Below are 446,442 nucleotides of genomic sequence, written 5' to 3'. Positions count from 1 at the left end.
GTCCCGGCCGAGGACCCCGAATCCGCCGTGCCGCGGATCGTCGAACTGGTCAAAACGCGGATCCCGGCGCGCTTCGGCCTCGATCCCATCCGCGACATCCAGGTGCTGTGCCCGATGAACCGCGGCGGCGTCGGGGCCCGATCGCTCAACATCGAACTCCAGAAGGCCCTCAACCCCGCCGGCGAGCGTAAGGTCGAGCGCTTCGGCTGGACCTTTGCGCCCGGTGACAAGGTCATGCAGATCGAGAACGACTACGACAAGGAGGTCTATAACGGCGACATCGGCTACGTCGACGATGTCGACCCCGACGCCGGCGAGCTGACTGCCAGCTTCGATGGTCGCGCGGTCACCTATGGATTCGGAGAACTCGATACACTGGTACCAGCCTACGCAGCGACGATTCACAAGAGCCAGGGCTCGGAATACCCTGCGGTGGTGATCCCGGTCCTGACCCAGCATTACGCCATGCTGCAGCGGAACCTGCTCTATACCGGCGTGACCCGCGGCAAGCGGCTGGTCGTTCTCGTGGGACAGAAGAAAGCCGTCGCCATAGCGGTGAAGAACGTTTCCGGGCGCCGGCGCTGGTCGAAGCTGAACGAATGGCTCGCCGCATCCTCTGTCAGCTCTCGTGCCCTGGCGTCATGAGGACGTCACCGTGGTAGCCCCCGGCATGCTGCAGAACCCTTCCGTCAGGAATTGGCTTGGCGGGATAGTGCCGGCCTGGACATTACTGGACCAGCCGAGCTTTGACGCACTCCGCATTCCACTCACGCCACGAGGCGGCGCTATTCGCCTTGCCGTGGATTTGTCTCGCGAGGAAATTGATCAGTCGGCCGTCGCACGGAACGCCCTGGTCCTGTTGAACTCGGCGGCGGCCGGTCGCGGGCTGAAGCTGACCGCCACAGGCAACATGTTGCGCAGTGTCGTGGCCGAGATGCGCGATCTCTTCACCTGGCCCGGGTTCGACAAGACCGAGGCGTTCCAATTCAACAAGGTGATCAACGAACCGGACTTTCTCCCGCTGCACTTCGTTCGTCATGTTGTCGAAACGGCGGGATTGGTGCGCAAACGCAAGGGCTACCTGAAGATTACTTCGAGCGGACGGCAGGTCCTCGAGGATCGCGCTCGGCAAGCCCTGCAACCCCTCTTGTTCCACGTCGCCCTGTGGGGCATCGATCTCGGCTATTTTGGACGCGGCTTGCACGACGACTGGCCGCAGCGCGACATCGGCGTTCTTTTGTGGTCGTTATCGATAGCTGCGAACGACTGGGAGTCGCCCGAGCGCCTGACCCGGTTGTGCACCATCCCGGTCAACGGCGTGCTGGAGGCCCAATGGGACACCGGAACCATGGCGATGGAAGCAAGAATTCTGCGTCCACTATGGTGGTTTGGCCTCCTTGAGTACCGACGAGAAGAGATTCCCGGTCGCCGATTCGCGGCGTTGCATTTCTTTCGCAAGACGCCGCTGTTCGACCGCTTCCTCTCTTTCAACGTCAAGCTTGAACCGACGACGGCCCATCGCCATTGACGCGAAAGTACGCCGAAATTCCTTCTTCACCGCACTGCTTCGCTGGTGAGTGCATTTTTCGGTTTCTGATCAATTCCACAGCGTCATGGTCGCGCCAATTGACCATGAACCCACTACATCCCGATCGACGACGCCCACCGAACGCGTGACCGAACTTGGCCAAATCCTTGCCCACGGCCTCATGCGTCTTCACGCCCGGAAGTCCAGTCGACTATCTGCCGACCGTGGAGACAGTTCCGTCGACTTCCTGCCCGACCAGAGCGGTCATGCCGGCGCCCCGAAACGGAGAACGGCATGAAGCAACAAGACACCGTGTTGGCCCGCGTCGCCGCCCTGAAGGCGACGTCCACACCGAAGCTGAAGGAGCAATGGCAAGCGCTCTTCGACACCCCGCCCCCGCCCTACAACAGGCGCTTCCTCGAGAGCCGGCTGGCGTACCGCATTCAGGAACTGGCCTATGGCGGGTTAAAACCCGAAACGGTCCGCCGGCTCGAGCAGCTCGGCGAGCAACTCGACGGCGGCATTATCGCCGTGAGGAAAGTGCGTGGCAGCGACCAGCCGATCGCCGGCACGCGTCTCCTGCGCGCCTACCAGGGCGTCGAGTACACGGTGACGGTGATGCAGGACGGCTACGAATGGCAAGGTCGGCCGTACAAGTCGCTCTCGGCGATTGCCCGGGCGATCACCGGCACCCGTTGGAACGGGCTGGTCTTCTTCGGCCTGAAGAACCGGCGGAGCGCGGCATGAAGAAGCCGCTCGTCCGGAAGCTTCGCTGCGCCATCTACACGCGCAAGTCGTCCGAAGAAGGGCTCGACATGGAGTTCAACAGCCTCGACGCCCAGCGCGAGGCCTGCAGTGCCTACATCTCCAGCCAGCGGGCCGAGGGTTGGCTCGAACTGGCGGACCAATACGACGACGGCGGCTTCTCTGGCGGCACGCTCGAACGGCCCGCATTAAAGCGTGTCCTCGCCGACATCGAGGCTGGTCGTCTCGATGTAGTGGTCGTCTACAAGATCGACCGGCTGAGCCGTTCGCTGATGGATTTCGCAAGGCTGGTCGAGGTGTTCGATCGGACCGGCGTGACTTTCGTCAGCGTCACCCAATCCTTCAACACCACCACCAGCATGGGGCGGCTGACGCTGAACGTGCTGCTGTCGTTCGCCCAGTTCGAGCGCGAGGTGATCGGTGAGCGCATTCGCGACAAGGTCGCGGCCTCGCGCAGGCGCGGCATGTGGATGGGTGGCTTCGTGCCGATGGGCTACCGGGCCCAGGACCGCAAGCTGGTCATTCATGAACCGGAGGCTGCGGTCATTCGAATGATCTTCGAGCGGTTCCTAAAAGTCGGCTCGGCGACTACGCTTGCTCGACTGCTGAGGGCCGAGGACGTTCGCAGTCACCGGGGCCGCGTCATCGACAAGGAGAGCCTGTACCGAATCCTGCGCAACCAGGTTTATATCGGCCTTGCTGTGCATAAGGGCGTCGCATATGCCGGCGAGCACGCGCCGATCATCAGCCAGTCCCTTTGGGACAAGTCGCAGTCGATCCTGCGCGAGAGCCCGAGGACGCGGGCGTGCCGCTCGAGGGCTTCCACGCCAGCTTTGTTGAAAGGCCTCCTGTTCGGTCCGAGCGGCCGCGCCATGAGCCCGGCCCACACCCGTCGCGGCGGCAAGCTCTACCGCTATTATGTCTGCCAGGCGGCGCTGAAGGGCGAGATCTCCGACGCCGCGATACGGCGCGTGTCGGCGGCCGCCATCGAGGCTGCGGTCATCAATCAGCTGAGAGCGCTGCTCAAGTCGCCGGAGATTGTCATGGCCACGTGGCGCGGGGCGAACGCAGGTGTCGAACTGCCGGAGGCGATGGTAGGCGAAGCGCTGGAACGCCTCGACCCACTGTGGGACGAGCTGTTCCCCGCCGAGCAAGCCCGCATCATACAGCTGTTGGTCCAGAGAGTAGACCTCAAGCCTGATGGGCTGGAGCTGCGTCTCCGAACGCAAGGTCTGGGACATGTAGTGCAAGAGCTCGGCGGCATCGGTGACGGTTTCCGGAGGGCTGCGTGAGGCCCGCCCGCGATTCCGGCGTCGTCACCATCAAGGTGCCGTTCGCCGTCCGCAAGCGCGGCGGCCGAAAGCTGGTCTTGGCCCCTGACGGCGCGCCCGTACCGCCCGCAGCACCGCACATTGACAGCACGCTGGTGAAGGCCATCGCTCGCGCGTTTCGGTGGCAGAAGATGCTCGAGACTGGGCGGTTCGCCACGATCAACGAGATCGCCAGAGCGGAGAAGATCAATTCATCCTATGTCAGCAGGGTGCTTAGGTTGACTCTGCTGGCTCCCGTGACAGTGGAGGCGATCCTGGATGGGCACGCAGATGTTGCCCCGACGCTTGCGGAGGCGATGAAGGTGTTTCCGGTCGAGTGGAGACTTCAGCGAGGCGCGCCTTGATGCGCGATTGCCAGCGTTTGGCCAAGGCGAATTTGAAGTTTCATGGAGGCGACGACTTCGGCCACCGATCACTTAAGTAACAATTCTGTTCATTGGCGAGCGCCGGTGGGACATTGACAACAGATATGGACAAACATCGCCGCGCACTGGGGCAAAGACCGCTTCCCGCCTCCCGCTTGCCTGTGCAGATGCTAACGCTCGGTTCCCCTCAGGGACTGCCGGTGACGGGCGCCAGCGCTCGCTTGGTCAGGACAACGTCATTGCCCGCCGCGTACAGATAGCAGGGGCCGGCCTGAGAGGCTCGGCGCGCCTCCGCATTGCAGGTGTCGAGCACCTGGGTTTCGGCTTCCCGTTGGCTCGCGGCACCGGTCGCCGTGACAAGTCGGCCCGAAGGATGAAGAGCCGCAGCCTTGGCGCCGGACGAGTCCCTGTAGCCAACGATGTCCGCGCGCTTGCGCAATGAATCGTTGACGACGGGTATCCTCTCCGGATCGAAGGGGCCCTGGTGCGAAACCCGGGGCATCGGTCGCGGTGTCGCGGCGTCGGAGTCGCTCACGCTGTCGTTGACAGCGACGATGAGGCACGCAGCGCCGTGGCGCACTTGGCAGCCCTCCAGCGCCCTCTCTTCCGCTGTCGCGGCACTGTCCCAGCCTGCCGTGCGCCAGCTGCGCGACGGCGGCAGCGCCGCCATCGCCTTGTTCCGGGCCGACGATTGATAGCTGGCAACCTGCGATTCGTGTGCAGCCACTTCCTGTCCCGGCAACAACTTTGCCAACCGTTCGAGCAACTTTGCCCGAACCCTTGTCTCGTTAGACTTTTCTGATGAAGCGGCGCCGGCAACGGGCGGGATGGTCGGCGGCGGGGTGATCGGCGTCGTCGACCGAAGCGGGAGCACGATTCGATTCTCGACCGCATAGAGATGGCAAACGTCAGTCGCCTTTAGGCGCGTGACTTCATTCCGGCACGCCAGCAGCGCCTGTTCCTCTGCCTGCCTCTGGGTCGCGGTTCCGCTAGCGACGGTCATGAAGCCCCACACGTTGTAGGCGGCCGCCTTGGGGCTGGGCTCGGTGAAATAATTCGCGATGTCCTTGCGCTCCACCTCCCCGGCACGCAGCCCGGGAATCTGGTCGATCCTGAAGGTGCCCGAATACCGGACGCGCGGCGCGTCCGTCACCGGCCACACACCTCCGGGCCCGGGCGTCACGACGGCGTCGTTGACGGCCAACAGGGCACAGGGCTCGCCAAAACGGTGCTGGCACTTCTCGAGCACTTTCTCTGCGGCCAGCTCGCGGGTGGGCCAGTCGCCGGTGTAGCGGAGCCTTGCGGCCGTGGGAGCAAGGGCCACCGCACGGTTCGGCTTCATGGCGACGAAACCCAGCACGATCTCCTTCCGTGAGTCGGCGGAAATCGCCGGAGCGGTCTTGGCAACAACCGCCTGAAGCTGCTGATCGAACGGGCTTGGCGACATCATCTCGAGGACGGTCGGCCCAAACGCCCAGAGCGCGAACCCGACGGCGGCAAGACCGGCGATGCCCACTCCAACCAGCACGTTGCTCCTGCGCGGACGGGCGGCCGCGGAAACAGCTCTTTGCGTTTCTTCGACCGGCCTCTCCTCAGGCAGCGCCGCGATATCCGACGCCGACAGGCCGAAGACACCGATCGTCCGCGCAATGTTCTTGACCGCATGTTCGCCGAGATCGGCAAACGACAGCGAAAGTTTGTCGCGGACCTGATCATTCGCGGCGCGCGAAATGCAGACCCCTCCGGGCTCGCAAAGCCCTTCCAGGCGCGCCGCAACATTAACGCCGTCGCCAAAGATATCGCCGTCATCGATGATGATGTCGCCGATGTTGATGCCGATGCGGAAGACGATTCGCTTCTCCTCCGCGACATCCTGGTTGCGGGAGAACATGCCTCGCTGGATCGCAACCGCGCACGCGATTGCGTCGACGACGCTGGCGAATTCCAGGAGCAATCCATCTCCGGTCGTTTTGACAAGCCGCCCGTGATGCCTGGCAACAACCGAATCGACTAGCACGGCGCGATGAGCCTTGAGGGCCGACAAAGTTCCTACCTCGTCGATGCCCATCATTCGACTGTAGCCGACGACATCCAGGGCAAGGATCGCCGCAAGGCGGCGTTCGACGGAGGCTGGCGGTGGCATCAAGGCGGCTCCCAAACCCGATCACCTCGCATTCTACCCGACCGTCTGCAACCTGACGACGTGCGAATCACCACTGATCGCGCAAACGAGCCCCAACATCAATGCGGACTTGTTTCGCAGCGAGTTGCTGCCGCGTCAGCGTGCTTGGTGGTGGCCACGTTGCGCACTCGAAGTGCTGCAGCAGGGCTTTCGGGAGGAAACGCGTTCGCGATGCATAAACGTGACGATCGCCCTGCGCGTTCTGACCGTGAGTGAAGAAGCGCTGCGGCATGACGAGTGACAGATTGTCCTTCGCCCGCGTCATGGCGACGTAAAGCAACCGCCGCTCCTCTTCGATATCGGCGGTTGTGCCGGTGCCGAGGTCGGACGGTATGCAACCATCGACCACGTTAAGCACGAAGACCGCCTTCCACTCCTGACCCTTGGCGGAATGGATAGTCGAGAGGCATAGGTAATCCTCGTCGAGAAGCGGGACGCCCGCCTGGTCGCTCGTGGCGTCGGGCGGATCCAAGGTCAGCTCGGTGAGGAAATGCTCGCGCGAGGTATAGCCGGCGGCGATCTGCTCGAGCTGCAGCAGGTCAGCCAGACGCGCAGCGGCGTCTTCGTGAATCCGATCGAGATGTGGTTCGTACCAGCGTCGAGCTTGCTCAATTTCAGCCGGCCAGCCCGCCTTGCTGCCCGTGAGCTGGTGAAGGACTTGGACGAAGCTGGCCCAATCCCCGCCGGTCCGCGGCGGGGCAGCAATGGTAGCCAGGGCAAAGAGTGGATCTGGCCCTTCGGCCATCTGATCGAGAGCGTGCTGAGCAGATAGTGGCCCGACGCCCGGAATGAGGAGCATGAGACGGAAGCCGGCGACCTTGTCCCGCGGGTTCTGCGCGAACCGCAGCAAGGCGAGCAGGTCCTTGACGTGCGCGCTGTCGAGGAACTTGAGACCACCGAACTTGACGAAAGGAACATTGCGGCGCGTCAACTCGACTTCCAGATGGCCGCTATGGCTGGACGTTCGAAACAGAACCGATTGCTCTTTCAAGACGGTGCCGCTCTCGCGGTTTTCCAGCACGCGGTCGACGATATAGCGGGCCTGGTCTCCCTCATCGCGGACACTCACCAACATCGGCCGCTCGGCTGACTGACGTTCGGTCCAGAGATTCTTGGTGAAGCGCTCAGAGGCGAGACCAATGACCCCGTTCGCTGCGGCCAGGATTGGCTGTGTCGAGCGATAATTCCGGTCGAGCGTGACGATATCGGCGGCTGGACTGAAGCTCGCCGGGAAATCGAGGATGTTGCGAACGGTAGCGGCCCGGAAGGAGTAGATGGCCTGAGCATCATCGCCGACAACAGTGAGACCTCTCCCGTCGGGCTTGAGCGCCTGCAAGATCGACGACTGAAGGCGATTGGTGTCCTGATACTCATCGACCATCACATGGTCGAACTTGGCGCCGATGTCGCCGGCCAGGAGGGGGTCAGTCATCGTCTGCGCCCAGAAGAGCAATAGGTCATCGTAGTCTAGGACGTTTTGGGCCTGCTTGGCCTCGACATAAGCCCTGAACAAGGCCCGCAGCTGCTCCTGCCACGCGGCGCACCAGGGAAAGTTACCCCGGAGCACGACATCCAGCGGTTGCTCCGCATTGACGGCGCGCGAGTAGATTTGAAGGCACGTGCTTTTGGTCGGGAACCGGCTCTCCGTCTTGGAGAAGCCAAGTTGATGCCGGACGAGGTTCATGAGGTCAGCGGCATCTTCGCGGTCGTGGATCGTGAAGGCAGGGCTAATCCCAATCTGTTCGGCGTATTCGCGCAGGATCCGTGCCCCGATTCCATGGAACGTGCCGGCCCAGGTGAGCGCATCTCCCATCGCGCCCACATGCGCGCCAGGAACAATCCGGCTGATCCGCTCGATGCGACGCGCCATCTCCGTCGCCGCCCGGCGGGAGAAGGTCATCAACAGGATACGGCGTGGGTCTGCGCCATTGGTGATGAGGTGCGCAACGCGATGGGCCAGCGTGTTGGTCTTGCCCGATCCCGCGCCGGCGATGACAAGAAGCGCGGGAGCTGGAACGCACTCATTGTCTTGAACGCCATGCTCCACAGCTCGCCGCTGTTCGCGATTGAGCTTGTCGAGATACGCTGCGGTCATGGACGGCAACGGGTGCTTAAAGGGCAGCAACGAATAGAAGTATTCGGCGATCTTGTTTCGTGCGAGCGCTCATAGCCGACGGTACGTCGCGCCGAAATGCGCAGCGTGCGCCAATCCGGCGCCGACATTGCGAGAAAGATTGCACATAGTCCCCGTATAGGAACAAAATCAGAACAGGTCGAGTCGCTTTTTCTTGCGCTCGGCGCCGTTAAAGCGGTCGGAAAGCCGATCGAAAAGCGTGACTCGCGTCGCGGCAAATACGACCGCGCAGCATCTACGATCCCCATGAACACGTCGACACGCTCAACGTGAAGGCGCGGGTCAACAAGTTCGACGCTCATTGACTCGGTCGATCGACCGAATTATTCTCGAGATATTCGGTCGATCGACCGACAATGCGCTATAGCCACGGAGGATGACATGGGCGGTATCGCTTCAGTCCTGTACGGCGTCGCGGTTTACGGGCTTTTCCTCGGCACTTTCCTCTACGCCATCGCCTTCGTCGGCAATCTGCCGGCACCCAAGACGATCGATAGCGGGGAAGTTGGACCGCTGACGCTGGCGCTGGCGATCGACACGGTCCTGCTCGGCCTGTTCGCCGTCCAGCACAGCGTCATGGCGCGACCCGGCTTCAAGCGCTGGTGGACCCGCCGGGTGCCCGAGCCTGTGGAACGCACGACCTTCGTGCTGTTCGCGAGCCTCGCCTTGCTGCTGCTCTACTGGCAATGGCGGCCGATGCCCGGGCCGGTGTGGACGGTCACCAACCCGATCGGTGCATTCGCGCTGCAGGCGATCTTCTGGCTCGGCTGGGCGCTGGTACTGCTCAGCACCTTCATGATCAATCACTTCGAGCTGTTCGGCCTGCGCCAGGTCTACTGCCGGCTACGCGGCAACTCGCTGCCGCCGGCTGGGTTCAGGACGCCTTTCCTCTACAAGCGGGTGCGCCATCCGATCTATCTCGGCTTCCTGCTGGCATTCTGGGCGACGCCGGCGATGACGATGGGCCATCTGCTGTTCGCAGTGGCGACCACCGGCTATATCCTGATCGGCATCCAGCTCGAGGAGCGCGACCTGATCGCCGCCTTTGGCGACCGCTACCGCCGCTATCGCGAGCAGGTCTCGATGCTGATCCCGCTGCCGCGGCGACGCGTCCAGCCGGATGAGGGCACGCCGGCCAAGCTCGACCGGCTCTGACACGACAGCGGGGTGTGGTGATGCGTCAGGCGGCGGCGAGGAAGATGGAGACCGGCACGTCGCTGCTCGAGGCGGCCAAGAAGGTGCTGCACCAGAAGGGCTACTCAGGCCTGTCGACGCGCGACGTCGCGGCGGCGGCCGGCGTCCCGCTCAGCCAGATCCATTATCACTTCGGCTCCAAGCAGGGTCTCGTGCTCGCGCTATTCGACTACCTCAACAACGAGCTGCTCGATCGCCAGACCGCGTTGTTCGGCGATCCGGTACTCACGCTCTCGGAGCAATGGGATCGCGCTTGCGGCTATCTCGACGACGACATCGACTCGGGCTACGTGCGCGTCCTGCAGGAGCTGATCGCGGCGAGCTGGGTAGACAAGGCGGTCGCCAAGATCGTGCGCGCCGGCATCATGGGCTGGGTCGAACTGATCGTGGGGCTGGCGCGCAAGGCCGAGAAGGAGCTCGGCGGCCTCGGCCCCTTCACGGCGGAGGAGATCGGCGCACTGGTGGCCAACGCCTTCATTGGCGCGGAGAGCCTCCATCTGCTGGGCTTCGAGAAGCAGGGCTCTCCCGTGCGGCAGGCTCTGCGACGGGTCGGCGACCTGATCCGTGCGCTCGAGGCGCGGCCGCGCGGGAGGTGAGGCGATGCGCGCGAAGCTGCCCGATCAGACCGGCTTCGTTGAGCGCGACCGCGTGCGGCTCCATTATGACGTCTTCGGTTCGGGGCCACAGGCCATGCTGTTCATCCCACCGTGGAGCATCGTTCATTCGAGGGTTTACAAGGCGCAGCTGCCCTACTTCAGCGAGCGCTTCCGCTGCATCGCATACGATGGGCGTGGCAACGGCATGTCTGACCGGCCCGAATGCATCGAGGCCTATTCGCTCGAGAACTCCGTCGCCGACGCACTCGCCGTCATGGACGCAACCGGCACAAGCCAGGCGATCCTGGTTGGCCTGTCCCTTGGAGGCCTGATCGCCTGCGTGCTCGCGGCTCATCACTCCGACCGAGTGAAGGCTGCCATCATCGCGGGTACGGCGGCGCTCATTGGGCCTGCACATTCCTACATGTTGCCGCAGCATTTCCAGGCACGGCAGCAGCAGTTTGAGGGCTGGAACAAGTACAATCGCGCGCACTGGCTGGCAGACTATCCCGACTTTGCCGAGCACTTCGTCCGCAGCATTTTCTCCGAACCGCATTCGACCAAACAGATCGAGGACGGGATTGGCTGGGCCAACGAGACCAACGGTTCTGTGCTGGTGAAGACCGTCGAGGCACGTTCGATCGCACCGTCGTTCGACGTGAGCGAAGCGATGTACCGCAAGATCTCGTGTCCGCTGCTCGCCATCCACGGCGACAACGATCAGATCCAGCCGCATGCGCGTGGCAAGCTGGTGGCCGAGCTGAGCGGCGGCGACCTCGTCACCATCGAAGGCGGCGGCCACAATCCGCTCGGCCGTTACCCGGCCAGGTGCAACGCCCTGATCAACGACTTCCTTGATCGGCGCCTTGCGATCCCCGCGCCAGGCCGGAGGACGAGCCGTGGGCCCGCGCGCAAGAAGGCGCTCTATCTCTCGTCACCCATCGGCCTGGGCCATGGCCGACGCGACATCGCCGTCGCCCGCGAACTGCGCAAGCTTCATCCCGGCCTGCAAGTCGACTGGCTGGCGCAGGACCCGGTGACGCGGCTGCTGGAAACGGCTGGCGAGAGAGTCCATCCACTCAGTGCCCGACTTGCCAGCGAGTCGCGACACATCGAGGAGGAGGCCGGCGAGCACGATCTCCATGCGTTCCAGGCGATCCGGCGCATGGACGAGCTGCTGATCGCCAACTTCATGCACTTTCAGGATGCCGTTGATGCGGCGAACTACGATCTCGTGATCGCCGACGAAGCCTGGGACGTCGATCATTATTGGCACGAGCATCCGGAGCTGAAGAAGGCCCAGCTTGCCTGGTTCACCGACTTCGTCGGCTTCGTGCCGATGCCGTCCGGGGGCGCGGCCGAGGAGTTCCTCGCGACCGACTACAACGCCGAGATGATTGAGCACATCGAGGGTCATCCCGGTGTACGCGACCGCTCGATCTTCGTCGGCGGTCCGCCGGACATACTGCCGCTTTCGTTCGGCAAGGACCTGCCGGCGATGCGCGACTGGATCCCACGTCATTTCGACTTCTCCGGTTACATCATGGGCGAGCATCCCAGCGCCTGGGGCAGCCGCGCCGAGTTGCGCGAGCGGCTGGGCTATCATGCCGACGAGCGCGTCTGCATCGTCACGGTGGGCGGCTCGGCTGTCGGCGCGCCATTGATCCGCCGCATCCTGCAGAGCGTTCCTATCGTCCGTCGCGCATTGCCCGGGCTGCGGATCATTGTCGTCGCGGGGCCGCGCATCGACCCCCAGTCGCTGGTCGTGCCACCCGGCGTCGAACTCAAGGCATTCGTAGCGGATCTCGATCGCCACCTCGCCGCGTGCGACCTCGCGCTAGTGCAAGGCGGCCTCACGACCTGCATGGAGCTGACCGCTGCCGGCACGCCGTTTCTCTATTTCCCGCTCAAGAACCATTTCGAGCAGAATTTCCACGTCGCCCATCGCCTCGCCAACTATGGAGCAGGCCGACGCATGGACTACGACACGGCGACGCCCGACCGCATCGCCGCAGAAATGATTGCGATACTGCATGCACCGGTGATCTTCCAGCCCGTCGAGGCTGATGGCGCCGCGCGCGCGGCTCGCATGATCGCGGAGCTGATCTAACCGCAGCCTTGGGGCGAGTTCTGCGCCTGGATCATCGACTTTCGGATTTCCGCAGGATTGCCCCGTTGTTCGCAATGCAACTGTTCGCTATCGAGTGGGCGTGCCACCCGCGAGGATTACCTTTCCGCTCGGGCGCCGTCGAGAATTGCTCCACGCGTGTCGTAGCTAGCGGCGGCAGCCGAAACCCGGCTGCTAAAAACGCGCCGGCGCTTGCCTGGAGCAGGTGGAGCCTTTGTCCGCGTCGCGGGCCGCGTGCGAGCTACGGTGCCTTCCAGCACTGCAGCTCAAACTCCGTCAGGTCTGAAATCGACCCTTTGCACCAGCAGCTGCCCTATACCACGGCTCGGCGCCGCTTTACGCGCCAAAGAAGGCTTGGGAGCGGACAAGAGCGGATATGGATTGGAGGACCGAACGCCCAACGCCGGAGGCAATGCGTGGCGCCGGAGCGCATTCCATAAGGCATATTCTGCGATCCCGGCGCGGCACAAGCCGCCTAGACATAAGCCGGAAAGGGCCTGACAGTTAATGCACTCAGCGATCGCAGGGTTCGACTCCTTGCCCCCATAGGTGGCGGCCACTACTCCGTCAAAGAGAAGGAGTGCACTTTAGTACATGTGTGAAGAGAAAACCTTGACCGCGCCTGCCGTAGTCTTCTCTCTCCGGTCGCGATCCAAGGGCTGGCTGCTGTTGTGTTCTGTTCGCGCGAGGGATCGATACCCGAAGGCGAAGACGCCCCTCCCTCACCTTCAACCGCCGGGCGGCTTCGTGAGGCCCGCGACCACTTCAAAGGGCCGATGGTCCTCATGGTCGGCTCAGTGCATTCTTGGAATGGAGCGGCGCACTTTCCCTACGCTGACACGGCCGTGGCGAGCTGACGATGAATCCACATCTGCGCACCCAATACATCGAGCGGATCGCCAACGCGCTGCCGGTCCACGGCCGCCAGATCCCGGCAAAGAAGAACGGCAGCTTGTCGGCGCGTTCGAACCATCGCCACTCGACGGCGCCCTTGGGCGTGTTCTTGTCGGGCTCTGAGAAGGCCATCGCCGGCACGATGCAGCGGTGCTCGCGGTCGAGGCCGCCCGACCGGGCGCTGGGGTCATCTAAGAGGGTTTGCCGGCCCTAGTGGTGCCGTCGGGAGCGCTGGCGTCGATTGAAAGCGAGGCGCCACCGACGAAATAGCGGCATCGATAAGAGGGTAGCCACGCAGACGCCAGACGCCGCCGAGGAGATCAGCATTACCCATTCCAAGGTGCTTTCCCACTCGGGATCGAGGAATACGCCAAGCATGGTTGAATGGTAGTCGGTACTGCGCCTTCAGCCCAAATGCGGACTACCCACGCCAGCGATCAACTTCCCGTCATGGCCTGGATACGAGACGCAAAGCGCGCAAACGCCGATGGGCGGGCGCTAACGGCGCCGTGTCTTTGCATCCGAAATGCTTTGCTGCGTCGCGCTCAACGCCTACCGCGCCCCTCAGTTGCAACGAGAATTTCTCGCCACCTTTGCCGAGGCGGACCGTTTGAGTGGCACTCGGATCAACAACAGAGGAGCCAATCATGAATCGCCCATTTGTGATCGCTACCATCGCCGCCGCAGCTGCCACGATCGCAATTTCAACGCTCGGCACGCCGGCGCATGCACAGGTTGATATTTACTTCGGCACGCCCCAGCCGCAGCCCCAGCCGCCGCGCGGTGGCGCATGGGGCGATCGTGACCGTGACGGCGTTCCCAACGCATACGATGCGCGGAACAACAACTACCGGCAACAGGCCTGGGGTGACCGCGACCATGACGGCGTGCCGAACCGCTATGATAGGGACAAGGATGGCGACGGCGTTCCCAACAGGTACGATCGAAAGCCTTCAAACCCTTATCGCTAGGCCTACAGCGTCTCATGACATCCCCGCCCGGCGCGAGCCGCGCGGGGGTGCTTGTGTGGAAAGACCTAGTGAAGCGTCGGCTCCGGGCCCCGGTTAGCTTCAGGCGGATCGCGGTCACTTCGGGCTCGACCCGTCGGCGCTGGGGGGTTCCATTCGCTTTCGGGGGAGCTCAGGGCGTGCGACGCGCCCATTGAAGTGCGAAGGCTCGCGGTCACTCCCAAACCGGAATGCCCTCATGGATATTTTTGGCAGGTACGTCCGGGGCGCCCCCACGTAACCATCGCCGCGCTACATGGAGGCTCATGAAGAGCTTGATCGGACGCTCGCCGCGCGTCACCTCGGCAAACGCCTCAGCAAACCCTCGGCGGCGAGGGTCGACGACGAAGGCCACGGGACCCCGCGTCTTGGCAGTCGGATCTCCGCGCAACATCGTCGCCACCCTTTCCACCTGCTCTGGTGTCAGATCAGAGTGCGAACCCGTCACGTCGATGATCTTGGCGTATGTCGGCACGTTGGCGGCGATCAACTTCCTCGTATTCTCGGCCATCTCCTCGGCAGTGACATGGCCGCGGGCGACGATCACGACCAGGCGCTCAATGGGCAGGATATCCATGTGAATGGGCATCAGCGACCTCTCGGATGGGGGCGTCGCGAGCATCGCCGACGGCGCGACTTTACGTGCGTAGTCCCTGTCGGCTGCTCGTGACAATGCCATTTGATGTCGGGGGTTCCATCGCACTTTGAAACCTCACGAGCGCGTTCCGGCGGTGGTGAGTCAGGGTCGGCGGGAAAATCATCGGGCGGCCCGGCAAATTTGAGGCTGTCGCGAGCCCATGGGGGCGGACGCTGGTGGGATAATCCGCGGCCGGCGCGCAGTACGGCCGTAGCGCACGCGCAAGCATGGAACCGCCCACTACTGCGCGCGTTGCGTCGGAGAGGTCGCTGCGGCCTCGCCGCACAGGAGTGACCTCGATGGAAACCCTGCTGATCGCCTTACTGGTCATCCTCGCCCCGTACCCGCTGGCCGGTCTCGTGTTCGGCGTGCTGCTCGCGATGGGCTTCTACGCGGCGGCCGTCGCGGCGGCGATTACCCGGCTCACCGCCGACCTGCCGAACGGACAAGGCGTAGGCCCACGCCTCGTTCCTACTCGTTCTGCTCGTTAGATATTCCAAGGCTTATCTGGTTCCAGCGCAAGCTCGAGCGCTTGCATCTCCATAGCCCTGAAGTCGACCTGTCCACGATTGTGCAGGAGAATTGATAGCTCGTTCCAAACGCCGCCGGGGATGCGCGATTTCCCGTCCCGCCACTTGCCCAAGGTGTTTTTCTCGGCCTTGAGCTTGAAGGCCAGCGGCGCGACGTATTGGTCGCCGTATAGGGCGACTCCGACACTATGAAAAAAAGCGGCGGGATTAGCAGGCTTGGCCGGCTCATCCTCGATGGTGATACCGAGCGCTCCGAGCGCAGAAGTCAGCGCGGTACAGATGTGAAATCGTTCGGGTTCGCTCAGGGTCTCCCAAGTTTTTCGGGTGACTTTGCCGTTGATGGCCTGCAACTCATTCGGACGGCGGCGACAAAATGCCTTGGCGGCGCGTTCCAAGTCACGGGTGGCAATTGTCTTGCGAAGCATGGTCGTGGGCCTCCTTGCCCTCGGCGGCGGGACTGTTCCCACCACATGTCGGCGATATAAGCTTCAGCCCGCAAGCTGGCAAGGCGTATGCGCGGGCCGTTTCGGCCGGACGCGGCCCAGCGCGGCGAATGTCAGTGCTGACGACAACTACAAATCAATCGCGTCCGGTGAAGATGAAGCGATCGCCGTCATCGTCCCTAATGACCCATGTTCCATTCTCAAGGCCAAAATGAATGCGGTTCTGAGACGAGGGAGCGGCCGCCCACGCTATGCGGCCGTCGCTGATCTGTTGCGATTGTCGTCTTAACTGCACCGTGTAGCTAAAGGCTTTCTCGTCAACCGCCTCAACGAACAGCAGTTGAACGGCTTCCGGCTTGAGAGCTCGATCGACAAACTCGGGCAAGATCACGGCGTTATCGACTTCACCCTTCAACTGCAGGCTGGGGTAGACCGTTCCAGCTGCCGGTTGTTCTAAGGGGGCGCTTAGCAATAGCTCCTGTATGGCGATTGACTGTTTGTAGCGGTACTCGAATCCTTCGGGCACGCTCTCGGTGAAGGCGTGCGATAGCAACCTTCTAATTCGGGCATTCCTTCGACTCTCATTCGGGATAGGGCTGGCCAACAACTGTCGGCTTCCCATGGCCGTCGTGCCGATGCGCTGCAAGGATTCAGTGTGAAAGCCAAGGTTGTGCATCCAAAGGGGCGTCGTGGTCGACCATGCCGACAAGGCTACCAAGTCGCCCGGTCTAGCGCGCATCTCAAAGAGGATCGCAGGCTCACCGGCTGCGCAGTAGAACATGGGCTGCCCAACTTGGTTGGCGCGGCCCAGCTTGACGATGTGCGGTGGAGGATAGCTGATTCGCGACACCTGTTCCGGCGGTTCATCGACTCGGACACCACGCCAAAGCAGCGTTCTTGGCAGCATTGAGGTTGCCGCCACGACATACAGATCGAGATTCGGTCGGAGTAGCCGTTTGAGCGTGGCGACGTCGAGCTTCTTAAGGTAGCTATCCGAAAATATCCTATCGGCGAAAGGCGAGATCTTGAGTGGCGGCGGATCGATCATGCCGCGATCAAACGGCACCCGCCAACCGTGAGCAAGTTTTGCCGGATGGTCAGCAGGCTTGGTGCGGCCTATCCGCTGTAAGGCTGGTTTCATCCCTCCGGCGATCCTGCCGTGGGCGAGCCTACGCCCGGCGGGCTGCCCCGGAAGAGCCATGGCGGCCAGAAAGCGCGGCAGCGAAAAGAGAGCATCGCGCCGTCCGGGGAGACTGAATGCTTCGCAAGTGCGCTGGCATGCTGGCCATGACCTTTCGGCCCGCCTTCTTCGCCTGCGTCGCCGCGCTCGTCCTCCTCTCCTGGCTGCCCGGTGACGAGATGGTCAGGACCGGCGCGAACGGGCGCGCCGAGCATGCCGTGGCGTACTTCGGAACGGTGGTCATGATGGCCCTGGCCTATCGCGAGCGGCCGCGGCTCCTCGTTCAAACCATCCTCCTCGTCGCGCTCGCGGGAATCCTCGAGGCCGGGCAGCTCTATGCCCCCGGACGGACCGCGGCGCTGTTCGATTTCGCATCCAGCAGTGCCGGTGCCGGTCTCGGGGGCCTTCTCATGTGGGCGTTGCGGCCTCGCTTGCTCAACTTCGCGGGGCTCGATCGGCTCACGGTCGGGCGAGGCTGAACCCTGCCGCGGCCGAGGCGCCGTACGGGCAGAAAAACGACCTTGCCGGAGGCCCGGCGATATCCCGGCCTGGGCGAAACGTGTGGCGGCGGGACAAGGCGTCCGCTGCGCCATTCCTTCAGGCTTTCAAGGAGCGAACCATGGACGGCGCGCTTTCTCATTTACGCAGCCTGGACACGCTGGAATGGGTGAACTTTCTGGCCGTCGCAGCGTCCGCGGTTTGTTTGCTTTCGCTTGCAGCGCTCATGATCGTTGGTAACGGGCGGCTGCGCTGGAGGTGGTTCCGACGCTATCGGCTGAAGACGCGCCGGCAAGACCGCCGTGAATGACCGAGTGGACGGCGTCGAGCGGGCACGCGGGACGGCAACCTCTGGCAGATCCGACCATTCACTCTGAATGCCAAGCGATCGGATGACGTCGCTAAAACAGGTCAAGCGGGCCGCTGCCGCCCGCAACCTCGCGCGCATGGCGCGGCGCCTGGCCAATGGTCAGACCGTCGGGTCCCAGCGAGCGGACCTGATGCGCTACGCCGATGTGCTGGATGAGGAAGCTGTGATCCTGGAGCGGCGCGCTCAGGAAGCTGGCACGTCCTGATGGGCGACTCTCTATCCGGACCGTCGCCCTGGCCCTTCCGTGCGCACGGCGTAGCCGCGGGCCTGACGGGCACTCTTGGCCAGTCTGGCCGGGGCGTCTGGCGGGGCAATTTCCGGCCTTGGCGGCGAACCGCTACAGCCAGCGGACAACCATGACCTCGCCGGCCAGCACCATGAGGGCGAGGACGGCGAGTAGGATGAAGCGGTCGCGGGGCCGATCGAGCATCGAGCGATGAACCACAGCCGGACGTGAGGGCGCAATGGGCGTGCCGCGCCCCGCCCGCTGGCCAAGGCGCAAGGCCTCGCCGATTTTGGGCGCCATCTGCGGCCGGGGCGCTGTATAGCGCGAAAACAGCCCTTCTGAAGCCGTTCGTAGACGCCGCGCGCTGCGTGAAACTTGTGACGGGGGAACGACCTCGGGCGTGGAGCCTTTGCTTCCGTTTGAAGGGAGCCGAAGCATGGGCGGCGCAATTCCTCTGCTGCGCGGCCTGAGCGCGCTCGAATGGGTAATCCTGCTAGCGCTCTCGGTGTCCGCGCTCTGCCTGATATCCCTTGCGGCGCTGATGATCGTCCGCGCTGCGCGGTGGCACTGGCGGCGGTTTCAGCGCCATCGGAAGAGGCGGACGCTGCGGACGGAGCGAGAATGATGCCGCCAGCCAGCAGGGCCGACCTGCAGCCCGACGAATTTAGCTGCTGCCAGCATATCGGGGCGGCGAACGGCTGCTCGGGGGGGCCAGCCGCGGCCGGATGCGCTGTTCGGGGCTGAAACGGCCCTATAGCCAGTCTCTGTTTGGCTGGCTCCGATCGGGCACCGCACTTACGGCCGCTTGAGGGTTACCTCATCCGCGATCCACTTCTCCGGCTTTGGCGCAACCCGTTCGCGCCCCAACTCGGTCAGCACGAGTTTTCCATCGATCTCTTGCACGAGTTCTAGCAGCACAAGCCGGCGAATATATTCATCGGCCACGTCATGCGCACCCGCATTGCCCTGGGCGACCCGGAGTAGCGCCGATTCCTCCCGGGGGCTGAGCGGGGCGCGTAGGCCACGCACCATACTGACCTCCCTTGTTGACGGGAAGGAGAGCGCGGCCAGAGCGCCGAATCAAGATACAATCGCGGCGAGATTGTCGTTTGTCGTGTCCATGATGAGGCTGAGGTGGAGCCCTCTCGGAAGCGCCTTGCCGGGCCGACCCGGGCTAGCGCACGCGCGAGCAATTAGACGGGATCTGGACTCGCCCCAGGCGAGCCAACTGGCCCTCCATCTCGTCTGCTTTCGCCTCAAGCTCTGCCGCATATTGTGATAGGCGGGCGGTGTCTGCCGCGTTAGTTTGAGTCTTCGATAGTCGTCTTGCTTGTGAGGCCCGACCTCGGGCGGCGGCGGCCCGGTCGCTCAGCGTTTCGGGCATAGCCTTTCACCATTCGTTAGATCAGTGAACGGCCGCCGGAGAGCTAACGTTGCTCACGCTCCCCGGCGAGGGCTCACCGCGCCTTCCTTCGCCAGCCCCAGCCCCAGCTCGATGAGGCGACGCACAGCCTCGCTGCGCCCAAAGCCCTCTTTGGCTGCCCATGCATTGATTGCTTCGATGAGGTGCGCTGGCGCACGGACAGTGAGAAGCGGATCTTTGCCCTTTGGGGGGCGACCGCGCTTCTTGGGTACAACCGTTATTGACCTGCCCATGCTTGGGTTGTACCTTAAATGCGAGCCAAGGGGAAGGCTGCAACCCGACCCCAAGGCTCTAACCGCAACCCGGAAACCCCGAAAGGACACCGGATCATGGCTACTGAGGACTATACACCACCACCACCATGCCCGCCGCGCGGCGGGTGCATCGGGGACTTCACCTGGATACTCGAGATTGACCACCGCCGGGGCCTGGTCGGCCTCCACATGGCCCACGGCCAGACCCGCGCCGCGCAGCTGCACTCGTCCCTGTGGCTGGCGCCGGACGATGCCGAGCGGGTCGGAAAGGCGCTGCTGGCGGCCGTCACGGCATGGAGGGGCCAATGAGCGCCACCGCACCCCGTCGCCTGACCCATTCAGCGGCGTTCAGGGCCTTCGATGACATCGAATCCGCGCAGATCGACGTTCAGGGCGCGATTGAGTTGTTCACGCTCCTGCTGGACCACGGCGCCTTCGACAAGGTCGACTCGACGCCTCACGCCTTGGAAAGGCTCCTGACAGCCGACTACCGCGCCTTGGAGCAAGCCATCGCGAAGGCGCGCAAGATGATCCTCAATGCCGTGCCTGACGATCACTGGAGCAGCTCCGCTCCGACGACCTTCGTTTTCTCTACGTGCGAGGGACCGTTGTGGCCCATTGCGTGGCGCAGCAGGCAGATCATCCTGAAGTGGACCTCTGGGTGAGGCGGACTGATTAGCTTGGCTGCGATGCGAGAAGCTCGTGGCCGGGCAGCCGGGCCCGGCTGGGCGGGCGGCCGGGGCAGAGTCTTCGCCGTGCCCGACAGCGAGATCAGGCCGCGCAAACGCTAATAGCTGCCGTGTCCGGCTCAGATGGCCCCGATCAGAAGGCTGAACGCTCCAACGAGAACGACGTCCGCCGCGATGACGGCGGCCCACAGCCAACGCGTACGATATTCGCGGTCTGGCATTTCCACCATGGCGACCTCTCCGGGTGGGTGATACGGCCTTTCGGCGGCGAATCCTATGCTGAGAGCACCACAAGCATCGGATGCAACGGGGCCTCGGAAGTCTTGTGCCGTGGACTGCTTCCCACATGCTTCCCCGGCTCCGGTTTCGAGAACGGGGAAGCAGAAAGCGGCCCCAAGGGGCCGCTCTAACCATCTGATTTATTTGGTAGAAATTGGAGCGGGCGCAGGGATTCGAACCCTCGACCCCGACCTTGGCAAAGATCGAATCGGCGTTTGGTGCGGCGGCGCAATTCCAACAGGCGCTCCGCCAATCATTTGAACGCAATCCCAACCTAGCTCAGACTCATCAGTTGGGATGTCTCCCTTCGGCAGACATCGCGGCCACGCGCACATCGACCCGTTTGCCACCCTCTGTATCCGACCGCCCGACAGCTTCGGCAAACTACTTCCACTGGCGACAACCGCGTTGCATCAATGTGTGTGCAGGGGCGTGAGCGACTGGATGCCGGCCGTCGTGGCAGTGATCTACTGAAAGCCAGACCCCGAACGACATATCGTTCATCCTCGGCGTTTCAGAGTACGATGGAAAGGTCGGGTTCACCCTCGGCCGTTGAAGGAGACGGTGATGAGCGAGGCCAAATTTCTAACTCCCGAAGAGGTGGCGGAGCGTTATCGTGGCGGCATATCAGTGGGCACGCTGCGAAACTGGCGAGCAATGCGGATTGGGCCATCGTTCTTGAAGATCGGTAAGGCCATCCTCTACCCGGCCAATGAACTTGATGCCTGGGATGAAAAGAATCGAGTTACGTGCCGAGCTTCAAAGCGCGTCATCGAGCAGCCGGATGATCGAGCATGACGATCACGACGGCGCTCAGCTAACATATCCCAATTGCCGGCACCCAACTCCCAAAGACCAAACATTTTCTTAGTTATTTCAAGGCGTTGGAGTCTCGAAATGCAAGGTGCACAACCACCCCTCCGGCGATCCCAAGCCGTCGCGCGAGGACATCGAAATGACGAAGGAGATCCGCAAGGCCGCCGAAGCGCTGGGAATCGCTATCCACGATCACCTGGTGATCGGCCGCAAGGGCCATGCGAGCTTCCGGAGCTTGGGGTTGTTGTCGTAGCGTCTTGACGCGGATCTCAATGAACGTCGGGTATCTCGAGCGTCGCGAGTAACCCGCATGTGACGCTAGAAGCCGCGGCTCCTGATCCTTGACGACCGGTACGACCGAGTAATGCCCGGAAGGCAGTCAAATCTGGCCACAAGGTTAGGTCCGCGACGGTGAAGTCTTCGATCTCGCTGACTGACGATCAGCATTCCGTCGCCAAGACACTCGTCGCTTCCGGGCGCTTTCCCAGCGTCAGCGCCGTCCTGCAGCAGGGCATCGAGCTTCTTCGAGAAAATGGAGGATGAAGCGCTCCAACGGGCGGCATTGGCTGAGATCCTCGGCGAGCGACGTTCGGGCTCGTTCCTGTCGTATTCTTGCCGCGTTCTTCGGCAGGCAGGATCACGTCAGGAACATGCTGGTGCGCCTGCTGGGCAAGAACGAAGCACGCTGACACTTCCAAATACCGTGACCGGCCGTAAAGAGCATGCGAGCTTCAGCAGCCTGGGGCTACTATGGCCCCATGATCGAAGGAATCAGTGCCATCACCCTCGGCACCCACGACATGGGGCGCGCCGTCCGATTCTACCGCACGTTGGGATTCGACCTGCTGTACGGCGGCGAAGCGGCCTCTTTCACCAGCTTCCGGGCAGGTCCGGGCTATCTCAACCTGACGGCACAGCCCGAGGACAAGCGCTGGTCGTGGTGGGGACGTGTCATCTTCTACGTCGACGACGTGGACGCGCTCCATGCCCGGGCGCTGGCCGCGGGCTACCAGCCCTCGACGCAGCCGCGCGATGCCGAGTGGGGAGAGCGCTACTTTCACCTCAGCGACCCCGACGGCCACGAGCTCAGCTTCGCACGCCCGTTGCGATAGCCCGCCAGGGCCTCAGGCGCCCGGTCGATCGGGGTCGCGCCAGGCCCTTTCGAACGGTAGCCGCCAGGCATGCGGAGCGACCAGCTGGTGGATCGATTTCGGTCCCCACGACCCCGGTGGATAGAGCCGGACCGGCGGCGGCGATTCCAGCAGCGGGACCGACACCTCCCATAGTCGCTCGATGCCTTCGGCCGTCGTGAACAGCGTGTGGTCGCCGCGCATCGCGTCGAGGATCAGGCGTTCATAGGCCTCGAGGACCTCGCCGATCAGGCCGGTGTCGCGCATGGCGAACTGCAAGCTCAACTTGTCCAGCCGCATGCCGGGGCCAGGCCGCTTGCCATAGAAGGACAGCGACATCTTCGAGGCGTCCGCAAGGTCGAAGGTCAGGTGGTCCGGTCCTTGCGAGCCGACGCCCGAGCCGAGCGGGAACATGCTCTTGGGCGGTTCACGGAAGGCGAGGGAGATGATCCTCTGCCCTTCGGCGAGGCGCTTGCCGGTGCGCAGGAAGAATGGGACGCCGGCCCAGCGCCAGTTGTCGATGGCGCACTTCAGCGCGATGAAGGTTTCGGTGTCCGACTCGGGATCTACTCCCTCCTCCGACCGGTAGCCCGTGTATTGTCCCCGAACGACGTTCCGGGGGTCGATGACCGACATGCTGCGGAAGACCTTGTTCTTCTCTTCGCTGATCGGCGCCGGCTCGAGGGAGGTCGGAGGCTCCATCGCCACGAAGGCGAGGATCTGGAACAGGTGGGTCACCACCATGTCGCGAAAAGCGCCGGTCGCCTCGTAGAATCCGGAGCGCTGGCCGAGGCCCAGCGTCTCGGGCACGTCGATCTGCACGTGATCGATGAAGTTGCGATTCCAGATCGGCTCGAACAGGCCGTTGGCGAAGCGGAACGCCAGGATGTTCTGCGCCGCTTCCTTGCCGAGAAAGTGGTCTATCCGGAAGATCTGCTCCTCGGCGAACACTTCATGGAGCCTGGCATTCAGCGAAACCGCACTGGCCAGGTCGGTGCCGAACGGCTTCTCCATGATGATCCGGCTGTCCTCGACGAGACCGGCTTCGGCCAGCAGACGTACTGCAGACAAGGCGGCGCTGGGCGGCACGCTCAAATAGTGCATGCGACGGCTCTCGCCGGGCAATGCACGCTCCGCCGCCTCGACTGCCGCCTTCACCGCACCGGCGCCGGCCGACATCGGCACGTAATCCAGGATCTGGGAGAAAGCGGCCCAGTCGGCTTCAACCAGTGCGCGGCTTGAGAACTGCTCGAGCGCCTTTCTGGCGAGTTCGCGGAATCCATCGGTGCCGAGATCGTCCAGGGAGACGCCGATGATGCGGCAGCCGGGAATGAATCCGGCCCTGCACAGGTGGAACAGTCCCGGCAGCAGCTTCCGTTGCGACAGGTCACCCGTGGCTCCCACCAGGACGACGACTTGAGGATGTCGCGGGCCGACCCTTGACGCATTCTTCACGGACATGGCGCCCCATCGGAGGTTTCGTTCAGACGCGATTTCACAATGTAACCAGCGAGAGAATTTCCCTTCCCGCGAGCGTACAAAGGAACCTCCGCCCCTTCTCACTCGGTCGGACAAGGGCTTAGCCTGCTGCGCGGGAGGGGGTCAACGCGGCGTGTTCGTCTCCGCACTTCGCCGATGTCCCAGACGGACACGAATAGCCGTCTCGTCGAGCCGTCCTTTTGAGGCATTCCGCCATGGTGCGTACACGGAGGCGAACTGTCGGAGCAATTCAGCAGGCTCGCGTCGCGAGGTCATGAAACGTTCACTCGGCAGCGGTACAGGACGCGAACAAACGAATCGGAGAACGACATGCACCGCTCATCTCGCCGCCAAGCGATCAAGCTCCTTGCCGGCGTGCCGATGTTGCCGCTGGCCGGCACGACCGCGGCGTCCCTGCTGACCGCGTTTGCCGGTCCCGCCCGCGCCCAGTCGGCGACGTTCGCCACTGCCACGTTCAGCTCGATGCCAGCGCCCACTCTCGCCGATCCCGCGGCCATGGCGACGACCACGATCGGCTCGACGCTCACCGTCACCATGAGCGACAGCACCACCCACCAGTTCAAGCTCGCCTACCAGCCCTTTTTCATCACCGGCGACATGGTGCCCGACGGCAAGGGCGGCACGATTCTCGCGGGCGGCTATGTCGACATCGACAACAAGCCAATCATCGACAAGTCGGTGGCGAGCAAGGAGCGGCAGATATTCTCCGACGGACCCGACGGCACCTCGCTGCTCGCGCTGCCGGACGCCGCTGTGCCGGGGATCAAGGGCAAGCCGGTGTTCGCCGTCGTGCAGTTCGAGTACACGAGCGGCGACCAGAGCGGCGCCCGCACCTACGGCACCCTGCCCTCGCCGATCGCCGTCCTCACCCTCGACCAGGACCAGAGCACCGGTAAGCTGACCTTGGCGAAGTACCACAATGTGGACACGTCCAAGGCGCACGGCCTGTGGATCACCTGTGGCGCCAGCCTGTCGCCGTGGAACACCCATCTGTCGAGCGAGGAGTACGAGCCCGACGCGGCCTCGATCGCCGGCAACAAGATCTTCAAGCAGTTCAGCCGCAATCTCTACGGCGACGAGACCAAGGCCAATCCCTATCACTACGGACATCTGCCGGAGATCACGGTTCACCCCGATGGCACTGGAACCGTCGTGAAGCACTATTGCCTGGGCCGCATCTCGCACGAGCTGGTGCAGGTCATGCCAGACAGTCGCACCGTTCTGATGGGCGATGACGCGACCAACAGCGGACTCTTCATGTTCATCGCCGACAGGCCCAAGGACCTGTCGGCCGGCACGCTCTACGTCGCCAGGCTCGGCGAGGGTTTCTCGATCGATCCCGCCGCGCCGGGTGCCGCGCTCACGTGGGTCAAGCTCGGCCACGCAACCAGCGCCGAGATCGAGAAGCGCGCGGACACGCTGAAGACACCCGACATCATGGCGGTGTCGATGACCGACCCGAACGATCCGAGCTACACCAAGATCTTCGCCAACGGCGAGGCCAACTGGGTCAAGCTCAACGCCGGCATGGAGAAGGCAGCCGCCTTCCTCGAGACCCATCGCTACGCCTATCTCGCCGGCGGCAGCATGGGCTTCAGCAAGATGGAAGGCACCACGGTCAACGCCAAGGACAAGATCGCCTACTCGGCCCTGCAGAACATGGTCGATTCGATGGTGAAGACCGGCAAGGGCTGGAACGCCGCGAGCGGCGTCGCGCTCGACAAGCCGCTGGTCGCGGGCGGCATCCTCGCCCACAATCTCGCCGGCGGCCAGAAGGACACCAGCGGCGCTGCGATCGACAGCGAGTGGGTGCCGGTCAAAACCAGGATGCTGATGGTCGGCGAGGACATCCCCCCCGACGCGCTGGGCAACATTGCGGCCGTCGACCGCGTGGCCAATCCCGACAACCTCAAATTCTCCGAGAAGATGAGAACCCTCTTCATCGGCGAGGACAGCGGCACGCACGTCAACAATTTTCTGTGGGCCTACAATGTGGACACCAAAGAGCTGTCGCGCGTGATGTCGCTGCCGTCCGGCGCCGAATCGACCGGCCTGCATGCGGTCGACGAGATCAACGGCTGGACTTACATCATGAGCAATTTCCAGCACTCCGGCGACTGGCAGAAAGGCCTGCACGACAAGGTCAAGCTGACGCTCGACCCGCTGGTGCGCGCCAACTACCGCGACCGCTTCGGTGCCGCCGTGGGGTACATCACGGCCGAGCCGACCAGCATCAAGATCTCGCAGAGCTGACGAATAGGCGACGATCGGACGCTTTCACCGAACCGCGTGGCGGTTTCGATGTCGGTCATCGACACCGCCGCGAATCACCGCTGAAGTTCCAGCCCAGGTTGGCGCGCGGTTTCGGGCAAGATCCTCAGCGGATCAAGACGTCCGAGCGAAAGAGCAGCCGGTCCTACGCTGCGCTGCGGTCGACGGCGAGCCGGCCGCACGCGTCCGCCGCGATCTCGAAGGAGCGGAGCCGGGCGGCGTGGTCGAAGATCTGCGCGGTGAGCATCAGCTCGTCCGCCTTGGTCTCGGCGATGAGCGCTTCCAATCGCCCTTGAACGACGTCCGGAGTACCGACCGCGGAACACGACAGCGCCTGCTCCACACCCGCCCGCTCCATGGGCGACCAGTGGCCGTCCATGCTGTCGAGCGGGGGCGGCAGCGGTCCGGGTGCGCCACGCCGCAGGCTGATGAACTGCTGCTGCAGCGACGTGGAGAGACGACGCGCCTCGGCCTCCGTCTCCGCGGCGAACACGTTGACGCCGACCATGGCATAGGGTCGCTCGAGCTGCTCGGACGGCCGGAACTGCGCACGATAGAGGCCCAACGCCGGCATCAGGTCGGCCGGCGCAAAATGCGATGCGAACGCAAACGGCAGGCCGAGCGCTGCGGCGAGTTGCGCGCTGTAGGTGCTCGAACCGAGCAGCCAGAGAGGAATGCGCGATCCGGCCCCGGGCACCGCGCGCACGGCCTGGCCCGGCCGCACCGGCCCCAGCAGGGCCTGCAACTCCAGGACGTCGCGCGGGAAGTTCTCGGCATTGCCCGTGAGGTCGCGGCGCAACGCGCGCGCCGTGCGTTGGTCGGTGCCCGGCGCGCGGCCGAGGCCGAGATCGATGCGGTCTCCGTAAAGCGATTGAAGCGTGCCGAACTGCTCGGCGATCACCAAGGGCGCGTGGTTCGGCAGCATGACGCCGCCCGATCCGACGCGGATGGTCCTGGTGCCGCCGGCAACGTAGCCGATCGCCACGGCGGTCGCGGCGCTGGCGATGCCGGGCATGTTGTGATGCTCGGCGAGCCAGAACCGCTTGTAGCCCCAGCGTTCGGCGTGCTGGGCAAGATCGAGCGTATTGCGGAAGGCCTGGGCGGCATCGCTGCCCTGATTGATCGGCGACAAGTCCAGGATCGAAAAAGGAATCACATGCATCTCCGTGGGCCCACGGATGTAGGAAGCCGCACTGCCTTGTGCCACTTCGGCACGCGCGGAGCGGAACAATCAGCCTTCGAGCAGAGCGTCGTAGCCCCGCGCGTTGAACTGCAGCAGGCACAATCCGTGGCCGAACGGATCGGCAAGCATGGCGATTCTGCCGTAGGGCGTGTTCTTGGCAGGTGCTTCGAGCGTCGCCCCGGCCGCGACCGCCCGCGCGACGGCGGCATCGACGTCGCCGACTACGACGTCGACGTGGAATGGCGTCCAATGCCGCTCGTAGCGCCGCAGATCGCCGCCGGCGCCGACCGTGCCGGCGTTCTTGGCCAGGAGATAGACTGGCGACTCCCAGCCCAGCAGCTCGACAAAGTCCTTGCCGAAGCGCCGACCGATCTGCAGGCCGAAGGCCGCGGTGTAGAAACGCTCGCCGCTCGCGGTGTCGGGCACATCGATGTTGATCAGCAAGCTCATGGCGGGCCTTTCAGTGGATCTGGTGTCGACTATGGAAACACGGGCAAACCGCGCCAGCGGTTTTCGGACCTCATCGTTCCCCGCCGCTGCTATCATCCGCCCGTTATCGGGGAGAAGACGCAAGATGCCATCGCTGTTGGCCAGGAACGCCGACGTTCTCGTCACCATGGATGGAGCGCGCCGGGAGCTGCGCAATGCCGGGCTCTACGCCGAGGACGGCATCATCAAGCAGGTCGGACCGACCGCCGAGCTGCCGGCAACCGCCGATACGGTGATCGACCTCGGCGGCCAGATCGTCCTGCCGGGCTTCGTCAACACGCACCACCATCTCAACCAGACGTTGACGCGCAATTTCCCCGGTGCGCAGAACAACAACCTTTTCCCCTGGCTGAAGGCGCTCTACCGCGCCTGGGCGCGCACCGACGCGGAAGGCTCGCGCGCGAGCACCCTGATCGGGCTGGCTGAGCTCGTCCAGTCGGGCTGCACCACGGTGTTCGACCACACCTACGTCTTCAAGAACGGCAACAATGTCGACTGCCAGATCGAGGCGGCACGTGAGCTGGGCGTGCGCTTCCATGCCAGCCGCGGCTCGATGTCTTTAGGCGAATCGAACGGCGGGCTGCCGCCGGACGATTGCGTCGAGGACGAGGACTTCATCCTCGCGGACAGCCAGCGGGTCATCGAGCGCTATCACGACGCCTCGGTGGGTTCGATGACGCAGGTCGTGCTGGCGCCCTGCTCGCCGTTCTCGGTCACCGCCAACCTGCTGAAGGAGTCGGCGGCCCTCGCCCGCCACTACAAGGTCAAGCTGCACACCCACTTGTGCGAGACGCTGGACGAGGAGCGCTACACGCTCGAGCGTTTCGGGCTTCGCCCGGTCGACTGGATGGAGACGCTGGGTTGGCTGGGCGAAGACGTGTGGTTCGCGCACGCCATCCATGTCGACGACGCCGAGATCGCCAAATTCGCAGCGACGGGCTGCGGCGCGGCACACTGCCCCTGCTCCAACATGCGGCTCGGATCCGGCATCGCGCCGGTCAAGAAATACATGGCGGCCGGCGTGAAGGTCGGATTGGGCGTTGACGGCTCGGCCAGCAACGACTCCTCGAACATCCTCATGGAAGCGCGCCAGGCGATGTTGCTGGCGCGGCTCCGGCTCGGCCTGCTGCCGCCCGAGGGACCACGCAAATACATGTTCCTGTCGCAATCCCATCCAGTACGCGCCGGCGAATGGATGACGGCGCGCGAAGCGCTCGAGCTCGCCACGATCGGCGGCGCGCGGGTGCTGGGACGCAGCGACATCGGCTCGCTCGAACCCGGCAAATGCGCGGACTTCTTCTCGCTCGACCTCGATACCGTGGCCTATGCCGGCGGCCTGCACGACCCGGTCGCGGCCGTGCTGTTCTGCGCGCCGCAGCAGGCGCGGCATACGGTGATCAACGGCAAGCCAGTGGTGCGCGACGGCGAGATCGTCACCATGGACATGAAGCCGGTGATCGCCATGCACAACCGTTGCGCGGCGAATCTGCTCGAGGACTGAGCGGTGACGGTCAGTCGTGCTGCGTCGGGAAATGCCCCTCGACGCGGCGGTGTTTTGCCTTGCGTGGGCTCCATTCCCGCAGGCGCTGGAAGACGACGTAGAGCATCGGGATGAGGAAGATGCCGATTGTGCTGGCGACGATCATGCCGGCGAAGACCGACGTGCCGATATCGCGCCGGCTGATCTGCGCGGCGCCATGCGCCCAGACCAGCGGCACGAGTCCCAGGATGAAGGCGAACGACGTCATCATCACCGAGCGGAACCGCATGCGCGCGCCGAGGACGGCTGCATGGGCGAGCTCCATCCCCTTCTCGCGCTGCTCCTTGGCGAACTCCACGATCAGGATGCCGTTCTTGGCGGCGAGCGCGATCAGCACGACAAGGCCGATCTGGGCGTAGAGATCGAGCGTGAGGCCGGCGATCAGGATACCGCCATAGGCTCCCAGCACACCGACCGACACCGACAGCAGCACGGGAATCGGGATGATCCAGCTCTCGTAGAGCGCCACCAGGAACAGGAAGGCGAAGATCACGGCCAGCGCCAGGATCGGCCCGGTCTGACCCTGCGCCTCGTATTCCTGGAACGCCGTGCCCGTCCATTCGAAGGCGAAGCCCTGCGGCAGCGTCTTGTCCGACACCTCCTTCATGGCGACAAGCGCATCACCCGAGGAGCGGCCGGGAGCCGGCGCGCCGTTGATGGTGATCGATCGGTAGTTGTTGTAACGGGTGATCACCTGCGGGCCGAGGACGAAGCGCAGCTCGGCGATCGAGCGCATCGGCACCATCTCGCCCTGCTTGTTGCGCACCTGTATCTGCCAGATGCTCTCGATGCGGCGCCGGTCCTCCGCCTCGCCCTGGATGTTCACCTGCCAGGTGCGGCCGTAGAGGTTGAAGTTGTTGACGAACAGCCCGCCCAGGGTCGATTGCAGCGCCTGGAAGACGTCGTTCATGCCGAGCCCGAGCGCCTGCGCCTTGTCGCGGTCGATGTCGAGATAGATCGACGGATTGCTGGCGGTGAAGGTCGAGAAGACGCGGCTGAGACGCGGGTCCTGGTTGGCTGCGGCGACCAGTCCCTGCATGACGCTGCCCAGCTGCACCGGGTCCTGCCCCTCCAGCGCCTCGAGCTGGTACTCGAAGCCCCCGCTGGTCGACAGTCCGATGATGGGCGGCAGGTTGAAGGCGACGATGTTGGCGGTGCGCACCTGCCCGCCCTCGGCGAACATGCGGCGGATCAGGGCCTGCGCCGAATCGGCCGCGCCGCGGCGGTCCTCGAACGGCTTGAGCTTGGCCACGGCGAAGGCGGCGTTCGATGTGTTCGCCCCGTCGAGCAGCGAGAAACCGATCACGGCGAACACGTCCTGCACCTGCGGCATCTTCTTCAGGATGGCTTCGACCTGGCGCACCGTCTCGCTGGTACGCGCCACCGAGGCGCCGGGAGGAAGCTGGACGTTGAGGAAGAACGCGCCCTGATCCTCTTCCGGCAGGAAGCTGGTCGGCGTGATGCGCGCCAGACCGAAGATGCCGGCGCCGATCAGCGAGACCAGCGGGATCGAGACCAGCGAGATACGGATCAGCCGCTGCACGATCCTCGCGTATCCGTCGCGCACCAGGTTGATGCCGCGCAGCAGATGATAGATGGGACCACGGGTCGGGATCTCGTGGCGCAGGAAGATCGCGCAGAGCGCGGGCGAGAGGGTCAGCGCATTGATCGCCGAGATCAGCATGGCGATGCTGATGGTGACGGCAAACTGGCGAAAGAGCTGGCCCGAGATGCCGGGAATGAAGGCAACCGGCACGAACACCGAGAGCAGCACCAGGCTGATGGCGATGATCGGTCCGGTGATCTGGCGCATCGCCTCGAGCGTCGCCTCGTGCGGTTCCAGCTCGGGATGCTCCTGCATCACACGCTCGACGTTCTCGACCACGACGATCGCATCGTCGACGACGATGCCGATTGCCAGTACGAGCGCCAGCAGCGACACGGTGTTGGCCGAATAGCCCATCATCTGCAGGAAGGCGAAGGTGCCGATCAGGCTGACCGGCACGGCGATTGCCGGGATGATGGTGGCGCGCAGGCTGCCCAGGAACAGGAAGACGACGATCACGACCAGGATGAAGGCCTCACCCACCGTCCACAGCACCTCGCTGATCGTGTCGGTTACGAACACCGTCGAGTCGTAGACCACGCGCGCCTTGAGATCCTCCGGGAAGCGGGCGCTGAGCTTGGCGATCGTGCGAGCGACGGCGCTGGCGGTTGCCACCGCGTTGGCGTCGGGCGCGAGATAAAGCGCCATGCCGACCGAGGGCAGGCCGTTGATGCGCGTCTCGGTATCCTCGTTCTGCGCCCCCATCTCGACCCGCGCCACGTCGCCGATCCGCAGCACCGAGCCGTCCGGGTTGGCGCGCAGCACGATCTTCTGGAATTGCTCGGGCGTCGTGAGCGTCCCTTGCGTCTGGACGTTGAGCTGGAACTGCTGGTCGCTCGGCACCGGCCGCGAGCCGATGCGGCCGACCGGCGCCTGGATGTTCTGCTGCTGGATCGCCTGCACCACGTCCGACGGCGCGAGGTTGAGGCTGGTGAGGCGCTGGATATCGAACCAGATGCGCATCGAGTAGTTGAGCCGGCCGAACAGCAGAGCCTGCCCGACGCCCGGCACCCTCGCCAGCTCGTCGAGCACGTTGATCGTGGCGTAGCTCGTGATCGCCACCGGCGACATCTTGCCGGTCTCGCTGTAGAGATTCATGAACTGCAGGATCGCGGCCGAGCGCTTGATCACGGTCAGGCCCTGGACCTGCACCGCCTGCGGCAGCTGCGGCAGTGCCGTCTGCACCCTGTTGTTGACGTTGACCGTGGCGGTGTCGGGATTGGTGCCGACCGCGAAGGAGACGGTGAGGCTGTAGCTGCCGTCGTTGCCGCTGGTCGACTTCATGTAGATCATCTTGTCGACGCCGACGATCTGGGCCTCGAGCGGCTGGGCGATCGCCGCCTCGACAACCGCGGCCGACGCACCGGGATAGAACGCCGACACCTGAACGCGCGGCGGCACGATGTCGGGGAACTGGGCCACCGGAATGCGCAGCATCGCCAACCCGCCTGCGAGGGTCATGACAATGGCGATGACCACGGCAAGGCGTGGCCGGCGGATGAACGCAGCGGAGATCACTGCCGTGCGCCGCCCGTCACTGTCCCAGGAGGCGGCTGGACTTGCGCCGCGGGCGGCCCCGGCGACACGGTCTGGCCGGGGCGGACCCGCTGGATGCCGTCGACGATCACGCTCTCGCCATCCTTAAGGCCGCTGATGATCGACGCGAAGGCCGGCGTCGACTGGCCGAGCTTGACGCGGCGCTTCTCGGCCTTGTTGTCCTTGTCGACCACGAAGACGTAGTCGCCCTCCTGGTCGGCCAGCACCGCGGCACGCGGCACCGCGAGGGCGTCGGTCGGCTCGACGTCCTCGAGCACCGCCGTCACGAGCTGGCCGTCGACCAGCATGCGTCCGCCGCCTTGCCGGGGGTTGGGCACGGCGCCGCGCAGGAGCATGGTGTCGGTGTTGCCGGTCACCGAGTTGTCGACGAAGTCGAGCCGTCCGGTCCGGTCGTACAGGCTACCGTCGGGCAGGCGGATGCGGATCACCAGCGCGCTCGACTTCCCGCCGCTGCGCCGCTGAAGTTCCATCACAGTGCGGGTCGGCACCGGGAAGACGACGTACATCGGATCCTGGCTGACGATCGACACGAGGGTCCCCGTGCTGTTGCTGACATAGTTGCCCGCTGTCACCGCGGTACGGCCGATCTTGCCGTCGATCGGCGCCTTGATCTCGGTGTAGTCGAGGTTGATGCGCGACTGCTGGAGCTGCGCCTCGGCGCCCAGGATTTGCGCTTTCAGCGCCTGCTCGGCAGCGGAGGCCGCATCATATGCCGCCTTCTGGCCGGCCGGCGTCTTGAGCAGCTGCTCCGTGCGATCGAGCACCGCCTGCGCATTCTTGAGCTGCGCCTTGAACTGCGCGACCAACGCCTCCTTGGCCTGGACGTCGGCGCGGAACGGGCCCTGCTCCAGCCGATACAGCAGGTCGCCCTTCTTGACCTCCGTGCCCTCGGTGAACAGCACCTCGTCCAGATAGGCGGAGACGCGTGCCACGAGGTTCACGCGGTTGGTCGCCTGGATACGCGCGATGTACTCGGTCGATTGCGTCACCGGCTGGCGCGAGGCGGCGATCACGCCCACGGCCGGCGGCGCCGCGCCCGGCTGCTGGGCCATGGCAGTGCCGCCGACGAACAACGCCAGCGCCAGAATCAGACGAGCCCCGAATCCCACCACCCTGTTACCACCGTTTTCGTCTTGTTGGTTGCAGTATACACATCCTGTTTCGAATGGGAGCGCGGTATGGCGGGCAAGACCTATGTCGGCATCGGCGGATGGACATTCGAGCCGTGGCGCGGCGTGTTCTACCCCGATGATCTCACACAGAAGCGTGAGCTCGAATATGCGAGCCGCAAGCTCACATCGATTGAAATCAATGGGACGTACTATTCGAGCTTCAAGCCGGCGAGCTGGGCCAAGTGGCGCGCCGAGACACCGGACGGCTTCGTCTTCTCCATGAAGGCCTCGCGCTTCTGCACCAACCGGCGCGTTCTCGCCGACGCCGGGGAGTCGATCGGGCGCTACGTGAACCAGGGGCTGGTCGAGCTCGGCGACCGGCTGGGACCGATCAACTGGCAGTTCATGGCGACCAAGAAGTTCGACGCCGAGGACGTCGAGGCGTTCCTCGAGTTGCTGCCGAAGCAGGTCGGCAAGCTGCCGCTGCGCCATGCCCTCGAGGTCCGCAACGACACCTTCAAGGACGAGCGCTTCTACGACCTCTGCCGCAAGCACAATGTCGCGATCGTCTATGCGCACGACAAGGATTTTCCCGAGATCGACGAACCGACCGCCGACTTCACCTACGCCCGCCTGATGGGCGCCGAGGAGAAGGTGAAGACCGGCTACAAGCCGGCCGAGCTCGACAAGTGGGCGAAGAAGGCCAAGACCTGGACGAAGAAGGGCGATGCCTTCATCTACTTCATCTCGGGTGCGAAAGTGCGCAATCCTGCGGCGGCGCAGGCGCTGATCGAGAGGCTCAAGTGATCCATCCCTTTCCTGCGGGCTTCCGCACTCAAGACATCGACGCCGGTGGCGCTACGATCCACACCCGCATCGGCGGAACGGGTGCACCGGTTGTCATGCTGCACGGCTTTGCGGATACCGGCGACATGTGGGGGCAGGCAGCGACCGCGGTCGCGGGCAACCACACCGTCGTCGCGCCCGACCTGCGCGGCATGGGGCTCTCGTCGCAGCCCGGCGGCGGCTACGACAAGAAGACCCAGGCGCTCGATATCGCGGGCGTCCTCGATGTGCTCAAGATCGGCAAGGTCCAGCTGGTCAGCCACGATATCGGCAACATGGTGGCCTATGCCTTCGCCGCCCAGTTCCCCGAGCGGGTGACTCGCTGGGTGGCGATCGATGCGCCGATCCCGGGCATTGGCCCGTGGGAAGAGATCCTGAAGAGCCCGATGCTGTGGCACTTCAATTTCCGCGGCCCTGACATGGAGCGTCTCGTTGCCGGTCGGGAGCGAATCTATCTCGACCGCTTCTACAACGAGCTGTCGGCTGATCCGAAGGCGATCGACGAGGCGACGCGCGATCACTACGCCGCGCTCTATGCACGGCCGGGCAACATGCATTGCGCCTTCGAGCAGTTCGCCGCCTTCGCGCAGGACGCGACCGACAACAAGGCGCTGGCGCTCAAGGGCAAGCTCGCCATGCCAATTCTGGCCGTCGGCGGCGACAAGTCGTTCGGCACGATGCAGGCCGAGGTCATGCGAGTCGTGGCAAGCGATGTGGTGGCACAGGTGCTCGCCAATTCCGGCCACTGGGTGATGGAGGAGCAACCGGCCGCCATGACCGCGATGATCAAGAGCTTCTTGGAGAAGTAGCGGCCGCTTCACCGCGCCGACAACGACGGCTTGACAGGCGCCGTGCCGTACCTAGATACTTAACGTCATGGTTAACTATCAAGCCTCGACCCTCGATCGCACCTTCGCCGCCCTCGCCGATCCGACCCGCCGTGCCCTGCTGGCGCGGCTCGACCAGCAGGACACCGTGTCGGTCAGCGAGCTCGCCCGCCCCTTCCCGGTATCGTTGCCGGCCATCATGAAGCATCTCGACGTGCTGTCGGATGCAGGGCTGATCAGCCGGACCAAGACCGGCCGCACCGTGGCCTGTCAACTCACCCCGGCGCCGATGGAGCAAGCGATGAACTGGCTCGCCCACTATGAGCGCTACTGGACCGAACAGCTCGACCGTCTCGCCGCATTCCTGGAGCAAGATCAATGGCAACCAAGCCCAGCCTCGTCCTCAAGCGCCGCATCAAAGCCGCCCCGGAAAAAGTCTACGAAGCGTGGACCCGGCCGGAGCAAATGACGCGCTGGTGGGGCGTCACCGAGAATCCCAAGCCGCCGGTCGCCGAGACCGACCTGCGCGTCGGCGGCCGCTTCCGCGTGCAGTTCTGGGACCCCGAGAACGAACATCACAGCGTCAGCGGCACCTATCGCGAGGTCGTGCCCAATCGCAAGCTGTCGTTCTCCTGGGCGTGGCAGAGCACGCCCGAGCGCGAGTCGCTGGTCACCATCGACCTCAACCCGGTCAATGACGGCACCATGCTGACGCTGACGCACGAGCAGTTCTTCAGCGAGCAGGCGCGCGACGACCATGGCCGCGGCTGGGGCATGGCGCTCGACCGGCTGGAGGCGCTCTTCCCATGAACCTCGAATTCTATCGCACGCCGATCGCGCTCAGCGATCCGGGGAAGCAAGGCCCGCTGTTCGACGACTTGCCACGCGGTCCTGAGCCGTTGGCGGCAGTCGTACAGGGCCTGCTGATGCACCAGCACGTCGCTTCGACCTATCCGGTGACCTTGAGCACCGCGCAAATCGAGCAGGCGCATGTCCGCTCGGTCGAGGAGATGCTGACCGAAATCGTGGCGCACGATACGCGGCCGTTGCACGCGGCGCGCCCGGCGGACGAGCGCCAGGTCGGAGTCTGCCGCCACTTCACGCTGCTGCATGTCGCCATGCTGCGCCGGAAGGGCGTTCCCGCGCGAGCCCGCTGCGGCTTCGCCGCCTACTTCGTGGCGGGAAAGTACCTCGACCATTGGGTGACCGAATACTGGAACGACAAGCGCGGCACCTGGGTGCTGTTCGACGCGCAGCTCGATGCCCATCAGCGGGCGCTCTTCAAGGTTACATTCGACCCGGCCGACGTGCCGCGCGATCAGTTCCTGGTCGCCGGCGATTGCTGGCAGCTTTGCCGCGCTGGCAAGACCGATCCGATGGATTTCGGCGTCCTCGACCTGTTCGGGTGGTGGATGATCGCCGGCAACGTCGTGCGCGATATCGCGGCGTTGAACAATCTCGAGATGCTGCCATGGGACTGCTGGGGACCGATGCCGCGCCCCGGTGAAAATCCGGACTTCGCGCTGTTCGACCGGCTGGCGGTGCTGTCGCAAGAACCCGACTCGCATTGGGACGAATTGCGCGAGGTTTACGCCACGACCCTGGCGGTGCCGCCGCAGGTCGTGAACGCCGTCCGAAACCGTATCGAAACGACGTGAAAGGAGAAGTCGATGCAAGCCCACAAGACCGTCTCGCGAGAGGAATGGCTCGAGGCCCGGCGCGCCCTGCTCGCCAAGGAAAAGGCCGCCCTGAAGCAGCAGGACGCGCTGGCTGCGGAGCGTCGTGAGATGCCCTGGGTGAAGGTCGAGAAGGATTATGTGTTCGATGGACCCGACGGCAAGGAGACGCTGGCCGACCTGTTCGCCGGCCGCAGCCAGCTGATCGTCAAGCACTTCATGCTGGGGCCCGACTGGGAGCAGGGCTGCCTGGGCTGCTCGTTCGGTGCCGACCAGCTCGACAGCCAGCTCGTCCACCTGATCAACCACGACGTCATGCTGGTCGCTGTCTCTCGCGCGCCGCTGCCCAAGATCCAAGCCTTCCAGAAGCGCATGGGCTGGCACTTCAAGTGGGTATCGTCGTTCGGCTCGGACTTCAATTTCGACTACCACGTCTCCTTCACCGAGGAGGACAAGGCGCGCGGCAAGGTATTCTACAACTTCGAGGCGATGGCCTATGCAGGCGACGAGTTGCCGGGTTTCAGCGTGTTCACCAAGGATGAAGCGGGCCAGCTATTCCACACTTATTCGGTGTTCTCCCGCGGCACCGACCAACTCGGCAGCACCTACTCCTTCCTCGACCTTACGCCGAAGGGCCGCAACGAGCCGCCTGGCGGCAACCTGACCGCCTGGGTCCGGTACCACGACAAATACGAGGAAAAACCCGCCGATTCCTGCTGCCATGGCTAGGCCGGATGGGTGTAAGCTTGGATCGTGCAGAGGAGACACCCATGCCCGCAATTTCACTCGACCACTGGAACATCTACTGCAAGGACCTGAAGGCGACCGTCGACTTCTACGAGAAGTACGTCGGCCTGTACGCCGGTGACCGTCCGCCGTTCAACTTCCCTGGCGCCTGGCTCTATGCCGGCGAGAAGCCGATCCTCCACCTCGTTTCGGAGACCGGCCACAAGGCCCACGGCAGCGGTGCCATCGACCACGTCGCGATCAACTGCTCGGACATCCGCGGCACGATCGACCGGGCGAAGGCGGACAACATCCCCTTCGAGGTCAAGAAGGTGCCGGCGCGGCCGCTGCAGCAGGTCTTCCTGCACGATCCCGATGGCGTGATGATCGAGCTCAACTTCTGGCACGAGGCCGAAGTCCCCGAGATCGACAAGTCGGACAGCCTGCCGGGCGAGAAGACCCGCGCGGCCGTCCCGGCCTGAGCCTTCGCTCTAGTCCAGTGTCGGAGTAGCGCTGAGCCGCTCCCAGTAATTGGCCGGCAGAAGATCCCTGCCGGCCAGAAGATGGCCGAGGTATTCGCGCGTCGGCCTGAGACCGTCGCCAACCTTGAGCGCAACGTAGACGACCGCGTCGACCGAATCGCCCGTGTCGGCGCGCACCACGTGCACGGTGCGGCGTTCGTAGTGGCCGCCCGCCACGCCTTCCCAGATGTCCAGCACCTCGAGGCCGGCTTCCGGCATCTCGTTCAGCGTACCGTGCACGGACTCGCCGGGCGCCGCCACGATGTTGCAGGCGGCAGCGCCCGGGGGCGAACGCGCGATCTTGTTGAAGATCAGTCGCCAGCCGTCGAGCCGCCCGCCGACGCGCGGGCCCATCTGCACTGACCGCTCCTTCAGCCGTTGGTCGCTGAGCCGCGCCGGATTCATGTTCGAGCCGTAGGCAAAGTACCACACCATCACAGCCTCCAGACCCGCACCGGCTCGTCATAGCCGCGGACCGCGAGCAGTCCGAGATCGATCGCGTCGCTCGCCGCCGCGGCAGCCCGCACCGGCTCGGACAGCAGCAGCCGGGCGCCGGTCTCCTTGGTGAGCTGCTCGAGCCGCGCGGCGAGGTTCACCGTGTCGCCTATGGCGGTGTACTCCTTGCGCCGTGGCGAGCCGATCGAGCCGGTGACCGCCTCGCCGATATGGATGCCGATGCCGATCTTGAGCATCCGGCCGGGGTTGGCCTGGTTCCAGCCGTCGACCGCGAGAAGCATGGCCCGCCCCGCATTCAGGGCATTGGCCGCCGCCGCCGGATCGGCCAGTGCCGCGCCGAACAGAGCCAGGAAGCCGTCGCCCAGGAACTTGTTGATGAAGCCGTGGTTGCGGTCGACGATCTCGATCATCTCGGCAAAGAAATCGTTCAGCAGCGTGACCGTCTCGTCAGCCGAACGGTTGCGTGTCATGGCAGTGAATCCGCGGATGTCGAGGAACATCACGCAGACCGTGCGCTTGGCGCTCTGCAGCTCGGCGTCAAGCAGCTGCTCGACCACGACCGGCGACACGTGCTGGCCGAACAGGTTGGTCACCCGGTCGCGCGCCGCGGCCGCGGCGACCGAATTCTCGAACTGCTGGCGCAAGGTACGGGCGACGATCGCGGCCGCCACTCCCGCCAACATGAGCATGACGCTGCGGCCGAAGTGATAGATCAGCGTTTCGTCCGGCCGGCCGCCGGCCGGATCGATCGGCAGCAGGATCACAGCCAGCACGAAGAGCTGGACTGCGGCAACCGCGCCAGTCCACAGCGAGAGCCAGAAATCGAGCCGCAGGGTCGACAGCACGATGAACACGAAATAGAGCATCGGCGGCCAGAAACCGAAGACGAGCTGCGGCTCCATGTGGCGCGCCAGCACATAGATGACCGCGCCGGGCATGCTGGTTTCGACCAGCACATTTGCGAAACGCGCGGGTTGCGGGAAGTCGCGGCCGGTCGCAAGCCGGTATCGGAGCACGGCAAGGGCAACGATCTCGAACAGGATGAACGGCCCGACGCCGGCGAGCGGCACCCACCACTGGATACCGTCCGGGAACAGGCGGTTGCGCAGCTCGGGCAGCAGCAGCAGGCTGGTCGAGCTGACGCACAGGACGAGGATCAGGACCACCGCGACGACGCGCATGCGCTTCTGCTCGCTGCGCAGGATCTCGCGCCGCAGCGCATGGGCATAGGCGCCCGGGGCAGCATCAACCATCGTCCGGCGAGGCTAGCCAGCGGATGCCCGCGCGTCGAGGACATGCTAGGGAGTTGGCGATGGAGCTTAAGGAGTTTGCGCGTCAGCTGCAGGGCAAGGCCGCCAACCTGGCGCTGCGTATGCCCATCTCCTGGGTCAATCTCCTGGCCGGCGCGCCGATCACGGTCGACGGCCGGACGCTCGACACGCGTACCCAATGGTTCCTGCAGTTGCTGGCCCGCTCGGGCCAGAAGCCGATGCACATGCTGGGTGTCGCGCAGGCTCGCGTCGAGTTCGACCTCTTCCAGCCGGTGCTGTCGGGCCGGCCGGCGCCGGTCGGCGAGATCGTCGATCGCACCATCGCCGGGCCGGGCGGACGGCTCCGCGTGCGCCTCTACCGGCCGGCCGGATCGGTCGCGCGCCTGCTACCGACCGTCCTCTACCTGCACGGCGGCGGCTGGGTGATCGGCAGCCTCGAGGCCTACGACCTGCCGTGCCGATTCTTCTGCGCGCGCAGCGGCTGCGCCGTGGTGGCAGTCGACTACCGCCTCGCCCCCGAGCACAAATTCCCGGCCGCCCTCGACGACGCCGTGGCAGCCTTCCGCTGGCTCGCGGCGGAATCGGAAGAGCTCGGCATCGACCCCGACCGTATCGTCGTCGCCGGCGATTCGGCGGGTGGGACGCTCGCAGCCGTGGTGGCGCAGCAGGTGCGCGGCGAGGCGCGCACGCCCTGCCTGCAATGGCTGATCTATCCCGCGACCGACCTCGGTGCCGAGACGCCTTCGCGCGCCTCCTGCGGCGAGGGCTTCCTGCTGACCCGGACCGACATGGAGTGGTTCCGCGGCCTTTATCTCGACGATCCGGCCGAGACTGCCGATCCGCGCGTGTCGCCGTTGCGCGCGCCCGATCTTTCGGGCCTGCCGCCGGCGCTGATCTTCACCGCCGGCCTCGACCCGCTGCGCGACGAAGGCCAGGCCTATGCCGAGCGGCTGGGCACAGCCGGGGTGAAGACCGTGCATCGCGAATTCGATTCGCTGATCCACGGCTTCGTTGGTATGCGCGGTGCATTGCAGGCGGCGGCACGGGCGATGGATGATATGGTGACGGGGCTTCGGCACGAGCTGGCACGGCTGGGCCGATGAGCAGGCAGGATCTTTGGGGATGACCGAGCAGGTGATGACGACGGTGGCGCGGACGACGGGGAGCGAGCGGTCCGGGCGGCGCGAGCAGAACAAGGCGGAGAACCGTGCCGCGTTGCTCAAGGCGGCGCGCTCCGTGTTCGCGGAGATCGGCTATGGCGCGGCCGGCGTGCGCGACATCGTGCGCCGCACCGACCTCGCCTCAGGCACCTTCTACAACTACTTCAAGGACAAGGACGAGATCTTCGAGGCGGTGGTGCGCGAGATGAGCGTCGAGCTGATGCGGCGCCACCGCGGCGGCCGGGCCCGGGCGCGTACTGCCGAGGAATTCTTCCGCAGCCATATCTCGACCTACATCAACTTCGTGGTCGACGATCCGGAGATCCTGGCGTTCGGCCGCAACAACGTCACGCCGATCCGCATGATGTTCGAGAAGCCCGACCTGCAGAGCATGGCGCGGCAGACCTTTGACGACGTCAAGGCTGCCATCGAGCGCGGCGTGTTGCCCGACGTCGATCTGGGCTACCTCGTCCCGGTCCTGTCGGGCGTGGTGTTCGAGATCTCCGTCGCCATGGTGGCACGCGACCCCATCGACACCGAAGGCGCGATCGAATTCGCAACGCGCCTCATGATGGGCGGCATCGGCAACCTGCCGAAGCGGGGCAGCTGACTCACGTCTCCTCCTCCGTCGGACGGGGGAGGAGAAATGATGGGACTTAAGGCCCCTTCGCGATCACGTTGCGCAGCACGCCGATGCCCTCGATCTCGACCTCGCAGACGTCACCCGGCTTCAGCCAGGGCTGCGGGGTGCGCGCCATTGCCACGCCTGACGGCGTACCGGTGATGATGATGTCGCCCGGATCCAGCGTCATGACCTTGCTCAGCTCGTGCACCAGGGTCGGCACGTCGAAGATCAGGTCGTCGGTGCTGCTGTCCTGCATCGTCTCGCCGTTGACGCGGGTCATGATGCGCAGCGGCGCGGCACCCTTGGGCAGCTCCTCGGGCGTCACGATGTCGGGGCCGAAGCCGCCGGTGGCATCGAAGTTCTTGCCGAGGGTGAACTGGCCGCCCGACTTGCGCTGCCAATCGCGGATCGAACCGTCGTTGAAGCAGGCATAGCCGCCGATCACCGATAGCGCCTTTTCCAACGGCACGTTGCGGCACTTCTTGGCGATCACGATGGTGAGCTCGGCCTCCCAATCGTACTGCTCCGAATGCGAGGTCGACAGCATCTTGCCGTTGTGCGGCACCAGCGTGTTGTTGAAGCGGGTGAACACGACTGGATAGTCCGGAATCTTGGCACCGGTCTCCTCCGCGTGCTTGCGGTAGTTCAGGCCGATGCACAGGATCTTGCCGGGCGCCGGGATCGGGCACAGGTACTTGGCCGATTTCTCCGCCACGGTCGCGCCGGCCTTCGGCTTGGCGCAGGCCTTGGCGACCTCGGCCTGGAGCTTCTTGCCGCCGGCCAGGATCTCGACGACCGTCTTCGGGCCGCGCGGCATCTGCTTGCTGAGATCGATCACCTTGCCGTCGCCCAGCTTGACGCCGACGGCCGGTTTTCCGCCGCTATTGATCGTGCAAAGTCGCATTTTGGCTCCCCTTTTGGAATTATTAGAATCTCGCGGCGCGTAAACTCCTCCGTCCCGCGAACGCGGTCAAGCAAAGCCGCCGCTGATAGGGTCTCACCATGCGTTTCCTGCGTTTGCTGCTGTTCCTGACTTTCCTGCCCCTCCCGGCGAACGCTCAGCTGGTCGCCCCCCTCACCCTGCCCGACGGCCGCATCGCCTGCACCCAGGGCCAGACTGGTGTCGGGCGCGTCAGCGCCTGGAAGGCCGTGCCCGATCCGGCCGCGCCGAGCGGCTGGGCGCTCAGCGAGACCGCGGGCGATGCGACCGACCTCCGATTCCCGCTCTGCATCTCCGAGCAGACCGTGGCCCGCGACCTCGATGCCACCCTGCGCTTCAAGGCCGTCGGCGGCAGCCACGCGCGGGCCGCCGGCCTCGTCCTGCGCGCCCAGAGCGCCAACGACTATTACGTCGTCCGCGCCGATGCCCTGGAAGGCTCTGTGCGGCTCTATCGCATGGCGCGCGGCCGGCGCGCCCAGATCGCGGCCAAGGACGTCGAGGTCACGAGCGATCAGTGGCACGCCTTGAGGGTCGTCCTGAAAGGCAACGACTTCGAGGTCTCGTTGGACGACACGCCACTGTTCAAGGCGACCGACGCCAGCCTGCCGCAATCCGGCACCGTCGGCGTCTGGAGTCAGGCCGACAGCATCATCCTGTTCGGCTCGCTCCTGGTGGCGCCGCCACCCTAAGCGAGGCCGAAGCTGAGCTTGATCGCCGTGACCAGGCCGTTGACCGCGATGCTCGCCAGGATCAGGCCGAACACCCGGCTGATGATCTCGATGCCGGCGCGGCCGAGCAGGCGGAAGAGCAATCCCGACATCGCATAGAGGCCGAACAGCGCGACCATGCACAGCACCAGCTCGACCGTCGTGGTCACCTGTTCCCTGAAGGTCCGGACGTTGTTGTCCGTCAACAGCACGACGGTCAGCATGGCGCCCGCGCCGGCGATGCCCGGCATGGCCAAGGGGTAGATCGACCGCTCGAGCAGCGACGATCCCGCCGGAATGGACGCGGCCTCTTCGGTCACCTTGCCGAGCACCATCTTCAGCCCGAACAGCAGCAGCACGATCGAGCCCGCGAGCTGGAAGGACGGCATCGCGATGTGCAGTGCATTGAGAAGGAGCTGGCCGCCGACGATGAAGAACAGCAGCACGCCGAAGGCGATGGAAACGGCATAGGCCGCCACCTGGAGGGATTGCTTGCGGCCGAGGCCGGCGGTCGCGGCGAGGAAGATCGGAACGGTCGCGACCGGATCGAGAATGACGAACAGCGTCACCAGCTCGTAGACGAAAGTGTGCGTGAATGCCGTCCCCAAGCGTCCCTCACGATCTTGCCGCGATCAGCGCTCCCACCAGCTCGACGAAGCCTGCGCCGGAGCGCGCCTGCGTCACCCAGCGCGGAAGGGCTGGCATCGCCCCGGCAAAGTCACGCACGTTCGCAACGCCGACGCCATTGGGAAAAAACCCGAACATCGTTGAATCGTTCGGCGAATCGCCGGAGAAGATATAGTGCTCCGCGTCGTGCGCGAGATCGACGCCGAACAGTTCCGCCATCATCGCCCTGCTGGTGGTGAGCTTGTCGTAGTCGCCGAACCAGCCATTGACGTGGATGGAGCTCACCTTGGCGTGCGCGCCGTGCCGCTCGAAGATGGCGACGATGCGCTCGACGTCGGACATGGGCAGCGGCGGGACGTCCTCGCGGAAATCGATCGCGAGATCGGCGAGGCGATACGGTTGTTCGGAGGCGATGCCGGCCCCCGGCACCTCGCGCAGCACGTCGGCACGGACGGCCTCCAGCCGGCGGCGACCGTCGGTCCGGTCGGCTTCCGACTGGATGAAGCGGATGCGCAGCTTGCCCCGTCTGGCGTCGTGCCACATCCAGAAGGCGCCGTTCTCGCCGACCACCGCGTCGACCGGCCAGAAACGCGCGATCATATCGCACCAGCCGGCTGGTCGGCCGGTGACGGGAATGACCAGAAAGCCCGCCTGCTTCAGCGCCTCGAGGGCGCCATAGGCCTCGGCGGTCAGGCGGCCGTCGGTCGAGACCGTTCCGTCGATGTCCGTCAGAACGCCACGGATGGCGGCCAGCGTCGTCTTGGGGCAGTCAGATAGCGGCTTCACGGGCACTTCTTAGCATGGCGCCAGGCCGGGACAGGGTCTAAAACCCGCGCATGATACCGCGTTATTCCCGACCGCAAATGGCGGCCATCTGGGCCCCCGAGAACCGTTTCCGCATCTGGTTCGAGATCGAGGCGCACGCCTGCGACGCAATGGCGGAAATGGGGGTCATTCCCAAGGACGCGGCCAAGGCGATTTGGGACGGCGGCGCCAAGGCGATGGCGGCCCTCGAGGCCCAGCCCGCCGTCGAAGTCGAGAAGATCGACGCCATCGAGCGGGTCACCAGGCACGACGTCATCGCCTTCCTGACCTGGCTGGGCGAATTCATCGGGCCGCAGTCGCGCTTCGTGCATCAGGGCATGACCTCGTCGGACGTGCTCGACACCAGCTTCGCCGTCCAGCTCACCCAGGCGGCGGACATCCTGCTGGCCGACGTCGACCGGCTGCTGGCGGCGCTGAAGAAGCGCGCGCTGGAGCACAAGGACACGCTGATCATCGGCCGCAGCCACGGCATCCATGCCGAGCCGACGACCTTCGGCGTCAAGCTCGCCGGGCACTACGCCGCCTTCATGCGCAACCGCGCGCGGCTGGTGGCAGCAAGGGCCGAGATCGCGACCTGCGCCATCTCAGGGCCGGTCGGCACCTTCGCCAACGTCGATCCCAGGATCGAGGAGCACGTCGCTGCGAAGCTGGGGCTCGCAATCGAGCCGGTCTCGACGCAGGTCATCCCGCGCGACCGTCACGCCGCATTCTTCGCGGCTCTCGGCGTCGTTGCCTCTTCGCTCGAAAATCTCGCCACCGAGATCCGCCACCTCCAGCGCACCGAAGTGCGCGAGGCGGAGGAGTTCTTCTCGGAAGGCCAGAAGGGCAGCTCCTCGATGCCGCACAAGCGCAACCCGGTGCTGACCGAGAACGTCACTGGCCTGGCCCGCGTGGTCCGCAGCGCGGTGACCCCGGCCCTGGAGAACGTGACCTTGTGGCACGAGCGCGACATCTCGCATTCCTCGACCGAGCGTTACATCGCGCCCGATGCCACCGGCACGCTCGACTTCGCCCTGAACCGCATGGCCGGCGTGGTCGAGCAGCTCGTGGTCTACGCCGACCGCATGAAGGCCAATCTCGACGGTCTGGGCGGGCTGGTCTTCTCGCAGCGCATCCTGCTGGCGCTGACCCAGAAGGGCATGAGCCGCGAAGCCTCCTACGCGGCGGTCCAGCGCAATGCGATGGAGGCCTGGCGCGGCAACGCTTCGCTCCTGGCGCTGTGCCGCTCCGACAAGGAGATCAGGGAGTTCCTGGCCGACGACGAACTGGTCGCCCTGTTCGATATGGGTTACCATACCAAGCATGTCGACACGATCTTCAAGCGCGTGTTCGGCTAGGGCTTCACTTCGGCCATGACCTGCTGCGTCGCCACGACCAGCATGCGCTCGGCCTGCTTGCGAATCGTGTGCTCCTCGGTCGGTTTTCCAGCCGCCGAGAGATCGCGCATGAGCGTATGAACCACGTCGTGTTCGCCGGACTTCTCGAAGTCGGCCATGACGATGTCACGCGCATAGGTTTCGGCGTCGGCGCCGGCCTTGCCCATCAGCCCGGCCGCCCACAGACCCAACATCTTGTTCTTGCGAGCGCGTGCCTTGAACTGCAGCTCCATGTCGTGCGCGAACTTGTGCTCAAAGGCCTTCTCACGCTCGTCGAATGTCGTCATTTCAGCCGCTCCGCATAAGGCTCGTCGCGGCGGTTTATAGCAGCACGGCGCGCCCTTTCCACCCCGTGTCGATGGTGCCAGAATCGGTCCATGGCACCCGAAAATATGCGCGACTGGGTCGGCAAGACCCAAACCGTCGAGGACTTCACCGCCCCCTGGCCCGCCCGGGCGCTGATCGCGACGCTCGACGAGCCCGATCCCGAGCCGCGCATGGGCGATCCGCTACCGCCGCTCTGGCACTGGCTCTATTTCCTCGAGGCCGCGCCGGCATCGAAGATCGGGCCGGACGGCCACGGCGAGCGCGGCGAGTTCCTGCCGCCGATCGCGCTGCCGCGCCGCATGTGGGCGGGCAGCCGCTTCGTCTTCGAGGGCGAGCCGCTGCGCATTGGCGATACCGCCAGGCGCGTCTCGGAGATCAAGTCGATCGAACCCAAGACCGGCTCTACCGGCGCCATGGTGTTCGTCACCGTCAAGCACACGCTGTCCGGCGCCAAGGGGACCGCGCTGATCGAAGAGCACGACATCGTCTATCGCGAAGCCGCCAAGCCCGGCGAAACGGCCCGGGAGCCCAAGCCCGCACCCATCGATCCCACCGTGACGAAGACCGTGATGCCGGATCCTGTGCTGCTGTTCCGGTTCTCGGCTCTCACCTTCAACGGCCATCGCATCCACTACGACCAGCCCTACGTTACCGGGACCGAGGGCTATCCGGGCCTGATCGTGCACGGCCCGTTGCTCGGGCTGCTGCAGATCGAACTGGCGCGTCGCTCCAATCCGGGAAAAGTGCCGGAGAGCTTCGAGTTCCGGGCGCTGTCGCCGCTGTTCGCCGGCGTGCCGTTCACCGTTGCCGCACGCCGCGAGGCCGACGGCGTGTTCACGACCTGGATCGCCAATGCGAACGGCGGCCTCGCCCAGCAGGGAAAGGCGACCTTTCGATGAACCGACGCCGTCCGACGACCTGCGTGACGTGAAAGTGGTGTAAACTGCGGGTCGTGCCTGATGTGTCCCTCTCCCTGCCGGTCAAATCTGCATCGACCCTCGAGCGCCAGCTCGCGGCGCAGCGCATGCGCCGGCCCGCCGATCCGCTGCTCTCGCTGGTCGTGCCGGTGTTCAACGAAGAGGAATCGATCGAGATTTTCCTGACGTCGGTCGAGCCGTTCCTGGAGCGGGCCGGGTTGCGCTTCGAGATCGTGTTCGTCAACGACGGCTCGCGAGACGATACGCTCGCTCGTCTGCTCGACTGCAGCGCGCTCGATCCCCGCATCCGGGTGGTGAACCTGTCGCGCAACTTCGGCAAGGAAGCGGCCCTCACCGCCGGCATCGACCACGCCAAAGGCGACATCCTGATCCCGATCGACATCGACCTGCAGGATCCGCCGGATCTGTTCGGCCCGTTCATCGATCGCTGGCGCGAGGGCTACGATATCGTCTACGGCGTGCGCTCGGCGCGGACCTGGGACACCGCGACCAAACGCGTCTCGGCGGGCTGGTTCTACTGGGCGTTCAATACCATGTCGCCGGTGCGCATCCCTCCCAATGTCGGCGACTTCCGCCTGGTCGACCGGCGCGCGATCGAGGTGTTGCGCCAGCTGCCGGAACGCAATCGCTTCATGAAGGGCCTGTTCGCCTGGGTCGGCTTCAACGCGATCGGGGTGCCCTACGAGCGGCCGCAGCGCGCGGCGGGCGCGAGCAAGTTCAATCTCTGGCGGCTGTGGAACTTCGCGCTCGACGGCGTGGTGAGCTTCTCGACCGTGCCGCTCAGGGCGTCTTTCTACGGTGGGCTGGCGATCGCGGCGGTCGCCGGGCTGTACGCCCTGTTCATCATCGGCCGGGTCCTGATCTTCGGCATCGACACGCCGGGCTATGCCTCGCTGCTGATCGCAGTGCTGTCGCTCGGCGCCATCCAGCTCGTCTCGATCGGCATCATCGGCGAGTATCTCGGTCGGCTGTTCCTCGAGGTCAAAGGCCGACCGATCTACGTCGTCGAGAACGTCTACGAGAATGGCGAGGACGGCGGACCGAAGGCCTGATGGATCTCAAGGAAGAAGACATCCTCGGCGCCGATATCGGCCGGCACTGGTACTACCGCTCCAAGGCCGCCGCGCTTCGCCGCATGGTCGAGCCGCTCGGGCCGCAGCGCGTGCTCGATGTCGGCGCGGGCTCCGGTTTCTTCTCACGCCATCTCCTGGCCGAAGGCGGCGCGAAGTCCGCGCTCTGCGTCGACGTCGGCTACGCACGCAACCGCGACGAGACGCTCGACGGCAAGCCGGTGCTTTATCGACGCGACTGCAGCCCGACCGACTGCGACCTGGTTCTGATGATGGATGTGCTGGAACATGTCGACAATGATGTGGGCCTTGTGCGCCATTATGCGGCCAAAGTGCTGTCCGGCACGCACTTCCTGGTAACGGTGCCGGCCTTCCGCTTCCTGTGGAGCGGCCACGACGTGTTCCTCGATCACAGGCGGCGCTACACCCTGCCCGAGATCGAGACGACCTTGCGCGACGCCGGGCTCACCGTCGTGAGAGGCGCGTATTATTTCGGCCTGATCTTCCCGCTCGCCACCGCCATGCGCCTCGCCGGCCGCGGCGACGCCACGCCACGCAGCAGCCTCAGGAAGCACGGCGCGCTGACCAACGGCCTGCTCGCCGCCGCCTGCGCGGCGGAACTGCCGCTCTTTCCGCTCAATCGACTCGCTGGCCTCTCGGCGTTCGTGCTGGCAAAGAAGCCCTGAGTTCGGCTTTTCAGCCGGACTGCAAGGAGGCTGCATGCAGGTGATCGAGACGATCGAGACGTTCCGCGCGGCGCGCAGCCGCTATCCACGGCTCGGCCTGGTGCCGACCATGGGCTTTCTCCACGAAGGCCATCTCAGCCTGGTCCGCCGCGCCAGGGAGGAATGCGGCGCCGTCGCCGTCAGCATATTCGTCAATCCGACGCAGTTCGCCGCCAACGAGGACTTCAGCACCTATCCGCGCAATATGGAGCGCGACCTGTCGATGCTCCGCGAAATACAGACGGACCTGGTGTTCACGCCGACGCCAGCCATCGTCTATCCGCCGGGCCACGATACCGGCGTCGAAGTCGGCGCCGTCACCGGCGTCCTGGAGGGCGTGGTGCGGCCCGGCCATTTCCGGGGCGTTGCGACCGTCGTCTGCAAGCTCTTCAACATCGTCCAGCCGACCAAAGCCTATTTCGGCCAGAAGGACGCGCAGCAGTGCGTCGTAATCGCCAAGATGGCGCGCGACCTCGACATGCCGCTGGAGGTCGTGGTCTGCCCGACGGTGCGCGAAGCCGACGGCCTCGCGATGAGCAGCCGCAACAGCTACCTCAAGCCCGACGAGCGCCGCGCCGCCACCGTGCTGCGGCGCGCGCTTGCCGCCGCCGAGGCGCGCTTCTCGGCAGGCGAGCGGTCGGCCGAGACGCTGCGCCAGGCCATGCGCGAGACGCTGGCGACGGAGCCGATGGGCTCTGTTGAATATGTCAGCATCGCCGACCGCGGCTCGCTGAAAGAGCTCGGGCAGGTTCCGGCCGACGGTGCGCTCGCCTCGATGGCGGTTCGGTTCGGCAAGACCCGGCTGATCGACAACGTGATCCTGGGCAGCTAGGCGGCAATTAGGCCGCGACGTCCTTCGCGCCGATGCGGCGGCGCCTGGCGTTGATCTCGCGCAGCACCATCAGCATCTCGTCGGCGACGATGTCGCCCGGGATGCCATCGCCCTCGGCCTTGAGCTCGTCCATGTCGACCCACACCGCGTAGAGCGGCGCGGTGCGCGAGGTGATGATGCCGGCATGCAGCAGCGTCTTGATCAGGACGCGGAAGATGTTGGTGCTCTCCTTCAGCGAGGCGCGACGCTCCTCGTCGCCGAACGTCTCGCGCACAGCGTCGCGCACCCACTCCCAGTCGAGGCCGTACTTGGCGTAGATCACCTGCTTCTGCTCGGTGTTGATCAGGTTGAACAGCAGCATCTGGAAGGTCTGCGCCGCCCAGTCCTCGACCTTCTTGTGCTCCTCGTCGCTCAGGTACCGGATGGTCTTCGCCGCCCACAGCCGCCCGAAGCGATGGTGGAACGCCTCGTCGCTCATCACCAGCTGCACCAGCCGGCGCAGAACGGGGTCGTTGGTCTTGGCGTTGAGCGTGGCAAAGGCGCCCATCGCGATGCCCTCGACCAGCATCTGCATGCCGACGATCTTCTTGTAGACCTCGGGCGTGCTCACCAGGTCGGCGAGCACCGTGGCGATGGTCTTGCCGACCGGCAGCGGCGCGCCCCACCGGGCGGCGATGTAGCGCGTGAAGCCGGTCACGTGGCGGGCCTCCTCGCGCGCCTGGTTGGCGGCATATTCCTGCGCCCCGGGATCGAGCAGCACGTGGCACAGGCTGGCCGACAGCGAGAGGGCGCCCTGCTCGCCATGCAGCAGGTTGGAGATCGACCAGTGCGTCACGTCGTTGGAGAGCTGGATTTTCTGGCGGACGTCCAGCCGGCTGGCGACCGCCTCGCAGCGCAGCTCGACGATCGCCTCGTCTGGCATGATCGGCCGGTTGACCAGGTCGAAGGGCAAGTCGAAATCGATGTAATTCTTGTCCAGCGGGTCCCAGAAGTGGTCGTGGGTGGCCGAAATGATGCTGTCGAAGGCGTCGCTCCGGCGGCCATAACGCGGGACTTCCAGCATCGCCGGGAAATCTTCTGGCGCGACAGCATCATAGGCCTTGTCGTAGGTGATTTGCTGCGCCATGTGAGGCCTCCGATCCACGGTGAATATGACGGCCACGTCACCTTTTTCAATGGATTTTTCCCCAGTCCCGGATCATGGGGTTTCCGCCATATTCCGGGGCCAAGGGCGGGCGGTTCCGGCCGCCCGCAAGGAGTGTGAAATGTCCCGCCGACGCCGCATCTACGAGGGCAAGGCCAAGACCTTGTTCGAGGGGCCAGAGCCCGGGACCATCGTCCAGTACTTCAAGGACGACGCCACCGCGTTCAACAACAAGAAGAAGGGCACGATCACCGGCAAGGGGGTGATCAACAACCGCATTTCCGAGTTCCTGATGACCAAGCTCGGGGAGATCGGCGTGCCGACCCACTTCATCCGGCGGCTGAACATGCGCGAGCAGCTCATCCGGCAGGTCGAGATCATCCCGCTCGAGGTCGTGGTCAGGAACGTCGCCGCCGGATCCTTCGCCACGCGCTTCGGTGTCGAGGAAGGCACGCAATTGCCGCGCTCCATCATGGAATTCTTCTACAAGAACGACCAGCTCGCCGATCCGATGGTGACCGAGGAGCACATCACTGCCTTCGGCTGGGCGACACCTCAGGACCTCGATGACATCGTGGCCCTGACGCTCCGGGTCAACGACTTCCTGTTCGGCCTGTTCCTCGGCTGCGGCATCAAGCTGATCGACTTCAAGATCGAGTTCGGCCGCCTCTATGAGGACGACATGGTCCGCATCGTGCTCGCCGATGAGATCAGCCCCGATTCCTGCCGGCTGTGGGACCTGCGGACCAACGAGAAGATGGACAAGGACCGCTTCCGCCGCGACCTCGGCAAGGTCGAGGAGGCCTACCAGGAGGTTGCCCGCCGGCTCGGCATCCTGATCGACCAGGGCCCCGGCGACGTGCGCGGCCCGACAACGCTGCAATAAGGGGCGAGATGAAAGCCAGAGTTCACGTGACCCTCAAGAACGGTGTGCTCGACCCCCAGGGCAAGGCCATCGGACATTCCCTGAACCGCCTCGGTTTCGCCGAGGTGGGCGACGTCCGGCAGGGCAAGTTCATCGAGCTGGAGCTCGCCGAGACCGACATGGCGCGGGCCAAGGCCCGGCTCGAGGACATGTGCAGGAAGCTGCTCGCCAACACGGTGATCGAGAACTATTCGATCGAGCTGGTCGGTTGAGGCGCGCCCGTGGATGGGCGTCAAGCAGCATGGCAATCGGCGCTTCAGCTGGGACGACGACAAGCGACGCAAGGTCAGGAAGGACCATGGCATCGATCTTGCCGATTAGCTCGCTGCATTCGATGGACCGACCTTGGAAATGGAGGCTCAGGAGCACCATATCGATGGCCTGCGCATCAAGATCCTGGCGCTTTCGCGCGGCAATATAGCCGTGATCGTCTACACTGAAATTGACGTTGGCAATGAGGTGCGCTTGATCACCGCCTGGCGCGCCAACAAATTTGAGCAATCGTTGTACTATCAGACGTTCTTCGGCGAGACCTACGGAGAGTGAGCGCAATGGCATCACACAGGACGGCGGAGACCGTGGAGCGGCCGACCACAGCGCGCGACTGGATCGGCGCGAAGGTCAACTTGCCGGGTGAAAAGCATCGCCCAAAACCCAATGGCACGAAGTTCCACATCTATCGTGCGCATGGCATGCGGCTGACGTTCGCGGTCACGGACGGCAAGAAGCCACCTGCACGGGCCGGCCTCGGACGCTCGGTAGACTGGGAGTTCTTGAAGACGGTCGAAGAGTCCGGTGGAAAGCGAGTAGGATTTACGGAGCCCGACGCCAAGAAGGCGATCGCTGAAAAAGGCTATCTCCTGGTCAAGCTCCCGGCAGCGTAGTGCGATCATGAAAGCCGCAATCCTCGTATTTCCCGGGTCCAATCGCGAAGCCGATGTCGCGCAGGCGATCGAGCTGGTCACCGGGCGCAAGCCCCAGATGATCTGGCATGGCGACGGCGACTTCGAGAAGACCGACCTGATCGTCGTGCCGGGCGGCTTCTCCTACGGCGACTACCTGCGCTGCGGCGCCATGGCAGCTCAGTCACCCGTGATGGCCGAGGTGAAGAAGCGCGCGGCGCAGGGCGTGCCGGTGCTGGGTATCTGCAACGGCTTCCAGATCGTCACCGAGGCCGGACTTCTGCCGGGCACGCTGATGCGCAACGAGAAGCTGAAGTTCATCTGCGCCGACGTGCACCTCAAGGTCGAGACCAGCCAGAGCCTGTTCACCAACCGCTACCAGGCCGGCCAGGTGATCAAGGTCCCGGTGGCGCACGCCGAGGGCAACTATTTTGCCGACGAGGACACGCTGAAGAAGCTCGAAGACCGCGGCCAGATCGCCTTCCGCTACTGCAGCGCCGACGGCACGGTGGACGCCGACGGCAATCCCAACGGCTCGATCCGCAACATCGCCGGCGTCTTCAACGAGACCAAGACGGTGATGGGGCTGATGCCGCATCCGGAAAACGCGGTCGAGCCGATGTTCGGCGGCACCGACGGCAAGGCGCTGTTCGAAGGTCTCGTAGAGGCCCTGTCGTGACCATCGCCGCCGAGAAGAATCCGCCCGCCAAGCTGCCCAACGAGCCCGCGATCACGCCGCAGATCGTGGCCGAGCATGGCCTCGCGCCCGACGAATACCAGCGGCTGCTGAAGATCATGGGCCGCGAACCCACCATGGTCGAGCTCGGCATCTTCTCGGCGATGTGGAGCGAGCACTGCTCCTACAAATCCTCGAAGGTCTGGCTGAAGAAGCTGCCGACCAAGGCCCCCTGGGTAATCCAGGGGCCTGGCGAAAATGCCGGCGTGATCGACATCGGGGACGGCCAGGCCGCCATCTTCAAGATGGAGAGCCACAACCACCCCTCCTATATCGAGCCCTACCAGGGTGCGGCCACCGGCGTCGGTGGCATACTGCGCGATGTCTTCACCATGGGCGCGCGGCCGGTGGCCAACCTCAATGCCCTGCGCTTCGGCGATCCGAAGCATCCCAAGACGCGGCATCTCGTGTCGGGCGTGGTCGCCGGCATCGGCGGCTACGGCAACTGCATGGGCATCCCGACCGTCGGCGGCGAGACCAACTTCCATGCCGCCTACAACGGCAACATCCTTGTCAATGCCATGACGGTCGGGATCGCGCCGACGGACAAGATCTTCTACGCCGCCGCCGCTGGCATCGGCAATCCGATGGTCTATGTCGGTTCCAAGACCGGCCGCGACGGCATCCACGGCGCCACCATGTCGTCGACCGAGTTCAACGAGGACAGCGAGAGCAAGCGGCCGACGGTTCAGGTCGGCGACCCGTTCGTCGAGAAGCTGCTGCTCGAGGCCTGCCTCGAGCTGATGGCGACCGACGCGATCATCGCCATCCAGGACATGGGCGCGGCCGGCCTCACCTCCTCGTCGTTCGAGATGGCGGCCAAGGGCAGCCTCGGACTCGAGATGGCGCTCGACAAGGTGCCGATGCGCGAGACCGGCATGAACCCCTATGAGCTCATGCTCTCCGAGAGCCAGGAGCGCATGCTTATCGTGCTCAAGCCCGGCCGCGAGGAGCAGGCACGCAAGATTTTCGAGAAGTGGGAGCTCGACTTCGCGGTGATCGGCCATCTTACCGACACCGAGCGCATGGTGCTGACTTGGCACGGCGATGTGGTCGGCAACATCCCCATTCCTCCGCTGGTCACCGAAGCGCCGATGTACGAGAGGCCGTGGGCCCTGACCGAGCTGCCGGCCGTGCTCGATGCCTCGACGGTGCCGGCGCCGAAGGACTGGAACGCCTCGCTGCTCACCCTGATGAGCTGCCCCGATCTCGCGAGCAAGGCGTGGATCTGGCACCAGTACGACCACCTGATCATGGGCAACACCGCCATCCGGCCGCAGGACGGAGATGCCGCCGTGGTGCGCGTGCCGGGCGGCCACAAGGGCCTCGCCATGACGTCGGACTGCACGCCGCGCTACGTGCAGGCTCACCCCGAAACCGGCGGCATGCAGGCGGTCGCCGAAGCCTGGCGCAACATCACGGCGACCGGCGCCAGGCCGCTCGCCGTCACCGACAACATGAACTTCGGCAATCCGCAAAAGCCCGAGATCATGGGCCAATTCGCCGGCGCCATCATGGGCATGGCCGAGGCCTGCAAGGTGCTCGACTTCCCCGTCGTGTCGGGCAATGTCTCGCTCTACAACGAGACCGAGGGCCGGCCGATCCTGCCGACGCCGACGATCGGCGCGGTGGGCGTGATCGACGACGTCAGCAAGACCGTCGGCTCGCGCCTAACCCAGGGCGGCCTCGCCATCATCCTGGTCGGCGAGACGCAGGGCTGGCTCGGCCAGTCGATCTACCTGCGCGAGCTGCACGGCCGGGAAGAAGGCGCGCCGCCTCCCGTCGATCTCGCGGCCGAGCGCCGCAACGGCGACTTCGTGCGCAGCCAGATCGATGCCCGCAGGGTCGCCGCCTGCCACGACCTGTCCGACGGCGGCCTGCTCGTCGGCTTGGCGGAGATGTGCATCGCCGGCGGTACCGGCGTCACGGTCAAGGTTCCGGCTGGAACGGCCGTTCCCTCGCACGCGTTTTTCTATGGCGAGGATCAGGCCCGCTATCTCATCGCCACCGGCGCGGGGGACGATATGCTCGAGGCCGCCGGGGCGGCCGGCGTGCCGGCGGTGCAGCTCGGCTACTCGGGCGGCGCATCCCTGGTCATCGAGGGACTGGTTTCGCTGACGTTGGCCGAGATCAAGGCAGCACACGAGGACTGGCTGCCGACCTACATGAATGCCGCAGAATAAGGGGTTTTGAAGCCATGCCGATGGCCGCCGAAGACATCATCGCCCTGATCAAGCAGGGTATCCCGGGCGCCGAGGTCGAGATGCAGGACCTTGCCGGAGACGGCGACCATTGGGCCGCCACGGTCGTTTCACCGGCCTTCGCCGGCAAGACGAAGATCCAGCAGCACCAGATGGTCTATGGCGCGCTTGGCGGCCGGATGGGTGGCGTTCTCCACGCCTTGAAGCTGACCACCATGGCGCAGAAGCCCTGACCGTCTTATATTCGGTCCATATCCTTGGGAGTTTCAGACATGAGCGACGTGTTTGACCGCATTCGCGACGAGATCGGCAAGAACGACGTGCTGCTGTTCATGAAGGGCACGCCGGTGTTCCCCCAGTGCGGCTTCTCGGCCGCGGTGGTCGATGTGCTGAGCCAGCTCGGCGTGAAGTTCCACGGCATCAACATCCTGACCGACGGCGAGCTGCGCCAGGGCATCAAGGAGTTCAGCCAGTGGCCGACCATTCCCCAGCTCTACGTGAAGGGTGAGTTCGTCGGCGGCTGCGACATCATCCGCGAGATGTTCGAGACCGGCGAGCTCGAGCAGTTGATGAAGGAAAAGGGCGTGACCTTGGCTCACGCCGCCTGAGGAAGTCTTCGCTGGGAGCGCGGCTCTCCAGAGCCGCTCTTCCCTCGGTTTGCGACAATCCATGAGCGGCTCTGGAGAGCCGCGCTCCCAGCTCACGCAAACACGTAGGACGCCATCGAGAGGTTGCCGGACGTGAAGCTGCGATGGAGCGCCCGGCCGCGCGCACCCTCTCCTGCCGCACCATACGCAACGTGCAGCGGCAGGAAGTGCTCATCGGTGGGATGGGCATCCTTGGCGTACGGCGCCTCGCTGCGATAGTTCGCCAGCGCGGTCTCGTCGCCCGCCTCGATCTTCTCCGCGACCCAGTCGTCGAACGCCTTGGCCCATGGCTCGGGCGGCATGCCATGCTGGCCGCGCATAAGGCGCCGAAGATTGTGGGTAGCGCTGCCGCTGCCCATCACCAGCACGCCCTCCTCCCGCAAGGGCGCGAGCTTGCGGCCGAGCGCGATATGATCGGCCGGCGTCGCATAGGGCTGTACCGAAAGCTGGAAGATCGGAATATCGGCTTTGGGCCAACCGAGCATCGCCGGAACCCAGGCGCCGTGATCGAGGCCATAGGTCGGATCGATCGCCGCGCCGGTCAGCGTGGCAACACGCTCCGCCAGTTCTGGCGCGCCAGGCGCATCGTAGCGCAGCCGGTAGAGCGCATCCGGAAAACCGTAGAAGTCATGAATCGTCTCGGGCCGTGCATTGGTCGAGACGGCCGGCCGTTCGGTGTTCCAGTGCGCCGACACCGCCACGATTGCCTTGGGCCGCGGCAGCACCTCGCCAAGCGTCTCGAGGAAGGCGCGCGCCGGCACATCCTTTTCGAGATAGAGCATGGGCGAGCCATGCGACACGAAGACAGACGGCATCGGCATTGCTTCGATCCTCACACAACATCTGAAATTAGCAAGGCAAGAGACGGTTCATGTTCGTTGCCGCAGGGGCCCACGGTCGCGACGGTGATATGGTGATTGGTGGCGGCGCACGCGATGGCCCATGCGCACGCGATGCTGCGAACGTCAGCCCCCTTTATTCCCCGGCGTTGTCGTGTCAGCTTGTCTGCAACAGTGTCCGTAAAGAGGGTTAGCAATGCGTTATCTGCGACGACTGGCGGCCGTGGCGGCGTGCCTCGGTGTGCTCTCCGCCGTCCCGGCGGCGTCCGAGACCACGCTGCGGCTGGTGGCACATTCCGACCTCAAGGTGCTCGATCCGATCTGGACGACGGCATTCATCACCCGAAACCACGGCTACATGGTCTACGACGTCCTCTTCGCCAAGGATGCGAAAGGCGTGGTCCAACCGCAGATGGTGGACAAGTACGAGGTCTCGCCGGACAAGCTGACCTGGACCTTCACCTTGCGTCCCGGCCTGGAATGGACCGACGGCAAGCCGGTCACGGCAGAAGACTGCGTCGCCTCGATCCGGCGCTGGGCGGCGCGTGACGCGCTCGGCCAGCAGCTCATGGGTGCGACTGGCGAACTCAAGGTGCTCGACGAGAAAAGCTTCCGCCTGACGTTGAAGGAGCCGTTCGGCCTGGTGCTCGACGCGCTCGGCAAGCCTTCGTCCAATGTGCCCTTCATGATGCCCAAGCGTGTCGCCGACACCGATCCCAACAAGCAGATCGACGACTACACCGGCTCCGGCCCGTTCATGTTCAAGCGCGACGAGTGGAAGCCGGGCGAAAAGATCGTCTATCTCAAGAATCCAAAGTACAAGCCGCGCGACGAGCCGCCCTCGATGCTGGCCGGCGGGAAAGTCGTCAAGGTCGACCGCGTCGAATGGCTCGCGATCACCGATCCGGCGACGGCGGCCAACGCGCTCATCGCGGGTGAGATCGACATCATCGAGGTGCCGCCGCCCGACCTCTTCCCGGTGCTCAAGGCGGACAAAAACATCGCGCTGTACGGCTGGAACCAGGCCGGCAGCCAGATCATCATGCGCATGAACCACCTGCATCCGCCATTCGACAACGTGAAGGCCCGGCAGGCCGTGTTGTACTCGATCGCGCAGGAGGATTTCCTGCGAGCGCAGGTCGGCGATCCCGAGATCTACAAGCTGTGCAACGCCCCTCTTGTCTGCGGCTCGAAGTACGAGAAGAGCTATGGCGACCTGCTGATCAAGCCCGACTACGAGAAGTCGAAGGCGCTCCTCAAGGAGGCAGGTTACGACGGCAAGCCGATCGTGATGATGCACCAGACCGACCTGCAGTCGTCGAACCAGCTGCCGGCCGTCGGCAAGCAGCTGCTCGAGAGAGGCGGGTTCAAGGTCGACGTGCAATCGACCGACTGGCAGACAGTCGTGTCGCGGCGCGCGCGCAAGGAAGCGCCCGACAAGGGTGGCTGGAACATCTTCTACACCACCACCACGACGGTCGACGCCGACAACCCGGCCGCCAACTCCTTCTCGAGCGGCGGTTGCGACAAGGCGTGGTTCGGCTGGCCGTGCGATCCCGAGATCGAGAAGCTGCGTGCCTCCTTCGCCCGTGAGACAGACCCCGAGAAACAGAAGGCGATCGCCCTCGCCGTGTCCGACCGCATCATGGAGCAGGCGCAGTACGTCGTCCTCGGCCAGTACAAGGCATTCGGCGCGTACCGCAAGGACCGCATCGACGGCTGGCTGCAAAGCCCGGCCGCCGTGTGGTGGAACATCAGCAAGAAGTGACGACGAATAGATCCCTCGGCTACGCCTCGGGATGACAGTCATGGAGAGGCTCCGCCGCTGCCTTGATTGTCATCCCGGGCGCCGCATCGTCGCCTACGCCGCCTGCGCTACAAGCGCTTTCTCGTGCCAGCGCAGCGCTGCCTCCGCGACCCTCTTGCCGAGCGCCTGGGCGGTGCGGAACTCGCTCGCGCCGATGCCCTCGTTGCCCTGGTCGGCATTGGCCTGCGCCATCACGCCGAGCGAGGCGCCGGTGCGGTTGAGATCGTCGGTAGAGCCCTTGGAATGGTTGTTGCCCGGCGCCAGGCCAAGGCCGACCCACACCATGCCGTGCTGCTGGGCGAGCGTCAGGAGCTGGTAGATGGTGTTCTGCTTGTCGCCGCCCCACGAGGCGGAGACGGTGAATCCAGCAGCCAGCTTGTCCTGCCAGGACCGCGCCATCCATTTCTTCGACGTCCAGTCCTTGAACTTGGCGAAATCGGCGCTCACGCCGCCCATATAGGTCGGGCTGCCGAAGACGATGGCATCAGCCGCATCCAGCTCGGCCTCGCGGGCCTCCGCTTCGGAGGTGGGCACGAGCGTCGTCTTGACGCCCGGGACCTCTTGGGCGCCTGCGGCAACGGCTTGGGCAATGGCCTGGGTGTGGCCGTAGCCGGAATGATAGACGATCGCGACAGTGGTCATTTTGGTCTCCAATCCTGAGCAGATTACTTCAAGTGACTGGACACACTTAAGGGCCGGACTATATATCCGCTAGTAGGTACCGAATCGTAACCTTTGGAATTTTTCCATGACCGATAATCATCCTGTGGAAGGCCACGAAGGCGGCGCCGCCGCCTGCCCCATGGATTACATCCTGCGCATGCTGATGGGTCCGTGGACCACGTACATCGTGTACAATCTCCGCACCTACGGGCCGCAGCGCTTCGGCGAGCTGAAGCGCCGGGTGAGCGGGGTGTCGGCGAAGATGCTGACCGAGCGACTGCGCACTCTGGAAGGCGCCGGGCTGATCAAGCGTGACTATGAGGCCACCATTCCGCCCAAGGTGACCTATTCCCTCACCGCCCGCGGCCATGAGCTCGACGAGGTGCTGGGGGGTCTGGCCAACGTCGCGATCCGCTGGCAAGCGGAAGATGCGGCCGCGAAAGCCAGCCGACACGCGGAGCTGAAGGCGGCGTAATCTTTGCTGGGAGCGCGGGTCTCCAGACCCGCTCAAACTCATGAGCGGGTCTGGAGACCCGCGCTCCCCGCGATGATCAACCCGGCACGTTGAGGTGGCCCTTCACGAAGGTGAGGTCCACGAAGGTCCTGGGGTCGGCATCGCGCGCCACCTGGCCCTGGCCCTTCCAGAGCTCCACCTGCCTGTAGATGTCGCCGACATCGAGACGGCCTTCCGGGTCGATGAAGGGGAGCCCCGCCGAGACCAGCGCCGGCGTCTGCTTCACCGCCGCGGCAAGAATTGCGAGCATCTCGTCATAGCCCGGTCCCGGCACCAGCTTGCCGTTCTCGCGCTTGCCGAACGCCTCGTTGTAGGCCGCGGCGCCGCGCTGGTAGCCGGCGATGAACTTCTCGACCAGCGGCCGGCGCTCGGCGATCGTCTTGGGTGAGGTGAACACGCCGCCCAGCTGCCATGGCGCCTCGTCGCCGACCCAGGCAAGGAGGTGCCCGCCCGCTTCCGCCTCCACCTGCCGCCACGTCGTCACCGGCCAGATCGCGCCGTCGACCGTGCCGCCCTTGAAGGCAGCCGCCATGTTGGGCAGCGAGTTCAGGGGCACCATGGTGATGGTCTTGGTGTCGATGCCGTGCTTGCGCGCCACCACCTCAATCGAATAGTGCATCGAGGAGCCGGCCGTGGTCATCGCGATGCGCTTGCCCGCGAGATCCTTGATCGACCGCACGCCGGACTCCCAGGCGGCGTTGGTCACAGTGATGGCAACGAGCGGATAGCCTGCCTTCTCGGCGCTTTGCGCGGCGATCACCTTCAACCCGCCCTTGGCAGCAAGATTGTAGAAGCCTGCGGTGAAGGCGGTCATGCCGAAATCGGCATCGCCCGATACGACAGCGAGCGGCGGCTGGGTCGCGGCGGTGAAGTCCTTGACCGTCAGATCGAGGCCCGCCTCCTTGAACCAGCCCTTCTCGAGCGCAATGAACACCGGTCCGGACGACGACAGGCGCAGGAGCGCAATCGACGCCTTGGCGAGATCCTGCCCGCGCGCAACGGACGCCAGCGGCACGGCAGCCATCGCGCCCAATGCGGCCCGACGCGTCAAACGATCTTGAACCAACCACTGCCTCCCGATTTTCGTCGGAGTATGGCGGGTTCAATTCAGCCGCGAAAGGCTGCGGCATGTTTCGTATCCCACGCTCCGGCCGAGACGGCGGCGCGTTGCGTGTCACTTCTTGCTGATACCCCAGAATGCGGTGACCGTCGCGGGTACGGGGGGCAGCTCGATGTTGCTCCGCACCGCCCACACTCCGAACCATTCGCCGAGCGGCACGTGCGTGACGATCTGCATGGCGTGGCGTTGCGCCTCGGCCGCGACCGCTTTCTTTTCGGCGTCGCTGGATGCCTGCACGTATTTGTCGCGCAGCTTTTCCATGGTCTCGTCGCACGGCCAGCCGGGACGGGCCTTCTCGCAGGTTGCGGCGAGGTATGGCGTCATCAGCGGGTCGAGAATGTCGATCTGGGACCAGCCGGTGGCGAAGGCGTTCCATCCGCCTTCCGTCAGCGGTCCCTTCTTCGTCGCGATGCGGTTGAGGAAGGTCGTCCAATCCATCGACTGCACCTCCACCTTGAAACCAGCGCGTTCCAGTTGCGCCTTGGCAACGATCGGCAGCTGCTTGACGATACCGAGATCGGAGGCCTGCAACAGGACGATCGGCGAGCCGTCGTAACCTGCCTCTTTCAGGAGAGCGCGCGCCCGCGCGGCATCACCGTTCACGATGTCTTCGGTGCCGGCCGTGGTCTCGAGCGGCGTGCCGCAGGTGAACAAGGCCTTGCAGGTACGGTAGTAGCGCGGGTCGCCAATATTGGCCTGCAGGAAGTCCTCCTGCGAGAGCGCAACCGCGGCTGCGCGGCGGATCCGGACATCGTTGAAAGGCGGGATCATCCAGTTCATGCGGAACACGTACTGGTTGGACGTGCGCGCCTTCATCACCCGCACGCTCTTGTCCTTCTCGAGCAGCGGCAGGGAGTCGTAATTCACGGCCTCCAGCATATCGACCTCGCCCTTCAGCAGGGCGTTGATCTGCGTCTCTGAATCGGGAATCCAGACCCATTCCACCCGGTCGAGCATGACGGCCTTGCCGCCGGCCAACCCGGACATCGGCTCCGAGCGCGGCTTGTACCGCGGATTCTTGACATAGACTGTCTTCTCACCCGGCTTCCATTCGTCCTTCTTCAGGACGAACGGGCCGGAGCCGGTATAGTCGTCGATCTGCTTGGTAGGATCGGTAGCCGCGACACGCTTGGGCATCATGAAGGGCACGAAGATCGACGGCTTGCCGATCGCCTCGATCAGCTGGCCGAACTTCTCCTTGAGCACGATCTGGAACGTCCTGTCGTCGACGACCTTGTATTCGGCAATCGCGAGGGCGAGCTTTTGACCCATCGAATCGCGCGCCGCCCACCGCTTCAGCGAGGCCACGCAGTCCTCTGCCGTGACCGGCTGACCGTCGTGCCATTCCAATCCGTCGCGCAAGGTGAAGCTCCAGGTGAGACCGTCAGCGCTGGTCGACCATTTGTCGACCATTTGGGGCCTGGTCCTGAAGTCCGCATCCATCGCGAACAGCGTGTCGTAGACCATGTAGCCGTGGTTGCGCACGATGTAGCCGCCGGTGAACATCGGATCGAGGATTTTGAGATCCGAATGCATGACGACTTTGAAGGTCGTCTGTGCGGACGCCGAGACCGACGCCAAGGCGGTAGCCACGGCAAGGCACAACGCATGGAACCTGCGACGCATAAGTTCGTCCTCCCCAGTGAAGACGAACTCTAGACTATCGAGCGGTCGTCTGGAATCAGATCACTTCTTTCCGACGCCCCAGAACACCGTGATCGGCGGCGGCACGGCGGCAGTCTCGATGTTGCTGCGCACGGCCCAGACGCCGAACCATTCGCCGAGCGGCACATGGGTGACGATCTGCATGGCGTGCGTCTGCACCGCGTCGGCCGCCGCCTTCTTCGCGGCCGGCGTGTCGGCGGCGATGAAGGCGTCGCGCAGCTTCTCCATATCGGCGTCGCACGGCCAGCCGGCACGCGCCTTCTCGCAGGTGCTGACCAGCCACGGCGTCATCACCGGGTCGAGGATGTCGAGCTGCACCCAGCTGGTGCCGAAGCCGCTCCAGCCGCCCTCCGAGGGCAGGCCCTTGTTGGTGTTCAGGCGCGCCACCATGCTTTGCCAGTCGGAAGGCTGGACCTCGACCTTGAAGCCCGCCTTCTCGAGCTGCGCCTTGGCGACCGGCGCCAGCTGCTTGATGACGCCCAGATCGGTCGGCTGCGGCATCGCGACCACCTCGCCCTTGTAGCCGGCCTCGGCCAGCAATTGCTTGGCCTTGGCCACGTTGCCCTCGATCAGCCCCTCCATGCCGGCAGTCGATGCCAGCGGCGAATCGCAGGTGAACATCGCCTTGCACGGACGGTAGAAGCGCTTGTCGCCGACGCTCGCCTGCAGGAAATCGTCCTGGCTCAGCGCATAGGCCACGGCCTGCCGCACCTTGATGTTATTGAAAGGCGGCTGCAGCCAGTTCATGCGGAAGCCGTACTGATTGGACGTCTTGCTGGCGATCACCTTGACGCCCTTGGCCTTCTCCAGCACCGGCAGGTGGTCGTACGCGACGCTTTCGAGCATATCGATCTCGCCGCTGATCAGCGCGTTGAGCTGCGTCTCGGGGTCGGGGATCCACACCCATTCGACCCGGTCGAGCTTGACCACCTTGCCGCCGGCCAGGCCCGAGGCCGGCTCGGAACGCGGCTTGTATTTGGGGTTCTTGACGTAGACCAGCTTCTCGCCGGGCTTCCATTCATCCTTCTTGAAGATGAACGGACCGGAGCCGATCACGTTATCGCTTTGGGCAAAGGCGTCCTGCGCCTCGGCTGCCTTCTTCGGCCAGATGAACGGCACCACCACCGACGGCTTGCCCAGCGCCTCGATCAGCGGGCCGAACTTCTGCTTCAGCACGATCTGGAAGGTCTTGGCGTCGACGGCCTTGTATTCCTGCAGGGCAAGGGCGAGCTTCTGGCCCATCGAATCGCGCTGCGACCAGCGCTTGAGCGAGGCTATGCAGTCCTCGGACGTCACCGGCGCACCGTCGTGGAACTCCAGGCCCTCACGCAAGGTGAAGGTCCAGGTCAGGCCGTCGGCGCTCTGCTCCCATTTGTCGACCATCTGCGGCTTGACCTGCAGATTTTCGTCCATCGCGAACAGCGTGTCCCAGAGCATGTAGCCGTGGTTGCGCGTGATGTAGGCGCCGCTCCAGATCGGATCGAGCGCCTTGACGTCCGAATGCATCACCACCTTCAGCGTCTGCGCCGACGCAAAAGGCGTCGCCGAGAGCGCCGCCAACGCGGCGACAGATGCAACGAGGAAACGACGCATATAGCCCTCCTTCAGAGCTTGTAGACGCGGCTCGCCGTGCCGGAAAACAAGGCCGTCTTCTCACTCGCCGACGCCTTCGCGGAAATCCGCTTGAAGGCATTCCACAGCACGCCGTAGCCGGACGTGATCTTGTCGACGGGGAAGTTGCTCTCGTACATGCAGCGGTTCACCCCGAACAGCTCTATGCAAGTTTCGACCCAAGGCCTGAAGGCCTCGGCCAGTTCCTGCGAGCCGGGCGGCATCGGGCGCTGGTAGAAGTCGAACCAGCCCATCGCCATGCCGAGGCCGCCGACCTTGACGACGATATTCTGCCGCTTGGCGAGCTCGGTCATCGACCTCTTCCACGTCGCCCGCACCTCGTCGTGCCGGCCGGCATAGCCCGCATAGCCCAGCGGCCCGCCGACATGGTCGAGGATGATCGGCGTGTCGGGGAAGGCGTCGGCGAGATCGGCGATCTCACCGAGCTGCGGATGGTAGAGCCAGGCGTCGAAGGTCAGATTGCGCTTGGCCAGCTCCTTGAAGCCTTCGCGCCAGCCCTTGTCGCGGGTCAGCTCGGGCGTCGGATCGGTGCGCGAGTTGCGGATGCCGGGATCGGCGTCCCACCCGGTCTGGTGGCGGATGCCCTTGAAGCGGCCGTTGCCGGCGGCGATCTGGGCGTCGAACACCGCTCCCGCCTTCGCGCCGAGGCGCAGGTCGACATGGCTGACGATGCCGGCGCAGGCGCGCAGGTTGCCGTAGAGGCCCGACGCGCTCATCGCCGCCACGCCGTTGGCGAACTCGGTCTCGCCGGTGCAGCGCAGCTCGGCCGGGCCTTCCTTGCGGTACATCGAATGACAATCGACGAAGACTGTCGCCACGATGTTGTGGCCGGTCTTGGTGTCAGCCAGCAGGTCGTGAAACATGTAGTCGTTGCCGGCGCGCTGCCAGAGATGGTGGTGCGGATCGACGATCGGCAGCTCGGGCTCGAGCGCCGGCTCGCTCACCTTGGCGACCCATTCGAGGTCCGGCGTCATCACGTTACCAAGGCTTTCGGCTTGTTGGGCCATTGTTTCCTCCGTTGATTACAGGATCGGCGGCTCGGCGATCATCGAGACGTGGGCGTGGATCACCTTCCAGCCGACATCCGGAAAACGAATCCAGGTCTGCGTCTGTCGGCCGGTCATCTCCCGGCCGCGCACCTTGTAGACCAGCGACACCGTGGCGACGTCGCGCCCCACAGTCACGATGTCGAGGCGAAGGCGCTTTTCCTTGGTACCGGGCCCGGGTGGACGCGCCGTGCGAAAGGCGTGGATGCGATCAAAGCCGTAGCCGTGCTCTTGATTGGCGAGTCGGATCGTGTGCGGGCTGTTCCAGAAGGTTGCGTCGAGCACCTCGACGTTCTTGTCGATCAGCGCCTGCTCGTAGCGCTCGAACAGCACGCGCACCTCTTCGACGACCTCCGGAATATTCGCCGTCATATCCATCACGCTCTACGCTCCTTCGCTGGATTGCCAACCACCGTAGCACCGGGCCGCACATCACGCGTGACCACGGCGCCCGCTCCGACAATCGCGTCGTCGCCGATCGTGATGCCCGGCAGGATGATCGCCGCCGCACCGATCCAGACGTTGGCGCCGATGGTCACCGGCCGGCCGAATTCGAGCCCGGCGCGCCGCTGCGCCGCATCGCGCGGATGGTCGGCAGTGAGAATCTGCGTGCCCGGGCCGATCTGCGTGTCGTCGCCGATCGTGACCTTCACGACGTCGAGGATCACGCAGTTGAAATTGAGGAACACGCCCTTGCCCAGGCTGATGTTGTAGCCGTAGTCGCAGTGGAACGGCGGCCGGACATAAGCGCCGTCGCCGACCTCGGCCAACATCTCGCGCAACAGCGTTCGATATTCCTGCTGCGTGCGGGCGATCGAGGCGTTGTAGCGGTCCATCCATTCCGCGACGCGTCTTGCGTCGGCCGCGAGTTCCTCGCCGCTGGCTCGGTAGAGCTCGCCGGCCAGCATCTTCTGCTTCTCGCTCGCCACGTCGCCTCCCCCGGGCCGCGGGCGTTCAGCTTGCCTGGGCCTCCAGCGCGCGAGCGACCGCCACCAGCGTGGCGTCGCTGCCCCGTGGGCCGATGATGGACAGACCGACCGGGAGGCCGTCAACCGTGCTGCCCGGGAGGCTGACCTGCGGATGGCCGGCCAGCCCGCCCTGCGCACAGAGGCAGGTGATCCGGTCGCGCAGCGGATCGAGCACCGACAGCGGCTGGCCGACGTGCGGCGCCGCGAACGGCGTGGTCGGCAGGCAGAGGATGGTGCCCGGCGGCAAAAGATGCGCCATGCGCCCGCGCACTTCCTGGCGCATCAGCGCCGCCCAGCTCTGATCAGCCGCCGGGACCATCGAGCCCAGAACGAGCTGGCGGGCGACCGAGAAGGCGAAGCGCGGATTGCGCTCGTCGAGCCACGGCTTGAAGGTGTTCCAGGCCTCGATCGGCTGCAGGCTGCGCTGGGCACGCGCCCAGACCGAGAGCCCCTGCGGCGCCATGATGTCCTCACGGCTGTGGCCGATCAGGGCGGCGAGCCGTGTCACCATCGGATGCAGAGCCTTGGCAACACCGGCGTCGGCAAAGCCGAACGTGTCGACCGCGATCACCAGGCAGGTCGGCAGGGCGCGCGGAATCTCTTCGCCAAGCATCACCTCTGAGACCTTGGCAAAGGTCGCGGCGTCGCGTGCGAACCAGCCTGTGGTATCGGAGGTCGGCGCCTGCGGCAGCATGCCGGTCGTATCGATCCGGCCGTGCGTCGGGCGAATGCCGTAAAGGCCGCAGAAGCTGGCCGGCACGCGCACCGAGCCGCCCGTGTCGGTGCCGAGCGCCGTGTCGCAGAGGCCCGCGGCCACCGCGGCGGCCGAGCCCGACGACGAGCCACCCGGCACCCTGCCCGGCGCCCTGGTGTTCTTGGGCGTTCCGTCGAAGGCGTTCTCGCCCAGGATGCCGAGCGAGACCTCGTCGGTGATGGTCTTGCCGATCAGCGTTGCGCCGCCGTCGAGCAGAGTCTGAACCGCCCAGGAGTGCTTCGCTGGGATCGGCCGGCCGGTCGGCCAGTCGTGATTTCCGCCGCCGGTCGGCACGCCAGCCACGTCGAACAGGTCCTTGGCGGCAAACGTCAGGCCCGCGAGCGGACCGCCCGCGCGGCCGTCGACGCGCACTCGGGGGCCGGGCACGAAGGCGCCAATGTCGTCGTCAGTCATTCCTCTTACCTACTCTGCGGGCGTCGGGCTGGCACTGCGGCTCCGCCGGCGCCAGCGGGGCGTAAACTGCATGCCGCTCATCTTGTCGAACCAGATATAGACGACCGGGGTGATGAAGAGCGTCAGCAGCTGGGATACCAGCAGGCCTCCGACGACCGTGATGCCGAGCGGCTGACGAAGTTCCGCGCCGGCACCCGCGCCGATGGCGATCGGCAGCGCGCCGAGCAGCGCGCAGACGGTGGTCATCATGATTGGCCGGAAGCGCAGCCGGGCCGCCTCGACGATCGCCGCCTCGGCGGTGGCCCCCCGTAGCCGGCGCTCGATCGCGAAATCGACCATCATGATGGCGTTCTTCTTGACGATGCCGATCAGCATGACCACGCCGATCATGGCAATTACGCTGAGGTCCATATTGAACATCATCAGAACCAGCAGTGCGCCGATGCCGGCCGACGGCAAGCCCGACAGGATCGTCAGCGGGTGGATGAAGCTCTCGTAAAGGATGCCGAGGATGATGTAGATCACCAGAATGGCGGCGAACAGCAGCAGGCCCTGGTTGGCCACCGCCTCCTGGAAGACCTGGGCGCTGCCCTCGAAGCTTGTGGCGATGTTCGCCGGCAGGCCAACCTCGAGAGCCGCGGCCTTGATGTCGTCGACTGCCTGACCGAGGGCGATCCCCGGCGCGAGGTTGAACGAGACGATCACCGAAGGCAGCTGCCAGATATGGTTGACCGTCAGCGAGGTCGGCTTGTCGGTGCGCTTCGCCACCGTGTCGAGCGGCACCATCGATCCTGCCGGCGTGCGGATCATGATCTTGCGCAGCACCTCGTTGAGGTCAACGTACTTCGGATCGGCCTCGAGGATCACCTGGTAAGTGTCGTCGGGAGAGTAGATCGTTGACACCTGACGCGAGCCGAACGCCGAGTAGAGCATCAGCCGGATCTGGTCGACCGACAGGCCAAGCCGCGACGCGGTATCGCGGTCGACGTCGATCACCGTCGAACGCGCGCGCACCTGCAGATCTGAATTGACGTCGAGGATCGACGGAATACGCCGCATACGCTCTTCCATGAGCGGTGCGAACTCTCGCAGCGTGGCGAGGTCGCCCGAGCGCATGCCGAACTGATACTGCGCGCGGGTCTGCGTCGTTCCGAGGTTGATGGACTGCACGGGCTGGAAGAAGATGTTGATGCCCGGCACGGTCGCGGCGGCCCGCCGCAGCCGCGCGATGACTTGCAGCGCGCTGTCCACCCGCTGCGGCTTGTCTCGCAGCATGATGAACATGCGGCCGGAATTGACGGTACTGGCGGCATTGCCGCCGCCCACCGTGGAGATCACCGATGCCACGTCGGGGTCGCGCCGGATGATCTCGGCCAACGCCGACTGACGCGCCACCATGGCGTCGAACGAGGCGTCGTCGGGGCCGACTGTCGAGCCAGTGATCTGGCCAATGTCCTCGGACGGGAAGAAGCCCTTGGGTATCTGCACAAACAGGACGCCGGTGAGCACGAAGGTGCCGAGGGTGAATGCCAGCACGACCCGCGGCATCCTCACTGTCCTGCGCAGCGCCCAGGCATAGCCGTCGCTCAGCTTGTTGAAGCTCCATTCGAAGGAGCGCAACATGACGTTATGCTTCTCGTGATGATCGATCGGCTTGAGCATCCGCGAGCACAGCATCGGCGTCAGCGTCAACGAGACGAAGCCCGAGATCAGGATGGCAAAGCTGATGACCAGGCCGAACTCGTTGAACATCCGGCCAACGACGCCGCCCATGAACAGCACCGGGATGAACACTGCAACGAGGGACAGCGTCATCGAGATGATCGTGAAGCCAACCTCCTTGGACCCTTTGAAGGCGGCTTCCATCGGCGTGTCGCCCGCCTCGATGTGACGGACGATGTTCTCCAACATAACGATCGCGTCGTCGACCACGAAGCCCACCGCCAGCGTCAGCGCGAGCAACGAGATGTTGTCGATCGAATGACCGCACAGATACATCAGCGCGAAGGTACCGATTATCGAGATCGGCAGCGCAATCGCCGGGATGAAGGTCGCGCGGGCGCTGCGCAGGAAGAAGTAGATCGCGAGAATGACGAGGATGCCGGCGAGGATCAGCGTGAACTCGACGTCCTCGATAGCGTGCCGGATCGGGATCGAACGGTCGGCCAGCAGGCTGATGTTGACCCCGCTCTGCAGCTCCTGCTCGATCGCCGGCAGCATCGCCTTGACGCGGTCGACGACGTCTACGGTGTTGGCATCCGGCTGCTTGTAGACGCCCAGCACGATGGCGCGAGTGCCGTTGAGCCAGCTCGCCACCTTGTCGTTCTCGACGCTGTCGATCGACGTGGCGACGTCGGAAATGCGGACCGGCGCGCCGTTCTGCCAGCTGACGATCACCGGCATGTAGTCGGCAGCCGTCTGGATCGGCCCGGTCGCGTCGAGGATCGAGTTCTGGCGGCGGTCCGCGACGGAACCGACCGGCTTGCTCGAATTGGCGCTGACGATGGCGTTCTGCAGCTCTTGCAGGGTGAGGCCGCGCACGGCGAGCTGGTCGAGGTTGGCGCGCACCCGCACCGCATACTTCTGAGACCCGAAGATCAGCACCTGGGCAACGCCGGGCAGGGTCGAGAGGCGCGGCAGGATCGAGCGGTTCGCAAAGGCATCGACGTCGGACAAGCGCGCCTGGGAGGACCACAATGCAAGGAACATGACTGCGAAGTCGGCAGGGTTGATCTTGCGGAAGCTGGGCGGCGCCGGCAGCTCCGGCGGCAAACGCCGCAGCGCCGATGAGATCGCCGACTGGACGTCGAGCGCCGCGCCGTCGATGCTCCGGTTGAGGTCGAACTGCAGCGTGATCGCGGTGTTGCCGAGCGAGGACGTAGAGGTCATCGCGGTAACGCCGGCGATGGTCGCGAACTGTCGCTCGAGGATCGAGGCGACCGACGCCGCCATCGTCTCCGGGCTGGCACCCGGCAGAGTCGCCGTCACCTGGATCGTGGGGAAGTCGACGCGCGGGATGGCCGCGACCGGGAGTTGCTTGTAACCGAAAATGCCGGCGAGGACGAGCGATGCCATCACCAGGATGGTCATCACCGGGCGGCGGATGCAGATCGCGGACATGGTTGCCTCCTCAGCCGCGAGGATTGCTGGGCGCGGGAGCCTCGTTCTGCGCCGCCTTGATCGTGACCGCAGCGCCGTTGACCAGACGAAGCTGGCCGTCGGTCACCACTTGCTCGCCGACCTTGAGGCCGCTTCCGATCACCGACTCCCCGCCTTGCGTGCGTCTGATGGTGATGGGCCGAACCTCGGCCACGCGCCCGTCCTTGACGACAAAGATGTACGGCCCTTGCGGTCCGAGCTGCACCGCCGGCGCGGGAATCGAAATAGCCTGGGGTTCGACGCCCAGCACCAATTCGGCCTTGACGAACTGGCCAGGCCACAGGCCCTCGTTGGCGTTGGGGATCTTGGCCTTTACCATCACCGTGCCCGTCATCGGATCGACGGTGTTCTCGATGAACGCAACCGAACCCGTTTGTTTGCGCTTGTCGTCGACGAGGGCGTTGACCGTTACGTTGCCCTCAGCCATCGCCGCCCTCAGCTCCGGAAGGTAGACCTGAGGGATCGCGAACTGCAGATAGATCGGATCGACCTGGTTGATCGTCGCCAGCACCGAGGCCGCCGTGTTGTCGGCAACGCGGACAACTGTTCCCGCCTTGTTCGGGATCGAGCCAATGCGGCCCGACACCGGCGCCTTTATCTCCGTGAAGCTGAGTTGTGTCAGAATGGTCGTCCGCAGCGCCTCGTTGGACTCGAGCTGGGCCTCGGCAGCCTTTTGGGCCGTCAAGTTGGTGTCGCGAGCGACCACCGTCCCCGCACCTTTGCCGAGCAGACCCTCGGAGCGCGCGGAGTCGCGCTTGGCTTGCGCCACCTGCGCCTCGTCCTTGCGGATCTGGGCCTCGATCTGGGCAAGCTGCGCCTTGAGGCTGCGCTGGTCGAGCTCGAACAGAAGATCGCCTTCCTTGACCAGCGCGCCCTCCTCGACGAGGACCTTCATGATCTGGCTGTCGAGGCGCGGCTTGATCTGGATCGAGGCGATGGCCTGTACCGTGCCCACCGCTTCGATCAGTATCGGCATCGGCTTGGCGACGGCGGTTGCGACGACAACCGGAATCGCGCCGCCCGGATTGGCGCGGCCCCGCCGACCTTGAGGCTGCGCCGATGCGGCCGGACTGGAGCCGCTCTGTTCGCTCGCATTGGCCAGCGCGCCCAAGCCCAGCTTCTGGGCGAGCTCGTTGCGATGCGTATAGGCCGCGCCGCAACCCACGACCACAACTGAAGCGAGGACCGCCCAACGGACCAACCGCATCTCGAACTCCCGAAAGCCCCAGCCCCCGCGCGATTATACGGACGTATAGCCGTCCCGCACAGCAACAACCGGCCAATCCTCCCCTCTTTGCGTGCAAAAAACCCGCCACAAGGGCGGGTTTCAAGCCAAATCCGAAGATTGGTCCGGTTAGCGGCTGTAGTACTCCACGACCAGCGACGGCTCCATCTGGACCGGATACGGCACGTCGGCCAGCTTCGGACCGCGTACGAAGGTGCCCTTCATCTCCTTGTGGTCGGCCGTGACGTATTCCGGCACGTCGCGCTCGGCACTCTGGGTCGCCTCGAGGACCCGCTCCATCTCCTTGGCCTTGGACGTCAGCTCGATGACGTCGTTGTCCTTGACCAGGTAGGAGGCGATATTGACCCGCCTGCCGTTCACCTTGACGTGGCCGTGGCTGACCAGCTGACGGCTGGCGAACGGGGTGATGGCGAATTTCATGCGGTAGATGACGGCATCGAGCCGGCGCTCGAGCAGCTCGACCAGGTTCTCGCCGGTGTCACCGCGGCGCCGCACGGCCTCGATATAGTAGCGGCGGAGCTGGCGCTCCGAGACCGAACCGTAGTAGCCCTTGAGGCGCTGCTTCGCCATCAGCTGAAGGCGATAGTCGGTCGGCTTCTGGCGGCCCTGGCCGTGCTGGCCGGGACCGTATTCACGCTTGTTGATCGGGCTCTTGGGACGGCCCCACAGGTTGACCCTGAGGCGGCGGTCGATCTTGTACTTCGAATTTGCGCGTTTGCTCACGCGGCACTCCTCTATGGTGTCCGGATAGGCCTTGATCCAGCGTCAGCTGGGGCGGGATGAGGGCCTCAATGGGCCCCAAACCACGTTCTCCGGAAGAAGCGCGGAACATACTGGCGATCGCCCGTCAGTCAAGCGTAGCCCGCGGAAAATCACGGAGAGGTCAACTCCCTGCAAATATTCACGAATTAGGCATTTCGCCGATTTCCGGCCGCACTCCCGCGGCAATGTCGAACCCCGGCACGGGTTGATGGAGCCTGCGATATCCGATCCTTGGCGATCTACAGGCTCTTCGGCTCACCTCTCACCTCGAGCCTGAAGTCGATCAGTCGATAGCCGAGGCGTTCGGCCGCCCGCTCGATGACAGTGGCGAAGTCGCGGTCGTCGATTTCGACAATCTGGCCACTGCGCACGTCGACGAGGTGCTGGTGCGGCCGCCCCGCCATCTCGTACCGCATCTTGCCGCCAAAGCTGTGCCTGGTCAGCACGCCTGCCTCGGCCAGCCGGTTCAATATCCGATAGACCGTGCCCAGCGAGATGCGCCGCCGGAAAGCTGCGCGCTGGTGGATCTCGCTGGCGCAAGGATGATCGTTCGCGTCCCCCAGGACATCCAGCACCAACCGCCGCGGTCGCGTCAGCTTCAGGCCATGCCGCTGGCAGAGTGCCTCGAGACGGCCCATCCGCTCCTCCTCAGCGCTTCAGGTAGAACTGGATCGGGACGACCAGCTCCATCGATTCGCCCGGCTGGTCGGGCGGGAACGGCGGCAGCGGCTGGGCGCGCTGCAGCAGGTCGAGCCCTTCCTGGTCCAGGCTCGCTACGCCGGCAGCCCGTTCGAGCCGCAATGCCAGAACTCTGCCATCGCGGCTCAAGGTGAAGCGTACATAGACGACACCTTCCTGCCGCTGACGCTGGGCATCGGCAGGATAGCGCTTGTGCCGCTCGAGGTGGCGCAACAGGAGACCTTTCCAGGTTGGCAGCGCTGACGAAGGCGGATAGGGCGTCGCCCCTTGTACCGGCGCCGCGGCCCGGGGCGCCTGATCCGGAGTCGCCTGAGGTGCGGCCGCCGGAGCCGGCGGTCGTTTCTCGACGGGCTTCGGCTTCTTGACTGGCTGCGGTTTCGGCGGCGGCGGTTTGAGATCGACGGGCGGCGGTGGCTCGGGGTCAGGCAGCACGATCGCCACCTTGTCCGGCGGCAGAATCTCGACCGGTGGCGGCGGCTCGGCCTCTGCCAGCTCGATTTTCATCGGCTTGAGGTCTACCGGCGGCGGCTCCTGCGGCTCAGGCACCATCTCGCTCAGGTCGGGCGCCGGCGGCGCGTCGTTCGGCGTCGTCTCGGGTGCCGCCGGCAGCGGCGCCATCTCGAGCATCACCGCCGCCGGCGGCGGGCTATAGGGCGCCTCCTCCGCACGCCAGCCGAGCGCGGCTCCCACGGCCGCCGCATGCGCCGCCAGAACCAGCACGAAGCTACCGATCCAGCGCGCGGTGTCCCTCATTGTTCCAGCCCGACCAGCGCGACCTTGAGGTAGCCTGCGGTGCGCAGCAGGTTCATCGCCTGCATGAGCTCGCCATAGGGCACTGTTTTGTCGGCGCGCAGAAAGATGCGCTCGTCCTTCTTGCCCCCCGTTGCGGTGTCGAGCGCCTTGCCGAGATCCGGCCTGGTCACCGGCGCATCCTTCAGCACGAACGACAGATCCGCCTTCACCGTCAGGTAGAGCGGCGTGTCGGGCTTGGATTGCCGCTCGGCTGTCGAAACCGGCAGATCGACCGGCACATCGACCGTCGCCAGCGGCGCCGCCACCATGAAAATGATCAGCAGCACCAGCATCACGTCGATGAAGGGCGTAACGTTGATCTCGTGGTTCTCCGCCAGCTCGTCGCTGCCGTGGTCGAGCTTGACCGACATCAACGCCTCCCGAGATCGCGTGACACCAGGCGCAGCACTGCGGCCGAGGTGTCCGCCACCAGCGCGCGATGGGCAGCGATGCGGCGCGAGAAGTGGTTATAGATGACGACCGCCGGAATCGCGGCGGCAAGGCCGAGCGCCGTCGCCAGCAGTGCCTCGGCAATACCGGGCGCGACTACGGCGAGGTTGGTGGTCTGCGCTCGCGAGATGCCAATGAAGCTGTTCATGATGCCCCACACCGTGCCGAAAAGACCGACGAACGGCGCGGTCGCGCCGATCGTCGCCAGCACCCCCGTGCCCTTCAGCATGCGGCGGCCGGCTGCCGCCTCGAGACGCTCCAGCCGCGAGGCAACGCGCTCCTTGACGCCGTCGCGATCGCCTTCCGCCGACATGGCCAGCTCGACCTGGGCTGCCTTCACCAGATTGTCGGCGGGCGCCTCGGCCAGGGACGGCGCACGATCGATCGCCGCCAGCGACGCACGCTGCCGCCGTGCCACAGCGGCGATCTCGACAGTCTTGGCCAAGAACACCGTCCACGTCAGGACCGAAGCGAAAGCCAGCCCGACCATTACCCCCTGCACCAGCCAGTCGGCCTGCATGAACATGCCCCAGACCGACAGATCGCGCGGCAGCACCGAGTTTGCCACCGCGCCTGCGGGATCGGCGGGGGAAGCGGTGCCAGGATCGGCGGCAGGAACCGCGGGCGCCGCAGCCGGGCCGGTGACCGAGGGCGCCGGGGCGGAGGTCGTGGGCGCCGCAGCCGGGCCGGTGACCGAGGGCGCCGGGGCGGAGGTCGTGGGCGCCGCAGCCGGGCCGGTGACCGAGGGCGCCGGGGCGGAGGTCGTGGGCGCCGCGGCCTGCCCGGCTGCCGTTCCGACGGACTGCGCCCAAGCGAGCGTCGGAAGCAGCACGAAGAGAATAGACAACCAACGCAACAACATTACGCAATACCTTGCAGGAAGGGACGGTTCGCAGGGGCCGTAAGGAGGCCCGCAATCATGGAACAGCGCCCGCCCCTGGCTTCGACCTGGCGAACGGTAACGACACATTGTTTCATGGCTTCGACGCAGTCCGCCCCTTTTTGGGCGGCCGGATGCCGTCCCTCGTCCATATGACGAACGAGGCGGGCAAAATTACACGTTCACAGCCCCTCGATAGGGGGTTTTTTTGCGAGCGGTCGACGCCGGATGTTGCCTAAATCTCGACCAGAACCACTTCGTGGGTCACAGTCGCCGACTTTTTGAACATGGCCGTGGCCGAGCAATACTTCTCGTCCGACAGCGAAACCGCTCGCTCGATCAGCGCGCGATTCAGCTTCCGGCCCCGCACCGTGTAGACCAGCTTCACCCTGGTGAAGACCTTGGGATGATCGCCGGCCCGCTCGGCGACCAGTGCGACCTCGACCCCCTCGATGTCCTGGCGCTGCTTCTTCAGCATCGAGACGACGTCGATCGCGGTGCAGCCGCCCAGGCCCATCAGCATCACCTCCATCGGCCGCGAGGCGAGGTTGCGGCCGCCGATGTCGGGCGCGCCGTCCATGGTCAGCGTATGGCCGCTGCCGCCCTCGGCAACGAACAGGGCGCCGTCGACCCAGGAGATCCTCGCGGTGGTGGACATGGTCTCTCCCCTCTCCTTACTCGTCGTGCTTGTGCTTGCTGAGGAACTTGATCACGCCGTGAAAGGTCCGCACTTCCTGCTCGGTCATGGCGGCCCGCTGCAGGAGGGCACGCAGGTTGTTGACCATCGCCGGCCGCATGGCCTGGTGCCGCAGGAAGCCCGATTGGTCGAGCGCGCGCTCGAGATGGGCGAAGAGATTCTGCAGCTCGTCCTTGTCGGCCGGCCGCGTGGCGTGCTCGGACATGCGCTCGACCGGTGTCTCGTCGGCCGAGGCGATCCATTCGTAGGCAACCAGCAGCACCGCCTGCGCAACGTTGAGCGACGAGAATTGCGGGTTGAGGGGAATCGACAGCGCCGTGTCGGCATGAACGATATCGTCGTTCTCCAGGCCGGTGCGCTCGGGCCCGAACAGTATGCCGACGCGCTCGCCCGTCGCGATCCAGCCACGGATCTCCGACGCTGCGTGGCGTGCCGTCACGATGCGCTGCACCAGCTCGCGGGTGCGCGCCGTGGTCGCCACCACATGCTGCAGGTCGGCCACGGCGTCGGCCACGCTGTCGAAGACCTGGGCCTCGTCGAGCACGACGTCTGCCCCCGACGCGGCGCGCTGGGCGCGCTCGTTGGGCCAGCCGTCGCGCGGCGCGACCAGGCGCAACTCCGACAGGCCGCAATTCAGCATGGCGCGCGCCGCCATGCCGATATTCTCGCCGAGCTGCGGCCGCACCAGGATGATCGCTGGTGCCGCACCCTCGGTAGCCTGCCCTTTCGAAGCCCGTCCCATGCCGCCCTATAGCGCGACAGACGGCGAAATTCGACCTATCCTGTCGCCATGAAAACAGTCCCGATGCCCCCTTGGATCGGGCTCGTCGCCCTCGCCCTGACCTTGGGCAGCTGCGCGCCCGCCAGCCTTGTGCCTTACGACCGGAACACGAAGTACCAGGTCGACACCGCTTCCTCCGGGTTCACACTGACCGTGGATTATTCGCGCAGTCATTTCATTCCCGAGCCCGATGCCGTCGAGGAAGCCTGCAAGAACGCGTTCGTGACGGTGGCCCAGGACGTGGCCGCCAAGCGCGGCCGCCGCGTGCAGCAGATCGACGAACAGCAGATCGCCACCAAGCTCGGGAGCAACGAGCACAACAATCTATTGTACTGCACCGCGACGGGCCTGGTGGCATGGCAGTAGTGGCCAAGGCCGTGCCCCCGGGCAGAGAAGCCTTGGCTACCGCCGCGACGGCCGCGCCAGCATTGCCTGGCGGCGCATGAAGAGCAGTGCCGGAATGAAGATGACGGCCGATATCGCCAGCACGCGGAAGTCGTTGAGATAGGCGATCGACGCAGCCTGGCGATTGAGCTCCTCGCTCCACACGGCGATCAGCCGCGACGGATCGTCGATCGGCACGGAACCGAACGGCCAGCCGCCGCCGAACGGCATCAGGTGCGAGACGATGCGCGCGCGATCGACCGGAATGCCGTTCTCGATCGGTGTGGTGGCGAGCCGCCACAGCGGGTTGAACACCGTCAGATGCTCGGCCATCACCGAGCGGTTGATCTGCACGTTGCGGCCGAGCAAGGCGACCAGCGCGGCGACGCCGACCGATGCGCCGAGGTTCCGCATCAAGGCATTCAACGCTGCGCCCTCGGTGCGGATGCGCACGGGCACGGTGGCGAAGGCGAGCGTGGTGAGCGGCGGAAACACCAGCCCGAGCCCGCATCCCTGCAGGAAACCGTTCCAGATGATCCGCGCCTCGCTGACATCGAGCGTGAATAGCGTCATGTCGTAGAGCGAGATCGCGCACAGGCCGAGCCCGAGCGCGATGAGCCAGCGCGCGTCGACCTTGCCGATCAGGCGCGACACCACGAACATCGAGAGCATCGTGCCGATCCCGCGCGGCGCCATCACGATACCGGTGGTGAAGACGGGGTAGCCCTTGAGCTGCTGCAGGAAGGGCGGCAGCAGGGTCGCGGTCACGATCATCAGCAGGCCGGTGACGGCGGTGAAGGTGAGCCCGATCATCAGGTTGCGATCGCGGAACAGGTCGCGCGGCAGGAACGGATGGTCGCTCGACAGCATATGGAGCACGAACATCGCGGCAGCAACGGCGGCCACGACGGCTTCGACGATGATCTCCGCGGAGCTGAACCAGTCGATCTGCTCGCCGCGGTCGAGCATCAGCTGGAACGAGCCGATGGCGAGCGCCAGCAACGAGAAGCCGAGCAGGTCGAACGGCCGTGGCGTGTCGCTCGCCTTGTTCTTGACCAGGATCATGAGGCCGACCGCGCACAGGATGCCGACCGGCAGGTTGATGTAGAATACCCAGCGCCACGAATATTCGTCGGTCAGCCAGCCGCCGAGCGTCGGGCCGCTGATCGGCCCGAGCATGGTGCCGACACCCCACATCGCCATCGCCTTGCCCTGCTCCTCGCGGCTGTAGGCGTCCATCATCAGCGCCTGGCTGAGCGGCACCAGAGAGGCGCCGAAGACACCCTGCATGATGCGGAACAGCACGAGCTGCGGCAGCGTCTGGGCGGCGCCGCACATCATCGAGGCGATCGTGAATCCGATCACCGACGAGACCAGGATGCGTCGTACGCCGAAGCGCACCGCCAGGAAGCCGGCGAGCGGCGTCGCGATCGCCGCCGACACGATGAAGGAGGTGATGACCCACGCCACCTGCTCCTGGGTGGCCGACAGCGACCCCTGCATGTTGGGCAGCGCCACGTTGGCAATGGTGCCGTCGAGCGCCTGCATGATCGTGGCCATCATCACCACGACGGTAAGCCAGCGGCGGCGGCGGAGCTGCTCGGGAGTCATGGTCAGGCTTTTCCGGACCGCGAGCGTCTCGCTCGCTCGAGCTCATGAGCGAGCGAGACGCTCGCGGTCCGGGAGACCATGATCAGAGCCCGATGCTCTTGAGAATGTCGCCGAATGTGCGCTTGTGGCCGGTGTCGATGTCGATCGTCGCACTCATGCCGACGCGCAGCGGCGGATCACCCTCCCGGCATTGGACCGAGCTGCGCAAGGGGATACGCTGCACCACCTTGACCCAGTTGCCGGTGGCGTTCTGCGGCGGCAGCACGGAGAACTCCGCACCGGTCGACTGGGCCAGCGACGTGACCTTGCCGGTGCACTTCATGTCGGGATAGGTGTCGATGGTTATGCTGACCGGTTGGCCGACCCTCACGCGGGTGAGCTCGGTCTCCTTGAAGTTGGCCTCGATCCAGAGGTCGGTGTCGGCGACCACCGCGACCGACGGCACACCCATCACCGCATAGCTGCCCGGCACCAGCACCTTGGAGACGATGCCGTCCAGCGGCGCCTCGATCGTGGTGCGTCGGAGATTGAGCAATGCTTCGTCGCGTGCGGCCAGCATCTGCTTGACCCTGGGATGGTCGTCGACCTTGATCTTCGGATCACCGGCGAGCTGTGCCTCGATGCGCTGCAGCTCCTCCTCGGCGGAGGCGATGCGCTGGCGCGCGACCTCCGCCGACATGCGCGATTCCTCGAGCTTGGCGGCTGGAGCGAACTTGCGCTCGGCGAGGTCCTTCTGACGCTCGTAGTCGGCCTGAGCATAGACCTGCTGGCTGAGAGCCGCCTTGATGTCCTCGCGCTTGGTTCGCCACTGCGCCCGCAGGCCGCGAATCTCGGCGCGCTGGATCTCGATGTCCGATTCGATCTTGGCAAGCGCCAGCCGGTAGGGCGTGTCGTCGAGCCGGTAGAGGAGCTGGCCGCGCGAGACACGCTGGTTCTCGCGGACCGCCACCTCGACGATCGGGCCGCTCAACTCGGTGGCGACATAGACCCGGTCGCCCTTGACGTAGGCGTTGTCCGTCTCGACGTAGCGCCCGGCGCCCAACCAGAAGAACAGCGCCGCCGCAGCAGCGAGGAACGGCAGCGACCACATGAGCAGGCGCACGAAGAAGCGGCCGCCGACGCGCGGGCGGCGCGCCACAGCTACCGCGATCGGCGGTGCCAGCGTCTGGGGTTGCTCTCCATCCATTGCTACATATGGTCTGCCGCCGGGTCGCGACCGTCAACCAACGGCCGGGCATGGCTGATTATTCGGGCGCAGCGGTACTCCCGACCGTACTGGAGGTCCCTACCCAGTGGTTGCCGCCGCCGGTCGTGCCCCGTCGCGGAACAGCTTGTAGGTAATGGCGTCGTACAGCGCATTATAGGAGGCGTCGACGATGTTGGGCGAGACGCCGATGGTCGACCAGCGAGCCCCTTTGGCGTCGGCGCTCTCGATCATCACGCGCGTGGTCGCGGCCGTGCCGCCGGCAGAATCAAGGATACGCACCTTGAAGTCGACCAACCGCATGTCGGCCAGCTCGGGATAGACCGGGATCAGCGCCTTCCGCAGCGCAGAGTCGAGGGCGTTCACCGGGCCGTTGCCCTCGCCCACCTCCATTGCGCGCCGGCCGGCGACGTCGAGCTTCACGGTCGCCTCGGACAGGGCGATCAGCTGGCCGCGGGCGTTGACCCGCCGCTCGGCCAGCACGCGGAAGCTCTGCAGCGCGAAGTAATCGGGCACGGTGTGAAGCTCATGCCTTGCCAGCAGCTCGAACGAGGCGTCGGCGCCGTCGTAGGCATAGCCCTCGGCCTCTCGCTCCTTGACGATCTCGAGCAGCCGCGCGACTCCCGGGTTCTTCGGATCGACCTCGAGGCCGATCTGGCGGAAGCGGGCCATGATGTTGGAGCGGCCGGCCTGGTCGCTGACCACGATGATCCGCTGGTTGCCGACGACCTCCGGATCGACATGCTCGTAGGTCTTGGGGTCCTTCTCCACCGCCGAGACATGCAGTCCGCCTTTATGGGCGAAGGCACGCGTGCCGACATAGGCGGCGCTGCGATTGACACCGACATTGAGGCGATCGTCCAGCAGACGCGAGAGATGGGTCAGCCGCTGCATCGCGCCTGCCTTAAGGCCCGTCTCGAAGCCCATCTTCAGAACCAGATTGGGGATCAAAGAGATCATGTTGGCGTTGCCGCAGCGCTCGCCCAGCCCGTTGATCGTGCCCTGGATCTGGCGCACGCCTGCGCGCACCGCGGCCAGAGTGTTGGCGACTGCATTCTCGGTGTCGTTGTGAGTATGGATGCCCAGACGATCGCCCGGGATCTTCTTCACGACCTCCGAAACGATCCGTTCGATCTCGTGCGGCAGGGTCCCGCCGTTGGTGTCGCACAGCACCAGCCAGCGCGCGCCGTTCCTCTCGGCGGCGGCAAGGCAGGATAGCGCATAGTCGGGATTGGCCTTGTAGCCGTCGAAGAAATGCTCGGCGTCGAACATCACCTCGTCCATGCGGGTCTTCGCATGGGCAATCGAGTCACCGATCATCTCGACATATTCGGCGCGGTCGAGCTCGAGCGCGACGTCGACATGGAAATCCCAGGTCTTGCCGACCATGCACACGGTGCGGGCCCTGGTCGACAGGATGGCACTGAGGCCGGGATCGTTGCCGGCGCTGCGGCCGGCCCGCCGTGTCATGCCGAACGCCACGAACTTCGCGTTCTGGAACGACGGCGGATCGGCGAAGAAGCGGTCGTCGGTCGGGTTGGCGCCGGGCCAGCCCCCTTCGATGTAGTCAATCCCCAGCAAATCGAGCTCGCGCGCAATCGCCGCCTTGTCCGCGACGGTGAAGTCGACGCCCTGGGTCTGGGCGCCATCGCGAAGGGTGGTGTCGAACAGGTAGAGGCGGTCGGAGGAGCTCATGGCGGCGGTATAATGGTCTCAGCGCCGGAAAGCACGGGCCGATCGCGGCCGGATTGCCCCCGAGGCCCCTGCCCCGTAAGACGGGGCACCTGCCCCGAATGCGGGGAGGAAGGGAGGGACAATGACCACGGCGACCACCATCACCGAGCTGCGCACCACGCTCCTGGAGGTGCCGTGGCACGGCAAGCCGCCCGAGACCGGCCTGAAGCTCGAGACCAAGCGCGACATCTACGTGCTCGAGATCGAGACCCAGGGCGGCATCACCGGCATGAGCTACCTGATGCCGTTGCGCGGTGGGCTGCACTCGATCGATGCGGCGATGAAGGAGCTGATCGCGCCGCACGTGATCGGCCGCGATGCGACGGAGATCGAGGCGATCTGGACGCAGCTCTACAAGAGCAACTTCTGGCTCGGCCGCATGGGCGTCACCCTGTTCGCGCAGAGCGCGGTCGACATGGCGCTGTGGGATATCGTCGGCAAACGCGCCGGACTGCCACTGTTCAGGCTGTGGGGCGCCTCGCGCACCGAGATCCCGGCCTACGGCTCGGGCTGCTTCCGCGGCCTCGGCCGCGACGGCATGATCGGCCGCGCGAAGGAATTCACGGCGATGGGGCTGAAGGCGATCAAGATGCAGGTCGCCCATATCCGACCCTGGCGCGAGGACGTGCTCAACGTCAAGGCGATGCGCGAGGCGATGGGCGGCACGGTCGAGATCATGATCGACGTCAACATGGGCTGGGACGCCGACACCGCCATCCAGGCCGGCCACCGCATCGACGAGTTCGATCCCTACTGGCTGGAAGAGCCGGTGATCGCCGAGGACTTCACCGGCTACCGCCGCATCGCCGCGGCGCTCAAGACCCGCATCGTCGGCGGCGAGAGCCACTTCACGCGCCAGGACCTGCGGCCGTTCTTCGAGGCGCCGCACCCGGTGCCGATCCTGCAGCCCGACCCGATGCGCGGCGGCTTCACCGAGCTGCGCAAGATCGCGGCCGCCGCCGAGCCGTGGGGCATCAAGCTGGCGCCACACCTGTTCCACGAGACGATGGTGCACTTGCTCGCCTCCATCCCCAACGCGAGCTGGCTCGAATACATGACCTGGAACGACGACCTCTGGATCGAGCCGGTCCTGCCGTCGAAGACCGGCACCATGACGCCGCCGGAACGGCCAGGCCACGGCCTCGCCTTCCGCCCGGAGATCCTGAAGGATCACCGCATCGGCGGGCAGCGCATCAGGGGCTGACGATCATCACCGGGAGCGCGCCACTCCCGTGATGCCTCTTTTCATGCTCTTCCGGACCGCGAGCCTCTGGCTCGCTCATGAGATTGAGCGAGCCAGAGGCTCGCGGTCCGGAAGAGCGTGAGCGCCACGGAATGGCGGTCGCGGCCCGTGGCGACGGTGGCGAGTTCGAGGCGCGTAGCGATGCGACCAACCGGCGCGACGGGCTGCTGTTGCCCGACGCCACGCTGGCCGATCTCGCCAGGGCCGGCCGCAAGATGGGTGTCACCGCAAGTTGGAGCTGAATGATCGGCGCGCCTTGCCTTAAGATGAAGCCATGATCGTCCTGCGCGCCTCGTTCTCGCTTTTCCTTGCCGTCGTCCTCGCCGGCGCAGCGCAGTCGCAGACACTGAAGATCGCCGACCGGCAGGCCTCGAAGACCGTCACCGCCCAGCAACTTCTGGCGGATCCGGCGACGCGTACGGTCACGATCCCAAACGATCCGGTCTATGGCCGGTCGATGACCTACCGGGCGCTTCCGGCGGTTGAGCTGCTGAAAGGCCTGGCGATCGGGCGCGAGGACTATGTCGAATTTGCCGCCACCGACAAGTTCTCGGTCGGCGTGCCGGCCCGGCTGTTGCTTGATTCCCCCGGCACGCGGCCGCGTGCCTTTCTGGCCATCGAAGCAGGGACGGAGCCCTGGCCGGCGATCCCCGATCGCGGCAAGGAGACGGCCGGCCCGTTCTTCCTGGTCTGGCAGGACGCCAAGCGCGGCGAGATCAGTTCCGAATATTGGGTCTACAAGCTCGCCTCGCTGGAGGTGACCGACAGCCCGTACAAGCGCTGGCCCGCGCTCAATGTCCCCGACAACCTGCCGTCAACCCACCCCGCCCGGCGGGGACTGGACCGCTACGTCACGCTCTGCATCTCCTGCCACCGCTTCAACGGCGCGGGCGAAGGCGAGATGGGGCCCGACCTCGCCAAGCCGATGAACCCGGTGGACTATTTCCAGCCTGAGGCTTTCCGCAAGTTCCTGCGCAGCTCCAAAAGCGTGCGCGACTGGCCCGAGCGCAAGATGCCGAGCTTCGTCGAGGACATGCTGAGCGAGGAGGACATGGAAGCGCTCATCGCCTGGCTGACCTACAAGGCCCGCCACCCTTAGGCATCGATCATGGCACAGCGACCGAGGTCGCATCCGGTTGCGGACTTAGAGCCGATTTGTTGGCGGCAGTGGCGCGGAGGGCTTCATCCCGGGCCGATTGGGTGCCGGAGTTCGCTCCTTTGGTCCGCAGACCGATTGCAGCGCCGCCCACTGCGCGTCGCTGAAAGCGGGTGTCCCGGTCGCCGGTCGCCGGGTCGCGGCGATGCGTTCGGCGGTCGGCGGATGGCTCGACCAGATGCCGATCGCGGACGCCATGTCGACGGGCTGCTTCTCGAGCATCCGTTCGAAGAACCTGGAGACGCCGTCGGCGCGCAGGCCGAGCTTTTCGAGCAGCTCCACGGCAGTGGCATCGGCGTCGCGTTCGAAGCTCCGCCCGTTGCGCAACGCCAGCAGCAGGCTGCCGCCGGCGCCGACGGTGCCGAGATCGGAGAAGCCGCCGGTCATCGACCTCAGCAGCTGCTCGACGCCGAACTGCCGCGCCAGGCCCTTGATCGCGTGATAATGCGTGACGTGCCCCATCTCGTGCGCCAGCACGCCGGCCAGCTCGTCGCCGTCGCGCGTGAGGTCGATCAGGTCGGAATAGAACACCAGGATGCCGCCCGGCAGGGTGTAGGCGTTCACCGGTCCGCCCTTGACGATCCGCACGCTGACCGGATGCGGATAGCCAGCCGCCTTGGCCAGCCGCGTGGCAAGGCCGTTGATCGCCGCCAGCCCGGCCCGGCCCTGGCAGAGCGGCTGCTCGCCGGTCAGGTCCTCGGCGACGCTCTCGCCCAGGCGGCGCTGCAGGTCGTAGGGCACGTACGGCGCGACAGTGCCGCTGCCGACATCGATGGCGATCCAGAACAGGCCGATCGCGGCGGCCAACGTGGCCCCGAACAAGGCGATGCGCGGCAGCGCCGCCGGCCGCGACCGGCCGAGGGCGGCGAGCGGCGGCATGGTCTGGGCGAGCTGCCGACGCAGCTCGGGATCCTCGATCACCAGGCGGCCCTCCTCGCCGCGGCGCGCGACCGGCGGCGCCTTCTCGTGCTCGGTGTCGCCCAGCACGACCAGCTCGCTGGACGGCCAGCGTGCGACCACCTGCGAGTCGACGGCGTCGATGATCAGCAGCTCGTGGCTTGCGGGGCGCACCGTGACCTCGCGGGCCAGCGCTACCTTGCCGTCGTAGTAGCGCGCGCGAGCGGCCACGATCAGAAACCGGTGACGTCGAACATGTCGAGCAACCCCTCGCCGAAGCGCGGACCGCGCTGCGCCGGCTGGCCGATCGTCGCCCCTTGCGGCGCGCCGTAGATCCACAGCTCGCCCGCGATCAGCCGCAGGGTGCGATGCATCACCCACGGCCAGCCCAGCCCGAGGGTCAGCACGACAATCAGGTAGTTCAGCACCATGAAGCCCCACATCTGCCGCGTCGAGATCGCGGAAGCGAACAGAACGTTGCCGGCTCGCGTGCGTGCCACGAGATAGCGCAGCAGGTAGGCCTGCCACCAGCAGCGCAGCGGCAGGATCATCAGGCCGAACACGATGTAAAGGACGACGCCGGCGGCGATCAGCAGCAGCACGGAGCGCAGGCTGGGCGCCGTGACGAGCTTCTCCACCTCCTCGGCCGTGAAACCGAGCTGCATGCCGCCGGCAATCACTGCTGCGACGACCAGACCAATCGCCAGTATCCAGACGAAGATGTTCAGGAAATAATAACCGATGTAGCGGCCGTAGATGTCGCCGGCACTGCCAGCGAAATCGAAGCGCTGTGTGCCGAAGAAGGCGTGGGAAATGCGCGGCCGCGCGAGATTGACGGAAACGAGCGGCGTCAGGAGCTGCCCCGTGATGGCATTGGCCATGTTGAGCAGCGTCGCCAGGCCGCCGTACGCCCAGGCCGATCCAACCATACCGCAGCGGATGCCGCGCCAGCGCGTACGCGAAAGCCTGTAGCGCAGCCCCGCATACTGGCCGACGAAGGCGAGCGGGATGCCGATGAAGACGATAGACAGGTAGAACAGGTTCATGAAGCCCAACCCCGGGACCGCATGCGCCTCGAAGCCGAACTCCCAGACCAGCCACATCAGCCCGGCCCAGATGCCGAGCACCGCCAGCACCAGCACGAAGCCGATCATCAGCTCGATGCCGCGGCCGCGATATTCGAACCGGTCGCCGAGGATCGAGAGGTGGTTCCAGAGGTAGCGCCGCAGCCGCGTGCGGCCCCAGAAGCGCGACCAGCCCAAGGTCAGCACCATCAGCGTGAGATGACGGAGATAGATGCCGTACAGCTCGCCGAGCTTGCCGTCGTAGACTGGCCGGCTCGGCGTCAGATCGAGCGGAATCGGCACGGGCTGCGCGGCCGAACCCTTCTGGCCCCAAGGGGAAATGTCGCTCAAATCGGGTCTTTATCCCTTGGCTGCAGCGCGAAAAATCGTATGCTGCAACGCAGCATGATCAGGTGCCCGGAGTCTACACCATGACCACCCCAGCCGGCGACAAGCCCCTCAAGGAAAGGCCTCTCAAGGATCGCCCTTGGCTGATCCGCACCTACGCCGGCCATTCGACCGCGGCCAAGTCGAACGAGCTCTACCGCACCAACCTGGCGCGCGGTCAGACCGGCCTGTCCGTCGCCTTCGATCTGCCGACCCAGACGGGCTACGATTCCGATCATCCGCTGGCCAGGGGCGAGGTCGGCAAGGTCGGCGTGCCGATCAGCCATCTCGGCGACATGCGCACCCTGTTCGACGGCATCCCGCTCGACCGCATGAACACGTCGATGACGATCAACGCGCCGGCGGCATGGCTGCTCGCGCTTTACATCGCGACGGGCGAGAGCCAGGGCGTCGATCGCGCCAAGCTGCAGGGCACGACGCAGAACGATATCATCAAGGAATATCTCAGCCGCGGGACCTACATCTTCCCGCCCGAGTCCTCGCTGCGCCTGACCGCCGACACGATCGGATTCACCTATCGCGAGGTTCCCAAGTGGAACCCGATGAACGTCTGCAGCTATCATCTGCAGGAAGCCGGCGCGACGCCGATGCAGGAGCTGGCCTTCGCGCTGGCCAACGCGATCGCCGTGCTCGACGCGGTGCGCGCGCGGGGCCAGGTGCCCGAAGCCGACTTCCCGCAGGTCGTGGGGCGCATCTCGTTCTTCGTGAACGCAGGCATCCGCTTCATCACCGAGATCTGCAAGATGCGGGCGTTCGCCGAGCTGTGGGACGACATCACCCTGAACCGCTACGGCGTGACCGACGCCAAGCAGCGGCTGTTCCGCTACGGCGTGCAGGTGAACTCGCTCGGCCTCACCGAGCAGCAGCCCGAGAACAACGTCTATCGCATCCTGCTCGAGATGCTCGCCGTGGTCATGAGCAAGAACGCGCGCGCCCGTTCGGTCCAGCTGCCGGCGTGGAACGAGGCGCTCGGCCTGCCGCGCCCGTGGGACCAGCAATGGTCGCTGCGCCTGCAGCAGATCGTGGCCTTCGAGACCGACCTCCTGGAATACGGCGACATCTTCGACGGCAGCGCGGAGATCGCACGCAAGGTCGAGTCGTTGAAGGCCGAGGCGCTGGCCGAAATGCAGCGCATTGCCGACATGGGAGGCGCGGTGGCCGCGATCGACTCGGCCTACATGAAGCAGCGACTGGTCGAATCGAACCTCAAGCGCCTCGCTGCCATCGAGTCGGGCGAGCAGACCGTGGTCGGCGTCAACGCCTTCACCGAGGGCGCGCCCTCGCCGCTATCTGGCAGCGACGGCTCGATCCTGACCGTCGATGCCGACGTCGAGAGCGGACAGATCGAGCGCCTCAATGCCTGGCGCGCGGGGCGCGACAGCGACGCCGTCAAGAAGGCGCTGGCCGACCTCGCCTCGGCCGCGAAAGAGGACCGCAACGTCATGCCGGCCTCGATCGCCTGCGCGACGGCGGGCGTCACGACCGGCGAATGGACCGAGACCCTGCGCGCCGTGTTCGGTGAATACCGCGCGCCGACCGGCGTCGCGCGCGCCGCGGGCGTGACCGACGGCCGGCTCGAGGCCGCGCGCCGCGAGGTCGAGACGGTGTCGCGCCGGCTGGGGCGCCGCATCAAGATCCTGGTCGGCAAGCCCGGCCTCGACGGTCATTCCAATGGCGCCGAGCAGATCGCCGTGCGCGCCCGCGACTGCGGCATGGAGGTGGTCTACGAAGGCATCCGCCTCACGCCCGAACGCATCGTCAACGCCGCGCTCGAGGAGAGCGTGCATGTCGTCGGCCTGTCGATCCTGTCCGGTGGCCATGTCTCGCTGGTGCGCGACGTGATGGAGGGCCTGCGCGAGGCCGGCATCGGCGATGTTCCCGTCGTGGTCGGCGGCATCATCCCGCCGGCCGATGCCGAGTTGCTGATCAAGGCCGGCGTCTCGCGCGTCTACACGCCCAAGGACTTCGACCTGACCCAGATCATGCGCGACATCGTCGGCGTCGTCGACAGCGCCTGGAAAGAGGCGGCCTGACCGTTACGTTCAGCCGCGCACGGCAAGGCTGGCCGTCGCATGCAGCATCGCCTCGACGACGGCATGGCTGAACAGCCAGGTCTCGGTATGGACGACATCGCCGTCGCGCCGGATGACCCGCGACAGGGCGATGATGTCGGTCGGTTGGGCCTCGCGAAGGCGCGTCACGCCGAGATGGGTGATCGACGCCTCGACGCCCGCTGCCGCACGCAACGAGGTGTCCACCACCGTCAGCAACGCCGCCGTCGACCAGCCCACGCCCGAGGGCGGCGAGAACCGCACCCGCACGTCCTGATCCTGGCTCTCCTCGACGAACAGTTCGTAGCGGTCGCGCTCGGGCGTGGTCTTCTCGAGCTGGGCCTGAAGTTCCTCTTCGATCATGATGCACCCTCGCAAAGGAGCGCACTCCTGTCATCCTGGAGCGGGGTGACAGCCTTCACGCCGCCCGCTATGAGCGGCCATGTCCTTCCTCGACCACATCGCGCGCTGCAACAACGCCGACCTGAGCCAGTTCGAACCCTGGTACGTCGGCGACATGCGCGCCGGATTCCTGCATCGCGACTTCCTGCCGACCATCGCGGTGCGGCCCGACCTGTTCAGCCATCGCGATGGCGCCTGGTATCTCGATGCCGCGCTCGACAGCCCCGCCAAGCGCACGGCGGCGATCCGCGCCTTCCTGCTGGGCTTACGCGAGCGCGGCCTGTTCGGCCGGCTGTGGCGCGAGGAGCCCTACAAGGTCAGCACGCACTTCAATGCTCCCCTCCTGCTCGAGATGGAGCGCGCGGCAGTGCCGTGGTTCGGCGTGCGCGCCTACGGACCGCACATGACAGGCTATGTGAAAAAGCGCGACGGACTGCACATCTGGGTGCCGCGCCGCTCGTACGACAAGCCGACCTTTCCCGGCGAGCTCGACAATACCGTCGCGGGCGGCCAGCCGGCGAACATCGGCATCTTCGAGAACCTGATAAAGGAATGCGCCGAGGAGGCTGCAGTTCCGCGCGCCCTGGCCGAACAGGCCAAGGCCGTCTCATTCATCGCCTACTGGAATCAATCCGGCCGGCAGCTCAAGCCCGATGTGATGACCTGCTTCGACCTCGAATTGCCGGAGAATTTCACACCGATTGCACATGATGGCGAAGTGCACTCGTTCGAGCTGTGGCCGCTTGAGCGGGTCTACGAGACGGTGCGCGATACCACCGAGTTCAAATATAACTGCAATCTCGTGTTGATTGATTTCTTCGTGCGTCACGGCTTGATGCACGCGGACGACCCGGATTTCTTCGCTATCGTAGAAGGTTTGCACCGATTGCAACCGACCTTCCGATAAGTTGGCGGAGACGTTCCACAACAGCTCGATGTAATCTTACGGCAACGGCTTCAGTCGGGCGCAATGGCGCGTCGTTCCGAATACGTGACCGGCCTGACTGGTTTTGCGCAAGGCAGCCCTCATGCCCTTTCGCACTTGCTATGTCGTTTCGACCGTCTCTGCTCTCTTTATCGCAGCATCCTCCGCCGCACAGGACGGCAGGCATGGCCAAGGTCATGCCGAGAACCACGACTGGTACCAGGAGTTGAAGCAGCCCGGTACGGGCTACTCCTGCTGCAACGGCACCATGAACGGCATCGAAGGCGATTGCCGCCCGACACGTGCCTATCTCACCGAAGACGGCCAGTGGCGTGCGCTGATCGACGGCCAGTGGGTGTTGATCCCGCCGCGCGCCGTGCTGAAACAGCTTGCCCCCGACGGCCGCTCCCACATCTGCGCCAGCCGCAGCGGCATGATCTACTGCTTCCTCGGCGGGAGCCCGAAGAGCTGAGTCAGCGGCGAAAAGGATTGAGGATCGTCAGCACTTTGTCGATCACGCGGCCATGCTGCATGTCTTCTGTGAAGAGCGTATCGCACTCGGCGATGCGAGCGCTCGCGACAATGAGCGCATCATAGAAGGAGAAGTCATGATCGCGCGCCAACTCGACCGCAGCTTCGTGAACCGCCAGCGTAAGCGGCTCGACTCGACAAGCGGCCCGAATGGTCTTTAGCGTGTCCTCGATCTCCGGCCACGGCATACGATATTTGCGCGACGCCACCCTGACGAATTCGTTGAGCACCTGTACGCTGACCACACCACCTTCTGCCAGCAAATCCTCCGCACGGCTCGCCTTGGCCTCATCCTCGGTACCCAGGTAAAGGATGATGTTGGTGTCGAGGAACACCAGCGCCATCAGCTGCGCTCGTTTGCCTCCAGGCGGTCGAACTTGAAATCGGCGGGAATGCGACCGCGATATTTGCGCAGCCGAATCAGCATTGCTCTGACATCTTCTTTCCGGTGGACATCGAGCCGTCGCTTGCCCGCGACGTCGACCTCGATATCGTCACCTTCCTTGATGTTGAGCGCCTCTACCAAGCCGGCAGGCAGACGAATCGCAAGGCTATTACCCCATTTTGCGACCTTCATGGCGAACCTCCAATACTGGATATACGTCTCCGCCAATGTATATCAAGGACGACAGGCTATCAATTCGGTGCCGGGATATTCGAATCCTTGATGACCTGACGCCACTTGGCGACCTCGGTGGCGACGACCTCGGCGTAGGCCTCGGGCTTGCCGCCGACGGGGAGGAAGCCGAGATCGACGAGCTTCGCGCGCACCGTCGGGTCGGCGAGCGATTCGTTGAACGCCGCGTTGAGCCGATTCACCACCTCACGTGGCGTGCCAGCAGGAACGGAGACGCCGAACGGAATCGTGCATTCGGTGCCGGGCAGGCCCGCCTCGCCGACCGTCGGCACGTCGGGCAGCAGCGACACGCGCTCACTGGTCGCCACCGCGAGCCCGCGCACCTTGCCGGCGCGGATCGAGGTCGCGGTCGGTACCAGCACGTCGGAGAACAGCGGCACGTGACCGGCCATCACGTCCTTCAGCGCCTCGGAGCTTCCCTTGTAGCCGACATGCTCCAGCGGCAGCTTCAACTTCGCCTTCACATACTCGCCCCAGAGATGCGTGAGGCTGCCGACGCCGGCCGACGCGTAGGGAATCGTGCGGCCGGGATCGGCCTTCGCATAGGCCAGCAGCTCGGCGACCGACTTGAACGGCGCGTCGTTCGCCGAAGCAAGCAGCACCGCAAGATCGACGAAGCCCACGACCGGCACGAGATCCTTGTCGATGTCGTAGGGCACCTTCACGCCGAAAGCGGCGTTGGCGATCAGTGCCGCTGGGGTCAACAGCATCGTGTAGCCGTCGGGCTTGGAGCGCGCGACGAACTCCGTCCCGATGATCGTGCCGCCGCCCGCCTTGTTCTCGACCACGACCGGCTGGCCGAGCAGTGCCGCCAGCTTCTCCGCCACGATACGCGAGGACGTGTCGGTCGAGCCGCCCGGCGCATAGGGCACGATGAAGCGGACCGGCTTGTCCGGCCACGCCTGCGCGCGGCCGAGCCGCGGAACGAACGCAAGGGCCGATGCGGCCAACGATGTTGCCAGCAATAAACGGCGTTCCATTGGTTTTTCCTCCCGGTGCTTTGCGCAACCGTGCCATGGCGTGCGAAGGTCGGCCAAGAGAAACGAGGGCCATTGGATTGCGGGACGGGCAAGGGCTGGAAGTCGCGAACGCCGATGCGAACGCCATCGCGGCGCTCGATTTCCTGTGCGAGGAATGGCTGGTCTTCGGCAAGCGCTTCGACCGCTTCATGGCGGCCGTAGACACGGAAGAGACGTGCGCCCTGCTGCCGGTAATGGCGGCCAATCTCGTTTTGTCGATGAATTCGCAGGAAGGCCGCGCGCTCGGCGCCAGGTACATGGTGCGGGCCAAGGCGATGCCCGGCGCCGGCGCGCGCGAGAAGGCCTGGATCGAGGCGACGGACGCCTGGCTGGCCGGCGACGGCGCCAGGAGCCTCGCAATTCACGAGAAGCTCGTCGCCGAATGGCCGCGCGATCTGCTCGCCGGCAAGCTCGGCCAGCTCCACGCTTTCAACCAGGGCGATGCCGAGGCGCTGCTGCGGATCGGCGAGCTTCTGCTTGCCGCGAACGAGGACAATCACTACGTCCGGGGCATGTATGCCTTCGGGCTCGAGGAGTGCAACCGCATCGACGAGGCCGAGGCGCACGCCCGCAAGGCAATCGAGATGCAGCGCAAGGATCCGTGGGCGCACCATGCTCTGGCGCATTGCCTCGAGGCGCGCGGGCGTCTGGTCGAGGGCGTGGCGTTCCTCGAGTCGGTCGGCGACACGTGGGAGGACTGCAACTCCTTCATGTACACCCACAATTGGTGGCATCTCGCCCTGTTCCTGATCGACCTCGACCGCCTCGACGAGGCGCTGGCACTGTTCGACAAGCGCGTCTGGGGCGTGTGGAAGGAATTCTCCGAGGACCAGATCAACGCCATCTCGCTGCTCGCCCGACTCGAGTTGCGCGGCGTCGATGTCGGTGAACGCTGGGCCGATGTCGCATCCTATCTCGGGCAGCGGCTGCACGATCATTTCGTGCCCTTCCTCGACCTGCAGTACCTCTACGCGCTCGCCCGCGCCGGCAGGCAGAGCGCCCTCACCGAGATGCTGGCGAGCCTCGAGGACCGCGCCGAGAGCGCAAAACCGTTCGAGCGCGAAGCCTGGGCCGACTGCGCCGTGCCTGCCGCGCACGGCCTCGCCGCCCACGCGCGCGGCGATCACGCCGAGGCTGCACGACTGCTCGGCCAGGCGATGCCGCACCTCCAGCCGATCGGCGGCAGCATCGCGCAGCGCGCGCTGTTCGGAGCGATCCGTCTCGACTCGCTGATCAAGTCGGGCTGGAACGATGCCGCCGTGAAGATCCTGCAGGCCGACGAGCGCGAACGGCCCTCCGTGCCCTCGACCAAGCGTGCGCTGGCCGACCTCTACCGCAAGCTCGGCCGCGCGGAGCAGGCGATGACCGCCGACTACCAGGCCGAGCAGCTCGCCCGGAAATACCTAGCCGTTCGCGGGGTCGCGGCGTGATGCACCATCTCCTTTGCCCTCCCCCTCCGTCAGCGTCAGACGCTGACACCTCCCCCGCAAGCGGAGGAGGGAAAGGAAGGCTCGGCCGATACTCTTCTGCCTCCCCCGCTTGCGGGGGAGGTGGCGCGGTAATCCGCGACGGAGGGGGCGTGACGCACCATCGCCGTTCCGGGGAAACTGCATGACCCACGACCTCACGCAGATGACCGCCACGCATCTCGGCAAGCTGTACGCCAGGGGCAAGGCCTCGCCGGTCGAGACGATGAAAGCCGTGCTGGCGCGCACCGAGGCGGTGAACCCGGTCCTCAACGCCTTCTGCAAGGTCGACACCGAGGAAGCGCTCCGTGCCGCGCGCGCGTCGGAGCGGCGCTGGACGAAGGGCCAGGCGCTGTCCCCGATCGACGGCGTGCCCGTCTCGATCAAGGAACTCGTGCGCGTGAAGGGTTGGCCGGCCTCGATGGGCAGCAAGCTCACCGACAAGACTGCCTCCGATGCCGATGCGCCGGCCGCCGCGAGGCTGCGCGAGGCGGGCGCGATCGTGTTCGCTCAGAGCACCAGCTCGGAGTTCGGCCACAAGGGCGTGACCGATACACCGCTGAACGGTGTGACGCGCAATCCGTGGAACACCGACGTGACGCCGGGCGGCTCGTCGGGCGGCGCGGGCGCGGCCGTCGCAGCTGGGCTCGGCCCGCTCGCCATCGGCACCGACGGCGGCGGCTCGGTTCGCATCCCGTCGAGCTTCAACGGCCTCGTCGGCCTCAAGGCGACCTACGGCCGCGTGCCGAACTGGCCGCCGACACTGAATGGCGATTTCTCAAACACCGGCCCGATGTGCCGCACCGCACTCGACTGTGCGCTGATGATGAACGTCATCGCCCGTCCCGACCCGCGCGATCCCACGCAATTGCCGTCCGACGATACGGACTACGTGAAGGCGCTGAAGCACAAGCTCAAGAAGCCTCGCATCGCCTTCCTGCTGCGCATGAGCGAGCATCCCCTCGACATCGAGGTCGCCGCGATGGTGACCAAGGCGGCAAAGCAGGTCGAGAAGCTCGGCTGCAAAGTCGAGGAGATCGACGCTCCGCCCTTCCCGCATGCCGATGCCGGCAAGAGCTTCGTTACGCACTGGCTCACCAACAGCGCGCGGCTCCTCGACATCTATCCCGAGGCGCGCTGGGGCGAGTTCGATCCCAACCTGCTGGCGGGGGCAAAGGCCGCGCGCGAACGCTACAGCGTGAAGGACGTGGTCGAGGCGCAAGCGGTTCGCCGTGAGGTCGCCGTCGCCTGGAACCTGTTCTTCGAGACGTACGACTTCCTGCTGACGCCGACGGTCGGCGTGCAGCCCTTCCCCGTTCTCAAGAACGCGCCGGACGGGCTCGACGGCAAGCCGAACTTTGCCTGGTCCCCGTATACTGCGACCTTCAACCTGACGCGCCATCCTGCCGCCTCGGTGCCGTGCGGCCTCAGCAGCGCCGGCCTGCCGGTCGGGCTGCAGATCGTCGCCGGTCATTTCAAGGACGCCGCGGTGCTCGCGCTCGCCCACGCCTACGCCGAAGCTCATCCACTCAAGTTCCCTGTGCTGCCGGAGACCAAGCAATGACTGCCGATCTCGCGATGATGCCCGCGCATCAGCTCGTGAAACTGTTCAAGGCGCGCAAGGCCTCGCCGGTCGAGGCGGTGAAATCCGCCCTCGCCCGCGTCGAGGCCTTCAACCCACAACTCAACGCCTTCCAGCATCTCGACCCCGACGGCGCCCTCAAGGCTGCGCGGGCCTCGGAGAAGCGCTGGAAGAAAGGCGGCGAGCGGCTCAGCGACATCGACGGCGTGCCGATCACCATCAAGGACATGGTCCTGACCAAGGGCCTGCCGACGCGCATGGGCAGCCTCGCGACCGACGAGAACGGGCCGTGGACCGTCGATGCACCGGTATCGCAGCGGCTGCGCGAGGCGGGCACCGTGCTGCTCGGCAAGACGACCTCGCCTGAGTATGGCTGGAAGGGCGTCACCGACTCGCGCCTGTTCGGCGCGACACACAATCCGTGGAAAATCGGCCGCACCTCGGGCGGCTCCTCGGGCGGCGGCGTCGCCGCCGAGGCGGTCGGCATGGGTAATCTCGCGATCGGCACGGACGGCGCGGGCTCCGTGCGCATCCCCTGCTCCTTCACCGGGCTCTTCGGGCTGAAGCCGACGCAGGGCCGCGTGCCGCTCTATCCTCCGTCGGCGCAGGGCACGCTCTCGCATATCGGACCGATGACGCGCACCGTGCTCGACGCGGCGATGATGATGAACGTCATCGCCCGACCGGACCCGCGCGACCTCTATGGCCGGCCCGACGATGCCGAGGATTATCTCAAGGGCTTCGACAAGGGCGTGAAGGGCCTGCGCATCGCCTACTCGCCCAACCTGGGCTTCGTCGAAAAAGAGAAGATCGACCGCGATGTCGCCGTCGCCGTCGAGGCCGCCGCGCGCGTCTTCAAGACGCTCGGTGCCAAGGTGGTCGAGGACTCGCCCGACTTCATGGGCATGGACCCGCGCCGGATTCTTAACGCGCACTGGCAGTCGAACGTCGCCGTGCTGTTCAAGGGCTTCAGCGCGGAAAAGCAGGCGTTGATGGACCCGGGCCTCGTGAAGGCGGCCGAGATCGGCGCCAATCTCGGCCAGGAGGCGGTCGTCACGGCGATCCACCAGCGCCAGCAGGTCGGCGTGATCATGAACGCGTTCCTCGCAAAGTACGACTTGCTGATCACCCCCACCATGCCGATGACCGCCTTCGCGGTGAACGAGAACGCGGCATGGGGCGGCGACGGCGTCGATATCGGCTGGACGCCGTTCACGCTGACCTTCAACCTGACACGCCAACCGGCCGCGACGATCCCCTGCGGGCTCGACCGCGAAGGGCTGCCGATCGGCCTGCAGATCGTCGGCGGGCACGCGCGCGACGCTTTGGTGCTGCGCGCCGCCGCCGCCTACGAGCGCGTGCGCCCGATCCCGGCGCCGCCGCTCGCCCACCAGATCTGAGCGAGGGACGTTCGCGCGGGCGCCCCCTGCATTCCGGGCTCACGAAAGAGTAAGCTCCGGCGCATGCCGTCTCTTGCCATCATGTACGGCCTCGACCTGGTGATCCTGCTGCTTGCGATCGCCAGCGCGCTTGCTGCCGGTCGCGAGCGGGGGCAGCGGCGGGTGCGGCGCTGGCACCTGCTGATCCCCGGCCTTGCCAGCACGGTCGGCGCGCTGATCCTGCTGTCCTATCCCGACATCCGCGACCTCGCCGATCCGCAGATGTGGACGGTCGGCCTCGCCGGATTGGGAGTCGGCGCCCTGCGCGGCTGGGCGATGCGCCTGGATTCCGACCACGCCTTCGCCCAGGTCCGGCTGAGCAGCGGCGGTGACGCGGCCTGGGTTGCCTGGGCCCTGGTGCTGCTCGCGGCGCTGCAGGGCGCGATCGAGACCGGCCTGCACGCCGAGAACCCGTATGAGGCGACCGCCGAGCTGCTGGTGCTGATCACCAGCGGCTACCTGCTCGGCCGCTCGATGGTCGCCTGGCTGCGCGCCCGCTCCAACTCGCATGTCGACCTACAGGAGGAATGAGGCCCGGCCGGAACGGGCGGCGAGGACTTACAGTAATGGACCAAGGGCGAGCAAAGGAGGCCGCCGAAGGACCGCGCCGCCTGGTGCGCGTTCCTACTGGCGCTGCTCCGCTACCGGCCGCGGGATGCCATCGTTGAGCGTATTGTTCACCCACATGATCCCGAGAACAATCGCGGCGGCAGAAAGAGCGACGGCAACCATGACGATCAGGGGCCTGACATTCTGCGGCTCGATGGCTTGTGGGTCGGCTGCGGTCTTCTCCCGCTCGGCCTCGCGGTTCAGGCGATCCAGTCGATTTCGGTCGTACGGGTCCATGCGCAGCAGCTTCTCTTCAATGCCGATGGCTGGCCTCGCGGAAGGTTGCAGTCCTATGATGAGGCCGTACCCGGGAGAAAGCGCATGAAGCGGCACGTATGGTTGTCGACCGGAGGCGACCCGCCGGAAGCTTCCAACATGAAGCTGCTGGGTTTGGAGCGACCCGGAGGCGCGCAGCGCCTGCCAGCCGACCGTCCATAGGCGGGGCGAGGCGGGAGTCAGATAGACATGCTCAGCCGGCGGACCATCCTCCAGACCTCTCTGGCCGGCAGCATGGTGGCCGGCCTCGCAGGCCTGGCGGCGTTCGCCAACTTCTATCCCAAGCCCGACCGCGACGAGGAAATCACCGGCTGGCGCCGCATTCCCTGGCCTTTCCCGCGTGATGCCTTCCCAGCCGGCCGCGCCTGGAAGCGCGACGACACCGAGGTCTATATACGGCCCAAGCTCGGCTTGTGCGGCAACTGCGATGCCGGTGTGGTCGAAGACTCAGAGGTCGACCGGGTGAGCGACATCGACCTGCTCGACGAGCAATTCGTGCCCCTGCGCGAGGGCAAGCGCATCCAGCTCACCGATCTGACGGGCCGCGCGCGGCTCTATCGCATCAGGAAGGGCGGGCGCGAGCGCGTCGCCGAGGGAATTGCGGTTTCCTACAAATGCGACCTCGTAGTCGCCATCGTCGTCGGCCCTGTTGCCGACGACGCGATCCTGAAGAACGCCCACCGGTTCCTCGAGACGAACACGGTGCAGGTTTGGATCAACGCCCTTCTGGAAGGGCGCTGACGGCTCACCAGTAGGTCGGCGCGCCGTAGTACTTGTCGACCCTGCGGCCGTAGTCCGGAGTCCATTCGAAGTCGTCGTCCGGATCCATCGTCGGGGCGTCCTCGAGCTGGCGCTTGTCGAGGTTCACGACATAACCGCCCTTGGTTTCGTCATAGGTCAGCGCCGACCAGGGCAGCGGATGCTGCTTCTCGCCAATGCCAAGGAAGCCGCCGAACGACATTACGGCGTAGATCGCCTTGCCGCTGACCTTGTCGATCATGATGTCGTCGACGCTGCCCAGATGCTCGCCGTTCATGTTGTAGACATCGGTGCCGTTGACCTTCTCGGCCGCGATCAGCGAGCCGCTGGTGATCTTGGTGACGTCAGCCATCGTTATTCCTCCTGCGATATCAGATTGCGGTGGCTGGATAACGCCATGGCTGGAAGCCAAGTTGCGGCACGGGGCAACGAATTGCGGTGCGATTTCGTTGAATGTCCACATCTTCATCTGAGGTTTCCCATGCGCTTGCCCGTTGTCGCCGCCTTGACCATCTCGCTTTTGTCGTTTGCAGCAACCCTGCCCGCGCAGGCGCAGGGCACGCAGCAGACGGTTCAGCTCGCCAAAATCGACGTGGTGAAGGCCTCGACGGGCTATCGCGCCAGCAAGGTGATCGGCGCGTCGATCATCAACGACGCCAACGAGACGGTCGGCAAGGTCGACGACGTGATCCTGGGCGACGATCGGACGTCCTATGCGGTCCTGTCGGTCGGTGGCTTCCTGGGCGTCGGGAACAAGCTGGTTGCCCTGCCCTACGAGGCGATCCGCAAGACCGACGAGAAACTGATCATACCGGGAGCGACCAAGGATGCCCTTAAGGCATTGCCGGAGTTCAAGTACGCCTCGAAGTGACGGAACGTCTCGATCGCGAGGGCATCGATACCGCCGTTGCGATAAGCCGGGCGGGGCGCGAAACTACCGCGATGACCCCCCTTCATATCGGCATCGCCGCCTGCTCGGCCGAGGGCGCTGCCCTCTGCTACCGCACGATCTGCACCGAAGCGCCGGCCCTGCTCGGCGCGCATGGCCATCCCGAAGTGACGATGCATACGCCGTCGTTCGGCGAATACATGGAGCACATCTACCGCGGCGATTGGCAGTCTGTCGGCACCATGATGCTGGCGTCGGCCGAGAAGCTCGCGCGCATCGGCGCCGACTTCGTGATCTGCCCGGACAACACCATCCACCAGGCTTTGCCATTCATCGAATCGCGCTCGCCGGTGCCGTGGCTGCATATCGCCGCCGGCGTGGCCGACGAGGCCAAGGCGCGCGGGTTTCAGCGCGTTGCCATAACCGGCACCAAGTGGTTGACCGAAAGCGAGGTCTATCCGCAGAAGCTCGCCGACCGGTCGCTGGGCTACATGCGCCCGGAACCCGCCGAGCGCGAGGAGATCAACCGAATCATCATGGACGAGCTGGTTCGTGGGATATTCAAGCCTGAGGGCGTGGCCTACTTTCAGAAGGTGATCGGCCGGCTGAAGACCGAGGGATGCGACGCCGTCGTGCTTGGCTGCACCGAGATCCCGCTGATCGTGAACGACGCCAACTCGCCGCTGCCGACACTCGATTCAACCCGCCTGCTGGCCCGCGCCGCGCTCAAGCGCGCGATCCCGGGGCGTGCACAGGCAGCATAGCTGGAGACGCTAGCCCCACACTTCTTTCGCCACCTCGACGCAGCGCGCGAGCTTGGCCCATTGCTCGTCCTCGGCCAGGAGATTGCCCTCCTCGGTCGAGGCGAAGCCGCATTGCGGCGAGAGGCATAGCTGGTCGAGAGGCGCGAACTTCGCCGCCTCCTCGATGCGGCGCTCGAGCTGGTCCTTGCTCTCCAGCGCGCCGGTCTTGGAGGTCATCACGCCGAGCACGACGTGCTTGTCCCTGGGCAGAAAACGCAGCGGCTCGAAGCCGCCGGCGCGCTCGGAGTCGTACTCCATGAAGTAGGCGTCGACGTCCATCCCGTTGAACAGGATGTCGGCAACCCGCTCGTAGCCGCCCTGCGCCATCCAGGTCGAACGGAAGTTGCCGCGGCAGAGATGCATCGAGATGGTCATGCCGGGCGTGCGGCCGGCGCAGGCGGCGTTCACCAGATCGGCATAGACGTGCAGCAGCTTGTCCGGATCCTCACCGCGGTCGCGCAGCATCTGGCGTTGCGCGTCGTCGCAGAGATAGGCAACGAACACCTCGTCAAGCTGCAGGTAGGTGCAGCCCACTTCACCGAATGCCTTCACCGCCTTGCCATACGCCTTTCCGAGATCGGCAAAGAACGGCTCCATCTCGGGATAGACCGACTTCTCGATCGCCTGCCGCCCGCCGCGGAAGTGCAGAGCCGTCGGCGAGGGAATGGTCATCTTCGGAACCGCCTTCGCCACCGACTTCAGGAAGCGGAAGTGCTCGATCATCGGATGATCGGCCGGGAAGTCGATCTTGCCGTGGACGTGCAGACCCTCGGCCTTGGTCTGCGTGCCCTTGAACTGCAGGCCCTGCGCCACGCTCACCAGCTCGACCCCGTCGAGCGCGGCCAGGAAATCGTAGTGCCACCACGAGCGGCGGAACTCGCCGTCGGTCACCGCCTGCAGGCCGATCGATTCCTGCTTCGCGACGAGCTTCGCGATCTCGGCGTCTTCGACCGCTCTAAATTGTGCCGGCGTGATCTCGCCGGCGAGACGCCTCGTCCGCGCCTCCTTGACCGGCGCACTGCGCAGCAGGCTGCCGACCTGGTCGGCGCGGAACGGCGGCTTGCTGCGCTGGCTCACGCGGAGACCCCGAGGGCATTGCGGATCGAGCGGTGGAAATGGACCAGCGACGGCTCGTTGCGGCCGTAGATCACCTCTTCGGTCGCTCCCGATTCGAAGCCGATCTGCATGCGCTCGCCGAGCGGGAAGTCCTCCTCCATCACCGTGCGGATGGCGATGTCGCGGTTCTTCTCCCAGTAGGACTCCGGCCGCGTCGTCCCGGCCGGCTTGTAGATCGTCATCTCGACCTCGCAGCGGCTCGGATCGTCGCGCCCCGGGAAGGCGCGCCAAATCTCGACATGATCGAGCTGCCAGATCAGCAACGCGTTGGGGAAGAGCTGGTAGATCGCCACCACGTGCCTGAGATAGTCGCGCTCGCCCTCGGGCAGTTCGCGCAGCTTGTCGATCGAGGTCTTAGCCACGCACATGCGGCCGTTCAGCCCGGCTTCGTCGAACAGCCCGGTGTTGCCGATGAAGTACGGCCCGATGGTTTTCCGGTGCAGGTGCGGGATGTGATAGCCCTCGAGGAAAGTGTCGATCGCGAACTTCCAGTTGATGCGCGGGTTCACCCGATCGGTCGAGAACAGGGGGTAGGTGTCGAGCTGGAGCGCCGCGAGGTCTGCGGCCATCGGCCCAAGCGCCGCATCGATATCGAGCGTCGCACTCTCGTCCGGCCCCACCGCACGGGCCCGTATATAGAGCATGCCGTATTTCTCGGCGCAGGGCAGCGGTACCAGCCCGTGTGCCGCGAGGTCGAGGCCCGCGAAGCCCACCTTGTCGGTGGTGCCGAGCAGCTTGCCGGCGGAGTCGTAGGTCCAGCCGTGATAGGGGCAGACGAAGGCCCGAGCGTTGCCGCAGCCCGACGCGACCGGCGCGCCGCGATGGCGGCAGATGTTGGCGAAGGCCCGGACCTGCCCGTCGGCGCCGCGCGTCATCAGCACGGGCATGCCGGCCACGTCCTCGGCGAGGTAGTCGCCGGGCTTGGGCAGTCGTGTCGACAGCCCCATGAACATCGGCAGCTCACGGAACAGCCTCTCGCGCTCCAGCGCCGCCCGCTCGCGGCAGGAATAGTTGACGGTCCGGTTGCGGAACAGGTCGTCCGCAAGATCGGTGGTACGGGCATCGATGTGCCCGATCAGCCGCCTCCCGACGGCCAGCTCTTCTTGTCTGTTCATGGCGGAAGGGTAGGACGACTTTCTGCTTGCCGCTAGCCCTTCCTCCCCCGTCTTCGGGGGAGGTGGCGGCGTCTTACGCCGTCGGAGGGGGCGTGGCGCACCATCTCGCGTCACGCCCCCTCCGTCGCGGATTACCCCGCCACCTCCCCCGAAGACGGGGGAGGAAGTCGATCAATCAACTCGAAAATCTCTTCCGGCGTCTTGCCGCTTTCGCGGAGAGATCGCAGCGTGAGTGACCTGTCGCGCTTGGCGAAGCGGCGGCCGGTGGGGTCGGTCAGCAGCCTGTGGTGGGCGTAAGCCGGCGTCTCGTAGCCGAGCAAGCGCTGCAGGAGGACGTGCACGTGCGTCGAGGGCAGGAGGTCCTCGCCGCGCGTCACCAGGGTCACGCCCTGCAGGTGATCGTCGACGGTGACGGAGAGGTGATAGCTGGTCGGGGTGTCCTTGCGGGCCAGCACGACGTCGCCGAACAGCAGCGGCTCGCCCTCGATCCGGCCATGTGTCTCGTCGGTGAAGGCGTAGGGTCCGGCCTCGACGGCGGCGCGGGCGGCGTCGAGGCGCAGGCAGTGCTCCTCGCCGGCTGCCAGGCGGGCGCGGCGTTCGTCGCGCGGCAGATGCCGGCAGGTGCCGGGGTAGAGCGGGCCGTCGGGGCCGTGCGGCGCATCGGTCGCCGCGGCGATGTCGGCGCGGGTGCAGAAGCAGGGATAGATCAGGTCGCGCGCATCGAGCCTGTCGAGCGCCCGGCCGTAGTCGGCAAAATGCTCGGATTGGCGGCGCACGTCGCCGTCCCAGTCGAGGCCGAGCCAGCGCAGGTCGTCGAGGATCGCGGTCTCGAACTCGCGCCGGCTGCGGCGGATGTCGATGTCCTCGATGCGCAGCAGGAACCGGCCGCCTGCCTCGCGCGCCCGCTGCCAGGCGTTACGCGCCGAATAGGCGTGACCGAGATGCAGCTCGCCCGTCGGGCTAGGCGCAAATCGCGTTACGACGGTCACGGCCGCAGACATGAGAGCATGGACGGAACTTACAGCGCTGTTGCGCGGCGTGCTATGCGAAGCCCATGGCCCAGCCCGTCCTCGACGCCACGAACCTCAAGAAGGCGATGCGTCATCTCGCCAAGGTCGATCCCGATTTCGCACGCGCGATCGAGGAAGTCGGTCATCCCGAGTTGCGCGAGGTGCCGCGCGGGTTCGGCGGGCTGATGCGCTCGATCGTCGGCCAGCAGGTCTCCGTGCATGCCGCGCGCTCGATCTGGCTCAGGCTCGAGGCGGCAGTGCCGTCGATGGAGCCGGCCGAGTTCCTGGCGATGACCGACGAGCAGCTGCGCGCCGTCGGCCTGTCCGGCGCCAAGATCAAGTACGGCCGCTCGCTCGCCTCCGACATCGTCGAGGGCAAGATCGACTTCGAGGCGCTGCACGAGCTTGATGATGTCGCCGCGATCGCCATGCTGACGCAGGCGAAGGGCATCGGCCCGTGGACCGCGGAGATCTACCTGATGTTCGCCCATGGCCGGCCGGACATCATGCCGGGGCTCGATCTCGGCCTCGTCATCGCCGCACAGCATCTCAAGAAGCTGCGCAAGCGGCCCGACGCAAAGCGGCTTCTCAAAATCGCCGAAGCATGGCGGCCCTGGCGCAGTGCGGCGGCGCTGCTGCTCTGGCACTATCGCCGCAACATGCCCGACTGGAGCGCAAAAGAACCGAAGGCGGAGAGGAAATGACCAGGATCGACGGACCGAGCCACGGCCCGCTGGCGGGCGGCAAGCCCGGCCATCTCGTGGTGCTGCTGCACGGCTACGGCGCCGACGGCAACGATTTGATCGGGCTTGCGCCGGTGCTGGCGCCGCTGATGCCCGACGTGGTGTTCCACGCGCCCAACGCGCCCTACCCGTGCGAGGGCAATCCGATGGGTTATCAATGGTTCGGCATCTCGCGCCTCGATCCGGCCGTTGCGGCGGCGGGCGTGCGCTCGGCCGCGCCGTTCGTCGACACCTTCCTCGACGAGACGATGGCCAGATATGGGCTCGACGAGAGCAAGACGGTGCTCGTCGGTTTCTCGCAGGGCACCATGATGGCGCTGCACGTCGGCCTGCGCCGCACCACGCCGCTCGCGGGCATCATCGGCTTCTCCGGCATGCTGGCCGCGCCCGATGCGCTCGGCACGGAAATCAGGTCGCGCCCTCCCGTGCTGCTGCTGCACGGCGACAGGGACGAGATGCTGCCGCATCAGCTCACCGAACGCGCCACCGAAGTGCTGCTCCAGCACGGCGTGAAGACCGCCATGCACATTGCGCAAGGGCTCGGCCACGGCATCGACGAGACCGGCCTCGGTCACGCCGCGCGCTTCCTGCTCGAAGCCTTCAAGCTGCCAATGCCCCAGGGCAACGCTGGACCATGAAGATCGACGGCACCTGTAAACGCGGCTTCGAGCGCATTGCTGAAGCCTTCGAGCGCAACTTCGGGGAGCGCGGCGAGGTCGGCGCCTCGGTTTCAGTGACCGTCGGCGGCGAGACTGTCGTGGACCTGTGGGGCGGCAAGGCCAACCAGGAGACCAACGCACCGTGGACGAAGGATACGGTCGGCATCGTGTTCTCCTGCACCAAGGGCGCGACCTCCCTCTGCGCCCACGTGCTGGCGAGCCGCGGCAAGCTCGACCTCGACGCACCGGTCACGGAGCTGTGGCCCGAGTTCGGCCAGCACGGCAAGGAACGCGTCACCACGCGCATGATGCTCGACCATTCGGCCGGCGTGCCGGCGCTGCGCGAAAAGGTGAAGGACTCCGGCCCTTACGAATGGGATTACATGACGGAGCGGCTGGCGGCCGAGGAGCCGTTCTGGGTGCCCGGCACGCGCAACGGCTATCACGGCTTCACCTTCGGCTGGACGGTCGGCGAGATGGTGCGGCGCGCGTCGGGCAAGTCGCTCGGCACGTTCTTCCAGGACGAGATCGCCAAACCGCTCGGGCTCGACTTCTGGATCGGCCTGCCCGAGGCGATCGAGCCCCGGGTCGCGCCGATGATCCCGTACATCTACAAGCCGGCGCAGACCAGGACGCCGTTCATGACCGACCTTTCGAAGGTCCCGACGTCGCCCGCCTCGCTGTTCTTCTTCAATGTCGGTGCCTGGCGCACCGGCGGCGCCAACACGCGTGCCGGCCATGCGGCGGAGATCGGCGCGGCCAACGGCATCACCAATGCGCGCGGGCTGGCCGGCATGTACGCGCCGCTGGCCGACGGTGGAAAAATGAGGGGCGGCGGCAAGCTGGTCGATGGCAAGACCCTTACCTGCATGGGCGAAGTCTCAATGGCGACGCACGACGATGCCACCCTGCGCATCCCGACGCGCTTTGCGCTCGGCTTCATGAAGTCGATGGATAACCGCAAGCGCAGCGAAGGGGCGAAAATATTCGGCCCGGACATCGACAGCGTGATCATGGGCAGCGCTGCCTTCGGCCACGTCGGCGCCGGCGGGTCGCTGGGTTTCGCCGATCCTGCGGCCGGGATGTCGTTCGGCTACACCATGAACCGCATGGGCCCCGGCCTGCTGCTCAACGACCGCGGCCAGGCGCTGGTCGACGCGACCTATCTCTCGCTCGGCTACAGCAACAAGGACGGCGGGGTTTGGGTGAGGTGAGGCTCAGTCGCAGGCGACGCTCTTGCCACGAACGACTTTGTCATCCCGAGCGTAGCGAGGGATCTTTCCTGTCGCCGGAAGGATCCCTCGCTACGCTCGGGATGACAATCTTGCTCGGGTCGACAGTCGCACGCGCGCTCCCCTGATGCTCCCCGTCTTCCGCCCTCTGCAGGATCGCGCCGTCCTCACCGTATGGTCCGGCCTTTGCACCTCGACGATCGGCGAGGACCTGTTCCGGGTGGCCAGCGTCTGGCTCGCGGTCGAGGTCGCCGGCAACATGGTGGGCCTCGTCACCGGCGTGCAGTACGTCGCCATGCTGGTGGCCGGGCTGTTCGGCGGCGTGCTGTTCGACCGTTGGCGGCCGGTGCAGGCCATGCTGGTGTCGCGGTGGTGGAGTGCCGCCTTCTGCCTGCTGCCGGTGATCGGCTACTACGTCTCCGGCCTCTCGATCACCCTGCTCATCATCTCCTCGGTCGGCCTCGCCTCGCTGCGCATGGTGTTCTCGCCGGCACTGCAATCCACCATCCCGACCCTGGTGCCCGACCGCAACAGCCAGCAGGCGATCAACGGGCTGTTCGACGCGACCTATCGCATCGCCCGCCTCGTCGGGCCGATGGTGGCGGCGCTGCTGCATCTCTTCATGCCGGTCATCCATTTCCTGACCGCGACGGCCATCGGCTTCCTGGTGTCGGGCGCCGCGATCCGCGCCGCGCGCGAGCGGCTGGAGGGCGGCCTCGGCGACCCGGTGCGCATGCAGCCCGGCCTCCGGGGCGCGTGGGAGGCGGTGACGGCCGGCTTCCGCCTGATGCTGTCGGAACCGGTCACCGGCGCGCTGCTGCTGACGAACGCGCTGATGAACGGCCCGTGGATGGTGGCGCTGAGCCTTGCGATCGCGCTGATCGTCACCGAGTACCGGCCGACCTTCCTGGGCTTCGGCGACCTGGCGGCCTACGCCCTGGTGATGGGCGCGTACGGTGTCGGTGACTTCACCGGCAGCATCATCGCCGGCAGCGTGCGCTTCCGAAATCCGCTGTCGACCATGTTCCTGGGCTACATCGTGATGGGTATCGGCTTCGCCTGGCTTGCCGTGGCGGTCTGGCTGCTGCCCGCCAGCGTGCTGCTGCCCGCGATGATGATCGGCGGCCTGCTGGGCGGCCTCGGCGGCCCGTTCTACTTCGTGCCGATGATCACGCGCATGCAGACCGTGTTCCATGGCCACGACATCGCCCGCGTGTTCCGCTTCAGGCTGGTCGTGATGGCTGCGGGCATGCTGCTCTGCAGCGTCATCGCGACCTGGTGCTTCGAGCTGATGGGCGCCGTCGCCACGCAGCTTGCCTGCGGGATCCTGATCCTCGCCGTCGGTATCGCCGGCCACATCCTCTGCCGCCGCCACGAACGCCGCGAACGTCGCGGCACCGCCGATCCCGTCCCGACACCGGGCAAATAAATCGTCCAAAATCCTCTTGCGGGAAACACCGTGTATTGATAGCGTTCTCATAGATACACGGCGTTTCCCTAACGGAGGCTGACATGGCGAAGGCATTCCCGACCGACAATCCTTTCCTGCAGGGCTATTACGGCCCGGTGAATACCGAGGCGGATGCCGCCCATCTGCACATCACCGGCGAGATGCCGAAGAACCTGCTGGGCACGCTGTACCGCAACGGCCCGAACCCGCAGTTCGCGCCGCGCGGCCCGTACCACTGGTTCGGCGGCGACGGCATGATCCACGCGTTCCACATCGAGAACGGCAACGTCTCGTACAAGAACCGCTGGGTGCGCACGCCCAAGTGGGAGATCGAGAACAAGGAGGGCGAGGGCCTGTCCGGCACCTTCGGCAATCCGCGCTACACCGACCCGCGGGTGATGGCGCTGAACTCGACGATCGCCAACACCAACATCGTGTGGCACGGCGGCAAGCTGCTCGCGCTCGAGGAGGCGCACGCGCCCTTCTCGCTCGATCCCGCGACCCTGATGCCGGTCGGGCCGGACGGCGGCTACGAGACCTGGGGCAACAAGCTGGTCGGGCCGTTCACCGCCCATCCCAAGCTCGACCCGGTGACCGGTGAGATGGTGTTCTTCGGCTACTCGGCCAAGGGCCGCTTCAGCAAGGAGGTCAGCCTCCAGACCGTCACCGCCGATGGCCGCATCACGCGGTCGGAGATCCTCGACGGGCCGTTCCCGTCGATGATCCACGACTTCGCGGTGACGAAAAACTGGATCGTGCTGCCGATCTTCCCGCTCACCTCGTCGATGGAGCGCGCGATGAGCGGCAAGCCGCCCTTCGCCTGGGAACCGGACAAGGGCACACACATCGCCTTCATCCCGCGCAACGGCACTATCGCCGACGTGAAGTGGGTGAGCGCGCCGCCGTGCTACGTCTTCCATCCGATGAACCACTACGAGACGGACGACGGCAAGATCGTCGTCGACGTCATGAAGTTCGATGTAGCGCCGCTGTTTCCGTTGCCTGACGGGTCGCCCTCGACGAAGGAGCTGCCGTTCGCCAAGCTGACGCGCTGGACGTTCGACCTCGACGGTCACGGCAACACCTTCCGCGAGCAGCAGCTCGACGACCGCTCGGGCGAGTTCCCGCGCTTCGACGAGCGCTTCTGCATGAGCGACTACCGCCATGGCTGGATCGTCGCCGGCGACGTCACCGATCCGAAAACGGGCGAGCCCCGCCAGGACGGCCTGATCCATTACGACCTCAAGACCGGCAAGAGCACAGGCTGGAGCGCCGGCAAGGACGACCGCTTCGGCGAGCCGATTTTCGTGCCGCGGTCCGAGAATGCCGCCGAGGGCGACGGCTGGCTCCTGAGCGTGCTCTATCGCGGCGAGGAAAAGCGCTCGGATCTCGCGGTGTTCGAGGCGACCGACCTCGGCAAGGGCCCGATCGCCCTGGCGCATCTGTCGAGCCGCGTGCCGGCAGGCTTCCACGGCAACTGGCGGCCGGGTACGGTGTGAGCAATGCTTCCTCCCCATTCTCATGGGGAGGTGGCGCCGTAATACGGCGACGGAGGGGTCATGGGCGACAGTCGTGCTGTCGTTCATGACCCCTCCGCCCCGATTACGGGGCACCTCCCCAGAAGACTGGGGAGGAGACAGAAAGAAGCGCCGAGAGATGATCACCGTCCACCACCTCAACAACTCCCGCTCGCAGCGCATCCTGTGGATGCTGGAGGAGCTCGGGCTCGACTACGAGGTAAAGCGCTACGAGCGCGAGCCGTCGATGCAGGCGCCGGCGTCGCTGAAGGCGGTGCATCCGCTCGGCAAGTCGCCGGTGATCACCGACGGCGACAAGACGCTGGCCGAGTCGGGCGCGATCCTCGAATATCTGGTCGAGACCTACGGCAACGGCCGGTTCATCCCGGCTGCCGGCACGGCGGAGCGCATCCATTACCGGTACTTCCTGCACTATGCCGAAGGCTCGCTGATGCCGCTGCTGCTGATGAAGCTGATCTTCGGCCGCATCCCCGACCGCCTGCCCTTCCTCTTCAAGCCGGTCGGCCACGCGATCGTGAAGGGCGCCAACGCGACCCTGCTCGACCCGCAGATCGGCAACCACTTCATGTTCCTCGAGAGCGAGCTCGCCCGGCGCGACTGGTTCGCCGGGCCGGAGTTCACCGCCGCCGACATCCAGATGAGCTTCCCGCTCGAAGCCGCCTCGGCCCGCGCGCCGATCGTGCGCCGGATGCCGAAGCTCGCCGCCTTCCTCGACCGCATCCACGCGCGGCCGGCCTACGAACGCGCCCTCGCCAAGGGCGGTCCCTACGAACTGATGAAATAGGAACAGGACATCACATGGCACTTCCGGCTTTGCTGCGCGACAACCTTTCGATTCCCGTGGTCGGCGCGCCGCTCTTCATCGTCTCCAATCCCGACCTGGTGATCGAGCAGTGCAAGGCCGGCGTCGTCGGCTCCTTCCCCGCGCTGAACGCGCGTCCGAAGGAGATGCTCGAGGAGTGGCTGAAGCGCATCACCGGCGAGCTCGCCGAGTACAAGGCCAGGCATCCCGAAAAGAAGGTGGCGCCCTTCGCGGTCAACCAGATCGTGCACAGCTCGAACGACCGGCTGCAGCACGATGTCGAGCTCTGCGAGAAGTACAAGGTGCCGATCCAGATCACCTCGCTGCGCGCGCCCGACGACGTCGTCGTCTCGGCCAAGCGCTATGGCTGCCTGGTGTTCCATGACGTGACCAACATCGTGCATGCCAAGCGCGCGCTGCAGGCCGGCGTCGACGGCCTCATCCTGGTCTGCGCAGGTGCGGGCGGTCATGCAGGCCGGCTCTCGCCCTTCGCCCTGGTGCCGGAAGTGCGCCAGTTCTACGACGGCTGCATCCTGCTCTCGGGGTCCATAGCCAACGGTGCGAGCGTCCTGGCCGCGCAGGCGCTGGGCGCCGATCTCGCCTATCTCGGCACGCGCTTCATCGCCGCCAAGGAGGCAAATGCGACCGAAGCCAACAAGCAGTGCATCGTCGAGTCGACCGGCGAGGAGATCGTCTACACCAACCTCTTCACCGGCGTGCACGGCAACTATCTGAAGAAGAGCATCGCCGCCGCAGGCCTCGATCCCGAGGACCTGCCGACCGCCGACAAGAGCAAGATGAACTTCAACTCCGGCGGCAACCAGAAGGCCAAGGCGTGGCGCGACATCTGGGGCGCAGGCCAGGGCGTCGGCCAGATCTTCGACGCCCCGCCGGCGGCCGAGATCGTGGCGCGGCTCAAGGCGGAGTACGATGCGGCCCGCGCCGCGCTGTTCGCCGGCGAGACGGTGCCGACGCAGCTCAAGGCCGCGGCGGAGTAATGTCGCTCTACGAAGCGCTGGCGGTCGTCGCGCTCCTTGGCGCTGGCGGCTTCGCCTACTACCTCTACCGCTCGGACACCCGCCCCAGGTCCGACGCTCCGCAAGGCCAGTCAGCCGTGCGCGAGGGCGGCGAGTCGATGTTCGCGCGAAACCCCGCGGACAAGGACAAGAGCGTTTAGCCTGCAGTTTTTTTTATAGATCCCCTCCCCCGTCTTCGGGGGAGGTGGCGCCGTCTTACGGCGTCGGAGGGGGTGTGACGCACCATCTCGCGTCACACCCCCTCCGTCGCGGATTACCGCGCCACCTCCCCCGCAAGCGGGGGAGGCAAGGTTTTTTGGTCGAGCCCCCCCGGTCCTATTGCGCGACCGTGAGGAGCCAGCGGGCCAGAGTGCCGCCGCGCGCGGTCGGCAGGATGCTGGGTGCGCCGTACAATTTGACCGTCGCGGCGCATCCGTCGCCCGTCGACAGCTTCTCGAACGTGCTGAGCTGCTCGAGATCCTTGTCGGTATAGCCCGCCTCGCCGAGCACGCGCCCGATCTCCTCTGTCTTCAGCACCGCCTTGGGTGTCCCGCCCTTGCCATTGCGATACGCCTGCTCCTGCAAGGCGAGCGCCTGCTTGAGCAGGATCTTTCCGTCGGCGTCGAGCTTGTTGGCATTCTGGAGGCCGGCCAGGCCGAGCTCGCGGCAGAGCACCGGATCCTTCGTCTGCAGATACTTCGCCAGGACCTCCATCCCGCCGGTCGCCTTCAGGGCACTGTCGTCGTCTGCCGCGAGAAGCGTCGGGATGATGTATCGCTGCCTGACCTCGACTCCGAACCGTGCGCCCGGAGACGGCATCTGTCCGGGATTCTTCAGTTCGTCGGCGATGGCTGCGCGAAGCTTCTGCTCGAGAGCAGGATTTTCGGCGATCACCAGGCCGACGAGAGGCATGTCCTTTGCCGCCTCCACGCCGCGCTCGACGTCGGCCGAGGACGGCCCGCGCAGGTACTGAGCGCCGAAACCGATAACGGCCGCGACGACGGCTGCGGCGAGGACAATCAGGATCGTTTGGGAGATTTTGCGAGAGCGAATGATGGGCTGATTCCTGTTACGCGGGTGGTCTTCCAGCTCGGCGACACTTTGCCAAAGCCCGGAAGCACCTGCTAGTGATCGCCCTAAATGCGCAGACTTTATGACTGGGTGATCCGGCTCGCCGGGCACCCCCGGGCAATTCCCGCCATGGGCGTGGTGTCTTTCGCCGAAAGCTCGTTCTTCCCGATCCCGCCCGACGTCATGCTGGTGCCGATGATCCTGGCCAATCGGCAGAAGGCGTTCACGATCGCACTGGTCTGCACGGTCTGCTCGGTGCTCGGCGGGCTCTTGGGCTATGCGATCGGCTTCTATTTTTTCGAGACGATCGGCGCCTGGGTGGTGAAGACCTACGGGCTTCAGGCCGGCATGGAGAGGTTCCGCGACGAATTCGCCCGCTACGGCACCTGGGTAATCCTCATCAAGGGCCTGACGCCGATCCCCTACAAGCTGGTGACGATCGCTTCAGGCGCCGCGCATTTTGATCTCTTCACGTTCGTGTGGGCGTCGATCGTGACGCGTGGCGCCCGCTTCTTCCTCGTGGCAGCTTTGCTGTGGAAGTTCGGCGAACCGATCCGCGCCTTCATCGAGAAGCGGCTGACGCTGGTCATGTGGCTGTTCCTGATCGCGCTGGTCGGCGGCTTCGTCGCGGTGAAGTTCCTGTTCAACTAGAGGCCATGTCGCTCCCCTACCCTACCCGAATCGGCCTGATCGCAGCGCTCGGCAGCATCGCCTTGCTGGGCGGCGCCTATTGGTTCCAGTACGTCGTCGGCCTCGCGCCGTGCGACATGTGCCTGTGGCAGCGCTATCCGCACATGCTGGCGATCCTGTTCGGGCTGCTCACCCTGCCGCTGATGACGGCGCCGCGGGTCGCTCTGGTCTTCACGCTGCTGGCGATCCTGGCACTGTTCGCGACATCGGCCATCGGCGCCTTTCACGCCGGCGTCGAGTATCATCTTTGGGAAGGTCCGCAGGCCTGCTCGGGCCGCATTCCCACCGGCCTGTCGGCCGAGGAGCTGAAGAAGATCCTGCTCGGCGCCCGCATGGTCCGTTGCGACGAGGCGGCATGGAAGATGTGGGGCATCTCGATGGCCGGCTGGAACGCGATCCTGTCGGGCGGGCTGGCGATCCTGCTGTCGGGCCACCTCATTCGCCACGCGAGGACGACGCCATGAAAACCGGCGAGCAACGCAATCCCGGCGATCTCGAGCCACGCGCGCTGGTCGAGCGGGTGATCCGCGTCGACCAGGCCGGCGAGTTCGGCGCCGTGCGCATCTATGAAGGCCAGCTCGCGGCGCTGCGCTGGACCGGCCGCGCGAATGGCGACGCGGGCCGCAAGATCGCCGCGATGGCGCGCGGCGAGCGCGAGCATCGCGCGACCTTCGACAGGATGCTGGCGCAACGCCACGTCCGGCCGACCGCGCTGTCGCCGCTCTGGAGCCTGGCGGGATTCGGGCTCGGCGTGGCGACCGCGCTGATGGGCGAAAAGGCTGCGATGGCCTGCACTGTCGCCGTCGAGGAGACGATCGAGGAGCACTATGCCGGCCAAGCCGCCCAGCTCGGCGACGACGAGGCGGAGCTGCGCACCACCATCGAGAAGTTCCGTGCCGACGAGATCGGCCACAAGGACGAGGCGCTTGCCTCCGGCGCCGAGCAGACGCCCGGCTACGAGGCGCTGACCTCGGTCATCAAGGCCGGCTCCAAGCTCGCCATCTGGCTGTCGATGAGGATTTAGCCGGAAGCGGGCTCCGTCAAAGGCTCAGTGCCTTCATTGAGAATATCTAGGTATGCCTTGTATGAAAAAACACGGCCACGAAGTCTACCGGTCACTTCCTCTACAACTCCAAGTCGCGAAAGGTCGACCAACGCGGAATTGATGGTTGGCGCACTCAAGCCTGTCCTCACGACGAGAAGAGCAGAGGTAACGTAAGGAGTCTGCTGAAGCAGGTCGTGGACCCGAAGAGCCGAACTCACCCGATCGCTCTCCGACCCGATCCGCTCCCTATCACGCTTGAACAAATCTACAATGCGCGTTGCGGCGTCGAATGCCTGATTTGCGGTTTCTGCGACGCCGTCCAGAAAGAACTCGAGCCAAGCCTCCCAAGCGCCGTGCTCACGTACCTCCTGAAGCAACCGATAGTAGTCGGCACGATGTGCTTTCAAGAAGAGGCTGAGATAGAGAAGAGGCTTATGCAGTACTCCGTTCACGCAAAGATACAGCGTGACGAGGAGCCGGCCGATGCGACCGTTGCCATCCAGGAAGGGATGGATCGTCTCGAACTGAACGTGCAGCAAGCCTGCTTTGATGATCGCGGGCAGCCGCGACTCTCGCTCGTGGATGAAGCTTTCGAGCGCATCGAGGCAATTCATGAGTTCCGTGGTAGGCGGCGGAACGAACAGGGCGTTGCCGGGGCGTGTGCCACCGATCCAGTTCTGCGTTCGTCGAAACTCGCCAGGGCTCTTTGCATTGCCTCTGCCACTTTGAAGAAGCCGCAGATGCATTTCACGAATGAGCCTGAGCGAAAGCGGCAGCTGCTCGACCCGCTCCAGGCCGTACATCAAGGCGTCGACGTAGTTCGAGACTTCCTGAACATCGTCGATGGGTTGCCCGGCCTGAGCGTCAGTCTCGAAACGAAGAAGATCCGTCAGCGTCGACTGCGTACCCTCGATCTGGGAGGAAAGGACGGCCTCCTTCCTCACATACATGTAGAGAAACAGCTCCTGGCGCGGCAGGAGCGTCGCGATGCCATCCAAGCGTCCCAAGGCTCGTTCCGCTTTACTCAGGCGCTCGAGAAGCGGCAGTAGCTCAATGGGTGGCGTCGGTGGAAGCGGCGGCGGAACGAAGGCGCGTACGACTTCTCCAGCAACGGGCGTTTCGACATAGCGGCCGAGCCGGCTGTCGTCCAAGGGATTGGTCACCGCAGCTATATGCGGACGATCGCCTATTTAAACAAGAGGCCATCCTCTTAAATAAGCACCCAGCTTAGATAAGCCGGCTTTATTAAGTCGGCTCAACCTTGATCTAGCTCGCTGTCCCAGTACAGGAAGTCGCGCCAGCTCTCGTGCAGGTAGCCGGGAGGAAAGGAGCGGCCGTTCTCCTGCAACTCTGTGGTCGTCGGCTCGGCCGGATAGCGGTGCAGGGTGAGCCCGCTCTCGCGCAGCAGGCGGTTACCCTTGAGCAGGTTGCAGGGGCTGCAGGCGGTAACGACGTTGGTCCAGGCGGTGCGCCCGCCGCGCGACTTCGGCACGACGTGATCGAAGGTCAGCTCGTTGGTCGCAAAGTCGCCCTTGCAGTACTGGCAGGTGAAGTGGTCGCGCAGGAAGACATTGAATCGCGTGAAGGCCGGCCGCCGCGCCGCCGGGACGTATTCCTTGAGCGCGATCACGCTCGGCAGGCGCATCTCGAAGGACGGGCTGTGGATCATGCGGTCGTATTCGGAGATCACGCTGACCCGGTCGAGGAAGACCGCCTTGACCGCATCCTGCCAAGACCAGATCGACAGCGGAAAATAAGAGAGCGGCCGAAAATCGGCATTGAGGACCAGCGCATGGCAGGACTCAAGGCCGGGCGTCACGGCTAGCTCCGCCGCCGTTGACAGGGACTACTGGGAAAGTCGATGCGGTCGACCATTGCATGCTCATTGTGCCAAGGAATTCTGGAAACACAACATGTCGATATCGAGGTCATCGACGTGTCTCACAAAGATAATATGATTGTCGCCGGAGGACACACCATGGACACAGCAATTCGCCCGGCGACGAGCTTCCCCCTGCCGCAGGCCGACCTCGACTCGCTCGGCTTCCGCAAAGGCCAGATCGACCGGTTGGTCGACCTCATCGAGCGGCACATCGCGGCTGGCCGCTATCCCGGCTGCCAGATCGCGCTCGCCCGCCACGGCAAGCTCGCGCTGTTCAGGAGCTTCGGCGATGCCGTTACCGAGCCCGCCAAGCGGCCGGCGACCGACGATTCACTCTGGCTGCTCTATTCCAACACCAAGGTCGTGACCGCCGTCGCGCTGTGGGTTCTGGCCGAACGCGGCCTGTTCGGCTTCTCGGACAAGATCGCCGACCACGTGCCGGAGTTCGCCAGGTTCGCCAAGGGCAACATCACGGTGCTGCAGACCATCACCCATCAGGCGGGCTTCCCCAACGCGGTGGTCGGCAAGGATGCCTGGGCCGACCACAAGCGGCTGCGCGAGGTGGTGTCGAACTTCCCGCTCGAATTCACGCCCGGCTCGAAGGTGCATTATCACGGCCTCACCGCCCACTGGACGCTCGGCGTGCTGATCGAGGCGGTGACCGGCAAGGACTTCCGCGACGTCATCCGCGAGACGGTGACCGAGCCCCTCGGCCTCGCGAACGAACTCTATGTCGGCCTGCCCGAGAGCGAGTTCGGCCGGGCCGCCGACATGCATGAACCCAAGCCGAAAGGCGACGGCTTCCAGCCGAGCGCCGACGCCAATGCCGCCGACTGGCGCAAGGGCGGTGCACCCGGCGGCGCGGGCTACGGGACCGCGCGCGCGATGGCCGCGCTTTACCAGATGATGCTGAACGGCGGCGAGCTCAACGGCACGCGGCTGGTCTCGCCGCGCATGCTGCAATACGCGATCCGCAACCACACCGGCGACCGGATCGACGAGTTCATGGGCATGCCGATGCATCGCGGACTGGGGCCCCACCTGCGCGGCACGACCGAGAACGTGCGCGGCCTCGGCGGCTTCGCCAGCCCGCGCGCCTTCGGCCACGGCGGCGTCGGCACGTCCTACTGCTGGGGCGATCCCGACTCGGGCGTGTCCTTCGCCTATATCACCAACAATCGCCTCCCCGACCCGTGGCACTCCAAGCGCCTCGACATGGTCGCGAACTTCGTCCACTCGGCGATCCTCTAGCAGGGGATGCCCCCACGGCATCTTTCCCTTTGGAAGCAGGCGTTGGGCGTAGTGCCCGACGCCGTGTGGGACGGGACGGACCTGGAGACGCTCGTCCTCGCCGACAACGACCTGACCGAAATTTCCGAGCGTGTCGGGGACCTGCGCCGTCTGCGCATGCTCGATCTGGGCCACAACAAGTTGCGCCATATCCCGTCGAGCCTGGGCCAGCTCGAGCAGCTGACCGATTTCCTCTACCTGCATGACAATCAGCTCTCGGCGCTGCCGCCGTCGCTCGGCCGCCTGAGCCGCCTGCGCTACCTGAACATCAGCGAGAATGCCTTCGACGTCCTGCCCGAGGCGGTGACCGGGATGTCGGGGTTGCTCGAGTTGCGGGCCACCGACAATCGCCTCGCCGAGCTTCCCGCATCGATCTCGCGGCTCGTGCGACTGCGCGAGCTGCACCTGCGGAACAATCGGCTCACGGCCCTGCCCGACATCATCGGCTCGCTGGTCGAGCTTCGCCAGATCGATCTCCGCGGCAATCCGATCACCGCATTGCCCGAGGGCCTGCTGAATCTGCCGCGCCTGGAGAAGCTCGATCTCCGCTGGGTGACGACACTCGATCCACCGCCGTGGTTCGCCGAGCTCGAACGCCGGGACTGCGCTGTCTACCTCTGACCAGCGTCCGCAAAGCTGAAGCCCATGGTGCGGCCGTAGTAGTAGAGGCCGCCGTCCTGCACGATCAGCGCCAGCGCGATGTCGTCGTCGGTGACGGCGCTGCCCTCGGTGACCGGCGCATTGCGGTGGTCATGCGCGGCGCCGGCCGGGGTCAGCAAGGTCACATGCTCAGTCCATCGATAGGTCGCGCCGCCGATCGTCGAGGCGCAGCGCGCCTCACGGAGCGCGAGGACGAGGGCTGCCGCGTTGTGGCGATGCGGACGCTGCGCCTCGCCGGGACGCACGGCGTTCAGGGTCAAGGTCATCGCCGGCAGGCAAGTGCAGAGCCGCTCGGTGCGCTCGCTCGCCATGAAGAGCGCGCGGCCCGGCGTGTCCGGCGCCATCGGCCGGTCGTAGAGGACCCGCAGCTCGCGGGCGATATCCTCGGCGCGATAGTGCGTCGCCTGCACCGGCGCACGCTCGGCGGCTTCGGGACGGACGCCCTGGAACGCCAGCGCCGGCTCGTCGGTGACGAGCCAAAGGACCGCGTCCTCATCGGCCTGCCAGGTCGAGGCGATGCCGCCGGGCAGCGCGAGCATGTCGCCCGCGCGCCAGCGCAGCGTCTCGCCGTCGCGCGCCAGCGTTCCCGTGCCGCGCAGCACCGCCCAGATCTCGCCGCTCGCCGCCAGGGCGCAGGCGAGGCGTTCGCCGGTCCTGACTCGTGCGTAACGCGCCAGCATGAACGGCGTGGTCGCGGCATAGACGGTGCCCAGGATAAGCGACAGGTCGAGCGCGACGAAGCCGGTCGGCGTCTCGTCGGCGAAGGTGCGGCGCATCTCGGCGACAAAGGCCTGCGGCGCGAGCACCGGCCGCTCGATGTTGAAGCCCTGCTCGACCGGGATATAGCGGGCACGTTCGGCGTGGATCGACATCGTCATAGCGCCATGAACCCTCCGTCGGTGCACAGTACGTGCCCGACAACGAATGAAGCCGCACCGGAGGCCAGCCAGACAACAGCCTCCGCCACCTCCTCGGGCTGGCCCATGCGCCGCACCGGCAGGCCCGCCGCGACCGCGCGCATGTCCATGATCTTGGAGGCCAGCATCATGTCGGTCACCACCCGGCCGGGCGCCACGGCATTGATCCGCACGCCCTTCTCCGCGGCCTCCATCGCGGCGGAGCGCGTGAGCGAGATCACCGCCGCCTTCGACGCCGAATAGAGCGCGAGGCCGGGATTGGGATTGCGCAGGCCGCTCACCGAGGCATTGACCACGATCGCGCCGCCGCCCTGCTGCGTCATGATACGGATCTGGTGCTGCAGGCAGAGATAGACCGAGCGCACGTTGGTATCGAACACACGGTCGTACAGAACTGGATCCTGTTCGGCGACCGGCGCGCGCGGCTCCTGGTAGCCGGCATTGTCGAAGGCGACGTCGAGCCGGCCGTGATCGGCGACAATGGTGCGATGCAGGGCTTCTATCGCCGCCGGATCTGTGACATCGGTCGCAATGAAGCGACCGCTGGAGCCGACTTCGGCCAAGGCAGAAACCGCTTTTTCGCCTTCTTCGCGGCGCCGTCCGGCAATCACGACCGCGGCGCCCCGGCGGCCGAAGGCGAGGGCGGCCGCGCGCCCGATCCCGGTCGCGCCGCCCGTGACCAGCACCACCTTGCCCTCGAAGTCACGCATCGGCAGCCATCCGGGCGCGCTCGACGATGCCCTGCTGGTCGAGGCCCGCGGGCAGATTGCCGTAGGTCGCGCCGCCGTCGCCATCGAGGCGGGTGGCCAGGAACGCTTCAGCCACCGACTGCGGCGAATGGCGGACGAGCAGGCTCGCCTGCAGGGCGATCGCCATCTTCTCGACGATGCGGCGCGCCCGCCCCTCGCGCTCGTCGCGCGCAAGCAGCTCCGTCTCGAGCCGGTCAACCATCCGGTCGAGGCGTCGGTCCGCCCCTTTGGCGCGGCGCACCTCGTCGAGGAAGGCCGGCACGCTCTGCGGCGAGCGCGCGGCGGCGCGCAGCACGTCGAGCGCGATGATGTTGCCGCTGCCCTCCCAGATGCCGTTGAGCGGCGCCTCGCGATAGAGTCGCGCCATCGGCCCTTCCTCGATGAAGCCGTTGCCGCCGTGGCATTCCAGCGCCTCGTGGACGACACCGACCGCGCGCTTGCAGTTCCAATACTTGCCGACCGGTGTGCCGATCCGAACCAGCAGTCCGGCCGCTTCGTCACCGGCCTGCTCGTCATCGACGGCGCGCGCCAGCCGGAACGCCAGCAAGGTCGCCGCCTCGACCTCAAGCGCGAGATCTGCCAGCACGTTCTGCATCAGCGGCTGGTCGGCCAGCCGCCGCTGGAAGGCACGTCGCGCGGTGGTGTGATGGATCGCCTCGGACAGCGCCCGGCGCATCAGGCCGGCCGAGCCGATCGCGAAATCGAGCCGCGTCAGGTGCGTCATGGCGAGCGCCGCCTTGATGCCCTGCCCCTCCTCGCCGACCAGCCAGCCGAGTGCGCCGCGATACTCGATCTCGCTCGAGGCATTCGACTTGTTGCCGCACTTGTCCTTGAGCCGCTGGATCAGCAGGCGGTTGCGCGAGCCGTCGGGCAGCCAGCCCGGCAGCAGGAAGCAGGACAGGCCGCGATCGGTCTGGGCCAGGGTGACGAACACGTCGCTGTGCGGCACCGAGAAGAACCATTTATGGCCCTCGATCGCATAGGCCTCGCCCGGTCCCCGCCGCGCGCCGGCCGGACGGGCGGTGGTCTGGGTGGCACGCAAGTCCGAGCCGGCCTGCTTCTCGGTCAACGTCATGCCGACGGTGCCGCCTGTCTTGGCGCTCATCGGCGCAGGCCTCGCGTCGTAACGGCTGGAGAGGATGAACGGCTCCCAGACGGCCGCCAGGTCGGGCTGCAGGCGCAGCGCGGGCACCGCCGAATAGGTCATGCCGAGCGGGCAGCAAATGCCGTTCTCGCCCTGGTTCCACAGGTAGGAGAGCATGCCGCGCGCCACGTGCGCGCCCGGCTCCGGCGAGGTCCACGACAGGGCGTGCGTGCCGTGGCCGATCGCCAGCGACATCAGCTCGTGCCAGGCGGGATGGAACTCGATCTCGTCGACGCGATGGCCGAACCGGTCGTGGCTGCGCAGCACCGGCAGGTTGCGGTTGGCGTCGTGCGCCAGCCGGGCGACCCGCGCGCTCGCGACCGTCGCACCGGCGTCGCTCAGCAGGGCCTGCGCCCAGCCCACCTTCTCGCGGCCCGCGATCTCGACCAGCAGGCGGTCGCCGGTGAAGGCGTTGTGGCCCACCAGCGGCTTCGCCTGGTTCATCACTTCATGCGTCGCATAACCGTCCGGCGGCAGCGACGGCAGGCGGGCGAACAGGTCGGCGGCGCTCATGTCCTGGCCTCACCGGCGCCGATGCTGGCGCGCAAGCAGAAATGCGTGATCTGGTCGACCAGCGCGCGATCGGCGCGCGGCCCGGTGCCCTTGGTCGGAGCGAGCGGGCCAACCAGCGCTTCCATGAAGGCGCCGACGATACAGGCCGCCGCCACGGCAGGATCGAGCGGCGGGAAGGCGCCGCGCATGATGCCCTCGCGCAGCACGCGCTCGAAGCAGCGCGCGAGCTGCGCCCGGTACTCGAGGCGCACCGTCTCGACCTCGGGATCGACCGGCTCGGCGATCAGGGCATAGGCCAGCCGGCGTCCACGGAGCGCGCGGTTGGCAAAGGTGCGGATCGCCGCTTCCAGCTTCTCGGCGGGCATGCCGTCCGCATCGGCGACCGCCGCCACGATGCCGACCTCGCGGGCCGAGACGGTGGCGACGATCTCGGCGCACAGCTCCGCCTTCGAGGACCAATGGCGATAGACCGTGCCAGTCGCGACGCTCGCCTTGAGGGCAACGGTGTCGACCTGCGCGGCGGTCCATCCTCCGTCCGCCACGAGTTCGCGCGCCGCGGCCAGGATGCGCGCCCGCTTGTCGGCCAGCCGCTGTGTTGCCTGTTCAGTTTGACGGTAAACCATGTCCAAGAACTGAACCCAAGTTCAGTCCTTGAGTCAAGCTTCATGCCCCGCTCCGGTGGGTGACGACACGTGAGGCGCCGGGCGGTCGCGCAAGATTCTCCGGATGGCCGAACCGAAAGCGTTGGTTCGATGGTTGTGCCGAAGGTCTTGAGCTTCGGCGGCTCGAACCGGCAGACGCCGGCTGGACAGGCTCGCCACCAGTTCCTCAGCCATCGCCGGCCGATTCGCCAGCAAGGGAGCGATCTCTTGCTGGCCGATTTCATAGACCGTCACACGGGTCAGCGCCTGCAGCGTACAGGCCTCGCCCAACCCGGCGAACAGCCCCATCTCGCCGCAGAAGTCGCCAGGTGCGAGCCGGCCGGCTTCCTCACCGTCGCGCTTCATGACGACGACGCCGGCCCTGATCGTCAAAAGGGCGGACAGCAAGTCTCCCTGCCGGACGATCACCTCGCCCTTGCCGAACTCGCGCACGGAGGTCGCTTCAGCGAGCGCCAGCTTCTCCTCGCGCGTCAAGGTCGCAAAGATCGGTATGGCTTCGATGAGATCGATCGGCTCCACGCGCGGCGGCCGGGCGGTTTCCTCGGTGGGCAGATCGGTCATGGCCACAACGGATTCCGGGGGCACCGCCAGAAGCAGGCCAGCCGACTTGCAGTGGCGATAGAAGAGGTCGAGCACCTCGTTCCGCGCTCTTGACCGATCGGCGGGGCTTGCGACCCGGAATTGGAGTTCGACCGTCAAAGCCACCGCATCAAGGCCCTTGAGCGCGACGGCCGGTGACGGCTCCGCCATGATGGAGCTGCAGCTCAGCAGGACGGATCTCATGACCTCGACCACGACGGAAGGCGTGCGTGTGGGGGCAACGCGGACCGTGAGCGTCAGCAGATGCGTCTCGTCGGGACGGCTGATGTTGGTCACGCCAAGCCGGGCAAGAACGCTGTTCGGCAGCACGACCACGTTGTTGGAGCCGGTCAGGATATGGGTCGAGCGCCAGGTGCTCTCGACGACCCGACCCTCGGTTCCATCGCTGAGAACGATCCAGTCGCCAAGAACATAGGGGCGGCCAAGCGTCAAAGCGACGCCGGAGAAGACATCGCCCAGCGTGCTTTGCAGCGCCAGGCCGAGAATGATGGCAACCACGCCGGACGTCGCCACGAGCGTCCCGATGGGGACGCCGAATACAAAGGTCAGAATGGACAGACCCACGCCGAGATAAACCACGCCGACAACGATATCCTGCAGCAGGCGGGCCTCGCGGGGGTACCGCTCGAGCACGAGGTAGATGCGCACCAGGCCAATGCTCGCCCATGCCAGATGGATCCACCACAGCAGCCTGGCCGAGACGACGAGCAGCGTGGTGCGGTCCACGGCTTCCGACTGGAACGTCATCAGGTCGTCGCCCACGAGAATGGCAGTCATGGCGGCAAAGAAAGCGATCTGGACCACGAGGCGCGTGTTCGAGCGCCTGCTCGGGATCAGGTGCCAGACAATTATGCCGGAGAGACCCACCAGGGCGAGTTGCCCCGCCGGCGACACAGCCAGCGCTTCGAGGAACGTCAGGTTCGACATGCTGAATGCCCCGATCCGATCGCGCGCAGCGATCATGTGACTCCCAGGCCACCGTCGACACCGATTACCTGTCCCGTCACCCATTCGGAGGCCGGATCGGCGAGCTGGACGATCCACCGCGCCACCTCGTCCGGATTGCCACGCCGCTTGAGCGGTATCTGCTCCCGCTCCTGCTCCTTGAGTGCCGCTGCTTGCTGAAGCGAAAGGCCCATCATTCCTGTCAATGCGCCCGTTTCGGTTGGGCCGGCCGCAACGGAATTGACGCGGATTCCATGGAGTGCAAGTTCAAGCGCCCAACAACGTGTGAGGTGTTCCAACGCGGCCTTGCTCGCGGCGTAGTGCGAGAGCAAGGCCGCCGGCTTGTGGCCGAACGTGCTCGATACGTTGACGATCGCTCCCTTGGCCGCCGAAAGAAACGGAAGCGCTGCCGAGGCAAGCAGGCTTGGTCCAACGACATTCACCGCAAGAATCTTCATGATCCGTTCGGCCGTCGCATCGGCAAGCGCCAGGATGGCACCCGCACCGGCATTGTTCACGAGCACATCGAGTCGACCCCATGTGTCGATGGCGCGCGCAACTGTACGCGCTGCATCTCCGGGCTCAGCCGCATCCGCAACCACGCCGACGACATTCGCATGCATGCTCGCCGCCTCTTCGAGCGACGCAGCGTGTCGACCGGTGATGATGACCTTTGCGCCTTGCTCGGCAAAGATCAGCGCCGCAGCCCGGCCGATGCCGGAGCTTCCGCCGGTGATGATGACAACCCTATCGTCATTGGTAGACATATTCGTCCTCGTTGATTTGCGGCCCTGCACCGGCCGGTTGGGTACCTCTTGGACGGTCCGCGCGCCGTCGATCGCGACCGCCATGCCGGCAATCGGGGTCATCGGCGACAAAGGAATGCGACCGCGCCTCCCGGTTGCCCTGTCATGTAAGCTCGCGACGGCGGGTCGACGGCGAGTGGGCTGCGCCTCCGCGTGAAGCGCAACCCTCGCCAGGTGAAGCGTCTACAGGTCGGTAACGCGTTCCGGGTCTGCCGACGCCAGAGCAGCGACACGCTCGGCGCGGGGCGGATAGATCCACACGGTGTTGATGTCGTGCTTGGTCTTCTTTGCTGTCGCGCCGGTCGTCTCGACCTTGCGCTCCCAGCCTCGCGTGAAGATCGCGCCGGCCGCACCGAGGTCGAGACAGGTGACATATGCCTCCTGGTGATACGGTTTGCCCGGCGCCCCCAGCAGTTCGGCGGCGGCATTATGGCCTGCAAAGGCGCCCATCCGCGTGGCGTGCTGGCACGACATGAGCGCATAGTTGCCGAGATCGTCGCATGCTGCCTTGGCAGCGTCGCCGGTGGCGAAAACGCCGGGCACGGAGGGCACGCGCAACTGGCGGTCGACAATGAGCCGGCCGAAATTGTCGCGTTCGCCCGGGATCTGCGCAGTCAATGGCGCGGCTCGCATGCCTGCGGCCCAGATCACGGTCGCGCTTTCGATGTGCGTGCCGTCGGTCAGTGTTACGCCGGATTCGTCCAGCGCAGCGACGCCAGCGCCAAGTCGAACCTCCACACCAAGCTCGCGAAGGGCATCCTCGATGAGCGGCCGGGGCCCTGCGCCCATGTCAGGAGCGATCGCGCCGCCGCGTTCGACGATGACGACGCGCGGCTCGGCATCCTTGCCAAGTATCGCCCGCAAGCGCGCGGGCATCTCCGTCGCCGCCTCGATGCCGGTGAAACCACCGCCAGCGACGACCACCGTATCCCGCGCGCGCGATACCGGCCGATCTGCCAAGCCGTGCAGGTGCCGGTCGAGGGCGATCGCGTCGTCGAGCTGGTCGACGCTGAACGCGTGCGCGGCAAGGCCGGGAATGTCCGGGCGGAACAGCCGGCTGCCGGTGGCCAGGACCAGCCGGTCGTACTGGAGCGATTCTCGCGAACCACTGCCGGTAACGACTTCAACCGCGCGGGATTGGGTGTCGATCGTCTCGGCGCGGCCTTGCACATAGACGACATCGATGGCTGCGAGGACATCCTGGAGAGGTGCCGTCACGGTCTCCGGCTTCGGCTCATAGAGCCGCGGGCGAACCACCAGGGTCGGCTCCGGGGCGACCAGAGCGATCTCGAGGTCCGTGGACGAGACACCCCCGAGGTCGCGAAGGCGAGCAGAGGAAAGGGCGGCATACATGCCGGCGAAGCCGGCGCCGATGATGACGATTCTCATAGCGGTTCACTCCGGTTTTCAGGCAACGATGAACGAAAGCAGGTCGGCATTGACGAGATCGGCGTGCGTCGTGCACATGCCGTGCGGCAGGCTCTCGTGGATCTTGAGCGTGCAGTTCTTCAGCAGCCTGGCCGAGAGGGGCGCAGAGTCGGCAACCGGCACGATCTGGTCGTCATCGCCGTGAAGGACGAGCGTTGGCACGACGATGCTCTTCAGGTCCTCGCTGAAGTTCGTCTCCGAGAACGCCTTGATGCCGTCGTAGTGTGCTCTGGCGCCGCCCATCATGCCCTGGCGCCACCAGTTCAGGATGATTCCCTGCGATGGCTTGGCTCCCGGACGGTTGTAGCCGTAGAAGGGACCGCTCGCGAAATCGAGGTAGAACTGCGCTCTGTTGGCCGCGAGCTCCCGACGCAGGCCATCGAATACCTCGATGGGCAAGCCGCCGGGATTTGCCGCCGTTTTCAGCATCAGCGGCGGTACGGCGCCGATCAGCACCAGCTTGGCGGCGCGTCCGTTGCCATGACGCGCGACATAGCGCGCGGCCTCGCCTCCCCCGGTGGAGTGACCGATGTGAATGGTGTTGCGGAGGTCGAGGTGCTCGACGACCGCGGCGACATCGGCGGCGTAGTGGTCCATGTCATGGCCGTCGCTGGCCTGGCTCGACCGGCCATGCCCGCGACGGTCGTGGGCTACGACACGATGGCCCTGGCCGACGAAGTAGAGCATCTGGGTGTCCCAGTCGTCGGAGCTCAACGGCCAGCCGTGATGGAAGAAGATCGGCTGGCCGGCCTTCGGCCCCCAGTCCTTGTAGAAGATCTGAAGACCATCTCTGGTCGTGACGCTATTCATGGGATTGGTCCTTTGAGCCAAGGGTGATGAATGTTTCTGTTCCTGCGCGGTACGGAGGCCGTCGGCGCGAGACCACAATCGCGCGGCGTGGCGTCCCGTCGGTATCGTGCGGGAGGGTGAGTGAGGCTCGCGGATCGGTCGGTTGACCTGCACCTTGGTCCAGGCCAGGCAAGCGGATTGCGTGGATTGCCACCCATGCCGATCGCGACGATGACGTTCGCCGGCACGGAAATGGCGCGCACCCGCTTGCGCCGTCACCTCACTGCAGAGGGCGAGCGTCCACGTTGCGGGCCCGGCGTTGGGAGGTCGGTTTCAGCCGTCAGAGGCGATGGAGGCGAGCCCGTCGGTTCCCAGCATCCAGCGATCCCAGTCAGGATCTGGGGTGGCGCCCAGCCCACGATAAAATGCCTGCGCCGGGCTGTTGTCCTTGAGGACAAACCAGCAGAATTTCTTGTGTCCGGTGTCCATCGCATGGCGGGCCATGCGCTGCATGAGACGTCGGCCAACCCCCTGGCCACGCACGTCGGCGTCCACGAACAGCCACTTCATCATGAGCAGCGGCTCCAGCGTGTGCATGAAGGGAATCTCGTAATGCACCGCCATGCCGCAGAGCTGGCCGTCACCCCGGTCGGCGACGAACGCGCCGAATTCCGCGCGGTCGCCGAAGCCCCGCCGCGTCAGCTCGGCCTCGGTCAGCCGGAATTCGGTGCCGCCTTCGTAGGCAACGATGCCCTCCATCAGGCGCAACAACTCACGCACGTCTGCTCGAACCATCGGCCTGATCTGCACGCCATCCCTGACCATTCGCGCCTCCTGGGCCGATTTCTCCCATAATGCACCCCACCGGCATTGCTAGAGATTGCTAAGATTTGCTAACGGACATGCTTCATGGAGGCATCTCCGAGCTTCGCCTTCGGGCCGTTCGTGTTCCACACCCTCAGCCGCCGGCTCGACAGGCAGGGCGAGCTCGTGCTGCTGAACTCTCGCGCGACTGAACTCCTGCTGGTGCTGTTGCGGCGAGCGGGCGAGCTCGTGACCAAGGACGATCTGTTGCATGCGGCCTGGGGCAGCCGGATCGTCGCGGAGAACAATCTGACCGTGCACATGGCCACGTTGCGTCGCGTTCTTCGCCGTGGCGGGGAAGCCGACAACTACATCCGGACGGAGCACGGTCGAGGCTATCGCTTCATCGCGCCCGTCGAAGTTGCCCCGACGGACGGTTACAGCGTGCCTGGCGCATTGACGGCCCATCCCCGTCATAGCAACGGGGGACAGATCCGTGGCGGGACGGACTGGCGAGGCATTTCCATCCTCGTCCCACCCGTCCAAAGCCTGCTGAACTCCGAGGCATCGCGATCGCTTGCGGTCGAGATCACGCGGGATCTGATGGTGCAGCTCGCCCGCGTACCCAGTGTGCTGGTGATCGGTTCGGGTGAGTCCCGCTACGCTCTGCGCATTTCCGTTCGGCCGGGAAAGGGCACGGCCCAGATCGTCGCCATGGTGGACGACGCCATCGGGGCGACTGTCTGGGCCGATCGCTTCGAGCACCGGCATGTCGGTTCGGGTCCGATGGAAAGCGAAATCTCGAGCCGTCTCACGAACGCGGTAATCACGGAACTCCTGGATCGAGAGGCGTCGCTTGCTCTTCCCCAGGAGGCGCCGCCTGGCGCCGATGCGCAGCATTGCGCTGTGCGCGGGTGGAGCGCCCTCAATAGAGAGCTGTCGGTGCCCCAGGATATCGCCGAAGCCCGACTATGGTTCGATCGCGCCCTGCTCGACGATCCGACAAATGCCTCGGCCCTTGCTGGATCGGCGTACGCCATCGTCGCCGACAATATCCGGATGACCACACAACACCGCGATGCTCTCGCCAGCGCGGCGATGCGCGCGGAACTACGGCATGCCGACGAACTCGCGACGCGAGCTGTCGCCCGGGCGCCGGACTGGCCGCGCGCCTGGTTCTGCCGCGGCTATGTGAGGCAATGGCAGCAGCGCTTCGATGCGGCGCTGACCGCCTATGAGCGGGCCTTGTCGCTCAATCCGTGCGATGCCGAATCGCTCGCCTACGCCGGCCATATCCATTTTTTGTCGGGCCGCATCGAGGAGATGAGAGCGCCGCTCCAACGTGCGCTCGCCCTCGGCCCGCGCGACCGCGGCGTCGGGCTCTGGCATCATTTTCTGGGTCAGTACGATTTCACACAGGGACGCGACGAGCTTGCGATTCCGTACTTCGTGCGGGGCGCCGATCTTTGCCCCAGCCTCGTCTACCCAGTAGCATTTCTCGCGAGCGCGCTCGCGCATGGCGGCCGAATCGAAGAGGGACGAAGAACGCTCGATGCCTGGTGCGAAGCGATGGGCGGCTTCCGGGTCACGATCGATCAGCTGCGCGCGCGGGTCTTTTCGGACAATGCGATTTATCTGGGCTGCCATGAGCGCTTGTACCGAGGGCTGCGCCTGATCGGCATACCTGAGCGCTGAAGCGGCCGGTCCTGAGACCGCCGTTAGCAAGATTTAGCAACCCGCCGGACGACTTTGCCGGACCTCTCCCTGTAGGGTCGCACCCATCCAGTGCAGGGGATCGACCGATGCAGATTCTGACGAATGCTTCAGCAGCAAAGAGCCAGCCCCGGACAATCCTGGCAAAAACATCACCTGAGGTACATCGCCCTCTGGTCCTGGTCGTCGATGACGACGAGGAGATCCGCCTCGCGCTGCGGGAGCTTTTCGAATCCGTGGGGCTCGACGCGCTCTGCTTCGGCTCGCCGCGGGAATTGCTCGAGGCCAACCTGCCGAAGCGGCCGGGCTGCCTCGTCCTCGACATTCGCATGCCGGGATCGAGCGGCCTCGATCTCCATCAGCAGCTCGCGACGCGCGGTGACCTCCGCCCGGTTGTCTTCCTGAGCGGGCACGGCGACATCCCGATGACGGTTCGGGCGATGAAGGCCGGCGCCGTCGATTTCCTGACCAAGCCGGTGGGCGACCAGGCCTTGCTCGACGCAGTGACCATCGCCATCGAACGGGACATCGCCCTGCAGGCTCGGGCCCGTCTGGTAGGTCTCCAGGTCGAGCTGTTTGCCGCGCTTACGCCGCGCGAGCGCCAGGTCATGCGGGAAGTGGCCCACGGCCGCCTCAACAAGCAGATCGCCTTCGACCTCGGTATCAGCGTCGTCACCGTCAAGCTTCACCGCCGCAACGCAATGATGAAGATGCAGGCCATGTCCGTTGGCGACCTGGTCCGGGCGTGGGAAGCGCTGCCCCCTGAGATCAGGCAAGAGACCCGACCTGAACCCAAGCACAGTATCCGACACGCGGGGATTGGAGGAGATGTCGGGCGTGGCCGCCCCGGTCCTATCAGAGAGGGTCATTCGCTTGTCCAAGGCGCCAATGGTGGCGATTGCCGATGACGACGCCGACGTGCGCGAGGCGCTTGCGGACCTGCTTGGGGTCGTAGGCCTGGAAACGCGCGCGTTCGACCGGGCGGAAGCTCTTCTCGAGGTGATCGGATCGGGCGCGTTCGACTGCATCGTCACCGATGTGAGGATGCCGGGAATGAACGGCCTTCAACTGCTGCGGCGTCTGGGCGACCTCGGCGCGTCGGTTCCGGTGATCGTCATCACGTCCGATTCCGATTCTACGATTCGTTCTCGGGCGCTGGCAGGCGGTGCGCATGCTCATATGGTGAAGCCGATCGAGGACCGCGTGCTTCTTCTTCATCTCGCATCCGCTCTGGCGGGAAAATGGAAGGGGACCCCCAATGGCTAACGCTGCCAGTCAGCGAGTTCCCGCTGCCGAACAGGACGTGGGTGCGAATGCCGATCGGGTTTCCTGGGACTTCGGAACAAGTGCGGAAGAGTACCGCAAGCTCATCCATTATCTGCCGGTTGCCCTCTGGCAGGTCGATACGCGAGGTGCCAGTGCGGCGTTCGATCGATTGAAGGCAGAAGGAATCGTCGACATTGCCGCCTATCTCGACGCCCATCCGGAGCTGGTCGAGCATGCCCAGGATGTGGTTCGTGTGACGGCGGTGAACCGCGAGGCGGTATCGCTGCTTCGCGGGAGCAGCGCCTCGGAACTCGTCGGGCCGGTTCGTTATGTCTTCTCGGCCTCGCCGGAGCTGGCAAAGCGCGTGATGGTCGCTCACTTCGAGGGGCGGCGGAACTATTTTGAGGCGACCAGAATAACCGCTTTCGATGGCACGCGGATCGACGTGCTCTTCTCCACGACCTATGCCACGCCGTCACAAGGGCTCGACACCTCCCTCCTGATGATGATCGACATCGGGGAGCGACTGAAAGTGGAAGCGCAGCTGCGACAGCTTCAGGCGGATTTCACGCACGCCGCCCGAATATCGATGCTCGGCGAAATGGCTACATCGATCGCCCACGAGGTCAAGCAACCCCTCACGGCGATCGTCACAAATGCGGAGACGAGCCTGAGATGGCTGGCGCGGAAAGACGTCAACATACAGAAGCTGAAGCAGCTCACCACACGCATCGTATCGAGCGCGCGACGCGCAAGTGACATCGTCCAGCGCGTCCGCGGAATGGCCACGAAGCACGAACCCGGTCGCGCCGCTCTCGACCTGAACGAGATTGTCGACGAGGCGCTGCTATTCGTCCGCCACGATATCGAGGCGTGGTCGATAGATCTTTCTGTGCGGTACGTCGCGCATCCGACCAGGGTGATCGGCGACCGCATTCAATTGCAGCAGGTGGTCGTCAATCTGTTGGTCAACAGCATCCAGGCCATTGCGCAGAGCGGCGGAGCGACGCGCCGGATCGAGCTTGCCACGAGTGCCGGCGCGGACGGCTCTGCGGACTTCTGCATCCGGGATTCAGGGCCGGGCATTGCTGACGAGAATCGCGAGCGGATATTCGACAGCTTCTTCACGACCAAGGACACGGGCATGGGGATCGGGCTCGCGATCTGCCAATCCATCATCGTCTCCCATGGCGGCGCAATCACGGCCTCCAACCATCCGCAGGGAGGGGCGCAGTTCCGGTTTTCGTTGCCGCCCGGCGTCGCCGACTAGAACCGCGATCTTGCCGACCGGCAGCCGTTCAACGCCCTGCAACCTCGAGGGCCGGACCTATGCCGTGGTATCGCTTGCCCTCTCCTTCGAGCCAATGCACCGGAGACACGCCTCAACGTAACGTCGTCTGTGCCGCAACAAGGCGGCAATCAACAGGAGACGAACATGAGCCTAGACATCACCTCCCACCGCGGCACACCCGTGCCCAACGAGCTGGTCCCCTCGCGCTACGCGCTGCGGGTCGGCGAGATCGACGTGCTGGTCGTCAGCGACGGGGTGTTACTGCTGCCCACCGCGACTCTGGCGACAAATGTCGACCCGTCCGTCCGCGCAGCTTGGCTGGAGGATATGTTCCTGCCGCCGGACAGGTTCGACTGGCCGCTGAACGTGCTCGTGGTACGCAGCGGCAGTCAGACCATCCTTGTCGATTCCGGGCTGGGGGATGAATACCCTGGCTTCCCGCGGGCCGGCCAGCTGGCCCTGCGACTGGCGGCCGCCGGCATCGAGCTCGCCTCCGTGACCGACGTGGTGCTTACCCACATGCATATGGACCATGTCGGCGGGCTGCTCGTCGACGGGGTGAAGAACCGGCTGCGTCCGGATGTGCGGGTCCACGTGTCGGCCACCGAGGTCGCGTTCTGGGCCTCGCCCGACTTCTCCCACACCTCCATGCCGTCGCCGGTGCCAAAAGTGCTTCGGTCAGCGGCCAAGCGGTTCTTGAACGAGTACGGCAGCCAGCTGCGGACTTTCGACGAGGAGCATGAGGTGGCTCCGGGAGTGGTCGTCCGTCGCACCGGTGGCCATACCCCCGGGCACAGCGTGGTCCACGTGGCGTCCGGCGACGATCGGCTGACATTCGCTGGGGACGCTATATTCCCGGTCGGTTTCGACCACCCCGACTGGCACAATGGCTTCGAGCACGACCCCGAGGAGGCCGCCCGCGTTCGGATCATGCTCTTGCGCGAGCTGGCGGCGACGGGCGCGACGCTCGTAGCCACTCACCTGCCGTTCCCATCCGTCGGCCGGGTAGCGGTCGCCGGCGACGCCTTCCGCTGGGTCCCGGCCGTCTGGGACTTCTGATCGATTGCTCAGTTAGGATCGAACTAGGGCGTGGATCGATATCGTCATCGAGTTCACGCCCTAGATTGCCTGTCCGATCGGCCGCTTTCCGTGCCGAGCTCGCTCGTTGGCGAGGAGATCCAACAGCAACGGAATGTCACAGATCAGCGGCTGAGCCTCTCCCGCGCGCCGGCCTCGCTGCCGAGCGAGGCAGCGGCCAGAGCGAGCGCGCAGACGGAGAAGACCATCACTGCGGCATAGCCGCCGGTGAGGTCGTGCAGCAGCCCGCCGACCCAGGCGCCGAAGAAGCCGCCCAGCCCCATGCCGATGCCGATCAGGCCGTAGATGCGGCCGAAATGGGCGCCGCGATAGCGCAAGGTCGCGAGGGTCGAGATCATCGGACCGCGCGAGCCCTGGCTGCCGCCGAACAGCAGCACGTAGGCCCAAAGCCAGAAGACATCGCCCGGTCCCTGCACCAGGGCGAGAGCGCCGACGCCCAGGATGGAACAGCCATAGGCCAGGAGTGCCGCGATCTTGCGGCCGCCGCGGTCGGCCAGCCACGAGAAGCCGACCATGCCGAGCGGCGTCAGCACGCCCGAGACGGCGAGCGCGCGCGCGGCGTAGCCGCCCTCGAGGCCGCGCTCGAGCAGGTAGCTCATGGCCTGCGGCACGATCGAGAAGATGCCGACCGAGGTGAAGCCAAAGGAGAAGGTGAGCGCCCAGAACGGCCAGTCGCGCACGGCCTCGCCGACGGTCGGGCCGGCGCCCGCCTCGGCGTGCTGGCGCACCAGGCCCGGCGCGCCCGACGCGATGCGGCGCCATGGCAGCACGAGGAGCAGCGGAATGAAGACGGCGCTCACGACGGCGAAGACGAGATAGGCGTGGCGCCAGCCCTCGGTGGCGATCATGTACTGGGCGAGCGGGATCATCAGCATGGTGCCGACACCCGACGCCGACCAGGCAACGGCGAGCGCCACACCGAGCCGCCGCGTCGGGAACCAGCGGCCGAGTAGCGAGGCGCTGAGCACACCCGAGACGGCCGCACCGCCGAAACCCAGCATCACACCCAGCGTGACATAGAGATGCCACAGCGCCGTCGCGTAGGAGGCCGCCAGAAGACCCAGCGCCACCAGCAGCATGCCCGTCACGGTGAGCACCCGCAGCCCGAACCTGTCGAGGATCCAGCCGTTGACCGGGCCCGAGATGCCGCCGACCAGCAGCGCGAAGCTGTAGATGACCGTCACCGGACTGCGACTCGCATTGAAGCCGTGCTCGAGCGCCGGCACGAATACCGGGAAAGCGTCGCCGATCGAGCGGCTGGCCACGCCCAGAACGAAGCACAGCGCCACCAGCAGCCAAGGCACGAAGCGGCTCATCATCGAATTCCTTCGCATGCCGCAAGACTTGCGTCAGCCGCGAGCCTCCTGCAGGTTTCGCGCCGCGGAGGGGGTAGCGTGAATACAGTCATCATCGCGCCGGGCTTCAACGGCCCGCGCCTGTCGGGCAACGGCGGTTATGTCGGCGGCGTGCTGGCGGAGCGATACACCCAGACCTTCGGCGGCGACGGCACGGTGGAAATCACCCTGCGTGCGCCCATACCGATCGCCCGGGAACTGCAGGTCGTGCGCGAGGGCGAGGCGCTGATGCTGCGCGATGGCGAAACCCTGATCTGCGAAGCACGCGCGGGCTCGGTCGCCCACCTCGAACCGCCACCGCCGCCGACAGACTGGAGCGACGTGATGCGCCGCGGCGAGGAAGGCGGCAGCCCGCCGGACACCGATTTCCACTGGTGCCTCGTCTGCGGCCGAGGTCGCGCGGTCGGCGACGGCCTGCGCGTGCTTGGCACGGCGGGGCCACAGCCGGGCACGTCGCTCTCCTGTTACGTGCCGCACCCCAACCATGCCGATGCCGAGGGCCGCATCAGGCCCGAGTTCGTGTGGGGCACGCTCGATTGCCCCGGCGCCTTCGCCGCCCAAGACCCCAACGACATGCGCCCGGCCCTCACCGGCCGAATGACGGCCAAGGTGATCGAGCCGCCCAAGGTCGGCGAGCGCTGCGCTGTAGTCGGTTGGCGGATCGGCGTCGACGGCCGCAAGCTCTATTCCGGTACGGCGCTCTATACCGAGTCCGGGCGGCTGTGCGCGCTTGGGACCTGCACCTGGATCGTGCTGAAGAGCACAGCGTGATCGCAGCCCGCCGGGGTCGTTGCCAACCAAGCCTGGATTTGCCAAAGTTGCACTGATCGGGCGGTGATCAAGACCTCGGGCTGCATCGGGCAGAAGGGGAAACCCCGCCAGAAACCAAACCCATGCCTCCCTCTTATACGGTGCTGCTGATCGGCGGCGTCCTGCCTGCCTGTCTGTGGGCGGTCACCGCAGTCCTGCAGAAGCTGAGTGCGCAACACGGGCTGGGTCCGGGGCCCTTTCTCGCCGCCTTCGGGGCGATGGTCCTGGCTGCGGGACTCGTCCTGTCCACGCTGCTGCGCGGAACCGCCGAAGTGTCGTGGCCCGGCCTGCGCTACGCGCTCGCCGCGGGCCTGACCTACGGCATTGCCACTGGATTGATCAGCTACGCGCTGCTGCGCTTTGGCGTGCCGATCTCGAAGCTCGCGCCGATCCTCGGGTGCAACGTCCTGGTCACTGCCCTGATCGGCGTTTTCCTGCTGGGCGAAGGGGCCGACCTGGATGTCTGGAAGGCCGTTGGCGGCACCGTGATAGTCCTGGTCGGGCTCGCCTTGGTGACCGCCGCCTAGGGCGGTCGCTAACGCTCGCGCACGAAGATGACGGCCTTTTCGTCGGCGTAGGCCCGGCGCCAGCCCGGCAGGCGGGCGAGCAGATTGTTGGCCGGCTCGCCCTTGAGCAGCAGGGTCCAGCTTACGTTCCAGCGTTCGAGCGTGTGCTCGAGCAGGTTCGGCTCGGCGCCCGTGAGGTGGATGGCCTGGACGTACTTCCTGATGAACTCGCCGCCGAAGAGCTCGCCGCGGCCATCGATGAAGGTCGGGATCCCGGCGTTGATCAGATAGCCGCCATAGCCGTAGTGGTTCAGTACGTGGCCCATGGTGAGGCCAGCCTCGCGGGCGAACTCGAGCGCAGCCGTCGGGGCGGTATCCTCGGGGGGCCGGATATCGGCGAAGCGCACCAATGCCGTAATATAGACAATGCCTAGAAACAATCCGAGCGCCAGCATGTTGCAGCCGGCCGGTCCGGCGAGGGCGCCGAAGAGACCTCTGCCCTCAGGATCGCGCCGCATCGCCGGCCAGTCCCGTGCCAGCACCGGGGCGATCACGAGCGGCGCCAGGGTCGCCAGCAGCTCGGCGTTACGCACATGGCGCAGGAACATGTGCGTCAACCCGATCACGATCACGACCCGCATCAGCGGCAGCTTCACGCCGCGCGCCAGCACGAGGTAGAGCGCGATCAGCAGGATTGCTTCCATCAGCGGCTGGGTCTGGAAGTCGGGCGACTTCCATTCCGTAATCAGGGCCAGCGCGTCGCCCATCCCCAGGATCTGCAAGGTCGCCAGCATCGACCCCGCGCCGTAGGGCGTGGCGCACGACACGAGCAGCGCGGCGACGCTGAATTTCAGCCAGCCGCGCAAGATAATCTTGCGCTCGACAGGATCGCGGCCGCCCAGCAGCGCCTCCAGCGCGAAGGCACCGGTCAGCATGAGGCCGAGGGTGAAGCCGCCATGCAGATTGGCCCAGAGCAGCATCGCCAGCAGCAGCAACGGCTCCGGCGCGCGGCGCTCCTCGACGGAGCGGATCAGGCCGGCGACCCACAGCAGCATGAAGGGGAACGCGAGCGCGAACGGCCGCGCCAGGAAATGGGGGGCCATCATGGTGACGGCCGCCGCCGTGAACAGCAGCGCCGGCAGCGGCCGGATGTCCCGGAGCAGGAAGCGCAGCAGCACCGCCGAGGTGACGCCAAAGGCCGCCGCGCACAGCGCGACCACCCCGCCCCAGCCGCCGGCATTGTAGGCCAGCGCCATCAGTACCTGCGAGCCCCACTCCTTGGCGATCCAGGGCTGGCCCGTGAAGGTGTAGGAGTAGCTGTCGACGGTCGGCACCGCGCCGTGTTGCAGGATCCAGCTGCCGACCGTGATGTGCCAATGGCTGTCCGGATCGGCCAGCAACGGCAGGCCGTTCGTGTTGGCGAGAGCGGCGAAAACGATGAAGCCGGTCAGCAGCGGGAGCGACAGGGCCCATGGCGAAACGGCGGCGAAACGGCCAGAAGAAAGCTTAAGGCCGGACGCGACCGCCACGGGAGAACCTCCAGTTTAACTATAAAAACGTGAAGTAATATGTTGATATTATTCAATTTATGAACTTTAATCAATGCGGCGAGAAAGTGTCCGAGACCCTGAAACGACTTTTGCGTTACAGAGCGGTCCGGCTGGCCTCGGGAGATATCGATGGCAAGGAGCAAGAAGACTCTGGTTGACGCGGTCGCCGGCTCGGTGACTGACGCAGTGGCGAGCGCGATTGATGCGCTGGCGCATCCGATGCAGACGGTTGGCCTTGCCAAACGCAAGGCCGTAACCAGGACCAAGGTGGCCAAGAAGGCCGTGAAGAAGACGGCGAAGAAGGTCGCCCAGAAAGCGCCCACGAAGAAGGTGGTGAAGAAGGCCGTCAAGAAAGCGGTCAAGAAGGTCGCGAAGAAGGCGCCCAAGCGTCGCCGCTAGCCCGCATTGGGCCTCACTTTGCAGCGGTAAGGCCCGCACGATTCCCCGAAAGTGCGCTAGATTGCCTCCCCGGAGGAAGCATGGCGCACGCAAAAGCACGCATCGGAACCGTCGACTACGCGACGGCGATCGCAACCGGTCATCACCGGCTGACGGCCGATGAAGGTCCCGAGCTGGGCGGCAGGGATGCTGGCCCCGCGCCCTACGACCTGCTGATCTCGGCACTCGGCGCCTGCACGGTGATCACCTTGCGCATGTATGCCGAGCGCAAGCAGTGGCCGGTCACGGCGGTCCACGCCGACATCCATTTCAAGCGTGGCGACGACAAGGTCGAGAGCATCGATCGCGTGCTACATGTCGAGGGCTCGATCGACGCCGAGCAGAAGAAGCGCATGGCCGAGATCGCCGAGCGCACGCCGGTGACCCTGACCCTCAAGCGCAGCCTCGAGATCCGCACCACGCTCGGAACCTGACGGAGAACCATCATGAAAATCGGCTTCAACGCCCCCACCGCGGGGCCCCTGTCCGCGCTCGATCCACTGACCAAGCTCTGCACCGGCGCGGAGGAACTGGGCTTCGACTACGCCACGTTCAGCGACCATGTCGTCATCCCGACCGACATCTCCTCGCCCTACCCCTACAGCGCGACCGGCGAATTCAGCAATCAGGGCAACGGCGAGCGCAACGAGCAGCTGATCGAGCTCGCCTTCGTCGCCGCCCGCACCGGCAAGCTCCGCCTGGTCACCTCCGTCATGGTCATCCCGCACCGGCCGGCCGTGCTGGCGGCCAAGCAACTCGCGACGATCGACGTGCTGTCGGGCGGCCGCGTGACGCTCGGCATCGGCGCCGGCTGGATGAAGGAGGAGTTCGAGGCGATCGGCGCCCCGCCCTTCGCCGAGCGCGGCAAGGTGACGGACGAGTATATCGCCGCCTTCAAGGAGCTGTGGACCAGCGACAAGCCCAGCTTCGCCGGCGACTACGTGAAATTCGACAAGATCGTGTTCGCGCCCAAGCCGACGCAGAAGGCCGGCATCCCGATCTGGGTCGGCGGCGAATCCGGCCCGGCGCTGCGCCGCACGGCCAAGATCGGCGACGCCTGGTATCCGATCCCGACCAACCCCGCCTTTCCGCTCGACAGCCTGAAGCGCTTTGCCGCCGGCGCGGAGAAGCTCGCCAGGATGACCAAGGAGGCCGGCCGCGACCCCAAGGCCGTCGGCATCACCATGCGCCTTCAGCGCTTCGGCGACACGCTGCCGGACAAGGCAGGCGATGGCGAGCGCCGGCTGTTCTCCGGCACGCCGGCCGACCTCGCCGCCGACATCAAGGCGCTCGCCGCGCACGGCGTCGGCGCCATCGACATGAACTTCGCCGGCTCGACCGTCCCCGAGATCCTGGCCGAGATGAAGCGCTTCAAGACCGAGGTGATGGCGCGGCTCTAACCGCGGTCATCATCCTCTCCCGGACCGCGAGCGTCTCGCTCGCTCATGAGCTTGAGCGAGCGGGACGCTCGCGGTCCGGGAGACATGAGGTTACTTCACGTTCGCCTTCTTCCACGCCTCGTAGTCGGCCTTGGCCTGGTCGCCGGCGACCGGGAACAGGCCTTTGAGCGAGCGGCCCTTGGCGACCTCGAGCTCGGCCCAGCTCTCGTACTCGTAGTTCTTCAGCGCCTCCTCGGCGACCGCCTCGACGATCTCGGGCGGGATCACCAGCACCGCGTCGCGGTCTCCGACGACGACGTCGCCGGGATAGACCGCCACGCCGCCGCAAGCGATCGGCAACTGCAGGTCCATTGGTCGGTGCACGATCGGGCTGGGCGGCGAGGACGGCCGGCGGTGGTAGGCCGGCAGGCCGGTCTTGAAAACGCCGTTGGTGTCGCGAAAGCCGCCGTCGGTGACGACGCCCGCCGCGCCGCGTGCCTTGAGCCGGCCGATATACAGATCGCCGGCCGACGCCGCGCGCGAGTCGCCGCGACTGTCGATCATCAGCACATGGCCCGGCGGGCATTCTTCCATCGCCTGAGGCTGGACCATCGAGCGATTGGTCGAGGTCGGTCCGTCCTTGTCCTCGCGTGACGGGATGAATCGCATGGTGAAGGCGATGCCGACCATCGCCGGCTGTTCGGGCCGCATCGGCCAGACGTCGAACAAGGTCATGCTTTTCAGCCCGCGCCGGTTCAGCACGCCGGTGAGCGTCGAGGTGCCGACCCTGGCGAGCACGTCGCGCAGATCGCTGGATAGTTCCTTCATGCGTTTCCCCCTGTCGGTCGGCCGACCCTAACGGCTTCCGCCATCGCTGCGCAAATCGCGGTTTCGCACCGTTGCGGATTGCTTTTCCAGACAGGAATTCGAATTTACCATCCCCGGCATGTCAATCACCGCCCGACAGTGGCTGATCCTGCTGGCGGTGCAATTCACGACCATTCTGTTCGGCCTGACGGCGACCAGCGTCACCGTCATCCTGCCGCAGCTCAAGGGCGCGCTCTCGGCGACGCAGGAGCAGATCTCCTGGGTCCTCACCTTCAACCTCGTGGCGACGGCGATCGCCACGCCGCTCACCGGCTGGCTGGCGGCGAAGCTCGGCTGGCGGACGCTGATGGTCGTCTCGGTCGCGGGCTTCACCGCCGCCTCGATGCTGTGCGGCCTGGTCGACACCCTCGAAGCACTGCTGGCGCTGCGCATCCTGCAGGGCGCGTTCGGCGCGCCAATCTTCCCGATGGGCCAGACCATCGTGCTGACCTCGTTCCACCGCAGCCAGCATCCCTTCATCATGATGATGTGGGGCGTCGGCGGAGTCATGGGCCCGATTCTCGGGCCGACCTTCGGCGGGCTGGTGTCCGACCTGCTGAGCTGGCGCTGGACGTTCTTCCTCATCCTGCCGCTCGGCGTGGCGGCAGGCGCGCTCGCCTTCGCCGCCCTCAACGACGACGAGAAAGGCCGGGCCCGGCGGTTCGACTACATCGGCTTCGTCTTCATCTCGATCGCGATCGCGGCGTTCCAGCTCATGTTCGACCGCGGCCAGCGCAACGACTGGTTCGATTCGCCCGAGACGATCGCGGAGTGCGTCCTGGCCGGCGTGTTCTTCGTCATGTTCGTCCTCCACACCCTGACAGCGCCGGCGCCGCTGTTCGAGCCGGCCGCACTGCGCGACCGCAATTTCCTGATCGGTGTCGTCGTCGCGCTGATCATGGGCATGCTCCAATACACGCCGATGGTCCTGTTCCCGCCGCTGCTGCAGGAGCTGCAGGGCTATCCCGAGACGACGATCGGCTACCTGGTTGCCTCGCGCGGGCTGGGCAACCTCGCCTCCTTCTGCATCGTGGCGCAGCTCACGCGCTTCGACGCCCGGCTCTGCCTGTTCATCGGCCTGTCGATCCAGGCCCTCGCCGGAGCGATGATGGCCGGGTTCGACATGCAGGTCACGATCCAGGGCGTGCTCTGGAGCAACATCCTGCACGGATTCGGATTCGGCCTCAGCTACACGCCGATGGCAGTGCTCGCCTTCTCGACCATGCCGACCCGCTACATGACGCAGGCCAACGCAATCTTCGCCCTCATCCGCATGCTGGGCTCGAGCGTGTTCGTGTCGCTCACCCTGCTGGTGCTGGTCCATTCGACGGCCGAGGCCAACGCCAACCTGGCGAGCTCGATCACCCACTTCACCCGCGCCATGGTCGCGCCATGGGTGCAGGCCTTCGGCCATCTCGGCGAACTCCATGTCCAGGCCCGGCTCGCCGCCGAGATCCAGCGGCAGGCCAGCATGATCGGCTACATCAACGCCTTCCACCTGATGACGCTGATCCCGATCCTGACCGCGCCGCTCGCCTGGCTGTTCGTGATCAGACGGTAGCGCTCATGCTCTTCCGGACCGCGAGCTTCCAGCTCGCTCAGATTCCATGAGCGAGCTGGAAGCTCGCGGTCCGGAAGACTAAGACTACGGCTTCTTCTGCGTATAGGCGCCGCCGGAATTGGCGGCGCGTACCTCGGCGGCCGTCTTCGCCGCGCGGAGATGGACGAGACGACGCGCCTCGTCGTCGAGCATGGCCTTGGCGTTCTTCACCACTGCTTCGGCGTGCTCGACCGGGAACTTCACCGCGCCGTTCTCGTCCATGTGGATCAGGTCGCCCGGTGCCACATCCATGCCGCCGACCGACACGGGGACGTTGACGGCCTGCACCGCCATCTCGCCATGGCCGGCGGTGACGCCGCCCAGCATGTACTGGAACTTGAGCTTGCGGATCGCGTCGACGTCGCGCGACGGTCCGTTCGACAGCATGCCGACGCAGCCGACCGCCATCATCGAGCTCACCATCATCTCGCCGGCCAGGCCCGCCTTCTTCATGATCTCGTCCGGCCACTTCTGCTGGATCACCAGGATGGTCGGCTTCTTCATCGCGTCGAGCGCGTCGATCACGTTCATGAAGGAGAGCCGGCCGGCGAAGTTGGGATCGGGCATGCCGTACACGCAGGTCACGGCGTAGCCCACGGTCGGCCCCAGCTCGGGATAGATGCAGCGGATCGAGGTGTCGGTGTACCAGTTCTCGGTCCACGGATTGTAGAGGCCGAGGCACAGCGGGTTCTTCGGATAGGTCGCCACCACGTTGGTGATGGTCGGCGTGTCGATCTTGCGCAGCTCGGCAAAGAGTTCGTCGCTAACGGTCATCGCGTGCCATTTCCTCCTGTACGGAACCTCACCTTAAGCACCGGCTGCCAGCACAGGCAATCATTCGTCACCCCTTGAGAGCGACCAGCACCGCGCCGGCCGCGATCAGGGCGACGCCGGCCCAGTTGACGCCGCTCAGGCGCTCGCCGAGGAACGTCGCACCCAGCACCGCGACGAACACGACGCTGAGCTTGTCGATCGGCGCCACCCTCGCGGCGTCGCCGAGCTTCAGAGCCCGGAAGTAGCACAGCCACGAGGCGCCAGTGCCGAGGCCCGACAGGACGAGAAAGACCCACGTTCGCGCCGAGATCTCCTGCAGCGGTTGCCATTGTCCGGTCGCGCTTACTAGCGCGACGAGCACGCAGATCACGACGGCCGTCCTGATCAAGGTGGCGAGATCGGAGTTGAGGCCGGAGACACCGACCTTGGCGAAGATCGCCGTCGCCGCGGCAAAGACGGCGGATAGGATGGCCCACGGAAGCCACGAGCTGGATGTCATGTCAGTGCCCTCCTCAGACTCCCTCCTCCGCTCGCGGGGGAGGTGTCAGCGTCTTACGCTGACGGAGGGGGAAGGCAACGGAGATGGTGCGTCACGCCCCCTCCGTCGCCGTAGGACGGCGCCACCTCCCCCGCAAGCGGGGGAGGAAGTCCGAGGAAGCGAAGCAAGACCTACTTCCGCGCCGCGACCAGCAGCACCGTCGTGTCGGCGGGCACGCCGTCGAGCTCGGTGCGGGCGACGGCCATGGCCTGGTCGCGGCCGGCGATGCCGCTGAGGTCGATGACGTGAGCGCCGAGCACCAGGAACATCTCGTTCGCCTCGTTCCACTGCGCCTTCAGCGCAGCGAGCGCGTCGGAGGCGTGGGCGCGCTCGACGGCGGCGTTGCTGCGCTGGATGCGGATCGCGCCGTCGAGGTCGACAGCACGCAGCGAATGGCGGCCGTCGATCTGCGCCTGGATCAGCCGCATGCCGTCGGTCGACCCGGTGACGGCCGTGCCGGCGAGCGGGACGCCCATCGATTCGGCGGCAACGGCGCGGGCCTCGGCCTCGCCCAGTCGCTTGCGATGGCTGCGGGCGCGCATCTCCGACGCGCCGACGGCGGTGGCGCGGACGCGCTGGCTGTGCGCGTCGACCTCGATCGTGACCTCGACGGTCTCGGCCGCGGCACCGAGCCGGACCACGGCATCGAGCGCCTCGCGTCGGATGGCGCGCAGATCCTCGGGCGTCGGATCGGCGATGACCCGCTCGACCACCTCGCGCACCAGCGCGAGGGCGACACCGATCGAGGAGATCACCTCGGCGTCGGGCGAGATAACGTGGCGCAGGCCGAGCCGCTCGGCCGCGAACGGCATCAGCGCGCCCGCGCCGCCGCCCTCGCCCACCAGCATGGACTGGTCATGGTCGAGCCCATATTCGGCGACGAGCTGCTCGACCACGGGAATGACCTTGTCGGTGGCGCGCTCCAGGACCCGGCGCGCCGCGTCGTCGACCGACACGCCGAGCAGAGCGGCGAGCGGCGCAATCGCGGCGCGGGCCGCATCGGGATTTCCGAAAGCGTGCATGCCGGGCCTGGCGTAACCCAGCGCGTTCGCGGCGCAGGTCGTGGTGATTGCGTAGCGCGATCCGTCGCGGCAGCGGATCGCGACGTGATCTGCCGCCTCACCCGGTCCGGGTTGGAAGAGCTCGACCGTCGCGCCGTCAAACACACTGGCATCGGCGAAGGCCGAGTAAGCGAGCCCCGCGATATGCGCGCTGCGCGGGCCGACATCGACCAGCCGGCCGTCGGCCACCCGCACGAGGCTGCCGCCGGCAATGCCCAGCACGCGCACGTCGAGCGAGCTGACATAGGTCTCGTGGCCGCCGACCCGCGCGTACTTCACCGTCGGACGGCCGTTGCGGATCACGCCGATATTGGTGCTGGTGCCACCGACCTCGAAATAGATGCCGTCGGAGATGCGCAGATGCATCAGCGCGCCGGCCACGCTCGCGGCCGGTCCGGACAGCATGGTCATGGCCGGGCGACGGCGCATCTCGTTCACGTCCATCACGCCGCCGTCGCCGCGCATGATCATCAAGGGCGCCGCGATCCCCGCCTCGCGCACGCTCCGCTGCGTCATGTCGGCGGTCTCGATCATGCGTGGCAGGATGCTGGCGTTGATCACCGCGGTGCGGGTGCGTGTGGCGAGGCCGTAGAGCTTGGAGATCTCGTGGCCGCAGGTCACCGGCAGGCCGAGCGCCGTCGCGGCGTCGCGGATCGCCTCCTCGTCCGAGCCGTCGTCGACCCCGAAGGCGCTGGTGGCGACGATCACCTTCGCGCCCTCTTCCTGCAGCGCGCGCACGGCCTCAGCGGCAGCCGCTTCGTTCAGCGCCTCGCCCTTGATGAAGCGATGACCGGGATGCAACGTGCGGCCGGGCGCGAGCTCGATGCCGTCGATGCGGCTTTGCTTTGCCGCAAGCGCCGCGGCCGGCCCGCTGGCGATAGCGACGATGCCGACCGGCGCCACGTCGCCTTCGAGCAGCGCATTGGTCGCCTGGGTCGTCGAATGGGCGAGGAACACGACGTCCTCGGGCGCGACCCGGGAGCCTTCGAGCACGCGGCGGAAGACCTCGACCACGCCCTCGGCGACGCCGCGCGCACCGGCATGGGTGGTCAAGGTCGAATAGCGGCCGACGATCTCGTGGCTGTCATCATCGACCAGCACCGCCTTGGTGAAGGTGCCGCCGACGTCGATTCCGATACGGTACGCTTTACGCTCTTCCATCGTCGGTCAGGACCCGATCTCGATACGCTGGGAGCGCGGCTCTCCAGAGCCGCTCATCCTCGGATTGCCCAACCCCATGAGCGGCTCTGGAGAGCCGCGCTCCCGGCAACACAGGCCCTAAGGGCGGAAGTGCTCCTGCCCGGTGCCGCGATAGAGGACCTGGACCTGCCGGCCGACGATGCCGGCATGCAGGGCGAGCGACTCGGGCGAGCAGTCCGCCGTCGGTCGGGGCTCGTGCTCGAAGTAGTTGTAGCTGTCGGTGCCGCGGACGAGGGTGGCGCTGTCCTTCGCACCGACTGCCTGCCGCACATGGGTCGGGATGTAGCGGATGGCAAAACCGATGCGGCGGTCGCTCGACTTGTTGGGCTCCGAGCCGTGCGCCAGCAGCACGTGGTGGAGCGAAGCCTGCCCGGGCTCGAGGATCGCGTCGACGCCTTTGCTCTCGTCGACCTTGACCGCGATCTCCTGACCGCGGCTCAGAAGGTTGTTCTTGTCGAACGTGTCCTTGTGCTCGAGCTGCTCGCGATGCGAGCCGGGCATGAACTTCATGCAGCCATTCAGGAGATTGGCCGGCGTAAAGGCGACCCAGACGGTCATCACGTCGGGCGACGACAGGCCCCAGTAGGTCGCGTCCTGGTGCCACGACACGAAGCCGGGATCGGACGGCTCCTTGATGAAGAAGCTGGTGCTCCAGACCAGCAGGTTCGGCCCGAGCACGTCCTCGACCGCGTCGAGGATGCGCGGATGGCGGATCAGGTCGTTCAGGAAGGTGAGGTAGAGATGCGGCTTGTGCCGCCGGTCACCCTGGATCGGCCCGCCGCTCGCCCGCTCGTGCGCCTCGAGCTGGTCGCGCAGGGTACGGGTCTCGGCCTCGGACAGGATATCTACCGGGAAGTAAAAGCCGTCCCGCTGGTAGGCGGCGACAGCGTCCTCGCTCAGGAGCTTGGTCATGGCGGTAGCGTCCGGGTTAAGGGCGCAGGGGTCAAGCCGAATCCCACGGCAGGACCACGGTGCGGATGCCCTCGCCGCGGCGCATGGCGTCAAAACCCTCGTTGATGCGCGGCAGCGGCAGCCGCGCGGTGATCAGCTCGTCGAGCTTCAGCCGGCCGTCGAGGTAGCAGCGCGCCAGCCAGGGGAAATCGCGTTTGGGCCGCGCGCCGCCGTAGCTCGAACGGGTGATCTTCTTCTCGCCCATGAGCGCCCCCCAGCGGAAGGCAACGTCCTGGTTGACGTTGACCTTGCCCAGGAACACGAGATGTCCGCCCGGTCGCACGATCTCCGCCCCCAGCCGGAAGCCGTCGGCGCTGCCGGCGGCCTCGAAGACGTAGTCGGCGCCACGGCCATCGGTGGCCTGCTTCACGAACGCGACGACATCGTCGCCCGGCTCGCCCGTCGTGAGATCGGCGCCGAAGACGCGCGACAGGTTCTGCCGGCCCCTGGCGCGGTCGATGGCGATGACGGTCCCCGCTCCCGCGAGCCGCGCGCCCTGCAGCGCGTTCAGGCCTACCGCGCCGCAGCCGATCACCGCGACCGAGGCGCCGGCCTCGACCGGCGCCAGCCGCACCGCCGCGCCGACACCCGTCATCACGCCGCAGCCGATCAGGCAGGCGCGGTCGAACGGGATCTCCTTGGGCACCCTGATCGCGCCGGACTGCGGCACCACGGCGTACTGGGCGTGCGACGACACGACGGAGAAATGATGGACCGTCGCCGCGTCGCAGGTGAGCCGCGACTTGCCGTCGAGCAGATGGCCGCGCGGCTGGTGGAAGGTGAACGGCTCGCACAGGATCGGCTGGCCCCGCTCGCAATAGAAGCAGTGGCCGCAATGCGGGTTCCACGAGCACACGACATGGTCGCCCACCTGCACGTCGGTGACGTCCTCGCCGACCGCCTCGACCACGCCCGCGCCTTCGTGCCCGAGCACGATCGGCATCGGATAGGCGAGCGAGCCATCGATCACCTCGAGGTCGGTGTGGCAGAGGCCGGTCGCCATGATGCGCACCAGCACGTCGCCGCGCTCCAGCCGGTCGATCCGCGTGCGGCGGACCTCGAGCGGCCGGCCGACCGCCGGCAGGATCGCGGCGTCGAACTCGACCATCGGCTCACCATTGCCGCTGGAGGAAGCGGATGACGTCAGCGGTGAACTGGTCGGGCGCCTGCAGCATGGAGAAGTGGCTGACCTCGGGCTGGATCAGCAGGCCGGCATCGGGAATCGTGTCGGCCATCAGCTCGGTGTTGGCGCGGTGGATTGCCTCGTCATGGTCGCCGTCGACGATCCAGGTGCGCACCTTGATGCGCGCGAGATCCGCCTTGGTCCAGTTCGGCTGCTTGGCCCACATGGCGCTGATCTCCTCGACGAACTGCTTGTAGCCCTTGGGCGTCGTCGATAGCGCCTCGTATTCCTTCTCGCCGCGGGCGATGAACTCGGTGAAGACGGGGCTCTTGTCGACATCCTTCACACCCGACGGATCGGAGTTGGCGGCAAAAGCGAACAGCCGCGCCACGCGATCGGGATGGTTCATCGCGAGGCTCAGTCCGATGATCGCCCCGTCGCTCCAGCCGACGATCGCGGCCTTGCGCACGTTGAGCTTGTCCATCACACCGAGCACGTCGGACGCCATCAGCTCATAGCCGTAGGGTGCCGCGCTGCGCGTGCTGCGGCCATGACCGCGGCTGTCGATCACGATCACCTGGTAATTCTCGGCCAGCGCCGGAACCTGGTTGCCCCAGTAATTCGAATTGGCGAGCCCGCCATGCAGCAGCACGACCGGAAGGCCGCTGCCGTACATCGCGTACCAGATCGCGGCGCCGTTCACCTCGACCGTACCGCTTACCTGCGGCGGCGGCAGCGACGGTGTCGGAGGCAGGGTCATCCATCGCGGCGTTTGCTGGGCGATGGCGGGTGTCGCGATCACGAGCGCGACGAGGATGTTCAAGAGTCTGAGCATGGCGCAGGATATCGCGGCGCCGGGCGGAGATCATGGCGAATCGGATTTCGCAATCTCGCGACGGAACACCTCGAGCATGCCACCCGGCCGCCGAACTCAGATCGCCAACGCCGCGAGTCTCGAAGCGTCCTCCGACTTGTCGAGCGTCCAGACGGCGTCGATGAGCGGCTGGATGTCGTGGCCCGGCTTCCAGCTCGCGGCTTCGATGCGCAGCTTGTCCTCGATCTCGGAATCCTTCAGCGGATTGGCCGCGCTGCCGCGTGCCGCCCGAGTCGCGAGGGTGTGCGTCTTGCCGTCGGCGGTTACGACGTCCATTTCTGCCGCGATGGTCGACAGGCCGGCGGCGCTGGCGACCGCGATCCGGCGCCGCATCGCCGACACCGCCGGATCGTCGACGCAGGAGTCGGTGAACTGGTCGAGGCCCGCCTTGCCCAGCACAAGCGCGGCGGCGACGCCGTGCTGAAGGCTGACCTGGCTCTCGCGGCCGGTCTTCGGGTCGGGACGATCGGTGCGCTGCAACAGCAGAGGGTTGCCACGCGCAAGGACCTTCTCGACGACGGCGTCGGGATGGGCGCGCCGCCAGTCGAGCGCCAGGTCGAGCAGCGGATGGATGACGAAGCCGGCCGGATAGGGCTTGATCGAGTTGTTGGCAACCTGCCAGTCCTTGCCCAGCCCACCGGTCAGCGCGTCCCAGTCCACCGGTTCATCCATCACCGCGAGGAAGCCCTGCGCGCCGGCGATCGGCTCGGGCGGGCCGGCGAAACCCTTCTCCGCCAGCAGCGCCGACCACAGGCCGTTGCGTGCGGCGTTGCCGACGCTGACGCTCTTGGCCGGCCAGCCGAGGCATTCGCACAGGCCGCCGGACTGCGTTGCCGCCGTGCCCAGCGCCCACACCATCGGCTCGACGCCAAGACCGAGCAGCTTGCCCGTGCCCGCCGCCGAGGCGAACACGCCGCAGGTCGAGGTGATGTGCCAGCCCTTCGGGTAGTGGCCGGGCGAGACCGCGGCGCCGATCCTGCACTCCATCTCGAAGCCCAGCACGAACGCGGTCAGGAGCTGCGGACCGGTCACCTTGCGCAGCTCGGCCATGGCCAGCACCGCCGGCGCGAGCGGCGAGGTCGGATGCACGACCGTCGGCAGGTGAGTGTCGCAATAGTCGAAGACGTTGGCGCCGGCGGCGTTGAGGAAGGCGGCACTCAGCGCATCGATGCGCTCTTGCCGGCCGACGATGGTTGCCTGCCGGCCGCCGGAGAATTCGGACAGCGAGCGCAGGGCCAGCTCGACCGGCTCGGTGCGACAGCCGGCGAGCGCCACGGCAAAGAAGTTGAGCAGAGCGCGCTTGGCTTCGTGACGCGCCTCGGCGGGAATGTCCTCCCAATTGGTATCGACGACGAAGCGGGCGAGCGTTTCGGTGGTTCCGGGTCTAGGCTGCATGGCTGGTTAGATGCGACAAGGCCGGGACGATGTCCATGGCCTGCTGGCATGTGGCTTGCACACCATCGGCCACCGCGAGTCAGGAGATCTGCAATGGATATGGGCGTCTTCATCCCGATCGGAAACAATGGCTGGCTGATCTCGACGACCTCGCCGCAATACAAGCCGACGTTCGAGCTCAACAAGCAGATCGTCCAGCGTGCCGAGCACTACGGGCTCGATTTCGCCCTGTCGATGATCAAGCTGCGCGGCTTCGGCGGCAAGAGCGAGTTCTGGGACCACAACCTCGAGTCCTTCACCCTGATGGCCGGGCTCGCCGCTGTCACGAGCAAGATCCAGCTCTATGCCTCGGTCGCGGTGCTGACGCTCCCGCCCGCGATCGTGGCGCGCATGGCCTCGACCATCGATTCGATCTCGAACGGTCGCTTCGGCGTCAACATCGTCTCGGGCTGGGCCAAGGGCGAGTACGAGCAGATGGGGCTGTGGCCGGGCGAGGTCCACTTCGCCAAGCGATACGACTACAGCACCGAGTACGTCACCATCCTGCGGGAGCTGTGGGAGAAGGGATCGTCCGACTTCAAGGGCGAATACTTCAAGATGGAGGATTGCAAGCTCTCGCCGCGCCCGCAGGCCGACATGAAGATCGTCTGTGCGGGCCAAAGCCCGCGCGGCATGGAGTTCGGCGCGACTTACGGCAACTACAACTTCACGATATCGAGGGGCATCAACACGCCTACGGCGCATGTCGACACCAACGAGCTGATGGAAGCCGCCGCCGCCAAGACCGGCCGAGATGTCGGCAACTACGTGCTGGTGATGATCATCGCCGACGAGACTGACGAGGCGGCCTTCGCCAAGTGGAAGCGCTACAACGAGGGAGCCGACATGGAGGCTCTGGCCTGGATGACCGGCGAGGCGAAAGCCGACCCGAACCTCGCGGCCGGCAGCACCGCCGACGTGATCGGCTCGGCCGGGAGCGCGATCAACTTCACGATGGGCACGCTGATCGGCTCCTACACTTCGATCGCGCGGATGCTCGACGAGATGGCGACGGTTACCGCCACCAAGGGCATCATGATGGTCTTCGACGACTTCCTGATCGGTGTCGAGCAGTTCGGCCAACGCATCCAGCCTCTGATGAAGAGCCGCCAGGACAGGCTGGCAGCGGTCGCATAGCCATTCATGGCTGGGAGCGCGGCTCTCTAGAGCCGCTCTTCCTTAGCGTCGCCACACCTCATGAGCGGCTCTGGAGAGCCGCGCTCCCAGCGACCCTGATCGCGGCACGGTTGCAGGGCCACTGCGATCACACAGCCGTGGGATGGTCGCGCCGCGATTCCCTTGGCACACTAACTGCATGCGTTTTCGCAGTTTTTCCAGTGGTGAGTCATGAATACGTCGGGACGCAAGTTGCGCTTTGGCGCCTTCTTCAGCGTGCCGGGGTGCCATCCTACAGGTTGGCGCCATCCCGATGCGGTCTGCGAGACCGACCTGTCGATGAAGCTGCTGGCCGACATGGCGCGCACTGCCGAGCGCGGCAAGCTCGACTGCATGTTCTTCCAGGATTCGGTCGCCATCCCGGGCAGCACCGCGGTCTACGGCGGCCACCCCTTCCGTGAGAAGAACGGCCGGCAGGCGCATATCGAGCCGGTCAGCGCCATCGCCGCCCTCGGCGCCATCACCAGCCGCATCGGCCTGGTCTCGACCTGCACGACTTCCTACAACGAACCCTACAACGTCGCCCGGCGGTTCCTGACGATCGACCATATCAGCGGCGGGCGAGCCGGCTGGAACCTCGTGACCTCGCAGGCCGAGGACGAGGCGGTGAACTTCGGACGCGACCAGCATTTCGAGCACGGTATCCGCTACGACCGCGCGTCGGAGTTCCACGACGTCGTGATCGGCCTGTGGGACAGCTGGGAGGACGATGCCTTCCTGCGCGACAAGGAAAGCGGCATCTGGTTCGACTACGACAAGATGCACATCCTGCGGCACAAGGGGAAGCACTTCACGGTGCGCGGGCCACTCAACGTCGCGCGCTCGCCGCAAGGCCGGCCGATCGTGGCGCAGGCCGGCTCCTCCGACATCGGCATGGATCTCGCCGCGCGCACCGCCGACATGGTGTTCACCGCCCAGACCACGATCAAGGAAGGGCAGGACTTCCGCAACGAAATGCATGCGCGGATGGACAAGTACGGGCGCGGGCCGGAAGAGATCCGCATCTTCCCCGGCATCCAGCCGATCATCGGCCGTACGATGGAAGAGGCGGAGGAGAAATACGAAGAGCTGCGCTCGCTCGTCGACGACGGCGTCGGCATCGCAGGCGTCGCGCGCCTCGCCGGCGGCGTCGACATCTTCGCGATGGATCCGGACGGCCCCCTGCCTCCGCTCAAGCCCTCCAACGCCGCCCGCGCCCGCCAGGAGATGATCATCCGCATGGGCCAGCGCGGCATGACCATCCGGCAGATCGGCCGCGTGCTCGCCATGAGCCAGGCGCATCGCGTGGTGTGGGGCACGCCCAAGTCGCTGTGCGACGACATGCAGGCGTGGCTCGAGGAAGGCGCCTGCGACGGCTTCAACCTCTTGTTCGCGCATTATCCCAAGCCGCTCGAGGAGTGGGTCGACATGGTGATCCCCGAGCTGCAGCGGCGCGGCCTTTTCCGCGAGGAATACGAGGGCAGGACCTTCCGCGAGAATCTCGGCGTTCCGTTCCCGAAGAACGTCCACACGACGAACCGGACGAGCGTGCACGTCCGCGCGGCGGCGTCCAATGACTGACAGGAAAATGCTCCGGCTCGGCGGCTTCTTCAGCGTGCCGGGCAACCATCTCGCCGGGTGGCGCCATCCCGACGCGATCCCGACATACGACATGGACTTCCAGGGCTACGCCCACATCACGCAGGTCGCCGAGGCGGCGAAGTTCGACTGCATCTTTTTCCAGGACACCGTCGGAGTCTCGGGCAGCCGCGCGCTGGCCCGCGGCGAGCGCGCGCGGGCCAAGCTCTCGCGCACGGTGAAGCTCGAGCCGACGGCGACGCTCGCGGCACTCGCCATGGTGACCGAGCATATCGGCCTCGTGGCGACGGCGACCACGACCTACAACGAGCCCTACAATATCGCCCGCCGCTTCATGTCGATCGACCACATCAGCAACGGTCGCGCCGGCTGGAACCTGGTGACCTCCCAGATCGAGGACGAGTCGGAGAACTTCGGCTTCGACCAGCACATGCCGCATGCCGAACGCTACGAGCGCGCCGCCGAGTTCTACGAGGTCGTCACCGGTCTCTGGGATTCGTGGGAGGACGAAGGTGCGCTGCTGCGCGACAAGGCGAGCGGGATCTACATGGATCGCGACAAGGTCCATTTCCTCGACCACGTCGGCAAGCACTTCAAGGTCAAGGGGCCGCTCAACATCACGCGCTCGGTCCAGGGCTGGCCGGTGATCGCCCAGGCGGGCTCCTCCGAGGCCGGCCGCGAGCTCGCCGCGCGCACCGCCGACGTGGTCTTCACGGCGCAGACGAAGATCGCGGAGGCCAAGGCCTTCTACGCCGACATCAAGCGGCGCGCGGCGAAGTACGGCCGCGCGCCCGAAGACATCAAGATCATGCCCGGCCTCACGCCGGTGCTGGGCGCCACGACGGAGCAGGCGACGGCGAATTACGAGAGGCTGCAGGCGCTGATGCCCGACGACGTGGCGCTCCTGTCGCTGTCGCACATCTCGGGCGGGCTCGACCTCACCAAGTTCCCGCTCGACGGGCCGCTACCCGAGCTGCCGCCCAGCAATGCCGCCAAGGCGAGACAGGCCCTGATCGTCCAGACCGCACGGGAAAACAACATGACCCTGCGCCAGATCGCGCGTCACACCGCGGCCGGCACGGGCCATCGCGTGATCGTCGGCACGCCCGACTACATGGCGGACGAGATGCAGAAGTGGCTCGAGGAAGAGGCGGCCGACGGCTTCAACGTCGTGTGCAACCACTATCCCAGGCCGTTCGAGGACTTCTGCACGCAGGTCGTGCCCGAATTGCAGCGGCGCGGCATCTTCCGCTCCGAGTACGAGGGCGCGACGCTGCGGGAGAATCTCGGGCTCAGGAAACCGGAGAACCGTTACCAGCGGGCGGCACGACTCAAGGAGGCTTCATGAAGAGACGGTCACTCGTTGCCGCGGCAGGACTCGCAGCAATCGCACCGAATACCCTCGCCCGAGGGGCCTTCGCGCAGAACGCCGCGGAGAAGGTCCGCAAGATCAACCTCTATACCTGGCCGCAGGCCGCCCTGCCGCAGGCCTACCAGGCCTCGCAGCTGATCGCCCAGCAATGGCGACAGCTCGGCCTCGACATCGACGTCAAGCCGCTGCAGCGCCAGGCCCAGACCGCTTTGATCTGGTACAGCCGCGACAAGTGGGACGCCACGATGTGGCGCATGGTCGGCCGGCCGGAACGCTCCGATCCCGACGAGTTCGTCTATTCGCTCTTCCACTCGAGCTACGCCGAGAAAGGCTACGATTTCATCGGCTACAAGAACCCCGAGTACGACAAGCTCGCCGAGAAGCAGCGCACCCAGCTCGATCGCGAGGAGCGCCGCAAGACGATCTTCCAGGCGCAGGAGATGATCAACCGCGATCAGCCCTACGCCTTCCTGGTTCATCCGAAATACCCGATGGCCTTCAACAAGGCCGTCTTCAAGGCCGACACGGTCGTCAACCAGACCGGCATCGGCATCCGCAACATCTGGACCTTCGTCAATATCGAGCCGATCGGCGCGCAGAAGGACCTGATCATCAACAGCTCGGAATCGATCAACGCGACCAACCCGCTCTATATCGGCGGCGCGGTCGACAGCTGGATCACCGATCTGATCTGGGACCGCTTGATGCGCATCGGTCCGGACGGCACGCCGCAGCCCTGGTCGGCCGAGAGCGTCACCTGGATCGACGACAAGACGATCGACATCAAGCTGCGCGCCGGCATGAAGTGGCACGACGGCCAGCCGGTGACGGTCGACGACGTGATCTTCTCCTTCACCGCGCCGGCGGGCGACAAGGCGCCCATGTACAAGCCCTTCGTCACCGAGATCGCCTCGATGGAGAAGGTCGGCGACATGGGCCTCAGGATGACGCTCAAGAACACCAACGCCACGTTCTTCACGGCGTCGCTCAGCAAGATCAACCTGATCCCCAAGCACATCTGGGAACCGGTGCTGAAGAGCCTCGAAGGCAAGCCCGAGAACGCGGAGCAGATCAAGGAGATCAACCGGACGGGCTCCGGCCCGTTCAAGATCGTTCGCTGGGCGCCCAACGAGGAGATCCTGCTCGAAGCCTTCCCCGACCACTTCAAGGCGCCAAAGATCGCGCGCTGGATCATGCGCATCGTGCCCAACGCCGAGGCGACGCTCGGCATGCTGAAGCGCGGCGAGCTCAACTTCCTCGGCTTCTTCGGCGGCGACCCCGACGTGCTGGTCAAGTTCGCCAAGGACAATCCCGACATCGTCGTGACGACCGAGACCGACGTCGGCTTCGAGTTCGTGGCCTTCAACAATCGCCGCCCGCCCTTCGACGATGTCGCCTTCCGTCGCGCGCTGTCGCTCTGCATCGATCGGCGGCTGATGGTGTCGGCCGCGTGGCAGGACTTCGCCGTGCCGGCCAACAGCCATGTCTCGCCCGTCCTGACCTACTGGCACGACCCGTCGGTCGACCAGATCAAGACCGGCCTTGCCGAAGCGAAGAAGATCCTGCAGGCCGCGGGCTACCGCCTGGTCGGCGGCAAGCTCTACTACCCGGCCGGCAAGCAGGAAAAGCTGACGACCGAATGATTGGATCTGCGTCTTCCGGACCGCGAGCCTCTGGCTCGCTCAACCTCATGAGCGAGCCAGAGGCTCGCGGTCCAAAAGAGCCATGAAGCTGATCCTGGAGCGCTTTGCGCACAACGCGCTCGCCCTGCTTGCGGTGACCACGATCCTGTTCTTCATGTTCCGGCTGATGCCGGGGACGCCCCTTGCCGCCTACATCAACGAGAACCTCAACGCCGACCAGCAGCAGGCGATGCTCGAGCAGTTCGGCCTCGATCGGCCGATGTGGCAGCAGTATTTCATCTACCTCGGCAACCTGCTGAGGGGCGAGATGGGGCTGTCGTTCTTCCAGCGCCGGCCGGTGACGACCATCCTGCTCGAGGTGCTGCCCAACTCGATCATCCTCACCCTTGCCTCGCTGATCATCGCCTACGTCTTCGGCGTGCTGGCGGGCGCGTGGCTGGCGTGGAAGCGCGGCAGCTGGCTCGAGCGCATCGCCGTACCCGCGGTGCTGGCGACCCGTGCGGCGCCCGAGTTCTGGATCGGCATGGTCCTGCTCGCCCTGCTGTCGTTCAATCTCGGCTGGTTTCCGTCGGGCGGCGCCAGCAGCCCCGGCGAGGCCTACACCAGCAACTGGCAACGTATCGCCTCGCTCGACTACCTGGAGCATCTCGCTTTGCCGGTGATGACCCTGGCGCTTTACCTGCAAGGCCTGCCGCTGCTGCTGATGCGCTCCAACATGCTCGAAGTGATGCATGAGGAGTTCGTCACCATGGCGCGCATGAAGGGCCTGTCGGAGTGGCGCATCGTCATCGGGCATGCCGCGCGCAATGCCTTGCTGCCGGTCGTCACCGCCTTCGCGCTCGGCGTCGGCCTGTCGATGGGCGGCAACGTGGTGATCGAGACGGTATTCTCCTGGCCGGGCATTGGCCGCATGCTGGTGCAGGCCGTCTCGGTGCACGACTATCCGCTGGCTCAGGGCGCGTTCCTGATGATCGCCGCCGTGCTGGCGGTCATGAACTTCGTCGCCGACCTGCTGTACATGACCCTGGACCCCCGGGTGAGCCATGGCCGAAAGGGCTGAGCCGTTGCCCGCCCGCCCCGCCTGGCGCCTGCCGCCGATGGCTCGGCGCCTCGCGACGATGCCCTTGCGCGACCCGTTCGCCTTCGTGGGCATCACGATCTACGTCCTGTTCGCCCTGATCGCCCTGTTCGCTGACCAGATCGCCCCACTCGATCCGATGGAGATCCTGTTCACCAAGGCCGGCAAGCTCGCTGCCAATGTGCCCCCCGGCGCGGAGTTTCCGCTCGGCACCACCAACCTCGGCCGGGACATCTTCGCGCAACTGATCTACGGGTCGCGCAGCGCGTTGGCCGTCGGCCTGTCGGCGGCGGTGATCGTCGCCAGCGTCGGCACGGTGGTCGGTCTGGTCGCCGGCTATTTCGGCGGCTGGGTCGATTCGCTCCTGATGCGCATCGCCGACATGGCGCTCAGCCTGCCGTTCCTGCCCTTCGTCATCGTGCTGACCGGCTTCCTCGGCGCCGACACGCGCAACATCGTGCTCGCCGTGGCGCTGCTGCTGTGGCCCAACTCCGCGCGCGTGATTCGCAGCCAGGTGCTGACCCTGCGCGAGCGCGCCTATGTCGAGGCCGCGCGCGTCACCGGCGCCAGCCAGTGGCGCATCCTGTTCGTCCATATCGCCCCCAACATCCTGCCGCTCAGCTTCGTCTATGCCGCCATCGCCATCGGCTGGGCAATCATCACCGAGGCCAGCGTCAACTTCCTGGGCTTCGGCGATCCGACCAGCGTCTCGTGGGGCATGATGCTGCAGGACGCCTTCTCCTCGCAGGCCCTCTCGCGCGGCCAGTATGCGTGGTTCGTGCCGCCGGGCATCTGCATCATCCTCGTGGTCGTGGCGGGCTTCTTCATCAGCCGCGGCTACGAGGAAGTGTTCATGCCGAGGCTGCGCGGCCGATGATGCTCTCGGTCGAGGACCTTCAGATCCACTACACCACGCGCGACGGCGTCGCGCGCGCGGTCGATGGCGCCTCCTTCGTCGTGCCCGAAGGCAAGATCGTCGGCCTCGTCGGCGAATCGGGCTGCGGCAAGACCACGGCGGTGCGCGCCATCATGGGCGTGCTATCGGAGAACGGCCGCCGCGCCGGCGGGCGGGTCGTGTTCAAGGGCCAGCCGATCGACGAGAAGAACACCCGGCCGCTGCTGTGGCGCGAGATCGCCTACGTGCCGCAAAGCGCGATGAGCTCGCTCGACCCGGTCTATACGGTGGGCGCGCAAATCGTCGAGGTCCTGACCAAGCGCGGCGGTATCTCGCGGCCGGCCGCGAAGGCCCGCTCGGGCGAGCTGTTCGACCTGGTGGGCCTCAGCGAGCGCCGACTGCGCGACTATCCGCACCAGTTCTCCGGCGGCATGCGCCAGCGCGCGGCGATCGCCATGGCGCTGGCGCTGAACCCAAGCCTGCTGCTGGCCGACGAGCCGGTGACCGCGCTCGACGTCATCGTGCAGCGTCAGATCCTCGACACGCTGCGCACCTTGCAGAAGCGGCTCAGCCTCTCGATGGTGATGGTGACGCACGACATCTCGGTCGTTGCCTATCTCTGCGACGAGGTCGTGGTGATGTATGCCGGCCAGGTGATCGAGAGCGGCCCGGTGCGCGAGGTCCTGAGCCGGCCGCGCCATCCCTACACGATGGGCCTGCGCAACGCCTTCCCGGACCTGCTGTCGGACGCGATGGAGCTGGTGCCGATCCACGGCAGCCCGCCCGACCTGCGCGAGCCGCCGGCCGGCTGCCGCTTCGCGCCGCGCTGCCCGTTCGTGCAACCCGGCTGCACGTCCGGCACCATCCCTGCCGCCGTTCGCGACGGCCACCTTTCGGCCTGCCTGCGCGACAGCGAGGCCGATGCCCTCCGCACCGCCGCATTGGACCCCGCCACATGGCAGCGCTCGTCGAACTTCGCGATGTCGTGAAGCACTTCCCGGTGTCGCGGTCGCTGGGCGAGATCGTCCGCGGCCGCCATCCGGCCGTGCACGCGCTCGACGGCGTCAGCCTCGACATCGGGTCCGGCGACGCGATCGCCATCGTGGGCGAGTCGGGCTGCGGCAAGACCACGCTCGGCCGGCTGATGCTGAAGCTCACCGAGCCGACCACAGGAACGATCGCCTTCGACGGCGCGGCGCTCGGCGAGATGAAGGGCGAGGAGTTGCGCGGCTTCCGCCGCGAGGCGCAGCTCGTGTTCCAGAACCCGTTCGACGCGCTCAATCCGCGCTTCACGATCTACCGTGCCGTGGCCGAGCCGCTGCTCAACGCCGGCATCGACAAGGCCGAGCACGCCGACCGGGTGGCGAGCGCCTTCCGCCGCGTTCACCTGCCCGACCTTGAACGCTATCTCGACCGCTATCCGCACCAGCTGAGCGGCGGGCAGCTCCAGCGGGTCGTCCTCGCCCGCGCGCTGGTGCTGACGCCGCGCTTCCTGGTCGCCGACGAGCCGGTCTCGATGCTCGATGTCAGCGTGCGCGCCGGCATCCTCGCCCTGATGCGTGAGGTGCGCGAGGCGATGGGCCTGACCGCCGTCTACATCAGCCACGACCTCGCGCTGGTCCGTTACCTGTGCGAGCGCACCGTGGTGATGTATCTCGGCACCGTGGTCGAGGACGGTCCCACGTCAGAGATCGTGCGCAACCCGCGCCACCCCTACACGCGCGCGCTGGTCGCCGCCGTGCCCGTCCCCGACGCCGACCAGAGCCACGCCCCGCTGCCGATCACCGGCACCGTCCCCGACGCCCGCGAGCCGCCCTCCGGCTGCCGCTTCCGCGACCGCTGCCCGCACGCGTTCGAGCGGTGCTCGACGGAAGCGCCGATGCTTCTATCAACCGCCAATGGGCATCGTGTCGCGTGTCATCTGAAATAGCCATCATGCAGTGACTAAACCCTCTCCGCCCGGAGCTCCCATGACCATCGATCAACTCGACAAGATCGACTTTTATACGGTGAACCGCGAGAAGACCCAGGTGAAGCTCGTCATAGCCGATCATCTCGATTGGGAAGAATTCGATGAGGGAGACCACCTCGAGCTGCTGCAGAGCAAGATCAATGTGTACCTTCAGTTCATCGAGGATGGTCAGTGGGGCGAGACAAGACCGGACCTGAAAGGAATTCCCATCGTTATCCAGGTAACGGCCAAGTATCCCCCCAGCGAGCAAGCCTTGAAGTTCTATCGGATGGTCGGCCCGATCGTTGCCGAATGCGGCGCTTCGTTGGAGCTCGATGTAACCTCGTCCGAGACGACCATTCAGTTCTGAGGTCGTCCCCTTTATTTCCACAATAAAATCGGAGCGACAGCTTCGACCGGAAGCGCGCATTCACGTCTTCTGCAATGTCGCGCGCGGTCCGGAACGCAACAGGAGTCGGCGTGGCGGCTGCGGGGGGGGGTAGGTCCTTACGACATAACGCTACAGCTCGTCGGCGCTATGGCCAGGCTGCCGCGCACATCAAGCGGCTACAACGCGTGAAACTCTCCGCATGTTGGAGTCGGCTGCACGGCCGACCGCGGATGCGCGGTCGAGACGCCAGCGTTGGCGCGCGCCGAATAATCATATCGCAACATGCACCTACCTTGAGTGCCGAAAGGTATCGGGTTACCTTAGACTATGCCTTGTCCAAGTAGCAAAGACGGCCTGGACAAGTTTAGCCGCTACCGCGCCAACTAGAGGCAGCGCGGAATGAGGCTCATGCGGCTATGAGTACTTGATCCAAGGGCCACCGGTTTCCGGCGCCCTCAGCCGGTTGCTGGCCTTTGTGGTCGGCGTGACCGGCTGAGCTTCTGGAGCAGAAAATCTGCACGGCCTCGACATAGACAGCCGGCAACATCCAGCGCTGATTGGCAACGGCTTACTTCAAAGACGACAGCATCTCGCGGCGCAGGATTGCATTGAGACGGGACTGGTAGCCTTTGCCCTGGGATTTGAGCCATTCAAGAACATCGGCATCGACGCGGGCCGTGATCTGCCGCTTGACCGGCTTGTAGAAGCGCCCACGCACTGCGCTCCTGAGTTGCGCATCCGTCAGCGGAGGGATGTCGCTGAGGTCGATTGCGCGGTCCGGCTTCGCTGCCAAGGCCTTGAGCTGCGTCCTCTCCCTTGCCGTCAGCGGTGGCAGCGTATTCAGCGCATGCCTAACGATCTTCGCTTTCTTCATAGCGTCGCCTTTCCTTGCGGATTGCCGGTCTGGCCGAGATGATACGGATCACCTCGATTGGCCGTTTGGACTCATCCTCGTCTCTTATCGTGTGTGCCACGACCAGCAGGGTGAAGCCGCCCACCGTGCCAATCGTCTGCCAGCGCATCTCGCCGCCTTCGATCCGGTCCTGCTCGGTGAGTGCGAAGGGATCGGCGAAGACGCGCGCGGCTATCTCGAAGCTCACGCCGTGTTTCCGCTGGTTGGAGCGATTCTTGGCGTCGTCCCATTCGAAGCGGATGCTTGTCACGGCAATAATGTAGTTACAAATCGGACAATATAAAAGGGGTCGTCCTTACGGGAGACCCCTCCGCCCGCGTCAGACGCGGGCACCTCCCCTTCGCGGGACCCGCGAAGGGGAGGAAGGCTTGAGCGCAGGCCTTTAGTCCGCCGCCATCCGCGGCGCCGCCGCGTCGATCGCTTCCGAGAGCTTCGGCGGGGACATCGGCAGGTCGGTCATGCGGATGCCGATGGCGCGCGAGATGGCGTTGCCGACGGCGGCGGTGGGCGGGACGATCGGCACTTCGCCGACGCCGCGCACGCCGTAGGGATGCGTCGGGTTCGGGACTTCGACCAGGATGGTCTCGATCTTCGGCAAATCCGACGCGACCGGCATGCGGTAGTCGAGGAAGCCCGGGTTCGCGAGCAGTCCCTTGTCGTTGTAGATGTACTCCTCGTTCAGCGCCCAGCCGATGCCCTGCACGGCGCCGCCCTGGAGCTGGCCCTCGACGTAGGAGGGATGGATCGCGGTGCCGACGTCCTGCGCCGCGGTGTAGCGGCCGACGGTGACGATGCCGGTGTCGGCATCGACCGACAGGTCGCAGCAATGCACGCCGAAGCCCGGCCCCGCGCCGGTGACGTTGAGCTGGGCATGGCCGTTGATCGGTCCGCCCGTCCTGCCCGCCTGCGCTGCGAGCTGGGCAAGGCTGAGCGGATCGAACTCGCCGACGTTGGAGCCGGCGGGCTTGGCCATGCCGTTCTCCCAGATGACGCCTTCCGGATCGACGTTCCAGATCTTGGCGGCGCGCACCTTGAGCTCGCGGATCATGTCGCGCACCGAGTTCACCACCGCGAGTCCCGTGGCGAAGGTGACGCGGCTGCCGCCGGTCACGAAGTTGAAGCCGATCGACGCGGTATCGGCGATCACCGGCCGCACCTTGTCATAGTCGACGCCGAGTTCCTCGGCCGCCATCAGGGCGAGCGAGGCGCGGCTGCCGCCAATGTCGGGATTGCCCGAGATGATCGTGACCGATCCGTCCTCGCCGACGTGGCTCGCGGCGCTCGAGTCCGCGCCGACGTTGAACCAGAATCCCGCCGCGATGCCGCGCGCATAGCCCGGCTTCGGCGGCGTCCGGTAGTGCTCGGAGTTCTTGACGGCTTCCAGCGTCTCGACCAGCCCGATCGTGTTGAAGGTGACGCCGTAGGCGGTCTTGGTGCCCTTCCTGGCGGCGTTCTTCAGGCGCAGATCGATGGGATCCATGCCGAGCTGGAGCGCCAGGACGTCGAGCGTCGACTCGACCGCCCACGCCGAGATCGGCGCGCCGGGTGCGCGATAGGCCGCGACCTTGGGCCGGTTGCTGACGACGTCGAAGCCCACGATGTGGATGTTGTCGATGTCGTAGCAGGCATAGGCGCACATGCAGGCCGGACCGACCGGCGAGCCCGGGAAGGCGCCCGCCTGCATCTCGACCGTGCATTCGGCAGCGACGATGCGGCCGTCCTTCTTCGCGCCGATCCTGACCTTGACGTTGCCGCCCGGCGCCGGGCCGGAGGCGCGGAACACCTCCTCGCGCGTCATGGTCATCTTCACCGGCTTGCCGGTCTTCTGCGACAGCTTGATCGCCAGTGGCTCGAGATAGACCACGGTCTTGCCGCCGAACCCGCCGCCAATTTCAGTCGGCGTGACCCTGATCTGCGAAGTGTCGATGTTCAGGAGCTTCGCGCAGAAGCCGCGCACCTGGAAATGCCCCTGCGTCGTCGACCAGAGCTGGACCTGGCCGTCCTCGCTGGCGCTCGCCAGCGTGGCGTGCGGCTCGATATAGCCCTGGTGCACGGCCTGGGTGGTGTAGTCCTTCTCGATCACCACCTCGGCCTCGGCAAAGCCCGCCGCGGTGTCGCCCTTGTTGAACTCGATGCGCTTGGCGATGTTCGACGGCGTGGTCGGAGGCGGCGTGACGCCCTCGGTGATCATATGATCGTGCAGCACCGGCGCGTCGGGCTTCATCGCGTCGGCGACGTCGATCACATGCGGCAGGATCCTGTACTCGACCTCGATCAGCGCCAGCGCGGCTTTGGCGATTGCCTCGGTCGTCGCAGCGACGGCGGCGACGGGATGGCCCTCATAAAGCACCTTCTCGCGCGCCATCACGTTGCGCGTGATGTCGCGCAGGTTCACCTGCATCTCGCCGGTCGGCACGATCAGGTTGGCCTGCTCCGGGAAGTCCTTCGACGTCACCACGGCCTTCACGCCCGGAAGCGCCTCGGCTTTCGACGTGTCGATCGACACGATGGTCGCATGCGGGTGCGGACTGCGCAGCACCTTGCCAATCAGCTGGCCCGGCAGGTTGAAGTCGGCGCCGAAGCGCGCGCGGCCGGTCACCTTGTCGGCGCCATCCGGGCGATCCGGACGGGTGCCGATCCACTTGTATTTGGGCGTGGGGCTACCGTCAGGCATTTGCGGCTCCTCTCATTTCGGCGGCCACGTCCATGACCGCGGTGATGATCTTGTCGTAGCCGGTGCAGCGGCACAGGTTTCCGGCCAGCCAGTAGCGCACTTCGGTCTCGGTCGGATTCGGGTTCTTGGCGAGCAGCGCCTTGGACGCGATCAGGAAGCCCGGCGTGCAGATGCCGCACTGGAGCGCGGCCATCTCGACGAACTTCTTCTGCAGCGGATGAAGCTTGTCGCCCTCGGCCATGCCCTCGATCGTCTCGATCTTCGCGCCTTCGGCCTCCGGCGCCAGCACGAGGCAGGAGCAGACCAGCCGGTCGTTGACCATGACGCTGCAGGCGCCGCAGTCGCCCGAGCCGCAGCCTTCCTTGCTGCCGGTCAGGCCGAGATTGTCGCGCAGGACGTCGAGCAGGGTCTGGTTCGGATCGCACAGATACTCGGTCGGCGCGCCGTTGATGGTTGTCGTGACGTGAATCTTGGCCATGTTAGCGGTGTCCCCGGTGCTCGATGCCATTGATGCGGTCGCGCGCGATCATCGCCGCGCGCTTGAGCAGCACGCCTGCGATCTTGGTGCGGTACTTGATGGTGCCGCGCTTGTCGTCGATCGGCTTGCACGCGTCCGAGCAGGCCTTGGCTGCGGCTTCAAGAGCCGCATCGTCGAGCTTGGATCCGATCAGCGCCTTGGCGGCCTTGTCGACCAACAGGACCGTCGGGGCTACTGCCCCCAAGCCGACGCGTGCGTCCTTCACCGTGTCGCCCTTCATGCTGAGGCTGACGCCGACGCCCACGACGGCGATGTCCATCTCGGTGCGTGGGATCAGGCGCAGATAAGCGTCCGACGCGTCCTTCGGGCGCTTCGGCAGGGTGAGCGACACGACGATCTCGCCGGCCTTCAACGAAGTCTTGCCCGGGCCGACGTTGAACTTTTCGACCGGCACGTCGCGCTTGCCGTCGGGACCTTGCACACGGACGACACATCCCGCCGCGACCAGCGCCGGAATGCTGTCGGCTGCGGGCGAAGCATTGCACAGGTTGCCGCCGGCCGAGGCGCGGCCCTGGACCTGCGTGGAGCCGATCAGGTTGATCGCCTCGACCACGCCGGGCCAGGTCTTGCGGAGAGTCTCATGCTCGCCGATCACGGCCGCGGGCGTCGCCGCACCGATCGTGAAGGCACCGTTCTTCTCGGTGATGCCCACCATCTCGGGAATCTTCTTCACGTCGACGATGGTGCCGGGCTCGCGCATGCCGGACTTCATCTGGACGAGGAGATCCGTCCCACCCGCAAGGATGTAGCCCTTGCCCTTGGCTGCGGCCATCAAAGCGACGGCTTCCTTGATGTTTTTCGCAGTCCGATACTGAATTTCACTCATGCGGCGGCGTCTCCCGTTATTCCCTTTGCAGGAGACGCATCCAACCCGACTCGAGGCCCGAGGGCAAGTCGCGCGTACTTGTCGATCAGCGAACCGGGCCCTACCGTCGCTACTGCCGGAGCGGATGGTGGTGCGATGCCGATCGTGAAGATACGCGGCGTAAAGCTCGTCTATGAGGTGCTGGGCAACAGCGGGCCATGGGTCGCCATCACCCCGGGCGGACGGCGCGGTCTTGCCTGGGATCGTCCGCTGGGCGAACTGGTGGCCGAGGCGGGTTTCCGCGTCCTGATGTACGACCGGCGCAACACCGGAGGATCGGAGATCGGCTTTCCCGGCCAGTCCGAGAGTCACGAGCAGGCCGAAGACCTGCTCGCCCTGCTGAAAGCGCTCGGCACCGGACCAGCCTATGTCGCCGGCTGTTCCTCGGGATCGCGACTATCGCTCCTCCTCGCGCTGCATCACCCCGAGGTGGTGAAGGCGCTATTGCTGTGGCGCGTCACCGGCGGCGCGTTCGCGGCCAAGCGGCTGGCATTCAATTACTACGAGCAGTTCATCGAGTCCGCCGAGCAGGGCGGACTCGATGCAGTCGCCAGGACCGAGCATTTCGCCGCAATGATTGCGGCCAACCCGGACAACCGGAAGATCCTCGACGCCCTGGGCGTGAGCGGCTTCCTTGATGCAATGCGGCGCTGGCGCGCCGGCTTCCTCCAGGGCACGGCCCATCCCGTCGCGGGCCTCAGCCCCGACGAGATGCGCAGCATCACCCTGCCCGCGCTGATCGTGCCCGGCAACGACCGCACTCATCCGGTCGCCGTCGGCCAGACCGCGCATCGGCTACTGACCAACAGCGAATACCGCGCGCTGATGGGCGACGATCTCGACGCCGACGTCGATCTCGACGGCTGGGCGAAGCAGAACGGCACCCTCGCGGCGTACTTCATCGACTTCCTGCGCCGGCGCGAGCGCGCAGGCCACACCGATGTCGCAGCGCATGAGTCTTCCGCCCTGCCCGGGAACCTTCCCGCGCTTCGCGCAGGGAGGGACTCAGGGAAGTAGGGAGAAGCCAATTGCGAGCTTTCATCCGATACGGGCGGCGGCGCGCGGTTGTCGCCGCCATCTCCGCACTCTTCTCTACAGGCGCCGCCCTGGCGGCGGAGCCCGACTTCGTGCCGTCGGCAGACCTGCTGGCGGCGGCCAGGAAGGAGGGGAAGATCGTTCTCTACACGGCCAACTTCCTCGAGACCGAGCAGGTCGTCGCCAAACGCTTTTCCGAGCGCTTCCCAGGCATCAGGATCGAGATCGTGCGCGCGCCGACCGGCCAGCTGATCACGCGTATCAACACCGAGGCGGCGGCCAGCCGGCTGACCGCCGACGTCATCGATATCTCCGATCGGGGACAGGCGCGGGGCATGGTCGAACTGTTCGCGCCCTATGCTCCGCCAAACGCTTCGGACTATCCCGCGGTTGCCCGCACCGCCGACCGCCTATGGCCGCGATCGGGCAATGCCTGGACCATCACCTATAATACCGCAACAGTAACGAACCCGCCGAAATCGTGGGCCGATCTGCTGAAGCCCGAATTCGGCCGGCAGCACCTCGGGCAAACCGTGATCGGATCCGGCGGCGCACCGTTCAATCGCGCCATGTTCGAGCGCAAGGTGATCGACGAGGACTACTGGACGAAACAGGCGGCCTTCAAGCCGAGGCTGTTTCCAAGCCAGGCGCCGATGGTCGATGCCATGATCCGTGGCGAGATCTCGATCGCGCCGCTGGTCACCAACCTCGCCATTCCTCTCGCCCTCCAAGGGGCGCCAATCAAGTGGTTTTTCGGCCCCGAAGGGGTGCCTGTGACGGTGTTCTCTGCCGGTATGGCCAAGGTCGCTACCCATCCCAATGCCGCCAGGTTGTTTCTCGACTGGGCGCTCTCGCGCGAAGGCCAGGCCCTGATGGTCGAGCTCGGCTCGTTCTCGTCGCTGGCGCAGGCGCCGATGCCCCCGGGCGTCGATCCGGATGCCATCAAGACCGGCGCGATCAAGACCTGGTATTCGGACGAGGACGAGGTCGAGAAGATCTTCAAGCCTTGGACCGACGACTGGAACAAGGCCTACAACTACCGGCAATAGGAGACCGCGATGCTTACCGTCACGCGCGACATGATCCTGCCCACCACCATCACCGGCTCCTACCCGCGACCGCTGTGGTTCGACCGCAGCCTCGACGGCCGGCCGTTCAAGTCGGCGCTCGGCGATTCGCTGTTCCGCGAGCAATACCTGGACGCCGTCTCGGCGGTGATCACCGAGCAGGAAGCGGCCGGGCTCGATATCGTGACCGACGGCGACAGCCGCTTCGACCTGACCGTGGGCGGCAAGTCGTGGTTCTTCTATCCGATCGAGCGCATGGGTGGCATCGAGGGCCATCGCGATATCTCGCGCGGCTGGATGGCGCGGCATGGCCTGCGCCCGGGCAAGATCCTGTGGGAGGTGCAGGAGGCCTATCAGCCCGGCATCGTCCGCAAGGAGCTCACGCGCGGACCGCTGGAATACGCCGCGCTCTGGCAGGTCGCCCAGCGCCTGTCGAACCGGCCGGTGAAATTCGGCGCCATCTGTGCGCCGGCGATCGCGTCGATGCTGTGGAACCAGCACTACGACGACGAAAAGGAGATGATCCTCGATCTCTGCGACATCATGAATGCGGAGTTCCGCGAGGTCGCCGCCGCCGGTTGCCCGCTGATCCAGGTCGAGGAGCCGCCCCACCACAGCCGCTCGCTGATGGAGGGCACGACCGATGCCGACCTCGAGTTCCAGACCATGGCGTTCAACCGCCAGCTCGAGGGCGTCGATGCCGAGATCTGGGTGCATACCTGCTGGGGCAATCCCAATCAGCAACGCGTGCACTGGCAGGTGCCGAGCTACGAGCGCGGGCTCCCTCACCTCCTCCAGCTCAAGTGCGACGTGCTGACCATCGAGTGCGCGAGCTCCGACGGCAGGGACCTCGCGCTCTTCAAGCACATCAAGACCGACAAGAAGATCGGCATCGGCGTGGTCAATCACTGCAACACGGTCGTCGAGCCGGCCGAGCATGTCGCGGCGCTGATCCGCAAGGCGCTCGAATACATCCCCAAGGAGCAGCTCGTCATCAGCACCGATTGCGGCTTCGGCCGCGAGGGCCTGTCGCGGCGCATCGCGTTCTATAAATGCGTCGCGCTGGTCGAGGGCACCAATATCGTCCGCCGCGAGCTCGGCCTGCCCGAAGCACGCGTGCGGGCGGCCGATCCCAAGCTGTGGTTCGCGGGGCAGGAGCTCCTGCGGTAGACTCGGCCGGATTTTTCGCCCTCATGGAGGACCGCACGAATGTCCCTCTCGACCGAGCCCGCCGTTCGCAACTCCGTTCCGAGTGCCTGTGACCCCGTCACGCTCGAAATCGTGCGTGGCGCGGTGCGCGCGGCGCAGGCCGAGATGGAGGCGCTGATCGAGCGCACCGCGATCTCCGCCTTCATCCGTGAGAAGAAAGACTTCTACACCGCCGTGTTCGACGCCGAGGGCGTGATGGCGGTCGGCTCGAACCTGCCGGTATTCGGCGACATCTGCTCCCCGGTGTTCCGCGACTTCCCGCCCGAGACGATGCGCGAGGGCGACGTCTACTGGTACAATGACTGCTACGGCTCGCGCGGCGCGATCTCGCACTCCAACGACCAGGTGCTGCTGGCGCCGGCCTTCCATGACGGCAAGCGCTGCGGCTTCGTGATGGGCTGGGCCCATTTCTCCGACATCGGCGGCATGCGCGCCGGCTCGATCAGCCCCGACACGTCGGACATCTTCCAGGAAGGCATCATCATCCCGCCGACGAAGCTCGTCGATGCCGGCGTCGTCAACGAGGCGACGCTGAAGATCTTCTTCCGAAATTCGCGCTTCCCCGAGCAGAATGTCGGCGACATGCGAGCGCTGATGGCGTCCGCGGCGGTCGGCGTGAAGCGCATCGAGGAGGTCGTCGACCGCTTCGGCGCCGACGTCGTGGCCGATGCGCTGAACCAGCTCGTCGCGCGCACGCGGAAGCTGGTGCGCACGAAGCTCGCCGAGACGTTCGACTACGGCACGCACCGCTTCACCGATGCGATCGATTCGGACGGCCATGGCAATGGCCCGTTCCACCTGCGGCTCGCGTTGACGCGCGAACGCGGCACCGACGACGGCAGCGGCGACAGGTTCATCTTCGACGCCACGGCGACCGACGACCAGTCGCCCGGCCCGGTCAACCTGCTGCTCAATCCCGATGTGCCGGGCACGGCGCTGTCGATGTTCTATCTCGGCGGCGACCAGGCGCAGGTCTGCAATGCCGGCGGCCCGCAGGCACTCGACGAGGTGCGGCTGCGCGAAGGCTCGCTGCTCTGGCCCAAGTGGCCCGCGCCGCTCGGCATGCGCGGGTTGACCCTCATGCGCTTCCTCGCGGCGATCAACGGGCTGATCAACGTCGCGGGCGGCAAGGCGCCGGCGGCGCACTCGGCCTACGTCATCTCCTTCATGCGCGGCACCTACCGCACTGCCGAGGACAAGCTCGAGCCGTTCCTGATGTCGGACGGCATCGGCGTCGGCTGGGGCGCGCGCGCCACGTCTGACGGCACCGACGCGGTCTATTTCGTGGCGCAGGAGAACTACCCGGTCGAGTTCCTCGAGGTCGGCTATCCGGTGCGGCTCAGGACCTACGGCATCCTCACCGACTCGTGCGGCGCGGGCCGCTGGCGCGGCGGATGCGGCATCGTGCGCGAATACGACATACTCGCCGAGGAAGCGATGCTGGCGGTGCGGGTCGACAGCGTGAAGAACCCGCCGTGGGGCATGGCCGGCGGCAAGGCGGGCGGCGTCGGCCGCATCATCGTCAATCCCGGCACCAACCACGAGCGCGTGCTGCAGCCGCTGTCCGACGGCAACATCCTGAAGCGCGGCGACGTCTTGCGTATCGAGACCGGGGGCGGCGGCGGTTACGGCCATCCGTTCGATCGGCCGCCCGAAAGCGTGCTCGACGACGTGCTGGGCGGCTTCGTCACCGAGGACGCGGCCCGCGCCGAGTACGGCGTCGTCATCGACGACGATACGGTCGATCCGGCCCTCACCCGGAAGCTGCGGGCCAAGCGTCCCGACATGAAGGCCTTCTACCGTCACGGCTACGTCGACAGCCTGTCGTCGTAGTCCCTTGCCGTCCTGAGCAACCACTTTCGCGCTCAGCTTCCCTTGTCATCCTGAGCGCAGCGAAGGATCTAGCGGATCGACACCGAAGCTGTTGCCCCGCTTGATCCTTCGCTGCGCTCAGGATGACAAGGGGCGCGTAACGAGTACCCCATGAATTCAACCGACAGCCCCCTCGCCGTCGCCGTCGATATCGGCGGCACCTTCACCGACATCGCCCTGCACGATGCGTCGAGCGGGCGGATCTGGCGCGCCAAGACGCCCAGCGTGCCGAGCGATCCATCGCAGGCCTTCCTGACCGGCATCCGGCTCGCATTGGCCGATGCCGGCCAGGCCGCGCCGTCGCTCGAGCGCGTGCTGCACGGCACGACGGTCGCGACCAACATGATCCTCGAGGGCAAGGGTGCGAAGGCGGCGCTGGTGACCACCGCGGGTTTCCGCCACGTGCTCACCATCGGGCGCCAGGACATTCCGCGCCGCGCCAACTACCTCGCCTGGGTGAAGCCGCCGCGGCCGGTCCCGGCCTCGCGCGTGCTGGAGGTAAAGGAGCGCATCGGCGCCGGTGGCGTGGTGCTCGAGCCTCTCGACGAAGCGAGTGTCGACGCAGCCGCCGCCCAGTGCCGCAAGCTCGGCGTCGAAGCCGTGGCGGTGTGCCTGCTGCATTCCTTCGCCAACCCGGCACATGAGCGCAAGGTCGCCGACATGCTGCGGGCCCGGCTGCTGGGCGTCGCGGTCACCACCTCGTCCGACGTGCTGCCGGTGGTGCGCGAGTACGAGCGCTCGCTGGCGACGGTGTTCAACGCCGTGGTGATGCCGGGCGTCTCGACCTACGTCTCGCGGCTGGAGAAGCGGCTGCTCGACGAGCATGTGAGCGCGCCGCTCCTGCTGATGCAGTCCAACGGCGGCGTCGCGGGCGCCGCCACCATCCGCCGCGCGCCCGCCCTCACCGCGCTGTCGGGTCCGGCAGCCGGCGTCGTGGGCGCGCGCGACGTCGCGGCGGCGTGCGGCATCGGGGATATCATCACGGTCGATATCGGCGGCACCAGTGCCGACATCTGCCTGATCAAGAATGGCCGCATCGCGCTCACCCAGCAGGGCCATGTCGGCGAATGGCCACTGCCACTGCCGATGGTCGACATGGTGACGATCGGCGCGGGCGGCGGCTCGATCGCCAGGGTCGATGGCGGCACGCTGACCGTCGGCCCGCAGAGTGCCGGAGCCGATCCCGGCCCGGCTGCGTACGGGCGCGGCGGCCGACAGGCCACCGTCACCGATGCGCATGTGATCCTGGGTCACCTGCCGGCCAAGCTGCTGGGCGGCCGCATGGCACTCGACCTCGAGGCGGCGGCGAGGGTGATCGACAGCGAGGTCGCGACTCCGCTCGGCCTCGATCGCGCCGCGGCGGCGCGCGGCATCCTGTCGATCCTCGACCACAACATGGTGGGCGCCGTGCGCATCGTGTCGGTCGAGCGTGGCCACGATCCGCGCGATTTCACGCTGGTGCCGTTCGGTGGCGCGGGCCCGCTGCACGGCTGCTCGCTCGCGGCACTGCTCGGCATCACCAGGGTGCTCGTCCCGCCCGCGCCCGGCGTGCTGTGCGCCGACGGGCTGCTGGCGGCCGATCTCAAGGCGGAGTTCAGCCGGACGCTGCCCAAGGCCGGGACCGTCGATATCGAGACCGCGCGCAAGATCTTCGCCGAGCTGACAGCGCAGGCCGACGACTGGCTCACAGCCGAGAAGGTCGCGCCGGAAGACCGCCAGCAGAGCAAGGTCGCAATGCTGCGCTATCACGGCCAGGGCGGCGAGGTCCCGATCCAGTGGGTCGACGACGCCGCCGGCGTCGAGGCCGCTTTCGCGGCGGCCCACAAGGGTCTCTACGGATTCACTCTCGATTTGGCCGTCGAGCTCGTGACCCTGCGCGTCGAGGCGACCGGCCGCATGCCCGCGCCGCCGCGCCCGATGCTGGCGAAGGGTACCGGTGCCGAGCCGCGCGGCCGCTTCCCGGTGGATTTCGACTCGGGCGTGACGGGCGTGCCGCTCTACGACCGCACAACGCTCGGCGCCGGCGACACGATCGCGGGCCCGGCGATCGTCTCTCAGCTCGACGCCACGACCGTTGTGCTGCCCGGCTGGACAGGGGAGGTCCACCCTTCCGGCGCGATCCTGCTGACGACCAAGTAACCTGACTGTCACTTCGGCCAGCTCACCCATGTCACCGAAGACAGACCGGGTGGGCATGTTATGATGATTGATGCCGCCTGACTTGCCCCCGCCCGTGCTGGAGGTCTTCTACTCCCCGACGTGCACGCCGTGTCGGCTCGAGCTGCCGGTACTGGCGGAAGTCGCCGGCAGGCAGGGAATACGCGTGCGCATTGTCATTCTCGACCAGGAAGAGCGGGCTCGCAGCGAACTGCGCGCGATGTCGGCATATCTCGATGCGAACGCCATCGGTCCCGCTACCGACGCACCGGGCGACGTCCTGCGCGCCGCCGGCGACGATCGCGGAATTCTGCCCTATGCACGTAGTGTCAGCCACGACGGCCGCATCTGTTCGACATGGTCGGGGATGCTGACCGTCAGCCGCGTCAAGAGCCTGATTGCCGCCTGCGTGGGTCTTCTCACTTCGCCCGGGCGTTCTCCATCCTGAAGAACACGGCCCGCTCCTGGTCATTGACCAGGCGCAGCTTGCCCGTCACCGCCACGATCCGCTCGCTCCATTGGATGGGCTTTTCAGCCTCGACCTCGACGACCTCGTTCGGTTGACCGGGTGGGCAGTACATGCAGACCGGCGTATTTCGAGTAAGCAGGAAGTGCTTTGTCTGGTCGGAGCCATCCATGGGCAGCACGAAGCCGCGCATGGTGACGGTCTTGCCGTTGAGCGCCTTCACCTCCGGCGTAAGCTGGATACTGTAAACGCCCGTCTCTTCATCATAGCCCAGCGGGCAATTGACGAACTTGCGCCATAGCTCGTCGCGCACCTGAGGAAGGCGGCTCTGCAACGCCGCTTCGTCCGGCGGCTGGCCGAGGCTGCCTTTGATCGGACCTGATTCCTTGTCGACATCGAAGGACAAGGCAGGCGCCGAGCCAAGCGCGATGAGGGCAGCTATGAAGAGTGCGGATAACTTCGTCGTCATGATTGCAGCAATTCCTCCATGTCCGTCCGCGTGGCACGCAGCGATGGAACGGCGGCAGCCAGCACCGTAGCCACAATCGTGCCTCCGAGCAGCAGTCCAATCAAATCGGCATCTGGCGCCGGCTCGAGCAGCAAGCCGGTGCGCAAAAGGAGGAAGTCGCGGGCTATTGCGAGCAGACCAGCTGCCAGAATCAAGCCTGTCGCCAGCGCCGCGGCAGCGATGATCGCCGCTTCGCAGAGTGCCACGGCCGCCAAGTCGGCGCGACTGGCGCCGAGCGTCCGCAACAGCGCGAGGTCACGCGTGCGCGCGTTCATGGTGGCAAGCAGCCCGAGCGCCGCCCCGATCGCTGCGATACCCATGAGCAGCAGGCCGAAACCCGTCACCGCCGTGGTCAGCGGGCGCGCATAGCTCAACAGACGGGCAATCTCGAAGCTGGGATTGGCGGCAGTGAGGGCTTCTCGCGCGTCGATCTGCCGCTGCACGAGCAAAGCTGCTGTCGGCACGCGGAAAGACGCGATGATCGCCGTTGCCGCATCCGGTCCGTGCTCCGCCTCGTCCTCGTCGCTGGAGCCATGCTCAGCCATTTCCGCCTTGGCCTGTTCACGATGGACGTAGCGCACCGTCTCGATGTCGGTCAGCATCAACCGATCGAGCACCGAGCCGGTCGGCCGCAGGACACCGACCAGCTTGTACGGGAACTTGTCATGCTTCTCGTCACTGTTGACCAGGCCATGGGCGCCGACAAAGGCGTCTCCGAGCTTGAGCCCGAGTTCTCGGGCCACCGTCGCACCCGCTACCGCCTGCAGCCTGTCGGTCCAGACTCCACCCGAGGCAAAGTGAGCATGATAGATGTCCAGCAGCGCGGGCATCGTGCCCACGATGCGCCATCCATCGACGTTGTCGCCGAGCGCAATGGGTGCCTCCGCGCGGATCATCGGATTGCGGAGGGCATCGCGGGCCGCCGCGAGCGGGACCAGACCACGGGACTCTGCGACATGCAGGGCGCAGCACAGCACGAGATCGAGTGCCGAGCCCTTCGGCCCGACCACGAGGTCCGCGCCACCCCAGGCATGCCGGGCTGCCCTCGGCAGCGCGTCGAATCCCACCAGCACCGTCGCGACCGCAGCGATACCCAAGGCGCCGACCATCATCGACAGCAACGCTTGTCCCCAACGCCGCCGAAGATAGGCAAAGGCAAGCGCGGCGAAGGTCATGCGGCACCTGCCATCGATACAGTGGCATCGACGGCATCGATCACCCGCCGGTCATGCGTGGCGATGACGAGTCCAGCCCCTTCCGCCGCCGCCGTCTCCTTGAGCAGCGCCAGCATGCTTGCGGCATGACCGTCATCGAGCGCAGACGTTGGCTCATCGGCCAGCACTACTGCTGGCCCGTTGACCAGCGCACGGGCGACGGCGACACGCTGAGCCTGGCCGTGGCTGATTCGATCAGCGCGGCGCCGCGCGATGTCGGCGATGCCAAGCCGCCCCAACAAGCTCGCGATGCGGTCGGGACGGCTACGCACCCCGGCGCAACGGGCGGCCAACGCCAGGTTATCCGCGACGCTCACAGCATCGATGATATGGAATTTCTGGAACACCAGGCCTATCCGCTGGCCGCGGAAGCGATCGCGTTGATAGACCGGCAAGCGCCAGAGCGCGATACCGCCAACCGCGATCTCCCCGCCTGCAGGAGCCCGGATCCCCGCCAGAGCGAGCAGCGCGGTCGACTTGCCCGACCCCGAGGCGCCCAGGATAGCCAAAGAGCGGCCCGGCGCGAGGTCGACATCGGGTAGCGATGCAATGGGCCGCCCGTTGCGCGCCAGCGTGACACCGCGCGTCGTGAGCACCATCGCCGATCCGCTGTTTCCGGACACGGACCCTCCACACGAAATCCCAATCCAACAAGAGATGTTATATCGTAACTATCTCATTCGGAACAGTTACCCCTTCGCCGCAGCCCGCTGGGTTGACCACCGTGTTTCCCGGCTGACGCGGCCCGTCCAGCGAGCGCAGCACTCCGTCGAGCAGCCCGCCGCTCGTCTCGCCTTCGAAAGGTCATGGTCCTGCTCAGTATTCGTAGACGTTGACCGCCTTGGCGACGATCGCATCGAGCGCGCGCGCCATCGTCGCCACGGTTTCGGGGTCCTTGATGCCGTGCTCCTCGGCGAAGGCCTCGAGGCGGCGGTAGCCGACCCAGACCCGGCCGCGGTCATCCTCGAAGACGGTGACGCGAAGCGGCAAGTCGAGCGCCGCGGTCGGGTGCGCCTGCATCAGCCTGGTGCCGACCTTGGGATTGCCGAACACCAGCACGTGCGTCGGCCGCAGCGTCATGTCCGCCTTGCGCGCGTTGTCGCCATGGTCGAACTCGGCGAAAATCGGCACCTTCTGCGCCTTCAGGATCAACTCGAGCCGCGCCACCGTCTGGTTCACGCTCCACTTGCTCTCCTGCGCCACGAACCTGTCGTTGCTCTGGCCGGCGCCGAGGCCGCGCTTGTAGGCATCGGCGATGTCGCGCGCGAGGGTGGTGAGGTCGAGCCCCTGCTTGTTGGCCAGCAGGGTCACGCACACGAGATCGGCCGGATCGGTGAAGCGGCTGAGATAGGCGCTGAAGCCGGGCGCCGAGCCCTTGATCTCCATGAACCCGGGATGCTTCGAGAATTCCCAGCCTGCCATCGCCCGCACGACCGTGCCATTGGCGAGCGTCGTCGGCTTGTAGATCAACGCGCGATTGGCCGCCTGCTTGACCAGGATGCCGCCGGCCAGCGCCACGTCCCAGGTGCTGATGTCCTCGGCCGACGACCACAGGCTGGCGAAGGCAAAGAGACTTGCCGAAGCGGCGGCATCGACCGCGACGAGGCCGGAATTGCCGGCGCGATAGCCGGTGGCAGGCTCGATCGGATTGATGAACGGCACTTCGGAGGTGAAGCGTGTGTGCTGCTTGCCTCCGGCCGCCCCCGAGCGGTCGCGGAACGCCTTGCGCGCGAAATCCTCGACGAACTGCGTGGCGCGGAGCCCAAGCGGCTCGATCTGATTGCGCCAGACGAAGTCGTGATAGGACATGCCGGCCGCGCGCTCGACGATCATGCCGAGCAGCGCGAAATTCGTGGCGCTCTGGCGAACCTCGGTGCCGGGCTGGAACTGCAGCGGCAGCGGCGCGACCAATGCGAGCAGCTCGGCGGGCAGGTAAGGGTGACCCTCCTTGAAGGCGCCGGTGCCGCGGTAGTCGGCGATGCCCGAGGCATGCTGCAACAGCTCGAGGATCGTTATCTTGGCCCAAGCCGGCGGCAGCGCAGACAGATGCCTGTCGATCGGATCGTGGACGTCGAGCTTGCCGGCCTCCTGAAGCTGGAACACCGCGACGGCGGTGAAGCCCTGGGTCATCGGCCCGATCGCCCACATGGTCCGCGTCGAGGCGAGCTCGTCGTGCGCCAGGCTGGCGCGGCCGTAGCCGGCCGAGCGCGGGATGTAGGGAGCCTGCACGATCGCCATGGCGAGGCCGGGCACGTCGTTGTCCGCCATGTACTCGGCGATCCGCTGGTCGATGGTCTTGCCGCGCACCGCCAGCTCCAACTTGCCGCGCGGCGGCTCGGTCTGGGCAAAGGCGAGCATCGGCGCGAGGACAAGGACAAGAACGGCCGCAAGACGCATGATCGCCTCCTTCGTGGGAGGCTATCGGATATGGTCTCCGTCGTCCCCAGCGACGTTGAAGGACCCGGTCCATCAGTCGAACTCCTCCCCACGCCTCGCACAGGGAGGAGAATCTCATTGGCGAGAGATTATGCCCTCAAGCCCCGCACGATCAAATCGTTGAGCCGGCGCGCGAAGGCCGCCGGGTCGGGCGGGACCTCGCCGTCGAGGATTTGCGCCTGGGCCAGCAGCAGCGCGGAGAGGTCGGCGACGTCGCTCTCCTTCTTCTCCTCGATCGCGCGGGCAAGCGCCTTCACGATATCGTGGCGCATGTTGAGCTCGAGCACCGGCTTGGCGCCGCTGCCGCGGTCCTGTCGGGCGAGCAACCGTTCGAGCTCGCGGTCGCGCGCCCCCGCCGAGGCGACCAGGCAGGCGGCGCTGTCAGTGAGGCGCTGCGAGGCGCGCACCTCGGAGACCTGCTCGCCGAGCGACTCCTTGACCACCGTCAGCACATCCTTGTCGGCCTCGGGCGCATCGGCCGGGGACGCGGCATCCTTGTCGACGAGCGGCACGAGGCTGAAATCGACGTCGCCCTGGCTCAGCGACTTCATCGGCTTGCCGTCGTAGTCGCCGGGCATCATCGTCCAGAAGGCGTCGATCGGATCGGCCAGCAGCAGCACCTCGAGCCCGCGCGCCCGCGCCGCCTCGAGCTTTGGGTTGGCCTTCAGCCGCTCGATGCTCTCGCCGACGAGATAGTAGATCTCGGTCTGGTTGGGCTTGAGGTCGGCGATGTACTGCTTGAGCGAGCGCGGTTCGTCCGATGCCGTGCTGGCGAAGCGGCACAGACCCAGCAACTGCGTGCGTCGCTCGTGGTCCTCGTACAGTCCCTCCTTCAGCACCGGACCGAAGGCGTCCCAGATCTTCCTGTACTTGTCGGAATCCTTCTCGGCGGTGCTCTCCAGCTCGCCTAGCACGCGGCCGGTGACCGCGGTGCGGATCTGGCCGACCTGCGGATTGTTCTGCAGCATCTCGCGCGAGACGTTGAGCGGCAGGTCCTCGCTGTCGATAACGCCACGGACGAAGCGCAGGTAAGACGGCAGCAGCTCGGCATCATCGGTGATGTAGACTCGCCGCACGTAGAGCTTGATGCGCCCCTTGCGGCCGGGATCGGCCAGGTCGAACGGCCGCATCGTCGGCACGAACAGCAGCACCGCGTACGACTGCCGTCCTTCGGCGCGATAATGCAGGGTCAGCGCCGGCTCGTCGAAGGCGTTGGCCAGCGACTTGTAGGCCTCGGTATAGTCCTCGGGCTTGAGCTCGGACTTCGAGCGCTGCCACGGTGCCGACGCGGCGTTGATCTGCTTGGCCTCGCCCTTGTCGTCGACCAGCTCGATCGGAAACAGGATGTGGTCGGAATAGGTCCGCACGATGCGCTCGAGCTCGTAGCGCTCGGAGTATTTCGTCTCGTCCGACTTGAGGTGGATCAGCACCTCGGTGCCGCGCGGCACCCGCGCCGCCTGCTCTTCCGTCGCAGGCGTCAGCTCGAAGCCCCCACCGCCCTCGGAGCGCCACACCCAGGTCTCGTCCGAGCCGGCGCGGCGGCTGGTGACCTCGACCTTGTCGGCGACCATGAACACCGCATAGAAGCCGACGCCGAAGCGGCCGATCAGGCCCGTCCCGTCCTTCGCCTCGGCCAGCCCCTTGAGAAACGCCTTGGTGCCCGAGCGCGCGATGGTGCCGAGATTGTCGATCAGCTCCTGCTGCGTCATGCCGATGCCCGAATCGGCGATCGCCAGAGTGCGGGCCTTGGGATCGGCCGTGAGCCGGATGGCGAGACGCTCGTTGCCGGCCATCAGCTCGGGCTTGGCGATCGCCTCGTAGCGCAGCTTGTCGCACGCATCGGAGGCGTTGGAGATCAGCTCGCGCAGGAAGACATCGGTTTCCGAATAGACCGAGTGAACCATCAGGTTCAACAGCTCGGCGACTTCGGCCTGGAAGGCGTGGGTTTGGGGGGTGGTTTGTTCTGTCATGGCGGGCGACAATTTGGGGGCTCGCCGCCGCAGCATCAAGCCTGTTGACGACTTCCCGCTGCCGTGGGCGGCGCGATGCCGGTGCAGTGCCGATCAACAAGATCTGTCGCCCTGAGGGTTCGCCTGCCCTGCAGCGCCGAGATCACGCGGCCGGTCGAACACAGGACGAGATGATCCGTCTCGTCACCGCTTCGTATTTCGTGTCGCCGGTATGGGTCTCGAGAAGGGCATCGCGCGCATCCGGCACGATAATGGTCGCTAGGTTCATGTTGCCGGCGCGGCAGAGCAGCAACTGCCGCACGGGCGCCGCCGTCGCGCGCCCGACGCCCATCAGCGGCTCCCAAAGTTCATGGACCTGATCACGATCGGAAGCCGGGAGACCGTCGCACTTGGCGTTGCCGGCGAGGAGCCAGAGCCGGACATCGCCGTTGGGCATGCAGGAGATCTCCTCGAGCACATCGCTGCTCTCGAAGCCGATCGTCAGTCGTAGCGGACATAGCCGGTAGACGAGTACGTTCAGGCCAGATCGGCCCGGATCGAGCACGCCGCTCTCGCAGTCGAGCCCGGCTGCCACCCTGTGCGCCTGCAAAGGCATCGACAGGGAGGCCAACGCCGCGCCGACGATGCCCATTATCGCTCCACCGGCCAGCCCCCACAGCAGTGATGCGCATCGCATGACCGCCCCCTAGTCGTCCTCCACGTGCGGCCTTTCGATCGGGCCAGCCGATTCGCGAGCCCTATCTATCTCCGAGACGCGCGACGTGAAGCGGACCAGGTCCTGGCCGCCGAGACGGGCACGTAGCGACGTGCGCGCCACGCTCAAAGGGTCGACCGGCCGGCCGTTGCGATGGAGCTCGAAATGGAGGTGCGGGCCGGTCGAAAGGCCGGTGCTGCCGACGAAGCCGATCACCTGGCCCTGACGCACGTGCACGCGACGATGCACGCCGGCCGCGATGCGGGACATGTGTGCGTAGCCGGTCGACAGGCCACCGTCGTGCCTGATCTTGACCCATCGTCCGTAGCCGCCGTTGGGACCGGCCTCGACCACGCTGCCGGCGCCGGCGGCGAGAATCGGCGTGCCGGGCGGGGCGGCGAAGTCGACGCCGGCATGAAGCCTCGTGAAGCCGAGGACCGGGTGGTGGCGCAGGCCGAAGCGCGAGGATATCCGGCTCATGTTGAGAGGCGTGCGCAGCAGCGCCTTGACCACGCTCTCGCCCTTGCCGTTGTAGAAGAACTCCTCGCCGTTGCGCGGCTTGAAGCGATAGATGCTATAGTTCTCCGCTCCGCCGCCCGTGGTGAGCTCGGCCCACAGGACGCGGCCGGCATCGACCGGCAGGCCATCGCTCGTCCACCCACGCTCGATCAGCACATCGAAACGGTCGCCGGGCTTGATGTCGTGCTGGAAGTTCACGTCCCAGGAAAAGGCACGGAGCATTTCCGCGAGCGGCGCATGGGGCACGCCGGCCGCCTCGGCGCTCGCGATCACCGAGCCGTCGACCTCTCCCGCCGCACGCTGGAACTTCGATTCGACCTCGAAGGTCTCCACCTCGACGGCATAGTCGCCATCCTCGTCGCGCTCGAGCATGAACTTCCGCCGCGGCTCGGGCCGGATCGACAGGGCGAGCAGGACGGGGACGTCCTCCTCATCGTCCGCCGGCCGGATCTTCACGGTGATGGTCTGGCCGATCGGCAGGCGTTCCATGCGCACATGCTTTGCCAGCGCGGCAACCGCCTCCGCAGCCTCCTTGGCGACGACACCGAGCCGACCGAGCACCCGCGCGATCGTATCACCGTTCTTCAGGCGGACCGACGTCTCGACAGACGGCGGTTGGACCTGATCGGCATCGATGGGCGCGGGATCCGAGGCTGCAACAGGCGCGGCGACCGATGTCTCGGCCAGACTATCGGTCGGTGCAAGCACCATCATCTCCGGCATCGGCGTTCCGGATTCGGGATAGAAATCGAAATCGCTGGCCAGCCGGCTCGGCACGCGACTCGCGTCGGCAGTGCGAAGTTCGGGATCGGGACGGGACACGGCCCAGCCGAGGGCCGCGACGATGGCCAGGCAGCCCATGCCGATCCCGACGGTCCTCCCGACTCCGCGGGCCGGCGCGGGCGCACGAATTTGCACGAATGTCGGCGGTGTGACGGCGTCCTTGTGGATGGTTCTACTTGTTGGCGACGGAGAGACGAAGCGATCGACGGAATCGGGAGAGCGTTCGCGAGACGATGTTTGATCGGGCATCCTGGCATTCCTTGGGGGGAGAAGGGCGCAGGCACTACGGCCATTGTCTTGTCTTGTTGTACGGGTGTGCACACGCGGCGAAACCCGTGTGACGCAACGTCGAATTCTGCTCCTCGTGCAAGATGTCGGATGGGCGGAAGATTTAGCCGAAAACCTGGCAGCAATGTGGTCGCATCGTTGACGGGATCGTTTTCTGGAGTTTCCCCTCTACAATGCGCTCAACGAAGCCGGGGGAAACGTCATGTCGTCGATACGGACGGGAGCCGACTATCGCAACAGCCTGCGCGACGGCAGGCGCGTGTTCGTGCTGGGCGAAGGACAGGTCGAGGACGTCGCGATCCATCCCGCCACCGCGGCGATGGTCGAGGACTATGTTGCCTGGTACGATCGCCACGACGATTCCGCCTGGAAGGACACGCTGTTCGGACCGGACGGCCCGGTCGGCTATCTCGTGCCGCGCACGTCGGACGATCTCGTACGTATGGGGAAGTGCTTCTCGGCCACGACCTTCCTCAGCGCCGGCAACGTCACCCATACGCCCGCCTACGGCCATCTGATCGCGCTCGGCATCGTGCACGCGGTCAATCTGCACAACAAATCGCCAGAGCAGGCTGCCCATGCGGAGGCCTACCGCGCGGAGATCGCGCGCACCGGGCGCTTCCTGACCTTCGCGGCAGGCGCAGCGCCGATCGGCTATCGGCTGCGCGAGGATCCGGCCGACCGGGTCGCGCTCAGGATCGTCGGCCGTTCCGAATTGGGTGTCGTGGTGCGCGGCAAGATCGGCATGCACACCAGCCCTGCCTTTGCCGAGGACGTTTATATCGGCGCAGTCAACGGAGCGGTGCTCGACGGCCAGCGCGCGACCTTCGTCGTGCCGGTCAACGCTCAGGGTGTCACCGTGATCTGCCGCAAGCGCTCGGCGCGCGATCCGAACCCGTTCACCGCGCCGCTCAGCAACCGCTTCGACGAGCTCGACGGGCAGATGTGGCTCGACGACGTGGTCGTGCCGTGGAATCGCGTCTTTCTCACCGACTTTTCGCCCGAGCCGATCGCGCGCTGGCTGTTCTGGCACCAGCTCTACTGTTGGCTGTCCAAGGCCGAGTTCACGCTCGGCCTGGCGCTTGCCTGCGCCCATGCGATGGGACTGAGCCAGCACGAGGCGACCATCGATTACCTGCTCGACCTGATCACCGACGTCCAGACCGTGCGGGCCTGCCAGACCGCCGCCGAGCGCGACCCGGAGATGACCGTCGACGGCTACTGCTCGCCAAACCAGAGCCATCTCGCGGCCGGCTCGATCGCCATGCTGAAGGCGCGGCGGCGGATGGCCGAGATCCTGCGCATCCTGCCCGGCTCCTCGCTGGTGGTGGCGCCGTCCGACAAGGATCTCGCCGACGCGGCGCTCGCGTCGGGACTGGAGGAATCCTTTACCGGCGGCGGCTACAGCGCCCGGCAGCGCGCAGCGTTGCTGCAGATGGCGTGGGACCATGTCGGCTCGGCGCTCGACCAGCGCGAGCACGTGTTCGAGCTGCATGCCAATGGCGGCGAGGTGTCGTGGCGAGGCCGCCTGCGCAGGAGCTTCGACCGCTATAACATGCTCGCCAATACCGTCCTGCAGCGGCTCGATCTGCCGATGCCGACCGTCAACCTCGATTCGATCCGCGACGCCCCGCTGGCGGCACGCCGGCCGGTGGCGCCGCCCCGACCCGGAGAACGCTAAGTGAAAGTCTTCAGCTCCATTGCCGTCCAGCCTGCCGTGGAGGTGCTGCTGCCGCGCTTCACTGCCGAGACCGGCATCATGCCGAACTTCGAATGGAACACCGCGCCCGCCTTCGTGAAGCGTCTGCAGGCCGGCGAAACTGCCGACCTCCTGATCCTCAATCGCGCCGGCACCGACATCATGGCGCGCGACGGCCGCATCCTGCCCGGCTCGGAGGTGCCGCTCGCCAGCTCTCCCGCCGCGATCGCGATCAAGGCGGGTACCGCACGGCCGGACATTTCGACGCCCGAAGCGCTGAAGCGCACGCTGCTCGCGGCGCGCGCGATCTCCTACACCGATCCCAAGGCGGGCGGCGCGAGCGGCATCCATTTCGCCAAGGTACTGGAGCAGATGGGAATCGCGGCCGAGATCAATGCCAAGAACCGCTTCCCGCCGGCGGGCGGCCTCAGCGGGCGGTTCCTGCCGACCGGCGAGGTCGACCTCGCCGTCCAGCAGATCCCGGAGCTCAAGCAGGTACCGGGCATCGAGATCGTCGGGCCGCTCCCTGCGCCCTATCAACTCGTGACGGTCTTCGTCGCGGCGATCGAAACATCGAGCGCAAAGGCTGTTGAGGCGAAGCAGCTGATCGACTTCCTGCGCACCCCGCCCTCGCTCGTCGTATTCCGCGAGAAGGGGCTCGATCCGGCGTAAGACTTCAACGCTACTTTACCTCTAGTGTCAGTTCCCTCTGTGCTGCCGCAGGTGGTATGGCACTGTCAGTAACCGTAACTGTGAACTTGCCCTTCTGTGGTGCTGCCGACGACGTGCCGCTGATGGTTCCTTTCGAATCCAAGTTGAGGCCATCAGGCAATGACGACCCAGGTACCATCGACCACTGCAGCGGAGGTTTTCCGCCTTTGGCCTGTAACGCCGTTGATGGATATGGCTTCGTCACCGCGCCATCGGGCAAGGAGAGCTGAACGACCTCCAAAGCAGCCCTTATCTCGATTGCAACCTCCTTCTGAGCGGTGACAGAGGTTGCGGCACTGTCGATTGCGGTGAGGGTGATAGTATTGCGCCCAGCCGCCTTCGGCGTGCCGCTGATAATTCCAGAGTCAAGCGTCAGACCCGCCGGCAAAGACGTAACTGACCATTTGAGTGGAGGACTTCCGCCTTTGGCTTGCAACATTGTTGGTGAATAAGCGGCGCCGACCATGCCATCAGGTAGCGTATTCGTGGCAATTTCCAAAGGAGGCTTTGAACCAGCATCTGCGCCGAAGTAAAAGCCGACGATTGTACCCAGAATACCGATTAGCAATGTTAGTACTTGCTTGCCTCTGTCGAAGCGCTTGTCGTCGTCGGCGCTCGACGTAGAAATTACAGTCGATAGAGCCAAAATAAGCGCGACGACTACGGTCGTAACCGCAAAAAGAAATGTTATTACGCCTCTGGCGACTTCCTTGTTTGCCAAGCGGCCAAGTATGTTTCCTGACTCTTGTGCCAGAACATATACAACCAACCCCGTAAGGGCCAGACTGACCAAGCCAAAAAGCAATTGCGGCAGGTTCACCAACAAGATCGCCCAAAGGCTTCTCTTCGACCCGGCTGAAAGTACGAGCGCCACAGGCGTCCCCGGCTTGACCATGGCTGTGGCCGGTGGATTTATACTGATTACGCCCCCGGCGGGAACCACGTCACTGTACGCCGTACTCACCGTGCCAATCGTGAGGCCCGCGGCTTTCAAGACCGTCTCCGCAGCCGCCTGAGTCAGGAGTGTCACATCGGGAATATCCGCATCAGCCACGGTGGCAGGCCCAGCCGAAAACACCAGCGCCACCGGCGCACCAAGCTTAGCCTTGGCTCCGGCTGCCGGATCAGTGCTGACGACCGCGTTGGCGGGAACTGTGTCGCTAGTCGCCGTCCTCTCCGCTCCGATTGCAAAGCCGGCGGCTTTCAGCGCCGCCTCGGCTTCCGCTCGCGTCTTGCGCGTCAAATCGGGAACTACCACGTCGTTGTCTGCCGTTGCCTTCGGCCCAGCCGAAATCGCCAGTGCCACGGGCGTCCCCCGCATAACTTTGGTTCCGGCCGGCGGATCGGTGCTGACGATGAGGTCGACGGAAACTGTGTCGCTATTCGCCGTGCTCACGGCTCCGACTACAAGACCGGCGCCTGACAGCGCCACATCCGCTTCCGCTCGCGTCTTCCGCGTCAAATCGGGAACTTCCACGTCGTCGTTTGCCGTTGTCTTCGGTCCAGATGAAAGCACCAGCGCCACTGAGGTCTTCTGCTCGATCTTGGTCCCGGCTGCTGGATCCGTGCTGACGATTCGGTCGGCGGGTACTGTATCGTTATTCGCCGCGCTCACGGCTCCGATTACAAGGTCAACGGCAGTCAGCTCCACCTCAGCTTCCGCTCGCGTCTTGTCTGTCAAATTGGGAACTTCGACGATTGCCATTTCCCCATCCCCCACGAAAGCCTCATGGCGACGCAGGCAAACCCGCCTGTGTAGCAATGCGGAACTATAAGCTCCACCACCGCAATTACAGGGCTGCTCGCGATGGTGGAATACTGTCACAGGCAGAATCTGCTTTAAATAGAAAAAGTAGTTCACGTCACCCCAAGCATTGGAGCGCAGCCCTGGCCGGCCGGCGACCACCACTACGTCACCACGCTGGATGCGGTTACACGGCGCGAGGTTCGCGATCTGATCTTGTACACTCGCCGCACTGCAACGACGGCGGCTCGTCAAGTCGGCGGACGCGTCCACCTCACGCAACGAACGTGTTCAAGTCGGCTCACGAAGCTCGCCACCGGCGATCAGCGATTGGCGCGCGCTACAGCGGCGTTCAACAGGAGATTCGCGCCCGGCACCGAACGGACGAGCTCGATATCTTCCTTCACGTTGTGGCTGATGCCCTCGTGGCACGGCGTGAAGATCATAGCGGTCGGCGCCATGGTGGCGACGGCATAAGCGTCGTGGCCGGCCTGGCTGCGCATCTCGCGGTACGGCAGGCCGAGTTCCTTCGCCGTCGTGCGCAAGAGGTCGATGCACTCGGGCGCGAACAGCTCGCTGCCCCAGCTCCAGCCTTCCACCACCTCGATCTCGACATTGGCCTTCTGCGCTGCCGCGTCGATCGCGGCGCGGATATCCCGTCCCATCGCCTCGAAGCGCACCTGGTCGATGTGGCGGTAGTCGAGCGTCAGCTTGACCTCCTCGGCATAGGTGCCGGGCAGGTTGGGGAAGCTCTCGATCCGCGTCGTCGTAGTGCGGCCCTCGTCGGCGGCGTATGCCAGCCCGACGTCGTTTACCGCCCCGATCACGTAGCCCGCGCCGACCAGTGCGTTGCGCCGCATCGCCATCGGCGTGCCGCCGGCGTGGCCAGTGTCGCCCTTGATCGTGAGGCGAAGCGCCTTGGTCTTGTAGCCGCCGACCACAATGCCGACATCGACCTTCTCGCGGTCGAGGGTGGGCGCCTGCTCGATGTGGAGCTCGAGATAGGCGTCGAACGCGCGCTTGCCGAGCGGCTCTGGCCCGGCATAGCCGATCGCGTCGAGCGCCTTCTCGACCGTGATGCCGTCGTCGTCCCTCGTCGCCAGCACATCCTTCAGCGCGATCACGCCCGCGAACGCCATCGAGCCCATCATCGGCGGCGCGAAGCGGCCGCCCTCCTCGTTGGTCCAGCAGATCACCTCGATCCCGCGCTTGGTCGTAATGCCACGGTCGTTCAGGGTGCGCACGACTTCGAGGCCGCACAGCACGCCGAGGATGCCGTCGTAGCGGCCGCCGCAGATCTGGGTGTCGAGATGGCTGCCGATCGCGACCGGCGCCAAGGAGGGATCGCTGCCGGCGCGGCGGGCGAAGATGTTGCCCAGCCGGTCGATCTCGACCGTGCAGCCCGCCGCCTTGGCCCAATCGATGAACTGGTCGCGCATCTGCTTGTCCTCGGCCGACAGCGCCAGGCGGCGCAGGCCGACATCGCGGAACCTGCCGATCTCGGCCGAGCGCTCCAGCGTCTCCCACAGACGTTCGGGATTGATCTCGAGCACATTGGTGGCAGACACGGGCGGACTCCTTCGGTTCGTCGACGCACCCTAGCAAGAATGGGGCTGGGCGGCGCGCGCCGGCACGGGAAAACGGATGCGGCAGCACAGGCCCTCGGGCGCGAATTCCGCGTCGAGCTCGCCCCTGATCTGCGCTGCGCTCGCCGCCAGCAGCCGCGAGCCGAAGCCGCGGTGCTTCGGCGGCGCCACAGGCGGACCATCACGCTCCCGCCAGATGAAATCGACACTGAGCCCCGCGCCGCCCTGCGTCTCTGCGGGCGCGACCGTCCAGGAAATCCCGACTCTGCCGGCATCGGTGGAGAGCGCGCCGAATTTGGCGGCATTGGTCGCAAGCTCGTTCAGCATCAGGGCGAGCGTGATGGTAATGCTCGCCGGCAGCTCGACCGCATCACCCGATATGTCGATGCGGCCGGCCTGGGTGGTGAAGGGCTCGAGCACGGCACTCACGACCTTTTGCAACGGCGCGCCCTGCCACGCCGTCTGGGTGAGAAGGTCATGGGCGCGCGACAGCGACATGATCCGCTCGCCGAAGGCACGGCTGAATTCCTGCGGATCGGGCTTGCTGCGCTGGGTGTGCTGGGCCAGCGACTGGACGATGGCGAGCGTGTTCTTGACCCGGTGATTAAGCTCGTCGAACAGCAGCCGCTGGCGTTGCTCCGCAGCCTTGATGTCGGTGATGTCGACAAGCACGCCGACCACGCGCAGCGCCTTGCCGGCGGCGTCGCGCTCGACCTGGCCGCGGTCCATCACCCACCGCACCTCTCCGTCGGGCCGGCGGATGCGGTAGGTGAGCTGGTACTTATGCTCCGAGGCGAGGACCTGCCGCTTGCGCCGGGCAACCTCCCTGCGGTCGTCCGGATGTACGAAATCGAGCGCCGAATCGAGGTCGCGGTCCTCGCCCGGTCCGGCGCCGAGGATGTGCCGGATCTGGGGTGAGCGATACACGCGGTCGTTAACGGCATCGTACTGGTGGGCGCCGAACTGTGCGACATCGGCCGCCGTGCCGAGCAGCTGTTCGCTGTAGCGCAACGCGGTGCGGCTTTTCTCCAGCTTCTCCGCGGCCTCGCGCAGCGCCCGGTTGACGGCGTTCACCTCGGCGATACGTGTGTCGCTCACCTCGACCGGATCGCCATGGCCGACGGCCGCCGCCGCGCGGGCCGTCGCGCCGAGCGGTCGCGTAAAGCTCGCACCGAACACATAGGCGGCGACGGCGGTCAGCAGGATCACCAGCTCCGCCGCCGCTCCCCACAGCCACAGCAGCTCACGGGCCCGCGCGTCGACCAGCCGCACCGGAAAGGAGACACGCACCGTCCAGCCGGCCAATGCCGGCTGGCCCGTAGCCGCCAGGATGCGCTCGCCGTCGAGGCTCAGGTCCTCGACGACCTGGCCGTGTCGCTGCCCACGCCAACGGTCCGGCACCGCTTTGCCGAGCCATCGCTCCTGTCCGCGCGTAAGCGCCAAGATCACACCCTTGCGGTCCCAGATCTCGGTCGTCCAAGCGTCCTCGAGATGCTGGTCCTGCAGCAGGTCGAGCAGGTCCTCCGGCAACAGGCCGAGACTCATCACATAGCGCAGCCCGTTGTCGTCGGCGATTGGGATGGAGACGTTGTAGACTGGATGGCTGGCGGCCAGGCTGGTGAACAGATCGGAGACGACCGGCCGCATCGTCCGGCGCATGCTCTCGATCATCGCGGGATTGCCGGTGAAGGCAGGTGCCGTGCCGTGCGGCACGAAGGTGTTGACGAGCTGGCGGCCCGCCGCGTCGGTCAGCACGAGATAGTTCCTGCCGAGGCTTGCCTTGGCCTGGTGATAGAAGCCCGGCCAGTCCTCGGCTGCGAGCGTAGGAGCAGTGGCGAGCGTCCGCAGCACGGCAGTCCGGCGCTCGATGTCGCGATCTATCGCAGCCGTCAGGCCGTCGAGTTCCCGGCCGATCAGCCGCTCGAGCCGCCGATGCTCCTGGATGGCAGAACGGTAGAACATAGCCCCCAGCAACGCGAGCAGCGGCACGGCGATGATCGCCGCGAACAGCACCAGATGCAGGGCTGCCGGCCAGGCGCGAGAGGGCTTCCTGCCAGCCGGGCTCATCCCGGCGGCTCCGCCCGTCCGAGGGCCTGGAGAATGCCCTGCGCGAGTCCGGTCGACTGGAACGGCTTGGCAACACGAACGACGTTGTCGGCTGCTCCCGGCGGCGACGGCGGCAGCGACGAGGCCTCGTAGCCGGTGACGAAGACGATCGGGATACCGCGCGTGGCGAGGATGTGGGCGACGGGATCGATCCGCGTGCCGCCGACATTCACGTCGAGCAGCGCGACGTCGACCACCGTGTCCCTGGCAAGGCACAAGGCCGCCTCGACCTGCTGGACGGCGACGACGACCTGGCATCCCAGGTCGGCGAGCATGTCCTCGAGCGTCAGCAGAACGAGCGCCTCGTCCTCGACAACGAACACCCGCAGGCCCGCCAAATCCAACCGATACTCCCGATCGCCGCCGACTGTGAGATCGCGGTGCCCGGATGGTATAGGCGCCCGTTCCCACAGGAAAGGGAGCCGAAGCACGAGCCATGTAGTCATGTAGCGCCGGATGCGCTATCGCTCGGTCGGTTTGGAGAGTGTCACTGCATGCGTAGCCGCGCCTACACCGGCCTGATTGCCCTTTCGTTGCTGGCAGCGATGCTGGCTGGCTGCAAGCCGGAGAACAAGTTCATCGCTCCGCCCACGCCCGAGATCGCGGTCGCTCCGCCGCTCCAGCAGAAGGTCACTCCCTTCATCGAGCTGACCGGCAACACGGCAGCGTACAACAACGTCGATCTTGTGGCGCGAGTCGAGGGTTTTCTGGTTGCGATCGACTACCAGGACGGCAGCCCCGCCAGGAAGGGGGACCTGCTGTTCCAGATCGACCCCTCGACCTATGAGGCTCAGGTGAAGCAGGCGGCGGCCCAGCTCGCCGCGGCCAAGGCACAGCTCGTGCAGTCGACGGCCGAGTTCAACCGCCAGGAAACGCTGCTGCGCCAGAACGTGTCGGCCCAGAACACCTTCGACATCGCCAAGGCCAAGCGCGACTCGGACGCCGCCAACGTCCAGAACCAGGAGGCCAACCTCACGATTGCGCAGATCAACCTCAGCTACACCAAGGTTACCGCGCCATTCGACAGCGTCACCACGCGCCACCTGATTTCGGTCGGCGAGGTGGTCGGCAACGGCGTCAACACCAAGCTCGCGACCAGCGTCCAGCTCGATCCGATGTACGTCACGTTCAATGTCAGCGAGCAGGATGTGCTGAACATCCGCGCCAACCTCAAGGATCGCCGCCTGAGCCTCGAGGAGATCAACAAGGTTCCGCTCGAAATCGGGCTGATGACCGAGGAAGGATTTCCGCACAAGGGACACCTCAATTATGTCGCCCCCGACATCGACACCAACACCGGCACCATCCTGATGCGCGGCCTGTTCGAGAACCCCACTCTCGCGCTGCTGCCCGGCTTCTTCGTGCGCGTGCGCCTGCCGCTCGGCCTCGGCGCGAAGGACGCGCTGCTCGTGCCGGATCCCGTCATCGGCGAGGACCAGGCCGGCAAGTACCTGCTGGTGGTCAACAAGGACGATACGGTCGAGCAGCGGCGCGTCACCACCGGAATGCTGCTGCCCGGCAGCCTGCGGGTGATCGACAAAGGGCTGACCGCCGACGACCGGGTCGTGATCAGCACCAACGGGCGGGCGATCCCAGGCCGAAAGGTCATCCCCAAGCTGACGACCATCGCCGCTGCGGCCGCGAAGTAGCCGGCCATGAACATCTCGAAGTTCTTCATCGACCGGCCGGTGCTGGCCAATGTGCTGGCGATCGTGATCGTGCTGATCGGCGGCGTCGCGGCCTTCAACCTGCCGATCGCGCAGTATCCCAACATCGTGCCGCCGACCGTATCGGTGACGACGACCTACCCCGGCGCGTCCGCCGCCACCATCGTCAACCAGGTCGCGCTGCCGGTCGAGCTGCAGGTCAACGGCGTCGAAGGCATGATCTACATGCAGTCGACCAGCACCGACACCGGCACGTACTCGCTCATCGTCACCTTCGAGATCGGCACCAATCTCGATTTCGCGCAGGTGCTGGTGCAGAATCGCGTGAGTGCCGCGCTCGCCTCGCTGCCGGCATCGGTCCAGGCACAGGGTCTGACGGTGCAGAAGAAGTCGACCTCGATGCTCGAGATCGTCTCCCTGTACTCGCCCGACGACCGCTACAAGAGCCTGTATCTCAGCAACTACGCGACCATCAACCTGGTCAACGAGCTGGAGCGCGTGCCGGGCGTCGGCAACGTCACGGTGCTCGGCGTCGGCACCTATTCGATGCGCATCTGGCTCGACCCGATGAAGCTCTACACCTTCGGCCTCTCGCCCGGCGAGGTGATCAATGCCGTGCAGTCGCAGAGCCAGCCGGTGACGGCGGGCCAGGCCGGCACGCCGCCTGCCGACAAGGACCAGAGCTTCCAGTACACGGTCGACATCCAGGGCCAGTTCGACGCGCCGGAGCAATTCGCCAACATCGTCGTCAAGGCCGCGAGCGGCAACGGCGGCCGCATCCTGCGGCTGAAGGACGTGGCCCGGGTCGAGCTCGGCGCCCAGACCTACGCCACGGACTTCAATGTCGACGGCAAGCCGGCCGCTGGCATTGCGATCTACCAGACGCCCGAGGCGAACGCGCTCGCCGTCGCCGCCGCGGTGCAGAAGAAGATGGAGGAGCTGAAGCAAGCCTTCCCGCCCGGTCTGGCCTACGATATCCCGTTCGACACCACGGCTTTCGTCCGCACCTCGATCCACGAGGTGTTCATGACCCTGTTCGAGGCCGGCATCCTGGTGCTGGTCGTGATCGTCGTGTTCCTGCAGGACTGGCGCGCGACACTGGTGCCGGCGACCACGATTCCGGTCACCATCATCGGCACCTTCGCCGCCATGGCGGCGCTCGGCTTCACCATCAACCTCTCGACCCTGTTCGGCATCGTGCTGGCGATCGGGATCGTGGTCGACGATGCGATCGTCATCGTCGAGGGTGTGTCGCGCCACATCGAGCGCGGCATGTCGGCCCACGACGCGGCGGTCAAGGCGATGCAGGAGCTGATCGGGCCCGTGATCGGCATCACTCTGGTGCTGATGTCGGTGTTCATCCCGGCCGCCTTCGTGCCCGGCCTGACCGGCCAGATGTTCGCCCAGTTCGCCCTAGTAATCGCCGCCACCGCCTTCATCAGCGCGGTCAACGCAGCGACGCTGAAGCCGACGCAGTGCGCCAGCTGGCTCCGGCCGTCGGTGCCGCCGGAGAAGCGCAACATCTTCTTCCGCACCTTCAACGCCGGCTACAGCAAGGTCGAGCATGCCTACGCGCGGCTGATCGGCGCCATGGTCAGGCACGCCATCCCGATGGTCCTGCTCGCGCTGGTGCTGGCGGGGATCGGCGGCTGGGGGGTCGCCCGGCTGCCTACTGCCTTCATTCCCAACGAGGACCAGGGCTATCTGATGATCGCCTTGCAAATGCCGGACGGAGCGTCGCTCGGCCGCACCGGCGCCTCGCTTGCCGAAGCTGCCCGCATCGCCCGGGCGACGCCCGGCGTGCGCAAGGTCGTCGCGATCACCGGCGTGTCGATCCTCGACAACATGTCGCAGCTCGCCAACGCCGGCGTCGCCTTCGTCATGCTCGACGATTGGGGCGAGCGCCTCAAGAAGAAGGACCAGGACCTGCGCTCGATCGCCCAAAGCCTCCAGCGACAGACGTTCGGCCTGCAGGATGGGCGCACCATCATCCTCGTCCCGCCGCCGATCCAGGGCATCGGCAATGCCGGCGGCTTCCAGATGCAGATCGAGCAGCGCGACGGCAGCTTCGATCTCGCCAAGCTGCAGGCCGCGACCGACGAGGTGATCGAGCAGGCCCGCACCCAGACCTCGATCGCCAACCCGTTCACCAGCTTCCGCGCCGGGGCGCCGCACATCGAGGTCGATGTCGACCGCTCTAAGGCCGAGAGCCTGAACGTGGCCGTGGGCGACGTCTTCTCCACGCTGTCGGCGTTCGTCGGCTCGGCCTACGTCAACAGATTCAACAAGTTCGGCCTCAGCCTGCAGGTCTACGTCCAGGCCGATTCGAAGTATCGCGCCCAGCCCGAGGACCTGCTCAAGCTCAATGTCAGAAGCTCAGACGGCAAGATGATCCCGATCGGCGCGCTGGCCCAGCTCAAGCCGGCGCGCGGCGCGGCGATCATCAGCCTCTACAATCTCTATCCCTCGGCTGCGATCGTCGGCTCGGCGGCACCGGGCTTCAGCTCCGGCGAGTCGCTGTCGCTGATGGACCAGATCGGCGCGGCTGCGTTGCCGCCGGGCACGACCTACGAATGGACGGCGATGTCCTACCAGGAGACGATCGTCGGCAACCAGATCGTCTATGTCTTCGTGCTGGCCATCCTGCTGGTCTATCTCTGCCTCGCCGGCCAGTACGAGAGCTGGATCGCGCCGCTCGGCGTGATCCTTGCGGTGCCGCTGGCGCTCATCGGCCCCGCGATCGCACTCGCCGCGGTCGGCCTGCCCAACAACCTCTATACCCAGATCGGCCTGATGCTGCTGATCGCGCTCGGCGCCAAGAACGCCATCCTGATCGTCGAGGTGGCACGCGAGGTCCGCATCCTCGAAGGCAAGCCGATCGCCGAGGCAGCGGTCGAGGCGGCGATCACGCGGCTGCGCCCGATCCTGATGACGTCGTTCGCCTTTATCCTCGGCGTCATGCCGCTGGTGACGGCGACCGGCGCCGGCGCCGCCTCGCGGATCTCGCTCGGCATATGCGTGGCCAGCGGCATGCTCGCCTCGACCTGCCTGGCCGTGCTGTTCGTGCCATCCTTCTTCACAGTCCTGCAGCGTTTCGAAGAGCGCCTCAAGGGCCCTAAAGCCCGGCCGGCCGCGGTCGCGCAACACGGGGCGTAACGGTCCTCCCGCCGCCCACGAGTGGGTCCCGCCGGTCTCGCTGCAAACCTCGTGCGCAAGCCGCAACCTGCCCGCCCCGTCGCCGTTTATGCACCGTGAGCCTGAGAGGCAGCGGGATGGTGGAGCCGATCGAAAGTCCGGCAATGGATGCCGCGGCGTGGCGCCGTGCGTCGGCCACGCGGGCGGCGCTGGTGGTGGACGCCGCCGATTATTTCGCGGCGGCGCGGCTCGGCATGCTGCAGGCCCGTCGCCGCATCATGCTGATCGGATGGGATTTCGACGCGCGCATCCAGCTTGCCGACTCTGCAACGCGCCTGCAGGGCGAACCGCGCACCCTGGGCGATTTCGTCCTCTGGCTGGTCGACAGGAATCCCGAGCTCGAGGTCTGCCTGCTGCGCTGGAACATTGGGGCCCTCCGCACCCTGTTCCGCGGCACGACGCTTTTCACCGTCATCCGCTGGATGGCCCATCCGCGCATCCACACCCGGCTGGACGCCGCCTCGACACCGGGCGCGGCCCATCACCACAAGATCGTGGTGATCGATGATCGCCTCGCCTTCTGCGGCGGCATCGACATGACCAGTAATCGCTGGGATACGCCCGCTCATCTCGACGACGATCCGCGACGCATCATGCCGAACGGCGTGCCCTACGGTCCGTGGCATGATTCGACCATGGCGCTGCAAGGTCCTGCTGCTGCCGCGCTCGGCGAACTGGCGCGCGAGCGCTGGCGCGAGGCGGGCGGCCATGCGCTTGCGCCCGTCCCCCCACTCTCTTCGGAATCGGGCGAGGCCGCGTCGTGGCCCGAAGGCCTGACTCCGCATTTTCGCCATGTATCGGTAACGATCAGCCGCTCGCGTCCCGCGACCGCCGGAGGGACAGCGATCCTCGAAGTCGAGGAGACCTTCCTTGCCGAGATCGCCGCCGCACGCCGCTACATATTTGCCGAGAGCCAGTACTTTGCCGCGCGCCGCATCGCGGAGGCCATGGCCGAGCGGCTGGCCGAGGCCGACGGGCCAGAGATCGTGCTGATCACGCCGGAACGAGCCCACGGCTGGCTCGAGCCGGTCGCCATGGATACGGCCCGCGCCCGCCTGGTCGAGGTCATGCGCCACGCCGACGCCCATGGCCGCTTCCGCCTCTACCACCCGGTCACCGCGGCGGGCCGGCCGATCTATGTCCACGCCAAGGTCCTGATCGTCGACGATCGCGTCCTGCATGTCGGCTCATCCAACATGAACAACCGCTCGCTGCGGCTCGACACCGAATGCGACGTCGTGATCGACGCCACCTCGACTGCCAACGCGCCCGCCGCCCCCGCGATCGGCGCAGCGATCTCGGGCCTGCGCGACCGGCTGCTCGGCGAGCATCTGGGGTTCGCGCCGGCGACGGTGCGGGCCCGCATCGAGGCCGAAGGTTCGCTGATCGCCGCCATCGAGGCGCTGCGCGGCGAGGGCCGGTCGCTACGGCCCTACCAGGTGCCCGCATTGAACGATATCGAGACCTGGCTGGCCGACAACGAGTTGCTCGATCCGGAGGGGCCGGAGGAAATCTTCAAGCCGCTGTCGCAACGCGGCCTGTTGCGCCGGCTGCGCTATCGCTTCCGTCGTCCGCGGGGTCGATCGACGCGTCACGGTATTCCGGACCACGAGCTTCCAGCTCGCTCGTGATTCAGTTCACATGTGCGTATGAGCGAACTGGAAGCTCGCAATCCGGAAGACAAAGAGATGCGTGAAAAAGCGAGGGGGCGCGTTCCGATGAGGGCGATCCGTTTGCATGCTACGCTTCGCCCGAGGTGATCGGCGTCAGTGAATCTCGCCGACGCGGTGATGCTGGTGCTTCTCGGGTTATAGTGCTTCGTGCTGTCATTTCTTGCTGATGTTCCACACCAGCGCGACCGGGGCAGGCAGCCAGCCGTCCAGGCGGTCCTTGCGATAAGCGCCGAAGCCGCGGGCCTGGCCGACGGGCACGTAGATGCCCTGCTCGATCACCCGATCGGAGATGGCAAAGCCCAGCGCCTTGCGCTTGGCGGGATCGGTCTCGTTGATGAATTCGGCGCGCAGCTTCTCGACCTCCGGATCGCACGGCCAGCCGAACCATGCCTTCTCGCACGACGCCGCGGCGAAGTTGCTGGTGCCCGGGTTGTCGACGTCGACGGTCGGGTTGGTGGTGAAGAAGATGTTCCAACCGCCTTTCGACGGCGGCTCCTTGCGGGCGCGGCGCGCGACCACGGTGTTCCAGTCCATCGCCTGGAGCTCGACCTTGAAACCGGCGCGCTCGAGCTGCTGCTTGGCGACCGGCTGGAACTGGTTGGACGACACGAGGTCAGTCTGGTGCAGCATGACGATCGGCGTGCCGTCGTAGCCGCTCTCCTTCAGGAGCGCCCGCGCCTTGTCGAGGTCGGGCTTGATCAGCAGGTCGCCGTACTCCTTGCCGTACGGCGCGCCGCAGATGAACGGCGCGTTGCAAACCCGATAGCGCTCCGGATCGCCGACTTGCGCGCGCTGCAGGTCCTCGATCGCCATGGCGTGCATCGCCGCCTGGCGCGCCTTCACATTGTCGAACGGCGGATGGAGATGATTGAACCGCATCATCCCCTGGCCGCCCAATCCATTGAAGCCGAACAGGGCGATGTTCCCGTCGGCGCGCAGCAGCGGCTGCAGGTCGGCGGGGGGCGCCTCGAGCAGGTCGATCTCGCCTGCGAGCAGCGCGTTGACCGCACTGTTGGCATCGGGGATGGCGATCCATTCGACCCGGTCGACCTTGACCACTTTGCCGCCGGCCATCATCGACGGCGGCTCGGCGCGCGGCCTGTACTTCGGATTGCGGACATAGACGACCCTCTCGCCGGCCTTCCACTCGTCCTTTTTGAAGATGAACGGACCCGAGCCGGTATAGTCGTCGATCTGTTTGTTGGGATCGGTTTCGGCGACGCGCCTGGGCATCATGAACGGCACGTTCGAGCCGATCTTGCCCAGCGCCTCGAGCACCAGGCCGAACGGCTCCTTCAGCACCAGCACGAACGTCTTCGCATCGACGGGCTTGAGCTCCGCCGTGGCGCGCATCAGGAGCTGACCGAAGCCGTCGCGTGCGCCCCAGCGGCGGATCGAAGCGATGCAATCGTCCGCCGTCACCGGCTTGCCGTCGTGCCATTCGAGCCCATCGCGCAGGGTGAAGGTCCAGGTCAGCCGGTCGGGCGAAACTTCGTAGTTCTCCACCATCTGCGGCTGGATCCTGAAATCGGCGTCGGTCGAGAACAGGACGTCGTAGACCATGTAGCCGTGGTTGCGGGTGATGTTCGCCGTGCTCCAGACCGGATCGAGGATCTTGAGGTCGGCGTGCGCCACCATGCGCAGCGTCGATTGCGCGAGCACTGGGAGCGGCACAGCGATAAGGGCCCAGAGAGCCGCTGCGAGGATCACCTTGCGCATGCATTGTCCCTTTCCCAGGCGGTGGCAGAGGCAACGCAAGGTCCGTGCCGGTACGGAGTTTGCTCTCTCTCGGCATTACCATCGCTCCCTCCCCCGTCTTCGGGGGAGGAACATGAACAATGAAGGGAGTTGAAGTCTTGGGAACGCCGCCACCTCGCCAGATGCATCTCGGCCTGTTCATCCTGGGGACCGGCAGCCATATCGCGGGCTGGCGCTGGCCGGGGGCGGTGACGGACTTTTCGGACCTGGGCGCGATCCAGCAGATCGCGCGCACCGCCGAGCGCGGGCGCTTCGACCTGATCTTCATGGGCGACAATCTTTATGCCGATCCCGGTTCGCACCCCTCCTACACGTTGCGGCTCGAACCGCTCACCATGATGGCGGCGCTGGCGACCACGACGAAGCATGTCGGCCTCGGCGCCACCGCCTCGACGACCTACGGCGACCCGTGGAGCACTGCCCGCGCCTTTGCCTCGCTCGACCATATCAGCGGCGGCCGCGCCGCGTGGAACGCCGTCACCTCCACCAATCCCGCAGCCGGTGCCAATTTCGACAAGCCGCTGCCCGAGCATGCCGAGCGCTACGAGCGCGCCGAGGAGTTCCTCGATGTCGTGATCAGGCTGTGGGACGCCTGGGACGACGACGCGCTGGTCGCCGACCGTGCGACCGGCGTTTATCTCGATCCGAAGAAGCTGCGCGCCATCGACCATGTCGGCCGTCACTTCAAGGTGAAGGGCCCGGTCAATATCGGCCGCGCGCCGCAGGGCCGGCCGATCGTGCTGCAGGCCGGCGGCTCGGCGCCCGGCCAGGCGCTGGCTGCGCGCACCGCCGATGTGGTCTTCACCGTGACCCAGGACATCGAGGAATCGAAGGCCGCCTACAGGGCGGTCAAGGAGCGGATGCCGGCCTTCGGCCGCACGCCCGATCAGCTCGCCATGCTGCCGGGCGTGATGCCGGTGGTCGGCCGCACCGACAAGGAGGCGCGCGAGAAGCTCGCGATCCTGCAGTCGTTCGTCGATTCGCGGAACGGCCTGCAGCTCCTCACCGACCGGCTGGGCTTCGACATGACCGGGTACGATTTCGACGGGCCGGTGCCGGAGCTGCCACAGACCGAGTTCAGCCAGACCTTCGCCCGCGTCCTGCTCGACAAGGCGCGGCGCGACGGCCTGACCCTGCGCGACCTCTATAACCTGAATGCCGCCGCGCGCGGCCATTGGGTGCTGTGCGGCTCGCCCGAGACGATTGCCGACACGCTGCAGCTCTGGTTCGAGGAGCGCGCCGGCGACGGCTTCAACGTCATGCCGCCCTGGTTCCATGACGGTTTCGACGACTTCGTCGATGGCGTGGTGCCGATCCTCCAGGAACGCGGCCTGTTTCGCCGCGAGTACGAGGGCACGACGCTGCGCGAACTTCTCGGGCTGGCGCGGCCGCAGCCTTGATTCGCGGACGCATCGCGATTAGGTAAGCGCCCGTCGCCAACCAACAGGAATGCACGCCGCAATGGATTTCCACCGGACTGTCCGCTCACCGCGCTCTGTCCTCGGGGAAATCCATCGTCATGCCTGCTTCCATCGTTCTGTCCGGTCTCTCCTGGTCCACGCCTGACGGGCGGCCGCTCTTCTCGCACCTCGATCTCGGCTTCGGCCCCGAGCGCACCGGCCTGGTCGGCCGCAACGGGGTCGGCAAGACGACGCTGCTGCGGCTCATCTGCGGGACGCTTCCACCGCATGCCGGCACGATCGCCGTCAACGGAACGCTCGGCCTGCTGCGCCAGTCGGTCCAGGACCGGCCCGGCGAGACCGTCGCCGATCTGTTCGGCGCGACCGGCGGGCTCGCACTGCTGCGCCGCGCCGAGCAGGGAACGGCGTCGGCGGACGACCTCGCCCACGCCGACTGGACGCTCGAAGCGCGGCTCGCCGCCGCTCTCGATCGGCTCGGGCTCGACGCACACGCCGGCACGGCGCTGGCGACTTTGTCGGGCGGGCAACGCACGCGCGTCGCGCTCTCCGCCCTGGTTTTCGCCGAGCCCGACTTCATCCTGCTCGATGAGCCGACCAACAATCTCGACCGCGGCGGCCGCGCTTCAGTGATCGAGCTGCTCGCCGGCTGGCGCGCCGGCGCGATCGTCGTCAGCCACGACCGCGAGCTGCTCGAAGCCATGGACGCGATCGTCGAGCTCACGTCGCTCGGCGCCACGCGCTACGGCGGCAACTGGAGCCACTATCGCGCGCGCAAGTCAGCCGAGCTGGCCGCAGCACGGCGCGATCTCGCCGATGCCGAGAAGCGGATCGACGAGCTCGCCCGCCGAACCCAGGCGAATGCCGAACGCAAGGCACGCCGTGACGGCGCGGGCCAGCGCAAGCGTGCGCGGGGCGACATCCCGCGCATCCAGCTCAACACCATGAAGGACCGCAGCGAAGCGAGCGGCGGCGAGGCAGCGCGGCTCGCCGAACGGCGACGCGCGCAGGCACTCGACGAGGCCGCCGAGGCGCGCGAGCGGATCGAGGTGCTCCAGCCGCTGTCTGTCGCGCTGCCGCCGACCGGACTTCCGGCCGGCAAGACGGTGCTGCGCATCGACGCGGCGAGCGCGGGCTTCGTTCCGGACCGGCCGGTGCTGCGCAATCTTTCGTTCGCCGTCGTCGGGCCCGAGAGGATCGCCGTCACCGGTGCCAACGGCTCCGGCAAGACGACACTGCTGTCGCTGCTCACCGGCCGACTCTTACCGCAACGCGGTACGGTACAGGTGATGGTGCCGCACGCGCTGCTCGACCAGACGGTCGGACTGCTCGATCCGGCCGTTTCGATCCGCGACAACTTCCGACGGATCAATCCGGACACCGGCGAGAATGCCTGCCGCGCCGCGCTCGCCCGCTTCATGTTTCGCGCCGATGCAGCGTTGCAGACCGCGGCAAGCCTGAGCGGCGGCCAGATGCTGCGTGCCGGGCTCGCCTGCGTGCTGGGCGGCCCCACGCCGCCGCAGTTGCTGATGCTCGACGAGCCAACCAACCATCTCGACATCGAGTCGATCGAGGCCGTGGAGGCCGGCCTGTGCGCCTATGACGGGGCGCTGGTGGTGGTGAGCCACGACGAGGCGTTTCTCGACGCTGTCGGGATCACGCGGCGGATCACGTTGTGACGTCCTGCGTGGGCAACCGTTTACAGGAACGGCCGCCCGCCGGTGACCGCGATTGTGGCGCCGGAGACGTAGCTCGACAGCGGATCGGCCAGCATCACATAGGCCGTCGCCAGCTCCGCCGGCTGCCCCGGCCTCTTCATCGGAACGTTGCTACCGAACTTGGCGACGGTTTCGGGAGGCATGGTCGAGGGGATGAGCGGTGTCCAGATCGGGCCGGGCGCCACCGCGTTCACGCGAATGCCCTTCTCCGCCAGCATCTGCGCCAGGCCGGCCGTGAAGTTGTGGATCGCACCCTTGGTCGTTGCGTAGGCCAGAAGCGTCGGGTTCGGGGCATCCGAGTTTATCGAGGCCGTATTGATGATCGCGCTGCCGGGCTGCAGGTGCGGCACCGCCGCCTTGGTGAGATAGAACATCGAATGGATGTTCACCCGGAACGTGAGTTCCCATTCCTCGTCGCTGATGTCGCCGATCTCCTTGAAGGTCGCCTGGTGGGCGGCGTTGTTCACCAGGATGTCGATGCCGCCGAGATCGGATATTGCCGTGTCGATCACCCGCCGGCAGTGCGCGGCGTCCTGCAGGTCGCCCGGCAGCAGCACGGCCTTGCGGCCGGCATCCTCGACCATCCGCGCGGTATCCTTCGCATCCTCGTGCTCGCAGAGATACGAGAGCAACACATCCGCGCCCTCGCGGGCATAGGCAATCGCCACTGCGCGGCCGATGCCGCTGTCGCCGCCAGTAATGACCGCCCTTCTGCCTGTCAGTCGCCCTGAGCCCTTGTAGGTGCTCTCGCCGTGATCGGGCACCGGCTTCATGCGGGACGTATAGCCCGGCATCTCCTGCTGCTGTTTGGGCAAGGGCGGCGTTAGGTGCGTACCGGCGTCGGGCATGGTCAAGGACCTTCGATGAGAGACAGTCCTTTAACGAAGGCGCCCCCGCCGCGTTGCCGCGCGCCAGGCGAGGAGGTCGAACAGCGTCACGCCGGTGACGGCGGCCAGCGCCACCAGTGCCTTGCCGCGTTGCGGATTGCGCGCGCGCAATGCAGGCAACAGCGTGGCGATTTCGAGCAGATCGCCGACGACGCGCCCTTTCGGCCCGGCCGGCCGGGCGACGGACAATGTCGGCATGTCGGCCATATCGCCGGGCCCGTAGATCCGGATCATGTCCGGGTTGCCCGGACCCGCTGCCTGTGAGCTCCGGCGCGATTCGAGAAGCTTCATCATACCTGCGGCCAGGCTGAGCCAGCCGAGTGCCTTTGCCAGCGGGTCGATCCCGGCCGGCGTTCTCTCTTCCTCCATCGACCTCGCCATGATGTCTCCCGCTCGATCCGCGGCATCACAACCCGCCAACGCGCCACAGGTTGCAGGGGATGGATGCCTTGGTCTTGGACCCGCCGGGCGTCGGCATCGTTGCGCCGGGCGAAATCGACTGGGACGCGCAAGTGAGGCGTTAGAGGCGCCGCCGCCGGTGTGCTAGGACCGTCCCCATGTTCGACGGCAACCGGGTCACCGCGCATACGCGCTCGCGCTATCCCATCTTCCAGTCACCGATGACCTGGATCGCTCGCGCGCCGCTGGTCACGGCGGTGTCGAAGGCCGGCGCCATGGGGCTGCTGGAGAATTCGATCCGCGACCTCGCGATTACCAAGAGCGAGTTCACCGCGATCCGCGCCGCGACCAACGCGCCGTTCGGCGTCAACCTGCCGATCCGCTACCTGCAGATGGACCCCGCCGAGGAGAAGGCGATCATCGACTGGCTGCTCGGCCAGGGGATCCATTTCGTGACGACGTCGGCGGGCGATCCGACGCGCTACACGAAGATGCTCAAGGCGTCAGGCGTCACCGTCTATCACGCCACCGCGACCCTGCGCGGGGCACAGAAGGCGGTCGATGCCGGGGTCGATGGGCTGATCGTCGAGGGCGCGGAGAGCGCCGGCATCCGCAATCCCGAGGAGGTCCATACCTTCGCGCTCCTGCAGGCGGTGCGGGAAAAGGTCGACGTGCCGATCGTGGCGGCGGGCGGGATCGTCGACGGGCGCGGCATGGCGGCGGCGTTCGCGCTGGGCGCCGAGGGCGTCACCATGGGAACGCGCTTCGTCGCCTCGTTCGAGAGCCCGGTCCATCCCAACTACAAGAACGCGATCGTCGCCGCCCCTTTGACCGGCACGATCATGACCGATAATCCGCCGCGCGCCCGCTCGCGTGGCCTGCGCACGCCCTATTCGGTCGAGGTCGCCGAGGGCAAGCGCGAGCGCCTGCCGCGCGGCGGCCTGATCGACATGCTCTATGTCCAGGGCGACGTCGACAACACCTCGGGTGCGGCGGGCGAGTCGGCGGGCCTGATCCATGAACTGAAATCGGTGCAGCAGATCGTCGACGAGACGATCGCCGGTTTCTGGCGCGAGATCGACCGGTTGGCGCGCCTTCGGCCGGCGTAGCAGCACCATGCCACGCCCGTTCCTCCTCGCGCTGCTTGCCAGCCTGCTGCCGGCCGTTGCCTTCGCCCAGTCGCCGGCAAGCGATATTGCCTACTGCAGTCGCCTCACGGACCTCTATGAGCGCTACATCGGCCGCTCGGTTGACGCGCCCAGCCGCCCCAACCTGGGTGGCAGCCTGGACGCGGACGTTGCCGCCGCCCAGTGCCGGCAGGGCAATCCATCGGGAATTCCCGCGCTGGAGCGGGTGCTCCGCAACAACGGCTTCACCCTGCCGCCGCGCGGCTGAGGCACTGCGACCGAGAGCGCCAACCTGATCCACGAATTGAAGTCGCTATGCGGCGCCTATAGCGGGCCTGCTCCGGCTTCCCGCCGGATCGTCTCGGCAAGGCCGGCCAGCACACCGCGCTCCGCAGGCGATATCCGATCGGCGAGCCGCCCCAGCGTGTGCAGCAGCGCTCGCACGACGTCGGCATCGGCCATGCCGTAGCGGGCGACCGCCGCGAAGGCCTCGTGCGCCAACACGCCGAACGACGCGGTCTTGGCCACGACGCGCAAATGGCCGTCCGCATCGAGCCGATGCGCCGCGGGCATCCGGCGTTCGGCCAAACGGGCGAGCGCCTCGCCCAACCGGTCGATGCAGTAGATCGCCGTGGTGGGGTCGTTGACGCTGGGCGACAACGCGCGCTGTGCAATCTCGACGATGCGGCGGAGGGAGAAGGCAAGGTCCTGAGTCGGCGTGCGCTCCGCGCCTATCACCAGCGCGGCGCGCAGCCCGTCGGCCGCCGCCGCATCGATCCGGGCACCCGGCGCCACCGTCATCAGGACGTCGTCGGGCGTCACGAACGCGCCCGGTCCGACTGCGAGGTAGACGACGATGTCGAGCTCGACGGCGCGGTTCATCAGCGCGTCGCCGTCGACCATTTGCACGTAGCCGCTGCGTTCCGGCCGGATCAGCCGCGCAGTGGCCGCATCGGCCGGGGTAATACTCCGTTCGGGCTCCGGCGCATCCGGCGGCTCCTGCCCGAGCTTCTCAGGAAACAGCCGTTCGATCGCTGCGCCAGTTTCATCGGCAAGGCTCGCAAGGATGGTCTCGACCCGAATCGAATGGGCGGTGTGATGGATGAAGTAGATCAGCACCGCCAGGCTCGCAATCGACATCAGGATGCCGACGGCTACCGAAATGTGCGGCACGAAGCTCGATCCTTCGACGCCCTTCACGGTGCGCAAAACCAGCAGGCAGTAGAGAAAGGTGGCAATGAAGGTGCCGAGCACGAGCTGGTTGCCGCGGTCGCGCAGGAAGTTGCGCAGCAGCCGCGGACCGAACTGCGACGACGCGAGCTGGAGCGTCAGCATCGTGATCGAAAAAGTGAGGCCGGCGACGGTGATCATCGAGCTGGCGATCGCCGACAGGATTGCGCGTGCGCCCTCGGCGCCGAACAGATAGATCCAGTCGAGGCGGCGGTAGGTGCGGTCCTCCACCACCGCGTCGAGACTGGTCAGGCCAAAGGACAGCGCAATGGCCCCGGCCGCCATGAGGGCGGGCAGAAACCAAAAGCTTTCGCGCAGCCGGTCCCATGCGGCGACGAGCCGGCCCGGCGAGAGGAAGTTCGGTAGCCGCGGCATCCGCCCCTAACGCAGGAGCCGCGCCCGGGATGCATTGCGACTGGAGCCTATTTCGGCAGCAGCTTGGTCACGTCCGCCGACATCGCCGTCAGCGCGGCTTCCGGCGCCGCCGACTTGTCGACCACCGTCTGCAGGCGGTCCTTGATCGCCTGGATGATCTTGAGGTTGTTCTCGCCCGGGAAGGCGTACCACGCCGTCATCAGAGGCTGCTGGCTGAGCGACGTCAGATGGTTGGGCTTCTCGGCGTAGAAGTTCTTCAGCATCGCAGGATCGTTGGCGGGCAACGAGTTCGGCGGCATGTAGCCGGTGCCCTTGACCATGATCGTGGCGCCCTTTGCGCCCGTGATGAACGTCATGAACCTCCACGCCGCCGCCTGCTGCGCCGGATCGGTGGCGAACATCATCGCCGCCGCGCCGCCGGTCGGCAGCTTCGCGTTCGGGCCGGGCACCGGAAAGCGCACGGTGCGCCACTTGAACTTGCCGGCGACGCCCTCGTCGGCAACCCGCAGCAGCGAGGTCGATTCGGTCCAGATACCGAGCTTGCCGGAGAAGAACGCGGCGCGGCTCGCCTCGGGCGTAAGGTCGGGCATGCCGCCCTCGCGCACCATGCGGCCGAGCAGCGCGATCGACTTCCTGCCCGGCTCCTGGTCGAAGGCGACGGTCTTCTCGTCGTCGCTCATCATCTTGCCGCCGTGGCTGTAGACCAGCGCCTGCCACATCCAGTTGCCGGTGATCGCCCAGGAATGGAACAGGCCGATAGTGCCGTCTCCGAGCTTGGCGATCTTCTGCGACAGCTCGAAGATCCCGTCCCAGGTGGTTGGGAAGTTGGCCGGATCGCCACCTGCCTTGGTGACCAGGTCGTCGTTGATGTAGATGATCGGCGTCGAGGCTGCGAAGGCGAGGCCATAGGGCTTATCGCCATAGGTGCTGAGCGCCATCATCGACTTGGCGAAGCCCTGGCCTTCCCAGTTCTGCTCCTTGGCGATGAAGGGCGACAGCTCGACGGCGATCTTGCGGTCGACGAACAGGCGCTGAAGATTGATCGCCTGCAGCGAGACGTCCGGGAGCTGCTTGGTGACCGCGCCCCGCAACGCGGTTTGCGCGGCGTCCTCGTACTCCTTGTAGGCTGGCAGGTATTTGACCGTGATGTCCGGGTTGGTCTTCTCGAACTCGGTCTTCAGCTCGGCGAACACCTTGTCGAAGATGAAGCCCAGCGGATACTGGACGCTTACCGTGGTCTTGGCCTGGGCGAGCCCAGAGCCCGCGCCCGTGCCCGATCCCAGCATCGCCAGCGCGCCGGCGGTGACGGCTCTTCTGGTCAGTCTCATGTCCCTGTCTCCCTCTCTGATCAGCCCTTGAGGCCCGTGAAGGTGATGCCCTCGATGAAGCGCCGCTGCGCCACGAGGAAGGCCAGCACCAATGGCGTGATGACGATGGTGGCCGCCGCCATCAGCGGCCCGTAGGCGGTGCCCTCGCCGTTCTGCTTCAGGAAGGCGATGCCCATCGGCGGCGTGTAGAGCTCCTGGCTGGCGACGGCGATCAGTGGCCAGAAATAGTCGTTCCAGTGCGCGACCAGCGAGAAGATGCCGAAGGCGACCAGCGCCGGCATCGCGGTCGGCGCCATCACGCCCCAGACGATGCGGTACTCGCTCATGCCGTCGATCCGCGCCGCGTCGATCAGGTCGTCGGGCACGCCGAGGAAGAACTGGCGCATCAGGAAGATGCCGAACACCGAGATGGTGAACGGCAGGATCAGCGAGGCGTAGGTATCGAGAATTCCGGTGCTGAAGAACAGGATGTAGATGGGCAGTGCGATCGCCTGATACGGGATGAGCAGGCAGACCAGCACCGCCGCAAACATGGTGTCGCGGCCGCGGAAGCGCCGCTTGGCCAGGGCGTAGGCCGCCGGCACGTTGACCAGCACCTGCAGCAGGAAGATCGCGGCCGTGACAATCGCGCCATTCAGCAGGAAATGCAGCAGCGGCACCTGGGTCAGCGCCGTGGCGTAGTTCTCGGTGCCGCCCCAGCTGTGCGGCAACAGGTGGAACGTGGGTGCAAAGATCTCGGCCTTGGGCTTGAACGACGTCATCAGCATGACGACGAACGGACCGAGCATCGCCACCGTGCCGGTCAAAAGCACCAGATGGCGGAGCACGCGCATCAGGAGGCGCAGTCGCACGCCGCTCATGTCTGGCTCCGTCCCAGCACGAACAGCCGCACGGCCGACAAAGCCGCGATGAACAGCAGGAATACGACCACCAGGGCCGCCGCATAGCCGTTGCGGAAGAAGTTGAAAGCCTCGGCGTAGATCGTATGCAGCAGCACCGCGGAGGCCTTGTTCGGGCCGCCGTCGGTCAGCACCTGCACCGTGTCGAACACCTGGAAGGCGCGGATCGCGGTGATCACCACGGTGAACAGGGTGACCGGCCCGAGCATCGGCCAGGTGACGAGCTTGAAGCGCTCGACACCGCGGCCGGCACCGTCTACCGCCGCGGCCTCGTAGAGCTCGCGTGGCACCGCGGTCAGGCCCGCCATGAACAAGACCATGTTGAATCCGACGCTCTGCCACACGCCGATGCCGCAGAAGGTGAACAGCACCAGCTTGCGGTCATGGAGGAAATCGAACGGGCCGAGCCCGATCGCCTTCAGCGCCATGTTGACCGCCCCGAAGCGCGCATCGAGCATGAACTCCCAGACGATTGCCATGGCTATCAGGGTCGCCATCACCGGCAGGAAGTAGGACGCGCGATAAAACCCACGCAGTGAAGAATCTGCCTCGATCAGGAGCGCCGCGCCCAGCCCGAGCGCGACCGAGACGGGCACCACGACGCCGACATAGATCAGCGTGTTGGCGAGCGAAATGCGGACCGTTTCATCCCCGGTCATCTCGACGTAGTTGGCGACGCCGACGAACGACAAGCTTGGCGCGCCGAGCTGGTAGTTGGTGAAGCTGAGCCCGATCACCGCGAGCAGCGGCCCGATCAGGAACACCGCCATCAGCACCAGCGCCGGCGCGGTGAGCAACAGGACAGAGCCGCGGCCGTTCACGGCCAGACCCGCCTGCCGCTGGCGTCGAACAGCAGGGTATGGCGAGGGTCGACGGTGAGCGCGAGCGTGTCGCCGATGGAGAAGGTCTGTCCCGCCGCGGGATCGGCGCGCGCAATCAGCGGCGCGCAAACGCCCTGAACTTCGACATGCAGGAAAAGATCGGAACCCAGATTCTCGCGATACACGAGCCGCCCCTCAAGCCCTTTCCCTGCTCCGTTTCGGGAGAGGTGGCGCGGCAATCCGCGACGGAGGGGGTCGATGGCAAGCTGCCGCTCACCCCCTCCATCAGCGAGACCCCTCGTGCCGTTCGGGGAAGGCGCCGACATTTTCCCCGGCACGAAGCAGGGAAAGACTTGCAGGCGCTCCGGACGGATCGCCACCTGCACTGCCGGCAGCCCGAGCCGTTCTCCCGGCAGCACATTGATCCGCGGCGTACCGACGAACTGGGCGACCGCCAGCGTATCCGGATCGCGGTAGAGCGCGTCCGGCGAGGCGACCTGCTGCAGCCGGCCGCCAAGAATCACGGCGACCCGGTCCGACATGGTCATGGCCTCGACCTGGTCGTGCGTCACATAGAGGAACGTCGCGCCGAGCTGCCGATGGAGCTGCGCGATCTCGGCGCGCATGTGCACACGCAGCTCGGCGTCGAGGTTGCTGAGCGGCTCATCCATCAGGAAAACGCGCGGCCGCCGCACCATGGCGCGGGCGAGCGCCACCCGCTGCTTCTGGCCGCCCGAGAGCTGCGCCGGCTTGCGCGCCAGCAGGCTCTCGATCCGCAGCATCGCAGCGACCGACTGCACCTCTGCCGCGATCGACCGGCGGACGGCGCGCGGCGCCAGGCCAAGCAGGCGCTGCACCGGCGTGAGCTGGCGCATGCGCAGCGGCACGGCGATATTCTCGGCCACCGTCAGGTGCGGATAGAGCGCGTAGGACTGGAACACCATCGCGATGTCGCGCTCGTTGGGTGCCAGGCCCTTCATCGGCGCGCCGTCGATCACGACGCTGCCGGCGCTCTCGGTCTCGAGCCCGGCGATGATGCGCAGCAAGGTCGATTTCCCGCAGCCCGAGGGGCCCAGAATGGTGACGAACTCACCCGCCGCGATATCGAGATCGATGCCGTCGAGCACTTGAGTCTCGCCGAATCGCTTGCCGAGCCCGGCAATGCGCACGGCGCCTCGTACAGGACGCGTTCCGGCCGCCTCGGGTTTCACGACGAGCATTCGGGCCTCGGCCTCCCCGCAACTTGTTTGCGCGGATGCTAACGACCGGTCCCCATATTGAAAAGCCCTCATATCTCGCGGTTTCCTGATTGAGCTTTTCTCAATCTGCCCTATGCTTGTGACATGTTCGCGACAGCGTCGATCCTGATGCGCATCCGCCATCTCGGCGACGGCCTGCCGCCGACCGCTCGCCGCATCGCCACCTACGTTGCCGAGCACGCCGACGAGGTGATCCGCATGTCGATCACCGAGGTCGCCGAGCAGACCGGCGCCAGCGAGGGCAGCATCGTCGGCCTCTGCCGCCGGCTGGGCGCCTCGGGCTTCCAGGAGCTCAAGATCCTGCTGTCGCGCGACCTGGTCGAGCCGATGCAGATGATCCATGAGGACCTCCGCCCCTCCGACACCGTCGCCGACGTGGCACAGCACGTCTTCGCCGCCCACATCGCCTCGCTGCAGGAGACGCAGAAGCTGCTGTCGCAAAAGACGCTCGCGCGGGCAGTCGAGATCGTGCGGGCCTCCAAGCGGGTCGAGGTCTACGGTATCGGCAGCGCCGCGCCGATCGCGCAAGACCTCGGCTACCGGCTGCTCCAGCTCGGCTACGACGCCAAGCCCGTGACCGACTCGCACATCCAGGCGGTCAGCGCGGCGATGGCCGACAGCGGCACCGCCGTCGTCACCGTGTCCCATTCGGGAAGCACGCAGGAGACAGTGATGGCCACGGAGCTGGCCAAAAAGGCGGGAGCGCGCACCATCGGCATCACCCGCATGGGCAAATCCCCACTCGCCCGCCATTGCGACGTCGTGCTGCACACCATTGCCAACGAGACGCGCTACCGGCCCGAGGCGATGAGCAGCCGCGTCGCCCAGCTCGCGATCATCGACACGCTGGTCTCCTGCTGCGCCCTGGCCGACGCCAAGCGCTCGATCGCCCGCCTGCAGCTCAGCGCGCGCGTGCTGGCGGCCAAGAGGTTCTGATGCGCGCCATCATCATCGGCGCGGGCCGCGGCAGCCGCCTCATGCCAACCACCGAGAACGCGCCCAAGTGCTTCGCCGAGATCCAGGGCAGGCGCATCCTCGACTGGACGATCGAGGCACTGAAGGGAGGTGGCTGCACCGAGATCTGCTTCATCGGCGGCTACCACGTCGAAGCCGTGAGGCGCGAGTACCCCGACTTCGTCTTTCGCGAGAACACGGACTGGCCGAACAACAACATCCTGGTCTCGCTGATGTGTGCGGAGGACCTGATGGACCGGCCGTTCGTGACGGCCTACTCCGACATCCTGTTCACCAAGGAGGTCGTGCGCGGCCTGGTGCAGTCCAGGGACGAGCTGGCGCTCGGCGTCGACACCGAGTGGCGCGAGCATTACAAGCCGCGCACCCAGCATCCGCCGCACGATGCCGAGAAGGTGATCACGCGGGACGGGAAGGTCGAGCGCGTCCATCGCACCATCCCGTACGAAGACGCGACTGGCGAGTTCATCGGCGTCGCCAAATTCGGCACGTCGGGCGCACGCCAGTTCCGCGAGTTCTATCGCCGGCGCAAGTGGCAGCACTGGTGCAAGCCCTATCGCGAGGCTGCGACGTTCCAGAAGGCGTATCTGATCCACATGTTCCAGGACATGATCGAGCACGACATCGTCTTCGGCCACGTCGACACGCCGGGCAACTATCGAGAGATCGACACGCAGGAGGACATGAACCTGGCGCAGATGCTGTGGCAGCCGTGAGCGGGACGCTCCCACTGTTCCCTGCGTCGATCGTCGGCTCGATCCCCCGCCCGCTGATCGTGCGGGAGCTGATCGAGAAGGCCGAGTGGGACGAGACCGACCGCACCACGATGGACGCCGCCGTCCGCTTCGTCGTGGCGCTGCAGGAGCGTGCCGGACTCGACGTGGTGAACGACGGCGAATGGCGGCGGCGCTCCTATATCGGCGTGATCGCCGAGCTGGCGCACGGCTTCACCCTGGAGACCAATCCCGCCGATGGACGGCCTTGGACGGTGGTGACGGAAAGGCTTTCGTCCAAGCTTCCGGGTTTCGTCGCGGCCGAGGCGAAGTTCGTCAAGCAAGTGGCGCGGGCCGCGACCAAGATCACCCTGCCCGCGCCTGCGCTGCTCGGCGAGCGGCTGTGGGACGCGGAGCGCTCGACGCCGGCCTACCCGACGCGCGAGGCCTTCGTGCGAGATTGCGTGGCGCCGCTGCGGGCCGAGATAGCGCTGCTGCAGGAGATTGGCGTGGAGATCGTGCAGATCGACGATCCGCATCTCTGCCTGTTCGTCGATCCCGACGTGCGCGCGCGCCATGACGATCCCGACCGTGCCGCTGACTTCGCCGTCGACATGATCAACGCGACCGTCGCCGGCTTCGACGGCATCAAGTTCGCCGTCCATCTCTGCCGCCGGGCCGGCGCACGAGTGCGCGGCGAGAAGCACCATGCCGGCACCTACGGACCGATCCTGTCGCAGCTCAACCGCCTGCACGTGAAGCACCTCACGATGGAATTCACCGCCGCCGGCGCGGACGACCTCGAGAGTCTCGGCCGCTTGCGCGAGGACTTCGAACTCGGGCTGGGCGTAGTTGACGTGACGCCAGGCGAGCCGCAAACCGCGCCGATGATCGCCGCGCGCGTCCAGCGCGCCCTGTCGCGGATCGACAAGAGACGCATCACGCTGAACCCCGACTGCGGCTTCGCGCCCGGCTCCGCCGCCAAGGTCGACATCGACGAGGTCTATCTCAAGCTCAAGGCCGAGGCCGACGCGGCCCGGCTGTTGCGGGCCAAGTACAGTTAGGGTGAACCCACAAAGCCTGCGCGTTCCGATTTCAGATGTCGATCACGTCGAGCGCTACGTCAGACAGTGACCCCAAGACGACATAGCGCGAAAGCCGGGTGGCCCCGAACGCGGCAACATGCCTGATGTCAATGTCTTGCTGGGATAGCAAGCACCCCCCGATGTGCCAATTCGTCGAACGTCAGTATTGCAGTATCCCGATAATTGCGCCGTCATGATACCCGAGCAAGGACAGCGAGGATGAACAATGTGGAGGATCGGAGCACTGGCGTTTGGATTTGTGTTCGCCCCGATGCTCGCAGCAGCGGCGGCGGCTGAATGTGCTCGCCCGGCTGATCTCCACGATGGATGGGTGATTGCCGCGCCGCAAAGTGTTGGTCTCGACGCCACGAAGCTCTGTGCGCTGGTGGCGAAGTTCGATGAGTGGAAGGAGGCCAATCTGCACGGCGTCGTTGTCGTGCGTCGTGGCAAGCTCGTATTTGAACACTATTTCCGTGGATATGACTTGAAGGCGCGAAGCGGTCCCGGAACGATCGACTTCAACGCGGAGACCACTCATGATCTGCGGTCGATGACTAAGAGCTTAACGGCGTTGGTCATGGGTACGGTAATCGATCGCGGGACCATCGCCGGCGTGGACCAGCCAGTCCTCTCGTTTTTTCCTGACTACGCCGATCTGCGCACCCCAGAGAAGGAGCGCATCACCATTCGGCACCTACTGACTATGTCCATGGGTTTGGACTGGGACGACAATCCGCCGTTCACGAACGAAAGCACGATGAACGCCTCGGCTGATCCTTACCGCTATGTGCTCTCTCTGCCCGTCGTTGCGGAGGCGGGGTCCGCTTGGAACTACAGCGGCGGTGCCACGGCGTTGATTGGGGCCGTTCTGGGTCGTGCGACTGGCAAGCGCTTTGATGTTCTCGCGAAGTCGCTGCTTTTTGACCCCTTGGGGATCTCGGATGTCGCGTGGACTCGCCTGCGGAATGGAGACCCGAAGGACTGGTGCTGCCTTTGGATGCGGCCACGCGACATGGCGAAGATCGGCCAACTGGTGCTCAATCGTGGGCGCTGGAACGAAAAGCAGATCGTGTCGGGCGCCTGGATCGATGCTGCGACAACGGCTCAGATCAAAAGATCTCAAAAAGGTTCATACGGCTATCAATTCTGGCTTGGTAGTTCGCGTGTATCCGAACGGCAGATCGATTGGGTGGCGGCCGTTGGCCAGGGCGGACAGCGCATTTTCATCGTCCCCGTGCTTGACCTCGTTATTGTGGTAACGGCGGGCAACTACTATGGCAAAGGCATGCTGTCGAACTGGGTCCCAGAGATAGTTCGCGACGACTATGTCCTGCCAGCAGTCGAGACCGTCCCATGACTCGCGACCCGTCCCGCCCGTTCCTCAAGCCGGGTGCCGCTCTCCATATGCGCGAGCTGTTTGCGTCATGCACCAAGCCGCAGGCGACGTGATCGCGGGCCGCGAAAGCGTCCACGTCCGCTTCGCGGGTAGAGCGGACCTGACGACGTGGCGTGCGAATGAGCCTCCCTATTCCGCGGCCGTCTGCACTTGAGCAGGCGAACCGTTGCGGCCGATCTCCGCATCCCAAGGGCCAGGGAAGCGGCCGCTCCCGGTCTTCTCACGAGTGAATACGTTGTAATCGACCGGCCACTCGGCGCGCGGCATCTCGTAGAACACCTCGACGCCGTTGCCATCGGGGTCGCGTAAATAGATGCCGAGCGAGATGCCGTGGTCGGAGATGTGGTCTATCGGCTGTCCCTCAGCCTTGATCTTCCGATAGAATTCCTTGAGGTCGTCAAGACTTTCGAGGCGCCACGCCATGTGGTTCAGGCCCACCTGGCGCTTCGATGGCAGCGGCGCATCCTCCCCCACTTGCATCAGCGCGACCTCGTGCGACTGCTCCTCGTCGGCCGACAGGAAGGCGGCCCAGCCCGGCCGGTATTCATAGACGTGGAGGCCGAGCAGATCCTCGTACCATTTCTTCGAACGCTCGACGTTGCGGACGTAGATGTTGACGTGCTGCAGATACATCGGGCGCTTTGCCATGTCGTCCTCCCGCTCCTGCTCTGAATGCTAGGCAGCCGGATCGATCCCGGCAATGCCGGAAAGCGGGCAGAACGCCGTCGGTCCCCCGGACTCAGAGCAGGAACGTGTTCGTCCGGTCGAGGAAGTCGTGCATGTGCACGACCATCTGGTCCTCTTCCAGCAGGCAGACGCCGTAGGCGGGTGGCTCGTGGCTACCGGGGATGCGGCCCTCGATCACGAAGTCGAGGGCGACCTGATGGCTCGTCGCGCGCAGGGTCGAAATCGGGATGCCGCGCCAGCTGCCCGCCACCGGCCGATGCAAGTGGCCAAAGAAGAGATGGCGGATGTTGCCCTTCCCGGCGATCGCGTCAGTGAACGCCCGAGGGTCCAGCAGCGAGATATCGTCCATGCGCTTCAGCCGCACCTTGAACGGCGGATGGTGCATGAAGATCATCACCGGCCGGTCGCCGGCCTCATCGAGCGCACGCTTGAACCAGGCGCCGCGTGTCGCGCAGAAGCTGCCCCACGGCTTGCCGGGCTCGTTGGTATCGAGGCAGATGCCGAGTACGCCCTCGCCCATCTCGAACGTGTACTGGATGAAGCCGTCACCATCGACCGGCGTAGCCGGAAAGGTCGCACGGAAGTTCGCCCGGTCGTCGTGGTTGCCGACCATCAGGTGATAGGGGATGGCCAGCTTGTCGAGCTCCCGCTTCAGCGCTTCGTAGGCGGGCGCCTCACCCTTGTGTGCGAGGTCGCCGGTGAGGATCGCGAAGGCGGCATCTGAATGATTGCGGTTCACATCGGCGATGCAAAGCGCCAGACGGTCGATCGGGTTCAGCCCGTACAGCAGGTTGCCCGGCGGAACGAAGTGCGTGTCGGTGATGTGGATGAATTTCTGCATGGCGCGCGAGTGATACGATACGCACGGCTGGACGGTCCAGCGCTCAGCCGAAGCGCCGCATCACGGCCAGCCGCTTGTTGAGCCGGTCCGGATCGTACCATCGCGCGCCGTCCGGAGCGGACGGTGTCTCGCCGGCTGCCAGCTCGACGACATCGAAATCCTCCGGCCGACCGGCTTCGGCGTCGTCGGCCGTGTAGAGCCAGTAGAGGCGCCGGCCGTCCGCCATCGCGAGCACGAAGCCGAACATGCCGTTGTCGAGATCGGCGGTCTGCCACGCCGACTCGATTTCGGCGATCCACGCCAGCTCGAAGCTCTCGTCGATCGTCCGCGCCATATCCGCGGCGCGGACGAAGCCCCAGTCCTCTGTCATCCTACTCCTGCGGATAGCGCCACGGCTTGGCGGGTTGCGGCGCGGCCTCGTCGATCGTCCAGTGCGGGATCGCGAGCCCGGGCCCCGCGTCGGCGAAGACCATGCGCACCCGCGTGCCGATGCCGACGCTCCGCACCATGTCCGGCGGCGCCAGCGAGCCGTCCGGCGTGGTGAGGTTGCCGATTACGCGCAGCGCCTCGTGCTCTGTCGGCTTACCCTTCTGAGTGTCCAGATCGACCAGCAGTACGAGATAGGGCGTATGCGCCTTGAAGGCCGGCTGAATGGCGTGATGCACCTCGGTGTAGGAATGCACAGCGCCCTTGGCCTCGACCGGCACCCAGTCGGATGTCGGGTTGGCACACCACGGACAGGCGGTGGTCGGCGGATAGCGCACCAGTCCGCAAGCGGTGCAGCGCTGCAGGTGGAAGTCGTGCGCCGCGCAATGCTTGAAATAAGCGAGATTCTCCACGTCGAGATCGTCGATCTGCAGCGGCATGCCGAGATAGGTGGCCTGGATTCCCATGGTCTGTGCTCCCCTTTAGCCGCGCCGCATGACCATGGCCGAGCCGGTGCCCGGATTGGCCCAGCCCAGGTTGGCCGACAGCTCGCAGTCCTTGACCTGCCGGCAGCCGCCCTCGCTGTAATCGTAGGTGTGCTGGCGCTTGCCGTCCTGTCCGACCGGACAGGAGTCGTCGGCGTCGTGGCGCAGCTGGCGGACGTTCTCGACCACCATGTTGACCCCATGCGTATAGCCCTCGCACAGATGTCCGCCGCTGGTGTTGTTCGGCCGCTTGCCGCCCAGCCGGATCGTGCCGTTGCTGACGTAGTCGCCGCCCTCGCCCTTCTTGCAGAAGCCGTAATCCTCGAGCTGCAGCATCGTGGTGAAGGTGAAGGCGTCGTAGCTGCCGGTCAGGTCGATGTCCTCCGGCCCGACGCCGGCATTGGGCCACAATATGTCCTTGGCGTAGTGGCCGGCGACCGTCGAGATCGGCCCGTGCTGGTAGTGCATGTCCGTGCGCGGCTTGCTGCAGCGGCCGACGACGCCCCGGATCAGGACCGGATGGTGGCGGCAGTCGCGGGCGCGATCGGCCGAGGTGACGATCAGCGCCGTGCCGTTGTCGGTCTCGACGCAGCAGTCGAGAAGATGCAGCGGCTTACAGATTATCCGGCTGTTCAGCACGTCGTCGACCGAGAAGCGCCGCTTGTAGTAGGCCTTGGGGTTGTTCGAGGCATGGCAGGAGTGGAAATGCTTGACGTGCGCGACCTGCTCGGGCCGCGTGCCGTAGTCGTACATGTGCCGCATGAAGGTCGGGGAAAACATCTGGCCGGCGCTCTGCCAGCCGTAGGCGCGGCCGTGCAGGGCATCGCCCAGGACTGGCGCCGCGGCGCGCGCGCCGGTGCCGCCGATACGGACTTGGCTGAAGCCGTTCATGGCGCGGAAGATCACCACGCACTTGCACATGCCCGCCTCGATCAACCCGATCGCCATGCCAACCAGCGCCTCGGTCGACGAGCCGCCGCCGAACACGTCCATGTAGAAGTTGGGCCGGATGCCGACGTCGCCCGCGATGAACGTCCCGAAGGTCGAATCGCCCGATTGGTACGACAGCACGCCGTCGACGTCCGACGGCTTCAGCCCCGCATCCTCGATCGCATTGCGCACCGCCCAGCTGCCGAGCTTGCGCGTGGTCACCCCCGAGCCGCGCGTGTAGGTCGTCTCGCCGACGCCCACGATCGCATATTTATCGCGCAGGAATTTCGGACTGGTGGTGTCGGTATCCGGCATCGGCATGGCGTTTCCCTTCTTTGATTGCCCGTAGCATACGCTGGAAAGACTAAGGCGCTCGAACTCCTTTACAACAGCTCGATCTTCGACTTCTCGATCAGCTCGCGCCACATCGGCACTTCCTTGGCGACGCGCGCGGACAGCCCGGCCGGGCCGCTCGCGCGGACATCGAAGCCGACGCCGAGCAGCTTCGCCGCCACGTCGGGATCACGCAGAACAGCGAGCGTATCCTGCGCCACGCGGTCGACAACCTCCTTGGGCGTACCTGCGGGCGCATACATGCCCTGGAAGGTTTCGGACACGAGGTCGGGGAAGCCCGACTCCTGCATCGTCGGCACATCGGGCAGGTCGGACCAACGCTTCTCGCCGGTCACCGCGAGCGCGCGCAGCGCACCCGACTTGATGTGCGGATGGGCCGGCGGCAACGCCGTGATGCCGACCGGCGTGGTCTGCCCCAGGATCGCCTGGATCGCCGGGCCCGCGCCGTTGTAGGGGATGTTCTCGATGCCGATGCCGGCCTTGATCTGCAGCAGCTCGGCAGTGAGGTGCGGCGTCGAGCCCTGCCCCGGATTGATGACGTTCAGCTTGCTTTTCTCGGCTCTGGCGAAGGCGAGCAGGCCGGCGATTGTCCTGATCGGCGACGAAGGGTGCACGAGGATCACGTTCGGCGAGGAGCCGAGCTCGGTGATTGGCAGGAAATCCTTGAAGGCGTCGTAGCCCGGCTCGCGATAGAGGCTGACATTGACCACGAAGCCGGTCGAGGCGATCAGCAGCGTATAGCCGTCGGGCGGCGACTTGCCGGCCTGCACCACGCCGATGTTCCCGCCGGCGCCTGGCCGGTTGATGATCAGCACCGGCTGGCCGAGCTTGGCGGTCAGGCCGGGTTGGATCATGCGCGCCATGACGTCGGTCGGCCCACCGGGCGCCGCGGGGATGACGACCTTCACAGGCGCCTTGGGATAGCCGTCCTGGGCCCGCGCCGGGACGGCCAGCAGTGGCAAGGGCGCAGCCAGCAAGGCACGCCGGGGCAAACGGCTCGTCATATGCACTTCCTCCCGAACTCTTTCGTTGCCGGCATCGTAGAGCGTCGAGGCCACGTCGCTCCAGTGGTGGAGGCCCTGCACTTCCGAACAGCGGGCGTGACAACACGCGCCACTGGAGTGCCGCGCGCCCAGCGGGCAGTATGCCGCCATGGACACGCACGTACCGCCGATCGCCGCCGCCGCTCCCGATCGGGCGCGCGCCCTGCAGCCCTTGCTCGACGCCCATGGCCCGGAGATGGACCGCCGCCGGGAGGTGACGCCGGAAGTGGTCGAAGCGCTGGTCCGGGCCGACATGCTGCGCCTGCTGCTGCCCCGTAGCCTCGGCGGCCAGGAGATCCACCTCGTCGAGTACGCCAAGACGATCGAGGCTCTCGGATATGCCGATGCCAGCGTCGGCTGGTTCATCAACCAGTCAAACGTCTCGTCCTCGACGTCCGCCGCGGCCATGCCGGCCGAGACGGCCCGCTCCATGTGGGGCGCGCCGAACATGGGCTTGGCCTGGGGCGCGCGGCACAGCCGCAGCACGGCGATCAAGGTCGACGGTGGCTATCGCCTCACCGGTACCTGGAGCTTCGCGTCGGGCGGTCGCCACACGACATGGCTCGGCGCCCACAGCGCGACCCAAAACCCCGACGGCACGCCGCTGATGCGCTATGGCAAGCCGGACGACCGCAGCTTCGTGTTCCGGCGCTCGGAGGCCAAGATCGTCGACGACTGGCAGGTGCTCGGCCTGCGCGGCACCGGCAGCGACTCCTACACGGTCGAGGACCTGTTCGTGCCGGACGAGCGCGCTCCCGCGCGCGACGCGTTGCAGGAGCGGCGCGAGAAGGGCCCGCTCTATGTCATCGGCTCGACCCTGCTCTATGCGACCGGCTTCTCCAGCGTGACCCTCGGCGTCGCGCGCCGGCTGTTCGATGCCTATGTCGAGCTCGCCCGTGGCAAGCACAGCCGCGCCTCGCCCAACGCCATGGCGATCAACAACGCCGTCCAGCGCGAGGTCGGCCAGTTCGAGGCCCGCCTGTCGGCGGCGCGCGCCTTCATCCACGAGGCGGCGCTCGAAGCCTACGAGGCGGCGGCGGCCGGCAAGCTGACCGTCGACCACCGCATCAAGCTTCGGCTGGCGACGACCCATGGCATGAACGAGGCGACCGACGTGTCCGTGGGCTGCTACCGCGCCGCCGGAACGACGGCGATCATGAACTCGGCGCCTTTCGAGCGCCGCTTCCGCGACGCCATGAGCGCCAGCCAGCATTTGCAGGCGATGATGCCTCACATCGAGATGGTCGGCCGCCACATCATCGGCGTCGACAACCCGATCCAGCACATCTGACTATGTCGATGCTCAGCGCCCGCCGATCGAGCGGGCGTACAGGGCCTTCAATCGGTCGAGATTCGCCGCTTCGATGATCGTGACCGGCGGCGTACCGAGCCGGAAGGAGGGATCGACGACGGTCATGCCTCGGGTGAGGCCGGGGGCGAGCGCGACGTCGACGGAGGCGCGCAGGGACCTGGTGACGATTTCGGGCTCGACCACGACGGCGGCAGCCAGGGGATCGACGAACTGCATGACGTCGCCCCTGCCGTAACCGGCAACGGTCTTGCGCGCATGAGACACCAGGGCCAGAGAGAAAGTCCGATAGTCGCTCTCCGGGATCGCGGCGAACAGCCCGTCGACCTCCGCCCCGGTCAGGACATGCGAGACGCAGGGCTCCCAAGGCACGATGACCGTGTCGATTTGGGCACCAAGCACGACGGCCGCTGCCTCCGGATCTGCGTAGATGTTGAACTCGGCCGCCGGCGTGACGTTGCCCCGGCCGTAAACCGTCGCGCCCATGACGGTGAGGCGGCCGATGCCGGCCACGATGCCGGGAGCGGCCTGCAATGCCATCGCGAGATTGGTGAGCGGGCCGATGAACAGCAGGTCGATCGGTTGGCCCGTGGTCGCCGCGATGCTGAGCTCGGTGACCAGGAAGCCGGCCGCGTCGGAGCCGGCGATCTCGGCGATGGTATGAGGCCGCGGTGCGCCGCCCAGCCCATCCTCGCCATGGATCTCACGGGCGTGGATGATCTCCTGCACCAGCGGCTCGTGCGCCCCCTTGTGCACGTCGATCGCCGCACCGGCGACGGAGAGCACCGACAGGATGTTGTCCGTCGCCGTATCCAGATCGACATTGCCGAACACGGTGGTGATGGCATCGGGCGGCCGGCCGTTGGCAATCAGCAGCAGCAGGGCCTGGGCGTCGTCGACGCCACCGTCGGTATCGAGGATGAGGCGGTTCATGCTGCCCCACTCTACCGCAGCCTGGGGACTACTCCAGCTTGGCGCCTGTGCGCTTCACGATCGGCTCCAGCCTGACGAGGTCGTTGGCCAGCATCTTGCCGAGCTGCTCGGGAGTCGACGATGCGGGCTCGGCGCCGAGCGAGACGATGCGCGCCTTGATCGCTTCGGAGGCGAGGATCGGCTGCAGCGCGGCACTCAGCTTGTTCACGATCTCCGGCGGTGTGCCAGCGGGCGCGAAAAGCGCGTGCCAGCCCGAGGCGGCATCGACACCCTGGATGCCGTATTCGGCCAACGTCTTGATCTCGGGCAGCGCCGGCAGGCGGTTGGGGCCGATCACGGCCAGCGCCTTCAGCCGACCGGACTGGATGTGCGACATGGTGGTAGCCGAGTCGAACATGTAATCGATCTGGCCGGAGAGGAGATCGTTCACCGCGGGGGCCAGTCCCTTGTACGGCACATGGTTGGTCTCGATGCCGACCGTGGTGTTGAACAGCTCCGAGGCGATCTGGATCAGGCTTCCGCTGCCGGCCGAGCCGTAGTTCAGCGTCTTTGGCTTGGCCTTGGCCAGCGCGATGAAGGCCTCCACCGTGTCGACGCCGAGCTTGGGATGGACGACCAGGATGAAGTTGGTGCGCGCGGTCAGGCAGACCGGCGTGAAGCTCTTCACCGGATCGAACGGCAGCGAGGCGTACAGGAACGGGTTGAGGTTGAGCGTGCTGCCGCCGGTAGCAAGCAAGGTGTAACCGTCGGGAGCAGCGCGCGCGACCGCGGCGGCGGCGATGTTGCCGTTGGCGCCCGGCTTGTTCTCGACCACGACCGACTGGCCGAGCGCCTGCGACAGCGCCTCACCATAGGAGCGCGCGATGGTGTCGATCGAGCCGCCAGCCGTCACAGATACGACAATATGAATCGGCTTGCTCGGATAGGCCTGCGCGTTGGCCCGCCTGGCGAGCAGGGGCGTCGAGGCCAGTAGGCCCAGCAGCGAACGGCGATTCATGGTAGCTCGGTACTCCTCATGAAGATGCTCATGGCTGGGAGCGCGGATCTCCAGATCCGCTCAGAGTCATGAGCGGGTCTGGAGACCCGCGCTCCCAGCGAAAAACGCGGCGAGCAGCGCGTTGAAGGTATCGGGCTGCTCGAGATAGAGCGCGTGACCCGCGCCCGGGATGACATGAACGGCGGCGCCCGGCCATACGGCGGCGACGTCCTGATTGCGCGCCGGCGGCGTGATCACGTCGGCATCGCCGTAGATCACTTGGCCCGGCAGGCTGGCCGACAGCTTGCGGACATCGGCCTTGATGTCACCGGTCGACAGCATGCGCGCCGCCTGTCCGTAGCCGTGCGGCCGCACCGAGGCCATCGTGTCCTTCAGCCGGTCGAGCGCCTCGGGCGACGCGGCCGGTCCGAGCAGGCGCGGCGCACGCTTCTCGGCCATGCCCTGCGGCCCCAACGCGGCGAGATCACCGATGCGCTGGTCGAGCAGCTTCTGCCGCTCCTCGGCCGGCAGGTTGGCCTGACCGGCGGCGATGCTGCACAGCGTCAGCGACAGAACGCGCTCGGGTCGGGTTGCCGCGAAGCGTGCCGCCATCAGGCAGCCGAGCGAATGACCCAGCAGATGACAGTGTTGAATGCCCATCTCGCCGAGAAATGCCGCCAGCGCGTCGGCATAGTCGCCGGCGGTCGGGTGCTCCATCGGCAGGTCGGTCGAATGGCCGTAGCCCGGCGCGTCCCACGCCACGACGCGGAAGCGAGGCGCGAAGGCCGCAATCACCTTGTCGAACGAACGCGCGGCCGAGCCGATACCGTGCAGCAGGACCAAGGGCGTGCCCCGGCCCTGTTCCAGGAAGCTGACGGTCATGCCGCTTCGAAGACGACGGGTTGCGGCCTGGCGGCGCCGACGACCATGCTGAACTCGGCGTCGCCCGCGCCGTCGTTGCGAAAGTAATGCGCACGGCCGGCCGGATTGAACATCAGGTCGCGCTCGCCGAGGCGGCGCTCGACGATCTCGCCGTCCTGCTCCCAGCCGACGGTGATCGCGCCCTCGAGCACGAAGTACACGTCCTCAACCTCGCGAGTGTACGGCTTGATCGCCACGCCGCGCGGCAGGCGAATGAGGTCCATGCTGTAGCTCGCGGCCGGCGCACCGCCCTCGCCCACGTAAGTCATGCGCGCGAAACCTGCCTTCTCCCAGACCGGCTTGCGGTCGCGATAGCGCACGACGTGCGGCGCCAGCTCCTTGTGGCGGCGGTCGCTGCTCTCGGGCGAGAACAGATGGATCTTCTCCGGGCCGGGCGCACCGAAGCGGCGCGACAGCTCGAGCTCCTTGTCCTTGGGATGGCAGACATGGACCGGCATTTCCGGTGTGCCGCTGCCGACCGTGATCTGCATCAGCACCGGCTCGACGCCGTCGTTTCGGAAGCCGTGCGGCCGGCCGCTCTTGTTCAGCAGCAGGTCCTTGCGGCCGAGCTTCACTTCGACCACCTCGTCGCCCCACACCGTGCCGACCGTCAGCACGCCCTGCAGGATGAAGAAGTGCTCGACCACCTCGTGCGCGTGGCTGGCGGCGAACTTGCCGACCGGCTGATTCACCAGGCTGAAGGTGAAGTGCTGCGCCTTCAAGGTCGAGGGGTCGCCGACCTTGGGCGAACCGCCGGCGCCGACATAGCGGAGCTGGGCGCGCGACAGGTCGGGGATGCCGCGGCTGGCGGGGAAGGCGTCCCAGTCGAACGTCTTCTCGGTGAACAGGCCCGTGTGGGCGCGCATCTCGTCAGCGAGCGTGCTCGACGTCAAAAGGCTGGTGTCCGGCATGTCACTTCCTCCTGTTGAACGATCCATCAATTCCGGCGGGCCAGCCAGCGCGAGATCTCGGCGGCAGCCTCCAGGACGGCATCCTTGAGTTCGCCATGCATGGCCTGCTCGTCGATATGGGCGTTGACCGCGGTCACGTTGATTGCCGCCACGATCCGGCCGGCGCCGTCGCGCACCGGTGCGGCGATGGCGCTGACGCCGGCCTCGAAGAACGCCTGGCTGACGGCATAGCCGCGCTTGCGGTCGTCGGCGAGCAACGCCTTCAGGGCCTTCAATGTGGTCGGCGTCTGCGGCGTGAAGCGCTGCAGCGGCTGGTCACGAAACAGCGCCGCCAGCTCCTTGTCGTCCATCTCGAAGATCGTCATGCGGCCCATGATCGTGGCATGGACCGGGAAGCGCGTGCCGATGTTCACGCTGCTGGCGATCGTGCTGCGCGCCGGAAAGCGCGAGACATAGACGATCTCGCACTTGTCGCGAATCGCCATGTGCGAGGAGAGGCCCGTCGCATCGCGCAGGCGCTGCAGGATCGGTTGCGCCACCTCGACCATGTCGAGCGAGGCGAGATACTCGAACCCGCCGCGCAGCAGCGCCGGCCCCAGGGTGAAATGCCGCTTGTCTTCGCCGCAGCGCACGTAATCCATCGACTGCAGCGTCTGCAACAGGCGGAACACCTTGGTGCGCGGCAACGAAAGTCGTTTGGCGATCTCCGGAGCGGTGAAGGAGCGGTTCTCGCCGCCGAACAGCGACAGGATGCCGAGGCCCTGGGCCAGCGCCGGCACGATGTACCTGTTCTCGGACGGGAGCGAAGCGTCTGACATCCCAGCCTCAGTTGAAGACGAAGCCGCCGTTGACCGGCACGAGCTGCCCGGTGACGAACCCGGCGCCGGGCCCGAGCAGGAAGACGACCACGCCGGTCACGTCCTCGGGCATCTGCTCGCGCTGCATGGCCCGTCCGGAGACGTACAGGTCCTTGCGTTCCTGCGGCACGTACTCTGTCGCCTCGACCATCACCAGGCCGGGCGCGATGGCGTTGACGGCGATCCTGTCGGGCCCGAGCTCGCGGGCGAGCGAGCGGGTCATCGAGATCACGGCGCCTTTGCTGCCGACGTAATGCAGCAGCCGCGGCGCGCCCCACAAGGCGGTATCCGAAGCGAGATTGACGATGCGGCCGCCCAGCGCCGATTTGCGCAGCAGCGGCGCCATCGCCTTGGTCATCAGCCATGTGCCGCGGACATTGACCGCCATCACCCGGTCCCAGGTCTCGATGTCGATCTCCTCGAACGTCTTGCCGCCGATGCCGGTCGCGATCGCGCCATTGTTGACCAGCCCGTCGAGGTGACCGCAGCGCGCTGTCATCCGCTCGGCGAAGACCTGTATCGACAGCGGATCGCCGAGATCCACGGGAATGAATTCCGCTCTCGTGCCGGCCTGATTGAGCGCGGCGACCGTCGCGTTGCCGGTTTCGGAGTTCACGTCCGCCACGACGATCCGATCGGCCTGCGCGGCCGCGCATGCCTCGGCGAAGGCGCGGCCAAGACCGCGACCCGCGCCGGTGATCAGGATCGTGCGACCCGCGAGGCTCATGTGTTGAGCCGTGCCCGCGCCGGCAGGTAATGCAGCACGCGCTTCTCGACCGCCACGACGATACCGTAGAGCGCGATGCCGATCAGGGTGAGCATGATGATGGTGACGAACACCCCCGCGGTGTCGCCGGCGCCCTCGCCGAAGGCCAGCAGGTAGCCGAGGCCGATGTTGCCGCCGACCAGCTCGCCCACCAGCACGCCGATCACCGCCAGGGTCGCGGCGATGCGCAGGCCGGCGAACAGCGGTGGCATGGCGGCCGGGAACTCGATCTTCAGGAAGACCTGCAGGCGGTTGGCGGTGAAGGACTTTGCGAGCCGCACGATATCGGGATCGAGCGCTCGCACCGCGCCCAGCACGTTGATCATCACCGGGAAGAACACGATCAGCACGCAGACCAGGATCTTCGGATAGACCGTGTAGCCGAACCAGATGATGAACAGCGGCGCGAACGCCACCTTGGGCGCGATCTGCAGCGCCAGGATATACGGCGACAGCACGAACTCCGCCGCTGGCGACATGCCGAGCGCAAAGCCGCAGAGGATGCCGAGCAGCACCCCGAGCAGGAAGCCGACGCCGACCTGCATCGCCGTGATGCCGGTGTGAAACAGGAGCCTGTCGCGCGCCATCATCTCGAGGAAGCGGTCCCACACCGTGCTCGCCGACGGGATGATGAACGGCGGAATGCCGAACAGGCCCGGCACCCATTGCCACGCGGCCAGGAAGGCCACCAGCAGCAACGCGCTGCCGATTGCCATCTGGCGCGTCGCCGGATCGGCGAGCAGCCGGCTCATTTGATGAACTGGTTCGTGTAGAGGTCCTTCACCGGTGTCTTGGTCCGGATCAGGCCTTCCTTGGCATAGAAATCCTGCAGGTCCGACAGCCGCTGCTCGTCCATCTCGCCCAGCACCTTCTGCCCGGCATAGACGTACTTGTTGAACAGCTGGAAGGAGAGCGTGACGTACTCCTCCTTGCCGGCGAGCTCGGGCGTCGCCTTGATGAAGTCGACGGCGCTGCCGGCCGGGTCGGCCATGACGTCCTTCAGGCCCTTGAGCGTCGCGCGCACGACTTTCTGGATCAGCTCGGGCCGCTTCTGGATCGTCTCGTCGGAAGCGATGATCGCCTGTGCCATGCTCTTGAACAGCGTGTCGGACGGGATGATCTCGATGTTCTTCTTGGCCAGCATGATCTGCGCCGTCCAGTCAGGCACCGAGGCGAGCGCGTCGGCCTGGCCCGAGAGGAACAGCTTCCACACATTGACCGGGCCTGCCGCCTGGGCATTGACGTCGTCCTTGGTCATGCCTTGGCTCGCGAGCATGCCGAGCAGCGCGAAGTAGGTCGTGTCCTGGTAGGCCAGCACCGTGATCGTCTTGCCCTTGAGGTCCTTGACTGTCTTCAGGCCCTTGTCCTTGTCCATGACGAGCTGCATCAGCGCGCCGCCGCCCAGCAGGGCGACCGACTTCACCGGCACGCCGTTGGGCCGCACGATGATCGAGGTGTCGCCGATGCCGCCGCCGATCACCGCATTGCCCGCGCCGACCTGCTTGGCGACGTCGACGCCGCCCTTGGCGACCTGGAAGGTGACCTCGAGCCCCTCGGCCTTGAAGTAGCCGCGCTGCTGGGCGACCACGAACGGACCGAACGCCGGCAGCGACAGCGGCGCGGGCAAGAGATAGGTGATCGCCTCCGCCGACGCAGGCGCCACGCCGCCAAACGCCATCACGGCCGCCGCGCACATCCCCACAAGAACCCGTCTCAACATGCCAAGCCCCCTCTTTATGCCGTTACTCTTCCGCTGGGAGCGCGGGTCTCCAGACCCGCGCTCCCAGCGAAGTAAAGACTACGATGCTCATGCTGCCGCCTGCTCGATCTGCAGCAGGTTCATCAGTCTCACTACATAGTTGGCGACCATCGCATGCTGACGCCGTTTCATCGGATTGGCGCGGTCGCCGATCTCGACGGTGATCTCCTCGATGATGCGCCCCGGCCTTTGGCTCATGACCAGGATGCGGTCCGACAGCGCCACCGCTTCCACAAGATCGTGAGTGATGAACAGCGCGGTCTTGCCGGTCTCGGCCAGGGTGCGGCCGAGATCCTGCTGCAGCACCATCTTGGTCTGCGCATCCAGGGCGGAGAACGGCTCGTCCATCAGCAGCACACTGGGATCGACGGCAAGCGTCCGCGCGAGTGCCGCGCGCTGGCGCATACCGCCCGAGAGCTGGTGGGGATAATGATGGGCGAAGTCGGGCAGCCGGCACTTGGCCAGCAGGTCGAGCGCCTTCTGCCGCCGTTCGCGCCGGGGCAGCCCCTGGATCTCCTGGCCCAGCTCGACATTCTCGACAATGGTACGCCACGGCAGCAGCAGGTCCTTCTGCAGCATGAAAGCGACCTGCTTGTTTGGTTTGGTCACCAGCACGCCATCGACGAACACCTCGCCCGACGAGGCCGGATCGAGGCCCGAGCCCATGTTCAGCAACGTGCTCTTGCCGCATCCCGACGGGCCGATCAGCGACACGACCTCGCCGTCGGCGATCGACAGTGAAACGCTTTCGACCGCGGTCATCGAGCCGAAGCGCTTGGTCACGGTGCGGAACTCGAGCCGGTTCATGCGCCTTGCTTCTGGCGTCGGGTGGTGCCGTCGATGCCACCGACCACCGCCCATTCGGCGAACATCTCGGGGCTCGGCGTGAAATCGCGTGGCGTCCAGTTCTCGGTCAGCACGTCCTCGTCGGCATAGTACTCGACCAGCGCGCCGGCCGGCGACTTGAAGTACCAGAACATCGCCGATGAGATCGGATGCCGGCCCGGCCCGATCTGCGTCTCCCAGCCGTGCCGCGCCATGGCGAGCCCGCCGCCGATCACCTCGTGCAGGTCGCGCACCGCGAAGGCGACGTGGTTGAGCCCGCGCTTGCCGTCGGGCAGCTGCAGCAGGAAGAGATCGTGGTGGCCGCCGCGCGCCGAGCAGCGCAGGAAATGGCCGCGGCCTGGATAGCGGTCGGAGAGGACGAAGCCGAGATTCTCGTAGAACGTCGTGGTCTCGTCGAGCGAGTCGGTGAAGAACACGACATGCCCGACCTCGACCGGCTCGGCATGGTCATAGACCGGGCTGGGCGTGTCGATGCGCGCTGTATGGCCCCACACATTGGCCGGCGTGCCCTCAACCGCTACCGGCCGCTTGCACGTCACGCGGAAGCCGAGACCGATGCCGTTCGGATCGACTTTCGGCACGTCACCGAGCGCCGAGAGATCGGCCTCGCTCGTCACGCCCCAGATCACCTCGCGCAACGTCGGCCCAGGTTCGACGGCCGGCGGCAGCGACGGATCGTCCGCCTTCCTCACGAGCAGCTCGCAGCCGTTCAGGCTCTCGAAGTCGAGCCCGCTTTCATCCTCGCGCACGAGCTTCAGCCCCCAGTCGAGGAAGAACCTGCGGCAGGCCGCGAGGTCCTCGACGCCGTAGGTGATCCGGTCGATGCCTTCGATCATGATTTCCTCCCTGCGCGCAGCGCGAGGTGCCCTCGTCTGACGAGGGCGGAGGGGTCATGAGCCACAGTCGTGTTGTCGCTCATGACCCCTCCGTCAGCGTAAGACGCTGACACCTCCCCATACGCATGGGGAGGAAAGATACGAGGGTGCGTCGCCATCGTCGGACTCATTGAATCGGCTGCCCGGCGGCTTCGAGCGCCCTGAGCTGCGCCTCGGCCTTGGTCCGGAACACGCGACGCAGGCGTGCCACGCCCATGTCGTGCTGGTAGAGGTTCTCCCGCAAAAACGCGTCGGGCTCGAAGTCCTCGAGCATCACGCGGTCCTGCTCCAGGACCTTCCAGTGCCGCTCTTCCAGCCGGTTCTTGTAGAGAAAGCGCCAGGTGTCGCGCTGCCAGCCCTCGACCTTGCGGCAGCGCCAGTGGAACACCGCGGCGCGCTTCTCGTCGATCGGCGTGTAGATGCCGACGATGTGGAAATTGCCGCCCGGCCCTCCCGTTGCGGGATAGGGGATCTCCAGCCGCAGCCAGTGCGCGCCGGTGTCGAGGAACTCTGTCCAGTCGAAGTTGACGTTACGCTGGCCCTGCTTCTCGAACACGAAGCCGGTCGGCGTCTCGCGGATCTGGAAGGTCGCGGTCGTGTCGCCGAACGACATGGAATGAGACTGCTTGTGCAGGAAGGTCCCGTGCATCGGGTCCATGACGTTGTCGTAGACATAGCGGTAATCGCCGCCCCATTCGCAGTAGCACAGGAACGAGCTGAACTCCGGCGAGGTGAGCTGCTCGGGAAACTGGAGCTCGATCGGCTCGGGATGCAGCGCGTCACCCGCATAGGCAAAGATCACGCCGGCGCACTCCTGCGTCGGGAACGACTTCACGCACTTGCGGCCTTCGAGCTTGCTGCCCGGCGCGCCGGGTACGGAGATGACGGTCCCATCCTTCCCGACCTGCACGCCGTGGTAGCCGCAGGCGATGCGGTCCCCCATCGGCATGCCGCGCGATAGGGGCGCGCCACGATGCGGGCAATGATCCTCCAGCATCACCGGCTTACCGTCTGCGTCGCGCCACAGCACGACCTTGAGGCCGAGCCGGCGCAGCGAGATCGGCTTCTCGCCGAGGAAATGCGACGGGCAGATCGGATACCAGAGGTTGCGCACGCCTTTGGCGAGAAGCTTGTTGATGGCCTGGCTGGTCACTGCACTCATGACTGGCTGATCCCTCTCACGCGCCGAGGCGCTTCATCTCTCTCTGGAACAGCTCCGCGGTCCAGGGCTGACCGTTCGGCGCCGGTACCTGCGCTTCGTTCAGCCGGCCGACGAGGCCTGGCAGATCGTGGATGCCGGCCGCGAAGGCGCGCTCGATCGCGTCGCCCAGGAGGTTCTGCCAGTCGTCCGGCTCACGATCGCGCGACTGGTGCGGGTTGAGATAGCAGCCCTCGGCCATCACTTGCCTCCTCCACGGACGCGTTCCTTGATGCGCTCGCGTGCCGGCACGAAATCGTAGGCCGGATAGCACTCCGTGCGGAATACGCCCCACGCCGAACGCTCGAGCTCGACATTGACCTCGGCGAGCTTCGAGGCCGGCAGACGCAAGGTCACGATCTGGCCGAAGCCCATCGCCACGGTCCACGACACGATCTCCACCCCGTCGGGCGGAAAGCGGTCCCACCATCCGGCGTCCTTCAGCTTGGTCTGGACCGCGTCGAGATTGTTCGACTGGTCGTGCCGGAGGAAGACCGTCAGCAGCATCGTCTCGGAGATTTGTTCCATATATGAAACGTCGGTTTCTATTTGAACTAGGCTAGTGACTCGCTACCGTGCTGTAAAGGAGCAATCGCATGGATCTGGGGTTGAAGGGCCGGCGCGCCATCGTCTGCGCCGCGAGCAAGGGACTCGGCCGCGCCTGCGCCGAGGCGCTGGCGGCAGAGGGTGTCGATCTCGTTCTGAACGCGCGCAGCGTTGGGCCGTTGGAGCAAACCGCTGAGGAGATGCGCACTTTGTATGGAGTGAACGCGACCGCGGTCGCGGGCGACATCGGTACCGCGGACGGCCGCGCCGCCGTGCTGGCCGCCTGCCCTGCCCCCGACATCCTGGTGAACAACGCAGGCGGCCCCTCGCCCGGCAAGCTCAAGAGCTTCACCGAGCGGGACTGGGCCAGGGCACTCGACGGCAACTTGCGGGCGCCTGCAGCGCTGCTTGCCGCCGTCCTCGACGGCATGGCCGAGCGCGGCTTCGGCCGCGTGGTCAACATCACCTCGAGCGTGGTGCGCCATCCGATCGACGTGCAGGGCCTGAGCGCCGCCGCGCGCGCCGGCCTGCATGGCCTGGTCAGCACGCTGGTGCGCGAGCGCATCGCGCGCAACGTCACGATCAACAACATCCTGCCCGGCCCGTTCGCCACCGACCGGCTGATCAGCAACTTCACCTTCCAGGCGAAGCAAAAGGGCATCAGCCCCGACGAAGCGCTCGCTGCGCGAAAGGCCGAGCTGCCCGCCAAGCGCTTCGGCGAGCCGAGCGAAGTCGGCAAGCTCTGCGCCTATCTCTGCAGCGCACACGCCGGCTACATCTCCGGCCAGAGCATCCTGATCGACGGCGCCGCGCATCCCCAGTTGCTGTAGCGGCGCACTTCTTGCTCACTGATCGCCGCACCATCAGGGAGAGCCAGTCGTGAACAAACCCAAGGTCGCCTTCATCGGCACCGGCGGCACAATTTCCTCGCTCGGCGTCCATCCGCTCGAGCTGCAGGATTACGTCATCCACAACAACCGCATGCATGCCGGGCAGATCGTCGACCGCTTCCCGACGGTCCGGGAGATCGCCGACGTCATTCCGGTCGACTTCCGCAACGTGCCGAGCACCGAGATCTATTTCGCCGAGTGGCACGAGCTCGCGATGCTGTGCAGCAAGCTCGCGGCCGAGCATCCCGACCTCGCCGGCATCGTGATCGGCCACGGCACGGCAACGCTCGAGGAGACGGCCTACTTCCTGAACCTGGTGCTCAAGGTTCCTTTCCCGGTCGTGATGATCGGCTCGCAGCGTCCGGCCTCGGGCCTGTCGACCGATGCGGCGATCAACCTGCTGAACGGCGTGCGCGTGGCGGCCGCGCCGGAGAGCCGCGGCCGCGGCGTGCTGCTGATGCTGAACGACGAGATCCAGGCCGCGCGCGAGGTGACCAAGACCTCGAACTGGCGCATGCAGACCTTCCGCACGCCCGACTTTGGCGCGCTGGGCCACGCCGACGCCGACCGCATCGCCTACTACCGACGGCCCGAGCGCAAGCACATGCCCGACACCGAGTTCGACGTGAGCGGCCTCACGGCGCTGCCGCGGGTCGACATCGCCTATGCTTATCCCGGTGCCGACGGCACTGCCGTGCGCGCCTTCGTGGCGGCCGGCGCCAAGGGAATCGTGTCGGCCGGCTTCGCCCCCGGCATGGCGCCGCCCGCCGATCTCGACGCGCTCACCGAGGCCGTCAAGCAGGGCGTCACCGTCGTGCAATCGTCACGCGCCGGCTCGGGCCGCATCTTCCGCAGCCAGCGCCTGACCGACGCCGGCATCCTCGCCGGCGACAATCTCAACCCGCAGAAGGCCCGTCTGCTGCTCGCCCTCGCGCTCACCAAGACCTCGGACCCGGCCGAAATCGCACGAATGTTCGCGACTTATTGAGAGACCTTATGGCTGGGAGCGCGGCTCTCCAGAGCCGCTCATCCTTCGGATCGCTACATCCTATGAGCGGCTCTGGAGAGCCGCGCTCCCAGCGAAGAAGACGACAGCTACCGCTGATCTTCCAGGACCATGTCCGCGGCCTTCTCGCCAATCATGATCGACGGTGCGTTGGTGTTGCCGGAGGTGAGCGTCGGCATGATCGAGGCGTCGGCGACCCGCAAGCCCTTGATGCCGTGCACGCGCAGGCGGGCGTCGACCACCGCCATTGGGTCGGTGCCCATCTTGCAGGTGCCGACCGGGTGATAGGTCGTCTCGCCGGCCGCCTTGACCCAGTCGATGATGGCTTCGGGGGTCTGCCGGTCGGGACCGGGCGCCTGCTCCGTCAGCTGCAGCGCCTTCATCGCCGGGGCGGTCATGATCGAGCGGGCGATGCGGATTGCCTTGACCGTCAGCTCGGCATCGACCGGCGCCGACAGGAAGTTGAAGGTGATCGCCGGCGGCCTGCGCGGATCGGGAGACGTGATGTGGATCGTGCCCTTGCTCTCGGGCCGCATCGGATGGGCGTAGCAGGAGAGGCCCGACTGGCGCGCGATGTTCGGGCCCTTCGGACCGGGTTCGGTGAACATCGTCACCCAGCCGAGCAGCAGGTCGGGCGCCTCGAGTCCCGGGCGCGAGCGGACGAAGGCGCGCATCGGCGCGCCCACACTGGCGAGCAGACCGCGGCGCGCGACCGCATAGTGCAGCGCCTGCTTGACCAGCCCCAGGCCGCGCGCGGTGTCGTTGTAGGTATAGCCCTTGGCGCCGACCAGCCAGCGCGTGCGCGGCGCGTAGTGATCGCGCAGGTTCTCGCCGACGCCGGGCAGCGCACGGTTCACCGGCAGGCCGAGCGCCTTCAACCGCTCGGGTTGGCCGATGCCCGACAGCTCGAGCAGTTGCGGGCTGTTGACCGACCCGGCACAGACCACGACCTCGCGGGCCGCGGTCGCCTCGTGCGCCGTGCCGTTCACCGAATAGCGCACACCGGTGCAGCGCGCGCCGTCGAGGATCAGCCGCTCCGTCAGCGCTTCGGTCACGATACGGAGGTTCGGCCGTTTGCGGATCGGGTCGAGATAGCAGCGCGCCGTGCTCATGCGCTTGCCGGCGACGATCGTCGCCTGGCTCATGACGATACCGTCCTGCGTGGCGCCGTTGTAGTCGGGATTGTGCGCGATGCCGACCTCGGCGGCGGCCTTGATCAGCGCCTGGAAGATCGGTTCGCGCGGCGGCGGATCGGTGACCCGGACCGGCCCGTCGCGGCCGCGGAATCTGTCGTCGCCGCCGCCCTCGTAGCTCTCCATCCGCTTGAAGAAGGGCAGCACGTCGGCGTAGCTCCAGCCGGGATTGCCCATCTGCGCCCAAGTGTCGAAGTCCTGCGCCTGGCCGCGCACGAAGGCCATGCCGTTGATCGCGCTCGACCCGCCGAGCAGCTTGCCGCGCGGTACCGGGATGCGGCGGCCGTTGGTGCTGGGCTCGGGCTCGGAACTGTACAGCCAGTTCGCCGCCGGATTGTTGATCAGTCGCGCCGAGCCGACCGGCAGGCGCGTCCACGGATTGTCCGCCACGCCGGCTTCGAGCAGCAGCACCTTGTTGGCCGGATCGGCCGACAGGCGGTAGGCGACAGCGGCACCGGCCGAGCCGGCGCCGACCACGATGAAATCGTACGCGCTCATCAGGAGGCGCTGTACGGCACGCCCCAGCGATCCTGGAAGACGACCTCGTTGAGCGGGGCACGCTTCACGGGCCCGAACTTGCCCATCGGATAGCCGATCGGGAGGATCGCGAAGGAATGCACGCCCTCGGGCAGGCCGAGCGCCTGGTCGACTTCCTTCTGGTAGAACATGTGCCGGTTCGTCAGCACGGTGCCGAGGCCGAGCGCGCGGCAGGCCAGCACCATGTTCTGCACCGCCGGATAGATCGAGGCACCGGCGCCGGCATTATGGTTTGCCCCGTCCTCGAGGCAGGCAACGATCCAGACCGGCGCATCGGCGAAGTGGTCGGTGAGATATTCCACCGCGTCGTGCTGGCGCTTGAACTTCTCCTTGCTGACGCCGGGTGGCGGCGCGACCGTGCTGTAACGCGGGCCGATGATTTCGTCGTAGGCCTTCTTGTACCAGGCTGCCGCGCCTTCCTTGATCTTGCGATCCTTGATCACGAGGAAGCGCCACTTCTGCGCATTGCCGCCGGACGGCGCGCAGGTCCCCGCCTGCAGGATCTTGCCGATCAACTCGTCCGGCACGGGATCGGGCTTCAGCCGCCGCATCGCGCGGCAATTCTCCATGGTCTCGAACAGATCGGGCATCGTTCCCTCCGTTTGCGCGTTGAGCGAACATAGTACAGCGCTCACGGCGTGGACGAGGGCGAATAGCAGCGGAAACCCGAATGTCGAAAGCGCGTGTCAGCCGCGTCGCGCCGCCTCGATCTTGGCGACGTCGATCTTCTTCATGTCCATCATCGCCTCGAACGCGCGCTTTGCTTCGTCGCCGCCGGCCGCAATCGCCTCGGTCAGCACCCGCGGCGTGATCTGCCAGGAGACGCCCCACTTGTCCTTGCACCAGCCGCACGCACTCTCCTGGCCGCCGTTGCCGACGATGGCGTTCCAGTAGCGGTCGGTCTCCTCCTGGTCGTCGGTGGCGATCTGGAACGAGAAGGCTTCGCTCTGCTTGAACACGGGACCGCCGTTGAGGCCGATGCAGTGAACGCCGGCTACGGTGAACTCGACCGTCAGCACGTCGCCCTTCTTGCCGGACGGGTAGTCGCTGGGCGCCCGATGGACGGCGCTCACGGCGCTGTCGGGAAAGGTCGCGGCATAGAAGCGGGCCGCGGCCTCGGCGTCCTTGTCGTACCAGACGCAGATCGTATTCTTTGCCATCACGTGTCCTTTCCGTTCGGGTCAAACGGCGAACGATACGTCACTTCAATTGTTCCACAACGCGGCCGAGTCGTTCCAGCGTGCGCAGGACCATCTTCTGGCCGAGGCCCGGCCATTGCACGCGCAGCAGGATGTGGTCGGTGCCGGTGCGCTCGCCGTAACGCCCGAGCTGGTCGACGACCTCGCTCTCGCTGCCGATCAGGAAGCGCTTGGCCGCGAACGCGTCGAAGTTGGCGCGGATGCCCTCGGCCGGCACGAAGCCCGACTCGCCGCCCCAGCTGGCGTAGGCCTCGTACTTGAAGGACAGCGGCTCGCGCACCTCGTCCATCGTGCCGATGTGGCATTCGCGAATCAGCGGGTACTCCCGCGCCGCCGGGAGGCCGGCCGCCGCACGTGTCTCGCGGAACAGGGCATTGAGCTTGCCGACGTTCTCCTCGCTCACCATCGGCGAGGCGAACCAGGCGTCGCCGATCCTGGCCGCACGCTTCACCGCGACCTCGACATCGCCCGCCATCCAGATCGGCGGACCGCCGGCCTGCTGCGGCTTGAGGCTCGCCGGCACGCCGCTCACGGTGTGAAAGCGGCCGCGATGCTCGACCGTATCGTCGCGCCACAGCTTGCGGATCAGCTCGACGCCCTCGACGAAACGCGGCACTCGTTCCTTGAACGGCACGCCGATAGAATCGAACTCCTCCTTGCGGTAGCCGAGACCGAGACCGATGATCGCCTTGCCGCCGGTCATCCAGTCGAAGGTCGCGCACTCCTCCGCCACGATCACCGGATTGAGCAGCGGCAACAAGAGCAGGCCCGGCCCGAGCCGCATGCCCTCCGCCTCGGCGGCGAGGCGCGCCAAGAGCGGCATGGCCTGGAACATCTGCAGCGGCGTCGACACGAAGTGCTGGCCGACCATCAGCGAGGTGAGCCGGCTTGCCTTCGCCAGCCGCACCTGCTCGATCAGATTGGCAAGCTCGGGCGCGAGATCGGCGCCCTGCCGCCATTGCGTCGCCATGTAGAGACCGAGCTTCATCGTACGTGCTCCCTTTGCCGTGCCTTCAATCGACGATCGCCTGGTTGACCAAGGCATTGATCGTGTGGCGATAGCGCAGATTGGTCGGGCCGACCGGGGTCGGCGCCATCCAGACCGCCACGAGCTCCTCCTTCGGATCGGCCCACCAGTATGTGCCGTATCCTCCCGGCCACGAAAACGTGCCGACCGAACCGCTGTCGCGCGCGATGCCCTCAGTCGTGCGCACCGCGACGCTGAGGCCAAAGCCCCAGTCGGCATAGAGGGTGCGCAACTGGCTGCGCGTGCCGGGTGCTAGCTGGTTCGCCGTCATGTACTCGACCGTCTTGCGGCCGAGCAGGCGCGTGTCGCCGAGCTTGCCGCGATTCAGCAGCATGGAGGCGAAGCGCAGATAGTCGCCCGTTGTGCCCACCGCACAGCCGCCGCCGCATTCGAACTTGGTCGGCACCAGCGGCGACGGAATGTCCTGGATGCCGCGGGCGTAGCGGCCGGCCTTGTCCGCCGGCACGACGAACCCCGTGTCGGCCATGCCGAGCGGCTTCCACACCATCTCCTGCAGCGTCTCGCCCAGCGACTTCTGCGTGATCTTCTCGACCACGAAACCCAGCACGTCGAGGCCGAAGCTGTATTCCCATACCGTGCCCGGCTGGTGAGCCAACGGCAGCGCGGTCATCTTGTCCATCAGCTCCTGGCTGGTGAGCGTGCGCGCGGCGCCGTTGCTCGATGGTGCGTACTGCTTGTGCAGCATCGACGTACCGCTGCCGCCGTAGCTCAGGCCCGAGGTGTGGCGCATCAGGTCCTGGATCGTGATCTGCCGGGCCGCCGGTGCCGTGTCGCGGACGCCCTTCGACAGGTCGTCCCAGACGGCGGCCTTCATTTCGGCGAACTTCGGGAAATACTTGGCCAGCGGATCGTCGATCAGCAGCCGGCCCTGCTCGTAGAGCTGCAGCGCGGCGACCGTCGTCATCGGCTTGGTCATCGAGGCGAGGCTGAAGATCGTGTCGGTCGTCATCGGCGTGCCGGCCTTCTTGTCGCTCAGGCCGAACGCCTCGAAGTAGACCAGCTTGCCGCGTCGGGCGACGGCGACCACGGCGCCCGGAATTTGGCCGGCATCGATCTCCGCCTTGGCGAAGGTCGCGATGCGCGCGAGGCGCTCGGACGACAGGCCGACTTCCTCCGGCTTTGCGCGCGGCAGCGGATCGTCCGCCCATGCGACGCTCGCGAGGCCTACGAGCCCGGCGACGAGAAGAGCAGCCATTCCCTTTTTCATGAGCGTTCCCCCTGACGGCAGCTTAACCTACGGACCGCGAACAGTAACGGAGAGCGCAGTGACCAAATCGCCAGGCGACCGGGTGGCCGGCAAGATCGCCCTCGTAACCGGCGCCGCCAACGGCCTCGGCCGAGCCATCGCCCAGCGTCTCGCGGAGGAAGGCGCGACCCTCGTTCTCGTCGATATCGATTCGGCGGGCCTCGCCGAGACCGAACGGCTTATCAAGGCGGACAGCGCCAGCGGCTCGAACCAGCCGCCGATGGCGATCACCGCCGACGTCACCGAGGAGGCGCCGGTCAAGGCGCTGTTCCAGCAGGTGCTCGCCACGCATGGCCGGCTCGACATCCTGGTCAACGACGTGGGCGGCGGCACCACCGGCCACATCTGGGAGGCCAAGCTCGAGGACTGGGACTACGTCATCCGGCTGAACCTGCGCTCGGCCTTCCTGTGTACGCGCGAGGCGACGGCGCACATGCGCGAGCGCCGCTCGGGCAGCATCGTCAACCTGTCCTCCGGCGCGCGCGAGGGCACGCCGTGGACCGCGACCTACATCGGCAACTCGGCCTACTCGGCAGCCAAGGCCGGCATTCACGGCTTCACGCGCGGCGTGGCGCTCGAGCTCGCGGACTCCGGCGTCCGCATCAACGCCGTGGCGCCCGGCCCGATCGAGACCGAGCGCACCGGCCCGGGTTTCCGCAAGATCGAGCAGCTCGAGTACGGGCCGATCCGCGCCACGCCGATGCGCCGCATCGGCGTGCCCCAGGACATCGCGAACGCCGTGCTCTATCTCGCCTCCGACGAGGCGGCCTATGTCACCGGCACCACGCTGGCCGTTGCGGGAGGACGCTGATGGACACGGCGATCGCCAACGACCTCGACCAGGACCTTGCCGCGCTGAAGGCAAAGGCCGCCGATTATGGTGCGCGCCACAAAGTCATCGAGAAGGTGGAATGGCCGCAGGGCATGCGGCTCGCGGTGAACTTCACCGCCGACTTCGACACCATGCTGCTCCGCCGCCTGCTGAACGAGCCGCCGCAGCAGCTCGCCAAGGGCGAGTTCGGCGGTCGGGTCGGCATCTGGCGCTTGATCGACCTGTTCGACAGCCACAACATCAAGGCGACGATCTTCACACCCGGGCGGATCTGCGAGCTTTATCCCGACTCGCTGCGGGCGGCCGCGAGGAGCGGCCACGAGATCGCCGACCACATGTGGGAGCACCGCGTCCCGAAGGAACCGGAACTCGAGCGGGATCACCTGCGCAAGACCATTGAGGCGATCGAGAAGACGGTCGGCAGGAAGCCCGTCGGCACGCGGAGCAACCACAGCCGCGAGCTGCTGCTCGAGCACGGCTACGTCTATATGTCCGAGGATTCCATGGATCATCAGCCGAGCTGGCTGAGCGCGCCGGACGGCGCGAAGCCGATCCTGAACCTGCCGTTCCATTACGCCATCGACGACGCGATGTTCTTCAGCTTCGCCTGGCTGGGCAGCGACAACAGCGCCCAGCGCATGATGGATCCCGACCACGTCGAGGAGATCTGGTGGCGAATGTTCGAGCAATGCTATCGCGACGGCGGCTACATGAACATCTGCATGCATCCGTTCGTGTCGGGCCGCGCGTTGCGCATCGCCATGCTCGACCGGCTGATCAACCGCATGAAGGCGCTGCCCGGCGTGTGGTTTCCGACCTGCGAGCAGGTCGCCCGTCATATCATCGGAGCACGCTGATGCCCTGGAAGGAACGCTACACCATCAGCGACGAAAAGAGCATCGGCGATGGCGACATCCGCTGGCCGGACGGCAAGCGCTGCTGCTTCCGCGTCGTGGTCGATCTCAGCCCCGCCTGTGGACCGGACGGTATCAAGCCTGCCGACCTCGCGACGCCGGACGCCTACTACGGCATGAACGGCGGGCTTGCCGCGCTGGTAGGTGTGCTGGACCGCTACGGCATCAAGGCAACTTTCGCGGTGCCCGCCGTCATCGCGGAGATCCAGGCAGAAAAGCTCCGTCGTCTCGCCGGCGAGGGCCACGAGATCGCCGCGCACGGCTTCAAGCACGAGGACGTGAGCGCGCTCGACAGGGACGACGAGCGCACGCGGCTTGCCCGCACGACCGAGATCATCGCCAAGGCCGTGGGCACGCGTCCTGTCGGCTGGTTCTCCCTCGCCAGGCCTGGCGACAAGTTCGCCGGCGGTGCGATCAGCCCGAATACGATCGATCTGCTGCTCGAAGACGGCTACGCGTATTTCGGCAACGGTTTGGCCGACGACGCGCCACATTATTGGGTGAGCGACTTCGCCAGCCGCCGCGCGATCCTGACCCTGCCCTACTACTATCACTTCGACGACCAGTTCTTCCTGTTGTTTCCGCGCAAGGGCACGGGTCTCGAGAATCCCGACTCGCTGTTCCGCAACTGGAAAGCCGAGCTCGATGCGCAATACAAGCGCGGCCGCCACTTCTCGATGGTGCTGCATCCGCACGCGATCGGCTGGCCCAACCGGCTGCACATGCTCGAGCAGTTCCTCGACCATGCGCGCGCCCTGCCCGAGCTGTGGTACGCAACGAGCGTGGCCTGCGGGCGGCATTGGAGCGAGACCTTCCCGCCCGCCACGCACCTCAAGCTCGAACCGTCGATCTGGCAGGACTATCCTGGCAGCCTGAGTTGACGATGCCCGCTTCTACCCTCCTCGAATCGGCGCGCCGCCTCGCGCCGAGGATCCGCGAGGTACGCGACTTCGGCGAGCAGCACCGACATCTCGAGCCCGGCGTCCTGGCTGCGATGCACGAGGCGAAGTTCTTCCGCATGATGATTCCCGCCGATACCGGTGGCCTCCAGACCGATCTGCCGACGGCGATGCAGGTCGTCGAGACGATCGCCTCAGCCGACGGCGCCACCGGCTGGAACCTGATGATCGGCGCGGCCTACGGCATCTGGGCTTCACGGCTCGGCGCAGAGGCGGCGCGTGAGATCTACGGCCCGACCGATGCCGTCGTGGCCGGCGCGCTGCGGCCGACCGGCACGGCGAGGATCGTCGAGGACGGATTCGTCGTCGAGGGCAGCTGGTCGTTCGCCAGCGGCATCGGCCACAGCACCTGGTGGACCGCCGGATGCATCGTCCACGACGATGACGGGCCACGCAAGAATGCCAACGGCACGCCGGAGACTCGGCTGGTATTTTTTCCGGCAAGCGACGGCGAGGTGATCGACACCTGGACAGCCGGCGGCATGCGCGGCACCGGCAGCCACGACTATGCGATCAACGACGTCTTCGTTCCGATCGAGCGCACGTTGCCGGCAAATGCGCCATCTCGCCTGCCCGACCCGCTCTACAACATGCCGCTGATGGCGCTGATGGACAGCATGATGGCCGCCGTCCCGCTCGGCATTGCGCGCGCGGCAATCGATGCCTTCGCCGCCATCGCCGGAAGCCGGATGAGCCACGGCTCGAGTACGGCGGCAGCAAACAAGCCGGCGGTGCAGGCCGATATCGGCCGCGCCGAAGCGGCGCTGCGCGCGGCCCGCTCCTGGCTCTATGAGACGGTCGAGGAGGCGATGAGCGATGTGCAGGCCGGCCGCGCGGTATCGACCCAGCAAGCCGCCTTGATGCGTCTTGCACGGGTCAACGCGATGACGGCGGGCGTGCAGGCGGTCGACCTGATCTACACGGCGGCCGGCAGCGCCTCGGTCTACAGCAAGGGCCTGATCGACCGCTGCTTCCGCGACATCCATGTCGCCGCGCAGCATACGGCCCTTCATCCCTCCAACTACGAGGTCTGCGGCGCCGTCCTCCTCGGCCTGCCGCCCCCGCGCGCACTTTAGGAGAAGCAATCAGATCATCGCCATGCCGCCGCTGACGCCGATGTGCTGGCCGGTGACGAACGACGCCTCGGGTGCGCCGAAGTAGGCGACGGCGGACGCGACCTCGGTCGGGTGGGACAGCCGGCCCATGCTGATGCCGCGCTGGCCGACGATCCTGGCCAGCTCCTCCATCACGCCGGGGCCGGTCCAGCCCGGATCGCGGGTGCTTTCCTTCGGCGGATCGGGGTCGCCGTCGGCGGCAGATTCTATGCCGCCGGGAGAGACGCAGTTGACGGTAATGCCCTGTGCGATCGTCTCACCGGCGAGCGTCACGGTGAGGCCGACCATCGAGCCCTTGCCGACGCCCGCGAGCAGGGTGTGGAACGGCGCGCCGGTGCGCCACGCCTCGCCTGCGATGTTGACGATGCGGCCGTAGCGCCGCTCGATCATGGGCGGCAGCACCGCCTTGCAGCAGCGCAGCGTGTTCCACACGTTCCAGTCGACCGCCTTCTGCAGCAGCTCCTCGGTGAAATCGACCAGCCGCATTCGGATCAGCGCGGCGGCGTTGTTGACCAGCGTGTCGACCCGGCCGAACTCGGCAAGCGTGCGCGCCACCATGTCCTCCGCGACGCCCTCCCGGCTGAGATCGCCGCCGAGCGCGAGGAAGGGCCGGCCGGTCTCCTCCTGCAGGAGCCGCGCGGTACGCTTCACCCGCTCTTCCTGGATGTCGGCGACGACGACCGTCGCGCCCTCCTCCGCCAGCCGCCGCGCGATCACACGGCCGAGCCCCTGCGCCGCGCCGGTGACGATCGCAACCCGGCCATCGTAGCGCCGGCACTCGGTCTTCACCGCGTAGGGCAGCGTCTTCGGCTCGCTCACGCCACCTCTCCCAGGAGGCGCCTGGCATTGCCCGACAGCACCAGCGCCTCGTCCTCCGCAGAGAGGCCGAGCTTCTCCACCGCTGACACCGGCTGGGTCTCCTCGATGGAAAACGGATGGTCGGTGCCTACGCACAGCTGTGTGATGCCGAAGCGCTCGATCAGGAATTTGAGCGTATCGGCGTCGTAGACCAGCGTGTCGTAGTAGAGCCGCCGCGCCATCTCGGCCGGCGAGCCGCCGGTCGCCTCCTTGAGCGCGGGCATCATCTTCCAGCCGTGCAGGAAGCGCGGCAGCACCAGCCCGAACACACCGCCGCCATGGCTGAAGGCGATGCGCAGCTTCGGGTGCCGGCCGATGATCCCACCCATCATCAGCGAGACGATCGCCGTCGAGGTCTCGCACGGGAACAGCGCCAGCGCCGGCATGTTGGGTGGGCCGATCAGCCGCTCGGTGCCGGCGGGATGCAGCGCATGCACGAAGATCGCCGCGCCGAGACGCTCCGCCGTCTCGAAGAATGCGGCGTATCGCTTGTCGCCGATCGACACGCCGTTCACGTTGGTGCCGATCTCGACGCCCTTGAAGCCCGCCTTCATCAGCCGCTCGAGCTCGGCCACCGCGCGGTCGGGGGCCTGCATCGGCACCATGCCCAGGCCCGCAAAGCGTCCCTTGCCGTCGGCGACCATGGTGGCGATCGTGTCGTTGACGTGCCGGCCGATCGATTCGGCATCCTCCGGCTCCATCCAATAGGACAAGAGCTCCGGCATCGGCGACAGGACCTGCCGCTCGACCCGGGCCGCTTCCATGATCTCCAGCCGCCGCTCGAGGCTCCAGCTATGGTCGCTCACGGTGCGGAAGACCTTGCCCGCGATCATCACGTTGCAATGGTGGCAGTCGTGCGCCGGCGCCATCGACGGCCAGCGCGCATTCGCGTGGCGGCCGGCATAGGCGGGGAAGGTCGCCGGAACGATGTGCGTGTGGATGTCCGTCGCTCCCGTCGTCATTCGTTCCCTCGGTGTCGTTGATGTATCTTGCCTCGACGTTATGGGAGATCGAATGAAACTCAAAGACAAAGTCGCCCTCGTCACGGGCACCAGTCCCAACATCGGCGGCGGCATCGCCGAGGCCCTTGCGGCCGAAGGTGCCGCGGTCGTCAGCGTTGATGCGTCGGCCGCCAACGCCGACGATTGCGCGGCCTACATCAGGGGCATCGGCGGCAGGGCGCTGGGCATCACCTGCGACGTCACCGATGAGGCGCAGGTCACCGCAGCGGTGCAGAAGGCGTGCGAGACCTTCGGTCAGGTCGACGCGCTGGTGAACAACGCCGTCGTGTTCAACAAGAAGGGCGTGCTCACCATGCCGCTCGCCGAATGGCGCAAGCAGATCGACGTGATCCTGACCGGCGCCTTCCTGTTCACCAAGTATGTCGCCCAGTCGATGATCGAGCGGCAGGTGCGCGGCAGCATCCTCAACATCATCTCGACGGCCGGGCATCAGGGCGAACCCAACAATATCGGCTACTCGACGGCCAAATGCGGGATGCTGAACTTCACCCGCTCCGCCGCGATGGAGCTGGCGAAGCACGGCATCCGGGTCAACAGCCTCACGCCCACCGCGACCGATCCGTCGGAATCGTCGGAGCGGGCGCAGCGCTGGGGCCGTGCCGCGATCGACCTTTCCGCATCCAAGCCGATCTTCGAGATGTATCGCAGCCGCATCCCGATGCAGAAGCTGCCCAGCCCCAGCGACTACGGCCGGGCCGCCGCCTTCATCGTCTCGTCCGATGCCGAGATGATGACCGGCACCGACCTCCGCATCGATGCTGGTGCCGTGGCCCGCTATTGGCCATGGGACCCGGCGCCGAAGTGACCGGCACTCCCAAGGCCAAACCGCGCGCCTTCGAGGAGATCTGCGAGCGCATCCGCAATCAGCTCGCCGCCGGCAAGCTCAAGCCCGGCGACAAGCTGCCGCCCGAGCGCGAGCTGTCCGAGCAGCTCGGGGTGAGCCGTGCCGCCTTGCGCGAGGCTTTGCGCACGCTCGAAATTGCGGGTGTCATCATGCTCAAGAAGGGCGTGAAAGGGGGCGCCTTCGTTCAGTCCGGCGATCCCGCCAACATGACGCGCGTGATCCAGGATCTCGTCCATTTGGGCGCGATCTCGCTCGGCGATCTCACCGAGGCGCGGCTGCTGATCCAGAGCGGCGTGGTGCGGCTCGCCTGCGAGCGCGCCACCGACGCCGACATCGAGGCGATCGGACGCAACATCGAGCGCACCGCGGTGACGTCGCGGCTCGGCCATGGCGAGGAACGGCGCGCTGCGATCGCGGACTTCTACCGCCTGCTGGCGCTCGCCACGCATAACGAGATCCTCAAGATCCTGGTCGATTCGCTGACCGACATCCTGGTCCGCTTCCTGCGCGGCGTGTCGGAGGACACCGAGCTTCCCGGCCTGATCGCGCACCGCCGGCGCTTCCTCAAGCAGCTCCACGCCCGCGACGCCGCGGCCGCCACGCGGGAGATGGAGACGCACCTGAACAAGCTGCACAAGGTTCTGGCGGGGAGTCGACAAGTAAAGGTCTGACCATTAGAGTCGGCATCAAGAATCAAGATCCCCTCCCCAGTCTTCCGGGGAGGGAAATGAAGTGGAGGGAACGTTGGTCACTCGAGCCTGGATGGGCCTGTTGGCTCTCGGCGTCGCGGCCGCGCCCGTGCAGGCGCAGACCTATCCCGACAAGCCGGTGAAGATCGTGCTCGGCGTGCCACCGGGTGGAGGGCTCGACGTGCTGGTGCGTGGCATTGCCGCCGAGCTCTCGGCCAAATGGGGCCAGTCGGTCGTGGTCGACAACAAGCCCGGCGCCAGTGGCCTGATCGCTGCCGAGGGAATCGCCAATGCCGCGCCTGACGGCTATTCGCTGCTGGCGACCACCGACCAGATCTACATGGGCAATCGCTACCTGTTCAGGAAACTGCCCTACGATCCCGACAAGAGCTTCGCCAACATCACGATCATGGCGCGTGCCGAGCAGTTCCTGCTGGCCAATCCCGCCGTCCCGGCGACGACGCTGCCCGAGCTCATTTCGGCCGACAAGCAGAAGACCGGCTCGCTGGCCTACGGCAGCTGGGGTGATGGCAGTCCGCCGCAGTTCGTCTACGAGATGCTGAACAAGAGCGCCGGCACGAAGTTCCTTCACGTGCCTTACAAGGGCGTGGCGCCGGTCCTGGCCGCGCTGGCCGGCAACGAGATCCAGCTGTCGGTCGGCAGCAGCGGCGTGGCCGGCGGTCTGCTAAGGGCCGGCAAGGTCAAGGCGCTGGCCCTCGCCGCGAAGGAGCGCTCGCCGCTCTTCCCGGACGTGCCGACGACGACCGAGCTGGGTCATCCCGAGATCCAGGCCTTCATCTGGTTCGGCCTCGCCGCGCCGGCAGGCACACCGCAGCCGATCGTCGAAAAGATCAGCGCCGACGTTCGCGAGATCTTGGCCCAGCCCGCCTTCACCGAACGCTTCATCACCACGCCCGGCTGGAAGCGCATCGGCAGCACGCCCGCCGAGACCGACGAGATCATCAAGAATGAGCTGCCGATCATCCGCGACATGAGCGCGGCAGCCGGCGTCAAACCGCAGTGACGGAGGAGCAGGTCATGCAACTGTCCGACCTCATCATCGACGACCGCCATCACGCCCGTTTCAAGGTCCATCGCAGCGCGTTCGTGTCCGACGACATCCTGGCGCTCGAACGCGAGCACGTGTTCGGCAAGTGCTGGCTCTATCTCGGCCACACCTCCGAGCTGAAGAAACCCGGCGACTTCATCTCGCGCCGCGTCGGCGGACGGCCGCTGCTCTACACGCGCGACCGCGAGAACAAGCTGCATGCGCTCTATAACACCTGCCCGCATCGCGGTGCGCTGGTCTGCCGCGAGCGCGCGGGCAACCGCCGCGCCTTCACCTGCGGCTATCACGCCTGGACGTTCGACGAGAAGGGCCGCTTCATCGGCATGCCGGGCCGCGAGGCGCTGCCGCCCGACGCGACCGAGGACTGCAAGCTCGATCTCGTTCCTGTCGAGCGCATGGAGGAGTTCAAGGGCTTCGTCTTCGTCTGCTACGACCAGAGCGCGATGTCGCTGCGCGACTATCTCGCCGGCGCCGCCGAGTATCTCGAATACGTCGCCGACCAGGGCCGCGACGGCATGGAGATCGTGACCGGCACGCAGGATTACTGCGTCGGCGCGAACTGGAAGCTGCTGCAGGAGAATTCGGCCGACGGCTATCACGGCGTGCCGACCCACTCGACCTACTTCGACTACATCCGCTCGCGCGACAATTCGACCTTCAGCAACATGAATTCCAAGGGCTGGGTGAAGAACCTCGGCAACGGCCATGCCGTGTCCGAATCGATCGGCCTGCTGCCGTGGGGCCGCCCCTATGCGCGCTGGGCACCGGGCTGGGGCGAGGAGGCCCGGCATGAGGTCGAGGCGCTGAACAAGGAGATCATGGAGCGGCTTGGACCCGAACGCGGCAACGTCGTCGCCAACGGCGACCGAAATCTCCTGATCTTCCCCAACCTCGTGGTCAACGACGTGATGGCCACCACCGTCCGCACCTTCTATCCGGTGAGACCGGACCATATGGAAGTGAGCGCGTGGTGCATCGCGCCCGCCGGCGAATCGGAAACCTCCCGCGACCGCCGTCTGCGCAACTTCGTGGAGTTTCTCGGACCGGCCGGCTTCGCCACGCCGGATGACGTCGAGATGCTCGAGCTCTGCCAGCGCGGCTACGCCAACGCCGCGTCTGCCCCCTACAACGACCTGTCGCGCGGCATGCTGAGCAACGCCCCGACCAAGACCGACGAGCTGCAGATGCGCACCTTCTGGCGGCGCTGGCACCAGCTCGTGTCGGACAATCCCGCTCTCGAGCTGACGGGACCATGAGCGCCATGAAGCTCTCCCGCTCAGACGCCGAGGACTTCCTGATCCAGGAAGCGGCGCTGCTCGACTCCTGGAAACTGATGGAATGGGCCGACCTCTTCACCGAAGACGGCGAATATCTCGTCCCGGCGACCGACGACCCCGAGGGCAAGGCCGGCAAGTCGCTGTTCCTGATCTATGACGACCGTCATCGCCTGGGCGAGCGCGCCAAGCGGCTGCTGAAACCGACGGCGCACGCCGAGTTCCCGCATTCGCGCACACGGCATATGATCAGCAACGTGGTGACGGCCGAGGACAGCGACGGCGCGATCCCGGTGACCTGCAACTTCGTGGTCTTCCGCAGCCGGATGGAAGTGACCAACATCTATCCCGGCCATGCCGAGTACCTGCTTGTGAAGAACGGCGACGGGCTCAGGATCCGGAGCAAGAAGGCTGTGCTCGACGTGGACGCGTTGCGCCCGCATGGCAAGATCAGCATCATCCTCTGAGGAGGCCACGATGGAAGGCTACGAGAAGCTGGGCTACATGGCGCTGAACGTCGCCGACGTCGGCCGTTCGCGCGACTTCTACGAGAAGCAGGTCGGCCTGCAGCTGAGCGGCGAGGCCGAGGGCATCGCCTTCCTGCGCTGCAGCGAGGACCATCACAACATCTCGCTCCATGGCGGCGGCCAGCCTGGCCTGAAGCGCGCCGGCTTCGAGATGAAGAGCGCCGCCGCGCTCGACCAGCTCGGCGCCCGGCTCGCAGGCGAAGGCATCGCCGTCGTCGAGGTGCCGGCGGCGGAGCGCAAGCTGCTCGGCCTCGGCCGCGCCTTCCGCATCACCGAGCCGCATACCGGCGCGACCTACGAGTTCTACGACCATATGCGGCAGTGGGGCGGCCAGCCGTTCAAGCCGACAGTCGCCAGGATCCAGCGGCTTGGCCATTTCGTGCTCAAGGTGCCCGACCTCGACGGCGCCAGCCGCTTTCACACCGAGGTGCTGGGCTTCCGCGTGTCCGACATGATCGACGGCACGATCTGCTTCATGCGCTGCCATCCCAACCCGTACCATCACGGCGTCGGGCTGGGCCGCGCCAGCGAGGTGCTGCTGCACCACGTCAACTTCATGGTGACGGAGGTCGACGACATCGGCCGCGGCATCTCGCGCTTCAACAAGGCGCAGGTGCCGATCGTCAACGGCCCGGGCCGCCATCCGCCGTCCGGCAGCATGTTCCTCTACTATCTCGACCCCGACGGCATCACCGTCGAATACAGCTTCGGCATGGAGGAGTTCCCCGCCGAAGGTGCTCGCAAGCCCAGGGTGATGGAACCGATCAAGGCATCGATCGACTACTGGGACAGCTTCCTCGACCCACGCAAAGCCACCGTCGGCGCGATCGAGCGGATGGATCCGGAGCTGAAGCAGATCGCCGCCGAGTAAACTGTCATGCTCTTCCGGACCGCGAGCGTCCCCGCTCGCTCATGTTCATGAGCGAGCGGGGACGCTCGCGGTCCGGAAGACCCTGATTCACCAGTCGAGGCGATAGACCCTTTTCGCCGTGCCGCTGAACAGCGCGGTCTTCTCCGTCGCCGACGCGCCCGAAGCGATGCGCTTCAGGGCGTTGAACATGCCAGCGTAGCCGATGCCCATCTTGTCGACCGGAAAATTGCTCTCGACCATGCAACGGTTGGCGCCGAACAGCTCCAGGCAGGTGCCGGCATAGGGCTGCCAGGCGTCGGCCAGCTGCTGCGACGTCGGCGGCGCCGGAAGATTGAGGTAGTCGATGGCGGCGAGCCTCATCATCAGCCCACCGACCTTGACCGAGACGTTGGGGCATTTGGCAAGCTCCACCATCGCCGCCTTCCACGCCGTGAAAACCTCGTCCTTCCGGCCGGCCCAGCGGCCGTAGCCCAACACGCCGCCCATGTGGCACAGCACGATGTTCCCTTCGGGAAAGGCGCGCGCCAGCTCGGTCACTTCGCCCAGCTGGTGATGGAAGGTCCAGGCATCGAACGACAGGCCAAGCGCGAACAGGCGCTTCAGGCCGGCACGGAACTCGGCGCTGCGGTGTACACCCGGCCCCTTGGCGACGTGGCTGTTGCCGATCACCGGATCGTCGTCCCAGGCGGCACCGAACCGGATACCCTTGAAGCGCCCGTTGCCGGCGGCGATCTCGGCCTCGAGCACCGGCGCCACGCGATCGCCGAGCGTGAGGTCGGCATGGCCAACGATGCCGGCGCTGACGCGAGCCGGGCCGTAATGACCGCTATCGCTCATTGCCCCGATGCCGGCAGCGAACTCCACCTCGCCAACCGGCTTCATCTCGACGGGCCCGCGCGCGCGATACATGGCGCGGCATTCCTCGAACACGGTCGCCACCACCTTGTGGCCGGTGTTGGCGTCGGCCAGGAAGTCATCGAGCAAATAACGATAGCCCGGCATGTCCCAGAGATGATGGTGGGTGTCCACGATCTCGAGGTCGGGATCGAGGATCGGCTCGGGTGCCGCCTTGGCGAGCCACGCCGGGTCTGGCTTGAAGATGCGGCCGAACTGGGCCGGCTTCCTGTTGCCCGCGAACAGCCCGCCGAGCGAAGTGTCGTTTGCCATTGTCGTTTTCCTTCATGTCTTCTGGACCGCGAGCCTCCGGCTCGCTCATGATCATGAGCGAGCCGGAGGCTCGCGGTCCAGAAGACCACCGCCTGGCGACGCCCGTCCCTTTACTTGTCGATCCGTCCGGGAGACGCTTCTCGTCATGATCGAAATACCTGTCCTGATCGCCGGCGGCGGCCCGGTCGGCCTCTCCGCCTCCTTCATGCTCTCGCGGCTCGGCATCAAGTCGCTGCTCGCCGAGCGCCATCCCGGCACCGCCATCCATCCCAAGGCACGCGGCATCAACGCGCGCACGATGGAGGTCTTCCACCAGCAGGGCCTCGAGGCCGATGTCCGCAAGGCCGGCCTGCCGCCCGAGCGGGTCGGCTTCATCGTCTGGGCAAAGACGCTCGCCGGCGAGGAGATCGAGCGCCGCGTGCCGTGGGGCCAGAGTGCGAAGCGCGCGGAGGTCACGCCGGTGCGCGCCTGCCTGTGCGCCCAGGACTATCTCGAGCCCGTGCTTCGGCACGCGGCCGAGCAGCAGCCGCTGGGCGAGGTGCGCTTCAACACGGAATTGACGAAGTTCGAGCAGGACGAAGCGGGCGTGGTCGCCACGCTCACCAGCACCACGACCGGCGAAACGGAGCAGGTGCGGGCACGCTACCTGATCGCCGCCGACGGCACGCAAAGCCGCATCCGCAGCGCACTCGGCATCGCGATGCACGGCCAGAAGGACGTCTACGACAGCGTCAACGTCCTGATCGAGGCCGACCTTCGCGAATGGACGAGCCATCGGCCGGCCGCCCTCTATTTCATCGAGAACGAAGGACTGCGCGCCACCTTTCTCACCATAAACGCGCACGACCGCTGGGGCTTCCTGGTGAATTCGCTGAAGGCGCACGGCTACAAGCCCGAGGACTTCACGCCCGAGCGTTCGGTCGAACTGGTGCGCCGCGCGGTCGGCAAGCCCGACCTGCCGGTGAAGGTGGTGGGCGTGGCGCCGTGGGTCGCCTCGGCCCACGTCGCGGAGCGCTATCGAGAGGGCCGCATTTTCCTAGCCGGGGATGCCGCGCACGAGATGCCGCCGACCGGCGGGTTCGGCATGAACACCGGCATCCAGGACGTCCAGAACCTGTGCTGGAAGCTCGCCTCGGTGCTGCAGGGCAAGGCGGCCGATCCTCTGCTCGACAGCTACAACGACGAGCGCCAGCCGCTCGGCAAGGCGATCACCGAGCAGAGCCTTGCCAACGCCGTCTCGATGGGTCGCACGCAGAAGACCATGGAGACTCGCGGCGCGCGGCCGGAGTTCCTGAACGAGCAGGGCATGATCTTCGGCGCGACCTATCGCTCGGGTGCCATCGTGCCCGACGGCAGCCCGCCGCCGGTCGTGCCCAATCCGGTGACCGACTACGTGCCGTCCGCCTGGCCAGGGGTGCGCGCGCCGCATGTCTGGGTACGCAGCGAAGGCGAGCAGAAGGTCTCGTCGATCGATCTCGTCGGCAACGGCTTCGTGCTGTTCACCGGCGCGAAGGGTGCGGCCTGGGTCGACGCCGCCCGCGGATTCGAAATCAAGCCGGTTGCCGTGGGCGCCGGCGACTTCGCGACGGCCGATCCGCATTGGCGCGAGACCTATGGCATCGAGGAATCGGGCGCGGTGCTGGTGCGGCCCGACGGCCATGTCGGCTGGCGCAGCGCCGCGATGGCCGGCGATCCGGCCCGCGCGCTGAGCGATGCGATGAACGCCATCCATGGAAAGGCCTAGACCATGCTCTTGGGAAGACGCACTGCGCTGAAGCTGGCCGCGGTGGGCGCGGCGTCTCCCCTTTCCGCCTTCGCGCAGGATACTGCCTTGCGCATCGTCGTTCCGTTCGGCGCAGGCTCGGGTACCGACAACACCGCCCGCGTCTTTGCCGAGGCGATGCGCCAGGCGACCGGCCGGACCGTGATGGTCGACGACAAGCCGGGCGGCGGCACGACCATCGGCTCGCTCGAAGTGTCGCGCGCCAAACCGGACGGCTCGACCGTCCTCTATACCACCGGCGGCCACACCACGAATGCCGTGCTGATCCGCAAGCTGCCCTACGATCCGGTCGAGGGCTTCACCGCGATCACGATGATGACACGCTCGCAGGGCTTCGCGCTGATCGTTGCCGGTAACTCGCGCTTCAAGACGATCGAGGAGTATCTCGCCGCCGCACGCGCCGAGCCCGGCAAGATCACCTACGGCTCGTCCGGCATCGGCAACACCACCCACGTCGTGGGCGAGCTGTTCTGCCGGAGCGCCAAGGTGCAGCTGACGCACGTGCCGTACAAGAGCACGCCGATCGCCGACGCGATGGCCGGCACAATCGACTCGTTCTTCGTGTCGCCGTCGCTGGTGATGCCGCACCTGCAGGCCGGCAAACTACGCGCGCTCGGCATCTCGAGCGCCAGGCGCGCGCCGCAACTGCCCGACACACCGACCTTCGGCGAGCACGGCATCGAAGCCGACATCCCTGCCTGGTCGGGCTTCTGGGGACCGCCCAAGATGCCCCCCGCCATCGTCGAGAGCCTCTACCAGTCGATCATGAAGGCGGCGCGGGAGAAGTCGTTCGAGACCTACACGCACAATAATGGGGGCGAAATTGTGGGGATGCCGCCGGCCGAGTTCGGCGCCTATGTGGCGAGCGAGATCGAGCGCTACAGGAAGGTGCTACCGCCGCTCGGCATCCAGGTCGACTGAGAGGGTTGCCGTCCGTCTTCTCATGCGACGTTCTGCTCGATCCAGGCGCGCAGCGATCGTGCGTCCAGCGCGCCCGCCTGTTGCGCCACGACCTTTCCGCCCCGAAACAGCATGAGGGTCGGGATGCTGCGGATGTTGTACTGCGCCGCGAGCTGCTGTTCGGCTTCGGTGTCGACCTTCAGGAAGCGGACATGTGGTTCGAGCTCGGCGGCGACGCGATCATAGGCCGGCGCCATCATCTTGCAGGGGCCGCACCACTCGGCCCAGAAGTCCGCCACCACCGGTATGTCGTTGCGCTGGAGATGGGTCGCGAAGGTCTGCGCCGACGCGGCGACCGGTCTTCCGCTGAACAACGGCTTATGGCAGGCCCCGCACTTCGCCTTCTCCGCCGGCCTGTCGGCGGGCGTTCGATTGATCGCGGTGCAATGTGGGCAAACGATCTGGCGGATTTCACTCATGGCACCTCGCCTCCTGCGGCCGAAAACGACCGGCAACGGGTTTCGTTCCGGCCGCCTCCCACCCTATCTTATACCTTCAGCAGCCAGGCCTCGACCCTGCCCTTGCCCTTGACCTCGATCTCCCCGCGCGGTTCGAAGACGAACTCGTCCTTGAGCATCTCGTAGACCCGCCGCGTCACCTGGATCGAATCCGGCATGCCGTTCGATTCCATCCGAGACGCAAGGTTCACGGTGTCGCCCCACAGGTCGTAGATGTACTTGCTCTTGCCGATAACGCCCGCCACCACCGGCCCACTGTTGATGCCGACCCGAAGCGACATCGAGACGTGGTGCTCCAATGCGTGCTCGCGGGTGATGTGGACCATGCGGATCGCCATGCGCACCATGCGCTCGGCGTGATTTGCGACAGGCTCGGGCATCCCGCAGACCGCCATGTAGGAATCACCTACGGTCTTGATCTTCTCGATTCCGATCTCCTGCGCTGCCACGTCGAAGCGCGTGAACAGGCCGTTCAGCAGGCTCACCAGATCGTCCGGCGCCATCGCCGACGACATCGCGGTGAAGCCCACCAGGTCGGCGAAGGCGACAGAGACCTCCGTGAAGCCGTCGGCGATCCGCTTCTCGCCGCCGCGCAGCCGGCTGGCGATCGGCGCCGGCAAGACATTCAGCAGCAGCTCCTCGTTCTCGCGGTTCTTGTTCTCGATGACGATGTTCTTGGCGTGGATCTCCTCCACCATGCCATTGAACGCCGCGCACAACGCGCCGACCTCATCGCGCGTACGGACCGTCACCTTGGCACCATAGTCGCCGCCGGCGAAGCGCGTCACACCGTCGGTGAGCTCGCGCAACGGCGCGAGCAGCGCGCGTGACAGCCATGCGCCGGTCAGGATTACGACCAGCAGTGCGAGCGCACCCGCAATCATCAGGTCCAGCTGCAGTCGGTAGACCGGCGCAAAAGCCTCGGCAGCATCGATTTTTGCAATCAGCGCCCATTTGGTTCCGGGAATCGCCAGCGGCCCCCACGAGGCAAGGATCGGGATGCCCTGATAGCCGGTAATCTCACCGGTGCCTTCGAGCCCAGCAAGGGCGGCACGAGACGCCTCTGTCTTGACATGCTGGTGCATGATCGGCGTTCCAAAGCGCCGGATCGCGTCTATGTCCTCGTCCGACTCGCCGCCGGACTTCAGCTCTGCAAAATACTGAGGGGGATCCTCGTAAAACGCCCGAAGACCGGAGCGTGCAAGATGGTCAGGCCCGACGAGATAGGCTTCCCCGGTGGCGCCGAAACCCTCTTCGCGCCAACGGCGATCTCCCGTCACCACGTTGTCGATCTCATCGATCGACAAGTGCGCGACCAGCACCGCGACGACAACGCCCTGGTCTATCACCGGCGCCGCCATGAAAGCGGTTGGCGCCCCCCTGGAAGGGGCGTAGGGGGCGAAATCCTCGAAGCACACTGCCGACCTGTCGGCGGAAGTGGCACAACGAGCAACGGCGGCGGCGACGTTGGAGCGTCGGTAAGGTCCGGTCCGCAAGGAGGTGGCAAAATCCACCTCCTTGCGGACCGTATAGACAAGACGACCGGACTTGGGATCGGCAAGCAAGACATCGAAGAAGCTGAAGCCGTTGGCGGCAGCGCGCATCAGCGGATGAAAAATAGCATGCTGCTTCGTGTAGGCGCTATCGTCCCCGGCATCGTCGACCAGTCTGCGCCACCCCCTGGGATGCGGATTGTTCACGATGTAGTGGTACTGGAGATAGTAGGCGGCGGGACCGGTCGGCAAGTAATCGGCGACGTTCAGTTTTTTGCCGGTTTCGCGGTCCAATTCGCGCAGGAAGCCAGCCTCGTACCATCCGCCGACCTTGCGGCGCAGCTCGAACGGCACGTCGGATTGCTCGAGCTCGTCGAAGGTGATGTGGAAGGCGCGTGCAGCCTCGACCGTCATCTTCGCGGCGGCGAGCTGGCTCAGCTCGTTGCGGATCGTCCGGAAATAGGTCTCGATCTGGCGCGCCTTGCTTTTGCGCACGGTGGTGAGCTGGTTGTAGATCGACTCCTGCAAGGCATCCCGGGCACGCATGTAGCCCAGCACGCCTGTCGCCAGGACAGCGACCGCACCGAGCAGGAGCAGGATCGCGAACAACCGCGTCGCCAGTCCCCAGCGGATGGGACGCGCGGCAACGGCGCCAGGGGTTGGGGACATCGAGGTCGTCTCCGCGCCTCGCCGGACGCCTAGGGCTGGGCGTCCGCGTCGGCGATCCAGTTCTGCAGCAAGGTGTAGGTGATGGCCAGCACCACCGGACCGAGGAACAGGCCGAGCAGGCCGAATGCCAGCAGGCCGCCGATCACGCCGACGAGGATGAGCAGAAGCGGCAGGTCCGCACCGCGCTTGATCAGGAACGGGCGCAGGAAATTGTCCATCGTCAGCGCCATCACGGTGAAGACGGCGAGGATGATGCCGGGCAACGTGGCGCCGGCCACAAACAGCCAGATGACGGCCGGCACCAGCACCAGAGCCGGCCCGAGCTGGGCGATGCACAGCATCAGTATGATCGCCGTCAGTATGCCGGCGCGCGGCACCCCGGCCAGCGCAAGGCCCGTGCCAGCGACCAGCGACTGCGCGATGGCGGTGACCACGACGCCAAGCGCCACACCGCGCGTCGCCTGCCCAGCCAATACGACCACGTCCTCGCCGCGCGCGCCTGCGAGCCGGCGGCCGAAGCGCCGGCACCAGCTGGCCGCCGTCTCACCGGACGCGTAGAGCACAGCGGCAAGGGCGATCGTGAGGACGAGATGGACGATCATGCCTCCCGCGCTGCCGGCCGCTCCGACGAACCAGCTGGTGATCGTGCCGACATAGGGCGTCGCGAGCCGCGCGATCTCCACGGCATCGCGGCCGGCGACCTTGGCCCACTGTTCGACGGCCGCCTCGCCCACGAGCGGGATGTCTGCCAGCCAGGCCGGCGCGGCGGGAACGTGGAAGTCGGGCACGGCCGCGATGAGGGCCACGATCCGATCGGAATTGACCACGATGGCACCGATCGCGGCCGACAGCGGCAGCACGACGATCAGCAGCAACGCGAGGGTCATGAGCGTCACTGCCGGGCCGCGCCGTCCACCCAGGGCCGCCTGCAGCTTCAGCATCAGCGGCCAGGTTGCGATCACCAGAGTGGTCGCCCACACCAGGGCGCCGAGAAAGGGCCGGACAACGACGAACGAGGCGGCGATCAGGCCGGCGATGCACAGGATCGCAAGGACCGTGCGGGTGAGGTCGTGGCGTATCTCGGGCATGACGGACCTTCCCTTACGGGGGCGAGAGGGAGTTGGCGAGGCTGATCAGGTTCTGGGGACTGACGCGGATGATACCATGGCGCGGCGCGTCGATATCGGCGATGAAGGCAAACGCGATCCCGATGAAGGCGGGGAAGATGAACAGCAGCCGTCTCGCGGTGGCCAGGCTTCGCGCGCCGTAGCCGACCAGGATATGGCAGAAGAGTCCGATCACACCCATCAGGCCCCAGGCCGAGCCCGGGATCCGGTTCCACCACGCCGCTTGTGTGTAGCCTTGGGCGTTCAGGACCTCGTTCATGCCGGAGACGACCAGAGCGACGATCGGCGTGGGCGTCGCCGTCGCGGGCCCGACGACCGCCGCCCACAGCTCTTCCTGCAGCTTGGCCGTCTGTTTGCTGATGTCGCGGGTCTCCGAGTCGCGGAAGGCCGTGTAGTACTGGATGCGGTGGTCGAGATAGGCCTTGAGCAACGGGCGAAGCTTGGCCGCGTCAGCGGCCGGCAGCAAGGCAGCCCGGACATACGCCGTGCCGATCGCGTTGGCCTCGGCCTCCTCCAGATTCTTGCGCTGGTTGTAGCGTTCCGCTGCCAGGGAAAAGCTGAAGGCGATGATCAGGCCGAGCAGCGTCAGGGCGGCAGCCTGCAGGGTGTTGAAGTCCTGGCGCATGTCGTCGTCGAGGGGAAGCTGCCGGCTCAGCCGGACGCCGACCCTTGCCGCCAGCCACAGGATCGGGCAGGCGACCAGCAGGACCGCCGTTGGATAGTCGGTGATATCGATCATGCTCTACTACCGAGTTCCTTGGCACCCCGACGCCAACGTCGCTCGGGGAGCGGCCGGGACCAATACCCTTCCCCTGGCCGACGAGCCCGGCGATATCCGGCCCAACGCCACGCCTGTGCTAGGGCTGGTCCCCGCCGGCCACACCCAAGCCTGGCGGCGCTTTGTGCCAGGCTTGGCCGCCGAGCGCCTGGCGCTCGCCATAGGCGTAAAGCGCCCGCATGTAGGACTGGTCGAACTCGCCGGACTTCGGTGCCGAAAAATCCGCGCCGATATAGGCGAGATTGTAGTCGACCTTGTCGCGCTGGGTGACGAAGTAGGTGCGCAGCACGTCGTTACGGCCGCTAGTGGCCAGCATGGTGGCGATGGCGCGACCGGCGATCGAGAGGGTACGGCGCTCGCTCGCCGCATAGTCCGGGTCGAGCCGCGCGTTGCGAATGATGTAGGCCGTACGCTGCCGACGCACCTTGCTGGCAGAGATGTCGATCGACGGCGGATAGAGGAAAAGCTGCGCGATGGCGCCGCCGTCGACGTGCATCTCCTGGTATTTCTTGCCGTCGATCTCGACATCGATGAAGACTGGCTGGAAGGCGCCGGGGATCGCCGCCGAGGCGCGCAGGATCTTGCGGAACAGCTCGAGCGCGCCGGGCCGGCCGCTCGCCGCAATCGCCCCTATGTTCCAGATCACTGGCCGCTGCGCGTCGAGATCGGTCGTGCCGATCATCAGCAAGCGGCCCTTCTGGTACTCGCGCGCAATCGCGTCGAGCATCTTCTGGTCGGCGTACTGGGCAATGATCAGGCCGAGCGGGCTGGTGTCGGCCATCGCGTCGTCGAACAGGGCGGCGGAAAGCCCCCGTGCGCGATAGACCTTTTCCGCAGTCATGCTGGTATAGACCTCACGCAGCGCGGCATCGTACTCGGGCCCGAGGAAAGCAAAAGGCGCGATCAGAGCGCCCGTGCTGACGCCGGTGACCATCTTGAACTCGGGCCGTGCGCCCGTCTGCGTCCAGCCGTTCAGCAGCCCGGCTCCGAAGGCGCCGTTGTCGCCGCCGCCCGAGACGGCGAGATAGGTGACTGGCGACAGCCGTGTCGCCGGGACACCGGACGCGCGCAGGATCGCCACCTCGCGGGCGACCGCCTGCATCGCCTCGTCAATCATCACTTTCGGATTGCCGTCGGCATAGAAGCGGGCATTGGACAGGCCGAGCGGCAGGGCCCGCTCGGTATCGACTTGCGGCACCCCGGCCCCGCGTTCGGGGACCGAGCAGCCGACGATGCCCAGGGCAAGCATCGCCATCAGTGACAATCGGTAAAGCGTCACGACGCCGTCTCCATCTTGTAGGTCGGAGGAAGCGGCTATTGCCGCTTCGGAAGCTTCGCGAGCTCGGCCACGAGGGCCCGGTCGATAACCGTGAAGAGGTAGGCGTCTGGAGCCAATGTGCAGCCGCCGCGCACCAAGTGGGCAAGCTGCGCGCCCTGTTCGTTCTCGGGAATGGCGACGCCGCGGTAGCGTGCGGCATGGTCGGCGAGAAAGACCGCGAGCGCCTGGCGTGCCTGCGGCTGCATGGCGTGCGCGTCTCGGCACGTGACGTAGGCCGCCTGCTCGAAGTTGAGCGGCGGCACCTGCGCCTGGGCGGAAGCCGAGGCGGCCAGCAGCGTGGCGGCGACAGCGAGGATCCTTGCGGTCATGTGCCCCTCCTACCTGCCGAGCGCGCTGCCGCCGACATAGCCGACGGCGCCACCGATCAGGCCGGCGCCGACCACCTGGCCGAAGCTGCCGCCGGCGACCATGCCGATGCCCGTCCCGAGCGCGCCGCCTGCGACGGCGCCCTTTTGCCCGGACGACATGTTCTCACAGCCGCCGAGGATGCCCACCGCAGCGAGCATCACCAATGCCTTCTTCATCATTCGATTTCCCCCGTGTCGTCGATATCCGCTTAGCAGAAACATGGCGCGATGGCATTTCACTTTCTCCTGCTTCCGGTCAGCTCGTCACACCGATCGGCGCCTGTTCGATCGTGGCGACGTCGAGGTCTTCGTAGCGCAGCGGGTCGGAATAGTCCGCGAGCCATTCGGCGGGCGGCCGTGCGGTCTCAGCGCCGACGGCGCAGACACAGGCGGCCAACACCAGGGCTTTGCGGCGATGGAGCTTCATCGCGCGCGTCCCACCAGCGGCATCACCTCGGCGGCAAAGCGCTGCAGACGCTCGATGCTGGCCGGGATGCTCTCGCTGCGGAAGTCGAAGATCAGCTCGTGCACGCCGATCGCAGCAAAGGCGCGGATGTCGCTCGCGATTTCTTCGGGGCTGCCGGAGAAGCTGCGGCGGGTGCCGTCGCGATCCGGCACGCTCGAATCGTAGAGCGGCGCCTTGTAGGAGATCGTGAGCGCGGAGAAATCCCGTCCCTCTTCCCCGGTCAGCCGCTTCAGCGTCGCGAGATGCGTCCGCATCTCTTCGGGCGGCAGCGGCGAGGCGGCGATGGCGCCCACCGGATGCCATCCATCGGCGTGCTTCGCGGTGCGACGCAGCGCGGCGCGCGAATGGCCGCCGACCCAGATCGGCGGATGCGGCTTCTGCAGCGGGAAGGGCTCGCAGCGAATGTCCGCATAGTCGTAGAACTCGCCCGTGAAGCTGGCGGGCGATTGCGTCCAGAGCTGCTTGAAGATCGCGATCCATTCGTCGCTGACGGCGCCGCGCCGCTCGAAGTCCGGGCTGTCCAGCGCCTCGAACTCTTCCTTCAGCCAGCCGACCCCAACCCCCAGCGTCACCCGTCCGCCGGACAGGACGTCGAGCGAAGCCACCATCTTGGCCGTGAGCACCGGATTGCGGTAGGGCAGCACCAGCACGGAGGTAACGAGGCGCAACCGCTCCGTCGCGCCGGCCACGACGCCGAGGATCGAGAAGGTTTCCAGCGCGTCGCCGCCGCTCGGATGCTTGCGATCGAGCGTGTAGGGATATTCCGATTCGCTTTGGACCGGGAACACGATGTGGTCGGCGATCATCGCGGAATGGAGCCCCAGCCGCTCGCCTTCGCGCGCCAGGGCGAGGACGCCGTCGCGAGTCGCGGTCGGGCCGCGGGTCGGAAGATAGAAGCCGTAGCGCATCGGAGGAACTCCCCTGTCCTTGCTCGAAACGGTCAAAATCAGCGCGAGTGTAGGGACTAACGGCGATATCGGCACGGGCCGCTTCGTCCTTGCCGGCCCGGTCGCAGGAGCCGACAAGGGATGCGTGTCAGAGCCGTCTTTCCTCGCCGGGCGGTTTCCGCCCCATCGCATCCTGCCGGGCTGGCTGGGTGACGCGGGCGCGGCCCGCCTGCTGGCCTACAGCCTGGCTGCGGAGGCACGTTTCACACCGACCCGGATCAACAGCCAGAGTGCGAGCCGCCTCGATGTCGTGGTGCGCCAGTCCTGCGTTCTACAGGACCTCGGCACCTTCGCCGATCCATTGCGCCGCAAGGCGCTCGGCCTGCAGGCCAGCCTCGAGACGGCATTCGACATGGCGCACATCCCCGCCCACATCGAACAGATGGAGATGGTGGCGCACGGCGACGGCGCCTTTTACCAGCCGCACACCGATACCTACCCCGGAGACGAATACGCGCCCGGCGGCCGGCGGCGCATGACGATGGTCTATTATCTCCATCGGCTGCCGCGCCGCTTCGCCGGCGGGCGATTGCGCCTATTCGACCTTGGCGGCGAGCAGTCGATCATGATCGAACCAACCCACGACAGCCTGCTCGTCTTCCCGTCGTCCGCGCGCCATGAAGTCGAGCGGATTTCCTGTCCCGACGGCGCGTTCGGCGACGGCCGTTTCGCAGTGAACATCTGGCTGTGCGGCTGAAGTCGTGGATCGCGACGGATTGGGCTAGGCTCGCAGCCGATGCTCAATCGAACAGGGATGAGACGATGACCGATCGCGCTTCGTTGCGGGCCGAGGGCGAGGCCATGCGCCGGCGGCTGTTCGGTGCCGGCGACGACGGCGCGCCGGCCAACATGAGGACGCTCAACACCGAAGCGGTCTACGGGGCGATCTGGAGCCGGCCGGGCCTGGCGCTCGACGATCGCATGGTCTGCGCGTTGGCGGCGCTCGGCGCCGTGCAACGGCTGCCCAAGCTCGGCCGCCATGTCGGCGCGGCGCTCGATCTCGGCCTGTCGGCGCGGGCAATTGTCGAGATCCTGGTCCAGATCGGCATCTATGCCGGCTTCGCGGCGTCCGAGGAAGCCGTCGCGACGGCCGGCGCAGTGTTTGCCGCGCGCAACATCGTCATGCCCGACGAGACCGCCCGCGAGGACTCTCTTGAAACGCTGACGAAACGCGGCCGCGACCTGATGCAACGGCTTCACGGCGAGCGTGCAACAGGCGGCTACGCTGCACCCGACAACAAGGTTACGGGTGCGCTCTATCCGTTGGCCATCCAGTACGGCTACGGCGAGATCTGGTTCCGTCCCGGTCTCGATCTGAGGCGGCGGGCGCTGGTCGCGGTGGCGGCATTCACCGCGCTGCGCCTCGACGGTCAGGTGAAGAAGTTCGGCCAGTCGGCCCTCAACATGGGGCTCAGCCGCACCGAGGTGATCGAGGCGGTAATCCAGACCGCACCGCTCAGCGGCTTCGCCCCTGCCCTCAATGCGCTCGGCGGCCTGAGCGAGGCGCTGGCCTGATCAGCGCTCCCGCAGCTTGGGATCGATCGCGTCGCGCAGCGCATCGCCGAACAGGCTGAAGCCGAACACGGTGAGAGCAATGGCAACGCCCGGGAAGATCGCGATCCACGGCGCGGTCGAGGCGTATTCCTCTGCCCCGCCCTGCAGCATGAGGCCCCACGCGGGCGTCGGCTCCTGCACGCCGAGGCCGAGGTAGGAGAGCGACGCCTCGGCCAGGATCGCCTGGCCGACGAAGGCGGTCAGCATGATCAGGAACGGCGCCACCACATTGGGCACCATGTGGCGCAGGATGATGCGGGCATGGCTGAAGCCCGAGGTCCGCGCGGCATCGATATAAGGCACCTCGCGGATCGAGAGCGCACTAGCCCGCACCACGCGCGCGCAGCGCGGCACCAGCGGCACGGTGATCGCAGCGATCACATTCTGCACCCCGGTGCCGAATATGGCGACCACGGCCAGAGCCATGATGATCAGTGGGAAGGCCATGAGGATGTCCATCACCCGCTGCAGCACATTGTCGATCCAGCCGCCGAAATAGGCGCTGGCGACCCCCAGCACCAGGCCCACGAAGCCGCCGACGAAGGCGGAGACGAAGCCGATGATCAGGGCGGTGCGCGCGCCGTAGACGATGCGCGACAGCAGGTCCCGGCCGAACTGGTCGGTGCCCAGCCAGTGAGCGGCGCTCGGCGGCTCGGTCATGGCGGCGAAATCGTTGGCGGTCGGGCTGTACGGCGCGATCCATTCCGCCGCCAGGCCGGCGATGCCAGCGATGATCACGATCGCCAGGCCGAAGGTGCCGAGCGGCTGGCGGCGAGCGAAATGGAGCAACGCATCGAGCCACGAGCGGCGGATCGCGGGCGGGTCGTTGGTGACGGCAGTCATCGCGGCGCTTTCCTCAGCCGAAGCGGATGCGCGGATCGAGCCACGCGTAGAGCACGTCGACCACCAGGTTGGTGACGACGAAGATGGCAACCGTCAGCATGACCAGTGCCTGGGTCAGCGTGTAGTCCTGGTTCTGAACGGCGAGCACGAACAGCCTGCCGATGCCGTTCAGGTTGAAGACCTGCTCGGTCACCACGAGGCCGCCGATCAGGAAGGCGAATTCGATACCCACCAGCGTTACCACCGGCAGCATCGCGTTCTTGAGCGCATGGCGGTTGACGATGATCTGCTCCAGCAGGCCCTTGGCGCGGGCGGTGCGGATGTAGTCCTCGCGCAGCACCTCGAGCATGGCCGAGCGCGTCATGCGCATGGTTACCGCCGAATAGCGGTAGCCGATGGTGATCGCCGGCAGGATCACGATCGAGAGGTTGTGCAGCGGGTCTTCCCACAGCGGCACGTAGTCGATCGGCGGCATCCACGGCGCGCCGAACAGCACATGCGAGACGTCGAGCACGATCAGGATCGATATTATGCCGAGCCAGAACGACGGCGTCGCGATGCCGGCGATCGCCACCGTGCGCACGACATGGTCGAGCCAGCTGTTCTGCTTCAGCGCCGAGATCGTTCCGAGCGGAATGGCGATCGCCACCGCCACCAGGGTGGCTAGAATGGCGATCTCCAGAGACACCGGGATGCGCGTGCCGATCTCCTGGATGACCGGCTTGCCCGACCACATCGAGACGCCGAAGTCGCCGCTGGCGAAACCGACGACGAAGTCGAGGAACTGCAGCGGCAGCGGGCGCTCGAGGCCGAGCTGGGCGTGGCAGTTGGCAAGCGCCGAGGCGCTGACCGACCCGCCGCTGCCGCCCAGCCGGACCATGCAGATGTCGCCGGGGATCAGGCGCATCAGGATGAACACCAGCGCTGCCGCCCCGATGAGCGTCGGGATCGACAGCAACAGGCGGTTGAGGATGTAGCGATACATCGGCGCAGCCGGTCTCCGGCGACGCGCCCGCTACTTGTCCAGCCAGATGTTGGCGAGGTTGAGGTTCAGGTAATGGCTCGGGCTGATCTTCCAGCCCTTCATGTAGGAGCGGTGGACGATGATGCGGCTCCACCACGGCGTCATGATCGTGTCGACCTGGGTGTCGAGCGCGTAGGTCTCGAAGGCGCGCATCTTTTCGCGCTGCTTGGCCGGGTCGGGCTCGTGCAGCATCGCGTTGTAGAGGTCGATCAGCTTCTGGTCCTCGTAGCCGCCGTAGTTCTCGGGATAGACCGAGCGCGGCAGGACCTTGGCCACGTCGAGCAGCGGGTTGACCATGTTCTGGCAGTTGAACTCGACGGCGACCTCGAAGGTGCCGCCGCGCAGTGCCTCGTAGAACGGGCCGGTCGGCAGCACGCGCTGGGTCACCTTCAGGCCGACCTTGCTCCACTCGTCGATCGCCCAGGTGGCGATGAACTTGTAGGGCTGATCGACATTGCGGTTCGTCAGCTCGAACTTCAGCCCCTCGGCGCCGGCTTCCTTGAGGAGCTTCCTGGCTTCGGCCCGCGACTTCTCGATGTCGGTCCCGAAGCCCGCGATCTTCTGCAGTTCCTCCCTGGTCGCCGCCAGCGGCGACCCCGGGAAGACCAGCCCGCCCACGGTGTGCACGGTGGCGATCTTGGACAGCGCGGGCGCGCCCTTCCACGGATCGATCGCCAGCGCCAACGCGCGTCGGACCCGAACGTCGTCGAACGGCTTCTTCTTCTGGTTCGGCGTCAGCAGGTTGACGCAGTTCCAATCGCTGGTCTGGACCGTGACCTTGTCGCCCAGCTCCTTGACCAGTTCGTCGCGCGCAGACGGCGGCATGCCACGGAATTCGGTGACCGCACGGTCGGCGCGGATGGCATCGACGCGAACCGACTGCTTGGCCGCGAAGATGGCAGCAAAACCGTCGAGGTAAGGCTGCCCCTCATGATAGTAGTCCGGGTTGCGCACGCCCTTGATCGACTGGCCGGTCTCGTAGGCGGTAAACTTGAACGGGCCTGAGCCCAGGACGTTCTTCTCGTACCAGGCGGGATCCTTCTCGACGATGTCCTTCTTGTAGATGTAAGCGAAGGGATCGGCGAGCGCCGGCAGGAAGGCGCCGGTGACGAACTTCAGCTTGAACACCACGGTCTCGGGATCCGGGCTGGTCACGGTATCGACCATGATCATGTAGGCTTCGCGCGCACTCGACACGCCCTTGGGGGGATGCACGATGCGCTGCCAGCTCGCCGCCACGTCGGCCGCCGTGAGCGGCGTGCCATCATGGAACTTCACGCCTTTGCGGATCTTGAAGGTGTAGGTCTTGCCGTCGTCGGTCGGCTTCGGCATCTCGGTGCAGAGGTCGCAGACGAAGTCGGTCGACGACGAGGGATTGTCGGGATTGATCGCGATCAAGGTCGAGTAGAACGGCGCCGTGGCATGGAGAGTGGCGAAGGTGTTCTCCTTGTGCCCGTCGAGGCTGGGCGGGGCGTCGGCCGGGATCATGTAGGTGAGCGTGCCGCCGCGCTTGGGCGTCTGGCCAAAGGCCGGCGTTACCGCCAGCGCCGCGGAGATCATCACGGACAGGCTTGTTGCCAGCCATCGGGCTTCGATCTTCATTGTACCCCTCCCTTCGAAACTACTCTCTTCGTTCAGTTCACCTGGCTGCAGGCCACCCAGTGGCCGGGTTTCAACTCGCGCAACTCAGGCCGCACCTGCTTGCAGCTCTCGACCGCGAGCGCGCAGCGTGGATGGAACACGCAGCCGGACGGCGGATTGATCGGGCTCGGCACCTCGCCGCGCACCGGCTGGAACGTGCGGCCAGCCTCGATCGTCGGATCGGGGATCGGCACCGCCCCCAGCAGCGCGCGCGTATAGGGATGCAGCGGGTTGTCGAACAGCTCGTCGCAACCGGCCAGCTCGACGATGCGCCCGAGATACATCACCGCCACCCGCTGGCAGAGATGGCGCACCACCGACAGGTCGTGGGCGATGAACAGGTAGGTGAGGCCGAAACGCTCGCGCAGGTCTTCCAGCAGGTTGATCACCTGGGCCTGGATCGACACGTCGAGCGCCGACACCGCCTCGTCGCAGACGATGAACTCCGGTTCCAGCGCCAGTGCGCGCGCGATGCCGACCCGCTGCCGCTGCCCACCCGACATCTCGTGCGGATAGCGGTCGGCGAAGTTGGGATTGAGCCCGCAGATCGAGAGCAGCTCGCGCACCCGTTCCGCACGCTTGGCCGCGTCAGCAGCGAGGCCATGCACCATGATCGGCTCGCCGATGATGTCGCCGACCTTCATGCGCGGATTGAGCGAGCTGTAGGGGTCCTGGAAGATCACTTGGATGCGCCGTCGCAGGGCCAGCATCTCCCGTCGCGATATCGTGTTGATGTCGACGCCGTCGTAGAGAATCTCACCGGCGGTCGGCCGCTCCAGCTGCAGGATGCAGCGGCCTGTCGTGGTCTTGCCGCAGCCGCTCTCGCCCACCAGGCCAAGGGTTTCGCCGCGGCGCAGGCTGAAGTCGATGCCATCGACCGCCTTCACCTCGCCGATCTGCCGCCGCATCAGGATGCCTTCGGAGATCGGGAAGTGCATGTGGAGCCCCCGGACCTCCAGAAGCGGCCGGTCAGCGGCGGCGGCTTTCATGCCGCGGCCTGCGCGGCAGCCAGCTCGTCACGGCGAAAGCAGGCCGACAGATGGCCCGCCGCGCCCGCAGCCTCGAGCGGTGGTCGGGCCTCGGCGCAGGCGGAGACCGCGAACCGGCAGCGCGGGCGGAAGGCACAGCCGCGGTCGAGACGCGTCAGGTCGGGCGGCTGGCCCTCGACCGGATCGAGCCGTGCCTGGCGCGGCCGGTCGAGGCGCGGCACGGAGCGCAGCAGCGCGATCGTGTAGGGATGGCGGGGGTCGTGGTAGACCTCGGGCGCGGGACCGCTCTCGACGATGCGGCCGGCGTACATGACGTTGACCCGCCTGGCGTAGCGCGCGACCACACCAAGATTGTGCGTGATGATGATCAGCGCGACGTTCAACCGGCGCGTCAGGCCGGTCATCAGCTCGAGGATCTGCGCCTGGATCGTGACGTCGAGTGCGGTGGTCGGCTCGTCGGCGATGATCAGCCGCGGCTCGCAGGTGAGCGCAATGGCGATCATGATCCGCTGCCGCATGCCGCCGGAAAGCTGGTGTGGATACTGGCCCAGGCGGCGCTTCGGGTCGGCAATGCCGACCAGGGTGAGAAGCTCGATGGCGCGGCGGTCGGCCGTCGCGCGGTCCGCGCCGCGATGCTGCTGCAGCGTCTCCGTCATCTGGCGGCCAATGGTCAGCACCGGGTTGAGCGACGTCATCGGCTCCTGGAACACCATGCCGATCTCGCTGCCGCGCACCATCCGCATCTCCTCGGCAGACAGGCCGAGCAGGTCTCGCCCGCCGAACAGGATCTGGCCCTCGGTGATGCGTCCCGGCGGATCGGGAATGAGCCGCAGGATCGACATGGCGCCAACCGACTTGCCCGACCCGCTCTCGCCCACGATGGCCACGGTTTCGCCGGGGTCGACAGTGTAGGACACCCCGTCGACGGCGCGCACCAACCCTGCACCGGTGCGAAACTCGGTATGCAAATTCCTCACGTCGAGGAGTGCCGACATTGGTCCCCCGCAGCGTTTCGTCCCTGATCCAAACTCATTACCGGCGCTGTGCGCGACCGGTGCCGCCCTTATGATGGGCGTATTCAGCTTATTGTAAGCGTATCGCCGAGCGGAAGCGAGATGATGCGGTGGGGCATCCGGACGCGCCCCAAAGGCGGATTGCGCACCGCGTGGCTTCGCGCAGCCCACGAGCCCGTCTCGCTCCGCTTCCTTGCTCCGCCCTCCACCGGTAACGTGGCGCCTTCGTTCGAGCCGAATGGCGTGTGACGACGGGGGAGGAAATGCATGTCTATCGTGGTAATCGGCGGCGCCGGCTTCATCGGCCGGCGTATGGTGCCCCTTCTGGTCGCCGCCGGCCATAGCATCACCTGCATGGATATCGATGCCGCCGGTGCGAGGGCTGCGTTCGCGCGCTGGGGCGACAAAGTTACCGTGAAGCGTGGCGACGTGACCCAGTTCGACGACGTCATTGGCGTGGTGCAGGAAGCCCGCGCCGAGCGGTTGATCAATCTGTCCTACTTCATCGGCGACCTCCCTCCCCACGATGCTTTCAAGCTCGATATCCAGGGCATGGACAACTGCTTCGAGGCGGCGCGGCGATGCGGCGTCAAGCATACGGTCTTCGCCAGCTCGGTCGCGGTCAGTGGCCAACAGTCCCCGTTCGGCGAGCGCCTCGTCGACGAGACCGACGAGCGACGCGGCGAAACACAGTACGCGGTGAACAAGATCATCAACGAATGGCAGGCTCACGACTATCGGCGCGCGTACGGCATGACGATCACCTGCGTCCGACCGGCCAACGTAACCGGTCCCGACAAGAAGTTCGGCTCGATCGATCATGTGAATTGCATGTGCCAGCCGGCACGCGGGCAGTCCGTCAGCTTTCCGCACGCCGACACCATGCGCTGCGTCATTCACGTCGAGGACATGGCCGAAGCGTTCGCGCGGGTTCTGCTTGCCGATAAGCCGAAGCACGGCACCTACAATTCCGGGGGGACCACGGTCAGCCTGGGCGAGTTGGCGGCTCTGGTGCGCGAGTTCTTGCCCGATGCAGATATTCGATTCGAAGCGCAGACCGGTGGCCGTGAGACCTCCGGAAACTATTTGATCGACAATCGACGTCTCGTCGAAGAGTTCGGGTTGCAGTACCGGCCCCTTCGCCAGCGTGTAAAGGAAGTCATCAACGACATCCGCATTGGCGAAGGTCTTCCCCCAATCGCCTGACAAAGCGACCCGGCGATAGATGGAGGAGCTCTCGTCCTACCTGACCCTGTTGGTCAGCCGGCCCAGCCCCTCGATCTCGACCGTCACGCGATCTCCCGGACGCAGGAACCTGGGCGGCGTGAAGCCGATGCCGACTCCCACCGGCGTGCCGGTCGCGATCACGTCTCCGGGCTGCAGGGTCATGCCGGCCGAGATCGTCTCGATCAGGGTCGGGATGTCGAAGATCAGGTCGCGCGTGTTGGCATCCTGGCGCAGCTCGTCGTTGACCCAGCATTTGACGCCGAGGTTCTCTGGATCGACCTCGTCCGCCGTCACCAGCCACGGGCCCATCGGACAAAAGGTGTCGAGTGACTTGCCGATGAACCATTGCTTGTGGCGCGCCTGCAGGTCGCGCGCCGTCACGTCGTTGACGATCGTGTAGCCGCAGACGTGGTCGTAGGCGCGAGCCTTCGGGATCCCTCGTCCGCCACGGCCGATCACCACGGCGAGCTCGGCTTCGTAGTCGAGGCTGTCGCTGACGCCGGTCGGATAGAGGATGTCGTCGCCGTCGGCGATCACGCATTCCGGCGCCTTGGTGAAGATGATCGGAGCGGTCGGAATGGCGTCGGCTGCCGAGCTCGCGCTGCTGTCGAAGCCGCTGCGGGTGAATTCCTTCGCATGCTCGTGGTAATTCTTGCCGACGCAGAAGACGTTGCGCGCCGGACGGGGGATCGGCGCCTCGATCCGGACGTCCGACAGGGCGATGCCCTCGCCGGTGAAGGCCGCCGCCTTTCTGATCGCGTCGAGCTCGGGAATAGTCGACAGCATGTCGCCGACCGGTCGGCCCAGCATCTCCTCGAGCAGCCAGATCCGGTCCGTGCCCGGACGGATCGCGCCGACCTTGCGATGGCCTTGATGCTTGATGGTCACGAGCTTCATGCGCGTCCTGTCTCCATCCCGAAAGATGCGGCGTCCCGGTGCACGGCCAGCACGGTCTTTGCCACGCCCGCGCCGCTCAACGCGAAGGTCAAGGCGTCGCGGTACTCCGAGAAGGAGAAGATACGGCCGGCCGGCGGGGCCAGACGGCCCGCCTCGACCCAGCCCAGCAACTCGTCGAGTTCCGCGTCGGCGCGACCGGCCTCGAACACCTGGGCGAACTGCCGATAGTCGACACCGACCAGCGACGCGCCTTTCATCAGCGGCAGGTTCGCGGGAAGCGCGGGAATCGGACCACCGACGAAGCCGACGACCAGATGGCGTCCGCCCCAGTTCAGCGAGCGGAAGGCGGGCTGGAACAGCGGCCCGCACACCGGGTCGAAGACCACGTCGATACCGCCGCCGACCGCCGCTTTCAGCCGCTCGCGCCAGCCCTCGGCGTCACGGTCGATCGTGATGGCCGCACCATGCCGCGCCGCGAGGGCCCGTTTCTCCGCGGTCGAGGCAACCGCGATCACCGTGGCACCGAGCAGGTGGCCGATCTGGACCGCAGCCAGGCCGGTGCCTCCGGCCGCGCCGAACACCAGAAGCCGTTCGCCGGGCGCAAGGTGGGCGCGGTCCCGCAAGCCGTGCAGCGCGGTCATGTAGTTGATGCGAAAGCCGGCGGCCTGGTCGAGGTTCATGCCGGGCGGCAGCCTCTTCACGGACTGGACGTCAGCGATCGCCTGCTCGGCAAATCCGCCGCGCACCTGCGCAATCACCCGATCGCCGACGGCGAAGTTGCCGACGCCCGCGCCGACGGCATCGATCCAGCCCGAGACCTCGCCGCCGGGAATGTGCGGCAAGGGCGGTTTCACCTGATAGCGGCCCAGCGCCACGAGAGAATCGACATAGCCCACGCCGCAGGCCGCCACCTTGATGCGCACCTCGGAGGCCGCCGGCTCGGGCGTCGCGATCTCGACTTCGGCATAGTCGTCGAGAGATTCCAGGGAATTTGCTCGTATCGCCTTCATGCCGTCAGCTTGCAGCAAATCCGGCGTCCTGTAACCGGTAAGCGGCACCTTCTTGCTGACACCCCGGAAGACCACGGCCTGATCCAAAGAGCTCCTCTTGAATTGGCGCCAAATCCTTCGCTGCGCTCAGAGTTTGTGAATGATTGCCATTCAGACGTTTTCCTTGGCCCTCGCTACCTCACCACCTCACCACCTCACCCTGAGGAGCGTAGCGCAGCGGAGCGTCTCGAAGGGTGGCAACACGTACTGCCCTCGCAAAAAGTCATGTCCGCAACGACTTTCGCCACGTCCTTCGCGTCGCCCACCCTTCGAGACGCTCCGCTGCGCTGCGCTCCTCAGGGTGAGGCAAGTGGGTGGCGAGATCGTCATTGAGTCGCGACGTCGATTTTTTCACAAGCTCTCAGGGTGAGGCAAGTGGGGAGCAGGATCATCTTTAGAATCGCCAAGGCGATCTTTTCATAAGCTCTCAAGACAACGAAGGGACGGGCCGTTGGAGGGCAACGCGATCAGCGCAGCGCTGCGACCAAGGCGCGGGCGATCTCGGCCGGCGTCCTGTTTCCGCCGGGGCGGTACCAGGTCGGCGTCCAGTTGAGCGCGCCGAGAAGCTGCAGGCGCCACAGGCTGCGGTCGGTCCCGGCCGGCAACGGCAGCGCCGCGACGAGCTCGACGAAGCGCTTCTCGTAGCCGTCGCGCAAGGTCACCAGCCGGCGCCTGAGGCGGCTGTCGAGCCGGCCGAGATCGGCGGTCATGACGGCGGCGTGCGCGGAGTCGGCCAGCAGGGACTCGAGGTGCGCCACGCAGGCCGCCTCCAGCCGCGGCCACGGCCCGCGCGCCGCGTCGAGCGCTTCGTCGACCGCGGCGCCGATCTCGGCGACGCCCGCCTCGTAGACGGCGGCGATCAGGTCATTCTTGGACGGGAAGTGATAGTACATCGAGCCCGCCAGCATGCCGGCCCGGGCCGCGATGTCGCGCATCGAGGTCGCTTCGAAGCCGCCTTTGGCGAAGAGGCGCGCCGACACGGACAGGAGCTTTGCACGGGACACGGCGGAAGCATACCAACCAAACGCTTGTTTGGTAAGCGGCCGCGGACTAGCCTTGGCCCATGTCCTACGTCTTCGATCTCGGCAACCCTGCCACCAACGCCAATCCCTTCCCCGAGTTCGCGCGCCTGCGCGCCGAGGATCCCGTGCACTGGTCGCCGGCGATGAAGGCATGGATCGTCACGCGCCACGCCGACGTGAAGCAGGTGGCGCTCAACAACCAGCAGATCTCGGCCGACAGGCTCACGCCGTTCTTCAGGACCAACAGCGAGTACCAGCGCGGCTCGATCCAGAGCCTGGTGCGCTACCTCAACCACTGGATGGTGTTCCGCGACCCACCCGACCACACCCGCCTGCGCCGCCTGTTCAACAAGGCCTTCACGCCGACCGCGGTCGAGAACCTGCGGCCCAACATCGAGGGCATCGTCGCCGAGCTGATCGACGGCCTGGACGCCAAGGCCCGGCGCGGCGAGACGGTCGACTTCATTGCCGACTTCGCCTATCCGCTGCCCGCCTCGGTGATCATGGACCTGCTCGGCGTGCCGCGCACCGACCTCGACAGGGTGAAGGTCTGGTCCGACGACATCGCCCTTTTCATCGGCACGGCCCAGGTCGCCGGCAACAAGTACCTGCGCGCCGAATCCGGCGCCAGGGCGATGTCCGACTATTTCCGCGGCCTCGTGGAGGCACGAACCACAACGCCGACCGCCGACATGATCAGCCAGCTCGTGCTGGCGCGCGACGACCGCGACGCGCTTTCCACCGACGAGATCATCGGCACGTGCATCCTGCTGCTGTTCGCCGGCCACGAGACCACGACCAACCTGATCGGCAACGGCTTCCTCTATTCGATGCGCAATCGCGACCAATGGGAACGGCTGGTCGCCGACCCGTCGCTCGCCGATTCGGCGGTCGAGGAGTATCTGCGCTACGATGGCCCGTCCGGCGCCTTCGCCCGGGTCGCCGCGGCCGACATAGAGATGCGCGGCAAGACCATTCGAGAGGGCCAGAGGGTCTTTGCCTTCATGAACTCCGCCAACCGCGATCCCGACGCGATCGACGACCCCGAGCGCTTCGACATCGCCCGTCCGCAGAACCCGCATCTGACCTTCGGCCACGGTATCCACTTCTGCCTCGGCGCCCCGCTCGCCCGGCTCGAATCTGGCATCGCCGCCCTGCGCCTCGCCGAACGCCTGCCCGAAGTCCGTCTCGCCGGCGGTGAGCCGGAATGGCACGATTCCCTGATCTTGCGAGGTGTGAAGAGCCTGCCCGTCCGACTAAGCTAGCGGCCTACGAACGGAGGTCGTCGCTTGATCCCGACCAGTCGCCTGCTTCTGATCTTCGGAGGCCTCTATACCATTGGCATCGGAATCCTCGTCAACCTCGTCAGCCAGAAGATCATCGACCAGGACTTCAACCTGGTCGAGAAGGTTCGATACTACTTCGACGTCGGCGTTGAAGGGACGATCTGGCAAGCTACCCTCCTCGCACTTGCCGCCACGATCGTTGTTGCCATCCTCAATCGCGTGATCGAGCAAGACCGTAAGGAGATTGCACGTCTGAGGGAGAATCTTTCGTCGCAGCGCGCGACCGCTGCGACGGAATTGGCGGACAAGGTCAAGGCTCTGGATGCTCAAGTCGAGTACCGCGATCAGACCATCGCGACGCTCCAGCGCCATCTGCACGACGCGCGCCAGTTCAACTTCCTCGATGTCGTGACCGGCATTCCGAACGAGGCGAAATGGAAGAACGATATCGATGAATTCGCGGCCAAGGCCTCGGCAGGCACGCCACGCCAGATCGCGCTGATCGACCTCGTCGGATTCGGCCGTCTCAACGACGAGCTTGGCTACAGCAAGGTGGACAAGATCCTGCGCTACCTCGCCCAGTCCCTCGAAGAGAGCATGCGAAAGAACGAAGGGCTATATAAGAGGCATCTGGTGGACAATGCGATGCTGCCGAACCGGATCTATCGAAAGTATCCGGGCGGAGACGAATTCTACGTGGTGGCCGAAGGATCCGAAGCCGGGATGCTTGGCCTGCTGACGCGCCTGCAACGCCTCATCACCTCCCGGCTCGACAAGCACATCTCCGACAATATCGCCCAGACCAGGGAGCCGCTGCACATCCGATTCTCCGGCGCCGTCTGCCAGCTCTATCGTGGCGAGGAGCCGAGCATGGTGACCCAGCGGTTGGAGGACTATCTGAGATCGACCCGGTATCCGGATGCCACCCGGCGACTGAACTGGGAATCAGGCAAGAGCAGTGCGGACTTCCCGGCCGGGTCTGTCGATCGCAACCTCTACGAACAGGCGGAGCAGGAGTTCTCCGTGACCGGGGCCCAACGCCCGTGAGCTTCGACGGATCGAGGAAGACATGAAAGCCATGATCTGCCGCCAATGGGGCGGCCCTGAAGACCTGCGCCTGGAAGACATCGACCGGCCGCCGCTCAAGGCCGGCCAGGTGCGGATCAAGACCCATGCCGCGGGCGTGAGCTTCGCCACCACGCTGGTGATTGCCGGCAAGTACCAGCGCAAGCCGCCGCTGCCCTTTGCGCCTGGCACCGAGGTGTCAGGCGTGGTGATCGAGGCCGATCCCGCCTGCAGGCGGCTCAAGGTCGGCGACGAGGTCGTGGCCGTGCTCGATTGGGGCGGGCTGGCCGAGGAGGCGGTGGCGCACGAGGTCAACGTCTTCCCCAAGCCGAAAAACGTCGGCTTCGTCGAGGCGATCCAGCTCGCGATCTCCTACCCGACGTCCGGCGGGGCGCTGACCTGGCCGATGGCGCTCGATGTGCAGAAGGGGCAGACGTTGCTGGTCCACGCCGCGGCCGGCGGAGTCGGCATGGCCGCCGTCGAGATCGGCAAGATCCTGGGCGCTACCGTGATCGCAACGGCCGGTGGTCCGCGCAAAACCGCTTTCGCCCGGGAGCGCGGCGCCGATCATGTGATCGACTACGCCACGCAGGATTTCCGCGCGGAAGTGCTGAAGCTCACCGGCGGCCGCGGCGTCGATCGCGTCTACGATCCGGTTGGCGGCGATGTCTTCGCCCAGTCGCTGCGCTGCCTCGCGGTCGAGGGCCGCATCTGCCCGATCGGCTTCGCGGGTGGCACGATCCCCCAGATCCCGGCCAACATCCTGCTAGTGAAGTCGATCGCCGTGATGGGCTTCAACTACGGCTACTACGTCGGCTGGAGCCCGCACGATGCGCGCTTCGAGCAGGCCGACCGGACCTTCGCCCTGATGGAGCGCATCCGCGGCTGGTGCGAAGCGGGCCTCTGCCGCCCGCACATCGATCGCACCTACCGGCTCGACGAGGCACCCAAGGCGATGCAGGCGCTGCTCGAGCGCAGCGTCACCGGCCGGGTCGCCGTTACGATGGAATGATCCTCGACCTGATTGTGCAAGCCATCCGGGAGAAGCGCTGCCTCACCGGCTTTCACAAGGGAACCGAACGGCGGTTTGCGCCGCACGCAGTCGGCTTCACCTCGAAGAGCACCCCGGCCGCCTTCGTCTTCCAGTATGGCGGCGACACGACCAGCGCGCTGCCGCATGGCGGCGAATGGCGCTGCCTGCATTTCGACGATCTCAGCCACGTCCATGAAAACGGCGACCGTTGGCGGTCGCCGTCCAATTACAGCCTGTCGCGCCAGACCTGCCTCAGGCAGATCGCACTGGCGGTGCCGGAGGCCTAGGCCGCCGGCTTCTTCGTCAGCTTGCCTTCGAACTTGCAGTAGCCATCGAGCATGATCCTGGAGTCGCCGTCCTTGATGGTGCCGACGACATCGATGGTGTTGCCCTGGCCGAGCTTCGCCACGGTCTTGAAGGCGCCGCCCTGTGCGAGGGTGGTCGCGAAATTGCGCTGCTCGCGGCCTTCCTGCTGGAAGATTCCCTTCACATCGTTTCCCTGCACCGTGACGTCGATCGTCATCTTGTAGCCGGGGCACTTGTTGGCGCCGCGAACATTCACGCCAGGGCCGGTCCATGTGTAGACCGCCGCCTGCTGCGCATAGGCCGCGCCGGCGAAAACGGCGGCGGCTAAAACACTGGCGATGATCGCATTCCTGGTCACGGTACTCGTCTCCCTGTCGGGTGATCACGATCTACGATCGAGCTTGCCTTCGAACTTGCAATACCCGTCGAGCAGGATGCGGCTTTCCTTGTCGGAAATCGTGCCGTGCACGTCCATCACGTTGCCCTCGCCGACTTCGGCCTTCGTCTTGAACTCGCCCTTGTCGTCCAGGGTCGCAGTGAATGACCGCTCCGGCCGGCCCTGCTGCTTGAACAGGCCCTTCACCGCCTTTCCGTCGACGGTGACATCGATGGAAATCTGGTAAGTGGCGCATTTGGACGTTCCAGCAACACCCGTACCCATGCCGGTCAGGCTGTAGGTCGCGGCCTCCGCCCAGGCGACGCCGCTGCCAAACGGGGCCAGGGCCATCGCCAGCACCAAGATTCTCATCGCGCCTCGCCCCCGTCAGAAGAAGTCGTCGATCGCCTTCAGCACCGCGACCGGCTTCTCCTGTCCGACCGCATGACCCGCCTTGGCAACCTTGACCAGCTTCGATTTGTAAATCGCCTTCTTGAAGGCGTCACCATAGACCGGCGGGATCAACGCGTCTTCCTTGCCCCAGACAATCAGGGTCGTGGCCGTGATCCGGTGAAGCCGCCCGGCCAGGCCGCGATCGGGGATCGGGAACAGGAGCTTGCCGGCCATGCCCATGCGCCGGGCGTTCATGACCAGGAACTGTTTCAGGAATTCGGGGTCTTCCATATTGCCGCGGCCGGCCGTCAGCAGCTTGCCGCCCGCCTCGGCGTCATGAAACAGCAGCCCCGGCAACTCGTAGGGCAGCTTGGAGAAGATATCGACGATCGGATGGTCGTCGAGCCACAGCCCGGCCGGCGCGATCAGGCAGAGCCTGGTGATCTCGGTATGGGCGATCGCCGCCATCTCGGCGGCGATCATCCCGCCCATCGAATGACCGACCACGATCGGCTTCTTGAGGTCGAGTTTTTCGAGCACGTCGAGAGCATGAAGGGTCACGTCGAGCATGTCGCGCAGCCCGTCCTCGCCGCCCGACTGGCCATAGCCGGGCAGCAGCGGCGCCACAACGTGGTACTTGCTCGCCAGGGCGGCCAGCAGCGGGTCGTCGACCATGTGGCCGCCGGCGCCGTGGAGGAACAGGAGATCGCGGCCCTTGCCGGCTTCGACCACCTCGATCTTTGCGCCCAGATGCTTGAGCGGCAGGAACTTCGACTTCATTCGGCAGCAATCCTCGTCGGAACCGGCTCGTGCATCGGATGGCACCAGAAGCGGTCGTCATGGTTCTGCCACTCCGGCCACAGGTTGCGCAGGTGCGGCATCACCTTTTCGGCGAACAGCTTGGTCGAATGGCGCACCTTGTCGTCGGGCATGTTGCCGATATGCATCAGGCAGAAGATGTTGCCGACCCGTAGCGTCTTGATCAGCTCCTCGAGCTGCTGGCGCACCGTCTCGGGCGAGCCGGCCACGATGTAGCGGTTCTCGGTCAGGTCCTTCCAGCTCATGCTGGGGTAGTCGCGTGCCGCGGCCGAGGTGAACTGCGACAGCGCGCCGGTCTGGATCGTCTTCACCGTGCGGTAGCCCGGCGCATCGGCGAAGCCCGGATAGACGTGCAGGCAGCGATTGTAGAAGTAGTTCACGTGCGGGCCGTAGAGCCGCTCGGCCTCGGCATCGGTATCGGCCACGCAGATCACCTGGGCGAAGCCGGCGCGATAGGGCGATTCGTCGACCTTCCGCTCGGCCACGCGCCTCCAGTAGCCGTCCATCAGCAACCGGGCGCGCAGGTAGCCCGAGTAGCTGAGGTAGGAATAGGAATAGGTGTTGTCGAGGCAGAAGTCGTAGGTCTCCACCGAGCCGCCGCCGGGGATGAAGACCGGCATCTGCTGCTGCAGCGGCTTGGGCCAGCAATTGACGTAGCGCAGCTTGGTGTAGCGCCCGTTGAAGGCGAAGGGCTCGTCGGCCGCCCATGCCTTGCGGATCAGCTCGTGCGCCTCGGCGTATTTCTCGCGGGTCAGCGCGGGGATCGTGCCGTAGGCATAGTTGGTATCCATCGAGGTTCCGACCGGAAAGCCCGCGATGAGGCGGCCGCCCGACAGGACGTCGAGCATGGCCATTTCCTCCGCCACCCGCAGCGGCGGATTGTAGAGAGCGATCGAGTTGCCGAGCACGACCAGCGCCGCCTTGGAGGTCCGCCGCGTCAAGGTCGCCGCCATGATGTTGGGCGACGGCATCAGGCCGTAGGCGTTGGCGTGGTGCTCGTTCACGCCGATGCCGTCGAAGCCGACCGTCTCGGCGTATTCCAGCTGGTCGAGATACTGGTGATAGGCGATGTGACCCAGCTCGGGCTGGTACATCTTGTTGGGCAGGTCGACCCACACCGAGCGGTGCTTCTCCCGGAAGTCGTCCGGCATGTGCGGCCACGGCATGAGGTGGAACCAGGTGAACTTCATGGCCTGCTCCTATCGCCCCTTGAACTGCGGTTCGCGCTTCTCGAGGAAGGCCTTGATGCCCTCCTTCATGTCCTCGGTCTGCATCAGCGGCAGCAATTGCAGGAAGACATGGTGCACGTGCTCGTTGAACGGTTCGTTCCAGGCCATGCGCATCATGCGTTTGGCGGCCTGGATGGCGAGCGGCGCATTCGCCGCAATCTCCAGCGCCATTTCCCGCGCGGCGCCAAGCACCTCAGCATCCGGCACGACCCTGTTCACCAGGCCGATCTCGAGCGATTGCGCAGCGGTGAGCGTGCGGCCGGTGAAGATCAGCTCGGCGGCCTTCGCCCAGCCCAGCATGCGCGGCAGGTACCAGGTCCCGCCCGACTCCGGCAGCACGCCGCGCTTGGCGTAGGACGCCGCCAGCTTGGCCGACTGCGCCATGATCCGGATGTCGGCGCCGAGCGCCAGGTCGAGGCCGTAGCCGGCCGCCGAGCCGTTGAGCGCGGCGATCACCGGCTTGTCCATGGCGTGCAATACCGGCGGCGGCGTGTTGCGCAGGTCGATGTTGGTCGGCGTCGCGCCCGAGCCGACCGAGAGATTGTCCGTGCCCTTGCTCTGCGCCTCCAGGTTCAACCCGGCGCAGAAGGCGCGGCCGGTGCCGGTGAGGATGACGACGCGCACGTCGCGGTCCTCGTTGGCCCTCACCAGCGCTTCGGTAAGCTGACGCAACATCGGACCCGAGATGGTGTTCATGCGCTGCGGCGCGTTCAACGTCACCGTCGCGATCGCGCCGTCGACGTCGTAGAGCAGCTCCTCCGGCATGACCGACATTGTGGGCTGGGCCGCAAACTGGCTCATGTTTCCTCCCCTCCGGGTTTGCCGCTATGGTGACGCAGGAGTATCCGAGGCGCCATGCAAAACCGTTTCATCGATCTCTACAGTGACACCAAGACCAAGCCCTCGCCCGGCATGCGGAAGGCCATGGCCGAAGCCGAGGTAGGCGACGAGCAGAAGTACGAGGACCCGACCGTCAACCGGCTGCGCGAGCGCATCTGCGAGCTTCTGGGCAAGGAGGACGCCGTCTTCATGCCGAGCGGCACGATGTGCAACCAGGCTGCAATCCGCGTGCATTGCCGCCTCGGCGACGAGGTGATCGCCGACAAGACCGCCCACATCATCAACGCCGAGACCGGCGGCACGGCGGCCAACTCCGGCGTGATGATCCGCATGCTCGACGGTCCCAACGGCGTGTTCACCGCAGACCAGGTCAAAGCTGCGCTGCGCGATCCCAACAGCCGCAACGCGCCACGCTCGCGGCTGGTCTCGGTAGAGAACACCTCCAACGGCGGCTTCGGCACGGTCTGGCCGCTTGCCACACTGCAGGGCGTGTCCAAGGTCGCGCACGAGGCTGGCCTAGCCGTGCACATGGACGGCGCGCGGCTCTGCAACGCCGCGGTGAAGTCCGGAACGAAGGCGAAGGACTACGCCGCCTGCGTCGACTCGCTGTGGCTCGACTACACCAAGGGTCTCGGCGCGCCGGTCGGTGCTTCCCTCGCCGGCTCGAAGGATTTCATCAAGGAAGCCTGGCGCCAGAAGCAGATGCTGGGCGGCTCGATGCGCCAGTCCGGCGTGATCGCCGCCGCCGCGCTCTATGCACTGGAGCACAACTGGAACCGCCTCGCCGAGGACCACGACAACGCCCACCGTCTCGCCGCGGGCATCGCCAACATCAAGGGCCTCGAATGCGAGGTCGATCGCATGCAAACCAATCTCGTGTTCTTCGACGTGAAGAAGCCGGGCATGACAGGCGCGCAGTTTGTCGCGGCCTGCAATGAGCGCGGCGTCGGCATGGGCACGAGCGCCGGCAGCACCACCCGCATCCGCGCCGTCACCCACCTCGACGTCAATCGCGCCGACATCGACGCCGCGCTGAAGGTGATCAACGATGTAATGGCGGCTTAGCCACCCATGATCATCTTCATGTGGAGACCATGAACGCTCCGGTTCGGCGCGAGGACCAGCGCTTCCTCACCGGCAAGGGCCGCTACGCCGACAACACCGCGCCGGCCGACGCACTTGCCGTGCTGTTCGTGCGATCGCCGCACGCGCACGCGCAGATCGTGGGGATCGACCGGACCGGGGCGCTCGCAATGCCGGGCGTCGTGGCAATCTACACGGCCGAGGATACGGCGGCCGACGGGCTCGGCCATCTGCCCGCGATCAGCGAGATCAAGGACGCCGACGGCAATCGCCATCGCGAGCCGCCGCACCTGCCGATGTCGATCGGCAAGGTGCGTCATGTCGGCGACATCGTGGCCATGGTGATCGCCGGCACGCTCGACCAGGCGCGTGATGCCGCCGAGGCGCTGGCCGTCGTCTACGATCCCCTGCCCGCCGTCGTCACCGTGGCGCAGGCACTCGCACCCGGCGCGCCGCTCCTGCATGACGATGCACCCGGAAACCTGATGTGTCGCTGGAGCAAGGGCGACGCCGCGGCAACGGACGCCGCCTTCGCCGAAGCCGCGCACGTCACGACGCTCTCGATCCGCTCGCCGCGCCAGGTCGTGCACTATATGGAAACGCGCGCAGCATGGTCGGCTTACGAACCGGCCGACGATGTGGTGACCGTCACCTTCGCCTCGCAGGGCGTGCAGATCCCGCACCGCCTGATGTGCGAGCGCATCCTGCATATCCCGCCGGAGAAGCTGCGCCTGGTCACGCAGGATGTCGGCGGCGGCTTCGGCCCGAAATATCCGATCTATCCCGAGCCGGTCCTCATCGCCTGGGCGACCCGCAAGCTCGGGCGCGGCCTGCGCTGGACGAGCGAGCGCGCCGAGCTTGCCCTGGCCGACAGCCACGCGCGCGATCTGGTGGCGACCGGCGCGCTGGCGCTCGATGCCGACGGCCGTTTCCTCGCCGTGCGCGTGAAGGCGGAATCGAACTACGGCGCCTATGTCTCGATGTTCGCGCCGACCATCCCGACGACCGGCCTCGCCAAGGTAATCTCCGGCCTCTACCGCATCCCCGCCATCCGGGTCGACTTCGATTGCGCCTTCACCAACACGGTGCCGGTCGACGCGATCCGCGGCGCGGGCAAGCCCGAGGCGCTGTTCCTGCTCGAACGCCTGGTCGATCTCGCCGCCCGCGAAACCGGCCGCAGCGCCATAGAGCTGCGGCGGCTCAACCTGCTCCAGCCAGCCGACATGCCGTACGCCGCCGCCAGCGGCTACACCTACGATGCCGCCGACTGCGTCAGCCTGTTCGATTTGGCGCTGCGGACCGCCGACGAACCAGGATTCGCGGCGCGGCGCGCGGCGAGCGAGTCAAACGGCAGGCGGCGCGGCTTCGGCCTGTCGTGTCATCTGCACGGCACCGGCGGCATCGCCGACGAGCATGTGGTCGTCGATATCCAGCCGGAGCGGTTGGTCGCGCGACTCGGCACCCAGAGCCAGGGCCAGGGACACGAAACGGTGTTCGCCCAGCTCCTGTCGCAAGCGCTGGGCGTGCCGATCGGCCGAATCGAAGTGCGCCAGGGCGACACGCGCACCATCCCGCGGGGCGGCGGCACAGGCGGCTCGTCCTCGACCATCATCAGCGGCACGACCCTGAAGCGCGCGGCCGACGTCGTGATCCAGCGCGGCCGCGACCTCGCCGCCGAGCGGCTCGAGACATCATCGGCTGACATCGCTTTCCGCGACGGCGTCTTCGAGGTCGTCGGCACCGACCGGCGGATCGGCCTGCTCGAGCTCGCCGCCTGGAAGCCGTTCAGCGGCGATGCCGTCTTCGCCGACAAGATCGAGTCCTATCCGACCGGCGTCATGGCCTGCGAGGTCGAGGTCGATCCTGACACCGGCGAGATCGTGCTGGACCGGCTGGTCGCCGTCGCCGACTGCGGCGTCGTGGTCAATCCACGCCTGCTCGACGGCCAAATGCATGGCGGCATCGTGCACGGATTGGGCAACGCCATGATGGAAGAGGCCCGATATGACGAGGAAACGGGCCAACTCCTGACCGGCACGCTGATGGACTACGCCCTGCCGCGCGCGGACGATGTTCCCTCTTTCACCGTCGAGACGATCGTCACGCCCTCGCCCAACAACTTCCTGGGCTTCAAGGGCGTCGGCGAGCTGCCGACCAACGGCGCACCGGCGGCGTTCGCCAATGCCGTGCTCGATGCGCTGGCGCCGCTCGGCGTGCGCCATCTCGACATGCCACTGACGGCCGAACGCGTGTGGCAGTCGCTGCGGAGATGAAGGCCCGCCCACCGCCCTGATCCAGGTCAATGCCGACCCCGGCTGGCCCTGCAAGAAGGGTCCGCATGGCCGCGGCGAAGCGCAACATACTGATCCTGAATGGGCACCCCGATACCAACGGAAAAGGCCTGTGTCACGGCCTCGCCGACGCCTATGCGGACGGCGCCCTGAAGTCCGGGCACAGCGTCAAGCGCATCGACGTTGCCGGCCTCGATTTCGGCTTCCTGCACTCCCAGGCAGAATTCGAGAAAGGCAAGGCGCCGGCCGCAATCGTCGCGGCGCAGGAGCAGATCCGCGCGGCCAATCATCTGGTGGTCATCTTTCCGCTATGGCTTGGCGACATGCCCGCGGTGCTGAAGGCTTTCTTCGAGCAGACGCTGCGACCAGGCTTTGCCTTCGACTATCGGCCGAGCGGCTTCCCGATCAAGCACCTCGAGGGCCGATCGGCACGCGTCATCGTCACCATGGGCATGCCCGCGCTCGTCTATCGCTGGTACTTCGGCGCCCACGGCCTCAAGAACCTGAAACGCAACATTCTGCGCTTCGTGGGCTTCGCGCCGGTGCGCGACACGATCATCGGTGGCGTCGGCACGGCCTCGCGAAAGACGATGGAGCGTCGCGTCGAAGAGGTACGCGCGCTCGGTCGACACGCATCCTAGGCTTGTCGGATCCGTCCTGGCCCGCCTTCCGGGGAGAAGGTTAAATTCATTGCGCGTTATCCTACCGCCCGTCGAGGCGCTGCAGCGCGACGGCGATCGCCTTGCGGGTATCGGCCGGCTGCTCGGCGATGGCGCGGGCGAGCAGGCCGAGCTGGCCGCGCAGCGTGTGGACCTGGTCGACGAGGGAGACCACCGTCTCCACGGTGTCGTCGTCGAAGCCGATGTCTTCGCCCAGCTCGGCCAGCAGGCGGGCGCGCGCCACGTCGACCTGCTCGAAGCTCCAGCTCTCGCCGCTCGCTCGCGGCCGCAACAGGCCGCGCGCCACCCAGCGCTCGACGTGGACCGTCGTCACGCCATGCAGGCGCAGCAGCTCGTCGAGGCTGGTCATGTGAACTGCTCCATGGACGCACGCGGATCCAGAGCCTTTCCTTCTTCCCAGGATTCCAGGAACGCCTTCAACTTGTCGTCTGGCTTGTCGGGCAGCACGATCTTGAGCTTCACATACTGGTCGCCGCGTTGACCCGACTTGCGATCGAGCAGGCCGCGGCCCTTGAGCCGCAGCGAGCTGCCGGTATTGGAGCCCGCCGGCACGTTCAGCATCACCGCGCCGCCGACCGTCGGCACCTTGACCTTGCCGCCGAGCACCGCCTCGGTGACCGTCACCGGCAGCTCGACATGGATGTCATTGTCGCGCGGCTCGAAGAACGGGTGCGGCTGCACGCGGACCTCGACATAGGCATCGCCTGCCGGCTTGCCTTTGGCGCCGGGCATGCCCTGGCCCTTGAGCCGTAGCGTCGTGCCGTCGCTCGTGCCTTCGGGCACGTCGATGTCGAGCGTACGGCCGTCCGGCAGGTTGACCCGCTGCTTGCCGCCGCGCGCTCCCACCAGGAACGGCACGGTGAGGGTATAGGTGACCGGCATGCCGCCCATGTCGAAGCCGTCCTCGTCGAAGCCCGGCCGCTCGCCGCCGAAGCCGAAGCCCCGGCCGCCGCGCTGCCCTCCTCGCTGGCCGAACATCTGGGAAAAGACGTCACCCATGTCGACGAAGGATTCGTGCCCACCGCCGCGCTGGTACTTGAAGCCACCCGGCCCGCCCGCCTGGTCGCGGTAGAAACCCCGCGGCGGCACGTCGGCGCCAGTCGCATCGATCTCGCCGGCATCGAAGCGCCGGCGCTTCTCCTTGTCGGACAGGATGTCGTTGGCCTGGGTGATTTCCTTGAACTTGGCCTCGGCTGCCTTGTCGCCCGGATTGAGGTCCGGATGGTGCTTCTTGGCGAGCTTGCGGAAGGCCTTGCGGATGTCGGCATCCGAGGCTGTCCGGCTCACGCCGAGGACGGAATAGGGATCGCTCATGGCCGCAATATTGTTCCGATTCAGGCAGTTGCAAGGCCTCGTCGGCCCACCGCGTCGGCGAACAGGCGATACTTGACCGAATCGACCGAGAGTTCGCGAGCCCAGTTCACCAGGTCGCCCCACGGGTCGTTGAGCTTGCCGAGGCCGGAAACCACGGCGACCACGGTGCCGACTTCGATGCGATTCTGGGTCGCGAACCAGCCGCCGACCCCGAGCGCGACGGCGACCGCCCCGTAATGCATGAAGTTCATCAGCAGGTTCATGGAGTACTTGATCTTGTAGATGCCCATGTTGAGCTCGAAGACGCGTTCGATACGTTCGTCCGTCGGCACCCCCGTCTCGACGATGTCGCCGCTGACCCGTCGCAGCACGCGGATGCGCTTCTCCGCGCGGCGGTTTATAGCCCTTTGCATAAGCGGCACGAACAGCACCTGGGGCAACAGGAAGCCCGCGCTCAGCGCCAGTGCCCAGGGCTCGAGATAGGTCATGTAGCCGATGACGCTCACCAGGATGCCGATCTGGAGCAACGGCTCGGAGATCGCCATGCCGACGAAACCGCCGATCGGTTCGGCCTCGGCCACTGCCATCGCGGCATGCTTGCCCGCGGCGCCTGCGTCGCCGGCGTCCTCCTGGATGTCCTCGAGCGTCCGGCGCAGGCTGCGCACGGCGTCCTCGCTCACCCACGCGCGATAGAGGTTGAGCGCGAGCTTCAGCGCCTGCTCGAGCAGCGCGACACCGGCATAGGCGGCCGCGAGCCAGAAGATCGTCTCGGTGGCGCCGCTCGTGATCGCGTCGTTGACGATCCGCCGCTGCAGCTCCAGGGGCACGCTCGAGAGCCCGAACACTCCGGCTGCTAGCAGGGCGAGCGCGATCTGGTGGCGGCCAGAAGTACGAAGGACGAAACCCATGATCGTCTGCGGCAGGACCGGGCGTTGCACTTCATCCAAACGCCGAGCCCTCGGGCCTGTTCCCGCAGACCGGCCCGGAGCCTCGGTCGCCGAGAGAGCCATGCTCAGAGACCCATGACGGCCTTGGCGATGATGTTGCGCTGGATCTCGTTCGAGCCTGCATAGATCGTCGATGCGCGATTGTTGAGATAGAGCGGCATCGCGGTGATGCCGGCCTCGGGAACGATGGTCGGCCGGTTGTGGCCGATCGACCTCGCCTCGGGCTCGAACGGGGCCGCGTACCACGCCAGAGCCTCGATGCCGAGATGGTCGATGGCCTGCAGCGTCTCGCTCCCCCTGATCTTCATCTGGGACGACACCGCGCCCGGGTTTCGGCCCTTGCTGAGATCGGACAGGACCTGGAGCTCGATCATCTCGAGCGCCTGGATGGCGAGTTCCGCCTCGGCCAGCCGCTCGGTGAAGCCGCGTTCCTCGATCAGCCGGCCCGAGCCGTCGGCCGCCTCCTCGCGCGCGATGCGGCGCACGTCCTCGATACGGGCATAGAGGTTGGGCGTGTAGGCATCGCCGCCGCGCTCGAACTCGAGCAGGTACTTGGCGACCGTCCAGCCGGCGTTCTCCGGCCCGATGCGGTTGGCGACCGGGGTGCGGACGTTGTCGAAGAACACCTGGTTCACCTCATGGTCGCCTGCCAGGGTGATGATCGGCTTCACGCTGAGGCCGGGCGTGTCCATCGAATCGATCAGCACGAAGGAGATGCCGTCCTGCGGCTTGCCCTCGGTGGCAGTGCGCACGAGGCAGAACATATGGTCGGCGACATGGGCGCCGGTGGTCCAGATCTTGGTGCCGTTGATCACGTAGTCGCCGCCGTCGCGCACCGCGCGAGTCTTGAGGCTGGCGAGGTCGGAACCCGAGCCTGGCTCGGAGTAGCCCTGGCAGAAGACGATGTCGCCCGCGACGATAGCCGGCAGGTACTTCGCCTTCTGCTCGGCCGTTCCGTATTTCATGATGACGGGCCCCACCATGCGTAATCCCATCGAGAAGATGCGCGGCGCGTCGACGGCCGTGGACTCTCGCGCGAAGATGTAGCGCTGGGTGGCGTTCCAGCCGGTGCCGCCATGCTCGACTGGCCAGGTCGGCGCCGACCAGCCGCGCCTGGCCAGCACCTTGTGCCAGCGCAGACCCGCTTCCATTTCCGCGAATACACCGCCGGTCTTGCGCCCGGCCTCGCGCAAGTCCTCGCTGAGGTTCTCGTCGAGGAAGGCACGCACCTCGTCGCGAAAGGCCTGATCCTGCGGGCTGAGGCTGAGATCCACGATGTCCCTCCACATCTTTCGCGGAAAGCTAGCAGTGCCCTGCCGCCGGCGGTATGCTTTTTGCGTTCCGCTGGAGATCGACGCGGAGACCGTTCATGCGTGCTCTCGTTTGCCTGTTCGCCCTGATCCTGTCTGCCCTCATGCTGGCCGCGTCGCCGGCTGCCGCGCAGGACAAGCAGGAGGTCGACCTCGCGCTGGCGCTGGGAATCGACATCTCCGGCAGCATCGACCCCGACGAGGCGCGCCTGCAGCGCGAAGGCTATGTGAATGCCTTCCGCGATCCGGCGATCATCAAGGCCATCCTGGGCGGCGCCAACGGCCGCATCGCCGTCTCGTATTTCGAATGGTCCGACTCCTGGATGCAGAAGCTGCTAATCGACTGGACGCTGCTCGACAGCGAGGCGGCGATCCAGGCTTTCGCGACGCGGCTCGGCGAAGCGCCGATTTCGATCGCGCGCCGGACCTCGATCAGCGGCGCGATCCGCTACGCCATCCCGCTGTTCGGTCGCAGTCCCTATGAACCGCAGCGCAAGGTGCTCGACGTTTCGGGCGACGGCTCCAACAACGACGGCGGCCTGGTGACCGAGATGCGTTATGAGGCGCTCAAGGACCGCATCGTCATCAATGGCCTGCCGATCATGAACGACCGGCCCAATCCTTTCGGTTTCCCCAACGAGACCGACCTCGATCGCTACTACCTGCATTGCGTGACGGGCGGCCCGCGGTCCTTCGTCGAGGTGGCACACAGCTTCGAGGACTTTCCCCGCGCGGTGCGGAAAAAACTCCTGCAGGAGGTGGCGGATACCGGTCCGCGACAGGATTTCGATATCGACGGCCTGGCAACCTTGCGTGACGGCATTCAGCTTGCCCAGGCGGGGCGACCTCGCGTGCGGGCCGACGACGACTACACCAAGTTCGTGCACCCCGAGTACGAGCTCGGCTGCGATGTCGGCGAGCGCCGTAGCCGCGAATTCTGGCAGCGCCGCTTCGGCGTGACGCCGGACTGATCTTCATACCGACTGCGGCCGGTTCTTCACGGCCACGCAACATCACCTTCCTAAAGTCGGCCGGCGACGAGGCAGGAGCTTCGCCGTTAGCCGGACGGAGGGCATCATGTCCAAAGACAAGATCGTCGAGCACCATCACGCCGCAGCCGAACATCACGAGCACGCCGCCAGGCACCATCGCGAGGCCGCCAAGCATCACGAAGCGGATGCGCATGAGACCGCCGCTCACCACGCCCATTCGGCACACGGTCACTCCGCTCACGCCACGCATCACGCCGGCGAGGCGAGCAAGCGTCACGCCGAGCATCACGGCAAGCACTAGACGCCTTCGGATCGACATCGACGATTCGCGGGCAGCGTCGGCCCCCGGGGAGGACCAGCCCGCGAGCCTCCTGTCGACTATTTGAACCTGGGGTATCTGGAAAGTGGAATCTTCTTCGGCAGCGCGGTCGGCATCGGCACGATCACCCTGCTCGTCGCTGCGCTGTTGCTGGCGTTGAGCTTCGAGTTCGTCAACGGCTTCCACGATACGGCGAACGCCGTCGCCACCGTGATCTACACTCATACGCTGACGCCTTACCAGGCGGTGATCTGGTCGGGCGTATGGAACTTCCTCGGTGTGCTCACCTCTTCGGGGGCGGTCGCCTTCGGCATCGTTGCGCTCTTGCCGGTCGAGCTGATCCTCGACGTCGGATCGGGGGCGGGTTTCGCCATGGTGTTCGCCTTGCTGCTGTCGGCGATCATCTGGAACGTCGGCACCTGGTATCTCGGCCTGCCGGCCTCGTCCTCGCACACGCTGATCGGCTCGATCGTCGGTGTCGGCCTGATGAACTCGCTTCTCTCGAGCGGACAGCAGTTCGGCGAAGGCGTGAACTGGGGCAAGGTTCAAGACACTGCAATGGCGCTGCTCATCTCGCCGGTGGTTGGCTTCGTGGCCGCAGCCCTGCTGCTGCTGGCCGCCAAGGCCGTCATCAGGAATCCGGCGCTCTACCGGTCGCCCGAAGGCAAAACGCCTCCGCCGCTGTGGATCCGCGGCCTGCTGGTCCTGACCTGCACCGGCGTGAGCTTCGCGCACGGCTCGAACGACGGCCAGAAGGGGATGGGCCTCATCATGCTTATCCTCATCGGCGTGGTGCCGGCGACCTATGCGCTCAACCTCGCGACCTCACCCGACCGCATGCAGTCGATCGTGGCGGCCTCGCAGGCGGCCGCGCCGGTGATGGGCAAGGCGCCGGACTCGAGCGACGCCATGGCCAATGCCGTGGCCGACGCCGAGCTGTCGCGCTTCTTGACCACCGGCAAGGTGACGCCACAGACCATGAGCTCGCTCGCCGTGAAGAACGGCGCCGTCGCCAACGTCGTGAGCCACATCAAGACGATCGGCGAATTGTCGGTCGAACAGCGGTCGCGCCTGCGCCGCGACGTTGATCTGGTCGAGGAGGGCGTCAACAAGGTCGTCAAGTAGGGCATCATCACCGATGCCAAGGACAAGGCGACCTTGCTGAAGCTGCGCAGCGAACTCTCCGACCTGACAGACTTCATCCCGCTGTGGGTGAAAATCGCCGTCGCGGTGGCGCTGGGCCTCGGCACCACGATCGGCTGGAAGCGCATCGTCGTCACCGTCGGCGAGAAGATCGGCAAGTCGCATTTGACCTATGCGCAGGGCGCCTCGGCCGAAATGGTCGCCATGGTTACGATCGGCGTCGCCGACGTCTACGGCTTGCCGGTCAGCACGACGCATATCCTGTCGTCCGGCATCGCCGGCACGATGGCCGCCAACCGCTCGGGGCTGCAGACGGAAACGTTGCGCAACACCCGCCTGGGTCCTGACCCTGCCGGCGTGCGTTTTCCTCGGTTCGGTCCTGTTCGCGGCCGGCCTGTTCGTCGTCCTGCAGCTGTTCTAGGCCCCGCGCGGCGGAGGCCAGCGGCGGAGATCATTTGCCCCGCTCCCGCCTGAGCACGGGCAAAGCGAGCAACCGCCGCGCCGCAAAGTCGAGAAAGGCGTCGACCTTGGGCGCACGGTTGGTCCGGCCCTTGGTCAGCAGATGCACCGGGATCGCCTGCTGCTCGTGAGCGCGCAGCAGGCGCACCAGCCGGCCGGCCGCGAGATCGTCTGCAACCTGGTACGATAGGAACTGGCCGATGCCGCGGCCCTCCAGCACGGCCCGGAGCCGCGTCTCGATGTCGTCGGACCTCAGCCGGGCGGCCATCCTCACCGCTCCTCGTCGGGACCGCGCGAAATCCCACGATGGCGCCGTCCGGAAAGTTCCAAGGACCGCCTCATGGCCGACCAGGTCCTCGGGCGTCTTCGGCACACCCCGGCTCCGGACATAGACGGGGCTCGCCACCCACAGCCGCCTCACCTCGCCGACGGCGCGTGCCGCGAGCCCAGAGTCGGCCAGAACCCCGATGCGCACGGCGACGTCGATCGCCTCGTCGATGAGATCGACATTGTGGTCGTTGAGCAACAGTTCGACCTCCGCATCGGCATGGGCGTCCAGGAAGGCGGTGACGATCGGCGCGACGTGGCGGCGGCCGAACTGGACCGGCGCGGCTACGCGCAACAGGCCGCGCACCGACGCGTCCCGCACACCGAGCGTCGCGGCCTCGTAGTCGTCGAGCACGATACGCGCCCTGTCGTAGAGCACACGGCCAGCTTCGGTCGGCGCCAGACGCCGCGTCGTTCGATCAATCAGTCGCACCCCCAATCGGGTCTCGAGCGCGGCGAGCGCCCGCGTCACGGCCGGCGCCGAGCGGCGCAGCCGGCCGGCCGCCCGGATCAGGCTGCTCTCTTCCACGATCCGCACGAAGATCGCGAGCTCGTCGAGACGATCCACCGGTCATTCCAGATATTGGAATTCTGTCTTTGGATAGTGTCTATTTCTCGCAAGAGCGGCAATTCCCATAGTCGGGTTCCACACGGAGGAGCCGATGCTGACCGGAAGCTGTCTTTGCGGCGCGATCGCCTATGAGGCCGACGCGCCCCTCGCGCGCATCGTTCATTGCCATTGCCAGACCTGCCGCAAGACGCATGGTTCGGCCTTCTCCTCCGTAACGGCGGTGCCGCGCGAGGCCTTCCGCTGGACCCGCGGCCACGAACGGCTCGGCGCTTTCGAATCCTCGCCCGGGAAATTTCGCCGCTTCTGCACGGGGTGCGGATCGCATCTCATGGCCGAACGCGTCGCGCAGCCGGTCGTTCTGCTGCGTCTGGGTTGTCTCGACACCGAGGTGAGAGACCGGCCGCAGGTCCATATCTGGCGATCCGAGGGCGCGTCCTGGTACGATCCGAAGGTGCTGGGCGACGAGCTGCCGCGGGGGCTGACATGAGTCCGCAGGACGGTGAATTCCTTTCCTTCCACGCAGACGAGCTCGCCGCACAGACGCTGGCCGGCCAGCGCGCCGGACGCGCCGCAATCCGGCCGTTCCTGCCCGACCAGCATCGCGAATTCTTCCGCCTTTTGCCTTATCTGTTCACCGCGACACTCGATGCCGACGGCTGGCCTGTAGCGTCCGTGCTGTCCGGTGCGGCGGGCTTCGCACAATCGCCCGATCCGCGGACGCTCCGCATCGCCGCGCTACCCTCGGCGGGCGATCCCGCCGCAGCCGGCCTCGCGGCGGGCAACAGGGTAGGCCTGCTCGGCCTCGATCTCTCCACGCGCCGCCGCAACCGTGCCAATGGAACCGTCTCCGCGCTCGACGACAAGGGCCTAACGGTCGCTGTCGAGCAGAGCTTTGGCAACTGCGCGCAATACATCCAGACACGGACGCCGACGGCCCACGCGCGATCGCCGTTGGCGGCCGAGGCCTTGACTGGTATCGATGCGTCCGCCCGCCGGCTGATCGAGACGGCGGATACGCTGTTCGTCGCCAGCCGATCGCGTGATGGCGTCGGTGAAAGCGGGGGCCTCGACGTCTCGCATCGCGGCGGGCGTCCGGGCTTCGTCGATGTGCAGGAGGACACGCTCGTCGTCCCCGATTTCCGCGGCAACCGGTTCTTCAACACGCTGGGCAACCTGCTCGGCGATCCACGCTGCGGGCTGCTGTTCATCGACTTCGCGACCGGAGACCTCCTGCAGCTCCAGGGCACCGCGACTATCGACTGGACCGCTGCAGCCGGGCAGCCTACGGGCACGCAACGCAGCTGGAGACTCGCGATCGCGCGGGGCTGGCGCCGGCGCGGCGCGCTGCCTTTCGATTGGGTATTCGGCGACTATGCGCCTGCCACTCTGGCGACCGGGCGGTGGCGCGGCTAGGACAGCCGCGCCACCATCGCCTGCAGCGCCAGTATGTAGGAATCGACGCCAAAGCCCGCGATCATTCCGACCGCCGCCTCGGCGGTGATCGATCCGTAACCGCGCTTCTCGATGTTGGTCATGTGAATCTCGATCGCCGGCGCGCTGATCGACCTGAGGCAGTCGCGCAGGGCATGTCCCGCGTGCAGGAAGCCAGCGGGATTGAACAGGATACCGTCCACCCGCGCGCGATCGGCCTTGAAGATCGCAGACACCGCCTCGCCTTCGGTGTTGGTGTAGAGGATGTCGAGGCTCACGCCGAGTGCGCGCGCCTGCCGTCGCAGGATGGCATCCAGCTCCTTGGCCGTGGTCGTGCCGTAGAGTTCGGGTTGGCGCCGACCGAGATATTCCATGTTCGCGCCCTGGATTAGCAGGAGTTTCATGTTTCCCCGTTTCGCAAAGCGGCCCACCCAGCAACCCTCCCCAAACGGACCGTAGAGCAACTTTTCCTTGAACTGAATTGAAGGCTTGCGCGCAAACATCGGTGGCGGCGAGGTGCGGCGTAACATTATCGTGCAATACAGCAGTAATATTGCCATGCGAGGGGATGGAAGTGGCAATCAGCATCTTGGACCCGTGCAAGGGCGCCTGCTCGGGTTGGCCACGACAACTCTGTCATCATCGGTGTAACGCTCGCGCTGAAGATGAATTCCTCCTGCGAGCTGCTGGCCTGCATCCTGGCGCTTCCCGCCGGCACATTGACAGCGGGCGGCTTCGCGCTCGGTGTCCTCTACTATGTCGCTGCGCAGTTCCTCGAATCGAAGAGCTCTCGCGATGGCGAGACGCGCGCCATGATCCCCGAGGTGCTGCACAAAGGGGCGTCTGCCTGCCGTCGGCGGTTCCCTGTTCGCGCTCTATCTCGCCGCCGCTTGAGACTGCCTTGCAGGCGCCAGACGCAAAAAAGGCGGCCTCTTGGCCGCCTTTTTCTCGATCCAGGCGTGTGTCTTACTGGATGACGATCTCGACGCGGCGGTTCTGAGGCTCGCGCACGCCGTCGCCCGTCTGGACCAGCAGCTGGCTCTCGCCCTTGCCGATCACCGAGATCGCCGTCGCCGGCACGCCTTCACGCACCAGCGCGTCCTTGACCGTGTTCGCACGGCGCAGCGACAGCGCCATGTTGTAGGCTTCCGTGCCCGTCGTGTCGGTGTGGCCCGTCGCCGTGATCCGCGCGCTGCCCTTGGTCTTGTAGGCGCCGGCGGCCTGCTTGATCGTGTTCAGAGCCTGCTGCGACAGATTCGAGCGGTCCCAGTCGAAGAACACCATGTACGACGGCGCGGCAACCGGCGGCGGCGGCGGCGGCGGCGCGACGGCCGGCGGCGCGCCGAACTTGACCTGCAGGCTCAGCATCGCGCTGAGGTTGTTGTTGGTGTAGCCGGTGCCGCCCAGATACGGGTTCGTCGTGCCGTAGTAGCGCGCGTCGACGTTGACGCGGAACATCGGGTCGATGTTATAGCCGACACCCACGATCGCCTGATAGGCAAACTGCGTCGTATCCTGCGCGATATTGAACGCCGACGTACGGACGAACGCGATACCGGCGCCAGCGCCGATGTACGGGACGATCGTGCCACCTGCATTGAAATCATACAGGAGGTTCGCCATCACGGCGATGTCGTCCTTGTTCACGCCGAACGAATTGAAGGCACCGCTGCCCATCGTGGACTTGTTGTTGCGGTAGATTCCTTCGAGCTCGACCCTCGGGCCGACGAAGTCGTAACCGATCATGCCGCCGGCTGCCCAGCCGAACTGCGGATACATCGTCCCGGGCTGGCCGAACCACGTGGTCACGGTGCTGTTGAACATCCAGTTCCCACCGCCTTCGATGCCGGCATAGAAACCCGGATACTGGAGCGGCTGGGCCTGTGCCAGCACAGGCAAGGCAACCATCGCGGCCGCGGCAACTAGAACCTTCTTGATCACCTTATTTCTCCCTTAAATAGCTCGGCTGAACTCTCGCACCCCGCTGGAGCCACTATAGGCGATTTAGCGCCAGACCGTGACTTCTCAGTGCGCCACTTCCCTTATTTTCCGCTATGTGTGGCATCCGGGCCACAAAAAAGGCGGCCTCTTGGCCGCCTTTTTCTCGATCCAGGCGTGTGCCTTACTGGATGACGATCTCGACGCGACGGTTCTGCGGCTCGCGAACGCCGTCGCCGGTCTGCACCAGGAGGCCCTGCTCGCCGCGGCCGACCACCGCAATCGACGTCGCCGGCACGCCTTCACGCACCAGCGCGTCCTTGACCGTGTTCGCACGGCGCAGCGACAGCGCCATGTTGTAGGCTTCCGGACCCGACGTGTCGGTGTGGCCGGTCGCCGTGATCCGCGCGCTGCCCTTGGTCTTGTAGGCGCCGGCGGCCTGCTTGATCGTGTTCAGGGCCTGCTGCGACAGGTTCGAGCGGTCCCAGTCGAAGAACACCATGTACGACGGCGCGGCAGCCGGCGGCGGCGGCGGCGGCGCGACGGCCGGCGGCGCGCCGAACTTGACCTGCAGGCTCAGCATCGCGCTGAGGTTGTTGTTGGTGTAGCCGGTGCCGCCCAGATACGGGTTCGTCGTGCCGTAGTAGCGCGCGTCGACGTTGACGCGGAACATCGGGTCGATGTTGTAGCCGACACCCACGATCGCCTGATACGCAAACTGCGTCGTATCCTGCGCGATATTGAACGCCGACGTACGGACGAACGCGATACCGGCGCCAGCGCCGATGTACGGAACGATCGTCCCACCTGCATTGAAGTCATACAGGAGGTTCGCCATCACGGCGATGTCGTCCTTGTTCACGCCGAACGAATTGAAGTTACCGCTGCCCATCGTGGACTTGTTGTTGCGGTAGATTCCTTCGAGCTCGACCCTCGGGCCGACGAAGTCGTAACCGATCATGCCGCCGGCTGCCCAGCCGAACTGCGGATACATCGTCCCGGGCTGGCCGAACCACGTGGTCACGGTGCTGTTGAACATCCAGTTCCCACCGCCTTCGATGCCGGCATAGAAACCCGGATACTGGAGCGGCTGGGCCTGTGCCAGTACAGGCAAGGCAACCATCGCGGCCGCGGCAGCCAAAACTTTCTTGATCAACTCACACTCCCTATCGTTTGGAACGAACTACCGAATTCTCGTACGCGAACTCCATACAGGAGATGTGGGGCCATATCTCCCGTTTTCAGCCGGCGAAAACCTTATCCTCCGCGCTCGTGGCTTTTGCGCCACAGTCCAATCGGCCCAAAAGCAGGTGCTCGGGCGGACTAGCGGGGGAGCGTCGTCGCACCCATCAATCCTTCGTCGATCGCCCGGGCGCACTGGCGCCCCTCCCGGATGGCCCAAACCACCAGGGATTGGCCCCGGCGCATGTCTCCGGCCGCAAATAGCCTTGGAATCGAGGTTTTATAGTCCTGGACGTTTGCCGCGACGTTGCCGCGAGCGTCCAGCGCCACCCCTGACTGCTCGACCATTCCCGGCTTGCGCGGCCCCAGGAAACCCATCGCCAGCAGGACGAGATCCGCCTTCAGCCGGAAGCCGCTGCCCTCGATCTCCTTCATCGCCCCGCCGGCGCCAGCGACGCGGACGCATTCAAGGGCTTCGACCTTGCCGTTCGTCCCCAGCGCCCGCTTGGTCAGGACCGCGAAATCGCGCTCCGCACCCTCCTCATGCGAGGAGGAAGTGCGCATCTTGAGCGGCCAATCGGGCCATGTCAGCGCTTTGTTCTCTTTTTCGGGTGGCCGCGGCATGACCTCGAGCTGGGTGACCGAGGCCGCCCCCTGCCGATTCGAGGTGCCGACGCAGTCCGACCCGGTATCGCCGCCGCCGATCACGACGACATGCTTGCCCTTGGCACTGATCGTGCCCTTGGGCGCTGCCCGCGCCTCGTCGTCGCCGGCGACCCGCTTGTTCTGCGGCACCAGGAAATCCATCGCGAAATGGATGCCGGCCAGTTCGCGGCCCGGCACGGGCAGGTCACGCGGCCATTCCGCACCACCGGTCAGGGCGACGGCATCGTAGCCTTCGAGCAGCGACTTGACCGCCAGCGTGGCGCCGACTTCGACCCCGGTGCGGAACTCCACGCCCTCGGCCTCCATCTGCCGCATGCGCCGGTCGATGAGGTGTTTCTCCATCTTGAAGTCGGGAATTCCGTAGCGCAGCAGGCCGCCAATCCGGTCGGCTTTCTCGAACAGCGTCACGGAATGGCCCGCACGCGCGAGCTGCTGGGCGCAGGCCATACCCGCCGGTCCGGAGCCGACGACGGCGACTCGCTTGCCGGTCTTCTTCGCCGCGACCACCGGCTTGATCCAGCCCTCTTCCCAGCCGCGGTCGATGATGGCGCATTCGATCGATTTGATCGTCACCGGATTGTCATCGATGTTCAGCGTGCAGGCCGCCTCGCACGGCGCGGGGCAGATACGGCCGGTGAATTCCGGGAAGTTGTTGGTCGAGTGCAGCACCTCGAGCGCATCGCGCCAGCGGTCACGGCGCACCAGCTCGTTCCACTCCGGGATGATGTTATTGACCGGGCAGCCGTTGTGGCAGAACGGGATGCCGCAGTCCATGCAGCGCGCCCCCTGCTTGCCGACCTCGGCCGGCGGCAGCGGATGGATGAACTCCCTCCACGTCTTGAGGCGGGCCTCGACCTTCTCGTAAGGCCGCTCCTTGCGCTCGATCTCGAGGAAGCCGTTAACCAAACCCATACGCCCTACTCCGCCGCGACGGCCTTTGCCGCCGCCCGATCGCGTGCCTGCTGAAGCGCGCGCTTGTAATCCTTGGGCATCACCTTGACGAAGCACGGCAGTGCCCGGTCCCAATCCTCGAGCAGCTCACGCGCCCGCGCGCTGCCGGTATGGAGATGGTGCCGTTCGACCAGGATGCGCAGCCGCTCGGCATCAAAGCGCAGCACGTCGCCCATGCCGTTGTCCTCGACATCCACGCTACGCTGGCGCGGCCGTCCCGGATCGTCGAGCGGCTCACTCGACAGACCGCCGACCGTCTCCATCTCGACCATCGCCGGATTGCACAGATCCTTGAAGCGCGCCTTGGGGTCGTAGACGTAGGCCACGCCGCCCGACATGCCGGCGGCGAAGTTGCGCCCGGTGTCGCCCAGCACGACGACCACGCCGCCGGTCATGTACTCGCAGCCATGATCGCCGGTGCCTTCGACGACGCAGACCGCGCCCGAATTGCGAACAGCGAAACGCTCGCCGGCCACGCCCTCGAAGTAGGCTTCTCCGGCGATCGCGCCATAGAGCACGGTGTTGCCGACGATGATGTTCTCCAGCGGATTGCGATTCGATCCAACCGGTTGGCGCACCACAACCCGGCCGCCGGACAGGCCCTTGCCGACATAGTCGTTGCCGTCGCCCGACAGTTCGAGCGACACGCCATGCGCCAGGAAGGCGCCGAAGCTCTGGCCCGCCGTGCCCGTCAGGCGCACAGAAATCGTATCTTCCGGCAGGCCGGCGTGGCCGTAGCGCCTGGCGACCTCGCCCGACAGCATGGCGCCGACCGTGCGGTTGACGTTGCCGACGGGGAGCTCGACCTGCACCGGCTGGCCATTTTCGAGGGCCGGCTGGGCCGCCTCGATCAACCGGTGATCGAGAGCCTTGTCGAGCCCATGGTCCTGCCGCTCGCTGTTCCAGATCGCGACGCCGGCCTTGGCCGGCATCTGGTGCAGCAGCTTGGTGAGATCGACGCCGCCTGCCTTCCAGTGATCGACGGCGCAGCGCATGTCGATCTTGTCGACGCGGCCGATCATTTCGTTGATCGTCCGGAAGCCCAGCCGCGCCATGATCTCGCGCAGTTCCTCGGCAACAAAGAAGAAGTAGTTGATCACATGCTCGGGCTGGCCGGTGAAGCGCCTGCGCAGCACCGGATCCTGGGTCGCCACGCCGACCGGGCAGGTGTTCAGATGGCACTTGCGCATCATGATGCAACCGGCGGCGATCAGCGGCGCCGTGGCGAAGCCGAACTCGTCGGCGCCGAGCAGCGCGCCGATCGCGACGTCGCGGCCGGTCCGCAGTCCGCCATCGACCTGGACGGCAATGCGTCCGCGCAGGCCGTTCAGCACCAGCGTCTGCTGTGTCTCGGCGAGGCCGATCTCCCACGGCGAGCCGGCATGGGTCAGCGACGTCAGCGGCGACGCACCCGTGCCGCCCTCGAAGCCCGAGATCGTCACATGGTCGGCGCGCGCCTTGCTGACGCCCGCGGCGACCGTGCCGACGCCCACCTCGGACACCAGCTTCACCGACACGCGTGCACGCGGATTGGCGTTCTTGAGGTCGTGGATGAGCTGCGCCAGATCCTCGATCGAATAGATGTCGTGATGCGGCGGCGGCGAGATCAGGCCGACCCCGGCCGTCGAGCGGCGCACACGAGCAATGTTCTCGTCGACCTTGTGACCGGGAAGCTGGCCGCCCTCACCCGGCTTGGCGCCCTGCGCCATCTTGATCTGGATGTCGTCGGCGTTGACCAGATACTCGGTCGTAACGCCGAAGCGGCCCGAAGCGACCTGCTTGATCGCCGAGCGCATCGAATCGCCATTGGCCATCGGCTTGAACCGATCCGCCTCCTCGCCCCCCTCCCCCGTGTTCGACTTGCCGCCGATCCGGTTCATGGCGATGGCGAGAGTGGTGTGCGCCTCTCGGCTGATCGAGCCGAAGCTCATCGCGCCGGTCGCGAATCGCTTGACGATGTCCGCCGCCGGCTCGACCTCGTCGATCGGCACCGGCGTGTCGGCCCACTTCAGCTCCATCAGGCCGCGGATGGTCAACAGCCGCTCGCTCTGCTCGTTGATCGTCTGGGCGAAGGCTTTGTACTCGGCCGAATTGTTGCCGCGCACCGCGTGCTGCAGCTTGGCCACCGACTCGGGCGTCCAGGCATGGTCCTCGCCGCGCAGGCGGAACGCATAGTCACCCCCAGGGTCCAACATAGTGCGGTAGATCGGATTGTCGCCGTAGGCGTCGCGATGGCGGCGCACCGTCTCTTCGGCGACCTCCTGCCAGCCGGCGCCCTCGATCGTGGTCGCCGTCCCGGTGAAATACTTCTCGACGAAGCCCGAATGAAGTCCGACGGCGTCGAAGATCTGCGCGCCGCAATAGGACTGGTAGGTCGAGATGCCCATCTTGGACATGACTTTCAGCAGGCCCTTGCCGACTGCCTTGATGTAATTCTTCTGCACCTCATAGGCCTCGATCGGCAGGCCGTTCTGGAGGCGGAGCGCCTCCAGCGTCTCGAAGGCGAGGTATGGATTGATCGCTTCGGCACCGTAACCGGCGAGGCAGCAGAAATGATGGACCTCGCGCACCTCACCCGACTCGACGACGAGGCCTGTCTGGGTACGCAGGCCGCGCCGGATCAGGTGATGGTGCACCGCCGCCGTCGCCAGCAGCGCCGGGATCGGCACGCGCTCGGCGGACACCGCGCGATCCGAGAGAATGAGGATGTTGCGGTCCGCCAGCACGCAGTCGGTCGCCTCGGCGCACACGCGGTCGAGCGCTCTTTCCAGGCCGGCAGCACCTTCGGTGGCGAGCCAGGTGGTGTCGATGGTGGCCGTGCGGAACGCACCGTCGAGCAGTTCCTCGATCGAGCGGATCTTCTCCAGTTCGGCATTGGTCAGCACCGGCTGCATCACCTCGAGCCGCTTGTGCGTGCCGGCATGCTGGCCGAGCAGGTTCGGGCGCGGGCCGATCATCGAGACCAGCGACATCACCAGCTCCTCGCGGATCGGATCGATCGGCGGGTTGGTGACCTGGGCGAAGTTCTGCTTGAAGTAGTTGTAGAGCAGCTTGGGCTTGCGCGACAGCACCGCGATCGGCGTGTCGGTGCCCATCGAGCCGATCGGATCGTCCGGCTCCTTGCTCATCGGCTCGAGGAAGAAGTTGATGTCCTCCTGCGTGTATCCGAACGCCTGCTGGCGATCGAGCAGGGTCGTCGGGTCGTTCGACGGCGCCGGAAGCGGCGCGTCGGGCAGCTCGCTGAGTTCCTCGAGCTTGTACTGCGTCTGCTTCAGCCACTCGTCGTACGGCTCGGCCTCGGCGAGCGAGCGCTTCAGCTCCTCGTCCTCCACGATGCGGCCCTGCTCGAGGTCGATCAGCAGCATCTTGCCGGGCTGCAGGCGCCATTTGCGCACGATCTTCTCTTCGGGGATCGGCAGCACCCCCGATTCCGACGCCATCACCACGAGATCGTCGTCGGTGACGATGAAGCGCGCCGGGCGCAGGCCGTTGCGGTCGAGGGTAGCGCCGATCTGGCGGCCGTCGGTGAAGGCGATCGAGGCCGGGCCATCCCACGGCTCCATCAGCGCGGCGTGATACTCGTAGAAGGCCTTGCGCTTGGCATCCATCAGCGGATTGCCGGCCCATGCCTCCGGAATCAGCATCATCATGGCATGCGACAGCGAATAGCCGCCGTTGACCAGCAGCTCGAGTGCGTTGTCGAGGCAGGCGGTGTCGGACTGGCCGTGCGGGATGATCGGCCACATCTTGTCGAGATCGGCGCCGATCAGGTCGGATTCCATCGTGCGGCGGCGGGCATACATCCAGTTGACGTTGCCGCGCACGGTATTGATCTCGCCGTTGTGGGCGATGAAGCGATAGGGATGCGCCAGCTTCCACGACGGGAAGGTGTTGGTCGAGAAACGTTGATGGACGAGGCAGAGCGCCGACTGGGTCAGCGGATTGCGCAGGTCCTCGTAGAAGCTCTCGACCTGCGGCGCCAGCAGCAGGCCCTTGTAAACCACCGTCCGCGACGAGAAGGACGGCATGTAGAGCTGCGACAGGCCGGGCAGCTTGTGCTTCTTCTCGAGCTCGACCAGCGGGTTCTGGGTCTGCTTGCGAATCGCCAGGATCTTGCGCTCGAAAGCGTCCTGGTCGGCGAGCCTGGGGCTACGACCGACGATCGCCATCTTCATTACCGGCATGCGCTCGATGACTGCGTCGCCGAGCCCGGTGGTGTCGACCGGCACGTCGCGCCAGCCGACCAGGGTCTGACCCTCGACCTTGATGAAATGCTCGAGCCGCCTGACCGCGAAAGCCTGCGCCTTTTCATTCTGCGGCAGGAAGCACATCGCAACGGCGTAATGGCCCGGCTCGGGCAGGTCGAATCCGCTCTTCTTCGCCCAATCGCGCAGCAGCGCATCCGGCGTCTGGATCATGCACCCGGCGCCGTCGCCGACCAGCGGATCGGCGCCGACGGCGCCGCGGTGGTCGAGATTGACGAGAATCTGCAAACCCTGTCGGACGATATGGTGGGATTTATCGCCCTTGATGTTGGCCACGAAGCCAACGCCGCACGAATCGTGTTCGTTACGCGGGTCGTAAAGTCCCAGTTTCTGCGGCAAATCGGTCAAAATTCGACGGCTGCCCCTTTTTGAAGCAGCTCCCCCCTGAAGTCCTTTGATATCGCTCTTCTTAGCCCGCTTTCGGATCGGGGCAAAAGCGATTGTTGCGCCGCAGGAGCCCCTGTAACCTGCCGACTGGAAGTGTACCGGGGGCTAAGTATGGTGAAGCGGCCGATCTTTGCGGGCCTGGCATTGGCGGCGACCTTGGGCGCCTGCAGCAGTAGTAGGGGACCGAGTGTCGCCTATACCACCCCCGGCTGGTATCTGGAGCGGCCGCGCCTGCTGCTGGTCAGTGGGCCGGAAATCTTTGCCGGACCAATGACTTACGAGGCCTGCGAGGCCAAGCGTGTCGAGTTCGAGACCTCGGTCCGGATGCTCTGCATCAACGAGAAGATGAAGCCCGGTCCGTTCGGGCCCTACACCTCCACGCCTCCCGCGACGCTGCAAAAGGAGCCGCTCTAGCCGATCTGCGTCAGGCTGCAGCGGGCTTCCGACCGATCACGTGCCAGACCTCCATCCGGTCAGCGCCCTTCACGTCGATCGTACCCTTGGCTTCGCACAGGTAGTCGCTTCCGACCAGTTGATAGGTCCTGCGCGTGATCTGGATCGTCCCGGCCTGGCCATGCGATTCCATGCGGCTCGCGAGGTTCACCGCTTCGCCCCACAGATCGTAGATGAACTTCTTGCGGCCGATTACGCCGGCCACCACCGGCCCGGAATTGATGCCGATCCGGAAGGCCAGCTTTTGGCCGCCAAAGGTGCGCTCCGCAACGGCCTCGCGCATGTCCATCGCCAGCTGTACCAGCACCCTGGCATGGTCATGACGCGCGCGCGGCACGCCTGACGCGACCATGTAGCAGTCGCCGATCGTCTTGATCTTCTCCAGTCCATGCTTCTCGACCAGGCCGTCGAAGCACAGGAAGACCTCGTTGAGGAGCTCGACCAGCGCGAGCGGCGTCATCGTCGCCGCCATCGGGGTGAAGCCGACGACGTCGGCGAACAGGATGCTCGCCGCGTCGTGCTGCGCGGCGATCGTCTTGTGCTCGGCCTTGAGCGCCTCGGAGATCTCCCTGGGGAGGATGTTGTGCAGCAGCATCTCCGAGCGTTCCTGGAAGAAGTTGCGCTGGCCGACGAAGTAGTAAAGCAGCACGAAAGCGATCGTGATCACGGCACCGACATTGAGGACGAAGAACCAGTTCACGAAGGCCTCGGGCAGGCCGGCCGGCGTGAGATAGGGCTGCAGGATCGCGCTCACCGCGAGCAGGGCAACGAAGCCCAGGATCCACAGCAGCGTGTCGCGCAATTCCTCGATCAGGAGCGAGGCGAGCGGGCACAACGCAGCCCAGATGACCACCACGCTCGATTCCCGGAAGCCGCCCAGGCTCATCATCAGGAGCCAGGGCAGGACCAGGTACATCAGCAGCTGGGTAAAGCGATAGAAGCGGAGGTTACGGGTCCAGGAGAAGAGCAGCGTGTTGACCGGCGTGACAGCCGTATAGAGGGCGGGAATGGCGGCGGACAACGGCACTCCGGCGACGAGATAGATCACGCTCCACAGCAACGTCAGCGGCAGCAGCCCGACCGAAAGCGCCACCATGAGCCGCTTCTGCAACGCTGTGTCAGTGCTGTCGGCCGGATCGGCGCCGACGTTCCCGGCCCAGACCAGCAGGCTCCGGACAACGCCGGCAGCCCAGCCTTGCCGCAGAGCGCTCGCTGCCAGATGTTGCTCCATTCCCGGCCTCCCTAGCCGATCGACATCAGGCTGGCATTACCTCCCGCAGCCGCGGTGTTGACGCTGACCGACACCTCGTCGACCAGGAATTCCAGCGGATAGGGTGCCACATGCACCGGCACGATCGGGCCCTCCCTCTCCGCCAGCCGCCGGGTCAGCGCCAATAGATCGTCCCGGCCGCCGGCAAACAACGCCGCCGAGATGTCCGGGGCATCGGGATCCAGGGTGACCCGGTTGCCGGTGCCGCGTGCCGCATTGGCCTGCGCCCGCAATTCCGACGGGTCGCGGGCGACGCAGAGGATCGCACCCTTCGATCGAAGCACATACTCGTTGCGCTCGCCGACCGGACCGGAGAGTTCGCCCACCAGCCCCTCCAGCGGCAACGGCGGACACGCCGACAGCAGCCGCCGCACGTAAAGCGGCCCGCCCGCCTTGGGTCCGGTGCCCGACAGGCCATGACCGCCGAACGGTTGCACGCCCACGACCGCGCCGATCACAGTGCGATTGACATAATGGTTGCCGGCTGCACTCAGGTCGGTCGCGCGCTCGATCGTCTCGTCGATCCGGCTGTGGACGCCGAAGGTCAGGCCGAAGCCGGTCGCGTTGGCCCGCCGCACGACGTCGTCCATCTCTTCGCGCCGATAGCGCAGGACGTGCAGCACCGGGCCGAACACCTCGCCCGGCAGGTCGGCGATCGACGAGATCTCGATGATCGTCGGCGGCACGAACAGCCCTGACGCCGTGGCGCCTTGGGTCACCACATGACCGCTCGTGCGCATCGCCGCGATATGGTCGGTGAGCCGCTTCTGCGCTTCGGCCGAGATGACCGGTCCGACGTCCGTCGACAGGCGGTTTGGATTGCCGACACCAAGCTCGGCCATCGCGCCCTTCAGCATCGGCAGGACGCGGCCGGCAATGTCTTCCTGCAGGCAGAGCACGCGCAGCGCCGAGCAGCGCTGGCCCGCCGAATCGAACGCCGAGGTGATCGCGTCGTTCACGAGTTGCTCGGGCAAGGAAGAGGAGTCGGCGATCAGGATGTTCTGCCCGCCGGTCTCGGCGATGAACGGCACGCGTCCGCGCTTGGCCAGCTCCTTGTTGATCGACCGCGCCGCCTCGGTCGAGCCGGTGAACACGACACCGGCGATCGTCGGATTGGCGACCAGCCGCGCACCGACCGCGCCGTCGCCCGGCAGGAATTGCAGCACGCCCGGCGGCAGCCCGGCACCGAGGAACAGTCGCACCGCCTGGGCGGCGATCAGCGGCGTCTCCTCCGCCGGCTTGGCGATGACGCCATTGCCTGCGGCGAGCGCACCGGCGATCTGGCCAGTGAATATTGACAGTGGAAAATTCCACGGGCTGATGCACGCTACGACGCCGAGCGGCCGGTGCGTTTCATTCGACCAATCCCGCACTTGTGCCGCGTAGTACCGTAGAAAGTCGACAGCTTCCCGCACTTCTCCCACGGCATTGGCGAAGGTCTTGCCCGCTTCGCGCACGATCAGACCGACCAGCGGCAGCATGCGCGCTTCCATCCGGTCGGCGACCCGCCGCAGGCACTCGGCACGCGCCGCGGGCGAGGCGCTCCAGGCCACCGCGCGGGCGCAGGCGGCGTCGACCAGCTCCGGCGTCGCCTCGACCACGGTACCGACCAGGTCAGTGAGGTCGGCCGGATTGTGCAGCTCGCGTGCCGCGCCGTCGCGCGGCCGATCGCCCAGCATGGGCTGGGCGCGCCAGCTCTCGCCACTGAGCGCCTTCGCCAAGGCGGCCAGCCGCTGCTCGTTGGTGAGATCGAGTCCCAGTGAGTTCGCCCGCTCGGCGCCGAACAGCTCGCGCGGCAGGGCGATCCGGTCGTGCGGTCGGCCGATCGGATCGAGCGCCCGCGCCTGCTCGACCGGATCGATCAACAGCCTGTCGACCGGAAAGTCCGGATCGGCGATCTGGTTCACGAACGAGGTGTTGGCGCCGTTCTCCAGCAGCCGCCGGACGAGATAGGCCAGCAGCGTCTCGTGCGTGCCGACCGGCGCATAGATGCGGCACGGCACGCCGAGCTTGTCCTTTCCGACGACCTCCTCGTACAGGCTCTCGCCCATGCCATGCAGGCACTGGAACTCGTACTGCCCCTTCGGCGCGATCGCATGGATCGTCGCCAGGCTGAGCGCGTTGTGGGTCGCAATCTGCGGGAACACCGCGTCGGTCGCGGCCAGGAGCTTGCGCGCGCAGGCGATGTAGGAAACGTCGGTGTGGATCTTGCGCGTGAAGACCGGAAAGCCTTCGAGCCCGTCGAGCTGGGCGCGCTTGATCTCGCCGTCCCAATACGCACCCTTCACCAGCCGCACCATCAGGCGGTGGCCGCTGCGCCGCGCCAGGTCGATCAGCCAGTCGATCACGAACGGGCAGCGCTTCTGGTAGGCCTGCACCACGAAGCCGATACCGTGCCAGCCCGCCAATTCCGGCTCGAAGCAAAGCCGCTCCACCAGGTCGAGCGAGAGCTCGAGCCGGTCGGCCTCCTCGGCGTCGATGTTGAAGCCGATGTCGAGCGCATGCGCCTGCACCGCCAGCGCCTTGAGCCGCGGATACAGCTCGGCATGGACGCGCTCGATCTGGCTGCGGCTGTAACGCGGATGCAGCGCCGACAGCTTGATCGAAAGGCCGGGACCGTCATGGACTCCACGACCGGCCGACGCCGAACCGATCGCCTGGATGGCAGCCGCGTAGTCGTCGAAGTACCGCCGGGCCTGCACCGCGGTCACCGCCGCCTCGCCCAGCATGTCGTAGGAATAGCGGAAGCCCTTGCGCACCCACGGGCGGCCGTTGTCCAGCGCCTCGTCGATCGTCTGGCCGGCGACGAACTGCTCGCCCATCAGGCGCATGGTCAGGTTCACGCCCGCGCGGATCAGCGGTTCGCCGCCGCGCGCCACGAGCCGGGTCAAGGCCGCCGACAGGCCGCGCTCGCTGTGGGTCGCGGTGAGCTTGCCGGTCAGCAGCAGGCCCCAGGTCGCGGCGTTCACGAACAGCGACGGGCTCCTGCCGAGATGAGCCTCCCAATGGCCGCCGCCGATCTTGTCGCGGATCAGCGCGTCGCGCGTCTCGTCGTCGGGAATGCGCAGCAGCGCCTCGGCGAGGCACATCAGCGCCACGCCCTCCTCACTGGCCAGCGAATATTCGCGGATCAGCCCCTCGACGCCGCCGCCCCGACTCTTCACCCGCATCCGCTCGACCAGCTGCCGCGCCAGCGCCGTCGCCACCTGCATCGTCCCGGCCGGCAAGGTGGCGGCGGCGATCAGGGGTGGCAGGCACTCGGGCTCCGGCCGCCGGTAGGCGGAGGTTATCGCTTCGCGCAGCGGACTTTTGAACGGCGGCGAGGACATGTCGCTCATCTCGGGTTGAGGCTAACATAGGGCGATGAGCCGCCGCTTCTACCTCACCTTGGCCGCCCTGTTGATCGCTTTGCCCGGCGCGGTCACCGCGCAGGAATGGCCGCAGAAGACCGTGCGTGTCGTGGTGCCCTTCCCAGCCGGCGGCTCGAACGACACGCTGTGCCGCATCGTCGCGGACAAGCTGTCGGGCGCGTGGAAGCAGCCGGTGATCGTCGACAACAAGGCCGGCGCCGGCGGCAATAACGGCGCCGAGATCGTCTATGGCGCGCCGGGTGACGACTACACGTTGCTGTGTAGCCCGCCCGGGCCGCTGTCGATCAACCACAATCTCTACCGGACGCTGCCGTACGATTGGTCGAAGTTCGTGCCGGTCACCGTGCTGGTGCTGACGCCCAACGTCATCACCGCGCGCAAGGACCTGCCGGCGGCCTCGGCACAGGAATTCATCGCCTACGCCAGGGCCAATCCCGGCAAGGTGACCTACGCCAGCCAGGGCAACGGCTCGACCTCGCACCTGTCGGCGCAGATGCTGGCGACACAGGCCGGACTCGACATGGTGCATGTTCCCTACAAGGGCGAGGGTCCGGCGCTGATCGACATCACCGCCGGCCGGGTCGACATCTTCGTCGGCAACATCTCCGCCGCCCTGCGCTTCGAGAAGAGCGGCCAGGTCAAGTTCCTCGGCCTCGCCGCGAAGAAGCGCAGCCCCGTGGCGCCCGACGTGCCGGACGCCGCCGAGATCGGCCTGCCCGGCCTGATCGCCTCGGCCTGGTTCGCCATCGTGGCGCCGCCCGGCACGCCCGATGCGATCGTCCAGAGGATCAACAAGGACACCGCCGCCGCCCTGAAGCTCGACGATGTGCGCGCGAAGTTCCTCGAGCAGGGCGCCGAGCCGCAAGGCGAGTCCACACAGGCGACCGGCGCCTTCATCAAGGAAGAGGAGGCGCGCTGGCGCGCCGTCATCACGTCAGCCAACGTGACGTTGGAGTAGCCGCATGGACACTTATATCTGGCCCGCCGAATCGCTCGCCCGCGTTCCCTACTGGGTTTACCAGGACCAGGAGAACTACGCCCGCGAGCTGCAGCGCCTGTTCGAAGGCGCGACCTGGAACTATGTCTGCCTCGAGGCCGACATCCCGAACAAGGGCGACTACCGCACCAACGTCGTCGGCGCGATGCCGGTGATCGTGGTGCGCGACGCGGACGGGTCGATCAACTGCTTCGAGAACCGTTGCGCCCATCGCGGCGCGCTGATCGCCTTCGATGACGGCGGCAATGTCCAGAACCAGTTCAAGTGCATCTATCACGCCTGGAGCTACGACCTCAAAGGCAACCTGCGCGGCATCGCCTTCGAGCGCGGCATCAACGGCGTCGGCGGGATGTCGAAGGACTTCAAGCGCAACGAGCATGGACCGCGCCGGCTGCGCACGACGACCTTGTGCGGGCTGGTCTTCGCCACGCTTTCGGATGCGACGCCGCCGATCGAGGACTTCCTCGGTCCCGAGATCCTGGGCCGCATCAGGCGCGTGCTGAACCGGCCGATCAAGGTGATGGGCCGCTTCACGCAGGTGCTGCCCAACAACTGGAAGCTCTATGTCGAGAACGTCAAGGACACCTACCACGCGTCCCTGCTGCACCTGTTCTTCGGCACCTTCCGCATCACGCGCCTGACGCAGGGTGGCGGCGTGCTGGTGAGCGCCGACGGCGGCCACCACGCGAGCTACACGATCGACAAGTCGGACGACCGCCAGAGCACCGCCTATCGCGACCAGGGCATCCGCACCGAGAACGCCGACTACAAGCTGGCCGACCCCAGCCTGCTCGACACGGTCAAGGAGTTCGGCGACGACATTCAGCTCCAGATCCTGTCGGTCTTCCCAGGCTTCATCCTGCAGCAAATCCACAACTGCCTCGCCGTCCGCCAGGTCGTGCCGAAGGGCACGGGCGAGATGGATCTCAAATGGACCTATTTCGGCTTCGCCGACGATCCGCCGGAGATGACGCGGCGGCGGCTGAAGCAACAGAACCTCGTGGGGCCGGCCGGCTTCGTGTCGATGGAGGACGGCTGCGTCGGCGGCTTCGTGCAGCGCGGCATCGCCGCTGCCGGCGAGCAGGAATCGGTAGTCGAGATGGGCGGCACGGGCGCCGAGAGCCAGGAGACGCGCGCGACCGAGGCTTCGGTGCGAGGTTTCTGGAAGGCCTATCGCCACCACATGGGCTACTGAACCGATGGACGTCTCGCGCCTCGTCGAGCTGAACGCCGCCTATGCGCGCGCCATCGACAACGAGAAGTTCGAGGAGTGGCCGGACTTCTTCCTCGACCCTTGCCTCTACAAGGTGACCACGGCCGACAACGTCGCGCAGGGCCTCGAGTCCGGCGTGATGTACGCCGATTCGCGCGGCATGCTGCAGGATCGCATCTCGGCGCTGCGCCAGGCCAACATCTACGAGCGCCAGCGCTACCGCCACATCGTCGGCCTGCCGGTCGTCCTCGGAGAGGCCGGCGGCGCGGCCGATGTCGAGACGCCGTTCCTGATCGTGCGCATCATGCGCGACGGCAGGATGGAGGTCTTTGCCACCGGCTGCTACCACGACAAGGTCCGTATGGACGCCGCCAACACGCCGCGCTTCGCCGAGCGCATCGTCGTCTGCGACGGCGGCCGCTTCGACACCCTCGTGGCGATTCCGTTTTGACGATCATGTTTCTTCGCTGGGGGCGCGTCACTCCAGTGACGCGTCAGGCTCATGATCGCGCCACTGGAGTGGCGCGCCCCCAGCCATGAGGATCGCCATCACCCTGGGCGATCCCAACGGCATCGGGCCGGAAGTCACGATCAAGGCGGCGCTGCACTTCGCGCGCCACCCGAACATCAAGCCGCTGCTGGTCGGCGACGGCTTCGTGATCGAGAACAACGCCAACCGCCTCGGCCTCGACGCCACACCGCCCTTCGTTGATGCCGAAGCGCTCGAACCGGCGGGCTACTCGCCCGGCACGCTCGACCCGCGCGCCGGCAGGGCCACGGTTTCCTATGTCGAAACCGCGGTGCGCCTCGTCCGCGAGGGCAAGGCCGACGCGATCATCGGCTGCCCGCACTCGGAGACCGCGGTGAACCGCGCGGGCATACCCTTCAGCGGCTATCCCGGCCTGGTCGCCGACCTCACCGGCATGCCGCGCGAGCGCGCCTTCATGATGCTGACGGCCAAAGGCCTCAAAATCGTGCACGCGACCCTGCACGAGTCGGTGAGCGCCGCCCTCGCCCGACTCTCACCCGAACTCGTGATCGCCGCCGCCGAGGCGATCGTGGCGACCGCGCACCGCCTGGGCGAGAAGCCTCCGACCATCGGCGTGTTCGGCATCAACCCGCATGCCGGCGAGGACGGGTTGTTCGGTGACGACGACGAGCGCGTGACCAAGCCGGCGGTGGCCGAACTGAAGAAGCGCGGCATCGCCGTCGACGGGCCGATCGGCGGCGACCTGCTGCTGAGCCAGCGCAAGCACGACGTCTACCTAGCCATGTTCCACGACCAGGGCCACATCCCGATCAAGCTGATCTCGCCGCTTCGCGCCTCGGCCATGACGATCGGCGTACCAGTGCTGTTCGCGTCGGTGGCGCATGGCTGTGCTTTCGACATCGCCGGAAAGGGCATCGCCGATCCCACCGGCGTGATCGAGACGATCGAGCTGCTGGCCGGCGCGGCATAGCCCTTCCCGTCGTCCCGAGCGGAGCCGAGGGACCTCCTCCTGCGACAGACGTTGCATGAAGAGGTGCCTCGAGGGCGCTTCGCTCCGGTCGGGATGACGAAGGGGCCTATTTGTACGATGAGACCTCGATCAGGTTGCCGTCGGGGTCCCGGCAGTAGACCGAGACGATCGTGCCCATGGCGCCCTGCTTGTCGCCGGGGCCGACTTCGATATCGACGCCGCAGGCTTTGAAGTGATCGACGACCTGCTGTGGCGTCGACCCGGTCAGAAAGCAGAGATCGTCGCTGCCGGCGGCCACCTGACGGCCGGTGAACCATTCCTTCTGTGTAACGGAGGTCGGCCGCAGGTTGATCTTCTGACGGCCGAAATGCATCGAGGTGCGCATCTTTCCCGGCGCCCGCTCCTGGACCTCGCGCTTCATGCCGAGCACGCGCGCGTACCAGGCCGCGGCAGCTTCCACGTCCTTCACGTTGATGACGAGATGATCGAGGGCTTCGACGGTAAGCGACATCGGGATCTCCTACAATTTGGTGACGCGGGCATGCAGCACGGCGGAGTGGCCGCCCTTCACGGCGGCGACGCAGCGCGCGACAGCGGCTTCGACGGCGTCCGGGTCGCTGACCAGCTCGCCATATGCGCCGGCGGCTTCGGCGACCTTGGAGAAATCCATGTCGGGCGCGAGGGTCGAGCCGAACTCGCCTTCGCTGCGCGCATCGCCGTCCGGATAGACACGCAGCGTCGCTTCCTTCACGGCGGACCAGCCGGTGTTGTCGACCACGACCGTCAGAACCGGCAGCTTGTACTGGCGGCCGACCGCCAGGCTCGATTGCGGGTTGGAGAAGTAGAACGTGCCGTCGCCGACGACCTGCACGATCGTGCGCTCGGGCCAGGCGAGCTTCAGGCCGAGCGACATCCCGCCCGAGAAGCCGAGCCCGCCGCCGGACAGGCCGATCAAGGTGCCGGGCTTCGTCCGCGGCATCTGCTGGAAGACGGCCGGCCCGTTGCGGATCGCCTCGTTCAGCACGACGTCGGTCGGCTCGAGCGCCCTGGCCAGAACGGCACAAAGATAGTGTGGGTTGATCTCGCCCGGCTGGCCGCGATTGGCGGCGAGCTTTGCCGTCTGCTCGCGGCGGGCCGCCGCCTCCTCCGCCATCCTGGCGACGCGGTCGGAAGCGCGGGTCCTGAAGCCCTCGTCGGCGCGTGCCTTCAGGGCGGCCAGCAGGTCGCTCAGGATGCGATGACTGTCGCCCGCCAACCGCAGGTTGCCGGGGAAGGTCCAGATCGGAAAATTGCGCTTCTCGGCATCGACGTCGATATGCGCCCACCAGGTCGCGGGATTGTCCGGCATGTCGCTCGGGATCCACGGCACGTCGACATCGACCAGCAGGCCGACATCGGCGTCGGTCAGCGCCCTGGCCGGCGAGAAGCCGCCGTGGCAGGGCGAATCGTGCGGCAGGTTGACGTAGAGCGGATTGAACTCGACGACGCGGATGCCGGCGAAGCGCGCCAGCTCGTCAAGCACCGCGACGGTGGCATGGTTGCGTCCGGCATAGGAAGCGATCAGCAGCGGACGCTCCGCCGCGAGCAGGCGCGTGACCAGCGGCTCGAGCGCGGCGGAATCGACGCCGCGCGCCGCGACGGCGCCGAAGCGCTCGGCCGGATAGGAATTGATCTCGCCCTCGCTCCAGGTCGCGGTCAGCGTCTCGCGCGGGAAGGTCATGTAGACCGGGCCCTTGGGATCGCTCTCCATCACCGTGTGGGCGCGGCGCAGCGCCTCCTTGGCGATCACGCCGGACGGCAGGTTATATTCCCACTTGGTGTAGGGCCGCACGATGCTCGCCTGGTCGAACGGCTCCTGCACGAAATGCACGTAGGTGTCGCGCGTGCCGAGCAGCTCGTTGCGCGTGGTGTAGGGAGCCTTGCCGGCCATCAGCATCACCGGCACCCGCGCGCGGCAGAGATTGTGCAGTGCCATCGCCGAGTTCGCCGTGCCGGCATCGACATGCACCATCACGCCCTGCCCGCGTCCGGTGGCGATGGCATAGCCCGCCGCCATATGCACGGCCGTGTTCTCGTGCGGGCAAAGAATGGTCGTCGGCATCTTGCGGCCGCCGCGTTTGAAGCTCGCCATCGCCTCGATCAGCGGCGCGTGGTCGGTGCCGAAGTTGCAGAACAGGTAGTCGAAGCCGATCTCGTTCAGCCCTTCGAGGAAGTAATGCGCGGTCGAATGGCGCGCCTGGTTGCTGTCCATGCGAACGGATCCCCCGGGCTCAGTCGAGCTTGATGTTGGCCTTGCCCGCGACCGCCTTCCAGCGGGCAATGTCGCTCGCGATCAGCTCGCGGAACTCCTTCACGGTGGTGGCGCGCGGATCGACGTTGATCGCCTCGAGGGCGTTGTGCACGGCCGGCATGTCGATCGTGTCGCTGATCGCGTCCTGAAGGTGCTCGATGATCTCGGCAGGCGTGCCCGCCGGCGCCACGATGCCGGTCCACAGCTCGATCTCCATGTCGGCGATGCCCGATTCGGCGAAGGTCGGCACGTCGGGAAAGGCGGGTGGCCGCTTGGCCGTGGTGATGGCGAGCGCTCGCAGCTTGCCGCCGTCCATCGGCCCCGCCATCGGCCCCGAATCTGAGATCGTCATCAGCACCTGCCCGGACACGACCGCCTGCACGGCGTCGCCGCTGCCGCGAAAGGGAATGTGCTGAAAGGACGACCCGGTACGCTGGTTGAACAGCTCCGCGGCAAGCTGGAACGGCGTGGCGCTGGAGGCATAGTTCGCAAGCTTCGGATTGGCGCGCGCGAATTCCACCAGCTCCTTCACGGACTTCACCGGCTGCCCGGCGCCTACCGCCAGCAGCAGCGGGAACTCGGCGAGCAGGGAGATCGGCGCGAAGTCCTTCACGGGATCGTAGGGCAGCTTGCCGTAGACCGCGGGATTGATGGTCATCGGCCCGCTCGGCGCGATCAGCAGCGTGTAGCCGTCGGGCGCGGCCCTGGCGACGATCTCGGCCGCCACGATCGACTGGGCGCCCGGCTTGTTGTCGACCACCACCGGCTGGCCGAGCTTGTCCTGCAGCTTGGCTGCGACGATGCGCGCGATCAGGTCGTTGCCGCCACCGGGCGTGTAGCCGACTACCAGGCGGACCGGTTTCACCGGGTAGTTGGGCTGCGCCCGCGCCGCCCCGATCGCCGGCAGCGCCGCGCCCAGCGCAAGGAGAGATCGTCTCAGCATGCGCTGCCAGCGTAGATCACTTGCTCACGGTTGAGCCAGAGTGGCGAATTGGGCAGGTCGATGAATTTCGCCTCGTCCTCCAGCAGCAGCCGCCCCGCCTCGCGGGCCTCGGGATGGCGCCGCGCGGCGCGAAAGCTCTCCTCGCTCTCCCACCACAGTTCAGCCACGCCGTCATAGGGCTCCGGCGCGCCGCGCACCTTGCGCATGCCGTCGGCGAGATCGGTGTCGAGGCGATGGACCTGCACGTAGCGCACCATGCCGAGCGCCGGCTGCAGCCGACGCACCAGCGGCCCGTGCTTGTTCACCCAGTAATCCTGGAACTCGGCCAAGGTCAGGCCGGGCCGCCGGCGCAGACAGAACGTCAGCTTGAGCAATGACGTTTCTCCCACGATTGCCTATTGTATGACCAGTTTTCTGGTCATGAGAGACATCGCCGTGATCACTGTCAACTTGGCCCAGGCCAAGGCCCGCCTCAGTGAACTGCTCGACAAGGTGGAGAACGGCGAAGCATTCGTCATCACCCGCCACGGCAGGCCCGCGGCCAACCTGTCGGCCGTCTCATCTCCGAAGCAGCCCTTGAAGCCAATGGCCGCGTTCCGCGCCCGCATGCCGCGCCTGCGCCGGTCCAGCACGATCCTGCTGCGCGAGGCACGGGACGAGAGCCTTTAGTGCTGTATTTCGACGTCAGCTTCCTCGTTCCCCTTTTCCTCCAGGAGCAGACCAGCACGAGAGTGGAGCGTGCCTTTGCCAAACTCGCCGGCCGGAGTCTCGCCATAAGCCATTGGACGCGGGTCGAATTCTCCTCGCTCTTGGCCCGCGAAGTGCGGATGAGCGGACTGGCAGCCGACGCGGCCCATGAGGTGGATGCGGAATTCGAGACCGTGGCCTCCGCCTCCTTGCTTGTCCAGTTGCCGGGCGCCGATGATTTCGCACTCGCAAAGGAGTACCTCGCACGCCATCGAAGCGGCCTGCGCGGTGGCAACGCGCTCCATTTGGCGATTGCCCGCAACCATGGAAGCGAGAGGATCTACAGCTTGGACAATACGCTGCTCAAGGCGGGCCAGGTTCTCGGCCTGCCGGTAGTGCGCGGCCTATAGGCCATGGAGTCGTTGCCCGTCGACGAAGCCTTGCCGCGCCTCGAGGCAGTGCTGGCCGAGCGCTCGGCCGCCGTGCTGGTCGCGCCGCCAGGCGCGGGCAAGACGACGCGCGTGCCGCTGGCGTTGCTCGATGCGCCGTGGCTCGGCGGGCGGAAAATAGTGATGCAGGAGCCGCGGCGGCTGGCCGCGCGCGCGGCGGCACGGCGCATGGCGGAGACGCTCGGCGAGCCTGTCGGCGAGACCGTGGGCTATCGCGTGCGGTTCGACAGCAGGGTCGGACCGCGCACGCGCATCGAGGTCGTGACCGATGGGCTCTTCCTGCGGATGCTGCAGGACGATCCGTCGCTCGAGGGCGTCGGCTGCGTGATCTTCGACGAGTTGCACGAGCGCGGCCTGGAGACCGATCTGTCCTTCGCGCTGGTGCGCGAGTCGCAACAGGCTTTGCGCGAGGACCTGCGGGTAATAGCCATGTCGGCGACGCTCGATCCCGGGCCGGTATCGGAGCGGCTGGGCAGCGCGCCGCTGGTCGAGTCTGCGGGCCGCATGTTCCCGGTCGAGACGCGCTACCTCGACCGTGAGGCAGGCGGTCGGATCGAGGACACGGTGGCGAGCGCGATACGCAATGCGCTGGCACAAGAGGACGGCAGCGCACTGGTCTTCCTGCCGGGCGTCCGAGAGATCCGCCGGGTCGAGGAGCGACTGAGCGGGCTCGGCGCCAACATCGACGTAGCGCCATTGTTCGGCGATCTGTCGCCAGCCGAGCAGGACCGCGCGATCGCCCCCTCGCCGCCCGGCCGGCGCAAGGTCGTGCTCGCGACCTCGATTGCCGAGACCAGCCTCACCATCGAGGGTGTGCGGATCGTGATCGACGGCGGGCAAATGCGGGTGCCGCGCTTCTCGCCGCGCTCGGGCATGACGCGGCTGGAGACGGTGCGGGTGAGCCAGGCGTCGGCCGACCAGCGGCGCGGCCGCGCCGGACGCCTCGAACCCGGCGTCTGCTACCGGCTGTGGACCGAGGAGGCGCAGCGCGGGCTGCTGCCGTTCACGCCGCCGGAGATTCTCGACGCCGATCTGGCGCCGCTCGCGCTCGAGCTGGCCGCCTGGGGCGTGAACGACGCTGGCACCCTGCCGTGGCTGACCCCGCCGCCGGCCTCCGCGCTCGCGACGGCGCGCGAGCTGCTGCTCGATCTCGGCGCGATCGGGCCCTCGGGCGCGATCACGCCGCACGGCCGAACCATGGTCCGGCTCGGCCAGCATCCGCGGCTTGCGCATCTCGTGCTCAAGGGGCGCGAACTGAAGCAGGGAAAGGTCGCCGCGCTGATCGCAGCCATCCTGGGCGAGCGCGACTTCCTGCGCGAGCGCGACGTCGATCTGCGACACAGGGTCGATATCGCCTTGAGCGGACGCGCGCCGCGGCTGATCCAGGAAGCGGCGCGGCGGCTCACACCGCGCGACGCGCGCGACGAGACGCCCGATGCCGCGAAGACCGGTGCCCTGTTGGCCCTCGCCTATCCCGACCGCATCGGACGCCGGCGCGCGGCGACGGCGAACCGCTATCTCCTGTCCGGGGGACGTGGCGCCGTTCTGCCCGAGGGCGACCCCATGGCGAACGAGGAATTCGTGGTCGTGGCCGAAACGGACGGTGCAGCGCAGGACGCGCGCATCTTTCTCGCCGCGGCGATCGACAGGGGCGACATCGAGGAGCTCTACGAGGACCGGATCGTCGACGAGCAGGTCGTGGAATGGAACGTGCGCGACAACACGGTGCTGGCCCGGCGGCGGCGGCGGTTGGGCGCGCTGCTCATCGAGGACAAGCCGCTCGGCAAGCCGGATCCGGAAAAGGTGAAGGCCGCGATGCTGGACGGCATCCGCCGGCGCGGCCTGCCCTGGACCGACGAGCTGCGCGACTGGCGTCGACGCATCGCCTTCCTGCGCGGTATCGACGAGAGCTGGCCCGACCTGTCCGACAAGGCCTTGCTCGCCTCGGTCGGAGACTGGCTGGCCCCGTTCGTCGACGGAGGATCGAAGCGCATCGACTTCGCCGCCGCGCTCAAGACGCTGGTGCCGTGGGACCGCCAGCGCCAGGTCGACTCACTGGCGCCGACCCATGTCGAGGTCCCGAGCGGCTCGCGCGTGCCGATCGACTACGCCAATCCCGCCGAGCCCGCGCTTTCCGTCAGGCTGCAGGAGATGTTCGGCCTCACCGACACCCCGAAAGTGGGTGGCGGCAAGGTGCCGGTGCTGATCCATCTCCTGTCGCCGGCGCGGCGGCCGGTGCAGGTCACGCGCGACCTCGCGAGCTTCTGGAGCAACGGCTACAAGGCGGTGAAGGCGGAGCTCAAGGGCCGCTATCCGCGGCACTACTGGCCGGACGATCCGCTGGTCGCCGAACCGACCGCGCGCGCGAGGCCGCGCCGCTCCTAGCTCCGCTTGAGTCGCTGAACTGCACCGAAACCCGTCAAACCGGGTTCCTCCCTGCGCGCAGCGCGGGAAGGGAACGACCTCCCAGATGCCTTCCGGCTCTGCCGAGACGATGGGGGCGATCTATCTCGTTCATGCCCCGGAAACTCCGCGAAGTCTTCCCGGGGTTTCCGGGGCACTCATCCCGGCTTCCCTCCGCTATCCTGAGCAGCGCCCGCGCCGCGTCGTAGGCGGCACGTCTTGTCGGTCCGAGGCGCAGCCTCGCTGGTTCGCCACCGAGGTCAGGAAGGCGGCCGCGAGGGCGCTCATCGGGAGTGTATGGCCAGCCACACCGTCGGCGGATCGGCCTGCGTCCATTCGACCCGATGGCGCCTGTGCGCAGGGATTTCGATCCAATCGCCAGGCACGAGATCGATGCTGATATCGCCGGGTTGGAACCGCAGCCGCGCCGCGCCCGCCAGCAGCACGACGAACTCGTCGTCGGGCTGGTCGTACCAGAAGTCGGGCGCGCTCGCCTGGCCGGTCGAGACGATGCGTTCGATGCGTAGCCGCGAATGTTCCTCGACCAAGCTGTCGACCTGTTCCTCGGCCAGGCGGAGTGGCAGGCCTGTCAGGAGGTTGCCACGGCGCGGGCCGTGCGAACGGGTCATCGTGCACCCCGCCCCTCTTCTTCGATGATCATCGACAGGCACCGCCGCACCACCGGCATCATCACCAACATCGTCGGGAAGGCGATCGCCCAGGCGATCATCCACGACGCCATCCAGGCGCGGAATACGCCCGGCACCGAGCCGAGCGCTCCCCAAGTGGCGACACCCGAAACCAGGAAGGTCATGAAGAACGACGTGCCCAAGGGCAGGGCGAAGCGCATCCAGGAGGCAGGGAGTTTCTTCACGTCGGGCCGCACAATATGCTACGGCCATACCATGTCCAATGCCCTGCCGTTCCAGACCGCCAAGCAGCTCGCCTCGGCGATCCGGAAGAAGAAGATCGGCTGCCTCGAGCTGCTCGATCTCTACCTCGAACGCATCGAGGCCCATAATCCCGAGCTCAATGCGATCATCGCCATGGATGCCGAGGGCGCGCGCAAGCGGGCCAAGGCAGCCGACCGGGCGGTGAAGGCGGGCAGGAAGCTCGGGCCGCTGCATGGCGTGCCGATGACCCTGAAGGAGTCCTACGACATCGCGGGCTACCCCACGACCTGGGGCAATCCGGCGTTCAAGGACCAGAAGGTCGACAAGAATTCGCTCGCCGCCCAGCGCCTGGTCGATGCCGGCGCGACCCTGTTCGGCAAGACCAACGTGCCGCTGAACCTGGCCGACTGGCAGAGCTACAACGAGGTCTACGGCGTCACGAAGAACCCGTGGGACCTGTCGCGCACGCCGGGCGGCTCGTCCGGCGGCTCGGGCGCGGCGCTCGCAGCCGGGCTGACCGGGCTCGAGGCCGGCAGCGACATCGGCGCCTCGATTCGCAACCCCGCACACTATTGCGGCGTTTTCGGCCACAAGCCGACCTTCGGCGTGGTCTCGCCGCGCGGCCATGCGCTCGCCGGCAATGTCGCGCAGGCCGACATCAGCGTGTGCGGTCCGTTGGCCCGCGGCGCGGAGGATCTCGAGATCGCCATGGACGTGATGGCCGGGCCGGACGAGATCGACGGTCGCGGCTGGACGCTCACCCTGCCGCGCTCGAAGAAGAAGACACTGCGCGAGTTAAAGGTCGCGGTCGTGCTCTCCGATCCCAACTGCGAGGTCGACCAGTCGGTGCAGGACGAGCTGCAGAAGCTCGCCACCTTCCTCGGCAAGCAGAAGGCCAGGGTGAGCGACACCGCGCGGCCGGCGATCGACACGGCCGAGCAGAACGACGTCTATGTCCGCCTGCTGCGCGCGGCGACCTCGGGCCGCATGACCGACGAGGCCTGGCACCAGGCGGCGCGCGACGCCGCTGCCCTGCCCGATTCGGACATGAGCTACTTCGCCCAGATGCAGCGCGGCAACTCGCTGTCGCATCGCACCTGGCTGGCGCTCAACGAGAAGCGCCACCGCATGCGGCTCGCCTGGGCCGAATTCTTCGAGAACTACGACCTGCTGCTTTGCCCGGTCGCGGTGACCGCGGCTTTCCCGCACGATCACAGGGACCCGCGCCACGAGCGCACCATCGTCGTCAACAACAGGCAGGTGCCGGTGGTCGACCAGATCTTCTGGGCCGGCTACTCGGGCGTAACCTACCTACCCGCCTCGGTCGCTCCCATCGGCCAGACCGGCGACGGCCTGCCGATCGGGGTGCAGATCGTCGGCCCGCAATACGGCGACTACGACTGCATCCAGTTCGCCAAGCTGCTGGAGAAGGAATATCGCAGCTTCGTGCCGCCATCCGCCTATCAGTAAGCTGGCCTATCAGTAAGGAGCGAGATGAATCTCAAGGACCATATCCGGTCGATCCCGGACTTCCCCAAGCCCGGCATCCTCTTCTACGACATCTCGACCCTGCTGGCGCACGCCAAGGCCTGGCACGAGACGATCGAGCAGATGGCAGCGGCGATCCGGCCGCACAAGCCCGACGTGCTGGCCGGCATCGAATCGCGCGGCTTCCTGCTGGCCGCGCCGCTCGCGATCGCACTCGGCACGGGCTTCGTGATGCTGCGCAAGAGCGGCAAGCTCCCCGGCATCACGGTGCGCCACACCTACGCGCTCGAGTACGGCACCGACGAGATCGAGATCCAGGCCGACGCCATCGAACAGGGCAAGCGCGTCGTGCTGGTCGATGACCTGCTCGCCACCGGCGGCACGCTGGCCGCAGCGGTCACCCTGCTGCAGACGGTCGGCGCGGTCGTGCCGGCTGCGGCCTGCGTCATCGAGCTCACCTTCCTGGACGGCCGCAACAAGGTCCCGGTGCCGGTCGAGACCCTGCTGAAGTACGACAGCTGAGCGGCTTCCTCTTGGGGGCGGATGAAATCAGGCGGGCTGGCGCTGCGTGATGGCCACGCCGGCGATGCAAGTGACGGCGCCGGCGACCAGCATTGCCGTGAGGGACTCGTGCAGGAAGATCACCCCTGCGACGATCGCGAAGACCGGCTGCAGCAGCCCGAAGGGCGCCACGCGTGTCATCGAGCACCGCCCGATCAGCCAGAACCACAGGCCAAACCCGAGAATTGCGCCGAGCAGCACGGTGTACAGGAAGGCCATCCATGACGTGAGACTGGCGGCGCGGAGCGACTCGATCTGCCCATGCTCAAGCACGAAGGACGCAACCAGCACCTGCGGAACGGTGAAGAGCGACATCCAGGCCATGAGCTTCAGAGGCTCGAACGGGCCATAGCGCTTGGTGAGCACGCTTCCGGCTGCCATGGCGAATGTCGAGGCGATCACGAACAGGGTCGGGACGACCTCCACCGATACGATGGTTTCGACAACGGTAAGGGCGACGCCGCCGAAGGCGAAAACGACACCGAGGATGACCCGCATCGAGAGCCGCTCGCCAAGCAGAGGCCAGGCGAGGATCAGCGTGAACGGTGTCGTCAGCTGAATGGCAATGCCCGCGACACTTGCCGATCCATGGGCTAGCCCGGTGAAGACCAATCCGAAATTCAGGCCGCCGACGAAGATCGAGATGACAGCGATCCGCCCGAGCTCGCGCCCGGTCGGCCATCCAACGAAGGGAAGCAGGAGCGCCGCGACGACGGCAAAGCGCAAGCCGACGAAGAACAACGGTGGAAACGCCGTCAGGCCGACCTTGATCACGACGAACTGGAAGCCCCACAGCAGGGGCACGAGCACGGCGCACGCGATTTGGGTCGGGGTCATGGAGTTTCCTTTTACGACCGAACAGTCCATATATCGGCGTGCCTGTACGATGCTCGGGTCATGCGACGACCTACTTTGCGAAGCGGTCGATGAGGGTCTGGACGACGGCTTGCGACAGGCGCCGGTCCGGGCTTGCCTTGCCGACGACACGCATGCCTTCGAGGAGGCAGAGAAGCAGGCGGGCGACGGTCGCGGGCGCGACACCATCGACCAGCTCGCCATCGGCCTGCGCGCGCGCCAATGCCTCGGTCAGACGGGCTTCCATCGTCTTGAAGAACCGCCGGATACGCTGCTCTACCTCGGTGTCGTGGCCGGCCAGTTCCATGGCGGTTGCCACTACCAGGCATCCGCGCTTGCCGCTAACCCCACTGGTCCGCTCGACATAGCCGGCAAGGCAGGCCCGCACACCCGCCAGGGCGCTTCTTCGCGGATCAAGCTCGGCGTCGAGACGCGTCAAGGCCTCGGCGATGTAGCGCTCGAGAGCGCACAAAAAGAGCCCGTGCTTGTCGCCAAAGGCTGCATAGAGGCTTCCGCGCGAGAGATCCGTCGCCTCGAGCAGATCAGGCAGCGACGTGCCGTGATAGCCGGACGACCAGAATACGCCCATGGCGCGCTCTACGGCTGCGTCAGTGTCGAACTCGCGGGGCCGGCCGCGCGGCAGTGAGGTTTGGCGTGCCATGCCTTATATATGGACTGACCGGTCTTTAAACGCAAGCGCGCCTTCCCGGCCGGCCGCTCGATTGCCTGGCGGACCGCGCACTCACGCGCGCTGCTCGGGCCGGTACCTCCGCATCACCTCTTGCAGGAGGTCGAGCGGCAGGGCGTGGATGGTGCGGGCGTCCCGGCCGGACATGGTCTCGGCCATGCACATGGCGTTGAGGATCGCCTCTTCGGTCGCCTCGGCCGCGGCCTGGAACAGGCTCGTCATCGCGTCGGGCGCGAGCATCTTCACGGCGCTGATCCTGTCGTTCTGGCCGACGTGATTGCCGGTGGAGAAGGCGATGAAGATGTCGCCGCTTCCATTGGCACCGATGCCGCCGACCCATGAGAGCCCTGTCGTGGCCCGGCGGGCGAGCCGCTGGCACTGGATCGGAATGAGAGGCGCGTCGGTCGCCAGGACGACGATAATGGAACCTTCCGTCGTCGGGGGCGGATTTGCTCTCTTGCCCGAGCGATGTGCCGGCACGACGTCGGGGCCGATCTCGCGACCGACGGGCACGCCATCGACGCGCAACAGATCGCGTGCGCCATAGTTCGCCTGCACCAGCGCGCCGACCGTATAGCGCTCGCCATTTTCGACGACGACGCGCGACGCCGTGCCGGTACCGCCCTTGAACTCGTGACAGATCATGCCGGTACCGCCTCCGACATTGCCCTCGGCGATGGCGCACCCGCCAACCGCGCTATCGAACGCAGCAAGCGCGTGCTCTTGCGTCAGCGTGAAAGCCTGGATATCGCTCAGCCAGCCATCGTAGGTCTCGGCAACGACCGGCAGATGAAAGACCTGGGAAGCGCCATCGCGCACCGCCAGTGCGGTAATGGCGTCCCGCACGATCCCGACCTGATAGGTGTTGGTGATGCCGATCGGCGCGCCGAGCAAGCCTTGCTCCGCGAGCCACGGAAGTCCGGTCATCTCGCCGTTGCCGTTGAAGGAAAACGTTCCCGCGAAGACGTAGTCGGTCCAGATCTCCCGTCCGCGCGGCCAGATGGCGGTGACTCCGGTACGGGCGATCCTCGGCATGTCCTGGATGACGGTCGCGTAACCCACCTTGACGCCCGCCACATCGGTGATGGCGTTGAGCGGTCCGGGCGGCAGGGTTCCGGTTTGGAGGCCGAGATCGCGCAGGCGGGCACGAGGCATTGCTTCACTCCTGTGATACGATCATCAGGATCAGGTATTGCCGAGGCTCCATGACCGACCCGATCGACCGCGCTCCCTTCTACCATGACGGCATGCGCGAGCTGCAGGACCGCTTCGACGGCCGCCGCGTCGCCGACGGCCTCGAGAAGAATCGCCTCCACTTCGAGTTCTGGGAACAGGAGCGCAAGCTCATCGAAGAGGCAAGAGTCTTCTTCATCGCGAGCAGCTATCAGGACAACGTCGATTGCTCGATGCGATCGGGCGATCCCGGCTTCGTCAGGATCACCGGGCCCGACACGCTCGAGTACCCCGAGTACGACGGCAACAACATGTACCGCACGCTCGGCAACATTCACCGCAACCCGAACGTCGGCCTGCTGTTCGTGCGCTTCGACGGCAAGACGTTCCGCGCGCGCATCCGGGGCAAGGCAGCGATCCACGACGACGCGGAAACGCTTGCCGCGCACCATGGTGCGAAAGTCGTCGTCCGTGTCAAATGCGAGATCTTTCCGAACTGCCCGCGCTACGTTCCGGACCTGATGGGCCCATCGGCGGCCATACCGGCGAACCCGTTCGTTCCCCGGCCCGGGCACGAGCCGCCGCCGCCCGAATGGAAGAGCCGCGATTACCTCAAGGACGTGCTCTCGAAGTACGATCCCCATCGCAAGCGCGACGCCGAGCTATAGCGAGCCGGCGTGGCTGTCGGCCCGGTTGAAGGCCCCTGCCTTGTCCGGGAGCACGGCAAAGGTCGAGAGCGACTGTGCGATCGGCTCCGCCGAGCCGTCAGTAAACATCTCGACCTCGCCAAATCCGTCGAGCGGCCGACCTTCACGGCACGCGCAACGCCGATCACGTCTCGCCGCACGGCGGCACGCAGGAAGTTCGTGGTTTGCGAGATCGTCGCGAGGGTCGCGAATCGCCCGAGCTTCTCGCAAATCGCCAGCACCATGACGGTATCGACCATGGCCATCATCGCCTGGCCGATCACTACGCCGCCCGGTCGAGCGATCCGGTCATCGAACGGCAGGCGAATGCGCAATTCGTCGGGCGAGACATGCTCGACACGGAGCTTGAGGTCCCAGATCCAGGGGCCGAAATTGCCGCCGGGCGAGAGCTGGGCTTGCGCTGTTTCTAACGTGAAGAATGCCATGGCCGCAGCATGCTAGCATGCCGGCGGGAGGAGTATTGATGGTTTCGATTTCCGGGTGCTTTTCCGAGAGCTATGCCGAGGCACGGACCAAGTTCTGCGGCGCTGCGGCAACGGCGGGCGGCGCGATCCGGTCGTGGCTCAATCCTCACGCCCGGGGGCCGGACGGCGAGCGGCTCTTTCTCGACACGGCGCGCTTCGGTCCGGCCGATGCGTCGAACATGCTGGTGCTGATCTCGAGCACGCACGGTGTCGAAGGCCACTGCGGCTCGGGCGCACAGATCGCCTGGCTGGCGACCGGCCGCGCCGCGACGTTGCCCAAGGATACCGGCGCGTTGATCGTGCACGCGATCAACCCCTACGGCTTCGCCTGGACGCGGCGGGTGAACGAGGACAACGTCGACCTCAACCGCAACTTCGTCGATCACGACAAGGCGTACCCGAAGAACGACGGCTATCTCGCCATCGCCGACGCCGTCCTGCCCGCGGAATGGAGCGAGGAGAGCAAGGCTGCGAGCGACCGCGTCTTCGATTCCTATGCCCAGAAGCACGGCGCCTACGCGCTGCAGGGCGCGATCAGCAGCGGCCAGTACAGCCATCCCGACGGCATCTTCTTCGGCGGGGCGAAGCCGACCTGGAGCAACCGCACCATCCGCGCCATCGCGCGCGAGGAGCTCGGCCGCGCGCGGCGGGTCGGCATCATCGACTTCCACACCGGCCTCGGACCGTTCGGCCATGGCGAGCTGATCTGCGCCGTGCCACCCACCGCCAAGTCGTTTCCGCGCGCGAAGGCGTGGTACGGCGACGAGCTGACCTCGCCCGAGGGCGGCACCTCCACGTCGGCGATCGTGGTCGGTATCATGACCGACGCCTTCCCGCAGGAGCTGCCCGACGCCGAGGTCACACCGGTCGCCATCGAGTACGGTACCTATCCGGTGCCCGAGGTGCTAGGCGCAGTGCGCGCCGACAACTGGCTGCACCAGCGCGGCGACCTCGCCTCGCCGCTCGCGCGCGAGCTCAAGGCCGACATGAAGGAGCGCTTCTTCCCGGCCGGCGACAAATGGCGCGAGATGGTGTGGTCGCGCGCCGACCAGACGATCGGCTGGGCGCTCAGGGGCTTGACCGCCGGATGAGCCCAGAATGAGCCCGGGATGAGCATCGCCGAGCCGAGCACGGATTCGGCCCGGCTGCGGCTGCGGCGCGCGTTGGCCCGCGCGCCGCTGTTCGCCGATCTCGATGCGCCCAGCATGGCGGCGATCGAGCGCGAGCTGACGCCGCTGGTGCTTCCCGGCGGTGCCCCGTTGTTCCATCAGGGCGAACCGGCCGACGCGGTCTATGTCGTGGCGAGCGGCTGCCTCGGCGTTTTCCGCCACGACGAGGACGATGCCGCCGAAGGCGGACCGGCGCTGATCGCCGAGATCACGCCCGGCAACATCGTCGGCGAGATGTCCTTGCTGTCACACAGCCAGCGCACGCGCAGCGTCGCGGCGCTGCGCGACAGCGAGGTGTGGCGCCTGTCGCAGGAGAGCTTCGACGGTCTCACCGGACATCATCCCGAGGTGCTGCCCGCCCTGATGCGCAACGTCGCGGCGCGCAACGCCATGGGGCCGAGCAAGCGCCGCCGCCAGCCGCGCACCTTCGCGCTGCTGCCGGCCGGACGGGACGTGCCGGCAGGACGCTTCTCGGTGTTGCTCGAAGCCGCCCTCGGCCGGATCGGCGGCGAGGTCCAGGTGCTCGGCCAGGATTCCGTGCACGAGGAGCCCGAGTGGTTCGCGCGCTGCGAGATGGATTGCGCCTTCGTGCTCTATCGCGCCGATCCGGCCCTCACGCCATGGACCGAGCTCTGCCTGCGCCAGGCCGACTGCCTGGTCGTGATCCGCAACGCCGCTTCCGAAGAACCGACGAAGTTGCCGTTCGAGATCGAGGCGGCCCAGCCGGACGCCGTGTTCCATCGCCGCCGCGAGCTCGTGCTGCTGCATGAGGGCCATGATCCGAAGCCGGGATCGACGAGCAGCCAGCTCGCGGGGGGCCTGTACGGCCAGCATCACCACGTCCGGCTCGACCTGCCGTCCGACTTCGACCGGCTGGCGCGGCTGATCACCGGCCACGCGGTGGGCGCGGTCATGGCCGGCGGCGGCGCGCGCGCCTTTACTCATATCGGCGTGGTGAAGGCCCTGCGGCAGTCGGGCGTGCCGATCGACCAGGTCGGCGGCACCAGCATGGGCGCGATCGTTGCCGCGGCGGTTGCCGCGCGCTGGACCGACGTCGAGCTCGCCGAGCGCTTCCGCCGCTCCTTCGTCGCCGCCAATCCGCTCAGCGACTACACGCTGCCCTTCGTGTCGCTGTTCGGCGGACGGCGGGTGACCACGCTGCTGCGTACCGCGTTCGGCGACAAGGATATCGAGGACCTGATTCTCCCCTTCTACTGCGTCACCGCCAACCTCACGACGTCCAACGCCGACACCCACACCACGGGCCGGCTGTGGCGCTGGCTGCGCGCCTCGGTGTCGCTGCCGGGCGTTCTGCCGCCGGTCAACGATACGGGCCAGGTCCATGTCGACGGCGGCGTGATCGACAACCTGCCGGTCCGGGTGATGCGGCGGCAGGGCCGTGGACTGACCATTGCGGTGGACATCGACACCGGCGGTGCGCTGGCCGCAGGCGCCGATGTCGAGGAACCCTGGTCGGCGTGGGAGTTCTTCCGCCGCCTGGTGTGGAAGCGCGAGGAGACCCTGCCGATCCCCTCGATCGTGCGCATCCTGCTGCGCTCCGCCTTGGTCGCGAGTGCCGCACGCACGGCCGAGGACCGCGCCGCGGCCGATCTGCTGATCGTGCCGCCGATGGACAAGTTCGACCTGCTCGACTGGACCAGCTTCGATGCCGCCATCGAAGCGGGCTATGCGGCCACCATGAAGGCGCTCGACAAGGCACGTACCCTGCCGGTCGGCGCCCGGATTTTCGTGAGCTGATGCCGTGCCGCCTGCCTTCGGCGCTGCTCCCTACGCACATCTGTGGCGGCGCCCAGCCTCGCTCCCTCGCTTCGTCCGGGATGACACCGGCGGTCGTGATAAAGGCTCTACAATCAAAGCAGGTGACAAGATGGTCGACACGTCACGTCGGAAAGCGCTGGGGTTCATGGCGGCGCTCGCAGTGTCGGGAGTGCTTCCCGCCGGCGCGCAGGGGGCGCCCTTCCCGTCGAGGCCGATCCGGCTGATCGTCCCGCATGCGCCCGGCGGCAATTCGGATACGTTCGGTCGCATCCTGGCGCTCAAGCTCGGAGAGAGAATCAACCAGCAAGTCGTGGTGGAGAACCGCCCGGGTGCCGGCGGAACCCTGGGCAGCGCGCTCGTCGCCAAATCGGCGCCCGACGGTTACACGCTGGTGGTGGCCGACAACGGCACGCACGCCATCGCGCCCACGCTCTATGGCACGAAGCTGTCCTATGACGTCTTCAAGGACTTCACGCCGGTGATGCTGGCGGCCACCTTTCCGACCGTGATCGTCATCCATCCGTCGGTTCCCGCCAGCAACGCGAAGGAATTCGCCGCCCTGGCAATGAGCCAACCTGGCAAGTTCACCTACTCGTCTGCCGGCACCGGGAACGGCTCCCATCTGGTCCTGGAGATGTTCCGGACGGCAGCCGGGGGGCTCGATATGGTCCACGTCCCCTACAAGGGCGGAGCGCCGGCCGTTCAGGCACTACTGGCCGGCGAGGTCCAGCTGACGGCGGTGAGCGGCAACACCGCACTGCCGCACATCCAGGCCGGAAAGGTGCGGGCGATCGGCGTCGCTTCTACCGAGCGCTCGCCGGCCCTGCCGGATGTGCCGACCTTCATCGAGAGCGGCATCCTGTTCGAAGGGGGCAGCTGGTTGGCGATCATGGGACCGGCCGGCATTCCTGACGACGTCACGGCAAAGCTCAACCAGGAGATCGCCGCCACCCTCCGCCAGCCCGAGACACTGGAACGCCTGGCCAAGATCGGCCTGGTCGTGGTGGCATCGCCGCCGAGCGGGCTCACCGACGTGCTGCAGCGCGACGTGCCCAAGTGGGGCAAGGCGGTCAAGGACTCCGGCGCGGTTTCCGACTGAGGTCCATGCGCACTCTTGACCATGCGCGAGCTCGAAGCTCGCGGGCCAGCAGAGCATGAGATCACTCAAATCCCGTTGGAGCCCCCATGCCGTCAGACCCGTTCGAGCGTTTTCGACTGACCGACCGAACCGCCCTGGTGACCGGCGCTCGCCGCGAAATCGGCCGCGCCATCGCCCTTGCCCTGGCGGGAGCCGGCGCGCGGTTGGCGATCCACCATGCCGGCACGGTCGAGGAGGCAGCCGATGCCGACACCGTGGTGCGGGAGATCGAACAGGGCGGCGGTACGGCGCGCGCCTTCGGCCAGGATTTCGCCCTCGACGATGGCGGACGCCGGCTCGCGGAGACGGTCACCGCCTGGTCGAGCGTCGATATCCTCGTGCTGAACGCCTCGATCGAGCTGCCCGAGGCGTACCACGGGATAAGCCGGGAGCGGTTCGACAGGCAGATCGCGGTCAACCTGCGCAGCCCGATGGAGCTGCTGCAGGCGCTGGTTCCGCCCATGGGCGTCCGCGGCTGGGGTCGCGTCGCGACGATCGGGAGCGTGCAGCAGGTTCGGCCGCATCCGCAGATGATGGTCTATGCCGGGACCAAGGCGGCGCAGCTCAATTGGGCGTGGAATCTTGCGCGCCAGTTCGGCGGTCAGGGCGTGACGGTGAACAATCTGGCGCCCGGCGCCATCCTGACCGCGCGCAATCGCGTCCAGATGGCGACGGAAGGCGAAGCGCTCGTGCAGCGTATCCCGGCCGGCCGGCTCGGTCGGCCCGATGATCTCGCCGGCGCGGCGTTGCTGCTATGCTCGGATGCCGGCGCCTATATCAACGGCGTCAATCTTTACGTCGATGGCGGCCGGTCCATCGCTTAGGCAAGAACACAGGTGGGAGGGACGATGAAACGCAGGACGATGCTCAAGGCGACCGGCGCCGTCGCGGCCATGGTTCCGGCCGGGGCGCGGGCGCAGGCCTGGCCGAGCCGGCCGATCACCCTGTACGTCCCCTTTGCCGCCGGCGGACCTTCGGACATGTTCGGCCGCATCCTCGCGCAAGGCCTGTCGCCGATTCTCGGGCAGCAGGTCGTGGTCGAGAACAAGGGCGGCATGGGCGGCGTTGTCGGTGTCGCTGCCACCGCCAAGGCGGCGCCCGACGGCTATACGATCGGCATGAACGCTACCGGCCCGACGGCGATCGCGCCGTTCATGATCCCCAACATGCCGTTCGAGGACAAGGATCTGGTCCCGCTGACTCCGATCGCCTTGGTGCAGATGATCGTGGCGGTATCGTCGCGCTTGCCGGTCAATTCGGTCTCCGAGTTGATCGCCTATGCCAAGGCCAATCCGGGCAAGGTAAATTACGGATCGTCCGGACCCGGCGGGATCAGCCACCTCGCGGCGGAGCTGTTCAGGAGCGCCGCCGGCATCGACATCGTGCACGTGCCCTATCGCGGGGCCGCCCCGGCGGTTCAGGATCTGCTGGCGGGGCAGGTCCAGATGGTCGTGCTCGATGTCTCGGTGCTGCTGCCGCATATCCGCTCCGGCGCCATCAAGCCATTGACGGTCACCAGCGCGACCCGCACGGCCCTTCTCCCCGATGTGCCGACCACGGCGGAGATCGGGTTGCCCACGGTGCTCTCGGACAATTGGTACGGACTCGCCGCGCCGGCCGGCGTTCCCAAGGCCATTCTCGACCGCATCCATGCGGCGACCGTCACGGTGCTCAAGACCAGGGAAGCGGCCGACCCTATGAGGGCGCAGGGCGCGGTGATCCGGCCGATGACGCCGGCCGAGTTCACCGACTTCATCAGGCTGGAGCGGGAGAAGTGGGGCCCCGTCGTCAAGGCGAGCGGCGCGAGGATGGAGTGAAAGCGGACATGGAATACAAGCCACTCGGAAAAACCGGCCTCACGGTCAGCGTCGCGGGACTCGGGTGCGGCGGCAACAGTCGCCTGGGCCTTCGCCGCGGCGCGAGCTTCGAGGAGTCCGTGACGATCGTGCGCATCGCCGTCGATCTCGGCGTCAATTTCATCGACACCGCCGAAGCCTACGGAACCGAGGAGATCGTCGGCGCCGCCGCCCGGCATTACGACCGGGACAGGCTGGTGATCTCGACCAAGGCCCTGTTCAGGTCAGGCGACGACACGGCCGACGCCGTCACCCGCCGGGTGGAAGCCGGGCTGAAGCGGCTCGGCCTCGACTACGTCGACATCTTCCATTTCCACGCCGTCGGCCCGGCGACCTACGTCCATCATCGCGATGTGCTGGCCCCTGCCCTCCTCAGGCTCAAGGAGCAGGGCAAGGTTCGCCATGTCGGCATCACCGAGACGGGTCCCAACGACCCCGAGCAGAAAATGCTCGCCCAGGCGATCCACGAAGCGCCGTGGGAGGTCATCATGCTGGCCTACAGCCTGATGAACCAGGGCGCGCGTCACAAGATCTTTCCCGTGACCCAGCGCAGGGGAATCGGCACGCTGCTGATGTTCGTCGTCCGCAACATCTTCAGCAACGACGACTACCGCCGGGACGTCTTCGCCAAGCTGGTCGAGCAGGGCCAGCTCGACCGTTCGATCCTGTCCGGCGGCGATCCGCTCGGATTCCTCGTAGCCGAGGGCGCCGCCGAAAGCATTACAGACGCCGCCTATCGCTACGCCCGCCACGAGCAAGGGGCAGATGTCATTCTGTTCGGCACCGGCAACAAGGCACATGTCGAGCAGAACGTGGCCTCGATCCTCCGCCCGCCTTTGCCATCACCGGTCGTCGAACGACTTCACAGCTTGTTCGGACACCTGACCGGCGTGGGGCTGGACCTGCCTGGTCCGGTCAAAGCGTAAGGCTGGGAGCGCGGCGCTCCAGAGCCGCTCATCGGATATTGCAACCGGAAGAAAGAGCGGCTCTGGAGAGCCGCGCTCCCAGCAACGATCATCCCGCCGAGCGGACCAGCTTGCCGGGGCGAGCGCCGGTTTCCTGTCCCTTCTCGAAGATCGGCATGCCCGAGCAGATCGTCATGTCGTAGCCGTCGACCTGCTGGACCAGGCGTCGGCCGCCGGCCGGCAGGTCGAAGATCATCTTCGGCGAATGCAGGTGCAGCCCGTCGAAGTCGATGACGTTCACATCCGCCTTCAGGCCCGGCGCAAGCCGGCCGCGGTCGCGGAAGCCGAAGAAGGCCGCCGTCTCGCTCGTCATCTGCTTCACCGTATATTCCAACGGCAGGCGCGGGCCGCGCGTGCGGTCGCGAACCCAGTGCGCCAGCATCGTCGTGTTGAGCGAGGCATCGCAGATCACGCCGCAATGCGCGCCGCCGTCCGACAGGCCGAGCAGCGTGTGCGGGTCCTCGATCATCTCGCGCACCACCTCGAGGTCGCCGTGCACGTAGTTGGTGACGGGGAAATACACCATCCGGCTGCCGTCGCCGCCGACCAGGTAGTCGTAGCAATACTCGGCCGGGGTCACGCCTTCGCGCGCCGCCAGGGCCTCGATGCTGCGTTCGGGCGGCGGCTCGTAGTCGGGCGTCTCGCCCAGCGGATACATGCGGTCCCAGCGCGTCGCGATCTGGCGCGACAGGGGTGGCAGCACCTCGAGCAGCCGCGGCGACGCTTCCTGCGACAGGATCAGCCGGCGCAGCTCGGGTGTACGGAGCTTGGCCAGCATCTCGGCCGGCGGCAGCTTGGCAACCTCGGCGAACGCCTCGCGCAGCCCGAACGGATTGAGCGACGTGCCGAGGCCCAGGGTCAGACCGACTGGGCGTCCCGCGACCTGGGCGGAGAGTGGCAGGTTATCGGCACGGGCGGCGCGCACGCCGTCCATCAGGCGGCGCCAGCGCTGCGGGTCGTAGCTTCGGTCGGTGAGCAGGAACCACACCGGCCGGCCGCTATCCTTCGCGATCTGCCGCATCCAGCCGAAATCGGCGGCCTCGTCCTCGAAATCCGAAAGCATGCCGAAGGCGCCGCGCGCCGCGCGGCCCATTGCCCGGCCGATGGCAAGCAGTTCCTCGTGCTCGGCATAGCGGCCCGGCACCAAGTCGCCCTCCAAGGTCTTGTGCTGGTCGGTGCGGCTCGTGGTGAAGCCGACCGCGCCTGCCCTGAGCGCCTCCTCGGTCAACCGGCCCATCGTCTCGATGTCCTCGGCGGTCGCATTCTCCCGTGCGAGCGCGCGTTCGCCCATGACATAGACTCGCAACGGATGGTGCGCGAGCTGGGCAGCAACATCGATGGTGCGCGGCAGCCGCGAGAGCGCATCGAGGTAATCCGGGAAGCTCTCCCAATCCCACTTCAGGCCCTCGGTCAGGGTGATGCCGGGGATGTCCTCGACCCCTTCCATGAGATCGATCAGCATCTTGTGGTGCTCGCGGCGGACGGGCGCGAAGCCGACGCCGCAATTGCCGAACACGATGGTCGTGGCGCCATGCCAGGAGGACGGCGCAAGGACGGGATCCCAGGTGGCCTGACCGTCATAATGCGTATGCACGTCAACCCAGCCCGGCGTGACCAGCCGGCCGTCGGCCTTCACCTCGCGCTTGCCCGGCCCCGCCTTGCCGCCGACCTGCGCGATCCGATCGCCGTTGATGGCGACGTCTCCGACGGAGGCCGGCGCTCCCGTGCCGTCAACGATGGTGCCACCGCGGATGACGATGTCGTGCATTTGTCGGTCCCGATTCCTTCAGAGGTAGGATCAAGAGCTTTCCATACATCGGGCGGCATCAGAAGTACCGATGCAACATGTCTGAAGCGCGACAGACGGGACACGGCGACGAGGCCTGCACCGTCTTCCGGAAACCCCGGGAAGTACTTCGCGGGGTTTCCGAGGCACACCGCTATGGTCAGGATGACAGACTTGGCGTCAGGTCAGGAACTTCAGCCCGTTCACCACCTTGTCGATCACCTTGCGCGGGCCGTGGACGCCGATGCCGACGAAATCAAGGGCATCGACCGGCGCCGCGGCGAAGGCGGTGCGGTTGTCGGCGTCGTTGGTCGTGCTGAACATCGCCTCAATGTAGACCGCGGGCACCAGTTCGCGCGACAGGGCGCGCTGGTGGGTGCGGCGCAGCTCCTCGACCGTGCCGCCATAGACGAACACCGGCTCGCGGATCAGGGCGGTGTAGGCCTTGCCAGACGCATCCTTGTAGGGCTCGCCCATCAGGTGGGCGTGCGTGCCGGCCAGGCCGCCGGCGAGGAAGGCCGCGACATTGGCCATTTGCCAGCCGGCGAGGTCGCGTCGCAGGACGAGAGCCGTCTTGGTTTCGTATATCATGGGCTCCATATCGGGCAGGATGGCCCGTTCGTCTTGAACGTTTGTGCATGGCTTCCCTGGACCACATCGATTTCGACCAGACCGACGGCAGCCTGCAGCGGCTCGCCGCGCGATTCGGCGGGCATGCCTACGATCTGCATCGCCACGAGACCTATGCCGTCGGCCTGACCTTGTGGGGGGCGCAGTCGTTCCAATATCGCGGCGGGATGCGGACCAGCAGCGCCGGGCAGGTCATGGTGATCCATCCCGACGAGGCGCATGACGGCCATGCCGAGCGCGACGGCGGCTTCGCCTATCGCATGCTCTATGTCGATCCGGCCGCGGTCAGCGCCGCGCTGGGCGGCGCCACGCCGTTCGTGCCGGACGTGGTGTCCGACGATCCCGCGCTCGCGGCTTTGCTCCAGGAGGCGTTCGCCGACTTTCCACGGGCGCTCGAACCGCTTGCCGTCGACGCTGTCGTTGTACGCCTGGCTGACCGACTCTCGGTCCGCGGCGACGCGCCGGCGAAACCCCAGCGTGGCGCGCCGGCCCGCCGCGCCGTCGGTCGCGCCCGCGATTTCCTGATCGCCGAGGCGCCGCGCACGGTTGCGTCCGAGGAGCTTGAGAGAGTGAGCGGCCTCGATCGCTTCGCCCTCGCCCGCCACTTCCGCGCGGCTTTCGGCACCTCGCCGCATCGTTTCCAGGTCGGGCGGCGGCTGGCGCGCGCGCAGGCGATGATCGCCGACGGTACGGCCCTATCCGAGGTCGCGGCGGCGACCGGCTTTGCCGACCAGAGCCACCTCACGCGCCACTTCTCCGCCCGCTTCGGCCTGACGCCCGGCCGCTGGGCCAACCTGGCGCACCGCGCCGCCTGATTTCCTGCCCGCTTCTTGCATCGTCCTCGCCGACAGGAAGGACATGCCATGGATCAGACGATCTTCAGCCAACCCACCCGTTCGCGCCCGCCCGTGGTGGACGCCCTGCTCGCCGAGATCGCCGCGTTCGGGCCGACCGCCGCCTACGAGCGCATGCTGCCGGCGGGCTGCTACACCTCGCCCGAGTTCTTCGCCTTCGAGCAGAAGGAGGTCTTCAGCCGGACCTGGATCTGCGTCGGCCGGGTCGAGCAGGTCGCGGCGCCCGGCGACTGGCTGGGCAGCGAGGTCGCCGGCGAGCCGGTGCTGGTGACGCGCGACGCGGACGGCGCGCTGCGCGCCCTGAGCGCCCTCTGTCGTCATCGCGGCGAGATCATTCCGTGCCCCGAAAAGGGCGCCCGCCATGCGCGCTGCCCGTTGCATTTCTGGACGTACGATCCGGCCGGCCGCCTCACCGGTGCGCCGCGCATGGGCGATGCCGCGCGGCTCAAGGAGCTGCGCGACACGGTCCGCCTGCCGCAGCTTCGGCTCGAGCTGTGGCACGGCTTCATCTTCGTCAATCTTGATCCCGACGCAGCGCCGCTGGCGCCCAGCCTGGCAAAGCTCGAGCCGCTGTGGGCTGGCTACGACGCGACCGGCCTCACCGCCGTCCCGCCGGTGCTGAGCGACACGCCGCTGCCGTGGAACTGGAAGGTGCAGGTCGAGAACTTCACCGACGCCTACCATCCGGAGTTCGTCCATATCGGCACGCACGACTTCGCGCCGAGCGTCGGGCTGGGCGACGGCGTGCGCTTCACCGAGATGGCGCCGGGCGACAACGCCATCGTGCGCAGCGTGCCGATGAAGCAGGCCGACGGCGGCATGATGCGCGACGGCTGGGGTCCGGATGCGGCCTTCCCCGCGATCGCCACGCTTCCGCCCGAGCAGCGCTCGCGCATCACCTTCGCGATGCTGCCGCCCAGCATGACCATGATGTTTGCCGCCGGAACGATCGCCTACACGCTGATCCGCCCGGTCGGCGTCGAGGCGACGCTCGCCGGCAGCGACCGGGTCACCTATGGTGGCTGGCTGCTGCCCAGGAGCACGATCGAGCTGCCCGACTTCCTCGACCGCTGCGCGGCAGTGCGCGAGGGCGGCTCGAAGATCTGGGCGCAGGACGTGCCGGTGAACAAGGCCATGCAGGCCGCCAAGCACTCGCGCTTCATGCCGGACGGGATCTATGCGCCGTCTGAACGAACGCTGCAGCAGTTCAACGTCTGGCTGATCGAGGCCTATCGCCGGGCGGCTCAGGCATCCAGCCGGTAGCGGCCCTCAGCGTCGAGCCGAGCCGAGAACAGCCAGCTGATCCGTAAGCCCGCAAGCGTCGTCGCAGCGATCGTCCGTGAAACAGGCAGCCGGCACGCCAGCCCCATGAAGGCATCGCGCATCCAGCCGAACGACTCGACGTTCGACTGGAACAGCGGCGTCAGCAGATGGCTGGCCTGGCGATAGAAGCGCACGGCCGACCCGCGGCGCTCGGCGAATCGCGCGATCGCGGACGGGATGTCGGGGCATTCGCCGAGTGCGTCGGCGAGGGTCCAGCCGTCGACGAGCCCGAGATTGGCGCCTTGGCCGAGCTGTGGGCTGGTGCCGTGCGCGGCATCGCCGATGAACAGGATCGGGCCGTCGTTCCAGCGCGGCAGCGCGACGTTGCGATAGGTAGCGCGCGAGAAATCGTCAGCTTGGACTGCGGCGCTCACGATGTCCGCCGCCTCCGGCCAGAGCGCGCGTCCGGTGCGCTGGAGCACGCCGAGATCGATCGGCACGCCAGGTGCCAGCGCTGCCGTCGGCAGGCTCCAGTACATCGTGAGCTGATCGTCGCCCACCGGCAGGAAGCCCATCATCGTGCGCGTGCCACGAACCCTCTGGCGCAGCAGCGACGTTGCGCCGATTCCGGCGCTGTCGGGTACGGTCGTCCAGAGGCATCCCCAGTCGTAGAGCCGCTGGTAGGCCTCCGGCATCAGCCGCTGGCGCAGCGCCGAATGGGCGCCGTCGGCCACAACGACCAGGTCGAACGGACCGTGGCGCTGTTCATTCTTATCGATGATCACGCCCTGTCCGTGCTCGCGGACGACGTCGTGGACTTCCGTCCCGGTCACCAGCCGAGCCGGCGATTCCCTCAGCCGCCGATGCAGCAGGTCGAACAGCACGCCGCGCCGGATGCCCAGCCCATGCGCCGCAGGGTGGAGGATCGAATAGGAGAGATCGAGCACGGTACGGCCGCCCGCGGTCTTCGCCTCCAACCCGAGAACCTTGCCGCCGCGCGACAAAGCCTGTTGCCCGAGGCGCAATGCCCGCAGCACCGCAAGCCCGGTCGGCTGAAGCAGGAGTCCGGCGCCCAGCGGCCGGGGTTCGGCGAAGCGCTCGAAAACGGTGACATCGTGCCCGCACTCGGCGAGGAAGATCGCCGCCGCCTGCCCCGCAACTCCACAGCCGACGATGCCGATCTGATATCCCTCGGACGCCATGCCGGCTTACTATCCGACATCCGGCGGGCGCGTGAGAGTGATTTAATTTTGTCACATCACAGGAGTCGATCCATGGTCGTCAGTCCCGGCGACCTTGCAAAGCTCTCTGTCGAAGAAAAGCTTGATGGCCACCATGTCTGGGCGGTCCTCCATCATCGGCGGGATCCAGCTATCCTCAAACTCGACATCGGGGTCAAAAAAAAGGCGGCCGTAGGGCCGCCTCCCTTCGTCGATCGCCGGTCAAGGCTCAAAGCCCGCCGTTCACCACAAGGCACTGGCCCGAGACGTAGTCGCTGTCGGGGCTGCAGAAGAGATAGACCGAACCCGCAGCCTCTTCCGGCAGGCCTCCGCGGCCGAGCGGGATCATCTGATTCATGGCGGCGATGCGGCCGCCCTGCACGCCGATCTTGACCTTGCGGCCTTGGACCTCGATCTCGCCCGAATCGCCCTGGGCGAGCGGCTTGGTGAGGCGGGTCTGGATGTAGCCGAAGGCGACGGCGTTGACCGTGACATCGTAGCGGCCGAACTCCTTGGCCAGGGTCTTGGTCAGGCCGACGATGCCCGCCTTGCCGGCCGAGTAGTTCGACTGGCCGGCATTGCCGTTCACGCCCGAGGTCGAGGAGATGTTGACCACCTTGCGCACGATGCGCTTGCCCTCGGAACGTTCCTTCTCGACAGCCTGGCGGAAATGCTGCTGGAAAGCGCGCAAGACGCGGAACGGCGCCGTCAGATGGACGTCGAGGATGGCGTACCACTGCTCGTCGGTCATCTTCTGAATGACCGAGTCCCACGTGTAGCCGGCATTGTTCACCACGACATGGCAATCGCCGAAGGCATCGACCGCGGTCTTGACGATGCGGTCGCCGAAGTCGGGCTTGGCCACGTCGCCATTGCACATCACCGCCTTGCCGCCGAGCTTCTCGATCTCGGCAACGGTCTCCTTGGCCGGCACGTCGTCGATATCGTTGATCACCACCTTGGCGCCGTCACGCACCAGGCGCAGCGCGATCTCCCGGCCGATGCCGCGTCCCGAGCCGGTGACGATCGCCACCTTGCCATCCATCTGACCCATCTGATCTCTCCAATCATGTCGTCCTGAGCGCAGCGAAGGACCTAGCGCTCGTTACACAGAACTCCGTCGCAAGCAGCGTCAGGTCCTTCGCTGCGCTCAGGACGACGGATATGTTTCTCAAGCCAGCGCCACCGTGGCATCGCCCTGAAGCGTGTCCTGGCCGTTCTGGTTGGTGCACTTGAGCTCGAGATCGACCAGCTTCTCGCCGTTCGCCTCGCGCTTGCCGGTGACCTTGCCGCTCACGGTGATCACGTCGCCCACCCAGGTGATCGAGGTGAAGCGCGTGCCGAGCTTCCGCAGCTGGCTCTGCGGCGCGAACGAGGTGGCGAGCCGGCCGAGGAAGGCCATCGACAGCATGCCGTGCGCGAACACGTCCTTGAAACCGAACTTCTTGGCGAAGTCGATGTCGACGTGGATCGGATTGTGGTCGCCCGAGCCGCCGCAATAGAGCGCGAGCTGGTGGCGGCTGATCGGCGGCAGCACGATCGGCTTGAGCGTGTCGCCGACCTTCAGGTCCTCGAACTTGGGAGCCGTTACCGTTGCCATCTGTCCCTCCCTACTTCTTCGCCGCGTCGGGATTGCGCACGACGGTGATGCCCTTCGCCTTGGCGACCGGCTTGCCGTTCTGATCCTTGAGCTCGGTCTCCGACACCACGAACCACAGGGCGCCGCCCTTCTTGTCGTAGATGTCCATGACCTGCTGCTGGCAGGTGATCTTGTCGCCGACATGGACGGGGGCAAGATACTCGTAGTGCTGCTCGCCGTGCAGGATCAGGCCGATATCGACGTTCAGCAGGCGCAAGAGACCGCCTTTGTCGGGATCGTCGTTGGTGACGGCCGTGAGATAGGTCGGCGGCGCGGGAATCGCGCGGTAGCCGGCCTTCTTTGCCGCTTCCTCGTCGACATAGATCGGGTTTTCTTCTCCGATGGCCTTGCAGAACAGCCGGATCTTGCCGGCCTCGACCGTCGTGGTGAAGGCGTTGAACTTGTGGCCGATAAGCTTCTTGTCGAGCTGCATCGCCGTCTCCTCCCTCCTGGAATAAAAAACCCTCTCCCCGACCGAAGGCCGAAGAGAGGGTTGTCCGTCTTGAGCGTTACTCGTAGCGGCCGACGATGGCCACGCTCGACACGTTCTCGCGCGGCGCGCCGCCGAGGTTGTGGGTCATGCCGATGCGCGGGTCCTTGAGCTGGCGCGCGCCGGCGCGGCCCTGGAACTGCAGGTACATCTCGTACAGCATGCGCAGCCCCGAGGCGCCGATCGGATGGCCGAAGCACTTGAGGCCACCGTCGATCTGGCAGGGGATCTTGCCGTCGGCGTCGTAGAAGCCGTCGAGCACGTCCTTCCAGCCTTCGCCGGGCTTGGAGATGTGCAGGTCCTCCATGGTGACCAGCTCGGTCACCGAGAAGCAGTCGTGCACCTCGAACATCGAGACTTCCTTGCGCGGGTCCTTGATGCCGGCCTCCTCGTAGGCCTTCTTCGAGGCGATGCGCGTGGTGTGGAAGTAGCTGCCGTCCCACGAGTTGTGGCCCGATTCCGAGCCGTTTGAAACCGAGAGCTGCAGCGCCTTGACCGAGACGATGTTCTGCTTGCCCATCGCCTTGGCGATCTCGGGCGTCGTCACGATCGCCGCGGCAGCGCCGTCCGACACGCCGCAGCAGTCGAACAGGCCGAGCGGCGAGGCGATCATCGGCGCGTTCAGGATGGTGTCCATCTCGACGGCCTTCTGGAGATGGGCCTTCGGGTTCTTGGCGCCGTTCTGGTGGCTCTTCCACGAGACGTGGCCGATTGCCTTCTTGAGGTCCTCGCCCGAGACGCCATGCGCGGTCATGTAGGCGGTGGCGAGCTGGGCGAAGTTCCCCGGCGCGGTACCGTTGGCGTTCCACAGAGCTTGCAGCGGGCCGCCGCGGCCGCCCGGAAGGCCGCCGTAGCCGGTATCCTTCAGCTTCTCGACGCCGAGCGCGATGGCGATGTCGGCCGCGCCGGACGCGACGGCGTAGCAGGCGCCGCGGAAGGCTTCGGTGCCCGAGGCGCACATGTTCTCGACATGCGTCACCGGGATGTTGGGCAGGCGAAGCGTGGTCGACATCGGGATGCCGGACTTGCCGACATGCACCTCGTCGATCGCGGTCGAGAACCACGCCGCGTTGAGCTGGCTGGGATCGATTCCGGCATCGGCCATGGCCTCCTTGTAGGCCTCGAGCATCAGCTCTTCGGCGCCGCTGTCCCAGCGCTCGCCGAACTTCGAGCAACCCATACCGAGAATCGCGACCTTGTCCTTGATACCCCGTGCCATGTTGGTCTCCTTCGTGGGGGTTGAGACTCTAAGCGTGTGACAGTCCCGGTGTCATCCCGAGCGGAGCGAGGGATCTATGGTGATCCGCATGGATCCCTCGCTGTGCTCGAGATGACACCTCGTTCTCAAACCGGCGCGGCCTTCCAGAAGTAGCGCTTGAAGCCGCCGCGCATCGTGTCGTTGTCGCGCATGCGGAAGGTCATGCGCATCTTGGCACCGACCTTGACCTGATCCTTGTCGCTGTCAGTGAAGTCGGCCATGAAGCGCCCACCCTCGGGGAAGGTGATCATGCCGTAGTAACCGGGCGGGTCCGGCGAATAGACCAGCGAGTCGGCGGTGAAGGACATCACGTTGCACTCGAGCCCGGCCATCGCATAGGGATCCTGGCTGTCGATCGCGTGGCAGTTGGGATTGACGCAGACCTGGCTGCGCGGGAACTGCACCGTGCCGCACACCTTGCACTTGCCGCCGACCAGCCCGTAGATCATGTCGCGCTTGCGCCACAGGACCGAGAGCGCGGTCTTCTTGTCGAACTCCGCGCGCATGCCCTTGTCGATCGGCAGCATCTCGTTGAAGGCGAGGAACTTCATGTAGTTCTTCTCTTCCTTGCGCCGCGCCATCCAGCCCGACAGGCCTTTGCGCTTGGCAAGCTTGGCGTTCTCGGCCGTGACCTCGAACACCAGGACGTCGACGCCCTGGCCGAACGCCACGACCATGATCTTGTCCCCGGCCTTGGCCGTCTCCAGCGCGTCGACCAGCATGACCAGCGCATGGGCCGCGCCGGTGTCGCCCAGGTTGGCGCCGAGCAGGTCGCGCACGGCGCCGTCGCCGATGCCACAGACCTTGGCCATCTGCTTGGGCACCGCCGGCATCAGGCTCGGCATGATGAAATGGGTGATGTCGCTGCCCTTGAGCTTGCAGGCGGCGAGGCCCGCCTTGATCGCTGGCGGGACGATCTTCGAGTAGCCCTCGTCGCGGATCCAGCGCTCCTCCCAGCCGTAGTCGAACTCGCTCTCGTCGCCGCGGAAATGGTCGACGAAATCCATCGACACCGAGTGATGGCCGACCAGCTTGGCGATCACATTCTCTGTGCCGCACAGCAGAGCCGCGGCGCCGTCGCCATAGTTGAGCTCGCCCGACGATGCGACGCGCGCCATGCGCTTGTCGGCGGCAGCGACCAGGCTCGGCGCGCCGTCCTTAGAGGCGTTGAGACCAGCGATCAGCGCGGAGGTTCCCGCCTTGAGCGAGCCGCCGACATCGGTGGCCGACAGGTTCTGCTCTACGTTGAGCGCCGTCCCGATCACGCCGGCATTCTGGCGATCCTTGAAGGGATGCGTCGTCGAGGCGAAGTAGAGGTTGCGCACGTCTTCGGCCTTGTGGCTCGTCAGGCAGTCGCGCGACGCCTCGACCGCCATGGTGATCGAGTCCTCGTCCCAGTTCGCCATCGAGCGCTCGCCCTTGGCGAGGCCGCGCAGGCCGGCGGCGAACCACTTGTTGGCGTCATAGACGGCCTGGCGGCTGAGACGCAGGCGCGGGACATACGCACCATAGGCCACGATTCCAACCATCTCGTCGTTCCTCCCGATAAACGCTCGTTCACCCGCTCTTAGCGCTTCGGCCCCGGCGGGGCAAACGGAACTAGCGTCCGGCCTGCGGAACCGGCTGCGGCGGCATCTCGCGGATCAGGTTCCGGTAGCCCGCCCCTTCCGGGATATGCAGATAGCGCTTGCCGTCGCGCTGCTCGACCCACGGCTGAACCGTGACGATCTTGCGCTCGCTGGCCTGGCTGAGCGCACCCGTCACCGTGCCGCCCTCGGCCAGCAGCTCGAGGTTCTTGGTTGTGGCATGGACAAGGGTGCGCTTGCCAGCGGCCGCCTCGGCAAGCGCCGCCTGAGGAGTGATCCACACCGATTCGACCGACTCCGATCCGTCGTGCAGGGCAAGCTGGTCCTCGGGCGCCTCGGCCAGGTAGAACCAGGTGTCGAAACGCTTCGGTGCGAACACCGGCGTGATCCAGTGCGCGTAGGGCGTCATCAGGTCGGTGGCGATCTCGAGGTCTTCGGCTTCCACCAGATCGACGATGCTCGCCTCGTCCTTGGCGAGCTTGGCGCGCCAGCGCTCCTCGATGCCCTTGAGGTCGGCCGCGGCGATCAGGTTGCGCTGACCGCGCTTGCGCGCCAGCAGGATGCCGCATTCCTCGAATGCCTCGCGCACGCCAGCGATACGGAACTTGAGCTCTCCGGCCGAGATTTTCTCGGCGCCGGCGCAGCGTGCCTTGAGCTGCGGATCGCCGTCGGCCTCCTCCAGCTTGCCGCCGGGAAACACCAGCGCGCCTGAGAAGGCGTCGATGGCGTGATGGCGGACCACCATGAAGACTTCGAGCGGCGAGCCGGCGTCGCCCGGCTTGGATGGGCGGAGCAGCAGGACGGTGGTCGCCGGCCGGGCCGGCGGCGGTTCTTTCTTGGGCGTGTCGGTCATGCACGGATTGTCACATACCCGATGGAAGAGTGCCAACCATCGGGCGTACACTCCGGCCGCACCGTTCCGCAGTGAAAGGGCTAGATCATGTCGACCACCAGCAACAATCCGGGTCCGCAAAATATCGCCGACGGGATTCGCGTCCTGCGCTCCAAGTGGGGCTGGATCGTGGGGTTCGGTGTCTTCACCACGATCGCGGGCCTCATCGCGCTGGGCAGCGGCGTCTACTTCGCGACCGCCACCGCCGTGCTGATCATCGGCTTCATGATGCTGATGGCGGGCGTGGTCGAGATCGTCGCCGCCTTCAATGCCCGGGAATGGAGCCAGCGCATTCTGTGGGGACTGCTCGGCCTGCTCTACGTCTTCGCGGGCTTCGTCTGCATCCAGAACCCGTTCCAGGCGGCGACCTGGCTGACCCTCATGCTCGGCGTCGCGCTGATCGTCGGCGGGCTGCTGCGCATCTTCCTGGCGATGCAGATGAAGCAGGGCACGCCGTGGGGCTGGGTCGTGCTTTCCGGCATCGTCAGCTTCCTGCTCGGCGTGGTGATCGTGGCGAAGTGGCCGGTGTCGAGCGCCTATGCACTCGGCATCTTCCTCGGCGTCGACCTGCTGTTCGTCGGCACGGGATGGATCTCGATGGGCCTGGCGCTAAGGCGGCACGCGCGGTCTTGAACCGGCGGCTCGCGCTCCTGATTCCGTCGATCCTGCTCGCCATGCCGGCCCTCGGCCTCACCGATCAGGATCGCGCCCTGATCGAGGCAACGGCGCGCAACGACATCGAGGGCGCACGCCGGCTGATCGCTGCCGGTGCCAACGTCAATGCGCAGGATGAGAATCGCGACAGCGCCTTCCTGCTCGCCGGAGCCGAAGGCCGCCTGGAGATCCTGAAGCTGACGCTGGAGGCCGGCGCCGACCTTCGCAGCACCAACCGCTACGGCGGCACGGCCTTGATCCCCGCCTGCCATCACGGCCACGTCGAGACGGTGCGCGCGCTGCTGAAGACCGCGATCGACGTCGACCACGTCAATCGGCTCGGCTGGACCGCGCTGCTCGAGGTCGCGATCCTGGGTGACGGTAGCGCGCGCTATCTGGAGATCGCCCGCCTGCTGCTCGCGCACGGCGCCAGTCCGAACCTCGCCGACCGGCAAGGCGTCACGCCCCTGGCGCACGCCCGCCAGCGCGGCCATTCCGCGCTCGCCGCCCTCCTCGCCGAAGCCGGCGCTCGCTGAAAGGCTTGCCAACCTCCGAAGGTGACAATGACGAAGCGGACGTATCTCTGCCTGCCCGGCGCATGGATGGGCGCCTGGTCGTGGAAATTCGTGCTCGAACGGCTGCAGGCCGCCGGCCACGACGCGCGCGCCCTGCCCTTTCGCGGCGTCGGGGAGCGCACGGCCGAACTGTCGCCCGAACTCGACAACGACGTCTTCCTCGCCGACACGCTGGCCTATCTCGAGCAGGAGGACCTGCGCGATGTCGTGCTGGTCGGCCACAGCTTCGGCAGCCTGATCGCCAGCCTTGTCACCGACCGGATGCCCGGGCGGATCGGCCATCTCGTGATCATCGACGGCGGCATTGCCCAGGACGGCCAATCGATATTCGGCCGCATCCCGCCCGCGATCGTCGGCAAGCGCAAGACTCTCATCAAGATCGTGAACGGCACCGAGGTGCTGCCCTTCGCGCCGGTCGGCAGCCTGATCATCGACGATCCCGAACTCGCCGCCTGGACGCACCGTCATCTCACGCCGCATCCGGTGGCCTGCTACACAAAGCCGATCCGCCTGTTCCATCCCGCCGGCAACGGCCGGCCGATGACCTACATCGCCTGCACCAGGCCGCGCTATCCGGTGTCGGCCGGCATGCACGAGAAGGTCCAGGCCATGCCGCACGTCCGCTACCGGCCGATCGAAGCCGGCCACAACTGCATCATCTCCGCGCCCGATCTAGTGGCAGCCGAACTGCTGGAGATCCCGCGATGAGCGAACAGTTGACGATCCTTGTCGTCATGTAGATCGAGACCAGCTCGGACCGATCGGCGCCGCTCCCCACGCTGCGTCGCCAAGCGTGGCATTCCGGCTGACCATGAACTACCATTGTTCTCGGACCACTCTTCGCAGGCCGTTCAATGCTGCCGTCTGGCGTTGCCGACATCTTCCGCGCCCTGCGCTCCCGGCGCGTCGAAGAGGAACGAGCAGCGCGTCAGAATCCCTTTCTCGTCAAGGCCCTGCTGAAGGAGAAACTCGAGGGGCAGCGCATAGCCGCCTGGGCGAGAACCGGTGCACTCCTGGCGAGCGGCATTCTGATCACGTTCCAGAACGCCAGCTGGAGCGTTCTCTACTTCCACGGACTCTTGCTAGTCTTCATCGCCCTCGGCTGGGCGCAGTTGCGCTACGCCAAGGTGGGCCATTCCCGAATTGAGCTCGCGCTGATCCTCGCCGACCTCGTGCTGCTGGCGGTGACGCTGACCGTTCCGAATCCTTTCGCACCGAGCGACTTTCCCACGGCGATGATTTATCGCTTCGAGACCTTTCCGTACTTCTTCATCATCCTGGCGCTGGCGACGCTGGCCTATTCGTGGCGGACCGTCCTCACAATGGGCGTGGCGTTCGTGGTGATATGGTTCCTGGCAGTGCTTGGCGTCGCGCTGCTCGGCACGACCGACCCGCAACTAGGGTCCGCAGTGACCGCCGCTTTTGCCGCCGTTCCGGGCATGCGCGACATCGTCGACCCGAACTCCGTGGTTTGGACGATCCGGATACAGGAAATGCTTATCTTCTTCCTCGTTGCAGCGATCCTCGCTCTCCGGGGGCAGCGGTCGAACGCCCTGTTGATTCGCCAGGCCGGCATTGCCGCTGAACGAGCCAACCTGTCGCGCTACTTCCCCCCATCGCTGGTGGACCAGCTGGCATCCTCCAGCAGCGACATCGGCGCCGTGCGATCGCAGGATGTTGCGGTGCTGTTCGCCGACATCGTCGGCTTCACCCAGCTTGCCGAGCGCGAGAGTCCCGAGATGGTGATGCAACTGCTTCGGCGCTGTCATTCCGTCTTCGAGCAGGCGATCTTCTCGAATGGCGGCACCCTCGACAAGTATTTGGGGGACGGCGTGATGGCGACCTTCGGCACTCCGCAGGTTTCGCCAGCGGACTGCGCCAACGCGCTCGCCGCGGCCAGCGCTATTGTCGAAGGCGTCGAGTCCGGCAATGCCGAACTGGCCGCGGCCAGCTCGCCGCAGGTGCGCATATCCGTCGGCCTGCATTTTGGGCCCGCCATTCTCGGTAACATCGGCTCGGAGCGGCGACTCGAGTTTGCGACACTTGGCGACGCCGTCAACGTGGCGAGCCGGCTGGAGGCGGCGAGCCGCGACCTGGGCTGCCGCATCGTCGCAAGCGATGCAGTCGTATCTCGCGTCGCTGACAGCGCATTGAAAGGTGGTTTTCGACGCGTGCCGAAACTCAGCCTGCGGGGGCGAGCGGCCCCGATCGACGTCTGGGTGGCGTAGCGGCGATTACACTCGTGGAATGAGTCGGACGGCGCGACCCGCATGACAAGTCGATGGTGAACCGTCGTATTGATCGCGTCGATGCGAACACCACGCCAGCAGTTGCCGACGATCGCGTCGTGCTTGAGCAGCGAGCGTCGTTTCGCGGAACTTGCCGCGGGGCCGGTCCCTTCGCTACGGTCCGCCCGCATGAAATTACCTCCATACCCCCTGATCGAACCCAGCCTCGGCGCACCGCTCGACGTGCACAGCGCCACCGTGCTGCCCGAGTGGATCGACTGGAACGGCCACATGAACGTGGGCTTCTACGTTGTGGCCTTCGACAAGGCGACCGACACGCTGTGCCAGCAGTTCGGCTGCAGCTGGGAATACACACGCGAGAAGATCGGCATGACCTTCGTGCTCGAGGCACACGTCACCTACGACCGCGAGGTCAAGGAGGGCGATCCCCTGCGCATCACGACGCAGATCCTCGACCACGACGCCAAGCGCCTCCACTACATCCATTTGATGTATCACGGCACCGAAGGCTATCTCGCTGCGACCAACGAGCTGATGCTGATGAACATCGACTATGCCACGCGCCGCTCCGCACCGTGGCCCGACTGGGCGAAGGAGCGGATCGACAAGCTCGCCGCCGCCCACGCCTCCCTGCCCCGCCCGCCGCAGGCCGGCCGGCTCATCGGTATCAAGAAGAAGTAGAGTCCATGCTTGTCACGTTGCCTTACGAGATGCCCGAGCTGGTGACGCGCGCGCCGCTCGACACCCACACCTCGACCGTGCTGCCGGAATGGGTCGACTGGAACGGCCACATGAACCTGGCCTTCTACGTCACGGCGTTCGACCAGGCGTCGGGCGCCTTCATGCGCAACATCGGGCTCGGCCGGCGCTACGTCGACGGCAAGCACGGCATGACGTTCGTGCTCGAGACTCACGTCACCTACGACCGCGAGATGAAGGGCGGCGCGCCGATGCGCTTCGCCACCCAGCTCCTCGCGCGCGACGCCAAGCGCGTGCATCTGTTCCACGAGATGCATCATGCCGAGCAGGGCTACCTGGCCGCGACCAACGAGTCGATCATCATGAACATCGACTATTCTTCGCGGCGCTCGGCTCCGTGGCCGGTGCAAGTCGCGGAGCGGCTGGAAGCGGTGTGGGCGACGCACAAGGACCTGCCGAGGCCGGCGAAGGCGGGACGGGTGATGGGGCTTACGAAGAAATAGAGACGCGATTCGTCCGCGACGGCCCTGCCAAACCGAGAAAGACTAGCATCGCACGATCCAGGCGCCGAACGTCCTCAGGCGCGAGCGAGCCAACAAGCGCTCCGAGCTTTGCCTTCGCGACCGTCGTGATCTTGTCGACCATCAGGCGTGATGGCTGGCGCAGCCCATTGCGTTCGCTCGGTACAACCTCGAGCCTGAACAACGGCGCTTCGCTATCGTCCGTAGTGAAGGCGCAAACGGTGATGGAGGCCGTCGCATCGAAGGCATCGTCCTGCACGATGACCACGGGTCGCGGCTTCCCCGCGTAGTTCGCGCCACCGGATGCCGTCCAGATCTCGCCGCGTCTCATTCGTCCCGATCGGACACCGCGTCGATGAATGCCTGGTCCTCACGCTCGCTGTCGCTGCGGGCTATCGCGAGCGATTGCCGATGAGCCTGCAGCTTGAACGCCCGAGAACGCACATCCGGCACCCAGACCTGGATGGGCCGGAGGCCTTGCCGCCGCAGGCTCTCGCGGTGGCGACGCACCTTCTCGCGTGACGACTTGGGCTTCGCTCCCGGCATGCGTTACATGTAACCCAACCACGAGCCTCCATCAAGAGGCTTAGGCCGCGGGCTCACCATCTTGCGGTCGCGAGCTTCTCCAGCGCCTCGCCGCTCAGGCGGTAGGGCAGCCAGTTCCTGATCCAGCGGAAGCCGATCTTCTCGTAGAAGCCGCGCGCCGGATTCCAGTCGAGCACGTTGAGGTCGATGCGCTTGTAGCCCTTGGCCGCGCACTCCTTCGCCAGCGCCACCATCAGGGCGCGCGCCACGCCGCCGCGACGTTCCTCGGGGATCACCCAGATGTCCTCGATGAAGATGCCACGCGCCGCGGTCCAGACCGAGTAGTTGAAGGTGTAGAGCGCGAAGCCGACCGGCTTGCCGGCCCGCTCGGCAATCAAGGCGGCGAATTGCGGGTTGTCCCCGAAGCCATCGCGCGCGAGGGTCTGCGGCGTCGAGGTGACGGCGTGCGGCTCGTCCTCGTAGGTCGCGAGGTCGATCGAGAAGCGATGCAGCAGGTCTACGTCGTCCACCGTCGCGGGCCGGACATGAACATCAGATGCCAAGATACCCCCCGTCGACCGGCAGGATGGCGCCGGTGATGTAGCTCGCCGCGTCGGAGCAGAGGAAAACGACCGGTCCGGCCAGCTCCTCCGGCTCGCCGACGCGCTTCATCGGCACATGCGCGAGGAACGCCTCGAGCCGCTTCGGATCGGCGCGGGTCGGCTCGGTCATGGCGGTGGCGATCAGGCCGGGCGCCAGCGCATTGACCCGCACGCCGTCCGGTGCGAGCTCCGAGGCGAGGGCGCGCGTGAACTGGGCGAGCGCGCCCTTCGACACCGGGTAGGCGCCGCTGCCGGCCTGCGCCACGAACGAGTTGATCGAGGCGATGTTGACGATCGTGCCGCGGGTCAGCTTGAGCTGATCGACGAAGGCCATGGTGACGTTGAACGGCCCTTGCACGTTCACCGCCATGGTCTTGTCCCAGCGCTCGCGCCCGTCGGCCGCGACCAGGTTGCCGCGCAGGAAGATGCCGGCGTTGTTGATCAGGATGCGGATCGGCCCGACCAGCAGCGACAGGTCCTGCGCGAGCTTGCGGCAGCCCTCCTCGTCGGTGACGTCGAGCGCGAAGCCGCGCGCCTTGCCGCCGTCGGCCACGATCGAGTCGGCGATGGCACGAGCGGCATCCTTGTCGATGTCGGTGACGATCACCTCGGCTCCGGCCGCGGCAAGACCGCGGGCGATGGCGGCGCCGTTACCGTGCCCGCCTCCGGTCACCAGGGCGAGCCGGCCGATCAGCATGTCCTTCACGGGGCTGCCTCCTTCAGGGCTTCCCGGATCACCGTCTCGTCGCCGATGTGATTCACCAGCAGCAGGATCAGCCGGGCGTCGAAGGCCCGGCACTCCTCATCGCTCAGTCCTTTGTGCGCGTCGATGAGGGCATTGTAGACGTCGTCGGGTTTCGCGAGGTTGAGCGTGCGTCGCAACGCTCCTTCCATGGTCTCCTCCTATCGGCCCGTCGCGCGGGCGAAAGCCGCTTGCACAGCGTCGGGATCATGACGCCGCCAGCGCGCCGCGACGTAGCGATCCGGGCGGATCAGATAGATCGTGCCGGGCCGCGCATCGTAGCGCATCGCCAACAGCCCGCTGCAGTCCGCCGGCAGCGTCGTCACACCCGCCGAGGCCGGGACATCACCCCCGAAGCTCAGCAAGGTGAAGTCCGGACCGACCCGCTCGACGAGCCAGCCGGTGCCCAGCGGCGCATCGATCATCGCCCGCCCCGGCGCCGGGCCGCCCGACCAGTCGGAATCTGCATCCGGCGTATCGAGCGGCGATCCGGCGTGCGTCGTCGGGACCGACAGCCGGCCACTGTTGATCAAGGCGCGCGCGAACGGGAAGTCGCGCGCCAGCGACAGGGTGGCATCCCGGAAGATGCGTGACGCCTCGAACTTGGGCGTGATGAAGTCGGTGCTGCGCGTCGACTGCCGGATGTTCTCGCGCGATGCGGCGCGACGCTCCTCGCAGTAGCTGTCGATCAGGCCGGGCGGCGACTCGCGCTTCACCACCCTCGCCAGCTTCCATGCCAGATTGTCCGCATCGGCCACCGCCGCGTTGCCGCCGCGGGCGCCGAACGGCGAGACGACATGCGCGGCATCGCCGGCGAAGATCGTCCGGCCGTGCACGAAGCGCTCCATCATGCGGCAGGTGAAGGTGTAGACACTCGACCACTCGTGCTCCCACCGCGCCTCGGGTCCGAACATCTGGCGCAGGCGGCGGTCGATATTCTCCGGCTTCTTCTCCTCGTCCGGATCGGCGTCGCGGCCGAGCTGGAAGTCGACCCGCAGGATGTCGTCGGCCTGGCGGTGCAGCAGGACCGAGTTGGTCGGGTGGAAGGGCGGATAGAACCAGAAGCGCCGCTCCTTCGGCAGGTCGCCGGTGAGCCGGATATCGGCGATCAGGAACTGGTCGTGGAAGACCTCGCCCGGATAAGGGAGTCCGAGCATATGCCGAACCGGGCTGCGCACGCCGTCGCAGGCGATCAGCCAGTCGGTTTCGAGCGCGTACGTGCCATCGGGAGTGTCGACCGTGAGGGTCACGCCGTCGTCAAGCTGGGCAACACCGACCACTTTGTTGCGGTGACGCATCTCGATCAGCGGCTCGGCCCGGCAGCGTTCGTAGAGATACTCTTCGACGTAATACTGCTGCAGGTTCACGAAGGCCGGGAACTTGTGGCCGGGCTCGGGCTGCAGGTTGAAGCGGTAAATCGCGCTGTCGCGCAGATAGACCTCACCCTGCTCCCAGGTGATGCCCTTCTCCACCATGGGCGCAGCGATGCCGAATCGGTCCCAGGTCTCGAGACTGTGCTGGGCCTGGCAGATCGAGCGGCTGCCGAGGCTCACGGTGTCATCGTCGTCGAGGATCAGCGCCGGCACGCCGCGCGTCGCGAGCGACAAGGCGAGCGTCGGCCCCGCGATGCCGGCACCGACGATGACGACCGGGCGGCGCGCGCCGGGCGTATCAAGCTCGGCGGGGCGGACGTTGGGGTAGTGCCGATAGGTGTAGGAACTCACGAGATGTCATCCCGAGCGCAGCGAGGGATCCTTGGAGCCACAGCAAAGATCCCTCGCTTCGCTCGGGATGACAATCTTCACAACCTTCGCTGTCAGCCGGCCTTCTCCAGCGCCGACCACATCTCGATGTCGCGCTCCGCCGTCCAGATGCGCGGATGGTCGAGGCCCTTGACCTCGTCGTAGGCGCGGCTGACGTCGAACGGCATGCAGTGCTCGAAGATCGCCCAGTTGCCGTAGCGCGGCTGTAGCGCGGCCATCGCCTTGTCGTAGGCCTGCTTCAGCGAGTCGCCCGACTCGACGCTCGCCGAAACCGCCTTGTAAAGCTCGGCCAGGAACTGCTGCGTGCCCGCGATGCCTTCTTCCACCGCATGCTCGCCCATCAACGCATCGCCGCGGCCCGGCACAAGCGCCTCGGCCCTGAGGTCGCGGAGCTTCTGGAGAGTCTCGGGCCAGTCCTTGTAGTGCGCGTCGCCGCAATAGGGCGTGGCGCCGTACTCGACGAGGTCGCCGCTGAACAAGGTGCGCTCCTCGGGCAGCCACACGATCGTGTCGCCCTTGGTATGGCCGCGTCCGGCATGGATGATGTCGACCTGCAGCTTGCCCAGCCACAGCGTCATGCGGTCGCCGAAGGTGATGGTCGGCCAGGTGAGGCCGGGAATCGTCTCCGCTGCCTGGAACAGGCGCGGGAACCGCTGCAGCTCCGACTTGTAGTCCTGCTGGCCGCGCTCGACGATCATGTCGCGCGTCGCCTCGCTGCAAATGATGTGCTCGGCGCCGTAGCCCGAAGCGCCCAGAACGCGCACGGCGTGATAATGCGACAGCACCACGTACCTGATCGGCTTGTCGGTCACGGTGCGGATGTGCTGGATCACGGTCTGCGCCATCTTCGGCGTCGCCTGGGCATCGATCACCATCACCGAATCGTCTCCGACCACGATACCGGTGTTCGGATCGCCCTCGGCGGTGAAGGCATAGGCATGCTCGGACAGACGGCTGAAGGTAATCTTCTTCTCCGCCATGTCCGCCTGCGAGGCGAAGGCTCGTGCCATCGGTCGTTTTCCCCTGTTTGCCTTTTTATACAGTCAGTCGTTGCTGTACTTGTGGTACTTGGCGCGGTCGCCGGTGCGCACCGTGACCTCGAAGGCGTCGCTGTCGCGCTCCATGCGCAAGGTCACCACCGAGCCGGCCGGTCCGCTCGCCCACAGCCGTTTGTAGAAGTCCCCGACGTCGTCCAGCACGTCTCCGTTCAATGCCTGCAGGATGTCGCCGCGCTTGAGGCCCGCGCGATCGGCCGGTCCACCCTCGGAGATGCCCCCGACGAAGAGCTGGCCCATGTGCTCGACCGTGTAGAGGCCGAGCCACGGCCGCGGCGGCGTCGACAGCCTGCCTGTCTCGACCAACTCATCGAACACCGGCTTCAAGCGGTTGATCGGTACGTACATGTTGCCCGGAAACGCTGCCGCGCCGGGGCCGAGCGCTTCCTGCACGAGGAGCGAGCCAACCCCCAGCAGGGTACCGTCCATGCCGACGAGCGCCGAGCCGCCCCATAGCGGATAGGCCGGCACGGTGAAGATCGCGTTGTCGAGCAGGTATTCCCAGTAGCCTGCGAATTCCCGCCGGCCGGCAACCTTGACCTTGAGCGTCGCCTTCTCGCCGCCGACGCCCGCGACATAGGCCTCGCTGCGCAACGTTAGCTCGTCGGAATCGCCGAACAGCATCGGCTTGATCGGCGGCGGCACGTCCGTGCGGATCAGGCCAAAGCCGCTTTCGTAGTCGTAACCGACGATTGAGGCCGGGAATGCGCGGCCTTCGCTGTCGGTCACGGTGATGGTGTCGGCTTCCATGATCAGGTAGCCGATGGTGACGACCAGCCCGTCGTCGTCGATGACGATGCCATGGCCCTCGCGCTCCGAGCCCAGGGTCTGGGCCGAGCGGCGGTTTTCCGGGATGGTCGTATGCACGCCGACCACCGCGGGCAGCGCGTCGACGACTTTGGGCGGCAAATTGCTCTCGTCGCCAGGCTTCCGCGCCTCGACGCCGCGCTCACTGCCGTGCCAGTGGCTCGACCCATTCGCGGAACCGTTCAAACCTTGGGCCATGCGAAATCCTCCGCGTCCTTCTACAAAGATAGGCGCTTGGGCCAACGATTGCTATATGTTGTGCATGGCGCCTTCCGCCGATCCGTTCGAAATCACCGACGACCCCCAGCCCGTTCCCGAAACGACCGGGCGGCGCGTCCTCGCGCCGTCAACCCATCTCGAGGGCTTGAATGCGGAGCAGCGCCTCGCCGTCACCCATGAGGGCGGACCGCTGCTCGTACTGGCCGGCGCCGGCACCGGCAAGACGCGCGTGCTCACCACCCGTATCGCCCACCAGTTGATCACAGGCCGCGCCCGGCCGTCGCAGATCCTTGCCGTCACCTTCACGAACAAGGCGGCCCGCGAGATGCTCGAACGCGTCGCCAGCCTGATCGGCGGCGCGGCCGACGGCATGTGGCTCGGCACCTTCCACTCGATCGGCGTGCGCGTGCTGCGCCGGCACGCCGAGTTGGTCGGGCTCAAGAGCAACTTCACGATCCTCGACACCGACGACCAGACGCGGCTGATCAAGCAGCTCCTGCAGGCCGAGGGCATCGACGACAAGAAGTGGCCGGCCCGCGTGCTTTCCGGCGTCATCCAGCGCTGGAAGGACCGCGCGCTCACGCCCGACAAGATATCGGGCGACGATGCCGGCGAGTTCGCCAACGGCAAGGCGGGAGAGATCTATAGGCAGTACCAAGCGCGGCTGGCCGAGGTGAACGCCGTCGATTTCGGCGATCTCATCATGCACTGCGTGAGCCTCTGGCAGCAGCACCCCGACATCCTGGCGGACTATCATCGCCGCTTCCGCCACATCCTTGTCGACGAGTACCAGGACACCAACGTGGCGCAGTATCTCTGGCTGAGGCTGCTCGCGCAGGGCACGCCGAACGTCTGCTGCGTCGGAGACGACGACCAGTCGATCTACGGCTGGCGCGGCGCGGAGGTCGGCAACATCCTGCGCTTCGAGAAAGACTTCCCGGGCGCCACCATCGTGCGGCTGGAGCGGAACTACCGCTCGACGCCGCACATCCTCGCCGCCGCCTCGCACCTGATCGCCCACAACGAGGGACGGTTGGGGAAGACCCTGTGGACTGAATTGAAGGAAGGCGAGCGCATCTCACTGCGCGGCGTGTGGGACGGCGACGAGGAAGCCCGCACCATCGGTGAGGAGATCGAGGCGCTGCAGCGCGACAAGCATGCCCTCAGCCAGATCGCCATCCTGGTGCGCGCCGGCTTCCAGACCCGCGAATTCGAGGAGCGATTCATCACGATGGGCCTGCCCTATCGCGTGATCGGCGGCCCGCGCTTCTACGAGCGGGCGGAGATCCGCGACGCGCTGGCCTATTGCCGCGTCACCGTGCAGCCGGACGACGATCTCGCCTTCGAGCGCATCTACAACACGCCGCGTCGCGGGCTGGGCGAGTCGGCCCTGCGCACGCTCAGGGTCATCCAGCGCGCGAGCAAGGTCTCGCTGTTCGAGGCGACGCGCCGCGCACTCGAGACCGACGAGCTGAAGGGCCGGCAGCGCAAGTCGCTGGGCGACCTGATCGCCAGCTTCGACCGGTGGCGCGCCATGCTCGACGGGATCAGCCACGCCGAAGTGGTCGAGACGCTGCTCGACGAGTCGGGCTACACCGACATGCTGCGGGCGGACCGCTCGCCCGAGGCCGAGGGCCGGCTGGAGAACCTCAAGGAGCTGACCAACGCGCTGCAAGAATTCGAGTCACTGCCCGCATTCCTCGAGCATGTCGCGCTGCTGACCGACACTGCCGAGAAGGCGGGCAGCGACATGGTCAGCGTCATGACCCTGCATGCCGCCAAGGGGCTGGAGTTCGACACGGTGTTCCTGCCGGGCTGGGAGGAAGGCCTCTTTCCCAACCAGCGCGCGCTCGACGAAAAAGGCGCGGCCGGCCTCGAGGAAGAGCGGCGGCTGGCCTACGTCGGGCTGACACGCGCGCGCAAGCGGGCCTATGTCTCCTTCGCCGCCAACCGGCGCGTCTTCAACCAGTGGCAGGCCGCCATTCCGTCGCGCTTCCTCAAGGAGCTGCCGACGGCGCAGCTCGCCGAGAGCAGCGATGCCGGCCTCTATGCGACCTATTCCGCCGGCCATCACGGCGGGCTGCGCGACCAGGCAAGCGGCTTCGATTATGAGAGCCTCGGCGTCACGGGCATGGGACGCGCCCGCACACGCTGGCGCGACGAGACGTTCGACGACCGCCGCGCCGTGGAAGGCGACAAGCCCGATCTTGGCATCGGCCAGCGTGTCTTCCACCAGAAGTTCGGCTACGGCCGCATTGTTGCCGTCGACGGCAACAAGCTCGACATCGACTTCGAGAAAGCCGGCCCGAAGAAGGTTCTCGACAGTTTTGTCGAAGCGGCCTGAAGGTCGGCATTTGGGGGAGTAGTAGGCAATGTTCCGTTCGATCGCCCTTGCGGCCGCTTTCGTCCTCGCGGGTGGCGCGGCCTTCGCGCAAGGCGGCAAGGTCACCGTGGTCACCTCGTTCTCGAAGGACGTGACCGATCCCTTCAAGAAGGCGTTCGAGAAGGCGACGCCCGGCGCGACGCTGGAAGTGCAGAACCGCAACACCAACGCCGGCGTGAAGTTCATCGAGGAGACCAAGGCCAACAACCAGGTCGACCTGTTCTGGGCCTCCGCGCCCGACGCCTTCGAGGTGCTGAAGGCCAAGAAGCTGCTGGCGCCCTACAAGCCGAGGGCGACGGGCATTGCCGAGAAGGTCGGATCCTATCCGGTCAACGACAAGGACGGCTTCTATGTCGGCTTCGCCGCGTCCGGCTACGGCATCATGTGGAACGAACGCTATGTGAAGGCCAACAAGCTGCCGACGCCGAAGGAATGGCAGGACCTCACGCAGGCGCCATACTTCGACCACGTCTCGATTTCGGCCCCGTCGCGCTCGGGCACGACGCATCTCACGATCGAGACGATCCTGCAGGGCGAGGGCTGGGCCAAGGGCTGGCGCACGACCAAGGAGATCGCCGGCAACCTGCGCCAGGTCACCGACCGCTCGTTCGGCGTGCCGGAGAACGTGAACTCGGGCCAGGTCGGCTACGGCATCGTGATCGACTTCTTCGCCTTCTCCTCGCAGGGCGCGGGCTTCCCGGTGAAGTTCGTCTATCCGTCGGTGACGACGCTGGTGCCGGCCAATATCGGCGTCATCGCCAATGCGCCCAACAAGGCGGGCGCCGAGGCCTTCATCGAGTTTCTGCTCTCGCCGGCTGGCCAGGAGGCGCTGCTGGAGCCCACCATCCGCCGCCTGCCGGTGCGGCCGGAAACCTATGCGAAGGCACCCGCCGACTATCCCAATCCTTTCAAGGACAAGAATCTGCAGGGTCTGCTGACTTTCGATGCGGAGCTGTCCGAGAAGCGCAACCAAGCCGTCGACGTATTGTTCGACCAGCTCGTCACCTTCCAGCTCGAGCCGCTTAAGGCCGCGACCAAGTCGCTGCACGAGCTCGACGCGGCGCTGGCGAAGAAGGACAACGCCCAGGCTCGCGCCCTCGCGACGGAAGCGCGCGACCTGATCGCGGCGATGCCGATCACCGACGCCGAAGCGGCCTCGCCCGAAATCCGCCAGGCCTTCACCGGCGGCAAGCAAAAGACCGCGCGCCAAGCCGAGCTGGAGCAGCAGTGGGCCGCCTTCGCCAAGGAGAAGTACACCGCCGCCAAGGCCAAGGCGGATGAAGGGCTGAAGCTCGTGCGGTAGCTCCGCTTGAACGCTTGCTGTCGTCCTGAGCGCTGCGAAGGACATCCCGCTTCCTACAAAGAACGCCTGTTGAATGGACGCTAGATCCTTCGCTTCGCTCAGGATGACACGGGAGGGCTCGACAGACCGAGAGCTGTTGGGCACGAGCGTCATGCTCTTCCGGACCGCGAGCCTCCGGCTCGCTCGGACTCATGAGCGAGCCGGAGGCTCGCGGTCCGGAAGAGCATGACGCTTCCGATTGCTTTAACGACCGTGCCCGCCCATCGCTCCACCGGCGCCGCGCTGCTGGCGCTGGCGATCGGGCTGTTCATCGTCGCCTTCCTAGTCGTACCCGTCGCCACCGTGATCTACGTCGCCTTCACCGAGAAGGGCAGCGGCGGCTTCACCCTGGTCAACTTCCTCGACTTCGCGCGCACCGACCTGTTCGTGCGCTCGTTCTGGAACTCGATCTACGTTTCGGCGATGACCGTGCTGTGGTCGTCCGCCTTCGCGCTGCCGCTCGCCTATCTCACGACTCGGTTCGAGTTCCGCGGCGCCGGACTGGTCCAGACGCTGGGATTCCTGCCGCTGATCATGCCACCCTTCGTCGGCGCGGTGGCGATGCAGCTCCTGTTCGGCCGCAACGGCACCGTGAACCTGCTGCTCGACGAGTATTTCGATTTCAAGATCGGCTTCATGGAAGGGCTGAATGGCGTCATTTTCCTGCAGGCGATCCACTATTTCCCGTTCATCCTGATCAATCTTTCCGCCGCGCTGCGCAACATCGACCGGTCGATGGAAGAGGCGGCGCAGAACCTCGGCTCGCACGGCCTGCGCCTGTTCCGCCGCATCGCCTTCCCGCTTGCCCTGCCGGGCTACGTCGCCGGCGCGAGCCTCGTGTTCGTCAAGGTGTTCGACGACGTGGCGAGCCCACTGCTGCTCAACGTCAAGGAAATGCTGGCGCCGCAGGCTTATCTCCGCATCACCTCGATCGGCATCGACGATCCGATGGGCTACGTCATCTCCGTCGTTCTGATCGCGATCGCCGTCGTAACCATGTGGGGCTCGGCGCAGGTGCTGAAGGGCAAGGACTACGCCACGACGCAACGCGGCGGCGGCGGACTGGCGAGGCGCCCCCTGACCGGCCGGCAGTCGATCCTGGCCTATGCGCTGGTGCTGCTGATCCTGGCCCTCGTCCTCGCCCCCCATGTCGGCCTGCTGCTGCTCTCGTTTGCGACGGTGTGGTCGTTCAGCCCCCTGCCCGACGGCTACACGCTCGCCCATTATGCCCGCGTGCTGGGCGACAGTTCGGTCTACATCACCAACACGCTGCTCTATTCCGGCCTCGCCGCCGCGATCGACGTCGCTCTGGGCGGCGCCATCGCCTACCTCGTGCTGCGCACGCACCTGCCGGGCCGCAGCATGCTCGACTGGGGCGCAGGTGCCGCACTGGCCGTGCCTGGCGTCGTTCTGGGCATCGGCTATCTGCGCGCCTTCTATGGCGTGGAGCTGCCCGACGGCACGCCGCTCGCTGCGCTGTGGATCATGATCGTGCTGGCGATTGCCATCCGCCGCCTGCCGTACGCGCTGCGCGCCGCCTATGCCGCCCTGCAGCAAATCTCCGTGTCTCTGGAAGAAGCCGCCGAAAACCTCGGCGCCACCCCATTTCGCACGGTGCGACGCATCGTGATCCCGCTGATGACCGGTGGCCTGCTGGCGGGCTTCGTCACCAGCTTCGCAACCGCCGCGGTCGAGCTTTCGGCGGTACTGATGCTCGTGCAGAGCAACTCCGACGCGCCGTTGTCTTACGGCCTCTACGTGCTGATGCAGACTCCCGCCGGCCGCGGCGCCGGTGCCGCGCTGGGCGTCATCGCCGTGATCATCGTCGCCGTCTGCATGGGCCTGTCGCAACTCGCCGCCGACCGTTCGCAACGCGCCAAGGGCCTGGATCTATGAGCGCAGTCGCCATCGACATCAAGGGCGTGAACCTGTCCTACGGACCGACCCACGTGTTGAAGGACATCGATCTCTCGATTCGACCCGGCGAGTTGTTCGCTTTTCTCGGTCCTTCCGGCTGCGGCAAGACCACGCTCCTGCGCCTGATCGCCGGCTTCGCGCAGGCGCAGACCGGCCAGGTGCTGCTCGACGGCCACGACGTCGCCGCCCTGCCGCCGTGGAAGCGCGATGTCGGCATGGTGTTCCAGAGCTATGCGCTGTGGCCGCACATGACGGTGGCGCAGAACGTCGCCTTCGGCCTGGAGGAGCGCCGCCGACCGAAGGCCGAGATCGCTGCCAGGGTCGCGCAGGCGCTCGAGCTGGTCGGCCTCTCGGCCTACGCCCAGCGCCGGCCGGCGCAGCTGTCCGGCGGCCAGCAGCAGCGGGTCGCGCTCGCCCGTACCATCGCCATCGAGCCCAAGGTGCTGCTGCTCGACGAGCCGCTGTCGAACCTCGATGCGAAGATGCGGGTCAGCGTGCGGCGCGACCTGCGCGAGCTGCAGCAACGGCTGGGCCTCACCACGATCTTCGTGACCCACGACCAGGAAGAGGCCAACACGATCTGCGACCGCATCGCCGTCATGGAGGCGGGCGTCATCCGCCAGGTCGGCACGCCGATGGAGCTCTACGAGCGCCCGGCCAACCTGTTCGTCGCGAGCTTCCTCGGCTCGGCGAACATCCTCGACGGCGGCGCGGGCGTGACGGTGCCGGCCGGCCAGCGGCTGGTCTTCCGGCCGCAGCATGCGAGCCTGTCGCCGGCGGCTGGCGCCGCGATGAGCGGGCCGGTCACCCATCGCGAGTTCCTCGGCGCGACGGTGCGCTACGGCGTGCGGATCGGCGACCGCGAGATCCTGGTCGAGGCGCCATTCCAATCCGGCGCCGAGCTGCGCGCCATTGGCGAGACGGTCGGCGTGGCGCTGCCGCGCGAGCGCATGCTCTACTTGCCGGCATGAGTGGTTGGACAGCCTGGCGGATCGTGCCCGCCTCCGAACGCGCCGACTTGGAGCAGGCGCTCGAATACCTTGCCGAGGACGGCTTCGTGGTCACCAGCCGTGAAGTCTCCCTCAACGGACCGTGGCGGATCGAGATTTTCGGCGAGGGCGGCCGGCCGGAGATCGACGGCAGCTGGATGTGGGAAGACCTTCCGGAAAAGGACTGGGTCGCCGAGAACCAGCGCTCGTTCCATCCCTTCCAGGTCGGACCGTTCTGGGTCCATCCGAGCCACGTCCGCGACGGCATGCCGGCGGGATTGCTGCCGATCGAGATCGATGCGGGCATGGCCTTCGGCACCGGCACCCACGCCACCACGCGAGGCTGCCTGGAAATGCTGGCGACACTCGATCCCGCCGAAGCCGTCAAGGCGGTCGATGTCGGCTGCGGCAGCGGCATCCTCGCCATTGCCATGGCCAAGTTGTGGCAACAGCCCATCCTCGGCGGCGACAACGATGAGCAGGCGGTCGATGTCGCGGTCGAGAATGCCGAATTGAACGGCGTCGCGCCGCTCTGCCGCTTCGTCACCTCGCTCGGACTGAGCGCGCCAGAGCTGGCGCAGGGCGCACCATACGACCTGATCGTCGCCAACATTCTGGCCGGGCCGCTGATCGAGCTGTCGGAAACGTTCGCCCCGGCGGTTCGTCCCGGCGGGCATGTCCTGCTGAGCGGCCTGCTGATCGAGCAGGCCGCAATGGTCCTCTCGGCCTACGAAAATCGGGGCTTCGTCTTCGAGCGACGCGTCGACCTCGAAACCGGCGGCGCCTGGTGGCGCACGCTGGTTCTGCGCAAGGCGCCATAGAAAAAGGGCCGGCGACTGGCCGGCCCTTTCTACTCTACGCTTATCCTACTCTACGCTTACGCTACGCTACTGTCGGATACGCTACTTACGCCGCGCGGCGAACGTTCTGGTTCGCCGGGGTAACATGGTCGCCGACCGCGTCAAACTGCGGCATGACGCCCTCGGTTGTCTCACGCACCGCGAAGTGGATCTCGGCCCGGCACAGGCCGAGGTCGGACAGCTCCCGGTCGCTCATGCGGAGAAGCTGGGCCTCCGCACTCCGCAGCTTGAAGTCGGCTTTGACGGCGGCCACGAGCCGCTTGGTCTGCCGGCGCACCCACATGAGTGCGTCGGTTACGATTTCGGCCACCGCGGCGGCGCGGGCAAAGCGCGCTTCTCTTTCGATCAAACGGCGGTCCTCAAACGAAAATCCCATCTTGGTGAGTGCGTTTCCCCCCGCCGGCGAAGTTTCGCTGGTCAGATTCTCGAACACCTGGATCGGCTGGGTCATCATGGAAAGCTCCTTCTCTTGTGCAACGCAATAGTCATGCTGCATCTGCACAAAGCAAATATAGAGCCTTGAGAAACCTTGATAATAGCGGCATCAGCCCGTCTGCTATGCGTTTATCGCATGACGCAAAGCAATTTGGCATTTCGCTGTTGCGAGAAGGCAACTTTCGCCCGGATTGCCTGTCGTTGGCCACGCGCGTACGGTCGCATTACCCATGACCTCTCCTCCAGACGACGTTCTCCAGCTCCTGCGCCGGCGCGGCCGGTCGCCCGACCCGGCAGCGCTCGAATCCCTTATGCGCGGTGTGGTCGCCGCGCCTGAAAGCCTGGCCGGTCCCGAGTGGGTCGAACTGTTTGATTCCCAACCTGATGCCGAATTGACCACCGCCCTGACCGCCTGGCGGGCAGAACTTTCGAAGGTCGATGACGGGCTCGAGGAATCGCCGGCGCCGGCGCACCGGCTCGCGGACCTGAGGGGTGAGTTGAAACGTCGCGGTCTCGACGGCTTCGTGGTGCCGCGCGCCGACGAGCATCAGGGCGAATATGTGCCGCGCCGCTCGCAGCGGCTCGGATGGTTGACCGGCTTCAGCGGCTCGGCCGGCCTCGCCATCGTGCTCGCCGACACCGCGGCGATCTTCGTCGACGGCCGCTACACGCTCGCCGTACGCGCGCAGGTCGACACCGAGGCATTCGTGCCCCACCAAATTCCCGAGGAATCTCCCGAGGCCTGGATCGCTGCCAACCTGCCGAAGGGCGGCAAGCTCGGCTTCGACCCCTGGCTGCAGACCGTCGACGGCCATGAGCGCTTTGCGCGCGCCGCGGCCCGGGCCGGCGGCAGTTTCGTTCCCGTCGAGCAGAATCCCATCGATTCAGTGTGGCGCGACCGCCCTGCCCCGCCGCTTGCGCCGGTGCAGCCGCATCCCGTCGAGTTCGCCGGCGAGACCAGCGAGCAACGGCGCCGGCGCATCGCCGACGTCGTCGCCGCGAGGGGCGCCGATGTGGCGCTGCTGACGGCGCCCGATTCGATCGCCTGGCTGCTCAACGTGCGCGGCGGCGACGTGCCCCGCACGCCCTTTGCGCTCGGCTTCGCGCTGCTGCACACCGACGGCCATGTCGACCTTTATATGGACCGTCGCAAGATCCCCGATCGGACCGTCGCTTGGCTCGGCAACGCCGTGACGCTTGCGCCACCCGAAGAACTGGGCGCGGCATTCGACATGCTGGGCAAGACGAACAAGCGCGCGCTGATCGAAAGCGCGACGGCACCGTACTGGGCAGCGACGCGCCTGCAGGCCGCCGCGGTGACCATCGTGCGCGACGTCGATCCGGTGGCGCTGCCCAAAGCGTGCAAGAATCCCGTCGAGCTCGAAGGCATTCGCGTCGCGCACCGCCGCGACGGCGCCGCGGTCAGCCGGTTCCTCGGCTGGCTCGCCGCAGAGTCGAAGGGCGGCACCTTGCGCGAGATCGAGGTCTCCGACCGGCTGCAGGCGCTGCGCCAGGAGACCGGCAAGCTGCGCGACCTGTCGTTCGACACCATCTCGGGCGCCGGCCCGAACGGCGCGATCGTGCATTACCGTGCGTCGGAGGCGACCGAGCGTACGCTCGAGCCCGGCTCGCTCTATCTCGTCGATTCGGGCGGCCAGTATCGCGACGGCACGACCGACATCACCCGCACGATCGCGATCGGCACGCCAACCCCGGAGATGAAGGACCGCTTCACCCGCGTGCTGAAGGGCCATATCGCGCTCGCCACCGCGCGCTTCCCCGCCGGCACGACGGGCTCGCAGCTCGACGCGCTCGCGCGCTACGCGCTGTGGCAGGTGGGCTTGGATTACGACCACGGCACTGGGCACGGCGTCGGCGCCTATCTCTCGGTGCACGAAGGACCGCACCGCATCTCGAAAGTCGCCAACAACGTGGCGCTGCAGCCCGGCATGATCGTCAGCAACGAGCCTGGCTACTACAAGACCGGCTCCTACGGCATCCGCCTCGAGAACCTCGTCGCAGTGCGCGAGGCGAACATCGAAGGCGCCGACCGCCGCTACTTCGAGTTCGAGACGCTCACCCTGGCGCCGCTGGACCTGAACGCCGTCGATGTGAGCCTGCTGACCGAGGCGGAAAAGAAGTGGCTCAACGCCTACCACACCCGCGTGCGCGAGGTCGTTGCGCCGCAAGTCGACGAGGCGACCCGCGCGTGGCTGACCGAGGCAACGCGCCCTCTCTGACCGCTCGCACAGTGCCATCCCGAGCGCAGCGAAGGATCTATGTCGGTCCGCATAGATCCCTCGCTGCGCTCGGGATGACACGAAGGCGGCTAATTCGCGCGGGCGCCAACTAATCGTTCACCACGGTCCGGCCGAGCACGACGTCCTGATAGACATCGAGCGACGGCAGGCCGCCGGTATGCATGAACAGCACCTTGGCGTTGGGCTTGAAATATCCCTGGCGCGCGAGGCCGATGAGGCCGGCCATGATCTTCCCGGTATAGACCGGATCGAGCAGCACGCCTTCGGTGCGCGCCAGCATCTGGACCGCTTCCACCATCTTCGCGTTTGGCACGGAGTATTTCGGCTGCCAGAAGCCGCCGAAGCTCTTCACTGCCTCGCGCGGCACCTTGCCGATGCCGAGCAGGTCGGCCACGGCCTGGGCCTCCTTGTGGACCAGCGGCTCCTGGTCGGCCGGATCGCGACTCACGCCGATGCCGACCAGCGGGATCTTGATGTTGTTGCCGAAGAAGCCCGCCGCCATGCCGCCATGGGTTCCGGAGCTGCCCGAGCCGACCACGACGGCATCGAGCGCCAGGCCCATGTCGAGCCACTGCTGCTGCATCTCCTGCACGCAGGCGACGTAGCCCAGCCCGCCGATCGCGTTCGAGCCGCCGCCCGGGATGATGTAACCCTTGCGGCCGAGCGAGGCGACTTCCTGCGCGACCTTCGACATCGCAGCGCCCATGTCCGACCCGCCGGGCACCACGGTGATGGCCTCGACACCCATCAGCTCAAACATGAAGTTGTTGCCGCCAGCTTCCTTCCTGTAGCTGTTCGGCACCCTCTCCTCGATCACGAAGCGGCACTTCAGCCCCTCCTTGACTGCAGCTGACAACGTGATGCGGCAATGATTGGACTGCGGCGCGCCGCAAGTGATCAGCGTGTCGGCGCCCTGTGCCAGCGCGTCGGCCGCGAGGAACTCGAGCTTGCGGGTCTTGTTGCCGCCGGGAAAGAGGCCGAGCAGATCGTCGCGCTTGATCCAGATCTCCGGACCGACGCCGCCCGGGCAGCTCGCCGCCAGCGCCTTGGTGAAGTGCGGCAGCAACTCGATCGGCGTGGGCGCATGTGTGTAGCGACGACGCGGAAAACGGGCCAAATCCATTTGCGATAGAACTCCAACCGGGAAGATTCAAAGGCACCCGTCAATCTCTAGCACCCTGCCGCTTGCCGATAAATCGGCGGGCTTTTGCAGGACGAAGCGGCCTCGACAGGTTCGCCCGGGCGATGAGCCAAGCATAGGCATCGGCGACCGGGCGCCGCGCGGCCTTGGAGATCGGCAGCAGCCAGTAGGCGGTGGAAGGCGGCGTCGACTCGCGCACCGGCGTGACCAGCCGGCCGGCCTCGACATGCTCGTGCGTCAGCAGGCTGCTTTCGAGGATGACGCCGACGCCTTTGACCGCAGCCTCGATCGCGACGTAGCTCGGATCGAGCTGCAAGGGACTGTTGTGGGCGGCGTCGAAGGACAGGCTGTGCCGGCTGAACCAGCTCTCCCAGGAGACCGCGTTCTCGCGGCTCTGGATCAGCGGCCGCGACAGGAGCTGCCGCGGGGTGAGCGCCTTGGCGCGGCGCAACTGAGACGGTGCGCAATAAGGCTCGATCGTCTCCTCGAGCAATGGCTGCGCGCGACCCTGCCAACGGGTGGCATCGCCGTAGCCGATGGTGATGTCGAAGTCCTCGGCATTGCCATCGGCACTGCGAACCGCGAAGACGCGAAGATCTATTCCGGGATGAGAGGCGATGAAGTCCGGCAGGCGCGGCATCAGCCAGTGCGTGGCGAGCGATGGCGGCGTCATCAGGCGCACGACGCGCGTGGAGGTCCTGCTCCAGCCGGGTGCGGCAACCGATGCCGTGGCTTGACGCAGGCGTTCGAACAAGCCGTGCAGCACGTCGGCATACCGGGCGGCGTCGGCCGAAAGCTGCACGCCCCGGTTCGCGCGCTTGAACAGATCGACGCCCAGCGTCTCCTCAAGGGCCCGGATCTGGTGGCTGACCGCCGACGGCGACAGGTTCAGCTCGCGTGCGGCGGCCTTCAGGCTGCCATGCCGCGCCACCGCCTCGAAGACGGCGATACCTCGCAGGGGCAGGCGTTGCGGCTTCATGCGACCTCTACGATAGGTGCAGAATTTTCACTTGTCCGACGAATTCTTTGCGGTCGACCCACTCTTCTCGTCGCGGGAAGCTGCGGTGACGGATTTCGAGGAGATACGGTGTGGGACAGTCAGGAATGGATAGCGCGTTCGCCGCGCGCGTGAACAGGAACCTCCTCCACTTTGGCTGCGAATTCGCGGATTTCGTGCCGGCGCGCGCGAGCGGCTGCTGGCTCTACGATGCGTTCGGCAACAGGATGCTCGACTTCACGTCGGGCCAGATGAGCTCGATCCTGGGCCATTCCCACCCCGAGATCCACGCCACAGTCCGCGATGCTTCGGGCAAGCTGGATCATCTCTTCTCGGCGATGGTCTCGGAGCCGGTCGTGGCGCTGGCCGAACGGCTCTCGGCCCAGCAGCCGGAACTCTCCAAGACGATGTTCCTCTCGACCGGCGGCGAGGCCAACGAGGCCGCGATCAAGCTCGCCAAGACGGTCACCGGCAAATGGGAGATCGTGACCTTCACCAAGTCCTATCACGGGGTCACGGCCGGCTCGGCAGCAGCCACCTTCAAGGTCGGCCGCACAGGGGTCGGCCCGCTGGCGCCCGGCTACTACGCAATCCCCGCCCCCAACGCCTACAAGCCACGCTTTCCGGGCGTCGACTGGCGGCGCGAGCTCGACGACGCCTTCGAGCAGGTCGACGCGCAATGCACGGGCAACCTGGCCGCCTTCATCGGCGAGCCGATCCTGAGCAGCGGCGGCGTGATCGATCTGCCGCCGGGCTATCTTGCCGCGCTCAAGGAGCATTGCGAGCGGCGCGGCATGCTGCTGATCCTCGACGAGGCGCAGACGGGCCTCGGCCGTACCGGCACCATGTTCGCCTTCCAGCGCGACGGCGTCGTGCCGGACATCCTCACGCTCTCCAAGACGCTGGGCGCCGGCATGGCGCTTTCGGCGGTGATGACGACCGACCGCGTGGCGGCGCTGGCCGACGAGCGCAAGTACTTCTTCTACACGACCCACGTGAACGACCCGTTGCCTGCAGCGGTCGGCCTGAAGGTCCTGGAGATCGTGCTGCGCGACAAGCTGATCGACCGCGCGCGCGAAGCGGGCGAGCGCCTGGGCGCAGGCCTGCTGAGGTTGAAGCAGCGGCATGCCTGCATCGGCGATGTCCGCGGCCGGGGCCTGCTGCGCGGGCTGGAATTCACCAGCGCCGGCGCGCGCGACGCGACCGCGATTTCCAATGCCGTCACGGAGGAGGCCATGACTGTCGGCCTGGCAGCGAACATCGTGCGTTCCGGGACGTCGGGCGGCACGATGCGCATCGCTCCGCCGCTGATCGTCAAGGACGAGGAGCTCGACGAGGGCTTGGCGCTTCTCGACAAGGCGATCGTCAACGTCGTCGGCTCATAGCGGCCGGCAATGGACGAGCCTCGCCAGCCGATGCTCGACCGGATGCTCCGCGCGCTGTGCAATGGCGCGGATGCCGTCTGCGCGGAGATGATGCCCGGCCGCGTGCCGCGCCTCAATGCCATGACCGGCGGCTATACCTGGGAAGACACCTATGTCTGGAACAGCTGGGCGGATTTCCAGTGGGTGGGTTTCCTGGCCGGCCGGCTGTGGCTGCTGCATCTGCTGACCCGCGAAGCGCGCTACCGCGACGCAGCCTTGCAGCTCTGCACGAGCATCGGCCCGGTGCTCGCACGACATCCGACGGTCTTCTCCTCGACCGGCATCGACATGTACTACGCGCTGGTCCTCGGCCATCGCATCACCGGCCTCGCAGAGCTGAAGGCCTGGGCTCTGGCCGGCGGCGACAACTTCGCGAACATCTTCGATCCGACAGCCAACGCCTTCCTGCAGATCGTGGGCGCCGACCGCATCGTGATCGACACCGGGCTCAACCTGCCGTCGATGCTGTGGGCATCCCAGGAGGATCCCGCACGCGGCACGCTCGCCTATCGCCATCTCGACACGGTGCTGGCGATCGGGCTGATCCGCACCGACGGCTCGAGCTGCCATGCCGCCGCCCTCGATCCCGGGACGCGCGCCGTCACCCGCCTGTTCAGCCTGCAGGGCTTCGGCAACGACACCGTCTGGGCACGCGGGCAGGCATGGGCAATGCTCGGCTACGCACACGGCTACGAAGCCAGCGGCGAGCAGGCCTATCTCGATGCGGCCCGCCGCGCCGCCGACTGGTATGTCGAGCACGTGCCGCCGGGATGGGTGCCGCGCTATGACTTTCACGATCCGGATCGCGACAGCCTGCCCTACTGCTCGTGCACGGCGGCCATCGCCACTGCCCAGCTCATGCGGCTGGCACACTGGCTTCCCGACCGCGCCGAACGCTATCGCCACGTCGCCCAGGAGACGCTGGCTGCATTGGCGGCGAATTTCCTGACGCCCGGCGGCGTGCTGCTGCACGGGAGCTGGGGCCGCATGCGCCACGTCGAGACCGGCAAGCCGCGACTGGGCCGCTTCCCTCAGGAAGACGTCATGCCGTACGGCAACTACTGGATCGCCGAATGCCTGTTCCGCACGCTTTCCGACGACTGGTCGGTGCTCGCGCTACGGCAATGATCCGACAGCGCGCTTTCAGCCTGACAGCCTGACCCACTCTTCTTCCGTCAGCGTCTGCACGCCAAGCTCGGCGGCCTTGCGGGCCTTGGAGCCGGCATTCTCGCCGACCACGACGAGGCTCGTCTTCTTCGACACCGAGTCGGTGACCTTGGCGCCGAGCTCCTCGGCGCGCGCCTGGGCGGCGTCGCGGGTCATGGTCGAGAGCTCGCCGGTGAAGACCACGATCTTACCCTTGAGCGGCGCATCGTCGGCGACCACGCGGCGCGTCACGGCCTCGACGGTGAGCTGCTTGCGCAGATCCTCGATGATCTCGACGTTGTGCCCTTCGCTGAAGAAGGCGCACATCGCATCGGCGGTCGTGACGCCGATCTGCTCGACATTGCACAGCCGGCCGTAGCTCGGGCCGATCTCGGCCGTGGCCTTCTCCTTCTTCACGCTGTCGGGCTTCGCCTTGCGCTCCTTCGCCGCTGCCAGCATCTCGGCAAGCCATGTATCCACATCGCCGTATTCCTGCGCCAGGATCTTGGCCGTCGCCTCGCCGATCAGCGGGATGCCGAGCGCATTGATGAAGCGGTCGAGCGCGATCGTCCTGCGCGCCTCGATCGCGGCCACGAGGTTGCGCACCGAGAGATCGCCCCAGCCCTCGCGCTTCCTGATCTCGTCGACCCGCTCGGGCAAGCGGAAGATGTCGCCCGGGATTTTGAGCAGGCCGTCGTTGAAGAAGTTCTCGATGTGCGTGCCACCCAGGCCGTCGATATCGAAGCAGTTGCGCGACACAAAGTAGCGCAGCCGCTCGACCTGCTGGAACGGGCATTCGAGCCCGCCGCTGCAGCGACGCACCACGCCCCCCTCTTCCGCCTTCACCGGCGTCGCGAGCGGACAGGGGCAATGGGTCGGGAAGTGGAACTTCTCGGTCTTCTTCGGCCGCTCCTCGGGCACGAAGCCCAGGATCTGCGGGATCACGTCGCCGGCGCGCTGCACGACCACCATGTCGCCCGCACGGACGTCGAGCCGCTCGATCTCGTCGGCGTTGTGCAAGCTCGCGCGCGCCACCATGACGCCGCCGACATTGACCGGCTCGAGGTCGGCGACCGGCGTCAGCGCGCCGGTGCGGCCGACCTGGATCAGGATGCCGTTCAGCCGCGTGCGCGCTTGCTCGGCCGGAAACTTGTGCGCGATCGCCCAGCGCGGCGCCCGGCTCACGAAGCCCAGCCGCTCCTGCCAGTCGATGCGGTCAACCTTGTAGACGACACCGTCGATATCGTAGGGCAGCGACGGCCGCTCGACGGCCATCTGGCGGTAGAAGGCGCGCACTTCCTCGGGCGTGCGGCAGAGCTGCGACAGCGGATTGACCCTGAAGCCCCAGCCGCGCAGCAGCTTGAGATACTCGGTGTGGGTCTTCCAGCTGCGCGGCTCGGCCTCACCCCAGGCGTAGGCGAAGAAGCGCAGAGGCCGGCTGGCGGTGATCGTGGTGTCGAGCTGGCGCAGCGAGCCGGCCGCGGCGTTGCGCGGATTGGCGAAGCTCTTGTCGCCCGCCTCCTCCTGGCGCTTGTTCATCGCCTGGAAGGCGTGACGCTCCATATAGACCTCGCCGCGAACGTCGAGGGCCTTCGGCGCCTTGCCCTTCAGCGTGTGCGGGATGTCCTTGATGGTCTTGAGGTTGGCCGTCACGTCCTCGCCGGTCGTGCCGTCGCCCCGTGTCGCGCCGACAGTGAATTCGCCGTCCTCGTAGCGCAGGCTGATCGACAGCCCGTCGATCTTGGGCTCGCAGGCGAGCGCGATCTCGTCCTCCGGCTTGAGGTCGGTCTCGCGCTCCAGCGCACGGCGCAGCCGGTCGAGGAAACCCTGCAGCTCTTCGTCGGTGAAGGCATTGTCGAGCGACAGCATCGGCCGCGCGTGGCGGACCTTGGCGAAGGCCGTGGTCGGCATTGGCGCGACCATCTGGGTCGGGCTGAGCAGATCGACGAGCTGCGGGAACCTCTCCTCGATCGCCTTCAGCCGCTGGCGCAGCCTGTCATATTCCGCATCGGAGATCTCGGGCGCATCCTTGTCGTGATAGAGCGTGTCGTGGTGGCGGATCTCCGCGCTCAGGCGCTTGTGCTCGGAACGCCCCTGGCGCTCGGTGAGATCGGCCACAGCGAGCGCGGCCACGACCTTGGCGGCTTTGGACATCATGGCAGTTTAGAGCAACGGCCTGCGGTGTCATACCGTGCGAAAGGACGTAAGCATAGATCTCTCGATTCTCTCGGGATGACACTCGGCGTTTTGCAGACGCACCGTGTCATCCCGAGCGAAGCGAGGGATCTCTAGCGGTGGTAGTTTCGAACAGGTCAGCCAAAGTTGGATTCGTCGCTTCGACCAACGCATCCTTCTTTGAGCGTCGCCATCCCTTGATTTCCTTCTCGCGGGCGATGGCGTCCTCGACGTATCGATACTCCTCGGCATGGACGAGCGTGTGAACACGGTAGCGCTGCGTAAAGGCACTTCCTGTGCCACTGCGGTGCTCCGCCACCCGGTTTTCAAGATTGTTGGTGACGCCGACATACAAGACCTTCCGGTTCACACTTGTCAGTATGTAGACATAGAACGCACGCATCCGCCGCCGTTCCTAGGTCCCTCGCTACGCTCGGGATGACACGGTGTGTGGGCAACAGTATGGGTGTCATCCCGAGCGTAGCGAGGGATCTATGCTCGGATCCCACGTCGCGCTCACTCTGCCGTCGCCAGCAGCCGGTCGGCGGCGGCGCGTGCCTCGGCAGTCACTTCCGCGCCCGACAGCATGCGGGCGATTTCCTCGCGGCGGCCGTTGGCGTCGAGCGACAGGACGTCGGTGCTCGCCGCGTTACGCGTCGTCGTCTTGCGGATCAGCCAGTGGCGGTCGGCGATGGCCGCGACCTGTGGCGAATGGGTGACAACCAGCACCTGGACCTCCTTGGCCAGCCGCTTCAGACGCTCGCCCACCGCTGCGGCCGTGGCACCGCCGATGCCGGAATCGACTTCGTCGAACACGATGGTCGCGGCATCGCCCACCTTGGCGAGGCAAACTTTCAGCGCCAGCAGAAAGCGCGACAGCTCACCGCCCGAGGCGATCTTCGCGATCGGCGCGGGCGGCGCGCCGGGATTGGTGGCCACGGTGAACTGCACGCGGTCGGTGCCGGCCTCTGACCACTCCAACTCGGGCAGGGGCGCCAGCTCGGTCACGAACCTGGCCTTCTCGAGCTTGAGCGGCCCGAGCTCGGCCGACACCGCCCTGTCGAGCCGGGCGGCGCCCTTGCGCCGCGCCGCCGCCTGCGCCCCGGCTGCGGCGACATACGCCGCCCGCGCCGTCTTCGCCGCGGCTGACAACTTTCTCAGGCCCGCTTCGCCGTCATCCAGCGCCGCGAGCTGGGCCGCCATCTTCTCGGCCAGGGGCGCAAGGTCCGGCACCGTGACACCGTGCTTTCGTGCCAAGCCACGCAGGGCAAACAGCCGTTCCTCGATCTTCTCCAGCCGGCTCGGATCGAATTCCAGCGCATCGCGTGCCGCCTCGAGCTGGGCCTGGGCTTCGGTCGCCTCGCTGAGCGCCCGATCGAGCGCCGCAAACGATGCATCGAGACGGCCGGACGCCTTGTCGACGCTACGTTCGACCAGGCGATGCGCGGCGCGCAAGGCGGCGACGGCTCCGCTCCCCTCCTCCAGCACGCCGAGCGCCTGGGTCACCGCTTCGCCGAGCGCGCTGCCGGCGCGCAGCATCTGCCGTTCCGCTGACAGTTTCTCCTCGTCGTCGGGTTGCGGCGCCAGCGCCTCAAGCTCCTTCACCGCGTGTCGCAGGAAATCTTCGTCGCGCCGCGCGGCCGCCGCGACCGCTTCAGCGTCAGCGCGCAACCGCTCGGCCTCGCGCCAGGCCTGCCATTCGGCGCGCACCGACGAGGCCTGCTTCTCCAATCCGGCGAAGGCATCGAGCGAGGCGCGGTGCGTGGCCACGTTGAGCAGGCCATGCTGCTCCATCTGTCCCTGAATTTCGACCAGCGTATCGCCCAGTCGCCGCAGGAGCGCGACCGAAGCCGGCTGGTCGTTGACGAAGGCGCGACCACGGCCGTCGGCGCCGATCATGCGGCGCAAGGTCAGGACGTCGTCATCGTCGAGGCCCTGCTCGGCGAGGATCGCGTGGGCAGCATGGTCCTTCGCCAGATCGAAGCTGGCTGCTACCGAAGCCTGGTTTGAACCCCGCCTCACCGCGGTGGTGTCGGCCCGCGCGCCGAGCGCCAGGCCGAGCGCGTCGATCAGGATGGATTTGCCCGCACCGGTCTCGCCGGTGAGGGCGCCCAGGCCGCCATCAGGCCCGCGCGCAAAAGTGAGGTCGAGCTTCTCGATCAGCACGAAGTCGCGGATCGAAAGCGAGAGAAGCATGCCGGCCCGGTCAAAAGATTCCGAAGAACCAACCGCCGCTGCCCTTGTCTTCCGGCGCCGGGGCCCCTTCGCCGGTGACCAGGAAGTAGCTGTCCTGGTACCAGTCGCTGCCCGGGAAGTTGTAACCGAGCACGGCCGCCGTCTCCTTGGCCTCGCTCTGCACGCCGAGCGCCAGGTAGGTCTCGACCAGGCGGTGCAGCGCCTCGGGTACATGCGTGGTGGTCTGGTAGCGCTCGATCACGAGGCGGTATCGGTTGATCGCGCCAACATACTGATGCTGCTTCTGATAGTAGCGGCCGATGTCCATCTCCTTGCCGGCAAGATGGTCGATGCACAGCTCGACCTTCAGGCGGGCGTCGCGAGCGTAGGGCGAATCGGGAAAGCGCTTGGCGACCTCCGACAGCGCATCGAGCGCCTGCTGGGTCACGCGCTGGTCGCGGCCGACGTCGGAGATCTGCTCGTAGTAGCACAGCCCCTTCAGATAGTAGGCGTAAGGGATGTCGCGATGGCCGGGATGGAGCTGGATGAACCGGTCGAGCGCGATGATCGCATCGTCGTACTTGTTGGACTGATAATAGGTGAAGGCGGCCATGATCTGCGCCTTGGTCGCCCACACCGAATAGGGGTGCTGGCGATCGACCTCTTCGAATTCCTTGGCCGCCTGCTTGTACTCCTGACGGCCGAGATCATCGAGCGCGCGGTTATAGAGCACTTCCACCGGCTGCTCGGTGAAGGTGTCATCCTTCGAGCCGCCGAACCAGCCGCAGCCGGCCAGCGACGCGGTCGCGACGAGCAGCATCAAGACGCGGCGCGCGTGGCGAACAACGATAACCAACTCTTCCGCCATATCCCATCCGTGAATCGATTGAGCCGCGCGAGGTTTATATCACGCCGAACTCAAAAGAAGAGGGGCCGTCGGCCCCTCGAAAGATGATGCGTGGAGAACGCGGGCACCTGCGTCAGTTGGCTTGCCGCCGCAGGAAAGCCGGAATTTGCAGGTCGTCATCCTCGCGCGCGGGCTTGGCGCGCTCGGTAACGTCGAAATTGGCCTGGACCGGCACCGGACGGGCCGGCGGCGCCTTGGGCGCGACAGCGACGACATTTTCGACCACTGCCGGACGCGTAACGGTGGGTTCAACCGCCGGAGCCGCCGTCACCGCCGGAGTCATCCCCTTGGGCGTGGACGAGAAAGCGCCCGTGATGCGCTGGAAAAGGTTGGGTGCGCGGCTCTCGCCGCCGACCGGCCGCGCGACCACCGGCCGCGCGCTCGGCTCCGTCGCCCGCACCGGCGGCCGCGGGGCAGAAGGACGGCTGACCCGCCAATCGGTCTCATCGACCAGCGGCTTCTGCGGCGCGGGAGCAGGAGCGGGAGCCGGCGCTGCGGCGATCGGCGCCGGAGCGGGCGCAGGTGCCGGAGCAGCGGGAGCCGGTGCATACGCAGTCTGCGATTCGAACTGCGCGGCAATCGGCGCTTCCATGACCGGCGGCGCTTCCATCGTGACCGGTTCCGGCAGCGGAGCGGGAGGCGGCGCGGGAGGAGCCGCGACCGGAGCTGCATACACCGGTGCTGGTGGCGGCGGAGCGGGCATCGGAGGCGCGATGGCGGCAGCCGGCATCGCGACGCGGCCGATCGGTGGTGCAACAGGGCGGCTGAGCGCCGGTTGGCCGGTCTGGATCGGCCGGTTGACATCGAGGTTGAGATAGTTCGGCGCCGGCTGCTGCGCGGCCATGGCGGAAATGCCGGTGGAAACCACCGACACGCGCATGCGGCCTTGCATGGAGGCGTCGAAGGTCGAGCCGAAGATGATGTTGGCGTCGGCGTCGACTTCCTCGCGGATGCGGTTGGCCGCTTCGTCGACCTCGTGCAGCGTCATGTCGAGGCCGCCGGTGATGTTGATGAGCACGCCCTTCGCGCCCTTCATCGAATGGTCTTCCAGCAGGGGATTGGAGATCGCGCTCTCGGCCGCGACGCGGGCGCGGTCAGGACCCTCGGCCTCGCCGGTGCCCATCATTGCCTTGCCCATCTCGCCCATCACGGTGCGGATGTCAGCGAAGTCGAGGTTGATCAGGCCGGGCATGACCATGAGATCGGTGACGCCGCGCACGCCCATGTGCAGCACGTCGTCGGCCATCTTGAAGGCGTCGGCGAAGGTCGTTTTCTCGTTGGCGATCTTGAACAGGTTCTGGTTCGGGATGACGATCAGCGTGTCGACCACCTTCTCGAGCTCGGTGATGCCCTGCTCGGCCGACTGCATGCGGCGGCGGCCCTCGAAGTGGAACGGCTTGGTGACGACGCCGATGGTCAGGATGCCCTGCGCGCGCGCCGCCTCGGCGATCACGGGAGCCGCCCCGGTGCCGGTGCCGCCGCCCATGCCGGCAGTGACGAACACCATGTTGGCGCCGTCGAGCAGCTGCAGGATCTCGGGCAGCGCTTCTTCAGCAGCCTGGCGTCCGACCTCGGGGCGCGCTCCGGCGCCCAGTCCTTGGGTGATGGTAATGCCGAGCTGGACGCGCCGGTCGGCGAGCGACTGGCCGAGCGCCTGCGCGTCGGTGTTGGCAACGATGAATTCGACGCCTTCCAGCGCGGCGCTGATCATGTTGTTGACGGCATTTCCGCCCGCTCCACCGACACCAATGACGGTGATACGCGGCTTAATCTCGGACTCCTGCTGGGGGAGACTGAGGTTGATTGTCATTCGGCGCTCTCCACGCAAACGAGGGGGGTATCTGCGGAGCGGCAGCGTGGGCTCATCTGGAGCAAGCCCTTGCACTACCACCGGCTCTTTTTGTCGTTGACTCTACAATCTGTGGGGACTGCCACGCTTCCCACAATATCTGGCCTAATATTGCCTAAAAGTTTTCCCTTATCCAACTGCCAATGCGGCCAATTCGACTCGATGGTGCTTCTACGGCGGCCGGTTGAGCTTGCGCCGCGGCAGCATGATGCTGTTGCGCAAAAGCGAGCAAGCCGGCAGCAGCGGAAAATGCCGGTCCGCCTGTGGAATCCGCGAGTCCGGCAAGACGCAGCGGTGCACCGGTGCGGACCTTCTTGTTGAGCATTGCGGCCGCAACTTCAGGCACGCCGTCGAGCTGACAGCCGCCGCCGACGAGCACGGCACGTCCGCCCGCCAACTTATCCACACCGGAAGCCTCGAGTCGGCTGCGCACGAGCTCGAATGTCTCCTCGATACGCGGACGAATGATGCCGACCAGTATCGAACGCGGGATGTGATTAGGCCGCGTGCGATCCTCTTCGCCGATCAGCGGCACGTCGATGATGTCGTACTCGTCGTTGGGCTTGGCGACGGCGCGGCCGATCTGCGTCTTCATGCGCTCTGCATGGACGACCGGTGTGGAAAGACCGCGTGCGATGTCGCGCGTGACGTGCTCGCCGCCGACCGGGATCGAATCGACGTGCACGAGATTGCCCTCGTAGAACACGGCGATCGAGGTCGTGCCGCCGCCCATGTCGATCAGGGTGACGCCGAGGTCGCGCTCGTCGGCGACCAGCGAGGAGAGACCCGCCGCATGGCTGGCGACGACACGCTCGGAGATCTCGAGATGGGCGCGGCGCACGCAGACCTGCAGGTTGCGCATCGAGCCGCTTGCCGCCGTGACCAGATGCACGTCGACGCCCAGCCGCTCGCCGAACATGCCGCGCGCGTCGCGCACCGGCGTGCTGTCGACCGTGTAGCCGATCGCGGCGGAATGGATGATGTCGCGGTCGGCCGTCTCGGCCGGCAGCGAGATCTGCTGCTGCACGCGCCGCACGTCGCGCTCGCCGATCTCGTGATGGCCGATCGCGACCTCGAGGCCCTGGTTGTGCGAGGCCGGCGAGCCGCCGCTCACGCCAACGATCACCTCGCGGACATGCTCGCCGCACATCTCCTCGGCCGTCGACACCGCCGAGGAGATGGCGCGGGTCGCGGCCTCCATGTCGATGATGTTCCCCGACCGCATGCCGAGCGCCGCCTGATGCCCGATACCGACGACGCGCAGCCCCTGCCCGTCGACGCGGGCGACGAAGCACACGACCTTGCTGGTACCGATATCCAGAGCGGCAATTACCCCATTTCTTGTCTTCGCCACGATGTATCCCCGTGCTTGTACGCTGCGTTTCTAGGCGGGTCCGTTCGGCGGAGGGTCGCCGGCCGGCGCTCGCTTTCTGAGATAGAGCTTGTCCGGCAACCGCAGATCGACGACGCCGAACTCGCGCTGCAGCAGTTTATCCGATGCGTCGAGTTTGGCCATGCGCTGGAGGGCCGCGACCGCATCTTCTTCCGGCAGCCAGATCTCGGTGTCGTTGTTCAGGACGAGGTTCCACCGGCGCTGTCCGACCCAGACGGCGGCGCGCAGCACCTTGGCGATGGCCGGCTCGTAGGCGAGCAGCAGCAGCAATTCGCCGACGTGCTCGGGCGCGCCCGGCCCGCCCAGCAGCAGGAGCTTGTCCGCGCCCGGTGGCATGCGGCTCGCCCGCACGGTGCGGCCGTTCTTGTCGATCAGCGTGTACTCGCTGCCGTTCTGCCAGATCGCGACGGCGCGCCGTTCCTTCAGCGTGACATAGAGCGTGTCGGGCAAGCGGCGCTCGACGGTAGCCGCGGCGACCCAGTCGATCGCCTCGAGCCGCTTGCGGGCGCCCTGCAGATCGATGCCGAGCAGCGAATCGCCGGAACGCACGTTCAATGCCGCCAGGATCGCGTCGCGCTCGACATAGTCGCGGCCTTCGACGGTGACGTCGGCCAGCTTGAAAGGCGTCAGCAAGCCGAGCACGTTGCGCGACGCCTCATCGAACCGATTCTGCGCCTCGACCAGCCAGCCCTCCTTCCAGGCCCACCAGCCGCCGGCGCCGCCCATGCCCAGCAGCGTCACGGCAAGACCGAGCAGCAGCGGCTGGCGCCAGATCGGCCGGCCGGACGAGCGGCGGACCGCACCCTTTCGCTTGCGGCGGTCGTAGTCGCGCCGCGGCGGCGCATCGGTCCTGGCGGATTTCGCCGCCTTGCTCATGCCGGCCGCCTCGCATGGTCGACCATCCAGGTCATGAGCTGCGACCAGGAGATGCCGGCCCATTTGGCCTGCTCCGGCGCCAGCGACAGCGGCGTCATGCCGGGTTGGGTGTTGAGCTCGAGCACGACCAGGCCGGACGTCCCGGGCAGGGAATCGTCCCACCGCAGGTCGGCGCGGCTCAGCCCCGTGCAGCCCAGCGCCTGATGCGCCATCAGCGCCCACTGCCTGGCCTGCTCGTAGACCTCGGTCGGGATCGGTGCCGGAATGAGATGCTCGGTGACGCCGTCGGTGTACTTCGCCTCGTAGTCGTAGAAGCGCGTGCGCGGCCGCAGCTCGGTGACGGCCACCGCCTTGTCGCCCATGATCGCCACCGTGAGCTCGCGTCCCGGCACGAACTTCTCGATCAGCACCTTCTCGCCATACCGCGCTTCGGCCGCTTCGACGGCCGCGAGATTGTCGCCCTCGCGCACGATATGGACACCGACACTGGAGCCCTGGTCGATCGGCTTCACGACATAGGGCCGCGGCATCGGATCGCCGGACGCCAGCGAGCGCCGCTCGACCACCTTTCCGAGGGCGACGCGGATGCCGATCGAGGTGAAGACGTGGCGCGACATCGGCTTGTCCATGGCGATTGCCGAGGCGAGGACGCCGGAATGCGTATAGGGCACGCCGAGGATCTCGAGCACGCCCTGGATGCAGCCGTCCTCGCCGTATTTGCCGTGCATCGCGTTGAAGACGACATCGGGGCCGCCGCCCGCGGCCGGCCGCAGGAACTCGACCAGGGCGCGGAGGTCGCGCCGCACGTCGTATTCGATCACCGTGTGACCGCCCTCGCGCAATCCCTCGGCGCAGGCCTTGCCACTCACCAGCGAAACCTCGCGCTCGGGCGACCAACCGCCCATGAGGACTGCGACCGTGCTCATGGTTCGGCTCCGCTCACCACAGGTGCCGTCTCTCCGATACGCCTGATCTCCCACTGCAGCAGCACATTGCTGCGCGTGAAGACGCGGCTGCGCACCTCCTCGCCGAGCGATTCGATGTCCGCAGCCGTCGCCGCGCCGAGATTGATCAGGAAGTTGCAATGCTTCTCGGAGACCTGTGCGTCGCCGATCCGCAGTCCGCGACAGCCGGAGCGGTCGATCAGCTCCCACGCCTTGAGGTTGGGCGGGTTGGCGAAGGTCGAACCGCCGGTGCGGCTGCGCGGCTGGCTGTCCGCTCGCGCCGCCTCGATCTCGGCGATGCGTCGCGCAATGGCAAGCTGGTCGCCAGGTCCGGCCCGCAGCCGCGCCGAGGTGAAGATCCAGTCGGCCGGCGCCGTGCTGTGGCGGTAGGAAAGCCCGAGCTCCGCTGGCGTCACGGTGCGGATCTTGCCGGAACGATCGACGATTTCGGCCGAGACCAGAACGTCGGCAAGTTCGCCGCCATAGGCGCCGGCATTGGTCGGGAAGGCACCCCCGATGGTACCGGGAATGCCACTCAGGAACTCGAGCCCCGCCAGCGCATGGTCACGCGCCGTCAGTGCGACATTGAGGTCGAGCGCGCCGGCGCCCGCCACCACTTCGTTGCCTTCGACAGCGACGGCGGTGAAGCCGCGCATCAGGCGGATCACCACGCCCCTGATCCCGCCGTCCCTCACCAGCAGGTTCGAGCCGACCCCCAGCACCGTCACCGGAACGTCGGCCGGCAGTGCCTCGAGGAACTGCGAGAGGTCCGCTGCATCGGCGGGGCGGAACAGTACCTCGGCAGGGCCGCCGGTGCGGAACCAGGTCTGGCTGCCGAGTGGCGCATCGGCGGTAAGCCGGCCGCGCGGCCTGGGCAGCCGATCGATCAGGTGGGCGCGCGCGGTCTCGAGCGCCATCATGCGGCGGTCCCGGAATCGTTGGCGATGGCGCGCGGGCCGGCCTTCTCGGCGGCGAGCTGTTGCAGCTGGCCGGGCAGCGCATGCGCCCAGGCGGTGATATTGCCCGCGCCCAGGCAGACCACCACATCACCCGGCCGCGCGACCTGCCAGATCATGCCCGGCAGGTCGCCGGGGGACATGAGCGGATGGACATCGCGATGGCCGGCGCGCTGCACCAGGCCGACCAGCATGTCGCGGTTGACGCCCTCGATCGGCGCCTCACCGGCGGCATAGACGTCCGCGATCAGCACGGTGTCGGCATCGACGAAGCAGGCCGCGAACTCGTTCTTGAGCGCGCCCAGCCGGCTGAAGCGGTGTGGCTGCATGACGGCGATCACGCGGCCGCCACCGCCATAGGCCTGGCGCGCGGCGCGCAGGACAGCGGCGATCTCCACCGGATGGTGGCCGTAGTCGTCGATCACCGTGATGCCGTGCGCCTCGCCGGTCCTGGTGAAGCGCCGCTTCACGCCGGCAAAGCCCGCCAGCGCCCCGCGGATCGTCTCGTCGGGCAGGCCCATCTCCTGCGCCACCGCGACGGCGGCCAACGCGTTCTGGACGTTGTGCTGGCCGAACATCGGCAGGCGTACGTCGACGATGGTACGCGACTGGTTGGTCGCGCGATTCTCGATCAGGATGTCGAAGTCGGCGCCGCTACGGTCGAGCTTGAGGTTCATGGCGCGCACGTCGGCGTTGACACCCAGCCCGTAGGTGATGAGGCGCCGATCGGCGACCCGAGGGATCAGCGCCTGCACCTCGGGGTGGTCGACGCACAGCACCGCGAAACCATAGAAAGGGATGTTCTCGACGAAGCGCACGAAGGCGTCGCGTAGCGCGTCGAACGTGCCGTAATGGTCGAGATGCTCGGGATCGACGTTGGTCACGACGGCAATGGTCGCCGGCAGGCGCAGGAACGAGCCGTCCGACTCGTCGGACTCGACCACCATCCAGTCACCGCTGCCAAGCCGCGCGTTGGTGCCGTAGGCATTGATGATGCCGCCGTTGATCACCGTCGGATCGAGGCCGCCCGCATCGAGCACCGAGGCGACCATCGAGGTGGTCGTCGTCTTGCCGTGCGTGCCGCCGACCGCGATCGACCATTTGAGCCGCATCAGCTCGCCCAGCATCTCGGCGCGGCGCACCACGGGCACGAGGCGCGAACGGGCCGCCAGGACTTCGGGGTTGTCCTTCTTCACCGCCGAGGAGACGACCACGACCTGGGCGTTGCCGAGATTGTCGGCACGATGGCCGATGTGCACCTTGATGCCGAGCTCGGCGAGGCGGCGCGCATTCGGCCCATCGGCCAGATCGCTGCCCTGCACCTTGTAGCCGAGATTGTGCAGCACCTCGGCGATGCCCGACATGCCGATGCCGCCGATGCCGACGAAATGGATGAGACCGATATCCAGCGGCATCGCTCTCATGCGGCGACTCCTGAAAATTTGGGGGTGGAGATCAGCTCGCCGACGAGGTCGGCGAGCCGCGCCGCGGCGTCGGGTCGGCCGGCGGCGTGCGCGGCGGCGGCCATGTCGGCCAGGCGCTGCGGCGCCTCGAACAGCGTGCGCAAGTGACCGGCCAAGGTCGGCGCGGTGAAACCGGCGTGCGGAATCACGAGACAGGCGCCCGCTGCCTCGAAGGCACGGGCATTGGCGGTCTGGTGGTCATCGGCGGCGTAGGGATAGGGGATCAGGATCGACGGCCGCCCGATCGTGGCCAGCTCGGCCACGGTCGAGGCGCCGGAGCGGCCGATCACCAGATGCGCGCCGGCCAACCGCTGCGGCAGGTCGAGAAAGAACGGGGACAGCTCGGCCACGACGTCGGCGCGAAGATAAAGCGCGCGAACGCGCTCGATATCCTCGGGGCGGCACTGCTGCACGAGGCGCAGCCGCGCGCGCATCGCCGCGGGCAGCGACAGAAGCGCTTCGGGAATGACCTTGCTGAAGGACGCGGCGCCCTGGCTGCCGCCGAACACCAGCAGATCGATGACCCGGCCGGGGCCGGGCGCGCGGTAGACCGCGCTGCGCAAGCTCCGCACCGTTTCGCGTACCGGATTACCGACCAGCCGGGCACGATCGTCATCGACGAAGCGGGTGCGCGCGAAGGACGTCGCCACCTTCGACACACCGCCCAGCACCCAGCGGTTGGCCTTGCCGAGCACGGCATTCTGCTCGTGCACCATCGCAGGCGTCCGGCGCAGCCGGGCAGCGAGCATGGTCGGCACCGAGGCGTAGCCGCCGAAGCCGACCACGGCAGCCGGACCGATGCGGCCCAGTGCCCGCCAGGCGTCGAACAGGCCGAGCCCGAGCGAGAACAACGCGAACACGCGGCGCTGCAGCGATCCGGTCGGGCTCGCCGAATGGATATAGTGGATGGGCCGGCGCGACAGGGCGCCCTGCCACTGGCGGCCACGCGAATCGGTGACCAAGGTGAACGGCACGCCACGCGCCTCGAGCTCGCCTGCCAGCGCCTCGGCGGGAAACACGTGCCCGCCGGTGCCGCCGGTCGCGAGGACGATGGGGCGGATCCCCGTCATACCGCCTCCCTCAAGCCGGCATGCTCGCGCGTCAGCGACAGCAACATGCCGACGCAGATCGCCATCGCCAGCGCCGACGAGCCGCCATAGGAGATGAACGGCAGGGTCATGCCCTTAGCGGGGATGAGCTGGATGGTCGAGGCCATGTTGATCGCCGCCTGCATGCCGAACTGCACACCGAGCCCGGTCGCGGCGAGGGTGATGAACAGGCTGGTCTCTCTCGAGGCGCGCGACAGCGACCGCAGGGTCACGAACGCGAACAGCGCCAGGATGATCAGGCAGACCACCAGTCCGAATTCCTCGCCGCACACCGCCATGATGAAGTCGGTGTGCGCATCGGGCAGCTGGGCCTTGACCGTGCCCTCGCCCGGCCCGCGGCCGAACAGCGAGCCGTTCATGAACGCCTCGAGTGCGGTGTTGACTTGATAGTTGTCACCGGAGGTCGGATCGAGGAAGCGATCGAAGCGGCTGCGCACGTGGCCGAACATGAAGTAAGCACCGACCAGGCTCGCCGCGCCGCCGACCACGCCGAAGCCCGCGATCCACATCGGCAAGCCGACCACGAAAAGCTGGGCGGCCCACACCGCCGCCACCACGATGCTCATGCCGAGATCGGGCTGCAGCACCAGCAAGGCCAGCACCGAGCCGACCAGCAGGGTCGACAGGAAATAGCCCGGCATCCGACGCTCGGCGCGGCTTTGCGCCAGCAGCCAGCCGGAGATCACGGCAAGGCTGGGCTTGACGAACTCCGAGGGTTGCAGGCTCGACAGGCCGGGCACCGCGATCCAGCGTCGTGCGCCCTTGATCTCGACCCCGATCACGAAGGTCGCGGCGAGCAACACGAGACTGCCGCAGAACACAAGCAGGGCCAAGCGTCGCACATGCCGTGGCGAGGCGAGCGAAATCGCCAGCATCAGGGCCAGCGCCAACGGCAGGAAGATGAACTGGCGCTTGGCGAACATGAAGGAGTCCGCTCCGATGCGTTCAGCCGCCGGCGGCGATGCGGCCAGGGTCAGCATGACGCCGAATGCCATGATCGCGAGCACGGCACCCAATGCCCACCGGTCGACTGTCCACCACCATTGGCCGATGACGCTGCGGTCGTCGCGCGGAACCTGGATCATGCCGCTTTCCCCACGCGTTGGGCGCCCGGCAGGGCGCGCGCCATTTCACGGAATGCATCGCCGCGATGCTCGTAGCTGCGCCACTGGTCCCAGGAGGCGCAGGCCGGCGACAGCAGCACCACCGCGGGCGACGTCGCCTCGGCCTGGGCACGCGCGTGGGCCGCGTCGAGCGCCGACTGCAGGTCGCCGCAGCGGTCGAACGGCAGCTTGCCCTCGAGCTGGCTGGCGAACAGGTCGCTCGCCTCGCCGATCAGGAAGGCATGGCGGATGCGGTCGAAATGGGGCTCGAGCGATTCGACGCCGCCCTCCTTCGCCTGGCCGCCGAGGATCCAGTAGATATTCCGGTAGGAAGATAGTGCGCGCGCTGTCGCGTCGGCGTTGGTTGCCTTGCTGTCGTTGACGTAGACGACCTTGCCCGCCGCCGCGACCTGCTCCTGGCGGTGCGGCAGGCCGGGATAGCTGCGGATGCCGCGGATGATCTCCTCGCGCGACAGCCGCAGCCAGCGGCAGGCCGCCCAGGCGCAGGCCGCATTCTGGGCATTGTGGTCGCCCGGCAGGGTCGGCACGTCGGCGAAATTGGCCACGTAGCGGTCGGCGTCGGTGAGCTGGCCGGCATGGAACGAAACGCCCGCCGCCAGAAGACGATCGAGCGCCACAGGCACGACGCCAATCCGGCTATGCCTGGCAAGCTTGCCGTACTCGGCGAAGACCGCGCGCGAATAGTCGTCGTCGACGCCGATCACGGCGCAATCGCGCTCGTCCTGGCGGTCGAAGATGTGTTTCTTCGCCTCGACATAGCCTGCCATGTCGCCATGGCGGTCGATGTGGTCGGGCGTGATGTTGAGCCACACCGCGACATGGGCGTGGAAGCTCTGCAGCAGCTCGAGCTGGTAGGAGGAAAGCTCGAGGACGTAGATACCGTGCCGCCCGAGCGGTTCGAGATCGAGCGCGCCGCGGCCGATGTTGCCACCGACTTCGCACGATGCGCCGGCCGACTTCAGGATATGGCCGATCAGTGCGGTGGTGGTCGACTTGCCATTGGTGCCGGTGACGCCGATGAAGCGATTCCCGGCCTGGGCCCGGGCGAGCAGCTCGACGTCGCAGATGAGCGGCACCCCGGCGGCGCGAGCCGCTGCTGCCACGGGATGCGGCTTGGGCAGGCGGTTGGGAATGCCGGGGCTGATCACCAACGCAGTGACGTCCTTCCAGTCGATGGTCGAGGGCTCAGCGAACTTCGTGCCGATCTTCGCCGCGATCTCGCGCACCGCGGCGTTGTCGTCCCAGGCGACATAGTCGACACCTGCCGCCATCAGGGCGCGCACCGTCGTCAGGCCGGAGCGTGCCAGCCCCAGCACGACGTACGACGAACCTTTCAGGACGGAGAGGTCGATCATCGGCTCAACGCAGCTTCAACGTGGCGAGGCCCACCATCGAGAGGATGGCGGCAATGATCCAGAAGCGGAAGACGATGGTCGGCTCGGCCCATCCCTTCTGTTCGAAATGATGATGCAGCGGCGCCATCCGGAAGATGCGCTTGCCGGTGATCCTGAAGGAGAGGACCTGCACGACCACCGAGATGGTCTCGAGAACGAACAGGCCGCCGACGATGGCTAGAACGATCTCATGCTTGGTGACGACGGCGACACCACCCAGCGCGCCGCCGATCGACAGCGAGCCGGTATCGCCCATGAACACCATGGCGGGTGGCGCATTGAACCACAGAAAGCCCAGCCCAGCCCCGACCAGCGCGGCCAGCAGCACCGACAGTTCGCCCGCGCGCGGCACGTGGTGGACGTAGAGGTAGTTGGTATAGATGGCGTTGCCGACGATGTAGGTGATCAGCGCGAATACGGCCGAGGCCATGATCACCGGACCGATCGCCAGTCCGTCGAGGCCATCGGTCAGGTTCACCGCATTCGACGTGCCGACGATGACCAGGACCGAGAAGGCGAGAGAGCCGACGATGCCGAGCGGCACCAGCACGTCCTTGAGAAACGGCAGCGCGAGCGTGTAGCGCAGCGGCGGAGGAGATCCCTGGGCGATGAGCCACGCTGCCGCTCCGGCGATCGCGACCGCGAGCACGAGCTTGATCTTGCCCGGCACGCCCTTGGGATTGCGCTTGGAGACCTTGAGGTAGTCGTCCCACAGGCCGATCGCACCGAAGGTGACGGTGATGCCGAGCACGCACCAGACATAACGGTTGGTGAGGTCGGCCCACAGCAGGGTGGCCACCGACAGAGCGATCAGGATCAGCAGCCCGCCCATGGTTGGCGTGCCCTTCTTGCTGACGATGTGGCTGGCCGGCCCGTCGTCGCGGATTGGCTGGCCCTGACCCTGCTTGCTGCGCAACCAGCGGATCAGGCCGCCGCCGATCACGAAGCTCAGGATCAGCGCCGTCAGGAACGCCGCGATCGAGCGGAACGTCAGATAACGGAACAGGTTGAACGGGCTGAACTGGTCGGCCAGGGGATAGACGAAATTGTAGAACATCTTCAGAGCCTTGCCTCACCGCTGCTTGCAGCGATTACGGCATCGACGATCACTTTCATTTTCGACCCCAATGACCCCTTGATCGCCAGCACGTCCCCCGCCCTCAACGCCGCCGCGACCTCCCCTGCGAGCGCCTCGGAGTCCGGCCGGTGCACACCTTTTTGCGCCGCGGCGAGCTCGTGCCACAGAGCCCCCATATGCGGGCCGCACAGGAAGACCTGTGCCGCGCCGCTCGCCGCCACCGCCTGCGCCAGACCCGCGTGATAGGCGTCGGCCTGCTCCCCCAGCTCCCGCATGTCCCCCAGCACGAGCAGGCGGCGGCCGCCCGGCGCCGGCTCGGTTCGCGCCAGCACCGCGAGCATCGCCCGCACCGACGCGGGGTTGGCGTTGTAGCTCTCGTCCAGCAGCTCGATCGTGCCACTGCCGAAGCTCAGCCGACGCCGCGCGCCGCGTCCCGGCGATGCCTTGACCTCCGACAGCGCCGCCGCCGCCGCGACGATGTCGGCGCCCAACGCCTCGGCGACGGCGAGCGCCGCGATGCTGTTCAGCACCCAGTGCTCGCCAGCCGCGCCAAGGCGATACTCGATCCGCCTGCCCTGGATCAAGGCTTCGACATCGCTGCCCGAATCATGCAGGCGGCACGCGACCAGGCGTGCCTGCGCCGCCTCGTGCCGGCCGAAGCCGACGATCCGCACGACCCCGAAGTTGCGCGCATGACGCGCCAACCGCTCGTAGTGCCGATTGTCGCGATTGAGCACGGCGACTGCCCCCTCCCGCATGCCGGCGAACAGGCAGGCCTTCTCATCGGCGATCGCCTCCTCGCTGCCCATGTGACCGATGTGCGCGGCCTCGACATTGGTGACGACGCCGACATGCGCCTCGACCTGGCGCGCCAGGGGCTCGATCTCGCCGGTATGATTCATGCCGATCTCGAATACGCCGTAGCGTGCCTCGCGCGGCAGTCGGGCGAGGCTGATCGGAACGCCGACATGGTTGTTGAAGCTCGCCGTGCTGGCCGAGGTCGGCGCCTGGGCCGAGAGAAGGACGCGCAGCGCGTCCTTGGTGCTGGTCTTGCCGACCGAGCCGGTGACGCTGGCGATGCGCGCAGCGCTGCGCCTGCGGCCGGCGCGGCCGAGATCGACCAGCGCCGTCATCGTGTCGGCGACGCGAATGAGGTTGCCCGACGCGCCCGGCACGTCGCGCGAAACGACGGCCGCCGCCGCGCCGCGCGACAGCGCGTCTGCGACAAAGGCGTGGCCGTCCGTGCTCTCGCCGGCCAGAGCGAAGAAGATGTCGCCCTTGCCGACGGCGCGGCTGTCGAAGGTCACGCCGGTCGCTTCGAACCGGCCCGGCATCGCCGTCGGACACAGAGCGCATGCAACCTCGTCGGACGTCCAGAGCGGGGTCACGACGCGAGTTCCCGCGCCACTTCGGCATCGTCGAAATGATGCGTGACGCCCTTGATGGTCTGGCCTTTCTCATGGCCCTTGCCGGCGATCAGCAGCAGGTCGTCGGCCGACGTCAGCGCCGCCATGCCCTGCTCGATCGCGGCATGACGATCCGAACGGACCTCGATCCAGTTGTGCCGCCCGGCCGGAATGCCGCTCAGGATCGCGGCGCGAATCGCGGCGGGTTCCTCGCTGCGCGGATTGTCGTCCGTCACCAGCGCGTAGTCGGCAAGGCGCGTGGCGATCTCGCCCATCACCGGCCGCTTGGCCCGGTCGCGGTCGCCGCCGCAGCCGAACACCACGACCAGCCTGCCCTTGGCGAACGGCCGCAGCGTCGCGAGCACCGTCTCCAATGCCTCGGGCTTGTGGGCATAGTCGACGTAGACCGGCGCTCCCGTTTTGTGGCGCGCCACCAGCTGCAGCCGGCCCGGCGCACCGCTCAGCGTCGCCAGCGCCGCCACGGCGCGCGCGACATCGCCGCCCGTGGCGACCACGAGCCCGAGCGCAGCCAGCGCGTTGGACGCCTGGAAGCCGCCGACCAGCGGCAGCTCGACCTCGTGCGTGCCGCCGAGCGCCTCGATGACGAGATGCTGGCCGTCAGGCGTCGGCTCGTCGCGCACCAGGCGGAAGTCCTTGCCCTCGGAGCCATATGTCCAGAAGCGCAGGCCGCGGCGGGCGCAGATCCCGGCGAGCTGGGCGGCACGATTGCTGTCGGCATTGACGACGGCGGTGCCGCCTTCCGGCAGCAGCGTCTCGAACAAGCGCGCCTTCGCATCGAAATAGGCGTCCATCGACGGGTGATAGTCGAGATGCTCGTGCGTGAGGTTGGTGAAGGCCGCCGCCGACAGCTTGAGCCCGTCGAGGCGATGCTGATCGAGACCGTGGCTCGAGGCCTCGATCGCGACATGCGTCACGCCTTCGCGGGCAAGCGTGGCGAGATCGGCATGGAGCTGAACGGGATCGGGTGTGGTCAATCCCGCGTCGCGGGCGAAGCCCGGCGAGACGATGCCCAGCGTGCCGACGCTGGCCGCCTCGAGGCCGAGCGCTGTCCAGATATGGCGCACGAAATGAACGGTCGAGCTCTTGCCGTTTGTGCCGGTGACGGCGGCGATGGTGCCGGGCTGCGGGCCGGCGACCGCAGCCGCCATCAGCGCGATGCGCCGGCGTGGATTGGGATCGCGCACCACGACAATGCCCTGATCGAGCGGCGGCAGGGCTGCATCCGACGCCGCGAGGATCACCGAGGCGCCGCGCTTGACGGCGTCGGCGACGAAGCTCGCACCGTCGGCCCTGGAGCCTGAGAGGGCGGCGAACAGAAAACCGGGCTGGACGTTGCGGGAGTCGAGTGTCAGGCCGGCAACCATCGGGTCGCGCGGCAAGGCGCTGACGCCCATGAGCTCACTCAGCCGCAACGCGACGCACTCCCGGTGCGGTCGCCGCCTGACCGCCGACGCGCGCCGGGAGTGCCTTGCGTTCCGGCACCCGGCCGCGCACCGACGCGGCGATGATCGGAGCGGCCGCGGAGGGCTGGGACGCCGCGATCGGGGTCGACGCGATCTCGAGCGGCGTCTGGCTGCTCCAGTCACCCGGCAGGATGCCGTAGAGTGACACAATACTCTCGATGATCGCCTTCACGCTGGGCGCGGACACCATGCCGCCGGTCGCGTAGCCGCCAGTCTCCGCAGTACCGTGCGGCTCGTCGAGCGACACCACGATCAGGAACTTGGGCTCGCTCATCGGGAACATGCCGACGAACGAGCTGATCAGGGCCTTTTGACGGTAGCCGCCGTGGCTCGGCTTCTCGGCGGTGCCGGTCTTGCCGCCGACGTCGTAGTTCTTCACGTCGGCGTTCTTGCCGGTGCCCTGGATCACGTTCAGCCGCAGCAGCTGGCGCATCATCTGCGAGGTCTTGGCCTGGATCACCCGCCGGCCAGGCTCGCTCGCTGCGTTGCGCTTGACGAAGCTCGGCTGATAAAGGATTCCGCCGTTCACCATCGCCGCCGAGCCCGTCGCCAGATGCAGCGGCGTCACCGAGATGCCGTGCCCGAAGGCGATGGTCATGGTGTTGATCTTGACCCAGTGGCGCGGCCACAGCGGGCCGGCGAGCTCGGGAAGCTGGGTGGTGAGCGGCTTCAGGAAGCCGATCTTGTCGAAGAAGGCCTTCTGACCCTCCGGCCCCATTACATCGACCGCCATCTTGGCCGAGGCGATGTTCGAGGAGTAGGTGAAGATCTCCGGCACGGTGAGCGGCCGGCGTTGCGGATGATCGTCGTTGATCGTGAAGCGGTCGATCTTGATCGGCGAGGTGGCGTCGAACACGCTCGACAGCGTGACCTTCCCGCTGTCGAGCGCCATCGCGGTATTGAAGATCTTGAAGGTCGAGCCCTGTTCGTAGACGCCCAGGGTCGCGCGGTTGAACAGCGCCTCGTTTGTGATGGTCTTGGCCTTGTTCGCATCGTAGGTCGGCAGCGAGGCCATGGCGAGGACCTCGCCGTTGGTCACGTCCATCACGATGGCGGTGGCGCCGATCGCCGAGAACTTCTTCACTGCCTTTGCCAGTTCCTCCTCGACCATGCGCTGCAGACGGAGATCGATCGACAGCTGCACCGCCTCGCCGCTCTGCAGGCGCTGGTCGAAGTAGCGCTCGACGCCGGCCAAACCGGCGTTGTCGATGCTGTCGTAGCCCACGATGTGCGCGCCGATCGTGCCCTGCGGATAGATGCGCCGCTCCTCGGCCTGAAACTCGAGACCCGGAATGCCGAGGCGATTGACCAGGAAGTGCTCGCGCGGCGAGAGGCCCCGCTTGATCCAGATGAAGCTCTTGTCGCCGTCGAGCTTCTCCTTGATCTCTCCGTATTTGATCTCCGGCAGCGCCGAGACGATCTTGCGCGCGGCGTCCGCCGTGTCGATCAGCAGGTGTGGATTGACGAAGGCCGACATCACCGGCACCGAGGTTGCGAACACCACACCGTTGCGGTCGACGATGTCGGCACGCTCGGACTGGATCGAGCCGCCGCGCGCTGCCACGCGCTGCGTCGGCTCGGCGCCGTCGCGCAGCAGCGAGACGTAGCCCATGCGCAGGCCGACCGCACAGAACGCCATGATGAAGATGGCCGAAGTCACGACCAGGCGCTGGCGTGCAGTCTCCTGAACGTCGCCCTTCAGCCGTTCTTTCTCCGAGCCATAACGCGCGCCGGCCGCCGCGGGGGTCGCGGCGGCCGGTTCGGGCGGGCCAGATTTGCGCCACCACCTCACCGACGCACCCCTTCTTTCTTCGAGAGGATTTCGTCGATCGAGGTCGCGGCGACCTGGCCATCGCCAACCGGACCCGTTGTTGCCGGCGCTTGTGCAAGTGCCGGTCGAGGGGGCGTCGTGGGTCCGGTTGTTGTACGCCCTGAAGGGGGTGCGGAGGCCGGCGAGGGGCTGCCGGCCTCCGCTGAGACGCGACCACCACCGGGCACAGTCGACGAGGGGACGTCGCTGCCCGTTCGTGGGGGGGAAGGAAGTGGTGGATCGCGCCTTTGCTGAGTGCTGTCGTTCTTGAGGGAATCGGACTTGAGCGTATCGAGTCGGGCAACTTGCTTGATGTTGGCCTGCTCGAGCTTGAGGTGTTTCTGCGCCAGTTTCTCTATGCGCTCGGCCTCGTTGAGATGCGCCCATTCCACCCGCAGGATGTGGGTCGCCTGCTGGCTCTCGATGATCTTCTGGTTGGTGCGGTCGATCTTCTCCTCGAGGTCCTGCACCTTGTACTTGACCGTGAAGAGGCCCACCGCGGTGGCGACGGCGGCGATCGACCAGAACAGGAGCCCGCGATGGATCATGCGACCCCTCGGGTGAGCTTCTCCGCCGCGCGCAGGCGCGCCGAGCGCGCGCGGGGGTTGGCGGAGACCTCGGCGTCGGACGGCAGCACCGGCTTGCGCGTGAGGTCGCGCAGGGTGGCGGCACGTTCCTCTGCGCGCGGCGGCGCATGGCGCGACGGCGATGGCGTGCGGCCCGAACGGGCGCGCACGAAATCCTTCACGGCGCGATCTTCCAACGAATGGAAGGACACGACGGCGAGACGGCCGCCCGGTGCCAGCACCTGCTCGGCGGCCGCAAGCCCACGTTCGAGTTCACCCAGCTCGTCATTGACTGCGATGCGCAGCGCCTGGAAGGCGCGCGTCGCGGGATCGCTCTCGTCCTTGGCCGAGGGACCAACCGCGCGGCGCACGATCTCGGCCAGCTCGCCGGTGGTCTCGATGCGCTTGTCGCGCCGGCGCTCGACGATGGCGTGGGCGACGCGGCGGCTCTTCCGTTCCTCGCCGTAGCGCCAGAAGATGTCGGCGAGCTCGGTCTCGTCGCTGCCGTTCACCAGATCGGCCGCCGATGCGCCGCTCTTCGCCATGCGCATGTCGAGCGGACCCGAGTTGCGGAAGGAGAAACCGCGCTCCGCGCGATCGAACTGCATCGACGAAACCCCAAGATCGAGGGCCACACCATCGACCGCCGACACGCCTGCGGTGGACAACAGCTGCTCCATTTCACCGAAGCGGCCCTCGATCAGGCGCAGGCGCGGCGCATAGCGCTCTGCGAGCGACTTCCCCGCTGCAATGGCATCGGGATCGCGATCGATCGCGATCACCTCGCACGCCGCGCGATCGAGGATCGCGCTCGTGTAGCCGCCACCACCGAACGTGCCATCGACGTAGCGGCCGCCGTCGCGCGGCTGCAGCGCGTGGACAACTTCGTTCACCAGGACGGGAACATGCCCGGTCGTGGAGGCGCTCATGCCTCACCTGCCGTGAGGCCGCGCACGAAGGCGGCCATCTTCTCGCGGTCGGCGTCGCGGCGAGCCTGCCAGCGCTTTGGATTCCACAGCTGGAACTTGTCGCCCTTGCCGACCAGCATCACGCCGTCGTCGGCCTCCAGCGCCTGGGCGAATTCAGCCGGCATGGTGAAGCGGCCATCCGGCTCGAGCGCGACAGTGCGGGCGCCGGCCGAGAGATAGCCCGCCGGATCGAAGGCCTCGTCGTCGAGCGCGACCTTGAGCGCACCTTTCGCGCCCAACGCCTCGATGCGCAGGCGCTCCAGCATGCCGTCGAACCCCGAGCGGGAGTTGCCGTTCACGACGCCTGGTACGTTTGGTGAGTGATACAGCACGAAGGCACCCCGATCGTCGGTTGGCAGCTCGTCGCGAAAAGTGGCGGGCAGCAGGACCCGCCCCTTCTTGTCGAGCTTGATCAGGATTTCGGACCGGAATGCCACCGGGCCTCTCCCCCTCAATCCCGCCGCCGGTGCCCCACGCCCTGCGTCGTTCGTTACACGGGATACAATGGGATATCATGGGATGTTCACGGATGCAATATTTGCAGCCCGATTCATCAAGGAATCTGAGTAAGTTACGCACAAGACCTATTGTGCGCTCTTGAAATTCACGCGCAAGACCTAGGGGTATGGTGTTGGTGGAAAACCAGGCAGAACTGGATGTCGGCATCGGGCGCAGCAGATGTGGCAGTTCCGCTGGGGTCGCACTACAAAATCTTGGAAAAAGCGCAAATGCAGGTCAGACGGCCTGTAAGCCGGGTTCTGTCCTCGCCGTGAGGCGATGGATGGCCATTCCTCTGGGACGTCCGTCACCGAACGCCTCGCGCGACCGACCCGGGCGGCGGCGCGGAAACACCGCTGCCGGTTGCCCGGCATGCCGCCCCTATTTGGTCTTGCTCCCGGTGGGGTTTGCCGTGCCGCTTCCGTTACCGGTCGCGCGGTGGGCTCTTACCCCGCCGTTTCACCCTTGCCTGCTGGTTTGCCACTCGAAAGCGGGCCAGCGTGGCGGTTTGTTTTCTGTGGCACTTTCCCTGGGGTCGCCCCCGCCGGTCGTTAACCGGCACCGTGTCTCCGTGGAGCCCGGACTTTCCTCACCCTCCCGGTCGCCCGGGAAAGTGCAGCCATCCAGCCGTCTGACCTGAGGCGCTTGACTAAAGGTCACGCCCTACGAGGTCAAGCGGCCGCCCAGTTTCGATCGACTACGATCAGCTCGTTCACAATAACAATCGCTACAGTGTGCTGGCTTGGATTCTTCTCGTCGTCGCGACCGAAGCCGAGCGAACCTCGGCGAGGTGGAGGGACCTTGCCTCCACTGGCTGTTGCTGTTCATTGAGATGAGGTCTCTCCACTACGCGCCTTCGGCGTTCAAGCGCGGGAGGTTACCCCGCGAGAGTCGAGACAACGGAATTCGATCAGAATCACGATTCTCCGCGCGTCAACGCCATGATCTCGTCGGTGCTCATTCCGTTGCCGGCACAGCCGAGCAGTCTGGCGAAACGGCTCGGAACCTTCTCTCCAAACTTGACCTGAACAATCCGTCCATCAGAGGCGCGCTCGAAATCGATCTTGCTTCCCGGAACGATGCCGAGGAGACCACGGACGCGCTTGGGGATCGTAATCTTGCCCTTGCTGCCGACTGTAGCACTCATGACCGTTCCCCTAAGGACACCTTCCGAAGAGGTATTACTTGATGCTTCGATGGTCCAGTAGCGCGGCGAGCAGCGAGCGCGTTTCGGGATCGGGCATGCCGTCGACCCTGGCTGGCCGGAAGTGGCGCTGGAAGGCCTTCACGATCTCTCGCGGCGGGACGGCGACCGGCGGGGCGTAGCCATAGCGCTGCAGCGCGGCGGGGAGTTCGCCGAACAGCGGTCGCCCGTCGGCCTTGGGCCACAGGCCGATACCGGCAGCGGCGAGCGTCTTCCACGGGAAGCGCCGGCCCGGATCGATCTTGCGCTGCGGGGCGATATCGGAATGGCCGACCACGTTGCGCGGCTCGATAGCAGGATGGCGTGCGAGGATGCCGTGGCAGAGCTCGATCAGCGCGGCGATCTGCTGCGGCGGGTAATCGTGGCGGTCGCCGTGCAGGTTGACGATCTCGATGCCGATCGAGGTCGCGTTCAGCGCCTCGCGGCCGCGCCAGTGCGAGCGGCCGGCATGCCACGCGACGCGCTCCTCCGGCACGAGGCGGTAGATCGTGCCATCTTCGGCCAGCACATAATGCGCGCTCACCCTGCCCTCGCGCGTGTCGTCGCTCAGGATGTCGAGCGACTCCTGCAATGGCAGCTCGGTGTAATGCAGCACGAGGATGTCGACCATCGTCCCGTCGGGACGCGGCGCGTGGTTGGGTGACGGCCGCTCGACGAAGGTCACGTCAGGCGGCGATGAGACCGCGCTGCTTGCGCAGCCGGTCGTAGGCGTCGTTGATCAACGCGAGCTTGCGATTGGCGACCTTGATCGCCTCTTCGGGCAGGCCCTGTGCCATCAGCCGGTCGGGATGATGGGCTCGCACCTGTCTCAGCCAGGCTTCGCGAATCTGCTCGTCGGTCGCCAGCGGATCGATGCCCAGCACCACGCAGGGCTCGCAATCGACGTCTCCCAGCGCCGCGGCCCGGGCGCGCTCGAAGCGTTCGCTGCTGAGGCCGAAGAGGTTTGCGACCTTGCCGAGATAGGCCAGCTCCTCGCCACCGATCGCGCCGTCGGCCTTGGCGATGTCGAACAGACCTTCGAGCACGTTCTCCAGCACTTCCGGCGCGTCGGGGAACAACGCGGCGACCTGGCGCGCATAGGGTTCGAAGCCGGAAGCATCGCGCTTGGCGAGGTCGAAGAAGCGTTGAACGTTCTTCTCCTCGCCCGGCGGCACATGGAAGAAGGACTGGAAGGCCTCGACCTCGTCGCCCGTCACCTCGCCGTCGACCCTGGCCATCTTGGCACCGAGCGCGATCACGCCGATGGTGAAGGCGATCTCGCGCAATCCGGGATGGTCCCTCGGATCGGCCGGCGTGGCGATCTCCGTCCCGTCGCCGGGCTGCTTCCCGACGAGCTGATCGACGGCATGACCGGCCATCACGCCCAGCAGCGCCGCGATCGGTCCGCCGAGGGCGAAGCCTGCGGTGCCGCCGACGATCTTTCCCCAGATCTTCATGCCTGCTCGCTACGCGACCCGCGTTACAGGATCAAGGAGCCGATCGCCACGCCGACCAAAAGAACGAGGGCGAGGCGGCGATAAAAGGCCTCGCTGGCGAGGGGAAACAGCTTCTCGCCAACCAGGCCTCCGGCAATCACGGCAGGACCAAGGCACAGGGCAAGCACGCCGGTATCCCAATGCACCATGCCGCGCCCGGCGAAGACCAGCAGCGCTGCCAGATCGACGAATACGAAGTAGGTCGTGAGGTTCGCCCGCACCCGGGTTACCGTTTCGTTACCTGCGAGGTAGTAAAAGGCGATCGGCGGTCCTGCCATGCCGGAGAGGCCGTTCAGGAAGCCGCTGGTGGCACCGATCCCCAGCGTGACCGATGCCCGCCACTGGCCCTGGAAGCGCCAGCCGCTCGCCAGCAGCGCGACCGCCGTCAGCACGATCGCCGAGATCGCCCAGCGCATCGGCTGGGGCGACACCTGGGTAAGCGCGAGGTTGCCGAGGGGCGCCCCGAGCACCGCTGCTACCATGAGCAGCCCGATGCGCCGCCAGTCGACGTACTTGGCCGCGCGCGGCAGCAGCGGCAGGGCGACCGCGACTTCCAGCAGCAGGCAGAGCGAGATGCCGGTCTCCGGGCCGTACAGCGCCGAAAAGACCGGCGTCATCATCATCGCTGCACCAAAGCCCGCGAAGCCGCGCACCATGCCGGCGACGACGGCTACGGCCGCGGCGATCAGGAAGGAAAAAGCCAACAAGTCCGGCATCGGGCGGACGACGCTATCATTGCGGGCCGCCGGCCCCATCATCATATAATGCAGGCCATGCCCTCAAAGAATCTCGCACTGCCGGCCATGCCGCTCTCGATGCCGTACATCCAGCGCCGGCCGGAGCTCGAAATCGCGCGCCGGCCGTTCAAGCTGGTGTCTGACTACACGCCGGCGGGCGACCAGCCCGAGGCGATCCGCCAGCTGATCGAGGGCGTCGAAAGCGGCGAGCGCGACCAGGTGCTGCTGGGCGTCACCGGCTCGGGCAAGACCTTCACGATGGCCAACGTGATCGCCTCCCAGGGCAGGCCGGCCCTGGTGCTGGCGCCCAACAAGACGCTGGCGGCCCAGCTCTACAGCGAGATGAAGGGCTTCTTCCCGGAGAACGCGGTCGAATACTTCGTCTCCTACTACGACTATTACCAGCCGGAAGCCTATGTGCCGCGCACCGACACCTTCATCGAGAAGGATTCGTCGATCAACGAGCAGATCGACCGGATGCGCCACTCCGCGACGCGCGCGCTGATGGAGCGCGACGACGTGATCATCGTCGCCTCGGTGTCATGCATCTACGGCATCGGCCCGCTCGAGAACTACCAGAAGATGACCTTCCGCCTGCACAAGGGGCAGAAGATCGACCGCACCTCCTTGCTCCGCCGCTTCGTCGAGCAGCAATACAAGAGGAACGACAACGCCTTCCAGCGCGGCACCTTCCGGGTGCGCGGCGACACGATCGACCTGTTCCCCGCCCACTACGAGGACAAGGCCTGGCGCTTCGAGATGTTCGGCGACGAAATCGAGTCGATCACCGAATTCGATCCTCTGACCGGCGAGAAGGCGGTGACGTTGAACGACATCATCGTCTACGCCAACAGCCACTACGTGACGCCCAAGCCGACCATGCAGAAGGCGATCGAGCAGGTCAAAACCGACCTGAAGCAACGGCTCGCCGAATTCAACCGCGCTGGCCGCCTGCTCGAGGCGCAGCGGCTCGAGCAGCGCACCCTGTTCGACATCGAGATGATGGAGACGACCGGCGCCTGCGCCGGCATCGAGAACTACTCGCGGTACCTCACCGGCCGCAAGCCGGGCGAACCGCCGCCGACGCTGTTCGAATACTTCCCCGAGAACTCCCTGCTGATCGTCGATGAGAGCCACGTCACGGTGCCGCAGATCGGCGGCATGTTCCGCGGCGACTTCAACCGCAAGAGCGTGCTGGCCGAGTTCGGCTTCCGCCTGCCGTCGGCGATCGACAACCGGCCGCTGAAGTTCGAGGAGTGGGAGACGCTGCGCCCGCAGACGACGTTCGTCAGCGCCACGCCCGGCCCGTGGGAGATGGAACGCACCCAGGGCACCTTCATCGAGCAGGTCATCCGCCCGACCGGCCTGATCGATCCGACGGTGCTCATCCGCCCGGTCGAGAAGCAGGTCGACGACCTGATCGCCGAGTGCAAGGAGTGCGCGAAGAAGAGCCAGAGGGTGCTGGTCACCGTGCTCACCAAGCGCATGGCCGAGGACCTCGTCGAATACCTGCACGAGGCTGGAATCCGCTGCCGCTACCTCCACTCCGACATCGACACCTTGGAGCGCATCGAGATCATCCGCGACCTGCGGCTCGGCGCGTTCGACGTGCTGGTCGGCATCAACCTGCTGCGCGAGGGGCTCGACATCCCCGAGTGCGCGCTGGTGGCGATCCTCGATGCCGACAAGGAAGGCTTCCTCCGGTCACCGACATCGCTGGTGCAGACGATCGGCCGCGCCGCGCGCAACATCGAGGGCCGCGTCATCCTCTATGCCGACAAGATCACCGATTCGATCAAGTACGCGATGAGCGAGACCGACCGGCGTCGGGCCAAGCAGATCGCCTACAACACCGAGCACGGCATCACGCCAGCCTCGATCAAGAAGAACATCGGCGAGATCCTGCAGTCGACCGCCGAGCGCGACCATTACACGGTCGATACCGGCGTGTCGGGCGACGTGCACCTGGTCGGCCACAACCTGCGCACTCATATCGCCGAGCTCGAGAAGCGGATGCGCGATGCCGCCGCCAATCTCGAGTTCGAGGAAGCCGGCCGCATCCGCGACGAAATCCGCCGCCTCGAAGCCCACGAGCTCGAGCTGCCCGGCCAGGCCGCCAGCGCCAACGTCGGCATCCACCTCGGCAAGATGCAGAACAGCCGCGTCTTCCGCGGCGTCCGCACCGGCTCCGGCGGCCGCGGCAAGCAGGCGCGCAGAAGCGGGCGTTGAGACGGGCACTTTTCGTCCTATCCTGAGCGAAGCGAAAGACCTCATCGACAGATCAGACACGGGCCGCGTAGCTGGCGCGAGGCTGCTTCGCGGCGCTCAGGACGACGGAAAAAGCGTTACGCCGCCGGCAGCTTGAGATCGAGTCTCGCCGTCCACACCGGCATCGGCAGCGTGTCGCGCGCGGCGAGGTTGGCCGGCAGCTCGGCCCGATCGGTCGTCTTCTTGAAGGGCAGGACGAGGCCGCCGCGGACGCCGAACACGGCGTCCTGGTCGAGATACTTGTCGTCCTCGGGGAAGAATTCCGTGATCAGCGGCTGATGGCCCGGCGCCTTGATGATCATGTGCAGATGCGCCGGCCGCCAGGCATGACGGCCCAACACGCGCAGCATGTCGCCGGCCGGGCCGTCGTCGGGCACCGTGTAGGACAGCGGCCGCACGGTCGAGAAAGCAAAGGTGCCGTCGTCGGCCACCTTGAGCCTCGCATGATAGTTCGTCGGGCTTTGGTCGGGGTCCTGCTGCGCATAGAGGCCGTTGCCGGAGTTCTGCCATGTCGCCAGCACCGTGCCCGCCGCCGGCGCGCCCTTGTCGTCGACGATCCTGCCGCTCACCACCAGAGGCTCGCCGACCTGGCCCTTCCAGAGGTCGCCACCGTTCGCGAGCTCGGGTGCGCCCTCGATATGGAACGGCCCCAGCACCGACGACGGCGTGCCGGTGGTCGCGGCGTTCACCATGTCGACCAGGGAGGAGACACCGAGCAGGTCGGAGAAAAGGATGTATTCGTTGCGCTTGTCATCGGTGAACTTCATCGCGCGCGTCAACGCATCGATCGCGGCGCCCCACTCCGCCTGGGTCACCTTGTTCTCGCGCACGAAGCCATGCAGATGGCCGGCGAGGCTCACCAGCAGGTCACGCGTCCGGGCCGAGGGCGCGTTCTTCGCGTATTTGGCAAAGGCGTTGGTGATCGTGCTGGGGGTCAGATCGCGCATCAGCGGCTCGCTCTCAATAGGGCGTCGTAGTCGGCCCGCAACAGGGCGAACAGCAGGTGGTCGGCCCACTGCCCGTTGATCCGCAGATACTGCCGCGCCAACCCCTCCTCGTGGAAGCCGACCTTCGCCAGCACGCCCTTGGAAGGCTCGTTGTGCGGCAGGCAGGCCGCCTCGAGCCGGTGCAGGCGCAGCTCGTCGAACACGAACGGCAAGGTGGCGCGCAACGCATCCGTCATCAGCCCCTGGCCGGCGAAGGGCTGACCCATCCAGTAGCCGACCGAGGCGGCCTGGGCGACGCCGCGGCGCACGTTGCTGAGATTGATGCCGCCGACCAACCGGCGCTTGTCGTTCAGGAACACGAACAACCCGTAGGCCTCGCCGGCGCGCCATTCACGGATCTGCTGGCGCAGGCGGCGGCGGAAATGATCGCGGCCCAGCGAATCGTCGGGCCAGGTCGGCTCCCACGGCGTCAGGAAAGCGCGGCTGCGGGCACGCAGCTCGGCCCATTCAGGCCAGTCCTCCATGGTCGGCGCGCGCAGGTAGACGCGCTTCCCCTGGACGCGGGTCATGCCCGAAAGCGAGAGCGGAACGTCGGCGAAACGGAACATCGGCCCCGCCATAATACCCATGCAAAACGAATTGTTACATGTTTTCGGGGACTTGGCGTGATATTTTACACTGCGGTCCGCCGCCCCGCGTCAAATCACTGCCTTGAAATGAGCCTCCGGACGTATGAGATTCAAGGCCTAACTTGGAGCAGACAGGTCATACCCCGCCATGGAAGCGAGTGACAACCCGGGCATCGGCCAGAAAGGCCGCTTTTACCTGACGAAGCACATCTGGCTGCCGCAGGAGCCGATCGAGAATTTCAATCTCAAGATGTCGGACATGATCCTGCGCCGCATGCCCAAGCTGCCGCTGGGCGGCGAGGACGCGCTGAGGGCCTTCCCCGTCCTGGCCGAGCTCAAGAAGAGCCACGACAAGATCAAGGCCGACCTGAACTATCTTCTCAGCCACCATGAGGAGATTCCGGCGCTGCATGAGGTCCACCCCCGCGACCTGTTCGTGCCCGGCCGCGCCTGGCGCACCTTCCTGCTGAAGATCTGGGGCCACGAGATTACCGAGAACACAGCGGCGGTGCCCGACACCTACGAGGCGATCTGCAAGATCCCCGGTGTCCACACGGCCCTGTTCTCGATCCTGCAGGGCGGAGCCGAGATCACCCCTCACCGCGGCTCGGCAGCAGGCGTGATCCGCTTCCACTATCCGCTGATCGTTCCGGAACATCCGGAGGAATGCTGGATCGAGATCGGCGGTCACCACTTCTTCTGGAAGGAAGGCGAGCCGCTGGTGTTCGACGATACGCGCGAGCACTGGGTCAAGAACCAGACCAGGGAAACGCGCGTCGTGCTGATCATCGATTTCGACGCCAACATGCCGTTCCCGGTCAACCTCTTCACGACGCTGCGCTACAACCTGATCCGCCATTCGACCGAGGTGAAGGCCGTCCGTGAGCGCGCCGCCATCGGCGTCCCGCCGCGCGCGCCGTCGGCCAAGCGCTCGGTCTCGCAGGGCGTGATCAGCATGGCCAGCCACACCACATCGGCGCCGGCCGAGACCACCAGGCAGCGATAGTCTCTCCCACGCATATTCCTCTCCCCCATTGGAGGGAGAGGAGAAGAAAGCGAAGAACACTCGCTAGAGCATCGAGCGCTTAATCGGACGCATATCCTGAGTCCGTGACCGGCATATCCCACGCCAATCGTGGATCGGATTTCAGATTCGTTGGGAAGGCGACTCCCAATTTTCGCACGATGCTCTAATTGCGGCCCTCGATCCGGAAGCTGGTCGGAGAGATCTCGTCGGCGGTACGGCCGCGGTGATCGACGTAGGGGGCGTTGCGCACGAAGGCTTCCTGCGCGTCCTGCAGCGCGCGCGACATGGCGACCCGATCGATGGTCGTGACCTCGAAGTCCTTCACCACCTGCAGTCCGTCGACGAACACGTGCCGCACGGCACGGTCGGCGGCGGAGAAGAAGAAGCTGCGCAGCGGATCGCGCACCGGCCGCATGCCGGGCGCCTCGAGATCGAGCAGCACCAGATCGGCCTTGGCGCCCACGCCGACACGGCCGATATCGTCGCGGCCGAGCGCCTTCGCCCCGCCGATCGTGGCGGCGTGGAACAGTTCAGACAACCAGACGCCGCGCACGCCTTTTGCAGCGGCGCGACCGAGGGTCGAGGCCATGCGCACCTCTTCCGCCATGTTCTGCGGCTCGGTGTCGGTGCCCATCGCCACGTTCACGCCCTTGCGAATTAGTGGCCGACATCCTCCATCATCTGGCCGTAGCGCGAGAACACGACCGGGCAATGCGCCACCGAGGTGCCGGTCTCGACCATGAGATCGAGATCGCGCTTGGTCCACCACTGCACCAGCGAATGATGGTCGAGGAAGATCGCATGGCCGAGGAGCATGTCCGGCCCGAGCAGCCCTTCCCGGTGCATCCACTGCACCGGTGTCACGCCGTGCCGGCGCACCATCTCCTGGAACTCCGGAACGTGCTGCGCGCAGTGCACGGTGATCTTGATCTCACGCTCACGCGCTGCGGCGATGCTGTCGCGGATCAGCTCGGGCGTGCAGGTGTCGACCTGCATCGGCGCCAGCATGGCGCTCAGCCGGCCCGACGGATGGCTCAGTGCCGCGTCGGCAGCCGCCAGGGCGGTGGCGAAGTCGCGCCGCCCCTTCTCGGTGTCCCAGACATAGTCGAGACGATGGCCGGTCGGCACGAACCAGCGCGCGTCGCGATACATCGGCGCAGCCACGGCGCGAATGCCGGTGGCGGCGAGCGTATCGAGCCAGCCGTCCCAAGCCACCGCGAGATCGGTGACCGTGGTGCAGCCGCTCTTGAGCAGCTCTGAAATGGCATTCTGGGTCGAGGCCTTGTTGGCCGCGAGTTGGGCGCTCGCGCCGCCCGCCTCCTCGGTGAGGCCCGAGGTCACGAACACCGACTTCTCGTCGAGGATACCTGTCTGATAGAGCGCCTGGTTGCCGAGTTCCTCGATCAGGCCGCGGCCGATGCTTTCCGATTGCAGGTGGGTGTGGACATTGACCATGCCCGGCATGACGCAAAAGCCCGCCCCGTCGATCTCGCGATCGACCTTGCCGGCATAGACCGGATCGACATGGACGATCCGGTTGCCGTCGAACACGACATCGACGTCGTTGCGGAAATAGTGCTGCTGGAGATGGGCGTCCCAGGCGACGACCCAACGAGCCTTGCGAATGCAGGTGACTGTCATGCTGCCGATGTTACTCGCCTCAGGCGGCGAGCCTCGCCGCGATCTTCTCGATCGATTCCAGCTCGTCGATCGGCCCCAGCGCCGCGATTGTCAGCTTGCCCGCGAGCAGCCGCCGCGCGACGCGACGCACGGCATCCTGATCGACGGCCTCGATGCGCGAGACGATCTCGGCATAGGGAATCGGCCGGCCATGGATCAGCAAATGCCGCGCTGCCTGCTCGGAACGCGCGCCGCTCGATTCGAGCGCCATCAGGGTGCCGGCCTTGATCTGGTTGCGCGCGCGCACGAGCTCCTGCTCGGTGAGCGTGTCGGCCACGCCGACGAACTCCTCGCACACCGCCGGGACCAGCTCGCCGAGATCGTCCTCGCCCGTGCCGGCATAGATGCCGAACAGGCCGCCGTCGGCATAGGCCGCGTTGAAGCAATGGATGCCGTAGACCAGGCCGCGCTCCTCGCGGATGCGCTGGAACAGGCGCGAGGACATGCCGCCGCCGAACAGCGTCGAGTAGATCGCCGAGGCGTAATAGTCGGGATCGCGGTAGCCGATGCCCTCGCAGCCGAGCACCAGATGCGCCTGCTCGAGCGTGCGGTTCTCACGGCCGTCGCCGCCGACATAGGCCAGCGGCTGGACGAGATGCGCGTTCGCCGGGGTGCGCGGCACGGAGGCGAAATGCTTCTCGGCCAGCTCGACGATCTGGTCGTGCTCCACCCTGCCCGCCGCCGACAGCACCATGTTCGAAGCGGTGTAGTGGCGCGCCAGGAAGGCGAAAAGATCGTCTCGGCCGATCGTCTCGACCGAGTCTGCAGTGCCCAGAACCGGCCGGCCGAGCGGCTGGTCGGGCAGCGCGGTCTCCTGGAACTGGTCGAAGATCAGGTCGTCGGGCGTGTCGAGCGCCTGGCCGATCTCCTGCAGGATGACGCCGCGCTCGCGCTGCAGCTCGTCGGGGTCGAACACCGAATTGCGCAGGATGTCGGCCACCATCTCGACACCCAGCGCCACGTCCTCCTTGAGGACCGAGGCGTGGTAAGCGGTGATCTCGCGGCCGGTATAGGCGTTGAGGCTTCCGCCGACGTTCTCGATCTCCTCGGCGATGGCTCGGGCGGAGCGTGTCCTGGTTCCCTTGAAGGCCATGTGCTCCAGCATGTGCGCCATGCCGTTCAGCTCGGCCGATTCGTGACGCGTACCGCAGGCGACCCAGATGCCGAGCGAGGCTGACTCGACCTCGGGCATCTCGTCGACCGCGACCCGCAGACCGTTGGACAGTGTAGTGACCTTGACGCTCATGAGTGTACCCTCGCCCGCTCGGACGTGGTGCCCATGCGGTCCTCGATCAAATCTTTCAACGCGTCGATATCGTTCGGCAGGCGGTCGACCCGCTCGGTGCGGTCGAGCAAGTCGGCCAGCCGCGCCGGCAGCCGCGGCCGCTCGCCCGTGGCCTTCTGCACGGCGTCGGGGAACTTCGCCGGATGGGCCGTCGCAAGCACGACCATCGGCACCGACGGATCGCGCCGGTGCTGCTGCGCCACCGCGTAGCCGATGGCGCTGTGCGGATCGAGCGTCTCGCCGAAGCGCTTGCGGCAGTCGGCAATCGCGGCCAGCGTGCCCTCGTCGTCGAGCCGGCCGGCATCGAACAGCGCGCGCACGCCGCCCAGCGCATTGTCGCCGACCTTCAGCGTGCCGGTGCTGCGGAAGGCCGCCATCGCATCGGCCAGCGCCTTGCCATCGCGGCCGTAGAGGTCGAACAGGAGACGCTCGAAATTGCTCGAGATCTGGATATCCATGCTGGGGCTGTAGGTCGGCACGACACCGGACATGGTCATCGTGCCGGTCTCGAAGAAGCGCGGCAGGATGTCGTTGGTGTTTGAGCCGATCACGAAGTGATGAATCGGCAGGCCCATCTGCTTCGCGGCATAACCTGCATAGACGTTGCCGAAATTGCCCGTCGGCACGGCGAACGCAACCGGCCGATCGGGCGCGCCGAGCGTCAGGGCGGCCCAGAAATAATAGACGATCTGCGCCATGACGCGGGCGAAGTTGATCGAATTCACCGCCGTCAGCGCATGCCGGTCGCGGAAGGCGAGATCGTTGAAGCACGCCTTGGCGAGGTCCTGGCAGTCGTCGAACGTGCCGCTGATGGCGACGTTGTGGACGTTCGGCGCCAGCACCGTTGTCATCTGCCGGCGCTGCACCTCGCTCACCCGGCCGTGCGGATAGAGCATGAAGATGTCGATCGACTTGCGGTCGCGCACCGCCTCGATGGCGGCGGAGCCGGTGTCGCCAGAGGTGGCGCCGACGATCGTCGCATGCTGGCCGCGCCGGAGCAGCGTATGATCGAGCATCAGGCCGAGGAGCTGCAGCGCCACGTCCTTGAAAGCGAGCGTTGGGCCGTGGAACAGCTCCAGCAGATGCAACCCGCTGTCGCCCAGCGGCTTCACCGGCGCCACGTCCGGCGCGTCGAACGAGGCGTAGGCCTCGGCGATCAGCCGGCGGAAGGTCGTCTCGTCGAACGCAGCGCCGACGAAGGGTTGCATGACGCGGAGGGCGACCTCGCCGTAGGGCTTGCCCTTGAGCGCCGCGATCTCGGCGGTGGAGAAGCGCGGCCACTCGGCCGGCAGGTAGAGGCCACCGTCACGCGCGAGGCCCGCGAGCATGACGTCCTCGAAACCGAGCGGTGCCAAGCTTCCCGTCGAGCCGTTGCGGGTACTGATGTAGTTCATCGCTTCGTCGACCTCATGGGAGCGCGCCGCTCCTGTGGCGCATCATGCTCACGAGCGCCACTGGAGTGGCGCGCCTCGTTGAACGTGATCATGCCACTTGGCGACAGGCGGCGTGGTCCTTGCGCACGCGTTTGGTCGATGCGGGGTGCTTGGCCAGCATCCGCTCCGGGCGCGTCGGCCGCTTTACGAGATCGCCGCCGCAGTTGGGGCAGAGGCCTCCCAGCCGCGCCTTCGCACAGTCGGCGCAAAAGGTGCACTCATAGGTGCAGATCAGCGCGTCCGGCGCACCGTTCGGCAGATCCTTGTCGCAGCATTCGCAATTGGGGCGCAGGTCGAGCATGGGGCCTCTCTTACGATAACCGACCGGACCGTGTCATCCCGGGCGCAGCGAGGGGATGAAGCCGGGTACGATCCAGCGACCTGGACGGACTAGGCCGGCAGATAGCGGTTTTCCAGATGCTCCTTGAAGGCAACGGTGCCAAGCGGCGCCCCGGTCGCCTGTGACAGGATCGTGTCCGTGTCGGCGATCGAGCCCTTGGTGTGCACGTTGGTGCGCAGCCAGCCCAGCAGCGGGGCGAAATCGCCCTCGCCGATCGAGTTCATGAGGCCGGGCATCGCCTTGCGCGCGGCGGCGAAGAGCTGGGCCGCCGCCAGGGCACCGAGCGTGTAGGTCGGGAAATAACCCCAGGCGCCGTCGGGCCAATGGATGTCCTGCAGGCAGCCGACCGAGTCATCGGGCGGGCCGATGCCCAGCAGCTCCGTCATGCCGTCGTTCCAGGCGCCCGGCAGATCGGCCAGTGCCAAATCACCGCCCAGCACTGCGCGCTCGATGCGGTAGCGCAGCATGATGTGCAGCGGATAGGTCACCTCGTCGGCATCGACGCGGATGAAGCCGGGCGCCACGCGCGTGTAGATCTTGTGGACGTTGCCGACCTCCCACGCCGGTCCGCTCTTGCCGAAGGCGGCGCGCATGCGCGGCGTGGCATAGGTGATAAATGCGTCGGAGCGGCAGGCCTGCATCTCCATCAGGAGCGACTGGCTCTCGTGCAGCACCATGCCGCGCGCATTGCCGACCGGCTGGCGGCGCCAGTCGCGCGGCAGGCCGGCCTCGTACAGTGCATGGCCGGTTTCGTGCAGCACGCCCATCAGCGCGCGAGCGAAATCCTTCTCATCGTAGCGCGTGGTGATGCGCACGTCGTCGGCGGTGCCGCCGGTGAAAGGATGCGCCGAGATGTCGAGCCGGCCATGATGGAAGTCGAAGCCGAGCGTCTTCGCCATCTCGACGCCGAGCTGGCGCTGCGCCTCGACCGGGAACGGGCCATCGAGCGGCAGGGCCTCGCCGGTCACCTTTTGCCGTTCCATGACCTGCGGCAGCATCGCCGGCAGGAAAGCCTTGAGCTCGGCGAACAGCGTGTCGATCCGCTGGCAGCGGCCGCCCGGCTCGTATTCGTCGAGCAGCGCGTCGTACAGTGACAGGCCGAGCGCAGCGGCCTTGGCCTCGCCGACACGTTTGGTGATGGTCACCACCTCGGTGAGGGTCGGCAACAGCGCCTTGAAGTCGCGGTTCTTCCTGGCCTCGCGCCACGCCATCTCGCAAGCCGACGACGCGCGGGTGCGCGCCTCGACGAGGTCGGACGGCAGGGCGTTCGCGTGCGTCCAGGCGTGGCGCATCTCACGCAGGTTGGCGGCGCGCCAGGCATCGAGCCCGGCCTTGCCCTCCTCGGCGCGCGACAGCAGGTCGGCCATTTCGGGCGCCACCATCAGCTCGTGGCTGATCACGCCCAGGGTCGCGAGCTGGTCGGCGCGGTCTTCGCTCGCGCCCTCCGGCATCATGGCCGAGCGGTCCCAGTTCAGGATCGCGCTGGCGCGATTGACGGCGCCCATGCGCCCGAAGCGGCGCTCCAGCTCGGCGTAGGGATCGTTGGCGATCATGCTTTGACCTTCGTGTGGCCGTTTATCGTGAGGCGCCCGTTCTCCCAGTGATAGGCGAGATAGACGCCCGCGCCCGCGAGCGCGATCAGGAACCAGGTGATGGCGTATTGCAGATGGTCGTTGGGGATGTCGAGCCGTGTCTGGCCGCCGATCGGCACCCCGCCGGGATTGGCCGTGGCGTCGGCTTCGAGGAAAAAGCTGTCTAGCACCGGATCGGGCTGTCCGCCCGCCATCTGGCGCATCAGCGGGACGTCGACATGGAACCAGAAATTCCGGGCCGGATCGTTGTCGGGAGCGAACTGCCGCTTGATCTGGCTGCGCCGCACGACACCGACGAGGTCGACCTTGCCGGGCAGCTGACCCTCGGCGCGCCTGGCCGGTTCCTTCTTCTCCGACGGAATCCAGCCGCGGTCGAACAGGACGATGACGCCGTCGTCGGTGCGCAGCGGCGTCACGACCTGCATGCCGACCTTGTTCTTCAGGCTGCGCGCTGCGAGGAAGAATTCCCTGTCGTGCAGGAATCTCCCCGACACCCGGACCCGGCCGTATTCGAAGCGCAGCGGATCGCCCTTCAGCAGCTCGTCGAGCGTCAACGGCGCGGCCGCCTGGTTGGTCGCGATGCGGTCGAGGATGTCGCGCTTCCAGGCGCGCCGCTCCATCTGCCAGACACCGAGCGACAGCGAAAACAGGAAGATCGGCAGCATGACGATCGTGGGCCACAGCAGTGGCCGGAGCTTCAGCATTGCAACCCTATTCCTCGAGCTCGGTCGACCGATGGGTATACTGCTGAGCGATCAACAAGGCCTTGAGAAGGCGCAGCAGCCACACCGCGCCGCCAAAGGTGAGCGGCAGCCAGATCAGCGCGTGCAGCCACCACGGCGGCTCGAAGCGGAACTCGACCCAGAAAACCAGCCCCATCACGATCGCGCCGAGCCCGAGGATGACGAATACGGCGGGCCCGTCGCCCGCGTCGTTGCCGCGCAGGTCGAGGCCACACACCGTGCAGCCATCCACCACCGTCAGCAGACCACGAAACAGGCGGCCTTGGCCGCAGCGCGGACAGACGCCGCGCAAGGCGACGTCGACAGGCGATTGGCGCGGCCAGGTGGACATGGCGGGCTCTCCCCAAAAGACGAACCGCCGGGGATCGCCCCGGCGGTTCCAAGCATGGACGTTTCTGCCGCCTCAGTGGAGGGCGATCGGCGCGTTGCCGGCGCCCCACCAGTAGATGCAGAAGAACAGGAAGATCCAGACCACGTCGACGAAATGCCAGTACCAGGCGGCAGCCTCGAAGCCGAAATGCTGCCTCGGCGTGAATTGGCCCTTCATCGCGCGGAACAGGCAGACCAGCAGGAAGGTCGTTCCGACGAAGACGTGGAAGCCGTGAAATCCCGTCGCGAGGAAGAAGGTCGAGGTATAGATGTTGTCGCGGAACCCGAACGGGGCGTGCGCGTACTCGTAGAGCTGGATTGCCGTGAAGCAGGCGCCGAGGACGACCGTCAGCAGCAGGCCGCGTACCGCGTCACGATTCTTGCCTTCGAGGATCGAATGGTGGGCCCAGGTGACGGTGGTGCCCGAGAGCAGCAGGATCAGCGTGTTCATGAACGGCAGGTCGAACGGCGCGATGACATGCACGCCCTTGGGCGGCCACATCCCGCCGTTGGCCTCGGCGCGCATCGGCATCTCGGGTGAGGCGGGAAAGAGCGCCGAGTCGAAGAAGGCCCAGAAGAAGGCGGCGAAGAACAGCACCTCCGAGGCGATGAACAGGATCATGCCGTAGCGCAGGCCAAGCTGAACCACGGCCGTATGATACTTGCGCGATTCGACGATGACGTCGCTCCACCACCAGTACATCACGGCGAAGATCATCAGGAAGCCCGGGACGACGACCCACCAGTTGACTGCCTTGACGATGCTCTCGACGCCCTTGCCGAACATGTCGGGATGCATGCCGAGGCCGGCGCCGATGGCGAGCACGAACGCGGCGAGCGATCCCAGCGCCGGCCACGGGCTCGGGTCCACGAGATGGTATGGATGATTAGGCCCGTGATGGGTGTTGTCGGCCATTGGTCTCAGCCCCCTTTTCCAGTTCCGTTGGCGGGTGTTCCGCCCAGCAAGGTCTTGGCCCGCTCCGTTTTCGCCTCGTAGAAGGTGTACGAGAGCGTGATGGTGCGGATGTCGTCGTAGCGCCGGTCCTTGGCCATGTCGGCGTCGACGAAGAAGACGACCGGCATGTCGACCGACTGGCCCGGCTGCAGCAGCTGCTCGGTGAAGCAGAAGCATTGCACCTTGTTGAACCAGCCGGCAGTGCGCTCGGGTGTGACGTTATAGGTGGCGGTGCCGACGATCGGCCGCTGCGAGATATTGGTGGCCCGGAAGTGGACGAGCTTCTCCTCGCCCAGTTGCACCTTGATCTCGCGTTGCAGCGGCTCGAAGCGCCAAGCGAGGTTGGGATCGACGTTGGAGTCGAAGCGCACCTGCACCGTGCGGGAGATGATCGGGCGATCGCCTTCCTGCGCCACCAGCGGCGTGCCGTTGAAGCCGGTCGCCTTGCAGAAGGCTTCGTACAGCGGCACTGCGGCATAGGCGAGGCCGAGCATGCCACCGACCACGGCGACCAGACGCCAGGCCAGGCGGGCATTGGGATCGCCGCGGTTCACAGCTTGCCCGTCATGTTGCCGCCGCCCATCCGCACGACGGTGAGAGCGAAGAATGCGGCCGCCATGGCCAGCAGGCAGAAGAATATGAAAATATTCTTGCTTCGCTGCTGGCGGTGCCGGTCGCTGTCGCCCGGGCGGCGGTTGTCATCGGTCACGACGGTCATCCCCCGACCAGCCCGCCCAGCAAGCGCCCCACCACCAACCGATCGAGCGGCAGCGCCGCGAACAGCACCGCGAGATAGAGAAGCGAGAACTTGAACATGCGCCGCGCTGCGCCGTGGCCGCGACGGTCGTCGGCGGCAAGCCACACGATGACGGCGTGGGCAATGAAGCCGACGCCGAGCACCAGCGCCACGATACCGTAGAGCCAGCTGACGGCGCCGAGCAGGGTCGGCGCCAGCGCCACCGGCACGAGAATCAACGTGTAGAACAGCATCTGCTTCTTGGTCTCGCGCGGTCCCGCCACCACCGGCAGCATCGGCACGCCGGCGCGGCGGTAGTCGTCGCTGCGATAAAGCGCCAGCGCCCAGAAGTGCGGCGGTGTCCACAGGAAGATCAGCAGGAAGAGCGAGAGGCCGACGGCCGAGACGTCGCCGGTGGCGGCAGCCCAGCCGATCATCGGGGGGAAGGCGCCGGCGGCACCGCCGATCACGATGTTCTGCGGCGTCCGGCGCTTCAGCCAGATCGTGTAGACGAAGACGTAGAACAGGATCGCGGCCGTGAGCAGCGCGGCGGCAACGAAGTTCGTCGCCAGTGCCATCAACAGCACCGAGAAGATCGACAGCAGGACGCCGAGGCCCAGCGCATCGTCGGGCGCGACCCTGCCAGCCGGCAACGGCCGGTTGGCGGTGCGCGTCATCAGGGCGTCGAGGTCCCGCTCGTACCACATGTTGATGGCGCCCGCGGCGCCCGAGCCCAGCGCGATCGCCAGCACGGCGAGGAACGCCTCGAACGGATGGATGTGCACCGGCGCGATCATCACGCCGACCAGGCCGGTGAAGACCACCAGCGACATCACGCGCGGCTTCAGCAGGTCGACGTAGTCACGCACCCGTGCGGGCGCCGTGCCCTCGCTCGTCCAGATGCTCTGTGCAGTGTCGCTCATGGCCCCTTCAAGGCGACGGCACCCCCCTCTTCATCACAAGAAGGGTGCCCTCGCTCCGGTCCTTAGTGATGCGCCGTAGGCGAGATGTGCGGCAGCTCTTCGAAGGTATGGAACGGCGGCGGCGAGGCCACGGTCCATTCCAGTGTCGTGGCACCTTCGCCCCAGTAGTTCGCGCCGACCTTGCGGCCATACAACAGCGTGCCGAACACCACGAAGATCAGCCAGAAGATCGTCGAACCGAACGAGATGAAAGCGCCGATCGAGGAGATGTAGTTCCAGTGCGCCATGGCGTCGGGATAGTCGACGTAATGGCGCGGCATCCCGGCCAGGCCCGAGAAATGCATCGGGAAGAAGGTCAGGTTCACGCCGACGAACATCGTCCAGAAGTGGATCTGGGCGTACGTCTCGTTGTACTGACGGCCGCACATCTTGCCGAGCCAGTAGTAGAAGCCGGCGAACATGCCGAACACCGCGCCGAGCGACAGCACGTAATGGAAGTGCGCGATCACGTAATAGGTGTTGTGCAGGGCGTAGTCGACACCGGCATTCGACAGCACCACGCCGGTGACGCCGCCGACAGTGAACAGGAAGATGAAGCCGATCGCCCACAGCATCGGGATCTCGAGCCTGATCGAACCGCCCCACATGGTGGCGATCCAGGAGAAGATCTTCACGCCGGTGGGCACCGCGATCACCATCGTGGCGGCGACGAAGTAGGCGCGCGTGTCGACGTCCATGCCAACCGTATACATGTGGTGCGCCCACACCACGAAGCCGACGACGCCGATCGCCACCATCGCGTAGGCCATGCCCAGGTAACCGAAGATCGGTTTGCGGGAGAAGGTCGAGATGATGTGACTGACGATGCCGAACGCCGGCAGGATCATGATGTACACCTCGGGGTGTCCGAAGAACCAGAAGAGGTGCAGGAACAGCGTCGGGTCGCCGCCGCCGGCCGGATCGAAGAAGTGGGTGCCGAAGTTGCGGTCGGTCAGCAGCATGGTGATGGCGCCCGCCAGGACCGGCAGGGCGAGCAGCAGCAGGAAGGCCGTCACCAGGATCGACCAGGCGAACAGGGGCATGCGGTGCAGGGTCATGCCCGGCGCACGCATGTTGAAGATCGTGGTGATGAAGTTGATCGCGCCGAGGATCGAGGAGGCACCCGCGATGTGCAGCGAGAAGATCGCGAGATCCATGCCCGCGCCCTGCTGGATCGTGAGCGGCGGGTAGATCGTCCAGCCGGTGCCGACGCCACCGCCGACAAGGGCCGACATCAACAACAGGATGAAGGCCGGCGGCAGCAGCCAGAAGCTGATGTTGTTCATGCGCGGGAAGGCCATGTCCGGCGCGCCGATCATCAGCGGCACGAACCAGTTGCCGAACCCGCCGATAAGCGCCGGCATGACCACGAAGAACACCATGATCAGGCCGTGCGCCGTGACGACGGTATTCCACAGATGGCCGTTGGGCGTCCCGTCGGCCGCGTTGAAGTACTGCACGCCGGTGTGCAGCAGCTCAAGACGCATCACCACCGAGAACGACGCGCCGATCAGGGCCGCGATGATGGCGAACACCAGGTACATCGTGCCGATGTCCTTGTGGTTCGTGCTGTAGACATACCGCCTCCAGCCGGTCGGCGTGTGGTGGTCGTCGTGATGATCGTGGGCGTGGGCGCCGTGCGCGGTTGCCATTGATGTCTCCTGCGGGGAGCGCTTAGCGGTTGGCGGGAGGGGTGGCGGAAGCGACGCTCGTCGCGGGCATCAGCCCGGCGGCCTTCTTCTTCTCCGCAGCCCATTTGTCGAACTCGTCCTTGGATACCACGCGCACCGCGATCGGCATGTAGGCGTGGGCGTTGCCGCAGATCTGCGAGCACTGGCCGAAATAAATGCCTTCCTTGGGGACCTGGATCCAACCCTCGTTGAGACGGCCGGGGATGACGGTCTTCTTGATGCCGAAGCCCCACACCGTCCAGCCGTGCATGGTGTCGGCGCCGGTGCCGATGATGCGCACGACCGCGTTCGCCGGGATCACCATTTCCTCGTCGACCGCGAGCTGGCGCGGCTGGTTCGGCTTCAGCTTGAGCCGATCGGCCTCGGGCAGGATGCGGCTGTCGATCGAAAAATTGCCCTGATCGGGATATTCGTAGCTCCAGTACCATTGATGGCCGGTCACCTTGACCGTCAGCGCGGCGTCCTGGGCCTTGTCGCCGTAGTACAGCAGGCGGAAGGATGGGATCGCGATCACCACCAGGATCAGGATCGGAATGATCGTCCAGGCGATCTCGAGCACGGTGTTGTGCGTCGTCGTGGTCGGAGTCGGATTGCGCGAGACATGGAAGCGCCACACGACGTAGAGCAGCAGCACCAGCACGAAAACCGAGATCAGGGTGATGATGACCAGCAGAAGGTCATGCAGCGACTCGACCCTCGCCATCACGGGCGTGTAGGGAGCCGGAAAACCCATCTGCCAATCGTGCGGCACGCCGACGACTGGCGTTTGCTTCTGCGCCTGGGCGCCGCTTACCACACCAAGGCCCGCCAGCAGCGTTCCGAAGAGAATGCCCACACACCGCTTGCCGACCATGCGTTCTGTCCCCTGAGCCCGCCTGCTTTGCGAGGGGTTCCGACTCGCAAAATCCCCCGTAATTCAAGGCGGTTAGTACCAGATATAGGAGATGGTGGTAATGGGTTTTCGACCGCGCCCGGTATGTGGCGGCCAGTCGCAGCCATCGCGCCCTTGCCGCAGCAACCGCGCATCGGGCGCAACATGTGGCGCTTGCCGCCATCGCGGTATCGACGCGCAGGAGTCCCGCGATGCCTGATCGATCGGGCCGGCGGCGACCATCCGCACCATGGTCGCCTCGCGGGGAAGCGATCGCGGCAGATGGAACGCCAGGTCGCCTGCGTCTCACGGCCGCGGTTGGCATCGCCCCGCCCAATGGAATGATCACCTCGAACGGGCGCGGGCGCCCAAGTCCCGCAGGGTCACGGCAGATTGGGCGGGGTCGCGAAAGGCATTCGCCGCTTGTCTTTCGGACGACCGACAGTATGGTCGCGCCCGCCCCGGCAAACCCCAACGCCGTCAAGGAGCCGTCATGCGTCTGGCCTTCATGCCCGCCCTCGTCGCGATGCTCATTGCAGCCGCAACCACCGCCTTCGCGGCGGACAAGGAGAACACGCTCTATATCGACCTCAAGGACGGCCGCGTCGTGATCGAGATGCGCCCCGACCTTGCCCCCAAACACGTGGCCCAGATCAAGAAGCTGGTCCGCGAGGGCAAGTACAACGGTGTCGTCTTCCATCGCGTGATCGAGGGCTTCATGGCCCAGACCGGCGATCCGGACGGCACCGGCATGGGCGGCATGGGCGACAGGCTGCCTGCCGAATTCAGCCGCGAGCCGCATGTCCGCGGCACCGTGTCGATGGCGCGCACCTCCGATCCGAATTCGGCGCGCAGCCAGTTCTTCATCTGCTTCGCGCCCGCCCCTTCGCTTGACGGCCAGTACACGGTGTGGGGCAAGGTCGTGTCGGGCATGGAATTCGTCGACAAGATCAAGAAGGGTGCGCCCGGTTCGGGCGCTGTCGCTCCGCCGGCCGACAAGATGCTCAAGGTCCAGGTTGCCGCCGACGTCAAAGGCTGACCGTTCTCTCAACCCCAGCGCCCGCAGGAGGCCCCAATGGACAAGGAAAACACGCTCTATATCGACCTCAAGGACGGCCGCGTCGTGATCGAGCTGCGCCCCGACCTCGCTCCCAAGCACGTCGCCCAGATCAAGAAGCTGGCGCGCGAGGGCAAGTATGACGGTATCGTGTTCCACCGCGTGATCGACGGCTTCATGGCCCAGACTGGCGACCCTGACGGCAACGGAATGGGCGGCATGGGCGAGCGCCTGCCGGCCGAGTTCAGCAAGGAGCCGCACAGCCGCGGCGTCGCGTCGATGGCGCGCAGCAGCGATCCGAACAGCGCGCGCAGCCAGTTCTTCATCTGCTTCAAGGACTCGAACTTCCTCGACGGCCAGTACACCGTGTGGGGCAAGGTCACGTCGGGCATGGAGTTCGTCGACAAGATCAAGAAGGGCGAGCCGCCCTCGAACCCCGACAAGATGATCAAGGTCCAGGTCGCCGCTGACGCGAAGGACTAACGCGTCACTGACTTGGCTTTCTCGTCTACTCTCCATGAGGAAGACGATGATGAATGAGGCGAGATTTCTGCGCCCATTTCTCGCCATCGCGGCAGCGCTGCTGCTGGCAAGTCCGGCCGCCGCCAACGATTCGGCGGCGGAGCTCGCGGCGGGCGGCCTCCAATTTATCAAGACCGATGCCATCACGATGCAGCGCGAGGATCTCGCGCTGTCGCTGTCCGAGGTCCGCGTGCGCTACGAGATGCGCAACGACACCGGCCGGCCGGTGACCTTGCGCGTCGCCTTTCCGATGCCCGAAGTGCCGCACATGACGCCGGGCGGCATGACGACCGGCCCAGACGATGGCAGTGGCCCGCACAACATCGCACTGCGGCCGCCGGCCGATCCGAATTTCCTGAACTTCAAGGTCCGCTCGAACGGGCAGGACATCAAGCCCGAGGTAGAGATTCGAGCAACGCTGCCCGGCGGGCGCGACGTTGCCGCCGAGCTGCGCGAGATCGGCGGCCTGACGCTGGTGCTGCAGCCTGGCCTGTTCGTCGAGGGCGACACGCCCCTCCCCACCGAGACGGTCACCAGGCTCCAGGCCCTCGGTGCTTACGAGAAGCTCGACGACAAGGCGTGGCGGTTGCCGTGGACCACCCGGATCACCTTCCACTGGATGCAGACCTTCGCGCCCGGCGTGACCGTGGTCGAGCACAGCTACCGCCCGGTCATCGGTTCGCGGTTCATCGTGCCCAGAGATGCCGGCACCATCGAAGCCAGCGGTCGCGGCGATCCGGTGCGGGACTTCTGCATCGACGGGCCGACGGACAAGGCGATCCGCGCCCTGGCGGAACAGAAGCTCCGCACCCGGCCCAACGATGGGCTGCTCTCGGGATATACCCTGGCCTACATCCTGCAAACCGCGCGCAACTGGCGCGGTCCGATCGGCACGTTTCATCTCACGCTGACCGGTGGGCCGATCGGCGGCGATCTGGGCGGCCGCGGCGAGAGCCGCGTGATATCGCTCTGCACCGACCTGCCGATCGTGCACACCGGCCCGCAAAGGGTCGAAGCGACGGTGCGCGACTACGTGCCTAAAGAGGACCTGCGGGTCCTGTTCATCAGCGAGTGACGCGATCGCGTCATTGGACCGTACGCGATCCGCCGAGGCGCTTACTTGTCCTTCGTCACCGTGTGGAAGGACTTCGAGATCACCTGCCAGCGGCCATCGACCTTGAGCAAGGTGAGATAGTCGGTGAAGTAGCGCGGCGGGATCTGGCACTCGACCTTGGCGAAGGCGGTGCCGGGACCGGAGAAATCGATCGACACGATGCGGTCGCGCCGCTCGCTGCCGTTCGCCTTGGCCGACTTGCGGCTCTCGACCATCCTGAACCAGTCGGCGCGCGGCATGTCGGCAGCCGTGCCATCCGGCTGTGCACTGTAAAGATGCGATGCCGGATGGAACGCCTGCCCGAGTTTCGCCGTGTCGCCCTCGTAAAGCCCATCGAAATAGACCTGCAGAACCTTCTCGACTTCCGCGACGTCCGAACCCATGTCGTGCTCTCCTTAAATCGCCCCGTTGGGGCTGACCAGAATCTTCCCGTTGCGCCCGCCCCTGTCGGCATGGGCGAGCGCGTCCTTGATCTTGTCGATCGAATAGACAGTGTCCACCGGCGCGAACAGCTTGCCGGCCATCACCTGCCCGCCGAGGTCGGCATAGATCTCGCGGATCTTCTGCGCGCTCCTCCGCGCGAGGAAGCGGCCGAGCATGAAGCCGGTGAGCTTCACGCCACGGTAGGTGAAGTTGTTGCGGCTGACGTCCGGGTTCTGCCCGCTCATCGAGCCGTAATGCACGACGGTCGCATCGCTCGCGACGCAGTCGCAGAGCCGGCCGGTCGCCTTTCCGCCGATCGCCTCGACGCCGAGCCTGATCGGCGCCCCGCCGGTCTCGCGCGCCACGCGCGCCGGGAGATCGTCGCCATCGACCATCACCAGGTCGGCTCCGAGCTGCTTCAGCTCCTCGGCAAGCTCCGGCCGGCGCACGACGTTCACCGTGCGCAGCCCCCGTTGGTGGGCGAGCACGATCAGCAGCCGGCCGACGGCGGAATTGGCGACGTTCTGGATCACCCAGTCGCCGCCCTTGAGCTCGACGAAGTCCGACAGCATCAGCGCCGCGGTCGGCGGATTTATGCGCACCATTGCGGCCTGCCGAAGGTCGATGCCGGCCGGCAGCGGAATGGCATCCTCGCCCTTAACCTTGCGCTTCTGTGCCCAGTTCTCGCGCTGCAGATTGATCACAAGGTCGCCCGGCTTCACGTGCCCGACCTGCACTCCTACGGCCGTGACGCGGCCGACGCATTCGGCGCCGGGCGTCGCGGGCAGCGGCGGCCTCAGCCGATAGGTACCGCGGCAAAAACCCATGTCCGCCGGGTTGATCGGGAAGGCCATGACGTCGAACACGACCTCGTCCGCAGCAGGCGCGCCGACATCCGGCACGTCGGCGCAGCGCGCCACTTCCCAGGGCGTGCCGTAGCTTTCGATGAGCACCTGCTTCATGCGCCCCTCCGATTGGTTTTTCATTGGCCCGTCGATTGCTTATATTGGGATTCGACAGGGGGCGAAATGCCGGATGGCGGCTAAGACATTCGACGAGATGCGCTCAGGCGCCGAGGGCTTGATCCGCGAACCCTATCGCGGCGTCGCGCAGTGGCTCGACAGCACGTCACCGGAGCGGCTGGCGGCGACGCGGCACGAGGTCGACCAGTTCTATCGCCGCCACGGCATCACCTTCGGCGCCTATGGCGCGGCCGAGGGCAGCGAGACCACCATCCCGTTCGACATCATCCCGCGCGTCATGGCGTGGGACGAATGGCAGTATCTGCACAAGGGCCTGGTGCAGCGGGTGAAGGCCCTGAACGCTTTCCTCGCCGACGCCTACGGCGAGCGCGAGATCTGCCGTGCGGGCGTCATCCCCGAGCAGCAGATCCTGATGAATGCCGAGTTCGTCGCGATGGCGCAGGGGCTCAAGCTGCCGGGCGACGTACATGCCCATATCGCGGGCATCGACCTGGTGCGGGTCGGCGAGAAGGACTTCTACGTCCTCGAGGACAACGTGCGCACGCCGTCGGGAGTGTCCTACGTATTGGAGAACCGCGAGGTCATGATGCGGCTCGCCCCCGAGCTGTTCTCGGCGATGCGCGTGATGCCGGTCGCCAACTACACCGAGGAGCTGCTGGCGACCCTGCGCTCTGTGTCGTTCGGCGACAGCCACGAGCCCAACGTCGTGCTGCTGACTCCCGGCCACTACAATTCGGCCTACTTCGAGCACGCCTTCCTGGCCGACGAGATGGGCATCGAGCTGGTCAAGGGCTCCGACCTGTTCGTCGACGAGGGCCGCGTCTTCATGCGCACGCCGCGCGGGCCGCAGCGGGTCGACGTGATCTACCGCAGGGTCGACGATGCCTTCCTCGATCCCCTGGCGATGCGGCCGGACTCGTATCTCGGCGTCGCCGGCCTCATCGGCGCCTTGCGCGCGGGGCGCGTGAACATCGTCAATGCGCTGGGCAACGGCGTGGCCGACGACAAGTCGACCTACACCTACGTGCCCGAGATGATCCGCTTCTATCTCGGCGAGACGCCGATCCTGCAGAACGTGCAGACCCATCGTGGCGACCGGGCGGACGACCTCAAGTACATGCTCGAGCACCTGTCCGAGCTCGTCGTGAAGGAAGTGCACGGCTCGGGCGGCAAGGGCATGCTGGTCGGGCCGACCTCGAGCAGGCAGGAGATCGAGGAGTTCTCGCAGCTCGTGAAGGCACGGCCCGACAACTACATCGCTCAGCCGACGCTGGCGCTCTCGACCTGCCCGACCTTCGTGGCACAGGGCGTTGCGCCGCGGCACGTCGATCTGCGGCCGTTCGTGCTCTCGGGCAAGAAGATCACCATCGTGCCGGGCGGGCTCACGCGGGTCGCGCTGAAGGAGGGTTCGCTGGTCGTGAATTCGAGCCAGGGCGGCGGCACGAAGGACACCTGGGTGCTGGCGCCGGATGTTTAGGATCACTCCTCATAGGAGCGCGCCACTCCAGTGGCGCATCGTGGGCATGAGCGCCACTGGAGTGGCGCGCTCCTATAACGTACGCCCATGCTGAGCAGCACCGCCAAGAACCTCTACTGGATGGGCCGCTACCTGCAGCGGGCCAAGACCACGGCGCGCCTGATCGAGGCGACGCAGCGCATGGCGCTGCAGTCGAGCGGCAAGGAAGCCGAGGCGGTGGTGGCAATCTTCGGCATGGAGGACGAGTTCCGCCAGAGCCAGTCGCAGGAAGGCCAGAGCCAGCGGCAAGTCCAGGGCAAGGGCGGCCGCCGGCTCTCGGACCTCGTCGACTTCCTTGCCTTCGACGAGACCAACCCCTCCTCGATCGTGAGCTCGATCAGCTCGGCGCGGCGCAATGCCCGCGAGGAGCGCAACAACATCACGGTCGACGTCTGGGAAAGCCTGAACGGGCTGTGGCTCGAGCTGAGCGGCAAGCTGCGCGGCAACCGCGCCACGCTCGACCGCGGCGCGCTGATCGAATCAGTGAAGAAGCAGGCGGTGATGATCTTCGGCGCCGCGCAAGTGACCCTGCTGCGCGACGAGGCCTGGAACTTCCTTCAGCTCGGCGCCTTCCTCGAGCGCGGCGACAACACCGCCCGCATCCTCGACGTGAAGTATCACCGGCTGATGCCCGACGGCAGCCCGCACGCCGAGACCCTCGACTACTTCGCCTGGTCGGAGCTGCTCGCCTGCATCGGCGCGGTGCGCACCTACCGGCGCATCTATCGCAGCTCGCTCGATCCGATGAAGGTTGCCGAGCTGATGATGCTGCGGCGCGACGTGCCGCGCTCGGTGCATCATTGCCTGTGGATGGTCGACGCGAGCATGCGCGAGCTGGCCGACGCCTACGGCACGCGCGGCGAGGCCGACCGGCTGGCGGGAGAGTTGCACGCGAAGCTGCGTTACGCCCGCATCGACCAGATCTACGACATCGGCCTGCACAGGTTCCTGAGCGAGGTGCGCGACGGCTTCGCGGCGCTCAGCGACGAAATCGGCCGCCAGTTCCTGCTGGATTGACCATGCGGTTCTCCGTCCACCACCTGACACGCTTCGAGTTCGACCAGCCGTCGGGCCATTCGATCCACGACGTGCGGCTGACGCCCAAGCCGGCGAGCGGCCAGAGAATCGTGTCGTGGCGAATCGAGGGGCCTGGCAAGCGCTCGGACTGGACCGATGGGCACGGCAACCAGGTGACGACCTTCTCGGTCGCGCAGGCGCACCAGGCGATCGAGATCGAGGTGACCGGCCTCTACGAATACAGCGGCGCCGACCAATGGCTGCGTTACGCCGAGACGCCGACGCTGCCGGCGCCCTTCTGGCTGCGCAACAGCGGCATGGCGCGGCACGATGCGAGCTTCGATCCAATGATCGAGGATCTGGCCGAACGTGCCGCCGAGCCGACCCAGCGGGTCACGGTACTGCACGAGGTGATGGAGCGGGTCGGCAGGCGCATCGCCTACAAGACCGGCGTGTCGACAGTCGACACCACGGCGATCGAGGCGCTCGCACGCGGCGCGGGCGTGGCGCAGGACAGCGCGCACGTCTTCATCGCGGCGTGTCGGCGGCTCGGCGTGCCGGCGCGCTATGTCAGTGGCTACCTGCGCAACGACGACCCGGAATTGCATGTCGGCCGCACCAGCCATTCCTGGGCGGAGGCCTGGGTGCCGGGTCTGGACTGGGTCGGCTTCGACCCGACGAACGGAATCTCTCCGCGCGGCGACAGCCTGCGCGTCGCGGTCGGCCTCGACTACCGCGACGCCGCACCGGTCAGCGGCCGGCGGGTCGGCTTCGGCGATGCCACCATGACCGTCGAGGCCTCGGTCAAGTCGGTCGACTGATCTCACAGGAAAGGAAATATGGCCCGTCCCGACGATAATTGACCTGCGGCAAACCTTGCGGCTCAGGGCCTCGGCCAGTAGGTTCCCGCCCGTTTTGTCACCCGCCCGAAGGAGGCGTCAGCGTCATGGCATTCATTGCCGACCGTCTTGGCCGCATCAAGCCCTCTCCGACGAATGCCGCGCAGGGCAAGTTCCTGGAGATGAAAGCGGCGGGCAAGGACGTGATCGGACTGGCGGCGGGCGAGCCCGACATGCCGACGCCCGACCACATCAAGGAAGCGGCGATCGCGGCGATCCGCAACAATGACACGAAGTACACGGCCGTGCCGGGCACGCCGGCGCTGCGCCAGGCGATCGTCGCCAAGATGAAGCGCGACCATGGCCTCGACTACAAGCCGAGCCAGACCGTCGTCACGTCGGGCGGCAAGCAGATCATCTTCAATGCGATGCTCGCCACCCTGAACCCGGGCGACGAGGTCATCATCCCGGCACCCTACTGGGTGTCCTATCCCGAGATGGTGATGTTCGGCGACGGCACGCCCGTCATCGTGAACTGCCCCGAGGAGACCGGCTTCAAGCTGCAGCCCGAGGCGTTGGAGCGGGCGATCACGCCGAAGACCAAGTGGATCATCCTGAATTCGCCCAGCAACCCGACCGGGGCAGCCTACACCAGGGCCGACCTGCGCGGGCTGTGCGACGTGCTGCTGAAGCACCCGCAGGTTCACATCCTGACCGACGACATGTACGAGAAGCTCGTCTACGACGACTTCGTGTTCGCCACGCCGGCCGAGGTCGAACCCAGGCTCTACGACCGCACCCTGACCATGAACGGCGTGTCGAAGGCCTACAGCATGACCGGATGGCGCATCGGCTATGCGGCCGGTCCACAGCAGCTGATCGATGCCATGATCACGGTGCAGAGCCAGAGCACCACGAATGCCAGCTCGATCAGCCAGGCGGCGTCGGTGGCGGCGCTCAACGGACCGACTGACTTCATCGCCAGGAACGTTGCCGTCTTCAAGCAGCGCCGCGACCTGATCGTGTCGATGCTAAACCAGACCAAGGGCCTCAAGTGCCCGCGGCCGGAAGGCGCCTTCTACGTCTATCCGTCCTGTGCCGGCACGATCGGCAAGAAGACGCCGGGCGGTAAGGTGATCAAGGACGACACCGACTTCGTGAGCTACCTGCTCGAGTCCGAGGGCATCTCGGTCGTCCAGGGCTCCGCGTTCGGCCAGGGCCCGGCCTTCCGCATCTCGTATGCGACGGCGACCGAGTTGCTTGAGGAGGCTGGCCGCCGCATCCAGCGGGCTTGCGCTGCGCTGATATAAGGCTCAAATCGCACGACAGGCAGCGGCCGGCCCCGCAAGGGGCCGGCCGTTTTCAGTTCCAGAGTACCCGCGTCATGAGTTCCGCCGCCGTCACTGCCAACAACCTGGAAACCGAAGGCCTGCCGCCGCCGCGTCGTTACTGGGTGCTGGTCTCCGTGCTGTGCGGCGTGGCCCTCATGAGTCTCGACGGTGCAATTGCCAACATCGCGCTTCCGACAATGGCGCGCGATCTCGGGGCAAGCGACGCGGCCACGGTCTGGGTCGTGAACATCTACCATCTCGGCTCGGTGATCTGCCTGCTGCCGGCGGCGGCACTGGGTGAGATCTTCGGCCTGAAGCGTATCTACGCCACAGGCCTCATCCTATTCACCCTGTCCTCTCTCGCCTGCGCGCTCTCGCCCACGCTCCCCGTGCTGATCCTGGCGCGCCTCGCCCAGGGCATGAGCTGCGCCTGCATCGCCGCGATCGGCCCCGCCGTCGTGCGCGACATCTATCCGCGCCGCCTGATCGGCAGCGGGCTCGCCATGATAGCGCTGTGCGTCGCGGCGGGCGGCGCGCTCGGTCCAACCATCGCCTCGCTGATCCTCTCGGTCGCGAGCTGGCCCTGGCTGTTCCTGGTGAACGTGCCGATCGGCATCGTGGCGGTGCCGCTGTTCCTCTCCCTCGCGAGTCCGGGACGGCCGCAGCCTCGCCCGTTCGATTATGTCGCGACCCTCCTGAGCGCCGCCACGCTGGGCCTGCTGCTGATCGGCGTCGATACGCTCGGCAGCGGTGCGCGCTCGCTCGCGATCGGCGAGATGGCGGCCGGCTTCGTCTGCGGCGCGATTCTGGTCTGGCACCAGAGCGGGCGCCCAAACGCGATGCTGCCGCTGGACCTGCTCAGGATCCCGCTCATGTCGTTGTCGCTCGCGACCTCGACCTGCGCCTACACCGCGCAGATCCTGGCCTACGTCTCGCTGCCTTTCCTGTTCGAGACGGTGATGCACCGCTCGCAAACCGCGACCGGCCTCCTGGTCACGCCCTGGCCGGCTCTGATCTTCATCGCCGCGCCGCTCGCCGGCCGGCTGGTCCGGCACTACCCGGCCGCCTTGCTGAGCAGCGTCGGGCTCGCAATCCTCGCCACCGGGCTGCTCCTGCTTGCGACGATGCCGGCAGCGCCGTCGGACCTCGACATCGCCTGGCGCATGGCGCTGTGCGGCATCGGCTTCGGCTTCTACCAGACACCCAACAACGCCACGGTGATGACGGCGGGGCCGGTATCGCGCTCCGGCGCGGCGGGCGGCATGCTGGCCGTCGCCCGCACCCTCGGCTGGTGCCTGGGCTCGGCGCTGGTGACGTTGATCTTCGCCGTGGCGGAGGCCGACGCCACGATCCGCTGCCTCGAAGTCGCCTGCGGCTTCGCCCTCGCCGGCGCGGTCACCAGCGTTTCGCGCGGCGCCTTCCGGCGCCGGCCGTAGGCCCTTATTCGTGAGGAAGGGCTTCTGGACAATAATCTGCCTCTGGAGAGGAACAGGATGCGGAGTGCGGGGCGCCGGCTTCCTCCACCGGGATGGCGTTGACTCCCCTTGCCCGGAGTGAAAGCATTTCCACGTCATAGGGCTTCGCTCCGATCGAGGCGCCGCGGGTTCATCTCCTGCGTTCGCGTCACGGCCGAGAGTTAGTAGCGACCGTCACGGACGCTGGAGCTGCCCGACGCCTCTCGGGGCTTCTACGCGCTTTCAACCGCGAAGAAGGAGGACGTCGTCATGACCGACCTGAAGACCGGAACGATCCTAAGCGGCAGACCAGGCAGCGGCGCGCATCGCGTGGTGGCGCTGTGCGGGCCGTATCTTTCGGGCAAGACCAGCCTGCTCGAGAGCCTTCTCTACGCCACGGGAGCCATCGGCCGGCGCGGCTCGACGCGCGCAGGCACCTCCGTCGGCGACGGTTCGCTCGAGGCGCGCAAGCGCAGCATGGGCACCGAGATCAACATCGCGTCGGTCGACTATCTCGGCGACCAATGGACCTTCCTCGACGTGCCGGGCTCGATCGAGTTCCAGCACGACTCCTTCGCGGCGCTCGCCGTGTGCGACACGGCCGTCATCGTGTGCGAGCCGTCGCCCGAGCGCGTGATCGCGCTCTCTCCCCTCGTGAAGTACATCGAGGACAACCGCATCCCCCACCTCTTCTTCATCAACAAGATCGACTCGGCCGAGGGCCGCGTGCGCGACATGCTGGCGGCGCTGCAGACCGTCTCGTCGCGCAAGCTCGTCCTGCGCCAGGTGCCGATCCGCCGGCCGACCAGCGACGGCGGCGAGGAGACGATCGGCTATGTCGACCTCGTGAGCGAGCGTGCCTATCGCTACCAGTCGAACGGCGCCTCCGACCTGATCGAGATGCCGGCAGAGGTCCTGCCGCGCGAGAGTGAAGCGCGGCGCGAAATGCTCGAGACCCTTTCGGAGTTCGACGACGCCCTGCTCGAGCAGCTGATCGAGGATGTGGCGCCCGAGAAATCGCTGATCTATCGCGACCTGCACGACGAGTTCGGCGCCGACAAGATATCGCCCGTGCTGCTCGGCGCCGGTGATCGCGAGAACGGCGTACGGCGTCTCCTGAAGGCGCTGCGCCACGACGCGCCGTTCGTCGGCGAGACCGCAAAGCGGCGCGACCTGCCGTCGAATGGCGTCGCGATGGCCGAGTGCTTCAAGGTCCTGCATCAGGCGCATGCCGGCAAAATCTCACTTTGCCGCGTCTGGTCGGGGACCTTGACGGAAGGCCAGTCGCTCGGCAGCCAGCGCATCGGCAGCCTGTTCCGCCCGTTCGGCCAGCGCCTCGACAAGATCGGCGAGGCCAAGGCCGGCGAGCTCGTAGCGCTGGCCAAGATCGACGCGCTGTCGGCGGGACAGTCGATCTCCGCTGCCGGAATCGCGCCGACCGCAGACTTTCCGCCTGCCGAATCGCCGGTCTTCACCGTCTCCCTCGCGGCCAAGAATCGCAACGACGAGGTCAAGCTCTCCGGCGCGCTGCAGAAGATCGTCGAGGAGGATCCCTCGCTGGTCTGGGAGGCGCGGGCGGAGACGCACGAGCTGCTGCTCAAGGGCCAGGGCGAGATGCACCTCAAGGTCGCCGTCGAGAAGCTCGCCGGCCGCTACAACGTCGCCGTCGAGACGGTGGCGCCGAAGGTGGCGTATCGCGAATCGATCACGGCCGGCGCCAGCCAGCACGCGCGCTACAAGCGCCAGACCGGCGGGCACGGGCAGTTCGCCGACATCAAGGTCGAGGTCCGCCCGCTGCCGCGCGGCTCGGGCTTCCGCTTCGTCGACAGGATCGTGGGCGGCGTGGTGCCGCGCAACTTCATCCCCGCCGTCGAGGAGGGGTTGATCGACTACCTGAAGGAAGGTCCGCTCGGCCAGCCGGTGGTCGATCTCGAGGTGGCGCTGGTCGACGGCCAGTACCACGCGGTCGACAGCTCCGAGATGTCGTTCAAGATGGCCGCGCGCATCGCCATGACCGAGGCGATGCCCAAGTGCAAGCCGGTCCTGCTCGAACCGATCCTGAAGGTGACGGTGGCGGCACCGTCGGAATCGACCTCGCGCATCCAGCGCCTGATCTCCGGCCGGCGCGGGCAACTGCTGGGCTACGACACGCGGCCGGGCTGGACCGGCTGGGACGAGGTCTCGGCGCTGATGCCCGAATCGGAGGTCGCCGACATGATCGTCGAGATCCGCTCCGTTACACAGGGTGTCGGCACGTACCGCACCGAGTTCGACCACCTCCAGGAACTGACCGGCCGCGGCGCCGACCGCATCGTCGAGGAAGCGAAGAAGCGCGCCGTGGCGTAGAGCTGCGCCGTCGGCTGGGCGTTTTGGCCGCGGAGCGGCCAAAACGGTCGCCCCGTCCTACGGCGCCATCAATGCCGCGAGCGCCGTCCGCACCCCCTCCGACCTCCGGTAGTATTGGTGCGACCCTTGGAAGTCGGCGACGTAGTCGGTGAAGCCGCCGCAATCGACCATGCGATAGGTGGCCTCCGGAAACAGCGCGATGTCATCCCGGCCGCGCGGCCCGTCCTGTCCCAGCCGTTTGGTGCCGTTCAGATTCTCACTGAGGATATCGAGGACTTTGTCGCCGTTGCTGTAGAGGATCGAGATTCGCCGTGCGAGGCGGCTGAGCGAGGTCAGCGCCGCCGGCGCCATGAACGCCGAATCGACGATGTCGGGAGCCGCCAGGATCGCTTCGTCGAACAGGAGTGCATCTCCGTTGCCGTTCGCGAACCAGGCGTCGACCGCGCCCTGCAGCGCGAGGTTGCCCATGCTGTGCGCCAGCAGGAAGGTCCGCCGGCCGTTGCTGCGAGCCTTCTCGAGGATCGGCATGAGGTTGGCGAAGAACCTCATCAGGTGCATGCCCGAATTGCCCGCGGCCTTCTGATCGGACCTGTAGGCGAGGGTCGGAAACGGCGGTGTGATGACCTGGCCTCGCGATGGCCAGCTGAAGGCGACGACCGCGGTGTCGGCATCGGGAACTCCACAATCTGCGAACCATTCCCGGTTGAAGGCGGCGCGCGTGATGGCGTCCTCGAAGCTGTTGGCGAATCCGTGAATGAAGACGAGGATGTTGCGTCCTCCATCGGCCAGATCATTGAAGGCCATCGGGCTGAAGCCGCCCTTCTGAAGATCCTGAATGGAGTTTATCGCCCCGGTCTTGTCCGCAGTGAGCCCGGCGCTGTCGACGAAAGCCGTTCCGTAAGTGACCTGCAGCGGATTGTCAGGCGAGACCATGCCGAAGGTGTAGCTGCCGTGCCAATCCGCCGGATGGTTTACGATGCGGTTGGTCGCAAAGTAGACAGTCGTCGCCACCCAAGCCTCCCACGAAGACCCATTTGGTATTGTATCTTATCCGCTCATCTATCTGGAATTGTATCCGGTCATCGCCGGAAAACCATCAGAAATGCACGACAGCCGCTACGACGACGTCCCCGGAGTGGCAATTTTTCGGCGGACCGTCGTTCCGGGACGGCCGGAGGGAAATCTCTCCAACGTCCCCAAGCTGTTCCGGATCGCCCGCCGAAGCCGCTACCCACGACTCGCCGACCGGATTTTGGAATGCGCTGGAATCGCTGCCGAAAGCGGCCAAGTGGCGCGAATGGGATCGGCCAAGCTTCATGGGATGCTACCTTCCCCGAGGGGAGCCCCGGCTGATCGAGGGCGGCCCGGAAACGCCCGTCCTGAATCGCTCGGTGATAGACCGAATGGATCAGGTTCCAGCCTACAAGCCTGTCAACCTGCAGGCACTCGGAGCGTCGAACCCTGAGAGATCTTCCCTCTCACAAGGCGGTGATAGCGCCTTCCGCAGCGACGAGCCGCTCGACATATTCCCCTCGTGGAGCTTTCTCCACGAGGAGCGTATTTCACATGTTCAACAGAAGGTCCGTGATGGTGGGTGGCCTGGCGACGGCCGCGGCGCCGTCCCTGACCCGGGTCGCGACAGCCCGGTCCGGGCGTCCGACGCTGGTATTCGTCGGCCACGAGCTTTGAGGCGGCTGCAAGATCTGGCGTGCCCAGTCCGAACCGCTGCTGCTGAAGTCCGAGGTATTTTCAAAGATCGACTATAAGGTCGTTCACCCTGCCAACGGCGGCCTGATCCTCAAAGAGGAGAGTTGGCCGGGCGATGCGCGGTGGATCCTCACCGAGTTCCTGATGAGCGACGAAGGAGCCCAGCGCGGCAACTGGACACCGCGCTTCATACTCGCCCAGGACGGCAAGATCATCTTCACCGCCACCGGCAACGATGGATGGAAGACGAAGATGTGGCCGAAACTTCTGGAAGTCACGGCGCAGTGAGCAAGGGTTGATTTGCCCGTCCTCCTGCGTCATCCCATTTAGGGAAGACGGGGCGACAGGAGTGAAGCCATGTTGATCAAGCGTATCAAGGGCTGGGAGCTGCCCGAACGTGAGGCCACGCCGGAGAGCCTTTATCTCGACCGGCGGACCCTCGTGAAGGCAATGGGACTGGGCAGCGTGGCACTCGCCGCGCCGGGCCTTGCCCTTGCCCAGGACGACCCCTCGGCCGGCAAGTATCCGGTCAGGCGTCAGGACAAGTTCGGCAATCCCGCCCCGATCACGGCCGAGAAGCTCGCCACGACCTACAACAACTATTACGAATTCGACACCGACAAGAGCATCCATCGGGCCGCGCAGAAGCTGCCGATCCGTCCCTGGACGATCAAGGTCGGCGGCAAGGTCGAAAAGCCGTTCGAGATCGGCTTCGACGAGCTCCTGGCCAAGATGCCGCTCGAGGAGCGGGTCTACCGTCACCGCTGCGTCGAGACCTGGTCGATGATCGTGCCGTGGTCGGGCTTTCCGCTGAAGTCTCTGGTCGACTACTGCAAGCCGGTCGGCAATCCCCAATACGTCGTCATGCAGACGGTCTCGAACCCCAAGGTCATGCCGGGCCAGAAGGATTTTCTCTATCCATGGCCCTACACCGAGGGTCTGGCGATGGACGAGGCGACGCACGAGCTCGCCTTCGTCGCGACGGGGCTCTACGGCAAGCCTATCCCCAAGCAGAACGGCGCGCCGCTGCGCCTCGTGGCGCCCTGGAAGTACGGCTTCAAGAACGTGAAGTCGATCGTCAGCATCGAGTTCACCGACAAGCGGCCGGTCTCGTTCTGGGAGAAGCTGCAGGCCAGCGAATACGGCTTCTGGGCCAACGTGAACCCGCAGGTCCCCCACCCGCGCTGGAGCCAGGCCACGGAGAAGCCGCTGGGCAGCGACGCCCGCATCCCGACCCAGCTCTACAACGGCTACGCCGAGTTCGTGGCCGGGCTGTATACGGACCGCAAGGCAGAAAAGCTCTTCATGTAAGCCTCCTTTGCCTTGTCGCGCCGGCCCGCTAAAACAGGGGTCGGCCAGCAAGGCCTTGGGAGGAAACGTGAAACTCAACCGCCGTACCGCGCTGGCGGGCGCCGCGCTGCTGCCGTTCGCGAGGGCCGCGCGAGCCGAGGACTTCCCGACCAAGCCGATCAAGATCGTGGTGCCGTTTGCCGCGGGCAGCGCCACCGACCTCGTCGCGCGCGGGCTCGGCGCCAAGCTGCAGGAGATTCTGAAGCAGCCGATCGTCATCGAGAACAAGCCGGGCGCCTCCGGGCAGCTGGGCGCCTCGGCCGTCGCAACCGCACCGGCCGACGGCTACACGCTTCTGATGGGCACCAATACGACAAACGCGGCCAACGGCGCCCTGTTCAAGAAGCTCAGCTACGACCCGGAGAAGGATTTCGCGCCGATCGCGCGCTGCGTGACAGGCGTGAATGCGCTGGTCGTGAACAACGACCTGCCGGTCAAGTCGGTCGCTGAGCTGATCGACTACTCCAAGAAGAATCCGGGCAAGCTGAACTACGCCGAAGCGAGCGCCTCGCAGCGTCTGTCGGGTGAGATGTTCAATTCGCTCGCCGGCGTGAAGATGGAGCGGGTGCCCTACAAGGCAAGCCCGCAAGCGCTGGGCGACGTTGCGTCGGGCCAGGTTCAGGTCATGTTTCCCGATCTGCCGCAGGCGCTGACCCAGATCCAGGCCGGGCGTGTGCGCGGCATCGGCGTCACCGGCCCGCAACGCACCAAGGTGGCACCCGACCTGCCCGCCATTGCCGAGACGGTGAAGGGCTACTCGCTGGTCTTTTGGCTGGCTGTCTTCGCGCCGGCTGCGACGCCCCGGCCAATCCAGCAGAAGCTGTTCGACGCGATCGCCGAGGCGATGAAGGATCCGGCCACGGTGCAGGCCATGACGCAGGGGCGCATGGAGGCCGCCGTGATGGGCCTCGACGATTTCGCGGCCTATGTGAAATCCGAAACCAAGTGGTGGACCAACGCGATCAAGGCCGCCGGCATCGAACCAGAATAAGGGCGGAGGGAGAGGCAAATGAACAAGGTCATCATCGAGAAGAACGGTCCGGTCAAAACCGTGTGGATGAACCGGCCTGAAAAGCGCAACGCACTCGATAGCGAGCTGCTCGGCAACATGATCGAGGCGCTGCAGGCGCCGGTCGCGGCCGACGATCGCGTGCTGGTGATCCGTGGCAAGGGCGACGTGTTCTGTGCCGGCCTCGACATGGCCGAGCGCAGCAAGACGGCGGGTGCCGGACACGCGAGCGGCATCGAGGTGATGCTACGCGCCATCGAGCTCTGCCCATTGCCGGTGGTCGGGGTGGTCCATGGCGACGCGATCGCCGGCGGCAACGAGTTGGCGCTGCATTGCGACCTCGTGGTGGCGAGCCAGAAGGCGCGATTCGGCATGTCGCTCGCACAGGTCGGACTGGCGCCGAACTGGTTCCTGGCCAAGAAGCTGATGGAGGTGCTGGGTCCGGTGACGACGCGCGAGATGCTGCTGCTCGGCGATCCGCTGCCTTCGACCAAGCTGCATGCGCTCGGCCTGATCGCACGCTGTGTGCCGCACGACCAGCTCGAGGCCGAAGCGACCAAGGTGATCGACCGTCTCGCCGCCAACGCGCCGCTGTCGCTCAAGGCGATGAAGATGCTGACGGTGCGCCAGCTCGAGTTCCGCAACTCCATCCCGCACGACGACGTCGATGCCGCCGTACGCGCGGCGATGCAGAGCCAGGACGCGCAGGAAGGCATGAAGGCGCGCCTCGAGAAGCGCACCGCAAAGTTCCAGGGCAAGTAAGCCGATGTCGATCCGCTTGCGCCTCGACAAGCCCTGGCAGCCACTCACCGCGGAGACCGCCGCACGCCTGCCGGGCCAGCTCGGCGTCTATCAGGTCGGCGATGGGCAAGGCTCGGTGCTCTATATCGGCCATGCCGGCGCGCGCTCGCCATTCGGCCTACGGTCCGAGCTGCAGCGCGAGCTGGCCGAGCGCGGCGTGGGCTGTCAGTTCCGCGTCGAGGTCAACCAGCAGTACCGCTCGCGCTGGTTCGAGCTCCTGATGGTGCACCAGCACGACACCGGCGCGCTGCCGCCGGACAACGCGAAGAACCCGCCGCCGAACCTCGGCCGGCTCAGCCCCTTCTGACGAGGCTCCCATGGATTTCGAACCCAGCTCCGAACAGCAAATGCTGATCGACCAAGTGCGGCGCTTCGTGCGCGAGGAGATCATTCCGCTCGAAGCGAAGCTCGATCCCGATGCGTCGGAGATCGATCCGGCCGACCACAAGCGCCTGGTCGAGAAGACCAAGGCGATGGGCCTGTTCGGCATCGATATTCCGAAGGAATATGGCGGGCCGGACATCGACATCGTGACCCGCGTGCTGCTGGCGATCGAGATGGCGCAGCATCGCGCCGGCCTCTATGTCCCGTGCTACGGCACCTTCGGTGGCGCAGGCCTGGCACAGATCTTCGAGGCCAACGAGGATCAGAAGGAGCGCTACCTCTATCCCACCCTGCGCGGCGAGAAAAAGGCGTTCTTCGGCCTGACCGAGCCGTCGGGCGGCAGCGATCCGGCGCGCGCCATCCAGACCAGGGCCGAGCGCAAGGACAACGGCTGGGTGCTGAACGGCGCCAAGATCTTCATCTCCAACGCCGACCGGGCCCAGTACGGCATCGTCTTCGCGCGCACGGACGCGAGCAAGGGCCGCGCCGGCATCACCTGCTTCATCATCGACAGCGACACACCGGGCTTCCATGTCCGGCGCGTGGTCCACACCTTGCGTTCGTCGCACTACGCGACCGAGCTCGAGTTCAAGGACTGCTGGGTCTCGGACCACCAAGTGCTGGGCGAGGTCAACAAGGGCTTCGCCGTCGCCAACGATCGACTCACGCGCCAGCGCATCCCCTACGCCGCCGGCTGCATCGGTGTCGCCATCGCCGCGCACGAGATGGCGATCGAATGGGCCAAGATGCGCACGACCTTCGGCGAGAAGCTCGCCAACCGCCAGGCCGTGCAGTGGATGCTGGTCGACAACGAGATCGACATCCGTACCGCCAGGCATTTCACCCTGGAGGCCGCCGAGAAGGCGCGCCGCGGCCTGCCCTTCCGCATCGAGGCCTCGATCGCCAAGCTCACCGCCTCGGAGGGCGGCGGCCGGGTGGTCGACCGCTCGATGCAGATCCATGGCGGCATGGGCATGACCAAGGACCTGCCGCTCGAGCGCTGGTACCGCGAGATGCGCATCCGCCGCGTCGGCGAGGGTCCGAGCGAGGTGCAGCGCATGGTGATCGCGCGCGAGATCCTGGGCAGCAACCTGCGATGACGACGCGCCCGCTCGAAGGCATCAAGGTCGTCGAATTCGGCCAGAACCTCGCCGGCCCCTATTGCGGCCAGATCCTGGCCTTTCTGGGCGCCGAAGTGGTCAAGGTCGAGCGCCCCGAGGGTGACGATGCGCGCAAATGGGGGCCTCCGTTCATCGAGGGCGACGGCACCGGCTTCATCGCGCTCAATCGCGGCAAGAAATCGGTCACCTGCGACCTCGCCGATGCCAAGCAGCGCGAGGCGCTGATCGAGCGGATCGGTGCGGCCGACATCTTCGTCCATAACCTGCGCGCCGACGTGCCGGCCAAGTTCGGTATCGACGGGCCGACTCTGACAAAGAGGTTTCCACGCCTGATCTACGCCGATCTCGGTGCCTTCGGCCACGCAGGCCCTTGGAAGGAGCGGCCGGGTTACGAACCGATCATCCAGGCCGTCGCCGGCCTGATCTCCCTGAACGGCGATCCGACCGGGCCCGAGGCGCGCATCGGTGTGTCGATCATCGACCTGTCGACGGGTATGTGGACTGCAATCGGCGTGCTGGCGGCGCTCGCCAAGCGCACCGCGACAGGCCAGGGCAGCCTGGTCAACACCTCGCTGTTCGAATCCGGGCTGATGTGGGCCTCGAACCACGTCGCCCAGTACTCGGTAACCGGAAAGATGCCGCCGCGTCAGGGCACCGGACACCCCACCCTCACCCCCTACCAGGCGTTCGAGTGCAGCGACGGGCCGTTGATGATCTGCCCGGGCAACGACCGGCTATGGCGCAAATTCGCCGAGGTGCTGGGGCACCCCGAATGGCCCGACGAAGCGCGCTTCAAGACCAATGTCCAACGTGCCGGGCAGCGCGAGCTGCTGCTCGGCATGATCGCCGACATCATGAAGAACGAGAGCCGCGCCGCCTGGTCGGCAAAGCTCGACGCCGCCGGCGTACCCAACGGGCCGCTGAACTCGGTGCCGCAGGTACTCGACCTCGCGCAGGTCGCCGCCCTCGGCATGTTCTCGCAGCCTTATGCCGGCTCCACGGCGCTCTTCCACGGCCTGCCCCTCAGCCTCGACGGCGAGCGCGCCGGCGGCGGCGAAAAGGCGCCCAAGATCGGCGAGCACAACGGCAAGGTCTGAGGGCTTGAAAGCAACCGAAGCGTGACGCGTTTTCTCCTGCCCTGCGTCTGGATCTCCTGGGGCTTGTCCTATCCGCTGATGAGCTGGTCGCTGGAGGCCGTCGACCTGTTCTCGGGTCGCCTCATCATCATGCCGATCTCGGGACTGATCCTCCTCGCGTTCGGCGTCTGGAATGGCGCACCCGCCCTGCCCAACCGTCGCCTGTGGGGCCAGATCGCGCTGACCGGCCTCTTCAACATGGGGCTCTTCCAGATCTTTTTGATCGCGGGCATCGCCACGCTCGGACCGAGCCGCACCCCGATCATCGTCTACACAATGCCGACGTGGTCCGCGCTGCTGGCCATGCTGCTGCTGAAGGAGCGGATCACGCTGCGCATCGCATTGTCGCTCGCGCTCAGCCTGGCGGCCGTCGGCATCATCGTCAGCCAGGAAGCGGCCGTCCGAACCGCGCCGGTGGGCACCTTGCTTACTTTGCTGGCAGCGATCTCCTTTGGTATCGGCACCGTGCTCACCAAGCGGATGGCGGTCGCCGGCGACATCACGATCAACGCCGCCTGGCAGATCCTGCTCGGCACCATACCCGTGGTCATCGTCTGGCTGGCCTTTGCGCGTGGCGCCTACTTCCACCCCGAGCAGGTACGCGGCCTCGCCGCCCTCGCCTGGCTGACCCTGGTATCCAACGTGCTCGCCTATGCCTGCTGGTTTCGCATCATCCGCGCCTTGCCGGCAGCCGTGGCCAGCCTGACCACGCTGGTAGTGCCCTGCATCGGCTTCGGCAGCAGCGCGCTCATGACGGCGGCTCCGGTCTCCTGGCTCGACGCCGTAGCCCTCGGGTTGATCATCGTCGCGGTGACGCTGGCGCTTGCCCGGCGCGAGCCCTCCAAGTCACTGGACGAGGCGACCGGAAGCTGAACTATCGTGGTTCCTTGGCAAGCACGTCGAGCGAGGCCGGCAAGCCGTGCAGCGAGAATGACAGGGCCACAAATAGTCTGCACCACCTCTCAGACTCGTGGCCCGGTTCTGCCCTCACCGATTTGCGCGCAGCGCAGTCGCCGTAAATCGCCGTCGTCTGCGCCGGGTCGACCGACACGGCGGCAGCCGCCGCAAGCGGTGCGGACGGCGGCGTTTGCGCGACCGCCTGGCCAGCCGCCCGGATTCCGGCAATGGCCGTCAGCTACGAGCGCATCATCAGGCTCCCCAATCAGCCGGCGAAGCTGAGGCAGTAATCGCGCACCCGCTCAAGGGGGATACGTGCGTGGCTCTGGACGATGATGAACTTGCCGCCGGGATCGGTGCCGCCGGGCAGCTTGACGAGCCGTTCGAAATCGTCGGCACCCCACACGCAAGTATGTTCGGAAAAGAGCTGCGTGTCGTGGAAGTAACTCGGGTCCCAGTGAATGTGATAGTCGAACAGGTTGCCCTTGAGCTCGGCCACGCTGGTATAAAGCGAGTACTCGGTCCAGGCGATGCTGCCGAGATTGCGCAGCACCCGGAGGCTGAGCGAGGTCATGGCGTCGACCGGACCCTTGCGGAAATGGGCCAATGACTGGGCCGCCAAGTCGCCATGCAGGATATTTGGCGTCACCGACAGGCCGTGCGCGCGGGCATCGTAGGGCACGCCCACGATGGCGGCGGCACTTTGCCACCAGTCATGATGGTGCTTGGGCTCCCAGCGCGACAGCGCCCGGCCGTTCTCGACGAAAGTGCGGGCGTCGAAGTCACCGACGCAGCAGACGTCCGAATCGAGTGTCAGGTAACCGCCGAAGCCCAACATTGCCGGGATGTGCAGCTTGACCATCTGTTGACGGTACCAGCCGGTCATGGCGTAGAAGCGGCTGAAGGCGGGGAAGAAATCGCTCTCGGAGCGGACGTCCACATCGATATTGGAAAACCGCGGCAGGCTGGTCCGCAACAGGGACACGTCGGCCCTGGGCGCCACGATCAGCAGCCTGAAAGGCTTGGAGTCGCGCCAGTGCCTCGCCAGGGACTCGATCAGCAGTCCGGCGCGTTCGAGGTCTCCGCGGCGCTGCAATTTGCGCAGAGCCAAGGGGAGGATGGCTTGGCGGATTTCAGAGAACATTCGGCTGGATTGGCTACGATACCGTATTTAGGGACCGCAAGTCGGCTTATCAATCAGTACGGTGTGCCACACCTGTCCGGCGACGGCAGGCTTGCGACAAAAAAGCCGGACCCAAGGGCCCGGCGAGCAGGACAGGAGGGTTCACGTCAGGAGACGCGGCAAGATCGCCGCCGCTGCGTTTCAGTAGCGCCCAATGGGTGCCACAGCAGTGCCCCCAAAGGTCTCTAAACTGCTGATTTCTAAGTCATATAAGGTAAATGACACTGGGTGAAATGGGCTAGCCGAGGCGCGGGTAGTTGCGTCCATAGAGGCAGTTTTTTGCGGTGAGATCACCGCGGCGCAAGCGTCTAACCATGCGTTCGTTGATGCAGTCCAACCTCCGCCGCACGGCGGCCCTGCAGTCGGCTACCCGGTCACCGCAACGCCAAGCCTAGTGTCGCGCGTCACTTCATCTGGAGTGAAAATCCAGTCATTCCGACGTTGCTTGTCGTGTTGTCGTCTGCGAGCCGCGAGCGCGGCGCGCGGGCGCCCCCGCACGCACTCCCCTACGGGTAACCTCTAAAGAGTTATGTCTCGAAGGCTCGAACCACAGCTATTGGGTGCTGCCAAGCGGAGCCGCAGATGATTGAGGACGACATTGTTGAACTGCAAAATGATCGCATTCGAGCCCTTGAGATGGTCGTGGGGGTCATGGCGAAGGTAATCGATGCGACCGGCAATAACGTCCTGGACGAGTTAAGAGACGTGATCGATGGTCGATTAGGCGATCTTGAGGCCGCTGATCAGCTGCCAGGTGCTGCCGGCGGTGCGTCGCGCCAATCGTTGCAATTGGCCCGGGCGATTCTCGACGAGGCGCCGCGTCCATCGAAGGCAGTGCCTCTGGCCAGATCGTAATCGCTGGCTGATGCGGGCGGCGGTTGGAGATCGGGGATTGCCCCGGCCAATTGCAAGAACAAGCGCGACGTCCTCTTACCCGGCATTGAATCCGCACGGTTCGTGGGGGTTCACCCAAGGAATGCAGATCGAACCGTCCAACAAGCCCTTGGACGGCAAAGTCCATGCTGCGCACTGGCCACCGCTGCCTCCGATCCCCCACCAAGCGCTTGATGGAACTCACAGCATCATGGAGGCAACTTAACTTGTGTTAATTGAGTGACCCTCACATCCCTGTATGCCGGCTGCAGCAATGTTTGGGGTCAAGGGATGGGACAGTCTATGGGTACGATCGTCATTGAGCCGCGCTCGCTGATACGCGAGGCGTTGGTTTCGCTCATGAGCAGCAATTCTTATCGGGTCGTCGGGAGCTTCGCTTCAACAGCCGACCTCGGGAATGCCTTGCGTGTCGCAGAGGCGCCTAGGCTTGTCGTCCTCGGTGCGCTGCCGGCCGATGAGGCCGTTAGTGCCGTATGCAGCATTCGCGCGCGATGGGCAGAAACCAAGATCGTCCTGCTTTTCGAGCGCGCATCGCCGGCTGATCTCCAGAAGCTGCTGGCTTCAGGGATCGATGGCTGCATTCCACTGTTTGCGTCGCCCGAAACGCTTGTCGGAACCGTCCAGCAGATCATCGCCGGAGACCTCAAGATTCTGGTCCTCAAGACTGGGACGTCGTCGACGGCGTGCCCGACGGGATGGCAAGACGAAGGTGGCGAGTTGGGTCCGGCTTCAAAAAATCTGGTGCCGAGTGACGCCTCGGAGAATGGCACCGTTGACCGCACGAGCTCGGTTCGAATTGTTCACGGTCTATCACCACGCGAGGAGGAAATACTCAAAAGCGTGGTAAGGGGCCATTCAAACAAGATAATCGCCCGTACGTGCGGTGTTGCCGACGCCACGGTCAAGGTTCACATGAAGTCGATCCTGCGGAAGATACGCGTGGCGAATCGAACCCAGGCAGCCATCTGGGGGCTCGAGCAGGGCTACGGTACCGATGGCCATCGCTCCTCGCCGGTGCTTCAAGGATCAGCTGCGGCTTGAACGACTTGGTGGCCCAGCTGTCAGCACAACGCCAGATTGCGGGACGTGCGGGTGTTGGCTAAGGAAAAGACCCACAACGGCACCAATGGAACATGGAGGAGATCAGCGCCATGGACCAGGATCGCGGTGTAGTTCGCGTGAGGTCTGCTCGCCGGTCTTCGCTTGGCATTCATCGACGTGAAGAATTTGCCCCCGGTGCGAGACGTGGGGCGTCTCACCCGGCGGTCGTGAAGCCCGCGTTTGACGGCGTCCTTGGACGCGCGCCGGATGGCGGTTCTACCCCGAAATACCCCACTCCGTGTCACTCGGATGGCATTTTCTGTGCACGCTCCAGCCATCGAGTGTACGCCCTCGCTTCTGCCTCGGAGACCACGGGTGACTACTCGTCTTGGGCCCATCGGCCGACGGCATCCGCCTCTGCTGTTATCGAGTTGACGCTCAAGCCAGATGGCAAGTGGAGTAGCGGATGAGAGTCCTCGCGGTGATCCTGGCAATTGCAAGTTGGGCGGCTTGGGCCAGTGTCGCATTCGCCCAAGGTCAGTCGGCCAGCCTGACGATCTCCAGCAGAGATGCCACCAGAACGCTTTTCGCCCACGATCTGCTCGCAGACCGCTCAGCCCGCGATCTGAGCATCGCCAACGACCCCATTTATCGCGAACCGATGGTCTATCGAGTTGTGCCCATGGAACGTCTCTTGGCGGGCATCAGCCTCGATGCCGACGACTATATCCAGGTACGCGCGACCGACAACTTCTCCGCATCCATACCGGCCGCGCTGCTCAAACCGGCGACCAGGACCGACACGGAAGCATTCCTGGCGATTGAGAATCCGGCAGTGCCATGGCCGGCCATCCCCGGCAAGCAAGGGAGCGCGGGCCCCTTCTACATTGTGTGGCAATCGACGAAGGCCCCCGTCGCCAGGACCTACTGGGTCTATCGAGTTGCGGCGCTCACAGTCACCGATAGTCCTCACAAGCGCTGGCCAAACCTCGGCGTGCCGGACGCGCTACCCGCCTCCGATCCGGTTTGGCGTGGTCGCGACCGGTTCGTCGCCCTTTGCATGGCCTGCCATCGCTTCAACGGCGACGGCGAAGGAGATGCCGGTCCCGATCTGGTGACACCGATGAGCCCCGTGGATTATTTCCAGCCGCTTGCTTTCAAGCGGTTTCTCCGAAACCCGTCCGCGGTTCGAAGTTGGCCCTCCCAGAAGATGCCGGGATTCGATGAGGCCACTCTCAGCGACGCGGATTTGGACGCAATTGTCGCCTGGCTCACCTACAAAAAAGGATCCGCGCCCCCGCAAAAGGCCGAACCGTAGAGCGGCTTCGTCGCCACCGAGTACGTGCGACTTGCTCAAAGTTCCGGGAGGCGGTGCCCCTTGGCAGCCATGTGGAGCAAGGCGAAGGTTTCGCGCAGATCACGAACAACCGGACCTCTTCCCAGGCCAAGCCGTCAGCGAAGGCAATCAAGACAATTCACAAAGTATGAAAATAGGCACGAAAAAAACGCCGGGCCCGAGGGCCCGGCGAGTCAAACAGGGAGGCTTCACGTCTGGGAGACGTGGCAATGTCCGCTCCAACGTATTCCAAAATGCGCCGATGTGCGCCACCGCGAGTGCCGGAATGTGCGCAAAACGTTGATTTTCCGAGCATAATGAGGTACCTTGGATATGGGTGATGCGGGGTGGAACACGGTGGCTAGACGCAGCGAGTTGCGTCCACAGTGTGTCCACGGAAAGGTTGGGTTAGGTGGTGAAATCATCGGGGCGCGTGCGGCTGACCGACAGGTTCGTTGATGCCATCCAACCGCCGCCGGGCAGCACGGCCGTGGACTATGCCGACGCCGCGGCGCCTGGCCTCGCTTTGCGCGTCACGCCACATGGTGTGAAGAGCTGGTCCTTCCGCTTTCGCACCGCAGCGGGAAAGTCCACCCGCAAGACGCTTGGCCCCTACCTTCCGGCAAGCCCGCACGAGCACGTCACGCTAGCCACTGCTCGAGAGTTGGCAGGCGATCTGCGGAAAAAGCTTCGCGCCGGTGTGGATATTTCTGCACCGCCTGCCGCCCCACTCGACAGCCGCAAATTTTCTGCCGTTGTCGATCGATGGCAACGTCGCCAGACGAGGCTCGGCCTGCGATCTGTCGGCGAAACCCGCCGGATTCTTGACCTACATGTCATCCCGGCGCTGGGCGATCGACAGGTCGAGGCCATCCGCCGCCGCGACGTCATAGAAGTGCTGGAGGAGCTACGCGACGAAAAGGGCCTTGGCCCTCAAGTCAACCGCGTGCAGCGAGCCATCAGCGGTGTGCTCGGCTACGCGGTCGACGCCGACCTGATCGAAGCCAACCCGATTGCCGGTCTTAAGCCGCAGGTGGCGGAAGGATCTCGCGGTCGCGTCCTGGACGTCCCGGAGCTGTCGACGGTTTGGCGCGCGTGCGCGGGCGTAAGCCCGACGGCCGGTGCTGCCGCTCGGCTGCTGATCCTCACCGGCCAGCGTCGCGAAGAGGCTACCGGGATGTCCTGGCCCGAGCTGGACTACGATCACAAGACGAAGAATTGGACGGCGGGCGGGATGTGGACCATCCCCGCGGCTCGCTCGAAATCCAAGCGAGAGCACATTGTGCCGCTCAGTCCGGCGGTGCGTGAGATCATAGAGGCGCAGCCCCGCGGCGCGGCCGGTGACTTCGTCTTTTCTGCCTCGCTGGGGCGTACCAGCTTTGCCGGCTGGCGACGTGCCGCGCCAGCGCTGTCGAAGGCCGCGGCTCTCGCCACGCCCTGGACGATCCATGACATTCGACGAAGCGTTGCAACCGGCCTTGGTGAAGTCCTAAACATCGACGAAGGCGTTGTTGGTCGGGTGCTGGGACATTCGCCACGGTCCCGTATGGGCGTCACGGCGCGCTACGAGCTAAGCCAGCGTCTCGCCCATGTCCGGGGTGCCCTGGATGCCTGGGCTACGCTGATCCTCGAGCGCGTCGCCGCCGACGAAGGCGCCAATGTAGTCCCGTTTCCGACGGCCATAGCATGACTGACCCGAAGAAGAGCTTCGCCGACATGCTTCCCGAACTGCCGCCCGTGACCTCGGGCGGGATTGACCGACCATTGCATCCGAAGCTGATAAAGGCCCTCAAAGCGGCTGTTAACGCTCCGACCGGAGCCGAGCCGACGAAGCCGATTGGAGCGCCCCGCCGGGACAGGGACGCCTGGCGCATCTTCGTGTTGATCGTCCAAGCCAAGCGGCATCAGCGCGGCGCCGCGGGCGCCGACTCCTCGCCGGCGACAACCAAGTCCGAATTGTACGACGCAGTTTGCGCAGGCGAAGGGCCAACGGGCGCCACGCGCGGGAACAAGTACACGGCCGCCGCCACGGAGCGTTATGCAAAGAGCTATCGTCGCAGCCTCGCCGCCGGTTGGAGGGATAGTGACGTTCCCGACGGTATTGCCGCGATGTTTTCAACGCCGCCACGAGCACGGACATAACTCGAAGTTGCCGCTGTATTTCTGTCCTTGGTTCATCAGACAGATATCAGACACGCCGCGATACACTAGCTTACACAGAATAGGAGTGTGTAGGCATGAACATCGTCGACACGGCGACTGATATCGGAAGGCGCTATTGCCCCCTTGGCGTCGCGCATACAACCACACCGGCCGACTTCCGCAGCAAGCCCGATCAGCTATTTGGCCCGCATGACCTGGCTGCGGCCGGCATCGTCGGATCGCGAACGGGCCTGCATCGTGCCCTCAAGCGCGGCAGATTGCCGGCGCCAATGCGGTTGGCATCGGGGCGGCTCGTTTGGTACGGCCGGACAATCAGCGCCTATCTCGACGGCCTCGAGCATGCGGCTGGCGAGCGTCGCGCGGCAACCAACCGGACCTGCGAAATGCAGGTGACGGTATGAGCGCGGCCCACGCCGCAGCGGCCGCATCTACAGCCGATGAGCTTCCGGTTCTCCGCGCCCTCGAGACCTGGCACGGCACCTTGTTCGGGCGCACGCAACCCGGCCTGGACGGAATCGCTCGGATCGCTCTCGCGCCGACGACCCGGAAGCTCCAGTTAGGACCTCTTGGCAGTCCTTACGACCACTACTATCCGGACGTGCCGGATCGCTCCGTCAGTTTGCCGCTATGGTGCGAAGGTGTGGCACCGCTTCGGCCGCCTGCGGACGCCTCCGAAAACGCTGCCAACGACTTCCTGGAGGACGCCGTGTTCAGCGCCTTCTACGGCAATACGCCCGTCGGTATGCTGCTAACTTGGGATGAGGGCGAGGTCTATGCGGTGTCGGCCAGCTTCATCGCGTTACCGCTGCCGGATTTCCCACTCGGTGCCGAGGCGCGCGTTGTTGTCGACATGTCCCAAACCCGAAAGCGGGGTGAAAACGACGGCCACGCAAGCGTGCTTTATCTCGCCGACTTCTACCGCGCCAAGCTGGGCTTGCCTCTCGCTGCGAAAGTGTCGCCGGCTGATCTGCTTGTCGGAGAGACGCGGGCGACGCTCGATGCGAATGGCCGATGGATTCGGACGCATCTTGGCAAGGAGCTACCCCGCCGGGTCATCAAGGAACCGCATGCGAGCAATTGCGTGGCGGGCGTCAAAACCTTGCGGTCGGCGCACGCGCGCACATACGTGGAAGTAGTACCGCACAAACTCGGCAAAGAAGAAATCGCCTATCTTGCAGAGAACGGAACCTCTTACTTGGGAGAAGCCGGGGCCACGCCCTTTTACGGCGAGCGGATCTTCGATGTCATCGGCAGCGGTCCTTTCCTGGCTATGTCGGCGATAGAGAAGGCTGCCAAGATCGGGCGTAAGCAGTGACGCTCCATCTGGTTGCCGCCGCGCTTCAGCGACTCGGCGGTACGCACTATGACGATGCGCTCGGAGGCGTCATCGGCGACGCCCTCGAAAAGCTCGCCCACCCCGACGTCAAGCGCGTGTTCCTGCCCGACAGCCTCGTTGTGCAGGCCAACGCCCCGCTTTCGACCGTAGCGCCTAGCGCCGTGTGGGTGGAATGGGACGGCGGCACGGGTGGCGACATGCTCGCCACGAATCTAGGATCATCCGCAGCCGCGTTCATAGAGCCGATCGCCGGCGGCGCGTTCAGCGGAGGATGCGCAGTCGAGTTTTGGGCGGCAACGCCCGATGGCGTCCTGCCCATGCCCGGCAAAATTATCGTCACCGATCACCGAAGCGGCGGACTCTCGCCGATCGACGAGATTCGGGCGGCATCGCGCGTTCAAACCGCAGCGGACGCTTCGACGCGTGACCTCGTCCGGATGGATGGGGCAGTCTGTCGCTACCTGGATGGCTCGCTATATTTGCGGACGCTGCCGAGCGACCTGACGAACCCCGTGGGCGACAAGTCACTCGGCGACGGCTGGCGTACGTGGACCGGCGATGGCCTACGTACCGCGCTCGCCAATACCGCTGTCGAGCATGACCACACCGCGGGGTTGATGAGCTGGCGCCGGCCGGAACCGATCAGGCGGGCGGCTCAAGCTTTTAGTGCCCTGCTCATCGAATACGGGCCGCGCGCCGCGCTCCGCATCCTGTCGACGTTGGCTATTCGCCGCCGCCTCAATTAGCCGCTTCGCTCCGCGCCCTGCAGCACTAGCGATCCTACGGCACCCTACGAACTCAGACGCTCATACGAATCTAAGCGATCCGATATTCCGGCGAGCGACGCGCCTCGCCAGCGCATTCATCGATCGGCTGGCCGATCGCCCAACAACAAAAAGCCCCGATACGCGCGGGAACGCGATCGGGGCCGAACTCAGAATTGCGGAATGCATGACAATAACACACTCGACGCCAGATGGCCATATCGGCGTGTTCGCTCCAGCGTGCGCAACCGCCGATATGGCCTCGCCGCCGGCGCTTGCATTCACCATCGCGACTAGCGACTCGCCGTTAACCAAGACGTTCACCCTTGGCGACGACGGCAAACCCCGCATGTCGCGCGGCGCTGGCTTGCTTGCCGGCTCTGCCCGCCGCGTGACGCTGACGGGCGATGCCAGCGACATGGCAGAGCAGCTAGGAAAGGTGCTGACTTCGCTTTCAGCGAACGAAGCCCTGATACCGGCCGGCCCACCAGTAGGGCGCGACGTGTGGGAGATGGCCACCAAGAGCCAGGCTGAAGGCCGCAACGACGTGATTGCCCGCACGCTCGCGCATTTCACACATGCGCCTGGCGCGCCGGCCCTTGTCGCTTTGGATTTCGACACCAAGGGCTACGACGCCAACGTCATTGCGCGTCTGGCCGGCGAGGGCGGTCTGTCGAAAGCGATGGCCGCAGTCTTCCCGCCGCTGGAGCGGGCAGCCCGCGTTACGCGCCGCTCGGTATCATCGCACATCCGGCATAAGGACAAGCCGACCGACCGGGGCGCTGATAACGGGCAGCATCACTACTATTTGGCCGTCGACGGTGCCGACGTTGCCGACTTCGCGCGCCGGCTGGGCGACAGGCTCATGCTCGCCGGCTGGTGCTGGGGCTGGGTGTCCGAATCCGGCCGCGTAATAGTTCGAACGCTGATCGATGTCACCGCGTCATCGGAGCCGTCCCGGTTCTTCTACGAAGCAGATGGCGTGCTGGAGCATGCCGAAATCGAATACGCCCCCGGAGGGCGCACGCCGCGCGTCAAGAGCGGTGGCTTCCTCGATACTCGGCAGTTGCCGGCCCTGTCGCCAGCAGAGCGGGAGCAACTAGACGCGATCAAGTCTGCGGCGAAGGTGAAGTGCGCGCCCACCGCTGAGGCAAACCGCAATGCCTGGCTGAAGAAGCGCGGCAAAGAACTCATGGACCGCGGCGTGGCCCCTGAGCTCGCGCAAACGGCCCTGCGCGCGGCAAGCGATCGGCACGAATTGACCGGCGAGTTTCCTATCCATTTGGACAGAGGCGGCGTCGTTACGGTGCGGGAAATCCTGGCCGGCGGTGCCAAGTATAACAAGGCGACATGTGCCGATCCGCTCGAGCCCGGCTACGGCGATGGGCGTAACCTGGCGATCGTTTACACAGATGGTCGCCAGCCGCATGTTTTCAGCCAGGCTCACGGCGGGATCGACTATGCGCTCATGCCCGACCCGGAGGACTTCTTCGAAGCGATCGATGGAGATTGGCCGGAACCGATAGACGCCTTCGGCGACGGCGATCCCGCCCGCCTTGTCGAAGTGCCTTACGGTGCCCTACCTGACGTTCTGGACGCCTACGCGCGCGACGTAGCGGAGCGGATGGGTGCGCCGCCCATATTCGTCGCCGTGGGGTGTGTCGTGGTGGCGTCCGCCGCGATCGGCGGCACCACTCGCATCCAGCCGAAGGCGAACGACACTGGCTGGACCGAGCCGCCTTTCTTATGGGGTTTGCTGGTCGAAGAGCCTGGCAGGAAGAAGACGCCCGTAATGGGCGCGGTTGCCACGCCGCTGGCACGTCTGGACGGGCGCCGTTCGGCCGTCGACATTCCGCGGCGGCAAGCTTGGGATGCAGAGAACCGGCGCCGGAAGAAGGACGCTCCACCACCGGGGCCAGCGCCGCGCGTGCGCCGCTCCGTTGTCGACGGATTCACCGTCGAAGCGCTTCGGGAAATCCTGGCCGACAACCCAAAAGGCGTACTGGTGTCTGCCGATGAAGTTACCGGTTTGATCGGCGGCCTTGACCAGTACAAGGCGGGCGGCGGATCTGACCGCGCTGACCTACTGAAGCTGATGGACGGGACGCCCCGCGCATTCGATCGCGTCGGACGGAGCAGCCGCGTCGATTGCTGGGGCGCTTCCGTACTGGCCGGCATTCAGCCGAAGAAGCTTTCGCAGATGGCCCCGAGCTTGGACCCGGATGGGTTGTTGCAGCGCTTCATTCCCGTCGTTGGTGACAACATTCGGCGGCAAGGCCTTGATCGCGCACCCGACGCGAGCGCCGCCGCAGCCTACGAGAGCACCATAACCGGCCTGGCTGAGTGGGCCGGCGGAGACGTCTTAGGCTTTGGTGTCGCAACAGTTACACTGTCGCCCGGAGCCCAAACAATACGCCTGCAGTTCGAACAAAACATAGAGGCATTGCTGGACGTTCCGCAAATGTCCGCCGCCTGGCGCGGGCACCTAGGTAAATGGGCGGGCTTGTTCGCTCGCCTCCTGCTGGTTTTTCACATGATGGACAATTGGTCCGCTCGCGGCCCCGGAGCAATCTCAATTCCAGTATCGGCCGAGACAGCGAGCCGTGCGGCGCGGTTCGCAAACCTGCTCCTCTGCCATGCAATCCAGTTCTATGAAACGATCGTCGGCGCAGGAGAGTCCGGCGAGGCGGCGCGACAGGCTGCCGGCATCATTCTTACGCACGGCGAGCCCGAAATAAGCCGACGCGACCTGTACGAAGGTAATCGCGCACGCTGGCGCCCGACAAAGCGCGAATTTCCGCCTGAGCTCTTCGACGCCATGACGACGCTCGGTCGGATGGGATGGTGCAAACCGGTAGAAGGCGCAGTCGATACGTCTGGCGTGAAGCGTTGGGAAATAAATCCGAAAGTGTATGTCAGGTTCAAAGATCGCGCTGTCGCAGAGGCGGAACGCCGCCAGCAGGCGCACCAACGAATTCTAGCGGCCGGGGTCGCGCGCCGCGCCGTGATGACCGGTGGTTTGTCGTGATGTGCGATCGAGAGCGAAATTGCGCTGATCGCGTCGCGGCTTTTGACGCGGTCGCTGAAATGCGCGGATTGCGCCGTGCAGCAGGTGCTCGACCGTCTTCGCTAGGGCGTTTTGCGCCGATTGCGCCTTGCGTGCGCGCGAAAGAAGAAAATTATCTAAGTCCTTCTTCTTATATAAACTATGCACAAACCGGTTCTCCACTGCCCTCACGCGCGCGCAAGGCGCAATCGGCGCAAAGCTCGGCGCTTAAATTCAAGTTCAAGGGTGCCCGCCAATGAAGCGCCGACGGAGGCGGGCACCCGGCACGACCCCGCGTCAACGCGCGTGGCTCGACTCAGCACAGTTCGCCGACATACAGCGCGCCGCGGCTGTGAAAGGCCGTGCAGCTCAAGATGCGGCGCCGAAATGCGGCGCTCGCCGGAAGCAAGATGGTGAGCCATGCCAAGCGCACGTAGTCGAAGGCCGCACTCGCTGCCGGATTCATGGGGGCTTAACCCCAAGAGGAGCCGACTGGCACAAGCCCCGCTGGCCCAACTCCGATGCGCCTCCGTGGAAGCTGAGCAAAAAGCTTGATGAGCTGGAGCGTCGGCGAAAGAAGCGTGCCGCGCGTGTCGCGAAGATGTCCCCGGAAGAACTTGCGAGCTATCTGGTGCGCAGCAAGGCGGCGCGACCAAGCTCGCTGGCAGAACGCGCCCAGCGCCAGAGAAGCCGCGCGCTACGCGATGAGTTCGCCCGCACCGCTGATTCCAGACCAGAACATACGCCCGCCGGGAGACAGGCTCTAGGGCCTGAATACGAAATCGGACCACCTGACGAAGATCTTGAACAGCAACCACAACCGGAACAACTGCAGAGAGAAGGAACTATGACTGACTCCTACGACGACTTCGAATCACCGGAAGAGGCGCTTGAAGCCCTAGCTCGAGAGATGCGCACGACTGGCGCAAGGGAGGCTTATCAGACGCTGCTTAGTGTCTGCCGAGATCCGAAAGCCCCCGCACCGGCTAAAGCCACGGCTGGCGTAGCACTGTTAAGGGCCGCAGGGCTCATGGCGGCGAACGAAAAACAGCCAGGTAAGAAAGAGCTTCACGAAATGACGCGCGAAGAGCTGACCGCGCATCGCCAGCGCCTAGAGGCTATCAGCGCCGCGCTGGCCGTCGAGGTCGAAGCCGAGGTCGTCGAGACCCCGCCGGCGGGCGTGTTCGAATAGGACAGCAGCCTATCGGCGACGACGACACGCAACCGTACCGCGCATGCGATCCTCTTGCGCTACCAGACGCGAAGAGTGGTCGACGGCGGCGCGCTGGAGTGCTACAATTACCGTCTGTTCGTAAATCGCCGGCCTCGAGCAACGGCATATCAATCACAGCGCGTAATTGCACAATACGCGATCGACGCGGACCTACCTGGACGGCGTTTCTATGCGCCTCGGCAGCAAATCATGAATCCATTCAGCGGCGGTGGCGACAACGGGGCTGCTGCGGCGCGCTCGCGCGAGGCGTATCGCGAGAACGCGGTCAACGACGGCATCAACAACATCAATGGCGTCTTCAGCCAGTTCAACGAGCCGTTCTTCGCCTCGCGGCGCCAGGCGTATCTCGACTATGCCAAGCCGCAGCTCGAGGACCAGTATGCCGACGCGCGCAAGCAGCTCACCTTCGCGCTCGACCGCAGCGGAACGCTCGACAGCACCGCGCGCACGCAGAAGGAGGCCGAGTTGGCCAAGCTCTACGGCACCAACAGCCGCGCCGTGTCGGACGCTGCCGTCGGCTACGAGACGTCGGCGCGCAACAACATCGCCGACGCGCAGACCAACCTCGTCAACACTGTCGCGCAGTCTGGCAACGCCAACGCCGCCTCACAGCAGGCCATATCGCGCGCCGCGTCGCTGTCGCAACCCGACGCCTACAGCCCGCTCGGGCAGCTCTTCGGCGGCTTCACCAACGCCCTGCAGACGCAGGCGGCGCTGGAGAAGGCTGGCGTCTACATGAATTCCCCGACCGGATCGGCAGGGCGCTACAACACCGGCCTATTCGGCGGCGACAGCATCAGGGTCTACTAGGCCTCGCCGGCTGCCGCTGGCCCCGCTCTCGCCGCAACGGCAAGTTGGGCGGTGCGGCCGCGGTGGCCGGCGCGGCGTCGGGCCGGCGCTGCGCTAGGCCCGCGGAAAGGCGCCTGGCGAGCCCACCAGACGCCCTCGGGCGGTGTGGCCGCACTTGAGGGGTGTCACAAAGCGCCGTCGGCCTCTGTAGAGCCCTTACAGCCCTGCGCCGCGGCTGCGTAAGCACCTGGGTGGCGGCTCACCTGCCGGGCGTAATCGATTCGCTCGCGTCAATGGGCATGCAGGGCGATGCAGGTGACGACGGCCGGCGTTGCGTCGAGCCCGCCTCTCATGTGGGTGCAGACGACGGGTCCACGGCCTCTTGAATAGTCCGGCGATGCTCGGTAGGGGCGGACCGATCGGCGACGCTGTGTATGGCCTGACGCGGCTAAATAGGTCAATGACCTGTGAGTGCCGGCGGTGAGGCAGGCGTTAGCCGCCCGTGCTATCGAGCCTCGGCGAGCGTTGCCGTCGGCCATTGTCGATTCTGTTGTCAACGACAGCCGGCATCGGTGGCGTGGAACCGATATGTGCCGCCATCCGGCCCGCAAGAAATCGTCGCTCCAAGTGACTATCGGGGCGGCGCTCCTCCTAAACAGCACCCCGGTTAAGCTCCAGGGCTCGAGTGCGTTGTAAGGGCCTCTAGGGCCGCTGGCGGGGCAGTTTAGCTGCCGCGGCGGGAGCGACCAGCCGGGA

Annotated in this window: 432 protein-coding genes, 1 other RNA gene and 5 pseudogenes (1 of these 438 only partly in view); 205 read left to right on the top strand and 233 right to left on the bottom strand. The window is 66.2% G+C overall.

Annotated features, from left to right (window positions below; all coding sequences use genetic code 11):
• The 5 genes from recD2 to ACQY8M_RS18025 form a co-directional block, all read left to right on the top strand.
• A protein-coding gene (gene recD2, locus ACQY8M_RS18045; RefSeq protein WP_428674689.1) for an SF1B family DNA helicase RecD2 crosses the window boundary here: on the top strand, positions 1 to 645 show its end. The gene continues 1,554 nt to the left of window position 1, outside the view; 645 of the gene's 2,199 nt are visible here — the last part of the coding sequence; its start codon lies beyond the left edge, outside the window; its stop codon occupies positions 643 to 645.
• Positions 646 to 670: 25 nt separating this feature from the next.
• A complete protein-coding gene (locus ACQY8M_RS18040; protein WP_428674687.1) occupies positions 671 to 1,528 on the top strand; it encodes a hypothetical protein in 858 nt (285 codons plus the stop codon).
• 294 nt (positions 1,529 to 1,822) lie between these two features.
• Positions 1,823 to 2,275 (top strand): DUF2924 domain-containing protein, encoded by a 453-nt coding sequence (locus ACQY8M_RS18035; protein WP_428674685.1) that lies wholly within the window; start codon positions 1,823 to 1,825, stop codon positions 2,273 to 2,275.
• Positions 2,272 to 3,585, top strand: a complete 1,314-nt coding sequence (locus ACQY8M_RS18030) for a recombinase family protein (RefSeq protein WP_428674683.1) — start codon at positions 2,272 to 2,274, stop codon at positions 3,583 to 3,585. Before ACQY8M_RS18035 ends, ACQY8M_RS18030 begins: the two co-directional genes overlap by 4 nt.
• Positions 3,582 to 3,968, top strand: a complete 387-nt coding sequence (locus ACQY8M_RS18025) for a hypothetical protein (protein ID WP_428674681.1) — start codon at positions 3,582 to 3,584, stop codon at positions 3,966 to 3,968. The genes ACQY8M_RS18030 and ACQY8M_RS18025 overlap by 4 nt, the downstream gene beginning before the upstream one ends.
• Before the next feature lie 208 nt (positions 3,969 to 4,176).
• Here the strand turns inward: ACQY8M_RS18025 and ACQY8M_RS18020 are convergent, their stop codons facing one another.
• Both ACQY8M_RS18020 and ACQY8M_RS18015 read right to left on the bottom strand, forming a co-directional pair.
• Entirely contained in the window at positions 4,177 to 6,132 is a 1,956-nt protein-coding gene (locus tag ACQY8M_RS18020; protein WP_428674679.1) for an adenylate/guanylate cyclase domain-containing protein, read from the bottom strand.
• Between the two features lie 67 nt (positions 6,133 to 6,199).
• The gene (locus ACQY8M_RS18015; RefSeq protein ID WP_428674677.1) at positions 6,200 to 8,266 is read right to left on the bottom strand and encodes an ATP-dependent helicase; all 2,067 of its coding nucleotides are present in this window, start codon (positions 8,264 to 8,266) and stop codon (positions 6,200 to 6,202) included.
• A gap of 420 nt (positions 8,267 to 8,686) precedes the next feature.
• Between ACQY8M_RS18015 and mddA the strand changes: the two genes are divergently transcribed.
• The 4 genes from mddA to ACQY8M_RS17995 all read left to right on the top strand — a co-directional run bounded on the left by mddA (position 8,687) and on the right by ACQY8M_RS17995 (position 14,088).
• The gene (mddA, locus tag ACQY8M_RS18010) at positions 8,687 to 9,460 is read left to right on the top strand and encodes a methanethiol S-methyltransferase (RefSeq protein WP_428674675.1); all 774 of its coding nucleotides are present in this window, start codon (positions 8,687 to 8,689) and stop codon (positions 9,458 to 9,460) included.
• 20 nt (positions 9,461 to 9,480) lie between these two features.
• Complete coding sequence (locus ACQY8M_RS18005) at positions 9,481 to 10,095, top strand: TetR/AcrR family transcriptional regulator (RefSeq protein ID WP_428674673.1); 615 nt, start codon at positions 9,481 to 9,483, stop codon at positions 10,093 to 10,095.
• A gap of 4 nt (positions 10,096 to 10,099) precedes the next feature.
• Positions 10,100 to 12,205: an alpha/beta fold hydrolase gene (locus tag ACQY8M_RS18000; RefSeq protein ID WP_428674671.1), complete on the top strand. Its 2,106-nt coding sequence runs from the start codon at positions 10,100 to 10,102 to the stop codon at positions 12,203 to 12,205.
• A 1,559-nt stretch (positions 12,206 to 13,764) separates the two neighbouring features.
• The gene (locus ACQY8M_RS17995) at positions 13,765 to 14,088 is read left to right on the top strand and encodes a hypothetical protein (RefSeq protein ID WP_428674669.1); all 324 of its coding nucleotides are present in this window, start codon (positions 13,765 to 13,767) and stop codon (positions 14,086 to 14,088) included.
• Between the two features lie 211 nt (positions 14,089 to 14,299).
• Here the strand turns inward: ACQY8M_RS17995 and ACQY8M_RS17990 are convergent, their stop codons facing one another.
• Positions 14,300 to 14,713, bottom strand: coding sequence for a hypothetical protein (locus ACQY8M_RS17990; RefSeq protein ID WP_428674667.1), 414 nt, complete (start codon positions 14,711 to 14,713; stop codon positions 14,300 to 14,302).
• A gap of 347 nt (positions 14,714 to 15,060) precedes the next feature.
• Between ACQY8M_RS17990 and ACQY8M_RS17985 the strand changes: the two genes are divergently transcribed.
• Positions 15,061 to 15,252, top strand: coding sequence for a hypothetical protein (locus ACQY8M_RS17985; protein WP_428674665.1), 192 nt, complete (start codon positions 15,061 to 15,063; stop codon positions 15,250 to 15,252).
• On the opposite strand, the gene ACQY8M_RS17980 is transcribed toward ACQY8M_RS17985, so the two are convergent.
• Both ACQY8M_RS17980 and ACQY8M_RS17975 read right to left on the bottom strand, forming a co-directional pair.
• Entirely contained in the window at positions 15,249 to 15,716 is a 468-nt protein-coding gene (locus tag ACQY8M_RS17980) for a hypothetical protein (RefSeq protein ID WP_428674663.1), read from the bottom strand. The two genes, ACQY8M_RS17985 and ACQY8M_RS17980, sit on opposite strands and share 4 nt — an antisense overlap.
• A gap of 154 nt (positions 15,717 to 15,870) precedes the next feature.
• Positions 15,871 to 16,875, bottom strand: a complete 1,005-nt coding sequence (locus ACQY8M_RS17975; RefSeq protein WP_428674661.1) for a hypothetical protein — start codon at positions 16,873 to 16,875, stop codon at positions 15,871 to 15,873.
• Positions 16,876 to 17,012: 137 nt separating this feature from the next.
• Here ACQY8M_RS17975 and ACQY8M_RS17970 point away from each other — a divergent pair, with 137 nt between their 5' ends.
• From ACQY8M_RS17970 to ACQY8M_RS17960, 3 genes are all read left to right on the top strand, one after another.
• The gene (locus tag ACQY8M_RS17970; RefSeq protein WP_428674659.1) at positions 17,013 to 17,393 is read left to right on the top strand and encodes a hypothetical protein; all 381 of its coding nucleotides are present in this window, start codon (positions 17,013 to 17,015) and stop codon (positions 17,391 to 17,393) included.
• Positions 17,394 to 17,533: 140 nt separating this feature from the next.
• The gene (locus ACQY8M_RS17965) at positions 17,534 to 17,722 is read left to right on the top strand and encodes a hypothetical protein (RefSeq protein WP_428674657.1); all 189 of its coding nucleotides are present in this window, start codon (positions 17,534 to 17,536) and stop codon (positions 17,720 to 17,722) included.
• A gap of 82 nt (positions 17,723 to 17,804) precedes the next feature.
• A complete protein-coding gene (locus ACQY8M_RS17960) occupies positions 17,805 to 17,987 on the top strand; it encodes a hypothetical protein (protein ID WP_428674655.1) in 183 nt (60 codons plus the stop codon).
• Between the two features lie 816 nt (positions 17,988 to 18,803).
• Here ACQY8M_RS17960 and ACQY8M_RS17955 read toward each other — a convergent pair.
• Positions 18,804 to 19,040 (bottom strand): hypothetical protein, encoded by a 237-nt coding sequence (locus ACQY8M_RS17955; protein WP_428674653.1) that lies wholly within the window; start codon positions 19,038 to 19,040, stop codon positions 18,804 to 18,806.
• A gap of 405 nt (positions 19,041 to 19,445) precedes the next feature.
• Positions 19,446 to 19,664 carry a ribbon-helix-helix protein, CopG family gene (locus tag ACQY8M_RS17950; RefSeq protein WP_428674651.1) on the bottom strand — a complete coding sequence of 73 codons (219 nt, stop codon included), beginning with the start codon at positions 19,662 to 19,664 and terminating at the stop codon, positions 19,446 to 19,448.
• Between the two features lie 96 nt (positions 19,665 to 19,760).
• Between ACQY8M_RS17950 and ACQY8M_RS17945 the strand changes: the two genes are divergently transcribed.
• The 5 genes and pseudogenes from ACQY8M_RS17945 (at position 19,761) to ACQY8M_RS17925 (ending at position 22,581) form a co-directional block, all read left to right on the top strand.
• A complete protein-coding gene (locus tag ACQY8M_RS17945) occupies positions 19,761 to 19,994 on the top strand; it encodes a hypothetical protein (protein ID WP_428674649.1) in 234 nt (77 codons plus the stop codon).
• Positions 19,991 to 20,350, top strand: a complete 360-nt coding sequence (locus ACQY8M_RS17940) for a hypothetical protein (protein ID WP_428674647.1) — start codon at positions 19,991 to 19,993, stop codon at positions 20,348 to 20,350. The genes ACQY8M_RS17945 and ACQY8M_RS17940 overlap by 4 nt, the downstream gene beginning before the upstream one ends.
• An 870-nt stretch (positions 20,351 to 21,220) precedes the next feature.
• Positions 21,221 to 21,451 carry a helix-turn-helix domain-containing protein gene (locus tag ACQY8M_RS17935; protein ID WP_428674645.1) on the top strand — a complete coding sequence of 77 codons (231 nt, stop codon included), beginning with the start codon at positions 21,221 to 21,223 and terminating at the stop codon, positions 21,449 to 21,451.
• Between the two features lie 106 nt (positions 21,452 to 21,557).
• Positions 21,558 to 21,722: pseudogene (locus ACQY8M_RS17930) on the top strand (JAB domain-containing protein); the annotation flags it as partial.
• 505 nt (positions 21,723 to 22,227) lie between these two features.
• Positions 22,228 to 22,581 carry a VOC family protein gene (locus ACQY8M_RS17925; protein ID WP_428674643.1) on the top strand — a complete coding sequence of 118 codons (354 nt, stop codon included), beginning with the start codon at positions 22,228 to 22,230 and terminating at the stop codon, positions 22,579 to 22,581.
• A 12-nt stretch (positions 22,582 to 22,593) separates the two neighbouring features.
• Here the strand turns inward: ACQY8M_RS17925 and zwf are convergent, their stop codons facing one another.
• A complete protein-coding gene (zwf, locus tag ACQY8M_RS17920) occupies positions 22,594 to 24,060 on the bottom strand; it encodes a glucose-6-phosphate dehydrogenase (protein ID WP_428674641.1) in 1,467 nt (488 codons plus the stop codon).
• A 348-nt stretch (positions 24,061 to 24,408) separates the two neighbouring features.
• Here zwf and ACQY8M_RS17915 point away from each other — a divergent pair, with 348 nt between their 5' ends.
• Positions 24,409 to 26,352 (top strand): PhoX family protein, encoded by a 1,944-nt coding sequence (locus tag ACQY8M_RS17915; RefSeq protein ID WP_428674639.1) that lies wholly within the window; start codon positions 24,409 to 24,411, stop codon positions 26,350 to 26,352.
• Between the two features lie 163 nt (positions 26,353 to 26,515).
• On the opposite strand, the gene ACQY8M_RS17910 is transcribed toward ACQY8M_RS17915, so the two are convergent.
• Positions 26,516 to 27,526, bottom strand: a complete 1,011-nt coding sequence (locus ACQY8M_RS17910; protein WP_428674637.1) for an LLM class flavin-dependent oxidoreductase — start codon at positions 27,524 to 27,526, stop codon at positions 26,516 to 26,518.
• Positions 27,527 to 27,601: 75 nt separating this feature from the next.
• On the bottom strand, positions 27,602 to 28,003 hold the full coding sequence (locus ACQY8M_RS17905; RefSeq protein WP_428674635.1) for a VOC family protein: 402 nt from the start codon (positions 28,001 to 28,003) through the stop codon (positions 27,602 to 27,604).
• Positions 28,004 to 28,127: 124 nt separating this feature from the next.
• Here ACQY8M_RS17905 and ACQY8M_RS17900 point away from each other — a divergent pair, with 124 nt between their 5' ends.
• Positions 28,128 to 29,543 carry an 8-oxoguanine deaminase gene (locus tag ACQY8M_RS17900; protein WP_428674633.1) on the top strand — a complete coding sequence of 472 codons (1,416 nt, stop codon included), beginning with the start codon at positions 28,128 to 28,130 and terminating at the stop codon, positions 29,541 to 29,543.
• 10 nt (positions 29,544 to 29,553) lie between these two features.
• Here ACQY8M_RS17900 and ACQY8M_RS17895 read toward each other — a convergent pair whose 3' ends face one another.
• Positions 29,554 to 32,706 (bottom strand): efflux RND transporter permease subunit, encoded by a 3,153-nt coding sequence (locus ACQY8M_RS17895; RefSeq protein ID WP_428674631.1) that lies wholly within the window; start codon positions 32,704 to 32,706, stop codon positions 29,554 to 29,556.
• Positions 32,703 to 33,797 (bottom strand): efflux RND transporter periplasmic adaptor subunit, encoded by a 1,095-nt coding sequence (locus ACQY8M_RS17890; RefSeq protein WP_428674629.1) that lies wholly within the window; start codon positions 33,795 to 33,797, stop codon positions 32,703 to 32,705. The genes ACQY8M_RS17895 and ACQY8M_RS17890 overlap by 4 nt, the downstream gene beginning before the upstream one ends.
• Positions 33,798 to 33,923: 126 nt before the next feature.
• Here ACQY8M_RS17890 and ACQY8M_RS17885 point away from each other — a divergent pair, with 126 nt between their 5' ends.
• From ACQY8M_RS17885 to ACQY8M_RS17855, 7 genes are all read left to right on the top strand, one after another.
• A complete protein-coding gene (locus tag ACQY8M_RS17885; protein ID WP_428674627.1) occupies positions 33,924 to 34,664 on the top strand; it encodes a DUF72 domain-containing protein in 741 nt (246 codons plus the stop codon).
• Complete coding sequence (locus ACQY8M_RS17880; protein ID WP_428675382.1) at positions 34,664 to 35,512, top strand: alpha/beta fold hydrolase; 849 nt, start codon at positions 34,664 to 34,666, stop codon at positions 35,510 to 35,512. Before ACQY8M_RS17885 ends, ACQY8M_RS17880 begins: the two co-directional genes overlap by 1 nt.
• A 67-nt stretch (positions 35,513 to 35,579) precedes the next feature.
• Complete coding sequence (locus tag ACQY8M_RS17875) at positions 35,580 to 35,999, top strand: ArsR/SmtB family transcription factor (RefSeq protein WP_428674625.1); 420 nt, start codon at positions 35,580 to 35,582, stop codon at positions 35,997 to 35,999.
• Positions 35,909 to 36,340 (top strand): SRPBCC family protein, encoded by a 432-nt coding sequence (locus ACQY8M_RS17870; protein ID WP_428674623.1) that lies wholly within the window; start codon positions 35,909 to 35,911, stop codon positions 36,338 to 36,340. The genes ACQY8M_RS17875 and ACQY8M_RS17870 overlap by 91 nt, the downstream gene beginning before the upstream one ends.
• Positions 36,337 to 37,188, top strand: a complete 852-nt coding sequence (locus ACQY8M_RS17865) for a transglutaminase domain-containing protein (protein WP_428674621.1) — start codon at positions 36,337 to 36,339, stop codon at positions 37,186 to 37,188. Before ACQY8M_RS17870 ends, ACQY8M_RS17865 begins: the two co-directional genes overlap by 4 nt.
• 12 nt (positions 37,189 to 37,200) lie before the next feature.
• Positions 37,201 to 37,935: a DUF899 domain-containing protein gene (locus tag ACQY8M_RS17860; protein ID WP_428674619.1), complete on the top strand. Its 735-nt coding sequence runs from the start codon at positions 37,201 to 37,203 to the stop codon at positions 37,933 to 37,935.
• Positions 37,936 to 37,976: 41 nt separating this feature from the next.
• Positions 37,977 to 38,414: a VOC family protein gene (locus tag ACQY8M_RS17855; protein WP_428674617.1), complete on the top strand. Its 438-nt coding sequence runs from the start codon at positions 37,977 to 37,979 to the stop codon at positions 38,412 to 38,414.
• Positions 38,415 to 38,423: 9 nt separating this feature from the next.
• Here the strand turns inward: ACQY8M_RS17855 and ACQY8M_RS17850 are convergent, their stop codons facing one another.
• Both ACQY8M_RS17850 and ACQY8M_RS17845 read right to left on the bottom strand, forming a co-directional pair.
• Positions 38,424 to 38,888 (bottom strand): gamma-glutamylcyclotransferase family protein, encoded by a 465-nt coding sequence (locus tag ACQY8M_RS17850; protein WP_428674615.1) that lies wholly within the window; start codon positions 38,886 to 38,888, stop codon positions 38,424 to 38,426.
• On the bottom strand, positions 38,888 to 40,162 hold the full coding sequence (locus ACQY8M_RS17845; protein WP_428674613.1) for an adenylate/guanylate cyclase domain-containing protein: 1,275 nt from the start codon (positions 40,160 to 40,162) through the stop codon (positions 38,888 to 38,890). Before ACQY8M_RS17845 ends, ACQY8M_RS17850 begins: the two co-directional genes overlap by 1 nt.
• A 59-nt stretch (positions 40,163 to 40,221) precedes the next feature.
• Here ACQY8M_RS17845 and ACQY8M_RS17840 point away from each other — a divergent pair, with 59 nt between their 5' ends.
• Together ACQY8M_RS17840 and ACQY8M_RS17835 are read left to right on the top strand one after the other, a co-directional pair.
• The gene (locus tag ACQY8M_RS17840) at positions 40,222 to 41,283 is read left to right on the top strand and encodes an alpha/beta hydrolase (RefSeq protein ID WP_428674611.1); all 1,062 of its coding nucleotides are present in this window, start codon (positions 40,222 to 40,224) and stop codon (positions 41,281 to 41,283) included.
• A gap of 19 nt (positions 41,284 to 41,302) precedes the next feature.
• The gene (locus ACQY8M_RS17835) at positions 41,303 to 41,950 is read left to right on the top strand and encodes a TetR/AcrR family transcriptional regulator (protein ID WP_428674609.1); all 648 of its coding nucleotides are present in this window, start codon (positions 41,303 to 41,305) and stop codon (positions 41,948 to 41,950) included.
• Positions 41,951 to 41,996: 46 nt separating this feature from the next.
• Here the strand turns inward: ACQY8M_RS17835 and ACQY8M_RS17830 are convergent, their stop codons facing one another.
• Positions 41,997 to 42,869 (bottom strand): fumarylacetoacetate hydrolase family protein, encoded by an 873-nt coding sequence (locus ACQY8M_RS17830; RefSeq protein ID WP_428674607.1) that lies wholly within the window; start codon positions 42,867 to 42,869, stop codon positions 41,997 to 41,999.
• A gap of 98 nt (positions 42,870 to 42,967) precedes the next feature.
• Here ACQY8M_RS17830 and ACQY8M_RS17825 point away from each other — a divergent pair, with 98 nt between their 5' ends.
• The gene (locus ACQY8M_RS17825) at positions 42,968 to 43,594 is read left to right on the top strand and encodes a hypothetical protein (RefSeq protein WP_428674605.1); all 627 of its coding nucleotides are present in this window, start codon (positions 42,968 to 42,970) and stop codon (positions 43,592 to 43,594) included.
• Here the strand turns inward: ACQY8M_RS17825 and ACQY8M_RS17820 are convergent.
• Both ACQY8M_RS17820 and ACQY8M_RS17815 read right to left on the bottom strand, forming a co-directional pair.
• Positions 43,591 to 44,220, bottom strand: coding sequence for a MarC family protein (locus tag ACQY8M_RS17820; RefSeq protein ID WP_428674603.1), 630 nt, complete (start codon positions 44,218 to 44,220; stop codon positions 43,591 to 43,593). The genes ACQY8M_RS17825 and ACQY8M_RS17820 overlap by 4 nt on opposite strands.
• A gap of 7 nt (positions 44,221 to 44,227) precedes the next feature.
• The gene (locus ACQY8M_RS17815) at positions 44,228 to 45,025 is read right to left on the bottom strand and encodes an HAD-IIB family hydrolase (RefSeq protein WP_428674601.1); all 798 of its coding nucleotides are present in this window, start codon (positions 45,023 to 45,025) and stop codon (positions 44,228 to 44,230) included.
• 50 nt (positions 45,026 to 45,075) lie between these two features.
• Between ACQY8M_RS17815 and purB the strand changes: the two genes are divergently transcribed.
• The gene (gene purB / locus ACQY8M_RS17810) at positions 45,076 to 46,401 is read left to right on the top strand and encodes an adenylosuccinate lyase (RefSeq protein ID WP_428674599.1); all 1,326 of its coding nucleotides are present in this window, start codon (positions 45,076 to 45,078) and stop codon (positions 46,399 to 46,401) included.
• On the opposite strand, the gene ACQY8M_RS17805 is transcribed toward purB, so the two are convergent.
• A complete protein-coding gene (locus tag ACQY8M_RS17805) occupies positions 46,398 to 46,727 on the bottom strand; it encodes a DUF1476 domain-containing protein (protein ID WP_428674597.1) in 330 nt (109 codons plus the stop codon). The genes purB and ACQY8M_RS17805 overlap by 4 nt on opposite strands.
• Positions 46,728 to 46,817: 90 nt before the next feature.
• On the opposite strand from ACQY8M_RS17805, the gene ACQY8M_RS17800 reads away from it, so the two are divergent.
• From ACQY8M_RS17800 to panC, 4 genes are read left to right on the top strand one after another with little or no spacing between them, the layout of a single operon-like run.
• Complete coding sequence (locus tag ACQY8M_RS17800; protein WP_428674595.1) at positions 46,818 to 47,666, top strand: FAS1-like dehydratase domain-containing protein; 849 nt, start codon at positions 46,818 to 46,820, stop codon at positions 47,664 to 47,666.
• 53 nt (positions 47,667 to 47,719) lie between these two features.
• The gene (locus ACQY8M_RS17795) at positions 47,720 to 48,757 is read left to right on the top strand and encodes a glycosyltransferase family 2 protein (protein WP_428674593.1); all 1,038 of its coding nucleotides are present in this window, start codon (positions 47,720 to 47,722) and stop codon (positions 48,755 to 48,757) included.
• Positions 48,757 to 49,461, top strand: a complete 705-nt coding sequence (locus ACQY8M_RS17790; RefSeq protein WP_428674591.1) for a class I SAM-dependent methyltransferase — start codon at positions 48,757 to 48,759, stop codon at positions 49,459 to 49,461. Before ACQY8M_RS17795 ends, ACQY8M_RS17790 begins: the two co-directional genes overlap by 1 nt.
• A gap of 34 nt (positions 49,462 to 49,495) precedes the next feature.
• The gene (gene panC, locus ACQY8M_RS17785) at positions 49,496 to 50,332 is read left to right on the top strand and encodes a pantoate--beta-alanine ligase (RefSeq protein WP_428674589.1); all 837 of its coding nucleotides are present in this window, start codon (positions 49,496 to 49,498) and stop codon (positions 50,330 to 50,332) included.
• A 7-nt stretch (positions 50,333 to 50,339) separates the two neighbouring features.
• Here panC and ACQY8M_RS17780 read toward each other — a convergent pair whose 3' ends face one another.
• The gene (locus ACQY8M_RS17780; RefSeq protein ID WP_428674587.1) at positions 50,340 to 51,458 is read right to left on the bottom strand and encodes a ferritin-like domain-containing protein; all 1,119 of its coding nucleotides are present in this window, start codon (positions 51,456 to 51,458) and stop codon (positions 50,340 to 50,342) included.
• Between the two features lie 139 nt (positions 51,459 to 51,597).
• On the opposite strand from ACQY8M_RS17780, the gene purC reads away from it, so the two are divergent.
• The 8 genes from purC (at position 51,598) to grxD (ending at position 56,848) form a co-directional block, all read left to right on the top strand.
• Complete coding sequence (gene purC, locus ACQY8M_RS17775) at positions 51,598 to 52,362, top strand: phosphoribosylaminoimidazolesuccinocarboxamide synthase (protein ID WP_428674585.1); 765 nt, start codon at positions 51,598 to 51,600, stop codon at positions 52,360 to 52,362.
• An 8-nt stretch (positions 52,363 to 52,370) separates the two neighbouring features.
• Positions 52,371 to 52,613, top strand: coding sequence for a phosphoribosylformylglycinamidine synthase subunit PurS (gene purS / locus ACQY8M_RS17770; protein ID WP_428674583.1), 243 nt, complete (start codon positions 52,371 to 52,373; stop codon positions 52,611 to 52,613).
• Positions 52,614 to 52,746: 133 nt separating this feature from the next.
• The gene (locus tag ACQY8M_RS17765; protein WP_428674581.1) at positions 52,747 to 52,947 is read left to right on the top strand and encodes a hypothetical protein; all 201 of its coding nucleotides are present in this window, start codon (positions 52,747 to 52,749) and stop codon (positions 52,945 to 52,947) included.
• Positions 52,948 to 52,979: 32 nt separating this feature from the next.
• Positions 52,980 to 53,285: a hypothetical protein gene (locus tag ACQY8M_RS17760; RefSeq protein ID WP_428674579.1), complete on the top strand. Its 306-nt coding sequence runs from the start codon at positions 52,980 to 52,982 to the stop codon at positions 53,283 to 53,285.
• Between the two features lie 7 nt (positions 53,286 to 53,292).
• Positions 53,293 to 53,982: a phosphoribosylformylglycinamidine synthase subunit PurQ gene (gene purQ / locus ACQY8M_RS17755; protein WP_428674577.1), complete on the top strand. Its 690-nt coding sequence runs from the start codon at positions 53,293 to 53,295 to the stop codon at positions 53,980 to 53,982.
• 32 nt (positions 53,983 to 54,014) lie between these two features.
• Positions 54,015 to 56,222: a phosphoribosylformylglycinamidine synthase subunit PurL gene (gene purL / locus ACQY8M_RS17750; protein ID WP_428675380.1), complete on the top strand. Its 2,208-nt coding sequence runs from the start codon at positions 54,015 to 54,017 to the stop codon at positions 56,220 to 56,222.
• A 14-nt stretch (positions 56,223 to 56,236) separates the two neighbouring features.
• Complete coding sequence (locus ACQY8M_RS17745) at positions 56,237 to 56,473, top strand: BolA family protein (RefSeq protein WP_428674575.1); 237 nt, start codon at positions 56,237 to 56,239, stop codon at positions 56,471 to 56,473.
• A 39-nt stretch (positions 56,474 to 56,512) separates the two neighbouring features.
• Positions 56,513 to 56,848, top strand: a complete 336-nt coding sequence (gene grxD / locus ACQY8M_RS17740) for a Grx4 family monothiol glutaredoxin (protein WP_428674573.1) — start codon at positions 56,513 to 56,515, stop codon at positions 56,846 to 56,848.
• A gap of 92 nt (positions 56,849 to 56,940) precedes the next feature.
• On the opposite strand, the gene ACQY8M_RS17735 is transcribed toward grxD, so the two are convergent.
• The gene (locus ACQY8M_RS17735; protein WP_428674571.1) at positions 56,941 to 57,702 is read right to left on the bottom strand and encodes a DODA-type extradiol aromatic ring-opening family dioxygenase; all 762 of its coding nucleotides are present in this window, start codon (positions 57,700 to 57,702) and stop codon (positions 56,941 to 56,943) included.
• 220 nt (positions 57,703 to 57,922) lie between these two features.
• Here ACQY8M_RS17735 and ACQY8M_RS17730 point away from each other — a divergent pair, with 220 nt between their 5' ends.
• Positions 57,923 to 59,494 (top strand): ABC transporter substrate-binding protein, encoded by a 1,572-nt coding sequence (locus ACQY8M_RS17730; protein ID WP_428674569.1) that lies wholly within the window; start codon positions 57,923 to 57,925, stop codon positions 59,492 to 59,494.
• Between the two features lie 93 nt (positions 59,495 to 59,587).
• On the opposite strand, the gene ACQY8M_RS17725 is transcribed toward ACQY8M_RS17730, so the two are convergent.
• The gene (locus ACQY8M_RS17725; protein WP_428674567.1) at positions 59,588 to 60,175 is read right to left on the bottom strand and encodes an NAD(P)H-dependent oxidoreductase; all 588 of its coding nucleotides are present in this window, start codon (positions 60,173 to 60,175) and stop codon (positions 59,588 to 59,590) included.
• A 106-nt stretch (positions 60,176 to 60,281) separates the two neighbouring features.
• On the opposite strand from ACQY8M_RS17725, the gene ACQY8M_RS17720 reads away from it, so the two are divergent.
• The gene (locus ACQY8M_RS17720) at positions 60,282 to 60,671 is read left to right on the top strand and encodes a winged helix-turn-helix transcriptional regulator (RefSeq protein WP_428674565.1); all 390 of its coding nucleotides are present in this window, start codon (positions 60,282 to 60,284) and stop codon (positions 60,669 to 60,671) included.
• Positions 60,672 to 60,747: 76 nt separating this feature from the next.
• Here the strand turns inward: ACQY8M_RS17720 and ACQY8M_RS17715 are convergent, their stop codons facing one another.
• The 16 genes from ACQY8M_RS17715 to ACQY8M_RS17640 form a co-directional block, all read right to left on the bottom strand.
• Entirely contained in the window at positions 60,748 to 61,776 is a 1,029-nt protein-coding gene (locus tag ACQY8M_RS17715) for an ABC transporter substrate-binding protein (protein ID WP_428674563.1), read from the bottom strand.
• A 108-nt stretch (positions 61,777 to 61,884) separates the two neighbouring features.
• Positions 61,885 to 63,456 (bottom strand): ABC transporter substrate-binding protein, encoded by a 1,572-nt coding sequence (locus ACQY8M_RS17710; RefSeq protein ID WP_428674561.1) that lies wholly within the window; start codon positions 63,454 to 63,456, stop codon positions 61,885 to 61,887.
• A 60-nt stretch (positions 63,457 to 63,516) separates the two neighbouring features.
• On the bottom strand, positions 63,517 to 65,088 hold the full coding sequence (locus tag ACQY8M_RS17705) for an ABC transporter substrate-binding protein (RefSeq protein ID WP_428674559.1): 1,572 nt from the start codon (positions 65,086 to 65,088) through the stop codon (positions 63,517 to 63,519).
• Positions 65,089 to 65,099: 11 nt separating this feature from the next.
• Positions 65,100 to 66,134 carry an amidohydrolase family protein gene (locus ACQY8M_RS17700; protein ID WP_428674557.1) on the bottom strand — a complete coding sequence of 345 codons (1,035 nt, stop codon included), beginning with the start codon at positions 66,132 to 66,134 and terminating at the stop codon, positions 65,100 to 65,102.
• Positions 66,135 to 66,149: 15 nt separating this feature from the next.
• The gene (locus ACQY8M_RS17695; protein WP_428674555.1) at positions 66,150 to 66,551 is read right to left on the bottom strand and encodes an AtzH-like domain-containing protein; all 402 of its coding nucleotides are present in this window, start codon (positions 66,549 to 66,551) and stop codon (positions 66,150 to 66,152) included.
• Positions 66,551 to 67,102: a sugar O-acetyltransferase gene (locus ACQY8M_RS17690; protein ID WP_428674553.1), complete on the bottom strand. Its 552-nt coding sequence runs from the start codon at positions 67,100 to 67,102 to the stop codon at positions 66,551 to 66,553. The genes ACQY8M_RS17695 and ACQY8M_RS17690 overlap by 1 nt, the downstream gene beginning before the upstream one ends.
• Before the next feature lie 25 nt (positions 67,103 to 67,127).
• The gene (locus ACQY8M_RS17685; protein ID WP_428674551.1) at positions 67,128 to 68,309 is read right to left on the bottom strand and encodes an amidase; all 1,182 of its coding nucleotides are present in this window, start codon (positions 68,307 to 68,309) and stop codon (positions 67,128 to 67,130) included.
• A 9-nt stretch (positions 68,310 to 68,318) separates the two neighbouring features.
• Positions 68,319 to 71,429: an efflux RND transporter permease subunit gene (locus tag ACQY8M_RS17680; protein WP_428674549.1), complete on the bottom strand. Its 3,111-nt coding sequence runs from the start codon at positions 71,427 to 71,429 to the stop codon at positions 68,319 to 68,321.
• A gap of 10 nt (positions 71,430 to 71,439) precedes the next feature.
• Complete coding sequence (locus ACQY8M_RS17675; protein WP_428674547.1) at positions 71,440 to 72,675, bottom strand: efflux RND transporter periplasmic adaptor subunit; 1,236 nt, start codon at positions 72,673 to 72,675, stop codon at positions 71,440 to 71,442.
• A 147-nt stretch (positions 72,676 to 72,822) separates the two neighbouring features.
• Positions 72,823 to 73,437 carry a 30S ribosomal protein S4 gene (rpsD, locus tag ACQY8M_RS17670; protein WP_428674545.1) on the bottom strand — a complete coding sequence of 205 codons (615 nt, stop codon included), beginning with the start codon at positions 73,435 to 73,437 and terminating at the stop codon, positions 72,823 to 72,825.
• Between the two features lie 278 nt (positions 73,438 to 73,715).
• Positions 73,716 to 74,114 (bottom strand): Fur family transcriptional regulator, encoded by a 399-nt coding sequence (locus ACQY8M_RS17665; protein WP_428674543.1) that lies wholly within the window; start codon positions 74,112 to 74,114, stop codon positions 73,716 to 73,718.
• A gap of 10 nt (positions 74,115 to 74,124) precedes the next feature.
• On the bottom strand, positions 74,125 to 74,928 hold the full coding sequence (locus ACQY8M_RS17660) for an energy transducer TonB (protein WP_428674541.1): 804 nt from the start codon (positions 74,926 to 74,928) through the stop codon (positions 74,125 to 74,127).
• Positions 74,925 to 75,338, bottom strand: a complete 414-nt coding sequence (gene exbD, locus ACQY8M_RS17655) for a TonB system transport protein ExbD (RefSeq protein ID WP_428674539.1) — start codon at positions 75,336 to 75,338, stop codon at positions 74,925 to 74,927. Before exbD ends, ACQY8M_RS17660 begins: the two co-directional genes overlap by 4 nt.
• Positions 75,338 to 76,264, bottom strand: coding sequence for a tonB-system energizer ExbB (gene exbB, locus ACQY8M_RS17650; protein WP_428674537.1), 927 nt, complete (start codon positions 76,262 to 76,264; stop codon positions 75,338 to 75,340). The genes exbD and exbB overlap by 1 nt, the downstream gene beginning before the upstream one ends.
• 268 nt (positions 76,265 to 76,532) lie before the next feature.
• The gene (locus ACQY8M_RS17645) at positions 76,533 to 76,955 is read right to left on the bottom strand and encodes an OsmC family protein (protein ID WP_428674535.1); all 423 of its coding nucleotides are present in this window, start codon (positions 76,953 to 76,955) and stop codon (positions 76,533 to 76,535) included.
• A 16-nt stretch (positions 76,956 to 76,971) separates the two neighbouring features.
• Positions 76,972 to 77,736, bottom strand: coding sequence for an RNA methyltransferase (locus ACQY8M_RS17640; RefSeq protein ID WP_428674533.1), 765 nt, complete (start codon positions 77,734 to 77,736; stop codon positions 76,972 to 76,974).
• Between the two features lie 63 nt (positions 77,737 to 77,799).
• Between ACQY8M_RS17640 and ACQY8M_RS17635 the strand changes: the two genes are divergently transcribed.
• Positions 77,800 to 78,141, top strand: coding sequence for a hypothetical protein (locus tag ACQY8M_RS17635; protein WP_428674531.1), 342 nt, complete (start codon positions 77,800 to 77,802; stop codon positions 78,139 to 78,141).
• Positions 78,142 to 78,177: 36 nt separating this feature from the next.
• On the opposite strand, the gene ACQY8M_RS17630 is transcribed toward ACQY8M_RS17635, so the two are convergent.
• From ACQY8M_RS17630 to cimA, 3 genes are all read right to left on the bottom strand, one after another.
• A complete protein-coding gene (locus ACQY8M_RS17630) occupies positions 78,178 to 79,770 on the bottom strand; it encodes an MDR family MFS transporter (protein WP_428674529.1) in 1,593 nt (530 codons plus the stop codon).
• An 82-nt stretch (positions 79,771 to 79,852) separates the two neighbouring features.
• Entirely contained in the window at positions 79,853 to 80,956 is a 1,104-nt protein-coding gene (locus ACQY8M_RS17625) for an HlyD family secretion protein (RefSeq protein ID WP_428674527.1), read from the bottom strand.
• Positions 80,957 to 81,055: 99 nt separating this feature from the next.
• Complete coding sequence (gene cimA, locus ACQY8M_RS17620) at positions 81,056 to 82,669, bottom strand: citramalate synthase (protein ID WP_428674525.1); 1,614 nt, start codon at positions 82,667 to 82,669, stop codon at positions 81,056 to 81,058.
• Positions 82,670 to 82,790: 121 nt separating this feature from the next.
• Between cimA and ACQY8M_RS17615 the strand changes: the two genes are divergently transcribed.
• The 3 genes from ACQY8M_RS17615 (at position 82,791) to ACQY8M_RS17605 (ending at position 85,050) form a co-directional block, all read left to right on the top strand.
• The gene (locus tag ACQY8M_RS17615) at positions 82,791 to 83,912 is read left to right on the top strand and encodes a mandelate racemase/muconate lactonizing enzyme family protein (protein WP_428674523.1); all 1,122 of its coding nucleotides are present in this window, start codon (positions 82,791 to 82,793) and stop codon (positions 83,910 to 83,912) included.
• 131 nt (positions 83,913 to 84,043) lie between these two features.
• Positions 84,044 to 84,193, top strand: a complete 150-nt coding sequence (locus ACQY8M_RS17610; RefSeq protein ID WP_428674521.1) for a hypothetical protein — start codon at positions 84,044 to 84,046, stop codon at positions 84,191 to 84,193.
• Between the two features lie 32 nt (positions 84,194 to 84,225).
• Complete coding sequence (locus tag ACQY8M_RS17605) at positions 84,226 to 85,050, top strand: c-type cytochrome (protein ID WP_428674519.1); 825 nt, start codon at positions 84,226 to 84,228, stop codon at positions 85,048 to 85,050.
• Between the two features lie 45 nt (positions 85,051 to 85,095).
• Here ACQY8M_RS17605 and ACQY8M_RS17600 read toward each other — a convergent pair whose 3' ends face one another.
• A complete protein-coding gene (locus ACQY8M_RS17600) occupies positions 85,096 to 86,235 on the bottom strand; it encodes a M48 family metallopeptidase (RefSeq protein WP_428674517.1) in 1,140 nt (379 codons plus the stop codon).
• A 2-nt stretch (positions 86,236 to 86,237) separates the two neighbouring features.
• A complete protein-coding gene (locus ACQY8M_RS17595; RefSeq protein WP_428674515.1) occupies positions 86,238 to 87,419 on the bottom strand; it encodes a YjgN family protein in 1,182 nt (393 codons plus the stop codon).
• A 62-nt stretch (positions 87,420 to 87,481) separates the two neighbouring features.
• Between ACQY8M_RS17595 and ACQY8M_RS17590 the strand changes: the two genes are divergently transcribed.
• Positions 87,482 to 89,509, top strand: coding sequence for a methylmalonyl-CoA mutase family protein (locus ACQY8M_RS17590; protein WP_428674513.1), 2,028 nt, complete (start codon positions 87,482 to 87,484; stop codon positions 89,507 to 89,509).
• A 9-nt stretch (positions 89,510 to 89,518) separates the two neighbouring features.
• Here ACQY8M_RS17590 and ACQY8M_RS17585 read toward each other — a convergent pair whose 3' ends face one another.
• Positions 89,519 to 89,890, bottom strand: a complete 372-nt coding sequence (locus ACQY8M_RS17585) for a hypothetical protein (protein WP_428674511.1) — start codon at positions 89,888 to 89,890, stop codon at positions 89,519 to 89,521.
• A 79-nt stretch (positions 89,891 to 89,969) separates the two neighbouring features.
• Between ACQY8M_RS17585 and ACQY8M_RS17580 the strand changes: the two genes are divergently transcribed.
• Together ACQY8M_RS17580 and ACQY8M_RS17575 are read left to right on the top strand one after the other, a co-directional pair.
• Complete coding sequence (locus tag ACQY8M_RS17580; protein WP_428674509.1) at positions 89,970 to 90,836, top strand: DUF4743 domain-containing protein; 867 nt, start codon at positions 89,970 to 89,972, stop codon at positions 90,834 to 90,836.
• A gap of 121 nt (positions 90,837 to 90,957) precedes the next feature.
• Complete coding sequence (locus ACQY8M_RS17575) at positions 90,958 to 91,326, top strand: hypothetical protein (RefSeq protein WP_428674507.1); 369 nt, start codon at positions 90,958 to 90,960, stop codon at positions 91,324 to 91,326.
• Position 91,327: 1 nt separating this feature from the next.
• On the opposite strand, the gene ACQY8M_RS17570 is transcribed toward ACQY8M_RS17575, so the two are convergent.
• From ACQY8M_RS17570 to ACQY8M_RS17560, 3 genes are read right to left on the bottom strand one after another with little or no spacing between them, the layout of a single operon-like run.
• Positions 91,328 to 91,729, bottom strand: a complete 402-nt coding sequence (locus ACQY8M_RS17570) for a PIN domain-containing protein (protein ID WP_428674505.1) — start codon at positions 91,727 to 91,729, stop codon at positions 91,328 to 91,330.
• Positions 91,729 to 91,962 (bottom strand): AbrB/MazE/SpoVT family DNA-binding domain-containing protein, encoded by a 234-nt coding sequence (locus tag ACQY8M_RS17565; RefSeq protein ID WP_428674503.1) that lies wholly within the window; start codon positions 91,960 to 91,962, stop codon positions 91,729 to 91,731. The genes ACQY8M_RS17570 and ACQY8M_RS17565 overlap by 1 nt, the downstream gene beginning before the upstream one ends.
• Positions 91,963 to 92,021: 59 nt before the next feature.
• The gene (locus ACQY8M_RS17560) at positions 92,022 to 93,002 is read right to left on the bottom strand and encodes a Bug family tripartite tricarboxylate transporter substrate binding protein (protein WP_428674501.1); all 981 of its coding nucleotides are present in this window, start codon (positions 93,000 to 93,002) and stop codon (positions 92,022 to 92,024) included.
• A gap of 77 nt (positions 93,003 to 93,079) precedes the next feature.
• On the opposite strand from ACQY8M_RS17560, the gene ACQY8M_RS17555 reads away from it, so the two are divergent.
• The 4 genes from ACQY8M_RS17555 to ACQY8M_RS17540 all read left to right on the top strand — a co-directional run bounded on the left by ACQY8M_RS17555 (position 93,080) and on the right by ACQY8M_RS17540 (position 98,059).
• Entirely contained in the window at positions 93,080 to 94,471 is a 1,392-nt protein-coding gene (locus tag ACQY8M_RS17555) for a tetratricopeptide repeat protein (protein ID WP_428674499.1), read from the top strand.
• Positions 94,472 to 94,652: 181 nt separating this feature from the next.
• On the top strand, positions 94,653 to 96,071 hold the full coding sequence (locus ACQY8M_RS17550; protein WP_428674497.1) for an amidase: 1,419 nt from the start codon (positions 94,653 to 94,655) through the stop codon (positions 96,069 to 96,071).
• On the top strand, positions 96,068 to 97,489 hold the full coding sequence (locus ACQY8M_RS17545) for an amidase (protein WP_428674495.1): 1,422 nt from the start codon (positions 96,068 to 96,070) through the stop codon (positions 97,487 to 97,489). The genes ACQY8M_RS17550 and ACQY8M_RS17545 overlap by 4 nt, the downstream gene beginning before the upstream one ends.
• Positions 97,490 to 97,552: 63 nt before the next feature.
• A complete protein-coding gene (locus ACQY8M_RS17540; protein ID WP_428674493.1) occupies positions 97,553 to 98,059 on the top strand; it encodes a hypothetical protein in 507 nt (168 codons plus the stop codon).
• Between the two features lie 93 nt (positions 98,060 to 98,152).
• On the opposite strand, the gene ACQY8M_RS17535 is transcribed toward ACQY8M_RS17540, so the two are convergent.
• Positions 98,153 to 98,374 (bottom strand): hypothetical protein, encoded by a 222-nt coding sequence (locus ACQY8M_RS17535; RefSeq protein WP_428674491.1) that lies wholly within the window; start codon positions 98,372 to 98,374, stop codon positions 98,153 to 98,155.
• A gap of 228 nt (positions 98,375 to 98,602) precedes the next feature.
• Between ACQY8M_RS17535 and ACQY8M_RS17530 the strand changes: the two genes are divergently transcribed.
• Positions 98,603 to 99,154 carry a hypothetical protein gene (locus ACQY8M_RS17530; RefSeq protein WP_428674489.1) on the top strand — a complete coding sequence of 184 codons (552 nt, stop codon included), beginning with the start codon at positions 98,603 to 98,605 and terminating at the stop codon, positions 99,152 to 99,154.
• 4 nt (positions 99,155 to 99,158) lie between these two features.
• Here ACQY8M_RS17530 and ACQY8M_RS17525 read toward each other — a convergent pair whose 3' ends face one another.
• Positions 99,159 to 99,524 (bottom strand): PRC-barrel domain-containing protein, encoded by a 366-nt coding sequence (locus ACQY8M_RS17525; protein ID WP_428674487.1) that lies wholly within the window; start codon positions 99,522 to 99,524, stop codon positions 99,159 to 99,161.
• A 129-nt stretch (positions 99,525 to 99,653) separates the two neighbouring features.
• Between ACQY8M_RS17525 and ACQY8M_RS17520 the strand changes: the two genes are divergently transcribed.
• Positions 99,654 to 100,043 carry a PRC-barrel domain-containing protein gene (locus ACQY8M_RS17520; RefSeq protein ID WP_428674485.1) on the top strand — a complete coding sequence of 130 codons (390 nt, stop codon included), beginning with the start codon at positions 99,654 to 99,656 and terminating at the stop codon, positions 100,041 to 100,043.
• Positions 100,044 to 100,114: 71 nt separating this feature from the next.
• On the top strand, positions 100,115 to 100,825 hold the full coding sequence (locus ACQY8M_RS17515; protein WP_428674483.1) for an aspartate/glutamate racemase family protein: 711 nt from the start codon (positions 100,115 to 100,117) through the stop codon (positions 100,823 to 100,825).
• A 9-nt stretch (positions 100,826 to 100,834) separates the two neighbouring features.
• Here the strand turns inward: ACQY8M_RS17515 and ACQY8M_RS17510 are convergent, their stop codons facing one another.
• The 3 genes from ACQY8M_RS17510 to gluQRS form a co-directional block, all read right to left on the bottom strand.
• Entirely contained in the window at positions 100,835 to 101,941 is a 1,107-nt protein-coding gene (locus tag ACQY8M_RS17510; RefSeq protein ID WP_428674481.1) for a 5-methyltetrahydropteroyltriglutamate--homocysteine S-methyltransferase, read from the bottom strand.
• Entirely contained in the window at positions 101,938 to 103,095 is a 1,158-nt protein-coding gene (locus ACQY8M_RS17505) for an aromatic ring-hydroxylating oxygenase subunit alpha (RefSeq protein ID WP_428674479.1), read from the bottom strand. Before ACQY8M_RS17505 ends, ACQY8M_RS17510 begins: the two co-directional genes overlap by 4 nt.
• A 131-nt stretch (positions 103,096 to 103,226) precedes the next feature.
• Entirely contained in the window at positions 103,227 to 104,084 is an 858-nt protein-coding gene (gluQRS, locus tag ACQY8M_RS17500) for a tRNA glutamyl-Q(34) synthetase GluQRS (protein WP_428674477.1), read from the bottom strand.
• Between the two features lie 65 nt (positions 104,085 to 104,149).
• Between gluQRS and ACQY8M_RS17495 the strand changes: the two genes are divergently transcribed.
• The 8 genes from ACQY8M_RS17495 to ACQY8M_RS17460 all read left to right on the top strand — a co-directional run bounded on the left by ACQY8M_RS17495 (position 104,150) and on the right by ACQY8M_RS17460 (position 111,706).
• Positions 104,150 to 104,809, top strand: coding sequence for a DNA-3-methyladenine glycosylase family protein (locus tag ACQY8M_RS17495; RefSeq protein WP_428674475.1), 660 nt, complete (start codon positions 104,150 to 104,152; stop codon positions 104,807 to 104,809).
• Positions 104,806 to 105,486 (top strand): alpha/beta hydrolase, encoded by a 681-nt coding sequence (locus ACQY8M_RS17490; protein ID WP_428674473.1) that lies wholly within the window; start codon positions 104,806 to 104,808, stop codon positions 105,484 to 105,486. The genes ACQY8M_RS17495 and ACQY8M_RS17490 overlap by 4 nt, the downstream gene beginning before the upstream one ends.
• Positions 105,483 to 106,721 carry a serine hydrolase domain-containing protein gene (locus ACQY8M_RS17485; RefSeq protein ID WP_428674471.1) on the top strand — a complete coding sequence of 413 codons (1,239 nt, stop codon included), beginning with the start codon at positions 105,483 to 105,485 and terminating at the stop codon, positions 106,719 to 106,721. Before ACQY8M_RS17490 ends, ACQY8M_RS17485 begins: the two co-directional genes overlap by 4 nt.
• A gap of 145 nt (positions 106,722 to 106,866) precedes the next feature.
• Positions 106,867 to 108,168 carry an MFS transporter gene (locus tag ACQY8M_RS17480; protein WP_428674469.1) on the top strand — a complete coding sequence of 434 codons (1,302 nt, stop codon included), beginning with the start codon at positions 106,867 to 106,869 and terminating at the stop codon, positions 108,166 to 108,168.
• Positions 108,169 to 108,251: 83 nt separating this feature from the next.
• On the top strand, positions 108,252 to 109,688 hold the full coding sequence (locus ACQY8M_RS17475; RefSeq protein WP_428674467.1) for a carotenoid oxygenase family protein: 1,437 nt from the start codon (positions 108,252 to 108,254) through the stop codon (positions 109,686 to 109,688).
• A gap of 157 nt (positions 109,689 to 109,845) precedes the next feature.
• Positions 109,846 to 110,511 (top strand): glutathione S-transferase family protein, encoded by a 666-nt coding sequence (locus ACQY8M_RS17470; RefSeq protein WP_428674465.1) that lies wholly within the window; start codon positions 109,846 to 109,848, stop codon positions 110,509 to 110,511.
• A gap of 14 nt (positions 110,512 to 110,525) precedes the next feature.
• Positions 110,526 to 111,527 (top strand): NAD(P)H-dependent flavin oxidoreductase, encoded by a 1,002-nt coding sequence (locus ACQY8M_RS17465; RefSeq protein ID WP_428674463.1) that lies wholly within the window; start codon positions 110,526 to 110,528, stop codon positions 111,525 to 111,527.
• Positions 111,527 to 111,706, top strand: coding sequence for a hypothetical protein (locus ACQY8M_RS17460; protein ID WP_428674461.1), 180 nt, complete (start codon positions 111,527 to 111,529; stop codon positions 111,704 to 111,706). Before ACQY8M_RS17465 ends, ACQY8M_RS17460 begins: the two co-directional genes overlap by 1 nt.
• A gap of 175 nt (positions 111,707 to 111,881) precedes the next feature.
• Here ACQY8M_RS17460 and ACQY8M_RS17455 read toward each other — a convergent pair whose 3' ends face one another.
• Positions 111,882 to 112,727 carry a hypothetical protein gene (locus tag ACQY8M_RS17455; protein WP_428674459.1) on the bottom strand — a complete coding sequence of 282 codons (846 nt, stop codon included), beginning with the start codon at positions 112,725 to 112,727 and terminating at the stop codon, positions 111,882 to 111,884.
• An 18-nt stretch (positions 112,728 to 112,745) separates the two neighbouring features.
• Between ACQY8M_RS17455 and ACQY8M_RS17450 the strand changes: the two genes are divergently transcribed.
• From ACQY8M_RS17450 to ACQY8M_RS17440, 3 genes are read left to right on the top strand one after another with little or no spacing between them, the layout of a single operon-like run.
• On the top strand, positions 112,746 to 113,267 hold the full coding sequence (locus tag ACQY8M_RS17450; RefSeq protein WP_428674457.1) for a YqaA family protein: 522 nt from the start codon (positions 112,746 to 112,748) through the stop codon (positions 113,265 to 113,267).
• A gap of 5 nt (positions 113,268 to 113,272) precedes the next feature.
• Positions 113,273 to 113,770, top strand: coding sequence for a disulfide bond formation protein B (locus tag ACQY8M_RS17445; protein ID WP_428674455.1), 498 nt, complete (start codon positions 113,273 to 113,275; stop codon positions 113,768 to 113,770).
• Positions 113,767 to 114,330: a demethoxyubiquinone hydroxylase family protein gene (locus ACQY8M_RS17440; protein WP_428674453.1), complete on the top strand. Its 564-nt coding sequence runs from the start codon at positions 113,767 to 113,769 to the stop codon at positions 114,328 to 114,330. The genes ACQY8M_RS17445 and ACQY8M_RS17440 overlap by 4 nt, the downstream gene beginning before the upstream one ends.
• On the opposite strand, the gene ACQY8M_RS17435 is transcribed toward ACQY8M_RS17440, so the two are convergent.
• Positions 114,327 to 115,514, bottom strand: a complete 1,188-nt coding sequence (locus ACQY8M_RS17435; protein ID WP_428674451.1) for a Fic family protein — start codon at positions 115,512 to 115,514, stop codon at positions 114,327 to 114,329. The two genes, ACQY8M_RS17440 and ACQY8M_RS17435, sit on opposite strands and share 4 nt — an antisense overlap.
• 92 nt (positions 115,515 to 115,606) lie before the next feature.
• Positions 115,607 to 116,170 (bottom strand): HNH endonuclease, encoded by a 564-nt coding sequence (locus ACQY8M_RS17430; protein WP_428674449.1) that lies wholly within the window; start codon positions 116,168 to 116,170, stop codon positions 115,607 to 115,609.
• Positions 116,171 to 116,329: 159 nt separating this feature from the next.
• Between ACQY8M_RS17430 and ACQY8M_RS17425 the strand changes: the two genes are divergently transcribed.
• Positions 116,330 to 117,484, top strand: coding sequence for a serine hydrolase domain-containing protein (locus tag ACQY8M_RS17425; RefSeq protein ID WP_428674447.1), 1,155 nt, complete (start codon positions 116,330 to 116,332; stop codon positions 117,482 to 117,484).
• Positions 117,485 to 117,535: 51 nt separating this feature from the next.
• Positions 117,536 to 118,144 (top strand): leucine-rich repeat domain-containing protein, encoded by a 609-nt coding sequence (locus ACQY8M_RS17420; protein ID WP_428675378.1) that lies wholly within the window; start codon positions 117,536 to 117,538, stop codon positions 118,142 to 118,144.
• Here the strand turns inward: ACQY8M_RS17420 and ACQY8M_RS17415 are convergent.
• The 9 genes from ACQY8M_RS17415 to ACQY8M_RS17375 form a co-directional block, all read right to left on the bottom strand.
• Positions 118,135 to 119,061: a hypothetical protein gene (locus ACQY8M_RS17415; protein WP_428674445.1), complete on the bottom strand. Its 927-nt coding sequence runs from the start codon at positions 119,059 to 119,061 to the stop codon at positions 118,135 to 118,137. The two genes, ACQY8M_RS17420 and ACQY8M_RS17415, sit on opposite strands and share 10 nt — an antisense overlap.
• Complete coding sequence (locus ACQY8M_RS17410; RefSeq protein ID WP_428674443.1) at positions 119,058 to 119,810, bottom strand: SDR family NAD(P)-dependent oxidoreductase; 753 nt, start codon at positions 119,808 to 119,810, stop codon at positions 119,058 to 119,060. The genes ACQY8M_RS17415 and ACQY8M_RS17410 overlap by 4 nt, the downstream gene beginning before the upstream one ends.
• The gene (locus ACQY8M_RS17405; RefSeq protein WP_428674441.1) at positions 119,803 to 121,506 is read right to left on the bottom strand and encodes an acyl-CoA dehydrogenase family protein; all 1,704 of its coding nucleotides are present in this window, start codon (positions 121,504 to 121,506) and stop codon (positions 119,803 to 119,805) included. Before ACQY8M_RS17405 ends, ACQY8M_RS17410 begins: the two co-directional genes overlap by 8 nt.
• Positions 121,503 to 122,129, bottom strand: coding sequence for a TetR/AcrR family transcriptional regulator (locus ACQY8M_RS17400; protein ID WP_428674439.1), 627 nt, complete (start codon positions 122,127 to 122,129; stop codon positions 121,503 to 121,505). The genes ACQY8M_RS17405 and ACQY8M_RS17400 overlap by 4 nt, the downstream gene beginning before the upstream one ends.
• Positions 122,130 to 122,162: 33 nt before the next feature.
• Positions 122,163 to 123,731, bottom strand: coding sequence for a cyclic nucleotide-binding domain-containing protein (locus ACQY8M_RS17395; protein ID WP_428674437.1), 1,569 nt, complete (start codon positions 123,729 to 123,731; stop codon positions 122,163 to 122,165).
• Positions 123,728 to 124,582, bottom strand: coding sequence for an SDR family NAD(P)-dependent oxidoreductase (locus ACQY8M_RS17390; RefSeq protein WP_428675377.1), 855 nt, complete (start codon positions 124,580 to 124,582; stop codon positions 123,728 to 123,730). Before ACQY8M_RS17390 ends, ACQY8M_RS17395 begins: the two co-directional genes overlap by 4 nt.
• Positions 124,583 to 124,702: 120 nt before the next feature.
• On the bottom strand, positions 124,703 to 125,908 hold the full coding sequence (locus ACQY8M_RS17385; RefSeq protein ID WP_428674435.1) for an NAD(P)/FAD-dependent oxidoreductase: 1,206 nt from the start codon (positions 125,906 to 125,908) through the stop codon (positions 124,703 to 124,705).
• A gap of 18 nt (positions 125,909 to 125,926) precedes the next feature.
• The gene (locus ACQY8M_RS17380; RefSeq protein ID WP_428674433.1) at positions 125,927 to 126,757 is read right to left on the bottom strand and encodes an alpha/beta fold hydrolase; all 831 of its coding nucleotides are present in this window, start codon (positions 126,755 to 126,757) and stop codon (positions 125,927 to 125,929) included.
• Between the two features lie 312 nt (positions 126,758 to 127,069).
• Positions 127,070 to 127,561, bottom strand: coding sequence for an N-acetyltransferase family protein (locus ACQY8M_RS17375; RefSeq protein ID WP_428674431.1), 492 nt, complete (start codon positions 127,559 to 127,561; stop codon positions 127,070 to 127,072).
• 84 nt (positions 127,562 to 127,645) lie between these two features.
• Here ACQY8M_RS17375 and ACQY8M_RS17370 point away from each other — a divergent pair, with 84 nt between their 5' ends.
• The 5 genes and pseudogenes from ACQY8M_RS17370 (at position 127,646) to ACQY8M_RS17350 (ending at position 132,869) form a co-directional block, all read left to right on the top strand.
• Complete coding sequence (locus ACQY8M_RS17370) at positions 127,646 to 129,235, top strand: winged helix-turn-helix domain-containing protein (protein ID WP_428674429.1); 1,590 nt, start codon at positions 127,646 to 127,648, stop codon at positions 129,233 to 129,235.
• A gap of 107 nt (positions 129,236 to 129,342) precedes the next feature.
• Positions 129,343 to 130,029, top strand: a pseudogene (locus ACQY8M_RS17365) (response regulator transcription factor); the annotation flags it as partial.
• A 112-nt stretch (positions 130,030 to 130,141) separates the two neighbouring features.
• On the top strand, positions 130,142 to 130,519 hold the full coding sequence (locus tag ACQY8M_RS17360; RefSeq protein WP_428674427.1) for a response regulator transcription factor: 378 nt from the start codon (positions 130,142 to 130,144) through the stop codon (positions 130,517 to 130,519).
• Complete coding sequence (locus ACQY8M_RS17355) at positions 130,512 to 131,789, top strand: sensor histidine kinase (protein WP_428674425.1); 1,278 nt, start codon at positions 130,512 to 130,514, stop codon at positions 131,787 to 131,789. The genes ACQY8M_RS17360 and ACQY8M_RS17355 overlap by 8 nt, the downstream gene beginning before the upstream one ends.
• A 165-nt stretch (positions 131,790 to 131,954) precedes the next feature.
• Positions 131,955 to 132,869: an MBL fold metallo-hydrolase gene (locus ACQY8M_RS17350; RefSeq protein WP_428674423.1), complete on the top strand. Its 915-nt coding sequence runs from the start codon at positions 131,955 to 131,957 to the stop codon at positions 132,867 to 132,869.
• Between the two features lie 143 nt (positions 132,870 to 133,012).
• Here ACQY8M_RS17350 and ACQY8M_RS17345 read toward each other — a convergent pair whose 3' ends face one another.
• Complete coding sequence (locus ACQY8M_RS17345) at positions 133,013 to 134,227, bottom strand: MFS transporter (RefSeq protein ID WP_428674421.1); 1,215 nt, start codon at positions 134,225 to 134,227, stop codon at positions 133,013 to 133,015.
• A 75-nt stretch (positions 134,228 to 134,302) separates the two neighbouring features.
• Here ACQY8M_RS17345 and ACQY8M_RS17340 point away from each other — a divergent pair, with 75 nt between their 5' ends.
• Positions 134,303 to 135,034, top strand: a complete 732-nt coding sequence (locus ACQY8M_RS17340; protein ID WP_428674419.1) for a hypothetical protein — start codon at positions 134,303 to 134,305, stop codon at positions 135,032 to 135,034.
• 122 nt (positions 135,035 to 135,156) lie between these two features.
• Positions 135,157 to 135,600: a hypothetical protein gene (locus tag ACQY8M_RS17335; protein WP_428674417.1), complete on the top strand. Its 444-nt coding sequence runs from the start codon at positions 135,157 to 135,159 to the stop codon at positions 135,598 to 135,600.
• 8 nt (positions 135,601 to 135,608) lie between these two features.
• Here the strand turns inward: ACQY8M_RS17335 and ACQY8M_RS17330 are convergent, their stop codons facing one another.
• On the bottom strand, positions 135,609 to 137,108 hold the full coding sequence (locus tag ACQY8M_RS17330; protein ID WP_428674415.1) for a hypothetical protein: 1,500 nt from the start codon (positions 137,106 to 137,108) through the stop codon (positions 135,609 to 135,611).
• Positions 137,109 to 137,258: 150 nt separating this feature from the next.
• On the opposite strand from ACQY8M_RS17330, the gene ACQY8M_RS17325 reads away from it, so the two are divergent.
• The 3 genes from ACQY8M_RS17325 to ACQY8M_RS17315 all read left to right on the top strand — a co-directional run bounded on the left by ACQY8M_RS17325 (position 137,259) and on the right by ACQY8M_RS17315 (position 138,967).
• On the top strand, positions 137,259 to 137,528 hold the full coding sequence (locus tag ACQY8M_RS17325) for a hypothetical protein (protein ID WP_428674413.1): 270 nt from the start codon (positions 137,259 to 137,261) through the stop codon (positions 137,526 to 137,528).
• Between the two features lie 80 nt (positions 137,529 to 137,608).
• Complete coding sequence (locus ACQY8M_RS17320) at positions 137,609 to 138,001, top strand: OsmC family protein (protein WP_428674411.1); 393 nt, start codon at positions 137,609 to 137,611, stop codon at positions 137,999 to 138,001.
• Between the two features lie 12 nt (positions 138,002 to 138,013).
• The gene (locus tag ACQY8M_RS17315; protein WP_428674409.1) at positions 138,014 to 138,967 is read left to right on the top strand and encodes a TIGR03619 family F420-dependent LLM class oxidoreductase; all 954 of its coding nucleotides are present in this window, start codon (positions 138,014 to 138,016) and stop codon (positions 138,965 to 138,967) included.
• Between the two features lie 90 nt (positions 138,968 to 139,057).
• Here the strand turns inward: ACQY8M_RS17315 and ACQY8M_RS17310 are convergent, their stop codons facing one another.
• Entirely contained in the window at positions 139,058 to 139,774 is a 717-nt protein-coding gene (locus tag ACQY8M_RS17310; protein WP_428674407.1) for a ribonuclease activity regulator RraA, read from the bottom strand.
• Between the two features lie 118 nt (positions 139,775 to 139,892).
• Between ACQY8M_RS17310 and ACQY8M_RS17305 the strand changes: the two genes are divergently transcribed.
• Positions 139,893 to 141,374, top strand: a complete 1,482-nt coding sequence (locus ACQY8M_RS17305) for a DHA2 family efflux MFS transporter permease subunit (protein WP_428674405.1) — start codon at positions 139,893 to 139,895, stop codon at positions 141,372 to 141,374.
• 84 nt (positions 141,375 to 141,458) lie between these two features.
• Here ACQY8M_RS17305 and ACQY8M_RS17300 read toward each other — a convergent pair whose 3' ends face one another.
• The 7 genes from ACQY8M_RS17300 to ACQY8M_RS17270 all read right to left on the bottom strand — a co-directional run bounded on the left by ACQY8M_RS17300 (position 141,459) and on the right by ACQY8M_RS17270 (position 149,329).
• Entirely contained in the window at positions 141,459 to 142,187 is a 729-nt protein-coding gene (locus tag ACQY8M_RS17300; RefSeq protein WP_428674403.1) for an RraA family protein, read from the bottom strand.
• Positions 142,188 to 142,254: 67 nt separating this feature from the next.
• Positions 142,255 to 142,686: an EamA family transporter gene (locus ACQY8M_RS17295; protein ID WP_428674401.1), complete on the bottom strand. Its 432-nt coding sequence runs from the start codon at positions 142,684 to 142,686 to the stop codon at positions 142,255 to 142,257.
• 170 nt (positions 142,687 to 142,856) lie between these two features.
• Positions 142,857 to 144,947, bottom strand: a complete 2,091-nt coding sequence (locus tag ACQY8M_RS17290) for a hydantoinase/oxoprolinase family protein (protein ID WP_428674399.1) — start codon at positions 144,945 to 144,947, stop codon at positions 142,857 to 142,859.
• Between the two features lie 117 nt (positions 144,948 to 145,064).
• A complete protein-coding gene (locus tag ACQY8M_RS17285) occupies positions 145,065 to 145,898 on the bottom strand; it encodes a phytanoyl-CoA dioxygenase family protein (protein ID WP_428674397.1) in 834 nt (277 codons plus the stop codon).
• 31 nt (positions 145,899 to 145,929) lie between these two features.
• Positions 145,930 to 147,045 carry an alcohol dehydrogenase catalytic domain-containing protein gene (locus ACQY8M_RS17280; RefSeq protein WP_428674395.1) on the bottom strand — a complete coding sequence of 372 codons (1,116 nt, stop codon included), beginning with the start codon at positions 147,043 to 147,045 and terminating at the stop codon, positions 145,930 to 145,932.
• Positions 147,046 to 147,049: 4 nt separating this feature from the next.
• Positions 147,050 to 147,895: an alpha/beta fold hydrolase gene (locus ACQY8M_RS17275; protein WP_428674393.1), complete on the bottom strand. Its 846-nt coding sequence runs from the start codon at positions 147,893 to 147,895 to the stop codon at positions 147,050 to 147,052.
• A 96-nt stretch (positions 147,896 to 147,991) separates the two neighbouring features.
• Positions 147,992 to 149,329 carry an MmgE/PrpD family protein gene (locus ACQY8M_RS17270; protein ID WP_428674391.1) on the bottom strand — a complete coding sequence of 446 codons (1,338 nt, stop codon included), beginning with the start codon at positions 149,327 to 149,329 and terminating at the stop codon, positions 147,992 to 147,994.
• A 93-nt stretch (positions 149,330 to 149,422) separates the two neighbouring features.
• Between ACQY8M_RS17270 and rutA the strand changes: the two genes are divergently transcribed.
• From rutA to ACQY8M_RS17225, 9 genes are all read left to right on the top strand, one after another.
• Positions 149,423 to 150,505, top strand: a complete 1,083-nt coding sequence (gene rutA / locus ACQY8M_RS17265; protein WP_428674389.1) for a pyrimidine utilization protein A — start codon at positions 149,423 to 149,425, stop codon at positions 150,503 to 150,505.
• A gap of 210 nt (positions 150,506 to 150,715) precedes the next feature.
• Positions 150,716 to 152,104, top strand: a complete 1,389-nt coding sequence (locus ACQY8M_RS17260; RefSeq protein WP_428674387.1) for an LLM class flavin-dependent oxidoreductase — start codon at positions 150,716 to 150,718, stop codon at positions 152,102 to 152,104.
• Positions 152,097 to 153,470 (top strand): LLM class flavin-dependent oxidoreductase, encoded by a 1,374-nt coding sequence (locus ACQY8M_RS17255; protein ID WP_428674385.1) that lies wholly within the window; start codon positions 152,097 to 152,099, stop codon positions 153,468 to 153,470. Before ACQY8M_RS17260 ends, ACQY8M_RS17255 begins: the two co-directional genes overlap by 8 nt.
• Entirely contained in the window at positions 153,467 to 155,137 is a 1,671-nt protein-coding gene (locus tag ACQY8M_RS17250; RefSeq protein ID WP_428674383.1) for an ABC transporter substrate-binding protein, read from the top strand. The genes ACQY8M_RS17255 and ACQY8M_RS17250 overlap by 4 nt, the downstream gene beginning before the upstream one ends.
• Positions 155,138 to 155,219: 82 nt before the next feature.
• Positions 155,220 to 156,197 (top strand): ABC transporter permease, encoded by a 978-nt coding sequence (locus ACQY8M_RS17245; protein WP_428674381.1) that lies wholly within the window; start codon positions 155,220 to 155,222, stop codon positions 156,195 to 156,197.
• Positions 156,181 to 157,092 carry an ABC transporter permease gene (locus ACQY8M_RS17240; RefSeq protein WP_428674379.1) on the top strand — a complete coding sequence of 304 codons (912 nt, stop codon included), beginning with the start codon at positions 156,181 to 156,183 and terminating at the stop codon, positions 157,090 to 157,092. The genes ACQY8M_RS17245 and ACQY8M_RS17240 overlap by 17 nt, the downstream gene beginning before the upstream one ends.
• The gene (locus tag ACQY8M_RS17235; RefSeq protein ID WP_428674377.1) at positions 157,089 to 158,099 is read left to right on the top strand and encodes an ABC transporter ATP-binding protein; all 1,011 of its coding nucleotides are present in this window, start codon (positions 157,089 to 157,091) and stop codon (positions 158,097 to 158,099) included. Before ACQY8M_RS17240 ends, ACQY8M_RS17235 begins: the two co-directional genes overlap by 4 nt.
• Positions 158,066 to 159,040, top strand: coding sequence for an ABC transporter ATP-binding protein (locus ACQY8M_RS17230; RefSeq protein ID WP_428674375.1), 975 nt, complete (start codon positions 158,066 to 158,068; stop codon positions 159,038 to 159,040). Before ACQY8M_RS17235 ends, ACQY8M_RS17230 begins: the two co-directional genes overlap by 34 nt.
• Positions 159,041 to 159,080: 40 nt before the next feature.
• Positions 159,081 to 159,431 carry a DUF6572 domain-containing protein gene (locus ACQY8M_RS17225; RefSeq protein ID WP_428674373.1) on the top strand — a complete coding sequence of 117 codons (351 nt, stop codon included), beginning with the start codon at positions 159,081 to 159,083 and terminating at the stop codon, positions 159,429 to 159,431.
• A gap of 589 nt (positions 159,432 to 160,020) precedes the next feature.
• Here the strand turns inward: ACQY8M_RS17225 and ACQY8M_RS17220 are convergent.
• From ACQY8M_RS17220 to ACQY8M_RS17200, 5 genes are all read right to left on the bottom strand, one after another.
• Complete coding sequence (locus ACQY8M_RS17220; protein WP_428674371.1) at positions 160,021 to 160,326, bottom strand: BrnA antitoxin family protein; 306 nt, start codon at positions 160,324 to 160,326, stop codon at positions 160,021 to 160,023.
• The gene (locus tag ACQY8M_RS17215; protein ID WP_428674369.1) at positions 160,304 to 160,615 is read right to left on the bottom strand and encodes a BrnT family toxin; all 312 of its coding nucleotides are present in this window, start codon (positions 160,613 to 160,615) and stop codon (positions 160,304 to 160,306) included. The genes ACQY8M_RS17220 and ACQY8M_RS17215 overlap by 23 nt, the downstream gene beginning before the upstream one ends.
• A gap of 132 nt (positions 160,616 to 160,747) precedes the next feature.
• Positions 160,748 to 163,039, bottom strand: coding sequence for a xanthine dehydrogenase family protein molybdopterin-binding subunit (locus ACQY8M_RS17210; RefSeq protein ID WP_428674367.1), 2,292 nt, complete (start codon positions 163,037 to 163,039; stop codon positions 160,748 to 160,750).
• Complete coding sequence (locus ACQY8M_RS17205; protein ID WP_428674365.1) at positions 163,032 to 163,517, bottom strand: (2Fe-2S)-binding protein; 486 nt, start codon at positions 163,515 to 163,517, stop codon at positions 163,032 to 163,034. The genes ACQY8M_RS17210 and ACQY8M_RS17205 overlap by 8 nt, the downstream gene beginning before the upstream one ends.
• Before the next feature lies 1 nt (position 163,518).
• Positions 163,519 to 164,394 carry an FAD binding domain-containing protein gene (locus ACQY8M_RS17200; RefSeq protein ID WP_428675376.1) on the bottom strand — a complete coding sequence of 292 codons (876 nt, stop codon included), beginning with the start codon at positions 164,392 to 164,394 and terminating at the stop codon, positions 163,519 to 163,521.
• 144 nt (positions 164,395 to 164,538) lie between these two features.
• Between ACQY8M_RS17200 and ACQY8M_RS17195 the strand changes: the two genes are divergently transcribed.
• From ACQY8M_RS17195 to ACQY8M_RS17170, 6 genes are all read left to right on the top strand, one after another.
• Positions 164,539 to 165,459: an alpha/beta fold hydrolase gene (locus ACQY8M_RS17195; protein WP_428674363.1), complete on the top strand. Its 921-nt coding sequence runs from the start codon at positions 164,539 to 164,541 to the stop codon at positions 165,457 to 165,459.
• 11 nt (positions 165,460 to 165,470) lie between these two features.
• Entirely contained in the window at positions 165,471 to 166,526 is a 1,056-nt protein-coding gene (locus ACQY8M_RS17190) for an ABC transporter substrate-binding protein (protein WP_428674361.1), read from the top strand.
• Positions 166,527 to 166,535: 9 nt separating this feature from the next.
• A complete protein-coding gene (locus tag ACQY8M_RS17185; protein WP_428674359.1) occupies positions 166,536 to 167,714 on the top strand; it encodes a hypothetical protein in 1,179 nt (392 codons plus the stop codon).
• A gap of 39 nt (positions 167,715 to 167,753) precedes the next feature.
• Positions 167,754 to 169,586, top strand: a complete 1,833-nt coding sequence (locus ACQY8M_RS17180) for a hydantoinase B/oxoprolinase family protein (protein ID WP_428674357.1) — start codon at positions 167,754 to 167,756, stop codon at positions 169,584 to 169,586.
• 150 nt (positions 169,587 to 169,736) lie between these two features.
• The gene (locus ACQY8M_RS17175; RefSeq protein WP_428674355.1) at positions 169,737 to 171,764 is read left to right on the top strand and encodes a hydantoinase/oxoprolinase family protein; all 2,028 of its coding nucleotides are present in this window, start codon (positions 169,737 to 169,739) and stop codon (positions 171,762 to 171,764) included.
• A gap of 184 nt (positions 171,765 to 171,948) precedes the next feature.
• Positions 171,949 to 172,230: a hypothetical protein gene (locus ACQY8M_RS17170; RefSeq protein ID WP_428674353.1), complete on the top strand. Its 282-nt coding sequence runs from the start codon at positions 171,949 to 171,951 to the stop codon at positions 172,228 to 172,230.
• On the opposite strand, the gene ACQY8M_RS17165 is transcribed toward ACQY8M_RS17170, so the two are convergent.
• The 7 genes from ACQY8M_RS17165 to ACQY8M_RS17135 form a co-directional block, all read right to left on the bottom strand.
• Positions 172,202 to 172,717 carry a DUF3299 domain-containing protein gene (locus ACQY8M_RS17165; protein WP_428674351.1) on the bottom strand — a complete coding sequence of 172 codons (516 nt, stop codon included), beginning with the start codon at positions 172,715 to 172,717 and terminating at the stop codon, positions 172,202 to 172,204. The genes ACQY8M_RS17170 and ACQY8M_RS17165 overlap by 29 nt on opposite strands.
• Complete coding sequence (locus tag ACQY8M_RS17160) at positions 172,714 to 173,931, bottom strand: ABC transporter permease (RefSeq protein WP_428674349.1); 1,218 nt, start codon at positions 173,929 to 173,931, stop codon at positions 172,714 to 172,716. The genes ACQY8M_RS17165 and ACQY8M_RS17160 overlap by 4 nt, the downstream gene beginning before the upstream one ends.
• On the bottom strand, positions 173,928 to 174,593 hold the full coding sequence (locus ACQY8M_RS17155; RefSeq protein WP_428674347.1) for an ABC transporter ATP-binding protein: 666 nt from the start codon (positions 174,591 to 174,593) through the stop codon (positions 173,928 to 173,930). Before ACQY8M_RS17155 ends, ACQY8M_RS17160 begins: the two co-directional genes overlap by 4 nt.
• Positions 174,594 to 174,786: 193 nt before the next feature.
• Positions 174,787 to 176,367 (bottom strand): serine hydrolase, encoded by a 1,581-nt coding sequence (locus tag ACQY8M_RS17150; RefSeq protein WP_428674345.1) that lies wholly within the window; start codon positions 176,365 to 176,367, stop codon positions 174,787 to 174,789.
• 128 nt (positions 176,368 to 176,495) lie between these two features.
• Positions 176,496 to 178,376, bottom strand: coding sequence for a molecular chaperone HtpG (htpG, locus tag ACQY8M_RS17145; RefSeq protein ID WP_428674343.1), 1,881 nt, complete (start codon positions 178,374 to 178,376; stop codon positions 176,496 to 176,498).
• 142 nt (positions 178,377 to 178,518) lie between these two features.
• A complete protein-coding gene (locus tag ACQY8M_RS17140; protein ID WP_428674341.1) occupies positions 178,519 to 179,007 on the bottom strand; it encodes a hypothetical protein in 489 nt (162 codons plus the stop codon).
• A gap of 54 nt (positions 179,008 to 179,061) precedes the next feature.
• Positions 179,062 to 180,450 carry a M23 family metallopeptidase gene (locus ACQY8M_RS17135; RefSeq protein ID WP_428674339.1) on the bottom strand — a complete coding sequence of 463 codons (1,389 nt, stop codon included), beginning with the start codon at positions 180,448 to 180,450 and terminating at the stop codon, positions 179,062 to 179,064.
• 412 nt (positions 180,451 to 180,862) lie between these two features.
• Between ACQY8M_RS17135 and ACQY8M_RS17130 the strand changes: the two genes are divergently transcribed.
• On the top strand, positions 180,863 to 182,341 hold the full coding sequence (locus tag ACQY8M_RS17130) for a 4-hydroxyphenylacetate 3-hydroxylase N-terminal domain-containing protein (protein ID WP_428674337.1): 1,479 nt from the start codon (positions 180,863 to 180,865) through the stop codon (positions 182,339 to 182,341).
• Entirely contained in the window at positions 182,342 to 183,031 is a 690-nt protein-coding gene (locus ACQY8M_RS17125) for a substrate-binding domain-containing protein (RefSeq protein ID WP_428674335.1), read from the top strand.
• A gap of 10 nt (positions 183,032 to 183,041) precedes the next feature.
• Here the strand turns inward: ACQY8M_RS17125 and ACQY8M_RS17120 are convergent, their stop codons facing one another.
• The 4 genes from ACQY8M_RS17120 to ACQY8M_RS17105 all read right to left on the bottom strand — a co-directional run bounded on the left by ACQY8M_RS17120 (position 183,042) and on the right by ACQY8M_RS17105 (position 188,850).
• On the bottom strand, positions 183,042 to 184,775 hold the full coding sequence (locus tag ACQY8M_RS17120) for a PASTA domain-containing protein (RefSeq protein WP_428674333.1): 1,734 nt from the start codon (positions 184,773 to 184,775) through the stop codon (positions 183,042 to 183,044).
• Positions 184,776 to 185,137: 362 nt separating this feature from the next.
• A complete protein-coding gene (locus tag ACQY8M_RS17115) occupies positions 185,138 to 186,382 on the bottom strand; it encodes a Zn-dependent hydrolase (protein ID WP_428674331.1) in 1,245 nt (414 codons plus the stop codon).
• A 30-nt stretch (positions 186,383 to 186,412) separates the two neighbouring features.
• Positions 186,413 to 188,467 (bottom strand): sensor histidine kinase, encoded by a 2,055-nt coding sequence (locus tag ACQY8M_RS17110; protein ID WP_428674329.1) that lies wholly within the window; start codon positions 188,465 to 188,467, stop codon positions 186,413 to 186,415.
• Complete coding sequence (locus ACQY8M_RS17105) at positions 188,464 to 188,850, bottom strand: response regulator (RefSeq protein ID WP_428674327.1); 387 nt, start codon at positions 188,848 to 188,850, stop codon at positions 188,464 to 188,466. The genes ACQY8M_RS17110 and ACQY8M_RS17105 overlap by 4 nt, the downstream gene beginning before the upstream one ends.
• Positions 188,851 to 189,000: 150 nt before the next feature.
• Between ACQY8M_RS17105 and ACQY8M_RS17100 the strand changes: the two genes are divergently transcribed.
• The 3 genes from ACQY8M_RS17100 (at position 189,001) to ACQY8M_RS17090 (ending at position 194,999) form a co-directional block, all read left to right on the top strand.
• Positions 189,001 to 190,155, top strand: coding sequence for an efflux RND transporter periplasmic adaptor subunit (locus tag ACQY8M_RS17100; RefSeq protein ID WP_428674325.1), 1,155 nt, complete (start codon positions 189,001 to 189,003; stop codon positions 190,153 to 190,155).
• Between the two features lie 6 nt (positions 190,156 to 190,161).
• Positions 190,162 to 193,329, top strand: a complete 3,168-nt coding sequence (locus ACQY8M_RS17095) for an efflux RND transporter permease subunit (RefSeq protein WP_428674323.1) — start codon at positions 190,162 to 190,164, stop codon at positions 193,327 to 193,329.
• Positions 193,330 to 193,445: 116 nt separating this feature from the next.
• Complete coding sequence (locus ACQY8M_RS17090; RefSeq protein ID WP_428674321.1) at positions 193,446 to 194,999, top strand: phospholipase D-like domain-containing protein; 1,554 nt, start codon at positions 193,446 to 193,448, stop codon at positions 194,997 to 194,999.
• 195 nt (positions 195,000 to 195,194) lie between these two features.
• Here ACQY8M_RS17090 and ACQY8M_RS17085 read toward each other — a convergent pair whose 3' ends face one another.
• Positions 195,195 to 196,760 (bottom strand): ABC transporter substrate-binding protein, encoded by a 1,566-nt coding sequence (locus ACQY8M_RS17085; RefSeq protein WP_428674319.1) that lies wholly within the window; start codon positions 196,758 to 196,760, stop codon positions 195,195 to 195,197.
• A gap of 119 nt (positions 196,761 to 196,879) precedes the next feature.
• Here ACQY8M_RS17085 and ACQY8M_RS17080 point away from each other — a divergent pair, with 119 nt between their 5' ends.
• On the top strand, positions 196,880 to 198,199 hold the full coding sequence (locus tag ACQY8M_RS17080; protein ID WP_428674317.1) for an LLM class flavin-dependent oxidoreductase: 1,320 nt from the start codon (positions 196,880 to 196,882) through the stop codon (positions 198,197 to 198,199).
• Positions 198,200 to 198,318: 119 nt separating this feature from the next.
• Entirely contained in the window at positions 198,319 to 199,896 is a 1,578-nt protein-coding gene (locus ACQY8M_RS17075) for an ABC-F family ATP-binding cassette domain-containing protein (protein WP_428674315.1), read from the top strand.
• Between the two features lie 20 nt (positions 199,897 to 199,916).
• Here the strand turns inward: ACQY8M_RS17075 and ACQY8M_RS17070 are convergent, their stop codons facing one another.
• Positions 199,917 to 200,783, bottom strand: coding sequence for an SDR family oxidoreductase (locus ACQY8M_RS17070; RefSeq protein WP_428674313.1), 867 nt, complete (start codon positions 200,781 to 200,783; stop codon positions 199,917 to 199,919).
• A 30-nt stretch (positions 200,784 to 200,813) separates the two neighbouring features.
• A complete protein-coding gene (locus ACQY8M_RS17065; RefSeq protein ID WP_428674311.1) occupies positions 200,814 to 201,203 on the bottom strand; it encodes a hypothetical protein in 390 nt (129 codons plus the stop codon).
• 176 nt (positions 201,204 to 201,379) lie between these two features.
• On the opposite strand from ACQY8M_RS17065, the gene ACQY8M_RS17060 reads away from it, so the two are divergent.
• Entirely contained in the window at positions 201,380 to 202,330 is a 951-nt protein-coding gene (locus tag ACQY8M_RS17060) for an NAD(P)H-dependent flavin oxidoreductase (protein ID WP_428674309.1), read from the top strand.
• 7 nt (positions 202,331 to 202,337) lie between these two features.
• Positions 202,338 to 202,616 carry a hypothetical protein gene (locus ACQY8M_RS17055; RefSeq protein WP_428674307.1) on the top strand — a complete coding sequence of 93 codons (279 nt, stop codon included), beginning with the start codon at positions 202,338 to 202,340 and terminating at the stop codon, positions 202,614 to 202,616.
• A gap of 56 nt (positions 202,617 to 202,672) precedes the next feature.
• On the opposite strand, the gene ACQY8M_RS17050 is transcribed toward ACQY8M_RS17055, so the two are convergent.
• From ACQY8M_RS17050 to ACQY8M_RS17030, 5 genes are read right to left on the bottom strand one after another with little or no spacing between them, the layout of a single operon-like run.
• On the bottom strand, positions 202,673 to 203,953 hold the full coding sequence (locus tag ACQY8M_RS17050) for a DUF2254 domain-containing protein (protein WP_428674305.1): 1,281 nt from the start codon (positions 203,951 to 203,953) through the stop codon (positions 202,673 to 202,675).
• Between the two features lie 47 nt (positions 203,954 to 204,000).
• Positions 204,001 to 205,281 (bottom strand): ABC transporter substrate-binding protein, encoded by a 1,281-nt coding sequence (locus tag ACQY8M_RS17045; protein WP_428674303.1) that lies wholly within the window; start codon positions 205,279 to 205,281, stop codon positions 204,001 to 204,003.
• A gap of 20 nt (positions 205,282 to 205,301) precedes the next feature.
• Entirely contained in the window at positions 205,302 to 206,141 is an 840-nt protein-coding gene (locus ACQY8M_RS17040) for a carbohydrate ABC transporter permease (RefSeq protein ID WP_428674301.1), read from the bottom strand.
• Entirely contained in the window at positions 206,138 to 207,001 is an 864-nt protein-coding gene (locus ACQY8M_RS17035) for a carbohydrate ABC transporter permease (RefSeq protein ID WP_428674299.1), read from the bottom strand. Before ACQY8M_RS17035 ends, ACQY8M_RS17040 begins: the two co-directional genes overlap by 4 nt.
• Positions 206,998 to 208,221 carry an ABC transporter ATP-binding protein gene (locus ACQY8M_RS17030; RefSeq protein WP_428674297.1) on the bottom strand — a complete coding sequence of 408 codons (1,224 nt, stop codon included), beginning with the start codon at positions 208,219 to 208,221 and terminating at the stop codon, positions 206,998 to 207,000. The genes ACQY8M_RS17035 and ACQY8M_RS17030 overlap by 4 nt, the downstream gene beginning before the upstream one ends.
• 123 nt (positions 208,222 to 208,344) lie before the next feature.
• On the opposite strand from ACQY8M_RS17030, the gene ACQY8M_RS17025 reads away from it, so the two are divergent.
• The 4 genes from ACQY8M_RS17025 to ACQY8M_RS17010 all read left to right on the top strand — a co-directional run bounded on the left by ACQY8M_RS17025 (position 208,345) and on the right by ACQY8M_RS17010 (position 212,387).
• Positions 208,345 to 209,196 carry a MurR/RpiR family transcriptional regulator gene (locus tag ACQY8M_RS17025; protein WP_428674295.1) on the top strand — a complete coding sequence of 284 codons (852 nt, stop codon included), beginning with the start codon at positions 208,345 to 208,347 and terminating at the stop codon, positions 209,194 to 209,196.
• Complete coding sequence (locus ACQY8M_RS17020; RefSeq protein ID WP_428674293.1) at positions 209,196 to 209,948, top strand: NTP transferase domain-containing protein; 753 nt, start codon at positions 209,196 to 209,198, stop codon at positions 209,946 to 209,948. The genes ACQY8M_RS17025 and ACQY8M_RS17020 overlap by 1 nt, the downstream gene beginning before the upstream one ends.
• Positions 209,945 to 211,009 carry a hypothetical protein gene (locus ACQY8M_RS17015; protein WP_428674291.1) on the top strand — a complete coding sequence of 355 codons (1,065 nt, stop codon included), beginning with the start codon at positions 209,945 to 209,947 and terminating at the stop codon, positions 211,007 to 211,009. Before ACQY8M_RS17020 ends, ACQY8M_RS17015 begins: the two co-directional genes overlap by 4 nt.
• A gap of 247 nt (positions 211,010 to 211,256) precedes the next feature.
• A complete protein-coding gene (locus ACQY8M_RS17010; protein ID WP_428674289.1) occupies positions 211,257 to 212,387 on the top strand; it encodes a serine hydrolase domain-containing protein in 1,131 nt (376 codons plus the stop codon).
• Between the two features lie 168 nt (positions 212,388 to 212,555).
• Here the strand turns inward: ACQY8M_RS17010 and ACQY8M_RS17005 are convergent, their stop codons facing one another.
• The 6 genes from ACQY8M_RS17005 to ACQY8M_RS16980 form a co-directional block, all read right to left on the bottom strand.
• Positions 212,556 to 213,074: a VOC family protein gene (locus ACQY8M_RS17005; RefSeq protein ID WP_428674287.1), complete on the bottom strand. Its 519-nt coding sequence runs from the start codon at positions 213,072 to 213,074 to the stop codon at positions 212,556 to 212,558.
• Positions 213,075 to 213,165: 91 nt separating this feature from the next.
• Positions 213,166 to 213,954, bottom strand: a complete 789-nt coding sequence (locus ACQY8M_RS17000) for a phosphodiesterase (RefSeq protein ID WP_428674286.1) — start codon at positions 213,952 to 213,954, stop codon at positions 213,166 to 213,168.
• 43 nt (positions 213,955 to 213,997) lie between these two features.
• Entirely contained in the window at positions 213,998 to 214,324 is a 327-nt protein-coding gene (locus tag ACQY8M_RS16995; RefSeq protein ID WP_428674284.1) for a hypothetical protein, read from the bottom strand.
• A gap of 1 nt (position 214,325) precedes the next feature.
• Entirely contained in the window at positions 214,326 to 214,847 is a 522-nt protein-coding gene (locus tag ACQY8M_RS16990) for a Zn-ribbon domain-containing OB-fold protein (RefSeq protein WP_428674282.1), read from the bottom strand.
• Positions 214,848 to 214,862: 15 nt separating this feature from the next.
• A complete protein-coding gene (locus ACQY8M_RS16985; RefSeq protein WP_428674280.1) occupies positions 214,863 to 216,116 on the bottom strand; it encodes a thiolase C-terminal domain-containing protein in 1,254 nt (417 codons plus the stop codon).
• 62 nt (positions 216,117 to 216,178) lie between these two features.
• Positions 216,179 to 217,153, bottom strand: a complete 975-nt coding sequence (locus ACQY8M_RS16980; protein ID WP_428674278.1) for a Bug family tripartite tricarboxylate transporter substrate binding protein — start codon at positions 217,151 to 217,153, stop codon at positions 216,179 to 216,181.
• Between the two features lie 148 nt (positions 217,154 to 217,301).
• On the opposite strand from ACQY8M_RS16980, the gene ACQY8M_RS16975 reads away from it, so the two are divergent.
• The gene (locus ACQY8M_RS16975; RefSeq protein ID WP_428674276.1) at positions 217,302 to 218,483 is read left to right on the top strand and encodes an acyl-CoA dehydrogenase family protein; all 1,182 of its coding nucleotides are present in this window, start codon (positions 217,302 to 217,304) and stop codon (positions 218,481 to 218,483) included.
• Positions 218,484 to 218,495: 12 nt separating this feature from the next.
• On the opposite strand, the gene ACQY8M_RS16970 is transcribed toward ACQY8M_RS16975, so the two are convergent.
• From ACQY8M_RS16970 to ACQY8M_RS16910, 13 genes are all read right to left on the bottom strand, one after another.
• On the bottom strand, positions 218,496 to 219,434 hold the full coding sequence (locus tag ACQY8M_RS16970) for a nucleoside hydrolase (RefSeq protein WP_428674274.1): 939 nt from the start codon (positions 219,432 to 219,434) through the stop codon (positions 218,496 to 218,498).
• Positions 219,435 to 219,462: 28 nt separating this feature from the next.
• On the bottom strand, positions 219,463 to 220,431 hold the full coding sequence (locus tag ACQY8M_RS16965; protein WP_428674272.1) for a Bug family tripartite tricarboxylate transporter substrate binding protein: 969 nt from the start codon (positions 220,429 to 220,431) through the stop codon (positions 219,463 to 219,465).
• A gap of 66 nt (positions 220,432 to 220,497) precedes the next feature.
• Positions 220,498 to 221,292 (bottom strand): alpha/beta fold hydrolase, encoded by a 795-nt coding sequence (locus ACQY8M_RS16960; protein ID WP_428674270.1) that lies wholly within the window; start codon positions 221,290 to 221,292, stop codon positions 220,498 to 220,500.
• Positions 221,289 to 222,242 carry a cupin domain-containing protein gene (locus ACQY8M_RS16955; RefSeq protein WP_428674268.1) on the bottom strand — a complete coding sequence of 318 codons (954 nt, stop codon included), beginning with the start codon at positions 222,240 to 222,242 and terminating at the stop codon, positions 221,289 to 221,291. Before ACQY8M_RS16955 ends, ACQY8M_RS16960 begins: the two co-directional genes overlap by 4 nt.
• Positions 222,243 to 222,268: 26 nt before the next feature.
• Positions 222,269 to 223,060, bottom strand: a complete 792-nt coding sequence (locus tag ACQY8M_RS16950; protein WP_428674266.1) for an IclR family transcriptional regulator — start codon at positions 223,058 to 223,060, stop codon at positions 222,269 to 222,271.
• A gap of 7 nt (positions 223,061 to 223,067) precedes the next feature.
• Positions 223,068 to 223,826 carry an SDR family oxidoreductase gene (locus ACQY8M_RS16945; RefSeq protein WP_428674264.1) on the bottom strand — a complete coding sequence of 253 codons (759 nt, stop codon included), beginning with the start codon at positions 223,824 to 223,826 and terminating at the stop codon, positions 223,068 to 223,070.
• Entirely contained in the window at positions 223,823 to 224,617 is a 795-nt protein-coding gene (locus tag ACQY8M_RS16940; RefSeq protein ID WP_428674262.1) for an ABC transporter permease, read from the bottom strand. The genes ACQY8M_RS16945 and ACQY8M_RS16940 overlap by 4 nt, the downstream gene beginning before the upstream one ends.
• Complete coding sequence (locus ACQY8M_RS16935) at positions 224,614 to 225,585, bottom strand: ABC transporter substrate-binding protein (RefSeq protein WP_428674260.1); 972 nt, start codon at positions 225,583 to 225,585, stop codon at positions 224,614 to 224,616. Before ACQY8M_RS16935 ends, ACQY8M_RS16940 begins: the two co-directional genes overlap by 4 nt.
• An 87-nt stretch (positions 225,586 to 225,672) precedes the next feature.
• On the bottom strand, positions 225,673 to 226,431 hold the full coding sequence (locus ACQY8M_RS16930) for an ABC transporter ATP-binding protein (protein ID WP_428674258.1): 759 nt from the start codon (positions 226,429 to 226,431) through the stop codon (positions 225,673 to 225,675).
• Entirely contained in the window at positions 226,428 to 227,306 is an 879-nt protein-coding gene (locus ACQY8M_RS16925; RefSeq protein ID WP_428674256.1) for a VOC family protein, read from the bottom strand. Before ACQY8M_RS16925 ends, ACQY8M_RS16930 begins: the two co-directional genes overlap by 4 nt.
• Positions 227,307 to 227,472: 166 nt before the next feature.
• On the bottom strand, positions 227,473 to 228,507 hold the full coding sequence (locus ACQY8M_RS16920) for a Rieske 2Fe-2S domain-containing protein (protein ID WP_428674254.1): 1,035 nt from the start codon (positions 228,505 to 228,507) through the stop codon (positions 227,473 to 227,475).
• A 16-nt stretch (positions 228,508 to 228,523) separates the two neighbouring features.
• Positions 228,524 to 228,745, bottom strand: a complete 222-nt coding sequence (locus ACQY8M_RS16915) for a recombinase-like helix-turn-helix domain-containing protein (protein WP_428674252.1) — start codon at positions 228,743 to 228,745, stop codon at positions 228,524 to 228,526.
• The gene (locus ACQY8M_RS16910; RefSeq protein ID WP_428674250.1) at positions 228,745 to 229,071 is read right to left on the bottom strand and encodes a hypothetical protein; all 327 of its coding nucleotides are present in this window, start codon (positions 229,069 to 229,071) and stop codon (positions 228,745 to 228,747) included. The genes ACQY8M_RS16915 and ACQY8M_RS16910 overlap by 1 nt, the downstream gene beginning before the upstream one ends.
• A gap of 68 nt (positions 229,072 to 229,139) precedes the next feature.
• On the opposite strand from ACQY8M_RS16910, the gene ACQY8M_RS16905 reads away from it, so the two are divergent.
• Together ACQY8M_RS16905 and ACQY8M_RS16900 are read left to right on the top strand one after the other, a co-directional pair.
• The gene (locus tag ACQY8M_RS16905; RefSeq protein ID WP_428674248.1) at positions 229,140 to 229,919 is read left to right on the top strand and encodes an SDR family oxidoreductase; all 780 of its coding nucleotides are present in this window, start codon (positions 229,140 to 229,142) and stop codon (positions 229,917 to 229,919) included.
• A gap of 49 nt (positions 229,920 to 229,968) precedes the next feature.
• Positions 229,969 to 230,967 carry an asparaginase gene (locus tag ACQY8M_RS16900; protein WP_428674246.1) on the top strand — a complete coding sequence of 333 codons (999 nt, stop codon included), beginning with the start codon at positions 229,969 to 229,971 and terminating at the stop codon, positions 230,965 to 230,967.
• 107 nt (positions 230,968 to 231,074) lie between these two features.
• On the opposite strand, the gene ACQY8M_RS16895 is transcribed toward ACQY8M_RS16900, so the two are convergent.
• The 5 genes from ACQY8M_RS16895 to ACQY8M_RS16875 all read right to left on the bottom strand — a co-directional run bounded on the left by ACQY8M_RS16895 (position 231,075) and on the right by ACQY8M_RS16875 (position 236,157).
• The gene (locus tag ACQY8M_RS16895; RefSeq protein ID WP_428674244.1) at positions 231,075 to 232,676 is read right to left on the bottom strand and encodes a GMC family oxidoreductase; all 1,602 of its coding nucleotides are present in this window, start codon (positions 232,674 to 232,676) and stop codon (positions 231,075 to 231,077) included.
• A complete protein-coding gene (locus tag ACQY8M_RS16890) occupies positions 232,676 to 233,305 on the bottom strand; it encodes a nitroreductase family protein (protein WP_428674242.1) in 630 nt (209 codons plus the stop codon). The genes ACQY8M_RS16895 and ACQY8M_RS16890 overlap by 1 nt, the downstream gene beginning before the upstream one ends.
• Before the next feature lie 96 nt (positions 233,306 to 233,401).
• The gene (locus tag ACQY8M_RS16885; protein ID WP_428674240.1) at positions 233,402 to 233,875 is read right to left on the bottom strand and encodes a VOC family protein; all 474 of its coding nucleotides are present in this window, start codon (positions 233,873 to 233,875) and stop codon (positions 233,402 to 233,404) included.
• A gap of 40 nt (positions 233,876 to 233,915) precedes the next feature.
• Positions 233,916 to 234,902 (bottom strand): LLM class flavin-dependent oxidoreductase, encoded by a 987-nt coding sequence (locus ACQY8M_RS16880; RefSeq protein ID WP_428674238.1) that lies wholly within the window; start codon positions 234,900 to 234,902, stop codon positions 233,916 to 233,918.
• Positions 234,903 to 234,927: 25 nt separating this feature from the next.
• Positions 234,928 to 236,157 carry a serine hydrolase domain-containing protein gene (locus tag ACQY8M_RS16875; RefSeq protein WP_428674236.1) on the bottom strand — a complete coding sequence of 410 codons (1,230 nt, stop codon included), beginning with the start codon at positions 236,155 to 236,157 and terminating at the stop codon, positions 234,928 to 234,930.
• 70 nt (positions 236,158 to 236,227) lie between these two features.
• Here ACQY8M_RS16875 and ACQY8M_RS16870 point away from each other — a divergent pair, with 70 nt between their 5' ends.
• From ACQY8M_RS16870 to ACQY8M_RS16855, 4 genes are read left to right on the top strand one after another with little or no spacing between them, the layout of a single operon-like run.
• Positions 236,228 to 237,019 carry an SDR family NAD(P)-dependent oxidoreductase gene (locus ACQY8M_RS16870; protein WP_428674234.1) on the top strand — a complete coding sequence of 264 codons (792 nt, stop codon included), beginning with the start codon at positions 236,228 to 236,230 and terminating at the stop codon, positions 237,017 to 237,019.
• Positions 237,019 to 237,897, top strand: a complete 879-nt coding sequence (locus tag ACQY8M_RS16865) for a polysaccharide deacetylase family protein (RefSeq protein WP_428674232.1) — start codon at positions 237,019 to 237,021, stop codon at positions 237,895 to 237,897. Before ACQY8M_RS16870 ends, ACQY8M_RS16865 begins: the two co-directional genes overlap by 1 nt.
• On the top strand, positions 237,897 to 238,835 hold the full coding sequence (locus tag ACQY8M_RS16860; protein WP_428674230.1) for a polysaccharide deacetylase family protein: 939 nt from the start codon (positions 237,897 to 237,899) through the stop codon (positions 238,833 to 238,835). Before ACQY8M_RS16865 ends, ACQY8M_RS16860 begins: the two co-directional genes overlap by 1 nt.
• A 2-nt stretch (positions 238,836 to 238,837) precedes the next feature.
• Complete coding sequence (locus tag ACQY8M_RS16855; RefSeq protein ID WP_428674228.1) at positions 238,838 to 239,989, top strand: acyl-CoA dehydrogenase family protein; 1,152 nt, start codon at positions 238,838 to 238,840, stop codon at positions 239,987 to 239,989.
• A 9-nt stretch (positions 239,990 to 239,998) separates the two neighbouring features.
• Here the strand turns inward: ACQY8M_RS16855 and ACQY8M_RS16850 are convergent, their stop codons facing one another.
• Together ACQY8M_RS16850 and ACQY8M_RS16845 are read right to left on the bottom strand one after the other, a co-directional pair.
• Positions 239,999 to 240,847: an SDR family NAD(P)-dependent oxidoreductase gene (locus ACQY8M_RS16850; RefSeq protein WP_428674226.1), complete on the bottom strand. Its 849-nt coding sequence runs from the start codon at positions 240,845 to 240,847 to the stop codon at positions 239,999 to 240,001.
• A complete protein-coding gene (locus ACQY8M_RS16845; protein ID WP_428674224.1) occupies positions 240,844 to 241,848 on the bottom strand; it encodes an amidohydrolase family protein in 1,005 nt (334 codons plus the stop codon). Before ACQY8M_RS16845 ends, ACQY8M_RS16850 begins: the two co-directional genes overlap by 4 nt.
• 52 nt (positions 241,849 to 241,900) lie before the next feature.
• On the opposite strand from ACQY8M_RS16845, the gene ACQY8M_RS16840 reads away from it, so the two are divergent.
• The 6 genes from ACQY8M_RS16840 (at position 241,901) to ACQY8M_RS16815 (ending at position 247,182) form a co-directional block, all read left to right on the top strand.
• Positions 241,901 to 242,713, top strand: coding sequence for an SDR family NAD(P)-dependent oxidoreductase (locus tag ACQY8M_RS16840; RefSeq protein WP_428674222.1), 813 nt, complete (start codon positions 241,901 to 241,903; stop codon positions 242,711 to 242,713).
• Positions 242,710 to 243,423: a FadR/GntR family transcriptional regulator gene (locus tag ACQY8M_RS16835; RefSeq protein ID WP_428674220.1), complete on the top strand. Its 714-nt coding sequence runs from the start codon at positions 242,710 to 242,712 to the stop codon at positions 243,421 to 243,423. Before ACQY8M_RS16840 ends, ACQY8M_RS16835 begins: the two co-directional genes overlap by 4 nt.
• A 73-nt stretch (positions 243,424 to 243,496) precedes the next feature.
• The gene (locus ACQY8M_RS16830; RefSeq protein ID WP_428674218.1) at positions 243,497 to 244,465 is read left to right on the top strand and encodes a Bug family tripartite tricarboxylate transporter substrate binding protein; all 969 of its coding nucleotides are present in this window, start codon (positions 243,497 to 243,499) and stop codon (positions 244,463 to 244,465) included.
• 14 nt (positions 244,466 to 244,479) lie between these two features.
• Positions 244,480 to 245,766, top strand: a complete 1,287-nt coding sequence (locus ACQY8M_RS16825) for an aromatic ring-hydroxylating oxygenase subunit alpha (protein ID WP_428674216.1) — start codon at positions 244,480 to 244,482, stop codon at positions 245,764 to 245,766.
• 5 nt (positions 245,767 to 245,771) lie between these two features.
• On the top strand, positions 245,772 to 246,251 hold the full coding sequence (locus ACQY8M_RS16820; RefSeq protein WP_428674214.1) for an aromatic-ring-hydroxylating dioxygenase subunit beta: 480 nt from the start codon (positions 245,772 to 245,774) through the stop codon (positions 246,249 to 246,251).
• A 10-nt stretch (positions 246,252 to 246,261) separates the two neighbouring features.
• Positions 246,262 to 247,182 (top strand): VOC family protein, encoded by a 921-nt coding sequence (locus ACQY8M_RS16815; protein ID WP_428674212.1) that lies wholly within the window; start codon positions 246,262 to 246,264, stop codon positions 247,180 to 247,182.
• Positions 247,183 to 247,269: 87 nt separating this feature from the next.
• On the opposite strand, the gene ACQY8M_RS16810 is transcribed toward ACQY8M_RS16815, so the two are convergent.
• Positions 247,270 to 248,349 carry an amidohydrolase family protein gene (locus tag ACQY8M_RS16810; RefSeq protein ID WP_428674210.1) on the bottom strand — a complete coding sequence of 360 codons (1,080 nt, stop codon included), beginning with the start codon at positions 248,347 to 248,349 and terminating at the stop codon, positions 247,270 to 247,272.
• Between the two features lie 145 nt (positions 248,350 to 248,494).
• Here ACQY8M_RS16810 and ACQY8M_RS16805 point away from each other — a divergent pair, with 145 nt between their 5' ends.
• Both ACQY8M_RS16805 and ACQY8M_RS16800 read left to right on the top strand, forming a co-directional pair.
• Complete coding sequence (locus ACQY8M_RS16805; RefSeq protein ID WP_428674208.1) at positions 248,495 to 250,093, top strand: FAD-dependent monooxygenase; 1,599 nt, start codon at positions 248,495 to 248,497, stop codon at positions 250,091 to 250,093.
• Between the two features lie 3 nt (positions 250,094 to 250,096).
• Positions 250,097 to 251,053, top strand: a complete 957-nt coding sequence (locus tag ACQY8M_RS16800; protein ID WP_428674206.1) for a Bug family tripartite tricarboxylate transporter substrate binding protein — start codon at positions 250,097 to 250,099, stop codon at positions 251,051 to 251,053.
• A 20-nt stretch (positions 251,054 to 251,073) separates the two neighbouring features.
• On the opposite strand, the gene trxC is transcribed toward ACQY8M_RS16800, so the two are convergent.
• The 9 genes from trxC to ACQY8M_RS16755 form a co-directional block, all read right to left on the bottom strand.
• Entirely contained in the window at positions 251,074 to 251,511 is a 438-nt protein-coding gene (gene trxC, locus ACQY8M_RS16795) for a thioredoxin TrxC (protein WP_428674204.1), read from the bottom strand.
• A 68-nt stretch (positions 251,512 to 251,579) separates the two neighbouring features.
• Positions 251,580 to 253,712, bottom strand: coding sequence for an adenylate/guanylate cyclase domain-containing protein (locus tag ACQY8M_RS16790; protein WP_428674202.1), 2,133 nt, complete (start codon positions 253,710 to 253,712; stop codon positions 251,580 to 251,582).
• Positions 253,713 to 253,741: 29 nt separating this feature from the next.
• Positions 253,742 to 254,800 (bottom strand): AI-2E family transporter YdiK, encoded by a 1,059-nt coding sequence (gene ydiK, locus ACQY8M_RS16785; protein ID WP_428674200.1) that lies wholly within the window; start codon positions 254,798 to 254,800, stop codon positions 253,742 to 253,744.
• Positions 254,801 to 254,813: 13 nt separating this feature from the next.
• Positions 254,814 to 255,578: a hypothetical protein gene (locus ACQY8M_RS16780; protein ID WP_428674198.1), complete on the bottom strand. Its 765-nt coding sequence runs from the start codon at positions 255,576 to 255,578 to the stop codon at positions 254,814 to 254,816.
• Positions 255,579 to 255,696: 118 nt separating this feature from the next.
• Positions 255,697 to 256,896, bottom strand: a complete 1,200-nt coding sequence (locus ACQY8M_RS16775) for a patatin-like phospholipase family protein (protein WP_428674196.1) — start codon at positions 256,894 to 256,896, stop codon at positions 255,697 to 255,699.
• A gap of 35 nt (positions 256,897 to 256,931) precedes the next feature.
• The gene (locus ACQY8M_RS16770; protein ID WP_428674194.1) at positions 256,932 to 257,264 is read right to left on the bottom strand and encodes an HdeA/HdeB family chaperone; all 333 of its coding nucleotides are present in this window, start codon (positions 257,262 to 257,264) and stop codon (positions 256,932 to 256,934) included.
• 9 nt (positions 257,265 to 257,273) lie between these two features.
• Positions 257,274 to 257,483, bottom strand: coding sequence for a bacteriocin (locus ACQY8M_RS16765; RefSeq protein WP_428674192.1), 210 nt, complete (start codon positions 257,481 to 257,483; stop codon positions 257,274 to 257,276).
• A 76-nt stretch (positions 257,484 to 257,559) separates the two neighbouring features.
• A complete protein-coding gene (locus ACQY8M_RS16760; RefSeq protein ID WP_428674190.1) occupies positions 257,560 to 257,730 on the bottom strand; it encodes a hypothetical protein in 171 nt (56 codons plus the stop codon).
• Positions 257,727 to 258,677 carry an LLM class F420-dependent oxidoreductase gene (locus tag ACQY8M_RS16755; RefSeq protein ID WP_428674188.1) on the bottom strand — a complete coding sequence of 317 codons (951 nt, stop codon included), beginning with the start codon at positions 258,675 to 258,677 and terminating at the stop codon, positions 257,727 to 257,729. Before ACQY8M_RS16755 ends, ACQY8M_RS16760 begins: the two co-directional genes overlap by 4 nt.
• 124 nt (positions 258,678 to 258,801) lie before the next feature.
• Between ACQY8M_RS16755 and ACQY8M_RS16750 the strand changes: the two genes are divergently transcribed.
• Complete coding sequence (locus ACQY8M_RS16750; protein ID WP_428674186.1) at positions 258,802 to 259,413, top strand: 2OG-Fe(II) oxygenase; 612 nt, start codon at positions 258,802 to 258,804, stop codon at positions 259,411 to 259,413.
• Between the two features lie 65 nt (positions 259,414 to 259,478).
• Positions 259,479 to 260,231 (top strand): carboxymuconolactone decarboxylase family protein, encoded by a 753-nt coding sequence (locus tag ACQY8M_RS16745; protein WP_428674184.1) that lies wholly within the window; start codon positions 259,479 to 259,481, stop codon positions 260,229 to 260,231.
• Here the strand turns inward: ACQY8M_RS16745 and ACQY8M_RS16740 are convergent, their stop codons facing one another.
• From ACQY8M_RS16740 to ACQY8M_RS16720, 5 genes are read right to left on the bottom strand one after another with little or no spacing between them, the layout of a single operon-like run.
• Complete coding sequence (locus ACQY8M_RS16740; RefSeq protein WP_428674182.1) at positions 260,232 to 261,113, bottom strand: ABC transporter permease; 882 nt, start codon at positions 261,111 to 261,113, stop codon at positions 260,232 to 260,234. It lies immediately after the preceding gene.
• Positions 261,114 to 261,126: 13 nt separating this feature from the next.
• Positions 261,127 to 262,098 (bottom strand): ABC transporter permease, encoded by a 972-nt coding sequence (locus ACQY8M_RS16735; protein WP_428674180.1) that lies wholly within the window; start codon positions 262,096 to 262,098, stop codon positions 261,127 to 261,129.
• A gap of 30 nt (positions 262,099 to 262,128) precedes the next feature.
• Positions 262,129 to 263,739, bottom strand: a complete 1,611-nt coding sequence (locus ACQY8M_RS16730) for an ABC transporter substrate-binding protein (RefSeq protein ID WP_428674178.1) — start codon at positions 263,737 to 263,739, stop codon at positions 262,129 to 262,131.
• 32 nt (positions 263,740 to 263,771) lie between these two features.
• Positions 263,772 to 264,767, bottom strand: a complete 996-nt coding sequence (locus ACQY8M_RS16725) for an ABC transporter ATP-binding protein (protein ID WP_428674176.1) — start codon at positions 264,765 to 264,767, stop codon at positions 263,772 to 263,774.
• Positions 264,764 to 265,762: an ABC transporter ATP-binding protein gene (locus ACQY8M_RS16720; protein WP_428674174.1), complete on the bottom strand. Its 999-nt coding sequence runs from the start codon at positions 265,760 to 265,762 to the stop codon at positions 264,764 to 264,766. The genes ACQY8M_RS16725 and ACQY8M_RS16720 overlap by 4 nt, the downstream gene beginning before the upstream one ends.
• Positions 265,763 to 266,056: 294 nt before the next feature.
• Here ACQY8M_RS16720 and ACQY8M_RS16715 point away from each other — a divergent pair, with 294 nt between their 5' ends.
• Positions 266,057 to 266,986 carry an NAD-dependent epimerase/dehydratase family protein gene (locus tag ACQY8M_RS16715; RefSeq protein WP_428674172.1) on the top strand — a complete coding sequence of 310 codons (930 nt, stop codon included), beginning with the start codon at positions 266,057 to 266,059 and terminating at the stop codon, positions 266,984 to 266,986.
• A gap of 36 nt (positions 266,987 to 267,022) precedes the next feature.
• Here ACQY8M_RS16715 and ACQY8M_RS16710 read toward each other — a convergent pair whose 3' ends face one another.
• The 3 genes from ACQY8M_RS16710 to ACQY8M_RS16700 all read right to left on the bottom strand — a co-directional run bounded on the left by ACQY8M_RS16710 (position 267,023) and on the right by ACQY8M_RS16700 (position 269,957).
• Entirely contained in the window at positions 267,023 to 267,904 is an 882-nt protein-coding gene (locus ACQY8M_RS16710; protein ID WP_428674170.1) for a fumarylacetoacetate hydrolase family protein, read from the bottom strand.
• Entirely contained in the window at positions 267,901 to 269,001 is a 1,101-nt protein-coding gene (locus tag ACQY8M_RS16705; protein WP_428674168.1) for an NADPH:quinone oxidoreductase family protein, read from the bottom strand. The genes ACQY8M_RS16710 and ACQY8M_RS16705 overlap by 4 nt, the downstream gene beginning before the upstream one ends.
• A 419-nt stretch (positions 269,002 to 269,420) precedes the next feature.
• Entirely contained in the window at positions 269,421 to 269,957 is a 537-nt protein-coding gene (locus tag ACQY8M_RS16700; RefSeq protein WP_428674166.1) for a TetR/AcrR family transcriptional regulator, read from the bottom strand.
• A gap of 59 nt (positions 269,958 to 270,016) precedes the next feature.
• Here ACQY8M_RS16700 and ACQY8M_RS16695 point away from each other — a divergent pair, with 59 nt between their 5' ends.
• The 4 genes from ACQY8M_RS16695 to ACQY8M_RS16680 are packed head-to-tail and all read left to right on the top strand — an operon-like array spanning position 270,017 to position 273,646.
• The gene (locus ACQY8M_RS16695; RefSeq protein WP_428674164.1) at positions 270,017 to 271,240 is read left to right on the top strand and encodes a cytochrome P450; all 1,224 of its coding nucleotides are present in this window, start codon (positions 270,017 to 270,019) and stop codon (positions 271,238 to 271,240) included.
• A 24-nt stretch (positions 271,241 to 271,264) separates the two neighbouring features.
• On the top strand, positions 271,265 to 272,308 hold the full coding sequence (locus ACQY8M_RS16690) for a GGDEF domain-containing protein (protein WP_428674162.1): 1,044 nt from the start codon (positions 271,265 to 271,267) through the stop codon (positions 272,306 to 272,308).
• A gap of 22 nt (positions 272,309 to 272,330) precedes the next feature.
• A complete protein-coding gene (locus ACQY8M_RS16685) occupies positions 272,331 to 273,338 on the top strand; it encodes an NADPH:quinone oxidoreductase family protein (protein WP_428674160.1) in 1,008 nt (335 codons plus the stop codon).
• Entirely contained in the window at positions 273,335 to 273,646 is a 312-nt protein-coding gene (locus ACQY8M_RS16680; protein WP_428674158.1) for a hypothetical protein, read from the top strand. Before ACQY8M_RS16685 ends, ACQY8M_RS16680 begins: the two co-directional genes overlap by 4 nt.
• Here the strand turns inward: ACQY8M_RS16680 and ACQY8M_RS16675 are convergent.
• From ACQY8M_RS16675 to ACQY8M_RS16655, 5 genes are read right to left on the bottom strand one after another with little or no spacing between them, the layout of a single operon-like run.
• Positions 273,643 to 274,023, bottom strand: a complete 381-nt coding sequence (locus tag ACQY8M_RS16675) for a hypothetical protein (RefSeq protein WP_428674156.1) — start codon at positions 274,021 to 274,023, stop codon at positions 273,643 to 273,645. The two genes, ACQY8M_RS16680 and ACQY8M_RS16675, sit on opposite strands and share 4 nt — an antisense overlap.
• Positions 274,024 to 274,047: 24 nt before the next feature.
• Entirely contained in the window at positions 274,048 to 274,413 is a 366-nt protein-coding gene (locus ACQY8M_RS16670) for a hypothetical protein (RefSeq protein WP_428674154.1), read from the bottom strand.
• A gap of 15 nt (positions 274,414 to 274,428) precedes the next feature.
• The gene (locus tag ACQY8M_RS16665; RefSeq protein ID WP_428674152.1) at positions 274,429 to 275,214 is read right to left on the bottom strand and encodes an alpha/beta fold hydrolase; all 786 of its coding nucleotides are present in this window, start codon (positions 275,212 to 275,214) and stop codon (positions 274,429 to 274,431) included.
• On the bottom strand, positions 275,211 to 276,443 hold the full coding sequence (locus tag ACQY8M_RS16660) for an LLM class flavin-dependent oxidoreductase (RefSeq protein WP_428674150.1): 1,233 nt from the start codon (positions 276,441 to 276,443) through the stop codon (positions 275,211 to 275,213). The genes ACQY8M_RS16665 and ACQY8M_RS16660 overlap by 4 nt, the downstream gene beginning before the upstream one ends.
• Before the next feature lie 9 nt (positions 276,444 to 276,452).
• Positions 276,453 to 277,256 carry an enoyl-CoA hydratase/isomerase family protein gene (locus ACQY8M_RS16655; protein WP_428675375.1) on the bottom strand — a complete coding sequence of 268 codons (804 nt, stop codon included), beginning with the start codon at positions 277,254 to 277,256 and terminating at the stop codon, positions 276,453 to 276,455.
• 81 nt (positions 277,257 to 277,337) lie between these two features.
• Between ACQY8M_RS16655 and ACQY8M_RS16650 the strand changes: the two genes are divergently transcribed.
• The 3 genes from ACQY8M_RS16650 to ACQY8M_RS16640 all read left to right on the top strand — a co-directional run bounded on the left by ACQY8M_RS16650 (position 277,338) and on the right by ACQY8M_RS16640 (position 281,337).
• Positions 277,338 to 278,387, top strand: coding sequence for a threonine aldolase family protein (locus tag ACQY8M_RS16650; RefSeq protein WP_428674148.1), 1,050 nt, complete (start codon positions 277,338 to 277,340; stop codon positions 278,385 to 278,387).
• Positions 278,388 to 278,416: 29 nt separating this feature from the next.
• A complete protein-coding gene (locus ACQY8M_RS16645) occupies positions 278,417 to 280,678 on the top strand; it encodes a xanthine dehydrogenase family protein molybdopterin-binding subunit (protein WP_428674146.1) in 2,262 nt (753 codons plus the stop codon).
• A gap of 65 nt (positions 280,679 to 280,743) precedes the next feature.
• A complete protein-coding gene (locus ACQY8M_RS16640; RefSeq protein WP_428674144.1) occupies positions 280,744 to 281,337 on the top strand; it encodes an NAD(P)H-dependent oxidoreductase in 594 nt (197 codons plus the stop codon).
• A gap of 61 nt (positions 281,338 to 281,398) precedes the next feature.
• Here ACQY8M_RS16640 and ACQY8M_RS16635 read toward each other — a convergent pair whose 3' ends face one another.
• The 4 genes from ACQY8M_RS16635 to ACQY8M_RS16620 all read right to left on the bottom strand — a co-directional run bounded on the left by ACQY8M_RS16635 (position 281,399) and on the right by ACQY8M_RS16620 (position 284,911).
• Positions 281,399 to 281,725: a MerR family transcriptional regulator gene (locus ACQY8M_RS16635; protein WP_428674142.1), complete on the bottom strand. Its 327-nt coding sequence runs from the start codon at positions 281,723 to 281,725 to the stop codon at positions 281,399 to 281,401.
• Positions 281,722 to 282,690: a DnaJ C-terminal domain-containing protein gene (locus tag ACQY8M_RS16630; protein ID WP_428674140.1), complete on the bottom strand. Its 969-nt coding sequence runs from the start codon at positions 282,688 to 282,690 to the stop codon at positions 281,722 to 281,724. Before ACQY8M_RS16630 ends, ACQY8M_RS16635 begins: the two co-directional genes overlap by 4 nt.
• Positions 282,691 to 282,710: 20 nt before the next feature.
• Positions 282,711 to 283,598, bottom strand: a complete 888-nt coding sequence (locus tag ACQY8M_RS16625) for an ABC transporter ATP-binding protein (RefSeq protein WP_428674138.1) — start codon at positions 283,596 to 283,598, stop codon at positions 282,711 to 282,713.
• Positions 283,599 to 283,702: 104 nt separating this feature from the next.
• Positions 283,703 to 284,911: an acyl-CoA dehydrogenase family protein gene (locus ACQY8M_RS16620; protein ID WP_428674136.1), complete on the bottom strand. Its 1,209-nt coding sequence runs from the start codon at positions 284,909 to 284,911 to the stop codon at positions 283,703 to 283,705.
• A 95-nt stretch (positions 284,912 to 285,006) separates the two neighbouring features.
• On the opposite strand from ACQY8M_RS16620, the gene ACQY8M_RS16615 reads away from it, so the two are divergent.
• The 3 genes and pseudogenes from ACQY8M_RS16615 to ACQY8M_RS16605 form a co-directional block, all read left to right on the top strand.
• Positions 285,007 to 285,918, top strand: a complete 912-nt coding sequence (locus tag ACQY8M_RS16615; RefSeq protein ID WP_428674134.1) for a DUF1194 domain-containing protein — start codon at positions 285,007 to 285,009, stop codon at positions 285,916 to 285,918.
• A 106-nt stretch (positions 285,919 to 286,024) separates the two neighbouring features.
• Complete coding sequence (locus ACQY8M_RS16610) at positions 286,025 to 286,240, top strand: hypothetical protein (RefSeq protein WP_428674132.1); 216 nt, start codon at positions 286,025 to 286,027, stop codon at positions 286,238 to 286,240.
• Between the two features lie 147 nt (positions 286,241 to 286,387).
• Positions 286,388 to 287,822: pseudogene (locus ACQY8M_RS16605) on the top strand (inorganic phosphate transporter); the annotation flags it as partial.
• 30 nt (positions 287,823 to 287,852) lie between these two features.
• Here ACQY8M_RS16605 and ACQY8M_RS16600 read toward each other — a convergent pair.
• Entirely contained in the window at positions 287,853 to 288,755 is a 903-nt protein-coding gene (locus ACQY8M_RS16600) for a LysR family transcriptional regulator (RefSeq protein WP_428674130.1), read from the bottom strand.
• Between the two features lie 94 nt (positions 288,756 to 288,849).
• On the opposite strand from ACQY8M_RS16600, the gene ACQY8M_RS16595 reads away from it, so the two are divergent.
• Positions 288,850 to 289,245: a GFA family protein gene (locus ACQY8M_RS16595; protein ID WP_428674128.1), complete on the top strand. Its 396-nt coding sequence runs from the start codon at positions 288,850 to 288,852 to the stop codon at positions 289,243 to 289,245.
• Positions 289,242 to 290,171 (top strand): pyridoxamine 5'-phosphate oxidase family protein, encoded by a 930-nt coding sequence (locus ACQY8M_RS16590; protein WP_428674126.1) that lies wholly within the window; start codon positions 289,242 to 289,244, stop codon positions 290,169 to 290,171. The genes ACQY8M_RS16595 and ACQY8M_RS16590 overlap by 4 nt, the downstream gene beginning before the upstream one ends.
• Here the strand turns inward: ACQY8M_RS16590 and ACQY8M_RS16585 are convergent.
• The 5 genes from ACQY8M_RS16585 to gltB form a co-directional block, all read right to left on the bottom strand.
• Complete coding sequence (locus ACQY8M_RS16585) at positions 290,168 to 290,593, bottom strand: type II 3-dehydroquinate dehydratase (RefSeq protein WP_428674124.1); 426 nt, start codon at positions 290,591 to 290,593, stop codon at positions 290,168 to 290,170. The genes ACQY8M_RS16590 and ACQY8M_RS16585 overlap by 4 nt on opposite strands.
• A 562-nt stretch (positions 290,594 to 291,155) precedes the next feature.
• Positions 291,156 to 292,130, bottom strand: coding sequence for an OmpA family protein (locus tag ACQY8M_RS16580; RefSeq protein ID WP_428674122.1), 975 nt, complete (start codon positions 292,128 to 292,130; stop codon positions 291,156 to 291,158).
• 181 nt (positions 292,131 to 292,311) lie between these two features.
• Positions 292,312 to 293,283, bottom strand: a complete 972-nt coding sequence (locus ACQY8M_RS16575; RefSeq protein ID WP_428674120.1) for an OmpA family protein — start codon at positions 293,281 to 293,283, stop codon at positions 292,312 to 292,314.
• A 167-nt stretch (positions 293,284 to 293,450) separates the two neighbouring features.
• Positions 293,451 to 294,887: a glutamate synthase subunit beta gene (locus ACQY8M_RS16570; protein ID WP_428674118.1), complete on the bottom strand. Its 1,437-nt coding sequence runs from the start codon at positions 294,885 to 294,887 to the stop codon at positions 293,451 to 293,453.
• Positions 294,888 to 294,892: 5 nt separating this feature from the next.
• Complete coding sequence (gene gltB / locus ACQY8M_RS16565) at positions 294,893 to 299,542, bottom strand: glutamate synthase large subunit (protein ID WP_428675374.1); 4,650 nt, start codon at positions 299,540 to 299,542, stop codon at positions 294,893 to 294,895.
• Positions 299,543 to 299,689: 147 nt separating this feature from the next.
• On the opposite strand from gltB, the gene ACQY8M_RS16560 reads away from it, so the two are divergent.
• Entirely contained in the window at positions 299,690 to 299,992 is a 303-nt protein-coding gene (locus tag ACQY8M_RS16560) for a hypothetical protein (RefSeq protein WP_428674116.1), read from the top strand.
• 10 nt (positions 299,993 to 300,002) lie between these two features.
• Here ACQY8M_RS16560 and ACQY8M_RS16555 read toward each other — a convergent pair whose 3' ends face one another.
• The gene (locus tag ACQY8M_RS16555) at positions 300,003 to 301,262 is read right to left on the bottom strand and encodes an adenylate/guanylate cyclase domain-containing protein (RefSeq protein ID WP_428674114.1); all 1,260 of its coding nucleotides are present in this window, start codon (positions 301,260 to 301,262) and stop codon (positions 300,003 to 300,005) included.
• A gap of 11 nt (positions 301,263 to 301,273) precedes the next feature.
• Entirely contained in the window at positions 301,274 to 304,630 is a 3,357-nt protein-coding gene (gene putA, locus ACQY8M_RS16550) for a bifunctional proline dehydrogenase/L-glutamate gamma-semialdehyde dehydrogenase PutA (protein WP_428674112.1), read from the bottom strand.
• A 34-nt stretch (positions 304,631 to 304,664) separates the two neighbouring features.
• On the opposite strand from putA, the gene ACQY8M_RS16545 reads away from it, so the two are divergent.
• From ACQY8M_RS16545 to ACQY8M_RS16530, 4 genes are all read left to right on the top strand, one after another.
• Positions 304,665 to 305,630: a Bug family tripartite tricarboxylate transporter substrate binding protein gene (locus ACQY8M_RS16545; RefSeq protein ID WP_428674110.1), complete on the top strand. Its 966-nt coding sequence runs from the start codon at positions 304,665 to 304,667 to the stop codon at positions 305,628 to 305,630.
• 4 nt (positions 305,631 to 305,634) lie between these two features.
• Positions 305,635 to 306,864 (top strand): aromatic ring-hydroxylating dioxygenase subunit alpha, encoded by a 1,230-nt coding sequence (locus ACQY8M_RS16540; RefSeq protein ID WP_428674108.1) that lies wholly within the window; start codon positions 305,635 to 305,637, stop codon positions 306,862 to 306,864.
• Positions 306,865 to 306,868: 4 nt separating this feature from the next.
• Positions 306,869 to 307,333 carry an aromatic-ring-hydroxylating dioxygenase subunit beta gene (locus tag ACQY8M_RS16535; protein WP_428674106.1) on the top strand — a complete coding sequence of 155 codons (465 nt, stop codon included), beginning with the start codon at positions 306,869 to 306,871 and terminating at the stop codon, positions 307,331 to 307,333.
• A gap of 85 nt (positions 307,334 to 307,418) precedes the next feature.
• Complete coding sequence (locus tag ACQY8M_RS16530; protein ID WP_428674104.1) at positions 307,419 to 308,342, top strand: PdxA family dehydrogenase; 924 nt, start codon at positions 307,419 to 307,421, stop codon at positions 308,340 to 308,342.
• Between the two features lie 106 nt (positions 308,343 to 308,448).
• Here ACQY8M_RS16530 and ACQY8M_RS16525 read toward each other — a convergent pair whose 3' ends face one another.
• Genes ACQY8M_RS16525 through ACQY8M_RS16510 form a run of 4 tightly spaced genes read right to left on the bottom strand, consistent with a single transcriptional unit; the run spans position 308,449 to position 311,949 of the window.
• Positions 308,449 to 308,853, bottom strand: a complete 405-nt coding sequence (locus ACQY8M_RS16525) for a VOC family protein (RefSeq protein ID WP_428674102.1) — start codon at positions 308,851 to 308,853, stop codon at positions 308,449 to 308,451.
• A 9-nt stretch (positions 308,854 to 308,862) separates the two neighbouring features.
• The gene (locus tag ACQY8M_RS16520; RefSeq protein ID WP_428674100.1) at positions 308,863 to 310,593 is read right to left on the bottom strand and encodes a thiamine pyrophosphate-requiring protein; all 1,731 of its coding nucleotides are present in this window, start codon (positions 310,591 to 310,593) and stop codon (positions 308,863 to 308,865) included.
• Positions 310,594 to 310,612: 19 nt separating this feature from the next.
• A complete protein-coding gene (locus ACQY8M_RS16515; protein ID WP_428674098.1) occupies positions 310,613 to 311,575 on the bottom strand; it encodes a Bug family tripartite tricarboxylate transporter substrate binding protein in 963 nt (320 codons plus the stop codon).
• Positions 311,569 to 311,949, bottom strand: a complete 381-nt coding sequence (locus ACQY8M_RS16510; protein WP_428674096.1) for an EthD domain-containing protein — start codon at positions 311,947 to 311,949, stop codon at positions 311,569 to 311,571. Before ACQY8M_RS16510 ends, ACQY8M_RS16515 begins: the two co-directional genes overlap by 7 nt.
• A 28-nt stretch (positions 311,950 to 311,977) precedes the next feature.
• Between ACQY8M_RS16510 and ACQY8M_RS16505 the strand changes: the two genes are divergently transcribed.
• From ACQY8M_RS16505 to hrpB, 3 genes are read left to right on the top strand one after another with little or no spacing between them, the layout of a single operon-like run.
• Complete coding sequence (locus ACQY8M_RS16505; RefSeq protein WP_428674094.1) at positions 311,978 to 312,244, top strand: type II toxin-antitoxin system Phd/YefM family antitoxin; 267 nt, start codon at positions 311,978 to 311,980, stop codon at positions 312,242 to 312,244.
• Positions 312,244 to 312,672, top strand: a complete 429-nt coding sequence (locus ACQY8M_RS16500; protein ID WP_428674092.1) for a type II toxin-antitoxin system VapC family toxin — start codon at positions 312,244 to 312,246, stop codon at positions 312,670 to 312,672. Before ACQY8M_RS16505 ends, ACQY8M_RS16500 begins: the two co-directional genes overlap by 1 nt.
• 3 nt (positions 312,673 to 312,675) lie before the next feature.
• On the top strand, positions 312,676 to 315,096 hold the full coding sequence (hrpB, locus tag ACQY8M_RS16495; protein ID WP_428674090.1) for an ATP-dependent helicase HrpB: 2,421 nt from the start codon (positions 312,676 to 312,678) through the stop codon (positions 315,094 to 315,096).
• A gap of 302 nt (positions 315,097 to 315,398) precedes the next feature.
• Here the strand turns inward: hrpB and ACQY8M_RS16490 are convergent, their stop codons facing one another.
• The gene (locus ACQY8M_RS16490) at positions 315,399 to 315,743 is read right to left on the bottom strand and encodes a cupin domain-containing protein (protein ID WP_428674088.1); all 345 of its coding nucleotides are present in this window, start codon (positions 315,741 to 315,743) and stop codon (positions 315,399 to 315,401) included.
• On the bottom strand, positions 315,740 to 315,928 hold the full coding sequence (locus ACQY8M_RS16485) for a DUF2798 domain-containing protein (RefSeq protein ID WP_428674086.1): 189 nt from the start codon (positions 315,926 to 315,928) through the stop codon (positions 315,740 to 315,742). The genes ACQY8M_RS16490 and ACQY8M_RS16485 overlap by 4 nt, the downstream gene beginning before the upstream one ends.
• On the opposite strand from ACQY8M_RS16485, the gene ACQY8M_RS16480 reads away from it, so the two are divergent.
• Positions 315,927 to 317,477 (top strand): amidase, encoded by a 1,551-nt coding sequence (locus ACQY8M_RS16480; protein WP_428674084.1) that lies wholly within the window; start codon positions 315,927 to 315,929, stop codon positions 317,475 to 317,477. The genes ACQY8M_RS16485 and ACQY8M_RS16480 overlap by 2 nt on opposite strands.
• Positions 317,478 to 317,501: 24 nt before the next feature.
• Positions 317,502 to 318,017, top strand: a complete 516-nt coding sequence (locus ACQY8M_RS16475) for an adenine phosphoribosyltransferase (RefSeq protein ID WP_428674082.1) — start codon at positions 317,502 to 317,504, stop codon at positions 318,015 to 318,017.
• Positions 318,018 to 318,044: 27 nt separating this feature from the next.
• Here ACQY8M_RS16475 and ACQY8M_RS16470 read toward each other — a convergent pair whose 3' ends face one another.
• From ACQY8M_RS16470 to ACQY8M_RS16460, 3 genes are all read right to left on the bottom strand, one after another.
• Positions 318,045 to 318,893, bottom strand: a complete 849-nt coding sequence (locus ACQY8M_RS16470; RefSeq protein WP_428674080.1) for a DMT family transporter — start codon at positions 318,891 to 318,893, stop codon at positions 318,045 to 318,047.
• A 70-nt stretch (positions 318,894 to 318,963) separates the two neighbouring features.
• Positions 318,964 to 319,500, bottom strand: coding sequence for a TetR/AcrR family transcriptional regulator (locus ACQY8M_RS16465; protein ID WP_428674077.1), 537 nt, complete (start codon positions 319,498 to 319,500; stop codon positions 318,964 to 318,966).
• A gap of 153 nt (positions 319,501 to 319,653) precedes the next feature.
• Entirely contained in the window at positions 319,654 to 320,754 is a 1,101-nt protein-coding gene (locus ACQY8M_RS16460) for a P1 family peptidase (protein WP_428674075.1), read from the bottom strand.
• Between the two features lie 50 nt (positions 320,755 to 320,804).
• On the opposite strand from ACQY8M_RS16460, the gene ACQY8M_RS16455 reads away from it, so the two are divergent.
• A complete protein-coding gene (locus ACQY8M_RS16455) occupies positions 320,805 to 321,440 on the top strand; it encodes a pyridoxamine 5'-phosphate oxidase family protein (RefSeq protein WP_428674073.1) in 636 nt (211 codons plus the stop codon).
• On the opposite strand, the gene ACQY8M_RS16450 is transcribed toward ACQY8M_RS16455, so the two are convergent.
• Complete coding sequence (locus ACQY8M_RS16450) at positions 321,380 to 321,904, bottom strand: PaaI family thioesterase (protein WP_428674071.1); 525 nt, start codon at positions 321,902 to 321,904, stop codon at positions 321,380 to 321,382. The two genes, ACQY8M_RS16455 and ACQY8M_RS16450, sit on opposite strands and share 61 nt — an antisense overlap.
• 38 nt (positions 321,905 to 321,942) lie before the next feature.
• Here ACQY8M_RS16450 and ACQY8M_RS16445 point away from each other — a divergent pair, with 38 nt between their 5' ends.
• The 6 genes from ACQY8M_RS16445 to ACQY8M_RS16420 all read left to right on the top strand — a co-directional run bounded on the left by ACQY8M_RS16445 (position 321,943) and on the right by ACQY8M_RS16420 (position 328,811).
• Positions 321,943 to 323,034 carry a M14 family metallopeptidase gene (locus tag ACQY8M_RS16445; protein ID WP_428674069.1) on the top strand — a complete coding sequence of 364 codons (1,092 nt, stop codon included), beginning with the start codon at positions 321,943 to 321,945 and terminating at the stop codon, positions 323,032 to 323,034.
• 18 nt (positions 323,035 to 323,052) lie between these two features.
• Positions 323,053 to 324,870, top strand: a complete 1,818-nt coding sequence (locus ACQY8M_RS16440) for a patatin-like phospholipase family protein (protein ID WP_428674067.1) — start codon at positions 323,053 to 323,055, stop codon at positions 324,868 to 324,870.
• Positions 324,871 to 325,000: 130 nt separating this feature from the next.
• Positions 325,001 to 325,990 (top strand): Bug family tripartite tricarboxylate transporter substrate binding protein, encoded by a 990-nt coding sequence (locus tag ACQY8M_RS16435; protein WP_428674065.1) that lies wholly within the window; start codon positions 325,001 to 325,003, stop codon positions 325,988 to 325,990.
• A gap of 86 nt (positions 325,991 to 326,076) precedes the next feature.
• Entirely contained in the window at positions 326,077 to 326,853 is a 777-nt protein-coding gene (locus ACQY8M_RS16430; protein ID WP_428674063.1) for an SDR family NAD(P)-dependent oxidoreductase, read from the top strand.
• A gap of 24 nt (positions 326,854 to 326,877) precedes the next feature.
• Positions 326,878 to 327,846, top strand: a complete 969-nt coding sequence (locus tag ACQY8M_RS16425) for a Bug family tripartite tricarboxylate transporter substrate binding protein (RefSeq protein ID WP_428674061.1) — start codon at positions 326,878 to 326,880, stop codon at positions 327,844 to 327,846.
• Between the two features lie 8 nt (positions 327,847 to 327,854).
• Positions 327,855 to 328,811, top strand: coding sequence for an aldo/keto reductase (locus tag ACQY8M_RS16420; RefSeq protein ID WP_428674059.1), 957 nt, complete (start codon positions 327,855 to 327,857; stop codon positions 328,809 to 328,811).
• A gap of 88 nt (positions 328,812 to 328,899) precedes the next feature.
• On the opposite strand, the gene ACQY8M_RS16415 is transcribed toward ACQY8M_RS16420, so the two are convergent.
• Positions 328,900 to 330,618 (bottom strand): N-acyl-D-amino-acid deacylase family protein, encoded by a 1,719-nt coding sequence (locus ACQY8M_RS16415; RefSeq protein ID WP_428674057.1) that lies wholly within the window; start codon positions 330,616 to 330,618, stop codon positions 328,900 to 328,902.
• Between the two features lie 198 nt (positions 330,619 to 330,816).
• Positions 330,817 to 331,227: a DUF2000 family protein gene (locus ACQY8M_RS16410; protein WP_428674055.1), complete on the bottom strand. Its 411-nt coding sequence runs from the start codon at positions 331,225 to 331,227 to the stop codon at positions 330,817 to 330,819.
• Positions 331,228 to 331,274: 47 nt separating this feature from the next.
• Between ACQY8M_RS16410 and ACQY8M_RS16405 the strand changes: the two genes are divergently transcribed.
• Both ACQY8M_RS16405 and ACQY8M_RS16400 read left to right on the top strand, forming a co-directional pair.
• A complete protein-coding gene (locus ACQY8M_RS16405) occupies positions 331,275 to 332,081 on the top strand; it encodes an AraC family transcriptional regulator (protein WP_428674053.1) in 807 nt (268 codons plus the stop codon).
• 48 nt (positions 332,082 to 332,129) lie between these two features.
• On the top strand, positions 332,130 to 333,383 hold the full coding sequence (locus tag ACQY8M_RS16400) for an aromatic ring-hydroxylating oxygenase subunit alpha (RefSeq protein WP_428674051.1): 1,254 nt from the start codon (positions 332,130 to 332,132) through the stop codon (positions 333,381 to 333,383).
• Here ACQY8M_RS16400 and ACQY8M_RS16395 read toward each other — a convergent pair.
• The 7 genes from ACQY8M_RS16395 to ACQY8M_RS16365 form a co-directional block, all read right to left on the bottom strand.
• On the bottom strand, positions 333,365 to 334,585 hold the full coding sequence (locus tag ACQY8M_RS16395; protein ID WP_428674049.1) for an FAD-dependent oxidoreductase: 1,221 nt from the start codon (positions 334,583 to 334,585) through the stop codon (positions 333,365 to 333,367). The genes ACQY8M_RS16400 and ACQY8M_RS16395 overlap by 19 nt on opposite strands.
• 247 nt (positions 334,586 to 334,832) lie before the next feature.
• The gene (locus ACQY8M_RS16390; RefSeq protein WP_428674047.1) at positions 334,833 to 335,657 is read right to left on the bottom strand and encodes an SDR family NAD(P)-dependent oxidoreductase; all 825 of its coding nucleotides are present in this window, start codon (positions 335,655 to 335,657) and stop codon (positions 334,833 to 334,835) included.
• A gap of 117 nt (positions 335,658 to 335,774) precedes the next feature.
• On the bottom strand, positions 335,775 to 336,203 hold the full coding sequence (locus tag ACQY8M_RS16385; RefSeq protein ID WP_428674045.1) for a MaoC family dehydratase: 429 nt from the start codon (positions 336,201 to 336,203) through the stop codon (positions 335,775 to 335,777).
• A 10-nt stretch (positions 336,204 to 336,213) separates the two neighbouring features.
• Entirely contained in the window at positions 336,214 to 336,675 is a 462-nt protein-coding gene (locus ACQY8M_RS16380) for a MaoC family dehydratase N-terminal domain-containing protein (protein ID WP_428674043.1), read from the bottom strand.
• A gap of 76 nt (positions 336,676 to 336,751) precedes the next feature.
• Positions 336,752 to 337,951 carry an acetyl-CoA acetyltransferase gene (locus ACQY8M_RS16375; protein WP_428674041.1) on the bottom strand — a complete coding sequence of 400 codons (1,200 nt, stop codon included), beginning with the start codon at positions 337,949 to 337,951 and terminating at the stop codon, positions 336,752 to 336,754.
• Positions 337,952 to 338,076: 125 nt separating this feature from the next.
• Complete coding sequence (locus ACQY8M_RS16370; RefSeq protein ID WP_428674039.1) at positions 338,077 to 339,519, bottom strand: hydroxymethylglutaryl-CoA synthase family protein; 1,443 nt, start codon at positions 339,517 to 339,519, stop codon at positions 338,077 to 338,079.
• Positions 339,520 to 339,589: 70 nt separating this feature from the next.
• Entirely contained in the window at positions 339,590 to 340,429 is an 840-nt protein-coding gene (locus tag ACQY8M_RS16365; RefSeq protein WP_428674037.1) for an NUDIX hydrolase, read from the bottom strand.
• A gap of 87 nt (positions 340,430 to 340,516) precedes the next feature.
• Between ACQY8M_RS16365 and ACQY8M_RS16360 the strand changes: the two genes are divergently transcribed.
• The 6 genes from ACQY8M_RS16360 (at position 340,517) to ACQY8M_RS16335 (ending at position 345,148) form a co-directional block, all read left to right on the top strand.
• Entirely contained in the window at positions 340,517 to 341,101 is a 585-nt protein-coding gene (locus ACQY8M_RS16360; RefSeq protein ID WP_428674035.1) for an HdeD family acid-resistance protein, read from the top strand.
• A 41-nt stretch (positions 341,102 to 341,142) separates the two neighbouring features.
• Entirely contained in the window at positions 341,143 to 341,658 is a 516-nt protein-coding gene (locus ACQY8M_RS16355; RefSeq protein ID WP_428675373.1) for an ankyrin repeat domain-containing protein, read from the top strand.
• Between the two features lie 27 nt (positions 341,659 to 341,685).
• A complete protein-coding gene (locus ACQY8M_RS16350) occupies positions 341,686 to 342,405 on the top strand; it encodes an alpha/beta fold hydrolase (RefSeq protein WP_428674033.1) in 720 nt (239 codons plus the stop codon).
• Between the two features lie 146 nt (positions 342,406 to 342,551).
• The gene (locus ACQY8M_RS16345; protein WP_428674031.1) at positions 342,552 to 343,925 is read left to right on the top strand and encodes an adenylate/guanylate cyclase domain-containing protein; all 1,374 of its coding nucleotides are present in this window, start codon (positions 342,552 to 342,554) and stop codon (positions 343,923 to 343,925) included.
• Positions 343,926 to 344,114: 189 nt separating this feature from the next.
• A complete protein-coding gene (locus ACQY8M_RS16340; RefSeq protein ID WP_428674029.1) occupies positions 344,115 to 344,627 on the top strand; it encodes a thioesterase family protein in 513 nt (170 codons plus the stop codon).
• A 5-nt stretch (positions 344,628 to 344,632) separates the two neighbouring features.
• Positions 344,633 to 345,148, top strand: a complete 516-nt coding sequence (locus tag ACQY8M_RS16335; RefSeq protein ID WP_428674027.1) for a thioesterase family protein — start codon at positions 344,633 to 344,635, stop codon at positions 345,146 to 345,148.
• Here ACQY8M_RS16335 and ACQY8M_RS16330 read toward each other — a convergent pair.
• The 8 genes from ACQY8M_RS16330 to ACQY8M_RS16295 form a co-directional block, all read right to left on the bottom strand.
• On the bottom strand, positions 345,135 to 345,434 hold the full coding sequence (locus ACQY8M_RS16330) for a type II toxin-antitoxin system PemK/MazF family toxin (protein WP_428674025.1): 300 nt from the start codon (positions 345,432 to 345,434) through the stop codon (positions 345,135 to 345,137). The genes ACQY8M_RS16335 and ACQY8M_RS16330 overlap by 14 nt on opposite strands.
• Before the next feature lie 59 nt (positions 345,435 to 345,493).
• Positions 345,494 to 345,712 (bottom strand): antitoxin MazE family protein, encoded by a 219-nt coding sequence (locus ACQY8M_RS16325; RefSeq protein WP_428674023.1) that lies wholly within the window; start codon positions 345,710 to 345,712, stop codon positions 345,494 to 345,496.
• Positions 345,713 to 345,765: 53 nt separating this feature from the next.
• Positions 345,766 to 346,254 carry an N-acetyltransferase family protein gene (locus ACQY8M_RS16320; RefSeq protein ID WP_428674021.1) on the bottom strand — a complete coding sequence of 163 codons (489 nt, stop codon included), beginning with the start codon at positions 346,252 to 346,254 and terminating at the stop codon, positions 345,766 to 345,768.
• Positions 346,244 to 346,990 carry an SDR family NAD(P)-dependent oxidoreductase gene (locus ACQY8M_RS16315; protein WP_428675372.1) on the bottom strand — a complete coding sequence of 249 codons (747 nt, stop codon included), beginning with the start codon at positions 346,988 to 346,990 and terminating at the stop codon, positions 346,244 to 346,246. Before ACQY8M_RS16315 ends, ACQY8M_RS16320 begins: the two co-directional genes overlap by 11 nt.
• Positions 346,991 to 346,995: 5 nt before the next feature.
• Positions 346,996 to 347,187 carry a DUF2783 domain-containing protein gene (locus ACQY8M_RS16310; protein WP_428674019.1) on the bottom strand — a complete coding sequence of 64 codons (192 nt, stop codon included), beginning with the start codon at positions 347,185 to 347,187 and terminating at the stop codon, positions 346,996 to 346,998.
• 9 nt (positions 347,188 to 347,196) lie between these two features.
• Positions 347,197 to 348,759 (bottom strand): FAD-dependent oxidoreductase, encoded by a 1,563-nt coding sequence (locus ACQY8M_RS16305; RefSeq protein ID WP_428674017.1) that lies wholly within the window; start codon positions 348,757 to 348,759, stop codon positions 347,197 to 347,199.
• 92 nt (positions 348,760 to 348,851) lie between these two features.
• Positions 348,852 to 349,808, bottom strand: a complete 957-nt coding sequence (locus ACQY8M_RS16300; protein ID WP_428674015.1) for an MBL fold metallo-hydrolase — start codon at positions 349,806 to 349,808, stop codon at positions 348,852 to 348,854.
• A gap of 33 nt (positions 349,809 to 349,841) precedes the next feature.
• The gene (locus tag ACQY8M_RS16295; protein ID WP_428674013.1) at positions 349,842 to 350,858 is read right to left on the bottom strand and encodes a S1C family serine protease; all 1,017 of its coding nucleotides are present in this window, start codon (positions 350,856 to 350,858) and stop codon (positions 349,842 to 349,844) included.
• Between the two features lie 64 nt (positions 350,859 to 350,922).
• On the opposite strand from ACQY8M_RS16295, the gene ACQY8M_RS16290 reads away from it, so the two are divergent.
• From ACQY8M_RS16290 to ACQY8M_RS16270, 5 genes are all read left to right on the top strand, one after another.
• Positions 350,923 to 353,223 (top strand): ATP-dependent helicase, encoded by a 2,301-nt coding sequence (locus ACQY8M_RS16290; protein WP_428674011.1) that lies wholly within the window; start codon positions 350,923 to 350,925, stop codon positions 353,221 to 353,223.
• Positions 353,224 to 353,251: 28 nt separating this feature from the next.
• Positions 353,252 to 354,565: an ABC transporter substrate-binding protein gene (locus ACQY8M_RS16285; RefSeq protein WP_428674009.1), complete on the top strand. Its 1,314-nt coding sequence runs from the start codon at positions 353,252 to 353,254 to the stop codon at positions 354,563 to 354,565.
• A gap of 225 nt (positions 354,566 to 354,790) precedes the next feature.
• On the top strand, positions 354,791 to 356,500 hold the full coding sequence (locus ACQY8M_RS16280) for an ABC transporter permease (protein WP_428674007.1): 1,710 nt from the start codon (positions 354,791 to 354,793) through the stop codon (positions 356,498 to 356,500).
• Positions 356,497 to 357,492 carry an ABC transporter ATP-binding protein gene (locus ACQY8M_RS16275; RefSeq protein ID WP_428674005.1) on the top strand — a complete coding sequence of 332 codons (996 nt, stop codon included), beginning with the start codon at positions 356,497 to 356,499 and terminating at the stop codon, positions 357,490 to 357,492. The genes ACQY8M_RS16280 and ACQY8M_RS16275 overlap by 4 nt, the downstream gene beginning before the upstream one ends.
• Before the next feature lie 23 nt (positions 357,493 to 357,515).
• Positions 357,516 to 358,331 carry a 50S ribosomal protein L11 methyltransferase gene (locus ACQY8M_RS16270; RefSeq protein WP_428674003.1) on the top strand — a complete coding sequence of 272 codons (816 nt, stop codon included), beginning with the start codon at positions 357,516 to 357,518 and terminating at the stop codon, positions 358,329 to 358,331.
• An 85-nt stretch (positions 358,332 to 358,416) separates the two neighbouring features.
• Here ACQY8M_RS16270 and ACQY8M_RS16265 read toward each other — a convergent pair whose 3' ends face one another.
• Positions 358,417 to 358,824, bottom strand: coding sequence for a DUF1127 domain-containing protein (locus ACQY8M_RS16265; RefSeq protein ID WP_428674001.1), 408 nt, complete (start codon positions 358,822 to 358,824; stop codon positions 358,417 to 358,419).
• Between the two features lie 211 nt (positions 358,825 to 359,035).
• On the opposite strand from ACQY8M_RS16265, the gene ACQY8M_RS16260 reads away from it, so the two are divergent.
• Positions 359,036 to 361,045 (top strand): aminopeptidase P family protein, encoded by a 2,010-nt coding sequence (locus tag ACQY8M_RS16260; protein WP_428673999.1) that lies wholly within the window; start codon positions 359,036 to 359,038, stop codon positions 361,043 to 361,045.
• Between the two features lie 109 nt (positions 361,046 to 361,154).
• Here ACQY8M_RS16260 and ACQY8M_RS16255 read toward each other — a convergent pair whose 3' ends face one another.
• Both ACQY8M_RS16255 and ACQY8M_RS16250 read right to left on the bottom strand, forming a co-directional pair.
• Positions 361,155 to 362,189, bottom strand: coding sequence for a D-cysteine desulfhydrase (locus ACQY8M_RS16255; RefSeq protein WP_428673997.1), 1,035 nt, complete (start codon positions 362,187 to 362,189; stop codon positions 361,155 to 361,157).
• A gap of 40 nt (positions 362,190 to 362,229) precedes the next feature.
• Positions 362,230 to 363,186, bottom strand: coding sequence for a LysR substrate-binding domain-containing protein (locus tag ACQY8M_RS16250; RefSeq protein ID WP_428673995.1), 957 nt, complete (start codon positions 363,184 to 363,186; stop codon positions 362,230 to 362,232).
• A 125-nt stretch (positions 363,187 to 363,311) separates the two neighbouring features.
• On the opposite strand from ACQY8M_RS16250, the gene ACQY8M_RS16245 reads away from it, so the two are divergent.
• Entirely contained in the window at positions 363,312 to 364,589 is a 1,278-nt protein-coding gene (locus ACQY8M_RS16245; RefSeq protein WP_428673993.1) for an aspartate aminotransferase family protein, read from the top strand.
• Between the two features lie 9 nt (positions 364,590 to 364,598).
• A complete protein-coding gene (locus ACQY8M_RS16240; protein WP_428673991.1) occupies positions 364,599 to 365,756 on the top strand; it encodes a hypothetical protein in 1,158 nt (385 codons plus the stop codon).
• A gap of 15 nt (positions 365,757 to 365,771) precedes the next feature.
• On the opposite strand, the gene ligA is transcribed toward ACQY8M_RS16240, so the two are convergent.
• The 25 genes and pseudogenes from ligA to ACQY8M_RS16115 all read right to left on the bottom strand — a co-directional run bounded on the left by ligA (position 365,772) and on the right by ACQY8M_RS16115 (position 393,344).
• Complete coding sequence (gene ligA / locus ACQY8M_RS16235; protein ID WP_428673989.1) at positions 365,772 to 367,931, bottom strand: NAD-dependent DNA ligase LigA; 2,160 nt, start codon at positions 367,929 to 367,931, stop codon at positions 365,772 to 365,774.
• 106 nt (positions 367,932 to 368,037) lie between these two features.
• On the bottom strand, positions 368,038 to 368,352 hold the full coding sequence (locus ACQY8M_RS16230; RefSeq protein WP_428673987.1) for a GIY-YIG nuclease family protein: 315 nt from the start codon (positions 368,350 to 368,352) through the stop codon (positions 368,038 to 368,040).
• A gap of 113 nt (positions 368,353 to 368,465) precedes the next feature.
• Positions 368,466 to 370,145 (bottom strand): DNA repair protein RecN, encoded by a 1,680-nt coding sequence (gene recN, locus ACQY8M_RS16225; RefSeq protein WP_428673985.1) that lies wholly within the window; start codon positions 370,143 to 370,145, stop codon positions 368,466 to 368,468.
• 10 nt (positions 370,146 to 370,155) lie between these two features.
• Positions 370,156 to 370,980, bottom strand: coding sequence for an outer membrane protein assembly factor BamD (locus tag ACQY8M_RS16220; protein ID WP_428673983.1), 825 nt, complete (start codon positions 370,978 to 370,980; stop codon positions 370,156 to 370,158).
• Positions 370,981 to 371,104: 124 nt separating this feature from the next.
• Positions 371,105 to 372,841 (bottom strand): cell division protein FtsZ, encoded by a 1,737-nt coding sequence (ftsZ, locus tag ACQY8M_RS16215; protein ID WP_428673981.1) that lies wholly within the window; start codon positions 372,839 to 372,841, stop codon positions 371,105 to 371,107.
• Positions 372,842 to 372,995: 154 nt separating this feature from the next.
• Positions 372,996 to 374,234: a cell division protein FtsA gene (gene ftsA / locus ACQY8M_RS16210; protein WP_428673979.1), complete on the bottom strand. Its 1,239-nt coding sequence runs from the start codon at positions 374,232 to 374,234 to the stop codon at positions 372,996 to 372,998.
• Positions 374,235 to 374,264: 30 nt separating this feature from the next.
• Entirely contained in the window at positions 374,265 to 375,149 is an 885-nt protein-coding gene (locus ACQY8M_RS16205; protein WP_428673977.1) for a cell division protein FtsQ/DivIB, read from the bottom strand.
• Positions 375,146 to 376,075 carry a D-alanine--D-alanine ligase gene (locus tag ACQY8M_RS16200; protein ID WP_428673975.1) on the bottom strand — a complete coding sequence of 310 codons (930 nt, stop codon included), beginning with the start codon at positions 376,073 to 376,075 and terminating at the stop codon, positions 375,146 to 375,148. Before ACQY8M_RS16200 ends, ACQY8M_RS16205 begins: the two co-directional genes overlap by 4 nt.
• Positions 376,072 to 377,013, bottom strand: coding sequence for a UDP-N-acetylmuramate dehydrogenase (murB, locus tag ACQY8M_RS16195; protein ID WP_428673973.1), 942 nt, complete (start codon positions 377,011 to 377,013; stop codon positions 376,072 to 376,074). The genes ACQY8M_RS16200 and murB overlap by 4 nt, the downstream gene beginning before the upstream one ends.
• Positions 377,010 to 378,473: a UDP-N-acetylmuramate--L-alanine ligase gene (murC, locus tag ACQY8M_RS16190; protein WP_428673971.1), complete on the bottom strand. Its 1,464-nt coding sequence runs from the start codon at positions 378,471 to 378,473 to the stop codon at positions 377,010 to 377,012. Before murC ends, murB begins: the two co-directional genes overlap by 4 nt.
• A complete protein-coding gene (gene murG / locus ACQY8M_RS16185; protein ID WP_428673969.1) occupies positions 378,470 to 379,582 on the bottom strand; it encodes an undecaprenyldiphospho-muramoylpentapeptide beta-N-acetylglucosaminyltransferase in 1,113 nt (370 codons plus the stop codon). The genes murC and murG overlap by 4 nt, the downstream gene beginning before the upstream one ends.
• Positions 379,579 to 380,706: an FtsW/RodA/SpoVE family cell cycle protein gene (locus ACQY8M_RS16180; RefSeq protein ID WP_428673967.1), complete on the bottom strand. Its 1,128-nt coding sequence runs from the start codon at positions 380,704 to 380,706 to the stop codon at positions 379,579 to 379,581. The genes murG and ACQY8M_RS16180 overlap by 4 nt, the downstream gene beginning before the upstream one ends.
• The gene (gene murD, locus ACQY8M_RS16175) at positions 380,703 to 382,100 is read right to left on the bottom strand and encodes a UDP-N-acetylmuramoyl-L-alanine--D-glutamate ligase (protein WP_428673965.1); all 1,398 of its coding nucleotides are present in this window, start codon (positions 382,098 to 382,100) and stop codon (positions 380,703 to 380,705) included. Before murD ends, ACQY8M_RS16180 begins: the two co-directional genes overlap by 4 nt.
• A 4-nt stretch (positions 382,101 to 382,104) precedes the next feature.
• Positions 382,105 to 383,196: a phospho-N-acetylmuramoyl-pentapeptide-transferase gene (gene mraY, locus ACQY8M_RS16170; RefSeq protein ID WP_428673963.1), complete on the bottom strand. Its 1,092-nt coding sequence runs from the start codon at positions 383,194 to 383,196 to the stop codon at positions 382,105 to 382,107.
• 2 nt (positions 383,197 to 383,198) lie between these two features.
• Complete coding sequence (locus ACQY8M_RS16165) at positions 383,199 to 384,605, bottom strand: UDP-N-acetylmuramoyl-tripeptide--D-alanyl-D-alanine ligase (RefSeq protein ID WP_428673961.1); 1,407 nt, start codon at positions 384,603 to 384,605, stop codon at positions 383,199 to 383,201.
• Positions 384,602 to 386,038: a UDP-N-acetylmuramoyl-L-alanyl-D-glutamate--2,6-diaminopimelate ligase gene (locus ACQY8M_RS16160; RefSeq protein ID WP_428673959.1), complete on the bottom strand. Its 1,437-nt coding sequence runs from the start codon at positions 386,036 to 386,038 to the stop codon at positions 384,602 to 384,604. Before ACQY8M_RS16160 ends, ACQY8M_RS16165 begins: the two co-directional genes overlap by 4 nt.
• Before the next feature lie 4 nt (positions 386,039 to 386,042).
• A complete protein-coding gene (locus ACQY8M_RS16155) occupies positions 386,043 to 387,899 on the bottom strand; it encodes a peptidoglycan D,D-transpeptidase FtsI family protein (RefSeq protein WP_428673957.1) in 1,857 nt (618 codons plus the stop codon).
• Positions 387,896 to 388,465 carry a cell division protein FtsL gene (gene ftsL / locus ACQY8M_RS16150; RefSeq protein WP_428673955.1) on the bottom strand — a complete coding sequence of 190 codons (570 nt, stop codon included), beginning with the start codon at positions 388,463 to 388,465 and terminating at the stop codon, positions 387,896 to 387,898. The genes ACQY8M_RS16155 and ftsL overlap by 4 nt, the downstream gene beginning before the upstream one ends.
• A gap of 17 nt (positions 388,466 to 388,482) precedes the next feature.
• A pseudogene (gene rsmH / locus ACQY8M_RS16145) lies at positions 388,483 to 389,412 on the bottom strand (16S rRNA (cytosine(1402)-N(4))-methyltransferase RsmH); the annotation flags it as partial.
• A complete protein-coding gene (locus ACQY8M_RS16140; RefSeq protein ID WP_428673953.1) occupies positions 389,409 to 389,888 on the bottom strand; it encodes a division/cell wall cluster transcriptional repressor MraZ in 480 nt (159 codons plus the stop codon). The pseudogene rsmH and the gene ACQY8M_RS16140, both read right to left, overlap by 4 nt.
• A 294-nt stretch (positions 389,889 to 390,182) precedes the next feature.
• Positions 390,183 to 390,584: RNase P RNA component class A (rnpB, locus tag ACQY8M_RS16135), an RNA gene on the bottom strand.
• A 281-nt stretch (positions 390,585 to 390,865) separates the two neighbouring features.
• Positions 390,866 to 391,096, bottom strand: a complete 231-nt coding sequence (locus tag ACQY8M_RS16130; RefSeq protein ID WP_428673951.1) for an AbrB/MazE/SpoVT family DNA-binding domain-containing protein — start codon at positions 391,094 to 391,096, stop codon at positions 390,866 to 390,868.
• Positions 391,097 to 391,130: 34 nt separating this feature from the next.
• Positions 391,131 to 391,817 (bottom strand): N-acetylmuramoyl-L-alanine amidase, encoded by a 687-nt coding sequence (locus tag ACQY8M_RS16125; RefSeq protein WP_428673949.1) that lies wholly within the window; start codon positions 391,815 to 391,817, stop codon positions 391,131 to 391,133.
• A 1-nt stretch (position 391,818) separates the two neighbouring features.
• Positions 391,819 to 392,589: a TerB family tellurite resistance protein gene (locus tag ACQY8M_RS16120; RefSeq protein WP_428673947.1), complete on the bottom strand. Its 771-nt coding sequence runs from the start codon at positions 392,587 to 392,589 to the stop codon at positions 391,819 to 391,821.
• 23 nt (positions 392,590 to 392,612) lie between these two features.
• Entirely contained in the window at positions 392,613 to 393,344 is a 732-nt protein-coding gene (locus ACQY8M_RS16115; protein ID WP_428673945.1) for a sulfite exporter TauE/SafE family protein, read from the bottom strand.
• A 57-nt stretch (positions 393,345 to 393,401) separates the two neighbouring features.
• Between ACQY8M_RS16115 and uvrB the strand changes: the two genes are divergently transcribed.
• Positions 393,402 to 395,594, top strand: coding sequence for an excinuclease ABC subunit UvrB (gene uvrB / locus ACQY8M_RS16110; RefSeq protein WP_428673943.1), 2,193 nt, complete (start codon positions 393,402 to 393,404; stop codon positions 395,592 to 395,594).
• A 116-nt stretch (positions 395,595 to 395,710) separates the two neighbouring features.
• Here the strand turns inward: uvrB and ACQY8M_RS16105 are convergent, their stop codons facing one another.
• Positions 395,711 to 396,580, bottom strand: coding sequence for a dioxygenase (locus ACQY8M_RS16105; protein WP_428673941.1), 870 nt, complete (start codon positions 396,578 to 396,580; stop codon positions 395,711 to 395,713).
• The gene (locus ACQY8M_RS16100) at positions 396,580 to 397,188 is read right to left on the bottom strand and encodes a GNAT family N-acetyltransferase (RefSeq protein ID WP_428673939.1); all 609 of its coding nucleotides are present in this window, start codon (positions 397,186 to 397,188) and stop codon (positions 396,580 to 396,582) included. Before ACQY8M_RS16100 ends, ACQY8M_RS16105 begins: the two co-directional genes overlap by 1 nt.
• A gap of 169 nt (positions 397,189 to 397,357) precedes the next feature.
• Between ACQY8M_RS16100 and ACQY8M_RS16095 the strand changes: the two genes are divergently transcribed.
• Positions 397,358 to 398,215 (top strand): aspartyl/asparaginyl beta-hydroxylase domain-containing protein, encoded by an 858-nt coding sequence (locus ACQY8M_RS16095; protein ID WP_428673937.1) that lies wholly within the window; start codon positions 397,358 to 397,360, stop codon positions 398,213 to 398,215.
• Between the two features lie 184 nt (positions 398,216 to 398,399).
• Here ACQY8M_RS16095 and ACQY8M_RS16090 read toward each other — a convergent pair whose 3' ends face one another.
• From ACQY8M_RS16090 to coxB, 14 genes are all read right to left on the bottom strand, one after another.
• Positions 398,400 to 398,870, bottom strand: coding sequence for an amidohydrolase family protein (locus ACQY8M_RS16090; protein ID WP_428673935.1), 471 nt, complete (start codon positions 398,868 to 398,870; stop codon positions 398,400 to 398,402).
• Positions 398,871 to 398,893: 23 nt separating this feature from the next.
• On the bottom strand, positions 398,894 to 399,877 hold the full coding sequence (locus ACQY8M_RS16085) for an amidohydrolase family protein (protein WP_428673933.1): 984 nt from the start codon (positions 399,875 to 399,877) through the stop codon (positions 398,894 to 398,896).
• 19 nt (positions 399,878 to 399,896) lie between these two features.
• Entirely contained in the window at positions 399,897 to 401,162 is a 1,266-nt protein-coding gene (locus tag ACQY8M_RS16080) for a M16 family metallopeptidase (RefSeq protein ID WP_428673931.1), read from the bottom strand.
• Positions 401,159 to 402,595: a threonine synthase gene (thrC, locus tag ACQY8M_RS16075; RefSeq protein WP_428673929.1), complete on the bottom strand. Its 1,437-nt coding sequence runs from the start codon at positions 402,593 to 402,595 to the stop codon at positions 401,159 to 401,161. Before thrC ends, ACQY8M_RS16080 begins: the two co-directional genes overlap by 4 nt.
• 88 nt (positions 402,596 to 402,683) lie before the next feature.
• Positions 402,684 to 402,935, bottom strand: coding sequence for a DUF1272 domain-containing protein (locus tag ACQY8M_RS16070; RefSeq protein WP_428673927.1), 252 nt, complete (start codon positions 402,933 to 402,935; stop codon positions 402,684 to 402,686).
• Between the two features lie 89 nt (positions 402,936 to 403,024).
• Positions 403,025 to 404,527: a carboxypeptidase M32 gene (locus ACQY8M_RS16065; protein WP_428673925.1), complete on the bottom strand. Its 1,503-nt coding sequence runs from the start codon at positions 404,525 to 404,527 to the stop codon at positions 403,025 to 403,027.
• Positions 404,524 to 405,270 carry an SURF1 family protein gene (locus ACQY8M_RS16060; protein ID WP_428673923.1) on the bottom strand — a complete coding sequence of 249 codons (747 nt, stop codon included), beginning with the start codon at positions 405,268 to 405,270 and terminating at the stop codon, positions 404,524 to 404,526. Before ACQY8M_RS16060 ends, ACQY8M_RS16065 begins: the two co-directional genes overlap by 4 nt.
• Before the next feature lie 7 nt (positions 405,271 to 405,277).
• The gene (locus ACQY8M_RS16055; protein ID WP_428673921.1) at positions 405,278 to 405,640 is read right to left on the bottom strand and encodes a DUF983 domain-containing protein; all 363 of its coding nucleotides are present in this window, start codon (positions 405,638 to 405,640) and stop codon (positions 405,278 to 405,280) included.
• Positions 405,641 to 405,712: 72 nt separating this feature from the next.
• Positions 405,713 to 406,594: a cytochrome c oxidase subunit 3 gene (locus ACQY8M_RS16050; protein ID WP_428673919.1), complete on the bottom strand. Its 882-nt coding sequence runs from the start codon at positions 406,592 to 406,594 to the stop codon at positions 405,713 to 405,715.
• Positions 406,595 to 406,599: 5 nt separating this feature from the next.
• A complete protein-coding gene (locus ACQY8M_RS16045) occupies positions 406,600 to 407,187 on the bottom strand; it encodes a cytochrome c oxidase assembly protein (protein WP_428673917.1) in 588 nt (195 codons plus the stop codon).
• Positions 407,184 to 407,342 (bottom strand): hypothetical protein, encoded by a 159-nt coding sequence (locus ACQY8M_RS16040; RefSeq protein WP_428673915.1) that lies wholly within the window; start codon positions 407,340 to 407,342, stop codon positions 407,184 to 407,186. The genes ACQY8M_RS16045 and ACQY8M_RS16040 overlap by 4 nt, the downstream gene beginning before the upstream one ends.
• A gap of 5 nt (positions 407,343 to 407,347) precedes the next feature.
• Positions 407,348 to 408,292, bottom strand: a complete 945-nt coding sequence (locus tag ACQY8M_RS16035) for a heme o synthase (protein ID WP_428673913.1) — start codon at positions 408,290 to 408,292, stop codon at positions 407,348 to 407,350.
• Positions 408,293 to 408,354: 62 nt separating this feature from the next.
• Positions 408,355 to 409,983, bottom strand: coding sequence for a cytochrome c oxidase subunit I (gene ctaD / locus ACQY8M_RS16030; RefSeq protein WP_428673911.1), 1,629 nt, complete (start codon positions 409,981 to 409,983; stop codon positions 408,355 to 408,357).
• Positions 409,984 to 410,005: 22 nt separating this feature from the next.
• Positions 410,006 to 410,875, bottom strand: a complete 870-nt coding sequence (gene coxB / locus ACQY8M_RS16025) for a cytochrome c oxidase subunit II (protein WP_428673909.1) — start codon at positions 410,873 to 410,875, stop codon at positions 410,006 to 410,008.
• A gap of 511 nt (positions 410,876 to 411,386) precedes the next feature.
• Here coxB and ACQY8M_RS16020 point away from each other — a divergent pair.
• Genes ACQY8M_RS16020 through ACQY8M_RS16010 form a run of 3 tightly spaced genes read left to right on the top strand, consistent with a single transcriptional unit; the run spans position 411,387 to position 413,547 of the window.
• A complete protein-coding gene (locus ACQY8M_RS16020; RefSeq protein WP_428673907.1) occupies positions 411,387 to 411,932 on the top strand; it encodes a peptidylprolyl isomerase in 546 nt (181 codons plus the stop codon).
• 36 nt (positions 411,933 to 411,968) lie between these two features.
• Complete coding sequence (locus ACQY8M_RS16015) at positions 411,969 to 412,433, top strand: peptidylprolyl isomerase (RefSeq protein WP_428673905.1); 465 nt, start codon at positions 411,969 to 411,971, stop codon at positions 412,431 to 412,433.
• A 46-nt stretch (positions 412,434 to 412,479) separates the two neighbouring features.
• Positions 412,480 to 413,547 carry a DUF4424 family protein gene (locus ACQY8M_RS16010; RefSeq protein ID WP_428673903.1) on the top strand — a complete coding sequence of 356 codons (1,068 nt, stop codon included), beginning with the start codon at positions 412,480 to 412,482 and terminating at the stop codon, positions 413,545 to 413,547.
• Between the two features lie 41 nt (positions 413,548 to 413,588).
• Here ACQY8M_RS16010 and ACQY8M_RS16005 read toward each other — a convergent pair whose 3' ends face one another.
• Complete coding sequence (locus ACQY8M_RS16005) at positions 413,589 to 413,969, bottom strand: nuclear transport factor 2 family protein (protein ID WP_428673901.1); 381 nt, start codon at positions 413,967 to 413,969, stop codon at positions 413,589 to 413,591.
• A gap of 12 nt (positions 413,970 to 413,981) precedes the next feature.
• Positions 413,982 to 414,971 carry a zinc-dependent alcohol dehydrogenase family protein gene (locus ACQY8M_RS16000; RefSeq protein ID WP_428673899.1) on the bottom strand — a complete coding sequence of 330 codons (990 nt, stop codon included), beginning with the start codon at positions 414,969 to 414,971 and terminating at the stop codon, positions 413,982 to 413,984.
• Between the two features lie 73 nt (positions 414,972 to 415,044).
• On the opposite strand from ACQY8M_RS16000, the gene ACQY8M_RS15995 reads away from it, so the two are divergent.
• The 6 genes from ACQY8M_RS15995 (at position 415,045) to ACQY8M_RS15970 (ending at position 423,495) form a co-directional block, all read left to right on the top strand.
• Entirely contained in the window at positions 415,045 to 416,469 is a 1,425-nt protein-coding gene (locus ACQY8M_RS15995) for a circularly permuted type 2 ATP-grasp protein (RefSeq protein WP_428673897.1), read from the top strand.
• 87 nt (positions 416,470 to 416,556) lie between these two features.
• The gene (locus ACQY8M_RS15990; protein ID WP_428673895.1) at positions 416,557 to 417,525 is read left to right on the top strand and encodes an alpha-E domain-containing protein; all 969 of its coding nucleotides are present in this window, start codon (positions 416,557 to 416,559) and stop codon (positions 417,523 to 417,525) included.
• A gap of 2 nt (positions 417,526 to 417,527) precedes the next feature.
• Positions 417,528 to 418,346, top strand: coding sequence for a transglutaminase family protein (locus ACQY8M_RS15985; protein WP_428673893.1), 819 nt, complete (start codon positions 417,528 to 417,530; stop codon positions 418,344 to 418,346).
• 125 nt (positions 418,347 to 418,471) lie between these two features.
• Positions 418,472 to 419,674: a pyridoxal phosphate-dependent aminotransferase gene (locus ACQY8M_RS15980; protein ID WP_428673891.1), complete on the top strand. Its 1,203-nt coding sequence runs from the start codon at positions 418,472 to 418,474 to the stop codon at positions 419,672 to 419,674.
• 74 nt (positions 419,675 to 419,748) lie between these two features.
• The gene (locus ACQY8M_RS15975) at positions 419,749 to 421,131 is read left to right on the top strand and encodes an MFS transporter (protein ID WP_428673889.1); all 1,383 of its coding nucleotides are present in this window, start codon (positions 419,749 to 419,751) and stop codon (positions 421,129 to 421,131) included.
• 288 nt (positions 421,132 to 421,419) lie between these two features.
• Positions 421,420 to 423,495 carry an elongation factor G gene (locus ACQY8M_RS15970; protein ID WP_428673887.1) on the top strand — a complete coding sequence of 692 codons (2,076 nt, stop codon included), beginning with the start codon at positions 421,420 to 421,422 and terminating at the stop codon, positions 423,493 to 423,495.
• A 57-nt stretch (positions 423,496 to 423,552) separates the two neighbouring features.
• On the opposite strand, the gene ACQY8M_RS15965 is transcribed toward ACQY8M_RS15970, so the two are convergent.
• Entirely contained in the window at positions 423,553 to 424,506 is a 954-nt protein-coding gene (locus ACQY8M_RS15965; RefSeq protein WP_428673885.1) for an alpha/beta hydrolase, read from the bottom strand.
• Between the two features lie 840 nt (positions 424,507 to 425,346).
• Between ACQY8M_RS15965 and ACQY8M_RS15960 the strand changes: the two genes are divergently transcribed.
• The 8 genes from ACQY8M_RS15960 (at position 425,347) to ACQY8M_RS15925 (ending at position 431,876) form a co-directional block, all read left to right on the top strand.
• Positions 425,347 to 425,490, top strand: coding sequence for a hypothetical protein (locus ACQY8M_RS15960; RefSeq protein WP_428673883.1), 144 nt, complete (start codon positions 425,347 to 425,349; stop codon positions 425,488 to 425,490).
• A gap of 69 nt (positions 425,491 to 425,559) precedes the next feature.
• Complete coding sequence (gene msrP / locus ACQY8M_RS15955) at positions 425,560 to 426,513, top strand: protein-methionine-sulfoxide reductase catalytic subunit MsrP (RefSeq protein ID WP_428673881.1); 954 nt, start codon at positions 425,560 to 425,562, stop codon at positions 426,511 to 426,513.
• Positions 426,514 to 426,580: 67 nt separating this feature from the next.
• Entirely contained in the window at positions 426,581 to 427,543 is a 963-nt protein-coding gene (locus tag ACQY8M_RS15950; protein WP_428673879.1) for a Bug family tripartite tricarboxylate transporter substrate binding protein, read from the top strand.
• A gap of 18 nt (positions 427,544 to 427,561) precedes the next feature.
• The gene (locus tag ACQY8M_RS15945) at positions 427,562 to 428,323 is read left to right on the top strand and encodes an enoyl-CoA hydratase/isomerase family protein (protein WP_428673877.1); all 762 of its coding nucleotides are present in this window, start codon (positions 427,562 to 427,564) and stop codon (positions 428,321 to 428,323) included.
• A 4-nt stretch (positions 428,324 to 428,327) separates the two neighbouring features.
• Positions 428,328 to 428,669, top strand: coding sequence for a DUF7508 domain-containing protein (locus tag ACQY8M_RS15940; protein ID WP_428673875.1), 342 nt, complete (start codon positions 428,328 to 428,330; stop codon positions 428,667 to 428,669).
• A 10-nt stretch (positions 428,670 to 428,679) separates the two neighbouring features.
• Positions 428,680 to 429,846, top strand: coding sequence for an acyl-CoA dehydrogenase family protein (locus ACQY8M_RS15935; protein ID WP_428673873.1), 1,167 nt, complete (start codon positions 428,680 to 428,682; stop codon positions 429,844 to 429,846).
• Complete coding sequence (locus ACQY8M_RS15930; RefSeq protein ID WP_428673871.1) at positions 429,843 to 430,964, top strand: CaiB/BaiF CoA transferase family protein; 1,122 nt, start codon at positions 429,843 to 429,845, stop codon at positions 430,962 to 430,964. Before ACQY8M_RS15935 ends, ACQY8M_RS15930 begins: the two co-directional genes overlap by 4 nt.
• Before the next feature lie 21 nt (positions 430,965 to 430,985).
• On the top strand, positions 430,986 to 431,876 hold the full coding sequence (locus ACQY8M_RS15925; protein WP_428673869.1) for a DMT family transporter: 891 nt from the start codon (positions 430,986 to 430,988) through the stop codon (positions 431,874 to 431,876).
• 289 nt (positions 431,877 to 432,165) lie between these two features.
• On the opposite strand, the gene ACQY8M_RS15920 is transcribed toward ACQY8M_RS15925, so the two are convergent.
• Positions 432,166 to 432,996, bottom strand: a complete 831-nt coding sequence (locus ACQY8M_RS15920) for a DUF6492 family protein (RefSeq protein WP_428673867.1) — start codon at positions 432,994 to 432,996, stop codon at positions 432,166 to 432,168.
• Between the two features lie 669 nt (positions 432,997 to 433,665).
• Between ACQY8M_RS15920 and ACQY8M_RS15915 the strand changes: the two genes are divergently transcribed.
• The 12 genes and pseudogenes from ACQY8M_RS15915 (at position 433,666) to ACQY8M_RS15860 (ending at position 445,707) form a co-directional block, all read left to right on the top strand.
• Complete coding sequence (locus tag ACQY8M_RS15915) at positions 433,666 to 433,938, top strand: hypothetical protein (RefSeq protein ID WP_428673865.1); 273 nt, start codon at positions 433,666 to 433,668, stop codon at positions 433,936 to 433,938.
• A gap of 321 nt (positions 433,939 to 434,259) precedes the next feature.
• Positions 434,260 to 435,018 (top strand): LuxR C-terminal-related transcriptional regulator, encoded by a 759-nt coding sequence (locus tag ACQY8M_RS15910; RefSeq protein WP_428673863.1) that lies wholly within the window; start codon positions 434,260 to 434,262, stop codon positions 435,016 to 435,018.
• Between the two features lie 466 nt (positions 435,019 to 435,484).
• On the top strand, positions 435,485 to 436,336 hold the full coding sequence (locus tag ACQY8M_RS15905; RefSeq protein WP_428673861.1) for a c-type cytochrome: 852 nt from the start codon (positions 435,485 to 435,487) through the stop codon (positions 436,334 to 436,336).
• A gap of 430 nt (positions 436,337 to 436,766) precedes the next feature.
• A complete protein-coding gene (locus ACQY8M_RS15900; protein WP_428673859.1) occupies positions 436,767 to 438,044 on the top strand; it encodes a tyrosine-type recombinase/integrase in 1,278 nt (425 codons plus the stop codon).
• A complete protein-coding gene (locus ACQY8M_RS15895) occupies positions 438,041 to 438,496 on the top strand; it encodes a hypothetical protein (protein WP_428673857.1) in 456 nt (151 codons plus the stop codon). The genes ACQY8M_RS15900 and ACQY8M_RS15895 overlap by 4 nt, the downstream gene beginning before the upstream one ends.
• Positions 438,497 to 438,591: 95 nt before the next feature.
• Positions 438,592 to 438,918: a helix-turn-helix transcriptional regulator gene (locus tag ACQY8M_RS15890; protein WP_428673855.1), complete on the top strand. Its 327-nt coding sequence runs from the start codon at positions 438,592 to 438,594 to the stop codon at positions 438,916 to 438,918.
• The gene (locus ACQY8M_RS15885; RefSeq protein WP_428673853.1) at positions 438,915 to 439,832 is read left to right on the top strand and encodes a hypothetical protein; all 918 of its coding nucleotides are present in this window, start codon (positions 438,915 to 438,917) and stop codon (positions 439,830 to 439,832) included. Before ACQY8M_RS15890 ends, ACQY8M_RS15885 begins: the two co-directional genes overlap by 4 nt.
• Positions 439,829 to 440,599 (top strand): hypothetical protein, encoded by a 771-nt coding sequence (locus tag ACQY8M_RS15880; RefSeq protein ID WP_428673851.1) that lies wholly within the window; start codon positions 439,829 to 439,831, stop codon positions 440,597 to 440,599. Before ACQY8M_RS15885 ends, ACQY8M_RS15880 begins: the two co-directional genes overlap by 4 nt.
• A gap of 205 nt (positions 440,600 to 440,804) precedes the next feature.
• Complete coding sequence (locus tag ACQY8M_RS15875; protein ID WP_428673849.1) at positions 440,805 to 443,645, top strand: DUF3987 domain-containing protein; 2,841 nt, start codon at positions 440,805 to 440,807, stop codon at positions 443,643 to 443,645.
• Between the two features lie 274 nt (positions 443,646 to 443,919).
• A pseudogene (locus ACQY8M_RS15870) lies at positions 443,920 to 444,102 on the top strand (hypothetical protein); the annotation flags it as partial.
• A 408-nt stretch (positions 444,103 to 444,510) separates the two neighbouring features.
• Entirely contained in the window at positions 444,511 to 444,855 is a 345-nt protein-coding gene (locus tag ACQY8M_RS15865) for a hypothetical protein (RefSeq protein WP_428675636.1), read from the top strand.
• Between the two features lie 231 nt (positions 444,856 to 445,086).
• Positions 445,087 to 445,707 (top strand): hypothetical protein, encoded by a 621-nt coding sequence (locus ACQY8M_RS15860; RefSeq protein WP_428673847.1) that lies wholly within the window; start codon positions 445,087 to 445,089, stop codon positions 445,705 to 445,707.
• Positions 445,708 to 446,442: the final 735 nt, after the last annotated feature.

Origin of the sequence: Reyranella sp. (genome assembly GCF_965279465.1) — a bacterium.
In the GTDB taxonomy this organism is placed as follows: Bacteria; Pseudomonadota; Alphaproteobacteria; order Reyranellales; family Reyranellaceae; genus Reyranella.
This window is presented reverse-complemented; position numbering and strand designations above follow the sequence as displayed.

What these genes read in the sequence shown, in the direction of transcription:
- ACQY8M_RS17575 (WP_428674507.1), top strand. Translation starts at nt 90,958, where the DNA reads ATGCCCTTTCGCACTTGCTATGTCGTTTCGACCGTCTCTGCTCTCTTT.
- ACQY8M_RS17380 (WP_428674433.1), bottom strand. Translation starts at nt 126,757, where the DNA reads ATGAATAGCGTCACGACCAGAGATGGTCTTCAGATCTTCTACAAGGAC.
- ACQY8M_RS17565 (WP_428674503.1), bottom strand. Translation starts at nt 91,962, where the DNA reads ATGAAGGTCGCAAAATGGGGTAATAGCCTTGCGATTCGTCTGCCTGCC.
- ACQY8M_RS17225 (WP_428674373.1), top strand. Translation starts at nt 159,081, where the DNA reads ATGACCATCGATCAACTCGACAAGATCGACTTTTATACGGTGAACCGC.
- ACQY8M_RS17790 (WP_428674591.1), top strand. Translation starts at nt 48,757, where the DNA reads ATGGATCTCAAGGAAGAAGACATCCTCGGCGCCGATATCGGCCGGCAC.
- ACQY8M_RS17120 (WP_428674333.1), bottom strand. Translation starts at nt 184,775, where the DNA reads ATGGCAATCGTCGAAGTTCCCAATTTGACAGACAAGACGCGAGCGGAA.
- ACQY8M_RS16410 (WP_428674055.1), bottom strand. Translation starts at nt 331,227, where the DNA reads ATGATATACGAAACCAAGACGGCTCTCGTCCTGCGACGCGACCTCGCC.
- ACQY8M_RS16665 (WP_428674152.1), bottom strand. Translation starts at nt 275,214, where the DNA reads ATGAAGTCGAAGTTCCTGCCGCTCAAGCATCTGGGCGCAAAGATCGAG.
- ACQY8M_RS17695 (WP_428674555.1), bottom strand. Translation starts at nt 66,551, where the DNA reads ATGGATATGACGGCGAATATTCCGGAGGTCGTCGAAGAGGTGCGCGTG.
- ACQY8M_RS15980 (WP_428673891.1), top strand. Translation starts at nt 418,472, where the DNA reads ATGGCATTCATTGCCGACCGTCTTGGCCGCATCAAGCCCTCTCCGACG.
- murC (WP_428673971.1), bottom strand. Translation starts at nt 378,473, where the DNA reads ATGAGAGCGATGCCGCTGGATATCGGTCTCATCCATTTCGTCGGCATC.
- ACQY8M_RS17560 (WP_428674501.1), bottom strand. Translation starts at nt 93,002, where the DNA reads ATGGAACGCCGTTTATTGCTGGCAACATCGTTGGCCGCATCGGCCCTT.
- ACQY8M_RS17860 (WP_428674619.1), top strand. Translation starts at nt 37,201, where the DNA reads ATGCAAGCCCACAAGACCGTCTCGCGAGAGGAATGGCTCGAGGCCCGG.
- ACQY8M_RS17465 (WP_428674463.1), top strand. Translation starts at nt 110,526, where the DNA reads ATGGCACTTCCGGCTTTGCTGCGCGACAACCTTTCGATTCCCGTGGTC.
- ACQY8M_RS17990 (WP_428674667.1), bottom strand. Translation starts at nt 14,713, where the DNA reads ATGCCCATTCACATGGATATCCTGCCCATTGAGCGCCTGGTCGTGATC.
- mraY (WP_428673963.1), bottom strand. Translation starts at nt 383,196, where the DNA reads ATGTTCTACAATTTCGTCTATCCCCTGGCCGACCAGTTCAGCCCGTTC.
- ACQY8M_RS17495 (WP_428674475.1), top strand. Translation starts at nt 104,150, where the DNA reads ATGGCCCAGCCCGTCCTCGACGCCACGAACCTCAAGAAGGCGATGCGT.
- ACQY8M_RS16065 (WP_428673925.1), bottom strand. Translation starts at nt 404,527, where the DNA reads ATGATCGCCAACGATCCCTACGCCGAGCTGGAGCGCCGCTTCGGGCGC.
- ACQY8M_RS16645 (WP_428674146.1), top strand. Translation starts at nt 278,417, where the DNA reads ATGAACGCTCCGGTTCGGCGCGAGGACCAGCGCTTCCTCACCGGCAAG.
- ACQY8M_RS16745 (WP_428674184.1), top strand. Translation starts at nt 259,479, where the DNA reads ATGACCGATCGCGCTTCGTTGCGGGCCGAGGGCGAGGCCATGCGCCGG.
- ACQY8M_RS16725 (WP_428674176.1), bottom strand. Translation starts at nt 264,767, where the DNA reads ATGAAAGCCGCCGCCGCTGACCGGCCGCTTCTGGAGGTCCGGGGGCTC.
- ACQY8M_RS16885 (WP_428674240.1), bottom strand. Translation starts at nt 233,875, where the DNA reads ATGGCAAAGAATACGATCTGCGTCTGGTACGACAAGGACGCCGAGGCC.
- ACQY8M_RS16455 (WP_428674073.1), top strand. Translation starts at nt 320,805, where the DNA reads ATGACCGACCCGATCGACCGCGCTCCCTTCTACCATGACGGCATGCGC.
- ACQY8M_RS17335 (WP_428674417.1), top strand. Translation starts at nt 135,157, where the DNA reads ATGCCTCCCTCTTATACGGTGCTGCTGATCGGCGGCGTCCTGCCTGCC.
- ACQY8M_RS17685 (WP_428674551.1), bottom strand. Translation starts at nt 68,309, where the DNA reads ATGACTGACGACGACATTGGCGCCTTCGTGCCCGGCCCCCGAGTGCGC.
- ACQY8M_RS16535 (WP_428674106.1), top strand. Translation starts at nt 306,869, where the DNA reads ATGGACGTCTCGCGCCTCGTCGAGCTGAACGCCGCCTATGCGCGCGCC.
- ACQY8M_RS16895 (WP_428674244.1), bottom strand. Translation starts at nt 232,676, where the DNA reads ATGAGCGCGTACGATTTCATCGTGGTCGGCGCCGGCTCGGCCGGTGCC.
- ACQY8M_RS17090 (WP_428674321.1), top strand. Translation starts at nt 193,446, where the DNA reads ATGGTGGAGCCGATCGAAAGTCCGGCAATGGATGCCGCGGCGTGGCGC.
- ACQY8M_RS17700 (WP_428674557.1), bottom strand. Translation starts at nt 66,134, where the DNA reads ATGGCCCAACAAGCCGAAAGCCTTGGTAACGTGATGACGCCGGACCTC.
- ACQY8M_RS16765 (WP_428674192.1), bottom strand. Translation starts at nt 257,483, where the DNA reads ATGATGAAGAAGGCATTGGTGATGCTCGCTGCGGTGGGCATCCTCGGC.
- ACQY8M_RS16935 (WP_428674260.1), bottom strand. Translation starts at nt 225,585, where the DNA reads ATGTTGAGACGGGTTCTTGTGGGGATGTGCGCGGCGGCCGTGATGGCG.
- ACQY8M_RS16515 (WP_428674098.1), bottom strand. Translation starts at nt 311,575, where the DNA reads ATGCTGAGACGATCTCTCCTTGCGCTGGGCGCGGCGCTGCCGGCGATC.
- ACQY8M_RS16670 (WP_428674154.1), bottom strand. Translation starts at nt 274,413, where the DNA reads ATGAGAATCTTGGTGCTGGCGATGGCCCTGGCCCCGTTTGGCAGCGGC.
- ACQY8M_RS17405 (WP_428674441.1), bottom strand. Translation starts at nt 121,506, where the DNA reads ATGAGCGCCGCCGACCTGTTCGCCCGCCTGCCGTCGCTGCCGCCGGAC.
- ACQY8M_RS16205 (WP_428673977.1), bottom strand. Translation starts at nt 375,149, where the DNA reads ATGAGCAAGGCGGCGAAATCCGCCAGGACCGATGCGCCGCCGCGGCGC.
- ACQY8M_RS16055 (WP_428673921.1), bottom strand. Translation starts at nt 405,640, where the DNA reads ATGTCCACCTGGCCGCGCCAATCGCCTGTCGACGTCGCCTTGCGCGGC.
- ACQY8M_RS15910 (WP_428673863.1), top strand. Translation starts at nt 434,260, where the DNA reads ATGGGTACGATCGTCATTGAGCCGCGCTCGCTGATACGCGAGGCGTTG.
- ACQY8M_RS17010 (WP_428674289.1), top strand. Translation starts at nt 211,257, where the DNA reads ATGTGGAGGATCGGAGCACTGGCGTTTGGATTTGTGTTCGCCCCGATG.
- ACQY8M_RS17305 (WP_428674405.1), top strand. Translation starts at nt 139,893, where the DNA reads ATGTCAATCACCGCCCGACAGTGGCTGATCCTGCTGGCGGTGCAATTC.
- ACQY8M_RS16335 (WP_428674027.1), top strand. Translation starts at nt 344,633, where the DNA reads ATGCTTGTCACGTTGCCTTACGAGATGCCCGAGCTGGTGACGCGCGCG.
- ACQY8M_RS16905 (WP_428674248.1), top strand. Translation starts at nt 229,140, where the DNA reads ATGGATCTGGGGTTGAAGGGCCGGCGCGCCATCGTCTGCGCCGCGAGC.
- ACQY8M_RS15975 (WP_428673889.1), top strand. Translation starts at nt 419,749, where the DNA reads ATGAGTTCCGCCGCCGTCACTGCCAACAACCTGGAAACCGAAGGCCTG.
- ACQY8M_RS16460 (WP_428674075.1), bottom strand. Translation starts at nt 320,754, where the DNA reads ATGCCTCGTGCCCGCCTGCGCGATCTCGGCCTCCAAACCGGAACCCTG.
- ACQY8M_RS16160 (WP_428673959.1), bottom strand. Translation starts at nt 386,038, where the DNA reads ATGGGCGTCAGCGCCTTGCCGCGCGACCCGATGGTTGCCGGCCTGACA.
- ACQY8M_RS16845 (WP_428674224.1), bottom strand. Translation starts at nt 241,848, where the DNA reads ATGACGACGGGAGCGACGGACATCCACACGCACATCGTTCCGGCGACC.
- ACQY8M_RS15995 (WP_428673897.1), top strand. Translation starts at nt 415,045, where the DNA reads ATGGCGGCTAAGACATTCGACGAGATGCGCTCAGGCGCCGAGGGCTTG.
- ACQY8M_RS17970 (WP_428674659.1), top strand. Translation starts at nt 17,013, where the DNA reads ATGCTGGCCATGACCTTTCGGCCCGCCTTCTTCGCCTGCGTCGCCGCG.
- ACQY8M_RS16810 (WP_428674210.1), bottom strand. Translation starts at nt 248,349, where the DNA reads ATGGCAAACGACACTTCGCTCGGCGGGCTGTTCGCGGGCAACAGGAAG.
- ACQY8M_RS16625 (WP_428674138.1), bottom strand. Translation starts at nt 283,598, where the DNA reads ATGGGTTTCGTCCTTCGTACTTCTGGCCGCCACCAGATCGCGCTCGCC.
- ACQY8M_RS17415 (WP_428674445.1), bottom strand. Translation starts at nt 119,061, where the DNA reads ATGACGATGTCGATCCACGCCGAACGTGCCCGCTATATCCCGGTCGAG.
- putA (WP_428674112.1), bottom strand. Translation starts at nt 304,630, where the DNA reads ATGTCCTCGCCGCCGTTCAAAAGTCCGCTGCGCGAAGCGATAACCTCC.
- ACQY8M_RS16435 (WP_428674065.1), top strand. Translation starts at nt 325,001, where the DNA reads ATGGTCGACACGTCACGTCGGAAAGCGCTGGGGTTCATGGCGGCGCTC.
- ACQY8M_RS17130 (WP_428674337.1), top strand. Translation starts at nt 180,863, where the DNA reads ATGTCGTCGATACGGACGGGAGCCGACTATCGCAACAGCCTGCGCGAC.
- ACQY8M_RS18030 (WP_428674683.1), top strand. Translation starts at nt 2,272, where the DNA reads ATGAAGAAGCCGCTCGTCCGGAAGCTTCGCTGCGCCATCTACACGCGC.
- ACQY8M_RS16345 (WP_428674031.1), top strand. Translation starts at nt 342,552, where the DNA reads ATGCTGCCGTCTGGCGTTGCCGACATCTTCCGCGCCCTGCGCTCCCGG.
- ACQY8M_RS16615 (WP_428674134.1), top strand. Translation starts at nt 285,007, where the DNA reads ATGCGTGCTCTCGTTTGCCTGTTCGCCCTGATCCTGTCTGCCCTCATG.
- ACQY8M_RS16415 (WP_428674057.1), bottom strand. Translation starts at nt 330,618, where the DNA reads ATGCACGACATCGTCATCCGCGGTGGCACCATCGTTGACGGCACGGGA.
- ACQY8M_RS15895 (WP_428673857.1), top strand. Translation starts at nt 438,041, where the DNA reads ATGACTGACCCGAAGAAGAGCTTCGCCGACATGCTTCCCGAACTGCCG.
- ACQY8M_RS16365 (WP_428674037.1), bottom strand. Translation starts at nt 340,429, where the DNA reads ATGACCGACACGCCCAAGAAAGAACCGCCGCCGGCCCGGCCGGCGACC.
- ACQY8M_RS16005 (WP_428673901.1), bottom strand. Translation starts at nt 413,969, where the DNA reads ATGGGTTCGGACGTCGCGGAAGTCGAGAAGGTTCTGCAGGTCTATTTC.
- ACQY8M_RS17925 (WP_428674643.1), top strand. Translation starts at nt 22,228, where the DNA reads ATGATCGAAGGAATCAGTGCCATCACCCTCGGCACCCACGACATGGGG.
- mddA (WP_428674675.1), top strand. Translation starts at nt 8,687, where the DNA reads ATGGGCGGTATCGCTTCAGTCCTGTACGGCGTCGCGGTTTACGGGCTT.
- ACQY8M_RS17290 (WP_428674399.1), bottom strand. Translation starts at nt 144,947, where the DNA reads ATGGAAGAGCGTAAAGCGTACCGTATCGGAATCGACGTCGGCGGCACC.
- ACQY8M_RS16355 (WP_428675373.1), top strand. Translation starts at nt 341,143, where the DNA reads ATGCCGGCCCTCGGCCTCACCGATCAGGATCGCGCCCTGATCGAGGCA.
- ACQY8M_RS16250 (WP_428673995.1), bottom strand. Translation starts at nt 363,186, where the DNA reads ATGAAGCCGCAACGCCTGCCCCTGCGAGGTATCGCCGTCTTCGAGGCG.
- ACQY8M_RS15915 (WP_428673865.1), top strand. Translation starts at nt 433,666, where the DNA reads ATGATTGAGGACGACATTGTTGAACTGCAAAATGATCGCATTCGAGCC.
- ACQY8M_RS16360 (WP_428674035.1), top strand. Translation starts at nt 340,517, where the DNA reads ATGTCGACCACCAGCAACAATCCGGGTCCGCAAAATATCGCCGACGGG.
- ACQY8M_RS15945 (WP_428673877.1), top strand. Translation starts at nt 427,562, where the DNA reads ATGAACAAGGTCATCATCGAGAAGAACGGTCCGGTCAAAACCGTGTGG.
- ACQY8M_RS17020 (WP_428674293.1), top strand. Translation starts at nt 209,196, where the DNA reads ATGCGCGCCATCATCATCGGCGCGGGCCGCGGCAGCCGCCTCATGCCA.
- ACQY8M_RS16530 (WP_428674104.1), top strand. Translation starts at nt 307,419, where the DNA reads ATGAGGATCGCCATCACCCTGGGCGATCCCAACGGCATCGGGCCGGAA.
- ACQY8M_RS17585 (WP_428674511.1), bottom strand. Translation starts at nt 89,890, where the DNA reads ATGATCGAAGAGGAACTTCAGGCCCAGCTCGAGAAGACCACGCCCGAG.
- ACQY8M_RS16720 (WP_428674174.1), bottom strand. Translation starts at nt 265,762, where the DNA reads ATGTCGGCACTCCTCGACGTGAGGAATTTGCATACCGAGTTTCGCACC.
- ACQY8M_RS17800 (WP_428674595.1), top strand. Translation starts at nt 46,818, where the DNA reads ATGGCACCCGAAAATATGCGCGACTGGGTCGGCAAGACCCAAACCGTC.
- ACQY8M_RS17675 (WP_428674547.1), bottom strand. Translation starts at nt 72,675, where the DNA reads ATGCGGTTGGTCCGTTGGGCGGTCCTCGCTTCAGTTGTGGTCGTGGGT.
- ACQY8M_RS16380 (WP_428674043.1), bottom strand. Translation starts at nt 336,675, where the DNA reads ATGCAGCTCGACAAGAAGCTTATCGGCCACAAGTTCAACGCCTTCACC.
- murB (WP_428673973.1), bottom strand. Translation starts at nt 377,013, where the DNA reads ATGATGGCGCTCGAGACCGCGCGCGCCCACCTGATCGATCGGCTGCCC.
- ACQY8M_RS16255 (WP_428673997.1), bottom strand. Translation starts at nt 362,189, where the DNA reads ATGGATTTGGCCCGTTTTCCGCGTCGTCGCTACACACATGCGCCCACG.
- ACQY8M_RS15865 (WP_428675636.1), top strand. Translation starts at nt 444,511, where the DNA reads ATGACTGACTCCTACGACGACTTCGAATCACCGGAAGAGGCGCTTGAA.
- ACQY8M_RS16340 (WP_428674029.1), top strand. Translation starts at nt 344,115, where the DNA reads ATGAAATTACCTCCATACCCCCTGATCGAACCCAGCCTCGGCGCACCG.
- ACQY8M_RS16485 (WP_428674086.1), bottom strand. Translation starts at nt 315,928, where the DNA reads ATGACCTTCCTGGTTTCGGGTGTCGCCACTTGGGGAGCGCTCGGCTCG.
- ACQY8M_RS17615 (WP_428674523.1), top strand. Translation starts at nt 82,791, where the DNA reads ATGACCACGGCGACCACCATCACCGAGCTGCGCACCACGCTCCTGGAG.
- ACQY8M_RS16590 (WP_428674126.1), top strand. Translation starts at nt 289,242, where the DNA reads ATGAGTCCGCAGGACGGTGAATTCCTTTCCTTCCACGCAGACGAGCTC.
- ACQY8M_RS16840 (WP_428674222.1), top strand. Translation starts at nt 241,901, where the DNA reads ATGAAACTCAAAGACAAAGTCGCCCTCGTCACGGGCACCAGTCCCAAC.
- ACQY8M_RS17475 (WP_428674467.1), top strand. Translation starts at nt 108,252, where the DNA reads ATGGCGAAGGCATTCCCGACCGACAATCCTTTCCTGCAGGGCTATTAC.
- ACQY8M_RS17660 (WP_428674541.1), bottom strand. Translation starts at nt 74,928, where the DNA reads ATGAGGGACACCGCGCGCTGGATCGGTAGCTTCGTGCTGGTTCTGGCG.
- ACQY8M_RS17370 (WP_428674429.1), top strand. Translation starts at nt 127,646, where the DNA reads ATGGAGGCATCTCCGAGCTTCGCCTTCGGGCCGTTCGTGTTCCACACC.
- ACQY8M_RS18005 (WP_428674673.1), top strand. Translation starts at nt 9,481, where the DNA reads ATGCGTCAGGCGGCGGCGAGGAAGATGGAGACCGGCACGTCGCTGCTC.
- msrP (WP_428673881.1), top strand. Translation starts at nt 425,560, where the DNA reads ATGTTGATCAAGCGTATCAAGGGCTGGGAGCTGCCCGAACGTGAGGCC.
- ACQY8M_RS17630 (WP_428674529.1), bottom strand. Translation starts at nt 79,770, where the DNA reads ATGACTCCCGAGCAGCTCCGCCGCCGCCGCTGGCTTACCGTCGTGGTG.
- purQ (WP_428674577.1), top strand. Translation starts at nt 53,293, where the DNA reads ATGAAAGCCGCAATCCTCGTATTTCCCGGGTCCAATCGCGAAGCCGAT.
- ACQY8M_RS17375 (WP_428674431.1), bottom strand. Translation starts at nt 127,561, where the DNA reads ATGGTCAGGGATGGCGTGCAGATCAGGCCGATGGTTCGAGCAGACGTG.
- ACQY8M_RS16880 (WP_428674238.1), bottom strand. Translation starts at nt 234,902, where the DNA reads ATGAAGCTCGGTCTCTACATGGCGACGCAATGGCGGCAGGGCGCCGAT.
- exbD (WP_428674539.1), bottom strand. Translation starts at nt 75,338, where the DNA reads ATGTCGGTCAAGCTCGACCACGGCAGCGACGAGCTGGCGGAGAACCAC.
- ACQY8M_RS17710 (WP_428674561.1), bottom strand. Translation starts at nt 63,456, where the DNA reads ATGCGTCGCAGGTTCCATGCGTTGTGCCTTGCCGTGGCTACCGCCTTG.
- ACQY8M_RS16475 (WP_428674082.1), top strand. Translation starts at nt 317,502, where the DNA reads ATGAATCTCAAGGACCATATCCGGTCGATCCCGGACTTCCCCAAGCCC.
- ACQY8M_RS16755 (WP_428674188.1), bottom strand. Translation starts at nt 258,677, where the DNA reads ATGCGCTACGGCTTCTATCTTCCGACCCGCGGCCCGACCGCGACTCGC.
- ACQY8M_RS17735 (WP_428674571.1), bottom strand. Translation starts at nt 57,702, where the DNA reads ATGCCGTCTGTCTTCGTGTCGCATGGCTCGCCCATGCTCTATCTCGAA.
- ACQY8M_RS16300 (WP_428674015.1), bottom strand. Translation starts at nt 349,808, where the DNA reads ATGGCACGAGCCTTCGCCTCGCAGGCGGACATGGCGGAGAAGAAGATT.
- ACQY8M_RS17065 (WP_428674311.1), bottom strand. Translation starts at nt 201,203, where the DNA reads ATGGCGAGGTCGATGGAGGAAGAGAGAACGCCGGCCGGGATCGACCCG.
- ACQY8M_RS16230 (WP_428673987.1), bottom strand. Translation starts at nt 368,352, where the DNA reads ATGCGTGCGTTCTATGTCTACATACTGACAAGTGTGAACCGGAAGGTC.
- ACQY8M_RS17830 (WP_428674607.1), bottom strand. Translation starts at nt 42,869, where the DNA reads ATGCGACTTTGCACGATCAATAGCGGCGGAAAACCGGCCGTCGGCGTC.
- ACQY8M_RS16240 (WP_428673991.1), top strand. Translation starts at nt 364,599, where the DNA reads ATGGACGAGCCTCGCCAGCCGATGCTCGACCGGATGCTCCGCGCGCTG.
- ACQY8M_RS16010 (WP_428673903.1), top strand. Translation starts at nt 412,480, where the DNA reads ATGATGAATGAGGCGAGATTTCTGCGCCCATTTCTCGCCATCGCGGCA.
- ACQY8M_RS15905 (WP_428673861.1), top strand. Translation starts at nt 435,485, where the DNA reads ATGAGAGTCCTCGCGGTGATCCTGGCAATTGCAAGTTGGGCGGCTTGG.
- ACQY8M_RS17545 (WP_428674495.1), top strand. Translation starts at nt 96,068, where the DNA reads ATGACTGCCGATCTCGCGATGATGCCCGCGCATCAGCTCGTGAAACTG.
- ACQY8M_RS16390 (WP_428674047.1), bottom strand. Translation starts at nt 335,657, where the DNA reads ATGGGTCAGATGGATGGCAAGGTGGCGATCGTCACCGGCTCGGGACGC.
- ACQY8M_RS17935 (WP_428674645.1), top strand. Translation starts at nt 21,221, where the DNA reads ATGAGCGAGGCCAAATTTCTAACTCCCGAAGAGGTGGCGGAGCGTTAT.
- murG (WP_428673969.1), bottom strand. Translation starts at nt 379,582, where the DNA reads ATGACGGGGATCCGCCCCATCGTCCTCGCGACCGGCGGCACCGGCGGG.
- ACQY8M_RS17195 (WP_428674363.1), top strand. Translation starts at nt 164,539, where the DNA reads ATGCCGATCGTGAAGATACGCGGCGTAAAGCTCGTCTATGAGGTGCTG.
- ACQY8M_RS16035 (WP_428673913.1), bottom strand. Translation starts at nt 408,292, where the DNA reads ATGAGCGACACTGCACAGAGCATCTGGACGAGCGAGGGCACGGCGCCC.
- ACQY8M_RS16370 (WP_428674039.1), bottom strand. Translation starts at nt 339,519, where the DNA reads ATGGTTGGAATCGTGGCCTATGGTGCGTATGTCCCGCGCCTGCGTCTC.
- ACQY8M_RS17350 (WP_428674423.1), top strand. Translation starts at nt 131,955, where the DNA reads ATGAGCCTAGACATCACCTCCCACCGCGGCACACCCGTGCCCAACGAG.
- ACQY8M_RS16050 (WP_428673919.1), bottom strand. Translation starts at nt 406,594, where the DNA reads ATGGCCGACAACACCCATCACGGGCCTAATCATCCATACCATCTCGTG.
- ACQY8M_RS17345 (WP_428674421.1), bottom strand. Translation starts at nt 134,227, where the DNA reads ATGATGAGCCGCTTCGTGCCTTGGCTGCTGGTGGCGCTGTGCTTCGTT.
- ACQY8M_RS17950 (WP_428674651.1), bottom strand. Translation starts at nt 19,664, where the DNA reads ATGGGCAGGTCAATAACGGTTGTACCCAAGAAGCGCGGTCGCCCCCCA.
- ACQY8M_RS17315 (WP_428674409.1), top strand. Translation starts at nt 138,014, where the DNA reads ATGAAAATCGGCTTCAACGCCCCCACCGCGGGGCCCCTGTCCGCGCTC.
- ACQY8M_RS17175 (WP_428674355.1), top strand. Translation starts at nt 169,737, where the DNA reads ATGAATTCAACCGACAGCCCCCTCGCCGTCGCCGTCGATATCGGCGGC.
- ACQY8M_RS17645 (WP_428674535.1), bottom strand. Translation starts at nt 76,955, where the DNA reads ATGTCCACCACCGCGAGGATCTCCTGGGTCGACGGCGCCCTGTTCGTT.
- ACQY8M_RS16405 (WP_428674053.1), top strand. Translation starts at nt 331,275, where the DNA reads ATGGCTTCCCTGGACCACATCGATTTCGACCAGACCGACGGCAGCCTG.
- ACQY8M_RS16245 (WP_428673993.1), top strand. Translation starts at nt 363,312, where the DNA reads ATGGATAGCGCGTTCGCCGCGCGCGTGAACAGGAACCTCCTCCACTTT.
- ACQY8M_RS16105 (WP_428673941.1), bottom strand. Translation starts at nt 396,580, where the DNA reads ATGCGCGATCTGACCCCCAGCACGATCACCAACGCCTTTGCCAAATAC.
- ACQY8M_RS16975 (WP_428674276.1), top strand. Translation starts at nt 217,302, where the DNA reads ATGGACACGCACGTACCGCCGATCGCCGCCGCCGCTCCCGATCGGGCG.
- ACQY8M_RS17180 (WP_428674357.1), top strand. Translation starts at nt 167,754, where the DNA reads ATGTCCCTCTCGACCGAGCCCGCCGTTCGCAACTCCGTTCCGAGTGCC.
- ftsZ (WP_428673981.1), bottom strand. Translation starts at nt 372,841, where the DNA reads ATGACAATCAACCTCAGTCTCCCCCAGCAGGAGTCCGAGATTAAGCCG.
- ACQY8M_RS15970 (WP_428673887.1), top strand. Translation starts at nt 421,420, where the DNA reads ATGACCGACCTGAAGACCGGAACGATCCTAAGCGGCAGACCAGGCAGC.
- ACQY8M_RS17075 (WP_428674315.1), top strand. Translation starts at nt 198,319, where the DNA reads ATGCCTGCTTCCATCGTTCTGTCCGGTCTCTCCTGGTCCACGCCTGAC.
- ACQY8M_RS17270 (WP_428674391.1), bottom strand. Translation starts at nt 149,329, where the DNA reads ATGCAGCCTAGACCCGGAACCACCGAAACGCTCGCCCGCTTCGTCGTC.
- ACQY8M_RS18020 (WP_428674679.1), bottom strand. Translation starts at nt 6,132, where the DNA reads ATGCCACCGCCAGCCTCCGTCGAACGCCGCCTTGCGGCGATCCTTGCC.
- ACQY8M_RS17100 (WP_428674325.1), top strand. Translation starts at nt 189,001, where the DNA reads ATGCGTAGCCGCGCCTACACCGGCCTGATTGCCCTTTCGTTGCTGGCA.
- ACQY8M_RS16505 (WP_428674094.1), top strand. Translation starts at nt 311,978, where the DNA reads ATGACCAGTTTTCTGGTCATGAGAGACATCGCCGTGATCACTGTCAAC.
- ACQY8M_RS16925 (WP_428674256.1), bottom strand. Translation starts at nt 227,306, where the DNA reads ATGATCGAAGGCATCGACCGGATCACCTACGGCGTCGAGGACCTCGCG.
- ACQY8M_RS17885 (WP_428674627.1), top strand. Translation starts at nt 33,924, where the DNA reads ATGGCGGGCAAGACCTATGTCGGCATCGGCGGATGGACATTCGAGCCG.
- ACQY8M_RS17825 (WP_428674605.1), top strand. Translation starts at nt 42,968, where the DNA reads ATGCGTTTCCTGCGTTTGCTGCTGTTCCTGACTTTCCTGCCCCTCCCG.
- ACQY8M_RS16285 (WP_428674009.1), top strand. Translation starts at nt 353,252, where the DNA reads ATGTTCCGTTCGATCGCCCTTGCGGCCGCTTTCGTCCTCGCGGGTGGC.
- ACQY8M_RS16115 (WP_428673945.1), bottom strand. Translation starts at nt 393,344, where the DNA reads ATGCCGGACTTGTTGGCTTTTTCCTTCCTGATCGCCGCGGCCGTAGCC.
- ACQY8M_RS16890 (WP_428674242.1), bottom strand. Translation starts at nt 233,305, where the DNA reads ATGCCCGATCTGTTCGAGACCATGGAGAATTGCCGCGCGATGCGGCGG.
- ACQY8M_RS16695 (WP_428674164.1), top strand. Translation starts at nt 270,017, where the DNA reads ATGTCCTACGTCTTCGATCTCGGCAACCCTGCCACCAACGCCAATCCC.
- ACQY8M_RS16910 (WP_428674250.1), bottom strand. Translation starts at nt 229,071, where the DNA reads ATGGAACAAATCTCCGAGACGATGCTGCTGACGGTCTTCCTCCGGCAC.
- murD (WP_428673965.1), bottom strand. Translation starts at nt 382,100, where the DNA reads ATGATCGACCTCTCCGTCCTGAAAGGTTCGTCGTACGTCGTGCTGGGG.
- ACQY8M_RS16385 (WP_428674045.1), bottom strand. Translation starts at nt 336,203, where the DNA reads ATGGCAACGGTAACGGCTCCCAAGTTCGAGGACCTGAAGGTCGGCGAC.
- ACQY8M_RS17720 (WP_428674565.1), top strand. Translation starts at nt 60,282, where the DNA reads ATGACCGATAATCATCCTGTGGAAGGCCACGAAGGCGGCGCCGCCGCC.
- ACQY8M_RS17605 (WP_428674519.1), top strand. Translation starts at nt 84,226, where the DNA reads ATGATCGTCCTGCGCGCCTCGTTCTCGCTTTTCCTTGCCGTCGTCCTC.
- ACQY8M_RS16540 (WP_428674108.1), top strand. Translation starts at nt 305,635, where the DNA reads ATGGACACTTATATCTGGCCCGCCGAATCGCTCGCCCGCGTTCCCTAC.
- ACQY8M_RS17280 (WP_428674395.1), bottom strand. Translation starts at nt 147,045, where the DNA reads ATGGTCGAGTTCGACGCCGCGATCCTGCCGGCGGTCGGCCGGCCGCTC.
- ACQY8M_RS16780 (WP_428674198.1), bottom strand. Translation starts at nt 255,578, where the DNA reads ATGATCGATATCACCGACTATCCAACGGCGGTCCTGCTGGTCGCCTGC.
- ACQY8M_RS16995 (WP_428674284.1), bottom strand. Translation starts at nt 214,324, where the DNA reads ATGACAGAGGACTGGGGCTTCGTCCGCGCCGCGGATATGGCGCGGACG.
- ACQY8M_RS17530 (WP_428674489.1), top strand. Translation starts at nt 98,603, where the DNA reads ATGCTCAGCCGGCGGACCATCCTCCAGACCTCTCTGGCCGGCAGCATG.
- ACQY8M_RS16640 (WP_428674144.1), top strand. Translation starts at nt 280,744, where the DNA reads ATGGCCGCGGCGAAGCGCAACATACTGATCCTGAATGGGCACCCCGAT.
- ACQY8M_RS17525 (WP_428674487.1), bottom strand. Translation starts at nt 99,524, where the DNA reads ATGGCTGACGTCACCAAGATCACCAGCGGCTCGCTGATCGCGGCCGAG.
- ACQY8M_RS16960 (WP_428674270.1), bottom strand. Translation starts at nt 221,292, where the DNA reads ATGACCGTCAGCTTCCTGGAACAGGGCCGGGGCACGCCCTTGGTCCTG.
- ACQY8M_RS16395 (WP_428674049.1), bottom strand. Translation starts at nt 334,585, where the DNA reads ATGGCGTCCGAGGGATATCAGATCGGCATCGTCGGCTGTGGAGTTGCG.
- ACQY8M_RS16990 (WP_428674282.1), bottom strand. Translation starts at nt 214,847, where the DNA reads ATGGGAATCCAGGCCACCTATCTCGGCATGCCGCTGCAGATCGACGAT.
- ACQY8M_RS17570 (WP_428674505.1), bottom strand. Translation starts at nt 91,729, where the DNA reads ATGGCGCTGGTGTTCCTCGACACCAACATCATCCTTTACCTGGGTACC.
- ACQY8M_RS17680 (WP_428674549.1), bottom strand. Translation starts at nt 71,429, where the DNA reads ATGTCCGCGATCTGCATCCGCCGCCCGGTGATGACCATCCTGGTGATG.
- ydiK (WP_428674200.1), bottom strand. Translation starts at nt 254,800, where the DNA reads ATGCCCGAGATACGCCACGACCTCACCCGCACGGTCCTTGCGATCCTG.
- ACQY8M_RS16980 (WP_428674278.1), bottom strand. Translation starts at nt 217,153, where the DNA reads ATGACGAGCCGTTTGCCCCGGCGTGCCTTGCTGGCTGCGCCCTTGCCA.
- ACQY8M_RS17240 (WP_428674379.1), top strand. Translation starts at nt 156,181, where the DNA reads ATGGCCGAAAGGGCTGAGCCGTTGCCCGCCCGCCCCGCCTGGCGCCTG.
- ACQY8M_RS15875 (WP_428673849.1), top strand. Translation starts at nt 440,805, where the DNA reads ATGACAATAACACACTCGACGCCAGATGGCCATATCGGCGTGTTCGCT.
- ACQY8M_RS17875 (WP_428674625.1), top strand. Translation starts at nt 35,580, where the DNA reads ATGGTTAACTATCAAGCCTCGACCCTCGATCGCACCTTCGCCGCCCTC.
- ACQY8M_RS15940 (WP_428673875.1), top strand. Translation starts at nt 428,328, where the DNA reads ATGTCGATCCGCTTGCGCCTCGACAAGCCCTGGCAGCCACTCACCGCG.
- ACQY8M_RS16120 (WP_428673947.1), bottom strand. Translation starts at nt 392,589, where the DNA reads ATGAAGATCTGGGGAAAGATCGTCGGCGGCACCGCAGGCTTCGCCCTC.
- ACQY8M_RS16315 (WP_428675372.1), bottom strand. Translation starts at nt 346,990, where the DNA reads ATGCTGATCGGCCGGCTCGCCCTGGTGACCGGAGGCGGGCACGGTAAC.
- ACQY8M_RS17050 (WP_428674305.1), bottom strand. Translation starts at nt 203,953, where the DNA reads ATGCCGCGGCTACCGAACTTCCTCTCGCCGGGCCGGCTCGTCGCCGCA.
- ACQY8M_RS17460 (WP_428674461.1), top strand. Translation starts at nt 111,527, where the DNA reads ATGTCGCTCTACGAAGCGCTGGCGGTCGTCGCGCTCCTTGGCGCTGGC.
- ftsL (WP_428673955.1), bottom strand. Translation starts at nt 388,465, where the DNA reads ATGATCCATCGCGGGCTCCTGTTCTGGTCGATCGCCGCCGTCGCCACC.
- ACQY8M_RS16325 (WP_428674023.1), bottom strand. Translation starts at nt 345,712, where the DNA reads ATGCCGGGAGCGAAGCCCAAGTCGTCACGCGAGAAGGTGCGTCGCCAC.
- ACQY8M_RS17355 (WP_428674425.1), top strand. Translation starts at nt 130,512, where the DNA reads ATGGCTAACGCTGCCAGTCAGCGAGTTCCCGCTGCCGAACAGGACGTG.
- ACQY8M_RS17445 (WP_428674455.1), top strand. Translation starts at nt 113,273, where the DNA reads ATGTCGCTCCCCTACCCTACCCGAATCGGCCTGATCGCAGCGCTCGGC.
- ACQY8M_RS17550 (WP_428674497.1), top strand. Translation starts at nt 94,653, where the DNA reads ATGACCCACGACCTCACGCAGATGACCGCCACGCATCTCGGCAAGCTG.
- ACQY8M_RS17425 (WP_428674447.1), top strand. Translation starts at nt 116,330, where the DNA reads ATGGACACAGCAATTCGCCCGGCGACGAGCTTCCCCCTGCCGCAGGCC.
- ACQY8M_RS16610 (WP_428674132.1), top strand. Translation starts at nt 286,025, where the DNA reads ATGTCCAAAGACAAGATCGTCGAGCACCATCACGCCGCAGCCGAACAT.
- ACQY8M_RS15960 (WP_428673883.1), top strand. Translation starts at nt 425,347, where the DNA reads ATGAGCGACGAAGGAGCCCAGCGCGGCAACTGGACACCGCGCTTCATA.
- ctaD (WP_428673911.1), bottom strand. Translation starts at nt 409,983, where the DNA reads ATGGCAACCGCGCACGGCGCCCACGCCCACGATCATCACGACGACCAC.
- ACQY8M_RS16940 (WP_428674262.1), bottom strand. Translation starts at nt 224,617, where the DNA reads ATGAGCCGGCTGCTCGCCGATCCGGCGACGCGCCAGATGGCAATCGGC.
- ACQY8M_RS17060 (WP_428674309.1), top strand. Translation starts at nt 201,380, where the DNA reads ATGTTCGACGGCAACCGGGTCACCGCGCATACGCGCTCGCGCTATCCC.
- ACQY8M_RS17220 (WP_428674371.1), bottom strand. Translation starts at nt 160,326, where the DNA reads ATGAAGAAAGCGAAGATCGTTAGGCATGCGCTGAATACGCTGCCACCG.
- ACQY8M_RS16295 (WP_428674013.1), bottom strand. Translation starts at nt 350,858, where the DNA reads ATGGCCCAAGGTTTGAACGGTTCCGCGAATGGGTCGAGCCACTGGCAC.
- ACQY8M_RS16650 (WP_428674148.1), top strand. Translation starts at nt 277,338, where the DNA reads ATGCAAAACCGTTTCATCGATCTCTACAGTGACACCAAGACCAAGCCC.
- ACQY8M_RS17640 (WP_428674533.1), bottom strand. Translation starts at nt 77,736, where the DNA reads ATGGGACGGGCTTCGAAAGGGCAGGCTACCGAGGGTGCGGCACCAGCG.
- ACQY8M_RS16290 (WP_428674011.1), top strand. Translation starts at nt 350,923, where the DNA reads ATGGCGCCTTCCGCCGATCCGTTCGAAATCACCGACGACCCCCAGCCC.
- ACQY8M_RS17625 (WP_428674527.1), bottom strand. Translation starts at nt 80,956, where the DNA reads ATGGATGGAGAGCAACCCCAGACGCTGGCACCGCCGATCGCGGTAGCT.
- ACQY8M_RS16480 (WP_428674084.1), top strand. Translation starts at nt 315,927, where the DNA reads ATGAAGAACGACGTGCCCAAGGGCAGGGCGAAGCGCATCCAGGAGGCA.
- ACQY8M_RS16805 (WP_428674208.1), top strand. Translation starts at nt 248,495, where the DNA reads ATGATCGAAATACCTGTCCTGATCGCCGGCGGCGGCCCGGTCGGCCTC.
- ACQY8M_RS17400 (WP_428674439.1), bottom strand. Translation starts at nt 122,129, where the DNA reads ATGGTTTACCGTCAAACTGAACAGGCAACACAGCGGCTGGCCGACAAG.
- ACQY8M_RS17845 (WP_428674613.1), bottom strand. Translation starts at nt 40,162, where the DNA reads ATGGTTGATGCTGCCCCGGGCGCCTATGCCCATGCGCTGCGGCGCGAG.
- ACQY8M_RS16095 (WP_428673937.1), top strand. Translation starts at nt 397,358, where the DNA reads ATGGAAGCGAGTGACAACCCGGGCATCGGCCAGAAAGGCCGCTTTTAC.
- ACQY8M_RS17610 (WP_428674521.1), top strand. Translation starts at nt 84,044, where the DNA reads ATGGCGGTCGCGGCCCGTGGCGACGGTGGCGAGTTCGAGGCGCGTAGC.
- ACQY8M_RS17870 (WP_428674623.1), top strand. Translation starts at nt 35,909, where the DNA reads ATGGCAACCAAGCCCAGCCTCGTCCTCAAGCGCCGCATCAAAGCCGCC.
- ACQY8M_RS16865 (WP_428674232.1), top strand. Translation starts at nt 237,019, where the DNA reads ATGGACACGGCGATCGCCAACGACCTCGACCAGGACCTTGCCGCGCTG.
- ACQY8M_RS16585 (WP_428674124.1), bottom strand. Translation starts at nt 290,593, where the DNA reads ATGAAACTCCTGCTAATCCAGGGCGCGAACATGGAATATCTCGGTCGG.
- ACQY8M_RS17905 (WP_428674635.1), bottom strand. Translation starts at nt 28,003, where the DNA reads ATGAGCTTGCTGATCAACATCGATGTGCCCGACACCGCGAGCGGCGAG.
- ACQY8M_RS16655 (WP_428675375.1), bottom strand. Translation starts at nt 277,256, where the DNA reads ATGTCGGTCATGCCGGAGGAGCTGCTCTACGACGTCGACGGCGCGATC.
- ACQY8M_RS17995 (WP_428674669.1), top strand. Translation starts at nt 13,765, where the DNA reads ATGAATCGCCCATTTGTGATCGCTACCATCGCCGCCGCAGCTGCCACG.
- ACQY8M_RS16855 (WP_428674228.1), top strand. Translation starts at nt 238,838, where the DNA reads ATGCCCGCTTCTACCCTCCTCGAATCGGCGCGCCGCCTCGCGCCGAGG.
- ACQY8M_RS16265 (WP_428674001.1), bottom strand. Translation starts at nt 358,824, where the DNA reads ATGATGACCCAGCCGATCCAGGTGTTCGAGAATCTGACCAGCGAAACT.
- ACQY8M_RS16200 (WP_428673975.1), bottom strand. Translation starts at nt 376,075, where the DNA reads ATGAGCACGGTCGCAGTCCTCATGGGCGGTTGGTCGCCCGAGCGCGAG.
- ACQY8M_RS16425 (WP_428674061.1), top strand. Translation starts at nt 326,878, where the DNA reads ATGAAACGCAGGACGATGCTCAAGGCGACCGGCGCCGTCGCGGCCATG.
- ACQY8M_RS17780 (WP_428674587.1), bottom strand. Translation starts at nt 51,458, where the DNA reads ATGGCGCAGCAAATCACCTACGACAAGGCCTATGATGCTGTCGCGCCA.
- ACQY8M_RS16860 (WP_428674230.1), top strand. Translation starts at nt 237,897, where the DNA reads ATGCCCTGGAAGGAACGCTACACCATCAGCGACGAAAAGAGCATCGGC.
- ACQY8M_RS17960 (WP_428674655.1), top strand. Translation starts at nt 17,805, where the DNA reads ATGACGTCGCTAAAACAGGTCAAGCGGGCCGCTGCCGCCCGCAACCTC.
- ACQY8M_RS17840 (WP_428674611.1), top strand. Translation starts at nt 40,222, where the DNA reads ATGGAGCTTAAGGAGTTTGCGCGTCAGCTGCAGGGCAAGGCCGCCAAC.
- ACQY8M_RS17165 (WP_428674351.1), bottom strand. Translation starts at nt 172,717, where the DNA reads ATGACGACGAAGTTATCCGCACTCTTCATAGCTGCCCTCATCGCGCTT.
- ACQY8M_RS17450 (WP_428674457.1), top strand. Translation starts at nt 112,746, where the DNA reads ATGGGCGTGGTGTCTTTCGCCGAAAGCTCGTTCTTCCCGATCCCGCCC.
- ACQY8M_RS15885 (WP_428673853.1), top strand. Translation starts at nt 438,915, where the DNA reads ATGAGCGCGGCCCACGCCGCAGCGGCCGCATCTACAGCCGATGAGCTT.
- ACQY8M_RS16685 (WP_428674160.1), top strand. Translation starts at nt 272,331, where the DNA reads ATGAAAGCCATGATCTGCCGCCAATGGGGCGGCCCTGAAGACCTGCGC.
- trxC (WP_428674204.1), bottom strand. Translation starts at nt 251,511, where the DNA reads ATGAGTGAAATCCGCCAGATCGTTTGCCCACATTGCACCGCGATCAAT.
- ACQY8M_RS16400 (WP_428674051.1), top strand. Translation starts at nt 332,130, where the DNA reads ATGGATCAGACGATCTTCAGCCAACCCACCCGTTCGCGCCCGCCCGTG.
- ACQY8M_RS15990 (WP_428673895.1), top strand. Translation starts at nt 416,557, where the DNA reads ATGCTGAGCAGCACCGCCAAGAACCTCTACTGGATGGGCCGCTACCTG.
- hrpB (WP_428674090.1), top strand. Translation starts at nt 312,676, where the DNA reads ATGGAGTCGTTGCCCGTCGACGAAGCCTTGCCGCGCCTCGAGGCAGTG.
- ACQY8M_RS17745 (WP_428674575.1), top strand. Translation starts at nt 56,237, where the DNA reads ATGCCGATGGCCGCCGAAGACATCATCGCCCTGATCAAGCAGGGTATC.
- ACQY8M_RS17030 (WP_428674297.1), bottom strand. Translation starts at nt 208,221, where the DNA reads ATGCTCGTCGTGAAACCCGAGGCGGCCGGAACGCGTCCTGTACGAGGC.
- ACQY8M_RS17490 (WP_428674473.1), top strand. Translation starts at nt 104,806, where the DNA reads ATGACCAGGATCGACGGACCGAGCCACGGCCCGCTGGCGGGCGGCAAG.
- ACQY8M_RS16735 (WP_428674180.1), bottom strand. Translation starts at nt 262,098, where the DNA reads ATGTATCGCTACATCCTCAACCGCCTGTTGCTGTCGATCCCGACGCTC.
- ACQY8M_RS16945 (WP_428674264.1), bottom strand. Translation starts at nt 223,826, where the DNA reads ATGAGCCTCGCGGGTCGCACGATCCTGATCACCGGCGCGGGTCGCGGT.
- ACQY8M_RS16130 (WP_428673951.1), bottom strand. Translation starts at nt 391,096, where the DNA reads ATGAGTGCTACAGTCGGCAGCAAGGGCAAGATTACGATCCCCAAGCGC.
- ACQY8M_RS17485 (WP_428674471.1), top strand. Translation starts at nt 105,483, where the DNA reads ATGAAGATCGACGGCACCTGTAAACGCGGCTTCGAGCGCATTGCTGAA.
- purS (WP_428674583.1), top strand. Translation starts at nt 52,371, where the DNA reads ATGAAAGCCAGAGTTCACGTGACCCTCAAGAACGGTGTGCTCGACCCC.
- ACQY8M_RS16630 (WP_428674140.1), bottom strand. Translation starts at nt 282,690, where the DNA reads ATGAGCGATCCCTATTCCGTCCTCGGCGTGAGCCGGACAGCCTCGGAT.
- ACQY8M_RS17310 (WP_428674407.1), bottom strand. Translation starts at nt 139,774, where the DNA reads ATGAAGGAACTATCCAGCGATCTGCGCGACGTGCTCGCCAGGGTCGGC.
- ACQY8M_RS16740 (WP_428674182.1), bottom strand. Translation starts at nt 261,113, where the DNA reads ATGACTGCCGTCACCAACGACCCGCCCGCGATCCGCCGCTCGTGGCTC.
- ACQY8M_RS17325 (WP_428674413.1), top strand. Translation starts at nt 137,259, where the DNA reads ATGGCAAGGAGCAAGAAGACTCTGGTTGACGCGGTCGCCGGCTCGGTG.
- ACQY8M_RS17515 (WP_428674483.1), top strand. Translation starts at nt 100,115, where the DNA reads ATGACCCCCCTTCATATCGGCATCGCCGCCTGCTCGGCCGAGGGCGCT.
- ACQY8M_RS16920 (WP_428674254.1), bottom strand. Translation starts at nt 228,507, where the DNA reads ATGAGTGCAGTGACCAGCCAGGCCATCAACAAGCTTCTCGCCAAAGGC.
- ACQY8M_RS17520 (WP_428674485.1), top strand. Translation starts at nt 99,654, where the DNA reads ATGCGCTTGCCCGTTGTCGCCGCCTTGACCATCTCGCTTTTGTCGTTT.
- ACQY8M_RS16770 (WP_428674194.1), bottom strand. Translation starts at nt 257,264, where the DNA reads ATGACCGCAAGGATCCTCGCTGTCGCCGCCACGCTGCTGGCCGCCTCG.
- ACQY8M_RS16060 (WP_428673923.1), bottom strand. Translation starts at nt 405,270, where the DNA reads ATGCTGAAGCTCCGGCCACTGCTGTGGCCCACGATCGTCATGCTGCCG.
- ACQY8M_RS17205 (WP_428674365.1), bottom strand. Translation starts at nt 163,517, where the DNA reads ATGGCCAAGATTCACGTCACGACAACCATCAACGGCGCGCCGACCGAG.
- ACQY8M_RS16525 (WP_428674102.1), bottom strand. Translation starts at nt 308,853, where the DNA reads ATGTCGCTTACCGTCGAAGCCCTCGATCATCTCGTCATCAACGTGAAG.
- rutA (WP_428674389.1), top strand. Translation starts at nt 149,423, where the DNA reads ATGGATATGGGCGTCTTCATCCCGATCGGAAACAATGGCTGGCTGATC.
- ACQY8M_RS17300 (WP_428674403.1), bottom strand. Translation starts at nt 142,187, where the DNA reads ATGACCGTTAGCGACGAACTCTTTGCCGAGCTGCGCAAGATCGACACG.
- ACQY8M_RS17725 (WP_428674567.1), bottom strand. Translation starts at nt 60,175, where the DNA reads ATGACCACTGTCGCGATCGTCTATCATTCCGGCTACGGCCACACCCAG.
- ACQY8M_RS17055 (WP_428674307.1), top strand. Translation starts at nt 202,338, where the DNA reads ATGCCACGCCCGTTCCTCCTCGCGCTGCTTGCCAGCCTGCTGCCGGCC.
- ACQY8M_RS17705 (WP_428674559.1), bottom strand. Translation starts at nt 65,088, where the DNA reads ATGCGTCGTTTCCTCGTTGCATCTGTCGCCGCGTTGGCGGCGCTCTCG.
- ACQY8M_RS17095 (WP_428674323.1), top strand. Translation starts at nt 190,162, where the DNA reads ATGAACATCTCGAAGTTCTTCATCGACCGGCCGGTGCTGGCCAATGTG.
- ACQY8M_RS18000 (WP_428674671.1), top strand. Translation starts at nt 10,100, where the DNA reads ATGCGCGCGAAGCTGCCCGATCAGACCGGCTTCGTTGAGCGCGACCGC.
- ACQY8M_RS17185 (WP_428674359.1), top strand. Translation starts at nt 166,536, where the DNA reads ATGCTTACCGTCACGCGCGACATGATCCTGCCCACCACCATCACCGGC.
- ACQY8M_RS16465 (WP_428674077.1), bottom strand. Translation starts at nt 319,500, where the DNA reads ATGGGCGTATTCTGGTCGTCCGGCTATCACGGCACGTCGCTGCCTGAT.
- ACQY8M_RS17955 (WP_428674653.1), bottom strand. Translation starts at nt 19,040, where the DNA reads ATGGTGCGTGGCCTACGCGCCCCGCTCAGCCCCCGGGAGGAATCGGCG.
- ACQY8M_RS16180 (WP_428673967.1), bottom strand. Translation starts at nt 380,706, where the DNA reads ATGATCCAGGTTCCGCGCGACGACCGCAGCGTCATCGGCCAATGGTGG.
- ACQY8M_RS17000 (WP_428674286.1), bottom strand. Translation starts at nt 213,954, where the DNA reads ATGCAGAAATTCATCCACATCACCGACACGCACTTCGTTCCGCCGGGC.
- ACQY8M_RS17235 (WP_428674377.1), top strand. Translation starts at nt 157,089, where the DNA reads ATGATGCTCTCGGTCGAGGACCTTCAGATCCACTACACCACGCGCGAC.
- ACQY8M_RS16015 (WP_428673905.1), top strand. Translation starts at nt 411,969, where the DNA reads ATGGACAAGGAAAACACGCTCTATATCGACCTCAAGGACGGCCGCGTC.
- ACQY8M_RS17140 (WP_428674341.1), bottom strand. Translation starts at nt 179,007, where the DNA reads ATGGGCATCGTCGGCGCGGCGTTGGCCTCCCTGTCGATGCCTTTGCAG.
- ACQY8M_RS17360 (WP_428674427.1), top strand. Translation starts at nt 130,142, where the DNA reads ATGGTGGCGATTGCCGATGACGACGCCGACGTGCGCGAGGCGCTTGCG.
- ACQY8M_RS15860 (WP_428673847.1), top strand. Translation starts at nt 445,087, where the DNA reads ATGAATCCATTCAGCGGCGGTGGCGACAACGGGGCTGCTGCGGCGCGC.
- ACQY8M_RS17230 (WP_428674375.1), top strand. Translation starts at nt 158,066, where the DNA reads ATGGCAGCGCTCGTCGAACTTCGCGATGTCGTGAAGCACTTCCCGGTG.
- ACQY8M_RS17070 (WP_428674313.1), bottom strand. Translation starts at nt 200,783, where the DNA reads ATGCCCGACGCCGGTACGCACCTAACGCCGCCCTTGCCCAAACAGCAG.
- ACQY8M_RS16430 (WP_428674063.1), top strand. Translation starts at nt 326,077, where the DNA reads ATGCCGTCAGACCCGTTCGAGCGTTTTCGACTGACCGACCGAACCGCC.
- ACQY8M_RS16470 (WP_428674080.1), bottom strand. Translation starts at nt 318,893, where the DNA reads ATGACCCCGACCCAAATCGCGTGCGCCGTGCTCGTGCCCCTGCTGTGG.
- ACQY8M_RS17805 (WP_428674597.1), bottom strand. Translation starts at nt 46,727, where the DNA reads ATGACGACATTCGACGAGCGTGAGAAGGCCTTTGAGCACAAGTTCGCG.
- ACQY8M_RS16445 (WP_428674069.1), top strand. Translation starts at nt 321,943, where the DNA reads ATGGTTTCGATTTCCGGGTGCTTTTCCGAGAGCTATGCCGAGGCACGG.
- ACQY8M_RS16260 (WP_428673999.1), top strand. Translation starts at nt 359,036, where the DNA reads ATGACCTCTCCTCCAGACGACGTTCTCCAGCTCCTGCGCCGGCGCGGC.
- ACQY8M_RS16710 (WP_428674170.1), bottom strand. Translation starts at nt 267,904, where the DNA reads ATGAAGCTCGTGACCATCAAGCATCAAGGCCATCGCAAGGTCGGCGCG.
- ACQY8M_RS15935 (WP_428673873.1), top strand. Translation starts at nt 428,680, where the DNA reads ATGGATTTCGAACCCAGCTCCGAACAGCAAATGCTGATCGACCAAGTG.
- ACQY8M_RS16760 (WP_428674190.1), bottom strand. Translation starts at nt 257,730, where the DNA reads ATGAAGCTCCATCGCCGCAAAGCCCTGGTGTTGGCCGCCTGTGTCTGC.
- uvrB (WP_428673943.1), top strand. Translation starts at nt 393,402, where the DNA reads ATGCCCTCAAAGAATCTCGCACTGCCGGCCATGCCGCTCTCGATGCCG.
- ACQY8M_RS17410 (WP_428674443.1), bottom strand. Translation starts at nt 119,810, where the DNA reads ATGCGTGACTTCGAGGGCAAGGTGGTGCTGGTCACGGGCGGCGCGACC.
- ACQY8M_RS16595 (WP_428674128.1), top strand. Translation starts at nt 288,850, where the DNA reads ATGCTGACCGGAAGCTGTCTTTGCGGCGCGATCGCCTATGAGGCCGAC.
- coxB (WP_428673909.1), bottom strand. Translation starts at nt 410,875, where the DNA reads ATGGTCGGCAAGCGGTGTGTGGGCATTCTCTTCGGAACGCTGCTGGCG.
- ACQY8M_RS16820 (WP_428674214.1), top strand. Translation starts at nt 245,772, where the DNA reads ATGAAGCTCTCCCGCTCAGACGCCGAGGACTTCCTGATCCAGGAAGCG.
- ACQY8M_RS16520 (WP_428674100.1), bottom strand. Translation starts at nt 310,593, where the DNA reads ATGGACAGCAACCAGGCGCGCCATTCGACCGCGCATTACTTCCTCGAA.
- ACQY8M_RS17900 (WP_428674633.1), top strand. Translation starts at nt 28,128, where the DNA reads ATGCCATCGCTGTTGGCCAGGAACGCCGACGTTCTCGTCACCATGGAT.
- ACQY8M_RS17025 (WP_428674295.1), top strand. Translation starts at nt 208,345, where the DNA reads ATGTTCGCGACAGCGTCGATCCTGATGCGCATCCGCCATCTCGGCGAC.
- panC (WP_428674589.1), top strand. Translation starts at nt 49,496, where the DNA reads ATGCAGGTGATCGAGACGATCGAGACGTTCCGCGCGGCGCGCAGCCGC.
- zwf (WP_428674641.1), bottom strand. Translation starts at nt 24,060, where the DNA reads ATGTCCGTGAAGAATGCGTCAAGGGTCGGCCCGCGACATCCTCAAGTC.
- ACQY8M_RS16730 (WP_428674178.1), bottom strand. Translation starts at nt 263,739, where the DNA reads ATGAAGATCGAAGCCCGATGGCTGGCAACAAGCCTGTCCGTGATGATC.
- ACQY8M_RS15890 (WP_428673855.1), top strand. Translation starts at nt 438,592, where the DNA reads ATGAACATCGTCGACACGGCGACTGATATCGGAAGGCGCTATTGCCCC.
- ACQY8M_RS16955 (WP_428674268.1), bottom strand. Translation starts at nt 222,242, where the DNA reads ATGCCGGACACCAGCCTTTTGACGTCGAGCACGCTCGCTGACGAGATG.
- ACQY8M_RS16970 (WP_428674274.1), bottom strand. Translation starts at nt 219,434, where the DNA reads ATGAACCGCCTCATCCTCGATACCGACGGTGGCGTCGACGACGCCCAG.
- ACQY8M_RS16660 (WP_428674150.1), bottom strand. Translation starts at nt 276,443, where the DNA reads ATGAAGTTCACCTGGTTCCACCTCATGCCGTGGCCGCACATGCCGGAC.
- ACQY8M_RS18035 (WP_428674685.1), top strand. Translation starts at nt 1,823, where the DNA reads ATGAAGCAACAAGACACCGTGTTGGCCCGCGTCGCCGCCCTGAAGGCG.
- ACQY8M_RS17385 (WP_428674435.1), bottom strand. Translation starts at nt 125,908, where the DNA reads ATGAGAATCGTCATCATCGGCGCCGGCTTCGCCGGCATGTATGCCGCC.
- ACQY8M_RS15930 (WP_428673871.1), top strand. Translation starts at nt 429,843, where the DNA reads ATGACGACGCGCCCGCTCGAAGGCATCAAGGTCGTCGAATTCGGCCAG.
- ACQY8M_RS16825 (WP_428674216.1), top strand. Translation starts at nt 244,480, where the DNA reads ATGCAACTGTCCGACCTCATCATCGACGACCGCCATCACGCCCGTTTC.
- purB (WP_428674599.1), top strand. Translation starts at nt 45,076, where the DNA reads ATGATACCGCGTTATTCCCGACCGCAAATGGCGGCCATCTGGGCCCCC.
- ACQY8M_RS17540 (WP_428674493.1), top strand. Translation starts at nt 97,553, where the DNA reads ATGCCGTCTCTTGCCATCATGTACGGCCTCGACCTGGTGATCCTGCTG.
- ACQY8M_RS17320 (WP_428674411.1), top strand. Translation starts at nt 137,609, where the DNA reads ATGGCGCACGCAAAAGCACGCATCGGAACCGTCGACTACGCGACGGCG.
- ACQY8M_RS16490 (WP_428674088.1), bottom strand. Translation starts at nt 315,743, where the DNA reads ATGACCCGTTCGCACGGCCCGCGCCGTGGCAACCTCCTGACAGGCCTG.
- ACQY8M_RS18015 (WP_428674677.1), bottom strand. Translation starts at nt 8,266, where the DNA reads ATGACCGCAGCGTATCTCGACAAGCTCAATCGCGAACAGCGGCGAGCT.
- ACQY8M_RS17975 (WP_428674661.1), bottom strand. Translation starts at nt 16,875, where the DNA reads ATGAAACCAGCCTTACAGCGGATAGGCCGCACCAAGCCTGCTGACCAT.
- ACQY8M_RS17980 (WP_428674663.1), bottom strand. Translation starts at nt 15,716, where the DNA reads ATGCTTCGCAAGACAATTGCCACCCGTGACTTGGAACGCGCCGCCAAG.
- ACQY8M_RS17635 (WP_428674531.1), top strand. Translation starts at nt 77,800, where the DNA reads ATGCCCCCTTGGATCGGGCTCGTCGCCCTCGCCCTGACCTTGGGCAGC.
- ACQY8M_RS15985 (WP_428673893.1), top strand. Translation starts at nt 417,528, where the DNA reads ATGCGGTTCTCCGTCCACCACCTGACACGCTTCGAGTTCGACCAGCCG.
- ACQY8M_RS17480 (WP_428674469.1), top strand. Translation starts at nt 106,867, where the DNA reads ATGCTCCCCGTCTTCCGCCCTCTGCAGGATCGCGCCGTCCTCACCGTA.
- ACQY8M_RS17250 (WP_428674383.1), top strand. Translation starts at nt 153,467, where the DNA reads ATGAAGAGACGGTCACTCGTTGCCGCGGCAGGACTCGCAGCAATCGCA.
- ACQY8M_RS17395 (WP_428674437.1), bottom strand. Translation starts at nt 123,731, where the DNA reads ATGATCGCTGCGCGCGATCGGATCGGGGCATTCAGCATGTCGAACCTG.
- thrC (WP_428673929.1), bottom strand. Translation starts at nt 402,595, where the DNA reads ATGAACTACATCAGTACCCGCAACGGCTCGACGGGAAGCTTGGCACCG.
- ACQY8M_RS17295 (WP_428674401.1), bottom strand. Translation starts at nt 142,686, where the DNA reads ATGACATCCAGCTCGTGGCTTCCGTGGGCCATCCTATCCGCCGTCTTT.
- ACQY8M_RS16070 (WP_428673927.1), bottom strand. Translation starts at nt 402,935, where the DNA reads ATGCTCGACCTGCGCCCCAATTGCGAATGCTGCGACAAGGATCTGCCG.
- ACQY8M_RS17855 (WP_428674617.1), top strand. Translation starts at nt 37,977, where the DNA reads ATGCCCGCAATTTCACTCGACCACTGGAACATCTACTGCAAGGACCTG.
- ACQY8M_RS16085 (WP_428673933.1), bottom strand. Translation starts at nt 399,877, where the DNA reads ATGACAGTCACCTGCATTCGCAAGGCTCGTTGGGTCGTCGCCTGGGAC.
- ACQY8M_RS17080 (WP_428674317.1), top strand. Translation starts at nt 196,880, where the DNA reads ATGAAGGGAGTTGAAGTCTTGGGAACGCCGCCACCTCGCCAGATGCAT.
- ACQY8M_RS16985 (WP_428674280.1), bottom strand. Translation starts at nt 216,116, where the DNA reads ATGCCGATGCCGGATACCGACACCACCAGTCCGAAATTCCTGCGCGAT.
- ACQY8M_RS17285 (WP_428674397.1), bottom strand. Translation starts at nt 145,898, where the DNA reads ATGACCAAGCTCCTGAGCGAGGACGCTGTCGCCGCCTACCAGCGGGAC.
- ACQY8M_RS16875 (WP_428674236.1), bottom strand. Translation starts at nt 236,157, where the DNA reads ATGGCTGCTCTTCTCGTCGCCGGGCTCGTAGGCCTCGCGAGCGTCGCA.
- ACQY8M_RS16950 (WP_428674266.1), bottom strand. Translation starts at nt 223,060, where the DNA reads ATGTCAGACGCTTCGCTCCCGTCCGAGAACAGGTACATCGTGCCGGCG.
- ACQY8M_RS17535 (WP_428674491.1), bottom strand. Translation starts at nt 98,374, where the DNA reads ATGGACCCGTACGACCGAAATCGACTGGATCGCCTGAACCGCGAGGCC.
- ACQY8M_RS16310 (WP_428674019.1), bottom strand. Translation starts at nt 347,187, where the DNA reads ATGGAAGGAGCGTTGCGACGCACGCTCAACCTCGCGAAACCCGACGAC.
- ACQY8M_RS16440 (WP_428674067.1), top strand. Translation starts at nt 323,053, where the DNA reads ATGAGCATCGCCGAGCCGAGCACGGATTCGGCCCGGCTGCGGCTGCGG.
- ACQY8M_RS16020 (WP_428673907.1), top strand. Translation starts at nt 411,387, where the DNA reads ATGCGTCTGGCCTTCATGCCCGCCCTCGTCGCGATGCTCATTGCAGCC.
- ACQY8M_RS16815 (WP_428674212.1), top strand. Translation starts at nt 246,262, where the DNA reads ATGGAAGGCTACGAGAAGCTGGGCTACATGGCGCTGAACGTCGCCGAC.
- ACQY8M_RS17835 (WP_428674609.1), top strand. Translation starts at nt 41,303, where the DNA reads ATGACCGAGCAGGTGATGACGACGGTGGCGCGGACGACGGGGAGCGAG.
- ACQY8M_RS16080 (WP_428673931.1), bottom strand. Translation starts at nt 401,162, where the DNA reads ATGAGCGTCAAGGTCACTACACTGTCCAACGGTCTGCGGGTCGCGGTC.
- ACQY8M_RS17260 (WP_428674387.1), top strand. Translation starts at nt 150,716, where the DNA reads ATGAATACGTCGGGACGCAAGTTGCGCTTTGGCGCCTTCTTCAGCGTG.
- ACQY8M_RS17160 (WP_428674349.1), bottom strand. Translation starts at nt 173,931, where the DNA reads ATGACCTTCGCCGCGCTTGCCTTTGCCTATCTTCGGCGGCGTTGGGGA.
- ACQY8M_RS17045 (WP_428674303.1), bottom strand. Translation starts at nt 205,281, where the DNA reads ATGAGACTGACCAGAAGAGCCGTCACCGCCGGCGCGCTGGCGATGCTG.
- ACQY8M_RS17940 (WP_428674647.1), top strand. Translation starts at nt 19,991, where the DNA reads ATGAGCGCCACCGCACCCCGTCGCCTGACCCATTCAGCGGCGTTCAGG.
- ACQY8M_RS17005 (WP_428674287.1), bottom strand. Translation starts at nt 213,074, where the DNA reads ATGGCAAAGCGCCCGATGTATCTGCAGCACGTCAACATCTACGTCCGC.
- ACQY8M_RS16100 (WP_428673939.1), bottom strand. Translation starts at nt 397,188, where the DNA reads ATGTTCCGTTTCGCCGACGTTCCGCTCTCGCTTTCGGGCATGACCCGC.
- ACQY8M_RS17665 (WP_428674543.1), bottom strand. Translation starts at nt 74,114, where the DNA reads ATGGGCCGTCTCGAGGCACTCTGCCAGCGGCATGGCCTGAAGCTGACG.
- ACQY8M_RS17730 (WP_428674569.1), top strand. Translation starts at nt 57,923, where the DNA reads ATGCGTTATCTGCGACGACTGGCGGCCGTGGCGGCGTGCCTCGGTGTG.
- ACQY8M_RS16545 (WP_428674110.1), top strand. Translation starts at nt 304,665, where the DNA reads ATGAGCCGCCGCTTCTACCTCACCTTGGCCGCCCTGTTGATCGCTTTG.
- ACQY8M_RS16275 (WP_428674005.1), top strand. Translation starts at nt 356,497, where the DNA reads ATGAGCGCAGTCGCCATCGACATCAAGGGCGTGAACCTGTCCTACGGA.
- ACQY8M_RS17505 (WP_428674479.1), bottom strand. Translation starts at nt 103,095, where the DNA reads ATGAACAGACAAGAAGAGCTGGCCGTCGGGAGGCGGCTGATCGGGCAC.
- ACQY8M_RS16635 (WP_428674142.1), bottom strand. Translation starts at nt 281,725, where the DNA reads ATGACCAGCCTCGACGAGCTGCTGCGCCTGCATGGCGTGACGACGGTC.
- htpG (WP_428674343.1), bottom strand. Translation starts at nt 178,376, where the DNA reads ATGACAGAACAAACCACCCCCCAAACCCACGCCTTCCAGGCCGAAGTC.
- ACQY8M_RS17135 (WP_428674339.1), bottom strand. Translation starts at nt 180,450, where the DNA reads ATGGGCTGCCTGGCCATCGTCGCGGCCCTCGGCTGGGCCGTGTCCCGT.
- ACQY8M_RS16450 (WP_428674071.1), bottom strand. Translation starts at nt 321,904, where the DNA reads ATGGCATTCTTCACGTTAGAAACAGCGCAAGCCCAGCTCTCGCCCGGC.
- ACQY8M_RS16790 (WP_428674202.1), bottom strand. Translation starts at nt 253,712, where the DNA reads ATGTCCCCAACCCCTGGCGCCGTTGCCGCGCGTCCCATCCGCTGGGGA.
- ACQY8M_RS17085 (WP_428674319.1), bottom strand. Translation starts at nt 196,760, where the DNA reads ATGCGCAAGGTGATCCTCGCAGCGGCTCTCTGGGCCCTTATCGCTGTG.
- ACQY8M_RS17915 (WP_428674639.1), top strand. Translation starts at nt 24,409, where the DNA reads ATGCACCGCTCATCTCGCCGCCAAGCGATCAAGCTCCTTGCCGGCGTG.
- ACQY8M_RS16560 (WP_428674116.1), top strand. Translation starts at nt 299,690, where the DNA reads ATGGTGAAGCGGCCGATCTTTGCGGGCCTGGCATTGGCGGCGACCTTG.
- ACQY8M_RS16280 (WP_428674007.1), top strand. Translation starts at nt 354,791, where the DNA reads ATGACGCTTCCGATTGCTTTAACGACCGTGCCCGCCCATCGCTCCACC.
- ACQY8M_RS16570 (WP_428674118.1), bottom strand. Translation starts at nt 294,887, where the DNA reads ATGGGTTTGGTTAACGGCTTCCTCGAGATCGAGCGCAAGGAGCGGCCT.
- purC (WP_428674585.1), top strand. Translation starts at nt 51,598, where the DNA reads ATGTCCCGCCGACGCCGCATCTACGAGGGCAAGGCCAAGACCTTGTTC.
- ACQY8M_RS16420 (WP_428674059.1), top strand. Translation starts at nt 327,855, where the DNA reads ATGGAATACAAGCCACTCGGAAAAACCGGCCTCACGGTCAGCGTCGCG.
- ACQY8M_RS16965 (WP_428674272.1), bottom strand. Translation starts at nt 220,431, where the DNA reads ATGAATCGCCGTTCGCTGCTGGGCCTACTGGCCTCGACGCCCCTGCTC.
- ACQY8M_RS17965 (WP_428674657.1), top strand. Translation starts at nt 17,534, where the DNA reads ATGGACGGCGCGCTTTCTCATTTACGCAGCCTGGACACGCTGGAATGG.
- ACQY8M_RS17040 (WP_428674301.1), bottom strand. Translation starts at nt 206,141, where the DNA reads ATGAGCGGCGTGCGACTGCGCCTCCTGATGCGCGTGCTCCGCCATCTG.
- recN (WP_428673985.1), bottom strand. Translation starts at nt 370,145, where the DNA reads ATGCTTCTCTCGCTTTCGATCCGCGACTTCGTGCTGATCGAGAAGCTC.
- ACQY8M_RS17890 (WP_428674629.1), bottom strand. Translation starts at nt 33,797, where the DNA reads ATGGCCCAGCAGCCGGGCGCGGCGCCGCCGGCCGTGGGCGTGATCGCC.
- ACQY8M_RS16930 (WP_428674258.1), bottom strand. Translation starts at nt 226,431, where the DNA reads ATGAACCGGCTCGAGTTCCGCACCGTGACCAAGCGCTTCGGCTCGATG.
- ACQY8M_RS17865 (WP_428674621.1), top strand. Translation starts at nt 36,337, where the DNA reads ATGAACCTCGAATTCTATCGCACGCCGATCGCGCTCAGCGATCCGGGG.
- ACQY8M_RS17850 (WP_428674615.1), bottom strand. Translation starts at nt 38,888, where the DNA reads ATGGTGTGGTACTTTGCCTACGGCTCGAACATGAATCCGGCGCGGCTC.
- ACQY8M_RS17110 (WP_428674329.1), bottom strand. Translation starts at nt 188,467, where the DNA reads ATGAGCCCGGCTGGCAGGAAGCCCTCTCGCGCCTGGCCGGCAGCCCTG.
- ACQY8M_RS17150 (WP_428674345.1), bottom strand. Translation starts at nt 176,367, where the DNA reads ATGCGTCTTGCGGCCGTTCTTGTCCTTGTCCTCGCGCCGATGCTCGCC.
- ACQY8M_RS17255 (WP_428674385.1), top strand. Translation starts at nt 152,097, where the DNA reads ATGACTGACAGGAAAATGCTCCGGCTCGGCGGCTTCTTCAGCGTGCCG.
- ACQY8M_RS17210 (WP_428674367.1), bottom strand. Translation starts at nt 163,039, where the DNA reads ATGCCTGACGGTAGCCCCACGCCCAAATACAAGTGGATCGGCACCCGT.
- ACQY8M_RS17580 (WP_428674509.1), top strand. Translation starts at nt 89,970, where the DNA reads ATGTCCTTCCTCGACCACATCGCGCGCTGCAACAACGCCGACCTGAGC.
- ACQY8M_RS17440 (WP_428674453.1), top strand. Translation starts at nt 113,767, where the DNA reads ATGAAAACCGGCGAGCAACGCAATCCCGGCGATCTCGAGCCACGCGCG.
- grxD (WP_428674573.1), top strand. Translation starts at nt 56,513, where the DNA reads ATGAGCGACGTGTTTGACCGCATTCGCGACGAGATCGGCAAGAACGAC.
- ACQY8M_RS17470 (WP_428674465.1), top strand. Translation starts at nt 109,846, where the DNA reads ATGATCACCGTCCACCACCTCAACAACTCCCGCTCGCAGCGCATCCTG.
- ACQY8M_RS17245 (WP_428674381.1), top strand. Translation starts at nt 155,220, where the DNA reads ATGAAGCTGATCCTGGAGCGCTTTGCGCACAACGCGCTCGCCCTGCTT.
- ACQY8M_RS16680 (WP_428674158.1), top strand. Translation starts at nt 273,335, where the DNA reads ATGATCCTCGACCTGATTGTGCAAGCCATCCGGGAGAAGCGCTGCCTC.
- ACQY8M_RS17985 (WP_428674665.1), top strand. Translation starts at nt 15,061, where the DNA reads ATGGAAACCCTGCTGATCGCCTTACTGGTCATCCTCGCCCCGTACCCG.
- ACQY8M_RS16555 (WP_428674114.1), bottom strand. Translation starts at nt 301,262, where the DNA reads ATGGAGCAACATCTGGCAGCGAGCGCTCTGCGGCAAGGCTGGGCTGCC.
- cimA (WP_428674525.1), bottom strand. Translation starts at nt 82,669, where the DNA reads ATGAGCTCCTCCGACCGCCTCTACCTGTTCGACACCACCCTTCGCGAT.
- ACQY8M_RS16375 (WP_428674041.1), bottom strand. Translation starts at nt 337,951, where the DNA reads ATGGCACGGGGTATCAAGGACAAGGTCGCGATTCTCGGTATGGGTTGC.
- ligA (WP_428673989.1), bottom strand. Translation starts at nt 367,931, where the DNA reads ATGATGTCCAAAGCCGCCAAGGTCGTGGCCGCGCTCGCTGTGGCCGAT.
- ACQY8M_RS17275 (WP_428674393.1), bottom strand. Translation starts at nt 147,895, where the DNA reads ATGCTCAGACTCTTGAACATCCTCGTCGCGCTCGTGATCGCGACACCC.
- ACQY8M_RS18040 (WP_428674687.1), top strand. Translation starts at nt 671, where the DNA reads ATGCTGCAGAACCCTTCCGTCAGGAATTGGCTTGGCGGGATAGTGCCG.
- ACQY8M_RS17945 (WP_428674649.1), top strand. Translation starts at nt 19,761, where the DNA reads ATGGCTACTGAGGACTATACACCACCACCACCATGCCCGCCGCGCGGC.
- ACQY8M_RS16915 (WP_428674252.1), bottom strand. Translation starts at nt 228,745, where the DNA reads ATGGCCGAGGGCTGCTATCTCAACCCGCACCAGTCGCGCGATCGTGAG.
- ACQY8M_RS16350 (WP_428674033.1), top strand. Translation starts at nt 341,686, where the DNA reads ATGACGAAGCGGACGTATCTCTGCCTGCCCGGCGCATGGATGGGCGCC.
- ACQY8M_RS17390 (WP_428675377.1), bottom strand. Translation starts at nt 124,582, where the DNA reads ATGACCCCGATTGCCGGCATGGCGGTCGCGATCGACGGCGCGCGGACC.
- ACQY8M_RS16800 (WP_428674206.1), top strand. Translation starts at nt 250,097, where the DNA reads ATGCTCTTGGGAAGACGCACTGCGCTGAAGCTGGCCGCGGTGGGCGCG.
- ACQY8M_RS16000 (WP_428673899.1), bottom strand. Translation starts at nt 414,971, where the DNA reads ATGAAGCAGGTGCTCATCGAAAGCTACGGCACGCCCTGGGAAGTGGCG.
- ACQY8M_RS16090 (WP_428673935.1), bottom strand. Translation starts at nt 398,870, where the DNA reads ATGGGCACCGACACCGAGCCGCAGAACATGGCGGAAGAGGTGCGCATG.